The 461,373-nt window shown below is 59.3% G+C and carries 385 protein-coding genes, 4 tRNA genes and 1 pseudogene (2 of these 390 only partly in view); 179 read left to right on the forward strand and 211 right to left on the reverse strand.

Annotated elements, in window-relative coordinates; genetic code table 11:
* The 10 genes in view from ruvB to IPP95_09220 are tightly spaced (at most 33 nt apart) and all read right to left on the reverse strand, a layout consistent with a single transcriptional unit that may run on beyond the window.
* On the reverse strand, positions 1-589 hold the 5' portion of the coding sequence (gene ruvB / locus IPP95_09175) for a Holliday junction branch migration DNA helicase RuvB (GenBank protein QQS71363.1). Its footprint begins 437 nt before the window's first position; 589 of the gene's 1,026 nt are visible here — the first part of the coding sequence; it begins with the start codon at positions 587-589; the stop codon falls past the left edge of the window.
* A 27-nt stretch (positions 590-616) separates the two neighbouring features.
* Positions 617-1,309 (reverse strand): hypothetical protein, encoded by a 693-nt coding sequence (locus IPP95_09180; GenBank protein ID QQS71364.1) that lies wholly within the window; start codon positions 1,307-1,309, stop codon positions 617-619.
* Positions 1,310-1,318: 9 nt separating this feature from the next.
* On the reverse strand, positions 1,319-3,124 hold the full coding sequence (locus IPP95_09185; GenBank protein ID QQS71365.1) for a cbb3-type cytochrome c oxidase subunit I: 1,806 nt from the start codon (positions 3,122-3,124) through the stop codon (positions 1,319-1,321).
* Positions 3,125-3,128: 4 nt separating this feature from the next.
* The gene (locus IPP95_09190) at positions 3,129-4,397 is read right to left on the reverse strand and encodes a cytochrome c oxidase subunit II (protein ID QQS71366.1); all 1,269 of its coding nucleotides are present in this window, start codon (positions 4,395-4,397) and stop codon (positions 3,129-3,131) included.
* A 33-nt stretch (positions 4,398-4,430) separates the two neighbouring features.
* A complete protein-coding gene (locus IPP95_09195) occupies positions 4,431-5,639 on the reverse strand; it encodes a quinol:cytochrome C oxidoreductase (GenBank protein ID QQS71367.1) in 1,209 nt (402 codons plus the stop codon).
* A gap of 14 nt (positions 5,640-5,653) precedes the next feature.
* Positions 5,654-6,355: a cytochrome c gene (locus IPP95_09200; GenBank protein ID QQS71368.1), complete on the reverse strand. Its 702-nt coding sequence runs from the start codon at positions 6,353-6,355 to the stop codon at positions 5,654-5,656.
* A complete protein-coding gene (locus tag IPP95_09205; protein QQS71369.1) occupies positions 6,349-6,882 on the reverse strand; it encodes a DUF3341 domain-containing protein in 534 nt (177 codons plus the stop codon). Before IPP95_09205 ends, IPP95_09200 begins: the two co-directional genes overlap by 7 nt.
* 5 nt (positions 6,883-6,887) lie before the next feature.
* The gene (gene nrfD, locus IPP95_09210) at positions 6,888-8,282 is read right to left on the reverse strand and encodes a polysulfide reductase NrfD (GenBank protein ID QQS71370.1); all 1,395 of its coding nucleotides are present in this window, start codon (positions 8,280-8,282) and stop codon (positions 6,888-6,890) included.
* A 15-nt stretch (positions 8,283-8,297) separates the two neighbouring features.
* Positions 8,298-11,582 (reverse strand): TAT-variant-translocated molybdopterin oxidoreductase, encoded by a 3,285-nt coding sequence (locus tag IPP95_09215; protein QQS71371.1) that lies wholly within the window; start codon positions 11,580-11,582, stop codon positions 8,298-8,300.
* Positions 11,583-11,601: 19 nt separating this feature from the next.
* Complete coding sequence (locus IPP95_09220; protein ID QQS71372.1) at positions 11,602-12,915, reverse strand: c-type cytochrome; 1,314 nt, start codon at positions 12,913-12,915, stop codon at positions 11,602-11,604.
* A 311-nt stretch (positions 12,916-13,226) separates the two neighbouring features.
* Between IPP95_09220 and IPP95_09225 the strand changes: the two genes are divergently transcribed.
* The gene (locus IPP95_09225; GenBank protein QQS71373.1) at positions 13,227-13,721 is read left to right on the forward strand and encodes a hypothetical protein; all 495 of its coding nucleotides are present in this window, start codon (positions 13,227-13,229) and stop codon (positions 13,719-13,721) included.
* Between the two features lie 101 nt (positions 13,722-13,822).
* Here the strand turns inward: IPP95_09225 and infB are convergent, their stop codons facing one another.
* From infB to IPP95_09275, 10 genes are all read right to left on the reverse strand, one after another.
* On the reverse strand, positions 13,823-16,531 hold the full coding sequence (gene infB / locus IPP95_09230; GenBank protein QQS71374.1) for a translation initiation factor IF-2: 2,709 nt from the start codon (positions 16,529-16,531) through the stop codon (positions 13,823-13,825).
* A gap of 102 nt (positions 16,532-16,633) precedes the next feature.
* On the reverse strand, positions 16,634-17,872 hold the full coding sequence (gene nusA / locus IPP95_09235; GenBank protein ID QQS71375.1) for a transcription termination/antitermination protein NusA: 1,239 nt from the start codon (positions 17,870-17,872) through the stop codon (positions 16,634-16,636).
* Between the two features lie 9 nt (positions 17,873-17,881).
* Entirely contained in the window at positions 17,882-18,352 is a 471-nt protein-coding gene (locus IPP95_09240) for a hypothetical protein (protein QQS71376.1), read from the reverse strand.
* Between the two features lie 352 nt (positions 18,353-18,704).
* Positions 18,705-19,478 carry a methyltransferase domain-containing protein gene (locus IPP95_09245; protein QQS71377.1) on the reverse strand — a complete coding sequence of 258 codons (774 nt, stop codon included), beginning with the start codon at positions 19,476-19,478 and terminating at the stop codon, positions 18,705-18,707.
* Between the two features lie 42 nt (positions 19,479-19,520).
* A complete protein-coding gene (locus IPP95_09250) occupies positions 19,521-20,192 on the reverse strand; it encodes a 2-C-methyl-D-erythritol 4-phosphate cytidylyltransferase (protein QQS71378.1) in 672 nt (223 codons plus the stop codon).
* An 86-nt stretch (positions 20,193-20,278) separates the two neighbouring features.
* Complete coding sequence (queA, locus tag IPP95_09255) at positions 20,279-21,328, reverse strand: tRNA preQ1(34) S-adenosylmethionine ribosyltransferase-isomerase QueA (GenBank protein QQS71379.1); 1,050 nt, start codon at positions 21,326-21,328, stop codon at positions 20,279-20,281.
* Positions 21,329-21,411: 83 nt separating this feature from the next.
* Positions 21,412-22,131: a tRNA pseudouridine(55) synthase TruB gene (gene truB / locus IPP95_09260; GenBank protein ID QQS71380.1), complete on the reverse strand. Its 720-nt coding sequence runs from the start codon at positions 22,129-22,131 to the stop codon at positions 21,412-21,414.
* A complete protein-coding gene (locus IPP95_09265; protein ID QQS71381.1) occupies positions 22,128-22,916 on the reverse strand; it encodes an undecaprenyl-diphosphate phosphatase in 789 nt (262 codons plus the stop codon). The genes truB and IPP95_09265 overlap by 4 nt, the downstream gene beginning before the upstream one ends.
* Before the next feature lie 46 nt (positions 22,917-22,962).
* Positions 22,963-23,208: a DUF3098 domain-containing protein gene (locus IPP95_09270; GenBank protein ID QQS71382.1), complete on the reverse strand. Its 246-nt coding sequence runs from the start codon at positions 23,206-23,208 to the stop codon at positions 22,963-22,965.
* A 2-nt stretch (positions 23,209-23,210) separates the two neighbouring features.
* Complete coding sequence (locus IPP95_09275) at positions 23,211-24,086, reverse strand: hypothetical protein (protein ID QQS71383.1); 876 nt, start codon at positions 24,084-24,086, stop codon at positions 23,211-23,213.
* Between the two features lie 160 nt (positions 24,087-24,246).
* Between IPP95_09275 and IPP95_09280 the strand changes: the two genes are divergently transcribed.
* The 3 genes from IPP95_09280 (at position 24,247) to IPP95_09290 (ending at position 29,994) form a co-directional block, all read left to right on the forward strand.
* A complete protein-coding gene (locus IPP95_09280) occupies positions 24,247-27,750 on the forward strand; it encodes a leucine--tRNA ligase (GenBank protein QQS71384.1) in 3,504 nt (1,167 codons plus the stop codon).
* Positions 27,751-27,809: 59 nt separating this feature from the next.
* Complete coding sequence (locus IPP95_09285) at positions 27,810-28,628, forward strand: DUF3108 domain-containing protein (GenBank protein QQS71385.1); 819 nt, start codon at positions 27,810-27,812, stop codon at positions 28,626-28,628.
* 91 nt (positions 28,629-28,719) lie between these two features.
* Entirely contained in the window at positions 28,720-29,994 is a 1,275-nt protein-coding gene (locus IPP95_09290; protein QQS71386.1) for a peptidoglycan DD-metalloendopeptidase family protein, read from the forward strand.
* On the opposite strand, the gene IPP95_09295 is transcribed toward IPP95_09290, so the two are convergent.
* Positions 29,991-30,653, reverse strand: a complete 663-nt coding sequence (locus tag IPP95_09295) for an NAD-dependent dehydratase (GenBank protein ID QQS71387.1) — start codon at positions 30,651-30,653, stop codon at positions 29,991-29,993. The two genes, IPP95_09290 and IPP95_09295, sit on opposite strands and share 4 nt — an antisense overlap.
* A gap of 108 nt (positions 30,654-30,761) precedes the next feature.
* Between IPP95_09295 and IPP95_09300 the strand changes: the two genes are divergently transcribed.
* Positions 30,762-31,349 carry a hypothetical protein gene (locus IPP95_09300; protein ID QQS71388.1) on the forward strand — a complete coding sequence of 196 codons (588 nt, stop codon included), beginning with the start codon at positions 30,762-30,764 and terminating at the stop codon, positions 31,347-31,349.
* The gene (locus tag IPP95_09305; protein ID QQS71389.1) at positions 31,330-31,626 is read left to right on the forward strand and encodes a transcriptional regulator; all 297 of its coding nucleotides are present in this window, start codon (positions 31,330-31,332) and stop codon (positions 31,624-31,626) included. The genes IPP95_09300 and IPP95_09305 overlap by 20 nt, the downstream gene beginning before the upstream one ends.
* Positions 31,627-31,829: 203 nt before the next feature.
* On the opposite strand, the gene IPP95_09310 is transcribed toward IPP95_09305, so the two are convergent.
* Entirely contained in the window at positions 31,830-32,552 is a 723-nt protein-coding gene (locus tag IPP95_09310; protein QQS71390.1) for a transposase, read from the reverse strand.
* Between the two features lie 535 nt (positions 32,553-33,087).
* Positions 33,088-35,064, reverse strand: a complete 1,977-nt coding sequence (gene ispG / locus IPP95_09315) for a (E)-4-hydroxy-3-methylbut-2-enyl-diphosphate synthase (GenBank protein QQS71391.1) — start codon at positions 35,062-35,064, stop codon at positions 33,088-33,090.
* Between the two features lie 194 nt (positions 35,065-35,258).
* Between ispG and IPP95_09320 the strand changes: the two genes are divergently transcribed.
* The 8 genes from IPP95_09320 (at position 35,259) to IPP95_09355 (ending at position 44,456) form a co-directional block, all read left to right on the forward strand.
* A complete protein-coding gene (locus IPP95_09320) occupies positions 35,259-37,919 on the forward strand; it encodes a hypothetical protein (protein QQS71392.1) in 2,661 nt (886 codons plus the stop codon).
* A 152-nt stretch (positions 37,920-38,071) separates the two neighbouring features.
* On the forward strand, positions 38,072-39,577 hold the full coding sequence (locus tag IPP95_09325) for a HAMP domain-containing histidine kinase (protein QQS71393.1): 1,506 nt from the start codon (positions 38,072-38,074) through the stop codon (positions 39,575-39,577).
* A gap of 123 nt (positions 39,578-39,700) precedes the next feature.
* On the forward strand, positions 39,701-40,822 hold the full coding sequence (gene hemW, locus IPP95_09330) for a radical SAM family heme chaperone HemW (GenBank protein QQS71394.1): 1,122 nt from the start codon (positions 39,701-39,703) through the stop codon (positions 40,820-40,822).
* Positions 40,819-41,580: a cyclase family protein gene (locus tag IPP95_09335; GenBank protein QQS71395.1), complete on the forward strand. Its 762-nt coding sequence runs from the start codon at positions 40,819-40,821 to the stop codon at positions 41,578-41,580. The genes hemW and IPP95_09335 overlap by 4 nt, the downstream gene beginning before the upstream one ends.
* Positions 41,577-41,927: an MmcQ/YjbR family DNA-binding protein gene (locus tag IPP95_09340; protein ID QQS71396.1), complete on the forward strand. Its 351-nt coding sequence runs from the start codon at positions 41,577-41,579 to the stop codon at positions 41,925-41,927. Before IPP95_09335 ends, IPP95_09340 begins: the two co-directional genes overlap by 4 nt.
* 89 nt (positions 41,928-42,016) lie before the next feature.
* Entirely contained in the window at positions 42,017-42,592 is a 576-nt protein-coding gene (locus IPP95_09345) for a DUF502 domain-containing protein (protein QQS71397.1), read from the forward strand.
* A complete protein-coding gene (locus IPP95_09350; GenBank protein ID QQS71398.1) occupies positions 42,589-43,452 on the forward strand; it encodes a hypothetical protein in 864 nt (287 codons plus the stop codon). The genes IPP95_09345 and IPP95_09350 overlap by 4 nt, the downstream gene beginning before the upstream one ends.
* Before the next feature lie 44 nt (positions 43,453-43,496).
* Positions 43,497-44,456: a DMT family transporter gene (locus IPP95_09355; protein ID QQS71399.1), complete on the forward strand. Its 960-nt coding sequence runs from the start codon at positions 43,497-43,499 to the stop codon at positions 44,454-44,456.
* A 92-nt stretch (positions 44,457-44,548) separates the two neighbouring features.
* On the opposite strand, the gene IPP95_09360 is transcribed toward IPP95_09355, so the two are convergent.
* From IPP95_09360 to IPP95_09375, 4 genes are all read right to left on the reverse strand, one after another.
* A complete protein-coding gene (locus tag IPP95_09360; GenBank protein QQS71400.1) occupies positions 44,549-45,994 on the reverse strand; it encodes a hypothetical protein in 1,446 nt (481 codons plus the stop codon).
* Positions 45,982-46,575: a redoxin domain-containing protein gene (locus IPP95_09365; protein QQS71401.1), complete on the reverse strand. Its 594-nt coding sequence runs from the start codon at positions 46,573-46,575 to the stop codon at positions 45,982-45,984. The genes IPP95_09360 and IPP95_09365 overlap by 13 nt, the downstream gene beginning before the upstream one ends.
* Positions 46,576-46,641: 66 nt before the next feature.
* Positions 46,642-48,000 (reverse strand): RNA-binding S4 domain-containing protein, encoded by a 1,359-nt coding sequence (locus IPP95_09370; protein ID QQS71402.1) that lies wholly within the window; start codon positions 47,998-48,000, stop codon positions 46,642-46,644.
* Entirely contained in the window at positions 47,997-48,359 is a 363-nt protein-coding gene (locus IPP95_09375; GenBank protein QQS71403.1) for a YraN family protein, read from the reverse strand. Before IPP95_09375 ends, IPP95_09370 begins: the two co-directional genes overlap by 4 nt.
* A 102-nt stretch (positions 48,360-48,461) precedes the next feature.
* Here IPP95_09375 and IPP95_09380 point away from each other — a divergent pair, with 102 nt between their 5' ends.
* Positions 48,462-49,103: a DUF4412 domain-containing protein gene (locus IPP95_09380; protein QQS71404.1), complete on the forward strand. Its 642-nt coding sequence runs from the start codon at positions 48,462-48,464 to the stop codon at positions 49,101-49,103.
* Positions 49,104-49,142: 39 nt separating this feature from the next.
* On the opposite strand, the gene IPP95_09385 is transcribed toward IPP95_09380, so the two are convergent.
* Positions 49,143-50,069 (reverse strand): LD-carboxypeptidase, encoded by a 927-nt coding sequence (locus IPP95_09385; GenBank protein ID QQS71405.1) that lies wholly within the window; start codon positions 50,067-50,069, stop codon positions 49,143-49,145.
* A gap of 192 nt (positions 50,070-50,261) precedes the next feature.
* On the opposite strand from IPP95_09385, the gene IPP95_09390 reads away from it, so the two are divergent.
* The 6 genes from IPP95_09390 (at position 50,262) to IPP95_09415 (ending at position 60,125) form a co-directional block, all read left to right on the forward strand.
* Positions 50,262-50,807, forward strand: coding sequence for a sigma-70 family RNA polymerase sigma factor (locus IPP95_09390; protein ID QQS71406.1), 546 nt, complete (start codon positions 50,262-50,264; stop codon positions 50,805-50,807).
* A 4-nt stretch (positions 50,808-50,811) separates the two neighbouring features.
* Complete coding sequence (locus IPP95_09395) at positions 50,812-51,864, forward strand: gliding motility-associated C-terminal domain-containing protein (protein QQS71407.1); 1,053 nt, start codon at positions 50,812-50,814, stop codon at positions 51,862-51,864.
* Between the two features lie 3 nt (positions 51,865-51,867).
* Complete coding sequence (locus tag IPP95_09400) at positions 51,868-54,816, forward strand: gliding motility-associated C-terminal domain-containing protein (GenBank protein QQS71408.1); 2,949 nt, start codon at positions 51,868-51,870, stop codon at positions 54,814-54,816.
* Positions 54,817-54,969: 153 nt separating this feature from the next.
* Positions 54,970-57,099 (forward strand): gliding motility-associated C-terminal domain-containing protein, encoded by a 2,130-nt coding sequence (locus IPP95_09405; GenBank protein ID QQS71409.1) that lies wholly within the window; start codon positions 54,970-54,972, stop codon positions 57,097-57,099.
* A 64-nt stretch (positions 57,100-57,163) separates the two neighbouring features.
* Positions 57,164-58,117, forward strand: a complete 954-nt coding sequence (metF, locus tag IPP95_09410) for a methylenetetrahydrofolate reductase [NAD(P)H] (GenBank protein QQS71410.1) — start codon at positions 57,164-57,166, stop codon at positions 58,115-58,117.
* A gap of 94 nt (positions 58,118-58,211) precedes the next feature.
* Positions 58,212-60,125, forward strand: coding sequence for a T9SS type A sorting domain-containing protein (locus IPP95_09415; protein QQS71411.1), 1,914 nt, complete (start codon positions 58,212-58,214; stop codon positions 60,123-60,125).
* On the opposite strand, the gene IPP95_09420 is transcribed toward IPP95_09415, so the two are convergent.
* Both IPP95_09420 and IPP95_09425 read right to left on the reverse strand, forming a co-directional pair.
* Entirely contained in the window at positions 60,115-60,708 is a 594-nt protein-coding gene (locus IPP95_09420) for a riboflavin synthase (GenBank protein ID QQS71412.1), read from the reverse strand. The genes IPP95_09415 and IPP95_09420 overlap by 11 nt on opposite strands.
* A complete protein-coding gene (locus IPP95_09425) occupies positions 60,708-63,368 on the reverse strand; it encodes a gliding motility-associated C-terminal domain-containing protein (GenBank protein QQS71413.1) in 2,661 nt (886 codons plus the stop codon). The genes IPP95_09420 and IPP95_09425 overlap by 1 nt, the downstream gene beginning before the upstream one ends.
* A 731-nt stretch (positions 63,369-64,099) precedes the next feature.
* On the opposite strand from IPP95_09425, the gene IPP95_09430 reads away from it, so the two are divergent.
* Positions 64,100-65,356 (forward strand): leucyl aminopeptidase, encoded by a 1,257-nt coding sequence (locus IPP95_09430; GenBank protein ID QQS74239.1) that lies wholly within the window; start codon positions 64,100-64,102, stop codon positions 65,354-65,356.
* Positions 65,357-65,358: 2 nt separating this feature from the next.
* Entirely contained in the window at positions 65,359-66,429 is a 1,071-nt protein-coding gene (gene pdxA, locus IPP95_09435) for a 4-hydroxythreonine-4-phosphate dehydrogenase PdxA (GenBank protein ID QQS71414.1), read from the forward strand.
* Between the two features lie 34 nt (positions 66,430-66,463).
* On the opposite strand, the gene IPP95_09440 is transcribed toward pdxA, so the two are convergent.
* The 31 genes from IPP95_09440 to IPP95_09590 form a co-directional block, all read right to left on the reverse strand.
* Positions 66,464-67,747, reverse strand: coding sequence for an AMP-binding protein (locus IPP95_09440; protein ID QQS71415.1), 1,284 nt, complete (start codon positions 67,745-67,747; stop codon positions 66,464-66,466).
* Positions 67,744-69,420 (reverse strand): acyl-CoA--6-aminopenicillanic acid acyl-transferase, encoded by a 1,677-nt coding sequence (locus IPP95_09445; GenBank protein QQS71416.1) that lies wholly within the window; start codon positions 69,418-69,420, stop codon positions 67,744-67,746. Before IPP95_09445 ends, IPP95_09440 begins: the two co-directional genes overlap by 4 nt.
* A gap of 4 nt (positions 69,421-69,424) precedes the next feature.
* The gene (locus IPP95_09450) at positions 69,425-70,303 is read right to left on the reverse strand and encodes a cupin-like domain-containing protein (GenBank protein ID QQS71417.1); all 879 of its coding nucleotides are present in this window, start codon (positions 70,301-70,303) and stop codon (positions 69,425-69,427) included.
* 9 nt (positions 70,304-70,312) lie between these two features.
* Complete coding sequence (locus IPP95_09455) at positions 70,313-71,851, reverse strand: NAD(P)/FAD-dependent oxidoreductase (protein ID QQS71418.1); 1,539 nt, start codon at positions 71,849-71,851, stop codon at positions 70,313-70,315.
* A complete protein-coding gene (locus IPP95_09460; protein ID QQS71419.1) occupies positions 71,848-75,456 on the reverse strand; it encodes a 1-acyl-sn-glycerol-3-phosphate acyltransferase in 3,609 nt (1,202 codons plus the stop codon). Before IPP95_09460 ends, IPP95_09455 begins: the two co-directional genes overlap by 4 nt.
* Entirely contained in the window at positions 75,446-76,642 is a 1,197-nt protein-coding gene (locus IPP95_09465; protein ID QQS74240.1) for a DUF2062 domain-containing protein, read from the reverse strand. The genes IPP95_09460 and IPP95_09465 overlap by 11 nt, the downstream gene beginning before the upstream one ends.
* A 58-nt stretch (positions 76,643-76,700) precedes the next feature.
* Positions 76,701-77,198 (reverse strand): hypothetical protein, encoded by a 498-nt coding sequence (locus IPP95_09470; protein ID QQS71420.1) that lies wholly within the window; start codon positions 77,196-77,198, stop codon positions 76,701-76,703.
* Between the two features lie 16 nt (positions 77,199-77,214).
* The gene (locus IPP95_09475; GenBank protein QQS71421.1) at positions 77,215-77,580 is read right to left on the reverse strand and encodes a 3-hydroxyacyl-ACP dehydratase; all 366 of its coding nucleotides are present in this window, start codon (positions 77,578-77,580) and stop codon (positions 77,215-77,217) included.
* 8 nt (positions 77,581-77,588) lie between these two features.
* Positions 77,589-78,209, reverse strand: coding sequence for a hypothetical protein (locus IPP95_09480; protein ID QQS71422.1), 621 nt, complete (start codon positions 78,207-78,209; stop codon positions 77,589-77,591).
* Positions 78,190-78,819, reverse strand: a complete 630-nt coding sequence (locus IPP95_09485; protein QQS71423.1) for an outer membrane lipoprotein carrier protein LolA — start codon at positions 78,817-78,819, stop codon at positions 78,190-78,192. Before IPP95_09485 ends, IPP95_09480 begins: the two co-directional genes overlap by 20 nt.
* Positions 78,816-79,580, reverse strand: coding sequence for a polysaccharide deacetylase family protein (locus IPP95_09490; protein ID QQS71424.1), 765 nt, complete (start codon positions 79,578-79,580; stop codon positions 78,816-78,818). Before IPP95_09490 ends, IPP95_09485 begins: the two co-directional genes overlap by 4 nt.
* Positions 79,581-79,584: 4 nt before the next feature.
* Entirely contained in the window at positions 79,585-80,652 is a 1,068-nt protein-coding gene (locus IPP95_09495) for a beta-ketoacyl synthase chain length factor (GenBank protein ID QQS71425.1), read from the reverse strand.
* Positions 80,652-81,851, reverse strand: a complete 1,200-nt coding sequence (locus IPP95_09500; protein ID QQS71426.1) for a beta-ketoacyl-[acyl-carrier-protein] synthase family protein — start codon at positions 81,849-81,851, stop codon at positions 80,652-80,654. Before IPP95_09500 ends, IPP95_09495 begins: the two co-directional genes overlap by 1 nt.
* An 18-nt stretch (positions 81,852-81,869) precedes the next feature.
* Positions 81,870-82,127: an acyl carrier protein gene (locus tag IPP95_09505; GenBank protein ID QQS71427.1), complete on the reverse strand. Its 258-nt coding sequence runs from the start codon at positions 82,125-82,127 to the stop codon at positions 81,870-81,872.
* Positions 82,124-82,744 (reverse strand): 3-oxoacyl-ACP synthase, encoded by a 621-nt coding sequence (locus IPP95_09510; GenBank protein ID QQS71428.1) that lies wholly within the window; start codon positions 82,742-82,744, stop codon positions 82,124-82,126. The genes IPP95_09505 and IPP95_09510 overlap by 4 nt, the downstream gene beginning before the upstream one ends.
* Positions 82,741-83,889: a beta-ketoacyl synthase gene (locus tag IPP95_09515; GenBank protein QQS71429.1), complete on the reverse strand. Its 1,149-nt coding sequence runs from the start codon at positions 83,887-83,889 to the stop codon at positions 82,741-82,743. The genes IPP95_09510 and IPP95_09515 overlap by 4 nt, the downstream gene beginning before the upstream one ends.
* The gene (locus tag IPP95_09520) at positions 83,882-84,331 is read right to left on the reverse strand and encodes an acyl-CoA thioesterase (GenBank protein QQS71430.1); all 450 of its coding nucleotides are present in this window, start codon (positions 84,329-84,331) and stop codon (positions 83,882-83,884) included. The genes IPP95_09515 and IPP95_09520 overlap by 8 nt, the downstream gene beginning before the upstream one ends.
* Positions 84,309-85,571: an ABC transporter permease gene (locus IPP95_09525; GenBank protein QQS71431.1), complete on the reverse strand. Its 1,263-nt coding sequence runs from the start codon at positions 85,569-85,571 to the stop codon at positions 84,309-84,311. Before IPP95_09525 ends, IPP95_09520 begins: the two co-directional genes overlap by 23 nt.
* The gene (locus tag IPP95_09530) at positions 85,564-86,295 is read right to left on the reverse strand and encodes an ABC transporter ATP-binding protein (GenBank protein QQS74241.1); all 732 of its coding nucleotides are present in this window, start codon (positions 86,293-86,295) and stop codon (positions 85,564-85,566) included. Before IPP95_09530 ends, IPP95_09525 begins: the two co-directional genes overlap by 8 nt.
* A 5-nt stretch (positions 86,296-86,300) precedes the next feature.
* Positions 86,301-87,296, reverse strand: a complete 996-nt coding sequence (locus tag IPP95_09535) for a BtrH N-terminal domain-containing protein (protein QQS71432.1) — start codon at positions 87,294-87,296, stop codon at positions 86,301-86,303.
* Complete coding sequence (locus IPP95_09540; protein ID QQS71433.1) at positions 87,293-87,700, reverse strand: hypothetical protein; 408 nt, start codon at positions 87,698-87,700, stop codon at positions 87,293-87,295. Before IPP95_09540 ends, IPP95_09535 begins: the two co-directional genes overlap by 4 nt.
* Positions 87,697-88,146 carry an ABC transporter permease gene (locus IPP95_09545; GenBank protein ID QQS71434.1) on the reverse strand — a complete coding sequence of 150 codons (450 nt, stop codon included), beginning with the start codon at positions 88,144-88,146 and terminating at the stop codon, positions 87,697-87,699. The genes IPP95_09540 and IPP95_09545 overlap by 4 nt, the downstream gene beginning before the upstream one ends.
* Positions 88,146-88,586: a hypothetical protein gene (locus IPP95_09550; protein QQS71435.1), complete on the reverse strand. Its 441-nt coding sequence runs from the start codon at positions 88,584-88,586 to the stop codon at positions 88,146-88,148. Before IPP95_09550 ends, IPP95_09545 begins: the two co-directional genes overlap by 1 nt.
* On the reverse strand, positions 88,587-89,723 hold the full coding sequence (locus IPP95_09555; GenBank protein QQS71436.1) for a beta-ketoacyl-ACP synthase III: 1,137 nt from the start codon (positions 89,721-89,723) through the stop codon (positions 88,587-88,589).
* A complete protein-coding gene (locus IPP95_09560; protein QQS71437.1) occupies positions 89,716-90,648 on the reverse strand; it encodes a dialkylresorcinol condensing enzyme DarA in 933 nt (310 codons plus the stop codon). Before IPP95_09560 ends, IPP95_09555 begins: the two co-directional genes overlap by 8 nt.
* On the reverse strand, positions 90,645-91,532 hold the full coding sequence (locus IPP95_09565; protein QQS74242.1) for a lipid A biosynthesis acyltransferase: 888 nt from the start codon (positions 91,530-91,532) through the stop codon (positions 90,645-90,647). Before IPP95_09565 ends, IPP95_09560 begins: the two co-directional genes overlap by 4 nt.
* A 17-nt stretch (positions 91,533-91,549) precedes the next feature.
* Complete coding sequence (locus IPP95_09570; GenBank protein ID QQS71438.1) at positions 91,550-91,792, reverse strand: acyl carrier protein; 243 nt, start codon at positions 91,790-91,792, stop codon at positions 91,550-91,552.
* Positions 91,785-93,014 carry a beta-ketoacyl-[acyl-carrier-protein] synthase family protein gene (locus IPP95_09575; protein QQS74243.1) on the reverse strand — a complete coding sequence of 410 codons (1,230 nt, stop codon included), beginning with the start codon at positions 93,012-93,014 and terminating at the stop codon, positions 91,785-91,787. The genes IPP95_09570 and IPP95_09575 overlap by 8 nt, the downstream gene beginning before the upstream one ends.
* An 11-nt stretch (positions 93,015-93,025) precedes the next feature.
* Positions 93,026-93,775: a 3-oxoacyl-ACP reductase FabG gene (gene fabG, locus IPP95_09580; GenBank protein QQS71439.1), complete on the reverse strand. Its 750-nt coding sequence runs from the start codon at positions 93,773-93,775 to the stop codon at positions 93,026-93,028.
* A 25-nt stretch (positions 93,776-93,800) separates the two neighbouring features.
* A complete protein-coding gene (locus IPP95_09585) occupies positions 93,801-94,928 on the reverse strand; it encodes a WG repeat-containing protein (GenBank protein QQS71440.1) in 1,128 nt (375 codons plus the stop codon).
* 62 nt (positions 94,929-94,990) lie between these two features.
* Positions 94,991-96,541 (reverse strand): aromatic amino acid lyase, encoded by a 1,551-nt coding sequence (locus IPP95_09590; protein QQS71441.1) that lies wholly within the window; start codon positions 96,539-96,541, stop codon positions 94,991-94,993.
* Between the two features lie 90 nt (positions 96,542-96,631).
* Between IPP95_09590 and IPP95_09595 the strand changes: the two genes are divergently transcribed.
* The 15 genes and pseudogenes from IPP95_09595 to nuoF all read left to right on the forward strand — a co-directional run bounded on the left by IPP95_09595 (position 96,632) and on the right by nuoF (position 110,113).
* A complete protein-coding gene (locus tag IPP95_09595; GenBank protein QQS71442.1) occupies positions 96,632-97,888 on the forward strand; it encodes a tryptophan 7-halogenase in 1,257 nt (418 codons plus the stop codon).
* A gap of 157 nt (positions 97,889-98,045) precedes the next feature.
* The gene (locus tag IPP95_09600; GenBank protein ID QQS71443.1) at positions 98,046-98,558 is read left to right on the forward strand and encodes a DUF177 domain-containing protein; all 513 of its coding nucleotides are present in this window, start codon (positions 98,046-98,048) and stop codon (positions 98,556-98,558) included.
* A gap of 22 nt (positions 98,559-98,580) precedes the next feature.
* Positions 98,581-98,772 carry a 50S ribosomal protein L32 gene (gene rpmF / locus IPP95_09605; GenBank protein ID QQS71444.1) on the forward strand — a complete coding sequence of 64 codons (192 nt, stop codon included), beginning with the start codon at positions 98,581-98,583 and terminating at the stop codon, positions 98,770-98,772.
* Between the two features lie 30 nt (positions 98,773-98,802).
* Positions 98,803-99,741, forward strand: a complete 939-nt coding sequence (gene plsX / locus IPP95_09610; protein ID QQS71445.1) for a phosphate acyltransferase PlsX — start codon at positions 98,803-98,805, stop codon at positions 99,739-99,741.
* A 46-nt stretch (positions 99,742-99,787) separates the two neighbouring features.
* A complete protein-coding gene (locus tag IPP95_09615) occupies positions 99,788-100,780 on the forward strand; it encodes a ketoacyl-ACP synthase III (GenBank protein ID QQS71446.1) in 993 nt (330 codons plus the stop codon).
* Between the two features lie 55 nt (positions 100,781-100,835).
* A complete protein-coding gene (gene accB / locus IPP95_09620) occupies positions 100,836-101,312 on the forward strand; it encodes an acetyl-CoA carboxylase biotin carboxyl carrier protein (protein QQS71447.1) in 477 nt (158 codons plus the stop codon).
* A gap of 144 nt (positions 101,313-101,456) precedes the next feature.
* The gene (gene accC, locus IPP95_09625) at positions 101,457-102,800 is read left to right on the forward strand and encodes an acetyl-CoA carboxylase biotin carboxylase subunit (GenBank protein QQS71448.1); all 1,344 of its coding nucleotides are present in this window, start codon (positions 101,457-101,459) and stop codon (positions 102,798-102,800) included.
* Between the two features lie 166 nt (positions 102,801-102,966).
* Positions 102,967-103,338, forward strand: a complete 372-nt coding sequence (locus tag IPP95_09630) for a hypothetical protein (protein ID QQS71449.1) — start codon at positions 102,967-102,969, stop codon at positions 103,336-103,338.
* A 36-nt stretch (positions 103,339-103,374) separates the two neighbouring features.
* Entirely contained in the window at positions 103,375-105,165 is a 1,791-nt protein-coding gene (locus IPP95_09635) for a hypothetical protein (GenBank protein ID QQS71450.1), read from the forward strand.
* Between the two features lie 111 nt (positions 105,166-105,276).
* A complete protein-coding gene (locus IPP95_09640) occupies positions 105,277-105,639 on the forward strand; it encodes an NADH-quinone oxidoreductase subunit A (GenBank protein QQS71451.1) in 363 nt (120 codons plus the stop codon).
* A 63-nt stretch (positions 105,640-105,702) separates the two neighbouring features.
* On the forward strand, positions 105,703-106,284 hold the full coding sequence (locus IPP95_09645; GenBank protein ID QQS71452.1) for an NADH-quinone oxidoreductase subunit B: 582 nt from the start codon (positions 105,703-105,705) through the stop codon (positions 106,282-106,284).
* Positions 106,285-106,392: 108 nt separating this feature from the next.
* Complete coding sequence (locus tag IPP95_09650; GenBank protein ID QQS74244.1) at positions 106,393-106,800, forward strand: NADH-quinone oxidoreductase subunit C; 408 nt, start codon at positions 106,393-106,395, stop codon at positions 106,798-106,800.
* Positions 106,797-108,034, forward strand: a pseudogene (locus tag IPP95_09655) (NADH-quinone oxidoreductase subunit D). The gene IPP95_09650 and the pseudogene IPP95_09655 overlap by 4 nt, the downstream one beginning before the upstream one ends.
* The gene (gene nuoE, locus IPP95_09660; GenBank protein ID QQS71453.1) at positions 108,034-108,591 is read left to right on the forward strand and encodes an NADH-quinone oxidoreductase subunit NuoE; all 558 of its coding nucleotides are present in this window, start codon (positions 108,034-108,036) and stop codon (positions 108,589-108,591) included. The pseudogene IPP95_09655 and the gene nuoE overlap by 1 nt, the downstream one beginning before the upstream one ends.
* A 163-nt stretch (positions 108,592-108,754) precedes the next feature.
* On the forward strand, positions 108,755-110,113 hold the full coding sequence (gene nuoF / locus IPP95_09665; GenBank protein ID QQS71454.1) for an NADH-quinone oxidoreductase subunit NuoF: 1,359 nt from the start codon (positions 108,755-108,757) through the stop codon (positions 110,111-110,113).
* Between the two features lie 136 nt (positions 110,114-110,249).
* Here nuoF and IPP95_09670 read toward each other — a convergent pair whose 3' ends face one another.
* Positions 110,250-112,847, reverse strand: coding sequence for a lamin tail domain-containing protein (locus tag IPP95_09670; protein QQS71455.1), 2,598 nt, complete (start codon positions 112,845-112,847; stop codon positions 110,250-110,252).
* 60 nt (positions 112,848-112,907) lie between these two features.
* On the opposite strand from IPP95_09670, the gene IPP95_09675 reads away from it, so the two are divergent.
* Complete coding sequence (locus tag IPP95_09675) at positions 112,908-113,936, forward strand: aspartate-semialdehyde dehydrogenase (GenBank protein QQS71456.1); 1,029 nt, start codon at positions 112,908-112,910, stop codon at positions 113,934-113,936.
* A gap of 56 nt (positions 113,937-113,992) precedes the next feature.
* Here IPP95_09675 and IPP95_09680 read toward each other — a convergent pair whose 3' ends face one another.
* The 4 genes from IPP95_09680 to IPP95_09695 form a co-directional block, all read right to left on the reverse strand.
* The gene (locus IPP95_09680; protein QQS71457.1) at positions 113,993-114,640 is read right to left on the reverse strand and encodes a lipoprotein signal peptidase; all 648 of its coding nucleotides are present in this window, start codon (positions 114,638-114,640) and stop codon (positions 113,993-113,995) included.
* A gap of 16 nt (positions 114,641-114,656) precedes the next feature.
* The gene (locus IPP95_09685; protein QQS71458.1) at positions 114,657-115,658 is read right to left on the reverse strand and encodes a TraR/DksA family transcriptional regulator; all 1,002 of its coding nucleotides are present in this window, start codon (positions 115,656-115,658) and stop codon (positions 114,657-114,659) included.
* 49 nt (positions 115,659-115,707) lie between these two features.
* Positions 115,708-119,136, reverse strand: a complete 3,429-nt coding sequence (locus tag IPP95_09690) for an isoleucine--tRNA ligase (GenBank protein QQS71459.1) — start codon at positions 119,134-119,136, stop codon at positions 115,708-115,710.
* A gap of 158 nt (positions 119,137-119,294) precedes the next feature.
* Positions 119,295-121,466 carry a T9SS type A sorting domain-containing protein gene (locus IPP95_09695; protein QQS71460.1) on the reverse strand — a complete coding sequence of 724 codons (2,172 nt, stop codon included), beginning with the start codon at positions 121,464-121,466 and terminating at the stop codon, positions 119,295-119,297.
* Positions 121,467-121,918: 452 nt separating this feature from the next.
* Here IPP95_09695 and IPP95_09700 point away from each other — a divergent pair, with 452 nt between their 5' ends.
* From IPP95_09700 to IPP95_09710, 3 genes are read left to right on the forward strand one after another with little or no spacing between them, the layout of a single operon-like run.
* Complete coding sequence (locus tag IPP95_09700; GenBank protein QQS71461.1) at positions 121,919-122,608, forward strand: succinate dehydrogenase cytochrome b subunit; 690 nt, start codon at positions 121,919-121,921, stop codon at positions 122,606-122,608.
* A 43-nt stretch (positions 122,609-122,651) separates the two neighbouring features.
* The gene (locus tag IPP95_09705) at positions 122,652-124,655 is read left to right on the forward strand and encodes a fumarate reductase/succinate dehydrogenase flavoprotein subunit (GenBank protein ID QQS71462.1); all 2,004 of its coding nucleotides are present in this window, start codon (positions 122,652-122,654) and stop codon (positions 124,653-124,655) included.
* A 54-nt stretch (positions 124,656-124,709) separates the two neighbouring features.
* Entirely contained in the window at positions 124,710-125,459 is a 750-nt protein-coding gene (locus tag IPP95_09710; GenBank protein QQS71463.1) for a succinate dehydrogenase/fumarate reductase iron-sulfur subunit, read from the forward strand.
* A 6-nt stretch (positions 125,460-125,465) separates the two neighbouring features.
* Here IPP95_09710 and IPP95_09715 read toward each other — a convergent pair whose 3' ends face one another.
* Complete coding sequence (locus IPP95_09715; protein ID QQS71464.1) at positions 125,466-125,882, reverse strand: type II toxin-antitoxin system VapC family toxin; 417 nt, start codon at positions 125,880-125,882, stop codon at positions 125,466-125,468.
* Complete coding sequence (locus IPP95_09720) at positions 125,879-126,154, reverse strand: hypothetical protein (protein QQS71465.1); 276 nt, start codon at positions 126,152-126,154, stop codon at positions 125,879-125,881. The genes IPP95_09715 and IPP95_09720 overlap by 4 nt, the downstream gene beginning before the upstream one ends.
* A 67-nt stretch (positions 126,155-126,221) precedes the next feature.
* Between IPP95_09720 and IPP95_09725 the strand changes: the two genes are divergently transcribed.
* Together IPP95_09725 and IPP95_09730 are read left to right on the forward strand one after the other, a co-directional pair.
* A complete protein-coding gene (locus IPP95_09725) occupies positions 126,222-127,364 on the forward strand; it encodes an aminotransferase class I/II-fold pyridoxal phosphate-dependent enzyme (protein QQS71466.1) in 1,143 nt (380 codons plus the stop codon).
* The gene (locus IPP95_09730) at positions 127,352-128,128 is read left to right on the forward strand and encodes an amidohydrolase (GenBank protein QQS71467.1); all 777 of its coding nucleotides are present in this window, start codon (positions 127,352-127,354) and stop codon (positions 128,126-128,128) included. The genes IPP95_09725 and IPP95_09730 overlap by 13 nt, the downstream gene beginning before the upstream one ends.
* On the opposite strand, the gene IPP95_09735 is transcribed toward IPP95_09730, so the two are convergent.
* The 3 genes from IPP95_09735 to IPP95_09745 all read right to left on the reverse strand — a co-directional run bounded on the left by IPP95_09735 (position 128,129) and on the right by IPP95_09745 (position 135,436).
* The gene (locus IPP95_09735; GenBank protein ID QQS71468.1) at positions 128,129-133,108 is read right to left on the reverse strand and encodes a T9SS type B sorting domain-containing protein; all 4,980 of its coding nucleotides are present in this window, start codon (positions 133,106-133,108) and stop codon (positions 128,129-128,131) included.
* A gap of 244 nt (positions 133,109-133,352) precedes the next feature.
* Positions 133,353-134,951 carry an Ig-like domain-containing protein gene (locus tag IPP95_09740; protein QQS71469.1) on the reverse strand — a complete coding sequence of 533 codons (1,599 nt, stop codon included), beginning with the start codon at positions 134,949-134,951 and terminating at the stop codon, positions 133,353-133,355.
* Positions 134,948-135,436, reverse strand: coding sequence for a GAF domain-containing protein (locus IPP95_09745; GenBank protein ID QQS71470.1), 489 nt, complete (start codon positions 135,434-135,436; stop codon positions 134,948-134,950). Before IPP95_09745 ends, IPP95_09740 begins: the two co-directional genes overlap by 4 nt.
* A 169-nt stretch (positions 135,437-135,605) precedes the next feature.
* Here IPP95_09745 and IPP95_09750 point away from each other — a divergent pair, with 169 nt between their 5' ends.
* Both IPP95_09750 and IPP95_09755 read left to right on the forward strand, forming a co-directional pair.
* Positions 135,606-136,511, forward strand: a complete 906-nt coding sequence (locus tag IPP95_09750) for a M23 family metallopeptidase (protein QQS71471.1) — start codon at positions 135,606-135,608, stop codon at positions 136,509-136,511.
* Positions 136,511-137,998, forward strand: coding sequence for a GH3 auxin-responsive promoter family protein (locus IPP95_09755; GenBank protein ID QQS71472.1), 1,488 nt, complete (start codon positions 136,511-136,513; stop codon positions 137,996-137,998). The genes IPP95_09750 and IPP95_09755 overlap by 1 nt, the downstream gene beginning before the upstream one ends.
* A gap of 30 nt (positions 137,999-138,028) precedes the next feature.
* Here IPP95_09755 and IPP95_09760 read toward each other — a convergent pair whose 3' ends face one another.
* Together IPP95_09760 and IPP95_09765 are read right to left on the reverse strand one after the other, a co-directional pair.
* Entirely contained in the window at positions 138,029-138,739 is a 711-nt protein-coding gene (locus IPP95_09760; GenBank protein ID QQS71473.1) for a thioredoxin, read from the reverse strand.
* Positions 138,740-138,934: 195 nt separating this feature from the next.
* The gene (locus IPP95_09765) at positions 138,935-140,452 is read right to left on the reverse strand and encodes a DUF1566 domain-containing protein (GenBank protein ID QQS71474.1); all 1,518 of its coding nucleotides are present in this window, start codon (positions 140,450-140,452) and stop codon (positions 138,935-138,937) included.
* A gap of 369 nt (positions 140,453-140,821) precedes the next feature.
* Between IPP95_09765 and IPP95_09770 the strand changes: the two genes are divergently transcribed.
* The 7 genes from IPP95_09770 to IPP95_09800 all read left to right on the forward strand — a co-directional run bounded on the left by IPP95_09770 (position 140,822) and on the right by IPP95_09800 (position 147,644).
* The gene (locus tag IPP95_09770) at positions 140,822-141,796 is read left to right on the forward strand and encodes a threonylcarbamoyl-AMP synthase (GenBank protein ID QQS71475.1); all 975 of its coding nucleotides are present in this window, start codon (positions 140,822-140,824) and stop codon (positions 141,794-141,796) included.
* 134 nt (positions 141,797-141,930) lie between these two features.
* Complete coding sequence (locus tag IPP95_09775) at positions 141,931-142,173, forward strand: hypothetical protein (GenBank protein ID QQS71476.1); 243 nt, start codon at positions 141,931-141,933, stop codon at positions 142,171-142,173.
* Positions 142,170-142,463 (forward strand): type II toxin-antitoxin system RelE/ParE family toxin, encoded by a 294-nt coding sequence (locus IPP95_09780; GenBank protein ID QQS71477.1) that lies wholly within the window; start codon positions 142,170-142,172, stop codon positions 142,461-142,463. The genes IPP95_09775 and IPP95_09780 overlap by 4 nt, the downstream gene beginning before the upstream one ends.
* A 3-nt stretch (positions 142,464-142,466) precedes the next feature.
* Complete coding sequence (locus tag IPP95_09785) at positions 142,467-144,206, forward strand: SBBP repeat-containing protein (GenBank protein QQS71478.1); 1,740 nt, start codon at positions 142,467-142,469, stop codon at positions 144,204-144,206.
* Positions 144,207-144,473: 267 nt separating this feature from the next.
* Positions 144,474-145,658, forward strand: coding sequence for a 1-deoxy-D-xylulose-5-phosphate reductoisomerase (locus IPP95_09790; protein QQS71479.1), 1,185 nt, complete (start codon positions 144,474-144,476; stop codon positions 145,656-145,658).
* Positions 145,646-146,998 (forward strand): RIP metalloprotease RseP, encoded by a 1,353-nt coding sequence (gene rseP, locus IPP95_09795; GenBank protein QQS71480.1) that lies wholly within the window; start codon positions 145,646-145,648, stop codon positions 146,996-146,998. The genes IPP95_09790 and rseP overlap by 13 nt, the downstream gene beginning before the upstream one ends.
* Positions 146,999-147,284: 286 nt before the next feature.
* Positions 147,285-147,644 carry a response regulator transcription factor gene (locus tag IPP95_09800; GenBank protein ID QQS71481.1) on the forward strand — a complete coding sequence of 120 codons (360 nt, stop codon included), beginning with the start codon at positions 147,285-147,287 and terminating at the stop codon, positions 147,642-147,644.
* 58 nt (positions 147,645-147,702) lie between these two features.
* On the opposite strand, the gene IPP95_09805 is transcribed toward IPP95_09800, so the two are convergent.
* Positions 147,703-151,125: a proprotein convertase P-domain-containing protein gene (locus tag IPP95_09805; protein ID QQS71482.1), complete on the reverse strand. Its 3,423-nt coding sequence runs from the start codon at positions 151,123-151,125 to the stop codon at positions 147,703-147,705.
* Between the two features lie 136 nt (positions 151,126-151,261).
* Here IPP95_09805 and IPP95_09810 point away from each other — a divergent pair, with 136 nt between their 5' ends.
* Positions 151,262-152,290 (forward strand): FAD-binding oxidoreductase, encoded by a 1,029-nt coding sequence (locus IPP95_09810; GenBank protein ID QQS71483.1) that lies wholly within the window; start codon positions 151,262-151,264, stop codon positions 152,288-152,290.
* Between the two features lie 87 nt (positions 152,291-152,377).
* Here the strand turns inward: IPP95_09810 and IPP95_09815 are convergent, their stop codons facing one another.
* A complete protein-coding gene (locus IPP95_09815) occupies positions 152,378-153,910 on the reverse strand; it encodes an FMN-binding glutamate synthase family protein (GenBank protein QQS71484.1) in 1,533 nt (510 codons plus the stop codon).
* 223 nt (positions 153,911-154,133) lie between these two features.
* Between IPP95_09815 and IPP95_09820 the strand changes: the two genes are divergently transcribed.
* Positions 154,134-156,035 (forward strand): class II glutamine amidotransferase, encoded by a 1,902-nt coding sequence (locus IPP95_09820; protein ID QQS71485.1) that lies wholly within the window; start codon positions 154,134-154,136, stop codon positions 156,033-156,035.
* 152 nt (positions 156,036-156,187) lie between these two features.
* Here IPP95_09820 and IPP95_09825 read toward each other — a convergent pair whose 3' ends face one another.
* From IPP95_09825 to IPP95_09840, 4 genes are all read right to left on the reverse strand, one after another.
* Complete coding sequence (locus IPP95_09825) at positions 156,188-157,117, reverse strand: septum formation inhibitor Maf (protein ID QQS71486.1); 930 nt, start codon at positions 157,115-157,117, stop codon at positions 156,188-156,190.
* A 524-nt stretch (positions 157,118-157,641) separates the two neighbouring features.
* Positions 157,642-158,058 (reverse strand): transposase, encoded by a 417-nt coding sequence (locus IPP95_09830; protein ID QQS71487.1) that lies wholly within the window; start codon positions 158,056-158,058, stop codon positions 157,642-157,644.
* Positions 157,995-158,537 (reverse strand): IS3 family transposase, encoded by a 543-nt coding sequence (locus IPP95_09835; protein ID QQS71488.1) that lies wholly within the window; start codon positions 158,535-158,537, stop codon positions 157,995-157,997. Before IPP95_09835 ends, IPP95_09830 begins: the two co-directional genes overlap by 64 nt.
* Positions 158,534-158,821 (reverse strand): transposase, encoded by a 288-nt coding sequence (locus tag IPP95_09840; protein ID QQS71489.1) that lies wholly within the window; start codon positions 158,819-158,821, stop codon positions 158,534-158,536. The genes IPP95_09835 and IPP95_09840 overlap by 4 nt, the downstream gene beginning before the upstream one ends.
* 324 nt (positions 158,822-159,145) lie before the next feature.
* Here IPP95_09840 and IPP95_09845 point away from each other — a divergent pair, with 324 nt between their 5' ends.
* The 16 genes from IPP95_09845 (at position 159,146) to IPP95_09920 (ending at position 171,854) form a co-directional block, all read left to right on the forward strand.
* Positions 159,146-160,018 carry a sterol desaturase family protein gene (locus IPP95_09845; protein QQS71490.1) on the forward strand — a complete coding sequence of 291 codons (873 nt, stop codon included), beginning with the start codon at positions 159,146-159,148 and terminating at the stop codon, positions 160,016-160,018.
* Positions 160,015-160,242 carry a hypothetical protein gene (locus tag IPP95_09850; GenBank protein QQS71491.1) on the forward strand — a complete coding sequence of 76 codons (228 nt, stop codon included), beginning with the start codon at positions 160,015-160,017 and terminating at the stop codon, positions 160,240-160,242. The genes IPP95_09845 and IPP95_09850 overlap by 4 nt, the downstream gene beginning before the upstream one ends.
* Before the next feature lie 14 nt (positions 160,243-160,256).
* The gene (locus IPP95_09855; protein ID QQS71492.1) at positions 160,257-160,775 is read left to right on the forward strand and encodes a rhodanese-like domain-containing protein; all 519 of its coding nucleotides are present in this window, start codon (positions 160,257-160,259) and stop codon (positions 160,773-160,775) included.
* A 94-nt stretch (positions 160,776-160,869) separates the two neighbouring features.
* Complete coding sequence (locus IPP95_09860) at positions 160,870-161,691, forward strand: hypothetical protein (GenBank protein QQS71493.1); 822 nt, start codon at positions 160,870-160,872, stop codon at positions 161,689-161,691.
* A gap of 174 nt (positions 161,692-161,865) precedes the next feature.
* The gene (locus tag IPP95_09865; GenBank protein QQS71494.1) at positions 161,866-162,435 is read left to right on the forward strand and encodes a sigma-70 family RNA polymerase sigma factor; all 570 of its coding nucleotides are present in this window, start codon (positions 161,866-161,868) and stop codon (positions 162,433-162,435) included.
* Between the two features lies 1 nt (position 162,436).
* A complete protein-coding gene (locus tag IPP95_09870; protein ID QQS71495.1) occupies positions 162,437-162,694 on the forward strand; it encodes a hypothetical protein in 258 nt (85 codons plus the stop codon).
* A 25-nt stretch (positions 162,695-162,719) separates the two neighbouring features.
* On the forward strand, positions 162,720-163,058 hold the full coding sequence (locus tag IPP95_09875) for a carboxymuconolactone decarboxylase family protein (GenBank protein QQS71496.1): 339 nt from the start codon (positions 162,720-162,722) through the stop codon (positions 163,056-163,058).
* Positions 163,055-164,095 (forward strand): arsenosugar biosynthesis radical SAM protein ArsS, encoded by a 1,041-nt coding sequence (gene arsS, locus IPP95_09880; protein QQS71497.1) that lies wholly within the window; start codon positions 163,055-163,057, stop codon positions 164,093-164,095. The genes IPP95_09875 and arsS overlap by 4 nt, the downstream gene beginning before the upstream one ends.
* Positions 164,096-164,136: 41 nt before the next feature.
* Positions 164,137-164,688 carry a TIGR04282 family arsenosugar biosynthesis glycosyltransferase gene (locus tag IPP95_09885; GenBank protein ID QQS71498.1) on the forward strand — a complete coding sequence of 184 codons (552 nt, stop codon included), beginning with the start codon at positions 164,137-164,139 and terminating at the stop codon, positions 164,686-164,688.
* A 119-nt stretch (positions 164,689-164,807) separates the two neighbouring features.
* Positions 164,808-165,548, forward strand: coding sequence for a Fe-S cluster assembly ATPase SufC (sufC, locus tag IPP95_09890; protein ID QQS71499.1), 741 nt, complete (start codon positions 164,808-164,810; stop codon positions 165,546-165,548).
* Positions 165,549-165,559: 11 nt separating this feature from the next.
* A complete protein-coding gene (sufD, locus tag IPP95_09895) occupies positions 165,560-166,870 on the forward strand; it encodes a Fe-S cluster assembly protein SufD (protein ID QQS71500.1) in 1,311 nt (436 codons plus the stop codon).
* Between the two features lie 88 nt (positions 166,871-166,958).
* Complete coding sequence (locus IPP95_09900) at positions 166,959-168,248, forward strand: cysteine desulfurase (GenBank protein QQS71501.1); 1,290 nt, start codon at positions 166,959-166,961, stop codon at positions 168,246-168,248.
* Positions 168,248-168,670 (forward strand): SufE family protein, encoded by a 423-nt coding sequence (locus IPP95_09905; GenBank protein QQS74245.1) that lies wholly within the window; start codon positions 168,248-168,250, stop codon positions 168,668-168,670. Before IPP95_09900 ends, IPP95_09905 begins: the two co-directional genes overlap by 1 nt.
* Positions 168,671-168,780: 110 nt before the next feature.
* Complete coding sequence (locus IPP95_09910) at positions 168,781-169,101, forward strand: DUF59 domain-containing protein (protein ID QQS71502.1); 321 nt, start codon at positions 168,781-168,783, stop codon at positions 169,099-169,101.
* 98 nt (positions 169,102-169,199) lie between these two features.
* Entirely contained in the window at positions 169,200-169,718 is a 519-nt protein-coding gene (locus IPP95_09915; protein QQS71503.1) for a DUF2480 family protein, read from the forward strand.
* A gap of 15 nt (positions 169,719-169,733) precedes the next feature.
* Positions 169,734-171,854 (forward strand): hypothetical protein, encoded by a 2,121-nt coding sequence (locus IPP95_09920; GenBank protein ID QQS71504.1) that lies wholly within the window; start codon positions 169,734-169,736, stop codon positions 171,852-171,854.
* A 13-nt stretch (positions 171,855-171,867) separates the two neighbouring features.
* On the opposite strand, the gene IPP95_09925 is transcribed toward IPP95_09920, so the two are convergent.
* The 6 genes from IPP95_09925 to IPP95_09950 form a co-directional block, all read right to left on the reverse strand.
* The gene (locus IPP95_09925; GenBank protein ID QQS71505.1) at positions 171,868-173,172 is read right to left on the reverse strand and encodes a DUF2029 domain-containing protein; all 1,305 of its coding nucleotides are present in this window, start codon (positions 173,170-173,172) and stop codon (positions 171,868-171,870) included.
* Positions 173,169-174,647, reverse strand: a complete 1,479-nt coding sequence (locus tag IPP95_09930; protein QQS71506.1) for a glycosyltransferase family 2 protein — start codon at positions 174,645-174,647, stop codon at positions 173,169-173,171. The genes IPP95_09925 and IPP95_09930 overlap by 4 nt, the downstream gene beginning before the upstream one ends.
* The gene (locus tag IPP95_09935; GenBank protein QQS71507.1) at positions 174,647-175,339 is read right to left on the reverse strand and encodes a glycosyltransferase family 2 protein; all 693 of its coding nucleotides are present in this window, start codon (positions 175,337-175,339) and stop codon (positions 174,647-174,649) included. The genes IPP95_09930 and IPP95_09935 overlap by 1 nt, the downstream gene beginning before the upstream one ends.
* A 197-nt stretch (positions 175,340-175,536) precedes the next feature.
* Entirely contained in the window at positions 175,537-175,854 is a 318-nt protein-coding gene (locus IPP95_09940) for a ribonuclease E inhibitor RraB (GenBank protein QQS71508.1), read from the reverse strand.
* Complete coding sequence (locus IPP95_09945; protein ID QQS71509.1) at positions 175,855-177,429, reverse strand: 4Fe-4S binding protein; 1,575 nt, start codon at positions 177,427-177,429, stop codon at positions 175,855-175,857.
* Complete coding sequence (locus tag IPP95_09950) at positions 177,426-178,727, reverse strand: NAD(P)/FAD-dependent oxidoreductase (protein ID QQS71510.1); 1,302 nt, start codon at positions 178,725-178,727, stop codon at positions 177,426-177,428. Before IPP95_09950 ends, IPP95_09945 begins: the two co-directional genes overlap by 4 nt.
* A 95-nt stretch (positions 178,728-178,822) precedes the next feature.
* Here IPP95_09950 and IPP95_09955 point away from each other — a divergent pair, with 95 nt between their 5' ends.
* Together IPP95_09955 and IPP95_09960 are read left to right on the forward strand one after the other, a co-directional pair.
* On the forward strand, positions 178,823-179,797 hold the full coding sequence (locus tag IPP95_09955; protein QQS71511.1) for a glycoside hydrolase: 975 nt from the start codon (positions 178,823-178,825) through the stop codon (positions 179,795-179,797).
* Complete coding sequence (locus tag IPP95_09960; GenBank protein QQS71512.1) at positions 179,794-180,456, forward strand: T9SS type A sorting domain-containing protein; 663 nt, start codon at positions 179,794-179,796, stop codon at positions 180,454-180,456. The genes IPP95_09955 and IPP95_09960 overlap by 4 nt, the downstream gene beginning before the upstream one ends.
* Positions 180,457-180,480: 24 nt before the next feature.
* On the opposite strand, the gene IPP95_09965 is transcribed toward IPP95_09960, so the two are convergent.
* From IPP95_09965 to IPP95_10025, 13 genes are all read right to left on the reverse strand, one after another.
* Positions 180,481-180,822, reverse strand: coding sequence for a YegP family protein (locus IPP95_09965; GenBank protein QQS71513.1), 342 nt, complete (start codon positions 180,820-180,822; stop codon positions 180,481-180,483).
* A gap of 113 nt (positions 180,823-180,935) precedes the next feature.
* Positions 180,936-182,039, reverse strand: a complete 1,104-nt coding sequence (locus tag IPP95_09970) for a glycosyltransferase family 39 protein (GenBank protein ID QQS71514.1) — start codon at positions 182,037-182,039, stop codon at positions 180,936-180,938.
* A gap of 429 nt (positions 182,040-182,468) precedes the next feature.
* Complete coding sequence (locus IPP95_09975) at positions 182,469-183,488, reverse strand: YncE family protein (GenBank protein QQS71515.1); 1,020 nt, start codon at positions 183,486-183,488, stop codon at positions 182,469-182,471.
* Between the two features lie 11 nt (positions 183,489-183,499).
* Entirely contained in the window at positions 183,500-186,550 is a 3,051-nt protein-coding gene (locus IPP95_09980; protein QQS71516.1) for an efflux RND transporter permease subunit, read from the reverse strand.
* 1 nt (position 186,551) lies between these two features.
* Positions 186,552-187,436 carry an HlyD family efflux transporter periplasmic adaptor subunit gene (locus tag IPP95_09985; protein ID QQS71517.1) on the reverse strand — a complete coding sequence of 295 codons (885 nt, stop codon included), beginning with the start codon at positions 187,434-187,436 and terminating at the stop codon, positions 186,552-186,554.
* A gap of 95 nt (positions 187,437-187,531) precedes the next feature.
* Complete coding sequence (locus IPP95_09990; protein QQS71518.1) at positions 187,532-188,695, reverse strand: TolC family protein; 1,164 nt, start codon at positions 188,693-188,695, stop codon at positions 187,532-187,534.
* 151 nt (positions 188,696-188,846) lie between these two features.
* Positions 188,847-189,314, reverse strand: coding sequence for a PepSY-like domain-containing protein (locus tag IPP95_09995; GenBank protein QQS71519.1), 468 nt, complete (start codon positions 189,312-189,314; stop codon positions 188,847-188,849).
* A gap of 65 nt (positions 189,315-189,379) precedes the next feature.
* Positions 189,380-190,627: a HAMP domain-containing histidine kinase gene (locus tag IPP95_10000; protein QQS71520.1), complete on the reverse strand. Its 1,248-nt coding sequence runs from the start codon at positions 190,625-190,627 to the stop codon at positions 189,380-189,382.
* Complete coding sequence (locus tag IPP95_10005) at positions 190,624-191,304, reverse strand: response regulator transcription factor (GenBank protein ID QQS71521.1); 681 nt, start codon at positions 191,302-191,304, stop codon at positions 190,624-190,626. The genes IPP95_10000 and IPP95_10005 overlap by 4 nt, the downstream gene beginning before the upstream one ends.
* Entirely contained in the window at positions 191,301-191,768 is a 468-nt protein-coding gene (locus IPP95_10010) for a four helix bundle protein (protein ID QQS71522.1), read from the reverse strand. Before IPP95_10010 ends, IPP95_10005 begins: the two co-directional genes overlap by 4 nt.
* Before the next feature lie 55 nt (positions 191,769-191,823).
* Positions 191,824-193,269: a Fe-S cluster assembly protein SufB gene (gene sufB, locus IPP95_10015; protein QQS71523.1), complete on the reverse strand. Its 1,446-nt coding sequence runs from the start codon at positions 193,267-193,269 to the stop codon at positions 191,824-191,826.
* A gap of 105 nt (positions 193,270-193,374) precedes the next feature.
* The gene (locus IPP95_10020; protein QQS71524.1) at positions 193,375-193,701 is read right to left on the reverse strand and encodes an iron-sulfur cluster assembly accessory protein; all 327 of its coding nucleotides are present in this window, start codon (positions 193,699-193,701) and stop codon (positions 193,375-193,377) included.
* A gap of 88 nt (positions 193,702-193,789) precedes the next feature.
* Positions 193,790-194,911 (reverse strand): serine hydrolase, encoded by a 1,122-nt coding sequence (locus IPP95_10025; protein QQS71525.1) that lies wholly within the window; start codon positions 194,909-194,911, stop codon positions 193,790-193,792.
* A gap of 187 nt (positions 194,912-195,098) precedes the next feature.
* On the opposite strand from IPP95_10025, the gene rpoN reads away from it, so the two are divergent.
* A complete protein-coding gene (gene rpoN / locus IPP95_10030; GenBank protein ID QQS71526.1) occupies positions 195,099-196,550 on the forward strand; it encodes an RNA polymerase factor sigma-54 in 1,452 nt (483 codons plus the stop codon).
* The gene (locus IPP95_10035; GenBank protein ID QQS71527.1) at positions 196,550-197,164 is read left to right on the forward strand and encodes a hypothetical protein; all 615 of its coding nucleotides are present in this window, start codon (positions 196,550-196,552) and stop codon (positions 197,162-197,164) included. The genes rpoN and IPP95_10035 overlap by 1 nt, the downstream gene beginning before the upstream one ends.
* On the opposite strand, the gene galE is transcribed toward IPP95_10035, so the two are convergent.
* Positions 197,158-198,183: a UDP-glucose 4-epimerase GalE gene (galE, locus tag IPP95_10040; protein QQS71528.1), complete on the reverse strand. Its 1,026-nt coding sequence runs from the start codon at positions 198,181-198,183 to the stop codon at positions 197,158-197,160. The two genes, IPP95_10035 and galE, sit on opposite strands and share 7 nt — an antisense overlap.
* 54 nt (positions 198,184-198,237) lie before the next feature.
* Here galE and IPP95_10045 point away from each other — a divergent pair, with 54 nt between their 5' ends.
* Positions 198,238-200,019 (forward strand): hypothetical protein, encoded by a 1,782-nt coding sequence (locus IPP95_10045; protein ID QQS71529.1) that lies wholly within the window; start codon positions 198,238-198,240, stop codon positions 200,017-200,019.
* A 16-nt stretch (positions 200,020-200,035) separates the two neighbouring features.
* On the opposite strand, the gene IPP95_10050 is transcribed toward IPP95_10045, so the two are convergent.
* A tRNA-Ile gene (locus IPP95_10050) sits at positions 200,036-200,111 on the reverse strand.
* A 62-nt stretch (positions 200,112-200,173) separates the two neighbouring features.
* On the opposite strand from IPP95_10050, the gene IPP95_10055 reads away from it, so the two are divergent.
* Positions 200,174-200,818: an HAD family phosphatase gene (locus IPP95_10055; GenBank protein QQS71530.1), complete on the forward strand. Its 645-nt coding sequence runs from the start codon at positions 200,174-200,176 to the stop codon at positions 200,816-200,818.
* On the opposite strand, the gene IPP95_10060 is transcribed toward IPP95_10055, so the two are convergent.
* From IPP95_10060 to IPP95_10085, 6 genes are all read right to left on the reverse strand, one after another.
* Complete coding sequence (locus IPP95_10060; protein QQS71531.1) at positions 200,807-201,151, reverse strand: TfoX/Sxy family protein; 345 nt, start codon at positions 201,149-201,151, stop codon at positions 200,807-200,809. The genes IPP95_10055 and IPP95_10060 overlap by 12 nt on opposite strands.
* A 7-nt stretch (positions 201,152-201,158) precedes the next feature.
* A complete protein-coding gene (gene mce, locus IPP95_10065) occupies positions 201,159-201,560 on the reverse strand; it encodes a methylmalonyl-CoA epimerase (GenBank protein QQS71532.1) in 402 nt (133 codons plus the stop codon).
* Positions 201,561-201,643: 83 nt separating this feature from the next.
* On the reverse strand, positions 201,644-202,441 hold the full coding sequence (locus tag IPP95_10070; protein QQS71533.1) for a hypothetical protein: 798 nt from the start codon (positions 202,439-202,441) through the stop codon (positions 201,644-201,646).
* 85 nt (positions 202,442-202,526) lie between these two features.
* Complete coding sequence (locus tag IPP95_10075; protein ID QQS71534.1) at positions 202,527-203,054, reverse strand: hypothetical protein; 528 nt, start codon at positions 203,052-203,054, stop codon at positions 202,527-202,529.
* Positions 203,055-203,121: 67 nt separating this feature from the next.
* On the reverse strand, positions 203,122-204,102 hold the full coding sequence (locus IPP95_10080; protein QQS71535.1) for a T9SS type A sorting domain-containing protein: 981 nt from the start codon (positions 204,100-204,102) through the stop codon (positions 203,122-203,124).
* A gap of 77 nt (positions 204,103-204,179) precedes the next feature.
* Positions 204,180-210,263, reverse strand: a complete 6,084-nt coding sequence (locus IPP95_10085; GenBank protein ID QQS71536.1) for a hypothetical protein — start codon at positions 210,261-210,263, stop codon at positions 204,180-204,182.
* Positions 210,264-210,463: 200 nt separating this feature from the next.
* On the opposite strand from IPP95_10085, the gene IPP95_10090 reads away from it, so the two are divergent.
* The gene (locus IPP95_10090; protein ID QQS71537.1) at positions 210,464-214,336 is read left to right on the forward strand and encodes a gliding motility-associated C-terminal domain-containing protein; all 3,873 of its coding nucleotides are present in this window, start codon (positions 210,464-210,466) and stop codon (positions 214,334-214,336) included.
* Here the strand turns inward: IPP95_10090 and IPP95_10095 are convergent.
* A complete protein-coding gene (locus tag IPP95_10095; GenBank protein ID QQS74246.1) occupies positions 214,329-215,333 on the reverse strand; it encodes an amidohydrolase in 1,005 nt (334 codons plus the stop codon). The genes IPP95_10090 and IPP95_10095 overlap by 8 nt on opposite strands.
* Positions 215,334-215,354: 21 nt before the next feature.
* Positions 215,355-215,885 (reverse strand): 3-hydroxyanthranilate 3,4-dioxygenase, encoded by a 531-nt coding sequence (locus IPP95_10100; protein QQS71538.1) that lies wholly within the window; start codon positions 215,883-215,885, stop codon positions 215,355-215,357.
* Between the two features lie 130 nt (positions 215,886-216,015).
* On the opposite strand from IPP95_10100, the gene IPP95_10105 reads away from it, so the two are divergent.
* Positions 216,016-216,804, forward strand: a complete 789-nt coding sequence (locus tag IPP95_10105; GenBank protein QQS71539.1) for an SDR family oxidoreductase — start codon at positions 216,016-216,018, stop codon at positions 216,802-216,804.
* Positions 216,805-216,953: 149 nt separating this feature from the next.
* Here the strand turns inward: IPP95_10105 and IPP95_10110 are convergent, their stop codons facing one another.
* The 3 genes from IPP95_10110 to IPP95_10120 form a co-directional block, all read right to left on the reverse strand.
* Entirely contained in the window at positions 216,954-218,648 is a 1,695-nt protein-coding gene (locus tag IPP95_10110; GenBank protein ID QQS71540.1) for a T9SS type A sorting domain-containing protein, read from the reverse strand.
* A gap of 93 nt (positions 218,649-218,741) precedes the next feature.
* Entirely contained in the window at positions 218,742-219,443 is a 702-nt protein-coding gene (locus IPP95_10115) for a response regulator transcription factor (GenBank protein QQS71541.1), read from the reverse strand.
* The gene (locus IPP95_10120) at positions 219,406-220,854 is read right to left on the reverse strand and encodes a HAMP domain-containing histidine kinase (protein QQS71542.1); all 1,449 of its coding nucleotides are present in this window, start codon (positions 220,852-220,854) and stop codon (positions 219,406-219,408) included. The genes IPP95_10115 and IPP95_10120 overlap by 38 nt, the downstream gene beginning before the upstream one ends.
* Before the next feature lie 141 nt (positions 220,855-220,995).
* On the opposite strand from IPP95_10120, the gene IPP95_10125 reads away from it, so the two are divergent.
* The gene (locus IPP95_10125) at positions 220,996-222,438 is read left to right on the forward strand and encodes an aldehyde dehydrogenase (GenBank protein ID QQS71543.1); all 1,443 of its coding nucleotides are present in this window, start codon (positions 220,996-220,998) and stop codon (positions 222,436-222,438) included.
* Here IPP95_10125 and IPP95_10130 read toward each other — a convergent pair.
* The gene (locus IPP95_10130) at positions 222,433-222,579 is read right to left on the reverse strand and encodes a hypothetical protein (GenBank protein QQS71544.1); all 147 of its coding nucleotides are present in this window, start codon (positions 222,577-222,579) and stop codon (positions 222,433-222,435) included. The genes IPP95_10125 and IPP95_10130 overlap by 6 nt on opposite strands.
* Before the next feature lie 92 nt (positions 222,580-222,671).
* Positions 222,672-223,622 carry a hypothetical protein gene (locus IPP95_10135; GenBank protein QQS71545.1) on the reverse strand — a complete coding sequence of 317 codons (951 nt, stop codon included), beginning with the start codon at positions 223,620-223,622 and terminating at the stop codon, positions 222,672-222,674.
* A gap of 61 nt (positions 223,623-223,683) precedes the next feature.
* Between IPP95_10135 and ppk1 the strand changes: the two genes are divergently transcribed.
* A complete protein-coding gene (gene ppk1, locus IPP95_10140; protein QQS71546.1) occupies positions 223,684-226,350 on the forward strand; it encodes a polyphosphate kinase 1 in 2,667 nt (888 codons plus the stop codon).
* A 127-nt stretch (positions 226,351-226,477) separates the two neighbouring features.
* Here ppk1 and IPP95_10145 read toward each other — a convergent pair.
* A tRNA-Ala gene (locus IPP95_10145) sits at positions 226,478-226,550 on the reverse strand.
* 134 nt (positions 226,551-226,684) lie between these two features.
* Between IPP95_10145 and IPP95_10150 the strand changes: the two genes are divergently transcribed.
* Complete coding sequence (locus IPP95_10150; GenBank protein ID QQS71547.1) at positions 226,685-227,569, forward strand: fructosamine kinase family protein; 885 nt, start codon at positions 226,685-226,687, stop codon at positions 227,567-227,569.
* Between the two features lie 3 nt (positions 227,570-227,572).
* Here the strand turns inward: IPP95_10150 and IPP95_10155 are convergent, their stop codons facing one another.
* The 4 genes from IPP95_10155 to IPP95_10170 form a co-directional block, all read right to left on the reverse strand.
* Entirely contained in the window at positions 227,573-230,008 is a 2,436-nt protein-coding gene (locus IPP95_10155) for a transglycosylase domain-containing protein (GenBank protein ID QQS71548.1), read from the reverse strand.
* A gap of 14 nt (positions 230,009-230,022) precedes the next feature.
* Positions 230,023-230,508: a gliding motility lipoprotein GldH gene (locus IPP95_10160; GenBank protein ID QQS71549.1), complete on the reverse strand. Its 486-nt coding sequence runs from the start codon at positions 230,506-230,508 to the stop codon at positions 230,023-230,025.
* Positions 230,505-231,929: a hypothetical protein gene (locus IPP95_10165; GenBank protein QQS71550.1), complete on the reverse strand. Its 1,425-nt coding sequence runs from the start codon at positions 231,927-231,929 to the stop codon at positions 230,505-230,507. Before IPP95_10165 ends, IPP95_10160 begins: the two co-directional genes overlap by 4 nt.
* A 239-nt stretch (positions 231,930-232,168) precedes the next feature.
* Positions 232,169-233,299, reverse strand: coding sequence for a hypothetical protein (locus IPP95_10170; protein QQS71551.1), 1,131 nt, complete (start codon positions 233,297-233,299; stop codon positions 232,169-232,171).
* Between the two features lie 279 nt (positions 233,300-233,578).
* On the opposite strand from IPP95_10170, the gene IPP95_10175 reads away from it, so the two are divergent.
* On the forward strand, positions 233,579-234,769 hold the full coding sequence (locus IPP95_10175; GenBank protein QQS71552.1) for a phosphoglycerate kinase: 1,191 nt from the start codon (positions 233,579-233,581) through the stop codon (positions 234,767-234,769).
* Between the two features lie 193 nt (positions 234,770-234,962).
* Here IPP95_10175 and IPP95_10180 read toward each other — a convergent pair whose 3' ends face one another.
* The gene (locus IPP95_10180) at positions 234,963-236,207 is read right to left on the reverse strand and encodes a cystathionine gamma-synthase family protein (protein QQS71553.1); all 1,245 of its coding nucleotides are present in this window, start codon (positions 236,205-236,207) and stop codon (positions 234,963-234,965) included.
* 44 nt (positions 236,208-236,251) lie between these two features.
* Positions 236,252-236,785, reverse strand: coding sequence for a CvpA family protein (locus IPP95_10185; GenBank protein QQS71554.1), 534 nt, complete (start codon positions 236,783-236,785; stop codon positions 236,252-236,254).
* Positions 236,786-236,873: 88 nt separating this feature from the next.
* Between IPP95_10185 and IPP95_10190 the strand changes: the two genes are divergently transcribed.
* The gene (locus tag IPP95_10190) at positions 236,874-237,209 is read left to right on the forward strand and encodes a hypothetical protein (GenBank protein QQS71555.1); all 336 of its coding nucleotides are present in this window, start codon (positions 236,874-236,876) and stop codon (positions 237,207-237,209) included.
* Between the two features lie 21 nt (positions 237,210-237,230).
* On the opposite strand, the gene IPP95_10195 is transcribed toward IPP95_10190, so the two are convergent.
* Positions 237,231-237,614 (reverse strand): hypothetical protein, encoded by a 384-nt coding sequence (locus tag IPP95_10195; GenBank protein QQS71556.1) that lies wholly within the window; start codon positions 237,612-237,614, stop codon positions 237,231-237,233.
* A gap of 80 nt (positions 237,615-237,694) precedes the next feature.
* Between IPP95_10195 and IPP95_10200 the strand changes: the two genes are divergently transcribed.
* The 3 genes from IPP95_10200 to IPP95_10210 are packed head-to-tail and all read left to right on the forward strand — an operon-like array spanning position 237,695 to position 240,766.
* Positions 237,695-238,402, forward strand: coding sequence for a peptidylprolyl isomerase (locus IPP95_10200; protein QQS71557.1), 708 nt, complete (start codon positions 237,695-237,697; stop codon positions 238,400-238,402).
* Positions 238,399-239,499 carry a phenylalanine--tRNA ligase subunit alpha gene (gene pheS / locus IPP95_10205; protein ID QQS71558.1) on the forward strand — a complete coding sequence of 367 codons (1,101 nt, stop codon included), beginning with the start codon at positions 238,399-238,401 and terminating at the stop codon, positions 239,497-239,499. The genes IPP95_10200 and pheS overlap by 4 nt, the downstream gene beginning before the upstream one ends.
* Positions 239,500-239,506: 7 nt before the next feature.
* Positions 239,507-240,766 carry a geranylgeranyl reductase family protein gene (locus tag IPP95_10210; protein QQS71559.1) on the forward strand — a complete coding sequence of 420 codons (1,260 nt, stop codon included), beginning with the start codon at positions 239,507-239,509 and terminating at the stop codon, positions 240,764-240,766.
* 81 nt (positions 240,767-240,847) lie between these two features.
* On the opposite strand, the gene IPP95_10215 is transcribed toward IPP95_10210, so the two are convergent.
* From IPP95_10215 to IPP95_10245, 7 genes are all read right to left on the reverse strand, one after another.
* The gene (locus tag IPP95_10215; GenBank protein QQS71560.1) at positions 240,848-241,591 is read right to left on the reverse strand and encodes a methyltransferase domain-containing protein; all 744 of its coding nucleotides are present in this window, start codon (positions 241,589-241,591) and stop codon (positions 240,848-240,850) included.
* A gap of 78 nt (positions 241,592-241,669) precedes the next feature.
* Positions 241,670-243,100 carry a pyruvate kinase gene (gene pyk / locus IPP95_10220; GenBank protein QQS71561.1) on the reverse strand — a complete coding sequence of 477 codons (1,431 nt, stop codon included), beginning with the start codon at positions 243,098-243,100 and terminating at the stop codon, positions 241,670-241,672.
* Complete coding sequence (locus tag IPP95_10225) at positions 243,097-243,510, reverse strand: IPExxxVDY family protein (GenBank protein QQS71562.1); 414 nt, start codon at positions 243,508-243,510, stop codon at positions 243,097-243,099. The genes pyk and IPP95_10225 overlap by 4 nt, the downstream gene beginning before the upstream one ends.
* A 96-nt stretch (positions 243,511-243,606) precedes the next feature.
* Entirely contained in the window at positions 243,607-244,476 is an 870-nt protein-coding gene (gene rnc, locus IPP95_10230) for a ribonuclease III (GenBank protein ID QQS71563.1), read from the reverse strand.
* 5 nt (positions 244,477-244,481) lie between these two features.
* On the reverse strand, positions 244,482-245,735 hold the full coding sequence (gene fabF, locus IPP95_10235) for a beta-ketoacyl-ACP synthase II (GenBank protein ID QQS71564.1): 1,254 nt from the start codon (positions 245,733-245,735) through the stop codon (positions 244,482-244,484).
* Positions 245,736-245,744: 9 nt separating this feature from the next.
* Positions 245,745-245,981: an acyl carrier protein gene (locus IPP95_10240; GenBank protein QQS71565.1), complete on the reverse strand. Its 237-nt coding sequence runs from the start codon at positions 245,979-245,981 to the stop codon at positions 245,745-245,747.
* Positions 245,982-246,046: 65 nt separating this feature from the next.
* Positions 246,047-246,718 (reverse strand): nitroreductase family protein, encoded by a 672-nt coding sequence (locus IPP95_10245; protein ID QQS71566.1) that lies wholly within the window; start codon positions 246,716-246,718, stop codon positions 246,047-246,049.
* A gap of 29 nt (positions 246,719-246,747) precedes the next feature.
* On the opposite strand from IPP95_10245, the gene purN reads away from it, so the two are divergent.
* From purN to IPP95_10275, 6 genes are all read left to right on the forward strand, one after another.
* Positions 246,748-247,332 carry a phosphoribosylglycinamide formyltransferase gene (gene purN / locus IPP95_10250; GenBank protein QQS71567.1) on the forward strand — a complete coding sequence of 195 codons (585 nt, stop codon included), beginning with the start codon at positions 246,748-246,750 and terminating at the stop codon, positions 247,330-247,332.
* 51 nt (positions 247,333-247,383) lie between these two features.
* A complete protein-coding gene (locus IPP95_10255; GenBank protein QQS71568.1) occupies positions 247,384-247,980 on the forward strand; it encodes a MarC family protein in 597 nt (198 codons plus the stop codon).
* A gap of 98 nt (positions 247,981-248,078) precedes the next feature.
* Positions 248,079-248,462, forward strand: a complete 384-nt coding sequence (locus tag IPP95_10260) for a GxxExxY protein (GenBank protein QQS71569.1) — start codon at positions 248,079-248,081, stop codon at positions 248,460-248,462.
* A 213-nt stretch (positions 248,463-248,675) separates the two neighbouring features.
* Positions 248,676-249,158 (forward strand): ribonuclease HI, encoded by a 483-nt coding sequence (gene rnhA, locus IPP95_10265; GenBank protein QQS71570.1) that lies wholly within the window; start codon positions 248,676-248,678, stop codon positions 249,156-249,158.
* A 49-nt stretch (positions 249,159-249,207) separates the two neighbouring features.
* A complete protein-coding gene (locus tag IPP95_10270) occupies positions 249,208-249,723 on the forward strand; it encodes a biotin/lipoyl-binding protein (protein QQS71571.1) in 516 nt (171 codons plus the stop codon).
* Positions 249,720-250,574 carry a phosphopeptide-binding protein gene (locus IPP95_10275; GenBank protein ID QQS71572.1) on the forward strand — a complete coding sequence of 285 codons (855 nt, stop codon included), beginning with the start codon at positions 249,720-249,722 and terminating at the stop codon, positions 250,572-250,574. The genes IPP95_10270 and IPP95_10275 overlap by 4 nt, the downstream gene beginning before the upstream one ends.
* A 73-nt stretch (positions 250,575-250,647) precedes the next feature.
* Here the strand turns inward: IPP95_10275 and IPP95_10280 are convergent, their stop codons facing one another.
* The 3 genes from IPP95_10280 to IPP95_10290 form a co-directional block, all read right to left on the reverse strand.
* On the reverse strand, positions 250,648-251,190 hold the full coding sequence (locus IPP95_10280) for a hypothetical protein (protein ID QQS71573.1): 543 nt from the start codon (positions 251,188-251,190) through the stop codon (positions 250,648-250,650).
* Positions 251,187-253,838, reverse strand: coding sequence for a thiol protease/hemagglutinin PrtT (locus IPP95_10285; GenBank protein ID QQS71574.1), 2,652 nt, complete (start codon positions 253,836-253,838; stop codon positions 251,187-251,189). The genes IPP95_10280 and IPP95_10285 overlap by 4 nt, the downstream gene beginning before the upstream one ends.
* 151 nt (positions 253,839-253,989) lie before the next feature.
* A complete protein-coding gene (locus IPP95_10290) occupies positions 253,990-254,916 on the reverse strand; it encodes a bifunctional hydroxymethylpyrimidine kinase/phosphomethylpyrimidine kinase (GenBank protein ID QQS71575.1) in 927 nt (308 codons plus the stop codon).
* Positions 254,917-255,020: 104 nt separating this feature from the next.
* On the opposite strand from IPP95_10290, the gene IPP95_10295 reads away from it, so the two are divergent.
* Positions 255,021-255,094 (forward strand) — tRNA-Asn (locus IPP95_10295).
* 428 nt (positions 255,095-255,522) lie between these two features.
* On the opposite strand, the gene IPP95_10300 is transcribed toward IPP95_10295, so the two are convergent.
* The 7 genes from IPP95_10300 to IPP95_10330 all read right to left on the reverse strand — a co-directional run bounded on the left by IPP95_10300 (position 255,523) and on the right by IPP95_10330 (position 262,882).
* Positions 255,523-256,653, reverse strand: a complete 1,131-nt coding sequence (locus tag IPP95_10300) for a hypothetical protein (protein ID QQS71576.1) — start codon at positions 256,651-256,653, stop codon at positions 255,523-255,525.
* An 83-nt stretch (positions 256,654-256,736) separates the two neighbouring features.
* Positions 256,737-258,089, reverse strand: coding sequence for an aminotransferase class III-fold pyridoxal phosphate-dependent enzyme (locus tag IPP95_10305; GenBank protein QQS71577.1), 1,353 nt, complete (start codon positions 258,087-258,089; stop codon positions 256,737-256,739).
* A 9-nt stretch (positions 258,090-258,098) separates the two neighbouring features.
* Positions 258,099-258,332 (reverse strand): type II toxin-antitoxin system HicA family toxin, encoded by a 234-nt coding sequence (locus IPP95_10310; protein QQS71578.1) that lies wholly within the window; start codon positions 258,330-258,332, stop codon positions 258,099-258,101.
* Positions 258,329-258,556 (reverse strand): type II toxin-antitoxin system HicB family antitoxin, encoded by a 228-nt coding sequence (locus tag IPP95_10315; GenBank protein ID QQS71579.1) that lies wholly within the window; start codon positions 258,554-258,556, stop codon positions 258,329-258,331. The genes IPP95_10310 and IPP95_10315 overlap by 4 nt, the downstream gene beginning before the upstream one ends.
* A 121-nt stretch (positions 258,557-258,677) precedes the next feature.
* Positions 258,678-258,965 (reverse strand): hypothetical protein, encoded by a 288-nt coding sequence (locus IPP95_10320; protein QQS71580.1) that lies wholly within the window; start codon positions 258,963-258,965, stop codon positions 258,678-258,680.
* 98 nt (positions 258,966-259,063) lie between these two features.
* Positions 259,064-260,533 carry a CoA-acylating methylmalonate-semialdehyde dehydrogenase gene (locus tag IPP95_10325; GenBank protein ID QQS71581.1) on the reverse strand — a complete coding sequence of 490 codons (1,470 nt, stop codon included), beginning with the start codon at positions 260,531-260,533 and terminating at the stop codon, positions 259,064-259,066.
* A gap of 72 nt (positions 260,534-260,605) precedes the next feature.
* Positions 260,606-262,882 (reverse strand): DUF748 domain-containing protein, encoded by a 2,277-nt coding sequence (locus IPP95_10330; GenBank protein QQS71582.1) that lies wholly within the window; start codon positions 262,880-262,882, stop codon positions 260,606-260,608.
* Between the two features lie 147 nt (positions 262,883-263,029).
* Between IPP95_10330 and IPP95_10335 the strand changes: the two genes are divergently transcribed.
* From IPP95_10335 to IPP95_10365, 7 genes are all read left to right on the forward strand, one after another.
* The gene (locus IPP95_10335) at positions 263,030-263,332 is read left to right on the forward strand and encodes an N-acetyltransferase (GenBank protein QQS71583.1); all 303 of its coding nucleotides are present in this window, start codon (positions 263,030-263,032) and stop codon (positions 263,330-263,332) included.
* An 88-nt stretch (positions 263,333-263,420) separates the two neighbouring features.
* On the forward strand, positions 263,421-264,956 hold the full coding sequence (locus tag IPP95_10340) for a glutamate--tRNA ligase (GenBank protein ID QQS71584.1): 1,536 nt from the start codon (positions 263,421-263,423) through the stop codon (positions 264,954-264,956).
* Positions 264,947-265,297, forward strand: coding sequence for a dihydroneopterin aldolase (gene folB, locus IPP95_10345; protein ID QQS71585.1), 351 nt, complete (start codon positions 264,947-264,949; stop codon positions 265,295-265,297). The genes IPP95_10340 and folB overlap by 10 nt, the downstream gene beginning before the upstream one ends.
* Positions 265,298-265,360: 63 nt before the next feature.
* Positions 265,361-265,431 (forward strand) — tRNA-Cys (locus IPP95_10350).
* A gap of 107 nt (positions 265,432-265,538) precedes the next feature.
* Positions 265,539-267,911 (forward strand): hypothetical protein, encoded by a 2,373-nt coding sequence (locus IPP95_10355; GenBank protein QQS71586.1) that lies wholly within the window; start codon positions 265,539-265,541, stop codon positions 267,909-267,911.
* 34 nt (positions 267,912-267,945) lie between these two features.
* Positions 267,946-268,656 carry a DNA repair protein RecO gene (gene recO, locus IPP95_10360; GenBank protein QQS71587.1) on the forward strand — a complete coding sequence of 237 codons (711 nt, stop codon included), beginning with the start codon at positions 267,946-267,948 and terminating at the stop codon, positions 268,654-268,656.
* A gap of 85 nt (positions 268,657-268,741) precedes the next feature.
* Positions 268,742-270,922 (forward strand): S9 family peptidase, encoded by a 2,181-nt coding sequence (locus IPP95_10365; protein ID QQS71588.1) that lies wholly within the window; start codon positions 268,742-268,744, stop codon positions 270,920-270,922.
* Here IPP95_10365 and IPP95_10370 read toward each other — a convergent pair.
* Positions 270,896-271,126: a hypothetical protein gene (locus IPP95_10370; protein ID QQS71589.1), complete on the reverse strand. Its 231-nt coding sequence runs from the start codon at positions 271,124-271,126 to the stop codon at positions 270,896-270,898. The two genes, IPP95_10365 and IPP95_10370, sit on opposite strands and share 27 nt — an antisense overlap.
* A 112-nt stretch (positions 271,127-271,238) precedes the next feature.
* Positions 271,239-272,711, reverse strand: a complete 1,473-nt coding sequence (locus tag IPP95_10375) for a LysM peptidoglycan-binding domain-containing protein (GenBank protein ID QQS71590.1) — start codon at positions 272,709-272,711, stop codon at positions 271,239-271,241.
* A gap of 2,243 nt (positions 272,712-274,954) precedes the next feature.
* Between IPP95_10375 and IPP95_10380 the strand changes: the two genes are divergently transcribed.
* The 14 genes from IPP95_10380 (at position 274,955) to IPP95_10445 (ending at position 291,522) form a co-directional block, all read left to right on the forward strand.
* Positions 274,955-278,557: a SprB repeat-containing protein gene (locus tag IPP95_10380; GenBank protein ID QQS71591.1), complete on the forward strand. Its 3,603-nt coding sequence runs from the start codon at positions 274,955-274,957 to the stop codon at positions 278,555-278,557.
* An 18-nt stretch (positions 278,558-278,575) separates the two neighbouring features.
* A complete protein-coding gene (locus tag IPP95_10385) occupies positions 278,576-280,093 on the forward strand; it encodes a T9SS type A sorting domain-containing protein (protein QQS71592.1) in 1,518 nt (505 codons plus the stop codon).
* A complete protein-coding gene (locus IPP95_10390; protein QQS71593.1) occupies positions 280,090-280,449 on the forward strand; it encodes a hypothetical protein in 360 nt (119 codons plus the stop codon). Before IPP95_10385 ends, IPP95_10390 begins: the two co-directional genes overlap by 4 nt.
* Positions 280,450-280,607: 158 nt before the next feature.
* Positions 280,608-281,321 (forward strand): hypothetical protein, encoded by a 714-nt coding sequence (locus IPP95_10395; GenBank protein QQS71594.1) that lies wholly within the window; start codon positions 280,608-280,610, stop codon positions 281,319-281,321.
* Positions 281,322-281,516: 195 nt separating this feature from the next.
* Positions 281,517-282,854 carry a T9SS type A sorting domain-containing protein gene (locus tag IPP95_10400; protein ID QQS71595.1) on the forward strand — a complete coding sequence of 446 codons (1,338 nt, stop codon included), beginning with the start codon at positions 281,517-281,519 and terminating at the stop codon, positions 282,852-282,854.
* A complete protein-coding gene (locus tag IPP95_10405) occupies positions 282,851-283,336 on the forward strand; it encodes a hypothetical protein (protein QQS71596.1) in 486 nt (161 codons plus the stop codon). The genes IPP95_10400 and IPP95_10405 overlap by 4 nt, the downstream gene beginning before the upstream one ends.
* Positions 283,337-283,494: 158 nt before the next feature.
* Complete coding sequence (locus IPP95_10410; GenBank protein ID QQS71597.1) at positions 283,495-284,208, forward strand: hypothetical protein; 714 nt, start codon at positions 283,495-283,497, stop codon at positions 284,206-284,208.
* Between the two features lie 14 nt (positions 284,209-284,222).
* Positions 284,223-285,740: a T9SS type A sorting domain-containing protein gene (locus IPP95_10415; protein ID QQS71598.1), complete on the forward strand. Its 1,518-nt coding sequence runs from the start codon at positions 284,223-284,225 to the stop codon at positions 285,738-285,740.
* The gene (locus IPP95_10420) at positions 285,737-286,063 is read left to right on the forward strand and encodes a hypothetical protein (protein QQS71599.1); all 327 of its coding nucleotides are present in this window, start codon (positions 285,737-285,739) and stop codon (positions 286,061-286,063) included. Before IPP95_10415 ends, IPP95_10420 begins: the two co-directional genes overlap by 4 nt.
* Before the next feature lie 18 nt (positions 286,064-286,081).
* Positions 286,082-286,678 (forward strand): hypothetical protein, encoded by a 597-nt coding sequence (locus IPP95_10425; GenBank protein ID QQS71600.1) that lies wholly within the window; start codon positions 286,082-286,084, stop codon positions 286,676-286,678.
* 167 nt (positions 286,679-286,845) lie between these two features.
* Positions 286,846-288,219, forward strand: a complete 1,374-nt coding sequence (locus tag IPP95_10430) for a T9SS type A sorting domain-containing protein (GenBank protein QQS71601.1) — start codon at positions 286,846-286,848, stop codon at positions 288,217-288,219.
* A gap of 352 nt (positions 288,220-288,571) precedes the next feature.
* Positions 288,572-289,660 carry a hypothetical protein gene (locus IPP95_10435; GenBank protein ID QQS71602.1) on the forward strand — a complete coding sequence of 363 codons (1,089 nt, stop codon included), beginning with the start codon at positions 288,572-288,574 and terminating at the stop codon, positions 289,658-289,660.
* Positions 289,661-289,828: 168 nt separating this feature from the next.
* Positions 289,829-291,199 carry a T9SS type A sorting domain-containing protein gene (locus IPP95_10440; protein ID QQS71603.1) on the forward strand — a complete coding sequence of 457 codons (1,371 nt, stop codon included), beginning with the start codon at positions 289,829-289,831 and terminating at the stop codon, positions 291,197-291,199.
* Positions 291,196-291,522: a hypothetical protein gene (locus IPP95_10445; GenBank protein QQS71604.1), complete on the forward strand. Its 327-nt coding sequence runs from the start codon at positions 291,196-291,198 to the stop codon at positions 291,520-291,522. Before IPP95_10440 ends, IPP95_10445 begins: the two co-directional genes overlap by 4 nt.
* Before the next feature lie 11 nt (positions 291,523-291,533).
* On the opposite strand, the gene gatA is transcribed toward IPP95_10445, so the two are convergent.
* From gatA to dut, 7 genes are all read right to left on the reverse strand, one after another.
* A complete protein-coding gene (gatA, locus tag IPP95_10450; protein QQS71605.1) occupies positions 291,534-292,937 on the reverse strand; it encodes an Asp-tRNA(Asn)/Glu-tRNA(Gln) amidotransferase subunit GatA in 1,404 nt (467 codons plus the stop codon).
* Positions 292,938-292,962: 25 nt separating this feature from the next.
* Positions 292,963-293,127 (reverse strand): twin-arginine translocase TatA/TatE family subunit, encoded by a 165-nt coding sequence (locus IPP95_10455; GenBank protein ID QQS71606.1) that lies wholly within the window; start codon positions 293,125-293,127, stop codon positions 292,963-292,965.
* A 71-nt stretch (positions 293,128-293,198) separates the two neighbouring features.
* A complete protein-coding gene (locus tag IPP95_10460) occupies positions 293,199-294,479 on the reverse strand; it encodes a peptidoglycan DD-metalloendopeptidase family protein (protein ID QQS71607.1) in 1,281 nt (426 codons plus the stop codon).
* On the reverse strand, positions 294,424-295,317 hold the full coding sequence (locus tag IPP95_10465; protein ID QQS71608.1) for a DUF4292 domain-containing protein: 894 nt from the start codon (positions 295,315-295,317) through the stop codon (positions 294,424-294,426). Before IPP95_10465 ends, IPP95_10460 begins: the two co-directional genes overlap by 56 nt.
* On the reverse strand, positions 295,314-297,068 hold the full coding sequence (locus IPP95_10470; GenBank protein ID QQS71609.1) for a tetratricopeptide repeat protein: 1,755 nt from the start codon (positions 297,066-297,068) through the stop codon (positions 295,314-295,316). Before IPP95_10470 ends, IPP95_10465 begins: the two co-directional genes overlap by 4 nt.
* Positions 297,069-297,076: 8 nt before the next feature.
* Positions 297,077-298,084, reverse strand: a complete 1,008-nt coding sequence (locus IPP95_10475) for an NTP transferase domain-containing protein (GenBank protein QQS71610.1) — start codon at positions 298,082-298,084, stop codon at positions 297,077-297,079.
* 16 nt (positions 298,085-298,100) lie between these two features.
* Complete coding sequence (gene dut, locus IPP95_10480; protein QQS71611.1) at positions 298,101-298,586, reverse strand: dUTP diphosphatase; 486 nt, start codon at positions 298,584-298,586, stop codon at positions 298,101-298,103.
* A gap of 239 nt (positions 298,587-298,825) precedes the next feature.
* Between dut and IPP95_10485 the strand changes: the two genes are divergently transcribed.
* Genes IPP95_10485 through IPP95_10500 form a run of 4 tightly spaced genes read left to right on the forward strand, consistent with a single transcriptional unit; the run spans position 298,826 to position 300,059 of the window.
* A complete protein-coding gene (locus tag IPP95_10485; protein ID QQS71612.1) occupies positions 298,826-299,221 on the forward strand; it encodes a transposase in 396 nt (131 codons plus the stop codon).
* Positions 299,131-299,517 (forward strand): transposase, encoded by a 387-nt coding sequence (locus IPP95_10490; GenBank protein ID QQS71613.1) that lies wholly within the window; start codon positions 299,131-299,133, stop codon positions 299,515-299,517. Before IPP95_10485 ends, IPP95_10490 begins: the two co-directional genes overlap by 91 nt.
* 20 nt (positions 299,518-299,537) lie before the next feature.
* Entirely contained in the window at positions 299,538-299,801 is a 264-nt protein-coding gene (locus IPP95_10495) for a transposase (protein QQS71614.1), read from the forward strand.
* Between the two features lie 21 nt (positions 299,802-299,822).
* Positions 299,823-300,059, forward strand: coding sequence for a transposase (locus IPP95_10500; GenBank protein QQS71615.1), 237 nt, complete (start codon positions 299,823-299,825; stop codon positions 300,057-300,059).
* Between the two features lie 234 nt (positions 300,060-300,293).
* Here the strand turns inward: IPP95_10500 and IPP95_10505 are convergent, their stop codons facing one another.
* Positions 300,294-300,755 carry an ORF6N domain-containing protein gene (locus IPP95_10505; GenBank protein QQS74247.1) on the reverse strand — a complete coding sequence of 154 codons (462 nt, stop codon included), beginning with the start codon at positions 300,753-300,755 and terminating at the stop codon, positions 300,294-300,296.
* Positions 300,756-300,868: 113 nt separating this feature from the next.
* Complete coding sequence (locus IPP95_10510) at positions 300,869-301,240, reverse strand: single-stranded DNA-binding protein (GenBank protein QQS71616.1); 372 nt, start codon at positions 301,238-301,240, stop codon at positions 300,869-300,871.
* Between the two features lie 515 nt (positions 301,241-301,755).
* On the opposite strand from IPP95_10510, the gene IPP95_10515 reads away from it, so the two are divergent.
* The 5 genes from IPP95_10515 to IPP95_10535 all read left to right on the forward strand — a co-directional run bounded on the left by IPP95_10515 (position 301,756) and on the right by IPP95_10535 (position 307,829).
* Positions 301,756-302,232, forward strand: coding sequence for an RNA polymerase sigma factor (locus IPP95_10515; GenBank protein ID QQS74248.1), 477 nt, complete (start codon positions 301,756-301,758; stop codon positions 302,230-302,232).
* Positions 302,207-303,718, forward strand: a complete 1,512-nt coding sequence (locus tag IPP95_10520) for a hypothetical protein (protein QQS71617.1) — start codon at positions 302,207-302,209, stop codon at positions 303,716-303,718. Before IPP95_10515 ends, IPP95_10520 begins: the two co-directional genes overlap by 26 nt.
* Before the next feature lie 71 nt (positions 303,719-303,789).
* Complete coding sequence (locus IPP95_10525) at positions 303,790-304,062, forward strand: hypothetical protein (protein QQS71618.1); 273 nt, start codon at positions 303,790-303,792, stop codon at positions 304,060-304,062.
* Between the two features lie 68 nt (positions 304,063-304,130).
* The gene (locus IPP95_10530) at positions 304,131-304,865 is read left to right on the forward strand and encodes a PKD domain-containing protein (GenBank protein QQS71619.1); all 735 of its coding nucleotides are present in this window, start codon (positions 304,131-304,133) and stop codon (positions 304,863-304,865) included.
* Positions 304,866-304,931: 66 nt separating this feature from the next.
* Entirely contained in the window at positions 304,932-307,829 is a 2,898-nt protein-coding gene (locus IPP95_10535; protein ID QQS71620.1) for a PKD domain-containing protein, read from the forward strand.
* A gap of 72 nt (positions 307,830-307,901) precedes the next feature.
* Here the strand turns inward: IPP95_10535 and ssb are convergent, their stop codons facing one another.
* Positions 307,902-308,261: a single-stranded DNA-binding protein gene (ssb, locus tag IPP95_10540; GenBank protein ID QQS71621.1), complete on the reverse strand. Its 360-nt coding sequence runs from the start codon at positions 308,259-308,261 to the stop codon at positions 307,902-307,904.
* A gap of 208 nt (positions 308,262-308,469) precedes the next feature.
* Here ssb and IPP95_10545 point away from each other — a divergent pair, with 208 nt between their 5' ends.
* Positions 308,470-309,306, forward strand: coding sequence for a universal stress protein (locus IPP95_10545; protein ID QQS71622.1), 837 nt, complete (start codon positions 308,470-308,472; stop codon positions 309,304-309,306).
* A 126-nt stretch (positions 309,307-309,432) separates the two neighbouring features.
* Here the strand turns inward: IPP95_10545 and IPP95_10550 are convergent, their stop codons facing one another.
* The 7 genes from IPP95_10550 to IPP95_10580 form a co-directional block, all read right to left on the reverse strand.
* Positions 309,433-311,217: a SpoIIE family protein phosphatase gene (locus tag IPP95_10550; protein QQS71623.1), complete on the reverse strand. Its 1,785-nt coding sequence runs from the start codon at positions 311,215-311,217 to the stop codon at positions 309,433-309,435.
* 9 nt (positions 311,218-311,226) lie between these two features.
* On the reverse strand, positions 311,227-312,123 hold the full coding sequence (locus IPP95_10555; protein QQS71624.1) for a tetratricopeptide repeat protein: 897 nt from the start codon (positions 312,121-312,123) through the stop codon (positions 311,227-311,229).
* Positions 312,124-312,125: 2 nt separating this feature from the next.
* Positions 312,126-312,725 (reverse strand): YfiR family protein, encoded by a 600-nt coding sequence (locus IPP95_10560; GenBank protein QQS71625.1) that lies wholly within the window; start codon positions 312,723-312,725, stop codon positions 312,126-312,128.
* Between the two features lie 120 nt (positions 312,726-312,845).
* Positions 312,846-313,346 (reverse strand): ferritin, encoded by a 501-nt coding sequence (locus IPP95_10565; protein ID QQS71626.1) that lies wholly within the window; start codon positions 313,344-313,346, stop codon positions 312,846-312,848.
* A gap of 44 nt (positions 313,347-313,390) precedes the next feature.
* Positions 313,391-313,954: an aminoacyl-tRNA hydrolase gene (locus IPP95_10570; protein ID QQS71627.1), complete on the reverse strand. Its 564-nt coding sequence runs from the start codon at positions 313,952-313,954 to the stop codon at positions 313,391-313,393.
* 81 nt (positions 313,955-314,035) lie between these two features.
* The gene (locus IPP95_10575) at positions 314,036-314,677 is read right to left on the reverse strand and encodes a 50S ribosomal protein L25 (GenBank protein QQS71628.1); all 642 of its coding nucleotides are present in this window, start codon (positions 314,675-314,677) and stop codon (positions 314,036-314,038) included.
* Positions 314,678-314,692: 15 nt separating this feature from the next.
* Complete coding sequence (locus IPP95_10580) at positions 314,693-315,652, reverse strand: ribose-phosphate pyrophosphokinase (GenBank protein ID QQS71629.1); 960 nt, start codon at positions 315,650-315,652, stop codon at positions 314,693-314,695.
* A gap of 146 nt (positions 315,653-315,798) precedes the next feature.
* On the opposite strand from IPP95_10580, the gene rnr reads away from it, so the two are divergent.
* Positions 315,799-318,117: a ribonuclease R gene (gene rnr / locus IPP95_10585; protein ID QQS71630.1), complete on the forward strand. Its 2,319-nt coding sequence runs from the start codon at positions 315,799-315,801 to the stop codon at positions 318,115-318,117.
* A gap of 26 nt (positions 318,118-318,143) precedes the next feature.
* On the opposite strand, the gene IPP95_10590 is transcribed toward rnr, so the two are convergent.
* Both IPP95_10590 and IPP95_10595 read right to left on the reverse strand, forming a co-directional pair.
* Complete coding sequence (locus IPP95_10590; protein QQS71631.1) at positions 318,144-318,362, reverse strand: hypothetical protein; 219 nt, start codon at positions 318,360-318,362, stop codon at positions 318,144-318,146.
* Positions 318,326-318,511: a helix-turn-helix transcriptional regulator gene (locus tag IPP95_10595; GenBank protein QQS71632.1), complete on the reverse strand. Its 186-nt coding sequence runs from the start codon at positions 318,509-318,511 to the stop codon at positions 318,326-318,328. Before IPP95_10595 ends, IPP95_10590 begins: the two co-directional genes overlap by 37 nt.
* A 131-nt stretch (positions 318,512-318,642) precedes the next feature.
* Here IPP95_10595 and IPP95_10600 point away from each other — a divergent pair, with 131 nt between their 5' ends.
* The 3 genes from IPP95_10600 to IPP95_10610 all read left to right on the forward strand — a co-directional run bounded on the left by IPP95_10600 (position 318,643) and on the right by IPP95_10610 (position 321,436).
* Entirely contained in the window at positions 318,643-318,987 is a 345-nt protein-coding gene (locus tag IPP95_10600; protein ID QQS71633.1) for a hypothetical protein, read from the forward strand.
* Between the two features lie 61 nt (positions 318,988-319,048).
* On the forward strand, positions 319,049-320,440 hold the full coding sequence (locus tag IPP95_10605; GenBank protein QQS71634.1) for a hypothetical protein: 1,392 nt from the start codon (positions 319,049-319,051) through the stop codon (positions 320,438-320,440).
* A gap of 27 nt (positions 320,441-320,467) precedes the next feature.
* Positions 320,468-321,436, forward strand: coding sequence for a DUF3078 domain-containing protein (locus IPP95_10610; GenBank protein ID QQS71635.1), 969 nt, complete (start codon positions 320,468-320,470; stop codon positions 321,434-321,436).
* A 143-nt stretch (positions 321,437-321,579) separates the two neighbouring features.
* Here IPP95_10610 and IPP95_10615 read toward each other — a convergent pair whose 3' ends face one another.
* The 3 genes from IPP95_10615 to IPP95_10625 are packed head-to-tail and all read right to left on the reverse strand — an operon-like array spanning position 321,580 to position 326,886.
* Positions 321,580-322,335, reverse strand: coding sequence for a response regulator (locus tag IPP95_10615; GenBank protein QQS71636.1), 756 nt, complete (start codon positions 322,333-322,335; stop codon positions 321,580-321,582).
* Positions 322,336-322,344: 9 nt separating this feature from the next.
* Complete coding sequence (locus IPP95_10620) at positions 322,345-325,350, reverse strand: PAS domain S-box protein (protein ID QQS71637.1); 3,006 nt, start codon at positions 325,348-325,350, stop codon at positions 322,345-322,347.
* Positions 325,351-325,386: 36 nt separating this feature from the next.
* On the reverse strand, positions 325,387-326,886 hold the full coding sequence (locus tag IPP95_10625; protein ID QQS71638.1) for a toxin-antitoxin system YwqK family antitoxin: 1,500 nt from the start codon (positions 326,884-326,886) through the stop codon (positions 325,387-325,389).
* A gap of 429 nt (positions 326,887-327,315) precedes the next feature.
* Between IPP95_10625 and rpiB the strand changes: the two genes are divergently transcribed.
* Both rpiB and IPP95_10635 read left to right on the forward strand, forming a co-directional pair.
* On the forward strand, positions 327,316-327,744 hold the full coding sequence (gene rpiB / locus IPP95_10630) for a ribose 5-phosphate isomerase B (GenBank protein ID QQS71639.1): 429 nt from the start codon (positions 327,316-327,318) through the stop codon (positions 327,742-327,744).
* 8 nt (positions 327,745-327,752) lie between these two features.
* Positions 327,753-329,282 carry a M28 family peptidase gene (locus IPP95_10635; GenBank protein ID QQS71640.1) on the forward strand — a complete coding sequence of 510 codons (1,530 nt, stop codon included), beginning with the start codon at positions 327,753-327,755 and terminating at the stop codon, positions 329,280-329,282.
* Positions 329,283-329,287: 5 nt separating this feature from the next.
* On the opposite strand, the gene IPP95_10640 is transcribed toward IPP95_10635, so the two are convergent.
* Together IPP95_10640 and IPP95_10645 are read right to left on the reverse strand one after the other, a co-directional pair.
* On the reverse strand, positions 329,288-330,544 hold the full coding sequence (locus IPP95_10640; protein ID QQS71641.1) for a TlpA family protein disulfide reductase: 1,257 nt from the start codon (positions 330,542-330,544) through the stop codon (positions 329,288-329,290).
* A gap of 224 nt (positions 330,545-330,768) precedes the next feature.
* Positions 330,769-332,325, reverse strand: a complete 1,557-nt coding sequence (locus tag IPP95_10645) for an aldehyde dehydrogenase family protein (GenBank protein ID QQS71642.1) — start codon at positions 332,323-332,325, stop codon at positions 330,769-330,771.
* Between the two features lie 213 nt (positions 332,326-332,538).
* Here IPP95_10645 and IPP95_10650 point away from each other — a divergent pair, with 213 nt between their 5' ends.
* Both IPP95_10650 and IPP95_10655 read left to right on the forward strand, forming a co-directional pair.
* Entirely contained in the window at positions 332,539-332,907 is a 369-nt protein-coding gene (locus IPP95_10650; protein ID QQS71643.1) for a hypothetical protein, read from the forward strand.
* Positions 332,904-334,010, forward strand: coding sequence for a T9SS type A sorting domain-containing protein (locus IPP95_10655; protein ID QQS71644.1), 1,107 nt, complete (start codon positions 332,904-332,906; stop codon positions 334,008-334,010). The genes IPP95_10650 and IPP95_10655 overlap by 4 nt, the downstream gene beginning before the upstream one ends.
* Before the next feature lie 227 nt (positions 334,011-334,237).
* On the opposite strand, the gene IPP95_10660 is transcribed toward IPP95_10655, so the two are convergent.
* Both IPP95_10660 and mnmG read right to left on the reverse strand, forming a co-directional pair.
* A complete protein-coding gene (locus IPP95_10660; protein ID QQS71645.1) occupies positions 334,238-335,140 on the reverse strand; it encodes a class I SAM-dependent methyltransferase in 903 nt (300 codons plus the stop codon).
* Positions 335,141-335,170: 30 nt separating this feature from the next.
* The gene (mnmG, locus tag IPP95_10665) at positions 335,171-337,060 is read right to left on the reverse strand and encodes a tRNA uridine-5-carboxymethylaminomethyl(34) synthesis enzyme MnmG (protein QQS71646.1); all 1,890 of its coding nucleotides are present in this window, start codon (positions 337,058-337,060) and stop codon (positions 335,171-335,173) included.
* A 412-nt stretch (positions 337,061-337,472) separates the two neighbouring features.
* Between mnmG and IPP95_10670 the strand changes: the two genes are divergently transcribed.
* The 8 genes from IPP95_10670 (at position 337,473) to IPP95_10705 (ending at position 346,928) form a co-directional block, all read left to right on the forward strand.
* A complete protein-coding gene (locus IPP95_10670) occupies positions 337,473-337,826 on the forward strand; it encodes a response regulator (GenBank protein ID QQS71647.1) in 354 nt (117 codons plus the stop codon).
* A 17-nt stretch (positions 337,827-337,843) separates the two neighbouring features.
* The gene (locus tag IPP95_10675; protein ID QQS71648.1) at positions 337,844-339,229 is read left to right on the forward strand and encodes a sigma-54-dependent Fis family transcriptional regulator; all 1,386 of its coding nucleotides are present in this window, start codon (positions 337,844-337,846) and stop codon (positions 339,227-339,229) included.
* A 74-nt stretch (positions 339,230-339,303) separates the two neighbouring features.
* Positions 339,304-341,079 (forward strand): CHASE3 domain-containing protein, encoded by a 1,776-nt coding sequence (locus IPP95_10680; GenBank protein QQS71649.1) that lies wholly within the window; start codon positions 339,304-339,306, stop codon positions 341,077-341,079.
* A 125-nt stretch (positions 341,080-341,204) separates the two neighbouring features.
* The gene (locus IPP95_10685; GenBank protein QQS71650.1) at positions 341,205-342,065 is read left to right on the forward strand and encodes a cupin-like domain-containing protein; all 861 of its coding nucleotides are present in this window, start codon (positions 341,205-341,207) and stop codon (positions 342,063-342,065) included.
* An 88-nt stretch (positions 342,066-342,153) separates the two neighbouring features.
* Entirely contained in the window at positions 342,154-345,555 is a 3,402-nt protein-coding gene (locus tag IPP95_10690) for a DUF4175 domain-containing protein (GenBank protein ID QQS71651.1), read from the forward strand.
* A gap of 30 nt (positions 345,556-345,585) precedes the next feature.
* The gene (locus IPP95_10695) at positions 345,586-346,002 is read left to right on the forward strand and encodes an ATP-binding protein (GenBank protein QQS74249.1); all 417 of its coding nucleotides are present in this window, start codon (positions 345,586-345,588) and stop codon (positions 346,000-346,002) included.
* Entirely contained in the window at positions 346,002-346,430 is a 429-nt protein-coding gene (gene ybeY, locus IPP95_10700) for an rRNA maturation RNase YbeY (GenBank protein QQS71652.1), read from the forward strand. Before IPP95_10695 ends, ybeY begins: the two co-directional genes overlap by 1 nt.
* A gap of 135 nt (positions 346,431-346,565) precedes the next feature.
* The gene (locus tag IPP95_10705; GenBank protein ID QQS71653.1) at positions 346,566-346,928 is read left to right on the forward strand and encodes a DUF559 domain-containing protein; all 363 of its coding nucleotides are present in this window, start codon (positions 346,566-346,568) and stop codon (positions 346,926-346,928) included.
* 77 nt (positions 346,929-347,005) lie between these two features.
* Here the strand turns inward: IPP95_10705 and IPP95_10710 are convergent, their stop codons facing one another.
* The 3 genes from IPP95_10710 to IPP95_10720 form a co-directional block, all read right to left on the reverse strand.
* Entirely contained in the window at positions 347,006-348,514 is a 1,509-nt protein-coding gene (locus IPP95_10710) for an oligosaccharide flippase family protein (GenBank protein QQS71654.1), read from the reverse strand.
* 653 nt (positions 348,515-349,167) lie between these two features.
* The gene (locus IPP95_10715) at positions 349,168-349,947 is read right to left on the reverse strand and encodes an enoyl-CoA hydratase/isomerase family protein (protein ID QQS71655.1); all 780 of its coding nucleotides are present in this window, start codon (positions 349,945-349,947) and stop codon (positions 349,168-349,170) included.
* 166 nt (positions 349,948-350,113) lie between these two features.
* The gene (locus IPP95_10720) at positions 350,114-353,683 is read right to left on the reverse strand and encodes a HAMP domain-containing protein (protein ID QQS71656.1); all 3,570 of its coding nucleotides are present in this window, start codon (positions 353,681-353,683) and stop codon (positions 350,114-350,116) included.
* 268 nt (positions 353,684-353,951) lie between these two features.
* On the opposite strand from IPP95_10720, the gene IPP95_10725 reads away from it, so the two are divergent.
* Together IPP95_10725 and IPP95_10730 are read left to right on the forward strand one after the other, a co-directional pair.
* Positions 353,952-356,777, forward strand: coding sequence for a T9SS type A sorting domain-containing protein (locus tag IPP95_10725; protein ID QQS71657.1), 2,826 nt, complete (start codon positions 353,952-353,954; stop codon positions 356,775-356,777).
* A 289-nt stretch (positions 356,778-357,066) separates the two neighbouring features.
* A complete protein-coding gene (locus IPP95_10730; protein ID QQS71658.1) occupies positions 357,067-360,501 on the forward strand; it encodes an SBBP repeat-containing protein in 3,435 nt (1,144 codons plus the stop codon).
* 214 nt (positions 360,502-360,715) lie between these two features.
* Here the strand turns inward: IPP95_10730 and IPP95_10735 are convergent, their stop codons facing one another.
* A complete protein-coding gene (locus IPP95_10735) occupies positions 360,716-361,390 on the reverse strand; it encodes a hypothetical protein (GenBank protein QQS71659.1) in 675 nt (224 codons plus the stop codon).
* A 61-nt stretch (positions 361,391-361,451) separates the two neighbouring features.
* A complete protein-coding gene (locus IPP95_10740; protein QQS71660.1) occupies positions 361,452-362,696 on the reverse strand; it encodes a T9SS type A sorting domain-containing protein in 1,245 nt (414 codons plus the stop codon).
* Positions 362,697-363,012: 316 nt separating this feature from the next.
* On the opposite strand from IPP95_10740, the gene IPP95_10745 reads away from it, so the two are divergent.
* From IPP95_10745 to IPP95_10755, 3 genes are read left to right on the forward strand one after another with little or no spacing between them, the layout of a single operon-like run.
* Positions 363,013-382,872, forward strand: a complete 19,860-nt coding sequence (locus IPP95_10745) for a gliding motility-associated C-terminal domain-containing protein (GenBank protein QQS71661.1) — start codon at positions 363,013-363,015, stop codon at positions 382,870-382,872.
* A gap of 13 nt (positions 382,873-382,885) precedes the next feature.
* Positions 382,886-383,869, forward strand: coding sequence for a PorP/SprF family type IX secretion system membrane protein (locus IPP95_10750; protein QQS71662.1), 984 nt, complete (start codon positions 382,886-382,888; stop codon positions 383,867-383,869).
* Between the two features lie 54 nt (positions 383,870-383,923).
* A complete protein-coding gene (locus IPP95_10755) occupies positions 383,924-384,121 on the forward strand; it encodes a hypothetical protein (protein QQS71663.1) in 198 nt (65 codons plus the stop codon).
* 65 nt (positions 384,122-384,186) lie between these two features.
* Here the strand turns inward: IPP95_10755 and IPP95_10760 are convergent, their stop codons facing one another.
* Positions 384,187-384,414 (reverse strand): type II toxin-antitoxin system RelE/ParE family toxin, encoded by a 228-nt coding sequence (locus tag IPP95_10760; protein QQS71664.1) that lies wholly within the window; start codon positions 384,412-384,414, stop codon positions 384,187-384,189.
* 60 nt (positions 384,415-384,474) lie between these two features.
* The gene (locus IPP95_10765; protein QQS71665.1) at positions 384,475-384,714 is read right to left on the reverse strand and encodes a hypothetical protein; all 240 of its coding nucleotides are present in this window, start codon (positions 384,712-384,714) and stop codon (positions 384,475-384,477) included.
* 230 nt (positions 384,715-384,944) lie between these two features.
* Here IPP95_10765 and IPP95_10770 point away from each other — a divergent pair, with 230 nt between their 5' ends.
* The 6 genes from IPP95_10770 to IPP95_10795 all read left to right on the forward strand — a co-directional run bounded on the left by IPP95_10770 (position 384,945) and on the right by IPP95_10795 (position 388,645).
* Positions 384,945-385,202: a hypothetical protein gene (locus IPP95_10770; protein QQS71666.1), complete on the forward strand. Its 258-nt coding sequence runs from the start codon at positions 384,945-384,947 to the stop codon at positions 385,200-385,202.
* Positions 385,199-385,468 carry a Txe/YoeB family addiction module toxin gene (locus IPP95_10775; protein ID QQS71667.1) on the forward strand — a complete coding sequence of 90 codons (270 nt, stop codon included), beginning with the start codon at positions 385,199-385,201 and terminating at the stop codon, positions 385,466-385,468. The genes IPP95_10770 and IPP95_10775 overlap by 4 nt, the downstream gene beginning before the upstream one ends.
* Positions 385,469-385,762: 294 nt before the next feature.
* Positions 385,763-386,032 (forward strand): Txe/YoeB family addiction module toxin, encoded by a 270-nt coding sequence (locus IPP95_10780; protein QQS71668.1) that lies wholly within the window; start codon positions 385,763-385,765, stop codon positions 386,030-386,032.
* 153 nt (positions 386,033-386,185) lie between these two features.
* Entirely contained in the window at positions 386,186-386,377 is a 192-nt protein-coding gene (locus IPP95_10785; protein ID QQS71669.1) for a type II toxin-antitoxin system YoeB family toxin, read from the forward strand.
* A 216-nt stretch (positions 386,378-386,593) separates the two neighbouring features.
* Entirely contained in the window at positions 386,594-388,021 is a 1,428-nt protein-coding gene (locus IPP95_10790; GenBank protein QQS71670.1) for an AAA family ATPase, read from the forward strand.
* Between the two features lie 51 nt (positions 388,022-388,072).
* Positions 388,073-388,645: a hypothetical protein gene (locus tag IPP95_10795; GenBank protein ID QQS71671.1), complete on the forward strand. Its 573-nt coding sequence runs from the start codon at positions 388,073-388,075 to the stop codon at positions 388,643-388,645.
* 41 nt (positions 388,646-388,686) lie between these two features.
* Here the strand turns inward: IPP95_10795 and atpG are convergent, their stop codons facing one another.
* The 10 genes from atpG to IPP95_10845 all read right to left on the reverse strand — a co-directional run bounded on the left by atpG (position 388,687) and on the right by IPP95_10845 (position 397,623).
* Positions 388,687-389,574: an ATP synthase F1 subunit gamma gene (atpG, locus tag IPP95_10800; GenBank protein QQS71672.1), complete on the reverse strand. Its 888-nt coding sequence runs from the start codon at positions 389,572-389,574 to the stop codon at positions 388,687-388,689.
* Between the two features lie 19 nt (positions 389,575-389,593).
* Positions 389,594-391,171 (reverse strand): F0F1 ATP synthase subunit alpha, encoded by a 1,578-nt coding sequence (locus IPP95_10805; GenBank protein ID QQS71673.1) that lies wholly within the window; start codon positions 391,169-391,171, stop codon positions 389,594-389,596.
* 11 nt (positions 391,172-391,182) lie between these two features.
* The gene (gene atpH, locus IPP95_10810) at positions 391,183-391,743 is read right to left on the reverse strand and encodes an ATP synthase F1 subunit delta (GenBank protein ID QQS71674.1); all 561 of its coding nucleotides are present in this window, start codon (positions 391,741-391,743) and stop codon (positions 391,183-391,185) included.
* Complete coding sequence (atpF, locus tag IPP95_10815; protein QQS71675.1) at positions 391,740-392,249, reverse strand: F0F1 ATP synthase subunit B; 510 nt, start codon at positions 392,247-392,249, stop codon at positions 391,740-391,742. Before atpF ends, atpH begins: the two co-directional genes overlap by 4 nt.
* Positions 392,250-392,306: 57 nt before the next feature.
* Positions 392,307-392,549 carry an ATP synthase F0 subunit C gene (gene atpE / locus IPP95_10820; protein QQS71676.1) on the reverse strand — a complete coding sequence of 81 codons (243 nt, stop codon included), beginning with the start codon at positions 392,547-392,549 and terminating at the stop codon, positions 392,307-392,309.
* 13 nt (positions 392,550-392,562) lie between these two features.
* Positions 392,563-393,657, reverse strand: a complete 1,095-nt coding sequence (gene atpB, locus IPP95_10825; protein ID QQS71677.1) for a F0F1 ATP synthase subunit A — start codon at positions 393,655-393,657, stop codon at positions 392,563-392,565.
* A gap of 120 nt (positions 393,658-393,777) precedes the next feature.
* Positions 393,778-394,005, reverse strand: a complete 228-nt coding sequence (locus IPP95_10830) for an AtpZ/AtpI family protein (GenBank protein QQS71678.1) — start codon at positions 394,003-394,005, stop codon at positions 393,778-393,780.
* The gene (locus tag IPP95_10835) at positions 394,002-394,403 is read right to left on the reverse strand and encodes a hypothetical protein (protein QQS71679.1); all 402 of its coding nucleotides are present in this window, start codon (positions 394,401-394,403) and stop codon (positions 394,002-394,004) included. Before IPP95_10835 ends, IPP95_10830 begins: the two co-directional genes overlap by 4 nt.
* A 35-nt stretch (positions 394,404-394,438) precedes the next feature.
* The gene (locus IPP95_10840) at positions 394,439-394,906 is read right to left on the reverse strand and encodes a polymer-forming cytoskeletal protein (GenBank protein QQS71680.1); all 468 of its coding nucleotides are present in this window, start codon (positions 394,904-394,906) and stop codon (positions 394,439-394,441) included.
* A gap of 92 nt (positions 394,907-394,998) precedes the next feature.
* Positions 394,999-397,623, reverse strand: coding sequence for a tetratricopeptide repeat protein (locus IPP95_10845; GenBank protein ID QQS71681.1), 2,625 nt, complete (start codon positions 397,621-397,623; stop codon positions 394,999-395,001).
* Between the two features lie 139 nt (positions 397,624-397,762).
* On the opposite strand from IPP95_10845, the gene IPP95_10850 reads away from it, so the two are divergent.
* From IPP95_10850 to IPP95_10885, 8 genes are all read left to right on the forward strand, one after another.
* Positions 397,763-398,389: a GNAT family N-acetyltransferase gene (locus IPP95_10850; protein ID QQS71682.1), complete on the forward strand. Its 627-nt coding sequence runs from the start codon at positions 397,763-397,765 to the stop codon at positions 398,387-398,389.
* Positions 398,390-398,400: 11 nt separating this feature from the next.
* On the forward strand, positions 398,401-398,763 hold the full coding sequence (locus IPP95_10855) for a LytTR family transcriptional regulator DNA-binding domain-containing protein (protein QQS71683.1): 363 nt from the start codon (positions 398,401-398,403) through the stop codon (positions 398,761-398,763).
* Between the two features lie 81 nt (positions 398,764-398,844).
* On the forward strand, positions 398,845-399,333 hold the full coding sequence (locus IPP95_10860; GenBank protein QQS71684.1) for a hypothetical protein: 489 nt from the start codon (positions 398,845-398,847) through the stop codon (positions 399,331-399,333).
* 104 nt (positions 399,334-399,437) lie between these two features.
* Positions 399,438-400,067 (forward strand): GNAT family N-acetyltransferase, encoded by a 630-nt coding sequence (locus IPP95_10865; protein QQS71685.1) that lies wholly within the window; start codon positions 399,438-399,440, stop codon positions 400,065-400,067.
* A gap of 59 nt (positions 400,068-400,126) precedes the next feature.
* Positions 400,127-401,269, forward strand: a complete 1,143-nt coding sequence (locus IPP95_10870; protein ID QQS71686.1) for a hypothetical protein — start codon at positions 400,127-400,129, stop codon at positions 401,267-401,269.
* A gap of 44 nt (positions 401,270-401,313) precedes the next feature.
* A complete protein-coding gene (locus tag IPP95_10875; GenBank protein ID QQS71687.1) occupies positions 401,314-401,952 on the forward strand; it encodes an isoprenylcysteine carboxylmethyltransferase family protein in 639 nt (212 codons plus the stop codon).
* Between the two features lie 71 nt (positions 401,953-402,023).
* The gene (locus IPP95_10880; protein QQS71688.1) at positions 402,024-403,727 is read left to right on the forward strand and encodes a T9SS type A sorting domain-containing protein; all 1,704 of its coding nucleotides are present in this window, start codon (positions 402,024-402,026) and stop codon (positions 403,725-403,727) included.
* A gap of 23 nt (positions 403,728-403,750) precedes the next feature.
* Positions 403,751-406,954, forward strand: coding sequence for a CHAT domain-containing protein (locus tag IPP95_10885; GenBank protein ID QQS71689.1), 3,204 nt, complete (start codon positions 403,751-403,753; stop codon positions 406,952-406,954).
* A 3-nt stretch (positions 406,955-406,957) separates the two neighbouring features.
* Here the strand turns inward: IPP95_10885 and IPP95_10890 are convergent, their stop codons facing one another.
* From IPP95_10890 to IPP95_10900, 3 genes are read right to left on the reverse strand one after another with little or no spacing between them, the layout of a single operon-like run.
* The gene (locus tag IPP95_10890) at positions 406,958-407,509 is read right to left on the reverse strand and encodes a hypothetical protein (GenBank protein ID QQS71690.1); all 552 of its coding nucleotides are present in this window, start codon (positions 407,507-407,509) and stop codon (positions 406,958-406,960) included.
* Complete coding sequence (locus IPP95_10895) at positions 407,506-407,784, reverse strand: hypothetical protein (GenBank protein QQS71691.1); 279 nt, start codon at positions 407,782-407,784, stop codon at positions 407,506-407,508. The genes IPP95_10890 and IPP95_10895 overlap by 4 nt, the downstream gene beginning before the upstream one ends.
* Positions 407,781-408,077, reverse strand: coding sequence for a hypothetical protein (locus IPP95_10900; protein QQS71692.1), 297 nt, complete (start codon positions 408,075-408,077; stop codon positions 407,781-407,783). The genes IPP95_10895 and IPP95_10900 overlap by 4 nt, the downstream gene beginning before the upstream one ends.
* A gap of 128 nt (positions 408,078-408,205) precedes the next feature.
* On the opposite strand from IPP95_10900, the gene IPP95_10905 reads away from it, so the two are divergent.
* Entirely contained in the window at positions 408,206-408,853 is a 648-nt protein-coding gene (locus tag IPP95_10905; protein QQS71693.1) for a hypothetical protein, read from the forward strand.
* A gap of 44 nt (positions 408,854-408,897) precedes the next feature.
* Here IPP95_10905 and IPP95_10910 read toward each other — a convergent pair whose 3' ends face one another.
* The 10 genes from IPP95_10910 to IPP95_10955 all read right to left on the reverse strand — a co-directional run bounded on the left by IPP95_10910 (position 408,898) and on the right by IPP95_10955 (position 420,658).
* Positions 408,898-409,929 carry a hypothetical protein gene (locus IPP95_10910; GenBank protein QQS71694.1) on the reverse strand — a complete coding sequence of 344 codons (1,032 nt, stop codon included), beginning with the start codon at positions 409,927-409,929 and terminating at the stop codon, positions 408,898-408,900.
* Between the two features lie 120 nt (positions 409,930-410,049).
* Positions 410,050-410,436, reverse strand: a complete 387-nt coding sequence (locus IPP95_10915; protein ID QQS71695.1) for a GxxExxY protein — start codon at positions 410,434-410,436, stop codon at positions 410,050-410,052.
* Between the two features lie 125 nt (positions 410,437-410,561).
* Positions 410,562-412,100 carry a biotin carboxylase gene (locus IPP95_10920; protein QQS74250.1) on the reverse strand — a complete coding sequence of 513 codons (1,539 nt, stop codon included), beginning with the start codon at positions 412,098-412,100 and terminating at the stop codon, positions 410,562-410,564.
* Between the two features lie 241 nt (positions 412,101-412,341).
* Positions 412,342-413,169 carry a KilA-N domain-containing protein gene (locus IPP95_10925; protein ID QQS74251.1) on the reverse strand — a complete coding sequence of 276 codons (828 nt, stop codon included), beginning with the start codon at positions 413,167-413,169 and terminating at the stop codon, positions 412,342-412,344.
* A 42-nt stretch (positions 413,170-413,211) separates the two neighbouring features.
* On the reverse strand, positions 413,212-415,998 hold the full coding sequence (locus tag IPP95_10930) for an aminotransferase class I/II-fold pyridoxal phosphate-dependent enzyme (protein ID QQS71696.1): 2,787 nt from the start codon (positions 415,996-415,998) through the stop codon (positions 413,212-413,214).
* 121 nt (positions 415,999-416,119) lie between these two features.
* The gene (locus IPP95_10935) at positions 416,120-417,427 is read right to left on the reverse strand and encodes an aminopeptidase P family protein (GenBank protein ID QQS71697.1); all 1,308 of its coding nucleotides are present in this window, start codon (positions 417,425-417,427) and stop codon (positions 416,120-416,122) included.
* A gap of 70 nt (positions 417,428-417,497) precedes the next feature.
* Positions 417,498-418,241 (reverse strand): NYN domain-containing protein, encoded by a 744-nt coding sequence (locus IPP95_10940; protein QQS71698.1) that lies wholly within the window; start codon positions 418,239-418,241, stop codon positions 417,498-417,500.
* A gap of 113 nt (positions 418,242-418,354) precedes the next feature.
* A complete protein-coding gene (locus IPP95_10945; GenBank protein ID QQS71699.1) occupies positions 418,355-418,849 on the reverse strand; it encodes a hypothetical protein in 495 nt (164 codons plus the stop codon).
* On the reverse strand, positions 418,846-419,763 hold the full coding sequence (locus IPP95_10950) for a hypothetical protein (GenBank protein ID QQS71700.1): 918 nt from the start codon (positions 419,761-419,763) through the stop codon (positions 418,846-418,848). Before IPP95_10950 ends, IPP95_10945 begins: the two co-directional genes overlap by 4 nt.
* Positions 419,764-419,917: 154 nt before the next feature.
* Positions 419,918-420,658 (reverse strand): pirin family protein, encoded by a 741-nt coding sequence (locus tag IPP95_10955; protein QQS71701.1) that lies wholly within the window; start codon positions 420,656-420,658, stop codon positions 419,918-419,920.
* Positions 420,659-421,035: 377 nt separating this feature from the next.
* Between IPP95_10955 and IPP95_10960 the strand changes: the two genes are divergently transcribed.
* The 10 genes from IPP95_10960 (at position 421,036) to lpxD (ending at position 430,441) form a co-directional block, all read left to right on the forward strand.
* Complete coding sequence (locus IPP95_10960; GenBank protein ID QQS71702.1) at positions 421,036-421,848, forward strand: MotA/TolQ/ExbB proton channel family protein; 813 nt, start codon at positions 421,036-421,038, stop codon at positions 421,846-421,848.
* Between the two features lie 50 nt (positions 421,849-421,898).
* A complete protein-coding gene (locus IPP95_10965) occupies positions 421,899-422,555 on the forward strand; it encodes a biopolymer transporter ExbD (GenBank protein ID QQS71703.1) in 657 nt (218 codons plus the stop codon).
* 92 nt (positions 422,556-422,647) lie between these two features.
* Complete coding sequence (locus IPP95_10970) at positions 422,648-423,271, forward strand: biopolymer transporter ExbD (GenBank protein QQS71704.1); 624 nt, start codon at positions 422,648-422,650, stop codon at positions 423,269-423,271.
* Positions 423,272-423,274: 3 nt separating this feature from the next.
* On the forward strand, positions 423,275-424,114 hold the full coding sequence (locus tag IPP95_10975; protein QQS71705.1) for a TonB family protein: 840 nt from the start codon (positions 423,275-423,277) through the stop codon (positions 424,112-424,114).
* A gap of 291 nt (positions 424,115-424,405) precedes the next feature.
* The gene (locus tag IPP95_10980; GenBank protein QQS71706.1) at positions 424,406-425,272 is read left to right on the forward strand and encodes an energy transducer TonB; all 867 of its coding nucleotides are present in this window, start codon (positions 424,406-424,408) and stop codon (positions 425,270-425,272) included.
* Between the two features lie 33 nt (positions 425,273-425,305).
* Complete coding sequence (locus tag IPP95_10985) at positions 425,306-425,473, forward strand: hypothetical protein (protein QQS71707.1); 168 nt, start codon at positions 425,306-425,308, stop codon at positions 425,471-425,473.
* A 20-nt stretch (positions 425,474-425,493) separates the two neighbouring features.
* Positions 425,494-426,420 (forward strand): substrate-binding domain-containing protein, encoded by a 927-nt coding sequence (locus tag IPP95_10990; GenBank protein ID QQS71708.1) that lies wholly within the window; start codon positions 425,494-425,496, stop codon positions 426,418-426,420.
* A 12-nt stretch (positions 426,421-426,432) separates the two neighbouring features.
* Positions 426,433-428,232 carry a tetratricopeptide repeat protein gene (locus tag IPP95_10995; protein QQS71709.1) on the forward strand — a complete coding sequence of 600 codons (1,800 nt, stop codon included), beginning with the start codon at positions 426,433-426,435 and terminating at the stop codon, positions 428,230-428,232.
* Between the two features lie 174 nt (positions 428,233-428,406).
* The gene (locus tag IPP95_11000) at positions 428,407-429,393 is read left to right on the forward strand and encodes a bifunctional phosphoglucose/phosphomannose isomerase (GenBank protein QQS71710.1); all 987 of its coding nucleotides are present in this window, start codon (positions 428,407-428,409) and stop codon (positions 429,391-429,393) included.
* Positions 429,394-429,427: 34 nt separating this feature from the next.
* Positions 429,428-430,441: a UDP-3-O-(3-hydroxymyristoyl)glucosamine N-acyltransferase gene (gene lpxD / locus IPP95_11005; GenBank protein ID QQS71711.1), complete on the forward strand. Its 1,014-nt coding sequence runs from the start codon at positions 429,428-429,430 to the stop codon at positions 430,439-430,441.
* Between the two features lie 148 nt (positions 430,442-430,589).
* Here the strand turns inward: lpxD and IPP95_11010 are convergent, their stop codons facing one another.
* Positions 430,590-432,062, reverse strand: coding sequence for an aldehyde dehydrogenase family protein (locus tag IPP95_11010; GenBank protein ID QQS71712.1), 1,473 nt, complete (start codon positions 432,060-432,062; stop codon positions 430,590-430,592).
* 160 nt (positions 432,063-432,222) lie between these two features.
* Between IPP95_11010 and IPP95_11015 the strand changes: the two genes are divergently transcribed.
* Complete coding sequence (locus IPP95_11015) at positions 432,223-432,462, forward strand: hypothetical protein (GenBank protein ID QQS71713.1); 240 nt, start codon at positions 432,223-432,225, stop codon at positions 432,460-432,462.
* Between the two features lie 32 nt (positions 432,463-432,494).
* On the opposite strand, the gene IPP95_11020 is transcribed toward IPP95_11015, so the two are convergent.
* The 3 genes from IPP95_11020 to uvrC are packed head-to-tail and all read right to left on the reverse strand — an operon-like array spanning position 432,495 to position 436,748.
* Positions 432,495-433,895: an aldehyde dehydrogenase family protein gene (locus IPP95_11020; protein ID QQS71714.1), complete on the reverse strand. Its 1,401-nt coding sequence runs from the start codon at positions 433,893-433,895 to the stop codon at positions 432,495-432,497.
* Between the two features lie 36 nt (positions 433,896-433,931).
* Positions 433,932-434,939, reverse strand: coding sequence for a glycosyltransferase (locus IPP95_11025; protein QQS71715.1), 1,008 nt, complete (start codon positions 434,937-434,939; stop codon positions 433,932-433,934).
* A gap of 6 nt (positions 434,940-434,945) precedes the next feature.
* Positions 434,946-436,748, reverse strand: a complete 1,803-nt coding sequence (uvrC, locus tag IPP95_11030; protein QQS71716.1) for an excinuclease ABC subunit UvrC — start codon at positions 436,746-436,748, stop codon at positions 434,946-434,948.
* Between the two features lie 205 nt (positions 436,749-436,953).
* On the opposite strand from uvrC, the gene lipB reads away from it, so the two are divergent.
* From lipB to IPP95_11065, 7 genes are all read left to right on the forward strand, one after another.
* Positions 436,954-437,655 carry a lipoyl(octanoyl) transferase LipB gene (gene lipB / locus IPP95_11035; protein QQS71717.1) on the forward strand — a complete coding sequence of 234 codons (702 nt, stop codon included), beginning with the start codon at positions 436,954-436,956 and terminating at the stop codon, positions 437,653-437,655.
* A gap of 63 nt (positions 437,656-437,718) precedes the next feature.
* Complete coding sequence (locus IPP95_11040; protein QQS71718.1) at positions 437,719-438,891, forward strand: serine hydrolase; 1,173 nt, start codon at positions 437,719-437,721, stop codon at positions 438,889-438,891.
* Positions 438,892-439,010: 119 nt separating this feature from the next.
* Positions 439,011-439,739 carry a 3'-5' exonuclease gene (locus IPP95_11045; protein QQS71719.1) on the forward strand — a complete coding sequence of 243 codons (729 nt, stop codon included), beginning with the start codon at positions 439,011-439,013 and terminating at the stop codon, positions 439,737-439,739.
* Positions 439,740-439,788: 49 nt separating this feature from the next.
* The gene (locus tag IPP95_11050) at positions 439,789-440,940 is read left to right on the forward strand and encodes a hypothetical protein (GenBank protein QQS71720.1); all 1,152 of its coding nucleotides are present in this window, start codon (positions 439,789-439,791) and stop codon (positions 440,938-440,940) included.
* Positions 440,937-442,814 carry a hypothetical protein gene (locus IPP95_11055; protein ID QQS71721.1) on the forward strand — a complete coding sequence of 626 codons (1,878 nt, stop codon included), beginning with the start codon at positions 440,937-440,939 and terminating at the stop codon, positions 442,812-442,814. The genes IPP95_11050 and IPP95_11055 overlap by 4 nt, the downstream gene beginning before the upstream one ends.
* A gap of 5 nt (positions 442,815-442,819) precedes the next feature.
* Positions 442,820-445,123 carry a hypothetical protein gene (locus IPP95_11060; protein ID QQS71722.1) on the forward strand — a complete coding sequence of 768 codons (2,304 nt, stop codon included), beginning with the start codon at positions 442,820-442,822 and terminating at the stop codon, positions 445,121-445,123.
* Complete coding sequence (locus IPP95_11065; GenBank protein QQS71723.1) at positions 445,120-446,385, forward strand: hypothetical protein; 1,266 nt, start codon at positions 445,120-445,122, stop codon at positions 446,383-446,385. The genes IPP95_11060 and IPP95_11065 overlap by 4 nt, the downstream gene beginning before the upstream one ends.
* Here IPP95_11065 and IPP95_11070 read toward each other — a convergent pair.
* From IPP95_11070 to nuoL, 11 genes are all read right to left on the reverse strand, one after another.
* A complete protein-coding gene (locus IPP95_11070) occupies positions 446,374-448,269 on the reverse strand; it encodes a DUF2029 domain-containing protein (GenBank protein QQS71724.1) in 1,896 nt (631 codons plus the stop codon). The two genes, IPP95_11065 and IPP95_11070, sit on opposite strands and share 12 nt — an antisense overlap.
* 3 nt (positions 448,270-448,272) lie before the next feature.
* Positions 448,273-448,983, reverse strand: a complete 711-nt coding sequence (locus tag IPP95_11075) for a glycosyltransferase family 2 protein (GenBank protein QQS71725.1) — start codon at positions 448,981-448,983, stop codon at positions 448,273-448,275.
* A 213-nt stretch (positions 448,984-449,196) separates the two neighbouring features.
* On the reverse strand, positions 449,197-450,816 hold the full coding sequence (locus IPP95_11080) for a glycosyltransferase family 39 protein (GenBank protein ID QQS71726.1): 1,620 nt from the start codon (positions 450,814-450,816) through the stop codon (positions 449,197-449,199).
* Between the two features lie 10 nt (positions 450,817-450,826).
* Positions 450,827-451,483, reverse strand: a complete 657-nt coding sequence (locus tag IPP95_11085; protein ID QQS71727.1) for a CoA transferase subunit B — start codon at positions 451,481-451,483, stop codon at positions 450,827-450,829.
* A 51-nt stretch (positions 451,484-451,534) separates the two neighbouring features.
* Complete coding sequence (locus IPP95_11090) at positions 451,535-453,337, reverse strand: hypothetical protein (protein QQS71728.1); 1,803 nt, start codon at positions 453,335-453,337, stop codon at positions 451,535-451,537.
* Positions 453,327-455,111: a hypothetical protein gene (locus IPP95_11095; GenBank protein QQS71729.1), complete on the reverse strand. Its 1,785-nt coding sequence runs from the start codon at positions 455,109-455,111 to the stop codon at positions 453,327-453,329. Before IPP95_11095 ends, IPP95_11090 begins: the two co-directional genes overlap by 11 nt.
* 6 nt (positions 455,112-455,117) lie before the next feature.
* The gene (locus IPP95_11100; GenBank protein QQS71730.1) at positions 455,118-455,816 is read right to left on the reverse strand and encodes a CoA transferase subunit A; all 699 of its coding nucleotides are present in this window, start codon (positions 455,814-455,816) and stop codon (positions 455,118-455,120) included.
* 312 nt (positions 455,817-456,128) lie between these two features.
* Positions 456,129-456,662 carry a hemerythrin domain-containing protein gene (locus tag IPP95_11105; GenBank protein ID QQS71731.1) on the reverse strand — a complete coding sequence of 178 codons (534 nt, stop codon included), beginning with the start codon at positions 456,660-456,662 and terminating at the stop codon, positions 456,129-456,131.
* 171 nt (positions 456,663-456,833) lie between these two features.
* The gene (locus IPP95_11110; protein ID QQS71732.1) at positions 456,834-458,213 is read right to left on the reverse strand and encodes an NADH-quinone oxidoreductase subunit N; all 1,380 of its coding nucleotides are present in this window, start codon (positions 458,211-458,213) and stop codon (positions 456,834-456,836) included.
* Position 458,214: 1 nt separating this feature from the next.
* Entirely contained in the window at positions 458,215-459,660 is a 1,446-nt protein-coding gene (locus IPP95_11115; protein ID QQS71733.1) for an NADH-quinone oxidoreductase subunit M, read from the reverse strand.
* Between the two features lies 1 nt (position 459,661).
* On the reverse strand, positions 459,662-461,373 hold the 3' portion of the coding sequence (nuoL, locus tag IPP95_11120) for an NADH-quinone oxidoreductase subunit L (GenBank protein QQS71734.1). 205 nt of this gene lie beyond the right edge of the window; only the last 1,712 of its 1,917 coding nucleotides appear in the window; its start codon lies beyond the right edge, outside the window — the gene reads right to left on this strand; its stop codon occupies positions 459,662-459,664.

Genomic DNA, 461,373 nt, shown 5'->3' on the forward strand with positions numbered 1-461,373 from the left:
CGGAGCGTTTCAGGATGCCTGTGAGCGTTTCGGCGTCGTAATAGTCCAACCGGCTATTGATCCCGAACCGTGCACGCAGCGGAGCCGTGAGCAGGCCACTGCGCGTGGTGGCGCCCACCAAGGTGAACGGGTTCAGGTTGATCTGCACCGTGCGTGCGTTCGGACCCGCGTCGATCACTAGATCGATACGGTAGTCCTCCATGGCGCTGTAGAGGTATTCCTCTACGATGGGGCTGAGCCGGTGGATCTCGTCGATGAAGAGGATGTCGTGCGGCTCCAGGTTGGTGAGCAGGCCAGCGAGGTCCGCAGGCTTGTCCAACACCGGGCCGCTCGTTACGCGCATGCCCACGCCCATTTCGTGGGCGATGATCCCGGCGAGGGTGGTTTTCCCCAATCCTGGCGGACCATGCAGCAGCACGTGGTCCAAGGCTTCTTCGCGCATCTTGGCTGCCTGCACGAACACTTTCAAGTTGTCCGTAACGGCCTTCTGCCCGGCGAATTCTTCGAACCGGCGCGGGCGCAGCACCTGTTCCATCTCCTTGTCGGAGGCGGAACGCTGTTCATCACGGACGTCGAACTGCTCAGCCATGGGCGAGGCCAAAGTTAACCGCGTCGGTCATCGCCGCAGGTCCTTCCACAGGTCTCCGAAGAACACCTTCAGGCCAAAGAGATAGATCGGGGCAGTGAGGTTCTCTCCCAGACCGGCATTGGTGAAGGCCAGCCGATATCCCCAGCCGGCGTTGATCCCGAAGTATTGCAAAAACCGGTATTGGATCGTCATGGACGGTTCATACAAGAAGACGAAAGCACGGCGCAACCGGTGGCGGTTCCCGGCAGGATCGTCGTATAGCAGCGAACCGCCTCCGATCCCGAACTGTACAGGGATGCGGGCCTCCCAATGCCCCCGTTGGTAGAAAGCATATTCTACATAGGGCGTCACATAGCCCAGACGTAAACGCACAGGCACCTCCTCCCCGTCGTCCACCCGCATAAGCCGTTCAACACGCGTGGCCAGGAAGCTGTATCCGATCCCGTATTGAAGACGACCGCCATGTTCAAGACCCACCTTCACCCCCATGAGCCTCACATTCCGGTTGCTGATGAACGAGCCCCGGGAGTCCAACTTCACAACGAGCCTGGCCGGTTCTTGGGAAAAGAGCTTAAGGCTGTCCAGCAATTGCCCCTTCACCGGCAGCACGGCCACGAACATGCATCCGGCCAAGACCCGTCCCGCAGCACGGCTCTGAAACAGGAAAGTCCGCACATGCCGTGCGGACCTTCCCAAAGACCTGGATCTTCCAAGGTCCATTTCCGATGCTCAATGGTCCTCTTCCCCTTCTTCCAAGGGAACGTTCTGGGGCACATAGTCCTCCAGCTTTCCGGGCTTGCTGTAATCGTAGGGCCAGCGGTACACAGTGGGGATGGGGCCGGGCCAGTTCCCATGCATGTGCTCCACCGGGGCGGTCCACTCCAAGGTGTTGCTGTGCCACGGATTTTGCGGGGCCTTTTGCCCGCGCCAGATGCTGTGGAAGAAGTTGTACGTGAACACCAATTGCACCGCGCCACCGATACAGGCGAAGACGGTGATCATCACGTTCAGGTCCATGAAGTGGCCTTGGAACATGGGGAACTCGGTGTAATCATAGTAACGACGTGGGCCGCCGGCCAGGCCCACATAGTGCATGGGAATAAACACACCATAAGCGGCGATCAGGGTGACCCAGAAATGGAGGTACCCCAGCTTGTTGCTCATCATCCGGCCGTACATGCGGGGGAACCAGTGGTACACCCCGGCCATCATTGCGAAGATGGCACTTACTCCCATCACCATGTGGAAGTGCGCGATCACGAAATAGGTGTCGTGTACCTGGATGTCAAGTGCACCGTTGGCGAGAATGATACCGGTGAGGCCGCCGGCGATGAAGGTGGACACCATGCCGACGCTGAAGAGCATGGCCGGGGAGAAGACGATGTTGCCCCGCCAAAGCGTGGTGAGGTAATTGAAGACCTTCACGGAACTGGGGATGGCGATCAGCACGGTGGTGAACACGAATACGCTGCCCAGGAAGGGGTTCATGCCGGACACGAACATGTGGTGTGCCCAGACCAGAAAGCTCAGGAAGGAGATCGCCATGAGCGATCCGATCATGGCACGGTAGCCGAAGATGGGCTTGCGGCTCATGGTGGAGATCACCTCGGAGCTGATGCCGAAGGCCGGGAGGATCACGATGTACACCTCCGGGTGGCCCAGGAACCAGAAGAGGTGCTGGTAAAGGATCGGGCTGCCGCCCATATTGTCAAGTGCCTCGCCCGCGATGTGGATCTCACTGAGGTAGAAGCTCGTGCCGAGCATGCGGTCCATGATCAGCAAGGCGACCGCGCTCACTAAGACCGGGAAGGCCAGCACACCGATGATGGCGGTGAGGAGGAAGGCCCAGATGGTGAGCGGTAGCCGCGTCATGCGCATGCCCTTTGTGCGCAGGTTCAACACGGTGACGATATAATTCAGGCTTCCCATCAAGGAACCTGCGACGAAGAGCACCATGCTGAAGAGCCAAAGCGTCATACCGGCACCGGACCCCGGAATGGCCTGGGGTAATACGCTCAGTGGTGGATAGACCGTCCATCCCCCGGAGGCGGGGCCGCTCTCCACGAACAAGGAGGCCAACATGACGAAGGCCGCCACAAGGAAGAACCAGAAGGAGAGCATGTTGATGAATCCGCTAGCCATGTCCCGTGCTCCCACTTGAAAGGGGATCAGCAGGTTGCTGAAGGTTCCGGAGAGCCCGCCCGTGAGCACGAAGAACACCATGATCGTGCCGTGGATGGTGACCAGCGCGAGGTACATTGAGGAGCTCAGAACGCCATCGGGCGCCCATTTGTCGCCGAGGAAGAAATGCGTAAAGGCAAAACTCTCGCCCGGGAATGCGATCTGTAGGCGGAAGATGATGGACATGATCATGGCCACCCATGCCATGACGATGGCAGTGACCAGGAACTGCTTGCTGATCATCTTGTGATCCTGCGAGAAGATGTACTTCGATATGAAGCTCTCCTTATGGTGGTGGTGCTCCTCGTGGGCGTGGCCGCTATCGGCCGCCTGCGGATGGGCTACGACGCTCATGATCTCAGTTCGGTTGTTGGTTCTTGCCTTCGGCGGCCTCCGCCCCGGTGGCGGCTTCGGTCTTGGCGGGATCGGTACCGGCCTCTCCCACGGATGCCCCGGAGGAATTCTCAAAAGCCGACAGTAGGATATTCCACACCTTGAAGGCTCCTGCGCTTTCCACGGTCAAAGGCGCTTGCATGTTGTAGTGTGATATCCCGCACACCTTGTTGCACATCAGGATATAATCGAAATCCGGGTTTCCCGTGATGGTGCGCATGCTGTCCGTGGTGATACTGGGCACCAGATGCATACGGGTGACCATTCCGGGAACGGCGTTCATTTGGGCGCGCATGTGCGGCAGGTAAACACTGTGGATCACGTCCTGGCTCCGGATCACAAGTTCCACGGGCATGTCCACCGGTAAATGGAACTCCTTGGTGATCTTGTCATCGCCACCGTGGAGATAGGTACTGTTGTTGCCATTGTCGGCAATGTCCTGTTCCATCAGCGTGCGCAGGTCCATGATGCCCTTTGACATGCGGCCCAAGTGCGCGATGTGCTCATCCTTTTCATCCTTAAGGTCCTGAGGCAGGATCTCCGCCTGCGCATCCCGATCAGCCTTCTCCTGCAGCATCTGGTCGTGCAGCTCCGCCAATCGCTTGGTAATGGTGGTGCGAGTAACGACGCCCAGGGGGTTGTCCCCGTTGATCAACCGGAAATCCGTGGCGCCCAACTGACCGTCCTTTCCGGGATAACGGAAAGTCCAGTCGAACTGCTTCGCATACACCTCCACCTCCATGGTGCCGGGTTCCGGAGCGGCCGTGATCTTCTCCCAGATGACCAGGCCATAGATGATCACACAGACCAGAACGAAAGCGGGCACAACGGTCCATAGCAGCTCCAACCGGTTGTTATGCGGGTACCAGTACGCCTTCTTACCGGGCCGGTGGTAATATTTGCCCGCGAACCAGAATAGGGCGGTGTTGGTCCCGACGAAGACGATGCTCAGCATGATCCAGTTGAAATGGAGCATGGTTTCGATCCAGACGCCCTGCGTACTCGCCGGCGGGGGTAGGAGCATATCATGGTAGTGGACTGGGATCCAGATGAAGAAGGCAAAATAGGCCACGCCAAAGGCCCACATCAACCGCCCGGATAGCCGGTTTTCATGCTCTGGGATGTGCTCTTCCCGCTCGCCGCGCAATTTAGCCGTGAGTTCGGCCACCCGGCTCAGGCGGAGCGCCACCATGAAGCCAAGCACCAGGACCGCAAGTATCAACAACGTCGTCATGCTATTCGATTATGATCTGTGATGGTCCAGTGGTCAGATCTGATGGTGAACACTCTCCTCCAAGAACGGATGGGCCACCACCGTGAGGGGCGCCTTTGCCAAGGTGGTCAGTACCGTGTGGATGAAAAGGCCGAGGAAGGCGATGAAGAAACCGATCTCCAGCGTGCCGATACTATGGAAATGATCGCCCAGCGATCCCGGCATGATCATCTGGACGGTGTCCAGCCAATGGCCGATGAAGATGAGCCCGGCCACGCCGATGAGATAGCGGGGGCTGCGCTTGGAATCGCGGCTCATCAGCAGTACCATGGGCAGGGCGAAGTTGATGAAATACATGCCCCAGGTCAGCCAAGGATGATGGTCGATACGGACCTTGAAATAGGTCCCCTCTTCAGGGATGTTCGCATACCACGTCAGCAGGAATTGGGCGAAATAAAGATAGCTCCACAGGAAGCTCACTGCGAAGACCCACTTGCCCATGTCCTGGATGTGGCTACCGTTCACCTGTGGCAGATATCCTTTGCCCTTGAGGTAAAGCACGATGAGCACCGCCACGATCATGCCACCGACCCACATACCTGCGAAGACGTACCACCCGAAGAGCGCGCTCTTCCAATGCACGTCGATGCTCATGATCCAATCCCAGGACAAGACCGAGCTGAAGAAGGCAAAGAGCACCATGAACACAACGCTGCGGCGGTAGTTCTGCCAATGTGAACGCATCAATGTCTCTCCGGTCTCCCCGTCCATACGCAGGCTGTGCGAGCGGAACCAGCGTGCGAAGAGGATGAAGGTCCCCATTATTAGGATGGCGCGCACCCAGAAGAAGGGCTTGTTGAGGTAAGGCGACAATAGTTCGATGTGCGCATCATAGTGGGCCGGGTCGGCAGTGTCCAATGTCCGCGTGTCCATCCAAGGCCAGATGTGGTTCAGCCCGACAGAGCCGGCCACCAAGCAGATCAGGACGAACAATGCACCCAAGGGCAGATAGCCGATGATGCCCTCGTATACCCGTTTTACCAGCACCGTCCATGCCGACTCGGTGATATGGTTCACCGCATAGAAGAACAGGGTGCCCAATGCGATGAAGAAGAAGAAGAGGGCGTTGGCATAGAAAGCCGCCCAGGAATACTGTTTATGGTCGGTATGGTCGCCCACCACGCCGATCCCTGCCATCACCAGACCGATGATGATCAAAGCCAAGGTGACCGTCCGGGCCCGTTTGCTTATGGTGAAATTCATCGCTGCTTGTTTGATCACTTGGCGTCGGCGATCGCCGTCATTGTAGTGTCCGTGGTCGTGCCCTCCCCGGGCATCTTTCCGTCGTGCTGCAAAAACTTCACGTATTGGATCACCAACCAACGCTCCTTATGGTTCAGCTGGCTGGCATGGCTGCCCATGGCGATGTTCCTCCCGAAGGTGATCGAATGGAACATCTTTCCTTCCGGCATTTGGCCGAGCTGGTTCCCGTCGTAGGCTGGCGGAGGCGGATAATTCCCCTTGGTCACCACCGGCCCGTCCCCCATTCCTTTTACGCCATGGCATTCGGTGCAGAACTTCTCATAGATCACCTTGCCCTGCTCCACCGTGGCCGTGGTCATGGGAATGGGGCTGTGCAGTTCGAGGCCGGCTTGCTCGTAGCCTTCCGTTGTGTTGGGATAGGGGTAGGGGAAATTGTAGCTGGCATCAGCCTCGTTCTCCGCGAACGGGATGGTCCCTCCGGCCGGGATCCGTGCGCTGGGGGTACCGCGCTGGGCCTCGGCGGTGCTGTCACCGAAGTAGTACGGGTCCTGGCCGTAGTCCACATAAGCCTCGATGGCCGGGCTGCGGTACATGTCCGGCATGTATTCGAGACCGGGGCTGTCCGGAGTGCTGGAACAGCCCATGAAAAGGGCCGTGCCGCCAAGGGCGATCACAAGGAGAAGCAGGTTCTTCGTGTTGCTCATCATCCTCAGCATTGGCGTTCGTTGATCTCGAACACGGTGGTCTCACGCAACATGCCGGTCAGGGCTTCGGCCGGATGGCCATGATTGTCCTCCGTGCGCAGTTCGATGATGAACTTATCGTCCGTGCTGCGCGGGTCCGGGTTCCGCGGTGACATTCCCGGAAGTGTCTTGTTCCGAATGAGATAGGTGATCGCCATGCCGTGCGCGGCGCAAAGCACGGTGAACTCGAACAATACCGGCACGAACGCCGTGACGTTCTGGTAGTAGAACTGGTTCGGCTTGCCGCCCACGTTCATCGGCCAATCATAGATCATCATGTAGTATGTGCCGAGGATCGCTAAAGAAAGCCCGAAGACCCCGAACATGAAGGACACGATGCCTAAACGCGTGCGCTTCAGGCCGATGATCGGGTCGATGCCGTGTATCGGGCACGGGCTGAAGACGTCCCGCACCTTCACGCCCGCCGTGATAAGCTTGCGTGCCGCGGACTTCAACAGTTCCGGGTCCTCGTATAACGCGTAGATGACTTTATTGGACATGCCGCTCAGTGCTGTGATTTGGGTAACACCTCACCCTTGTAGCTCTCGCCGCTGGACTTGAGGATGGTTTTCAGCTCATTCAACGCCAACACCGGGAAGAAGCGGGCGAAAAGCAGGTACAGGGTGAAGAAGATACCGATGGTGCCTAAGAAGGTGCCGACATCCACCCATGTAGGGTAGAACATGGTCCAGCCCGAAGGCAGGTATTCGCGGTGCAGGCATAGCACGATGATGTCGAAGCGCTCGAACCACATGCCCACGTTGATCACGATGGCAATGGCCCAGGCCCAGAAGAAACTTGTGCGGATGGGACGGAACCAGAGCATCGCAGGGATCAGGATGTTGCAAAGGATCAAGGCCCAGAAGGCCCACCAGTACTGGCCCGTGGCCGCCCCGACGGACATGTACGTGTAGTATTCGTACTCCACGCCGCTGTACCAGCCCATGAAGAACTCGGTGGCGTAGGCCACGGCCACGATGCCGCCAGTGACCATGATCACGATGTTCATGTACTCGACGTGCTTTCTGGTCACATAAGCCTCCAAGTTCATGGCCTTGCGCATCACCAGCAACAGGGTCTGCACCATGGCGAACCCGGAGAAGATGGCCCCAGCCACGAAATAGGGGGGGAAAATGGTGCTGTGCCAACCAGGGACCAACGAGGTGGCGAAGTCCATGGACACTACTGAGTGTACCGAGAACACCAGCGGCGTGGCAAGGCCCGCGAGAACCAGGCTCACTTCCTCGAAACGCTGCCAAGCCTTGGCATTGCCGGTCCAGCCGAAGGAAAGGATCCCGTACATCGTCTTCTGCCACTTCTTCGCGACACGGTCGCGAATGGAGGCGAAGTCAGGGATGAGGCCGATGTACCAGTATACCAAGGACACCGAGAAATAGGTCGAAATAGCGAACACGTCCCAAAGCAGTGGCGAGTTGAAGTTCACCCAGAGGGAGCCGAACTGGTTGGGCAACGGGAACACGAAGTAGGCCAGCCAGATGCGGCCCATGTGGATCATGGGGAACAGGGCCGCCATTATCACTGCGAAGATGGTCATGGCTTCCGCCGAACGGTTCACGGCCATACGCCATTTCTGGCGGAAAAGCAGCAGTACCGCGCTGATGAGCGTGCCCGCGTGGCCGATGCCCACCCACCACACGAAGTTGGTGATGTCCCAGGCCCAGTTGATGGTCTTGTTCATCCCCCATACCCCGATACCCTCGCTGATCAGGTAGAGGATGCAACCAACGCCGTAAGCGGCAATGATGGACGCGATGGTAAGGAGTATGTACCACGTGCGGGGGGCCTTGTTCTCGATAGGGCCCACCACGTCCGCCGTGATGTCCCCGTAAGTGCGGTGGCCCAAGATGAGCGGTGGGCGTATGGCTGCTTCCTGATGCATGTTGCCGGTCTTCTCTTAGGCTTTGTGGTGTTCGTCCTTCTCTTCGATGTTGCGCACCTTCACTAAGTAGGTCACATTGGGCTGGACTCCGAGTTCCTCGAGCATCTGGTAGCCGCGGGCATTGTCCCGACCGGCACGCACTTGGCTTCCGCTGTCATTGAGGTCGCCGAAGATGATGGCCCCGGTGCCACAAGCGGCTGAACAAGCGGTCTCGATATCGCCGTCCTTCACTGGCCTGCTCTGCTTTTTCGCTTCGAGCTTACCGTTCTGGATCCGTTGCACACAGAGACTGCACTTTTCCATCACGCCGCGCCCACGCACCACCACATCGGGATTCAGTACCATGCGCCCGAGGTCATCCCAAGCGGGGTTCACATCGCCGAATTGTTCGGTGACGTAATTGAACCAGTTGAAGCGACGGACCTTGTAGGGGCAGTTGTTCGCGCAATAGCGAGTACCGATGCACCGGTTGTAGGTCATCATGTTCAGGCCTTCCTCACTGTGCGTGGTAGCCACCACAGGGCACACTGTTTCGCAAGGCGCATGATTGCAATGTTGGCACATCACCGGCATGAAGATCACCGATGGCTGCTCGCTCGGGCGCTCCATTTCCGACAATCGCCCGGCCCAGCTCAGGCCTTCGGTATCCGTGTGCGTGTCCGAGCTGTAATAACGGTCAATGCGCAACCAATGCATTTCACGGCTCCGGCGCACTTCGTCCTTGCCTACCACGGAGATGTTGTTCTCGCTGTTGCAGGCGGTGATGCATGCGCCGCAACCGATGCAGCTGTTGAGATCGATGCTCATGCCCCAACGATGGCCCACTTCGGCGATGGGGTGGTCCGCCCACAGGTCGATCGAGGTTGCCGGCACGCGGTCCTGCGCGTCCACCTTGCCGTCGTTGTTCACATCCTCATGGACGGCCAGGGTCTCCAGCTCATTGTAGGTCTCACGCGGCTCGTTCAAGGCCCACACGGTGTAGGTGGTCTCCTTCACGATGCTCTCGCGGTCCATGCCCGTCATCTGGGTCTGGGTGAGGGCGATGGCGTAGGTACCGCCGGTCGTTTCCACGGAAGCTGGCGCGGAATAGCGCACGGTGTTGTCAAGAAGGGACGTCCACGGATAAGCGTTTTTGCCTACCGGGGCCGGGCTGCCGTCCGCATTGCGCATGCAGGCGGCGCGGCCAACACGCTCACCGTTGGCGCCACGGCCGTAACCAAGGGCAACTGCCAAGGTCTTCGGTGCCTGACCGGGGCTCATGATCGCTGGTAGCTCCATGGCGATGCCGTTCACCGTCACTTTCAATACTTGCGCCGGGCTTTCCTGGCCGATATAGAGCTCTTTGAAGGTCTTGCCGGTGAGTTCACTGAGGTCTTCCGGGGCGATACAGACGTAGTTGTCCCAAGTCGCCTTTGTGATGGGGTCCGGTAGTTCCTGCAACCACGGATTGCTCGCGTGCAGGCCGCTGCCAAGTGCTTCGGAGGTGTACAATTCCACTTCCCAATCCCCTGTTTGCTTGGTGATCTCGCGGACTTTGCCGGCAGCCTGGGCCACATCGGCGCTGAAGACGGTGGGCTCGGCCGTCTCACTGATAGTGCCGGCGTAGACTCCGTCATGGACACTTTGATCCCAGCTGTTCAGGGTGCCGCCCCCTGCGGGAAGGGTATCCTTGCAGACGTTCTGCACGAAGCTGTGCCAATCGGTGTCCACACCGCTCCATGCCAAGAGGCTCTGGCCCCATTGGCGGGTGTCGAACAACGGACGGATCGTGGGCTGGGTGAGCGCGTAGTGCCCGGATGTGGGGACTTGATCGTTCCAGCTTTCCAGCCAATGGTGGTCGGGAGTGATCCAGTTGCACAAGCTGGCGGTCTCGTCGGCATGGCTGCTGAAGCTCACCGTCAGGCCGGTCTTCTTCAAGCCCGCCTTGAACTCCTCCGCATTCGGCAGTGTATAGGCGGGATTGGTGCCTGCGATGAGGATCGCGCCCACCGTGCCAGCGTTCATGTCCTTCACCAACTGGGCCATCACCGCATCGTTCCCTTGGAAGAAGGGCGAAGCGTTGTGGATGTCGATGGTGCTGCCGTAGTTGCTCAGCATGCTGTTGATGCTGTTCACCAGTACCTGCGTGCCTTCATCGTTGACGCCGCACATCACTACGCTCTTGCCTTTGGCTGCGAGCAGCTCCTTGGCGCATTGGGCAATGGCGGCATCGGCGTGTGCGTCCACCTTCAGGGCGGAGACCGTGGTCCCTCCCGTTTGAACGGCGATCGCATCGTGCAGCCCCATGACAACGAGGGGAAGCATGCTGTTGCGCACGGCGGTGCGCTGGTCCGCGTTGGCTCCCGTAAGGCTCATGCGCGCCTCGAACTGCCAGTGGCGGCTCATGGGCAGGTCCTTCGTGGCACTTTCAGGCTTGCGGCGCTGGGCATATTGCCATACGTTCTCGTTGGTGCTCCCCCAATTGCTGAGAAAGTCCGCACCCACGCCCACCACCACATCAGCTTTGGAGAGGTCGTAGGTCGGGAAGGCCCATTTGCCGAAGCTTTTGAGGTTGGCGCTAGCGATGCCGGCGTAGCTCACGGCGTCGTACTGTACATGGTCCACAGCGCCGCCCACGTTCACGGTCATTTCAGCATCGCTGCTGTTAAGGCGCAGGTTGTGCTTGGCCTTGAATACATCGATGGCCGACTTGGTGCTGGGGCTGATCACCGTGTTGGTGAGGATCACGATGCGCTTGCCTGCGGCGCTTGCCTTTTCCAGCTCACCGCCGATGGCCTTGTCCGCATCGGACCATGGTTGCTGCGCGAAGTTGCCGCCCTTCACCTCCATGGGGCCGGGCAGGCGCTCGCTGTCATACAGGCCCAGTACGCTGCTGTTCACCCGTGCATTGATGGTGCCCTTGCCGACCTTCGGGTCCCGATTGATACCGAAGCGGGGGTTCCCTTGGACGTGGATGGGGCGCCCTTCACGGGTCTTCACCAGCACGCTGGCGAAGTCCTCCCCGTCATAATAGGTGCTGGCATACCAGTTGGCCACCCCGGGAGTGATCTCCTCGGGCTTGTTCACATACGGAATGCTCTTGATCACCGGGGTCTCGCATGCGGCCAGGGTCGCGGCGCCCACGGAGAAGCCCAGGAATTTCAGGAAATCGCGGCGGCTGGTGGTGGAGCCGGTGATGCTGCCATCGGCAAGCACCTGGTCCAGGGGCATGGGTTCATTGAACTCGTTGGTCCCGGTGGCCGGTACGTGTGCAGGGTCCGTTTCGGAAAGGTCCTGCCAATATCGTTTCGTGCTCGACATCTGTCTGCGCTGATCGGTCTTAGTAATGGCACTTGGCGCAATCCCAGCCGCCAAGCTCACGAACGGTGATCTTCTCGTCCTCCAAGTATTTCTTGAGCTCACGCTGGCCCATCGGTGTTTGGGCCAGGCGGCGGTGTATCTCCTTATAGTAGCCATTGTCGCTACCGGCCACCTTGACCTCCGTTTCGTTGTGGCACTGGAGGCACCAGCTCATGGTCAGTGGGGCCCATTGCTCCGCTTGGTCCATCCCGGTGTCCACGGGGCCATGACACTTCTGGCACTCGATCTTGGCCACGGCAACGTGTTGGGAGTGATTGAAATACACGTGGTCGGGCAGGTTATGGACCTTGTTCCACACGATGGGCTTCTCATTGCCGGTGTAGGTCATGGTCGCGGGGTCCCATCCTACGGACGCATAGATCTTTGCGATCTCCACCGTGCCGGTCTTCGGCCCTTCACTGACGGCCTTGTGGCAATTCATGCACACGTTGGCACTGGGGATACCGGCGTGGCGGCTTTTCTCCGCGCCGCTATGGCAATACTGGCAATTAATGGCCAAGTTGTCCTTGCCGGCATGCACCGTGTGGTCGAACAGGATGGGTTGCGAGGGCTTGTAGTGGGCCACGGTTTCACCACCATACACACCGATCTGGAAGAGAAAATTCCAGGTCAGTACAGCGCCCCAGACCAACAATAGCAGCACTGCCACCGAGGCCCATCCCTTGTTGCGACCGGCCCAACGGCAAATGCGGCCCCAAATACCCAAGGCGGGTTCCGCCGCAAGCCCTTGCTTTTCCCGGACCGCGTTAGAAAGCTGATGCCGGACACCACCCAAGGAGAGCAGCACCAGAAGTAGCAACAGTCCGGTGATCACCAACCATTCCCAGTTGCTGGAAGGTGCTTTTTCCGCAGGAGCCTCGGTCTGTGGCTTGGCGCTGGCAGGAGGTCCGTAATTGTCCGCATAATACAGTATGGCAGCGATGTCGGCGTCGCTCACCGCCTGTGGCGGCATCACGATCTTATTGTGGGTCTCGAAGAGCTGCTTGGCGTGGTCGTTGCCGGTCTTGATATAGGCCTGGCTGTTCTTGATCCAGGCGTGGAGGTCACCCTTGCCTTCCCAACGCTGCGTTGCACCCTTCACTGCCGGGCCGGTCATGTCCTTGTCCGGCTTGTGGCAGCTGGCGCAGTTCGCTTTGAAGATCTTTTCGCCGGAGTCGTATTGAGCTTGGTCCACCTGAGCGGAAACGCTGGTGACGGTCAGCAGAATGGCGGCGAGGGCGCTGAGGTGTAGCAGACCTATGGAACGCTTGAGAAGCCTGAGTACAAAGGACATTCCGGACAAATTTGATGGTGGATCCCGATGGATCATCGCCGCGCAAAAATAGACGCCAAGCCATACGACGGTAGCCATACAGCCAACGGATAGCGGGTAAATGCCCTATTTAGAAACATTCTAAAGTGTGTAGATGGACCGCAAAGCCACAACACCATTGGTCAAAGTCATGTCATGGGGGTGTAATTTTCATTCCCTCTTGATCGGGCACTACCCGTTACAAAATGGTGGTTCGTACAGCTCGCATTTTCCCAAGGACCGTGAGCACGATTCTTGCCCAGTGCTTTTGTGCCGGTACATTTGGCCCACACATGCGCAACGTCATCCCGTTCCTCCTACTATTACTGGGCATCCAACTCTCCGCGCAGGAGGACATCCGTCTGTTCAAGCCTTCCAACGTCCCGGTGGACAGCACCGCCACGACCTCCGTGGTGACCCGAACCAACGACAGCTTGCCAACGGACAGCGTAGCTCACGGCGTTGTCACCGTGGTGGAAAACGATCGTATCAAAGCCCTGATGGCGGATTATGCCGCGCACAAGCGTCCCTTGGACGGATACCGCGTGCAGATCTTTCTTGGCGACCGCACCATGGCAGAGAGCACCCGGCGGACCTTCCTACTGCAACACCCTGAAATTCCAGCCTATCTCAGCTACCTCGCACCCAACTTCCGTGTTCGCGTTGGCGACTTGAGGGACCGGATAGAGGCCGAAGGGCTCCGAGAAAACCTGAGAGGCGATTTCCCGGGGCTTTATGTGGTGCCCGATCAGATCGAACTGCCAAAGTTGCCCACTGGAGACAATTGAGCCGTGGACGACCCAAGGTGTTCGCATGACCCGTAGGTCCGCTTTGCGAAACTGCTGTGAACTGCTTACTGCCGATTGCCGAGTGCCTGCTGCACCTGCCTTTACCCCTCCAGCGTACGCTTCACCTCTACCATCTCGAAGGCCTCGATGTTATCGCCGACCTTGATGTCGTTGAAGTTCTTGATGCTTAGGCCACATTCGTAGCCGTGCGTCACTTCCTTTGCGTCGTCCTTGAAGCGCTTGAGGTCGCTGAGCTCGCCGGTATACACCACGATGCTGTCGCGGATCAGACGGATCTTACTGTTCCGGGTGATCTTGCCGTCCAGCACATAACAACCGGCCACCGTGCCCACCTTGCTGATGCGGAAGGTATCACGCACTTCGGCGGTACCGATGACATTCTCCACCTCCTTCGGGGTGAGCATGCCCTCCATGGCCAGCTTCAGTTCCTCGATGGCGTCGTAGATGATGGAATAAAGGCGGATCTCGATCTCCTCGTTCTCGGCCAGTTTCCTAGCGCCAACGGTGGGACGAACTTGGAAGCCGACGATGATGGCATTCGATGCCGAGGCGAGCAGTACGTCGCTCTCCGCGATGGGGCCCACTGCTTTATGGATCACGTTCACCTTGATGCTCTCGGTGCTGAGTTTCAGCAAGGAATCGGTCAAGGCCTCCACGGAGCCGTCCACGTCGCCTTTCACGATGACATTGAGTTCCTTGAAGTCCCCGATGGCCAAACGACGCCCGATCTCGTCCAGCGTGATGTGCTTGTGGGTGCGGATGCCCTGTTCGCGCTGCAACTGCTGTCGACGTGTGGCGATCTGGCGCGCCTCGCGCTCATCGGCCATTACATGGAAGCGGTCACCCGCGTTAGGGGCACCGTCCAGGCCGAGGATGGAGACGGGGACCGAAGGCCCGGCCTCGGTGACCTGCTGGCCACGTTCATTGAACATGTTCCGCACGCGACCGCTGTATTGGCCAACGAGCAATATGTCGCTCTTGTGCAAGGTTCCTCCTTCCACCAAAAGCGTGGTCACATAGCCGCGGCCCACCTCCAGCGTACTTTCGATCACGACACCGGTGGCCCGTTTCTCAGGATCGGCCTTCAGTTCGAGCAGATCGGCCTCCAGCAGCACTTTGTCCAGTAGCTGTTCAATACCGGTGCCTTTCTTCGCGCTTATCTCCTGGGTCTGGAACTTGCCGCCCCATTCCTCCACGAGGATGTTCATCTGGGAGAGCTGATCGCGGATCTTTTCCGCATTGGCGCCCTCCTTGTCGATCTTGTTGAAAGCGAAGACCATCGGCACGCCCGCGGCCTGCGCGTGGTTTATGGCTTCGCGGGTCTGCGGCATCACACTGTCGTCCGCCGCGATCACGATGATGGCGATGTCGGTGACCTGCGCACCACGGGCACGCATGGCTGTGAACGCCTCGTGGCCGGGCGTGTCCAAGAAGGCGATGCGCTTGCCATTGTCCAAAGTCACGCTGTATGCACCGATGTGCTGGGTTATTCCACCGGCCTCGCCGGCGATCACATTGGCCTTGCGGATGTGATCCAGCAGGGAGGTCTTGCCGTGGTCCACGTGGCCCATGACGGTAACGATCGGTGCCCGCGGCACCATGCGTTCGGGATCATCGGCCTCTTCGACCATGGTATCCTGCACGTCGGCGCCGACGAACTCCACCTTGAAGCCGTACTCATCGGCGATCACCGCAAGCGTTTCGGCGTCCAAGCGCTGGTTGATGCTCACCATCATGCCCAAGGAGAAATAGGCCTTGATGATATCGGTGACGGGCACGTCCATCATGGAGGCCAGTTCACTGGCCGTTACGAACTCAGTGACCTGCAATGTGCGGCCTGCGAGCTGACGTGCTTGGTTCTCCTCTTCACGACGTTGGTAGCGCTCCTGCCGCTTGTCGCCCTTGCGTTTTGCGCCCCGGCCTTTGCTTCCGCCACCGCCGGTCAGACGGGCGAGGGTCTCGCTGACCTTGCGCTTCACAGCGTTCTCATCAAGCTCCCCGGGCCGTCCGGATGGAGCATTGCGTTGTTCTTGTTGTACCACGCGCCCCACGTTCACGGGGCCGGGTTTCACGATGCGCTTGCGGCGGCCGCGGTCCTTGTCCCGGTCGCTGGGTTTGCGCTCACGCTCTTTCGGCAGCTCGATCTTGCCGACCGTCTTCGGCCCGGCAAGTTTTTCCACGTTCACCCGGATGGTCTCGGGCTCAGGGGCGACCGCTTTTAGCACCTCCACTTTTGCGGCGGGCTTTTCGGCGGGCTTTTCCGCAGGTGCCGGTTTTTCAGGCCCGAGCACCTTTGCGGCCGGACGTCCTTTCTTTCCACTATCGAGATCGATCTTCCCTATGGTCTTGGGGCCAGTGACCCGTAGGGTGGTGGCGCGGAAGACGTCCGATGCCGCGGCGGACGGCTCTGCGGGTGCGGCAGGTTCTGTTGATTTGGCCTTGGGCGCAGCCTTCTTCTCCGCTGGCGCGGCTGGCGCGACCTGGGCATCCGCCACAGGAGGTGCGCTGGCCGATTCCGGCGGTGCGACGGGTTCCGGCACGCTGGCCAAGGCGACCACTTCACGCTCCTGGCGCTCTTGGATCACCTGCTTACTTGCCTCCTTCTCTGCTTTGTCCTGCCCGAATTCCTTCTCCAATAAGGCATAGAGGTCTCCGGGGATCTTCGCGTTCGGGGATTCCTCCACGGCATGCCCCTTCTCGGCGAGGAACTCCACCACAGTGTGTACACCGAGGTTGAAGTCCCGTGTCACCTTGCTCAATCGCACCGATTTTCCTGCCGTTTCGCTCATTCGCTCCCAAGTTCTCGTTTTGCCCCTACTGCTACTGCCACCTGCCTACTGCTTCTCCGCACAACCACTGCCTTCTTCGTGTCCTTAGTGGTCCTTCTACCTCTACTTCGTCAATTCCAGCTTCAGTACGCGCAGCACTTCCGTCACAGTTTCTTCTTCCAGGTCCGTACGCTTGGCCAGGTCCTCCGGGGCGATCTCCACCACCGAACGGGCCGTGTCGCAGCCGATGTTCTTCAAGGCTTCGATGATCCACGGCTCGATCTCGTCGCGGAACTCGTCCAGATCGACGTCGTCCGTCACCTCGTCGCTGTCGCGGTACACGTCGATATCGAAGCCGGTGAGCTTTCCCGCCAACTTGATGTTGTGCCCGCCCTTGCCGATGGCCAATGCCACCTGGTCCGGTTTCATGTATACCTCGGCGCGCTTGTTGACCTCATCGAGCTTGATCTCACCCACTTTGGCAGGGCTCAATGCGCGCTGGATCAACAGCGAGTCGTTGGTGGTCCAGTTGATCACGTCGATGTTCTCATTGCGCAGTTCGCGGACGATGCCGTGGATGCGGCTGCCCTTCATGCCCACGCACGCGCCTACCGGATCAATGCGGTCATCGTAGCTCTCCACAGCCACCTTGGCGCGCTCACCGGGCTCGCGCACGATGCGTTTGATGGTGATCAGTCCATCGGCCACTTCGGGCACTTCCTGCTCGAACAATTTCTCCAAGAACTCAGGTGCTGTGCGCGAGAGCAGCACCACCGGGCTGTTGTTGCGCATCTCCACTTTCCACACCACCGCGCGAACGGTGTCGCCCTTCTTGAAGAAGTCGGTCTTGATGTGCTGGTCCTTCGGCATGATCAGCTCGTTGCCCTCATCGTCGAGCACCAAAGTCTCGCGCTTCCAGATCTGGTACACCTCGCCGGTGATTATCTCGCCCACGCGCTCCTTGTACTTCTCGTAGATGTGGTCTTTCTCCAGCTCCATGATGCGGCTCTGGAGGTTCTGCTTCAGGGAAAGAATGTTGCGGCGGCCGAAGTCGGGGATCTTCACCTCTTGGCTCACCTCTTCTCCAACCTCGAAGTCGGGCTCGATCTTCAGAGCTTCGCTGAGGGGGATCTGCAGGCCCTCGTCCTCCACTTCGCCGTCGGGAACGATCTCGCGGTTCAGCCAGATCTCCAGATCACCCTTGTCCGGGTTGATGATGATGTCGAACTTGGCCTCTTCGCCATATTTCCGTTTCACCACGCCGCGGAACACATCCTCCAGAATGCCCATCATGGTCACCCGGTCGATGTTTTTGATGTCTTTGAATTCCCCGAAGGATTCGATGAGGTTCACTGTGCTCATTGCACTGCTTCAGTTGAGGTTGATAGTGGCCTGGGTGGACTTGATGCCGGCGAATGGGATCACCGTGGTCTCGTCCGAAAGTTTAGGCTGACGGCCCTTCACCTTGGAGGGTTGAAGGATCTGCAGCGATATTCCATGTTCATCAAAGGTCTTCAGCACGCCCTGCACCAAGGTGCCGTCGACGAGCGTGAGGTCCACCCCTTTTCCAATGCGCTTGCGGTACTGGCGTTCCACTTTGAAGGGCTTGCCCAGTCCGGGGCTGCCCACTTGCATTTCCACGTCGTCCATGGCCTCTCCGAATTCCTCTTGGAGGCCCTTATTGATGCTGGTGAGGTCGCCCAAGGTGATGGGAGTCTCATCATGATCCACCTCCACTACGGCCTTTCCGCCCGGACGCACTTCGGCGCTCACCAAAAAATGGGGAGTGCCTTCCAGCTGCCGCTGCAAAGCCTGTTGAAGTTGGTCTGTAGTGATCATCATCGGACTGTGCTGATACGGGGAACAAAAAAGAGGGGCGGCCCCCTCTTCCTCACTTCACCGCCTCCGAACGGCGGCAAATATAGCGGTTTCCGGGGAAAATACGACAGGTGTTATTTAACGGGATCAGCGGGATCCAAAGGATCGAGAGGTGGTCGTCCCGAGCAGGACAGGATCTGACCGGACGACCGTCTGAGAGGATGGATGTCGGCCAGCGGACAACACATGAGGTCCGCTGCAATTCGTTCAGTGGTCTTTATCCCCCTTCCTCCACACTACTGCATTGCAGGAAGAAGCACGGACGTCCCGGTGCGTTCCACGTGCTTGGCCTCATCCAAGAAGGTCTCTAATGCCGCTACTTCCTTCCTATAAAAATATCCTCTTCCCCTGCAAGACCATAGCTTGGATAGTCCTGGGAGATGTTAATGCGTTCCACCTTAAATCCGGCCGATGACAACCGGTCAGTATAGTCTTGGCCATAGATCCGCACATGGTCGAACTGGCCGAAGGCAATTTCCCGTTCTTCCGGTGTGGTGACCGACCAGTCTTCAATTGTCTTCTCCGAATTCTTTGATATCGGCACCTGCAAGATCGCCTCACCGCCTACTTTCAAGACCCGGAGCAGCTCTTTCATCGCGTCCAGATCGTTCGGTACGTGTTCAAGTAGATGATTACAGATGATCCGGTCAAATGAATTGTCCGGATAAGGGATGTCCATGACGTTCATGTTCTGGACGTACTCCGGCCGGATGTATCCATCCAGGAGCAGATCTCCGCAGATATAACTCCCGAATCCCGACCTGAAGAGGACCTTTGACAACCTCAACTCCGGCGCGAGATGAAGCATGTTGATCCGCTCGGGTTTCTCGAAAATGTTCAGCTTATGCTTCAGGTAGGTGTAAACGAGCCTTTCCCTGTCGGAGGAGTCACATTGATAACATGCCCCGCGCCTGATGCCCGCCCCGATCACCTGCTTTTCGACAAGGACCGGATAGTCCTTGCCGGTCAGGGCAAAATCCTTGGATCGAAAGCCGCAAAAGGGACAGATGTACCTACTTCCCCGATGCATCGCCAGAATGACGCTGCGCTTTATGGAGTTGGGAATGTATTTCTTGATATTGAAACTCATAATTCACATCCCTTTCTGAAGCTGGGGTCGGAGATCCACATGCTACCGCCCTTCTTCCAATAATGCGGCTGCAATCACCAGGTCGTCCGGTGTGGTCACCTTGATATTGCGTTCATCCCCTTCAACAAGGCGCACAAGGTTGCCCATGCGTTCCACGAGCGTGGCCTCATCGGTAAAGGCGGGGTCGTATGGCAGTTTGAAGGCCTTCCGCAGCAGTTCCACTTGGAAACACTGTGGCGTTTGCACAATGCGCAATCGGCTGCGGTCCAATGCACGCGATCCTTCATCTGTAAGCTCCCGCATGGAAGAACTCACCGGCACAACAGGTATCGCGGCGTCATGCAGTTCCGCAGCCGCAAAACAGCGTTCGATCAGCCCCAAGCTCACCAATGGCCTAACGCCATCATGCACTGCCACAAGTCCGTCGTGTGCCACTTCCTTCAGCCCTTCGCGGACGGAATGAAAGCGCTCTTCACCCCCGGCCACCACGGTGTGATCGATCGTAAAGCCATGCCCGATGCAGAGCACTCGCCAACTGTCGATCTGCTCCTTGGGCAGCACGACGATGATCTGCATCGCCGGATCATACAGGTGAAATGCGGAAATAACGTGGCAGAGGACCGGTTTGCCCTTCACCAGCATGAACTGCTTGGGTACCGGGGAGGCCATGCGCTTGCCACTGCCGCCGGCTACAATGATGGTTGAACGTTCCATGGTGGACAATGTCAAAGGTCCAAAAGAAAAGGCCGCAAGGAAATTCCCTGCGGCCCTCTGTGTCTCTGTGCCTCTGTGTTTTTTTCTCAGATGATCAACATCGCGTCCCCGTAGCTGAAGAAGCGGTACTTCTCCTTGATGGCCACTTTGTACGCGTTCCACACGTGGTCGTAACCTCCGAAGGCCGCCACCATCATCAGGAGCGTGCTTTCAGGCATGTGGAAGTTGGTGACCATGCGGTCCGCCACGCCGAAGTCATAAGGAGGGAAGATGAACTTGTTGGTCCATCCATTGAACGGCTTGATGTGGTCGTCCGTGCTCACGCTGCTTTCGATGGCGCGCATGGTGGTAGTGCCGATGCTGCAGACATGCTTCTTGGCGTCGATGCTGGCGTTGATGATGTCACAGGCCTTCTGGTCGATGATGACCTGCTCGCTGTCCATCTTGTGCTTTGTAAGGTCCTCCACCTCCACCGGCCGGAAGGTGCCCAAACCCACGTGCAGGGTGACATTGGCGAAATTGATGCCCTTCAGCTCGGCACGCTTCATGATCTCGCGGCTGAAGTGGATGCCCGCGGTGGGTGCGGCCACGGCCCCTTCGTGCTTGGCGTAAATGGTCTGGTAGCGCTCAGCATCGCTGGCTTCGAGGTCGCGCTTGATGTAGTGTGGCAGCGGGGTCTCGCCCATCTCGGTGATGGTCTGCTTGAACTCCTCGTAGCTGCCGTCGAAGAGGAAGCGCAGGGTGCGGCCGCGACTGGTGGTGTTGTCGATCACTTCGGCGACGAGCTCGTCGTCTTTTCCGAAGTACAGTTTGTTGCCGATACGGATCTTGCGGGCGGGGTCCACCACCACGTCCCAGAGCAAACTGTCGCGGTTGAGCTCACGCAGCAGGAACACCTCGATCTTGGCACCGGTCTTCTCCTTATTGCCCCACATGCGGGCCGGGAACACCTTGGTATCGTTGGCGACGAAGGTGTCGCCTTCCTCGAAGTAGTCGAGGATGTTCTTGAATTTCTTGTGCTCGATCTTGCCCGTCTTGCGGTCCATCACCATCAGCTTCGCGCCGTCGCGGTCTTTGGTGGGATAGAGGGCGATGAGTTCCTTGGGGACGTCGAATTTGAACGAAGTGAGCTTCATGGATGTAGGTTAGGGCTTACAGGCCCATTTCAGGATTTCGGGGCGCGAAGATAGGGTGATCGGGCACCCTGTGGGAGGTGATCCTATACCACAGGTCTGTCGCGCTTGGAAGCCCACTGGTCCAGCCACTTCGACCATTGCTCCGGCGTGCGGGCATCGCGGACAAGGAACGACCCGCTGGCCGTGCGGCGCAGCCCCACGAGATGGGCACCGCAGCCCAAGGCCTCACCGATGTCATGCGCTAGTGACCGGACATAGGTCCCCTTGCTGCAATGCACCTCGATGGTGACGTCGCTGCCCTGGATCCCGAGCAGCTCCAACCGATGGATGGTAAGCGCAACGGGCGGCAGTTCCACCTCTTCCCCCGCACGGGCCAAGCGGTAGGCGCGTTCCCCTTGGTAGCGTTTGGCGGAGAAATCCGGCGGTCGCTGCTTGATCTCACCGGTGAAAAGGGGGAAGACGTCTCGAATGGCGGCCTCGTCGATGTGCTTCCACGGCCGCTCCACTTCCACGTCGGTCTCCGCGTCGTAGCTCAACGTGCTCTGGCCCAAACGCAAAGTGGCCGTGTACGTCTTGTCCTCATCGGCCAAGGCTTGCAACTGCTTGGTGTGGGTGCCCGTTCCGATGATCAGCAGGCCGCTGGCCAAGGGGTCCAAGGTGCCGCCGTGGCCCACTTTCACGCGGTGGCCGCACACGACAAGCAATCCGACACGGATCTTGGCCACCACATTGAAGCTGGTCCACGTGATGGGCTTGTCCACCAAAAGGACCGCCCCCATTTCCGGGTCCAGCTCCGCGGTCATGTCATGCTCAGGTCCACGCCGGAAAGAATGAGCACGAGCAATACCAGGCCGATGATGATGCGGTACCAGCCGAAAGCCCGGAAGCCATGGCGCGTGAGGAAGTCGACAAAGCTGCGGATAGCCAGCAGTGCTACTACAAAGGCCACTGCATTGCCCAGCAGGAGCAGACCGATGTGGTCGCCGCTGAAGATCGTCGGGTCCGCTTTCCAACCCTGGAGCATCTTGTAGCCGGAAGCAGCGGCCATGGTGGGCACGGCCAGGAAGAAGGAGAACTCGGCGGCGTGCTTCCGCGTGAGGCCCAAGCCCATCCCACCGATGATCGTGGCGGCCGAGCGGGACACTCCTGGCACCATGGCGAGGCATTGGAAGATACCGATCCCGAATGCACGGGGATAAGAGATGGATTCCACGCCTTTTGGCTTGAACCAATTGTCGACGAAGAGCAGCACGATACCGCCCAGCAACAGCGCCACGGCCACTACCGTAACATTCTCCAGCAAGAGGTCGATCGCGTCACCCAGCAACAGCCCGAAGATGGCGGCAGGGATAAAAGCCACCAGCAACTTCCAATAGAAATCGAACGACCGGAAAAAGCGCTTCCAATACAGTGCTACTACGGAGAGGATGGCACCGAACTGAATGTTCACCATGTAAGCCTTGGTGAACTCGGTGGGCTCCAAGCCCAGAAGCGCCTGAACGATCACCATGTGGCCCGTGCTGGACACCGGCAAAAACTCGGTGAGCCCCTCAACTACGGCAATAACAATAGCTTGAAAAACGGTCATACTGCCCAGCCCTCTCCCTTCATGCGCTTCAACCCGATGGGAGGGATCACTCCGTTTCCTGCGGTTTGCGCATGATCGCGTAGATCACGAAGATGTATCCGATAAGGCACACGATCGGAGCCACGGTGATGCGCCGCGCACTGAAGATCTCCTTTGCGTCGAAGACCTCGGGGTCCCCGGTACCACCGCCGCTCATCAGGATAAAACCGAGGATCACGATCCCGATGCCGATCAGCAGGAGCTTATAGTTCATGCCATCAAAGGCCAAGGCTTCATCGGTGTTCGCTGCCATGTTCAGGTCCAGTTGAGTTCGTCGGTGTTCATGCGAAGGTAACGCCTCACGGCAAGCGCCGTGGAAAGCAGGGAGATCAGCAGGCCCAGTGCGACGATGCTACCAAGCAGGATCGCCAAGGGCATGGGCTGCACCAGCGTACGCAGGTCCGGCTGCCAGCGCACCAGCGTTTGGATGCTGCCCACGAGCAGGCCTACGGCCAGGATGGAGGCCACGATACCTTGCCACAAGCTGTTCCCCAGGAAGGGCTTCTTGATGAACCAGCTCGTCGCACCAACCAAGTGCATGGTGCGGATGAGGAAGCGCTTGCTATAGATCGCCAAGCGGATGGTATTGTTGATCAACGCGACGGCGATCACCAGCAAAAGCGCGCTGAAGCCGAGCAGGATCCAACGCAGCTTGCCCATGTTGGCATCGATGTTCTCCACCACCACCGGGTTGTACTTCACCTCGTGGACGTTGGCGTCCTGCCGCAGGTGATCGGCCACCCACTTCAGGCTGTCCGGCCCGGCGTAGGCCTCCTTCATGCGCAGCTCGATCGAGGGCAGCAAAGGGTTCGCGCCCAGCACGCCGAGAAAATCCTCGCCCATGTCCTGCTTCAGCTGTTCCGCGGCCTCATCGGCCGTGACGTAGCGTGTCTCCAGCGCGAAGGGCTCCGCGTCCAATTGCTTGCGGAACTTCATCACGTCCACCTCCTTCAGGTCGCGCTTCAGGTAGATGTCCACCTTCACGTTCTCCTTGAAATGACGCTCCAGTTCCCGGGCGTTCAGCAGCATGAAACCCAACAGGCCCAGCATGAACAGCACCAAGGTGATGCCGATGATGGTGCCCACGTTGCTGCTGCGTGTGCGTGACTTGATGAAGCGCTGCTCGCTCATGGATCCTGTCGGGCTTGCAAAGGCCCGTCGGGCGGCGAAGTTATCCGAGCGAGTGCATCATCAACCCCGTCTTTAAGCAGTTTTCCGAAGTACGGATCGTGCATGGTCCTTCACCACCCGAAGCCAACGGGCTAAATTCGCCCACCATTGAAGGGGAAACATGGCATACGACCACAAGGGCATCGAGGAGAAGTGGCGGGAAGAGTGGCGCAAGCGCGGCACTTATCGCGTGGAGAATGACACCACGAAGCCGAAGTACTACGTGCTGGACATGTTCCCCTACCCCAGCGGCGCCGGCCTGCACGTGGGGCATCCGCTCGGCTATATTGCCAGCGACATCGTGGCCCGCTTCAAGCGGCACAGCGGTTTCAACGTGCTCCACCCGATGGGCTACGACAGCTTCGGTCTGCCCGCGGAGCAGTACGCCATCCAGACCGGCCAGCACCCGGCAAAAACCACGGAAGAGAACGCCGCGCGCTACCGCGAACAATTGGACCGCATCGGCTTCAGCTTCGATTGGAACCGCGAGGTGCGCACTAGCAACCCGGACTACTACAAGTGGACGCAGTGGATCTTCCTCCAGCTCTTCGATAGCTGGTACGATCCGAAGGCCGACAAAGCACGGCCCATTTCCGAACTGATCGCCCGTTTCGAAGCTACCGGCTGCCAAGGCCAGGATGCGGAGGTCCTTACCGGCGACATCGAAGAGGCCATCGGACCCTTCACCGCCGCGGAATGGAAGAGCTTCAGCGAGCGCACCCAGCAGATGGTGCTGCAACACTTCCGCTTGGCCTACCTCAGTGATGCATGGGTGAACTGGTGTCCCGCATTAGGCACGGTGCTCGCGAACGACGAGGTGAAGGACGGCGTGAGCGAACGCGGAGGCCATCCCGTGGAACGTAAGCGCATGCCGCAATGGAGCATGCGCATCACCGCCTACGCACAACGACTGCTGGACGGTTTGGACGAACTGGATTGGACAACGTCCATGAAGGAGGCCCAGCGGAATTGGATCGGGAGGAGTGAAGGGGCGAGTGTGAAATTCACCCTCACCCCTAGCCCCTCTCCCAGGGAGAGGGGGACGCGCTCCGAAGGAGCTTCAGCGCGAGCTGGCTACCTCACCGCTGACCCTGCGATCGCTAGCCGATTGATGGAGTTCTCCAAGGAGATGCGGAAGAATCCTACGGAAGCGGAGGACAAACTGTGGCAGGTGATCCGAGGGGCAGGGGTCGGGGCGAAGATCCGCAGGCAGCACATCATCGATCGCTTTATCGTGGATTTCGTCTCCTTGCCCAAGCGCTTAGTGATCGAGGTTGACGGCGATATCCACGATCTCCAAAAAGAAGAGGATGCCGCTCGCACCCAGCGATTGAAAGAACTGGGATTTGAAGTCATCCGCTTCACCAATGATGAGGTCTTACGCGATGCTCACCGAGTGAAGGAGACGATCAAAGAGGTGTTAAATAAGCGCATCAATGTTGCCGAGGAAGAAAAGCTCGCGGAACGCTCGGAGGTCGAGAACGACTCCCCTCTCCCTCGGAGAGGGGCCGGGGGTGAGGGATATTTCTCCCTCGGAGAGGGCCACAATGAGGCCATCGAAGTATTCACAACCCGCCCAGACACTCTATTCGGTGTCTCATTCCTAACCCTAGCACCAGAGCACGAACTCGTGCAATTGGTCACCACCGATGCCCAGCGCGCCGAAGTAGAAGCCTACGTAAAGACCTCCACCAACCGCAGCGAGCGCGAGCGTCAAGCCGAAGTGGACAAGGTCTCCGGCGTTTTCACCGGCTCTTTCGCCAAGCATCCCTTCACGGGCAAGGACATCCCCATCTGGGTGGGTGATTACGTGCTGGCGGGCTATGGAACCGGCGCGGTGATGGCCGTGCCCGGCGGCGACCAGCGCGATTGGCGTTTCGCGAAGCATTTCAACCTGCCCATCATCGCCGTTACCGAAGGAGCTGATATTGAAAAAGGGGCCGACGAGCGCAAGGACGCCGTGATCTGCAACGAGGGCTTTCTGAAAGGCATGCAGGTGCCCGATGCCATCCGCCGCGCCACGGAAGAACTGGAGAAGCTGGGTGCCGGCGAAGGCCGCATCAACTACCGGCTGCGCGATGCCGCCTTCGGCCGCCAGCGCTACTGGGGCGAGCCGATCCCGATCTACTACAAAGACGACATTCCTTATCCGTTGCCGGAAAGCGCATTGCCGTTGGAGCTACCGGTGATCGACAAATTCCAACCCACCGAAACGGGAGAGCCACCTCTGGCCCGGGCATCGAAGTGGAAGTGGGACGAGGCAAATCAGCGAATTAGCGAATCAGGAATTGACTTTCCTCTGGAAACAACGACCATGCCCGGCTGGGCCGGCAGCAGCTGGTACTTCCTGCGCTACATGGACCCGACGAACGAGGACCGCTTCGCCTCGCCGGAGGCCATCAACTACTGGCAGCAGATCGACCTCTACATGGGCGGCAGCGAACACGCCACCGGCCACCTGCTCTACTTCCGCTTCTGGACCAAATTTTTGTTCGATCGCGGCCTGATCCCCTTTGATGAACCGGCGAAGAAGCTGGTGAACCAGGGGATGATACAGGGGGTATCGGCTGTGTTGACCTTTGTTAGTAATGTCAAGGTATCTCAGGATTATGAGGACTTTGAGGGGGGAGTGATTGACCCGGTGACGACCCCATTGGTCTATGTGAGCAATTCTGTTGTTGCAATGGGTGAAGAATATTTGAAGGAGCAACTTTTGCTCAAGTACCAGAACTACTGGCCATCATTGAAAACCGATAGTGCACACACCCAGATTGAATTCCAACTCAGTGGATCAAACATAGATGTGAAGTACATTCTAAGTGACGATACTGTTGTCCTCGATTTATTCAAAGAGGATAAAATGAAGTCGTTCAGCAGTGTGAAAAGAGAGATTGACTTCGTCCTTGATGGGAGCAATCGATTGGTTGCGCGAAGAGAGGTTGAAAAGATGTCCAAGTCCAAGTTGAACGTATTCAATCCCGACGACATCATCGAGAAATACGGCGCCGACACCCTCCGCCTCTATGAAATGTTCCTCGGCCCGCTGGAGCAGAGCAAACCTTGGGATACGCACGGCATCGAAGGCACCAGCCGCTTCCTGAAGAAATTCTGGAACCTCTTCTTCGAGAGCGATGTGCTCAGCGTAAGTGAGGAAGCGCCCACCGATGCAGAGCAGAAAGTGCTACACGCCACCCTGAAGAAGGTGACGGAGGACATCGGGAAAATGAGCTTTAACACCAGCGTGGCGCAGTTCATGATCGCAGCGAACGAGTTGGGCGCGCTGAAATGCCACAAGCGGGACATTCTTGAGCCGCTCACCATCGCGCTTGCACCCTTCGCGCCGCACATCGCCGAGGAATTGTGGAGCCTTTTGGGGCATTCCGACAGCATCACCACGGCCAAATGGCCACAGTGGCATGCCCGCTTCTTGGAGGAAAGCAACTTCAGCTATCCCATCAGCTTCAACGGCAAAACCCGCTTGCAGCTGGAATTCCCCGTTACGCTTTCCAAAGAGGATGTGGAGGCTGCCGTGCTGGCGAACCCTGAAGTGCAGCAGCGACTGGAAGGTAAAGCCCCAAAAAAGGTGATCGTGGTACACAAGCGTATCGTGAACATCGTGGTGTGATGCGCCCGTTCCGTGCAGCCCCCTCTTCGGCTTGGTACGCCAATTGCAGAGGGACCGGTATGGCACAACGATCCCTCTTCGCCACTGCGGCGGCCTGCCTGCTTTCCTTCGGCTTTGCACAAAGCGGAGGCGCACCGGCCCCTACGGATGCGGATGCGGTGTACCCGCTCCGTACGCTCGACCAGCACGTCTTCCGTGCGGGTGAGAAGCTCAGCTATGTGCTGCACTACGGTTGGCTCAACGCAGGAATAGCCACCTTGGAACTGAAGGAGGCCGATCGCAAGATCGACGGCCGCGAGGTGTTGCATGCGGTAGGCGTGGGCCAGAGCACCGGCGCGTTCAAGACCTTCTACAAAGTGGACGATCACTACGAGACCTATTTCGACAAGAAGGGCGTGTTCCCATGGGTCTTCGTCCGCCGTGTGGACGAAGGCGGGTACACCTTCAGCCAGGACTACCTCTTCCTGCAGCACCGCCGCACGGTGACGACGCAGGAGAAGAAGACCTTCGACGTGCCCGCCCATGTGCAGGACATGCTCAGCGCCTTCTACTTCGCCCGGACTTTGGACTATTCCAATGCCAAAAAGGGGCAGGAATTCACCATTCCCTGTTTCATGGACAACGAGGAATGGAACCTGCGCATGCGCTTTGTGGGCAAAGAGACCATCAAGCTCCGCAATGGCAAATACCGCTGTTTGAAGTTCCAGCCCGTAGTGCAGGAAGGGCGGATCTTCAAGACGAACGAGGACCTGAACGTGTGGATCACCGATGACGCGAACCACATTCCCGTGCTGGCGCAGGCCAAGGTGCTGGTAGGCTCCATCAAGATGGAACTCTCCAGCTATGAGGGATTGACCAATCCGATCGCCAAGGAGTAGCGTGCCAGCACTGCGGTTCTCACGTCCGCGTTGTTGAAAATACGCGGCTGGCGGGCAACAATGTCCTGTTGGCCATCGTTTCTTGCGCCGAATGAGCAGGAAAACGGGCATGGCGATCAGTGGGCTGGTGCTCGCGGCGGCGGTGGGGACCTACCTCTTTGTCGGCGTGGACCTCACCCCGCACGAGGAGTATGTGGAGCTGCAAACGGTTGCGGCGGACACACTGCCAGCGCCGCCCAGCGCCTACGGCATCCCCTTGGCCGGCTTCCATGTGGAACGGGACCAAGTGAGGTCCGGATCCAGCTTCAGCCAGCTATTGGCACCGTTGGGGATCAGTGCTGCCACCATTGACAGCTTGGTACAAATGGCTGTGCCGGTGTTCGACGTCACGCGCATCCGCGCCGGGCACCCGGTGGCGTTCATCTTTTCCGATGATGCCACGTGCGGTCCGGCCTACTTCGTCTATGAGTCCGATCCCGTGGACCATGTGGTGTTCGACCTGCGCCGTCCGTATTCGGTACACATGGAGAAACGCCCGGTGCACACCGAGGAAAAAAGCCTGAGCGTGGCGGTGACCGGGGCGCTTTGGAACGACCTTGTGAATGCCGGGGCCTCGCCGGCACTGGCCGCCGAGCTCAGCGAGGTGTTCGCTTGGACCGTGGATTTCTACCGGATCCAGGAAGGTGACCGCTTCACCATGGTCTACCGCCAGAACACCGTGGACGGCAAGCCCTACGGCGGGCCAAAGCTGCTGTGCGTGCGGTACGAAGGCCTCGACACCAAGGAGGCGTTCCTGTTCGATAGTGCCGAGACCAAAGGTGGATATTATGATGCCGAGGGCAAGAGCCTGCGCAAGGCCTTCCTGCAGGCGCCGTTGAAATACAGCCGGATATCCTCGGGCTTCAGCCTGCGGCGCTTCCATCCGGTGCAGAAACGCTTCAAGGCGCATTTGGGCACGGATTACGCAGCACCCTACGGAACGCCCATCCAGGCGGTGGGCGATGGCGTAGTGGAAAGGGCCGGTTACAGCGGCGGCAACGGCAAGTACGTGAAGATCCGCCACAACAGCGTGTATGAGACACAATACCTGCATATGCGCAAGACCTTGGTGAAGACGGGCCAGGTGGTGAAGCAGGGGCAGGTGATCGGAGAGGTGGGCAGCACCGGGCTGGCCACCGGGCCACATGTGTGCTACCGCTTCTGGAAGAACGGCAAACAAGTGGACCCACGGAGGGAGGTGCTGCCCAGCGCGGACCCCTTGGCCGCAGCGGACTTCCCCGCTTTCGACCGCGTACGGGAAGAACTGCTCGCACGCATGGACGAGGCGGAGGACCAGGCCAAGCACCTCAGCGTGGCGACGTTCTAAATACCCGCTTGGCGGAGGATCCCGCTGTACGTATAGCGTTTAGTGCCCGGTGCCGGGGAGAGCGCGGTATTCACCAACGCTTTCGCCAACACATCGTGCGGCATCACACGATAGCTTTTCATCGGTCCGAGGAGTACGGGACCGACCGCCTTCGTCACGGCGATGCCGATGTGTTCGCCAAAGCGCTTCTCCTTGCGGGGTCCCGTCAGGATCGACGGCTGGAACAGCGCCAAACTGCCGAAATGCATCGCCTCCAATTCCTGCTCCACCTCTCCTTTCACGCGGCTGTAGAAGACCCGTGATCCCGGGTCCGCGCCGATGGCGCTGATGATGGCGTAGGTGAGCACACCTTGTGCCTTGGCCCATCTCGCGATCCCCAGCGGCAGGTCCTTGTCCACGGCGATGAAGGCGGCTTGGCTGCCTGCTTTCTTGATGGTGGTGCCGAGGCCGCAGATCACGGCGTCCACCGGTTCAGGCTTCAACCCTTGTAGCAGATCATTACCCGGCGCGATCCATTGCTCGAGCTTGGGGTGCTGGAGGTCCAACGGCCTGCGTACCAGCGCCGCCACCTTTCCCACTCGTTCATCAGCGAGCAGCAAAGGCAGACAAGCGCTGCCGACCAAACCTGTGGCGCCAGCAAGGAGGATGGTCTTGGACATGGCGTGAAGTTCGGTGAAAAAACATGTTCGATCGCCATGTTGTTTATTTCATAAACCTGTTTACATTTGCTCCGTCGGAATAAACCGGCACCCCAAACTGTGATCACCATGGAACAAGAACTCACCCCTTCTGAAAGCCTGAAGCTCATCGAGACGATGATTGGACAAGCCAAAAGCAGTTTCTCCCGAATGAGTTTTTACTTCCTCATGTGGGGCGTGTTGCTTCTAGCCGCCATGGTGACCACTTACATGATGCGGGATGCCGGGGACGCCTGGGCCCACGGAGCAGCTTGGGGTGTGGCAGGGGCCTTGGGCGGCATCATCAGTTCCATATATGGTTTTCGCCAAGGCAAGAAGGAGCAGGTCGCGAACCCGATGGACCGTGTAGTGGGTTGGATCTGGGGCGCTTTCGTGATCACCATGCTCTTGATGATGTTCGCCTTCGCCGGCACCGGCAGAGACCCGGGGGCTGCCATCACACTGCTCACTGCAATGCCCACATTCCTTACGGGTCAGGTCATGCGCTTCAGACCGTTGATCTTCGGTGGCCTGTTGTTCTGGCTGTCCGGTATGGTCATGTTCTACAGCGGGAACGACACCGTGATCGTTTCCGCATATTGCATCGCCATGGTATTCGGCTACATCGTGCCTGGCATTCTGCTCAAGCGTCAAGAGGATGGCCTTCGCACCGCTTGACCCCGTCCTGCACAACCAATTGCGGCTGGCGATCGTGAGCCTGTTGGTGAGCGTGGACAGCGCGGACTTCAACTTCCTGCTGGAGAAGACCGGGGCCACGCGCGGCAACCTCAGTGTGCAGATCACGAAGTTGAAGGACGCTGGCTACCTCACCGTGAAGAAGACCTTCAAGGACAACTATCCAAACACGCGCTGCTCGCTTTCCGCGAAGGGGCTGAAGTCATTCGAAGCGTACGTGCAGGCGATCAAGGAATACCTCGGTAGCGCTGAAAGTTGAGGCGGCCATCCCAACGCAGGTACTGTGTTAACATGCAAGTGTCCTGTCGATTTATTTTCAACTATCTTTAAACCTCCAAAGGAAGTTGCTGCAAAGCACTATCCTGTGTAGCCTGGGCATTGTTCCGGGCTACCTTTTTTTGGTGGTAGTCCTTCTCATAGACCAAGTCGTTTTTCCAGAGGGTGTACATCAGGATCAGTAGTTTACGCTGGACGGCCACCTGCGCCTTCATCGGTATCCCCGTTTTGGCCTTTAATGCGCTCTCTCAACGCTTTGAACTCGGGAATGTGCTTGGATGCGCTCAAGGCGGGCATGTGCATGTGGTGGCGCATGTACCTGTTGCCCTTCTTGGAGATACGCGTCTTGCTTAGCACTGATGTGCCCGATTCATTGTGTACGATGTCGTAGCCAGCATAGCTGGTGAGCTGCTTGGCGCTTTTGAACTCTTTGAACCCGTTGGTCTCCGCCACTATGGCCGCCACTGTGGTGATGCCGCATCCCGGAATGGTGCGAAGTTTGTTCACCTTGGCTTCAATTTCCGGATCGCTCTTCACCACTTTCTCCATTTCCTTACTGAGTATCGCGATTTCCTTTTCCAGCACGGCAATGACCTTCTTGCTGCTCTTCTTGATATCCGCTGGTACACCATGCGCATAATCCTTGCTATGAAGGATGTTGGTGATGGCCGTCTTCTGTTCTTGTAGCTGTACCCGGTAGCGACTGAAATCGCGCATCCGCTTGATGACGAGTTCAGCCGGATTCCATGGCCGATGCTCTCGCTCCACACCGAAGCGGGCCAACAACTTGGCATCGATCGCATCGGTCTTCGACTTCGAATTCAGGCTTGCTGCGAAGTGCTTGAATTTGTTGGGCAGCACTACATGCACCTGCTTCTGCACGATGAAGGTGATGTGCCAGCTTTTCATGATACACTCCTGTGGCCTCCATCAGGAACACCAATGGTGCATTTTTGTCCATCTCACTGGTTGCCCATCTCACCAGTTGGTTGAAGCCTGTCTTCGCATTGTCGAACTTCTTCGCCGTGGTACAGGACAGCTTGTTATCTTCTCCTTTGGTGGCAAAGGCCACTTTGAAGTCATTTTTGGCGATGTCTACTCCTACGCATTGTACTTTCATCGTGTTGGGGGTTTGAACTGTGATCGAACGGATCCACGACATGTCACCCATCTCCCTATCGAAATTCCTTTTACTTTATTCGGGCTCGATCGCTCGGCCTTAAGTACTGTTCCTTCTCTTGAAGATGCCAAGCGTGCAGGCCATTCCTGCGTCACGGTGTAGCGGAGTGCTCACCTAGGGTCCCATGGCCTTACACGCCGAGGCGGCACATCATGTATGAACATCAATGTAACCACCCGGATCGGACTGAACGGAGAACTCCGTCGTCTTCACTTCGGCAAACATAAAAGGGTCCTCTTCGAGTGACCCAACTGGGACTTCGAGCTACTCCGATTCCACCCAATCGCCGCCTTGCTTGATCAATTCGATCAGCTCATCCACCGCGCTAGCGGCGGGCACGTTGCGCTTCACCACTTCCTTCTCCTTGTACAGTGTGATCACGCCTGCGCCTGTGCCCACATAGCCGTAATCCGCATCCGCCATTTCGCCTGGGCCGTTCACAATGCAGCCCATGATACCGATCTTGACGCCTTTCAGGTGGCTCGTCCGTGCGCGGATCTTGGCCGTGGTCTCCTGTAAGTCGAAGAGGGTGCGACCGCAGCTCGGACAGCTGATGTACTCCGTCTTACTGATGCGGGTCCGCGTGGCTTGAAGGATGCCGAAAGCGGTACGGCACACGAGGTCTTCGCGCCCCCCATCTTCGTCGGCTATGAAGATGCCATCGCCCATGCCGTCCAAAAAAAGCGGACCGATGTCTGTGCTACTGTGAAGCACTAACTGCTCGCGGTTGATGTCGCCGTACGCGCGACCGAGGATGACCGGCACCTCGCACTTCGCCTCCATCAGCTCGAACAGTAGGCGGCGTTGCTCGGCCATGCCGTGCGCGTTGTAGGTGTCGATCAGCAACACCGCCGTGGGATCGTCACGGAGCTTTTCGATCAAGGTGGCATCATGGTCCGGCAGCGTGGCGTAGACGAGGTTGAATTCGTCGTGCTGCTCCACCCCTGCGCGGTAATCGTTGGTCGTGATGAACGGGTAATGCCGGGGCTTGGCACGGTCCTTCAGCCATACAGCATGTTCCTGAATGATGCCCAGCGTGCCGGGTATGGCGAAGTTGATGCTGTTCTTCCCGATGAAGGCATAGTCGCAGGCCTGATCGGCGATGTTCCACTTGTCGTTCGGAACACTGTAGCGATAGCCCCAGGCGAAGAAGGACGCCGGCGTGATGGCGGTCTTGGCGCTCATGTCCGCGATCACCACGGGGACATGGCGTGCGCCGATGTTAAGCGTTTCGCGCGTATGCCGCCGGGCGTAGCTGAAGGGGTCAAAGCCCTCACCCCCTGCCCCTCTCCCGGGGAGAGGGGAGCCATGCACCGGAGGGATCGGATCATGCTCCTTCCGCGGGTAGCGGGCCACCAGTTCCTCCGCCACGGGGATCTCCGCCTCCGGATCCTCGGTAAGTGAGACGCGGATGGTATCACCCAGTCCGTCCTCCAGCAGCGCCCCGATGCCCACCGCGCTTTTCACGCGGCCGTCCTCACCATCGCCAGCCTCCGTGACACCCAAGTGCAGCGGATAATTCCAGCCCAGCTCCATCATCTTATGGACGAGCAGCCGGTAGGCCTGCACCATCACGTGGGTGTTGCTGGCCTTCATGCTCAGTACGATCTCGTGGTAGTTCTCGTCGCGGCAGATGCGCAGGAATTCGAAGGCGCTTTCCACCATGCCCAGCGGCGTGTCGCCGTGGCGGTTCAGGATGCGATCGCTCAGCGAGCCGTGGTTGGTGCCGATGCGCATGGCGGTGCTCTCCTCTTTGCAGATCTTCACCAAAGGCAGGAAGCGCTTGCGAATGCGTTCCAGCTCATCGTTGTACTGCGCGTCGGTGTATTCGCGCACATCGAACTTCTTCTTGTCGGCGTAATTGCCGGGGTTCACGCGGACTTTCTCCACGATACGTGCGGCGATCTCGGCGGCATTGGGCGTGAAATGGATGTCGGCCACCAGAGGCGTGCGGTAGCCTTTGGCGCGCAACTGCTTCTTGATCTCAGCGAGGTTCTCCGCCTCTACCTTGCTGGGCGCGGTGATGCGCACGATCTCGCAGCCCGCCTCGATCATGCGGATGCTCTGGGCCACGGTGGCGGCGGTGTCCATGGTGTCCGTGGTGGTCATGCTCTGCACCCGCACGGGGTTGGCACCGCCAATACCCACGTCGCCGACCATGACGCTACGCGTGTGCCAGCGCTCATAGCGGGTGAGCGAGGGGCAGTAGGTGGTGGGCGTGATCAGTAGGTCCTGTGCCATGGGGCTGCGAAGGTAAATGGGGGCGCGGTCTGGCGGAGAGCGGCGTTTCATTATCTGATCATCTGATCTTCTGATCGATCGACACCACACTTCCGGCACGCCTTTCGCGTTCATGTTGAACAGTCACCTGTGGACGATCCCCCGCCTGCTTGCTCCCGCCCATTGCCACCCTCCGGTACTTTTCGACCTTGCCCATGTTACGCCTGATCCGACGCTTCGCCCTGTTCACCATCGCCGCCTTGGCCGTGGTGCTCACGGTATTAGCCGCCGTCGCCTATTTCTTCCAGGATGAAGTGAAGGCCAAGCTGGTGTCCGAGCTGAACACCCACCTCACCGCCCCCCTGCACCAGAACGGCATCGAGCTCACGCTGATCAAGCGGTTCCCGCAGGCCTCCCTGCGCATCCACGATGCCTACATACAGGAGGTGCGCACAGACGGAAAGCAGCCGGACACGCTGCTCTATGCCAAGGACCTCTACCTCGAATTCAGTGTGTTCGCCCTGCTGACCGGCAACTACACCGTCCGTGAACTGCACGGCTCGGAGGTGAAGCTCTATCCGGGGCTGGACGCCAACGGCAACGGCACCTGGGAAGTGTGGGAAACCGATACCAGCGCCACAACGAACGGCAGCAGCGCGGACATCGACCTGCGGCGGGTAACCTTCGACGGGTTGGCAGGCCGCTTCCGCGATGACCGTTCCGCATTGGAGGTGGCCATCCGCAGCACTAAGCTCGCGCTCGGTGCGCGTTTCCGCAATCCCGGATCCACCTTGACCACACGTGGGGATATCTGGTTGCGACACTGGGACAACACGGACGGCACCGTGCTCGCCGACCGCAAAGCCACGGTGGACCTGAAGATGGCCTTCGGGGGTCCGGAAGGCGGGTTCCGCATCGAGAAAGGGGAACTGCTCTTCGGTAAAACGCCGCTGAACGTGACCTTGGCCGTAACCCCGGAAAAGACCGGACATGCGCTCGATCTGCGCGCCAATGGCTTCGGGCTGGACCTCGGCAGCGTGGTCCAACTCCTTCCGGAGAATCTTCGCAAAACCATGGGCCGCTACGGCATGGACGGCAGTGCGGACATCGCCATCCACTACGCCGGCCCACTGGATGCGCCGGGCCCGTCGCTCTCCATTGGCATGAAACTGCGCGATGGCCGATTCACCGAACTGGCGTCCAAGACCGTTTTTCGCAAAGTGCAAGGTGAATTCTCAGCGGAGCTCACACCGATATGGTCACCCAGCAAACTCGTGGTGAAGAACTTTTCCGCAGCCTCCCCTTCCGGCTCCGTGGGAGGAAGCATGGACCTGGCGGGGCTGAAGAACGCCAAGCTGATCGCTGACCTGCACGGCAACCTCGGCCTCGCGGATCTGCTGCGCTTCATAGGGCTGGACACGTTGGAACAAGTGACCGGAAACATGAAGGCCACGGCCCATATCCAAGGTCGGCTGCGCGACGTGGAGGACTTCAAGGCGGCAGATCTGCACGGACTCGCCATCACCGGCAGCGTGAAACTGACCGATGCCAGTCTAAAGATGAAAGGTCTGCGGCACCGTGTCTCCGAGCTCAACGCCGAACTCGCGTTGGCCGGCAACGATGCCTTGGTGCACGGCCTCCGCTTCAATCTGCAAGGCAATGCGATGGAGCTTACCGGCACCTTGCACAACCTGATGCCATATGCGCTCTTCAACAACCAACGGCTCACCATCGAAGCCAAAGGAAGCTCGCCTTCACTGGACCTCGCATCCCTGCTCGCCGCGAGGACCAAGGCCACGCCTGCGCCGGCTTCCACCTATGCCTTCACGCTTCCCGCGTTGATCGACCTCGACCTTAAAGCCGACATCGGGGAGCTGAAAATGGAACAGTTCCTAGCCACTGAGATCGCCTGCAACGTGCGGATGACGGGCCAAAGACTTGCACTGGAACCGCTGACATTCAAAACTGCGGAAGGCAGCGTGAGCGGTAGCCTGAAGCTCGACGCCCGGCCAGCCCCCGCGTATCCGCTGACCATCAACGCGGACCTCAAAGGCATCAATGTCACCACGCTGTTCACGGAATTCCAGAATTTCGGCCAGACCTTCATCACCTCGGCCAACGTGAAGGGGCACGGCGATGCGCAGCTCACCTTCACCGCACCCTTGCGACCTGACTTCAGCCTGGACCAACAACAGCTTCACTGTGTGGCGGACGTCACCCTGCTGAACGGCGAACTGAACGACCACGCCTCGCTGATCGCAGTGGCGGATTACTTGAAAAAGAACACGCTCACCGCGCCGTTCGTGGACACCGATGCACTCCGTAAGCAGCTCGCGCACGTCACCTTCGCGAAGCTGGAGAACCGCATCGAGATCAAGGACCGCGCCGTTCATCTTCCTTTGATGACGGTGAGCAGCTCGGTGATGGACTTGGAAGTGAGCGGCATCCACGGCTTTGATGGCGAGGTGGACGACCACCTGAATTTCCGTCTGGGCGATCTGTTCCGCACGGCTCAAAGTAGCGGCGACGAGTTCGGCCCGATCATCGACGACGGTACCGGCCTGCGGATATTCCTACACATGTACGGTACCACGGACAACCTCCAGTTCGGCAACGACGGTGCCGTGGCCGCGGCCCGCCGGAAGGAACGCATGAAGGAGGAGACCGCGCAGCTCAAGGGGATCCTGAAGGGTATCGTCACCGGCGACAAGACCGCTTCCGCCGTACCGCCTCCACAGCAAGGAAAGGTGACCGTGGAGTTCGGCGACGAGAAGAAAACGCCACCACCGCCCGTGGAAAAGCCGAAGAAAGGGCTGGGGCGCTTGCTGCAGAAGAGCGACAAAGAGGAACCTCAAGTGATCATCGGCGTGGAGTGAGGCAGTTCGTTGGATGAAACGCTGATGACGCTGAAAGAGCTGATGACCGCTGATACATTTCCAAGCAGCGGGCATAAAGGCTACATTTCAGCATCTGCGTCCATCCGCGTTCATCTGCGGTTAACCTTTGGGGCCGCACATCCGCGGTCGGAATGAACCTCTACTCACGGAAACAACGCTGGAAGCTCGTGCTCGCACTGGTGGCCATGACCATCGTGGGGGCATCGCTGTGGTACAGCAGCCGCATCGTGAACAAGGTGCGCTTGGAGGAGCGCCGCAAAGTGGAGCTCTGGGCAGAGGCGGTGCGCAACCGGGCACAGTTGGTGAACTACACCGACTCGCTCTTTCACCGGCTGCGTGAAGAGGAGCGCAAGCGCGTGGAGCTGTGGGCGGACGCGCAGGTTCACCTCGCCAGTGACGACGTGAACGACCTCAGCTTCTACCTCAAGGTGGTGAGCGACAACACCACCATCCCCGTGATCATCACCGATGACAAGGGCAGGCCCACGTCGAGCCACAGGAACCTGGACCCCGGGATCGAGGACGACCCGGACTCCCTGCTCGCAGAGGTGAAGCGGATGGATGCCGTCCATGAGCCCATCCCCATCACCCTCTTCGGCGACCACAAGCAATACCTCCACTACACCGATTCCCGCATCGTCACCGAACTGGAGCAGGTGATGGACAACATCATCCGCAGCTTCATCAGCGAGACCGTGATGAACACTGCCGCCGTGCCGGTGATCTACACCGACAGCACGCGCACCCACGTGATCGAGCACAGCAACATCGAGATGGAGACCATCGGTGACCCTGTCAAGCTCGAAGCCCGCATCGCCGCCATGGCACAAGCCAATCCACCAATCGAGGTATCGCTCGCTGGGCGTGGCCGCAACTACATCTTCTACGAGGAAAGCCGCGTGATCACCCAGCTGCGCTACTTCCCCTATGTGCAGTTGATCATCATCGGATTGTTCCTATTGGTGAGCTACGCGCTCTTCAGCCTCTTCCGCAATGCGGAGCAGAACCAAGTGTGGGTGGGCATGGCGAAGGAGACCGCCCACCAGCTCGGCACACCGTTGAGCTCCCTGATGGCGTGGATGGAATTGATGGACGCGAACGGTACCGACCCTGCGGCCGTTGCCGAAATGCGCAAGGACGTAGGACGCTTGGAGATGATCACCGAGCGCTTCAGCAAGATCGGCTCAACGCCCGACCTCGTGCCGGAGAAGATCGATCTTGTGCTCCGTGATACCGTGCAATACCTGCGTCCGCGCCTGCCGAGCCGCGTAAAGATCGAAGTGCATACCACGGATCCCGAAATCACCGTCCCGTTGAACCGCGCGCTGTTCAGCTGGGTGCTGGAGAACCTGATGCGCAATGCGGTGGACGCCATGGAGGGCGAAGGGAGCATCACCATCACCACGGAAAAGGACGGCAACGAAGTGCATGTGGACGTCACGGATACCGGCAAAGGCATTCCTGCAAGGCAGCTGCGCACCGTGTTCCAGCCCGGCTTCACGACCAAAAAGCGCGGCTGGGGCCTTGGGCTTTCGCTCACCAAGCGCATCATGGAGACCTATCACAAAGGCAAGATCTTCGTGAAGCGCTCCACGGTGGGGAAAGGGACTACGTTCAGGATCTCGTTGCGGGGGTGAGGTGTCAAGCACACGCGACACGCGAGCGTTTGACACCGGTTACTCCCGAGCATTAGGCTCGCTGTATTTCATCCGACCTTTGCGTAGCAGTCGCTCGCGTGTCGCGAGTGCACCTTCAACCCCTTGTCCGGTCTCTACTTCCATATCCCCTTCTGCCGCAAAGCCTGCGTGTACTGCGATTTCCACTTTAGCACGTCCATGGGCACGAAAGAGCGTGTGCTGGCGACGATGCGGGCAGAGCTGCGGTCACGCATCGCTGAACTGAACGGTGCTGCACTAAGATCCATCTACTTCGGTGGCGGCACCCCGAGCTTGCTTTCAGTGCAGGAACTCGGGACATTGTTGAATGATGCAAGATCACTTGCAACGATCGAAGCCGATGCCGAGATCACCATCGAGGCCAATCCCGATGACATCTCGGAAGCGGTGCTGGCGGCGTGGCTCGACATTGGCATCACGCGCGTGAGCCTGGGTGTGCAGAGCTTCCGCGAAGAACGCCTTCAGTGGATGGGACGTGCGCACAATGCGGAACAGTCACTTCGAGCGATCGAACTTGTGGCTAATGCCGGGTTCGCCTCTTGGACCATCGACCTGATCTACGGTCTGCCGGGCATGTCGCTGCCGGAATGGGACGAGCAGCTCACCATCGCGTTGGACCACGGCATGCCGCATTTATCCGCCTATTGCCTCACGGTGGAAACGCGCACCGCCTTGCACAAGCAGGTGCAAACGGGGCGCATCAAACCGGCAAATGATGAAGAGCAAGCGGCACAATTCGAGCACGGCATCGCACGCGTCGCGAAGGCTGGACTGATACAGTACGAGATCAGCAACTTCGGCAAGGAGGGCCATTTCGCAAAGCACAACACAAGCTACTGGCAAGGCGTGCCCTACCTAGGCATCGGACCTTCGGCGCATTCGTTCGATGGCGCGAAACGTCGCTGGAACACAGCGAACAATGTGCGCTATTCCATGGGCGTAGAGAGTGGTGAACGGTTCTGGGAAGAGGAGACGCTCACGCCTGTGCAGCGCATCAACGAACGGCTGCTCACCGGCCTGCGCACGATGTGGGGCGTGGAGCTTTCCGCGCTCGGCGAGGCGTTCCACAAGGCCAATGCGAAGGCCATTGAACGCTATCTTGCGCTGGACGAACTTCTGGAGCGCGATGGACGCTTGATCCTCACCCAAAAAGGCAAAAACTTCGCCGACCGCATTGCGTCGGACCTCTTTCTCCCCGAGCCATGATCGCCGAGATCACCCACCAAGGACGCACTTGGCGCATCGCGCTGAACAAGCCCATCGACCTGTCGCTGCCGTTGGACGCGAATAGTGCGGGGCCGCGTGCGTGGCATGTGGGTCCACCCACCTTCACACCTGTGCAGGATGGTGACAAAACATACGCCGTAGCGGCTGGAGCACCCGTGAATTTCCGCGACGTGGCCTTCAACCCGCACGGCCATGGCACCCACACGGAGAGCGTAGGGCATATCACACCGGAGGTTCAGCCCGTGGGCCCGGTCTTCCCGCGCTACTGGTTCGCGGCTCGGCTTATTAGTGTTTTGCCAGCGGAACGCCGCACGACCGATGGAGTTGACAAAGTGATCACGCTGGGATTGATCCGTGGCGCGATCGGTGATCGCATTCCCGAAGCGTTGGTGATCCGGACTTGGCCGAACGACGGTGACAAACGCATCCGCCAATGGACCGGCACGAACCCGCCGTACATCGAGAAGGAGGCCTGTGCTTGGCTGCGCAGCATCGGCGTGCTGCACCTGCTGTTGGACGTTCCCAGCGTGGACCGTGAGGAGGATAAAGGCGAGCTCGCCGCGCACCATGCCTTCTGGGACTATCCGAACACGGTGGACCTGCGCCGCACGATCACAGAGATGATCCATGTACCCGATGAGGTGCGCGACGGCGAATACCTGCTTGAACTGCAGGTGCCCAACTTTATCAACGATGCCGCGCCGAGCCGCCCGGTGCTCTACGCCCCATTGCCATGAACATCGAGTTTTTTCGTGAACTCTGTCTGAAAAAGCCCGGTACAACGGAAGTGACCCCGTTCGGGCCGGACACGCTCGTGTTCAAGGTGGTGGGAAAGATGTTCGCCCTTACCGACCTCAACACTTTTGAAAGCGTGAACCTGAAGTGCGACCCGGAACGCGCGGTGATGCTGCGCGAAGAGTACGAGGGTATCACGCCAGGCTACCACATGAGCAAGGTGCACTGGAACACGGTGACCACCGATGGCAGCGTGAAGGACGCATTGATCCGGGAACTGCTGGACCATAGCTATGCGCTGGTGGTGGCTTCGTTGCCGAAGAAAGTGCAGGCGGAGCTGAAGAAATGAAGTCATGAGCCCCGCGGTCGTGAGTCTTGGGTCCGTTGCATCGAAGCGTCCTTGCGGCGAATAGCACCCGACGGGAATATCTTCGCGGCATGAAAGACCAGCGGAACATAGGCCGCGCCCTATTGGGCTATTTCTTCCGGGGCCTGCTGCTGATCGTGCCCATTGCGGTGATCGGTGCGGTAGCGGTGAAGGCATTGACCTGGCTGGACCAGATCGTCCAGGTGGACATCCCCGGCCTGGGCATCGTGATCGTGCTGACCAGCATTGTCCTGATCGGTTGGCTGGGCTCCACCTTCTTCTACCAGCGCATGGCGGAGATCGGCGATGATATCCTACGGCGTGTCCCCTTTTTGAAAACCGTCTACGATGCGCTGAAAGACTTGATGGAGGGGCTGGTAGGCAGTAAGAAGAAATTCGACAAGCCCGTGCTGATCACGCCATTGGACGGCTCCGGACTGGCGCAATTGGGCTTTCTGACGCAGAAGGACCTGACCCACCTCGGCATCGACAGCACGCATGTGGCGGTTTACGTACCGTACAGTTTTGCATGGAGCGGCCGCCTGTTCATCGTGCCCGCATCCAGCGTAACTCCCATCGATGCCAAGGCCGCCGAAGTGATGAAGTTCATCCTCAGTGGAGGCGTAACGCGCGTGGACGACGAATGAAGAAGGGATCTTTCGCACTGCCCGTACTGATCATCGCACTGCTTGCTTCGGCCACGGTGCATGCCCAATCCGCGCCGGGCTTGAGCGCCTACCAGTTCAGCGACGGTGTGCATCCCACGTTCGACGCGACCTTCGAGGATGCGCGGGAACGGGACGTGGCGTCCTTTTGGCGGAACGAGCTGAAAAGCATCAGCGTGAAGGTGACGAACAAGAAGGAGCTGATCGGAGCCGCGGCCCGCATCCCGGCCGCTTCTCCCGATACCATGCGGATCCTGATCGCGGTGGACCGGCCCAAGGGCGGCTTGTACACCACGGCGCACATCGCGTTTCTTTCCACCGCCGGCTACGTGGGGCCGGACACCCCGGAACGCGAGCTCAATGGCTGCACCCAATGGGTCCAACAGCGTACCCTGACCTTGCTGAAGCAGTTCGCCCAAGCCGCACTGGACCTGGGCCGACGCGATCTCAGTCGGCTTCAACGGGACCTTGACATGTTGAAGCGGGAGAAAGACCGCGCCGAGACCAACGTCCGGAAAGCACAACAGCGGAGCGAGAAGGCCGGTCGGGACAAGGAAAACAGCGAAAGGCAGCTCGGCGAAATGGATGCCTCCATGCCAACCGCCCCAGCGGACAGCACGAGCGACCCCAATGTGGAAAAGAACCGTTTGAAGCAACAAGCAAAGCTGCATGACAAGGCCGCCCGTGCCGCCAAGACCGCTGAGGACATGGAGAAGAAGACCAAGGACCTGGAGTGGGCGATCAAACAGAACGACAAGGACCAAGTGTCGAAGCAGGAAGAGATCGACCGTCAGCAAACGGTGGTGAACGGATTGCAGGAAAAGTTGCAGGCCATCCACTGAATGTGCGCTTCTCGGCTGAGCAACATACTGGAAACCCTGTAGCCATGTCCGGGAAGGTCGACCTTTCATCTTCACCGGCTGCGCTTGGGGAGGATCCACGGCTACGGCGCAATGCACTGCTGCTGCTGCACCTCACCGTGTTCATCTGGGGCTGGACAGGTATTCTGGGCAAGTGGATCGACCAAGGCGCGTTGCAGATCGTCTACATCCGCTGCGCGATCGCCTGCATCGGGCTTTTTGTGGTGGCTCTTTGGATGCGTCGCCCGCTCTCGCCGCGCACGCCTGACCTGGGCCGGTACCTCTTGACCGGTCTGATCATTCTGGCGCACTGGGTCACCTTCTACCTGGCGATCAAGCGGGGCAGCGCCTCTGTGGCAGTGGCCTGCCTCAGCACCAGCACGTTCTTCACCGCGTTGATCACACCCTATTGGACGAAGCGGCGCATCAGCGGCTTCGAGCTGGCTTTGGGCGTGGTGATCGTGGCGGCGCTGCTGCTGATCTTCGGCTTGGAGACCGAATACCGCGAGGGCATCATCCTAGGCACCATCAGTGCCCTGCTGTCCGCGTGGTTCAATGTGGTGAACGGCAGACTTGTGCAGCGCGGCGACGCGATGTCCATCGGATTCTATGAAATGTTCGCAGCCATGGTGGTGCTGGGCCTGTGGCTGGCCTGGAGGGGCGAGCTCCCCGAGCCGATCTGGCGCATGCCGGCGCACGACCTCATCGGCCATTTGATCCTCGGCATCGTCTGTACCACCTTCGCTTTCACCGCCGGCATCCACGTATTGAAGCAGCTCTCCCCGTTCACCGTGATCCTCACCGTGAACCTGGAGCCGGTCTATACCATCCTTATCGCATTGATGATCTGGCCGGAAAGCGAGCGTATGCACCCGGGCTCCTACATCGGCATCGCCTTGATCCTCGCATGCATCTCCCTCAATGGCTGGCGGCAACGGCGCATGAACGTGAAAATGGTGAAGCCGCGACCTTTGGCACAAGGGTGATCTTTTGAAGTCGGCAGTAGCAGTCGGCAGTCGGTAGGCTGCTTATTGCCAACTGCATACTGCCTACTGCCACTGCATACTGCCAACTGCCACTAAGGAGCAAGGCTGATCTGCTCGTCACCGTGCTTGTAGTCCACGTAGTTCACGAAGAATTGAAGCATTTCGTCGGTGGTGCGCATGTTGCCGGTGAGCGGTTCACGTGCCATGCGGGGCGGATCGTAGGGGTTGTTGCGGTTGGCCGCAGTGTTGTCGAAGGTGGCGACGACCTGGATCACCGAACCCTTCGGCACGTGCAGCATGTGCGTGAAGGTGTAGGCGAACTGCCAGCGGAAATCCCAGTCGTTGATGCGGATGAAAGGAATGGTGTCGTTGCGCGGGGTAACGGCATAGGCCAGGAAGTGCTTGCCCAACAGGTGCATGTGCGGGTTGATGGTGAGCACGCTGATGTCCTTCGGCACGGTATAGCTGGTGCGGAAAGTCATCACCGTGTCCGGCGGAATGATAAGTGGCGGTATTATCGGGCTCATGCCAAGCGTGCCGAGCGCCAGTTCGTGCATCGGTCGTCCGGGCGGTGTGCTGGTGAACCACAGGTTGAAGCGGGAACGATCGATGGTGTCCCGCATGGACGGGCCGTAGTGAAGGTTGTTCATGAGGAACGCTCCTTTGCGGGGAATGCGATAACCCCCGATGCCGGGCGGATAGATCGGCGGGGCAAGGCCGGGCAGGTAGTTCACCATGTTGGGCGTGAGCGCGGGCCAGGTGCCATCGTCGTTCTGAAGATGCAGTTCCGCAAAAGCGTTCAGGCTCTTGGTGCTGTCCGCGTCGATGTACGCCGCACCCTCGAACACGTCCTTCTTGGCGCCTTCCGCATAGGAGACCATCGCCCCGTTCATGTGGTGGATGCCTTGCATGTTGCCCGGCACGAACTCCACGCCGCTGAGGAAGGTGTCGCGAGGCAGCTCGAAAGGTGCTTTGGCGATGATAAAGCGATCCCGGTTGTCGCCGGGAATGTCGAACGTGTCCGGCAGCCATACCACGGCGTCCGGCTTACCTGTCCCGGCGGACATGCCCATCAACGCACCCTCCGGGAAGACCGGCATGGGCGGCAGGTGCATGGTGTCACCCACAAGGCCGCCCTGGTCCACCCATTTCACGATCGTTGCGATCTGCCGGGCATTGAGCGCTCGGGTTCCGAGGAAGGTGCTGTACGCGGTGTCCGCAGGCCATGGCGGCATCCAGCGGTGGATCACCATCTTGCGGATGGTCTTTGCCTTGCGCCGGATGTCGCGATAGCTCACCAATGCGAATGGCCCGGCCTGTCCTTCGCGATGGCAGGGCATGCAGTTGGCCCGGATGATCGGTGCCACCTCCGCAAAGGTCACCGTGTCCGGCAAGCCTTGCAACACAGGTACATCCACATCTGCAGCATGATCATCACCATCGTTTCCACACGCGGTCATGGCCGCCACAAGCACCACACCGATCAACGCCAGACCGATCGCTCGTGCGGATAAACTCACGCACATCACTCTTCGCATTCCACTATGCAGCCCACGGCAGGGATCTCTGGCTGTGGCTCCCCTGTTGCCAGAAAGGCATCGATCGCATCCACGAGGTAATGCTTCTGCGCCTCGTATTTCTTGCGCCCTTGCCGAATAGCCCGGTCATCAAAAGCGCCGCGATAGACCACCGTTCCATGCGCGTCGGTGAGGTAGCATTCCGGCGTCACCCGGGCCTGCAACGCAAGGGATAGCACGCATCCATTATCCATCACCTGCGGAAAATCAAAACCGGCATCCGCCGAGAACGATGCGGCCTTCTTCTGTTCCATGAACGGCCCTGCATACACCCCCACGACCTTCACCCCTTGGGCAGCATACTTCTCCGATAGCCCTTCGAAAGCTTGGGTGTAGAGCTGGCAGAACGGACACTCCGGGTCCAAGGTGATGAACACGGTGGCCGCCTTTCCCATCAAGGAACTCAACACGATCTCTTCCCCTTGTACGTTGGTCCAAGAGCGGTCCGCAACGGAGGCCACCCTGGCGGGCTTCGGTCCGCAACCTGCCAGCACGATCAAGGTCAACGGAAGCACACCATATGCGATCCGGGAGAGGAGCATGGTGCAAAGCTATGGCCCACCTGAAAAGATGGTCAGCACATTCGCGGAAAGACCGCTCCGTCGCACCTATTCGCTACCCTGCGAAAGTCTTGTCCTGCGCCCACCGCGTTCATCCTTGGTATCCTTGGGCGCGTCCTTCATCTGCCTCAACCAGGTCACCTCCTTTTCGGAAAGATGGCGCCATTTGCCACGGCCCAGATCCTTCTTGGTGAGGCCGGCGAACATTACGCGGTCCAGCTTCACCACTTCGGCCCCGAGCGCTTGGAACATGCGGCGCACGATGTGGTTACGGCCCATGTGGATCATCAAGCCCACCTCGCGCTTGGTAGCACCCACAAAGCTCGCTTCATCGGCGTTCGCAGGGCCGTCATCCAAGTGGACGCCATCAACGAGCTTATGCAGCTCGTCCACGGTCAATGCGCGGTCCAGCGTGGCGTGATAGAGCTTTTGTGCGCCGTGGCTCGGGTGCGTCAGCTTCTTGGCGAGGTCGCCATCGTTGGTGAGCAACAGCACGCCGGTGGTGTTGCGGTCCAAGCGTCCCACGGGATAAAGCCGTTCGGGGCCGGCCTTTGCGATCAAGGACATCACCGTGTGGCGCTCCTGCGGATCGTCGGTGGTGGTGATGGTGTCCTTGGGCTTGTTCAACAGGACATATCGCTTCTGCTCCACGCTCAGCTTCTGCCCGCCGAAGTGGATGATGTCGTCCGGCTTCACCTTGGTGCCCAGCTCGGTCACAATTTTTCCGTTCACGGTCACCACGCCCGTTGTGATCAGCTGATCGGCCTCCCGGCGGCTGCCCACGCCGGCCTGAGCCAAGTATTTGTTCAAGCGGATCAGCCCGTCATTGGCCGGGTTCGGCAAGCTGAAGCGGTTGCTGCGCTCTCCTTTTCGGAAAGGGCGGCGCGTCAAGGGGTCGCCCTCGCGGAAAGTGCGCTCGTCCTGGCTCTGTGTCTTCCATGGCTTGGGCGGCCGGCCCTTTGCATGGCCCGGTCCGGAGGAGGGTGGTCCACCAGTACGATCGTCGCGTCGGGGGCCTCTTGGTCCTGAGGAACGTTCATCCCTGCGCGGGCCTCCTGCACCGGCGTCGCGGCGGGGGCCTCTCGGCCCTGCGGCACTTTCATCCCTACGAGGTCCTCTTGCACCGGCATCCCGGCGGGGACCTTTTGGTCCTGGGGAACGATCATCCCGGCGAGGTCCTTTCGGCCCGGCTGAACTGCGTGGGCCGGCACTTCTTCCTTCGCCGGCACCTCCACGCTCATCGCGGTCGCGCCCCGGTCCTTTCGATCGGCCACGCGCGGGGCCTTCATCCCGGCCAGGCCGTGAAGGCCGTTCACCGCTCTTCCGGTGCTTGCCGGTTCCTTTGGGGCCAGGGCCCTTGCTGGGGCGTTCACCTCTCGGGGAACGGTCGTTCGTGCGCTTGCTCATAGCGTGGGGTAAAATGCGTCGGGGATGTGCAGGACCTCAGGGCCTGCGGGTGTGTGCGTAATGCTGACCACGTCGAAGCGCAGTTCCAATTCTTCGGGAATGGTGTGTACAAGTTCGGTGGCCGCTCGCATCAGATGGCTTCGTTTGGCCGGGCCCACGGACAGTTCCGGGTCGCCCCATCGCGCTGTGTTACGGGTCTTCACCTCCACCACCACGAGAAAATCACCGTCACGGGCAACAATATCGATCTCATCGCGGCCATGGCGCCAGTTGCGGTGCAAGATGGAAAAGCCCTTGGCCTCCAGCCATTGGCATGCCAATTGCTCCCCCTGTTCGCCCGTGCGGTTGTGATCAGCCATGGAACCAACGTTGTGTTGTGCGTAACCCCGCATGGGCCTGCCCCGTTGGAGGGTCAAAGTTCAGCATCTTTCGCCGTCAGGCACCGATAGAAAAATAAACACATGCGTCGATCACTCCGCTACCTTGCCATTACCGGCACTATGCTGGCCGCCACGGCCGCCATCCAAGCCCAAAGTTTCGAGGGCACCATCGAGTTCACCAAGACGACCGGGCCGGTGGTCACCAATTACAAATACTACATCAAGGGCGACCATGTGCGGATCGAGGAGCTCAGCTCCCGCGGCGCCGTGCAGGGCATCATGCTGGTGGACGACCACGACAAGACCGTAACGGCCTTGAGCCCGGACCGTAAGCTCTACATGGACGTGCCCAATATGCGCCTGCCCAAGGAGATCAAGGCAGATGTGAAGAAGACCGGGGAGATGAAGGACATGGCCGGTTACAAGTGTGAAAAATGGGTGGTGAAAAGCCCTTCCGAGGACCGTATGCTCACCTACTGGGTGGCACAGGACGCCTTCGATTTCTTCGTCCCCATGCTGGAAACGCTCAATCGCAAGGACGAGCAGGCCCTGTTCTTCCTGAAGATCGACGGTGCGAAGGGCGTGTTCCCCATGCTGGGCACGGAACAAAAAATGGACGGCAGTGAAGTGAGCCGCCTCGAAGTGACCAAGGTGTCACGCGGCCCCCAAAAGGCCGATCAGTTCGAGATCCCTGCAGGGTTCACGAAGTTCGAGCGCAACTAAGCTGATCGCACCCTCGGCACAGAGGGAACGGCGTACTTGCTAACTCTTCCTGAAGCTCAGCGTGGCCCCTTCGGCGGTCACGCTGAGCTTCACGTTTTGGCCAAGCGCCAGCGCCCGGTTGTCGGCGATATGCCCGGCCGGGAAGTTGTAACAGACCGGATACCCTTTGTCCTGCACCGTCCTTGCGAAAATGGCCTCTGCCGTCAGCCCGAAGGGGTCGGCGGGGTTCTTGTCGTGCATGTCCGTCATCGTGCCCAGCACCAGTCCCGCGCAATTCTCGAAAAGGCCGCCCAGCTTGAGGTTCATCACCATGCGGTCCACGTGGTACAGCAGCTCGTCGAGGTCTTCGATGAAAAGGACCTTGCCCGTGGTGTCAAGGTCGTAGGGCGTGCCACGGAGGGCGTAGAGGATGGACAGGTTCCCTCCAACGAGTTGCCCTTCGCAGGTGCCCATGCGGTCTGTCGGCATACCGTCCCCTTGGTCGGATGGTGACCTACTGATGGCCTGAGGTGTGCCGAACAGGGCCGCTTTCAACGAATCCACGCTCTCAGAGGTCTTGCCGGTGATGTTGAACGGCATCTGCGCATGAAGGGAGCATGCACCAAGGTTATGCAACGCGGAATGCAGCACAGTGACATCGCTGAAGCCGATGATCCATTTCGGCCGCTTCAAAAGCACGGAAAGGTCCAAGAGCTCCAGCAGGTGGACGGTCCCGTAGCCGCCCCGTGCGCACCAAATGGCTTTCACCGCCTCATCGTCCAAGGCCGCTTGCAGGTCGGCCGCTCGTTCTTCCGCTGTGCCCGCCTGCTGGAACCGTTTTCTGCCCACCCCGGCCCCAAGGATCACCTTCAGGCCCCAGCTCTCCGCCAGGGTGATGCCTTCCTGAAGTTCCCCGCTTGTGATGGCTCGGGCCGTGGGGATGATGGCGATGGTGTCGCCTGGACGGAGCGGTGGTGGAATGATCATGCTGCGAAGGTCGCACAAGGTGAACAGGTCCGTTCTTTCCCACGGGAAAGCAGATGAAAAATAGCTTGTAGGGTAACACGAATACCCCAATTGGATCTGCTATTCCAGTGCTGGCCCAGACCTTTGCCGTACATTCAAACCACGATCGGGCAACTTTTCGGCCCGTTATCGCATCATAGCGAAAGCAAGGTCATGACGGATGAGCAATTGGTAGCCGGCTGCCTCAAGGGGGATCCGATCGCCCAAAAGGCGCTTTACCAGACCTATGCCGGAAAAATGATGAGCATTTGCATGCGCTACGCCCCCGACCGTGAACAGGCACAGGACATCCTCCAAGATGGCTTTGTGAAGGTGTTCCAGAAGATCGGGCACTTCCGTGCGGACGGCCCCTTGGGCGGGTGGATCGCGCGGACGATGGTGAACACCGCACTGGACCAGATCCGCCGGAACAAGCCTTTCGACCACAGCTTGGACCTTACCGAGGCCGAGCACCTGCATGCCACGGATGAACAGGCCGTGAGCGCCATGAGCACTTCCGAGCTGATCGCGCTGATCCAGGAGTTGCCCACGGGCTATCGCACGGTCTTCAACCTCTTCGTGATCGAAGGCTATCCGCACAAGGATATCGGGGAGATGCTGGGGATCTCGGAGAACACCTCCAAGTCACAATTCATGAAGGCGCGGGCCTACCTGCGCAAACTGCTGCCGAAGGAAACGGCGGACTTGTACGGACACTGAACACATGAGCGATCAACTGACAGACCTGCTCCGCGAGCGCTTCACCGGCCACGAAATGAACGTGCCGCCGGGCGCATGGGAGCATGTGAGCGGGCAATTAGCCGCAAACGCGAGCGGGGAAAGCCTCCGGGAAGGCCTCCAGGACAAGTTCCGGGGGCACGAGGTGGAAGTGGACCCTTCCGCCTGGGCGAACATCAGCGGGCAGTTGGGCCAAGGGGCCGCCGCAGGTACCTCCTTCAGCACGGGTTGGCTCGCCGCCGGAGTGGCCGCCGTGGCCGTCACCGCGACAGTTTTGCTCTGGAACAGCGGGGATACGCAACAGAAAGCAGCCGTTCCGCAGAAGGCCCAAATTGAGATCGCCGAGGTACCTGCACTGGTGAGCGCCCCAGCAGCGACCCTTCCGACACTTCCGGAACCGGAACCCGTGCGCAAGGAAAATCCGGACCGTCCAGTTGCGGTGAAAGCCTTAACGCCATCGATCCGTCAGGATGCGCAGCGACCCGTTACATCTGCGCCACTTCCCACTCCCAAGCCGGAAGCCACGGACGTTCATGATCAGGCCCACGCCCAGACACAGGAACAAGATCCTGCGGCGATGCGACCCAAAGTGTCCGCACCGGCAATAGCAGCCCCGAAACCGGAGACCGCACCAAAGACGAATGCGGGAACGGACACCCCGATAACAGGCCCGGATGACGACCGGTCGGGCACAACCTCAGCGGAGGACGATCAAGTGAGCGATCTTTCGGCGGACGATCCTTTCCAGATCGCGGCGACCAGCGACATTTTTATCCCCAACGTGTTCAGCCCGCAAGGTGATGGGGTGAACGACAAACTGGAGATCGTTGCCAGGGACTATGATAAAGTGGACGTTCGGATCTTCGCCGCAAAAGGAGGCGCATTGATCTTCCGGTCCAACAACCTCTCGATCATGTGGGACGGCCGCCTGCCCAATGGCAACATCGCCGAGGAAGGGTACTACAAGTGCGTGGTAATGTTGACCGATGCCGATGGACGCCCCCGCGTGAACAGCGAGGTGGTCCGCTTATTCCGATAATTGATGATGACAATCCGCAAATTACTGCTTCCAGCGTTGGCCTTGGCCACAGGGCTGTTCGCGCAGACACCTCCTACGGCCATCACCACGCACGGGGAATACGACACGTGGAAGATGCAGTTCGTCACGCCGCAACCGCCAGCCACGCACTCCGATACTCCGCCGACCACGGGACCGGACGACAACTCGCGCGGTGGAAGCGCCTCGTGTGATTGCTGGGTGACACCGAACACCAGCTATACCACCATCAACAACGACACCCAGTGGAACGCCTCGGGCTTCGGCAATGGCGACGACGGCTCCTACGGGCCGATCAACCTGCCCTTCAACTTCTTCCTGTACGGCCAGAACTTTTCCACGGCCTACATCAACATCAATGGGAACGTCTCGTTCGGCAACTTCATCGGCACGTTCAGCTCCAGCGCCTTCCCCACGACCGGCCCCACGATGGTGGCGCCTTTCTGGGCGGACGTGGATCTGCGCGGCGGGGGTGTGAACAACAACATCGTGCAGTACAAGGTGACCCCCACCGCGCTCTATGTGAACTGGACGAATGTGGGCTACTACAGCATGATGACCGACAAGCTGAACTCCTTCCAGGTCATCATCACAGACGGCGCCGACCCGGTCGTGCCCAACGGGGCGAACGTGTCCTTCTGTTATGGTGACATGCAATGGACCACGGGCAGCGCCTCCAGCGGCACCAACGGTTTCGGCGGAACCCCCGCCACCGTGGGGGCGAACAAAGGTGATGGGGTGAACTACATCCAGTTCGGGCGTTTCGACCATGCCGGAACGGACTATGACGGACCGTTCGGGGCCTCGGACGGGGTCAGTTTCCTGGACAACAAGTACTTCACCTTCGCTACCGACCAGACCACGGGCAACGTGCCACCGGTGGTGACCGGCCAGAGCGTGTGCGACTCCCTCACCGTCTGCACCGACCAGACCACCCAGCTCAGCGTGGACTTCCTTTCCCCCGAGCCCACGCAGATCACTGTGCCTTCCTCGTATTGCAATACACTGAGCAATTATGTGGTTGTGGATTCCGTGGCCGGGCTGAACGCCTCCATCATTACGCAGTTCACGCCGGCCATCGCGGACACCGGCTACCACGACGTCTACTTCCAAGGGACCGATAATGGCAGCCCATCGCTCACTTCCACGCTTCACATCGTCATCCATGTGCTGCCCTCGCCGCAACTGGTCTCCGACAGCATGCTGGTCTGCGACAACGGGGTGCCCTTTGACATGTTAAGCGTACTGGGCGGAAACGCTCCACCCAGCGGTGACTGGAGCGCCCCCGACGGCAGCGCCCATAACAACATCTTCATCCCCGGAGTGGACATAAGCGGCGAATACACCTATTCCGTGGGCATCGGGACCTCCTGTTCCGCCACGGGCGTGGCCACCATCACCAACGTGCCGCATGTAAATGCCGGTGGGGACATCGCGTTGGCGTATTGTTCCTGGGACTATCCGGACGAAATCTTTGCGCACATCCCGGATTCACCGGAGATGGGCGGAGCTTGGGTCAGCCCCAGCGGAATTGCGTTCAACGGCACCATTGACCCACCGACTTCCGCTTCAGGCATTTACCAGTACATCGTCTTGGGCAGCACACCCTGCCCGAACGATACGGCATTCATATCCGTGGCCATTCCCCAAGCCGTGCATGCCGGCACCGACAGTTCCATCACGCTCTGCCGTGACGTTGCTCCCTTCAGCATGCGTAGCAAATTGGGCGGCACAGTCGACGCCACCGGAACATGGGCGGATGTGAACGGCGCCGCCGTGCCCGACCTGTTCGATCCCGCCACCGGAACCATCGGTGTGTACACGTACATCGTATCCGCCGTGCTCCCCTGCCCGGACCAGAGCGCCGTGCTCACCATCAACTTGGACCCGCTGCCCCAGGCCGGGCTGGACAGTTCACTGGTGATCTGCGCCAACGGTGGCAACAGCCCGCTCTTCCCACTGTTGGGCGGAGATCCGGACACGGGAGGTCATTGGCTCACCCCCGAGGATTCGCTGCTCATCAACGGCATCCTTGACCCCAGCTTGGAGCTTTCCGGGGACTACGCTTATGTCACAATTGGTCCCGGCACCTGCTCCCACCTGTCCGATACCTCCATGGTGAACATCCGCATCAACACCCTGCCGGTGATCTCCTTCACCGCCGACCCTGACAGCGGCTGCAACCCGCTGGAAGTGACCTTCACCAACACGACCGACCCGATCTACGTGGGCAACTCCTGCATTTGGGACCCCGGTGACGGCACCGACACGGTGGGCGCATGCGGTAGTTTCACCCACACGTACGCCGAAGCGGGCTGGTACCATGTGAAGCTCCAGGTGACCACCCCACAAGGCTGCACCGACCAACTGATCACGCCCGGCGCGGTCCTGGTAGACCCTGTTCCCGAAGCCACCTTTGTGTTCACTCCGGATCCGGGCACGGCCGCCAACAGCACGGTGGTGTTCTCGGCCACGGACCCTCACGCAGTGGATCTCCAATGGTCATTCCACGACGGTACCGTCCAGAGCGGTCGACAGGTGGCCTACACCTACCCGGACGAGCTGGCGGACAACTATCCAGTCTGCCTTACCGTGCTGGACCGCTACGGCTGCGGGGACACTTGGTGCGACACCATTTCCATCCTGGTGCCCAACCTATGGGTACCGAAGGCCTTCACGCCCGATGGCAACGGGATGAACGACATGTTCAAACCGATCATGTTGGACATGGCCCCGGAAGATTACCACCTGCGCATCTTCGACCGCTGGGGCCAGCTCGTATTCGACACCACCGACCCGGACAAGGGCTGGGACGGCAGCGGGATCAACGGAGGACGCACCGCCACAGGGGTTTATGTCTGGAGGCTTACCTATAGGCCCTTATACGCGGCCGACAAATTGGACCGCTTCGGGAACGTGACCCTGTTGAGGTGACCTCACCTGCATTGCATTCACCAACATGTACCCATAGTTCGAGACCACCGAGAAAACCATCGACCACGGGATCCGTGGGCCATTTGCCCGTCCGGATTATCTTGGCGGACTATTTTAATGGATCGGCCATCAACTGACCGAACAGAACCCAACATGAAGAAGCTCCTCACCCTGGCTTTGCTTGCCTGCGTCCTCAGCACCCAGGTGCACGCACAACGCGTTGAACTCACCGTGGACCAGTATCAGGCGATGAAGGCCACCGGCACCTTGCCCTCGGATTTCCATGTGGCCTATTCCACCCTGCCCCCGCCTCAGGTGCAGCCCTTGAACTTGGCGAAAGGCGGTGGTGGCGGCACCGGCGGGAACTGTAACTGCTGGATCGAACCGGACAACACATACACGCTGGCCATGCAGCCCAATGATGACGGTTCCTCCTCCTTGATCAATCTGCCTTTCCAGTTCGACCTGTACGGGGATCTTTACAATGCTTGCTTCATCAACAACAACGGCAACTTGACGTTCAATGAAGCGCTGTTCTCTTTCAGTGCAGGAGGGTTCCCCGCCGGTCCGGGTGCCGGTGGGTTCAGCGATACGATCATGGTAGCCCCCTTTTGGGCGGACGTGGACACCCGCGGCAATGGCGGTACGGTGAAGTACAAACTGACCCCGAACGCCTTGTACGTGAACTGGACAGACGTGGGGTACTACAGTATGCAGACCGATAAATTGAACTCCTTCCAGCTCATTATCAGCGACGGGACGAACACGGACGTGGGCCTCGGCAGCACCGTGTCGTTCTGCTACAAGGACATGCAATGGACCACTGGCTCCGCATCACAAGGGGTCGGCGGCTTTGGGGGTATTCCTGCCACCGTGGGCGCCAACCGCGGCAACGGCATCGACTACATCCAGTTCGGCCGCTTCGACCATGCCGGCGTTGACTACGACGGACCCTTCGGAGGGACTGACGGCATAAGCTGGTTGGACAACAAGAACTTCGTTTTCACCACGGCGGTGAGCACACAGAACATCCCGCCCATCGCCAGTAGCACCTCGCTATGCGATACCGTGGACGTATGCGTGAACGAGCTGGTGGACCTGGACGTGAACTTCCTCTCTCCCGAGCCCGGCCAGTTGACCTCGGCGAGCTATACCATAGATCCGCCGCTGAACGGGACCGTCACCGAGACGAACTCCGGTCCGATGAACACCGCCAACCTTCATCTCCAGTTCATCCCCACTGTGGGCGATACCGCCAATGGGGGCGTACACACGATCACGTACACCGCCACGGATGATGGAACGCCGGCACTGACCTCCACGATCACCGTGGTGATCCGCGTTTTCTATGTGGGTGCGCCGCCTCCGATGATCACCGGCGACACGGTGGCCTGCGCGGGGCAAGGCGTGCTGCTCACGGCCTCCGGCGGCTACGATAACTATGAGTGGGCCAACGGTTTCAATGGGACCACCGTGCTCGTGGGACCAGGCACCTACTATGTGGAGGCCAGCACGGGTGCGTGCATCCTGGTATCCAATTTCATCACCGTTCACGAGGCACCGACACCCGGACCTGAGATCACCGGGGTGCTTTTCAATTGCGGGGGTGAACCCTCGGTTCTTTCCACCACGGAGCCCTATAACGGCTACTCCTGGAGCACCGGCAGCCAGGACCCCACCATCAGTGTGGGAACCGGCACTTATACTGTGACGGTGACCAACGACGAAGGCTGTGAAGGCACGTCGGCCGCGGTGAACGTGCTGAGCGCGAACTCACCCACGGCATCCTTCATCGGCATCCCCAACGGAGTGGTCTTCCCGGGCACCACGGTGGAGTACACGGACCAATCCAACGGGAACGGCGGGACCATCACGAACTGGTTTTGGGACGCGGATACCTTGGGCAATGGGTCCGGTACCACGTTCGCCCCGACCTTCAATGTGCCGGGCACTTATCCCATCACGCTCACCGTGACCACGGCGGACGGTTGCACCCACACCTATACGTACTACCAAGTAGTGATCCCGGTGGAGATCATCGTCCCCAACGTGTTCAGCCCCAATGGCGACGGACAGAACGATGCCTTGACCTTTGAAGGCGCACAGTATTACCCCAACACCTCGCTTTCCGTGTTCAACCGCTGGGGCCAGGAGGTGTTCACCAGCAGCAACTACAAGAACACCTGGCGCCCCTCGAAGGAAACGCCCGACGGCACCTACTTCTATGTCCTGAAGCTCAGCACGGGCAAGGAATACACCGGCAACGTGACGTTGCTGCGTTGACCTTCACCCACAAACATGAACGGAAGCCCCGCCGGTCGGGGCTTCCGTTCATCATAGCCCCTCCATGAAGGTCATCGACCACCTGCGGAAAAGCGACCGCTCCCTCTTCTCCTTCGAGATCCTGCCCCCGTTGAAAGGCAAGGACATCCGTTCGATCTATGCGGGCATCGACCCTTTGATGGAGTTCAAGCCGAGCTTCGTGAACGTGACCTACCATCGCGAGGAGGTGATCTATAAGGAGCGCGGACAAGGGCTGCTGCAAAAGATCCGCCTGCGGAAAAGACCGGGCACCGTGGGTATTTGCGCGATGATCAAGGCGAAATACGAGGTGGACACCGTGCCCCATCTGATCTGCGGGGGCTTCAGCCGGGAGGACACCGAGGACGCCTTGATCGAGCTGAACTTCCTGGGCATCGACAACGTGCTGGCCCTGCGTGGGGATCCCATTAAAAGCGAACCCCATTTCATCCCGGAACGACAGGGCCATGCCCATGCCGAAGAGTTGATCCGCCAGATCGCCGGGCTCAATAAGGGGCAGTATCTGTACGACGAGGAACAGGAAGCCGCGCCCACCAACCTGTGCGTGGGGGCCGCCTGCTATCCGGAGAAGCACGCCGAGGCGCTGAACCCGGGCACCGACCTGGCCTACCTGAAGCGCAAAGTGGATGCGGGCGCGGAATACCTCGTCACCCAGATGTTCTTCGACAACGCCCGATACTTCGATTTCGTGGAGCGCTGCCGCAAGGAAGGGATCACTGTACCGATCATTCCGGGATTGAAGCCACTGACGAACTTCCGCCACATTTCGTTCATCCCGAAGACCTTCAACATCGACCTTCCGGAGGCTTTCTCCCGCGAATTGGAGAAGTGCAAGTCTGACGAGGACGTGAAGGCGGTCGGCATTGAATGGACCACCCAGCAGGCCAAGGAACTGCAGGCCCAAAAGGTACCCAGCCTGCACTTTTACACCATGGGGCGCTCGGAGGCTGTGAAGGCCATTGCCTCGCAGTTGTTCTGACGTGGCAGCTTTGCTGTCCAATGCCTTGTGTCCAGTGCTTGGACCGCAAAAGACAACACACATAAGACAGACCACACCCCGTAACTTGCATCCCATGCGCTCCTTCCTCCTTCTGACCTTGGCATTTTTGACCTTCCCGGCCCTTGCGCAGTTGAACTACGACGAGGCCGCATTCGACGAAACCGTCCGCAGCGAACGGCACCCCATCGGCGATCTGGACCGGAGCGGCGGCCCTCCCACACGCGGCTACGACATGAAGTACCTGCGTTGCACGTGGGACCTGGATCCCGCCGTCCGCTACATCAGCGGCAGCGTCACCTCCTATTTCACCGCCACCGCCGATCTGGACCAGCTCATCTTCGACCTCAGCGACAGCCTTACGGTGGACGACGTGACCATGCAAGGAAATGCGCTCGCGTACTCCCAAGATCCCGGAGACCTGTTGGTGATCACGCTCCCCGCCACCATTCCGGCCGGACAGACCGATTCCATCACGGTGAGCTATCACGGGGTCCCGCCGAATACCGGCTTCGGAAGCTTCGTCACCGACGAGCATGACGGCGTGCCCATCGTATGGACCTTGAGCGAACCCTACGGCGCCAAGGATTGGTGGCCCTCCAAACAGGACCTCAACGACAAAGTGGATTCACTGGACACGTATGTCACCACGCCGATGAACAACCGGGCCGCCGGGAACGGCGTGCTGATGGCGCCCGACACCACGGGCGACCACGTCACCTGGCATTGGCGGCATCGCCACCCGATCGACTATTATTTGATCGCCACGGCCGTGACCAACTACCAAGTGGACATCCAATACGTGGTGCTGGACGGGGACAGCATGCCGATGGTGACGTACGCGTACCCGGAGGACTTCGACGCGGCAGTGACGAACGCCACCGAGCTTCTCCCGAAAATAACCCTGTTCAGCCAGCTGTTCGGCACCTATCCCTTTGCGAACGAGAAGTACGGCCACGCACAATTCGGATGGGGCGGCGGCATGGAACACCAGACCATGACCTTTCTCGGGGTTTACCATCCGGAGATCTCCGCCCACGAACTGGCGCACCAGTGGTTCGGGGACAAGGTGACCTGTGCCAGCTGGGCGGACATCTGGTTGAACGAGGGCTTCGCCACTTACCTCAGCGGGCTGGCCTATGAATACCTGGCCCCGGTGTACTGGCCCATTTGGAAACAAGGCAAGGTCGGAAGTATAATCAGTCAACCGGATGGCAGCGTGTTCTGCACCGACACGTTGGACCAGAACCGGCTTTTTAGCGGAAGACTCACCTACAACAAGGGTGCGATGGTGATCCACATGCTGCGCTGGATCTGTGGGGACAGCGCTTTCTACAATGGTATGCGCAACTATCTGGACGACCCGACGATCGGCTACGGCACGGCCACCACCGCCGACCTGCAAGCTCACTTGGCGGCCACCTCGGGCCTGGATCTCACCGGCTTCTTCGCCGATTGGTTCACCGGCGAGGGTTATCCCTCCTACACAACGGTGTGGTCCCAAGACGACGCAGGCGAGGTACATGTCTCCCTGTCCCAGACCGCCTCACACCCCTCGGTAGACTTCTTCGAACTGCCCGTGCCTATTCGATTCTATGGCGGAGGTACCGATAGCACAGTGGTATTGGACAACACGGTGAATGACCAAGGATTCAGTTTCCACCTGCCCTTCCCCATCGACAGCGCGGCCTTCGATCCCGACATCTGGCTGATCAGCGGCCACAACCTCACCACTTCGGTGAGCGAACTGGACCGAGACCGACCGCTGCTGGTCCTCTATCCGAACCCGGCGGCCGACATCCTCCATTGGCGCATTCCCGGCTCCGGGCCACGACTGCTGGCACGGGTAGTAGACGCGCTCGGCCGGACCGTATTCACCGGGGATGCCAGAGACGGGAACATCGATATCCACGGGCTTTCCTCCGGTGGCTATGTGCTGGAGCTGAGCGGAGGTGGGGTGGTGCTGCGTTCGCGGTTTGTTAAGCGGTGATCGACCCGCCAAGCACACGCGCCACGTACTTCCCCACCACGTCGAACTCCACGTTCACCCTGCCTCCAACGGCCAACGTGCGGAACGTGGTGTGCTCATGCGTGTACGGGATCACCGCTACGCTGAAGGAGCGGTCATCCAACGCGGCAATGGTGAGGCTCACGCCGTCCAAACAGACAGAACCTTTCTCCACCAACAGCTCCTTTTGCTCCGGCAGGGAGAACGAGAACCACCAGGATCCATCGCGCTCTTCCGCTGCGCTACAGGTCACCACAGTGTCCACGTGGCCTTGCACCATGTGGCCGTCGAGCCGGTCGCCGATACGGAGGCAGCGTTCCAAATTGACTGGATCGCCGACCTGTAATGCGCCGAGGTTGCTGCGTTGCAGGGTCTCCTCCACCGCCGTAACGCGATAACGATCTTCCATCAACTCCACAACCGTGAGGCAGACGCCGTTGTGTGAAACGCTCTGGTCCACGCGCAGCTCCGGGGCCATGCGCGCCTTGATCACAAATTCCTTGTTGCTGCCGGTGGTGCTCACTTCCTGCACCTCGCCCACCTCTTCCACGATGCCGGTGAACATCAGTTCTGCTGTGCGTGGTTGCCGCCGAGGATGTGGACGTAGCCTTTCAGCACTTCCGGCGTGGAGCCTTGCAGCCGCTTGAAGATCACCTGACAGACATAGAAGTAGACACCGTCCGGCACCGGCTCGCCATCGTTGTTCAGCGTGCCGTCCCACTGGATCGCGGGGTCCTGCGTGGTGAAAACGATCTGGCCCCAGCGGTTGAAGACCTGCAGGTCGATCTCCTTCACGCCGCGGTACGGGAAGGGAATAAAGAGGTCGTTCACGCGGTCGCTGTTGGGCGTGAAGACGTTCGGCAAGGTGTATTCCGGACAATTGTCGCCGCAGACCCGGTCGCTGAAAGCGCTCTCGTTGCCCACGGAATCGATGGCGGTGACCACGTAGCAACCGGCCACGGAACTGCCGTCGGTGTGCGTGAACGTGGTGTCCTCGGCACCGGTGATGGTGTGGATCAGGATCATTTCCCCACCCAAGCTGTCGGTGAAGTAGATGTTGTAGCGCCAGGTATCACTGGCGCAGCTGTTGTTGGGGTTGTTCCACGTGAGCGTGTTCAGCGGCAGCTCGCAATCGTTGACGATGGAAAGCGTGGGCGGGCACGGCGGTGTAAGGTCCACCGGCGTGGCGCAGGTCTCTTGGCTGAAGTTGATCAACGGTGCGGCGATGGCTGGATCGTCGTATGCCCCGGTGGTCTTCACGTAGTAGCAATAGGACTCACCGTTCACCAGGCCGGTGTCCACGTAGGTGGGCTCGGTGCCGGTACCGACGTAGGTGAAGACCCCGCCGATCTGCCGGTAGACATCGAACTGCGTATTGATCCACGGCGCGTTGTAGTTGATGTGCAGCGTGACCTGCTCATCGTTCGGCTCCGGGACGATGAAAACGCTGGAGGCCATGTTGCTGGGGCCGATCAGCGTGTTGCCATCGTCGCCATAGAGGTCCACGCGATAGGTATGGCCGGTGGAGCGCGTGTCCAAGCCTTGATCGATAAAGCTGGTGTCGGGGTTTGCCAAGATCGGAGAAGTGGCGCTGGTATGTACGAGTGCGGTGGCGGAGGTCAGGCCATTTCCGCGATACACCTTGAAGAGATAGGGGCCGGGATGCTGGATCGTGTCCAGGTCGAAGGCATTGCTCCAGCGCACGGTGTCCACGCCGTTTGCGTTATCGGTCACGCCCACGCTTACGTGCGTCATGATGGGCACGTCGCGCTGCAGCAGGTTGCAAAACTCCACGCTCGCGTAGCTCTGCGCGCCGTCCGGGAAAACGGCCACTACCATGTAGCAATAGGTGATGCCGAAGGCCAGCCCCGCGTCCGTGTAGTTCGTGTTGTTCAGCCCGGTGGTGCTGCCGATGTACTGATAACCGGTATAGGCCGGCACACCCGTCTCGCAGGGGCCATGGATAAAGCCATAGGAACCCTGTCGACGATAGATGCGATAGCCCGTGGCATTGGAGCAGATGCTGGGGTCCCAAGCCAGTTCCATCACGCCACCATTCGGCGTGGCGCTGGGATTTTGCGGCGCGGGGGCCACCACGGTGATGAACATGGTCTCATAATCCTGCAGCTGCACCATGTTGTAGTTGTCGCGGGCATTGAAGACCACTTGGTAAGGCTGTTGCCGCACGTGCGAGCAGTTGGTGTTCCACGAGAACGTGCCGAAAACGATGTTCTGGGATGGGGACGAGTTGAACACCGCGGGGGAACTGGCCACTTGGAACGGTCCGCCCAGCGCGCTCAAGGTGATGGTCTGGCCCGCGTCGGGGTCGGTGGCCTGCACGCCGAAGGTGAGGAAGGTGCCCGCTTCCACGCAGGTATCGTTCACCTCGGCGATCACCGGAGGCCGATCGTTGCAGGGGCCCACGATCACCTGCATGTCGCGTTCCACCCAGCCGATGTTCACCCAATGCCCGTTGATCATCCGCCACTCCCTGACGATGAAGGCGATGTTGTAAATGCCGGACTGCTGCGGGGAATCCCAGGTGATGGTGCCAGTGACCGGATCGATGGCATACTGGTTGTTCGCGCCGGGCGAGATCTGGTTTGGGAACAGATAGCCGGGGATAGGGTCACCTATACCATCGAGCGGATTGCTCAGATCACCTCCCAAGCAGACTACCGGTTCGAAGGAAAGGCTGTCGCCATCGGAATCGTACCCGCCCGGATTGTGGACCCACAGTTGACCCAAGCAGGCATTCTGGATGGGCGGATTAAGGAATTGTGGCGTGCAATTATTGCCCGCAGTGCTGATCACCAACCGGGTCTGCACGCACATGGGCACGTTCACCGAGCCGGGGATGTTCACCACATCGGCCACCCGGTTGGGGTCGATGTACTGAAGCAGGAACACGCCCGGCCCGGGGTAGACATGCGTGTGGATGTAAAGGTTCCGTTGCGTGTTGATCCCGGCGATCTGCACCAATGTCGCGGAATCCCGCTGGATCGTGTCCAAGGGCGTGTTGTCGCCCCAGTCCAGAATGAATTCAGGCCGGTCCGCCTGGGAATTGGGATTGGTATAGGTAATGATGGTGACCCTATAAGTGAGGCTTGTGGAATCTCCGACATGGCACACCAAGATCTCCCCCGCCTCATTGTGCGTGGCCCGGGCCGTAAAAGCAAAGCCCAACAAGAGGCCGGCACATAAAGTGCGGAAAAGGCTGTTCATCGTTGTTACAAAGTACGGGAATTCCGGGCCTTGTCCATCGGCCTCCGGTCACCGTTGCATGGCTCACCGCCACCTTTGGCCGGTTTTCGCGGGAAACACAGAAGGATTTAACCGCAAAGGACGCAAAGAGCGCAAAGAAATACTCCTCACCCCCAGCCCCTCTCCCAAGGAGAGGGGTGACTCACTTAGCTCAGTAGCAGAGACGCCCCAGTTCCGAACTTCCCACCAAATTATCCGCGCCCTTCCGAGAAAACCGGTATGAAACATTTGCGCCCTTGGCGGAAGTAGTCGAAGCCGTCAACCGCGACACCCCCAAAGCCGTTGCGAACGTTGCGGTCCGATCTCTTTCTGATCTTGCGTCCTTCACTACCGCAGGCAGTGCCTTCTCTTCTACTTTGTGCTCTTTGTGTCCTTCGTGGTATAAACCGCATTTCTCTGCGTCTCCGCGCCTCTGCGACCAAACATCACATTCCCGTAGCGGTGGAAAACCATTACGCCTGCGGACGGGAAGCTATCTTCGGCCTCCATAAAATCCATAGATATCCGCTCCGCCCATGCTCCAGATCACCAAGACCAACCGCACGGCCGGCGCCAAAGACATGCTGGTGATCCTCGCCGATCCCGCACAATTGCGCAGCATCGACCTGGAGCGCAACGACCGCCAATACCTGCTGGAGCAATTGAAGGATGACGCCTTGGTGGCGACCTGCGACATCAGCGGGCGGTTAGTGATGGTACACCAGGTGCGGCAAGGACCCCCCTCCAAACAACTGGAAAAGGCACGCCAGGCAGGCAACGCCATGGCCCTGAAATTGATCGCCGCCAAGCGGGAAGAAGCCCAGGCCGTGAGTTTGCAGGATGATGCGGACCTCACTTTGGCGCTGGTGGAAGGCGCTACGCTCGGTTCGTATGCCTTCAACCGCCACAAGACCGGGGAGCAGCCCCGCACCTTGAAAAAGCTCAGCCTTATCGCTTCAGTGGTGAAGCCTGCGGCCTTGCAGGAAATGCTGGATGTCTGCGAAGCCACGCTCAACGCCCGCGACCTCGTGAACGAACCCGCCTCGCACCTCAGCGCCGTGCAGCTTGGCGAAGCAGCCCAGAAGCTGGCCAAGAGCTGCGGCTTCACCGCCAAGGTGATGAACAAGAAGCAGATCGAGGCCGAGAAGATGGGCGGTCTTCTCGCCGTGAACCAAGGGAGCATCGACCCGCCGGTCTTCATCGTGATGGAATGGAAGCCGAAGAACGCGGTGAACAAGAAGCCCGTGCTGCTGGTGGGCAAAGGCGTGGTGTACGATACCGGCGGTCTCAGCCTGAAACCGACACCCAACAGCATGGATTCCATGAAATGCGACATGGGCGGCTCCGCAGCGGTGATCGGCGCGATCTCCATCGCGGCGAAGCAGAAGCTGCCCTTGCACGTGGTGGCCTTGGTGCCCTCCACGGACAACCGCCCCGGCGGCAAGGCCTTCGCGCCCGGCGACGTGCTGAAGATGCACAGCGGCCTCACCGTGGAGAACCTCAACTCGGATGCCGAGGGCCGCTTGATCCTTGCCGATGCGCTGAGCTATGGCGAGCGCTACGATGCCGAAGTGGTATTCACCTTGGCCACGCTCACCGGGGCCGCCATGCGCGCCATCGGCACCCAGGGCACAGTGACCATGGGCACCGCCAGTGAGAAGCAATTCGCCATGCTGCATGCCGCCGCCGACACCACGTTCGAGCGCGTGGCGCAGATGCCCTTCTGGGAAGAATATGACGAGGAGCTCAAGAGCGACGTTGCCGACCTGAAGAACATCGGTGGAGCGATGGCCGGGCAGATCACCGCCGGGAAATTCCTCGCCCGCTTCACCACCAAGCCGCTCATTCACTTGGACATCGCCGGGCCCGCCTTTCTGGACAAGCGCGACCATTATCGGACCAAGGGCGGCACCGGTGTGGGCGTGCGTTTGGTGTATGAATTCCTCAAGCGCCGCGCAGCGGCCAAGTGACCATGATCGAAGGACCTGTGCGTGTGGGCATCAGTTGCGGCGACCTCAACGGCATCGGCCTGGAGGTGGTTTTGAAGACTTTTGAGGACCCGCGGATGTTGCTGGAATTGACCCCCGTGTTGTACTGCGGTGCGCGCGCGGTGAGCTTTCACCGGAAAGCCCTTGGTGGCATGGAGCAGATGCAGATCAACGGGATCGCCGATGCGCAGGACGCCATTCCCAAGAAGCTGAACGTGGTGCATGCCTGGGAGGAAGAAGCACCCATCGAGCTCGGCGTTCCGTCCGGCAAGGCGGCCAGCTTCGCGATACAAAGTTTGGAAGCCGCCGCACAGGACCTCAGCTCCGGGAAAGTGGACGTGCTGGTGACGGCCCCGATCGACAAGCACAGCATGGAAATGGCGGGCTTCGGCTTTCCGGGGCACACTGAATTCCTCGCGCACATGGCCGGCGGCGATGCGGAAGTGCTGATGCTGTTGGTGAGCGAGAACCTGCGCGTGGGCACCGTCACCGGGCACATCCCGTTGAAGAGTGTCGCGGAATCGATCACGGTGGAACGGATCATGGTGAAAGCGCGCCTGATGCACCAAAGCCTGGAGCGCGACTTCGGCATCACCGGTCCCAAGATCGCGATCCTGGGGCTCAACCCACATGCAGGTGATGGCGGCACGCTCGGTAGTGAGGACAAGGAACGGATCCTGCCGGCCGTCCGGAAACTCAACGAGGAAGGCATCATTGCCATGGGCCCCTACCCCGCCGATGGCTTCTTCGGGAACGGCAGCTACAAGCACTTCGATGGCGTGCTGGCGATGTACCACGATCAAGGGCTGGCACCGTTCAAGGCGCTCAGCTTCGGGCATGGCGTGAACTACACCGCCGGCCTGCCGGTGGTGCGCACCAGCCCCGACCATGGAACAGGCCTCGACATCGCCGGCAAGGGCATCGCCGACGAGGGTTCCTTCCGTCACGCGGTGTGGTTGGCCTGCGACATCCTTCGAAACCGCGAAGCCTACAAGGCGATGACGGCGAACCCGCTGCAGGCGCAGAAACGGGAGAAGGGAAGGCGGGACGAATGATCCCGACCTAACTCAGAGTTAACGTCTTCGGGGTTCACCCCCGCCGGTCCAAAACCGTGGCCTTTTTCCTTCCCGCACCCTGCAATTCTGCCATCATTTGCGGGTCCACGAATTCCAATCGCGGCACCACACGCAACGTGGCCCGGATGTGCTCCTTCAGCTTGTCCACCAGGGCATCGCTGCGGTGGGCGCAGAGAATGTTCACCACGACCTCGTCGTGGCCCAGCTCATCGCGGTCGATGATCACCACGGAGGCTTCCACCTCAAGGAAACTTGCCAGTAGGTCGTTCAGCACGGGCGGGTACAGGGTGGTCCCTTTGTACTTCACCATGTGTTGTTTGCGCCCCAGTACCGGGCCTAAGCGCATGGTGGTGCGTCCACACGCGCACGCCTCGTGATGCGCCTCCACGATGTCGCCGGTGCGGAAGCGGATCAGTGGCATGGCCTCGACGCCTAGCGGGGTCACGACGAGCTCACCGGCTTCACCGGGTTTCACGGGCGCACCATTCTCGTCCACTATCTCAGTGATGATCAGCTCCGGGCGATGATGACCTCCGTTGAATTGACCGCACTCCGTGAAAGCCGTGGCCATTTCGGTGGAGGCGTAGGTGCCGTGCAAGGCGATCGGCCATGCATCCTGGATCCTTCTGGCCAGGGCATTGGGAGCCAGTTGGCGATCGCGCACCGGCTCACCGATGCAGATGATGGACCGTACGGAAGTGGACTTCGGATCGATGCCGTTCTCCGCTGCGTACTGGAGCATCTTCAAGAGGAAGGAAGGCACGGCGACCAAGTGGTCCGGGCGCAGGCGTTCGATGGAGGACCACTGCAATTGCGGCGATCCCGCACCGGTGCGGATGATGCCGGCACCCAACTTCCGGGCACCGAGGAAGTACGCCAAGCCCGCCATGAAGCGGCGGTCCATGGTGGCCATGAGCTGGATCACATCACCGGGTTGCACACCGGCACAGGCGAAGGAGAGCGCCTCGTTCCGCGCCAAGCGGTCCAGGTCACCATCGCTCAAGGCGATGACGACAGGCTCGCCGGTGGTGCCGGACGTGGCGACGAAGTCGGCCACCTGCTCGCGGGGCACGCACAGGAAGTCCATGTTGTGGTCACGCAACTGGTCCTTGTCCGTGCAGGGGATCCGGCGCAGATCTTCCAATGAACGGATCGATGTGGGATCGATACCGTGCAGCTTGAACAGGCTTTTGTAGAATGGCGAATGCGCTGCCACATGCGCGATCTGCGCACGCAAGCCTGCCTCTTGCACATCCTTCACCTGTTGCGGTGTGGCGGTATCCGGTTCAGCGTTCAATGCTTGGCTTTTTTGCGGCTCTTGTGCAGGAGCTTCCCGATCTGCTCCCGCTTGTGGGTGTACGGTATTGGCAGCTTCAGCGCTTGTTCCAATTGTTCCTCCGCTTTGTTGTATTCGCGGTGGGCATAATGGTACGCACCGGCGAGGTAATGCGCTTCCCAGGATCCGGGGTTCAAGGGCACGATGGCATCCGGGTCCGGCATTTCATCGCCTGAATGGTGCGCCTTCTCCAATTCGGTACGCTTGAGCCTGAACTGTTCGTAATCAGCGAATTCCTTGGTATGCTCAAAGGGATCGGCGGGGATGGCCAGCGAGTCGATCATGAAAGACTTCACAGTGTCTGTCGCCTTCATGTCGTTGAACACTTCGTCGAGGTCATAAGCGATGTAGTCACCGAGCTGATAGGGCGGTGTGGAGATCCATACCTGTCTGCTTTCCGGCTTGAAGATGATGGAGTGATGCGCCATCAGCTGGTTGATGGCGAGCTCATTCCCATTGCCCAAGGGCGCATCCTTCAAGCCTTTTCGTTCCCGCAGAATGGCCGCTGCTGCCGGCGGGTCCATGCACGGGGTTCGGGCGATCAGTTCCTCCAAGCGCTCAAAGCGGTACATGGAGTGGCTTTCTGCGATCTGCTGCCTGTTGCGGCGGTCCTTGGCGTAAGCCTCTCCCTGGAAGTGGTTCGTGCAGACGAGGTGATCCGCGCCAGGCACTTGGAACACGTCCATCTTGCGCGGCGACTTCTCGATCACCACGGCCCGGCCGTCCTTGGCGCTGCCGATCATCAGCGACTCGGAAACGAAGACGTCGCGCTTCTTCGCGATCGCGACGGCCTCATCGATGGTGCTGGCGTACTGCATGATCTCCAAGGCCAGGATGCTGATGGGCGTCTTGGCCTGAAGCGGTACGCTGGACCTTCCGGAGTTCATGGTGACGGTGAGCCCCTGGTCGTTCATGCCCGATAGCACGCCGATGAAGCCCGGCCAGGAGACCGACATGAAGCGGTGCCCGAGCGCGGGTGCGATGAAGGACACGACGCGGTTCTCCGCAAACGCATCGCCCGCATAAAAATCGAAGTTGCGCCCGATGATCAGCTCGCCGTCACAGCTGCTTTCGCCCCACGCTGCGAACGAGCTGCATTCCACCAAGGCCATCTGCTGCACGGCATGGCCGATGTCATGCGCGCCGTGCAGGTACAGCGCACGCATATAGGCCGGTGCCACATGGTCGTACGTATGCCCGTCATAGCGTGAAAGTCCTTCGATCTCCGCGAGGTATTCATTGGTGACATGCTTGTACATGTTGCGGTTGAACCAGCCTAAGAACTTGATCAGCAGGCGTTGTTTCCCGGGCTTCGGCACCAGGTCCTTGATCTTATCAAAAAAAATGTTCTCCTGATGCCGGTACAGGTCCCCTTCCAAGGCACCTTGATAGAGGCCGAGCTCCAGCGGATCGCCTTGCAGCCGTAATTCCCACAGCCCGTGGTCGTTCCGGAGCAAGGTGCCCGTGCCGCACCGGCGGACGTCACCGGCACTGTCCAGCAACTGCACTTGTGGAATGCTATCGTTGTAGCCGCTGAGGTCCGGCATGTGGTGCAGCGCCTTTCGCACACCACAGGAACTTAGCAGTGTGGCCAGTAGAGCGGCTCCGATCAGGCTGTTCACCCTGCTACGCATCACTTCAAGGCCGTGCCTCCCTCAGCCATTTATCCGTGCGTTCCTGCGCCCAGCGGTTCTTCCTGTCCAGCCACTTCTGTCCTTGCATCTTGCGCATGATGTTGTCGAAATGGCGCATCACCATGACGTTGTACAGCATGTTGGCCGCGCGTTCCGGGCTGCGTGGGAGCGCCCGCAAGGTCAAGGAGAAACCGGCGTCCAAGTACTTGATGTAATGCCAATAGCCACTGGGCATGTAGAGCGCATCGCCATGTTTCATTTGGGCGTGCTGGCCCCGTGCATGGCGCAGCGCCGGGAAGCGGTCGAAGTCCGGGGCGTCCATGTCGATGCTCTCCAGGTTGTGGATGGAGAAGGGTACCCGGTAGAGGTATTTGGTCTGGTCCGGACCGAACAAGGTGACGCTCTTGTTGCCTTGGAAATGGACGTGCATGCTGTCCGGCAGATCGATGTCGTAGTGCATGAACACTTTGGACCGGCCGCCACCGAAGAAAAGAGCGGGCAGCCGCTTGAAGAACTTCAGGCCGATGTCCGGGTATTCAAAGTCCTTCAGCATCTCGGGCTTCCGGTCCAGGATGTTATAGAAGAATATGCGCAGATCGGTGGGCCCGGCCTCCAGGATATCGATGTATTCGGCCAGCGGCATCTCCGCCACCGGCGCATAGACGCTTTGTTTTCCGGTGGCCGGCTTGTTGTTGTACAAGGGCACCACTTGGTCCCCCGCGATCGAGCGCATGTAGTCCAAGTTCCACTTTTCACGCGCGGGCCAATCCCTGGTGAGCTTCTCGATCAGCACTGGGAGTTGGGGCCGATAAAAGTCTTGCACAAAGGCCTCCTTGCTGATGGTCTTCACCCGCGGCACATCGGTGAGCTGTATCCGGTCCATGTGGCTCACTTATGCTGATTGCGAAGACTCCGGCACTTGCAGGACCTTTTCCAAGATGGTGCCTTTCCCCAGTATGTCCGAGCACGTGAGCATCGCGGAAATGGTAACGCCCAGGATGCCGTGCATATTGGTGCATTGCCCGGTGATATACAGGTTGGGCACCTTGGTCCGCGAGGAGATGAAGGAGCGGAGCGGAGCGTTCACGTCCTTCACGTAGCCGTACATGCCCCCGCTGTCGCAATGGATGTAATCGCGATAGGACAACGGAGTGGATGCGTATACCTCGGCGATGCAGCCTCGCAAGGCAGGGACCCGCTTGCACACTTCGTTCAGCAACCGTTCGGTATGTTCCGCCTTGAACTCCTCATAGCTCTGGCCGCGGTCGTTCACGTCGATCACGGTATTGACGCTGTCCGCCCATGGGGCCGTGGCCTCGAATTTCATGTAGGTCATCACCGTCATGTTCTCGGCCCATTCGTCCTTCACGGGCTTTTCCCCCATGGAGATCATGAACCCGCGCGGCCAATCATCCTCGCGGTAATCCTGCCCCTTCCACACATCGTCCAAGGTGCGGAAGTGATAGATGTTATGGTCCATGTACGGGAGCGAACGGGGCTTCAGCACGATGTAGAGGCAGAAGGCACCGATGGTGGGCTCGATGCTGTTCACCCGCTTCACGTAGGACTTTCTGAAGCGCTCCGTGCCGGCCATCGCAATGGTGCGCTTGGGGTCGAGGTTGGAAATGAAGTTATCCCCTTCCACCAGGACCCCGTTGCGGCAGCGCGCGCCCTTGATCCGGTCGCCTTCGAACTCGAACCGCTCCACCTCGTGATGCTTGAGGATCTCTCCGCCGTGCTTGCGCAGTTCACGCACGAGGAGCTTGGTGATCTGACTTCCGCCACGCACGACGCGATAGGCACTTTGTATGTATGAGTAGACCGAAAGAGCATGCACGTAAAAAGGGGAGCGGTCATGGTCCCCGGCATAAAGCAGGTTGCTGCCCCCCAGCACGGCGCGCAGGACCTTGTCCTCCGTCAACGAATCGATGTATTCGCGTGCGCCGAGTGTAAGTAGCCCGGATTCGTCAGTATAGGGCGCGCCGGGTTTGAGTTCATACATCGGGAACTTGGCGCAAAACTCCCGCAGTTTCGAGCAGTAGGCATCTATGGCCTGCTCTTCCTTGGGGAATTGCTCTTTCAGCACCGCCGCAAAACGTTCTATGCCCTGCGCGTGCCGGTATCGCCGATCATCCCCATCGAAGGAGAAGACGTCGAAGCCGTCCATGGCCAGCTGACGGACCTCCAATTGGTCCATGATGCCCAAGTACTTGAAGTACCGGTGCAGGTTATGGCCCGGTGCCAGCCCGCCGAGATAGTGTACGCCGGTGTCAAAAATGGTCCGGCTTCGCACGAAGGTCTGCAGGTTTCCGCCGAACTGATTGTTCTTCTCCAGCACGCATACGGAATGTCCCTCCTTGGCCAAGGTGATCGCCGTGGCCAAGCCGCCCATGCCACTGCCCACCACCACGTGGTCGTACCGCTTCCTCATGCGTGCAAAAACAAGTTGTCCGGGAAGCGTGCTTGCAGTGAAGCCAGCTCGTCCGGTGTCAATACCCCCTCTTCCACCAGCGCGATGTCCGCCTCCTGTAGCATGGCTTCCTCTTTGCTCATCAGCACCGCGATATGGTCATGTGTATGGTCGATCACTCCGTTCATTACGACGGCGCGGTCGCCTTCGTGGCCGATGAATGTACGCAGCTTCCTGTTGGGTCCGTCCAAGGCTAAGCACAGGTCGAGGTGCCCACCCCTCCGGGAAAGGTGGAGCACCGTTGCGTCCAAGGGGATCTTCACCATCAGTTCGTGATAGGCTTCGGCCTGCTTTTTCAGCAGACGCTTCAACGCCCTGAAGCGCGCCGGGGCCCTGTAGCGATATTCATCCAGTACTTCTTTATGGAAGTACGTCGGTCCTTCCGTGCTTCTGCGCAGTTTGAGGAACTCCTTCTTGAACGCGACGGAGATCCGCTTGGTGGTGTCCCGGGCGTCCGTGCCGAATTCAGGTGATCCGTGTGCGATGCGGGGCAGGATGCTGATGTCGATGCGCCCGTCGCGGATCACAAAGGTGCCCTTTGGCAGCACCTCGGAATTTCCGTGGATCAGCACGGGCACGATGTCCATCTTGAACTGGTGCGCGAGATAGAACGCGCCCTTGTGGAAGCGGCGCAAGCCCAAGTTCCTGGAACGGGTCCCTTCCGGGAACACCATGAGCGAGTAACCCTGCCGCATCTTTTCCCGCAGGTGCTCCAGGCCGTTCTCAATGCCTCGCGACACCGGATATCCACCGGCCAACTGCACCACTTTGCCGAAGATGGGCGAGTCATGCACCCAGTCGTTCACCAGGAAAATGACCTTGGGATGCAACATGCCCATGGCCAGAATGTCCAAGAAGGACGTGTGGTTGGCGACCATGATGGCGGGGCGCTCAAAGGTTTCCCCTTGGGGGTTCAACACCTGCTTCCGCACGAAAGGATTGCTGTAGAGCACCGACTTTTTGAATGCCGAGATGCTGCGGTGGAACCAAGCCATTTTCACCTTCTTGCTGACCGGGATGATCGGCAGCAGGAAGCTGACGCATAAGGAAAGGACCAGGCCGCCCAAGCCGAAGTAGGTGAACGACAACATCGAATGCAGCAACATCCGAAGTCTGACCGGCCTGCGCTCCGGACCGCCCACAAAGAGCCTGAACAACCAGGGCTGGACGGTGAAGGACACCAGCATGGCGGCGACGATGCCGATGATGGCCACGATGGAAATGGAGTACAACGCGGGGTGTTTCGCGAACACCAGCACCCCCACACCCAAGAGGGTGGTGATGACCGATAGCACGATGGATGTTTTGTGGGTGCGGACATGATCGATGCCCGTGCTTAGCTGAAGCAATAGCCCCCGCGTGATGAAGATGCTGTAGTCAATGCCCATCCCGAAGATGAATGTGCAGATCATGATGTTGAAGATGTTCAGGTGCATCCCGACCAGCCCCATGAAGCCGATGGTGATCAGCCACGTGAGCACGATGGGCAATGCGGTCACGAGGACGAGGGTGCCGCTGCGGAAGTACGCGAACAGGATCAGCACCACCACGAAGAAGGAGTACAGCACCAGTTTGTTGAAGTCCGTCTTCAGGTCCTTCAGAAAGCTCTCCATGGTGTGCTGCCTGTCCAGCGTGAGCACATGGGGCATGCCCGCGAACCGCGCTCGCACGGCGGCCATCCCGTCGCGCTCCACACGCACAATGCTGGCGACGGTCCAGAACCCGTCCTGCCCCGAAATGAAATCCGCCGGGTCCAACGCCCCGATGGTGGCCATGGGGTTGCTCACGCTGTCCACGGCGGCATGGTCCAAGCGGTCGAAGAAGGGCTGGTAGGTGGCGGGTTTCAGCCCGACGGCATTCCCCGATGCGATCAATCCATGCTCCACGGTATCCTTGCGCGACGTGGTCCAGAAGCTGTTCCAACGTTCCGTGCGCCGTGCCCGCTCTTGGTTTGAATGCAGCACGGTGGCGATGGAACTGAAGCCCTTGATCAGCTTTTTGTCCTGCAGTTCCTGCAGGTCCTTGAACACCTTATCGTTCACCTGCAAGGCCTCCTGGAGGTGCGGGGCGAAGGCCACCACGTGGATGGACTGCGTGGCCAGGTCGGAGATGCTGTCCAGATCATCCTCTGCCCGCTGCTGGTCCGCGGGCATGTAATTCATCTTCGAGAGGTCGTTGTCGAAATGCACCTTGGAATAGGTGAAGCAACTGATGATCAGCAGGACCGCCAATCCACCCAGGGACCAGCGGCTACTGTGGTAGGGGAAGGCGGCAATGCGGTCGAGCAGGGTTTCCTTGGCGATCTCTTTTTTGCCCGGCCGGTACGCCAGCGGAATGAATACGAGGGCGAAGACCGCCGCCGCAAGTACGGCCATGGCGCAGAAGACACCAAGATCCTGCAGCGCCTGCGACCGGAGGAAGATCAGGCAGAGGAACGCGCATGCCGTGGTGAGGCTGCTGACAAGGATCGGGCTGGCCACTTCGCGATAGACGTCCTGTACCGAGCCGCGCTCGCGCAGATGGGTAAGAATATGGAGCGAATAGTCCAGCGTGCAGCCAAGGACCACGGAGCCGATTCCGAGCGAAATAGCAGAAACGCCGTCCCGCAGGAAATAGAGCACACAAATGCCCAAGAGGCCGCCGAACAACGAGGGTACGAACAGAATGATGCTGACCGAGGTTCGCCTGAAGAAGAAGAGCAACAGCGCGAGCAGCAGCACCACCGCGATGATCATGGAATTGCGCACATCGGCCTTGATGCGTTCGGCATTGGCCACGGCGATGAGCACCGAGCCGAAGTATTCCGCCGAAGCCTTCCCTTGGTAGGCGTTGTTCAGGCCGGAGTTGATGGCATACAGTGTGTTGACGAACACATCGTTTTCCGCCGTCTTGTCCGAGCTGATCTTCGGTGTGATGAAGAGCAGCAGGTTCCGATGGTCCTTGCTCAGCAGATAGCCGTCGTGCAGGGTGAGCGCATCGCCAACACCCATTTCTTTGAGCTTGCTCAACCCGTCGAAGGTCAGGCCGAAGGGGTCCTGGCGGATGATGTCCTTGGCGATCAGCCCCGAAGGAGAGATGAGCGTCCTGAAGTTGCGTTCGTTGATCGCCTCAAGTGAATCATGGCGGATCACCCCTGCGAGCTTTTGATAATCCGCGTCGTCCAGGAATTGGGGCAGGTTGTCCTGCACGTAGGCCATGGTGCGGGCCATGTCGTCTGAGCCCACCTGGCCTTGCACGGCCTCTACAAAGGGTTCACAACGAGCGTGCAGGCTGTCCAGAAAACGGTCCGCGTAGGTGATGAGGTCGCCCTCTTCCCCGTTCTCTTGCAAGGCGACATTCACCACGATCTTGTCCGTGAAACGCACCGTCCGCAGCACGCGCTGCAGGTTCTGCTCCCCTTCCTTGACCGGAATGAGCTTGGTGATATCCTCTTCCAACGGGAGGTGGACGGTTACGTAGGTCATGCCCGCGAACAGAAGCACGAGCAGGGCAAGGCTCCACCAAGGACGCTTCGCCAGCGCTTTATGGACCGTGTACCAAGCGTTCACCATTTCTTCAGGCCGCACGCCATTTGAAGAGGCGCAATAGGCCGTATGTGATAAGGCCGGCCAGCACTCCGCAGATCGTGGCCAAAGCGATGCTGCCGACCACATAGACCTTCAGCTTCGGCAGGAGGTTCAAGTGGTCGAAGTCGATGTGGTCCAGGTCAATGGCCATCGAGATCTCCTCACCGCCGAGCAGGGCCTCGCCAACGCCGATGCTGCCCAAGATGACGACCGGTATCATGGGTGGGATGCTGACGTTGGACCCCGCGAAAGCCAAAGCGCGGTTGAGCTTGAACATCACAGCGGCACCGACAGCGATGAGGGTCTGCAGTCCCCACAACGGGCTGATCCCTATGAACACACCGATGCCTAAGGAAAGCGCCTTCTTCGCATCGCTGTCCTGAGGTCCGATCAGCTGTTCACGCAGGGAGCGTTTCCACCCCTTCTGCGCGAAGTAGGCATAGATATCGCGGGGTTTGATGTAGAAGATCATCATCAGCACCAGCAAGGTGTTCATCACGCTGATGCGTCCGAAATCCGCTCCTGGCCTGAAGTGCGACACCCGTTCGTCGATATCGTATTTCACCCTGACCGGAATGTTCCGCACCGTCACCCCGTCCCAAGCGGCACGCACGATCACCTCGATCTCGAATTCGAAGCGGGCGCTCCAGAACGGGATCCGCTCCATTGGTCCCAGTGGATAGGCCCGGAATCCGCTCTGGGTGTCCTTCAGCTTGATGCCCGTTTCCACCCAGTACCAGAAATTACTGAAGCGGTTGCCGAAGCTGCTTTTGCGCGGCACACTTGTCTGGCCCATGTTCCGCGCCCCGATCAACAGAAGGCCCTCCGGTGAAATGTGCTGCTTCAGCTCCTCCAAGAAGATGGGAAGGTCCTCGGGATAATGCTGGCCGTCGCTGTCGATGGTGATGGCATACCTGAACCCATGTTCCCGCGCCTCCTTGAAACCGGCGCGCAATGCTGCGCCCTTGCCTTGGTTCTCTGGAAAATGCAGCTGCCGGACCTGGGGAAAGTCTTTCAGGATCTCCGCCGTGCCGTCCGTGGAACCGTCGTTCACCACGATCACGTCATCGCAGTAGTCCAGCACACCCTGGATCACCTTGCGCAAGGTGCCCGCGTTGTTGTACGTGGGCATCAGCACGCAACAACCCAGTTGCTTGAAGGTGGCGATGTGCTCGGGCAAGGACATGGACGGGGAAGCCGTGCGGATCGGAACTTCCATGATAGCTTGCGAAAATAGGCGGTGACTATCGAACCGGCAGCAGCTTCGCCTTCTCCTCGTCCGAGTACACCGAGGAAGTGCGGGCATGGGTCCGGATCATCTTTTTCAATCCGGCATCCTTCTCGGCCGAAAAATGTCCGAGGATAAAATCCTTGTCCTGTTGAAGGTCACCCTTGTACAACAGAAAGCCGGGGGCGTTCTCTTGGACGGTCATCCGAAGGAAACGGACCTCCACGCTCTCCGGGGCGGCTTCGGCGGCCTTGGCCATCAGGTCCTTGCCCTCATTGAAAAGCTTCAATTTGCCGCTGATCCCGCTGGCAAATTGGGCGGCTATCATCAGCGCAGCACCGCGGTAGGCTGTTTGCGTGGGTACTGCGGTATCCGCATCGGCCGTCAGCTTCAGTAATTCCGCGGCTGTCTGCTCGTCCTTATGGGCCAAGGGATAGAGCTCCCGTTCGGCCGCGAGGTCCTGCGCCAGCACCATCACGGGGAACAGAAGTGCGATCAACCAAGCGGTCCTCATGGTAGTGCTATTGATGTCAAACACTTTGGAATTCCGCGCTCAGCTTCACGGCCAGCGTATCCTTGAAGTGGACCTTGGCCGACACTTTCACCCCTTGTTCCGTGGCGGTCTTCGTCAGGTCGAAGTCCAGGTCCGGGTGTATCCTGGGATCGATCAAGGCCATGAACTTGATGTTCGATGCGCTGCTGAGCCGGAGCGATCGCCCCAAGTGTTCTTCCAGCAGTTCCTGTACGATCTGCAACGTGCACACGCCGGGCATCACCGGCTGATCGGGAAAGTGCCCTTTGAAAACGGCGTGGTGCTCGTCCAGATGCACGGACGCGGTGATCCGGTCGCCTTCCTGTACGGTCCGGGTCACGGTGTAAAGTCCTTTGATCAGCATGCGTGGCTTCAATTGTTGATCCTGTCCAGGTCGATGGTCAGTGGCCGGGTCAGGTGGGTGATGGTGATGTGCGATGCGGATCCTTCCGCGCCGGGGGTGAACTTCAGCTCCACGCGCTCCTTGCCGTATCCCCTCCGCACGACGCGTTGCAGTTCGCCGGTCGGTCGTGCAAAGAAAAGGTATTGGCGCCCTTCGCCCTGCCGCGAAAGAAAAACCGCGGTCCCATCAGCTTCAAACTCCCCACGCACGGGCACATTCTCGTGTACCATCATCGCCAGGTCCGTGCCCAGCACGTGGATCAGCGGGCGCTTGTCCAACTCCGGTATGGCGAAGTTCTTCACCGTCCTGCCTTGGCCCATGGTGAGGTCAAGGAACTTGTTCCCCATCTCCCCCATCAGCACCACACGGTGCCGTTGGTCATCGAGTTTCTTCACCACCAACAAGCCCCCGAAATTACGATCCCCGAACTGGATGTTCATCTTGTACAGGTAGTCCACATCGGTGCGGCTGAAGTACGGGTTGTTTACGGTGGCAACGGCCGAACGCTGCTCCGTCATCCCCTTGGTGGTGGCGGGTGAACAGGCCTGCAGCAGCAGCGGAACGAGAAGACTAATGAGCAAAAACCGCATCGTCCAAAGCGGGATTTGTCTTGAGGTTGCTGATGACGATGCGCGTATGGTCGTCGCCGGGCTCGATGATCTTCAGCTCCACGATCTTCCGGTCCTCTTTCCCGAAGTTGAGCTCCAGTTGTTTGACGTATCCGGCCAATTCCTTGTCCTTCGGCTTCAGCACCACCACGTCATATTTCGGCCCGGAAAAAAGGCTGACGTTGAACGCGGGATCCTTGAACAGGTCGCCGCGCACGCTTTTCGTCATCATATCGCTGACCTGCGCCAGCAGCTTGTGGCTGCCGATGTCCATCTCGCTCTTCCGGCCGCCGTCGTTCACCTTCATCATGCCGTCCTTGAAGATGATGCTGTAGTCGTAGGGCTTGGTGTAGGCCCACTTCACGGTGTTCGGGCTGCGGAAGGACATGGTGCCGGAAGACACGATGTCCTTCGTCAGCAGGTCCATGTGCTTGTACTGCGTGAAATCACTTTGCAGCGTCCGTGTGTTCGCAGTGCTCTTCAGAAGTTCCTGCTCGAACTGCTCCCCTTGGGCTTTCGACATGGGTGCGCCCTGCGCGAAAGCAGCCTGTACAAAGCAGCAGGTCAGCAGGGTGATCAGAACGTTCCTCATCCTCGGTAGGGTTTGATGCCCAACAACTGGTCCACGGGTACGCCGGACAAGTCGTTGGCGCGCATAAAACTCAACAATCGTTCCAAGACCTCCACACACTTTTCACCCGTATCGTGCAACAGGACCACTTCACCCCCTTTCAAGCGGCGTACGACCCGCTTCCACACTTGGTCGGCACTGCGCCGCGTGGTGTCCAACGAGCGGATGCTCCAGCCCACGCACACCAGATCTTGTGCCGCCACAGCCCTTGCGATCGGCGGGTTCGTCACGCCGAACGGGGGGCGGAAGAGCCGCATCCTCAGCCCTGTCAGTTCCTGCACCGTCCGTTCGCTGTCCTGCAGCTCTTTGATCACCGCCCCGGTGGACTTGAAGCCGAAGGTGTTGCTGTGGGAAAAGCCGTGGTTGCCCACGGTGTGGCCTTGGCCGATGATGTCCTTCACGATGCCGGGATGCGCCTGCGCCCGCTTGCCGATGCAGAAAAAAGTGGCCTTGGCACCATGGTCCGCAAGGAGCTTCAGCACCTGCGGCGTGATCACCGGGTCCGGACCGTCATCGAAGGTGATCGCCACCCGGTCATCATGCTCCCGTGGCGAACGGAAAAGCACGGGAAGATGGTATTGCCAGCGGAGAAGGGAAGAACCTGCCACGGCCACCACCAGCCATACCGCGACCAGTAAGGCCCACGCCCACCATGGCGCTTTCAGCAGGAAGAACGCGATGGCCAGCACCGCGACCGAGAGGATCACGTAGCGATGCTTCATCGGCTCAACATTTCCGCAGCAAGGTGAGGTTATGGTCCACGCTGCGGTATTGGTCGTATTGCAGGATGGTCCTGATCGTGCCGCTTGGCGGGTTCTTCAGCAGATAGGCCGGTGGTACGGCACCACGTTCCAACACCCTTGCCGCCAAGTACATGGCGAAGGTCGGTACGGTATGGAACTCGCCCGTACGATGCTTGTACGCGAGCTGCGTGTGCTGTTTGAAAAGCCCTTGGTCCAGTTTGTTGTAGTAGCCGTCATGATCGCCATCCCCATTGCGGCCCAGCACCACGGCGTCCACATCCCCCGGACTCAGTCCGTTTTCCCTCAAAAAATCCAGCACATGCTGTTCGATGCCTTCCGCACCGGTCTTGTGCCAAGCCTTCACCGCAAGCAGTTCGGCATGCGTCGCGGGCCCCTTTACGGTACCCAGCACGAAGAAGCCGGCCCCTTCGCCGAAGAGCGCGCCGCTGGTGGTGGAGACCAACAATCCAGCGGAAGGCACGGACTTCCCTTTGATGTGCCCGTTCCTGCGGTGCAGCTCGGTGGAGTGATCGCCCAGTTCGTCAACTCCGCCGATGAGCACGACCTCCGCATCACCGTTGCGCAGTTGCATCCTGCCATCGATGACCGAGGAGGCAAAGGAGTTGCTGCCGTGTACATAGGTGAAGTTGTAACCGGTGCACGCAAGCATGCGCGCCAAATGGCCAGCCACGGAGTTGTGCGTGGATTGGATGAAGGGCGTGGGCGTGAGGAACTGCTCGTCATTGTCCAGGATGGCGCGCAGGAATTTCTCCGAATCCCGGATGCATCCCATGCCGGTGCCGGTGATCACGGCGTCCACCCGCTCCACGCCGGCCTGTTCCATGGCCGCCTTCGTGGCCGCGATGCTCATCTTCATGCCGGTGGAAAGGCGGCGCGCCTCGGAGCCCGGAATGATCTTGCTGTAGTCCGGGGCGATGGCGTGCCATGCATCCGCATCGTACAGCACGGGTCCGCCAAAGAGGCGTTCGGGGTCGTGCGTGCCCTGCGCCGTCACCGTGCCCATGCCGTTGATGTAGACCGGCTTCGCCATCAGGCTTTCACAAGGATCAAGGAGGAACAGTTGCCGCCGAAGCCCAATGAATTGCTGAGCACGCTGGTCAACGGCATGTCGGTCAACTTCGTGATCGGCCGGAGGTCGAACTCGCTCATGCCGCCCGTGAAGTTCAGCGTGGGGAACACTACCTGCTGCTGCATGGCCAAAATGGAGAAGACCGCTTCCACCGCCCCGGCCGCGGCCAAGGTGTGCCCGGTGTAGGGTTTGGTGCTGGTGAACGGCGGCACGCGTTCCCCGAACACGCGCTTGAAAGCGCGGCCTTCACTGAGGTCGTTGTTGGGCGTGGCAGTGCCGTGCGCGTTGATGTGGTCGATGTCCGAAGGGGAAAGGCCCGCGGTGCGCAAGGCCCCCAACATGGCGGCGGTGGCACCGTCGCCGTTCTCCGAGGATGCGGTCTGGTGGTGGGCGTCGTTGGCGTTGCTGTATCCCGCCACATAGGCGATCGGCGTTGCATTGCGGGCTTTCACGCTCGCATCCGATTCCAGGACCAAGTATGCAGCGGCCTCGCCAAGGTTCAATCCATCACGGTCCTCGCTGAAGGGCCTGTTCCGTGAGGCGGAGAGGATCATCAAGGTGTTGAAGCCGTTGAGCGTGAACTTCGAGAGGCAGTCCACGCCGCCCACGAGCACGCGGTCCATCATGCCGGCCTTGATCATCCGCGCGCCCAGCATGATGGCGTTGGAGGCCGAGGAGCAGGCGGTACTGATGGTGGTGACGAAGCCGTTGGCGATACCGAGATGGTCCGCGATCATCTGCCCGGTGTGTCCGGCATGCAGCGTGTCGATCGAGGCCAGATGCTCATCCGATGTGAGGTACTCGTAGAAGTACTTCTCCGTGACATCCATGCCCCCCACCGTGGTGGCCGTGATCAAACCGAGGTTCTGGCGATCGACGCTCATCAGGCCGGCTTGGCGCAGTGCTTCCTCCGCGGCCACGCTTCCCAGCAATGAGGTACGTGTGTGCGGCCCCTCGGAAGGGTGGCCCAGCAGGTCGGCCAGGTCCTCATCGCTCAGCGCGATCCCGCCCACTTGAACCGTCCCCGCCAAGTGCGTTGGCAACCGGGTGATGGGTCCGATCCCCGATCGACCTTCCCGCAACGCGGCGAGATTCCCGGGCACGTCCGCGCCGATGGCGGAGATGATCCCCATCCCAGTGACCGCCACGCCCTTGGTCATCGCCCCGCGCTGAAAGACCTACTTGGTGCGATGCTCCTCAATGTAGGCCGCCATCACGTCCACCGATTCAAAGACTTTCCGGCCTTCCTTGGGATCGGTGAGGCGGATGCCGTAATCCTTGTCCATCATCACGATCAGTTCCAGCGCGTCGATGGAATCCAGACCTACGCCTTCGCCGAAAAGCGGGGTGCTGTCCTCAAAATCCTCGATGGCCACATCCTCCAGGTTCAGCTGGGTGATGATCTTCTTCTTCAGTTCCTGTTTCAGTTCGCTCATTGTTCCTTTTGTGTCTTCAGTAGTATCGCGTCGCGGGCCGTTCCGGGATCCGCCCGGTCCAGCAGGTATGCGAAGGATGTGTAATGATCGTCATTCTTTTCCACCCATGCGCAGAGCACCTGCTCAGCGATGCCGCTTTGCAAAAGTGGGTCGGCATATCGGTTCATGGTCGCCGGGTCGAATTCCTCGGCGATAAAGAAACAACTTTCGGTGTAGAGCTGGTGGCGGATGCTGATCTCCCCTAAGCAGATGTTCGGCAAGGTATACACGAACACCGCCGGGCTGGGCCATTCATTCCCCGGATCGTCCAAGCTTAGCTGGTGCTTGCGGTCGCTGTCGATGCAGGAGCTGCGGTTCGCGAACACCAGTGCGGTCTCCCGGCTGAAGTTGCCGGCACGCTTCGCCTCGCCTAGGAGAACCTCCGCTGTCAGGAAGGCCAACTTGCTCAAGGGATCCATCTTGTGGAACTTGGCGTGATCGATCCCCAGGGCTTTGTAGGTGCTTCGCATCACCTCCCGGAAGTCCGGTGCCGAAGCTTGATGGAGCAATTCCCCGTTCAGCATCACGCGCCCTTGGCTGATGCTGCACCAGCTCCGTATGCCGTGTCCGTCCGTCATGCTTCGGCTCGTTCAAATACCACGGCCGTGTTGCATCCGCCGAAGCCGGAGGCGGTCTTGATGAAGCGGCGCATGTCGGCATCACCGGACCTGATGATCACGTTCAACGGTTGCGACACGCCCAGCTCCGCGAAACCGGCCGAAGCAATGGTGCGGCCCTGGTACAGGCATTGTGCGGCGATCAATGTTTCCAAGAGGCCGGCCGCGCCGAGGCAATGGCCGAAGTAGCCCTTCAGGCTGTGCAAGGGCACGTGCGAAAGGCCGCTCCGCTTGAAGGCGATGGATTCCATCTCATCGTTGAAGACCGTGGCGGTGCCATGGGCCGAGATCAGCTGGAGGTCGTCCGGTGTGACGTCGGCCTCTTGCATCGCGAGGCTGATGCTGCGAAAGAGCCCTTCACCGGTGCGTGACGGCCCGGAGATATGGTTCGCATCGTTGCAAGATCCGGAGCCTACGATGCGCACATTGTCCTCCGAAAAGAAGGAGGCATCGCGGGTGACCAACGCGGAGGCCACCGCTTCACCGAGGTTGATGCCACCGCGCCGGACGCAGTACGGTCGGCACGGTTCGGCACTGAGGGCCTGGAAGGCGTTGAAGCCGGAGAGCACGAATTCGCTCAGCAGGTCGCCGGTAGTGACCAGCACGTGATCGTAAGTCCCGTTCTCGATGAAGCGCCGCGCAACGACTAACGCGAGCAAGCCGGAGACGCAGGCGTTGGAGAGGATCACGGGCGTGTTCGGGATGCCGAAATGCGATGCCACCTGCTTGCCTAATTCCGCGAGTTCGGCCCTTTCAGCGGGGAATTGCGAGGCTTTGGCCAACGCGTCGATATTGCCCTTGGTGGTGGCGATGATCAGGCCCGTGCGCGCGTCCAACTTCACGCCGGAACGCTGGACCACATCGTGCAACGAGGCGATCATCAGCTGTTCCAAACGGGTCTTGCCGGGTCCACCTTCGGCAGCCTGAAAGCAGTCCTGCAACAGATCATCCTCGATCCGCGAAAAGCACAAGGGCATCCGGAGCCGCTGCCATCCGTCCATTTGCTGAAGGCCGGTGCGTCCCTCGCTCAGCGCTTGGAACACCGAGCGGACATCCGCTCCCAACGCATTGATCGTGTTGGAGAAGGAAAGGCGGACATCAACCATTCAGCAGGCCCATCTTACGCTTCCATTCCAGGAATTTCTCAGGCGCGGTGAGGGCCAGATCCCCGCCGGTGAACACGAAGACCTGCACGGACCGGCCCGTGCAGGCCACCTTTCCCTGAGGGTCCATGACCTCGTATTCAAAGATCATCTTGGCGGCCGGGGAATCGCAGAACCACACATTGATCGTCGCCACGTCACCGTACTTCAAGGGCAGCTGGTGGTCGCACTCCATGCGGACGATCGGCGAGGCATAGCCCTGCTCCTGCTGGCTGAGGTAGGATATCCCGTGCTCCCGGCCGAAGGCCTCACGTCCATCCTCGAAGTAACGGATGTAGTTGCCGTGCCACACGATGCCCAAGGGATCGCACTCGTCAAATCGCACACGCACGGTGGTGCTGTGGGTGATGGCCGTGCGCGGCTCACTGGACGCTCTTCTTCGCATATTGGTGGACGGCGATGGCCGCCGTCACTGCAAAGAACAGCAACAAAGCCGAGAACCAGGGCAAAAGGTCGGTGAGCGTGCCGTGGCGCAGCAGGACCTCATGGAATGCGGACAGTCCCCAATTGAGCGGTGAGAACAGGGACAGCTTCTGCATCACGGGCGGCATGGCGAACACCGGCACCCAGATGCCGCCGATGGCGGAAAGGATCACGACGAGCGTGGCCCCAAAGGGCGCTGCCTGTTCGTGGCTCGTGGACACCGCGCCGATCAGCGCCCCCAGCCCGATCGCGGCCAGACCGATCATCAGCGCCGTGAGATAGAGCAGCGGCAGGTGTCCGGCCACGGCCAATCCGGGCAGGCCCAGATAAGGAAAAAGGAAAACGCCCAAGAGCAGGATGGACGTGAACTGGAGCAGGGCCACGCCCAAGTACACCACCACCTTGCTCAGCATGAACACGGAGGCGGATGTTCCGGAAGCCTTGAGCCGGATGAACGTCCGCTGCACCTTTTCCTTCACTAAGCCGATCGAGAGCGGCACGATGAGGAAGAAAATGGCAAAGACCGTCCACGCCGGCACATTGTGCTGGGTGGAGTCCGGCTCCGGCCCGATGTCCTGTTTTACAGCCTGTTCCTCCAGCGGGATAAAGCCGTTCATCTCCACCGTCTCCGCGTCCGGCTTCACGTCCATCTCTTCCTCCAAGGTGGTGATCAGCTCCTCCGTCTCCACCCGCAGCATCACTTGTTGAAGGCCCATTTTCACTGCGGCGCGGAAGGAGGGCTGCGTGGCCGGATCGAAGAACAATACCACGGGATCGGCGCTGCCGGGCAGGGGTTCGGGCAACGTGTCCTGCACCAGGTCCATCCGTACCATCAGCTTGTGTACCTGCGCGCTCACCAGGCCGTGCGTATGCTTCGAGAGGCGTTCCGGGAGCAGGATGGCCAGTTGTGCCTTACCGGCGAGCACGGTGGCTTTTGCGGAATCCATATCGCCGATCACGCGGATGTTGAACCGTCCGGACCCGGTCAATGCTTCGCGCAGGTGCTGCGCTACCCGCCCATGGTCCCGGTCCACGAGCACCGCGTCCACCTGCGCCTCGGTCATGGACTTGAAGGTGCCGTGCTGCACCATGCTGATGCAGACCACCAGCAGCAAGGGCATGACGAAGAGGATGATCAACGCGCCCACGTCCCGGCGCAGCACCAGGACCTCCTTCACCAATGATGCCCGGAACTCACGCATGCTCCCGGACGGCCTGTAAGTACACGTGTTCCAATGTGGTGGCCTGTGGCCGCGCCCGGATCAGTTCCGCAGGGCTGCCTTGGCACACCATGCGCCCCCGGTTCAAGATGGCCACCCGGGTGCAGAGCTGTTCGGCCTCCTCCATCAGGTGGGAGGTGTAGAAGATCGTCATGCCTTCCGCGTTCAGGTCCCTGAGCAACGCTACGATGCGCGTGCGCGAATCCACGTCCACACCCACGGTGGGCTCATCGAGAAAGAGCAGGGAGGGCCGATGGAGGACCCCGGCGATCAGGTTCACCATGCGCTTCATCCCGCCGGAAAGCATGCTGACTTTTTTCTTGGCGTGGGCACCAAGGCCCATGCGGTCCAACAATTCCGGCAGGTCGTTGTTCAGCGCATCGCCCTCCACGCCGTTCATCTTGGCGAAGAACTTCAGGTTCTCCGTGGCCGTGAGGCTCGGATAGAGGGCGATCTCCTGCGGGACGATGCCCACCTTGCCGTGCAGCGCGCGCGTGCCGGAGCTCTGGCCGGTCCCGAGGATCGAATACGTCCCGGAAGTGGGTTGCAACAAACCGGTGAGGATGGAGATCAACGTGGTCTTTCCGGCACCGTTGGGCCCCAGCAGTCCGAAGAACTCTCCGGCACCCACGTGCAGGTCCAGGTCCTGGAGCGCGGCCTGCTCGGCCCCGGTGTACCGCTTGTTCAGCGCTTGGGTGGAGATCAGCTGGTTCACACCGTTTTCTTCAGGTCCTGAAAGAACAGTTTTTCCTGCTCCGCCAGCGCGTCCAGCATGGCGGCCACTTCGTTGTAGGAACCGGCTGGAGCGTTGCGGTCCCTGTAGATGCGCGATGCAGCTAATGCGAAGTCACGCCATTGATCGCCGATGGCGGTCATGCGATGGCTCATCGGCATCCATTCCGGATGGTCGGCGAGCTTGGATGCTTCCTGCAGGAAGGCAGCGAAGATGTAGCGGAAGCCACCGCCGCCGGTGCCGATCTCCTCCTGCATCCGCACGATCTGGCCGAGGTAATGATTGGCCTTTTTGTTGCCGACTTTACCGGGCCACTTGCGGATGAGGTTCGCCGTGTAGTGAATGCCCCGATAGCCCACCACGGGCACCGGTGCGAGCATGGTCTGGGCGGTCCTTGACATACCTTTTCGGATGGCCGTTTTCCAGTCCACCTCTTCCGGCACGGACACGGGAAAGTACATCTGGCCCTTGGGCGCGAAGGCCCCTTTTGCGAAACGCACCTTCTCCAGCTCGGCCTCGCTCAGCTCGGTCACCACCTCCATCACCGGGTCGCTGATGAGGTAGCGGTCGCCACGCTTTCCGTACACGATCAGGTTGTGCGCGTTGAAGTGGAAGCGGTATTCCGGCGGGAAGTAGGGCAGGTTGTACACGCCCACCTGCAGGCCCACGGGCCGGCCTTGGTCCAAGCTGGTGTCCAGCGCACGCTGTGCCTCCTTGGTGTCCCTGAATTTCCGCTGCTCCATCCGGATGCCCGTCCGCTTGGTGAAGGTGCGGAAGATCTGGCCGGGCATGGAGCGGTAGGTGAAGGCGGGCGCTTGGTCCACCATCAGGAAAGGGATATGGCAGAAGAGCAGCCCGGAGCCGATCCCGAAGACCATCGGCTCGCTCACCGCCGCGCCCTGGTAACGGAGCAGGCCGGAGATGACACCGTTCTCACAGTGCGCAGATTGCTTGTGTGGGAACTGCTCGCTCATGCGGCGTCGGCGGGATGTTTCAATTGCTGCACGGTGATGTTGAAGGCATCGGCATACTTGCGCAGCAGCGGATCCCTCAACCGGCCGAACCGCTTCGGGTCGAAATGCCGCTTCACCCTCCACCGCCACAAGCCCACATGGGCCGCCAGCACCGGCAGGTCCATCCGGTTCAGTTCCATGTAGTACGCGATGGGGCTTGCCTTTCCTTCCTGCATCCGTTGGCGCGCCTCCTCCGTCCGCTGGTGGATGCGCTCCACGGCATTGGAGAGCGCGGCGGCCTTGACCTCCCAGCCAGTGCTGTTCTCCGTGACGTAGTTGCCCTGCTCGTCGGTGGCATAGCACAGCTCGCGGAAGCCGGCGTTGGCCAGATCGCTCTCGTCCTGGGGCACCTCCGACTTTTTCATGGCTCGCGCTGCTCGATCACAAAGTTCATGCTGCAGCTGAGCACGGTGCGACCATCAACGGTCGACTCCACCTCCATCACACAGAGGCTCACCGGTCCGTTGGGCACGTGCGTCACCAACGTGGTACGTGTGATGATCGTCTGACGAGCCCGCGGCAAGGTGCCGATCTCGATGTTCTTCACCGCGCTGATGAAGCCCAGTACCGGCACCCCGGCCTTGGCCTCCGGAAAAAAACGCCGGCCCACGACGGCTGTGCTGGTTTGCGCCGCATGCTCGATCAGGCCCGCTCCGCTCAATTCACCGTCCTTCACGAAGAGGCAGCTGTCGGTGACATGGAACCGGCAACTGGCGGAACGCACATCGAGGGTGACAAGCTCGTCCACCATGAGCATCGGTGCCCGGTGCGGCAGGAACTTCCTGATATCGAACTCCTCCGGAATGACCATCACGGCTCGGCGATCACGGTTTTCATGGTACAGGCGGCGATCACCTTGTCGTCCACGCGCACTTCGGTCTCCACCAGGGTGACCTGCATGAACTGCATGGAAAGCCGTGCGGTGGTGCTGAGCAGGGCACCCACGGGTGGCAGACCGTGGATCACCACGTCCTTGATGGCACCTATATATCCGGTGGGCGTGGGCAATTGCTTCAAGTGGAAGTCGTAGCCGGTATGCAACGCGATGGTCTGCGCCATGTGCTCAATAAGCCCCGCAGCCGTGAATGCCCCGCCCTGCGTCAACAGGTTCTCCTCCCGCACCTCCAGCCCAGCACAAACCTCCTGCTCGGAGAATGATGTGAGCCGGTCCACCATGACGAACGGTGCGCGCTGCGGGATGAGCCCTTGGATGAAGGCGGGGTCCGTAATGGGTGCCTGCAACAGGTTCATTCAGCAGACCGTCAAATGCGCGTAGAAGTATGAGAAGCGGGCGCTTTCCGGCACGCTCATCAGGATACGGTCGCCCTTCTTCAAGCGGCCTGAGGCCTGCAGCTCCTCCACCATCAGGTAAATAGATGCCGCACCCACATTGCCCACGGCGTGAAGGTTCAGGAACCACTTCTCCTTGGGTATCTCCAAGCCTTGCTCCTTCATCCGCGCATACAGGCCCTCCTCGAAATAGTAGGATGAGATGTGCGGCAGGAAGTGGTCGATGTCGTCCACGGAGACCCCATGTCGCTTCAGGGAGATCCCCATGCTCTCCACGCCTTTGATCAAAATGTTCTCCGCGAGCAGGCGCACGTCCTGCTTCATGGCGAAGACCGACTGCTCCGCCCATTGGCGTGCCGGAACCTCGCTCCATGGTTCCAAGTTGCCGTCCGCCCGCTTTTCGGCTCCGGCATACATGCAGGTCTCCAGTTCAAATGCGTAGGAATGGCCTTCGATCCAATCGATCCGGATGGGGGACGGTCCTTCGGGATGGTCCTGCAACAGGAACGCGCCGGCACCGTCGGAGAGCATCCACCGCAGGAATTCCTTGCTGAAGGCGAGGATGGGCTCCTTCTCCAATTTCAATTGCGCGTCCACCTCCAGGTCGAACACCTCCGAGCGCATCCAGGCCGAAGTGCGCTCACTACCGGTACACACGGCGTTCTTCGCTTCCCCGGCGCGCACGGCAAGGTAGCCATAACGCAATGCGTTCATGCCGGCGCAACAGGCACCGGAGGCGGAGTTGATCTCCATGTCATGGTCCTTCAACAGGCCATGCACCATGGCGGCGTGCGAAGGCATGATCTGGTCCGGGCTGGAGGTGCCGCAGGAGAGCAGGTCCACCTTGGCGTGCAGTTCCGCATCATCACCGATCAGCCTTTCCACGGCCTCCTTGGTGATCTGCGCATTGTTGTGCGTGATGTTCCGCTCGGCGTCGATGGCGTAGTAACGGGTCTGGATCCGGTTCTGCCGCAGGACCAGGCGGCGCACCCGCGAGGCCTTCCCGTTCAGGATGCCCAGCCGGGATTCCATCTCCTCGTTGTTCACCGGTTCATTGGGCAGGAACTTCGAGATACGATTGATGAAGACGTCATTCATGGGGAGCGAACGGTCGGACCGTTGAGTAATATGCCTTGTCTCTTTTCAACCGTCCTGCGGTAAAGGGCCAAAGCAGCACGAACACCACCATGGCCACCGGTGACAACAGCCAAATGGCGGCGTTAAGATAGCACCTGAACACGGGCACCCATGCGGAACGGGCACGGGAACCCTTCGGCCCGCGCGCCTTGATGAAGGGCGCCCACTTGGAGAAAATGGCGTTGCCGCGCTTGTCGATCACCATCAGCACGGCGCGGATCCGCACCGCCCCCAAGGCCAGCAGCTCGTTCTGCAGCCCTTGGAACGACGGCCCCAGCAGCGCCCGCCGGATCGGTGTGCCGAAGCGTGCCGAATCCTCAATGTCCTTTTCATCCACGCCCGGTTTGGGGAATATGCCCAAGTAGCGGCTCTTCTTCCCACTGAACATCCAATGCGCGATGGTGATCACACTGATGTGGTTGATGTGCCGGTCCACCAGTGCAATGTGCCCGACATGCACGGCCTTCACCGCCTCCAACCGGGCTTTCAGCTTTTCCTGGGCCATCAACCACATGTTGCGGCAGGCCACCAAGGTCACCACCGGCGTCTCCCGGAACAGCTCCTTGGCCACGGGGTGCATCAGGAAGGAGTTCACCGGGATGGCCGGTGTGAGGAACCAGACCTGGTAGCCGAGAATGATGAGGTCATATCGTTGGTGAAGCAGTGCATCGTCACCGAGATCCAGCGCACAGGGCTCCTGTAAATGGGTTTCCGGGAAGGTGTCGAAGAACTCCTTCGCGGCCCAGGGGAACGGGAATGCGGGTTCCGGCCGGATGCGGTAGTGGAACAGCACAACGCCCTCACCGACCAATGTTCCGCAGACCCGGTCGAGGATCTCCGTGAGCTGGCCCGATTGGGAGTAATGCAATACCAACACTTTCTTCATGCCTCTGTGCCTTGCCCCCAAAAGTCAAAATAATTGAACCACTGCAGGGGATACTTACGCACCATGCCTTCGAGGTCTTTCACATACTTTCCCAGCAGGTCCATCGCATCACCGCGCACCACGTCGGCCTGGCGCGCATAGAGGTGATAGTGCCCCTTCGGCTCCTTCATCACATGGACGAACAAGACCTCGGGACGGATGCGTGAGCCGAGCATGAAGGGCCCTGCCGGGAACCGCGCTTTACGGCCCAGGAAAGGTGCCTCCAAGTACTTCATGCCTGCGGAATATCGGTCGCCAGTGATGCAGATCAGCTCGTTGGCCGCCAAGGCCTGGCTCATCTCGAACACATGGCCCATGTCCTCCCGGTAGAGAATGAATTTCACATTGGACTTTTTGGTGACTTTTTCAAGGTATTCCTTGATCTCCGAACGCTCACGGTCGTTGGTGAGCAGGTTGATCACCGGCTGTTCCGTAAGGTTCCCCAGAAAGTGCTCCGCGATCTCGAAGTTGCCAATGTGGGCGCTGATCAGGATGCCGCCCTGCCCTTTCTTCAAAAGTTCCAGGATCCGCTCCACGCCATCCATGTGGAACGTGAAGCGGTCCTGCATCCCGGAGGAGATGGCGACCTTGTCGATGATGGACTGGCCGAACGTGAAGTAGCTCCAATAGACCGAGGTGGCACTATGTACCGCCGAGCGGCCAAGCCCATGCCTGAAATATCGGTAGGTGCTGCGGGTGCTTGCCGGGGAGAAGAGGCAGTAGTAGAAGGCGACAAAGACAAGCAGGCCGTATGCCGAATTAATGCCGAAGGTGTGCATCAGCCACACGAAGATCCGATGACCGGTCACCGTTCCCTTGGATCGGCCTTGCCACTCCTCGGCCATCTTGGGCGTCACGGCCCTTAGGCCAATTTTCTTTCGATCAGCCCATAGAGATCCTGCAGGGTCTTCACCCCCACGAAGTCCTCGCCCACGAGCTTCACGCCGAAACTGTCCTCCACGGCGACCACAAGATCGACCAGGTCCAGACTGTCCAGCTCCAACGTCTCCCTCAGGTCCGCATCGGGCTTCAACTGGCCCGGCTCCACCTCGAACTCCTCGATCAGGAATTTGTCTACGTTCTTCGCTATTTCTGCCTTATCCATGCGCGTGCATCCCTTTCAATACCAAGGCGGAATTTGTGCCACCGAAGCCAAAGGAATTGGACAAAATTACGTCGATGTCCTTTAATATGGTTGATCGCACCAAGCGCAGCCTTTCCGAATCCTCGTCGGTATGCTCCAAATTGATGTTGGGTGCCACGAAGGAATGCTGCATCATCAGCAGGGAGTACACTACTTCGCTGGCCCCGGCCATCCAGCATTCATGGCCGGTCATGCTCTTGGTGGAACTCACGAGCGGCCCCTTGTCGCCGAAGATGCTGAAGATGGCCTTGGCCTCATTGGCGTCACCAAGGGGGGTGGAGGTGGCGTGGGCATTGATATAATCCACCTGTGCGGGGTCCATGCCCGCCTGTTCCAGGGCCATGCGCATGGCCCGCGCAGGACCCTCCGCATTGGGGGTTGAGATGTGGTCGCCATTGGAAGAGAAGCCGTAACCCACCAGTTCGGCCAATATGGGCGCGCCCCTCTCCATGGCGGACTCATAGCTTTCGAGTATCAGGGTCGCGGCACCTCCACTGGGGATCAGCCCATCGCGGTCTCGGTCGAAGGGCCTACAGGCCTTGGCGGGGTCCTTATCGTTCACCGAGAACACGCCAAGACCGTCAAAGCTGCCCATGGCGAACTCGTTCACCTCCTGCGCGCCCCCGGCGATCACCATTTTCTGGAGGCCGTTCTTGATCAACAGGTAGGCCATGCCCAGCGCATGGGAGCCACTGGCGCATGCGGCCGAGATGGTGCTGTTGATGCCCCTGAGCCTGTATATGGTGCTGAGGTTCATGGTCACCGTGGAGTTCATGGCCTTGAAGATGGCCCCCGATCCCACAAGGCTTGTATCCTTCTTTTCCCTCACCTTATCCCACGATTCGATCACCGACTTCGCCGTGCTGTCGTTCCCGAACAGGATGCCGACCTCATTGCGGTCCAGATATTCCTGATCGATCCGGGCATTGGCCAAGGCCTCCTGGGTGCTCATGAAGGCGTATGCGGTCTCCTCGCCCATGCTCACCCGCTGCCTGCGCGAAAGAAACGGCTTCAGGTCCGGCTCATCCACCATGCCGGTGAGGCACGATCGGTAGCCGTAGTCCTCCCGGGCTGCGTCGCGGACAATGCCCGAGCGCCCGGCCATCAAGGACTCCTTCACCTCCGCAAGGTCCTTACCGATGCAGGACCAGATACCCATGCCGGTGATCACTACCCTGTGCATGCCCTGTGCCATCACGAATAGATACCGCCGTTGATGTTGATGACCTCACCGGTGATGTATGAGGCCTTGGGCGAAGCGAGGAAGGACACCAAGTGCGCCACTTCCTCCGCAGTACCGAAGCGGTTGGCCGGCACGAGTTTTTTCAGGTTGGCCTCGTCCAGGTCCTTGGTCATGTCCGTGGTGATGAAGCCGGGCGCCACGGCGTTCACGGTGATGTTGCGCTTGGCCACTTCCTGGGCGAGCGCTTTGGTAGCTGCCACCACCGCTCCTTTTGCTGCTGAATAATTGACCTGGCCGGGCGTTCCTTTCACACCGGACACGGAGGCCATGTTGATGATGCGGCCGGAGCGACGCACGATCATGTCCTGTATGAGCGCACTGGTCACGTTGAAAAAGCCGTTCAGGCTGGTGTCCAGCACGGTGCTCCATTCCTCCGGCTTCATCCACACGAAGAGGTTGTCCTTGGTCACGCCCGCATTGTTCACCACCACCTCGATCACAGCGTCAGGGTGTGCTTCACGCCAGGCGTTCAAGGCCGCGTTGACCTGTTCAGCATCGGCCACGTCGAAGTAAATGGTCTCCCCTTGGCCCCCGTCAGCGATGAGCTGTTTCAACACCTCCTCGGCGGCGTCCTTGCCGGACCGGTAATTCACCAGTATGGCGAATCCGTGGTCGGCCGCCAGCTGCTTGCAGATCGCACGGCCGATGCCGCGCGATCCGCCGGTGACCAGCGCATACTTCGTCTTTGGACCTTCGCTCATATCTTGTCGATCAAGTACGGGGAGCTCACTTGCTGAACACCTCCGCGTTCTGGTACCAGTGCCCGCCGATGGGTTCCCCCTTCTCATTGATGTAGCCCCAATCCTTGCCCTTACGCACACGGGCGACACCATCGATGAAGCCCTTGTCCGCCAGCATGGACTTGAAGTTGAGCGTGGCACCGACACTGATCACATACTCCGCAGGAAGCACCATTACCCCTGAGGTGTTGATGAAGCCCCACAATTTATTCACCTTCACAGGGGCCAGCCCGTTGTCGCCGAACACCTCGGCGTCCGCATAATTGAAAGGGATCACCAGTTTACCCTCCATGTTGATATAGCCCCAAAGGTCACCGCTCGATACCGGGGCCAGGCCCTTGTTGAAGGCGCGCACCTTCTTCCATTGCGGCTGGATCACCCATTCGCCCTTGGTATTGATGAAGCCCCAACTATCCCCCTTCATGGCGTAAGTGAGGTCCGAACCATCATGGAATTCCCAGATCTTGTCCACGCCGGGCAAGGGCTTGAACTCGCCTTTCACCAGGAGCCCGTTCGTTTCGCCCCTTGTCGCGACCATGCCCTTGGGATCATAGCTGGACAGTTTGTCGTACTCGGCGGGGATGGTCACCTTCCCCTGCTTGTCCAACATGCCCCATTTGCCGTTCTGCTCGAACTTGGCCTGTCCATTGTGGAAGTCCTTGATCTCCTGGTACGTGGGCTCGATGATCGGCTTGCCATCCGTTCCCAGCATGCCCACTTTGTCGCCCGTTTTGTAGAGCGCGACTCCTTCCTGGAAGTCATAGTACTTTTCCGCAGGTGGCACGGGGAGGGTCTTGTCGGCCTTGTCGACGTATTTCCAGGTGTCGCCGTCGAGCACCATGGCATAGCCGGAATCAAATCCTTTGACGCGTTTGTACCTCGGCTGGATCAACCAGTTCCCCGTCCCGTCGACGAAGCCCCACAGGTCGCCCCTCAGCACTGCTGCCGTGCCATTTGTGAAATCGCCGCACTTCTCGAACTGGGGCTTGATCACTTGGTTGCCGGAATGATCGATATAGCCCCACAGGTCGTTCTGCCTAACGCGTGCGAGTTCCTGCGCTTGGAGGCTTCCGCACATCAGGAGCAGAAGCAGTGGCGTCATTGATAATTTCATGGTGCAATGGAGGGATTGGTGCGAGTAAAAATAGTGATCTTGATGGAAGTGGCACCGCAGCACTATGCTGAGGCGGCGGCAAGGGAGGGTATGGGCGACCGCAGGACCAGCTCCTTCACCGCTTGAATGTCCGGCTGCAACACCCGGTCCTGGACCACGGGGGCGAAGACCTTGCGTACCTCGTCATACATCCTGCCCGTTGCAGAAGAGACCTTGTCCCGGAGCTTCAATTGATCGATCGCTTGGACGATGCTCATGAGCTCGATGGCGAGCACCTCCATGGAATTCCCGATGACCCGTTGGGTGGCCAATGCTGAATTGGTGCCCATGCTCACAATGTCCTGGTTGTCGTTGTTGCAAGGGATGCTGTGCGTGGAAAGCGGGGTGGCCAACGCCTGATTTTCAGCCGTGGTGCTGGTGGCGGTGAACTGTGCGCCCTGAAGCCCGAAGTTCACGCCCAGCTCGCCCAAGTTCACGAAGGGTGCGAGGACCTGATTGAGGCCCGGGTTCATCAGGTAGTTCAGCTGGCGTTCGGAAAGCATGCTGAGCTTGGTGACGGCGATTCGCAGCTTGTCCATTTCCAGCGATACATAATCGCCATGGAAGTTGCCACCGTGCCACACCTGTTTTTCATCCGGGTCCACAATGGGGTTGTCATTGGCGGAATTGACCTCCTCCTCCAGAATGCGCTCGGTCCATTGCAATGTGTCCAGCACCGGCCCCAGGATCTGCGGCACGCAACGGAGGGAATAGTATTCCTGCACCTTTTCCGGAAAAACCGTCAGGTCGCCTTGCGGCACGTACAGATGGTGCTCACGCTTCCTCACCAATTTACTGTCCGCCAAGTGCTCGCGCATCAGTGCCGCCACCAACCGCTGGCCCGCATGCCGCTTGCTTTCGTTCAAGCCTTTGGAAAGATGGTCGTCATATGCCTCCACGATCTCATTGATCGCGGAGGAGGCCTTGATCATCCAATGGACCAGCTGCCGGGCGTGGAACACGTTGAGCATGCCGATACCGGTCATCACCGAGGTGCCGTTCATCAGCGCCAATCCCTCCCTCAGCATCACCGAGATGGGCTTCAGCCCAAGCTCCGCGAAGACCTCTTGCGTCGGCCGCCGCTCACCCTTGTAGGTCACTTCCCCCTCGCCGATCAGCGCCAACGCGATATGCGCCAATTGCACCAGATCGCCACTGGCACCCACGCCACCGTGCGCGTACACCACGGGCGTGACCCCTTCATTGATCATCCGCGCCAACAGTTCCACCACGGAGACATGCACCCCGGAACGCCCCAGGCACAAGGTGTTCAAGCGGGCCAGCATGGCCGCCCTCACCGCCTGTAAGGAGATCATCTCCCCCGCTCCCGTGCAATGGCTGCGGATCAAATTGTACTGCAGCTCGGTCTTCCTGTCCTCCGGGATGCGGTACTGCGCCATGGGGCCGAAACCCGTGTTGACCCCGTAGATCACCTTGTTCTCCGCAAAGGCGGATAAAAACTCGAAACTGATCCGCACCCGTGTCAGTACCGCTGCCGATATTTGCACGGATCCCCCCTCTACGATGACCTTTTGAAAGTCATGCGTTCCCAAATTCCCGTTAAGTTCGATCATTGATGTATGGTGGTCCGGAGCAAGGAATGCAAATATGCCCGGGGACCAAAGAAGGAGGCAAATGTAAATTAACAACCTGAAGCAAAAGCCATGAAAGACACGGACGTATTGATCATCGGGGCGGGCCCGGCCGGTTCCGTCGCAGCTGCCTATCTGCATGCCAACAATGTGCGCACCCATGTAGTGGAAAAACGCCACTTCCCGCGGTATGTCATCGGGGAAAGCCTATTGCCGCGGTCCATGGAGCATTTCGAGGCCACCGGCCTGCTACCTTGTTTGGAGGCCCGTGGCTTCGAGGTGAAGACAGGGGCCCGCTTTGTCCGGGACGGGGTGGTGTGCCTGTTCGACTTCAGCCAGAAACACAGCAAGGGATGGGACTGGACGTGGCAGGTGCCGCGTGCGGAGTTCGACAAGGTCTTGATCGACGAGGTGGCCAGCCGGGGCGTTCCCGTTGATTTCGGCCAGGAGGTGGTCGAGGTGGTCTTCGATGCCGACGGCTCCTCCACGGTCACGCTGAAGGATGAGAGCGGTACCATCTCCGTCATCAAGGCGGGGCGCATCCTCGATTGCAGCGGCAACGCCCGGATGGTGGGCCACGCGCTCGGGCTGGACGCCCCGGCTGGCATCGAACAGCACACCTCCATCTTCGGCCATGTGCAGGACGTGCGGCGCGATTCGGACCCGAACCCGCGCCTGATCAGTTTTGACATTTTCGACGACGACACGTGGATGTGGTCGATCCCCTTCTCCAACGGGGTCAGCAGCGTGGGCTTCGTAGGGCTTGCGGCACGGATGGACGCGATGAAGGGAAGCCCTGCAGCCCGAATGGCGGAGCTCCTGGGCCATTCCGAAATGTTCCGCGACCGCTATCAGGGACTGGAGTTCATCGAGGGACCTTACGAGGCGAAGAGCTATTCCCACGGAATGACCAAGCTTTACGGGAAGGGCTTTGTGCTCGCGGGCAACAGCGCCGCCTTCCTGGACCCCATCTTTTCCTCCGGCGTGGCGTTTGCCACGGAATCCTCGCTATTGGCGGCCCGCCTCATCCATCGGGAAATGCAGGGTGAGGCCGTGGATTGGGAGGTCGAGTACGCCCAGTACATCAAGGACGGGGTTTCCGTCTTCAAGACCTACGTACAGGAGTGGTACACCGGGAACCTGCAAAAGCTGTTCTTCCACCGGCCGGAGAATCCGGAGGTGAAAAGGCAGATCTGCGCCGTGCTGGCCGGTTATGTATGGGACCGAACCAATCCGTTCGTTACCAAGCATGACCGGATCGTGAAGAACCTGGCCCATTTGATCGACATGGAAAAGGCGACTTCGTCGGCGGAGGGGCCAGAAGCCTAAAATTGCCGGGAGGCCCCGAAAATAAAGGAGATCAGCGCAGGGTGACCGTTCGCAGGCGGCCATCCAGCGCCCAGCTTCCGCCCTACTTTGCCGGGCGGATCCCGGATCTCCTTACATTTGCCGGTCCTTTCCGGAAAAAGGAGGCTCCTTTCCGCCTATGGAAGCATTGTCCGAACATACCATACTCTTCAGTGGCCTGAACGACGGCACGCACGAATATGACTTCGTGCTGGGCCCGGATTTCTTCACGGCCACGGGCGTGGAGGAATTCCTCGGCGGTGAGGCGGCAGTACATGTGACCTTGGAGAAGAGCAGCCACCTGCTGGTGACGCTGATCCACGTGGACGGCCATATCGACATGCTGTGTGACCATTGCAACGCGCCGATGCAGCAGCCGATCAACGGCGACCAGCGCCAGATCTTCAAGCTCACGGGCGAGGACGAGACCGATGACGGCGAGCTGGTGAGCATCGACCCGAGCGCCCACGAGATCAACCTGACGCACTACATCTTCGAGTGCATCAGCCTGCACCTGCCCATCCGCCATGTCCACCCTGCCGGGCAATGCGACCCTGAGGTGGAAGGCGCCTTGGAAAAAGTACAAATACACGAGTCCGTGCCAGACCCGCGCTGGGCCGTGCTGAAAGACCTCAAGAAAAAGAGCGCTTGAACGCATTCCATTCCCCTAGACCATGCCAAATCCGAAACGTCGACATTCGAAGACCCGCACCGCCAAGCGCCGTACGCACCAGGCAGCGGGCACGCCCACGTTGAGCACCTGCAGCACCACCGGTGAAACGCACCTGCGCCACCGCGCCTACAAGGTCGGCGACGACCTGATGTACCGCGGCAAAGTGGTGAGCACCAAGTCAGCCGAAGAGTAACCTTATACCGTGACGTCCCCGCAACCTCGCATGAGGATAGGAGTGGACATCATGGGGAGCGACCACGGTCCGGTCGTTCCCGTGCGTGCCTGTGTGCTGGCAGCCAAGGAGCTGCCGGACGGGGTGCGCTTAGTGCTTATCGGTGATGAAACAGCCATCCAAGAGGGCCTTCGTGCGGAACAAGCCGACCCCGCCGGCTTCGATATCGTGCCCAGCAGGGACGACATCACCATGAGCGACAATGCCACCAAGGCCTTGCCCGCCAAGCCGGAAAGCAGCATAGCCTTAGGATTCAAACTGTTGCAGGAAGGCAAGTTGGACGCCTTCGCCAGCACGGGGAACACCGGCGCCATGCTGGTAGGCAGCGTGCTGGTGCTGAAGCCCATTCCCGGCGTGCTCCGCCCCTGCATCACCAGCATCCTGCCCAAGGCCGACGGCAGTTTCGGCGTGATGGTGGATGTGGGTGCCAATGCCGATTGCAAACCGGAGGTGCTCTTTCAGTTCGGCCTGCTCGGCTCCCTCTTCGCGAAGCACGTCTACCATATCAACGCCCCGAAAGTGGCCCTGTTGAGCATCGGGGAGGAGGAAAAAAAGGGCAATGCCCTCACGCTGGCCGCCCATGCCCTGATGAAGGGAACGGACCGCTTCAACTTCGTCGGCAACGTGGAGGGGCGCGACCTGTTCCATGACAAGGCGGACGTGGTGGTGTGCGATGGTTTCACGGGCAACATCGTGCTGAAGGCAGTTGAAGGCTTCCACGACCTGGTGAAGAACCGGGGCGGCAACGATCCCTTCCTGGAACGCTTTGATTACCAGAACTACGGTGGTACGCCGGTGTTGGGGGTCAACGGGAGCGTGATCATCGGCCACGGCATCAGTAACGCGGAGACCATCAAGAACATGCTGTTATTCACCTGTGAGGTGGTGGAGAGCAGATTGCACGAACGCATCAGGGAAGCGTTCCAGTGACCACCTTGCGCCCCCAGGCGAACCGTTCGAAGCTGGCAACTAGACCATGAAGACAACCGCTGCCATCACCGCCGTTCAAGGCTACGTTCCCGATTTCGTATTGAGCAATGCGGTCCTGGAGACCATGGTGGACACCAATGACGCATGGATCACCGAGCGGACCGGCATCAAGGAGCGAAGGATACTGAAGGGCAAGGACCAAGGAATGAGCGTAATGGCCGTGGAGGCCGTGAAGGGTCTTTGCACTAAGCGTGGCATTGACCCTATGGAGATCGATCTTTTGATCTGTTGCACGGTGACGCCGGACATGCAGTTCCCCGCCTCGGCGAACATCGTATGTGATAAGGTCGGCGCCAAGAACGCCTGGAGCTTCGACCTCAATGCGGCGTGCTCGGGCTTCCTTTTTGGCCTAGTGACCGGCGCGCAGTTCATCGAGACCGGCAAGTACAAGAAGGTCGTGGTGGTGGGCGCGGACAAGATGAGCAGCATTATCGATTATACCGACCGGTCCACCTGCATCATTTTCGGGGACGGCGGCGGTGCAGTGTTGCTTGAGCCGAACAATGAGGGCTTCGGCGTTGTGGACAGCATCCTGCGGTCGGACGGAAGCGGCTGCCAGTACCTGCATCAGAAGGCCGGCGGATCCATGCGCCCGGCAAGCATCCGGACCGTGGAAGCAAAAGAGCATTTCGTATTCCAAGAGGGCAAGGCGGTGTTCAAGTTCGCCGTGACCAACATGGCCGGGGTAAGCGCGGAGATCATGGAGCGGAACCAGCTTACCAGCGACGACGTGGCCTGGTTAGTGCCGCACCAAGCCAACAAACGCATCATCGACGCGACCGCGCACCGCATGGGCCTGGACGAGAACAAAGTCATGCTGAACATCGAGAAGTACGGCAACACCACTTCCGGGACCATCCCCTTGTGCCTGTGGGAATGGGAGGACCGCTTGAAGAAGGGCGACAACCTGATCCTCTCCGCGTTCGGCGGCGGCTTCACCTGGGGTGCCATCTATCTCAAATGGGCATACGGCGGCTGAGCCGTTGACTTTTCTACCTTGGCCCTCCGTGGCCCAAACCGATTCCATAGAACCCATGACCATCACCCAGATCCAGGACCTGATCAAGTTCGTCGCCAAAAGCGGCGTCAGCGAGGTGGAGATCGAGCAGAAGGACTTCAAGATCACCATCAAAACGGCCAGTAAAAAGGAGGTGCAGGTGATCGCACAGCCTCAATACGCCGCACCCCCTCCGCAAATGGCGGCCGCGCCGGCACCTGCAGCACCTGCTCCGGCTGCCGCACCAGTGGCCGCCCCGGAGGCCGACGCCAAGTACATCACCATCAAATCCCCGATGATCGGCACGTTCTACCGCGCTGCCGGCCCGGGCAAGCCCATCTTCGTGAACGTGGGCGACGAGGTCAAGCCGGGCAAGACCATCTGCATCATCGAGGCCATGAAGCTCTTCAACGAGATCGAGAGCGAGGTAAGCGGCAAGATCGTGAAGGTGCTGGTGGACGATGCCAAGCCGGTGGAATACGATCAGCCGTTGTTCTTGGTGGATCCCTCATAAATGCAGTTGACCGCAACGACGCGGCGACACAACGAAGTCGCTACGACGGGCGGAATGCCGGACACAATGAGACCTCTTCACCCCACACCAAACGTTGCGTTACCGTTGCGTCGTTGCGTCGTTGCGGTGAATCCCTGAGCTGTCATGTTCAAGAAGATCCTCATAGCCAACCGCGGCGAGATCGCCCTTCGCGTGATCCGCACCGCCCGCGAAATGGGCATCAAGACGGTGGCCGTGTACAGCACCGCCGACCGGGAAAGCCTGCACGTACGCTTCGCCGACGAGGCCGTTTGCATCGGCCCGCCGCCCAGCAAGGACAGCTATTTGAACATGAGCCGGATCATCGCTGCGGCGGAGATCACCAACGCGGACGCCATCCACCCCGGCTACGGCTTCCTCAGCGAGAACGCCAAGTTCAGCCGCATCTGTCAGGAGCACGGCATCAAGTTCATTGGTGCGCTGCCGGAGCAGATCGAGGCCATGGGCGACAAAGCCACGGCCAAGAGCACCATGATCGCCGCAGGCGTGCCCTGCGTGCCCGGCACTGAAGGATTGGTGACGGACCTCGATGTAGCGAAGAAAGAGGCGAAGAAGATCGGCTATCCGGTGATCTTGAAAGCCACGGCCGGGGGCGGTGGCAAAGGCATGCGCTTGGTGTGGAAGGAAGAGGAGTTCGAGGAGGCGTTCGAAAAGGCGAGCCAAGAAGCCGGTGCCGCGTTCGGTAATTCGGGCATGTACATGGAGAAGTACGTGCTGGAGCCGCGCCACATCGAGATCCAGATCGCAGGCGACCAGTACGGCACGTACTGCCACATGAGCGAGCGCGATTGCAGCATCCAGCGCCGCCACCAGAAACTCGTGGAAGAGACGCCCAGTCCCTTCATGACCAAGACGCTGCGGAAGAAGATGGGCGAGGCCGCCATCAAGGCCGCGGCCAGCGTGAATTATGAAGGCGTGGGCACGGTGGAGTTCCTCGTGGACAAGGACCGGAACTTCTACTTCATGGAGATGAACACGCGGATCCAGGTGGAACATACGATCACCGAGGAGGTCATCGACTTCGACCTGGTGCGCGAGCAGATCAAGATCGCGTCGGGCATCCCCATCAGCGGCCTCAACTACGAGCCCACGCGCCACAGCATCCAGTGCCGCATCAACGCGGAGGACCCGTTCAACGATTTCCGCCCCAGTCCCGGCAAGATCCTGAGCTACCACAGCCCCGGCGGCCACGGCGTGCGCATCGACACGCACGTTTACGCCGGCTATACCATCCCGCCGAACTACGACAGCATGATCGGCAAGCTGATCGTCAGCGCGCAGACCCGTGAGGAAGCCTTGGCCAAGATGGAGCGCGCACTGAGCGAATACGTGATCGAAGGCGTGCATACCAGCATTCCCTTCCACCTACAGCTATTGCAGAACGAAAAGTTCCGCGCAGGGGAGTACACCACGAAGTTCTTGGAGGATTTTGAACTGAAGAAGCCTTGAGTTAGTTGTTCGCCTGCCCCGGGTGTTGACCCGGGATCAGTTGTTAGGCGGCCTCCGCCGGGACCACCCATTCAGATCCCTCATCAGAACGATCTGCGTAGATCCGCCCTTTCAGCGCCATCTGCGTTCCATTCAACCTCCTATCTTGGACGCAACTTGATCTATTATGAAGTGGTACACGAAGGTCCTCTTGGTTTTGTTCCTGGTCCTTTTGATAGCCGGTTGGTTCCGCTATTTCTGGGTGTTCGGCGAAGGTGCCAAGGCCGGGCAGCTCAACTACGTGGTGCATAAAGGCATCCTGTTCAAGACGTATGAGGGGAAGCTCATCCAGACCGGTCTCCGTGCGCAGGGCGCGTCCCTGAATTCATACGAGTTCGAATTCTCCGTGGCGGACAAGGGCATCGCCAACGAGCTGATGGCACGCAGCGGCGACCAGTTCACGTTGCATTACAAGGAGTACTTGGGCGCATTGCCCTGGCGCGGTCATTCCGTCTACGTGGTGGACAGCATCATGTCCTCGGAAAACGTGGATCATTGACCCCCCGGTGTAGAGGCCGCCTGAACAACGTGTGGCATGCACAAGCGCTCCCTGCTCACTGTCCTGCTTTGTAGCACGGCGTTGCTGACATTGCGCATTTCCGCGCCACCGCAAAAGGCGCTCACTTGGGACGTCTTCGGCTACTACCTCTATCTGCCGGCCACCTTCATCCACCACGATATTGCGTTGCAAGACCACACTTGGTTGGACGATGTGATGACGCACTATGAGCCGTCCTCCACGTTTTACCAGCTCGTGGACGCTCCCGATGGCAAGCGCGTGATCAAGTACAGCGCCGGCATGGCGGTGCTCTATGCCCCGTTCTTCCTCATCGCTCATTTGTCCGCACCGTTGCTCGGCTATCCGGCCGATGGCTTCTCCCTGCCGTACCAGTTCATCATCGCGTTCGGCTGCCTGCTCTATGCGCTTCTGGGGCTGTCCGTCCTGCGGAAGGTGCTGCTCCATTTCTTCAGCGATGGATGGACCGCAGTGCTGATCGCATTGATCGTCCTTGGCACGAATTACCTGCAACTGACCGTGTGGGACGGGACGCTGCTGACGCACACACCGCTCTTTCTGCTCTACGGCCTGCTCCTTTGGGCGACCGTTGAATGGCACGACCGGCCCAGGGTCCGAACGGCCTTGCTCCTCGGTGCAATGGCCGGTTTGATCACACTCGTGCGCCCTTCCGAAGGGGTGTGCCTGCTGATCCCGCTGCTATGGCTTCCCACGGGCCCGAACGGATGGGAACAAAAGTGGGGTCTGCTGAAAAAGCACTTCGGCCAAGTAGCGATCGCGGCGTTGGCGTTCATAGTGGCAGCTTCCCCGCAGCTGTTCTATTGGCACGCCGTTACCGGTGACTGGATCTTTTACTCCTACGTGAACCCCGGCGAGGGCTTCGACTTCTTCCCCCCATACATCATGGACTTCCTCTTCAATTTCCGCAAGGGATGGCTGCTGTACACGCCATTGATGGGGCTCTCCTTGTTGGGCATCCCGCTCCTGTGGCGGAAGCGGCGGGAAGCATTCTGGGCCGTGCTCCTCTTCCTGCTCGTAGACCTGTGGGTGATCTCTGCATGGAGCTGCTGGTGGTACGCCGGCGGCTCCTTCAGTTCGCGTTCGCTGGTGCCGGTCTACGTGGTGCTTGCCATTCCGCTGGGGATCTGCCTGCAAGCGATCTTTCACCGGAAAAGCTTGCGTTGGCCTGCGGGTATCGCCATCGGCCTGTTGGTGCTGCTGAACCTCTTCCAAACATGGCAATGGAAGCGGGGCATTCTGCCGAAGGACCGCATCACCAAGGCTTACTACGGGGCGATCTTCGGCCGTACGGGCGTGCCGAACGGAGCGCACGCCCTGTTGATGGTGGAACGCAGTGCGTCTTCCGAAGAGCACTTCACCGATGAGGCGCGCTACACCGGGCACGAGCTCTGCCATTACACCTTCGACGACCGGCCCGACAGCAGCTTCCATTTCACACCGGAAGTGCCTTGGACGCCGGGACCCGACGCGGCCTTCTCCGAACTCACCGGGCAAGACCATGCTTGGTTGCGCGCATCCGCCCGGTTGTGGGTGGGCGACAGCCTCCCCTCGGCACCGCCGCCGGTGATGGTGATGACCTTCCACCACGAGGGGGAGACCTATCAGTACCGCACCGGAGAGTGGAAGATCCCGCCGGGCATCCGGAACGCGTGGGTGCAGATGACGATGGACTACCTCACTCCGGAAGTGCGCTCCCCCAAGGACAACCTGAAGGTGTATGTATGGAACGAGCACGGCGGGCCGTGGCGCGTGGACGACCTGAAGGTGGAAGTTTGGGAGCGGAAATAAAGAGACGGATCACGACTTGCCAAAGCGCCATCCAAGAAACCAAGCCCTGACCTTTACCTTTGCACGGATCGCCGCGCACCCGTAGGTTCGCACGGAATTTCAAAGGACCCCATGAGCACCCCGCACGACTACCTCCCGGTGATCATCCAGTTCATCATCGCCGCAGGCTTTGTGGTCTTCGCCCTCAGCGCCGCCGCGTGGTTCGGCCCCAAGCGGAGCGGCAAGCACAAGGACGAGAGCTTCGAGTGCGGGATCGAGCAGAAGGGCAATGCCCGCGCACCCTTCTCGGTGAAGTACTTCCTTATCGCCATCCTCTTCGTGCTTTTCGACGTGGAGATCATCTTCCTCTATCCGTGGGCGGTGAACTTCAAGGCGCTCGGCTGGTTCGGCTTCGCGGAGATGCTGGTGTTCATCGGCTTCGTATTGGCGGGATTTTTCTATGTGATCAAGAAAGGCGCCCTAAAATGGGAGTAGGGGCGACGCATGCATCGCCCCGTGCGACGGCATCGCCCAAACGACCATGAAGGCGCAACAACAATGAGCGATAAAAAAGACGAACTGGAAAAAGCCCCGGCACGGGAGAAGCCCACCTTCGTGGAGCCGCCTCCCGGCCACACCGGCACGGGCTTTTTCGCCACCAGCATGGACAAGGCGATCGGCATGGCCCGCAAGAACAGCCTCTGGCCCCTGCCCTTTGCCACGAGCTGTTGCGGCATCGAGTTCATGAGCACCATGAGCTCGCACTACGACCTCAGCCGCTTCGGCATGGAGCGCCTCAGCTTCAGCCCGCGCCAGAGCGACCTGCTGATGGTGATGGGAACGATCGCGAAGAAGATGGCCCCCGTGCTGCGCGAGGTGTATACCCAGATGGCCGAGCCGAAGTGGGTGCTCAGCATGGGCGCGTGCGCCAGCAGCGGCGGCATTTTCGACAGCTACAGCGTGCTGCAAGGCATCGACCGTGTGATCCCCGTTGATGTCTACATCCCCGGTTGCCCACCCCGCCCGGAGCAGGTGATCGATGGCATCCTGAAGATCCAGGAACTCGCCCAGAACGAAAGCCTCCGCCGCCGTTACAGCAAGGAATACGAGGATCTGCTCACCAAGTACAAGATCGACTGAGCCGTGCCAGCATTCACCATCAAAGCAGAACGTGACCAGCTCACCACGGACCGGCTCCTCGAGCGGTTCGGCGCGGACGCGGTCACACATGAACGCCTCTACGACACCATGTGCTACGTGGTGCCGAAAGAGAAGATCCACGACGTACTGGCCTTCCTGCGCGACGAGCTCGACTTCAATTTCCTCACTTCCATGTGCGGTATGCACTTCCCCGGCCTGGAACTGGAGCTGGGCACGGTGTACTTCCTGCACAGCATGCGCAACGGGCACCGCATCCGCGTCAAGACGTTCGTCTCGCTGAAGGAGGCCACCCTGCCCACCGCGACCGACCTGTGGCCCACGGCGAACTGGATGGAACGCGAGACCTACGACTTCTTCGGGATCCACTTCAGCGGCCACCCGAACATGAAACGCATCCTCAACATGGATGACTTCCCGGCCTTCCCCATGCGCAAGGACTATCCGCTGGAAGACCCCACACGCGAGGACAAGAACGATACCTTCTTCGGACGATGAGCGAGACCACGGCACGACCGGACCTTTGGAAGGAAGACCACGTGGAGGGCGGCGGCTTGAACGAGCTGACCACGCTCAACCTCGGCCCAACGCACCCTGCCACGCACGGCATCTTCCAGAACGTGCTCACCATGGACGGGGAGATCATCCTCGATACCGAGCAGACCATCGGCTACATCCACCGGGCGTTTGAGAAGATCGCGGAGCGCCGCCCGTTCAACCAGATCACTACGCTCACCGACCGGATGAACTACTGCAGTTCGCCCATCAACAACATGGGTTGGCACATGGCGGTGGAGAAGCTGCTCGGCATCGACCTGCCCAAGCGCGTGGAGTACATGCGCGTGATCGTGATGGAACTGTCGCGGATCACCGACCATATTGTCTGCAACACCATCATCAGCCAGGACGCCGGTGCCACCACACCATTCCTCTACTATTACCAGTGGCGCGAGCGGATCATGAGATCTTTGAGGAGATCTGCGGTGCACGGCTCACCACGAACATGGGCCGCATCGGCGGTTTCGAGCGAAATTTTAGCGACCTCGCCTGGGAGCGTACCCGCGCCATCATCAAAGAGCTGCCCGCAGCGCTGGACGAATTCGACCAGCTGCTGGTGCGCAACCGCATCTTTATGGACCGCACCATCAACTGCGGCCCCTTCCCGGCGGACCGCGCGCTACAGTACGGCTTCACCGGTCCCAACCTGCGGGCCTGCGGCGTGGACTACGATGTGCGCGTGGCCGATCCTTACAGCAGCTACGAGGACTTCGATTTCAAGATCCCCGTTGGGAAGAGCGGCGATGTCTACGACCGCTTCACCGTGCGCCAGGAGGAGATGCGCCAGAGCATTTCCATTATCCGCCAAGCGCTGGAGAAGCTGGACAAGATCGCCGACAAGACCACCTACCACGCCGACGTTCCCGACTGGGTGCTGCCGCCGAAGCAGGAGGTGTACAACGACATGGAGGCGCTGATCTACCACTTCAAGATCGTCATGGGCGAGGTGGAAGTGCCCGTCGGCGAGGTGTACCACTGCGTGGAAGGCGGCAACGGCGAGCTCGGCTTCTACATCGTCAGCGACGGCGGCCGCAACCCGTTCAGGGTCCACTTCCGCCGCCCCTGCTTCATCTATTACCAAGCATTCCCGGAGATCATCAAGGGCGGGATGCTCAGCGATGCCATTCTCACTATGAGCAGCATGAACGTGATCGCGGGGGAACTCGACGCCTGATGGAACACGCCAACAGACCACACACCGCCACCGAAGGCGTCGCGCCTTTCACCTTCAGCGAGGAGGCCCTTGCGGAATGCCGCACCATCCTTGGCCGATACCCGGCCGAGCACAGCAAGAGCGCGCTGATCCCCATCCTGCACATCGCGCAGGCGGAAAATGATGGCTGGCTCAGCGTGCCCGCCATGGACGCCGTGGCCGACCTGCTGAAGATCCAATACATCGAAGTCTACGAAGTGGCCACCTTCTACAGCATGTTCAACCTGCGCCCCGTGGGTAAGCACGTGCTGGAGGTCTGCCACACCGTGCCCTGCATGTTGCGGGGAAGCGACGACGTTATCGCACACATCGAAAAACGCCTTGACATCAAACCGGGCGGCACCACGGAGGACGGGCTCTTCACCCTGAAAACAGCGGAGTGCCTCGGCAGCTGCGGCACCGCGCCCATGTTGCAGTGCGGGGCTAAATACCATGAGCACCTCACGCCGGAAAAGGTCGATGAGCTCATTGAGAAACTCCGTGCGGAGCCGAAACGGAACAACTACACGGACCGATGACCAGTTGTCAGTTGTTTGCAGTGGGCAGTCGGCAGCGGCAGTCGGCAGTGGGTGTCAGCAGTACTCAGCACCCTGTACCAGATACCCTGTACCAGAAACTCCGATCACCAATTCGCATTCCTCTGTTTCTCTGTGCCTCTGTGGTGAAAAAATCTATCCTCTGATGTCCCGCAAACTTCTCTTAGAGCACATCGACAAACCGGGGATCCGCGGACTGGAGGCCTATCGAGCCAACGGCGGGTACCGCAGCGTGGAGAAGGCGTTGAAGTCCATGACACCGGAGGAGGTGTTGGAGGAAGTGAAGAAGAGCGGCCTTCGCGGTCGTGGCGGCGCTGGCTTTCCCGCAGGCCTGAAGTGGAGCTTCCTGGCAAAGCCCGAAGGCGTGCCCCGCCACTTGGTGGTGAACGCCGACGAGAGCGAGCCCGGCACGTTCAAGGACCGCTACCTGATGGAGCGCATCCCCCACCTGCTGATAGAGGGGATCATCCCGAGCTGCTTCGCCATGGGCGCGAACACCTGTTACATCTATATCCGCGGCGAGTACTTCTTCGTCGCGCGGATCCTTGAGCAGGCCATCGCCGAGGCTTACGCGGCCGGCTGGTTAGGCAAGAACATCCTCGGCAGCGGCTTCGACCTCGACGTCCACGTCCATATGGGTGCTGGCGCATACATCTGCGGAGAGGAAACAGCCCTGCTGGAAAGTCTCGAAGGCAAGCGTGGCAACCCGCGCATCAAGCCGCCGTTCCCGGCCGTGAAAGGCGTTTGGGGCAGGCCCACGGTGGTGAACAACGTGGAGACGATCTGCGCGGTGGTGCCCATCGTGAACGACGGCGGCGAGGAGTACGCCAAGATCGGCGTCGGCAAAAGCACCGGCACCAAGCTCATCAGCGCGGGCGGCCACGTGAACAAGCCCGGCGTTTATGAGATCGAGCTCGGCGTTCCGGTGGAGGAATTCCTCAACAGCGATGAATACTGCGGTGGCATCAGCGGTGGAAGGCCCTTGAAAGCCTGCATCCCCGGCGGTAGCTCCGTACCCATTCTGCCTGCTGAACTGCTCTTCCGCACAGCGAAGTTCGAGACGCGCCTGATGACCTACGAGAGTCTCGGCGACGGCGGTTTCCAAACCGGCAGCATGCTCGGATCAGGCGGCTTCTACGTCTTCAACGACACGGCGTGCATCGTGCGCAGCACTTGGAACCACTCACGTTTCTACCATCACGAAAGCTGTGGCCAGTGCAGTCCCTGCCGCGAAGGAACCGGCTGGATGGAGAAGATCCTCTACCGCTTCGAGCACGGCCTCGCCCGCACCGACGACATCGATCTGCTGTGGGATGTGCAGCGGCGCATCGAAGGCAACACCATCTGCCCCTTCGGTGATGCGGCGGCATGGCCCGTGGCCGCTGCCATCCGCCATTTCCGCGACGAGTTCGAATACCACGCCACGCACCCCACCAAGGTGAAGGACCCGAAGCATTTCGAGAAGGAGCCGATGAAGCGGGTGGAGCGGTCGTACGCTGGCTGAGCCCCGTGTTTAGTTGTCAGTTGTCGGTTGTCAGGCTTGCCGCGACGAAACGCTCCTTTCCTGAACTCTGCATTGCAGCCGGACAACTGACAACGAACAACTGACAACCTCTTTGCCGCGTAGTCGCGGTAAAAACTCAGAGCCTGTGCGCCAGCACCACGGACTTCCTGAACTTCTCCACGTTGCCGGCCAAGTCGTACGCCTCCATGTAAATGATGTACGGGCCGATGCGCGCGAGGTCGTTGCCGTCCATCATGCCGTCCCAGGAGACCGCTCCACTGGTGCCCAATAGCTCGTTGTCCATCAGCGTGCGCACTTCGCGGCCTGCGAGATCGAAGACTTTCATGGTGCCTACGAAACCCGGCTCATCGAACTGGTAGGCGATGGTGAGCATGTCCTGGTATCCGTCATTGTCCGGAGAGAAGATGGCGGGGTCGATGGTGATCTTACCCCGTGCCTCCGGCGCCGGGGCATACTGTGAATTTTTATAGCCCGGCGTGGCGAAATTCACATCCTCTGCCGCGCTGTGCCAGTTGCTGTTATCGCTGGTGGGCCGGTCCGGGTCAACGCGTTCCAAGCTCACCCCGTCCACGCTTTTCAGCAGGGCGAACTGGAGGTCGTCGCTGTAGTTGAAGAGGTCGAGGGTATCGCCTGAAGCTCCTAGAAAAACGACCCTTCCACTGCCGTTGTTGAAGGTTGGCAGAGCCATTTGCAACATCCGGTCGGCATGGCCCAAGGGATAATTGGCCAGCACATCGGCCGTGTTGGACGCGATGGCCACATATTGCCCGGGCATCAGCAGGTACGCATCCGCCGTGATCAAACGCTGGTCCGCATTGATATTGGACAATTGCAGCCCGGCCAAACTCACCACCTTCTGCGAGCGGTTGTACAGCTCCACAAAGTCGCTGCCGCTGCCGCGCGGGTCGTACAGGAGCTCGTTGATCACCACATCGCCGGCCATGATCGGTTCCGGCAACGCGAATGTCGCTGTGTTACCAGTGCCGATCGCGTTGCCTGGGCAGTCACTCACCCCGGTAATGGTGATCGTTTGTAACTGGCCTTCCACCAGCTCCGTGGCCAAGGTGAGGCGCACCCGGTCCGGCGCGATCACGGCCACATTGATGATGTCGATAGCTGGGTCGATCACGTATGAGCCCGACAGCAAGGATGCGGCATCCATCGTCTCGCTGAAGAGCAGTTCAACGGTGACGCTGTCGATCACGTATACCTGTGAAAGTGTCGGGGGAACGGTGTCGGTCAAGATCGCGAACACACTGTTCTGCACGCCAGGTGTACCTCCGGCAGATGCCGTGGAGGCTGTCCAATTGCTCACACTTGAGCAAGGCGTGAACGGGTCGATCCGTTCCAACGACCATCCACCACTGCTCTTTGCCGGGTCATTGTACCAGGTGGAGGAATAGGTGACCGCATCGATCGTGACATTGCTGGCATCCCAAAGCTCCATTGCGTCGCCGTCATTGTTCAACGAAGGGAAGGACGGTACGCCGACCACCGTTCCGAAGCCTGTGAACAATGCCGCATTGGATGTGCTGGTCAGGATAACGAAGCCGCCCGGTGTGATCTGCACGGCAGGTAAGGTGCCGACGGAACTGCCATCGGTGATCTTCCAGCCTGTAAGATCGAAGGTCTGGTCGGTGGTGGTATTGAATAGCTCCACGAACTCCGCGTTCGGAAGGCCCACCGCAGGATCCGGGTCCGGCATCAACTCGTTCATGATCACATCACCGGGCATGGCGGGCGTGGTCATGGAGTAAGTGAAGTTCACGGTACCGTTCGCGATGGCATTTCCCGAAAGGTCCTCCACGCCGTTCACAGTGAGGGTGTTCGTGGTACCGTTCTGCATCGCTGATGTAAGAGTGAGATGCACCAGAGCAAGGTTGGATGCATCCCTCGACGCCGCAGCGATACTGTTGAAAGGGATCAAGACGTAGTTATTGGTGTTCTCGGCGGAAGTCTGTTCCACCGGCTCATTGAAGAGCAGGTCCACATGCTGGTCGTCCGTCACTGTTGCGGAAACGATGGCGGGCGCTGTGGTGTCAAGAATGATGGGACCTGCGGTGAAGTCGTCAAAAAAGTGGTTGTTCACCGCGGTTGCTGCTGTGCTCTGCACGATACGAACGCCGAAATAGGAGCTGGTGGTGATGCTCGCATCCGTTGCCGCACCGGCGTTCACGTAGGTGCCCATGTTGCCATCGTCGTAGAACAAAGTCCATTGGTCCGCCGGGTCGCGCGTTACCTTGATGCGGAACGGATTGTCCGTGCTGCTGTTCACGATGCCGTCCGGGCTGGCGACCAACAAACTGGCGGTTCCCCCGCTCATCTTGTTCAGCACCACATGGTCGGCAGTCTCACCGATGCGTACGAAATATCCGTTCGCGGGCGTGGCCAAACTTTGCACGTCGCTCATCAGGTACACGTCCACATAATTCGCTCCGGAGGTCGAGAATTTCAGGTTCACAAAAAACTCCCATTGTGCGTTCGCAGCCAGCGTGGAAGGTGTGCTCAGGTAGTAGGAGGCCGCCAACGGAAGGGGGCCTGTATTCGAGCGCAGCTGCCCGGCATCAACGGTGAACAGCGCGTCATCGCCGCTCCAAGCCGGGTTCGCGGTGAAGTTCCCGTCGCTGAGATCGTCGGTGAACTGGGCCTGTGCGGAAAGGCCGATGAGGAATGCGGCCGCCAAGGGCTGCCAAGTTCGGATCAGGAGGGACATGTGGACCAAGTAAAGGAAGGAAAGGTAGTAGTTTTGTAAGCTGACAAAGAAACAGGGGAAATGAAGGTCGCGGTAGTGGGAGCCACCGGCATGGTAGGCGGTGTGATGCTGCAGGTGCTGGAGGAGCGTTTGGCGGGTCAAGTTGACCTGCTCCTTCCGGTAGCTTCCACAGGCAGTGTCGGGAAAACCGTGCAATTCAAGGGTAAGGAGATATCCGTGATCGGCATGGCCGAAGCGGTGAAAGTCAAGCCTGATCTGGCCCTGTTCTCCGCCGGTGGCGGCACCTCATTGGAATGGGCACCGAAGTTCGCCGAGGCGGGAACGATCGTGATCGACAACAGCAGTGCTTGGCGGATGGATGAAAACAAGCTGTTGGTCGTTCCGGAGATCAATGGCAAACTGCTCGCTTCAGCGGACTTTTCCAAGGGCGGCATTATCGCTAATCCCAATTGCAGCACCATCCAGCTCGTAATGGCCTTGGCCCCCCTGCACGCCCGATACACCGTGGAGCGCGTGGTGGTGAGCACCTACCAGAGCGTCACCGGAACCGGCATGAAAGCCGTGCAGCAATTGGAGGATGAACGCAACGGGCGGGAAGGCGAACGGGCGTATCCCTACCCCATCAACGGCAATGTGCTGGCGCGTTGCGACGAGTTCCTGGACAACGGCTATACTAAGGAGGAGATGAAGCTGACGTGGGAGACGAAGAAGATCCTTGACCCTGCGATCCGCGTTACAGCCACCGCAGTGCGTGTTCCCGTTACCGGTGGCCACAGCGAGGCGGTGAACGTGCAGTTCGCGAACGACTTCGACATCGCCGAGGTGCGCCAGTTGTTGAGCGATGCCCAAGGCATAGAGTTGGTGGACAACCCCGACATGGATGCCTACCCAATGCCACTTCACGCCAAAGGGAAAGACTCCGTTTTCGTGGGACGGTTACGCCGCGATGAAAGCCAGCCCAACACGTTGAACATGTGGGTGGTGGCGGACAACCTGCGGAAAGGTGCGTCCACGAATGCGGTGCAGATAGCAGAGATGCTGGTGGCGAACGGAGTTTTTAAGAAAGCAGAGAAGATCAGCCGATGCTAAGGATTAGCTGATTAGCTGATGGAGGTGCTCGGAGCGGCCATCAGCTAATCGCCACATCAGCTAATCGACCCGGAAGCCCCCGGCTTCTCCGCCTTGCGCATCCGGCGTTCCTCGGAGTTCTGTACGAGGATCAACATCACCACGCCCACGCTGATGGCAGCGTCTGCGATGTTGAACACCGGCCGGAAGAACTCGTACTCCTCACCGCCCCAAATGGGCAGCCAATGCGGGAAATGGCCATGGGCCAAGGGAAAGTAGAACATGTCCACCACGGCACCGTGCAGGAAGGAAGCGTAGCCGCCTTCAATAGGGAAGAGCACCGCCTTTTGGAACGGTGTGCTCGCGTCAAAGATCAGCCCGTAGAACGCGCTGTCTATGATGTTGCCCATGGCACCGGCGAAGATCAACGACAGGCTCACCACGAGCCCTGTTCCGCGCTTGGCCTTGACCGCCTTCCACAAGAGATAGCCGATCCCTACCACGGCCACCATGCGGAAAAGCGTAAGGGCCACCTTGCCGAACTCACCACCGAACTCCAGCCCGAAGGCCATGCCCTTGTTCTCCACGAACTGGAGATAGGCCCATGTGTGCCCTTGCCCGAAAAGCGGGACGGATTCCCCCAAGAAGAAGCCGAGCTTCACCCAGAACTTCAAGGCTTGGTCGGCCACTAGGACCGCCAGAATGATCAGAATGGGACGCTTCACGGAACGAAGGCGGGCCTCAGTTGCTCATTTGCTGCTTGGCCTCGATGCTCAAGGTGGCATGGGGGACCAAACGCAGGCGCTCTTTGCTGATCAACTTACCGGTGACGCGGCAGATGCCGTATGTCTTGTTGCGGATCCGCAGCAGCGCATCCTCCAGGTGTTTGATGAACTTCTCTTGACGACCGGCCAGCTGAGCGGTCTCCTCGCGGCCGAGGGTCTCGCTACCATCCTCGATCATCTTGAACGAGGGGCTGGTGTCCTCCGTACCGTTGTTGTCGGTGTTGGCCAGCGTTTGTTTCAGCAGGTCATAGTCCTTGCGGGCTTCCTCCAGCTTGTTGTTGATGATGCTGCGGAACTCTTCCAGGTCCTGGTCCGTGTATCGGGTCTTGTCGCCGGCTTCCAGCGTGCTCACCTGCTTCTTCACCATGGGCGTGACGCGGGGCATGCTCGGCCCCACACCTTGGGTGACCAGGGGTTTTGCCGGTGCTTTGGGTTCGGGCTTCGCCTTGGCACGCTTTCGCGCTTTCGGCTTGGGTGCCGCTTTGGGGGGTGCTGCTTTGGGGGCGGGTGCCGCTACGACCTTCTTGGCCGGGGCCTTGGGGGCGACCTGCTTGGCAGCGGCTTTCTTCACCGGTTTGGTGGCTGCTACTTTCTTGGCTGGCTTGGCCACGGCTTTCTTTACCGGCTTAGCGGCGGCTTTCTTCACCGGCTTGGTCGCTGCTTTCTTCGCCGCTACCTTCTTGGCAGCGGGCTTTACGGACGTCTTCTTCACGGTCTTCGGAGCTTTCTTCACCGCCTTGGCGGTTGCTTTGGTTTTTACGTTGGCTGCTTTCTTCGCTGGTGCGGCTTTTTTCACCGCAGCCTTCTTAGCTGGAGCAGTCTTTTTCGCCGCTGCCTTTTTGGCGACGGGTTTCTTCGCTGGGGCCTTTGGCGCAACTTTTTTCACGGCCGCCTTTTTCACGGGCTTTTTGACGGCTGGCTTTTTAGCTGCCTTGGAAGTGGGCTTTTTTGTTGCCATTGCAGGACCCCTTTTGAATTTGGTCCGCGAATATAGTCAATTTTGAGGCTCACTTGACCGCTTTGGCCAAGGCCAGCAAGCACTTCCCGGCACCTTCCAGATCCACCTCGACCGGCGTACCGAAGGCAGGGTCCAGTTCCAACACAAGTAGCTGGTTTTCAGCGGTCAACGCCAGCGTTTCGGCCAAAATATGCCCGGCATGCGCCTTCACGGCCTGCTCAAAAGGCCCTCCCCCGTTCCGCTGGATGTGCAGCTCGATCCGGTCCGTCACCTCCAATCCGCTCTCTTTCCGCAGGGTTTGGATGCGGCTCACCAGCTCGCGGGCCATGCCTTCCTGAAACAGTTCATCGTCCAACGTGATGTCCAAGGCCACGGTCAAGCCGCCCTCGGAAGCCACGCTCAGGCCCGGCACGTAATCGGCGGAAATCTCCACTTCTTCCAGTAGGATCTCCAACGGTCCGTCGTCCAGATCGAGCGTGATGCGGCCCTCTCTTTCCAGTTCGGCAATGCGGTCCTGATCGAAACCATTGATGGCGGCAGCGGCCGATTTCATCCGCTTTCCAAGCCGTGCACCGAGCTTCTTGAAGTCGGGCTTGATCTTCTTCGTGAGTTTGCTTTCGCTGGGATCGAGCATCACCAGTTCCTTCACGTTCACTTCGCTGAGCACCAGGTCGCGGATGGCTTCGAGGTCGCTGCGCATGGCATCGTCCAGCGCGGGCACCATCATTTTCCGCAGCGGCTGCCGCACACGGTGGCCTTCCTTCTTGCGGATGGAAAGCACCAGTGAGGTAAGTCTTTGCGCCAATGCCGTGCGCTTCTCCAGCACGGTGTCGATCAAGGACTTATCCGCCTTCGGCCAGTCGCTCAGGTGGACGCTTCCTCCGGTAAGGTCGCGGTAGAGCCGGTCGCTGAAAAAGGGTGCGATGGGTGCGCTGAGCATCGCCACAACTTCGAGGCAGCGGTGCAGCGTTTGGAACGCCGCCAGTTTGTCAGACCCCCGAGCGGAGCCGAGGGGTTCACCTTTCCAGAAGCGGCGTCGGTTCAGGCGGACGTACCAGTTGCTGAGGTCCTCCACCACGAAATCCTGGATGGCGCGTGCGGCCTGCGTGGGCTCGTAGGTGTCGTAGGCTTCCTGGACTTGGACGAGGAGGCTGTTCAAGCGCGAAAGCACCCAGCGGTCCATCTCGGTGCGCTTCGCCATGGGCACCGGGGCGGTCTTCACATCGAAACCGTCGATATTGGCGTAGAGCGCGAAGAAGCCGTAGGTGTTGAAGAGCGCGCGGAAGAATTTGCGCTGCACTTCGGTGATGCCCTCGGCGTCGAACTTCAGGTTGTCCCAGGGCTGCGCGTTGCTGATCATATACCAGCGCACGGCATCGGCCCCGTAGGCGTCCAGCGTCTTGAACGGGTCCACGGCGTTGCCGAGGCGCTTGCTCATCTTCTGGCCGTTCTTGTCCAGCACCAGACCGTTGCTCACCACGGCCTTGTAGGCCACCTGGTCGAACACGAGCGTGCTGATGGCGTGCATGGTGTAGAACCAACCGCGCGTCTGGTCCACGCCCTCGGCGATGAAATCCGCCGGATAGCTCACGTCGAAGGGCGCGTTGAACGGACGCGGATCGTTGGCCTTCAGTTTTTCGTAGTCGAGGCCCCATTGCGCGTAGGGCATGCTGCCGCTGTCGAACCACACGTCAATGAGGTCGCTCTCGCGCTTCATCGGCTTGCCGCCCGGACTTACCAGCGTGATGCGGTCCACGTAAGGTTTGTGCAGATCGATGGCATCATACTGCGCTGCGGAAGGATGTTCCGTGTCGAAGTTCTTAAGCGGATCCTCGGTCATCACACCGGCCTTGATGGCGCGTTCGATCTCCGTTTTCAACTGCGCGAGGGTACCAATGCATAACTCCTCATCGCCATCCGCAGTGCGCCAGATGGGCAACGGGATCCCCCAGTAGCGGCTGCGGCTGAGGTTCCAGTCCTGCAGGTTCTCCAGCCAGTTGCCGAAGCGGCCCGTGCCGGTGCTTTCAGGCTTCCACGTGATGGTCTTGTTCAGCTCCACCATGCGCTCCTTCTTGGCGGTGCTGCGCACGAACCAGCTGTCCAACGGGTAGTAGAGGATCGGCTTGTCGGTGCGCCAGCAATGCGGATAGTTGTGCTCGTACTTCTCCACTTTGAAAGCGCGGCCCATCTCCTTCAGCAGGATGGCGATCTCCACGTCCACGCTCTTCTCCGGCGCGGTGCCATCGGGGTAGTATTCGTTCTTCACATACTTCCCGGCGAAGGAGCCCATCTCCTTGATGAACCGGCCTTGCAGATCAACCAACGTGAGCGATCCGATGCCGTGCTGACGTGCGACGCGCATGTCGTCCGCACCGAAGCTGGGTGCGGTGTGTACCACGCCGGTGCCGTCCTCGGTAGTCACGAAATCGCCGCCGATCACCTTGAATGCGTCGCCGTCATTGGGCTGCGCGAAATCCAGCAATTGCTCGTAGCGGATGCCTTCCAACTGGTGGCCATAGAACTCGCCATCGATGGTCCACGGGATGTTCTTGCCGTCGCCTTTGTAGTCATCGATGGAGGCGTCCTTGTTCTTCTCGTTGAAGTACGCTGAGACGCGCGACTTCGCCAGCACCACGGTGTTCGGCTCGTGCGTGTACGGGTTGAAGGTCTTGATCCGCACATACTCCAACTTCGGCCCAACGGTAAGCGCGGTGTTGCTGGGCAGTGTCCACGGCGTAGTGGTCCAAGCAAGGATGAAAACATCGCCAAATGGATCGGTGAAGAGGAACTCACTGTTCTCATCCTCCTTCACCTTGAACATGGCCACGGCGGTCGTGTCCTTCATCGGCTTGTAGGTGCCGGGCTGATTGAGCTCGTGGCTGCTGAGGCCGGTGCCCGCGGCGGGCGAATACGGCTGGATGGTGTAGCCCTTGTACAAGAGGTCCTTTTCGTGCAGCTGCTTCAACAGCCACCACACGCTTTCGATGTAGGGCGTCTTGTAGGTGACGTAAGGGTGCTCCATGTCGAGCCAGAAGCCGATGCGCTTCGTGAGGTCGTTCCACACGTCGGTGTAGCGCATCACCGCCTCCTTGCACTTGCGGTTGTAATCCTCCACGGAGATGCTCTTGCCGATGTCCTCCTTGGTGATGCCGAGCTCCTTCTCCACACCGAGTTCGATGGGCAGCCCGTGCGTATCCCAACCGGCCTTGCGGTCCACGCGCTTGCCTTGCTGCGTTTGGAAGCGGCAGAAGATGTCCTTGATGGTGCGGGCCATCACGTGGTGGATGCCCGGCAGGCCGTTGGCACTGGGCGGGCCTTCGTAGAACACGAACGGCGGCGCGCCTGCCTGTCCGGTAGGCAGGTCCTTCCGCAGCTCTAAGCTCTGACCGAACGTGTCCTCCGCTTCCCACTGCTTCAGGATATCCGCCGCCAGCTTCGGAAGGTCCAACTCATCGTATTGCGGGAAACGCTTGTCCATGGCGGTTTTTGAAGGGCCACAAAGATAACCCGACGGGCCTGCTGATCGCTCCACTCACCGGTATTGCTGGTAAAACCAAAGTCAAAGGGGAAGAGGCCTGCCCCAATTGCGGGTACCGAAGAGGTCAAATGTGGGGACCTTCGGTATGATCCGCAGCCTCAACGTTGCACCACGACCCGTGATGTGAAGTTGCCGCGCTCCGTAACAACGTTGACCAAGTACACCCCGTTCTGTAACGATGACAGATCGAGTTGATGCTCCAGCCCTGTTGCGATCTCGCTTTGTACCGACCGTCCATCAACCTGAAGCACCGAGATGTATTTCAATTCCTGCTCGCTGTTCATTACCAGCAGGCCACTTGTTGGATTCGGATAGATCCGTAATGCGCTGGATCCGACCGCATCCACACCGTTGGTAGCGTCGATCAAAAACACACACGGTTCCGTGATCACCGGTTGGTTGTAATCGAAGTAGATGTTGGCGATGTTCGTCACACTTTCACCTACCGCGAGACCCTGGCTCGGGTTGATGCTGAATTTCACGAAGCCGTGGCTGCCGGGCTCATTGGCATTGCTGTCCGGGAGCTGGATGTTATCGAACTGGAATACCAACACGCCATTGCTCAGCTGCCAATGGTTGCTATGCGATGCGCTGATGTACTTGACCGTGGCTTGATCCAGATCGCTGCTCAGCGTATCGGTCACACGCACGTTCTCGGCCAAGTAGGTCCCCGTGTTCTGGAAGCGGATGACGTATTCGATCGGTTGTCCGCTCGCCAATTGTGCCGGGCTCATGGCTGCTGGATAAGCGGTCTTGTCGTTGGGGTCGAAGGAGCCTACCACAATGTCGTGCCAATGCGCGCTGTTGTTCGTAGGTGTGGAGTCGTTGGCTGCCTGCAATGCGTTCAGGTCATGATCTATGGCCAAGCCCAAGGGGGCGGCAGCATCCGTGTGCAGTGTTACCGTTGCATTCCATGTTGCTCCGGCAGCCAATGGAACAGTCCAGCTCGCCATATTCCCCGTTTGCGATGCAGGTGCCACGAGGGTTGCGATCCAGGTCTGGTCCGCATCGAAATCGAAGTTGATCGTGGCAATGGTTGCCTCCGTCCCAGCATTCTCTACTTGCACATACACGTTGTTGTTGAACCCCGGCCGGGTGGCATCCGCGTGGATCTCGGCCATCAGATCAAAGACACCCGGAATGGCCTGGTAGCCGATATGGTTTAACGAATCGGATTGCCCCGGAACAATGGTTGCTGAGTAAGCCTGAGTTGTGATACTATGGTAGGGCACCGGACGCCCTTGTACGGTGAACGAACCCGCGCCGACAGGCAGAACATACCTGCCGTTGACATCTCCACTGCTAAGCGTGTGGCCCGGCATGGCCTCCGCTACACCACTCGCAAAAGGTGGCTCACCCGCATCCAGCACCCCATTCCCGTTCATGTCATCGAAGATGATCCCGCTTACTACTTCCGCCGGGAAACAAGCATCGCCAGGGCCGCAGACCATCGGACTGAAACCCAAGTTGGAGTCGTTGCCGCCGGTACCGTAAGGGCCAAGATCCATCGGCTCGTTCGGTAAGCAATTGAGGTAGTTGCCGACGCAATTCAACTGCGTAAGGGATGAAGGCAGCGCGGGTAGGCAGCTCAGTTGATTGTTGTTACATAACAATTGGTACAAGTGTGGCGGCAATTCGGGTAGGCTCGTAAGCTGGTTCTGATCCACCCACATAACACCGAGGTTCGACGGCAATGGAGGTAGAGTGGTCAGGAAGTTATCGGGGACGTGCAGGTAGTACATGGTATCGGGCAACGCGGGAAGGCTGGTAAGCTGGCCGTTCATGCACATAAGCCGATCCAAGTTGGGCGGAAGCGTGGGCAAGCTGGTGATGGGGCAATTGATGGTGCGCAGATCGATCAAGGAAGCAGGTAGCGCAGGCAAACCGGTAAGTGGGCTGTTTTGGATCTGGAGCGAAACCAGTGTGCTGGGCATCGGTGGCAAACTCGCGAGCTGTGTGTTGTCACAGTATAAATATTCCAACGAGTCGGGCAATTCCGGTATGTAGCTCACCGGACTGTTGGTGATGTAAATGGTAGTTACGCTATCAAAGTACTGGATCCCAGACAGGTCGGTCACATTCGTGTTCTCAAAGTTGAGCACCGTAATGAAGGGAGAATTTGAATTGATGGTGTCCAACACATTGCCGGTCATTAGCGAAGGGTACCATTGCTGAAAGAGTGCCACCAACGCGGTATCCGGAATTACGTACTGGGCACGAGCTTGGAATGACAGTGCGCACAACAAAGGGATGGTCAGAAATTTCTTCATGTTGATGTTGAGCCGGATTCTCCGGGAAATGACACCCGTGAGCTGAAGCGGTGGTTTGCGATCCAATTTGAGCCGATCGCAACTTGTGCTGCGCCTGATGGTTGACAACGGCGCGCAATCTAAGGTGAGGTCCTCTATTTCAAACGGGATACCACGACGCTTCCTCATAGCGGAAAGGCAACCGTTCACCGGTACTGCCGGATGATCCCCGTATCAAAGGGTGTCCACCAGCACGCCTTCTTGCGGGGGTACGATGCTGATCTCCGCGAGAGAGGTTGCAAGCCCATCTCACGGAGAAGTGCCGGGAGTGCTGGCCCAGCGAGAAAAAGAAGGCCTTTCTCCTGAATAGAACGATTCCAGATAAGGAGTCGTGACACCTTGCACTTTCAGCCCATTTTTCCCGCAGCTACTTTTGCGGTGGACCAACCGGCGAACTACCGCCAATCCCACGCATGGCACGACAAGGACTCTTCGGCTCTTCGCTCGCTAAGAAGTATTGGATGGCCCTGACGGGCCTTTTCCTTATCACGTTCCTCGCGGTCCACGCCGCGATCAACGCGATGATCTTCTTCAACGACGGCGGCGTGACCTTCAACACCTGGGCGCACTTCATGGGCACCAATCTCATAATCCGAACGATGGAGCTGGTGCTCTTCCTCGGCCTCATCCTCCACGTGGTGGACGGCCTCATGCTCTGGAAGCAGAACCGCGCCGCGCGCCCGAAGGATTATGCGTTTGCCAAGCACAACGCGAACAGCAAGTGGTATTCGCGCAGCATGGGCATCCTTGGCACGTTGATCCTGCTCTTCCTCATCGTCCATCTCTGGCACTTTTGGGTGAAGACGCGCATCCTTACCGGCAGCATGGAGCCTTATGGCGTGGACGCCATCGGTCAGGAGAACCTCTTCGCCTTGATGGCCGACGTGTTCTCCAGTCCGATCGTGATGTTGGTGTACGTGCTGGGCTGCTTCTCGCTGTTCTGGCACTTGCTGCACGGCTTCAAGAGCGCCTTCCAGTCCCTCGGCCTGAACCACCGCAAGTACAACAGTGCCATCGCGTTCTGCGGCGCGGCCTTTTCCATCATCGTCCCTCTCCTCTTCGCTTCCATGCCGGTGAGCATGTACTTGGGCTGGGTGAAATGACCCGGGCCAAGATCGTATTCGCCATAATTGAACCGCAACTGCCATGAGCATCCTCGACGCTAAAGTCCCCGCCGGTCCGATCGAAAAGAAATGGAGCGAGCACAAGGACCATATCCGTTTGGTGAACCCGGCCAATAAGCGCCGCATCGACGTCATCGTGGTGGGCACCGGGCTTGCGGGTGCCTCCGCTGCGGCTTCACTAGCGGAGATGGGCTATAACGTGAAAGCCTTTTGCTTTCAGGACAGTTCGCGCCGCGCGCACAGCATCGCCGCACAGGGCGGCATCAACGCCGCTAAGAACTACCCCAATGACGGCGACTCGGTGTATCGCCTTTTCTACGACACCCTGAAGGGCGGCGACTACCGCGCCCGTGAATCGAACACCTGGCGCTTGGCCGAGGTCAGCGCCAGTATCATCGATCAGTGCGTGGCCCAAGGCGTGCCCTTCGCCCGCGACTACGGCGGACTGCTGGACAACCGTTCCTTCGGTGGCGCGCTCGTGAGCCGCACGTTCTACGCCCGCGGGCAAACAGGGCAACAGCTGCTTCTTGGTGCCTACAGCGCGTTAATGCGCCAAGTGGGCAAGGGCAAGGTGAAGATGTACGACCGCCACGAGATGCTGGACCTGGTTGTTGTGGATGGAAAGGCACGCGGCATCATTGCGCGGAACCTCGTGACCGGTGAGCTGGAACGCCACGGCGCACATGCCGTGCTGCTCTGCACCGGCGGCTACGGCAACGCGTTCTTCCTCAGCACTAACGCCATGGGCAGCAACGTCACCGCTGCATGGAAAGCGCACAAGCGCGGCGCCTACATGGCCAACCCGTGCTACACGCAGATCCACCCGACGTGCATCCCTGTGAGCGGCGACCACCAGAGCAAACTCACGCTGATGAGCGAGAGCCTCCGCAACGACGGCCGCATCTGGGTGCCGAAGAAGCTGGAGGATGCCAAGGCGATCCAGGAGGGCAAGAAGAAAGGCAGCGACATCGCCGAAGACGACCGCGACTACTACCTCGAGCGCCGCTACCCCAGCTTCGGCAACCTCGTGCCGCGCGATGTGGCCAGCCGTGCTGCCAAGGAACGCTGCGACGCGGGCTTCGGAGTGAACAGGACCGGCGAGGCCGTATACCTCGACTTCGCCTCGGCCATCGAACGTTATGGCAAGTCGGAAGCGAATGTCCACCACATCGACAACCCTTCACCGGAGAAGATCCGCGAACTGGGGATGAAGGTGGTAAGTGAGAAGTACGGCAACCTCTTCGACATGTATGAGAACATCGTGGGTGAGAATGCCTATGTGCATGCCATGAAGATCTACCCCGCGGTACACTACACCATGGGCGGCCTGTGGGTGGACTACAACCTGCAGAGCACCGTGCCCGGCATGTACGTGCTTGGCGAAGCGAATTTCAGTGATCACGGCGCGAACCGGCTCGGTGCATCGGCCCTGATGCAAGGCTTGGCGGACGGCTACTTCATCCTGCCATACACCATCGCCGACCAGCTCTCATCGGAGATCCGTACAGGACCGATCAAGACCGACACCGCGGAATTCGTAGAAGCCGAGAAGACCGTGCGTGAGCGCATCGATAAGTTCTTCAGCACGAAAGGCACCGAGCCCGTGGATCACTTCCACAAGCGCCTCGGCAAGGTGATGTGGGAGAAGTGCGGCATGGCGCGCAATGCGAAGGGACTCCAAGAAGGGATCGAGGAGATCCGCAAGATCCGCGAGGACTTCTGGGCGAACGTCCGCGTACCGGGCAAGCCGAATGAATTTAACCAAGAACTGGAAAAAGCAGGTCGCGTCGCCGATTTCCTGGAGCTGGGCGAACTGATGTGCATGGATGCACTGAACCGCAACGAAAGCTGCGGTGGCCACTTCCGGGAGGAATACCAGACCGAGGAGGGCGAAGCGCTACGCGACGACGACAACTACGCATACGTGGCCGCTTGGGAATGGAAGAACGATCCCGGCAGCGAAGTGATGCACAAGGAGGAGCTGACGTTCGATGCGTTGAAATTGTCGCAACGTTCATACAAATAGAAGTAGCGCCGGCCGCGAAGCCGACCTCAACAAATACCAAGGCAAATGGGCAATATGAAATTGACATTGAAGATCTGGAGGCAGGCAGGCCCGGACGCCAAAGGCGCCATGGTGGACTACCCCGTCACCGACATCTCCGAGGACATGTCCTTCCTCGAAATGCTCGATGTGCTCAACGACAAGCTGGTGCGTGAAGGGCAGGAACCGATCGCCTTCGACCACGATTGCCGGGAAGGCATCTGTGGCGCGTGCAGCCTCTTCATCGACGGGCGACCGCACGGCCCGAGCCGCCACATCACCACCTGCCAACTGCACATGCGCAAGTTCAAGGATGGCGATGTGATCCACGTGGAACCTTGGCGCGCCGGTTCATTTCCGGTGATCAAGGACTTGGTGGTGGACCGCGGCGCGTTCGACCGCATCCAGGCCGCCGGTGGCTTCGTGAGCGTGAACACCATGGGCAAGCTCGTGGATGCCAACGCACAGCCCATCGCCAAACTGAGCTCGGACAAAGCGTTCGACGCTGCCGCCTGCATTGGCTGCGGTGCCTGCGTAGCCGCCTGCCCGAACAGTTCCGCCATGCTCTTCGTGGCCGCCAAAGTGAGCCAGTACGCCCTGCTGCCACAAGGCCGCCCTGAAGCAAAGGAGCGCGCCCTCAACATGGTGGAGCAGATGGACAAGGAAGGCTTTGGTAATTGCACCAACATCGGCGCTTGCGAGATCGAGTGCCCGAAGGATATCTCGCTGGAGAACATCGCACGGTTGAACCGCGAATATTTGGGGGCGAGCGTGACGAAGGAGTGAGCGGGTTCACTTCACCCGCCTCAACGCTTGCTTCGGCGTAAGCACGGGCACCAACTTTTGCTGCTTGAAGTCCTTGTCGTTGCTTACGATGGCGTCGATAGGGCCTGAAACAACAGCAGCATGGAACTGGATGGCATCCTCAATGTCGGTCCACTCGTTGTTGATACCGGCACTCAGTTCTGTCGCTGTTACTTGAGCGACCTCCATATGTGGCAAGATCTTGTTCAGTCGACCGATGATCAATTCACGGGGCAGCTTGTACCGCTGCAAGGAATAGATCATGGTCATCACGGAAGCGGCGGTAACAACGAGTTCCACTTGACCCAAGAGACCTTGCTTCACCAACCGGAACGAATCCCTGTGCGAGGGTCGTTCCTCTTCGAACAGGTCGAAGAGGACGTTCGTGTCAAGGAAGAACCTCATTCCTTCTTTGAAGCTTTCTTCTTCGGCTTGTACCCATATGCATAGGCCAGTCGAGGATCTTCCTCTAAGTCCTTGATGGAGATCTTCCCTGAAAGCCACGTCCCCATCTCTTCGAGCCAAGCGAAATCGTCCTCCTTAGCCTTCTCCTTCTTCTCCAACTCTTCCACCAGCTCGTCCACAATGGCGCTCATGGGCTTGGCCCGGCGCGCACCCGCTTTCCTCAGCATCGCCACGGTGCGTTGGTTCAGACTGAGAGTGACCTTCTTCTTCATGGTCCATCAAAGATACGTACAATGGTAGTCGCTATACATACACCGTCCGCTTCGTAGCTTCGACCCGATGTCACTGAAAAGCAAGCTCCCCAACGTCGGCACCACGATCTTCTCCGTGATGAGCAAGCTGGCGCAGGAGAGCGGTGCGATCAACCTCAGCCAAGGCTTTCCGGATTTCCCGATCGATGAGAAGCTGAGCGAACTGGCGCATGCCGCTATGAGGTCGGGCCATAATCAGTACGCGCCCATGCCCGGGTTGCCCGCGTTGCGCGAAGCGATCGTTGCGAAAGTGGAGCGCCTCTATGACTTCAGCTATGATCCGGACACGGAAGTCACCGCTACCGCCGGGGCCACGCAGGCGTTGTTCACCGCGATAGGCGCGATCGTTCAGCCTGGGGACGAAGTGGTCATCATCGATCCCGCTTACGACTGCTATGCGCCTACGGTGGAACTCTTCGGCGGCACGCCGGTGCATGTGCGCTTGGGCAACGACATGAAGTTCGATGCGGGGGCGTTGCGCCAAGCGATAACGCCGAAAACGCGCGTGCTGATGATCAACACGCCTCACAACCCGGCGGGCACCATCCTGCGCGATGCGGACATGCGCGCGATCGCCCAGATCCTGCGCAGCACCGACATCATCCTCATAAGCGACGAGGTTTACGAGCACTTGGTCTTCGACGGTGAGCAACATGCCTCCGCGATCCGCTATCCGGAGCTGCGCGATCGTGCCTTTGTCGTGTTCAGCTTCGGCAAGGTGTTCCATGCCACCGGCTGGAAAATGGGCTATATCCTTGCGCCGAAAGCCCTGATGGCAGAGTTCAGGAAAGTGCATCAGTTCAACGTCTTCAGCGTGAACACGCCGATGCAATATGCACTGGCGGAATACCTGAGGGACCCATTGCACTACGAAGCACTCCCTCAGTTCTACCAGGCCAAGCGCGACCGTTTTCTCATCGGTTTGCGCGCATCGCCGTTCGAGCCGTTGCCTTGCGAAGGCAGCTATTTCCAGCTTGCGGATTACAGCAAGATCAGCGGCGAGTCCGACCTTATTTTCGCGAAGCGCTTGGCCACGGAACATGGCGTGGCTGCGATCCCGCTCAGCCCGTTCTACAAGGACCCGCCGCCGGGCCAGCGCCTGCTCCGGTTCTGCTTCGCGAAGCAGGATGAAACGTTGGACAACGCCATTGAAAAGCTATGCGCGATCTAAGAGTGACACTCGTACAAAGCATGCTCCATTGGGAGAATGCGACCGCCAACCGGGCCTTGTTCGCCGGTAAGTTGGAAAGGCTGAAAGGCAGCACTGACCTCTGTGTGCTACCTGAGATGTTCACTACCGGCTTCACTATGAACACCGCCTTGGCCGAGACGATGGATGGCAAGACCGTGCACTGGATGAAGGAGCAAGCCGCGCACACGGATGCTGCGGTCTATGGAAGCGTGATCATCGCTGAAGATGGAAAGACCTTCAATCGCGGTCTTTTCGTCACACCGGGCGGCAGCGTTACGCACTACGACAAACGGCACTTGTTCCGCTTCGCGAAGGAGACGGACCACTTCAACCCCGGCCGGGACCGCGTGGTTGTGGAGTGGCGCGGATGGCGCATCCTGTTGCAGATCTGCTTCGACCTGCGCTTTCCAGTTTTTGCGCGCAACAAGGGCGATTACGATGCTGCGCTATACGTGGCGAACTGGCCCGAAGCACGCAGTTATCCATGGAGCCAACTGCTGATCGCGCGCGCCATTGAGAACCAGTGCTACGTGGTGGGCGTGAACCGCGTGGGCATGGACGGCAAGGGCATCCATTACACCGGAGATAGCGTGATGATCGATCCCAAGGGGCAAGTGATTGCCTCATGCAAACCGGCCAACGACTGCATCACACATGCCGCGTTCGATGCGGTCGCATTGATGGACTTCCGGGAGAAATTCCCGGTGGGGATGGAAACGGACGGCTTCGACCTGAAGCCCTGATCAGCGCAGCACCTGCACGTGGCCCAGACGGCTCTGTTCGAATCCGAGATGGCCATCGGTATTCTCGATCAGGCGGTAAATGACCCGGAAGGCATAGACCTCGTTCGGCACCTGTTGCCCATTGATGGTGCCGTCCCAGCCCGTGTTGACGTCCGTGGAATGGAAGACCACGCCGCCCCAGCGGTCGAACACGTACATCTCATACTCCCCGATGTTGTTCCCCACGGGAAGCCACACATCGTTGCGTCCGTCACCGTTCGGCGTGAAGGTGTTTGGAATGAAGATCGTGGGCCGGCAGAACTCGTTCACCATCGCACTGTCCGTCAACGAGCAACCAAAGGCATTGGTGATGGTCACGCTTCTCCATCCGTAGCCGTTCGCATGCACGAGCGGGGTGGTTTGTCCGTCGTTCCACAGAAAAATGCTTCCGGGATTCCCGGCGTCGATATCCACGTAGTGCGGGTCCTCGTCCAGACAGGTGAAATACTGGTGCGTGGACAAGCGGTCCGGGATAGGGTTGAAGATCACATGGATCTCATCAGAGGTGCTGCAATACCCGTTGCTCACGTCCACGGAATAGGTGCCCGTAGTGCCCACCGGAATGGTGCGCGATGTGGCCCCATTGCTCCACAAATAGGTCTGGCCTGGGTTGCCCGCGTCCAACAGGAGCCATTCGCCGGAGCACAGCACGGAGTCCGTGCCCAGTTCCACCACGGGCGGGCTGACGAAGGTCGCATCAGCATCATAGCTGGCCTCGCATCCATTAGCGCCGGTGATCGTTACAGCGTACTGGCCATGGGCCGACACCGTGATCACCTGAGCTGTCTGTCCGGAACTCCAGGCATAGGTAGCACCAGGGTTTCCTGCGTCGAACGTGGTCGTTTGTCCGATACATGCGGTTTGATCGGTAAGGTTGTCCACCGGCGCGGGATTGAAGGTCACCACGGCCGTGTCGGAGTCCGTGCAGTAACCGTTCGTCGCGTTCAAGATATAGGTGCCGCTGGCATCGACGATCAACACCGAAGTGGTATCACCGGTGTTCCACAGATAGTGGACGGGGGCTGGTCCCGCGTCCAGTGCCGCCTGTTCGCCAGCGCATCGCTCGAGGTCCGGTCCGAGATCCACGGAGACCCTCGGCATCAGTACCACCACGGCATCAAATTCAGCGGAGCAGTTCTGCGGCGTTGTCACCGTGACGGAATAGGTTCCGCTGGTCAAGGGAACGATGCCGGCGGATGTTTCTGCCGTGCTCCACAGATAGGTACTGCCCGGATTTCCCGCGCTCAACGTCGGGGGCGTAAGCTCGCAGGAAGTCACGTCCTGCAACATGTCCACGGGATCAGGGTCGAGCGAAATGTGCATGGCGTCCACCGCTTGGCAGCCTGCGGGCGTGGTGACGGTGGCGCTGTAGGTCCCGGTCGCATTGACGGTGATCTGGCCGGTGGTCGCTCCCGTGTTCCACACCACACTGTTCCCCGCATTGCCAGCATCGAGCACATGCTCGGTGACGCCGCATAAGGCCACATCCGGGCCAAGGTCCACGACGGGCAACGGATCGAACGAGACGAAGACGGTCATGATCGCTTGGCAAGCATGTGTATCGGTGATCGTGGCCGTGTATTGACCCGCCTGCGTCACGGAGATGGTCTGTGTGGTCTCGTTGGTGTTCCAGTCGTAGGTGGAACCGGGGAAACCCGCGTTCAGCACCAAAGACTGCCCTGCGCAAGCGCTCACGTTCGCGGGCTCGATGAGGTTATCAAAGGCCACGGTGATCGTGGTGGAGTCCACTATGCTACAACCGTTCTGGTCCGTCAGGGTTACCACATAGGTTGTAGTGGTGTCCAGCAGAATGGTCGGTGCGGCGATGTTGTCCGCGTTCAAATGACCGGTCGGGGACCAGTTGATCTGATAGGGCGCGGTGAGGTTGTGCGCGATGTGCAGTTGCATACCTAATGCCGAGCAGACCGTGGTATCATGCGTCAGCTCCACCGAATAGGCCGGGTTCACGTTCACGGTTACTTGCGTGCTTTGTGCGCATCCGGTCTGGGTATCCGTCACCGTGCAGATGAATGTGGTCGTGTCGTTGGGCGTAGCCGTGGTATTGGCGGCAATAGGGTCTTGAACGATCCCGGCAGGCGACCAGGAAATGGAGTATGGCGCAGTGGAAACAATGTTGGTGGAAAGCCCTACCTGCTCCCCGTGACAGAGGGTGAGTTCGGTGGCTGTTGCGGTTGTCGAGGTCAAGCCGCTCACCCCCACCATCACATCCTCCGTATCGGTGCAACCCAAGGAGCTTGTAGCGGAAACGGTATAGTTGGTCGTCGTTGCCGGAGTGGCCACGGGGTTCGCAACGCTGGCGGAATTGAGGCCGGTGGCCGGTGCCCATGACCAGGAGATGCCCGACCCGGAAGTTGTTTGTGCCTGTAGCTGGGTACCGGCGACCCCGCAACGCGTGGTATCACTGATGGGCAGAATGCTGAAGGCGGGCGCCACCGTGACCCGAACGGAATCCACATAGGTGCATCCGGACGCATTGCTCACTTCCGCCTTGTACCAGACGTCGCTCGTCGGGTGCGCGGTGGGTGACACGCTGTTGCCTGAGCTCAATGTGGCCGAAGGGGTCCATGTGAGCGGTTCCACGGGATCCTCGTACCGGGTGATGAGCATATTGTCCATGCACCAGTTGTCCTGGCCCGCCCCTGAATTCGCCAATTGCCTCCAGCGCAGCCGGGTGCTGACTGCGATGGCGCCCAATGCGGGTACGGCCACGTCCATCTGCGTCAAGGAGGGGTATGCGTTCTCGATGAAGGTGGCCAGCACGGTCCACGTAGTACCGTTCGTACTGTATTCGAGCACAACGTCCTCTCCTGGATCGGCATCGTCGCAGGGGGCGGAACCCGAAGCGATCTTCAGGGCGAAATGCGCCATGCCCCCATGGCTCAGGTCCATCGGAGGAGATGTCGCCTGGCGGGAACCGGCCCCGTTGAAATAGAGTGCCGTGCCCGATACGGAGCCACATGCCGCACTGGCACTGGCACCCGTCATGTTTTCCCACCAAGGTGCCAGACCGCCTTCAAAAGCATCCGCAAAGAGGACACGCTCCACCTCGGCATGAAGCACCGTGCCGTTCCCAGAACAGATCGTGTCATCGGAGACCGTGGTGCGCAAGGAGAAAATGGTGCTGGGCTCCACGGTGACGAACACACTGTCCACAGCGGAGCCGCAGCCCACAGGGCTTGATACCTGCAATTTGTACCATGTGTCCGCACTGGGATAGGCCACAGGGTCCGGAATGTTGGGGTCGGATATCTGGGCCGAGGGGCTCCAGCTCAGGTCGAACCATTGCGCATCAAGGATGGAACCCGTGCTAAGCTGCACCGAGGTGAACTGACAGACTGAAGTGGTAGCGGCACCATTCACGGCGAGGTTCAACTGCGGCTGCACAGGCAGGCCCACTTGGAACTCAAAATGCTTCGGGCAGCCACTCGGTGAAAGTTCCCCATCGACGCGGTAGACATCATTGTGGTCCGGGGTGAACGTATAGCTGTTGCCCGTGGTCAGTACCGTGGAGGGGTCGCTCGCGGTGGTCCATTGCGCATTCGCCAACACGATCGGCGAGGCCAATGTGATGGGGCCAGACGAGCAGATCACGGAGTCCTGGGTGCTCGGGACTACCATGTTGTTGGAGAGACCGTACATGTAGCTCTCGCCGGATGCCAAGCCATAGGCATAGGCCAGGAACCCGGTAGCGGAACTAAGCCGGTGCGTGCCGGCCGTGATGAAGATCTTGGCGTAAGAAATGCCCGCGCAAGCGGGATAGGTGCTGAACATCGCGGCAGACACAGGGCTTCCGTCCAACATCAATTGTGAGACCGCACCGGTGGGTGTCACCACGCTGACGAAGTGGCCAATGACGGACTGTGTGGAGAACAACGTGGTCCACTGGACGGAGGTGCTCATCCGGTCGTCCGGCATTAACATCAACAAGGAGGGATCACCGATCCCTGCGCAGGTCTGGCCTTGCATCATTTGGGTGACGCTGATGGGCTTGTCACCGTTGATGCAGACCGGTTGAACTGTGTTGAGCACCTGATGGGATCCCCCGGCGTTCAGGTTGATCGGAACTCCGCCGTCCACGGTCACCAAGGTGTTGTCCTCGCTCGCGAGAATGCGGTATCCCCATGCGGTCAAGTTTCCTAAAGGGACCGTATGGAAGGCCGTTCCCCATGTATTGACAGGGGTCATCTGTTCGTTCGCATGGTCACATGCCGCACAGTTCACCACCGCGCACATGCTTCCCCCAAAGACCGCGAAAGGCCGGCACGGGCCGCTCGTAGCAGTACCCTCTACCAAGGTGCCGGTAAGGTCCGCAAGGCCATTGAGCGCCTGCACCTGATAGGTCTGCCCCGCATCCAAGTTCACCGTGAAAGGGACGTTGGGCGCATGGCCGGCCGTGGTGGTGGTGGTGGGCGTGATGTTCACCGAGGTACCGTCCTGAGTGGCCACGATAAGCAGCTCACTACGGAAGATATAGGTGCCGTTAGGAAATGCCGTGGAGGTGCCTGGCAAGGCATCCACCCGATAGGAAGTGCCCAGACCGTTCACGGGCATTACCTGTGTCGCATCGGTGGTCTGGTTCTGATAGTTGACGGCTGTCACTGTGACGGGGGCCACCGAGGTGATATGCACACCGCGGTCCAGTACGGTCTCCGACCCGGTGACCTCATAGATGTTGGGAACGGTCACTGAGGTCACGCCGTTCGCTGCAACCGTGAAGGGCGTGCTCCAGCCAGCCAGGGGAACGCTCACCGTGCCCGAGGTGGCCTGTGCCGAGGCGATCTTCACCGAGAGCTGCTGCGTGCCGGAGGCATTCTGCATAAAGCCCAACCAGAACTCGCGGCCGCGTGTGTCCAATTGTTCCGCCTGCGCCGAGGCGACAGTCGCAACAAGCAGCAAGAGGACACTGAGCAGTGGACGCATGCAGGGATGATTCAAAATCGGGGCCGACTTAGGATTTTCGACGCCTTGTTACGGGAGTGACGCCAGAAGGTTCGTTTCGACGAACGCACAAATTTAGTCGACGAAATTGAATCGTCAACTATTTTTTTACCATCATCAGGGTATAGCAAATGCCTTGCCAACTAAGGAAACCACGGACTTTCAGACGCTTAACGGTGCCTCGAAGTACAAAGTGGGGTCGGGGTGATTTCTTCGACGAACGAACTCAGGGATGGTTTTTCACCTCCCAATTCGTCTCCACCACCCAACCTGCCCGTAGCACCACCGGGTCCGTCAGCAGGAAAACACGCTCCGGTTGTCGGCCCTCAATGAATGAGCCCGTGGTCCATCTTCCGTTGCCGTCGCCGTCCTCGATCAGCTTCAGACCGTAGCTGCCCGGCTGTAGATCGGACCATGCCACTTGGCCTGATAAAGAATCCAGCACCACCTCTCGGATGATGCGGCCTTGGGCGGTGAGTAGCTGAAGCACCAGAGGACCGGGAACGGCCGTTCCGTTGTCCGCCGACAACTTCACCTTCAGTTTTCCCAAGGTCCGGGGATCGACCGCGCCGAAACGGAGCTTCGTGGTGTCGTTGGTGCCACCCATCACACCCCGGACCGCCTTGGGGTACAGATCCAACGACGCGGATCTCCCGCTGGGAAGCTTGAAGTCCAGCCCGATAATGCGCCGCTCCATCGTGTCCAAGATCGGCACAAAAGGTATCAGCACGCTGTCCATCCGCAGCTCAGCATGGGCGGTATCCACCGCCGCCACCGGGCGGGTGCTCAAAAGCCGCAGAGCACCTGTTACCGGATCACGGCCAGCGGTAACGACCAGGTTGAACGGCATGGTGGTGGGGGTCCGGTAGCTCAGTGTGTCCAGCACCATACCATCCTCGGTGGTAATGAAGCGCTGTCCCCTGAGCAAGTTGGTGTCCGACGGCCAGAAGATCACCGTGTCCCGTCCCGAGTTCCATTCCGGCCACCACGTCAACTCTCCGCCTTCGCGGTCGATGGAACTCAGCGTCAGTTCACCTGCACGGCGGGCCAGTACCATCTGCCATCCGCGGTCGTCCAGCACCTTCGCACTGGTCACGAACTGGCTGGCGGACACCGGCTGAAAGAGGAATAGCTCCTGCTCCGTCGAGTCCCGGGGATCGATCACGCTGTCCAGGAACGCGACCTGCTCGTTCGGAAGATCAAAGCGGTAGTTGGCGTTGCGGTCAAGCACAGCGTTCAACTGCATAGGGCCACCGCGCAAGTGGGCCAATAGAAAGCTGCCGTCCGCGGCCGTGCGGGTGAAATAGGCCGGTGGCGCCGTCCGCACGTCGCCCGTATCATTCACATCGTGCAGCAGTACAAGCACGTCCGGCGCGGGCAGTCCGCTGAAAGCGTCCAGCACGCGGCCTTTCACGGAGAGGCTGTCCACATGGTCTCCCGTGGAGACCACGAACGACAGGCCCGCCGCCGGATTGCCCTCGCTGAGGTCCTGTACCGCCTCGCCGATATTGAAGGTATAGGTGGTGTTCGCCGCCAAAGGTGCGTTCAAGGTGATCGCCACATCCTTGCTTCCGCTCACCATCACGTCCGGTGCTTTGGCCAAGGGGGGTGATACCAGCAGCCGCTCACGGACGCGGTCCAGTTTCACACGTTCATCGAAGTGCAGCACGATGCGTTTACCGGAGAACCGGATGCTTCCGTCCGCTGGCTCCGCGGATAGCAAATGGGGCGGCTCCGTGTCCTTGGGGCCGCCTTGGGGCTCCTTCACCTGCGCACATGCCGCAAGCAATGCGACCGATAGAACGGCCCACGCACTTTTGGTCATGGGAGCAGGGGCTCGATCAAGCTGCACAACTCGGCCAGTCCGCGTTCATCCTCCGGGCCGAAGTCGTTCAGCGCGGCACTGTCCACATCGAACACGGCGGACACATCGCCGCTACGGCCGCGCAACGGCAGCACGATCTCACTACGGCTCTCGGAACTGCACACGATGTGGCCCGGGAACGCCTCAACATCCGGCACCGTGATGATGCGGCCCTCCGCCCAGGCCGTGCCACAAACGCCCTTTCCATGGGCAATGGGGCTGCAGGCGATCGGGCCTTGGAAGGGGCCTACCACCAGTTGCCCATCCATCACGCGATAAAAACCGGCCCAATGCCATTGAAAGACCTGCTGGACGGCGGCACAGAAATTCGCCATGGCGGCCACCGGATCTCGCTCGTTGGCCAACAACGCCTTCACCTGCGGGAAAAGTGCCCTGTATAAGGACGCGCGGTCCGTGGTATGGGGGATCACCAGTTGCTCGGCCATGGTTGAATGGACGGCGCGAAGATACCGGAGGCCAACGGCAGCCGTGCAGGTCTGATGGCCGAGGCCTTTCACCCGTGCCCTCTATTGGAGAGCATTTCATATGCGGCTATCTGCGGTTTTTCCCATGGCGTCGCATTGCCGCATCTAAATCCCACCTTTGCGCGGTACCATGGCCGAGCCCCACCGATCCGACAGCCAGCGGCGCAAGGCCCGCCGGAAGCAGCTCATGCGCAAGCTGCGCAGTAAGTACCGCGCGGTGCTCATCAACGAGTCCACCTATGAGGAGCGCTTCAGCTTGCGGCTGTCCCGGATCAATGTGATCCTGTTGGCGATCGTGCTCTTCATCGTGAACGCCCTGTTCGTCTCCGCGCTCATTGTTTTCACGCCCTTGAAGGAGTTCATTCCCGGATACTCCAACCAAAAGGTGAAGGTGAACGCCTACCGGGCCATGGCCACCGCCGATTCCCTGGACCGCGCCATGGCCATCCGCGACGCCTACATCGACAACCTGCGCAACGTATTGAGCGGAAAACTGCCCGCGGACAGCATCACCCTCACCGTTCCCACTGTGAAGGCCCCCGCAGCCGCCGAACTTCAACCTTCTGTTGCCGACAGCCTGCTGCGCGAGAAGATCCGGGCCGAGGAGGCTTACAGCGTGCATGCCACCGGGAACGCAGCGACACTGGACCGCTTGGGCCTGCCCGGCCTGCTGTTCTTCCCGCCCTTGCGCGGGGTGGTCACCAGCACCTTCAACGCCGGTGAAGGGCACTACGGCATCGACATCGTCACCAAGGCGGACGAGGCCGTGAAGGCCTGTTTGGACGGGACTGTGATCCTCGCCAGTTGGACCAGCGACGCCGGCTACGTGATCCAGATCCAGCACACCCTCGACTTGGTGAGCGTGTACAAGCATAACGCCGTGCTGCTGAAGAAGCTGGGCGACCATGTGAAGGCGGGCGAGGCCATTGCGATCGTGGGCAACAGCGGCGAGTACACCACCGGCCCGCACCTGCATTTCGAGCTTTGGTCCGGGGGCAAGGCCGTGGACCCGCAGACCTATATCGGCTTCCAATAATGTCGCTGAAGGGCTTTGCCGCGAAACTTCTGGCACAGCGTTCTGTTGCACGCGCGATGCGCACCGCCAAGAACCCTGTGGCCGCGCAACAGGCCGAGCTGAGGAAACTGATCGCCGAAGGAAAGAACACCGCTTTCGGAAAGGAGCATGGGCTGGAGCAGGTGAAGGACCACGCAACATTGGTCAAGACCGTTCCACTTCGCGATTATGAGGCTTTGCGCCCGTGGATCGAGCGCATCGTGAAAGGCGAACGCGACGTGCTCTGGCCCGGGCTTCCGCTCTACCTGTGCAAGACAAGCGGCACTACTAGCGGCGCGAAGTACATCCCGATCACCGAGGAGAGCCTGCCCAACCACATCGATAGTGCGCGCAACGCGCTCTTCGCATACATCGCACGCAGCGGCAACACGGCTTTCGTGGACGGCAAGATGATCTTTCTGCAAGGCAGCCCCGTGCTGGACCGCAAAGGCAAGGTGCCCAGCGGCAGGCTCAGCGGCATCGTGGCCAACCATGTGCCTTCCTACCTGCTGAAAAACCGCATGCCCAGCTTCGCCACCAACAGTATCCCCGACTGGGAAACGAAAGTGGACGCGATCGTTGGCGAAACAATGTCCAAGGACATGCGCCTGATCAGCGGGATCCCGGCATGGGTGCAGATGTACTTCGAGCGCCTGCTGGCCCGCACTGGCAAGGCCACCGTGAAGGAGGTCTTCCCAAATTTCTCGCTCTTCGTGTACGGTGGCGTGAACTACGAGCCCTACCGCAGCCGTATGGAAGCATTGATCGGTGGAACAGTGGACCGCGTGGAGACCTTTCCCGCTAGCGAAGGCTTCATCGCGTACCAGGATCAAGACCCCGGCAAAGGCCTGCTGCTCGTGCTGGACAACGGCATCTATTTCGAGTTCATTCCCACCAGCGAGCTTGGTAAACCCGACGTTTGCCGCTTGTCCATCGGCGAAGTGGAATTAGGCGTGAACTATGCGCTGGTACTGCACACCAATGCGGGCCTCTGGGGCTACGAGATCGGCGACACCGTGAAGTTCGTCTCGCTGAAGCCGCCACGCATCATCGTCACTGGGCGCACGAAGCATTTCACCAGTGCCTTCGGGGAGCATGTGATCGCAGAGGAGGTGGAAGGCGCATTGCAGGAAGCCGTGGCTTCACACCCTTGTGAAGTGGCCGAGTTCACCGTAGCCCCACAGCTATTACCGCAAGAAGGTCTGCCGTTCCATGAATGGCATATTGAATTCGCCGCTCCACCGAAGGACATGGCGGGATTCGCGCATACGATGGACGAGGCGCTGCAACGGCGCAATCCCTACTACAAGGACCTCATCACCGGCCATGTATTGCGGCCTTTGGTGATCGTGCCGGTAGCGCGCGGTGGTTTTGCCACCTGGATGAAAGCACGCGGCATGAACGATGCGCAGAGCAAGGTGCCGCGCTTGGCGAACGACCGGAAGTACGTGGAAGCACTGGGTGTGTAGTGAACTGCTCCTGCTCAACTACCGGTCACGTCACAATTGCTGCACCACCTGCTCTTTGCCGATATAACCGGTGTTCTGCCAAGTCAGTTGTTTGTTCTTGTACACGTGCAGAACGGGCAGCGCTTCCACGCCCAGCGCATTGCATAGGGCAGGGTTGGCATCGGCATCGATGCGCACCACGGTCACCTTGTCGGCCATGTCCTTGCTGATCTCGTCCAAGTAAGGCTTCATCCGTTTGCACGGGGCGCACCAGTCAGCGTAGAAATCCACCAGCACCACCTTGTCCGTGTTGAACAGGGCTTCGAAATCCGTTTTTGACATGCCTGCCGGGGCATCGACGCCTTCCTCGGTTTCCAGCGGCAGGTTCGCGGCGTTCCACTTCATGATCCCGCCTTGCATCTCATACACCTGCTGGAAGCCCTTTGAGCGGAGCAAGCTCACGGCTGCGCCGCTGCGACCGCCGCTGAGGCAGTACACAAAGACCGGTTGCGCCGGGTCCAGCTCCCCGACCTTTCCCTTGAACTGGCCATCCGTCCAATTCCAGTTTTTAGCATGGGCCAAATGGCCCTTGGAAAACTCCTCCGGCGTGCGCACATCAAGCAGCGGTGCCGAGGGCAGTTCGGCCATCTTCTGCTGGAATTCCTTTGCAGGAAGTGTGGCGCCCGAACCCGGCGTTTGGCCGCTGGTGCAGCTGAAGAGGAACAAGAGCGGAGCGAGGAGAAGGGCGTGCGAAGTGGGCATGGGATGTTCGTCTATCGGGAGGCGGATACAGGAGGTACGGCCTTCTTTGCTTCGCCAAAATTACCCAGGGCTGGTCGGACGGCTGTGACCGTTGTCACAGAGCGAAGGCTTTGCTATGAGATACGGTCGGTTTTTCGTGCTGCAGGGTCCCGAAGTGGAGACCCTGCGACAAAGAATAATGAATATTTCATGAGATTAGTTTTTAATGAATTTCTTTGTTAAAACATCATCATTGATTTTTATTTTTAAAAGATAGATTCCTTTTACTATATTGCTAACATTGATATTTACATTATCAAGAAAGTCGATATTTTCAGCGTAAACAAGTTCACCTGTAAAGCTGTAAATAGTAATCTCTGCATTTGCAGCAATTGTCTTGTTCAGGTTGATTGTAAGAAAGTCCTTAGAAGGATTAGGATAAATATTTAGCTGAGACTTATTTTCAATTTGATTAATTCCGGTTGTTGAACCAGCATTTCGTACTAATCTTACATAATTGTAAATTCTTATAGCATCACCCTGGGGGCCAAATCCGGTAGGGAAAGATGCGGGATCACCTGTTTTAGGGTCAGCACGTTGAGCACCGGCACCATGAACGTCAATCCATCCTCCATATACAGCCATATAACCCATGGCTCTTCCAAAGGACACATAGCATGCATGAGTACCATCGGTAGGAGTTTGTGAAGAAAAAGTTGTGCTGCTCATATAGTACGGATAGTCGGCTACACCAGCTTCATCTGTTATTTGAGTGCAATTGAAAACAGGGTTTATTGCAGCTGAATTTGATGTTGCAGGAGAGCGAGAGTAATCTACAATACCTTGCAATTCTTTAACGTCCGGTAATCTCCAATCAGAATATCCTGCAAAGGTAAAGTCTTCGGCATAACTTAATGCACTTTCCCACAAAATAGAAGTTGTATTGTCATTTTGCATCCACATTAACCCTGTTGCATTATCAGTAATAGTACCATCCTGATTATCAACATAATTATTTATCCCATAAGCGGTATTTCCTCTCACATATTTAATGTAATATTTTTTTTGATTATTTGCAGGATAACCCTTAATTCGACCATCGGCAAAATTTACCCCAAACATGGTTGAAACGCCATTCATTGTTGTGCTTACATAAATTGAAGTTGTTGCATATTGGGCGTCAATCAGTCGTTCATCAGAAGTGGCCCCGTGTGAACTTGAATTAAGGTCTCCATAGCCAAACGTAAAATAGTTTGTATTGATAAATGGAACAGAGGTGCCCTGTGTTGTTGCAGTTGGGTTCGACTCTGCTCCATAATACATGATGAGTGAGTATAGTTCTTTGATGGAAGGTAATCGCCAATCAGTATAACCACCTGTTGAGCAGGATGCCGCTCCCGCCAGAGCTTCAGCATAGGTCTGTTTGTCGTAATAATTGATTGCAGCATCGTTGTTTTTGTCCGCTGTTTTTTCCCACATTAACCCGGTTACATAGTCCGTAATAGTGCCGTTGCCATTATCGGTATAGGATGGTGTATTTCCAGAATGATTGGTGTTTTGTCCATAGAACGATTGACCAGTTGTTGGCAATGAGATAATGCCGGTATTATTGTAGGAATTTGTCTGACCTGTGCCGACAATATTATAAGGTACTGTTTGGCTAAATCCCGTGGAATTTATAAAAACAGTCGCTATGACTATAGTTATATATTTTTTCAATTGTAGATGTTTCATCTTATTTGATGCTATCTTCTTTTGATGGGTAGAGAAAGTTGGTTAGACCTTTGGCTCATGAACAATGAGCAGCTTTTCGATTCGGCTTTAAGTCAACAGAACCCTTAGTGATCGTTGGACGCGAAGCATCAAAAGGGTTTAATCGCAATTCGATTGTTAACATAATTTCAGTTTTTAGCTTGGCCGCTAAATAGCGAATTAACAACATACAGGGTTTATCCACCCCAAAGTGCCGGTAAGCCCCAATAGTCAGCGAGCAGCGTTGAGGGTTGAGCGGCGGCATGCCCAACGAAGGTAACGTCCCACCACATTCAATGGGGCATATCCATCGTTCACCCGATCTTCGCGCCTCGCTACCGCGCACCAAGCATGCCCATCGGCACCAACATTCAAACCGCTGCAGAACTCCTACGCAAAGGCGAAGTCGTAGCCATCCCCACCGAGACCGTCTACGGCTTGGCGGCGAACGCTTACAACGAGGCCGCGGTGCTGAAGATCTTCCAGGCCAAGCAGCGCCCGGCTTTTGACCCATTGATCGTACACGTCCACAGCTTGGAGCAAGTGAAGGAGGTGGTGTCGTTCTCCGAGCTCACGCGAAAGGACATGCGAAAGGAGGCTGAGGCATTAATGGTGAAATTCTGGCCGGGTCCTTTAACGTTAGTGCTTCCTAAATCCGATCGCGTGCCCGACCTCGTCACCAGCGGCTTGGACACCGTGGCGGTGCGCATGCCCGCACATCCCATGGCGCTGGAACTGCTGCGCTCGTTGGATTTCCCGCTCGCGGCGCCCAGCGCGAACCCCTTCGGCTACGTGAGCCCCACCACCGCGCAACACGTGGCGGACCAGCTTGGCGACAAGATCCCTTACATCCTCGATGGTGGCCCTTGCACAGTCGGTGTGGAGAGCAGCATCATCGGCTGGGAAAGCGAGGCGGATCAATGGGTGCTCTACCGTCCCGGAGGAACACCCGTGGCGGAGATCGAAGCCGTGATCGGCGCGGTGGGCATTGCAAAGAAGAGCGTACTGCCCGCATCGCCCGGCATGCTGGAAAGCCATTACGCACCGCGCAAGCCGGTCTTCATCGGCGATATAAAAACCTTGTTGAAGGAGCACGCAGGCCAACGCGTCGCAGTGATCGCCTTCACTGAAAACCATGACGCTTGGCGCACGGAGGTGCTCTCTCCCAGCGGCAATATCTCTGAGGCCGCGCGTCACCTTTTCGCGGCGCTCCGAAGCCTGGACGCCAGCGAAGCCGACATCATCCTCGCGGAGACCTTCCCACAAGACGGCTTGGGCGCAGCCATCAACGACCGGCTGCGGCGCGCTTCCACCAAGCGTAGTTGACATACCTCGTTGCCACAAATCTTCAAGCTGTGCACGGAACATCCCATCACTTTCCTTCCGTCAGTCCCAGCGCCCACGCGCAGATGCGCACCGCCAGATGAAGACTTCCTAACTTTACCGGACAACCCAACGCCATGAGCACCATCGACCTACAGACCGAGATCGTGCAGATGATCAAGGACGAAAACGACACGAGCATCCTCGATGCGATCCGCACTTTGCTCTACAAGCTTCAGCAGGGGCATGTGGACGACGACATCACCGATGAGGAGTGCGCGGAGTTCGATGAGGCTATTGCCAAGCATGAACGTGGCGAAGTGAAGTTCCACACAGAGGAAGAGTCCAGGCGATCGGTCCGTGCAGGCCACAAGGGATGAGGTACACCCTGTTGGTCAGACCCAGCGCCACCACGGAGGTATCGAGGATCTACACGTATCGCGAACAGGAGAAAAAGAGATCCGGCGAACGCTTCCTTGATGCGCTTGATGAGTGTTATACCCGCATCAAGGCCAACCCCCACGGCTACCAGATCCGAAAAGCCGAATACAGGCATGTGATGTTGCACCGGTTAAAGTACCGGGTGGTTTATCGTGTCAAGGGTGATCGCATCTACGTTGTCCAAGTGCGGCACACGAGCCGCAAGCCCAGCAAGAAGTTCGGGCCGTAGGCCATGGCACAAACTGTAACCTACACACGCCAAATGATAAGAGCGAAGATCTTGGGAGTATTCCTTTTCGTAACGGCATCGTTGAATGCCCAGAACTCGGAATGGGTCAGGTCTTTCGGTGGACCTAATGCGGGGGGTGTAGGCAATTCCCTCACCGTGGACGCCTCCGGGAATGTTTACACCACGGGGTATTTTGAAGGTACCGTGGATTTCGACCCGGGGACAGGTACAAGCTATCTCACCTCGAACGGAAACCATGACGTCTTTGTGCAGAAGATGAATGCCAACGGCAATTTCCTCTGGGCAAGGTCTTTCGGAGGAATTCATGACGATGAAAGCTATTCCATTGCCGTGGACGCTTCCGGGAATGTGTACACCACGGGATATTTTGAAGAAACTGCGGATTTCGATCCGGGGACAGGTACAAGCAATCTCACCTCGAACGGAAATGAAGACGTCTTTGTGCAGAAGATAAATACCAACGGTAATTTCCTCTGGGCAAGGTCCTTCGGAGGAATTCATGAAGATGAAAGCTATTCCATTGTCGTGGACGCCTCGGGGAATGTTTACACCACGGGTGGTTTTTATGGACCCGTTGATTTCGATCCGGGGCCGGGCACAAGCTTCCTCGATGGAGGTGAATCAGCTTTCATGCTGAAGCTGGATACCAACGGCAATTTTCTCTGGGCAAGGTCTCCCGACAGCATATATTCTGAGGAGTTACCGAGTTCTAGTGCAGGCTATTCCATCACCTTGGATGCCTCCGGAAACGTTTACGCCACGGGGATTTTTTCAGGAACTGTTGATTTCGACACGGGTCCTGGAACTAGCTACCACACATCTGCCGGAAGCGGCGACATTTTCGTTCAGAAGATGGATGTCAACGGCAATTTCCTCTGGGCAAGGTCCTTCGGAGGTATTGAAGACGAGTACGGATTTTCCATCGCTGTAGATGCCTCCGGGAACGTGTACACCACAGGACAGTATCGAGGAACAGCGGATTTTGACCCAGGAGCGGGAACGATCAACTACACATCCGCCGGAGAGGGCGACGATTTCGTTCAAAAGATGGATGCGAACGGCAATTTCCTTTGGGCAAGGTCCTTCGGAGGCTTTGATCAGGATTACGGCTATTCCATCGTGGACGCCTCCGGGAATGTTTACACAACGGGCGATTTTTATGGAACCGTGGATTTCGACCCGGGGACAGGTACAAGCTATCTCACTTCACTAGGAGCCATAGCAGCTTTTGTGCAGAAGATGGACGCCGATGGCAATTTTCTCTGGGCAAGGTCTTACGGCGGAACTTCTCCTACTACTGATGGTGTTAGTTCCGGGAAATTCACCGTGGACTCCGCCGGGAATATTTACACCACGGGATATTTTTATGGAACCGTGGATTTCGACCAAGGAGCTGGAACAAGCAACCTCACGGCGGTTGGGAATACTGACATTTTCGTTCAGAAGACGGGCCAAGCGCCGTCGGACATCATTGATCTGGGCAGCGGCATTCAATTCGCTGCCTACCCAAACCCGAGCACCGGCAAGGTGTGTCTCACCTTTTCACAAACCGTGGGTCAAGTGAAAGTCATTCTTACGGACATACAGGGCAAGGTAATTTCAGAACAAACCTTGGATCCCACCTCCAATTCTGGTTTTGAAATGCCAGGTACCCCGGGTGCTTATTACCTGACCGTGAAGACAAGCCAGGGGCAGAGCGTGGTCAAACTGGTGAAAGAATAACGGTTGCCGACAATTTTCCCGTCCCTATGGGATGTGGGTTTTTGACGGGAGCAGGCCGGGGTCGATCAGTGGGTCACCAACAAACTGTTGATCAAGGCACAGAGGCTACCTCGCCCTGTGGTGCTCAGGAGTGCGGCTGTCTTCAGACTGCCACCCGGAACTACTTGCCTGGCACACTTCCCTTCGGCCAGCCCTTCCCCCACACCCATTGCAATTAAACCCTTTCCGTGGTTAACCCCGAACTTCGCACCCATTGAACCACGCACTGTGCCCGAAGAAATCTCCCCCAAACGCATCGCCATCCTCGGCAGCACCGGCTCCATCGGCACGCAAGCGCTGGAAGTGGTGCGCGAGCAATCCGCGCACTTCACCGTGGAGCTGCTCACCGCCAGGAAAAACGCGGAACTGCTGATCGCGCAAGCGAAGGAGTTCAACCCCAACGCGGTGGTGATCGGCGACGAAAGCCGCTATGCCGAAGTGCGTGATGCCTTGTTCCCGCTTGGCGTGAAGGTCTTCGCGGGCGCTGATGCCATTGCGCAGGCAGTGCAGATGGAGACCATCGACACGGTGCTCACCGCCATGGTGGGCTATGCGGGCATGCGCCCCACGCTGGCCGCGATCGATGCCGGAAAAGCCATCGCACTGGCCAACAAAGAAACCTTGGTGGTGGCCGGCGAACTGGTGACAAAACGGGCACAGGCGAATGCGGTGAACATCTATCCGGTGGACAGCGAGCACAGTGCCATCTTCCAATGCTTGGCCGGTGAATGGGAGAACCCGATCGAGAAGATCGTTCTCACCGCCAGCGGTGGACCGTTCCGAGGAAAGACCAAAGCCGAGCTCGCCGCCGTGACGAAAGCACAGGCCTTGAAGCATCCCAACTGGGACATGGGTGCCAAGATCACCATCGACAGCGCCAGCCTGATGAACAAAGGCTTGGAGGCGATCGAGGCCAAGTGGCTGTTCAACCTGAAGCCGGAGCAGGTGGAGATCATCGTGCATCCGCAGAGCATCATCCACAGCTTGGTCCAGTTCCGCGACGGCAGCATGAAAGCCCAGCTCGGCCTGCCCGACATGAAATTACCGATCCAATACGCGCTAGCCTACCCGGAGCGATTGACCACCACGTGGCCGCGCTTTGATTTCTCGAAGTACCCCAGCTTCACCTTTGAGCAGCCGGATCTGCAAGCCTTTCCCAATCTGGGCCTTGCGCTGGAAGCCATGAAACGGGGCGGCAACGCGCCCTGCGTGCTGAACGCGGCGAACGAAGTGGCTGTCGAAGCGTTCTTGCAGGAGCGTATCGGATTCTTGGAAATGAGCGATATGATCAGGGATCGGCTCGCAAAGGCGACCTTTGTGGCTTCACCCACGCTCGAAGATCTCGAAGCCAGCGATGCGGAAACGCGGCGCGCGGCGCACGAGACACTGAATTCCCCGCAATGGAGATCCTGATCTACGCCGGACAACTGATCCTCGGCCTGTCCATTTTGGTGGCCCTGCACGAGTTCGGCCATTTCCTGCCCGCCAAGCTGTTCGGCATGCGGGTGGAGAAGTTCTTCCTCTTCTTCGACGCGCCATACGCCTTGGTGAAGAAGAAGATCGGCGAGACCGTGTACGGCATCGGTTGCCTGCCCTTCGGCGGATATGTGAAGATCGCCGGGATGGTGGACGAGAGCATGGACGCCGAGCAGAAGGCGCGGATGCAGAAGCCACCAGAGCCGTGGGAATTCCGCGCTAAGCCGGTATGGCAGCGCCTCATCGTGATGGTGGGCGGCGTAACGGTGAACCTGCTGTTGGGCTTCGCGATCTACGCCATGGTGCTGTTCGTCTGGGGCCGTGAATACCTGCCCGTACAAAACCTGACCTACGGCGTGGCCCCCAGCGCGCTGATGAAGAGCGAGGGCTTCCGCGACGGTGACATGATCGTCGACGTGGACGGGCGCGACCCCAAGACGCTCGGTGATGTATCGTTGGCCATCCTCATCGACGGTGCGCGCGAAGTGACCGTGGAGCGCGAGGACAGTACGGGAAAGCTCGAGAAGAAGCAGATCGCATTGAGCGCGAACATCCAGGAGCAGATCTTGGAAAACAATGATAAAGTGCTCTTCAGCCCGCGCTTCCCGTTCTATGTGGATTCGGTGCTGGAAGGCAACAACGCGGCGAAGACCGGCAGCTTCCGCAAGGGTGACCGTATCGTGGCCGTGAACGGAAAACCGGCCCGCTATTTTCAGGATTTCGTGGAAGCCGTGAAGGGCCGCAAGGACCAGCACGTGGAGGTGACCCTGCTGCGCGAAGGCCATGAAGTGCGCGTGCCGGTGGAAGTGGACGCCAATGGCATCGTGGGGCTGCAACCACGGGCACCGAGCGACTATTTCACATTCGCCACCGAGAAATTCAGCTTCCTCGGCAGTATCCCGGCAGGGTTCGCCTATGGTTGGCAGCGGCTGAAAGACAACGTCTCCTCCTTCAAGCTCTTGGGCAGCAAGGCTGGCATGAAGCAGATGGGCGGCTTGATCGCCATGAGCAAAGCTTACGGCCCGCATTGGGTGTGGCAGCGCTTCTGGGAAATGACGGCCTTCCTCTCCTTGGCCTTAGCTGTATTGAACATCCTGCCCATCCCCGCGCTGGACGGCGGCCATGTGGTGTTCCTGCTCTATGAGGCCATCGCGCGCAAACCGGCGAACCCCAAGGTGCTCGAGTACGCCCAGATGGCCGGCATGGTCTTCCTGCTCACCGTGATCATCGCCGTGAACGGGCACGACATCGTGAAGCTGGTGACCGGGAGTTTGTAGCAGGGTGGCCGCGGAGGCGCCGAGGTACCGAGAATGATACAAGGATCCGGTTGCGAGTTGGCGTGTTACGAGTTGGACCCTGTTCAGACTTCTGATCCAAGGCTCAAGATCGGTGATCAGACGTCTGCCGTCTGCTACTGCTAACTGCCGACTGATCTTCTCCGCGCCTCAGCGCCTCAGCGACCAAAATCCCTCTCTGCAATTCTCCGCGCCTCAGCGCCTCTGCGGCCTATATCCAGAACCTCCGCGGCTCTTCTTCCGTAGGAACGTGCAAAACCCTCCTACCATGCCACATGTCATCCTTGTCGAGGACGATGCTTTGGTCCGCACGTTGATCGCCCACCACGCCATGGATTCCAACTGGCGGGTCACCACGTTGAAGGATGGCCGTGAATTGGAGCGGATGATGCTGGATGAACCGGCAGACTTGCTGCTGATCGATCTTGGACTTCCCCACGTGGACGGATTATCGTTGGTGGAGAATTTACGTGCCAAGGACATCACCACCCCCGTGCTCATCATTACCGCGTATGAGTTGCCACACCTGCTGACGACCATCACCGGTGCCGGCGCGAACGACCTCTTGCAAAAGCCGTTCGATCCGGACGATCTGATCGCACGCATGGAGCGGTTGCTGGCCGCTTGAACAATTTGTTCGTGCCGGACCGCGGTCACCGAGGAGGAACGCTGAAGTGGCTTAGCTCTTATGGGAGTTGCTCGTAGCGCTTGCTGGTCGGCGCAGAGCCACCGATGTTCACCAGGATCACATCACGGTCGTTGGCCGATCCGGTATAGCTCACCACGCCGTTCATGTTGGTGTCCTCGGTGAAATAGCCGTTCACGGTGGCGTTCGGTGATGGATCATTGATCCGCCCAAGGATGGGGTCCCTATCGTTTGTACCACCCGTATAGGAGATCTGATGGTTGAAGTTGGAATCACCGGTCCACATGATATTCTTTCCGCCCAGCAGGGTTTGGGCCGCGGTCCCGTATGTCGCAGTGCCGGTCGAGGTAAAGTCGACCGAGGTCAGCGAGGCAGAGAGGGCGACGGTAGATGCGGTCATCACGCCCAAGTGGTTGCGATGGCGCATCGCCACGTAATAGCTCCCCGGACTGTGCGTGAAACTCACGGGGGAGGTGCCGTCCAATGCGACCACGTCCCCGTCCCGCTGTACCAAGGCCGCACAACTGGCGACCACGGTGGCCGGTGTCGTAGCGTTACGCAACTCGACCACCACCCAATCCACGATGGCGTTGTTGCCCGTGACGGAGAGCACGCCCGCCCCCAGCGTCCCGCCGGCACCAGGCGATCCAACGAAGGAATAGAGCAACGCCGAATAGGGCTCAGTGGTCGGCACCAATGATGCTGCCCTCAATGCGTCGCTCATGAGTCCTGTGCCGCTATTGTATGGACCTTCAAGGAACACCTTGGGAGAAACGGTGATGTTCGGCGATGAAAGAGCAGGGATCAAGCACCAGCTATTGATGGTGCCGATGTCCGCTGCCGCGACGTCCTGGACGGTCAACGTCCACGTGCCTTCGAACAGCTCCCCATTGAATGCGCTTAAGGTCTGGGCGGGCACCACGAAGAGGTTATTGATCGGGCAGGTGCCCCCCACGGTCCCATTGACCCCGGCATCGTCAAATTCGGCCACGATGTTATCATTTGAACCGCAAAGTGCCGACGAGATCAAGTTGACCGTGGTATTTGCCGGGCTGGTCAAAGAGATGCGCAAGTCGGCGGAATAGGTGTGGGAGATGTCCACGTACACGTTGAGGTCCGTGAGCGCGGAGCCGCCCTGTGCCGGCACAGTGATGGGGCTGGTCGTGGTGGACTGATCGGCGATCGGCTTTGCAGTGTTCATGCTGAATGCCCCGCAGCCTGCACCGGGCGAATTGCAGTTCTTCACGAAGTCATCGACCTGCACCGTGCATAGGGCGAACAGGTTGTGGACCAGGATCACGTTGACCGGCGAGCCGCTCGCGTAGTTGCCGAACGGCCCATAAACGCCGGTGGTGGTGACGGTCTGGACCGTAACGGGCGGGTTCGGTCCGGAGGCGTCCGGGTCGATCTGGATGGCAATTGAGGTGGCGCTGCCCATGGATGTAAGGTCCACGCTGACGTTGTAATTGGTGATGCCCAGACAAGCCCCCGTGACCGTGGCCGTAGGCGCCGTACAACAGGAGGTGCCCGTAGAAGTGATCGCACTGAATGATTGGTTGCAGGAACTATTCCCGTTATGCCGCACTTGGATGACCACGCTTGTGCCGAAGGAATATGTCCCCACGGTGATCGTGCCCGGCGTATAGGTTCCGAGCAACGTCTGCCCTCCCCCGTTGACCGCAGTATACACATCGTAGTCCGGCGAATCCCCGTTCGAGCCAATGGTCGCTTGGACGGTAAAAGTGCCCGCACCACAGTTATCCACCACATTGGTGGTCACCGTAGGTGGGATGCAGCCCACCACGGGGAAGGAGAACTTGAACATGCGGGTGCCCCAGGATGAAGCCGGGTTGTACATCGCGGTCCCATAAAAGGACACCCCGTCCGAGGGATCTACATCCAATGAGTTGTAATCGCCATAGCGGTTGCTGTTGTTGCTGGCCGTGCCCGCCACGATGGACGTTTCGGCGAAGGTCATCGTGTTGAGCGGGTCTGCACGGTACCGGCCGGTGTACCGGATTCCGGGATAGACATTGCCGCCGGTGGTCCCTGCGATGTTGTATGCCAGGCCGATGTCGCCAAGGTTGTTGATGGTGGCAGTGGGCATCCAGCGGTCGTTCGCGTCGGGGGAAAAGGTTCCTTGCTGAAAGATGCTCCATGGCGCGGCGCCACCCCCGGTCCGGTGCAATTCATACCAGCGCGGGCAGGCGCGATCGGAGCCATCGAGGTCTACGGAATGCGTACAGACGATGGCCTCGTAACCCAACGCGTCCAAGTTGCGGTAGCAGATCTGGTTCATCAGGATCTCGCGGATGGGGTCCATGGTTTGCGAACCCGGCTGCGTGATGCAGTTGAGCGTGGTGTATCCGCAGAGGTCGGAATCGAAGGCATCCGTGGGAAGGGCTGTAGGGCCGGTGATGGTGGAGCTCCCAGGCGTCGCTTCATTGTAGTTGATATTCCAAAGCTCCAGCCGGTCCACATCCGCCGCGGTGGTCCAAGCGTCGTCCACCATGCGCATGAACATCGCCGGAGCACCTGTGGGAGGTGGCGTTCCACCGCCGAAATGCACCGGTGCGGCCGCCTGGAAGCCGATGGAGGCAAGTGAAGAAATGGTGAAGCGTACCGCCGTTCCGCCCGTTCCGGCCAACATATTGGCACGGGGCAGGGCATAGATCGCGGGTGAGTTCTCATTGGTGGTCACCACGTAGCAATTGTTCCAGACCGCGTATTTGGGATAGTCCGGGAAGTTGGTGGCTGTATAGCTATAGGCGTACCACGAGCCTGTTGGAGAGGAGCCTGTGGAAATAGCCACGATCATGCGATTGCCACTGCTGGAAAACTCGGTCATCATCCATCGATCGGCGAGCGCATCATACACGATGATCGGATCGCCCAACCCGGTATAGCTGGTGATCCCACCGATGGAATTGACGAAATTGTCCATGTAGGTCTGTGAACCGGGATTCGCCAAATTCTTGTCATAGATCCGGAAGTAGGCCCCGGAGGAACCGTTGATCATCTGGATCACATGGTTGGGTCCGACGGCCAAGCAAGGGTCGGCGGGGCTTACGGAAGTATTTCCCATGCCGTTGACGCTGAGGTCCACCGCACGATCAAAACCATGAGTGGGCGCGGTGGTCTGCCATGCCGGATCGTTCCCGTGCGGCAAGGCATTGGGGTCCAATGATGGGTGGCCCCGGCGGCCTTCCTCGTCCTCAGCCTCCTCGTTCTCCCTGATCACACCATTTTCATCACGAACACGCTCATCCGGGAATTGCCGTGTGCCGTCCCACAGTGCAAAGGGCTGTATGGTCCCGAGGAACTCCACGGGAATGGTACGTTCCACGGTTATCTTGAACTGCCCGTCGGGCGATCGCTGGGTCAATGGGTCCAAATAAGTCTGTGCGTGTGCAAGGCTACTAACAGCCACGAGCAAGAAGAAGAGGAGAGAACGAACGTTCATATGAATGACAGGGTTGGTGGAGCGGAATGAAGCGGGAAAATTAGTGGTTTGCGCACTGAAGTCAACTGATGCTTCGACGAAACCGGACAAGCGGTAGTTGGATCTGCCTTAATTCCTCTTCACCGACCTTCGCACCATGAGCGCCATTTATGACGTCCTGATACTTGGCCGCGGCATCGCGGGTGCCGTTCTGGCGGAAGAATGCCGTTCCCGTGGCCTCACCTTCCACGTGTTCGATCGTAAGCGCGAGGGCAACGCCTCCGTGGCAAGTGGCGGCGCGGTGAACCCGGTGGTACTGCGCCGCAACGTGCCCTGCTGGCGGGCGAGCGAACTGATGCCCTTGACGCGGACTTTCTATGGCGCATGGCAGGAACATCTTGGCATCACCTGCTGGCATCCCACCGCTTTGGTGAAGATCTTCCCGACGCCGAACGAGGTGAAGCAGTGGGCACGGGCGATGGCGGAACCGGGCACCTTGCCTTTCATCGCCAGCAGGCCCGAACCGGAGATCGATGCGGCACCCTTGCGGGCACCGCACGGCTATGGCACAGTGATCGACGCCGCCTGGCTGGATGTGCAGATGCTGCTCAGCTCCCAGCGGGAAGAGCTACTGCGCCAAGGGGAGCTCACCGAGCGGGATGTGGACGGAACTGAGGTCCGACCGGGTCCGGAAGGTGTCCGGATCGGTGATGTACAAGGCCGCTGGCTCATCCATTGTACAGGCCCCTTCGCCAGCGATGCCGGGCTTGTTCCCGTAAAGGGTGAAACCCTGACCGTGCGCATACCGGGCCTGCACCTAACACGGACGGTACATGGCGGCGTGGGCCTGTTGCCCTTGGGCGGGGATCTCTACCGGGTGGGTGCTACGTTCAAGTGGACGGACGTATGGGAAGGCCCGACGGAGGAGGCCCGCGCATGGCTGCTGGCAAAATTGGGAGCGATCGTGAAAGCGCCTATCGAAGTGGTCGGGCAGAATGCCGGAGTGCGGCCCACCTCACAGGACCGGAGGCCGATACTTGGCAAGACCGGAGAGCGTGAGGCGGTGTTCAACGGCCTCGGTGCGCGCGGTGTGATGCTGGCGCCGTGGTGCGCAGAGCGCTTGCTGGACCACTTGTTCGACGGCGACCCGTTGGATGAGGAAGTACGCAGTGACCGGTTCACCTAAGTCCAAGCGGTTTTGCGGTCTCCCCTCCTTCCCCGAAGGAGGGGTTGGGGAACGGTCCGGGCAATGACGCGGGCAAAGCAATACACCTCACCTGCTCCCTCCCGGCGACGGATGCATCACCTGATCGAGCCCGTCCGGGAAATACCTGTCGGCGAGCTTCACGAACTCGTCACCGCGCATGAAGTAGCTCATATTGATGTCCTCCACGCGCTCCAACCCGCACGCCGCAAGCAGTTCCATCAGGGAGAGCAAGGTGTTGATGTGGAAATGATAGACGCGCTCGCTCTTGTCGGCCACGTTCAGGCCGCGCACCAAGCCTCTGTCCTGGGTGGTGATGCCGGTGGGGCAGTCATTGGTATTACAGCGCAGCGCTTGGATGCAACCCAAGGAGAACAGGAAGCCGCGGGCACTGTTGCAGAGGTCCGCACCCAAGCCGAGCATTTTCATCAAGCTGGCGGAGGTAAGCACCTTCCCGCTGGCGATGATCTTGATCTCCCCGTGCAGCCCGAAGCGTTCAAGTGTGCGGCGCACGAACATCAAGGCGGGCTCGATGGGCATGCCGACGGAGTCCGTGAACTCCAAGGGCGAAGCTCCGGTCCCGCCTTCCGCACCGTCCACGGTGATGAAGTCCGGGCGCTTGCCGGTGGTCACCATTTTTTCACACAGTTCGGTGAACTCCTCGGTCCGGCCGATGCAGAGTTTGAAGCCCACAGGGAGACCGCCGCTGAGCTCGCGCAACAGGCAGATGAAGTCGAGAAAACCGTCCGCGTTGGTGAAGGCGGTGTGGCCGGGAGGGGAGATCACCGTGGTGTGCGGCTCCAAGTGCCGGATGCGTGCGATCTCCGGGGAGTTCTTCACCGCAGGGAGCACGCCGCCGTGGCCGGGCTTTGCGCCTTGTGAGATCTTCAGCTCGATCATGCGCACCTGCGGGTGCTCGGCCACCTTGGTGCGGAACAGCTCGGAGTCGAAGTTGCCCTCCTTGGTGCGGCATCCGAAGTAGCCGGTACCGATCTGCCACACCAGATCTCCGCCGTTCTTCAGGTGGTGGTCGCTGAGGCCGCCTTCTCCGGTGTTGTGGTAGAAGCCGCCCTTCTTCGCTCCGGCGTTGAGGGCCAGCACGGCACGGTCGCTCAGGGCACCGAAGCTCATGGCGGAGACATTCAACAAGGAGGCACTGTACGGCCTTTTACAATAAGCGCCGCCGATGGTCACCCGTGGTGGATCGGCGGGGCGCTCCTTGGGATAGATCGAATGGCGGATGCCCTCGTAGTTGCCGGCGTTGATGTCCAGCTGTGTCCCGAACGGCACGGTATCGCCCACGTTCTTCGCGCGCTGGTAGGCCAGTGAACGCTGCTGCCTGCTGAAGGGCCGTCCGTCCGTATGGCGCTCGATGAAGTACTGTTGGATCTCCGGGGCGATGAACTCGAGGGCATAGCGCACATAGCCCAGCACCGGGAAATTCCTCAGGATGGTGTGCCGCGGCTGCACCGCATTGTAGATGCCCAGCAGAAAAAGCGGTATCGCCACGGCATAGGCCCAGTAGTAGCGATGGTCAAACCACCCGATGAGGGCGATGGCAAATAGCAGGAGGGTGCCGATGAGGTAGAATAGCTTGCGCATGGCGGTGAAATTAAATGAGCTGGTACAGTATGGCCGGGAAGGCTTCCAGAATTAAGGCAACGAGGAAACAACTCCGGACCGAAAAGCTGCGTTCATCCCGTTCCGTAATTGATCCTTCCGGTGCTGCGGACCGCAACTTTGGATACGGGTGGAAGAGCATTCCCGCGTTTCGCACCAACCGTACCTTTGCCGCTCCTTCCCATAAAGGCCCAACGGACACCCCATGAGCGACGCGATCAAGCACGAATGCGGTCTGGCCTTCATCCGCTTGCGCAAACCGTTGGCACACTTTCAGGAGCGGTACGGTAGCGCGCTGTACGGCCTCACCAAGCTGTACTTGCTGATGGAGAAGCAGCACAACCGCGGCCAGGACGGTGCGGGCGTGGCCACCATTAAACTGGACCCGCTGCCGGGAGCCAACTTCATCGATCGCGACCGCAGCACTTCGAAGGACGCCATCCAGCTGATCTTCGACCGTATCCACAAGGGGATCGGTGCAGCGCTGGTGGAATACCCCAAAGCGGAGAACGATGCCGAGCTGTTGAAGCAGACCGCGCCCTACGTGGGCGAATTGCTGCTGGGCCACTTACGCTATGCCACTTTCGGCAAGGACGAGCTGGAGAACTGCCACCCGCGCCGCCGCCTCAGTAATTGGATCACGCGCAACCTCGTGGTGGCCGGCAACTTCAACATGACCAACGTGGACGAGCTTTTCAATCTGCTCGTCAGCATCGGCCAAACGCCGAAGGAACGCAGCGACACCATGACGGTGCTGGAGAAGATCGGGCACTACCTGGACATGGAGAACGAGCGGCTGCGCGGCATTTACCACCAGCTCGGCTACAACGACCGGCAGATCACCAAGATGATCGAGGAGAAGCTGGACGTGAAGAGCATCCTGCAACAGAGCGCGATCGACTTTGACGGAGGCTACGCGCTGGCGGGCCTCATCGGTCATGGCGATGCCTTCGTGCTGCGTGACCCCGCCGGCATCCGTCCGTGCTTCTGGTATGCCGATGACGAAGTGGTGGTGGCCGCCAGCGAACGTCCTGCGATACAGACGGCCTTTGGCCTGAAAGTGGAGCAGGTACATGAACTGGAGCCGGGCAAAGCCTTGATCGTGAAGAAAGACGGCTCCTATTCCACCGAAGAGATCCTGCCGCCCTTGGAAAAACGTTCGTGCAGTTTCGAGCGCATCTACTTCAGCCGGGGCAGCGATATGGACGTATACCGCGAGCGCATTGCATTGGGCCGATCCGTGTGCCCCGCGATCTTGGAAATGATCGACCACGACTTGGAGAACACGGTGTTCTCATTCATTCCAAACACTGCGGAAGTGGCCTGCTACGGCATGTTAAAGCAGATGGAGGACGAACTGGACCATGTGAAGGAACGCCGCATCCTGGAGCTGGGCCCGAAGCCCGACCCGGCGAAGTTGCGGGCCATCCTTGCATTGCGTCCGCGATTGGAGAAAGTGGCGATCAAGGACGCGAAACTGCGCACCTTCATCACCAACGAGAACTCGCGCGCGGACCTCGTGGCGCACGTCTACGACATCACCTACGGCACCGTGCGTCCCGGCGTGGATTCGCTGGTGGTGATCGACGACAGCATCGTGCGCGGCACCACGCTGAAGCAGAGCATCCTGAAAATGCTGGACCGGCTCGAGCCGAAGAAGATCGTGGTAGTGAGCAGCGCACCGCAGATCCGCTACCCCGATTGCTACGGCATCGACATGGCAAAGATGGGCGACCTCGCAGCCTTCCAAGCGGCCATTTCCCTCCTGAAAGAGACCAAGCAAGAGAACATCATCGACGACGTGTATGACCGTTGCCTCGCCATGGTGGACAAGCCGATCACGGAGCAGACCAACATCGTGAAGGACATCTATCGGCCGTTCACCGCGGAGCAGATCAGCAAGCGGATCGGTGAACTGTTGACCTCTCCGGAGATCAAGGCGGAGGTGAACATCGTGTACCAAAGCATCGAGGGCCTGCACGCCGCCTGCCCGGACCATACGGGTGATTGGTACTTCACCGGCGACTACCCCACTCCGGGCGGCAACCGTGTGGTGAACCGGGCATACATCAACTGGAGGCAGGGGAAGAACGTACGGGCATACTAAGGTTGTGAGATAAGCTGCAGGGGCGCGGAGGCGCGAATACCAGACACCCTTCCTGAACCAAGGTTTTCACCACCCTCTTTTACACGCTGCATTGCCTTGCGCTCGTTGCGAACGTTGCGTTTGAAAAAAACAGCGACCTGAAATCTCTGCGATTAAAAACACTTTAACCCCAACGCCCGGCGGTAAGTCGAGTCGGCCACGGCGTGCTGTCCCCAGTACGGTTCCATCACTTGTTTTTTTAGTCGTGCGGAGGTAGTGAGCGAGTGCGCTTTTTCGCCGAAGCCGTCGGGGCGAGTTTCATCCCAGCCGAAGATCACATGCGGAAAGGCGGTGCCGAAGTGGATGGATACCATGCGGTCCAATGATGCGAAGCGCATGCTGTAAGTGCTGGTGTCGCCTTGTGTGGTGAGCGCTGCTTCCACCTTCACGGGTTGTGCGGGCTTGTGCATCAGGCGCAGGTAGCTCAGCGTGGGCAGCATGTCCACCGTGCCCGTGGGAAGCTTCGTCGGGTCGATGCGGATCTGGTTCATGATGTCGTCCTCCAGCGCGACGTGGTCGATCGTGCCGTTCTTATCGCCATCGGCCTGGAAGTAGCTGCGCAGCTCGTAGCGATAACCGTCGGCCTGCCGGTTCAGTTGCATGAACATCTGTCCGCACCAGTCCTGCGTGCTGCAGCTCACCTTCATCGGCGGCGTGCCGTCCACGGGGCTGAAGGTGCTTGTCATCAATGAGTAGTCGTAGATGCCGGTGACGAAGCGGTCGATCCGGTTCAGCTTCAACACGCTGGTGTGCGGTGCATCGCCTTGGCCTTCATACTTGACTTGTGCGCTATCGAGAACATCCTCCGTGACGAAGACGAGCACTGCATTACCATCGCGCAACTCGCCGTAGCGCGCTTGGGTGAGCGCGTAGTGGCTCAACTCCGCCTTGCCTTGGTGCCAGTAGGTGTTGAATTCCGCAGAAGGGGCGACGCCTACGGACTTTGTTTCAGGACTGTGCGTTTCCGAAGGGCCAGCTGAACAAGTGGCCAGCAATACGGTGATGGCACCGACACCGATCGCTAATGGCCATGTGCGTTTCATGGTACAAAGTTCGGGAATGGTTTTTACCGCAACGCGCGCCACGAACGCAACGAAAATCGATGGTTAACCGCAGAGGGCGCGGAGTTCGCGGAGGAGGAGTGTCATAACGATCACGACGAGTTTGCACTCTCTGCGCTCTCCGTGGCTCCAACAACCGTGACACATCTCACTAACCCTCCCGCTCCCACCCGGTAGCTTCGCGCCGCGATCGCATGCTGCACTATTGGGACATCATCGTCGGCTCTTATACGGGCTACTGGAACTACCTCGTGGGGGAGATCACGCACCTGCGCTGGCACAACTACTTCTGGTGGTTCGTGGGGCGTTCGCGAGGAACAAGATTCACTGTTCCACAGCCCGTATATCTGACATCCAGCGCAACACACGAAGGCGCATCTCCGGAGGGGATGGTCCCATGGCGATCGGCTGGCTCACAATGCAATTCAGTTGAACATCAAGCCCATTCACTATTCGATATCCGAGAATCTGCCTTTGTGAGGTACTCCCCATTCACTGGACACGTTTCAGGCGTTTGTTAGTGTGAATTGGGGTTCAACAAGGTTTGGTGTCAGGGTACGGTTCCGGGTATCGGGCAGACCAAAGTAAAGGTGTGCCGGGGTCAGTCCATCCAGGTGCTGGTGTGGTCGTTGGTGGTTGTAATAGGCGAAGTACTCGGCCAGAAGGCTGCGCAGCTCATTCCCATCGGCGGGGCTATGGCGATAGACGCATTGCTGCTTCACGCTTCTCCAAAGTCGTTCGATGAACGCATTGTCCGTAGCCCGGCCCTTGCCATCCATGCTCACCTTGATGCCTTCCTGGATCAACGCCCCGGTAAAGAGGTCGCTGGTGTATTGGCTGCCTTGGTCGGTATTGAAGATCATTGGTGCAGGATATTGCAACAGCGCACCATGCAAAGCTTCCAGACAGAAGGAGGTGTCCAAGGTGTTGCTGATCGCCAAGAGAGCACGTAGCGGCTGTGCCAGTCCATCACGGCGGTGAGATACAGGAACCCTTTGCCCATGGCGATGTAGGTGATGTCGGTGCTCCAAACATGCCCCGGAGCTTCAATCTGCACACCTCTCAACAAGTAGGGATAGACCCTATGCCCGTTGGCGGGTTTGCTCAGGTCAGGCTTGGGCGCAACGGCCTCCAAGCCCATTAGCCGAAGGAGCCTGCGCACCCGCTTTTCGTTCACCCAATAGCCCTTTTCAAGCCTCAGAAAGTCGCGCATGCCGATCACTCCATGGAAGCAATGCTTGGTGTACTCTTCATCCATCAAACGCATCAATTCCAAGTTCAACGCTTTCTCCTTTGGGCTGATAGTAGAAGCTGCTGCGTGCAGGTCCAGCGCCTGGCAGCGCTCCATGATGCTGCCTTCCTGCACGGTGGCAATGGCATGCCGCTTTTGTGCCACGCTCATCGGACTGTTTTTTTTAGCAGGTCGTTCTCCATTTTCAACCTGCCGATCTCGGCGAACAACTTTTCGGGGTCGTGACCACCTGGCATGGCGGAGGACGCCGTCGGGGTCCCTTCAAAGACCCCAGCGGCGTTCTCCGCCAACTGCTTCTTCCATTGGCCGATCTGTGCTGGTGCGATCTCAAAGCGCATCGCCAGCTCTGCCATCGTATGGTTCTCCTTCACGGCCTCAAGCGCAACTTGAGCCTTGAACGCGGGAGTGAACTTCCTTCTGCTTTTTCGGGTCATCCTTGGACAAGTTTAGCCACCTTAGCTACCTGTCCAGTTTTTGGGGAGTACTACAGGTGGCCATCGACAGAGTTTGAAACAATACCCACTTCTGGGTAATTTGTGATGGGCGAGAACCTGGCTTGTTCGACAAACGCGACTCGTTCTGTGATCATTACGGTTGGTTCAAAAGAGATAGAGGCAAGCCGTCCGCCTGATTTCACGATTATCTTGATGTCCATGGGAAAGCACACATTTTGCCTCACACTGTAGCGCTTGTGCTTCAACCCGTGACACATCTCACCAAGCCTCCCTTTCCCACCCGGTAGCTTCGCGCCGCGCAACATGCAACACTATTGGGACATCATCGTCAACTCCTACACGGGTTACTGGAACTACCTCCTGGGGGAGATCTCACACCTCAGCTGGCACAACTACTTCTGGTGGCTGGTGGGGCTCTCGCTCTTCGCGTGGACGGCGGAGATCCTCTTTCCGTGGCGCAAGGACCAGCCGCGCATCCGGCAAGATTTCTGGCTGGACGGCTTCTACATGTTCTTCAACTATTTCCTCTTCTCGCTGATCGCCTACAACGCGGTGAGCAACGTGGCGGTGGACCTCTTCAACAGCGCGCTGGCAGGTATCGGCATCACCAATATCGTAGCCATCCAGGTCGGGTCTTGGCCTCGTTGGGCACAACTCCTCACGCTCTTCTTAGTGGCGGACTTTATCCATTGGAACGTCCACCGCATGCTGCACCGTGTGCCGTGGATGTGGAAATTCCACCAAGTGCATCACAGTGTGAAACAGATGGGCTTCGCGGCGCACCTGCGCTTCCATTGGATGGAGAACGTGTTCTACAAAAGCGCGCAGTACATCCCGCTCGCCATGATCGGTTTCGGGCTGGAGGACTTTTTCATCGTCCACATTTTTGCCACCGCCATCGGGCACCTCAACCACAGCAACCTCAACCTCAGCTATGGTCCGCTGAAGTATGTGCTGAACAACCCACGGATGCACATCTGGCATCATGTGAAGGAGCTTCCCGCAGGTAGGAAATACGGCATCAACTACGGCATCAGCCTCAGCCTATGGGACTATCTCTTCGGCACCGCCGTGATCCCTTCCAACGGTCGTGATATCGAACTCGGCTTTCCCGGTGACGAGACGTTCCCGAAAAGATTCATCAAGCAACTTGCTTTTCCACCTACGAAAAAATGAACTTCGTCAACGATTGGAAAGTCTTGTTGCCCATGGCGATCTTGTTGGGCTTGATGCCCTTCTTCCCGGAACCGCACCTGTGGGGCAAACTGCGTTGGGTGGCCGGTGGCGCGCACGGCATGCAGACGATGGACTGGCTGGACATGCTGTGGCACGGTTTTCCCATCATTCTGCTGTTGAGGCTCGGTATCTTGCGGTTGATGCGCAAGCAACCTGTCACCTGATCACTCCTTCACAGATGCGCCATTCCCACTCTTCCATCCGGGCCATCGGCGTGCTATTCTTTCTGCTCTTTGGCGTGATCGGAGTTCATGCACAGCACGTGCAAGAACCGGCATACCAAGAGAAGTTGCAGCACCTGCTCTCGGACAAAACGCCCGTGATCGATGTGCCTCAACTGGCTAAGGAGCACGCGCCCATGTTGCTGGATGCCCGCCCCGCCGAGGAGTATGACGTGAGCCACATCGCCGGTGCGCGCCGCGTAGGCTATGGAGACTTCGATCTCTCCCGTGTGAAGGACCTGCCGAAAGACACCGCCATCGTTGTGTATTGTTCCATAGGCTATCGCAGTGAAAAGGTCACCGAGAAACTACTGAAGGCCGGCTTTACCAATGTGAAGAACCTCTATGGCGGCATCTTTGAATGGGTGAACACGGGCCACACCGTCGTGGACGATTCGGGGCAACCGACCGATCGCGTCCACGGCTACAACAAGAACTGGTCGCGCTGGGTGCTTAAAGGAGTGAAAGTTTATTAGTCATGGGTCCGGAGTCCTGAGTCAGGAGTCTCATCCGGGCCAGACTCCTGACTCCCGACTCACAGACTCCCGACTTCTCCCTTACCTTATGCACATGAACAACCTCATCACGAAGCATTGGAAACACGTTTTTATCGCATGCTTGTTCTCGCCCGTGGCGGAAGCGCAGGTGGACGGTTTCAACAAAGGCGCGGGCAACGTGGATGTGGTGGCTTCGCTCAGCTATGAGAAGGGTTTGGCCTATTACCTCGCGGAAGGCACCGCTGCGATCAAGCGTTCCCGGATCGCTGCTACGCTCTTTGCCGCAGGGGGCATCACGGAGGATCTGGATCTGCAGCTCAGCATCCCGTTCATCAGCAACAGCACCGAGGCGGGCTTTCAGGATGCCTCGGTCTACCTGAAGTGGCTACCCGTGAAGACCGCACTGGGTAAGGGGAAGCTCACGCTCGGCCCTGCGTTGGGATATAGCTTTCCGCTCACGGATTACCAGACCGAAGGCGTGAACGCGATCGGGCAACACGCCACAAGCGTGATCCCCATGGGCGTGGTGCAATACACCTGGGATGCGGGATGCTTCGTGAGCTTGGTTGGAGGTGAGGTGTTCGCCTCGGACCCAACGCCCGACGCACTTATCGGCACCTTGCGTTTCGGACATTTCAACACCAAGCATTACTGGGAGATCTACGTCCAAGGCCAGAAAGCGGACGGTGGCAAGAACTACCGGGGCATGGGCGAATTGGCGCCGATGAGCTTCACGCAGCTCGGCGTGGACTTCGTGAAGGCCGGAGGGAAATACTACCGGCCCGTTGGAAAACGCCTCGGGGTTGTAGGCGAGGTGAGTTACGTGCTCGCCGGGCGGAACGTGGACCAGGCGATATTGGTGGCCGGGTCGTTCATCGTAAAATTCCGGCGGTGAGAATTGGTCAAAGTGACGCGGATCATACCCTCACGCAACTCCCTTCACCAACCGCTCCACATAAGTTGTGCTTTCCAGCCCGGGGTAGTCCGAACGGATCGTTTGCCGGTCCGAGGTTCTCATGGTGCGAAGTTCAGGAAATGGATCTGGTCACCACGGAATAGATTTGTCCGCATGGGGGGCGGAGTGGGAAAACGCGAGTTCGATGACTGGGTGCATGCCCACACTGCGGACCTGCTCCGCTATACCAAGGCGCGCGTGCGCGAGGAGGCGATCGCCGAGGACCTGGTGCAGTTGGCTTTCATCGCCGCTTGGGAAGGCCGGGAGAAATTCGCGCAGCAGAGCAGCCCGCGCACCTGGCTCTTTTCCATTCTGAAGAACAAGATCGCCGACCATTGGCGCAAAGCTTACCGGGATCCCGTGGTCCATGGCCTGGAACCGATGGACGCGGATTTCTTCGCTGGCGACGGACATTGGGCCCCAGGGCACATCCCCCAGGAATGGGGCCTCGACGGACCGGATCAGGATGAACAACTCCAGCGCTTCCTCGCGGATTGCCTCCAGCAATTGCCTGTCCATTGGCGCGCTGCGGTGGAAATGAAATTTCTCAATGAGAAAGACGCCGGGGCCATCTGTCAGGAGCTGGGCATCACCGCGACGAACTACTGGCAACAGATCCACCGGGCGAAGGTGCGACTGCGCGAATGCATCAGCACCAAGATGAATAAGAACCACCGCCGTTGATATGGGACTCATGCAAACCCTCCTGCTCTCCTGCCGCAAGGCTGCGGAGCTCACCGAACGGCAGTCCTTCGCACCGCTTCCCGCCGGGCAAGCGGTCCAACTGTGGTTGCACGCCCGGATATGTGCCGGCTGTAAGGCATACCAGCAACAGAGCAAGCTGATCGACTCGCTCCTCGAACAACGTGGCGATACGACCGTGCCCCTGCCTACCGGGCCGCTGGAGGAACGCATCATAGCAGCGGTCGACAGTAATAAATAGAATACCCAAAACGCTTCCGATCAACATGTCAAAGAAGTATTACGACCCGGCGGACCTCGGCAAATTCGGTGATATCGCCGAGTTCCAGAAACCCTTGGCCGACAAGTTCTTCGCGTGGTACGGCGAGGTGTTCAAGGAAGGCGCGCTCACGGCACGGGAGAAATCCTTGATCGCGCTGGCCGTGGCCCATGGCGTGCAATGCCCTTACTGCATTGACGCATATAGCACCGACGCGCTGGAGAAAGGCTGCAGCGAGGCCCAGATGATGGAGGCCGTGCATGTGGCGGCCGCGATCCGCGGTGGGGCCACCTTGGTGCATGGCACACAGATGATGAACCATGTAAAGGACCTCACCGGGGCATGAAGAGCCTTCTGGCACAACACGCCTTGTTGAGCGCGACTTCCGAGCAACGGCTCGTGCTGGAGGATCCGGGTTCGGCACTACCGTTCTTCGCGGATAAACTTGCTCAAAGCGGACTGCCCGAGCTGCGTTCCAGCGAGCTGGAAGTGCTACAGCTCAACCTGGGCCGTATGTGCAACCAGACCTGCGTGCATTGCCACGTGGACGCCGGCCCCGACCGCAAGGAGCGCATGAGCCGCGAGGTAATGGAGGATTGCCTGCACTCGCTCGACGCACACCCGGTACACACGGTGGACCTCACCGGCGGCGCGCCGGAGATGCACCCGGATTTCCGCTGGTTCGTGGAACGACTGAGCGAGAAGGGCTGTCACATCATCGTGCGCTGCAACCTCACGATCATCCTCGCCAACAAGAAGTACCACGACCTGCCGGAATTCTATCGCAAGCACAAGGTGGAAGTAGTGAGCTCGCTGCCCTTCTACACCGCCGACAGAACAGACCGCCAGCGCGGCAAGGGCGTCTTCGAACATTCCATCGAAGCCTTGAAGATGCTGAACGCCGTGGGCTACGGCATGCCGGACAGCGACCTCCAGCTGAACCTCGTGTACAACCCAGCAGGCGCGTTCCTGCCCGGTTCACAGGATGAATTGGAGAAACAGTTCAAGAAAAGCCTGATGGCCGACCACGGCATCCGGTTCCACAAGCTGTTCGCCATTACCAACCTGCCCATCAGCCGCTTCCTGGATTACTTGGTCCGAAAGGAACACTACGAAGAATACATGGAACGCTTGGTGAACGCCTTCAACCCCGCCGCAGTGAAAGGCGTGATGTGCCGCAACATGATCTCCGTCTCGCACGACGGCAGCATCTTCGACTGCGACTTCAACCAGATGTTGGATCTGCCATTGAGCGCCGGCATGCCGCGCCACATCCGTGATCTGGCCAAGGCGAACGTTGAAGGTCGGGTCATCGTCACGGGCAGGCATTGCTACGGATGCACTGCCGGTGCGGGCAGCAGTTGCGGCGGCACTGTGGCATGAACAGCAGGCCGTTGCTTCTTGTATTTCTGCGGGCTCCCGTGTTGGGGAAAGTGAAGACGCGCTTGGCGGCCACACTCGGGAAGGAGCGTGCATTGGTGATCTACAAGCGGTTGCTGCAGCATACCATCGAAGAAGGCGCGAAACTTGGCGTGGACCGCCAAGCGTGGTACTCCGATGACATTCCGCCGAATGAGCCATGCGCTGTATTGGGCTACTCCGTGCATCAGCAGATCGGAGCGGACCTCGGTGAACGCATGCAACGCGCGTTCGACAACGGCTTTGTGAATGGACACGGGCCGATCATCATCATCGGTACGGACCTGCCGCAGCTCTCGGAGGCACTGCTGCGCGAAGCGTTGAAGGCGCTGGGAACACACGACGCGGTGATCGGTCCGGCCAATGATGGCGGCTACTACCTCTTGGGCCTGCGGAAGCCCTGTGCGGAGCTCTTCCAAGGAAAAACCTGGAGTACGGACACCGTTTTCAAGCGGACCACGGAAGACTTGGAACGGCTCGGCCGCACATGGGAAGCACTGCCGGAGCTGATCGACATCGACACCGAAGCGGACTTGGAGGCCACAGGGCTTCCTTAAGCGCTCCTTTCCCCTTTGTTCTCAGGCTTGTAAGCCATCGTTCGGGGGGCTACCTTTGCGTCCGATACCCTACTTAGAATCAATCCAAATAAGCCGATTATCGGCTGAGCCTGAACACTATGCTGAAGATCCAAGAACTCCATGCCCGGATCGAGGGCAAGGAAATACTGAAAGGTCTCAACCTGGAAGTGAAGGCGGGAGAGATCCATGCCATCATGGGGCCGAATGGCAGCGGCAAGAGCACGCTGGCCAATGTGCTCGCGGGCCGTTCCGAATATGAGGTCACCGGTGGCAGTGTAAGCTACTTTGGTGAAGACCTGTTGGAACTGGCCCCGGAGGAACGTGCTTGGAAGGGCATCTTTCTCGCATTCCAATATCCGGTGGAGATCCCCGGGGTGAGCAATATGAATTTCCTGCGTACCGCGCTGAACGAGAAGCGTAAGGCGAACGGCGAAGCGGAACTGGGCGGTAAGGACTTCCTCGCCTTGGTCCGCGAACGCGCAAAGCTGGTGGAGATGGACCCTGCATTGATGAACCGCAACCTCAACGTGGGCTTCAGCGGCGGTGAGAAGAAGCGCAACGAGATCTTCCAGATGTCCATGCTGGAACCCAAGCTCGGCATCCTTGACGAGACCGATAGCGGCCTGGACATCGACGCATTGCGCATCGTGGCCGGCGGCGTGAACAAACTGCGCACCGCCGACAACGCCTTCATCGTGGTGACGCACTACCAGCGCCTGCTGGACTACATCATCCCCGACGTGGTACACGTGATGGCGGACGGCAAGATCATCAAGAGCGGCCCGAAGGAACTGGCGCTGGAGCTTGAGGAGAAGGGATATGATTGGGTGAAGGGATGAATGCCGATCAGATGATAGCACACAGTAAGGGCGGAAGATCTTCCGCCCCGGAAGATCTATCTGATCCCAAGGTCACCGTGCTATCCGCAATGGAAGGCAGCACATGGCCCGGTGCTGCGGAAGCCTTAGCGCTCGCGCACGAGCTACCGATCCCGGACCGGCGTACCGAGAAGTGGAAATACACGCGCGTCACCAAGCTCTTCTCATCAAATTACGTCGCGCCCGTTGCGCCTGTTGACGTTGAACTTCCTGCACGTTTACCGTTCCCGACCACCCGCGTGGTTTTCGTCAACGGTCACTTCCGCGCAGACCTCAGCGATGATCTAAAAACGGACAAGGGCGTGGTGATCGACAGCATCACCCATCATCTCGGCCATGGCCCGTTGAAAGCGAACTACGGTCACATCGCTACCATCGGCGATCGCCTGTTCACGGCGATGAACACAGCCGGACCAACGGACGGCCTCATCATACTCGCTACCAAAGGTTCAAAGGCGAGCAAGCCGATCCACGTCCTGCGCATCACCATTGGTGAGAAGGGTGCTGCCCCGATGCTGATCCAGCCGCGCGACCTCTTCATGCTGCATGAAGGAGCGGAATTGGAAGTGATCGATGAGCACATCGCCATCGGCGAGACGGCCACTTCCTTGGTGAACGGCATTCGCGAAAGCGCGGTGGGCGAAGGTGCGAGCCTCACGTTGCATCTTTTGCAGAACGAAGCGGATGGCCCGGCGGACATCAACCTCGACAGCGTGACCGTAGCGGCCAAAGGACACTTCAGTATCGACACCACGACGCTTTACGGACCACTGGTGCGCAATGAGGTGAACGTATCGCTCGCCGGTCCCGAAGCGCATGCCGAACTGAGCGGTGTGTATCTCTTGGACGGCAACGCGCACTGCGACAACCACAGCTACATCGGCCACGACGTGCCGGACTGCACCAGCGACGAACTCTACAAAGGCATCGTGGCGGGAAAGGCCACGGGCGTCTTCAACGGCAAGGTCTTCGTTAAGCAGGACGCCCAACGCACCCGCGCCTACCAAAGCAACGCGAACATCCTGCAAGGCGATGATGCCCGCGTGTTCTCGAAGCCCGAGCTGGAGATCTACGCCGACGACGTGAAGTGCAGCCACGGATGCACCATCGGCCGCATGGACGAGCAAGCGATCTTCTATCTCCGTTCACGCGGCGTAAGCGAGGCAGAGGCGCGCCGCATGATGTCGCATGCCTTCATGACCAACGTGCTAGACCGGATCGTGAACCCGGATTGGCGGAAGCACCTGGAGGGAATGATCGACGCGAAATTGGAGGAGATCTGAATGACTACCACGAAGAACGCGAAGGACACAAAGGGTTTGACCACTCCAACCTTCTTCGCGCCCTTCGTGTCCTTAGCGGTATAAAACCATGACGCTCGCTACCATCACACCGGTCTTCAATGTGGAGGAGATCCGTGCGCAGTTCCCGATCTTGAAGGAACTGGTGCATGGCAAGCCACTGGTCTACTTCGACAACGCCGCCACCAGCCAAAAGCCGCGCCGTGTGATCAAGGCCGAGAGCGCCTACTACGCGACGATCAATGCCAACGTGCATCGCGGTGTACACACGTTGAGCACGCTGGCCACGGAAGCGCAGGAAGCCGCCCGCGAGACCGTCCGCGCGCACATCAACGCGAAGCATGCGCACGAGGTGATCTTCACCAGCGGCACCACGGCGAGCCTCAATCTCGCGGCAAGCAGCCTCGGCCAATTGCTGCTGAAAAAGGGCGATGAAGTGCTCATCAGCGGCATGGAGCACCACGCGAACATCGTCCAGTGGCAACTGGCATGCGAGCGCTACGGTGCGAAGCTGAAGGTGATCCCGATCACGGATTCCGGCGAACTCGTCATTCCGGGCCCGACCCGGAATCCCGGCGTGTTCACCGATCACACCAAGATCCTCGCGATCTCCCACGTCAGCAATACACTCGGCACGATCAATCCGATAAAGGAACTGATCGCGGAGGCGAAGAAGCGCGGCATCATCACCGTGGTGGACGGCGCGCAGGCCATCCCGCATTTGCCCGTGGACGTGCAGGACCTCGGCTGCGACCTCTATGCCTTCAGCGGGCACAAGATGTACGCGCCCACCGGCATCGGCGTGCTCTACGGGCGCGAGGAGCTGCTGGAGCAAATGCCACCGTGGCAAGGCGGCGGCGAGATGATCGACCAGGTCACCTTCGAGAAGACCACCTACGCCAAACTGCCCTTCAAGTTCGAGGCCGGCACGCCGCACATCGCGGGCATCATCGGCTTGGGCGAGGCCGTGCGCTGGATGCGGGATTACGACCTCAGCGCCATGGCCGCGCACGAGCATTCACTGTTGGAACACGCCACCAAGGAGTTACTTGCCATTGATGGCCTGCGCATTATCGGCACAGCGAAAGAAAAAGTGGGCGTGATCAGCTTCGTCATCGACCCAGCGCACCCTGAGGGTCTCGAAGGGCGCGCTGGAGCTGGTGTCCACCACTATGACCTCGGCACCTTGCTGGACCAACAAGGCATCGCGGTGCGCACGGGCCACCACTGTACGCAACCGCTGATGGAACGCTTCGGCGTGAGCGGGACCACGCGGGCCAGCTTCGCACCTTTCAATACGATCGCCGAGGTGGATGTCATGGTTGCGGCGACGAAGAAGGCGGTGAAGATGCTGCGATGATGGACACGACCTTGGAACAAGCCCAACAAGAGATCGTGGACGAGTTCGCGATGCTCGGCGATTGGCAGGATCGCTATGAGCAGCTGATCGAGCTGGGCAAGGAACTGCCGTTGATCGCTGCCGAATTCAAGACCGAAGAGAACCTCGTGCGCGGATGCCAGAGCCGCGTCTGGCTCACTGCCGAACCACGGGGAGAGACGGTCCATTTCACCGCGGATAGCGACGCGATGATCACCAAGGGATTGGTGGCGCTGCTGGTGCGCGTGTTGAACGATCGGACACCGCAGGAGATCATGAGCACACCGCTCACCTTCATCGACCGGATCGGCCTGCGCGAGCACCTTTCCCCCAACCGCAGCAATGGCGTGGTGGCCATGCTGGACCAGATGAAACGTTATGCACTGGCTTATTCCACGAAGTGATCATGCGAACACCTTTTCACCGCCACGACGCCACGAACGCAACGGTTTTCGCCACGTTGCGCAGCCTTGGCGTTCTTAGTGTCTTGGCGGTGTGAAATTCCTTGCGCTTAATGACCAACGACGAAAAGAAGCAATTGGAGGAGCGTGTGATCATGACCCTCAAGACGATCTATGACCCCGAGATCCCCGTGGACATCTACGAGCTGGGCCTGATCTACGATGTGGTGGTACGCGACGATGCGAGCATCTACATCAAAATGACTTTGACCAGCCCGGCTTGTCCGGTGGCCGGCACGTTGCCGGGCGAAGTGGAGGAGAAAGTGGCCGAGACCATGGGCGCGAACGGTGCCAAGGTGGAACTTACTTTCGAGCCTGCTTGGGACCGCAACATGATGAGCGAAGCCGCGCAGTTGGAGCTGGGGTTCATGTGAAAAAAAAGCCGCGGAGGCGCGGACCTGCCTACCGCAGGCAGGGGCGCAGAGAAGAAAAATAGAACCGCTACGACGCAACGATAGCGCAACGCAGATCCATGAGCGACGAAGGTTCCATCATCAATAAGGTCGCTTCCAGCGGTATTCAAACCTTGGACTTGGAGGATCTTTATCCGCATGGCGAACGCATCGTCTTCGATATCGCACCACTGCTGTGGGAGGGCATCGCGCTGAAGGAAAAAGACTTCCGTGCATTCGTGAAAGATCACCAATGGTCACAATACCAAGGCCAATTCGTTTCGGTACACTGCTCCGTGGATGCGATCATCCCAACATGGGCCTATATGTTGGTGGCCACGCATCTGCAACCTTATGCCGCTTTCGTAACACAGGGTGATGCCGGGCAACTGGAACGTGCCGTGTGTACGCGCTTCGTGCAGCTGTTGGATGTTGAACCCTATCGGGACGCCCGCATCGTGGTGAAGGGCTGCAGCAAGTTGCCGGTACCATTGAACAGCTACGTGGAACTTTCAGCGAAGCTGTTGCCCGTGGTGAAGAGCCTGATGTTCGGCGAACCCTGCAGCACCGTGCCGCTTTACAAGGCTCCGAAAGCATAGTCTACCTTGGGCATCATGCGCGTGTACGTTTTACTGCTGTCCCTTCTGCTGTGGCATGCGCTTCTTGCCCAGGATCACGCCGTGCAGGACAGCTTGAACGTGCCCAACAGCGAGAACGGCTGGTACCTCAGTCCGCACGGCACCATCCGGATCCTGGTGATCTTCGCGGAGGTCGACTACGACAAGAACCCCAAGAACGATCCCCAGCCAGGCGGCTCGGACCAATGGCATAAGGGTGAACTGCCCACATGGAAGGACGACCTGTTCGATCCCTTTCCGTTGACGGAACCGAAGGCCGAGGTCTCGCGCTATTACCGCGACGTGAGCTTGGGCCAGTTCACCGTGCTGGGCGACTACATCGATCAGGTGGTCACCTTGCGTGAGAGTGAGCAACGCGGTCTGCGTGATTGGAGCGGCATGGCATGGGAGGCCGCCAACATCCTCGGTTCATTGCATACCGCACACGATCTCTCCATCACCGACTTCGACCAATGGACCGACGGGGGAAAGCCCGGCCTACCCAAGTTGAACCGATCGGATGATCCGCACAGCTATGACCACGTGATGGTGATCTACCGCAACAGCAACGTGCTCACCCACGGGCAGGGCAGCACGGATGCAGGAAGTGCCGGATTGTTGTTCGGCCACCCCAGCGACACGCAAAGCCGTTTCGGGGCGATGAACGGATTGCCGTTCGAGATCCTCAAGCACGAGTTCAACCACCTGCTTCTTGGTGGCAACAATTTCCATAGCGGCGGTGGGAACGCGCCCATCTTCACCGGCTATTTCATGCCCATGATGGGCGGATGGAGCATGATGGGCGCGGCCAACAGCTCGCTGCTCACCGCGTGCGCCTGGGACCGTGACCGCTTAGGTTGGCGGGCGGAGGGAAGCCGGTACCGCATTCGCGCACATGACCTTGCCGGATCGGAGGTGAACGGCGACCTCGACCCGATCGCGGGCGATACCGGCATCTTCGTCCTGAAGGACTTTGTCACCGGCGGTGACGCGCTCCGCATCCGTATGCCCTTTCTTCCGGACTATGTTTACCCGCAGTGGCTTTGGTTGGAGAACCACCAGACCAGGTCGCGCAACGGCTGCCCCACGGATAAATTCCACTATGAGGACGGGTTCGCATGCGTTCATCCGGCCGTCCCGGGCATCTATGCGCTGATGCAGGTGGACAAGGAGAAAAAGGCCGGCAGCGACATCTATGGCGGCTATGCGGACTACCTCCGGCCCGTGCCCGCCAACGGCTACTTCGATTGGCGCCTGCGCGGTGACACCATCCGGTCCAGTTGCCTCTGGGGCGGGAGCACGGAACCCTATTTCGTGCGTGATGCCTGGGCGAACCCGCTTACTGGGAACCAGCAGCAGGAATTTCCCCTGTTCGACAAGAACAACGACGGCAAGCTCACCCGCAAGGAAGCCATCGTACCGAACGTGGAGATCCGCAATGGCAAACTGGATGATGCGGCCATGTTCCTCGGAACCTCCGGCCAAGCCTTCACCCCACAGGGTAATAGCCGCATCGCCATGGGAACGAACCCCTCAAGCGCCAACATGCTCACCCTGGCGTGCGACATGGCCATGGAGCGGAACAAGGGCGCGAAACCCGATGTGCGCACGGTCTATCTCAATGGTATCAGTGTGGACCTGTTGGAACAGCGTACTGACGGCACCATCACCGTGCATGTCCGAAGCGGTGATACGCGCCTCACCACGGACGTGCGCTATTGCGCGGACAGCATCGTATTGCCCGACCTGCACGGATATCAAGGGACCGCGCTCACCTTGGCGGCGCATAAGACCTTGAAGATCGACCGCTCCGGAACCCCGACGCGCATGAAGCAACAAGGCGGGGATCACGGCAAGTACTGGTTCAGCCCGCCGACGCAGTTCACCGTGGCGGCCGGCGCGCGCATGGAATTGGAGCGCAAGGCGAAGCTTCAGCTGCTCAACAGCTCGGTGATGCATTTGATGCCCGGCGCCGTACTGGACTTGGACAGCAAGGCCAAACTGGACATACAGCCTGGCTCTTCGATCGTGCTGCACGGAAATGCTTCGATCAAGGCCAAGGCCCGGGTATTGAGAAAGCTGCGTCGCCAAGGGCGCATCGTTGATCCGTCGCTTTGACACGGCGGTGCCCTCATCCAGGGGCGGCAATTCCTTCCCGGCGATGTTGCCGCATCTCCCAAAGCATGAACATGGCAAGTATCCCATATTCCAAAGGGATCCACCAATAGGGCTGGGTGAAAGGAACGGTGCTGTACGTGAGGTAGGTGGGCACGATCAGCAACGTCCACAGCACGGGCCAGCGCCAGCCGGTGAGCACTGCGAAAGCGAGCAGCGGCAGGACGTACCACGGTTGCACGGCCTGCGCACCGAAAAGATAGATGGCCAGCAACCAGAGCATCGCCTCGGGCCAATCCGCACGCTTCTTCTTCCATAGTGTGAATGAATACACGCCCAGCCCGATCAACGTGATCACGCTCAACAGGCCCGTGCCTTTCACCAGTGCATCGCCCATCGCGCGGCGCAGTCCCTCGAACAGCACGCCGTTGAATTCGAGCCAGCTCACGTAGAGCTTCAGGCTGCTGCCGAAGTGCGCGAAGAAGCCCGGTGTCCAGAACGGGACCCACGACACGATGAAGAGGACAAGTGCGATCGCGATGTACCGGACCGAACGTTTCGATCCCGACCGGGACGGCAGCCAAGCAAGAAAAAGCAACGGCCACAACTTGATGGCGGCCCCGATGGCGAGGAAGATCGCGGAAACATTCCAGCGTGCCCGACGGAACAAGTGGATGGCCCATAGGCAGGGTGCGATCATCAGCACCTCGGTGTGGACGTTCACGGAGAATTCCAACAGTACCAATGGATTCAGCGCATACAGCGCGACCTTGCGCACACGGCCCGGATCGTTCTTCAGCAACAGCCCAAGCACCCCGATGGTGGCCATGTCGAAGGCGATCGCGATCCCGCGCAGGGCGAGTGTGGATGCCCAAACGCTTCCATGCCCGATCCATGCCGCCAACGCGAATCCCGCCTGCGCCAATGGCGGGTACACCGAATAGAAGTGCGGCGAATTCAGCTTCGCATACAACGCGGGCGTGAAGATCTCCGGCATCGTTTTTACCAGCACATCAGGCGTGAAAGCGAATGGGGAAATGCCATGGATGGAGCAGAGCCCGTCCCAGATGTAGCGGTAGTGGTCGTCCGTCCATGTGATGGGGGCGAGGAACAGCAACAGGCGGAAGGCAACGGCGATGACCAGGAGTTGGTTCCAGGAGAAGCCCGCCTTTCGCACGGACCAGAGGTAGGCAGCAAAGGCCACGGCGAAGCCCAGCAACAAGGGCATGCTCCGAGAGCGGTCCGGGCCATAGCCGAGGAAGTACACCGCGGCCGCAAGCAGGAGGAAGGACTCGGGACGAAATGCGTTGCGGGCGTTCATCGGGCGGCCGTCCGCAAGGAATGCGACAAGGAGAACCAGCACACCGAGCCGAAGCCAAAGGCCAACATGATATGGTAAGGGAGCAATCCGAGATCGTTTACCCGGAATGCGATCACGATACCAAGCACCGCATATGCTGCGATCGCGCCTTCCAGCAATGCGATCGGCGTGATCGCGCTTCTCCAATAACCGTCGCGGGCTATGGCTTTGTCGGTGCCGGTGCCACCGGATTTCGGGGTGCGCATAAAAGGCGTTTTACGTCCCGCATATCCTTCCAGCACCGCGATCGCGTTGTGCAGCGAAAGGCCCATGCTTACCGAGAGGAAAGCAGGGAAGGTCCAAAGGAAGGACAGTGCCCCGCGCCATCCGGGGCGGTGTTGCCGGTAGGACGTCCAATAGAACACGACCAGCACCAGCAAGGCGAAGGTGAAGATGATCGCGGTGTTGAAGAGCACATGGAATTCGGGATGACCCTGCTTCACCAACAAGAGCGGAACACTGAGCAGTGCGGTGCCGAGGATGGCCACAAAGACAGTGCTGTTCATCAGGTGGAAAAGCGCATGCACCTTGGTCCCGAAGGAGAGGTCGCCGCGACGCAGGACGCTGGGCAGGTTTTTCACGGCGCATTCCGCGGCACCCTTGTTCCAGCGGTACTGCTGCGTTTTCAGCGCGTTCATCGCGGCCGGGAGTTCCGCAGGGGAGACCACGTTCTCGAGGTAGTGGAAGTGCCAGCCTTTGAGCTGTGCGCGGTAGCTCAGGTCGAGGTCCTCCGTTAGCGTGTCGGCCTGCCAGCCTCCCGCATCGGTGATGCAGCTCTTGCGCCAAACACCAGCCGTGCCGTTGAAGTTGATGAAATGCTTCAGCCCTTCGCGGCCGGTCTGTTCCACGGAAAAGTGCGCGTCCAGCCCGAATGCTTGCAGGCGCGTGAGCAGGTTGGCGTCGCGGTTCAGGTGCCCCCAGCGCGTTTGCACCATGCCCATCCTCGGGTCGTTGAACCACGGTGCCACGGAGCGGAGCAGGTCTTTCGGAGGAAGGAAGTCGGCATCGAACACGGCGATCAGTTCGCCCTTTGCGCGCTCCAGTCCGTACGCCAACGCGCCGGCCTTGTAGCCAACGCGTTCCGGGCGGCGGACATGGGTGATGTCCACGCCTTGCTTCTGCCAGTATGCGATCCGCGCGGTAGCACGATCCACCGTACTGTCATTGCTGTCATCCAACACCTGCACCTCGAAGCGGTCGCGCGGCCAGTCCATCGCAGCGACATCATCGATCAGACGCTCCACCACGTTCCGCTCGTTGTAGATCGGCAATTGCACGGTGATGCGGGGCAGTTGTTGCCCGGATCCGAATTCAGGCGTTGGCCGTTCGTTCCGATCCCTGCGGCGATAGGCCCAAGTAAGCTGCAATTGCACCAGGCTGAACAGCAGGATGAAGCTCAACAGCACGGCATAGACGATGAGGATCGCGAGGGCCATCAGCGGTACTTGATGATGGTGGTGATGATCTTCCAGCCCGCCAGCACCGAGCCTTTCACGGTGCCGCTGATCTTCGAGAAGCCGATGCGCTTTCGGTAATCCACCGGCACCTCAGCGATGCGGAGCTTCTGTTTCGCGGCCTTCAATTGCATCTCCACGGTCCATCCGAAGGTACGGTCGCGCATGTGCATGGCTTGGAGCGCATCCCAGCGGATCGCACGGAACGGGCCGAGGTCGGTGTACTTCACCCCGTAGAAAATCTTGAGCAGCCGTGTCGCCAGCCAATTGCCGAAGATCTGTTGCGGCATCATGCTGCCGGTATCGCGACGGCCCAAGGCTCTGGAGCCGATCACGAAGTCCGCACGGGCCTCCAGGATCGGCGCTACCACCTCCGTCATCTGTTCCGGATGATCGCTGTTGTCCGCATCGATGAAGACCACGATGTCCGGTAGTGGTTGATGTTTGGCCACCTGCGCGATCCCCTTGAGGCAGGCGTTCCCGTAGCCGCGCTCCGGCTGGTCCACCACGATGGCCCCTGCCGCGCGCGCCATCTCGCTCGTCTTGTCACTGCTGGCGTTGTTCACCACCACGATGTGGCGCACCAGATCTTTCGGAATGTCGCACACCACGAATCCCACGGCTTCTTGCTCGTTGAACGCGGGAATGATAACGTCGATGATGGGTACTGGCATTGGGTATCGCGCGGGGAGCGTGGAGGTGGCGTCAAGGATCGTCCTTCGTGGCGGTCGATGCACACATTACTGGGTGTCGCCGGGATTGGATGGAACTGACGGCAAAGGTGCCGATGAACGGAAAGAGATCCGAGCCCTTCGTGCAGATCTGCAGCTGAGATGTGGAATTGCACGCTTGGAGGCTATCCGGAAGATGCTCAGTCGCTCACCTCGATGGCATACTCATGTCCGTCATAAAAGCCTTTGAAGCGCTCCGCGAAGCGTGTCAGCAGAGCATGTTTCGCGATGAGCGTGTCAAAGTCCACGGAGTGCGTGTCCGTCAGGACCAGGCCCCAAGGTCGCTCCTTCCCTTCGAGCTTGCTGGAACTGTCCACATTATAGCCCTGGTCCAACGCTTCCACGATCAAGCGGTCCATGTCCTCCTTTTCCTTGAAGTAGAACCAATGGATCACTGATCGCTCCCGGTCAGGATCGTCGTTGCGCAGATGCTCAAGAGCCCACTCCTTTTCGTCCATTCAACGCAAGGTAGCCCCCGTTCTTCCGATCGCGATCGGATCACTGCTCACGAGTCCTGACGGCTTGCCGTTCTCCAATTTCAGCACGCCCCGCGGGCACACCGCTGCGCAGATGCCGCAGCCCACGCAGCTTGCGCGCACGATGCTCTCGCCGCGTTGGGCGTAGCTGCGCACGTCGATACCCATTTCACAATAGGTGCTGCAATTGCCGCAGCTGATGCACTGCCCTCCGTTAGTGGTGATGCGGAAGCGCGAGAAGAAGCGTTGCTGCAAACCGAGCACCGCCGCCATGGGGCAACCGAAGCGGCACCATACGCGGCTGCCCAGCAAAGGATAGAAACCCACGCCTACCACGCCACTGAAGATCGCGCCGATCGCGAAGCCGTACGCGTTCCGCAGCGGATAGCTCTGCACGAAAAAGATGTCGCTGCCGCCGGAGATGTAAGCGTATGCGGTGAGGCCGATGATGACCGCGAGGATGCCCATCGCACCGTAGCGCACCGCCTTGTGTACCTCCTTCACCATGCCGGGGCGGATCAAGAGCACGGCGACCACGAAGCCCAAGGTCAACACGATGATGCCGAGCAGCATGCCGCGTGTGACCCAGAAACCTTTCGCGCTGTCGCCGCCGAGGTAGCTGTACACGAGCGCAGCCGTCATCACCACCGCGAAGACGAGCACCGAATGCACCGCCCAGCGTTCGATCTTCCATGCCTTCAAGCTCTTGTCGCTGAGCTGCCGGAAGGGATCACCGGCCGTTTCCGCGAGGCCACCGCAGCCGCACACCCATGAGCAGTACCAACGCTTGCCATAGAAGTAGGTGAGTATCGGTGAGATGAGGAAGATCATCGCCACGCCGAAGAGCAGCATGAAGAGGCCAAAACCTCCTGCGTCCAGCATCCCTTTCACATTCCACTCGTCGAAGAAGTAGTAGTTCAGCGGCCACATGTTCTTGAAATCGTCGTAGGGCAGGCTGAGTCGCGCGAGCAGCTCGGGGATGAGAAAGGCGAATCCGAGCTGGAAGAACATCACCGAGGTGGTGCGCACCACCTCGTATTTGTTATGGCGGTATTTCAAGATGAACTTGAAGCCCATGGAGAGGATGGCCACCGTGTAGAGCGTGCCGTACACGAACCATTGTGAGGCCGCATTGCCACTGAGGAGCCTGCTGAGCGGATCGAACAGCGCGACGGTCCCCGTGTTCGCCTTGCCATCGCCACCGAGGCCGAGGTATTGCGGGTAGAAGTAGAGCACCACGTAAAAGCCCGTGAGCAGCACGCCCAACACCCAGGCCACCGCACCGCGCGAGGTGAGGCCGTTGTGCCAGACGCCGTTGTTCTTGATGCCCGCCGGATGATGCGCATAGGTGCGCCACGCATAGCCCGCGCCGCCAAGTGCGATGGCCAGTAATGCGCCAGTGAGCCAAAGACCAGCATGTGGAACTGTTCCCATCGGCAAGCTTACGAATAGCACCAACACGCCCATGGACGCTACCGCCAACGCGATCTTCTGCGATCCGTCCAAGGTGCCGCTATGGGGTGCGGCGATCGAGAGACTGTGATCCGAACGGCTCATGCGATCACGCTCGTTGCTTGGTTGAACGATGCGCGGACGGCCATCTCCGTACGCTCGAAGAATTCCGGATCGAACGCCGCTTCGTGCAGGTGCTGGACCACGTGGTCCACCGTGGCCTTTTCGCGCAACCAACGGTCGAACACCTCATGCCGCAAACGGAAGCCGAAGCTGTTCACGCCGTGCAGCACGCGGCTCTCCGCGTTCCAGACCAGATGCAGTGCGGACCTGCCGTTTGGGTGCTCCCAGTAGTGATCGGCCTCGCCTTCCTGTAGGTTGTTCCGTACCCAGCCGTAGGTCTGGTATTCGATGTCGAAGAACTTGGCGCTGTTGAACCAGATGCCGGGATCGTAAGCCGTGCGTTCCCCGGTGATCGTGAGCGCCACGGTCTCGCCCATCATGCGCCCGGTGTACCACACCTGTTCAATGTTCTTGCGTTGAGGATCGGGATGTTTGTGGAACTCCACGCAGTCGCCGATGGCGTAAACGTCCGAAGCGCTTGTCTCCAAGTTTTCGTTCACCAAGACGCCCTTCCCTGTTTTGATCTCGGGACTTCCCTTCAGCCAAGCGATGTTCGGGTGAACGCCCACGGCCAAGCCCACGAAGCCGCATGCGATCTCCTCACCGCCCTTGGTACTTATGGCCCGCACGCGGCCGTCATCGCCTGCAAGCACTTCCTCCAACTCGGTGTTGAACCTCAACTCAACACCGTGTTCCTGCATGTGCCGGGTGATCATTCCTGCTTCCTGCTTCGGAAGAATGCCGCCCCAGTAACTGTGCTCCCGCACAAGGAAGGTCACGTCAATGTTGCGCGTGCGCAGCATCTCCGCCATTTCCACACCGATCAATCCGCCTCCCGCGATCACCGCGCGTTGGATGCCCTTGGTGTTCTCCTCCATCGACTCCAAGTCCTGCAAGCTGTACAGGCCTTGCACGCCGGGAAGGTCTTGCCCGGGCCAGCCGAAGCGGTTCGACTCGCTGCCCGTGGCGATGATGAGGCTGTCGTAAGTCAACGTGCCCCCATCGGTCAGCTCCACGATCTTTCGTTCCGTGTCGACCCGCGTCACCGTTCCGTGCTTCAGCCCGATCCGGTTCTTCTCCCAAAAGTGGTCCTCGTAGGGCTTGATGTCCTGGTAGCGCATGTGGCCCATGTACACGTACATCAGCGCGGTGCGGCTGAAGAAGTGCTCGCTCTCCTTGCCGATCACGGTGATCTCCGCATCGCTGCGTTTGCGGATGTGGCGCGCCGCCGTGATGCCGCTGATGCCGTTGCCGATAATGACGATGCGGGGATTGCTCATGCGGGATGTGCGATTTTTGTACGGCGGCGCATTTCTTTCAGGCTGTCGCCTCCTTCGCAATGTACCTGACAACACGATTCTTCTGCGCCCTGTGCTTGGCACTTGCCCTGTGCTTGCCGGGCGGGGCCGAAGCACAGCGGATCGAGGGCGTGTGCTTCAGCGCGCCACGGAACGAGGTGGGAGATACCAGCATCGCGCAGGTGCAGGCCATCGGTGCGAATTGGATCTGCCTGATGCCTTATGCTTTCGCGCGCACCGAGGATGCCAAGGTCCGTTTCAATCCCGATGGCGGTCAGTACTGGGGTGAAATGCCCATTGGCATCCGAGCCATGGTGCGCATGGCGAAGGCGCACGGCATGAAGGTGATGTTGAAACCGCATCTGTGGTTGGGTCACGGTGAATTCACCGGCACCTACGTGCCGGACAGCACGATCGGTTGGGAACCGTACGAACAGAGCTACCAGGAGTACATCCTCTACTATGCGAAGCTGGCACGCGAGATCGGCGTGGACCTCTTCTGCATCGGCACCGAGATGCAAGCCTTCGTGCAGGCCCGGCCCATCTATTGGAACAAGCTCATCGACAAGATCAGTGACACCTTCCAAGGCCCGCTCACCTACGCCGCGAACTGGGACGAGGCATCGAGCTTTCCGTTCTGGGGCCGCATGGACCACATCGGCGTGGACGGCTACTACCCGATATGCGATAAGGTCCGGCCAACACTGATGGAATTGGAAGCTGGCTGGAGGCAACACGCGGACGAATTGGAACGGCTATCAACCGTCGAGGACCGCCCGGTGCTCTTCACCGAAATGGGCTACTGCTGCACGTCCGATTGCGCGGCCCGGCCTTGGAGCAGTGACCCCGAAGCGCCCCTCGATGAGCCGGCGCAGGCACAGGCGTGGCAAGCATTCTTCAATGTCTATGCCGATAAGCCATGGTACGCGGGTTGTTTCGTGTGGAAGTGGTTCGCCTATGTTCCCAAGGACGAAGCGCGAAGAGGTAATGGCTTTTCCCCGCAGGGGAGAGCTGCGATGGACGTCCTGCGGTCGGAGTTCAATGGCAGGTGAAGCGTGTCAGTATTCCCGCTCCCGTGCGACCGATCACATACGATCTCGGCATGCACTATCGGACCACATCCATTCTTGTCTTTCTTGCCGTGCTCTTCGGAGCCGGCCTGGCGACCGCACAGGAGCATCCATTCCTCTCGGCCTACGCATTGACGGAATTGCCCAACGGCGTACTGGTGAACTGGACCATCCACGGCGGTAGCACCTGCGACGGGCAGGACGTGGAACGCTCTACGGATAGTGTGAATTTCGTCATGGTACACCGCATCCAAGGCATCTGCGGAAGCTCCGAAAGCTCTACGCCCTATACCTGGTTCGATCCCTCCCCGCCGGAGCTGAGCAAAGTCTTCTACCGCCTCAAGCTCGGCTTCGACGGGTACAGCTCGATCAAGTCCGTGTTCTTTCAACAGCTTAATGAAAGCGATCAGCGCTTCTTCCCAAACCCGGTGGCGGATGTGGCCACCTTGGTCGTGGATGTGCCTTTGAACATGGCGGTGGATCTGCGCATCCGGAACACAGCCGGCTCAGTGGTATGGGAACGGCTTGCGCAACCAGGTCCGGCCATTGAGCTGAACTTGGACGGGTTGCCCGCCGGCCTGTATTTCTTCCTGGCGGTGGCGAATGGCCGCACCTTCAACGGGAAGTTCGTGAAACGTTGAGAGCGGACCGACCGGTGTTCCAGATCAGGAGATCTCAGTGATCTGGATCTCCAGGATATTGGCTATCGGAGCGTTCTTCTTCACGCTTTCAATGCCGTTGTCGCGCGAAGCTTCCGTGGTATAGACCTGACTGGAACCCACCACCTGCTGATTGGCGGCCAAGAGGTTGAATGAAGCACCGGCCTCCGTGGTCTTGCATTCATAGTTCGCATCGTCCGGAGCATTGATCTTAACGCTCTCAATGCCGTTCATCGCGGATGCCTTCGCCGTATAGCCCTGGCTCGCCAGGATGATCTCCCCGTTGCCGGCTTTCAGGCGAAAGCGGAATTGATCGGCTTTGTCGGTGTAGAGTTCGAATGTTGCCATGGTCATTGGTTTTATGCGTAACAAATAACCCCGGACAATTGTTGGCAAGGTGGAAAGCAAATGATCCAGAGCCCGCCCTCAACCAACAGACCCCCCGGCGATACCGCCAACAACTACTGAAGGATACCGAAGTGCTGTTTCGACGACCCATTGTCGGCAGGGCCGGTCCGATCAGCTCTCACGATCCATGACCAAAAGCGGTCGATCGCGATCGCAGCGAAGAGAATGACCACCGGCATCACCGGGATCACGTAGCGCAATCGGGCGATGATCGCCATATGGGCCAAGCAGAATACGGCCACGCAGAATGCCAATAGCCATCCGCGCTTGGGGGCGGACCAGAGACCGATCAGGGCCAAAACCAATAAAGCCAACTGTTGTGTCCCCATGAGATAGTCGAACATGCCGGCTGTTCTTCCATAAGCCGCATATACGCCCCAATTGAACCAAAGCGGAAGGAACCGGTAGGTGCAAAGCAACAGATAGCGCATCTTGTTCGCCTTGATTACGGCCAGACCTTCAGTCTTGTATATGCGGTCCACTTGTGCCTCGTTCTCATGGCCGGTGAGTTCCGGATGGCGGGCCAGGGCAGCATGGATCACGGGTAGGGTCTCCGTGTGGTTGATGAAGCGATAGGGGTCGTTGGTCGGCAGTTGATGGTTTTGCCGCAGGATATTGTAGCCGGTCAACGTTGAGCCGATCACGGGGCTATGAAAGACCATTTCGTTGCGCACTGCCCACGGAAGTAAAGTGAAGGAAAGGGCCAGGACGAAGGCCAGAACGCTCCCGAGTTTGAGTTTCAACCCGAGGTCCAAGCGGTGCACTTTCCAAAGGAGTGCCAGAAAAAGCGGCACTGTCGTGACGAGGACCGCGGACCGTGAAAGCACGGCAAGTCCCATGAGGGCACCAGCGAGTGCCCAGTGGGCCGGTTTCTCCGTACGCCATGCCCGTAAGTAGAACCAGAAGCCCAGAGTCGCCGTCAACGTGGCCAAGACATCTCCGGCGATCTCCGGTATCACCAAGAGACCTGGCAGGTACACCGCCCAAATGGCCGCAGCGATCAATGCGGTCCGTTCTCCCGCCAATTCTCGCGCCATCCGATGGATCACTACAATGATCAGCAACTGCAAGAAGAGCTGCACAAGTCCCGCCACTTCAAGGGAACGAAGAATGGAGGCGACCGCAGCAAAGAAGTAAATCGGCAACGGCTCACGCATGGCAGTAGCATCGTTGCCTGGACCGCAGAAAGGAAAATAGTCGGGTAGACATTGTACATATCCCTGGCCATCTGCTACGCTCAAACTTACAGGCCACCAATTGTCGGTCTGGTCGTCAGCCATCGAAGGAGGGTCTTGCCAGAGGCGTATCGCTCCGAACAATAGCCCAAGTCCGACGATGGACCACAATAACCACGGGCGATGCAGCCATTCCTTGCGCGGTGTAGGCTGATCCGCTCCAACCGGTCCTGTAGTGTGTGATGAGATCATGATGCTCAGACCGTTTTTGAACTGAAAGTTAGCCTAGGATATGGGCCTTATACCATTTGGGGGCCAGATCAGGAATTCGCTTTGCCTGTTCTGGAAAGATCCGGACCAGCACTTGGGGAGCAGATGAGGTATTCAAGGATGGACAGGTTTTTGCAGACCTCATTCAGTTACATCCAGGAGGACGAATGAGCCGCTGACCAGCGACGGTCGTGGCCGTGGCATTTCCGGCGTGGGTGCCGGCGCCGGGCCGAATTGCGCAGTGGGCAGGTAGAGGTGGTGCGTGTGCTGATCAATGGCGATGGTGCGCGCGCCCTTTTGCGTGGGCACCGTGGAAAGCACATGGAATTTGTCCGCGGCGTCCTCTTGCACAACCGTCAATGTGCCTTCGCCATTCGGCGCGTATGCGCGCTTGGTGGCGGGGTCGAAAACGGCCCCGTCCACATGGTCACCGATCGGCAGCGTGGTGATCACCTCTCCGCTCTGCGCATCCATAACTACCATCAGCTTGTTGTCGCAGTTGGAGAAGAGGCGATGCGTGGCATTGTCCAGGGCCAGGCCGCTGGGACCTTCACCGGGTGCAAGCGGCCAGCTGTGTTCCACTTTCCACGAGGACGTATTGATCGCGCAGACCATGCTCTTGTCCTCCAGGTTCACGTAGACGTGCCCTTCGGCGTCGCTCACTGCCAGCTCAGGCTTTCCGGGCAACGCGATGTCGGTGACAATGCTGTTGGACTTCGCATCGATCACCGTGGCGTTGGAGCTGTGCCCATTGAACACCACCACATCGTGTGAGAACGGATCGTAGATGATCGCGTCGGGGCTGGCGCCGTTCACCTTCACATGGGCCAGCACACTATAGTTGTCAAGATCGAAGATGACCACCGAGGAATCGTCTGTGCAGCTGATGAATCCCTTCCTCATTTCCGGAGCGATCGCGATGCCATGCGCGCCATTGGTGTGCGGGATGGTGGCGAGGAGTTTGCCGGTCTTTCCATCCACGACATTGGTCTCCATGCCATGCGAAAGAAAGACGCGGCCCGTGGCATCATCCACGGCGAGCAGGTCCCAATGGCCATCGCCCGGGACCGGGAATTTGTTGACGACGCCATAGCCGTCCTGAGCAAGACAGGCGTGGCCCGCGAGGATCGCGAGGCAAAGACCGAGGATCTTCGTTTTCATGTTCGTGTGAGTTAGGTTGTTGGGGAAGATTCCTGACCTGCTGCGCCGCGATGCACCAGCCGCAACATGCTGGGCAGCACGATGAGCAACAGCGGTAGCGCGAGGATGAAGCCACCGATCACGGCGATGGCCAAGGGCTGGTGCAGCTGCGCGCCCGCACCGATGCCCAAGGCAATGGGCGAAAGCGCGGCAATGGCACCGAGCGCGGTCATCAGCTTCGGCCGCAGGCGCGTGCCGATGGCATAGGTGAGGGAATCGTCCACGCCTTGCTCCTTGCGGTTGTGCGCATACTGGAGGTAGGTGAAGATGGCGTTCTCGCCGATGATGCCGACGATCATGATGATGCCGGTGTAGCTGCCCACGTTGAGCGGCGTGCCGGTGAGGAAGAGCGCTAGGATGCAGCCGCAGACGCCGAAGAGCGCGATGGCCAGCATCACCAAGGCCACCCGCAGGTCGCGGAAGAGGAAGAGCAGGACGATGAACACGAGCATACTCGTGGCGCCGAGGATCATCAACAGTTCATGGAAGCTTTGCTGCTGCTCCTTGAATGCGCCGCCATACGTGATGTGGTAGCCCTGCGGCAGCGCGATGTTCTTCCGGATACCCGCCTGGATGTCCTTCATCACGCTGCCGAGATCACGGCCGTTGAGGCGCGCTGTCACCGGCACCATGGGCTGCAGGTCCTCGCGTTCGATCTCGGCCTCGCCGGGCTTCACGCCGATCTGCGCGACCTGCGATGCCGAGACCAAAGCTCCGCCGGGAAGGAAGACGCGCGCCTGCTCCAGATCGCTGAGTGAAGTAGTGGCGGCGTGTGGATAGACCATGCGCACCGGTGTCACCAGTTCCCGTTCGTAGACCTGCCCCACGTTGGTGCCTTGCAGTTGCGTGGTGAGCTGGTCGTTGAGTCCCTGCGGTGTGAGTCCGCGACGTGCCAATGCCTGATCGTCCGTGCGGATGTCCACGGAAGGTCCGGCGATCACGATGCCATCGAAGACGTCCGCAGTGCCCGACACGCTTTCCACGACGCGAGCCACCTTTTTCGCCAAGGCCTGCAGCTGGTGCTGGTCGTTGCCGAAGACCTTGATCTCGATGGGCTGGACGCTGCTCATCAGGTCGCCGAGCATATCGCCGATCACCTGCCCGAAGTCGATGCGCAACGCGGGCTGCGAGACCTCGAAGCGATGGCGGATGTCATCGATCACTTCCGTGGTGCTGCGCTTCCGGTCCTTCTTCAATTGGATCAGGTAGTCACCGTAGTTGGGCTCGGTGATGAAGAAGCCCATCTGCGTGCCGGTGCGGCGGCTATAGCCTTGGATCTCCGGCACGGCGGCAAAGGTCTTCTCAGCCTCGCGCAACATGCGGTCCGTTTCCTCCAGCGACGTGCCGGGCGGCGAAGTATAGTCCAGGACGATCGAGCCTTCGTCCATTTCTGGCAAGAAGCCCGTCTCCAAATGCTGCGCGGCGAAGAAGGCGAGGTTGCCGATCAACGCCAAAAAGCCGAAGCTCAACCAAGGTTTACGGATGAACCAACGCACCCAGTGGCCGCCGGACGGTTGCACCGGTTTGTCGACCCGATGGGTCGACGCTACCGGCGATGCCAGCAGCAGATACACCACCGGCAGACCGATCCAGGTCACCAAAAACGAACACGCCAACGTGATGATCATCGTGTCCGTCAGAACCTTGAAATAGGCGCCCGCCACGCCACTGAGCAGCACGAAGGGCAGGAAGATGACGATGGTGCTGAGCGAGGAGGCCACCATCGCGGGCAGCAGGAAGCGTACGGAGCCTCCGATCAATTCCCGCGTGGGGCGTCCGGGGTGCTCCTCGTGCGTGCGATGCAGTTGTTCGGTCACCACGATGGCATCGTCGATGATGAGGCCGATCGCCGCCGCCAGCGCACCGAGCGTCATGATGTTCAACGTGTGGCCGAGCGCGTGCATCACGATCAGCGAAAGGCCCAACGTCACCGGGATGGTGATGAGCAGCACAAGGCTGGAGCGCCAAGAACGAAGGAAGATCATAGCCACCACGATCGCGAGCAACAGGCCGATCCATAAACTGTCCTGCACACTGCGGATGGAATCGCGCACGAAGTCGGCCTGCACATAGTAGGGCGCGAGCTTTACACCTTGCGGAAGCAATCCGCTGTTGAGCTCCTTCACGCGCTGCTGCACGCCGTCCGTGATGTCGATGAGGTTGACATTCGGCTGCTTCACCACCGCCACAAGCACGGCGTTGGAACCGTTCGCGTTCACGCGGGTATAGGCCGGTTCCTCCGCAATGCTCACCTCACTGATGTCCCCCAGCCGCACGATCCGTTTGCCGTCGTTGCTGATCACCAGTTGGCGCAGTCCGTCCAGCGAACCCACCGTGGCATCGGTGACGGTGAGGTACATGCGGTGGTTGGTAAAAAGCCAGCCATCGCTGCTGAGGAAATTGGTGCGGGCGAGCGCGGCGCTGATGGTGTCCGGCACGATGTGCAGCGCGCTCATCACCTCCGGGCGCAGCGTGATCCGGTATTCCTTCCGCCGCCCGCCGATGGTGCGCACATCGCTGACGCCCTGCACCTGCGCGAGGTAGGGCCGCACGGTGTACTCCGCGATGAGGTTGAGTTCGATCGCGCTCTTATTTCCTCCGCCGATCACGTAACCCATTACCGGCAGGATGGAGGGATCCATCTTCTCTACCGTGAGCGTAGTGCCCGGCGGCAGCGCGCCGCGCACTTGATCCGTGGCGGCGATCACTTGCTGCTTGGCCAGGTCGATGTCCGTATCCCAGGAGAGAAAGGCGCTGATCTCACAACTACCCCGCCCGGTGACGCTGCGAACGGTCTGCAATGACGGCACCCGCTTGATCGCCGCTTCCAACGGGCGCGTCACGCTCACCATCATCTTCCCGGCGGGTTGCAGGCCGCTGTCCGCGATCACCTTCACCTTCGGGAAGGTGACCTCCGGAAAGAGGGAGGACTGCAGGCGCGTGTAGGTGAACAGGCCGCCCATGAGGACCACCGTGAGCATCACGGCCACGGGGTTCTTGTAGCGGACGAAGAAGTCTTTCATCTCAGCGGGTGATGATCACGTTCGCCGTGTCCGGAAGTCCGTAGCCGCCGGTGAGCAGGAAACGGTCGCCCGTCGCGAAGTGCGGTTCCGTCACCTCTACGCTGTCATGGGTGACGATGCTGCGCTGCACGGGCACTTTTATCGCGGTGCTGTCGTTGGCGAGGCGCATCACCCAGAAGCTGGTCATCTCCTCATTGCCGAGCACGCAGCTCGCGGGAAGGACCTGTGCGCTGGCATGCCGGTCCACCGTGATGCGCACGGTGCCGGTAAGCCCTTCCGGGAATACGGCGGAACCCTTTGGCTTCACCACCCAGCTCTGCGTTTGCGAGGCGGCGTCCATCACCGAAAGCGGTGTTGCGATGACGCCTTCCACGGTGCTGGAATCGGGCAGCGCAATGGTGCAGCCCGCGCCGACATGTACACTTCTCACCAGTTCATAGGGCACCTCCATCACGAAGATGGAGCTGTTGGCGTCGGCGATCACGGCCAGTTGGTCACCATCGCTCACGTAATCGTTCAACAGCTTGTCCACTTGAACAGCAATCCCGCTGGCCGGCGCGTTGATGATGATGTTCCCTTTCACCCGAAAACTGCTGTCGCGCTCGGCCATTCCCGCAAGCGCATCGGCCTCCTTGGTGCGTAGTACGTACAGCATTCTACCCGCCATCACGTGATCACCCAAAGCAATGTTGGCGCGCTCCACACGGCCGTTCACCGTGGAGCGGACGGTGTTCTTTCGCATGAAACGCGCCGTTGCATTGAGCGTCACGGTGTTCTGGATCGACCCGGTCCTCACCTGCGTCACGGTCACCGGCGTGCGGCTGTCGGTGGCATCACTACCACCAGTTGGACTGCCAGGACCACAACCGGCAAGCATCAAGATCATCGGTAGTGACAAAGCCACCATACAGGGCGCAATGTTGACCCGACACATATCCGTATCATCTGCGTTCATCCGTGCGATCTGCGGTTCAACATTCATCATTGTAAGTGCATCAAAGCGTTGACGATGTGCGAGCGGTCGGCCTCCGTCTGGATCATGTCGTTGACCGTGCGCGCATGGTTCTCCAGTGCGAGGAAAAGGTCCGTGAGCCGCACCAGGCCATGTTCCAGCTCCAAGCGGTAGAGTTCGATCAAGTGTTCCTCACCGGCGGATTGGCGCTGTGTTCCCGCGATCAAGGTGTCAGCTTGGGCCAACGCTTCGCGAAGCTGTGCATGCCGCAGTTGCAGTTGATCCGCGTAGAAGTCTTGATAAGCCGTACGGCTTTTTTCGCGCAGGGCGATACGGTCATGTTGTGTGCGGCGCCGGTTGCCGTCATAGATCGGTACGCTGAGGTTGAGGCCCGCGCTGGCACCGAACCGGTTGGGCACGTCGCGGATCACGACGGCGTTCAGCCCCGCGTCGCCCACGGCGTTCAGACGCGCTCGGTAGTTCAGATCCACGCTGCGGTCGGCGATGTCGTTCGCCAAGCTGTCCACGGCGAATCGCCGCAAACCGGGCGAGGCCGATGGATCGAATGCCACCGGGGGCTGTAAGTTCAACGGGGCAAGTACGACCGTCGCGGTGTCCGCGCTTCCGCAAAGCGTGTTCAATGTCAACAGGTCGTTGCGGAGCAATGCCGTGGCCTTGCTGGCGGCGATGCGTTGTGCTTGCACGGTCACGCGTAGGTTCATCCCGTCGACCTGCTGGTAGATGCCCTGCTCGACAAGGTGCTTCATCACCGCTTCCTCCTCGTCCAGTATGCGGACACGGTCGTGTACGGCGGCCAAGGTGCGCTGATCCGCGTAAGTGTTGATGTACTGCTCCGTCACGCGCTGATGGAGGTCCAGCAACGTTCCTTCCTTCGCGAGCAGAAGCGCATTGCCGCGCAAGGCCACCGGGTCCAAGCCCGCTCGTTTTCGGCCCCCGGTGAAGAGCGGTACCTGTGCGCCGACCACGGCCGAATAAAGGCCACTGTTCGTGATGGCCGGGTCGTAGCCCCAATGGGCGCCGCTCGGGGCATAGAGGAATTGGCCGCTGCCATTGACTTGCGGGCCGAAAACGGCGCGCACTTCGAAACTGTCCAGCGCCAAGGCATCCCGTTGATAGGCTTGGTCTTTCAGAACCGGACTGTTGGTCTCAGCGATGCGGAGGTAGTCGTCCAAGCTGCGCGTCTGCGCGTTAACCGGGGATACCGCGCATGCACACATCATCGCTAGCACAGCCCCGAACGCACCCGCCCCGCAACGCCGGAGAGCGCGCGGGGCGGGATCTGCTTCAGGGATGGACATCGCGTTCAGTCCGTATGCTGAAACCTTAGTCGTTCTCCTCGTCGTTGTCCTGTTCCTCCACCTTTTCCTTGATCACCTGGCCATCGGTAGAGAACACCACTTCCATGGACGTTTCTCCCTTTTCCATGTCCACCTCATAGAAGATGCCTTTTGGGCTTTCAACATGTGAGATGCCCTCCAGTTTTTGGTCCTGGTACTTGGACGCGATCGTGTTGCGCACCGCTTCAGGCAATGCCTCCATCTCGATGTCCTTCTCGGTCTCCATCCATTGGCCCGCAGTGCCATAAGTAGCGCTCATGGCCTCGGCGCCTTGCTTGAAGTTCACCTCGAATTCGGTCATGGTCTCCATTTCCCAACGGGCGTGTTCCGCCTTGGGGAATTGTTTCATGAACGCGGTCTTCACAGGTTGTGGCACATCGGCTTCGCTCACTTTTTGCCCGCAGGCGGTGGCGCTTATGGCCAGCACCGACAAGATCATCAATTGCGTTTTCATGGGATCGGGTTGTTGGTTCGGTACAAAGCACTGACGCGAACCTGTCGAGATCCTGAAGACGTCGTTCAGCCTTTGCGCACAATGATCGCGTGCATCCCGTTCGCCGCCATGTATTCCACACGCAACCCGTTCCGCTCGGCGATCTCCTTCACCATGGAAAGGCCAAGGCCGGGGGAAGTGCTGGAGGGGTCGCCCTTGGCGAAGCGGTCGAAGAGCGAGGCCGGGTCTGCGGAAAGCACGGGGCCGGTGTTGCGCACGGTGATGCTTTCCTGCGTGATGACCACGGAAAGGGAGCCGTCCGGCACGTTGTGCTGTACGGCGTTGCCCAACAAATTGGACACAAGCAATTGCGCCAACACCGGGTGAAGCTTGATCCGACAACGGCCTTCCTCGATGAGTTCCACGGTGAGCAGGCGTTGCGCGATCGGGTCCTTCAACAGCACCAGTTCCTCGCGGAAGACCCTTGACCAATCCACCTCCTGCGGAATGAATACGCCATCGCCCACCTTGGCCAGCGTCAGCATGTCGGAGATCGTGCGGCCCATGCGCTCGCTGGCCGTATACATGCCTTGGATGGTCCCTGCCTCGCGCTCGCCCATGCTTGGGTTTTGGATCAGCTGGTCCAACCTTCCGCGCAGAATGGCCAAGGGGGTGCGCAGCTCATGTGCCGCTTGTTCGGTAAAGCGTTTCTGCGCGGTGAAGTCACGCTGCATGTTGGCCATCATGCCGCCCAATGTGCCCGCCATGCCCGCAAATTCTTCTACGTCCGATGGGGCGAGCATGGGAATGGGCGCATCTGGACGGAAGCGTTCCATGGCCTGCAGGTTGGTATGGAAAGGACGCCACAAGTGCGCGGAGAGCCAGCGGAACAGCAGCAGCGTACACAAGGTGAACAGCACCAGCACCACCGCGATGCTCACCGCAATACCCATCACCAGATCATCCGTCTCCAATTGCGAGCGGCCGATGGTCAGGACCGCCGCACTGCCGTCCGCCTCCTTCGCGGGGAAGCGTCCGATGCGCCAAGGGATGTCCTCCGCATGCAGCGTGTCATAGATCACGGTGTCGGAGAATTGTTCGCCCGCTATCGTTCCGGGTGCTATCCGCAACAGCATATCGGGCGCGGTGATCTCCAGGTCCTGCTCCGAAGCGAGCATCCGATCGCGCACCAGTATGGCATGGTCCTCCAGCGCTTCGTCCACTTCATGCGTCACCGTATGGCGCACCAGCCCATATCCGATGGCGGTGCCGATCACCACCATCGGTAGCGCCAGCAAGGCTTGGTAGAGCGCGGTGCGTTGCAGCAGTTTCATGCACGGTCGCTCATGCGGTAGCCGAGACCATAGACGGTCTTGATCAGGTCGGCGCATTCGTGTGCCGAGAGCTTTTTCCGAAGGTTCTTGACGTGCGCGTAGAGAAAATCGTCCCGGTCCAGGCGCTCCGCAAGATCACCCCACACGTGTTCCAGGATCGCGCTGCGAGAGAGGACGCGGTCCTTGTTCACGGCCAGAAAGTGTAGTAGGTCGAACTCGGTGCCCGTAAGGTCCAAGCGCGTACCCTCGGCTTCCGCCAAACGGTCATCCGGAACGATCCGCAAGGTTCCGATGGTGATGGAGTCCTGTGCCTTGGCCTGTTTGCGTCGCACCAAGGCCCGGAGGCGCGCCACGAGTTCCGGTAAGTGAAAAGGCTTGGGCAAATAATCGTCCGCGCCGAGGTCGAGGCCGCTCACCTTATCGTCCAACGAACCCTTGGCGGAGATGATGATGATGCCGCAGGCGTTGTCGGCCTTGCGCAATGCGCGCACGATGTCGAGCCCGTTCCCCTGGGGTAAAGTGATGTCCACCAGCACCGCGTCGTAGCTGTGCAATTGCGCCTTTTCCATGGCGGAAGGGAAGTCCGTGGCGGATTCCACCAAGTGGCCCTCGTCCTGCAAATACTGCCGGATCGTGCGGCGCAGTTCCGTTTCATCCTCGATGAGGAGCACCTTCATGCGTGCAAGCTATGGAGCGATCCCTGTCGGAAATTTGAAGAGAACCCTAATTCCTGATGGCTGATCGCTAATTCCTGCCAGCGTACTTCGCGCCCTTCTTCGCTGTTTCTTAGGTAGCGCATGAAGTTCCCGATGTCCTTGCTTTCATTCTTGCACTTATAGAAAGCAGCATCGAACTCCTCTTGTGTGATGTGCCTGCTGTCCAATGCTCGGTAGGGCTGTGATCGGGTTTCTCCAATGGAGCCCTTTGAAATGGAAAGGAACTGGCCAAACTCCCGGTTACCATCGCGTTCAAAGCCTTCGGCTATGTTATCCATGCAGGAGCCGGAAGACCGGTTGATCTGATCCTTCAATGCGAAATCCCTTGCGAATGAACCCTTCTGCGTTAACCCCCAGATCCCTTTGCAGAGCAAGCGCGCCTGTTGCCAAATACCGAGATCCTCGAAAGTCGTGATGGTGGCCATGAAGTGCTGGATCAGGAATTAGGAATCAGCAAAATAGCCGATCAACAGGCGAAGCCTATCCAACAGAACCTTCCAGCGATACCGCCAACAACTTCTGCGCTTCCACCGCAAACTCCATCGGCAGCTGGTTCAGCACGTCTTTGCAGTAACCGTTCACGATCAGGCTTACCGCTTTCTCTGGCGGAATGCCGCGCTGGTTGAGATAAAAGAGCTGGTCCTCACCGATCTTGCTGGTTGTCGCCTCGTGTTCCACCATCGCGCTCGGGTTCTCACTTTCGATGTACGGGAAAGTGTGTGCGCCACAGCGGTCGCCGAGCAGGAGTGAATCGCATTGGCTGTAGTTGCGCGCGCCTTTTGCACCCTTGCCGATCTTCACTAAGCCGCGGTAGCTGTTGTTGCTCTGGCCGGCGCTGATGCCCTTGCTGATGATCGTGCTCTTGGTGCCCTTGCCGATGTGGATCATCTTGGTGCCCGTGTCGGCCTGCTGTTTGAACTTGGTGAGCGCCACGCTGTAGAACTCGCCCACGCTGTTGTCGCCCTTCAGCACGCAGCTCGGGTACTTCCAGGTGATGGCGCTGCCGGTCTCGACCTGCGTCCAGCTGATCTTGCTGTTGTCACCCAAGCACATGCCGCGCTTGGTGACGAAGTTGTACACGCCGCCCACGCCGTTCTCATCGCCGGGATACCAGTTCTGCACCGTGCTGTACTTGATCTCAGCGTCCTTCATCGCCACCAGCTCCACTACGGCGGCATGCATCTGGTTCTCGTCGCGCATGGGGGCAGTACAGCCCTCGAGGTAGCTCACGTATCCACCTTCATCGGCGATGAGCAGGGTGCGCTCGAACTGGCCGGTGTTCGCGGAGTTGATACGGAAATAGGTGCTCAGCTCCATCGGGCAGCGCACGCCCGGAGGGATGTAACAGAAGCTACCATCGCTGAAGACCGCGCTGTTGAGCGCTGCATAGAAATTGTCCGTCGGCGGTACCACGCTTCCGAGATATTTGCGCACCAGTTCCGGGTGGTTCTGCACCGCGTCGCTGAAGCTGCTGAAGATGACGCCCTTCTCCTTGAGCGCCGCTTGAAAGGTGGTCTTCACGCTCACGCTGTCGAACACCACGTCCACCGCCACGCCGGCCAAGCGCTTCTGCTCCTGGAGCGATATGCCCAACTTCTCAAAGGTCTTGATCAGCTCCGGGTCGGCCTCGTCCAAGCTGTTCAGCGTGGGCTTCTTCTTAGGTGCGCTGTAGTAGTATGCATCCTGAAAATCCACTGCCGGATAGTTTACGAGGGCCCAGGTCGGCTCGGTCATTTTCAGCCAGTTCCTGTACGCGGCCAAGCGCCATTCCAGCAGCCAAGCGGGTTCGTTCTTCTTGGCGCTGATGAAACGAACAGTGTCCTCGTTCAAGCCCTTCGGGGCCAGTTCGCTTTCAATGTCGGTAACGAAGCCGAACTCGTATTCCTTGTTCGCTACCTCGTGGAGGATGTCGTCTGATTGTGCCATGGGTTAAAAACTACCACGAAGACCGCTAAGGGGAGTGCCGATCTCCTTGCCTTTTACTTCCTTCGTGTCCTTCGCGTTCTTCGTTGTATAAATTCCTTGCGTGGTTCAAATCGAAAAACTCTCTCCGCAGCCACAGGTCCGGCTCGCGTTGGGGTTGACGAACTGGAAGCCTTTGCCGTTGAGCCCGCCGCTGAAATCGAGTGTGGTGCCGAGGAGATAGAGCAGGCTCTTTTTGTCCACCACCACTTTCACGCCGTTGTCCTCGAAGACCTTGTCTCCATCCATCATCTTATCGTCGAAGACCAGGTCGTACGAAAGGCCGCTACAGCCGCCACCCTTCACACCGACGCGAACGAAGTGCTGCGGACCACGGCCTTCCGTGCCCAAAAGCTTGGTGAATTCCTGCTTAGCGTTGTCACTCACTTTGATCATGCCTGTATTCTATTTAGAATCCATCTAAATAAAGACGGTCACAAAGGTACAAAGCAACGGGGGCGCAGCAAACGGTCCGGAAAGCCTGTCACTGATAGCCTTTTGCCTGGTCGCGCATCACCAGGGTCCAATCCATTTTCCCGTAGTTGGTGCCCAGCCGCACCATGACAAGTTCCCGCGCGGGATCAACGTAAATGAACTGCCCGAGGTAGCCCTTGGCCTCGAAATCACCCTCGGCCGATGGCAGCCACCATTGGTACTGATAGAAGGGGGCGCTTCCGTTGGCGGTATCCAGGCGGGTGCTTTGCTCCACCCATTCCTTCGGTACCAGCTGCTTACCCCGCCAATTGCCCTTGTGCAGGTAGAGCGAACCGAGCATGGCGAAATCACGTGCAGGCGCATTGAGACAGCAGAAGGTCTTCTCGATACCGCCCTTCTTGCGGTCGATGCTCCAGGATGCGGGATGGACCATGCCCAAGGGTGCCCAGATCTTGTCGTTGGTATATGCGGTGATCGTACGCATGTCACCGCCCTTCCGCAAGGCGCGCTCCAGGATCCACCCGAGTAATTGACTGCTCCCGCTTTGGTACTCGAAATGCTCACCTGGCGGATGGCCTAGTTTCATCTTCGCCATGCCTCGGTACAGGCGCCTACCATAGTAGAACGTGGCGGCATCACCGAAAGGGCTCTTGTAGCTCTCGTTGAAATCGAGGCCACTGGTCATCTGCAGAAGGTTCTCCACGGTCACCTTGTCGAACCCGTTCTTCCGCAGCTCCGGGATGAAGTCGGTGACAGGTTGGTCGACTCCGGTGATGTAGCCGTCCGCGATGGCACAGCCGATCAACATGCTCAGCAAGGACTTGGCCATGGAGAACGACGCGTGCAGGTGGGCCTCATCGTAGCCCTTGTAGTAGCGCTCGTACACGATGGTGTCGCGCTGGATCACCAAGAAGGCCACCGTCTCACGCTCCTCAATGAATTCGTCGAACGTTTGATCTTTCCCCTCATAGGTTATGCCGTGCGGGAGCTTTTCCGTTTCCGCCACCGCATACCGGTACGGCTCCGGTGAGGCTGGCAGCGGCCGGGACGGGAACTTGCGCCAGTCATTGGTGCCGGCGAAATTGTAGATGACGAAGCGGCCGACCGTACAGCTACAAAGTAGAAGGCAGGCGAAAAGGAAAACAGTGACTTTCAGGGAACGGGCGTGCATGGCGAAAAATAGCCATTGGGGTCCAAAGGGCGGATCCGTTCAGCGACGGATCGTTGGAAGGATGCAGCTTGATCGACTTACGGCATACCTGAGGGATCCACTTGATCAAGCCGTTACAGGCGGTACCTTCGCACACAGGAAGAACCTTCACCAAAAAAACCGGTGAAGAGCATTCCACCACGTTGCCATGCTCAAGCAATACCTCTCCCAAAAGCTCCAACAGAAGCTCAGCCCGCAGCAGATCCAGCTGATGAAATTGCTCCAGGTGCCCACGCTGGAACTGGAGCAACGCATCAAGCAGGAGATGGAGGAGAATCCTGCTTTGGAGGAAGGCGAAGACCACGACGAGGAGGAGGAGATGACCCACGAGGCCGCGGCGGAGAACGAGGAGACCACCGAATCCAGCAACGAAGAATTCGACCTGAGCGACTACTTCCAGGACGACGACACGCCGGACTATAAGCTGAGCGCGAAGAACCAAAGCGCGGACGACGAGGAGTACGAAACGCCGATCACCGGCGGCAGTACGTTCCAAGATGCCATGCGCACGCAGCTCTCCCTGCGCGATGTGGACGAGCGCACCGAGCAATTGGCCGAGCACATCATCGGCAACTTGGACGAGGACGGTTACCTCCGCCGCGGCCTGGACCAGATCGTGAACGACCTGGCCTTCACCGCCAATATCATGACGGACGAGACGGAACTCGGCAAGGTGCTTCAGGAGGTCCAGTCGCTTGATCCGGTCGGCGTGGCCGCACGCGACCTGCGTGAATGCCTGCTGCTGCAATTGACGCGGATGCACAACGCGGTGGACGTGCTCACGGCGAAAGCCATCATTGATAAGCAATTCGACGCGTTCACCAAGAAGCACTATGAGCGGATCATGGAGCGGTTGGAGATCGACGAGGATGCCTTGCGCGACGCCATTGAGGTGATCGTGCGCTTGAACCCGAAGCCCGGCAATACCGGCCGCGACACCACGAAGTCCGCGCAAGCCATCGTGCCCGACTTCGCAGTGAACGCGGTGGACGGACAGCTGGAGCTTTCACTGAACGGGCGCAATGCCCCGGAGCTGCGCGTGAGCCGCCAGTACCGCGACATGATCAAGGAATACCAGCGCAACAAGAAAGATCCCAAGGCCAAGGACGCGCTGGTCTTCATCAAGCAGAAGCTCGATTCCGCCAAGTGGTTCATCGATGCGATCAAGCAGCGCCAGAATACGCTGCTCATCACCATGGAGGCCATCATGGAGCATCAGCGCGACTTTTTCCTCACCGGCGACGAGACCAAGATGAAGCCCATGATCCTGAAGGACATCGCCGAGAAGGTGAGCATGGACATCAGCACCGTGAGCCGCGTGGCCAACAGCAAATACGTGCAGACCGACCACGGCACCTACCTGCTCAAGTTCTTCTTCAGCGAAAGCCTGATGACGGACAGTGGCGAAGAGGTGAGCACCCGCGAAGTGAAGAAGATCCTGGAGGAAGCGATCATTGCGGAGAACAAGCAGAACCCGCTGACGGACGACGAGCTGACAAAACTGTTGCGCGGCAAGGGCTACAACATCGCCCGGCGCACTGTGGCAAAGTACCGGGAGCAATTGCACATGCCGGTGGCCCGCCTCCGGAAGGAGCTTTGATGCGCAAGGCGGCACACACGCTTTCCCTCCTGCTCCATCCGGTGTGGATGCCCACGTTCGCCGTGATCATCGCGTTCCATATCGACCCGCACCTCACCTTCGCGTTCACCCCGCAAGGCCAATGGGTGATCGTGGGCATGGTCTTCGTCATGTCCGCGCTCTTCCCTATCTCCAGCATGTTCATGCTCTGGCGCAGCGGGGCGGTTTCGAAACTGGCGATGCCCGACCGCAAGGAGCGCATCGTACCCTACTTGCTCACGCTGATCTATTTCTGCATGACGTACTACCTGCTGCGAAGATCACCGAACCATCCCGCCACGCTGGCGCTGTTCTGCGGCATCATCATCGCCTTGGTCGTGGACCTGGTCATCACAATCCGGTGGAAGATCAGCCTTCACATGACGGGGATCGGGGGCCTCATCGGCATGGTGCTGGGTTTGATGGTGCTGCACGGCACCCCGGTCGGCTTCGCCCCTATTTTGCTGGTGATGACCGGCGCGCTTGGCACGGCACGGCTACTGGTGACGGACCACTCTCCGGCACAGATCTACGCTGGTGCGCTGGTCGGTCTGGCCAGCACTTTTCTCTGCCTGCTGTTCGGGATCAACTACTGACCTGCCGTTTCTGCCAAGGTCTGCTGCCAGCGCCACGCATCACGCAAAGCATCCGCCAAGGTGAGTTCCGTTTGCCATCCGAGGACCTTCCGGCTCTTGGTGGTGTCCGCGTACATGGCCACCACGTCGCCCGGCCTGCGGGGACCGATCACATAGGGAACCTTCACTCCGTTCTCCTGCTCGAAGGTGTTCACCGCTTCCAGCACGGTGTTGCCAGTGCCCGTTCCCAAGTTGAACACGTCGTAGACCGGTGCTTCCTGTTTCTCGATCCACCGCAAGGCCCGTACATGCGCTTTGGCCAAGTCCACCACATGGATGTAGTCGCGGATGCAGGAGCCGTCCCGTGTGGGGTAATCGTCCCCGAACACCGTGAGCTTTTCGCGAAGGCCCGCAGCGGCCTGCGTGATGAAGGGGACGAGGTTGTTCGGCACGCCGATCGGCAGCTCCCCGATGATCCCGGACGGATGCGCCCCGATGGGATTGAAATAACGCAACATCACCACGCGCAAGGCAGGGTCGGCGGCGGAAGCGTCCCGGAGCAATTGCTCGCAGACCACCTTGCTGTAGCCGTACGGTGATGCCGCCACGCCCGTGCGGGAGGTCTCGGTCACCGGCAGTTGATCGGTGTCGCCATAAACTGTGCAAGAGGATGAGAAAACGATGTTCTTCACTTCGTGCTTCTCCATCACCCGTAGTAGAGTGACCAGCGAACCGATGTTGTTCGCATAGTACTTCAACGGATCCCGCACGCTTTCGCCCACGGCCTTGTCCGCCGCGAAGTGGATCACGCTTGCCGGCCGTTCCGCCGCGAACACTTTTTCCAGCGCCTCAGCGCCGGCACAATCAATGCGATGGATCCGCAAGGAGCGGCCCAAAATGGCTTCCAGGCCCCGCAGCACACGCTCGTCGCTGTTACGAAGATCATCGACAATGACGGGCTCGAAGCCGGCCTCCACCAGCTCCACGCACGTATGCGAACCGATGAAGCCCGCCCCCCCCGTAACGATCACCTTTTCCATGGGCCGCGAAAATAGGACAGTTGCCGGTCGCTCGGGACTTCGCACTTTAGCGCCATGTCCGCAGGCCGTCATCGATCATCCTTGTTTGCCGTTCTGGCCGTGATGCTGCTGTTCACGTTCGTCTCCGTACGTTCTTCCAAGGAAAACGCGGGCGGGATCATTGTGAGCGACGTGCATGGCTACTACGGGTACTTGCACGCGGTGTTCATCACCCACGACCTCGGCCATGAGCGCGTACGGCATGAATATGTGAACGTGACACCGAACGGCACGCTCAACAAGTATTTCGCCGGGGAAGCTTTGCTACTGACCCCGTTCTTCCTCAGCGCCCATGCTTACGTGAAGGCGACCGGCGGCGTGGCTGACGGATTCTCTCCGCCGTACGAACGTGCTATCGCCTTTGCCGCACTGATCTATGCCCTGCTCGGGTTGCTTGCGTTCCGGGCTTTGCTGCTGCACTTGGGCATCAGCGACCGGACCGTGGCGACCGTGCTGTTGATGTTGGGCTTCGGCACACAGCTTCTCCAGTTCACTGCCGTGCAACCGGGCTGGTCACATGTGTACTCCTTTGCGCTGTTCGAGTTTTTCCTGCTGCTCACGCAGCGCATCGCCGTGGAGGCTTCCGTTGGACGGATCATCGCTTGGGGTGTTGTGCTTGGGATGATCGTGCTGGTGAGGCCGGTGAACGGGCTTGTTCTGCTTGCGGTCCCGGTCGTGCTGGGCAAAGCCACGCCGGATCTTCTGCGCAGCTTCCGCCAGAAACCCGTTGCCACCGCGCTGATGATGCTGGCCGGTGCGTCAATAGTTGCCATCCAGCCCATCCTCTGGCACGCCCAGGTGGGAAGCTTCGTGGCATACGGCTACAAAGGGGAAGGCTTTCAATGGGGCCGGCCCGCCATCCTTCAAGTGCTCATCGGCATCCGGCGCGGCTTGTTCATCTGGACGCCCGTATTGGTCCTTGCAGCATTCAGCGTGCCGCTGCTGTGGAAGCATGATCGCTTTCGGGCCATCGGCGCGGCGCTGTACTGGCTGGTGATCACCTATGTCATCAGTAGCTGGTGGATCTGGTATTACGGTAGCGGCTTTGGCGCACGCGTGTATGTGGAGCATTACACCGTGTTCGCGCTTCCTCTGGCCTTCATGCTGGACCGTTGGCAAGGGTGGCGGAGGATGGCGGCCATCACCTTTCTGGTATTTGCTTCTGCGCTCCAGTTGGCGCAGTGCTACCAATACAACCACGGCTTCCTGGACCGTGAATGCATGGACCGGAAGAAGTACGCGTTCAGCTTCCTGCACTTTGACGCCGACCACCACGAACGCCTCGGCGGACGCTACATGATCGCACCCTACAACCCCAACGGTATGGACACACTGGTGCATGTCCGCTGGGACGCCGAACGCTGGGTGCGCTACTGGCATGGCAAGCCGGTCCTCTTCGATCCCGCGCCCAGCCCATGGCATGTGGTGACCTGCGACACCACCGACGAGTTCGGTCCCAGCTTCGAGATGCCCGCCAAAGACCTGCCGACAGGGCGCGCATTGTATTTCGCATTGGGCTTTGAACGCTACGTGTTCCATGCCGACGACACCCGGGGCATAACGGTGGTGGCCAGCGCCGAGAACGCGAAAGGCGAGATCGTCCAGTACCAGTCCTTCGCCATGGAGCCGATGCCCCCGGCCGGTGACAGCCTCTGGGAGCATATTGAATACCGGGTGCCGCTGGAGCCTTTAAGGAAAGGCGAGCGCGTCAAATTCTACTTCTGGAACCAGGACGGGAAAAGCCGCTTTCTGGTCGACGACCTGGACATGACCGTGACTGCCGTGCGCCCGTATTGACAGGCGTGGAATGAAATGGTGGGCCCAGCAGGATTTGAACCTGCGACCAACGGATTATGAGTCCGCTGCTCTGACCGCTGAGCTATAGGCCCGGTAACAGGCCGCGAAAGTAGCCGTTGATGCGGATCCCGTGCAGCGGATAGCTTCGCGCCCCATGGAACGACCGTTGCCGTACGACACCATCCTGCTCGACCTGGGCGGTGTGCTCATCGATGTGGACTACCATGCCGCCGCCCTCGAGTTCGAGAAGCTGGGCTTCGCGGATTTCGACAGCCTCTACAGCAAGGCCAAACAGGACCACCTCTTCGACGGCTTCGAGACGGGCGCGCTTTCCCCGGCGCAGTTCCGTGATCGGATCCGGCAACTTCACGGCTCGCCGCTCACGGACGCACAGATCGACCACTGCTGGAACGCCATGATCGGCAGCATTCCGCCGGCACGCATTGATCTTGTAAAGCGACTGAAGGAACGGTACGAAGTGCTACTGCTCAGCAACACCAACGCCATCCATGTGCCGGCCTTCGAGGCCATCGTGGCCAGGGAGAACGGGATAACCGATTTCAAGGGGCTCTTTGTCGGCGCCTACTACAGTTGCGAACTGGGTATGCGCAAGCCGGACGCGGAGATCTTCAAGTTCGTACTGGACCAGAACTATGCGGACCCGAAACACACCTTGTTCATCGACGACAGCATCCAGCACGTGGAAGGGGCGCGGAAGGCCGGGCTGCATGCCGAGCATTTGGACCTGGCCAAGGAGGACGTGATCCAGTTGGTGGAGCGGCTCGGGCTATTTCACTGAACGCTTGCCACTGCCCTTCCTAGGCTTCGGCTCCGGAAGTGCTGCGGCCACGGCGATCAGGATCCTCGGCAGCTCACGAATGGACGACCATTGGTCCTCGTCCAGCGTATAGTGCGCCTTTGCCCCCGGATAAGGCGGGCCCTGTTCACAGATGGAACGCAGGTCCTCACTCGCCGGAACGATCTTCACGAAGAGGCGATCGTCGGCGACCAGCGCGACCGTCTTCCCGTCGGCATACAGGGCATATTCACCGAACATGCTCTTGGTCGCGAAGCGATCCGGCATGCCCAAGCATTCCAACAGGAACTCAACGGACTCTTTACGGGTGGCCATTCCTAGTTCACTTAACCTCCTGACAAAGCTCCACCAACACCCCGTTGGCGCTCTTCGGATGCACGAAGCACACCAACTTATTGTCCGCCCCGCGCTTGGGTTCGTCGTTAAGCAGAACGAACCCTTCAGCTTTCAGTCGCAGCATCTCGGCGCGGATATCGGCCACTTCGAAAGCGATATGGTGGATGCCTTCACCGCGCTTTTCAATGGCTTTGGCGATCGGGCCTTCCGCCCGGGTGCTTTCCAGCAACTCGATCTTGTTCGGCCCTACTTGGAAGAACGAGGTGATGACGCCTTCGCTGGCAACCTCCTCGCGTTTATAGCTGGGGCTTCCCAGCAAGGCGGCATAGATCTCCTCGGCCTTGGCCAGGTCTTTCACGGCGATACCGATGTGCTCAATACGGATCATGGTGGAAAGTTAGGCCGGACAGTTCTGCCGTTCAGCAAAAGACCCCGCCGAAGCGAGGTCCTGCATTCCGATCAAAGTCACCTTTATCGCTTGACGAAGGTGTCCCCCATCTTGTTGTCGTAGTTCAGGTAGTAGAGCCCGCGCTTCAGGTCGCTCACATCAACATCCGTGGAATAGCCGCGCTTCACGATGTTGCCGAACTGGTCGTAGATCTCATAAAGGCTGCCCGCGCTGAGATGGATCTGCTCCGCCTTCTTGTCGTAGGCCCAGGTCACCACAGGAACCGAAGGGTCGGTGTAGGCCGCGTTCTCACTGAAGCGCGAACGCTTGGACATGTCGGTCTGCTTCACCCGGTAGATGTTCTCTCCGCTGTGGGGCACCACCTTGAAGGAATACGAATGTTCACCGGGGGTCCCGTTACCCATCACTTCCCCTACCCGGATCCACTTGTTCCAGCGCTTCTCTTGCACCACAAAGGGCAGCTCACCTGTCTCATTGGAGGTGGTCCACGAATAGGTGCCTTCCGTGGAAACACCCTGCTTCACGATATCAAAGGTGCTTTTCGGCTTGAGCACCTCCGGGTTCAACACCTTGGGGGTGCAACCGTCCTTGTGCATGATCTTGATCATCACCTTGTCGCCCACCTTGAACCCGAAGTTGGCCAGATCGATCTCGAAAGCACTGGAATTGATCTCATCGGTGGCCACCTTGTCGTTCACCGTCACCTGATAGACACAAAAGCCCACGCCAGCTTCGGAAAACGGATTTTGGACGAAGATGTTCTTGCCCTGGTAATTGCCGTCCAGCACGATGGTGCCTGCCTGCGCGAACAGACCGACGAGCAAGGCACCAAGGAGAAAGAGATGTCGAAGCTTCAGCATTGCGGGTGGTGTATAGAAGGCCGAAATATACGGCAGATGTCGGGACTGCCCGCCAATTTCGGGCCATGCTATCAGCAGATAAGCGTCACGCTGGGGATTTTACATGCACGGCCGTAGCCATCTTATTCACGTCTTCCAAGGTGAAAGGGGTGCCGTCATCCGCATCCTCAATGTGAAAAATGCGACCGTCCGCAGTGACCGATCGGTCGAAATGATAGAATACCAACGCGGTATCATCGGGAAATTCAGACCTGTAGATGATCAGTTCGGGCTTTTCTTCCACAATGGTGTTCTTTTTCAACAGATCGCGGTCCAGGTCGGCCTTCAAACGTTCCATGTCGGCGGGCGCTTCCGAGATCTCGATGGCAAAATGATCACCTGCCCGCACCGCCAGCTTACCGATCTCATCCTTCCAGACCAAGGTGGGCACCGGTGCCCCGGTCGGCATCTCCAGCACCAAGGGCATGTGATATTCGGCCAGGTCGACCGTAGCCGCCGCGCGGGCGCTGTCGGCCGCAGCGGCCATCTGCTTGGCGGCATCGGATTTACCGTCGCCGCAAGCGTTCATCAACAATGCCGTGCCAAGGACGGCGGAAGGGAAAAGTGCTTTCATGCGGCGAAGGTATACGCGGGTCCGGGCCTTCGAGTTCGCCCGGCCATCCGCCTTCGCTGGGCACCGGTCAATGCACCACCTCGAACCGCAATGGAGCCACCTCGGGGCGGTCAATTTGACGCAGGATATAGACTCCTGAATGCAAGCCGCTCACATCGATGCCGTGCCCATACTGCGATGCGGTCATTATGGACCGACCATCAAGGCTGTGTACCATAAGCGTCCCCTTCGGAACGGGTCCATCAACATGAAGCCGGTCGCTCGCGGGATTGGGCCAGGCTTGCCATTGTACAGACGGGATCTCATCCACGCCTAACCCTAAGAAAGGGGACATCCCATAGCTGCCAATGAACTCCACAGCACAGTCAGGCTGCACCGAGAATTTCCAATAATATCTCCCACCGCAACCAGCGGGGCAATCCCCCCAACCGTATCCGAAAGTGATCTCAATATGATCGGAATACACGGAGTCGGTGATCTGGTCTCCATCACCGGCGCTGCCACTCGCATTCGCAAAAGCCACGTCAGGCAACTGCCCGAACCGATCAGCCAAGGCAAGGGTATTGCAATTGGTACCGGTGCTGAAGGAGATCACCCTATTCGCACCTGGTGCCCAGGAGGAAAAATGGTATTCTACCACATCATACTGCTGCATAAGCCCGTTCAGAGCAGTGTTTCCAGTGGGGAGGTTGCCGGCTTCGAGCTGATGGACCCAGGCCAAGGTGGAATCCACTATAACGGATATTGTTCTCAGCGGTATGATCGGATAGATGTGCATATCCAATAGGTCCACCACGGTATCGCGTTCCGGCGAAGTGGAGTTGTACACGGCGATCAAAGCGCCCAAGTTCGTTTGCGCCCATTCCGGGTTGATGTTCACCGAGTCCATCCATGTGCTACTGTACCGGAAGGTCTGGTCGATGGTCATACGGTCGGCATCGTCACGGTACCGCGCCAAGATCGAGTCGGGAGCTTCACAGAAATAGGGCTGGGCGAAGGAAGCCAAGTGAAGGCCGAGCAGTAGCAGGGTAATTGGAATGAGCTTCATGGCCGTGGGTTTTGTATCCCGAAAGTAGTGGAAGCGCTTTCAGGAAACCCTGCCGTTCCTCGTCCCGATCGTCTCGATCACTTCCCCACTTCGATCCTCACCCCTTCGCTGTGCGAGGAAAACTCCGGCGCGTACATGCACATCGCCGTAGTGATGCCGTTGCTGAAGTCGCCCGCATGGGAGACGCGCAGGTCGTACTCGAAGACGTAGGTGCCGGGCCGGAGGTGGTCGAAGAAGAAGTCCGTGGCCGCATCGCGGGTGCTTTGGTAGTAGCCCAAGCCGCCTTGGTAGCGGTAGCCGCTGAGCGTTTCCGTGGGTTCCAGTCCGGCCGCGCGCAGGTCCTTCAAATGCACGTAATCCATGGCGCGGTCGGTGCGCAGCTCGATGCGGACGGTAAGCTTATCACCGGGTTTCAGCGTACGGGCCTTGTCCAGTGCGATGAGCTTCGGACCCGCATCGGTCGGCTCGTTGAGCATCACCTGTTTCTTGACGCTGAACGGGCTTTCGGCGGAAGTGACCTTCTCCATCTGCTCGAAGTATTGCCAGTAGAGCGCTCCCCATGCGGCACGATCGGCGGTGGTGGTGATCGTCACATCGCCCATGTCGGGTTTGATGGCATCCGCGGCCCACATCTTCTGGAAGTAGCCTGTTCCGGCCTCCTGCTTTTCGGCAATGATCTTCTGCCCGCCCACGGTGATCACCGGGGCGTCCACAGGCTCCAGCCAGTTGTCTCCCGTGAGCAGCAGCGCATAGCAGGCTTCCGCCGTGGCCTTGGTGGTCTTCCAGTCGGTGGTCTGCTTCAGCTTCAGCAGGTATAGGCGCAGTTCGTTCACGCGGGCCTCGTCCTTGGCCACTTCGTGGAAAGCCTCGATCATCAGCGCGTGGGTCTCCGTGGGGAAATCCCACCAGTACCAGCCCGCGTTGAAGTTCTTCCAGTACATGCCCAATTCCTCGCTGCGCGTGGCCCGTTCACCCAGCGACTTCATGATGAGCTGTGCCGTGGCATGATCGCCGAGGCGGTCCATGGCGAGCGCGATCATGGCCTGTTCCTGCAAGCCGAAGCTGAGCCAGGTCACGGCCAGTCGGCCCTTGTAGAACTCCACGGCTGTATTGGTGGTGCCGGTGATCGGCCAGCGTGAAAAAAAGCTGCGTGCATAGAGGTACTGCACCACGGAATGGTCGGGCGTGTACTCCATGCGCTCCGCCTTTGTGCTCCGCATTAACAACCGCTTGTAGTCAGAATCCACGTCTCTGTCCAGCCACTGTACCGCATTCTTCAACATCACCTGCGTCTGTCCGTCGGGACGGAGGTCCGCCGCGCCCAGCTTCTCCAAATGCCCGAAGCCCGACACGATGCCCTGCGTTACCCAGCGCGACGGTTGCATGCCGGTGAACCACGGCCACGCTCCGTTGCTCAACTGTGCATCACGCAACTTTTTCAGGGCCACGGCTTTCTCGTTGGCCATCCGCTGCATGTCGAAGAGCAAGGCGATGCGCTGCTTACTTTCCCTTTCACTACGGGCATTGAGCACCCACGGCGTTTCCGCCAGCACCACGTTCTTCAGTTCGCTGTTCTTCTCCAATTTGCTGAGGAATGCCTCCTCATTGCCTTCACCCTTCGCCGCCCATTGCACAAAGACCTGTTTGATCGCCGGACGTTCGTCCACGATGTGCGATGCAAGGCTGTTGGCATAGAAGCGGCTGAAGACCTGCTCGCTGCATGCGTGCGGGTACTCCATCAGGTAGGGCAGCGCTTGCACGGCGTACCACGCGGGGTTGGGCGTGAACTCCAGTTTCAGGCTTTGGTTGCGCAGCGTGGAACTGGTGCTGTTCTTCAGCTTCTCCAGGGTGAAGGTCTTCGTGCCGGCCTTGCTGATCGGCAGCGGCAGGCTTTCGGTAACGAGCACGCGATCGGTGAGGATGGGCAGTGGTTTCTCCTCGCCATCGGTGAAGGAACCGGCCTTGGCACTGATCCGCACGCTGACCGCGCTCACGCCTTCCGGCACCTGGACATCCCACGCCACGGCAGCGCTCGCACCCGGTCCGGCGGTGAATGGAACGGTGTTGTTCTTCAGCCCGAAGCGATCGTTCAACGCCGCATTGGTGAAGGGGTCGAAGAGGTCCAGTGTGGCAATGCCGGTCACCGCCGCGCCTTCGATCACCGCCACTTTTGAGGTCAACGTGATCGCATCACCCTCGCGCAGGAAGCGCGGCAAATTCGGCGTCACCATCAAGGGCTTTTGCGTGATCACTTCCTTGGTGAATTGCGCGGTCTTGAGGTCAGTGGTGTGGGTGAGCCCCATCAGCTTCCACCGGGTAAGCGCGTCCGGCATGGTGAATCGCAGGATCACGCTGCCGTCCTTGTCGGTGAGCAGATCCGGCAGGAAGAAGGCTGTCTCGCGGAAATCCGTGCGGGTGGCGGGCGGTGGCGCATCCGCTACCGGTGGCGGCGGCGATGATGTCCCTTCATCCTTGGCGATGAGCGGCTCCTCAAGTTGTACCGTTTGGGCCTCTGTTGACTTGGCCATGGCACCTGTTACTGTCTCCTCGTTTTTGTCCATGAGCGAAATCACACCGGCGCTACGTGACGCGGTGCGATTCCTGTATCCGTAGCTCCCTTGCCATAGGTTGGCCCCGTACGTGTTCAACTCCGGATAGATGTGGATCGTATCCGCAGGTAGTTGGAGGTTGCGCCACAGTTGGTCCCCGTTGCTCACGCCGAACGGCATGGGCTGCTCCCATCCCATGCGTGCGCTGTTCGTCGGCCATACGGACAGGTCCCATGCATGCGGAACGAAGTGGTCGAGCGAGGCATCGTACATGCCCGCGAGCAGTTGGGCGGCCACTTTCTCCCCTTTCGGGCCGGTGATCTTCAAGCGCCATTCCTCTTTCGCACCGGGCAGAAGCTTGTCGCGGAAGGTCATCCATTCCACATGCAGCTCCTTGTTGCTCCACGGCACGTTGATGTATACATCCTGGTTGTGCGAACGGCCGCGCTCCACGGAGATGAAGTGAACGGCGAAGCCGCCACGGTCCGCTTCCAGCACCGGTAGCTCCACGCGTTGTTGCCCGTCCTTTATCGTAAGCCAGCGCCGCACGGCGATCACGCCCTCGCGTTCCACCTCCATCAGGATGTGTGCTTCCGAAAGTGCAGAGCTCACCAACAGCACCGCCTTTTCGTCCGGCTCGGCTTTCGCTTTCACCGCTTCCACATGGAACGCTTCGTTGACAAAACCCGTGTGCTGCACCGCCGGATCATAGACTGTCACTGCTTTCTGAACACGCACTGCATCGCCTTGAGCGTCCACGGCGCTCACTTCGATCAGGTAGCTGCCCACGTCCCAATCCGCAATTCCGGACAACACCATCGGTTTCCCATTGGCCAGCCATTCCTTCCGCTCCATCACCACGGCTTCCTTCGGCCAAGTGAGCGGATCGTTCTCATCGGCATGCTCGTCCTGCGGGAAGCGTTCCTTGAATTGTTCGGCGGTGAGCATGTGGCGGTCCGGCTGTTCCCACAACCGGTCGCGCAACGGCGTAAGCGGCGTCCGCAGCCGCGTGATGCGCACATCCATCGGCACGTCGAGCATGTTGCCGTTGAGGTCCTGCACGCTCACCACCAGGCTGTCCATGGTGGAACGGTCGAAACCATCGCCGACGTTCAATGCGATGTCGATGCTGCGGTAGCCAACCGAAATGCTGGTACTGCTGCTTTGCGTTTCGCCGTTCACGTCGGTGATGTTGGCCTCCACGCTGAACGTGAACGTGGGATCGGCCTTGCGTGAAATGGCTGCATCGGCCTCGGCAAGAAAGCTGATGCTGAAGTTGCCGTTGGCGTCCGCTTCCGCCGTACCGCTGGCGATCTCCGTAGACCTTTCCCAGGGGATGAACGAGCGCCAATACCTGCCGCACCACCATGGCATGCGCGCTTCACGCCTTACCGTCCAATGGACTTGCGCACCGTCCAGGGGTACGCCGGCGTAGCTCTTCGCAAGGCCATGCACGGTGGCGGTCCCGTTCAATTTCGCGACATTGACGGCCTTGGCGGTATCGCTCTTCGGAAAAAGCACCTCGAACATGGGGCGCTTGTACTCCTCCACTTGGATGTACCGGCTGCCGAACTCTTCTTGGATGCGCATGCTGCCGGTGAGCGTTCCCTGCGGCGCTGTGAACCGGCCATGGCATGCCCCGAACGCATCCGTGGTCACCGCTGCGGAATCGATCAACTGGCCGTTCACATCAAAGAAGCGGACCGTGGTCCTGTATCCTGGCTTCACCACGGTGGTCTTGCCCCGTTTCACGGAAACGATGCCCTTGAACATCACCGGTTGGCCGGGGCGATAGATGGCGCGGTCGGTGAAGAGGAAGGTGCGGAGCGTGTCGCGCACATTTCCTCTGTCGTAGTAACGGTAGTAGTAGCTGCCGGGGGTCGCAAGGCGATCTTTCCCTAAGGTGACCACCCAGCGCTGCTGTCCGGGCCGGTCATTCGGCGCGGCGACCTCGGCCATGCCTTCAGCACCCGTGATGGCTGAACCGATACTGATGTCACGCAAGCCACCGTTCTGATAGAACTGTGAGAAGAGCTCCGCTTTGGCACCCTCCACGGGCGTACCGCTCTCGCGGTCCATCACCAGCACGGCTGGTTTGCCTTTTGCAGTGGAGCGCTGTGCCAGGGACAAGCGGGTCACCTGCACCTCTGTGATCACGATGATGCCGTTGTCATTCGGTAGTGACCTGTCCGAGGCGATGATGCTGTAGCTGCCGATCGAGAGCGGCTCCACCGGGACATCCACTAGATGCCCATTGAGGTCACCGTCGTCCGGCAGCTCCATGTTCCATTCGCGCAGCACGGGCAGTCCCAAGATCCGCTTCAGGTCTTCCTGGTCCCGGTATCCGCGTCGCTCATCCCGCTTTGCATCATCCTTCACGATGCGCAGCCACAGGTGTGAGGTGTTGGTGTAGCTGACGGAGACCCGGAATGGCATGTTCGGCGTTGCGGCCTCCTCCGCGTTCACCTGCAAGGATGGCTGCGTCCACTGGGCGATCAAGGCCTTGGCGCGTTTGGAGGCGAAAGGTTCCTGTTGGTGCGAGGCGATCTCGCGGCAGATGTCAACGGCGGTCTTCCTTTCCCACTTGAACGCGCTGTCCGGCGCGAGCCTTTGGTAGTTGGCGGTTTGGTCCGCATGCCATTGCGCAATGGCGAGCATCACCGCGCTTTTCTCCTCACCGGCCAAGAGCGTGGTGCTCTGTGCCTGCAGCGCCTTGAGGTAGAGGCTGTCCTTGTCCGGAAGCGTGCTGTTGGCGCGGGCGAAGGCGAGCCGGTCGAGGGTGACATCCGTGAGCGCGGCTTGGCGGCCGTCCTTGAGATGCAATGCGGTGAGCCGCTGGTAGAGCCGCAGCGCCTGCCATTCCCAAGCGGTGCTATCGCGGGTTGCGAAGCTCGCCGAGGCGAATTCGGGTGCTGATGCGAAGGCGTTCGGACCATCGAGCTTAAAGCGCCATGCCGGTTCCGCCAAGCGCGTTTCGCTGTTCTGGAAAACCTCCAGTGCCCGGCGGGCGAGCACATCAAAGAGCGTTGGCCGCAACGCGGTATCAGCATGGGCGGGCTCCAACAAGGCGCCCAATTCACCCACGGGGATCTTCGCCAAGTCTTCCGCCGGTTCCAACGATGCGATGTACTGGTCGATCACCTTTTGCATAAAGGCGACTTGGTCCCAGGTCTCCGGGTCGTCGGTGGCCTCATCCATGTTGGTGCGGTCGAGCACCTTCCAGCGGTTCTGCTGATAGTAGCCCCACCATTGATCGGCGGCCACGCTGAGCAACAGTTGCTTCAGGGGAGTTTCCGCGTTGTTCCTTGCGGAATCCAGCTTGGCGAGCACCTGCACGGCATCACCACCGGTAAAGCGCATGAACCTCGCGGAGTACATCCAGGCGCGGAACTCCGTGCGCCAGTCGTGTGCGGCGCGTGCTTCGGCCAAGATCACCTCCGTGGCTTTCAGGGCCGATGCGAACTGGCCGATATTGCTGAGCGAGTCCACGGCGGCCCAGCGCGGGTCGCTCTTCCCATGGGGCCTGTTGACCGCTTTCTGTGTGGAGGCGCAGCCCAGCATTACAACAAGCGCGGCGGCCGTGCCGAAAAGGATCTTGCGGGCGTGTCGCATCAAGTACTGCCCCAACCGCTGGATCGGCCGGGCATCGGGCCAAAGTTCGCCATTCATGCCGGGCCGTACACCTTGAGGGGACATTGGTTCAATGTGCGTCTTTTCATTTCGGGCCGATCGGTCCGGGCAACTTGAAGCAACTTGTAGGCCGCGCAATAGGTCTTAGCTTGGGGGTCCGAAACCGAAGGTCCCCGATCACCGTGCGCCATCCGCTTTGCATAGCCTTCTGCCTGTTCGCCATTTCGCTGATGGCCACGCAGCCGCCTGCGGCACGGTTCACGCAGAACAAGGGCCAATGGCCGGAACAGGTGGCCTATCGCACGTTGGTGCCGGGCGGGGCCTTGTTCGTGGAGCGGAACGCGCTCACCTATACGCTTCATTCCGGAGGCCCGATGGAGCACCATGGACATGAACATGACGGTCCGCCGGAGCCTGAGCATGCGCATGCCTTCCGCGTTTCCTTCGAAGGGACCTCGGAAGCGATCCCGTCAGGTGCTTCGGCGCAGGGCTTCTACGAGAACTTTTTCTTGGGAAACGATCCAGCGCATTGGGGCACCGGCTGCTCGGTCTATGGAGAAGTGAAGTTGAAGGAGTTGTATCCGGGCATCGACCTGCGGATGGACGGAAGCATGGGGCTGAAGTATGACTTCATCGTGGCGCCCGGAAGCGATCCGGTACAGGTGCGCTTGCGTTTCGACGGGCAGGACGGATTGTCCATAAAGGACGGGCGCTTGTTCGTGAAGACATCCGCAGGCACCGTGATCGAAGAGGCGCCCGTGGCTTACCAGGAAACAGCTTCGGGCCGAAAAGGCGTGCGCTGCTCCTACCGGCTGAACGGCTCCCACGTCACCTTCGACCTCCCGGACGGTTACGACATTCTACTTCCGTTGGTGATCGACCCAGTGCTGACCTTCGGCACATACAGCGGCAGCACAGCGAACAATTTCGGCTTCACCGCCACCTATGACGCTGGTGGTCACCTCTACGGCGGGGGTATCGTATTCAGCGCAGGTTACCCCACCACGGTGGGTGTACTGGACCCCAGCTTCAATGGAGGCACGATCGATATCGGGATCACCAAATTCTCCCCTGACGGTACCTCACAGATCTGGAGCACCTATATCGGGGGCAGCGGTAATGAGTGCCCGCACAGCTTAGTGGTGAACTCCAACAACGAGCTGTACATGATGGGCAGCACCGGATCGGCGGATTTTCCCGCAACTGGCGGAGCCTATGACCAGACCTTCCATGGGGGGGACAACATCAGCGTCACGGCACCAACGTGGGTGGGCCAGTCCTTCGGCTATGGCTACGGACAAGCCGACGGCACGGACATCGTGCTGGCGCACTTCAGCGCGGACGCCACCTCCTTGACCGCATGCACCTACGTGGGCGGAAGCAGCAACGACGGAGTGAACAACGTGCTCCCCTTGTCGCACAACTACGGGGACCATTTTCGCGGGGAAGTGGCCTTGGATGCCTCCGAGTGGCCCGTGGTGAGCACCTCCACCCAGAGCGCGGACATTCCCGTGAGCGCCAATGCGCCGCAGGCCGTCTTCGGCGGCGGCATCCAGGACGCCTACTTCTTCCGCATGGATCCCGCACTCACCACATTGCAGGCCACCTTCTACGGCGGTAGCGGCAACGACAGCGGCTATGGCGTGCAGTTCGATTCCAACGGCCAGGTCTTCACCACGGGCGGCACCACAAGCACCGACCTCACCATGCCCGGCACGCCCTTCCAGGCCACCAACAACGGGAGCGTAGACGGCTATGTGGCGCGTTGGAGCACCGACCTCGGCAACCTGCTTTCCGCATCCTTCCTCGGCACGTCCGCCTTTGACCAGACCTATTTCGTCCAGGTTGACAATTTCGACGACGTCTACGTAGTGGGGCAGACCCATGGCAGCTATCCCGTGTCGCCCGGCGTCTATGCCAACCCCGGCAGTTCGCAGTTCATCCAGAAATTGAGCAACGACCTCTCCACTTCCATCTGGTCCACGGTGATCGGTTCCGGCGCGGGGAACGAGGACATCTCACCTACGGCCTTCTTGGTAAGCAACTGCGGTCAGATCTACTTCTGCGGTTGGGGTGGCACCGTGAACCATAACATGGCCGACGCCGGCGCCAGCACCACGGCGAACCTGCCGCTCACTGCGGACGCTTTCCAGACCACCACCGATGGCAGTGATTTCTACCTGATGCTGCTGGACCCCGATGCGGTCGCGTTGAACTACGCCACCTACTTCGGGGGCGGAACCAGCCCGGAACATGTGGACGGCGGAACCTCGCGCTTTGACAAGGACGGAACGGTATATCAGGCCGTTTGTGCGGGTTGTCAAGGCAATGACGATTTCCCCACGACACCCGGAGCTTGGAGCAATACCAACAACTCTTTCTACTGCAACCTCGGCGTGTTCAAGTTCGAACTGGCCGTGGCGCACGTCACCATCGGCATCGACGGGCCCAACACCATCTGCATCCCCGGCAGCATCCAGTTCACCAACAGCAGCACCGGTGGGGACACCTATTTATGGGACTTCGGTGATGGCACCACCAGCACGGAACTCGCGCCGGCACATATCTATACTACTGAAGGCACCTTCAACGTGAGCATGGTGTTGTCCGACAGCTATGGCTGCACGACTTCGGACTCCTCAGAGATCCAGGTCATCAGTATCGATCCCACGGAGGCCGCGGTCGATCTCGTTCCGCCCATCTGTCCCGGTACAGGCATCCAATTGCAGGCTACCGGCGGCACCTCCTGGGCCTGGTCGCCTTCCACCGGGCTCAGCGCTGACAATATCGCGGACCCCGTGGCCACGCCAGCCAGCGACAGCACCTCCTATCAAGTGATCGCCAGCAGCGACTGCGGCATTGATACCGCCACGGTGCTCATCACCTGGCTGGACCCTGTCGGTTCCGCGGGCATGGACACGTCCGTATGCCTTGGTTCCGGCATTGCCTTGGATGCCAGCGGTGGCGGGTCCTATCTCTGGTCGCCCGCAGCGACCTTGTCCGATCCCGGCATCAGCAACCCTGTCGTTTCGCCCGTGACCGATACGCAATATGCGGTGGTCATCACCACGCCGGAGGGATGCTCGGTGGAGGACAGTGTGCTGGTGACGGTCTTCACGGACCCGCCGCTGCCCGCATTGACGGACACGGTGATCTGTCCGGGCACATCGGTTCAATTGCATGCCGGCGATGCGGTTTGGTATGCTTGGCATGCAGCACCGGGCATCACCGACCTGACGATTCAAGATCCCGATGTTGCACCCTTGGCATCTACGACCTACGTGGTTGCCATGACCAACGCCTGTGGAAGCCTTACGGATAGTGCGTTCGTCGGCATTGCCACCGTCGAGGCATTGGCTTGGCCGGACACCCTTGTTTGCGCTGGCGCGCCTGTCACCTTGCATGCTTCCGGCGGAACGGTATACGCTTGGTCGCCCACCGGCGTGGATACCGACTCGCTCGTGCTCGATCCCGCCGTGGCCGGTACCTATTCCGTGACGATCACCAATGCCTTGGGCTGCACGGCCAGCGCACAGGTCCAGGTGGGCCTGTACCCGGCAGCCACGGTCACCGCAGGCTACGAGACCAGCGTCGACTTTGGGAACAGCACCGTGCTCCATGCATTCGGCATCGGCACCTTCCTCTGGTCCCCGGACTCATCGCTCAGTTGCGACACCTGCGCCTATCCCGTCGCTACGCCCCTTACCACCACCACCTATACCGTGGAGCTTACCGACATGAACGGCTGCAAGGCCACCGACCAAGTGACGGTTTTCTTCCGGGGCACCCTGTTCGTTCCGAACACCTTCACGCCCAATGGGGACGGGGTGAACGATCAGTTCTATGCCTTGACGAGCGAAGTGTCCGAGCTACGCCTGTTGGTCTTCAACCGTTGGGGTGAACAGATCTTCAGCACGGACGAACTGGACGGTGCGTGGGACGGGACTTTCAACGGAAAGGGATCGCCGATCGACACCTATGTGTGGCGCGTGGACTACACCGAAACGAACGGCAGCAGTCGCACGGTCTACGGGCACGTGAACCTGGTCAGGTGAACGCACCGCGTTCCAAGCCCAGCCATTGCAGGGCCGCACCGCTGAGTACCAGTTCCTTCTGCTTATCGTCCCAAGGCATGGAGCGGACCAGCTGGCCCGGCTGTAGTTCGCCCAACGGGAAGGGGTAGTCCGTGCCCAAGGCCACCTTGTCGGCGCCGCAGAGGTCCACGATGTGTTGCAGCAACGCGGGGTCATGCACCAATGAATCGAGCCAGAACTTGCCTATGTATTCGCGCGGCGGCACCGGATTGTCCACGGCGCAGAGGTCGGGCCTTACATCAAACCCGTGCTGAATGCGGGGGAAGGTACCGGGGAAGGAGCCGCCACCATGCGCGAAGGCCACACGCAACTTCGGCAGTTTTTCAAACAATCCGCTGAAGATCATGCTGGTGATCGCCAGTGTAGTCTCCATCGGCATGGCCACCAACCAAGGCATCCAATACTTGTCCGTACGCTCCTTGCCCAGCATGTCCCACGGATGCACGAACACCGCCATGCCCAATTCCTCGCAGGCTTGGAAAATGGGGAACAAACGTGGTTCGCCGAGGTTCACGTTCTCCACGTGCGTGCCGACCTGGATCCCTTTGAGGCCGATCGCCTTGCAGCGCTCCAGCTCCTTCACAGCAAGCTCGGGGTCCTGCATGGGCAAGGTGCCTAGGCCGATGAAACGCTTCGGATGCTTTTCCACGATACCCGCGATGTGGTCGTTGAGGAACATGGCCAGGTTCAGCGTGTCCTTGGGCTTGGCCCAGTAACTGAACATCACCGGCACGGTGCTGAGCACTTGCACGTGCACCTGGTGCGTGTCGCATTCGCGCATGCGTACCTCCGGGTCCCACACGTTGGCCTCCACCTCCCGGAAGAACCGGTCGTCCTTCATCATCCGGGCGCAGCCGGGCCGGTGATGGTCCAAGTGGATGAAGCCGCCATAGCCGAAGCGACGGCCGAAGTCCGGGATGTCCTGCGGCAGGATGTGGGTGTGTATGTCAACGGACAGCAGCTCGGCCATCGGCAACGATCAAATGAAGCGTGGGTCGGCCTCCATCACGGTACCGCACTTCCCACAGGTCCGCAGCTTTTCATCCCCGTAGAACTTCCTGAAGCGCGGCAGGAAATCCATTTCGATGTCGTTCAGCACGAAGAAATCCTCGTGGAGTTTGTGGTTGCACTTCTCACAGAACCAGAGCAGACCGTCCTTCATTTCGCGGTCGGCGCGTTTGGCCTCCACCACTAATCCCACGGTATTGGCCGGTCGGCTCGGCGAGTGCGGTGTGCGGGCGGGCAGCAGGAACATTTCACCCTCCCTGATGGGGACCTTCACGGCCTTGCCATCTTCCTGGATACCCACTTCGATATCCCCTTCCAACTGCAGGAAAAGCTCCTCGGTCTCGTTCCAGTGGTAGTCCTTGCGTGCGTTCGGTCCGCCCACCACCATTACGATGAAGTCACCCGCATCAACGTAGAGGTTCTTGTTGCCCACGGGCGGTTTCAGCAGGTCCCGATTGTCGGAAACCCACTGTTTGAGATTGAAGGGACGGCGGATGGACATGGCAGTGGGATTGGATCCCCGAAAGTACGGCTTCCGATCAGGGGGCATTCACCGTACGGTGGATGACCCCTGGGGGGATGACTTACGGAACAGGCGGAGGGCCATGGGACACGCCCTCTACCTTTGAGGCATGAACATTCGACTGGACGGCTTACACGCCCTGATAGGCGGCGGCACACAGGGCATCGGCAATGCCACGGCACAGGAAATGGCCCGCTTGGGCGCACACGTCACCCTGTTGGCGCGGGATGAAGTGAAGTTGAAGGAAGCCGTCGCCGCGCTGGACACTTCCACAAGTCAGCAGCATGGTTTCCTTGTTGCCGACATGGCGGACACCGATGCGCTGAAAGCCGCGATCACCGGGTATGTGAAAGCCCACGGCCGGGTGGACATCCTGGTGAACAACACCGGAGGCCCGCCTCCGGGGCTGGCCCATGAGACAACGATCGAAGCGTATGAGCAGGCCTTCCGTCTGCACCTGCTGGCCTTCCAGACCTTAGTGCTGGCGGTCGTGCCGGGCATGAAGGAGCGCCGCGGTGGGCGCATCATCAATGTGATCAGCACCAGCGTGAAGGTCCCGTTGCCCAACCTCGGCGTCAGCAACACCGTGCGAGGTGCGGTGGCACAATGGTCCAAGACACTGGCCAACGAGCTGGGGCCGTTCAACATCACCGTGAACAACGTGCTACCGGGTGCCACGGCAACGGGACGCTTGAAGGCGATCATCACCAACAAGAGCAAGAAATCCGGTAGCACGGAGGAAGAGGCTGCACAGGCGATGCTGGATGAGATCCCGTTGCGGCGCTTCGCGGAGCCGGAGGAGACCGCGAACGCCATCTGCTTTCTGGCGGGACCTTCAGGAGCGTACATCAACGGCGTGAACCTGCCTGTGGACGGCGGACGGACGGGTTGCTTGTGAGGAGGTGGCTACTATGGGTTTTCAGAAGCCCGTTATGATCGCCCCTTTTGCTCAATGCCTCCGCCTTGCGGCGGAAGACATTGAGTGAACGCAACAAGGGGCGGCCGCAAAATGCGACCGCCCCTTGGCGTTAGTGGTCGAGGTTCTCCTTACTTGATCATCACCGGACGGCTGCTGATGCCGTTGGCGGTGATCACGCGGAGCGAGTAGGTGCCTTGGGCCAGTTTGCCGTTCAATGGCAAGGTCACAGGCTGGTTGGCGGTCATGGACTTCTGGTCCTTGTACACCACGCGGCCGGTCATGTCGGTGAGCTCAAAGTTCACCGTACCGCTCAGGTCGGCACCGCTGATGGTGATGTCGCCCTGGGTAGGGTTGGGGAACACGCTCACGTCCGTGCTGTTCAGCTCACGCACACCGGTAGCGAGGGTGATATCCACGTGATAGTCCTCGGTCTCACCATAGAAGTAATCGGTGCAAGCATCCATATCCACTGCGCCATAGACGCCCCGTACACGCAGGCGGGTAATACCCACGGGGGCGTCCACAGGCACGGTGAAGGGCAATGTGATCACCTCTTGGGGATTGGTCCCATCGAATTCGCCAAGCTTTTCGGTCGCCTGGAAGGTGGAATCGCCGTTGTAATCGATCCACGCGGCATAGTAATCATCCCCGTAGTCACCGCTGGAGATCGACAGATTGTAGGAGGCACCCTGCTCCAACATCGTGCTTTGCGCGGTGTAGTCCTCATAGGCATTGTCACCTCCGGTGGCATTGTTGATGGAACCCAGTGTAACATTGGAAATGAAATCACCGTCCGTTACGCCGTTGACCGGCTCTGGGATGCAGTAACCGTACACAACCGCGATCTGGCTCACGCACAAGGTGAACTCACCACCTACGCCATACTGCACGTTCGCATATACGCGGACGAGATAGTCCGTATTGGCTGTAACGCTCACTTCAACAGGAGCTGCAGGGTTGATCACGCAGGAGATCTCCGCGCCGAAATCGCAGGTGGCTTGCACCGTGAAGGCCCAGTCCGTTCCACCGATGTTTGTAAGGTCTACCGACACCACGGTGTCACTGCCTGAATTGAAGCTGTACCAGACATCCTGATAACCATCCGTAGAGCTGTCACAAGAGGGGTCTCCCGTTGAGTTCACGGAAGAGGAGTTGTTCCCCGTCACCATGGAGGAGGCACAATCACCTGCAGCTGCCACGGTCAACGCCTCAGCGTCAATGCATTCATCATTGGCGGGAGGGGCGGCGCACGCCGAAGCGGATACCGTGATGGTGTATGGACCAACGGCATTGTTCGCCGAATCCAGCATCACTGCGTAATAGTAGATTCCAGCAGGAACCCCTGTGTAGAAGAGCGTAAAATTGCCATCTGTACAGGTGGTGTCATTAAAGCTGCCGGCGGCAATGTTTGAGGTGAATGGGCAACCTTGGTAGATACTTACAAAGCCGTTCCCGAACGGCGGTGTTGTACCACAATAGGACAGCTCCAGATTGGCGCATTCAGTTGTTGTGAACATCTCCCAAACCGCAGGCATGGTCAATCCTTCCCCATTGTCAGTGGCACCAGTATTATCTCCGGAGAAGGTCACGCTTGAGCCTACGGCCAGATCCTGATTCACTGCGCCTGTGCATTCGTCATTGGTAGGTGCTCCTCCACCACGCTGGGCGTTGGCGGATCCGTGATGAGGCAACGCGGCCACGTTCACCAAGTTAGTGGTCCGGACCGCGCTTCGGTTCTTCAACGTCAATCTGCTCTGTGCGCCCACGGTTCCACTGAAAAGCAGTGCCGTGGTGGTCAGAACAATACCGTAGATGTTCTTCATGTTGGGTGTTTTAGGTGAGTTGGGCCACAAAGATGCACGAAATGGGTTGCCGCTTGGCAAAAAAATACAGTAGCGCCAACAACCCCTGCCACTTCAACCGGCCGGCACCACCAGCCGGAACCCTTTCCCATGCACATTGGCGACCTCCACCTCGGGATCGTCCGCCACATACTTGCGCAATTTGGCGATGTACACGTCCATGCTCCTGCCGTTGAAGTAGTTATCGTCCCCCCACACGGTGCGCAACGCTGTGGACCGCTCCAGCACGGTGTTGGCGTTCTCGCAGAGCAGGCGCAATAGGTCGTTCTCCTTCGTGGTGAGCCTGCGCTCTCCTTCCGGGCCCGTGAGCAGTTGCTTGCGCGCATCGAACGTGTATCGCCCCAGATTGAAGGTGGTATTGCGTTCGGGCAGCGGTTCCACGCCACGCGCCCGGCGGAGCACCGCCGCGATGCGCAACAACAGCTCCTCCATGCTGAAAGGCTTGGTGAGGTAGTCGTCCGCCCCGGACTCGAACCCGGTGATGGTATCCTTCCGCATGTTCTTGGCGGTGAGGAAAATGATGGGGGTTTCCGTATCGTTCTTCCGGATCTCCCGCGCCAAGGTGAACCCGTCCTTCAGGGGCATCATCACGTCCAGCAGCAACAGGTCGAACTTGGACTTCTTGTAAGCCGCCAGTCCTTGGTCGCCGTCCACGCAGAGCTCCACCTCGTAGTCCTTTGCCTTCAGGTATTGGGCGAGCAAGGTGCCCAAGTTGGGGTCATCCTCGCACAGCAGCAGTCTCGTGTTGTTCTCCATGTTCAAAAGGTATGGTGATGATGAACCGGCTTCCGGTCCCTTGGTCATTGCCTTCGGGTCCGCTCTCCACGCGGATGGTGCCGCCATGTCTTTCCACTACGGACTTCACATAGCTGAGGCCCAACCCGAAGCCCTTCACATTATGCACGTTGCCGGTGGGCACGCGGTAAAGACGATCGAAGACCTTGCGTTGTTCGCTGCGCGGGATGCCGATACCATTATCGCGGACCTCGACGGTGAGGGCCTGGGCGTCGCTGCGGGTGGTGATGTGGATGATGGGCGAAACGATGCAGTATTTCACCGCGTTGTCGATGAGGTTGTAGAAGATGCTTGTGAGGTGGGTGCGGTCGCCCCGCACATGCGCCAGTTCGGCGGTGCGCGCAAAGTTGATGCGCCCACCGCGTTTCTCCGCCTGCAGCGAGCTGTTGCGCACCACCTCGGCCAGCAGGGCGTGCATGTCCACGTCGGTGATGCGCAGCCGCATGCCGCCCTGGTCGGTCACCGCGCTCTGCAGCACGCTTTCCACCAGCATGCCCAAGCGCTTGTTCTCGTCCCGGATCATGTTCGTGAACAAGCGCACCTGCGCGGGGTCCTTGGGGATCCCGGGGTCGTTCAGTGCCTCACAGGCCAAGGATATGGTGCTGATGGGCGTCTTCAGCTCGTGGGTCAGGTTGTTCACCAAGTCGTTCTTGATGTCGCCCAAGCGCTTCTGCCGAAGCATGGCGCGCACCGTGAACCCGAAAATGGCGGCCACCATGAGCAGAAAAATGGTGGAAGTCACCAGCATGGGCCACAAGCTGCGCAAAAGCATGGAGGGGCGGGACGGGACGCTCACGTGCAACCACCAGCCGTTCCCCGCGGACCGCTCCTGCGGCCAATCGTTCCGGAAAAGCTGGGTACGGTGGGGGCTGCTGCGCACCAAATTGCTGTCCGCCGCGTCGTTCAAGCTGAGGAGCACGGCACTTCCCCCTTCCTCGAACACGCCGTATTCGTAGGTGCAATGTATATGGCGCAACCGCAGCTCCTCGGTGATCAGCGAATCCAGCAGCCGCGGATCGATGCGCTCGTGGATATCCCGGAACATGCCCGCACTAAGGATCCCCCGGAGCAATTCGTTCAAGGTGTCCTTGTTCAAGAGGCCCGGCCCCGCCGAACTGTCACGGTCGGCAAGACCTTGGTCGATGTGCAGGTCCCCTCCTTTGACGTCCGCAGGCAGGGTGCGCAAATTCTGGCGTGCCTCGGCCCGTTCCACACGGTCGCTCACGGCCACCAAGGCATTGTCGATACCTTCATTGAACTGCGCATCCTTCAAGGCCAGGGTGTCGCTCACCCATTTGGCCTGGATCAGGACCAGCCCGAGCAAGGCCACGCTGATGGCCACGATCAAGGCAGTGATCGTCCGTTTTTCCATGGAAGGTTGAAAGCTACCCGATGCGCGCGCTACGGCGATGACCGGTTAACGATGTTTAACCGGATATGTGCACGGGCAAAGGAAATGAGGATGGAGCCCGGTCGGCACGCGCTGTGTGCGACCAGCTACTTTTGCACCATCATGGAGCAGGTCCTCAACTACATCAACGGCGAATTGCGACAGGCATTAGGTGGCGGGTGGTTGGAGGGCCATGCCCCGGCGGAAGGCAAGGTATATGCACAGATCGCGGACAGCGACGCGAAGGACGTGGACCTCGCCGTGGAAGCCGCCGAAATTGCAATGCCCGCATGGACGGCGCTGGGCAGGCAAGGGCGCCACGATGCGATCATGCGCGTGGCCGATCTCGTAGAGCGCGACTTGGAGCTCTTCGCCCGGGCCGAAAGCCGGGACAATGGCAAGCCCGTCAGCTTGGCCCGTACGGTCGACATTCCGCGCGCTATCGCCAACCTCCGCTTTTTCGCCACGGCCATCCTGCACTGGGGCAGCGAGGCGCACATTACCGATGATGTGGCGGTGAACTATACGGACCGGCAGCCTACCGGTGTTGCGGGATGCATCAGTCCATGGAACCTGCCCTTGTACCTGTTCACCTGGAAGATCGCTCCTGCATTGGCGGCAGGTTGCACGGTGGTGGCGAAACCATCGGAGATCACGCCGTACACCACTTGGATGTTGGCCGAGCGCTGCATCGAGGCCGGTTTTCCCCCGGGGGTGCTCAACATCGTTCAGGGCACCGGCCCCAAGGTCGGCGCTGCCATCACGGCACATCCGGGCATCCCGGCGATATCCTTTACCGGTGGCACCGCGACCGGCGCCCGCATCGCTTCCGTCGCCGCACCGATGTTCAAGAAGTTGAGCTTGGAGCTGGGCGGAAAGAACGCAGTGCTGGTCTTCGCGGACTGTGACTTCGAACGGATGCTCTCCGAGACCGTGCGATCCTCATTCAGCAACCAGGGCCAGATCTGCCTGTGCGGTTCGCGGATCTTGGTGGAACGCTCCATCTATGAGCGTTTTCGGGAAGCTTTCGTCCAACGGGTGAAAGCGCTTCGCGTAGGCGACCCCTCTCAAAAGAACACGGATATCGGAGCCGTGGTGAGCGGGCCGCACCTGCAAAAAGTGCTTGGCCATATCGCCCTGGCCAAAGAGGAAGGAGGGCACATCCTGTGCGGCGGTGAGCAGGTGGTGCTTGAAGCCCCGTTGGCGGAAGGCTGGTACTTGGCGCCCACGGTGATCGAGGGCTTGGGCCCGCAATGCCGCACCAATCAGGAGGAGATCTTTGGACCGGTGGTCACCATCCAACCCTTTGACACGGAAGAGGAGGCCTTGGACATGGCCAATGGCACACCTTACGGCCTGGCCAGCACGCTGTGGACCTCGGACGGCACCCGCATGCACCGCATGGCGCGCCTGTTGAAAAGCGGGATCGTATGGGTGAACTGCTGGATGCTCCGGGACTTGCGCACGCCCTTTGGCGGGATGAAGCAAAGCGGCGTGGGCCGTGAAGGCGGCGTAGAGGCGCTGCGGTTCTTTACCGAAGCGAAGAACGTGTGCATCAAGTTATAGGGGCCGTAGGTCCGCGGAAGGCTCCTCCGGAAGGGACCTCTCCGGCGATCGGTGCTTCATGCCATTGGTGAAGAACCAGCCAAAGCGCAGGTCGAACCATTCCTCGAACTCGATGAGGCTACGGCGAAGGATATGGAGCATTTCACGCATCTGGAAGGTGGTACGAAGCCAACGCGGGAAGGGTTCCAAATAGTGTACCGGCCTGTGGTGGGCTAATGCACGGGCAGGGAAGCTCACCAAGGAACGTCCACAGTGGCGAGCACCTTTTCGCCCTTTGGCCGGTCCTCCACGCGAAGTGTGCCCTCTACATCGGAGAGCCGGGCCAGCAACTTCCCCACCGCTCTCCGGTCGATCATCCCGCCCATGGAAAAAATTGTGCGGTCCCCGCCATGGAGCACGAACAACACAGGGGCTGCCAGATCTAAGGTGGACCGGACCACCTCAACTGTCCGCTTCAACCTATCACTTCGCTTGAGGAGGTCTTCTCCCCCTTCGGCAGGTCTTTCGTTCAGGGCCAGCCCCATGAGAACATGTTCAATTTCCGTGGTCCAGATTCCTACGTGAAAGAGAAGGACCCGGTGTTCCAGCACCAGCCGATGCAACGGACCATCCAGTTGCAATGCGTCCGCACCGTCGGTGGCCCCCACATCCAAGGAAATGGCGAACAGGTCATGCCCGTCCTCGATGGGGTTGAACGTCCACGACGCCCCACCTCCCGTGCGCCGCACCATTTCGATCAGTCCCAGGCCTGCACCCCTTGTTCCGGGCTTGCTCGTCCGCTGGATCCCTTCCAAATACAGTTCCTTCAATTCCGTATTGTCCCGGCCTTGAAGGTCGGCGAGGTCCTTATCCAGCTTCAGCGCTTGGGAGCGGGTGACCAAGTTGCAGGCAAAGACCTGTTGCCCGGTGGCATGACAACGCAAGAGGAACATGCTTTGACCTTCGCCCCGATCGGGCATGGACAGCGGCCGAGCGCGATGACGCACGATGTTCTGGTAGGCCTCCACCATCACATACCCCAAGCGGCCCTTGACCGGCACGGTCCCCTCCCATCCGTTGAGCACAGCCTCGCCTAGCTCGATCAGGCGGGGAGAATGCTCGTCCGGAAAAAAGCCGCTGTATCCAAAAATGCAGCGATCCTCGCGCAATGCTTCGATAAGAGAATGGGCAAACTGGATGTCCATGCGCGATAAGCCCGGAATAAAGCGAAGGTAACGGGGAAAGCCGGGACTATTTTCGGCACCGATGATCACACAGAGCCTGATCGAGAAAGCACGGCTGCACATCCGCCGTTTCTTCTCGAAGCACATGCCGGGGCAAATGCAGTTCCACGACCTGGAGCACACCCTTACCGTGGCACGCAGTGCGAAGGAGATCGGACGTGCGTCCGGAATGGGTGGGCAGGAGCTCATGCTGGTGGAGCTTGCCGCCCTGTTCCATGATACGGGCTATGCCGCGGCCTATGCCGGACATGAGGAGGAAAGTGCCAAACTGGCCACGACGTGGATGCTCTCCCACGATGTGGACCTTCGCGATGTAAAAGCGGTCTCCTCTCTCATCCTGGCCACACGGGTCGATCATGTGGCCCGCGGTCTGCCTCAGCGCGTGCTGCGCGATGCCGACTCCGCAAAGGCCGGACAGGCTGATTTTTTGGAAAAGGGCGAACGCCTGCGGGCTGAACTGACGGCCTGTTCAGGAAAAAAGGTTTCCGGTACCGCTTGGACCCAAGAGAACTTGGCATACTTGGAAAAACACCGGTTCGCCACCCCGTATGCACGACAGCGGTTCGGGAAACAGAAGGAGATCAACCTTGCCCTACTTCGCCGCGCCGTTGCGAAAAGATCCGGGCAAAGGGCGATCTCGCCCACGCTTCCCGAGCCGTTCATGGACCGCGATCTGAGCTGGCTCGCCTTTAACGCGCGGGTACTTCAGGAAGCACAGGACCCCGGCGTGCCCTTGCTGGAACGGTTGAAATTCGTGGCGATCCACAGCAGCAACCTCGATGAGTTCTACCGTGTGCGTGTGGCCCAGCTCAGCGGCCTGCGGAAATTGGGCAAGTGGAACCGCTCGGCCCTGGGTGTTCCGCCGGGGAAGCATATCGAGCTGATCAATCAGGTCGCCTTGAAGCAACAGGCCGCTCTGGGGACAGTCTACCGGGGCGTCCTCATTCCCGAGCTCCGGGCCCATGGTATCCGTTTTCGGAACGAGGGTCAGCTGTCCATTGTTCAGCGCCAGTTCGTACTGGACCACTTCAAGAAGCATGTGACCCCGTTGCTTCGGGCGGTCACCATGCGGGAGACCAAGCCACCGTTCATCGAGGACCGGCGGCTCTATCTCGTGCTTTCCCTCTCCAAAAAAGACCGGATCAAAAAGCGCCTGGTGTTGGTGAACGTGCCATCGGCCGATCTGGGGCGTTTCATCACGCTGCCTTCGCGCGCGGGAAGCACGGACCTGCTGTACTTGGATGATGCGATCCGCTTGGGCGCGCCGGCCCATTTCAAGGGATGGACAGTGAAGGCTTGCCATGCGATCAAGCTATCACGTGACGCGGAACTTTACTTGGATGAGGAGTTCACCGAGGACGTCGTGGACAAGGTGCGCCGCAGCCTGCGGAAGCGCAGCACGGGCGTACCTGCCCGTTTTCTCTATGACCGGGCCATGCCCAAGGCCCTGCTGGAACAGGTGCGCCGTCTGCTGGAGGTGAAGAAGAGCGACATGCTCGAGGGCGGACGCTACCACAACCTCAGCGACCTGATGCAGCTGCCCGTCATCGGGCATCCGGAGCTGCGGGAAAAGCCGCTGTTACCCATCGCTCATCCGGCGATCACAGGCACGGACGGTTTTCGGGCCATGCGTTCCGGGGACATCCTGCTGCACTTCCCCTACCATTCGTTCAAGCCGGTGATAAGCCTGCTTGCCCACGCGGCAAGAGACCCCAAGGTGGATCGCATCGCGATCACGTTGTACCGTGTTGCATCCAAGTCGCTCGTCTGTGAAGCGTTGGCTGAGGCCGCCCGCAATGGAAAACAAGTGGACGTGATCATAGAGGTACAAGCGCGGTTCGATGAGGGCAACAACCTGTTCTGGGCCTCGGTGCTCAACGATGCCGGTGCCCGGGTCAGCTACGGCCTGCCCGGGCTTAAGGTGCATTGCAAACTGTTGCTCATTGAACGAAGGGAGGCGAAAGGCCCGAAGCACTATGCCTACTTGGGCACAGGCAATTTCAATGAGCAGACCGCACGGATCTATTCCGACATGGCCTTGTTGACGACGCGCAAAACGATCACCGACGATGTGCGGGAGGTGTTCAGCAAGTTGTTGGCCGGTGAAGCTCCCGGACCGACGAAGATCATTTCCACTTCTCCGGACCACCTGCGCGGTTTTCTGGAGCGCGCCATCGACCGGGAGATCGAGCAGGCATTTCTTGGAAAACCCGCGTCGATCCTGCTGAAATTGAACAGCTTGGAGGACAAGCCCTTGATCCGTAAGCTCTACGATGCCGACAGGGCAGGCGTGCAGGTGCGCCTGATCGTGCGCGGCATCTGCTGCTTAGTTCCGGGCGTTCCGCAACACAGCGGGACCATTGAGGCGATCAGTATCGTGGACCGCTTCCTCGAGCACGCACGGGCTTATGTGTTCCACAACCTCGGCCGGCCCACGGTACACCTGGCCTCGGCCGATTGGATGGAACGGAACATGGACCGCCGGGTAGAGGCCGCATTCCCGGTCGTGGACGAAAAGCTGAAAGCCGAGGTCATCCAATTCCTGGAACTGGAGTGGAAGGACAATGTGAAGGCGAGGATCATCGACAAGGCACAGACCAACCCGTACCGGCCTGGCAAGAAGGGCGCACGGAAAGTGCGGTCGCAGGCGGCTTGGTATGAGCGCTTGAAAGCCGCGGCAAAGCAATGACCCGTCAGACCGCAGGGTCCTCTTCGAGTGATCTTGCTGAAGCGTTAAGTATCGTGCCTCAGGGTCCCGAAGCGGAGACCGCTTAGCGAACAAAAAAGAAAGGCGATCCCGTGGGACCGCCTTTCCGTGGAGAATATCGGAGTCGAACCGATGACCTCTTGCATGCCATGCAAGCGCTCTAGCCAGCTGAGCTAATCCCCAATACCGATTTCAAATATACATCCGAAATCGAGGCGGCAAATGTAGGTAAAACACCCATTCCTTAAACCATGTCAGTAGGAGCTGGTGGTCCACAGCCATTCCTTCGTTGCAAGTACGGATGTTTCCTTTGTCCATGCCTTTGCCCGAATCCCTCGGCCTGCATCTCGAAACCTTGCTCACAGATCGGCAAGGGCACCCGGTAACTATCCGGGCGGCGCACCCCGTGCATGGAGGCAGTGTGAACGATGCCTTCCGCTTGGATACGGACCTCGGCCCGCTCTTCCTGAAGACCAACTCTGCCGATCAGTTCCCCAGCCTTTTCAACAGCGAGGCGCATGGCCTGCACCTCCTCCGGCAGGCTGGTGATCTGCGCGTTCCTGCGTTCATCGCCCAGGGTGAATGTGATGACACGACTTTCCTGCTGCTGGAATACGTTCCCCCGGCAGAAGAGGATGCCGGTTTCCAGACCCGCTTCGGGAGGAAGCTGGCCCGGCTGCATCGCCATACGCAGGCCACCTTCGGGCTGGACCGGGACAATCATGTCGGTCTGTTACCGCAAGTGAACACGCCGAACCTCGATTGGGCCGAATTCCTGGTCCATTGCCGCTTCATGCCCTTGGTAAAAATGGCCCGTGACAACAAACGCATCCACACCGGGGATGTGCTCCGCTTTGAGCGGCTTTATGGCCAGTTGCCGTCCTTGTTCCCCTCCGAGCTCCCCGCGCTGCTGCACGGCGACCTGTGGAAGAACAACTACCTCGCTGCTGCGGACGGTGAAGCGGTGCTGATCGACCCGGCAGTGTATTACGGCCACCGCGAAATGGACATCGCCATGACCCGGCTTTTTGGGGGCTTTGACCGGTTTTTTTATGCAGCCTACCAAGAGGAGGAACCCTTGGCGCCGGGTTGGGAGGATCGCATGGACCTCTGCAACCTGTATCCGCTGCTCGTACACCTCAACCTGTTCGGCGGCAGCTATGCGGAGCGGTTGGGGTCGGTGCTCCGGAAATACGTGTGAACGCTACTCCCAGTTCGGTGCCTCGTGCCGCTCCTCGTAGATGTTGGTGTGGGAGCCCTTCTTCCCGAAGCAGTCCAGGTCCAGATCGCCGATGCCGTCCGGCTTCGCGAAATCCCCTTTGCTGATGGTGATCGTGCTGTCGGCGTAGACTTTGTTCATGTAGTAGCCGTAGATCGGCAGGGCCATGTTGGCCCCTTGGCCTTTGTCGGTCCTGCTGAAACGCACGCTGCGGTCCGCGGCGCCGGTCCACACGCCGGTCACCAGGTCCGGGGTGATGCCGATGAACCAGCCGTCGCTGTTGTTCTGGGTGGTACCCGTCTTGCCTGCGGTGGGATACTTGATGTTGGCATATTTCGCCCTGTTGCCCCAGCCCATGCGCAGCCTCATGCCGGTACCCACGGTCTTTCCCGTGCTGGGGTTGTAGGCACCGTCCACTACTCCCTTGAGCATTTCCAGCATGATATAGGAGGTCCGTGGATCAAGCGCCTCCTCAGTCTTCGGGGTCATGTCGAAGATGGTGTTCCCGCTCTTGTCCTCGATGCGCGTGAAGACCACCGGCCTGATATACACGCCGTCGTTGGCGAAGGTGGAGAACGCGCCGACCATCTCCTCCAGCGTGAGGTCCGCCACGCCCAAGCATAACGATGGCACGGGATCCATCGGGCTCTTCACGCCCATGTGGCGTGCCAGTGTGATCACCGATTGCGGACCGTATTGCTTCATCAGCCAGGCCGTGATGGTGTTCATGGAATTGGCCAAGGCATACTTGATGGTGACCATGCCACCGTATTCATTATCGCTGTTCTGCGGGCACCAGTCCGGCTGCCCTGCGGGCATGTCGAAGCAGGTCTTTTGGTTCGGCAATTCCAGGCAGGGTTTCAACCCGTCCCGGATGGCAGTGGCATAGACGAAGGGCTTGAAGGTGGAACCCACCTGCCGTCGCGCTTGTGCCACATGGTCGAACTGGAAGTGCTTGTAGTCGATGCCGCCCACCCAGGCCTTCACGAAGCCGGTGTGCGGGTCCATGCTCAGCAAGCCGCTCTGGAGGAAGCTTTTGTAGTATCGGATGCTGTCGTTCGGGGACATGACCGTGTCCACTTCGCCGTGCCAGCTGAACACGGTCATGTGCGTGGGGGTCTCGAATTGCTTCTCGATGGCCTTTTCATCCAGCACCGGCCACCAGGTGTCGCACCCGCCCTTGTCCGGGTCGCAATGGAACATGGACTTCCCGTCATGCACCCGCTTCACGATGTAAGCTGCGGGCCGCTGGCAGTTGGGGCATTGTTTCCCAACATCGGTGCGGTACCTGTCACTGCGTTTGCGGGCGGTGTTCATGATGCCCTCCACTTCCTCTTTGCTCACCCGGAAGTCGAAGGGATTGTTCTTCTTTTTAGCGAGGTCCTTGAAGAACTGCTCCTGCAATTCTGTGGAGAGGTGCTCCCGCAAGCCCCACTCGGCATAGCTCTGCATCCGGCGGTCAATGGTGGTGTAGATCTTAAGGCCGTCGGTATAGATGTCATACGCGGAACCGTCCGGCTTGGCCAGTCGGAGCTTCCCGGTCTCCGGGTCCTTCTCGCTGAACATTTTCTGAAGTTCGCCGCGTAAGGTTTCCCTCAGGTACGGCGCGGGGCCTTCGGTATGGTCGATCCGCTGGAAGTCAAGCCCGAGCGGCAGCACTTTCAACGAGTCGTATTGCTGCTTGTTCAGGGATCCGTTTTTCACCATTTGCGCCAGCACCACCATGCGGCGGGTGATGGTGGTGTCGGGCCGGCGGAGCGGGTTGAAGAGCGCCGGGTTCTTGCACATGCCGACCAGCATGGCGGCCTGTTCGATGCGCAGGGAATCCGGCGTGGTGTTGAAATAGACACGGGCCGCGGAATTGATGCCCACCGCCTGATTGATCCAATCGAAACGATTGAGGTACATGGCGATGATCTCGTCCTTGGTGTACTCGCGCTCGAGCCGTGCCGAGATGATCCACTCCTGGAATTTTTGGAAGATGCGGCCCACGATGTCCCGCCGGACATCGTGGAAGAGCATCTTGGCCAACTGCTGGGTGATGGTGCTGGCCCCGCCGCGTTTGCCGAGGAAGATCGCCGCGCGTGCCGTTCCGCGCACATCGATGCCGCTGTGGTCCCGGAAACGTTCATCCTCGGTGGCCAACAAGGCCTGCACCACGTATGGGTTGATGTGCGCATAGTCCACCGGGATGCGGTTCTCCCTGTAGTACTGCCCCATGATGGAGCCATCGCTGAAGAGCACCGCCGTGGCCAGGTCGCTCCGGGGATTTTGTAGTTCCGTGGTACTGGGCAGGCCCTTACTTCCCGACGCGACCAACAGTATCACGAGCAGACCAAGCACGGGCCCGAGCACCACCGTCCACCACAAGGCATACCATCGCCCACCGGTCTTAGCTTGCTTCTTTCCCTTGGTAGCCATGGTCCTTTTTCCGTTCAACGGCGCTTCCGGGCTTCCTCCACGCTCACGCCCACGTCGATCACCCCTTGCAGGTCATCGGTACGCATGGCCTGTTCCAGCGTGAACACATAACGGCCGGAGCGGGGAAATCTGTTGTTCATCCGGTAGAGGATGTGCGCTTGGAAGCGGTCGCTGAAGATGAAGCCGGTGCCTTTCCCGTACCAACGGCCCGTGGGATCGGCGAGCGTGCATTCCACGGTGTCCGTGAAGGAATGACCTCCGGGGCCTTGCAGCGTAGTGAAGATGTAGATGTTGCTGAACCGGTAATCACCGGTATGGCGGATATCCAGATAAATGTCGCGTTGCGCAAGGGTGTCGGTGATGTCGAAAGCGAACTGTGGTTTCCAAGACCGCGACCAGGAGCCTCCCGGCACCTCGGCGACCTCCTGGAACACCACATGCTCAGTGCAGCCGACCATTAACAGGCCGACCATAAGGGTGGTCAGTGCAATGGGCTTCACGTGTTGTTGGGCTTGGGGCCTCCACCGCCTTGCGGCGGTCCGTTGGGCCGGGGACCTTTCCTTCTACGCCCCCGGGCATCGCGGCTCCGGCGTTCACCGGCGGGACGCTCACCACCTGATGCGGATTTTGCGCCTTCAGGGCGTGGTGCTTGTTTGGCGGACCGTTCACCGGCTGGGCCGCCCTCGCGCTTCCGGCCATCCCGGCGGGGCTGTTGGCCTTGACCGCCTTCCCCGGGACCCCGGTTTCCGGACGCCTTCCGCTTCTTGCCGTCGCGGCCACGGTTCCGACCACCGGTCTTGATCTTCTTGTCGAAGCGGGAAAGATCCTCCGCACCGTCGATCACATTCTCATAGTCCGTGCTCTTGTCCTCCACCTTTGCTTTAGGGCGCTCCTCGGCCATGTGCAGGTCCACCTCGGGCTCGATGCCTTCCTTGTTCTGCGCCAGGATCTCCCGCACGGTCTCCACCGGGAATCCCGCCATCGCCGTCGGCTCCCCGGGTTTCTTGAAGATGTACCACATCTGTTCCCCGAAGATGTCCGTTTTGATGTGCATGCCCGTGCCATGCTTGGTCTTCAGCTTGGCATTGGCCGAGGGATAGCTCTTGATGGCCTCGATGTACATGTCCAGCTCGTAGTTCAAGCAGCACTTCAGCTTGCCGCATTGGCCCGCGAGCTTCTGGGGATTGAGCGCCAGTTGCTGGTAACGCGCGGCGCTGGTGGTAACGCTGCGTAGATCGGTAAGCCAGGTGCTGCAGCACAGTTCGCGGCCGCAACTTCCGATGCCGCCTACGCGCCCGGCCTCCTGACGGGCGCCGATCTGCTTCATGTCCACGCGCACGTGGAACTGGTCCGCCAGCTTCCTCAGCAGGTCTCTGAAATCAATACGCTGTTCGGAGGTGTAGAAGAAGGTGGCGCGGGTGCCGTCGCCTTGGTATTCCACGTCGCTCACCTTCATGTCGAGGCGGGCGTCCTTGCAGATCCGGCGGGCCTCCACCAGTGTTTCGTCCTCGCGCTTGCGTGCAGCGTGCCAAGTGTCGATATCGTCCTGTGAACTCTTGCGGACCACTTTGCGGAGCTCGTAGGTGTCGGTGCTGCCGCCTTTGCGTTGCATCTGTGCGCGGACCAGTTCACCGGCAAGGCTCACCATGCCCACGTCATGCCCGGAACTGGCCTCCACGGTCACTAGATCGCCCGGCATCAATGAAAGTCCGCCGGATGACGGATTCCGGTAGAAGGATTTCCGTGTGCTCTTGAAGCGCACCTCCACCGCGTCGAACGGCGTTTGACCGCCAGGCAGGGGCACGCCCGCGAGCCAATCGAAGACATCGAGCTTATTGCAGCCGCTGCTACTGCAAAAGCCATTGCTCTTGCATCCGGCGGGCTTGCCGTCGGCACCATTTGCGCAACTTGTACAGGACATAAGGCGCGAAGATAACTGGAGCGGGGTCAGTGTGCAGCGGGCAGTTGGCAGATGCCGTCGGCAGCAGCAGTCGCCAGTGGCAGCGCTGATCAGCAGTAACCTTTCACCGATCACCCAACAGCATTCTCTGCGCCCTCGCCTGGGCGAAGCCGCTGCCTACTTCGCCGAAGTGGCTACGAAGGCCGAGTCGGCGGAGCACGGTCCGCGCCTCTGCGACCCATCACCGATCACTTTGTGCCTCACGCCACCGGCTCCTTCTGCCGCAGCAGGGTGCCCAAACTGTAGCTCAGGTCCAGGAAAAGCACTTTGGGGTTGGCGTTCCGCTCCAAGTGGCCATGGGCTGTTTCCAGTTCGCGGCGGATGCCGTCGGCATTGTGGACGTTAAGCAAGGCACTGAATTTCTTCACGAACTCCATCTCCTGCCCGAAGGCGGCGATCAGCTGCGGCACATCCTGCCATTGCAGCATGCACTGGCGGATCAGATAGAGCGCGTAGGTCATGAAGCCCTTTTGCTTTTCCCGGCCCATCTTGGCGAAGTAGTCGGCGTAATAGACGTTCTCGGCCATGTTGTTGGAATAACAAGCGCGGAGCCAATCGCGGAAGACAACGAAGATCTCCTCCTCCTCTCCTTCGGCCATGGCAAAGGCCTCCAACAGGTCGCCCTCGCTGCGCGCCGCAATACCGCGTGCATCCGCCGGGGTGATCTCCGGATAGCGTTCCAGGATCGCTGCGACCACCTCACCGGGGTCCGGCGCCGCCACTTTCACCAGTTGCGTGCGGCTGAGGATGGTGGGCAGGATCCGGTCGTTGGCATGGCCGGCCAGCAGGAAGACCGTCTTCGGCTCCGGCTCCTCCAGCACTTTCAAGATCTTGTTCGCCATCGGGGCGTCCATCATCTCCGAAAGCCAGATCAGCATCACTTTCCATCCACCCATATAGGACTTCAGGCTGAGCTTCCGCACCACCTCCGCTGCGATGTCCACCCCCATCCGGAGCTGCTTGTTCTCCCCCTTCAGCACTTCGCGCCACACATCGGCATCGAGGTAGGGGTCTTTCAAGACCGCATCGCGCCATTCACCCGCGAAGGGTTCGCAGGTCTTTCCCTTGTCCGACAGGAAGATCGGGAACACCAGGTTGAGGTCCGGGTGCGCGACCTTCTCCATCATCTTGCAGGAGTTGCATTGACCGCAACTGTCACCCGCGCCGGGGTCTTCGCAGAAGAGATAGGTGGCATAGGCCAGCACCAAGGGAAGCACCCCACTGCCGCGCGGACCAAGGTAGAACTGCGCATGCGCCACACGGCCCTCGCGGATGTTGCCAATGAGCCTCGCCTTCAGCTCGGCATGCCCGATGATCTTGTTGAACTGCACGATGCAAATTTACGCCGGGATGGAAAGAAGAGCACCGCAGGTATCGTTGGAAGGGATCCGCAGTGAACGCAGATAGACGCAGATAAATACAGGATCCACTTCTGTGCCCGATAGGCGTAAATGCTCGCTTCAAAGCCCCGGCAAAAGGCATTTCTCTTCGTTGCGCTCGTTGCGCTCGTTGCGTCCGTTGCGGTTGATCCCGTTTCGGCGGTTAGCATTCATCCTGCTTCGTGTCCTTCGCGTCCTTTGTGGTAGGGATCTTCCCGGTAATTTCGCGGCATGCAAACCATGGACAGCTTCGATTTCAAAGGCCGCAAGGCTCTCGTTCGCGTGGACCTGAACGTGCCACTGGACGCGCAGTTCAATGTGACCGACGACAACCGCACCAAGGCCATCGTCCCCACGGTGAAGAAGGTCCTGAAGGAAGGCGGGAGCGTGATATTGATGAGCCATCTCGGTCGCCCCAAGGGAAAGGTGATCCCCGACTTGAGCCTGAGGCCCGTGGCCAAGCACCTCGAAGGTCTGCTCGGCGTGCCCGTGCAATTTGCCACGGATTGCATTGGTGAGGACGCACAGGCCAAGGCCACTGTGCTGAAGCCCGGCGAAGTGCTCCTGCTGGAAAACCTCCGCTTCCATCCCGAGGAGGAGAAGGGCGATGAGGCCTTCAGCAAGGCGCTCTCCACGCTCGGCGACGTCTATGTGAACGACGCGTTCGGCACGGCGCACCGCGCACATGCCAGCACCACCATGGTCGCGAAGTACTTCCCGGACGCCAAGCTCTTCGGCTACCTGATCGCCGGTGAACTCCATAGTCTCGGCCAAGTGCTCAATCAGCCGAAGAAGCCGCTCTGCGCCATCGTGGGCGGCGCCAAGGTGAGCAGCAAGATCGAGGTGCTACAGAACTTGTTGGACAAGTGCGACGAGGTGATCATCGGCGGTGGCATGGCCTTCACCTTCATCAAGGCGCAGGGCGGAAAGGTGGGCGCCTCGCTCGTGGAGGACGACCATGTCGAGACTGCCAAAGCCATTCTCGCGGCCGCGCAGGACAAGGGAGTCATGATACACCTGCCTACCGATGCTGTCGTGGCGGACGCTTTCGCGGATACGGCCAACACGGACATCTGCCCCGCCAACGCGATCCCGGACGGATGGATGGGTCTGGACATCGGGCCGGAGTCGATCAAGGTATTCAGTGCCGCAGTGAAGCGCGCCAAGACCATCCTTTGGAACGGACCGATGGGCGTGTTCGAGATGCCGAGCTTCCAGAAGGGCACCCGCGCCATCGCGGAGGCCGTGGCCGATGCCACCGCATACGGAGCCTACTCCTTGGTGGGCGGCGGAGACAGTGTGGCAGCAGTGAACCAGTTCGGCCTCGCCGATAGGATCAGCTACGTGAGCACCGGCGGCGGCGCCATGCTGGAATACCTCGAAGGCAAGGTGCTGCCGGGGATCGCGGCGGTGGAGGAGTGAGGGAAGTGATTCTTTTCACTCCGGTCATTGTTCCAGTTTTCCAATGCTTTGTGTCGCGGTTCCGGGTGGCAGTTTGAAGACTGGCGAATTCTGGGGGGCCTACTGACATGCGGCTGCGTAGGGAGTGGGTTCAGCGCTTATTCGTGAAGTCTTCGGACTTCACCTGATGCGGACCGGATACACTGGTCCACGCTCACACCGCCTCCAACGCCTGCCCGAGGTCCCAGATCAGATCTTCCGGATGTTCCACGCCCACGCTGAGGCGCACCAGTCCGCCGGTGATGCCGAGCTTTTCGCGTTCCACCGGGTCCACGCCCACGTGGGTCATGGTGGCGGGGTGCTCGGCTAAGGATTCCGTGCTGCCTAAGCTCACGGCGAGCTTCACCAGCTTCAGCGCGTTGAGGAAGCGGAAGGCCTCGGGCTCGCCGCCTTGTACATCGAACGAGAGCATGGCGCCGGCGCTGAAGCACTGGGCATCGTAGATCGCCTGTTGTTCCGGGCTGTCCAGAAAGCCGAGGTAATGGACTTTTTTCACCTTGGGATGGGCCTTCAGAAAGGCGGCCACCTGCGCGGCGTTGCGGGCCTGCGTTTCCATGCGCGGTTTCAGTGTCTCCAAACTCCGCAACAGTAGCCAACCTGTCCATGGGCCGGCCATGCAACCTAGGAAGCTCCGCAGGCCTTTCACGCGGGCGATCAGTTCGTTGCTGCCTAAGCAAGCCCCGGCGATCACGTCGCTATGGCCGCCGATGTACTTGGTGGCCGAGTAGAGCACCAGGTCCGCGCCCTGCTTCATGGGGTGCTGCCATAGCGGCCCCATGTAAGTGTTGTCCACTGCCAGCAACACCTGCTTTTCAGCGGTGCTGAAGGTCTTCGCCACGCGACTGCATGCCGTGATGTCGATCTGGATATTGGTGGGATTGGCGGGGGTTTCCACGTACACCATCTTCAGGCGGTCACCCTTGCCGCTCTTGCGCATGATCTCCTCCAAGCGGTCCTGCTCCCACGGGTAGAAACCGATCACCTCGATGCCGAAACGGGTGAGGGTCTGCTTGATGAAGTGGTCCGTTCCACCGTAGATCGGGTTGCTGTACAGGAGCACATCGCCGGGCGAGAGGAACTCCAGTAACATGGTGGTGATGGCGCTCATGCCGCTCTCGAACACCGCGCAGTCCTCGGCGCTTTCCCACAGGGAGAGCCGGTCCTCCAAGATCTCCAGGTCGGGATTGTTCAGCCGGCTGTAGATCAGCCCCAGTTCTTCCTTCTCGCCTTGTTCGCGCAGCCCGTAGGCCACCTCGAAAAAGGCCTTTCCATCCTCGGCCTTTTGAAAGACGAAAGTGCTGGTCTGGAAGATGGGGCATTTGATGGCGCCTTGTGAGAGCTCGGGCTTGTAGCCATAGCTCATCATCAGGCTCTCGGGGCGGAGTTTGCGTTCGGACATGATGCGAAGCTACCGTTTCACCCCGGCAGTTGCGGTGACTAAGATCACTCCTCGGCAGCCTCTTCCTCCCCGGTCCTTTCCTTCAGCGCCTCGATCGCATCCTGCACCCAACGGGTATCCCCCAAAGCGGGGACGATGAATGGCGCGAAAGCGCGCAGCGGACGGTAGAGCGCGGAACCCTCAAGCGCGTGCTGTGGCACGATGCCGGAAACCTCCGCCCGCGCCATCAGGATGTTCAGCACCACGCTGAGCACGAAGGCCGCCCGCAACGCGCCGAAGAACGTACCCGCCACCTTGTTCGGCAAGCCCAGCATGGCCAGATCCATCGCCTTGGTGAGAACCTTGGCCAGGAGATGTACCAAGATCAATACGCCGATGAAGGTGACGATGAAGGAGATCACCTCGTGCTGCGCGTCCATGCCCACCCAAGATGCCACATGGGCGTTGTAGCGGGAAGCCACCCAGATGCCCAGGACCACCGCGACCAGCGAGGCGATCTCCACAATGAAACCCCGGAAGAAACCACGGATCGCGGCAGCAGCCAGCAGTGCGAGCAAGGTCCAATCCAACCAGTTCATGGCAACAAGTGTAACACGCATCGCTGCTCTTGTACCAAGGCTACCTTCGCGGCCCTTCCACGGCGCTTATCGCAGGGAGCGATATCCTATGTTCGATCTGGCTTTTGACAAGCGTTGGCGCGACCTCCTGAAGAACATGGAGAAGCGTTTCGGCATGCCCGTGGACCTCAACGGAGTGCTCTTCCTCATCGGTGTGCAGGAGCTCGGCCAGCATGCGCGAGTGTTCAAGAAGGATGAAAAGGTGAACCTGATGCACATCGCCATCTCGGTGCTGCTCACGCCCTACGGCTACTACAAGGAGCTTGGCCGCGACGCCGATGGCTGGCCGCATTTCGAGCGCGTGAAGGACCTTCCGGCGCTGGATGCGAAAGAGCAGGAACGCCTGATGAAGGAGGCGGTCCTCTCCTACTTCGAGGAACACTGAACGTAAGGGAAGGCGATCGGCCTAGTTGCCGCCGGAGATGACCACCGTCTCTTCGTTGGTCTGCTCCTCTTCGATGCGGATGATGCCCTCACCGGACATCGAATCCTTCTGCGCCAGGATGTCCAGCACCGCGAATCCGGCCTGACCACGCTTGTAGAACTCACTATAGTCGAAGGTGACCTTGCCGTCGGAGCTGGTGTTGCCCTCCATGGTGAGACGGGAGAAATCGGCCTGAAGCGGGTTGGTGGGGTTGGCGTAAAGCTTCACGTAGGCACCGGCAACGGCCGAGCCCGCAGTATCCAGCACGGTGATCGTCGCCTTGGTGTCCTTCTCCTTGTTGCAAGCGCCAAGGCCGGAACCCAGGATGAGCAAGAGGACGGGAACGATGATGGCCTTACGGAACATGGGAGGGCGTGTTGGTTACTTTTGGCCGCCTTGTTGCAGCCTTCGCACCGCGAATGAAGCCAAAAATAAGGTTCTTAGCGATGCCAGCGCAATTATCTCCCCGGAATCTGTTTCTCGCCACAGCGCTCCTGGCCGTGGCGAACGTCGCTTCGGCGCAGCAGAAGCCCGTGGAAAAACGGCACCTTGTGGAGATCAAGACCACAGCGGGGCGCATGGTGGTGGAGCTGTACAACGAGACACCGGTCCATCGCGACAACTTCCTGAAGCTGGTCCGCGAGCACTATTACGACAGCACGTTGTTCCACCGGGTGATCCCGGATTTCATGATCCAGGGCGGCGACCCGGACAGCCGCAAAGCCGAAGACCATGCTGTGGCGTTGGGGCAAGGTGGTCCCGGATATACGCTCCCTGCTGAGATCGACACCTCGTTCATCCACCGCAAGGGCGCGCTGGCAGCCGCGCGCGGCGATGACGTCGATCCGGAAAAACGCAGCAGCGGCAGCCAGTTCTATATCGTGGAAGGCCGCAAATGGCCCACGGCCGATCTGAAAAAGCTCATGGCCCGGATCAACAGTGATCGTCCGGACAGTCTCGCGGTCCATTACACCCCCGACCAAATGGAGACCTACAAGACGTTGGGCGGCGCTCCACACTTGGATGGTGGCTATACCGTGTTCGGCCAGGTAGTGGCCGGCATGGACGTCCTGGATCTTATCGCGAACCAACCCTGTGACGGAATGGACCGTCCGCTTGCAGATATCCGCGTTTGGATGCGCGAACTCCAATGAACCTGAAAGAACGGATCGAAGCCGTGGAGGCTGAATTGACCGCGGCTGTCGCGGCATCCGCTGAGGCCGTTGAGGCTTTCCGTGTGGAAATGCTCGGCCGCAACGGAAAAGTGACCGCCCTGCTGGACGCCTTCAAGGAGGTGCCCGCAGAGGAAAAGCGCCTTTGGGGCCAACGGCTGAACCAGCTGAAAAGCGCCGCCCGAACGCGCTGGGAGGAGCTGAAGGCCGCCGCAGAGGCCACCCCCACCAAGGCAGCAGGACCCGTGGGCGACCTCACGCGGCCCGCTCTCACCGAGGCCACAGGAAGCCTGCATCCCATCAGCATCATCCGCCAGCGCATAGTGGACGTGTTCGCGCGGATCGGCTACACCGTGAGCCAAGGTCCCGAGGTGGAGGACGACCACCACAACTTCGGTGCGCTCAACTTCCCTCCGGACCATCCGGCGCGGGACATGCAGGACACGTTCTTCGTTGAGGACCTTGATCACACTGCGAGGGAGAGGGGTGAGGCCCTCACCCCCGACCCCTCTCCCGGGGAGAGGGGAAGTCTGGCGCTACGCACACATACCAGCAGCGTGCAAGTACGCGTGATGGAGAGCGGTGCTCCTCCGATCCGCACCATTTCCCCGGGCCGTGTCTATCGCAACGAGGCCATCAGCGCACGGGCGCATTGCATGTTCCACCAGGTGGAAGGCTTGTACGTGGACAAGGGCGTGAGCTTCGCGGAGCTGAAGGGCACGCTGGACCATTTCGCCAAGAGCATGTTCGGGCCGGAGGTGAAGATCCGCTTACGTCCGAGCTACTTCCCGTTCACGGAGCCGAGCGCCGAGGTGGACATGAGCTGCACCATCTGTGGCGGCAGCGGCTGCGCCGTGTGCAAGCACAGCGGATGGGTGGAGATCATGGGTTGCGGCATGGTGGACCCTGCCGTGCTGTCCAATTGCAACATCGACCCGGAGGTGTATAGCGGCTTCGCTTTCGGCATGGGCGTGGAGCGCATCGCACAGCTGATCTATCGCGTGCCGGACCTGCGGCTGTATTGGGAGAACGACGTGCGCTTCCTGGAACAGTTCACCGACGGCGCCTTCCGTGGCTGAACCCGCCATGGCTGAAGCGTTGAAGGCGGACGTCTGCATCCTCGGTGCAGGCCCCGGCGGATGTGCCACGGCCTTGCAGTTGGCCAAGCACGGAGTGGATACGCTCCTCTTGGACAGGGCCATCTTCCCCCGGGACAAAGTGTGCGGAGATGCGCTCAGCGGCAAGGTGATGCGTTCACTCGAACGGCTTGATCCCGCGCTGGCCGTGGAGCTTCGGAAACATGCGGCGTTGGAGCCGAGCTGGGGTGTCACCTTCGTGGCCCCCAGTGGCAAGGCATTGCGTGTTCCGTTCAGCCGGGAGACGGGCATCGGTGAGGCACCGGGCGCGATCCTTCCCCGGATGGATTTCGATCATTTCATGTTGGAGGCGGTGAAGCGCGATGGCCATGCCCGGATCCTTGAAGGCACACAAGCGAAGGCCTTCGAGCGGACCGCGAACGGCTGGTCGATCTCCGTGGTCGGAGCGGACAAGACGGAGCGTGCCGTGAGTTGCCGCCTGTTGATCGATGCTTCCGGCGCCAATTCAATTTTCTCCAAGCAGATCGCCGGTTTGCCGATGGAACCGCGGCACCACTGCGCTGGTGTGCGGGCCTACTACAGGGGTGTCACCGGCTTGGACCCCCAAGGCTTTATCGAGCTGATCTTCCTGAAGGACCTGCTGCCCGGCTACCTGTGGATCTTCCCGCTGCCGGACGGCCGCGCCAACGTGGGCCTGGGCCTGCGCACCGACATGGTGAAGAAGCGACGAGTGGACCTGAAAAAGCTGCTGAACGAGCTGATCACCGAGCACCCGCAACTGCGCGAACGTTTCGCGAACGCCAAGGCGGAAGGCCCGGTCCAAGGCATGGGCCTGCCGCTGGCCAGCAAGCGCTGGCCCATCAGTGGTGATGGATTCATGCTGATCGGCGACGCGGCGCATTTGATCGACCCCTTCACCGGCGAGGGCATCAGCCATGCCATGATCAGCGGGGTGCATGCGGCCAATGTCGCTGCGGAGGCGCTACAGGCCATTCGGGAGGAGCAAGCGGTCCCACAAGCCGCGCTGAAGGACTACGATGCCCATGTATGGAAGCGTTTGGGCAAGGAGCTCGGCATCAGCACCCGCCTGCAGCAGCTCGCGGACCGGCCATGGTTGTTCAACCTCGTGGTGAACAAGGCGGCCAGCAATCCGGTGCTCGCGGATACCATCAGCTGCATGTTCAACGATCTGGACATGCGCGAGCGGCTGAAGAAGCCCGGTTTCTATTTGAAGCTGCTCTTCGGATAGGAATAGGCCGCTGAGACGCGAGGGCGCGGAGAAGAGGTTCACACGGACTCAGCCTCAGGGGCCAGATACTTTGATCGACGGCTACGCGACCCGCTCCGCCACCGCCATCCAGTTCCATGGCATGGGCGCGGGCATGTCCGCAGGTGCATCCTCCAGCACGTATGCCCATGGATATTCGATCTTCTGCAACTCCAATACCTTCATGCCGTGCTGTGTCAGCAGGTCAGCCAGTTCTTCCTTGAGGTGATGCTTTGTGGGCGCACCGTTCACCACAACGATGCCCATGTCCAGCTTGGTGGTGTCCCGTGCGGCCTTGCGTTGGGCCACGGCAGGCTTCATGCCTTTCAGCTCGTTCAATTGCACCAAGCGGTGCGAGGCGTAGAGCGCGGATTCCAGCGAAGGTGTCACCAGCAGCAAGTGGCCACCGGGCTTTACCACGGCGCATATATTGTCCATCATTGCTTGGCGTTTGGCCCGTGAGGCGATCAACAGCACGTTGATGCACAGCGCAAAGTCCACGGGCGGGAAGGGCAGCGGCTTGGCCAGGTCGGCGTGGAGGTATTCCACATTGTGGTAGCGGGCGTTCTTATTTTCAGCAACCGTCAAGCATTCGCTGGAGAGGTCCGTGGCGAATACGCTCGCGAAGTGCTCCGCCAGCATGGGCACCGTACGGCCTATGCCGCAACCGATGTCGGCCGCAGTGCGCTTCTTTCCGGCATGTCGCTGCACACGCTGCAGGATCTTCTGCTTCCGGTCATGCTTCGGCACGCTGAAGATGTCCTCCTCGAAAGTGGCCGCCACATCATCCCAAGCCTGCTCGTCCATCGGTGGCCAAGGTCGGGGTTCTTTTCCTGAATGGAAGATAGTGATCAGTGCCCCGACAGGCATCGGGGCACTGATCACCTACACAGCGCTCAACCGGATCATGTTCGCCATGCCTTGTTCTGCGATGGGCATGCTGGCGATGTTCACCACGAGGTCGCCTTTTTGCACGAGGGCCTTGCGGCGCAGGATGTGCTTGATGTCGGCGATGGTGTGGTCGGTGCTCACGGTCTTGTCGTAGTACTCGGCACGCACGCCCCACACGAGATTGAGCATGTTGAGGATGCGCTTGTTGCTGGTGAAGGCGAAGATGTGCGCTTTGGGGCGCATGCTGCTGATCTTGAAAGCCGTGTAGCCGCTGTGGGTCATGGTCACGATGGCCTTGATGTCGATGGCGGCGGCCATGCGCACGCTGGCGGTACAGATGGTGTCGGTCACCATCCGCTCGTGGTCGATCAGGTCGGGCTCCGCCACGTTGTACATGATCTCGCTCTTTTCCATTTCGAGCAGGATCTTGTTCATGGCCTTCACCACTTCCACGGGGTATTTGCCTACGCTGGTCTCCGCGCTGAGCATCACCGCGTCGGCATGGTCCAGCACGGCGTTGGCCACATCGTTCACTTCAGCGCGGGTGGGGGTGCTGCTGGTGATCATGCTCTCCATCATCTGCGTGGCCACGATCACCGGGCGGTGCTGTAGCAGGCAGCGGCGTATGATGTCCTTTTGCAGCAGCGGCACCTGTTCCATTGGCACCTCCACGCCGAGGTCGCCGCGGGCCACCATCAGCGCGTCCGACTCGCGGATGATATCGTCGATCTCCAGCATCGCCTCCGGCTTCTCGATCTTGGCGATCACGCGCGCCGTGCTGCCTTCTGCGTGTATCTGGTGCTTCAGCTCGATGATATCCCGTGCACTTCGCACGAAGCTGAGCCCTATCCAATCCACGCCCTGTGAGAGTGCGAAAGTGAGGTCCTCCCGGTCTTTTTCCGTGAGGCAGGGGAGGCTCACTTTCGTATTGGGCAGGTTGATCCCTTTGTTACTGCTGAGCATCCCGCCGTAGATCACCGTGGTGATCACCTTCTTCTTGCCGTCGGTGTGCTTGACCTGTAGGCGCAATTTGCCGTCGTCCAGCAGCACCATTTCGCCCACCTTGATGTCCTGCGGGAACTGCGCGTAGCTGGTGCTGACCAGGCCGGGTACGCCTTTCACAGGCTCAGTGGTGATCACCAGCTCCTCGCCTTCCTTTAGTTCGATGGGGCCGTCCGCCATCTCGCCCACGCGCAACTTGGGTCCCTGTAGGTCCGCAAGGATCGCTGTCGTAAGCCCCAGCTCCTCATTCAGCGAGCGGATGGTGGCGATCACCTCCTCGTAGAATTCATAGCTGCCATGGCTGAAGTTCAGCCGGCAGACATCCAGGCCGTTGATCAACATTTCCCGGAGCACTTCACGATTCGAGCTGGCAGGGCCGAGAGTGGCCACGATCTTGGTCTTTGGATCCGGTGCAGAGGTCATTGCAAGAGCTTATAGGCGCCTTTGAGGCTTTTGATATCCAAGTGGAACGCCGTGAGCACGAATTCCGCTTGCCTCACGCGCTCAAGTGCTTGAGCGGGCGAGAGCGTGCTTTCCCCGTCCACCACGAGGAAAAAGTCGGCTTGTCGTTGTTCATGCACCAGAACACCCTCGGGGGCATGGTTGCTGATCAGCGTGATGTTGGCCTGGGTGGCCTCCTCGGTATGGTCGAAGGCAGAAAAGTAGGCGGGATGTTCCGGCCCTTCTTCCTCGATGTCCTTCTTCCGCCGGCCTAGATCGATGCCAAGGCTGTTGTTCAACGACCAACAGAGCCTGTAGTCGTTCACATGGCTGCTGATCGCGATGAGGAAGACATCGGGGTCCGGGTCGCTATCGAGCTTCAATTTGGCCATGTCATGGGAAGAACACGCAAAGGTAGAGCGGTGTGAGGCCCCTTCCACATCATCGCCTGAGAGGATGGCGGAGGCTGACAGCTTCCGGGCAATATCCTATTCGTGCCCGCTTTCACTGCTCTGTTCTGGCGTTCGCCCGTTACGGCCACCACCGCCTCTCCGGCCTCCCCTTCTTTCCCCGGAAAATTTGCGGGAGGTCCGCCGGGTGGTGCGGGCATCCCGTTCTTCATCATCGCCGCCGCTCCCCGTGGGGCGCAGCCTCAATTTCCGTGATGCGTCCCGAGCGGCCTCCTGCTCAGCTTTCTTCTTACTGTGCCCCTTTCCGGAGCCACAAGCCTTGCCATCCACATGCACCTCCGCAGTGAACTGCTTGCCTCTGCCGCCCCGTTCATGCTCCTCCGTGAGGACGAATTCCACCTTCTTGCGCTTCTTCTGGCCCCATTCCAGCAAGCGGCTCTTGCTATCACGATCCTCTAACTCCACCGTCTTCAGGTCGAAATGGGCGGTGATCAAATTGATCACCGTGGTTTTCGTGCGCTCAAAGCCCTTGTCCAAGTATAGCGCACCGATCAAGGCCTCCATGGCGTTGCCCGGCACGGAGGTGTCCCTGCCGCTGCCGATCTTCACCTCCATCACCCGTTCGATCTCCACCTTTTTGGCAAGGATGCTGAGCTGATGCCGGCTCACCAGCTTGCTGCGCATGCGGGTAAGGAACCCTTCGCCCTTATCGGGATATGAGCGAAAAAGGTACTGCCCTACGATGGTGTCTAAAACAGTATCGCCGAGGAATTCCAAGCGCTCGTTGTCCGGCACGTCGGGCCGGTCCTCGGGCACGGCGCTGCGATGGCGTAGGGCCTGCCGGTAGAGGGGCAGGTTCTTTGGCGTAACGCCCAATGTCTTTCGGCACCAGGCGCGGATACGGCGCTCCTCGGGGGAGGCGGCTCGGCTGAAGAGTGCGGCGAACAAAAGCGTTAGCTGTACTTGCGGAAGATCACCGAAGTGTTGTGCCCGCCAAACCCGAAGGTGTTGCTCATGGCGGCGTTGACCGTGCGCTTCTGCGCCTTATTGAACGTGAAGTTCAACTTGGGGTCGATCTCGGGGTCGTCCGTGAAATGATTGATCGTGGGCGGCACCAGGTCCGTATGCACCGCCATAATGCTCGCGATGGCCTCCACTGCCCCGGCAGCGCCGAGCAGGTGGCCGGTCATGCTCTTGGTGGCGCTGATGTTGAGGCGGTAGGCGTCCTCGCCAAAAAGGCGCTGGATAGCCTTCACCTCCTGCGGGTCGCCGATCGGCGTGCTGGTGCCGTGGGTATTGATGTGATCGATCTCTCCCGGCTTCATACCGGCGTCCTGCAATGCGTGCTTCATGCAGAGGTAAGCGCCAAGGCCCTCCGGGTGGGGTGCGGTGATGTGGTAGGCATCGCTGCTCATGCCGCCGCCCATCACTTCGCAGTAGATCTTTGCGCCGCGCGCCTTGGCGTGCTCCAGCTCTTCGAGGATGAGAATGCCGCTTCCCTCGCCCAGCACGAAGCCGTCGCGGTCCTTATCGTAGGGCCGGCTGGCGGTGGCGGGGTCGTCGTTGCGGGTGCTCATGGCGTGCATGGCGTTGAAGCCGCCCACCCCCGCCTCGTGGATCGAAGCCTCACTACCTCCGGTGACCATGGCGTCCACGGTGCCTAGGCGGATGTAGTTGAAGGAGTCGATCAGGGCGTTGTTGGCGCTGGCGCAGGCGCTCACCGTCACATAGCTCGGGCCGCACAACCTATGGCGTATGCTGATGAGGCCCGAGGAGCCGTCGGCGATCATTTTCGGGATGAAGAACGGGTTGAAACGCGGGGTGCCGTCGCCGCGACCGAAGTTGATGCACTCCTCCTGGAAGGTGAGCAGACCACCGATGCCGGAGCCGAGGATCACGCCCATGCGCTCCCGCTCCTGATCGGTCCCCAGCACCAGCCCGCTGTCCTTCATGGCCTCGTCGCTGGCGGCCACGGCGAACTGGGAGAAGGGGTCCATCTTACGGGCCTCCTTCCGGTCCATGAACTCCGTGGGGTCAAAGCCTTTGACCTCGCAGGCGAACTGCGTCTTGAACTTGGACGCATCGAAATTCGTGATGGGCGCAGCTCCGCTCGTGCCCTTCACCAGCGCGTCCCAATACGCCTGGAGCGTATTTCCGAGCGGGGTGAGGGCGCCCAGACCGGTGACAACCACTCGTCTGAGCTGCATCCGTCAAGGTTACTTCGCGTTCTTCTCCACGTAGTCCACAGCTTGGCCTACGGTTTGGATCTTCTCGGCCTGATCGTCAGGGATGGCGATGTTGAATTCCTTCTCGAACTCCATGATGAGCTCGACAGTATCCAAGCTGTCGGCGCCAAGGTCGTTGGTGAAGCTCGCCTCGGGTGTGACCTCGCCCTGGTCTACCCCGAGCTTATCCACGATGATGGCGATGACCCTTGACTTGATATCGGACATATCCGTTTGTTGTTGGTTGAACAGGGTGCAAAGGAAAGATATTTTCGACACCTGCGACGAAACGGCTATTTGAATGGCACCAGGACCTCATTCAAAGGCTTGCGGGAAAGGGCGGGTACCCGGCACCCCTCGGCCGGAAATCCCATGGGGATCAAGAGGAAAGGTCGTTCGTTGGCCGGGCGGCCCAAGAGTGTCGATAAAAAATTCATGGGGCTGGGGGTATGGGTGAGCGTGGCCAGGCCGGCGTGGTGCGCGGCGGCCAGCAGCAGGCCCGTGGCGATGCCCACGCTCTCGCTCACGTAGTAATTGGGGTGTTTATGGCCACCCTCCTCCACCTCGAAGACGCGCTTGAAGACCACAACCAACCAAGGCGCCGTCTCCAAAAACGGCTTCTTCCAGTCGGTACCGAACACGGCCAGGTCGCGGAGCCATTCCTCGCTCATGCGCCCGTCATAATTGATGCGCTCTTCCTCTTCCGCGGCCTCGCGGATCTGCTTCTTTTTTCCGGGATCGCCCACCACACAGAAGGTCCACGGTTGCTTGTGCGCGCCGCTGGGTGCCGAACTGGCGGCGCGGACCACCTCCTCCAACACCGCATAAGGCACAGGGTCCGGGCTGAATTGGCGCACGGTGCGCCGTCGGTCCATTTCGGCATGGAAGGCCTTGGCGCGCAACAGCATTTCGCCGACATCACGTCGTTTGAATTCTAAAGGGATCTGATCAATATTGTTCTTCATCTTGAAGCCGAAGGTCGCAACTTCGCGCCATGGTACGCATCGCCATCCTCGCATCCGGTTCCGGAACCAACGCGCAACAGCTGATGGGGCACTTCCAAGGCCACGCAACTGCGGAAGTGGTCTTGATCTGTAGTGACAAGCCCCGTGCGGGCGTGGCGCAGCGCGCTTGGGACATGGGCGTGCCGTGTTACCTCTTTAACGGCGCGGCTTTGAAGGACGGCACGTTGCTGCACGAACTGGAAGCCTATCGCATCGACCTGGTCGTACTGGCCGGTTTTATGCGCTTGATCCCGGTCGAAATGGTCCTCGCCTTCCCGGACCGGATCACCAACATCCATCCCGCGTTGCTTCCGAAGTACGGCGGCAAGGGCATGTTCGGAGAGCATGTCCATAAGGCCGTGCTGGCCGCCGGAGAGAAAGAGAGCGGCATCACCATCCACTTGGTGAATGAAAGGTACGATGAGGGCCAAGTGCTCTTTCAAGCTGCCTGTCCGGTGCTTCCAGAAGATGATGCTGATGCACTTGCCGCACGGATCCATGCTATGGAACATGCGCATTATCCTGCGGTGGTGGAGGGTATTGTGAACAGCATCCGCGACAAGACGGTGGAATAATTCCAAGGACTTGTGGGTCTGCATCCAGACCTTCCCCCCGAACTTCGCCCCATGGAAATAACCCACGTGCTCAAAGCGTTCCTCGTGCTCTTCGCGGTGATCGACATCATCGGCGGCATCCCGGTGATCCTGCAGGTGCGGGAGAAGGCGGGTAAGATCTACCCGGCGCGGGCCACCATCGTCAGCGGCAGCATTATGATCGTGTTCCTCTATCTGGGGGAGACCATCCTGTCCTTCCTCGGCATCGACGTGAACTCGTTCGCCGTGGCCGGCTCCCTGGTGTTGTTCTTCATCGCGCTGGAAATGACCTTGGGCATCCGCCTGTTCAAGGAGGACACCTCAGCCCCGGGATTGAGCGAAGACCCCAAGGTCTACAGCATCGTTCCTTTGGCCTTTCCGGTGATCGCCGGTTCAGGGACCATCACCACCGTGCTTTCACTGCGCGCGGAATTCACCCGCCCGGAGATCCTGGTGGCGATCATCCTGAACATGGTCGTGGTGGTGACCGTGCTGCTGCTCACCAATCGCATCGAGCGCATGCTCGGGCGCGTAGGCCTCATTGTCCTGCGCAAGGCCTTCGGCGTGATCCTCCTGGCCATCAGCGTAAAGCTTTTCGCGGGGAACATCACGTACCTCTTCCCGGGTTGAACCGCTGCTTTTTTGAACCGCAACGCACGCAACGAACGCAACGTGAAAAGGCTTGAATTGAACCGTTGCTGACGCAACCCGATCGAACCATTAACGAGATGACGGAGAATGAACTGGCCGAGGTTGCGGTAGAGGCTGCGTTCCGCGTGCATAGGGAGGTAGGTCCCGGTTTGCTGGAGCATGCGTATGTGAAATGTATGCACCACGAGTTGCTTGAAATGGGTATTGCGACAAAGCTGGAACATTCCGTTCCGCTAGTGTACAAAGGGGCGAACATGGGCGCGGGCTACCGCTTGGACCTATGGCTTGAGGACAAGTTGATCATCGAAGCCAAGACTGTCGAGACGACCCTGCCGATCCACCAGGCACAACTGATGGCCTATCTGAAACTCACGGGCAATAAGCTGGGCCTGCTGATGAACTTCAACGTCAAGCTGATGAAGAACGGGATCGAACGCTGGGCGAACGGGATGCCCGAATAGTTTTGCCTCGCATTTCGTCGCCGTCCACACTCTTGCATTCCGTTGCGGTAAACCGTTGCGTCCTTTGCGAGCGTTGCGGTAAACCTTTGCATTCCGTTGCGAGCGTTGCGAGCGTTGCGGTAAACCTTTGCATTCCGTCTCGCTCGTCGCGAACGTTGCGGCAAACCCCCTGCATTCCGTTGCGCCCGTTGCGAGCCTATCGGTTAACCTAGCATGAAGATCATCATCCATACCGACGGCGCGGCCAGCGGCAACCCCGGTCCCGGCGGTTTCGGCGCTGTGCTGGAGGCTGGCAACCATCGCAAAGAACTTTGGGGCGGATTCCGGCGCACCACCAACAACCGCATGGAGCTGCTCGCGGTGATCGCGGCCTTGGAGGCCCTGAAGGGCGAAGGGCATGAGGTCACCATTGTGAGCGATAGCAAATACGTGGTGGATTCCGTGGAGAAGGGCTGGGTGTTCGGCTGGGAGAAGAAGGGGTTCGCGAAAAAGAAAAACCCGGACCTGTGGAAGCGGTTTCTCAAGGTGTACCCCAAGAACAAGGTGCGGTTCCAGTGGATCAAAGGCCATGCAGGGCATCCGCTGAACGAGCTGTGCGACCGCTTGGCGGTAGCTGCACGTGAGCAGCACGGACTGCCAGCTGATGAGGCATTCGAGCGGTCAGAGGGAACAGGCAAGGATATATTCGCCCCGTGATCGGACATGGAATGAACCTTGTCCGCCCGGAATTGTTCAAGCTAAGTTCATGTGTGCAAAACGCTACGCCACGGTCAATTCAGTCGCCAAGCCATTGGAGCTTGAGCGAGCCACACCAAGTGCACCTTGGACACTTACCGGCGAGCAGGCCCCGGACCTTACCCAGACCGGTCCCGGTATGTTCAGCGTGGTGTACAAGGGGCGTTCGCACAGCGTATTGGTGTTGAAGCAGGACCAGGACACCGGCACGGTGCGGATGCGCATCGGCGCCCATTGCCATACGGTACGCTTGGAAGATGACCGGTCCCGGCTGATGCAACTACTGGGCATCGACCGGAGCGCGCGTGCGATGGTGCGCGAATTGAAAGCCCCCATGCCCGGCTTAGTGCTGAAGATGCTGGTGAAAGAGGGCGATACGGTGAAGAAGAACGACCCCTTGCTGGTGCTGGAGGCCATGAAGATGGAGAACGTGATCAAGAGCGCCGGGGATGCCGTCGTCAAAAAGATACACGCCGTGGAGCGCACCGCCGTGGAAAAGGGACAGATCCTGCTCAGCTTTGAATGAAAACCCCGAAGAAGACAATGAAGAAACAGACCTTGCCCTTGCTCACCCTTCTGCTGCTGGCCGCCTGCGGCAACCCTCCCCAGGATACACCACCGCCACCGCCACCTATGGATACTACGGCTGCTGTGCCTACTGAGCGGCCCGACGTAGTGGCTCCCTCAGATGCCACTATAAAACTCGTAGCCGCTCCTCCGGCGACCCAGTTCCCGGACGCGGACCTGAAATTGGACACGCTCATCCCGAACAACAAGAAAATGGATGCGGAGTACAAGTTCACGGTGAACGGATTCGAGCTGAAGGCCCAGACACCCGACGCCGGAACGCGCGGCTGTGCCAACAGCAAGGATGGGCAGCACATCCACTTCATCCTCAACAACGCACCCTACAAGGCCGAATACAATTCGGACTTCACAGAGAAGGCGAACCCCGGCCGGAACGTGGCCCTCTGCTTCCTAAGCCGCAGCTATCACGAAAGCCTGAAGAACAACAAGGCCGTGGTGGTGAAGGAGTTCACCATGCCGGGAAAGGACTCGTTGATCGCCGGCGATGTCACCAAAGACCCCACCCTCTTCTACAGCCGACCTAAGGGCGATTACAAGCAGTTGGACGGCGACAAAATGCTGCTGGACTTCTACTTGCTGAACACCGACCTCACAGACAAGGGTTACAGCGTACGCGCTACCATCGACGGGAAGGTATGGACGATCAACAAGTGGGACGCCTACTTCATCGAGGGCCTCGAACTGGGCAAGCACACCGTTCGCTTGGAGCTGGTGGACGGCAACGGGACGTTGGTGCCCGGCCCCTTCAATGACAGCGGCGTACGCGAGTTCAACTACTTGGGCAGCTAAGCATAGCGCTTCAACAAGAAGAAATCCCCCTTCCCGACCACGTGGTCGGGAAGGGGGATTTTCATTACAGGGTTCACTTCAGGCGCTTGCAGCGGACGTACAGCGAATCATGCCGGATGAGGTTGCCGATCTGCGCCGCCGGATCTGTAAAAGCCGCACGAGGTCCACAATCGCAGAGGTCCGTCAACGGGTCGCGGTCCGTGATGGCCGCATCCAGTTCGGCCAATGATGGTGCGTTCTCCAAAGCGGCGTACTCCGCATAGGTCATCCTCAGGAAGGCCACGTTCATTCCGATACCCCTTCGGTCCAACAGCCAACCATTTTCCAACTTCACGGGTACGGACAAGCCATCGCTGGTCCGCAGGTCCTTGGGGTGGGGATAGGAGAGGATGGTCTTTCGGTCCGCGGAGAGCATGATCGGGACCTGATCATGGAGATCCGACTTGGTGCGGTACACGAGCACGTGGGCGGTGGCGGCCACCCCCGTCGCGGAGGCCTGGGAAAGTTGGCCTGCACCGGCGACCGGACCGGTGGCGGCCGTTGTTTGGGCAGCATCCTTCTTTCCGCAGCAACCAGCGGAAAGCAATACCACGAGTGTGATCAATGGTCGATTCATCGGGCGATGATCAAACGTTCGTTGCGCACGCCCTTATCGGTGCCCATGCGTAGGAGGTAGGCACCTTCGGGCACGGCGGACACATCCACGATGGCCTGATCACGTAGGCCAGTGAACGTCCCCTTGTCCAACACTGTCCTTCCTTGCATGTCGACCAGTTGCACGCTCTCCAGTGTTCCCGGGAAGCCGCTTAGGTCGATGGTGAGCTTATCCTTTGCCGGGTTGGGGTGCACTGCGATCGCCCCAAGGGCCGGATCTTCATCAATGCCCACGTTGGCACCGCGCAGAATATGGAGGTCCAGCAGATATGTGCCCATTCCTCCTGCGAAGTATGGGGCCACCTGGAACCAGACCGTGCCACCACCATACACCACGATGTTCCCGGGCATCACGTCGTCATACGCCGAGGACCAGGAGTTGCCGTCCGCGGACCAGGCCCAGACACCGTCCAGCGAGTAGCTGTTCCCATTGCCGCTGTTCCAAGAGTCGTGGATGCGTGCCGTGATCGCATAGTTGTTGCCCCCTGGCAGCACCACCTTGTAGAAGTCCTGATCGGTCTCGTTGTGCAGGTTGGATCCCGGGGTGCTCACCGTGGCGCTGTTACCGGAGAAATTCACCGGCAGGGAATAAGCCTGACCGGCATTGTTGTTCACCTCGTACGGGTCGCCTTGGATGGGGGCAGCGGTAACGGTTACAAAGACGGGATTGGCGAAATAGCTGGAACCCGTGAGCTGCCATCCCGAATTGTTCGGATTGTGCTGCGCCGCCAACAAATAGGTACCGGGCGGTACCGTGACGCTCACGGGTCCGAAGGTGAGGTACGGGGCAAGATAGGAGTATCCGCTCGGCAGCCCGTTCGTCTCGTTCAGCACGCCGACATCCTGCGCCCAGGATCCGTCCAAGTTGTAGAGGGCCACACCGTATTGGCCGACGAAGGTGGCCGCCCCGTCGTTCTCCACGTTCAGGTTCACCGAGATCTGCCCTCCTTGCGTCAATGAGGTGCCGGGCGTTACGGTGATGGCGTTTGCGATCTCGATGTCATTCGGGTTGATCACGCTCACCGGGGTCAGGTTGGTATAGCCGCCATTGTCCGCCACGAGCACCCATTCACCGCCGGTGGGCCGGTAGAGGATCGCGATCACATAGTCGCCCGGCAGCATGCTGAACAGACCGGTGGTGGTGAACTGGATGTCGTTGTTGTAGGCGTAACCGGCCGGCAGGTTGTTGCCATCGAGCTCCTGAACGAAGCCATAGAAGTTGCTCGACGCGTCGAACACCGCGGCGGCATAATCACCACTGAACGCGGAGGTGCCATTGTTCACGATGTTGGTGGAGACGGTAAAGCCTTGGCCATAGTACAGTGTGGAAGAGGTCGGGCTCACGTAGTTATACAGTGCCAACGTGCTCAACTGGCCGGTCCCTCCTCCACCGCCGCCGCCTGTCGCGGGCTTGATGCCGATGATCGCTTCCTGGCCGCTGTTATAGCCGCCATCGCCGCCACCGGTCCCGGTGGACCCCGGGTTGAGGGCGCCTACGGTGAAATAGCCGTTCACCTGTCCGCCCCATCCCCAGTTGAAGTGGAAGTAATTGCTGTCATCGTAGCCATCACAGACGAAGCAGTGCCCACCGCCTGAACCAAAGCCGTCGTAGATGATCGGTCGGCTCGCGTCCAGCTCGGTCTTGAGCAGGTTGGTCCACTGCTGCTCGCTGTAATTGTCGCGTGCAATGCCCTGCATGCCCTGGTCATAGCCGAAGTAGGTCCTCAGGGCGAATTCCGCATTATTCTCAGTACCGGGGCTGTGGCTGCTGATCACCCAGGCACCGCTCACCTGTGGGGTGTAATTCATGTCCACGCCCACGCCGCAGTGGTACATCAAGGTGGCCACGGCGTTGTTAGGGCCGCTCACCGTGTTGGGCATGGCGGTCCAGTTATAGGTGGTGGCCCCGAAGTTTGCCGAAAGCGTGCCGTAGTGCGGCTCGTTGTAGGAATGAAGGCCAGCTCCCTGTGCAGGGTGGTTATGGTACTTCATCACCTGCGCCATCGCGGTAGCCACGCATCCGGTCACGGACCCGCCGGGGCACATCGCGTTCACGTTGGGCGACTGGTCCCACATCGTCTGTACCAATGGGTTCACGCCTTCGGTGTCACGGTCGGCATGCACACCGCTGATGGCCTCCTGCCACGCCACGGCAACCGCTTGTACCGCAGGGCCTTCCGCCTCGATCGCCGCTTGGATCTCCCCGGCATAGCCCTCGAGCCACTTCGCCACGTTCTGCGCCAAGCTGCCCGATGGGAAAGCCCGCTCCGTGGAATAACCGAGCACCGGCATCACCAGATCATCACCGGACACGATCACGAAGCCCTGGCCTTCGGCGTTGAACACACGGAAGTAGACCGGAGCAGCGGACTGCCCGGAAGCACTACCGGTCTTCGTGTACACCAGTTGCAGATCGGAGCTTCGCGTGGCCAAGAACGAGGCGCTGCGCTCACGAAGAACATGGACCGCAACGTCGCGGGCGGTGCTTTCACCCACCTGTGCCGCCTTGAGCGAACCCGCCCAAATGAGCGCGATGGCCAAGAGCAAGGCCGCGACCGTGGCGCGGAAACGCTCGATGGGAGGAGGGAACAACGGGGTAAAAGTTCTCATGGTCGGGGGGGGTTGAGGCCATGTGTTCGGCCACTACAAGGATAATCAAACCCGCTATCACGCACAATACCCAAATATGGGGATACCGGGGGGGTGCCGTTCCCCTTCCAGTACCCTGATGGAGGACCTTTTCCCGGTCTGGGCCCCGGCCTTAGCCTTCCACGAGCTTAATGTCGAAATCCACGAGGTCCACGAACTGCTGAATGCGCAGGTCGATCTCTTCCTGGGTGAGTTCCAGCAGGCGCTCCACGCCGAATTTCTCGCAGCAGAAGGACGCCATGGCCGAGCCCACGATGATGGCGCGCTTCATGTTGTTGAAGCTGTGGTCGCCGCTGCGGGCGAGGTAGCCGATGAAGCCGCCAGCGAAGGTGTCCCCCGCACCGGTCGGGTCAACGACCTCATCGAGCGGCAATGCCGGTGCGAAGAAGACATTGTTCTTATTGAAGAGCAACGCTCCGTGTTCGCCCTTCTTCACTACGAGGTGTTTCGGGCCCATGCCCATGATCACCTTGGCGGCCTTCACCAGGCTGTGCTCGCCGCTCAACTGCCGGGCCTCGGAATCGTTGATGGTGAGGATATCCACCCGCTTGATGACCTCCTTGAGCTGGTCCATCGCGCTGTCCATCCAGAAGTTCATCGTATCCATCACCACAAGCGCGGGTGCATCCACCTGGTCCAGCACCTTCGCCTGCACTTTGGGGTCCAGGTTGCCGAGCATCAAGTATTCGGTGGCCTTGTACGCATCGTTCAATTCCGGGTCCAGGTCCAGTAACACGTTGAGGCGCGTCTCCAACGTATCGCGCGTGTTCATGTCGTAGTGGTACTTGCCGCTCCAGAAGAAGCTCTCCTTGCCTTTCAGCACTTCCAGCCCGGCCTGATCGATGCCTCGTGCGCGCATTTTCTCCATCATCTCCACGGGGAAATCCTCGCCCACCACGCTCACGATGCCCTGGTCCTTCAAGAAGAACGAAGCGGCCAACGAGATATACGTGGCGGCGCCGCCGACCACTTTGTCGGCCCTGCCGAACGGGGTTTCAATGTTGTCGAAAGCGACGGTTCCAACGGTGACGAGCTTCATGTTCGTGAGGATGTTTTGGGGCCGCAAAGGTGAAGAAAGCGCGGGAACTTGTGGGATCACCTACTCTTCCTACTTTTGCGCTCCCTTTTTCGAAAGGGGTTTCTTCCCTGGTAGCTCAGCTGGTTAGAGCACCTGACTGTTAATCAGGGGGTCGTTGGTTCAAGTCCAACCCGGGGAGCGAGGGGCCTCAGCATAGCGCTGGGGCCTTTTTAGCGTAATGCCCCCACTACCTCTAAATCCTGTACAGCGCTGAGGCCGATCGCTACTACGTTGGCGAAAGTGTGGACCCTGTGGAGCGACCGGGGCAACACAACCAGCACCTTTAAAAAGGTTCTGCCACAGCCATTGCAGAAGATTGGGTCTTACAGGTCTCAGTACGTTGTGACGACCGCTCTCACGCGCGGCGGATCGAAAAGTGGGTCAAGTCACAGAAAAGCAGGGCGACGATCAAACGGATCATCGAGGAGGAGAACTACCGAGAGTACCAAGTCGGTAGGTTTAGTGGTCCATAGTAAGGGGGGCGTTGCCCCGATATATTTCGGGGCAAGTCCAACCCGGGGAGCGAGGGGCCTCAGCATAGCGCTGGGGCCTTTTTCGTTCAGGGCCTCACAGGTCCTTGCCATAGATGCGATAGCGCTTCCAGATCGTACCCCCCAGCCGTTCCAGTTCTGCACGCATGCGATGGTTCGTTTCCTGCACAAGGTGGCTGTCCATATGGGTGAATCCGCGCTCGTAGGCCTTGGTCAGCAGCTCGTTCGCCAACAGGCAGGTAAGGCCGCGCCCTTGCAGGTCCGTGCGCACGGCGCCAAGGAAAAGGTCCAGTTGACGCGACCGCCGCATAGCCCGGAACACATGAATGAAACCGAACGGGAACATCCGCCCATGGGCATGGCGGATACCCTCGCTCATATCCGGCATGGCCACCACGAAGGCCACCGGTTCATTGCTTTTGTCCACCACCACCTTCACCAGCTCGGGGTCCAGCACCGGCATGTACTGCGCCGCCAGCTTCTTCATCTCCGGTCCGGTCATGGGTACAAAGCCCAGCAGGTCCTTGTAGCTGGCGTTCACCAAGCTGAATACGGGTATTATCCACGGCTTCAGGTCCTTTCTGGAAGTGAAGGACAGGACGCGGAACTCCGAACTGCCGGCCAACCGGTCCACAATACGCTGGTAGACCGCAGGAAGCTGGGGCGTGATCTCCGTTCTGTAGGCCACTGCATCAGCGACCTTCGCGTAACCCGCACTTTCAATGAGGGCGGGAAGGAATGAAGGATTCGAGGGCGTGGCCAGTACCGGTATGTGCTCGAAGCCTTCCACCTGCGCCCCTTGGGGATCCTTGTCGCTGAGGCCAAAAGGGCCGATGATGCGGTCCATGCCCAAGCTGCGCGCCCAGTGTTCCACCGCACTGATCAGCGCGGCGCTCACCGCACGGTCATCGATCACGTCCAGCTGGTAGAATCGAGCCGTGCGCTCCCCCTGCTGTTGGTTGTGCTCGCTATGCACGATGCCCATGATCCGGCCCACACACCGATCACCGCGCCAGGCGAGAAATCGCACCACCTCACAACCGGCCAGAGCGTTGTTCTTCCGCGGATCGTGGAACGCCCGCTCATCGGCCCAGATCGGCGGGACATAATTGGGGCGCTGCCCCGGAAGACGTTCTGGAAGATGGATGTAGCGATGAAGCGCTTTTGGGCCACGCACCTCTTCCACACGGACATGTGTAGACTGCATCCTGTGGGGTGGATCTGGTCCGGGAGAGTTCTGCCGAATGTTGGCGCGAAGAGGCCTTTTTCGTTGGCTGAAGTCAGTGCGCGTCAAACACAAGCTTCATCCGCGATCTTGATCGCTTTCGAGATGATCTCCAGACCCTCGTCGATCCCCGCTTCATCAATGATCAGTGGCGGAGCGATGAAGATCCAGTTCCAACGGACGAAAGTGAACATGCCCAGCTCCGCGACCTTGGCGGCCACCTTGTTCATCACGGCCATGTCGTTGGGCCCTGCGTTCCAGGGAGCCATCGGCTCCTTGGTCCCGCGGTTCTTCACCAGTTCGATACAGCCCAACAGTCCGGTGTTGCGGAAGTCGCCGATGCTCGGGTGTTTTTGCGTCAGCTCAGCCACGCGCTTCTCCATGTATTGGCCCATGCGCGCAGCGTTGTCGATCAGGTTCTCATCCTTGTAGACATCGATCACGGCGTTGGCGGCCGCGCAGGCCACGGCGTGTGCACTGTACGTCAGGCCGATAGGCAGCGGCTTGTCCGCAAAATGCTTCACGATCTCCTCGCGCACGATGATGCCGCCCAACGGGATGTAGCCGCTGGTAAGGCCCTTCGCCATGCACAGGATGTCCGGCACCACGCCGTGGTGGTCGATACCGAACCATTTTCCGGTGCGCCCGAAGCCGCTCATCACCTCGTCGCAGATGGTGAGGATGCCATATTTGTCCGCGATGGCCTTCACGCCTTTCCAGTAGCCGGGAGGATATTTGATACAGCCGCTGGAGCCGCTTTCGCCCTCCATCAGGATCGCAGCGATGTGTTCCGGTCCTTCGAACTTCACCACACGCTCCATGTTCGCCAGCGCGCGCTCGGTGCATTCCTCCGGCGTCTTACTGTTCCATGGGCAGCGGTAGAAATACGGGTTCTCCACATGGATGATGTTCGGCACGCCTTGGCTGTCATAGGGCAAGCCGCGCGGGTCACCGCCTGCGGAAAGCGCGCCGTAAGTGGCACCGTGGTAACTGCGATAGAGCGTGATGATCTTATGCCTGCCGGTGTACAAACGGGCGAGCTTGATCGCGTTCTCGATCGCATCCGCGCCACCGTTGGTGAAGAAAGTGCGGTTGAGCGTGCCCGGAGTGATCTCACTGAGCGTCTTGCCCAGCTTGCCGCGCGCCTCGGTGATCATGCCAGGGTAGACGTAGCTCACCTCGGCCATCTGCTTGGCCACGGCCTCCGCCACTTTCGGGTGCCCATGACCGATGTTCACGTTCATCAGCTGCGAGCTGAAGTCGATGATCTTCCGGCCATCGCGGGTTTGCAGGTAGATGCCTTTGGCGCGCTCGATATTGAGCGGGTTCAGGCCACTTTGTTTGTTCCACGAGAAGATGGTGTGCTCGAGGTTCTCCTTGAGGATATCGGCGGGATTGGTCTTGGTCTGGGTGCTCATCAGGTTGTTTCAATCTTGGGTCGCAGCGCGAACGAACTCGTCCGGTATCGCTTGTATTTCATTCAGGATCTTCCGGATCAACGGCCTGCTGATGTCCTGGCCCTTATGATGAGGAAGTGTAGTGTAGCGCCCATCAGGATGTCGGTAGAAAACATGACTCCCTTTCTGTCGCACGACCTGGAAGCCCCATCTGAGCAGGATGCGTTCAAATGTCCTTGCATCCACGATCGGCAATTTGCTCATACCGCTATTGAGAAGGATTGCAGACCAACGAACGCAGGAAGTGCCTTGATGTCGTCGTCGCTCATTTCTTCCAGGCAAAGCTCGACCACCTCCTTCAGGTTTGCCTGAAGTTCGTCAAGGCTTTTTGCCTGCGTATGTGCCCCCTGGATGCTCGGTACAATGCCGATGTACAAGCCACTTTCTGGGTCCTGCTCGATATGGGCGGTGAATTGAATGTTGCGCATGCTTCTTGTCTTTGCTCAAAGATAGACAGCCGGGTGGTCGGTTGCGACTGGCCTAATTGAGGCGCTCTTGTGCAAATTCAACCAGTCCGGATCCAACTTCGTTGCCTTCATCTGCATCGGATCATTCAACTGGCACAAATACGGAAGGATTGTCACCACCATACTCATTGGCCTCTGGCAGTCTAAAATGGATCATGACGCCGTCAGTTGAACTCGTCGGAGTCACTTGAAAGAATTTCGTGACCGTATCCATCTTGATCGTTGCTTGCCGTGTAATGGTGAATACCGCCCAGTCACTCATAGCTATTCCATCGATCATGATCCGAAGCTGATTCATTGTGTCCCGGCGTAATGCAGGCATATCCATGGAGATATGCACCGGATGCCCTAACAATAGGGTGTCGATCACAAATCCTGAACGTAGTGCTCGTTGTGGCCCGTCCTCAGTCTGGTTCGGTTCACCGCAACAAACCAGTGCCGTCAGACAGAGGTATAACCAAGTACGCATCAGCTCATCCAGTTCACCTTCCCTTCCGGATTCCACTTCGTGGTGGTCTTCTTCAGCTGTGTCCAGAACTCGATGCTGCTCTTCCCGGTGATGTCGCAGGTGCCGAACTTGCTGTCGTTCCAGCCGCCGAAGCTGAACGGCTCGCGGGGCACGGGCACGCCGATGTTCACACCGATCATGCCGGCGCTGGCGCGTTCCATCACTTGCCGCGCTTGCCCTCCACTTTGCGTGAAGACCGCCGCCGCGTTGCCATACGGATTCGCGTTCTCGATGGCGATCGCCGCATCAAGGTCTTTCGTGCGGATGATGGTGATCACCGGGCCGAAGACCTCTTCCTTCGCAATGCGCATGTCGAGCGTCACGTGGTCGATGATGGTAGGGCCGAGGTAGTAGCCGTCCTTGGCGCCACCTTCCACTGTCGGATCGCGGCCATCGAGAAGGATCTTCGCACCGGCCTTTTCAGCCTCGGCGATATACCCCGTAATGCGCTCAAAAGCTGCCTTGCTGATCACCGGTCCGAGGGTCTTCCCCGGGATCAGCTTCTTCGCTTCCACCAGCATCTGGTCCACGATGCGGTCCACAGCGCCGACGCCGACCATCTGTGCGGCGGCCATACAGCGCTGTCCGGCGCAACCGCTCATGCTGGCCACCACGTTGCTGGCGGTCATCTCCACATGCGCGTCCGGTAATACGATCAGGTGGTTCTTCGCTCCGCCGAGACATACCGCGCGTTTCAACGAGGCGCTGGCGCGGACGTAGACGATCTTGGCCACCTTGGTGCTGCCCACGAAGCTCACGGCCTTGATACCGGGATGGTCACAGATGGCCTCCACGATCTCGCGATCACCGTTGACGACGTTGAAGACGCCATCGGGCAGGCCGGCCTCCTTCAGCAGTTCCGCGATGCGCACACCGCTGATCGGTACCAGCTCGCTCGGCTTCAGGATCATGGTATTGCCCAGCATCAGCGCGTTGGGGATGGTCCAGTGCGGCACCATGTTGGGGAAGTTGAACGGCGAAATGCTCACCACCACGCCGAGCGGCTTCCGCTCGATGCGGCACTCCACGCCTTTGCTCACCTCCAGCAGTTCGCCCTGCACGAGCTGCGGCAGGCTGCACGCGAACTCGGTCAGCTCTGCGCTCTTGTCCACTTCGGCGTAGGACTCGTCCATCGTCTTGCCGTTTTCCTCGTGCACCAGTCGGGCCAGTTCTTCGCGGTTCTTCAGCAGCAACTCGCGGTATTTGAAGAAGATCTGTGAACGCTCCTTGATCGGCATAGCGCTCCATGCGGGGAATGCGGCCTCGGCGGCTTTCACGGCGACATCAAGGTCTTTGGCGGTGCTGAGCGGCACGGTGCTGATCACGCTGCCGTCCAGCGGTGAATGCACGTCCATTTGCTTTTGGCCGTTGGCACCGGGCTTCCCGGCGATGTAGTTCTCTGTCTTGTATTTCAATGTTGCTGTGGCCATGATCTTTCTGCTGTTATCGGAAGGACGAAGTTACGTTCCATACCGGCGCATTCAGGAGTAGCAAGACGATGCTCAATCACTCACGTTCACAATAAATCGAAAGCCGGGAGCGCCCATGTAGCCGGAAGTTTCTTCCGGAGTGCCGGGCCGGAAAACGATCCGTTCCAGGTCGGTGCCGACCTTATGCAAATAGGTCTTTACGGCTTCTTGGCGGAAGCCTTCCTCGGCAACAACGGCCCGTGTCGCGACATCAGCGCCCACTGCGGAAACGCAGCGCTCGCGTTCGGGTTTTCCTTTTGTGGCGGGCGTTCTTGTGTCCAAGAACACGACAAAAGCGGGATCGCGCAGGGCGAGGTCCGACACGCGCGAGCTGTCAGCTTTGTTCAGGGGCGATGCCAGTCCAAGGAATTCCATCTTCGCGTGAGCTGCGCCCCACTCCTCCTGTTCATCCTTGAGGTCGGTCAGCGGCACCAAGGCCACATTCAGTTCCGGCTTCTCTTTCAGCAGCGCGGCCAAGGCATCCAAGGAGCGCTTTTGGTCCTTGTCGATCTCGATGGTCAAAGGCAGGAAACGGACTTCTTCCATGTCCACATCGTCCCTTCCCCCGAAGGCCCCGGAAACCAGTTTTACCGGCGCCGCCGCAGCCTTCACCACGAGGTTCTTCAGCACTTTCCAAATGATGGGCCATGGCTTGAACTCCGGATCGTTCAGGTCGCCCTTCACCGGCACGTCGAGATCGATCTTGCCATGTACATCGCGCAGTAGCGATGCGGCAAGGCGCAGCGGTAGGACGAAGATGCCGGTGTCATGCACGGCGGTCTTTTTCGCGAAACGCAAGTTATCCGCCTGCAGATGGTTCCTGCTGTCGATCTTCCCGTCCTTGATCGTAGTACTGCCCGTGTAATCCAGCGTTCCGGACAGGACGGGGTACGCGCCATACCAACGGCTGTAGGCGTCGAGGTCCGGGAGCGAAAGATCCGCCACTTCCAACGAGGCGTCCACATTTCGGAAATTCTTCGGATCGAACTTGAAGGTGCTCGTGAGCATTCCACGCCCGTTCAGTCTTGCGGATGCCGTGAAGTCGGCTGTGCCGGTCGCAGTGGTGATCCGGCTGCTACGGATGTCGATCTGGTCCAGCTTGTAACGGAAGGGCTTCTCCGGGGTGAAGTCCTCGAATTCCACGGCACTGTTGACCATCAACATACTGTCGGCGGTGTACTGGTTCGCCACGAACTCCTGCCCCAGCAGGCGGATGTAGTCGGCGAGCATCACGAACACATTGCTGGGCGCGGCTTCCAAGTGAGTGTTTGCGCTGTCACCGATCGCGGTGCTGTCTAATTTCAGCACTTTCGTCCACGTGTTGGAACCATCGGCCCATTGCCGGAAGCGTGTGGTAAGCCCATCGATCAGCACACGGCTGATCGTGAAGCTCTGCGTCTTCGCGTTCAACGTGTCCAACACAACACGCCCGCTCGTTATGCCGATCAGCTGCGTGCCTCCGCCGTCTGTGAGGTCCACGTTGTTCAGTTCCAGATCACCGCTTACGGCCAGTGCGGCGGTGTCGGCCCAGCTGTCCTCGAGGTCCAGACCGAGGTCCAGTTCGCCCTTCAGCGCAGTGGTGTGCATGAAATCCTGCAGATAAGGCAACAGTTGCGGCAGTGCGAAGTCCTTCAATGTGGCATGCACCGCATAAAGCGATCTCTCCGTGTCGATCTTGAAGCCGCCGTCGAGTGCGCCGCCACCGTCCAGCGTGAGGCCGAGCAGGAAATCCATCCGCGCACTTTCCGAGGAGATGAGATCGCATTGCATGTGCAGCCCGGAGATGCCCACGGGCGCCTTCAGCACGTCGCTATCGTATACGATGCGCCCGCCGGTGATGCGGATGTCCACCATACTGAAGCGCACATGCGTCGTATCCGGGGAGGCCGTGGTATCCGTTCCGCCCATTTCGAGCAGGTCGCTGAAGTTGAAGCGGTCCGCGTTTTGCGTGATGTGGAAGTAGGGATCCTCGATACGCAGCTGGCGGAAACGCCAGTCCTTGTTCCGGAACCCGTTCCATAGATCGCTCTTCACTGCGATGCTCTTCCACGAAACGAACGGCTCGGCGCTCCCGCGCTCGGAGCATTGCACGCCATTCACCGCGAAGGTGAATGTGAACGGGTTGAGGATGATGTTGTCGATGGAGACGGTGCGACCGATCCATTCCAAGCTGTGCTTTTCGATGTGGCGTTTCAGCAAGTAGGGCAGGAAGAAGGCCGCGATGCTCAGCAGCAGCAATACGGCAATGCCCGCGAAGAGGAACGGGCGCCAGCGTTTGTTCTTCTTCTTTCCTTCGGGGTGTGGGGCCATGGGTGGCAAAGGTCAGCAGAACTTGCCCAGGGGCGTCGTCGCCAAAGGTCCTACCTCGAGGCTTTCCCCATTTTTCACTATATCATACCTTTGCGCGCCTTTTCCCCAGCGGGCCATGCCCGTTAACCGGGACCAGACAATACCGCCATGATCGACCTGAGCACCATTCCCTTGATCAACGATACCAGTTCCCGCCAATTTGAAATGGAGGTGGACGGTCGGATGGCCAAGGTGGAATACGAACTGAACGGGACCAAAATGTTCTTGACCCACGCCAAAGTACCCAAGTCCTTGGCCGGCAAGGGCGTGGGCGTGGAGATCGTAGAGCGCGTATTCACTTTCATCGAGGAGAACAACTTGAAGTTGGTACCGATGTGCTCGTTCGTCACGGCCCACCTGCGCGAGCATCCGGAATGGAAGCGCATCGTGGAGAAGGGTGTTCAGGTCTGAACACGATCTCATTCCCCAACCATTCACGTCAACGTAGTGGCCGTTCGGCTGGTCCGTCCTGCCCGACGAGCCAGCATACACGTATAGCATGTCCGTAAGAGTTCGTTTTGCCCCAAGCCCCACAGGGCCGTTGCACATGGGCGGTGTACGTACCGCCCTGTACAACTACCTGTTCGCCCGCAAGCACGGCGGCCAGTTCCTAGTGCGCATCGAAGACACGGACCGGACGCGGTTCGTTCCCGGAGCGGAGGATTACATCCGTGAAGCACTGGCCTGGTGCGGAATGAAGCCCGATGAAGGGCCATGGGATGGCGGCCCTGATGGCCCCTACCGCCAAAGCGACCGCAAGCACCTCTACCGGGATTACGCGGAGAAACTGGTGCAGGACGACAAGGCCTATTACGCTTTCGACACGACCGAGGATCTGGACGCCATGCGAGAGCGGCTGAAGGCCGCAGGTGTCGCTGCACCGGCCTACAATGCCGTTACGCGCGAACACATGAAGAACAGCCTCACCCTGAGCGCGACGGAGACGCAGGAAAGGCTGGCGCGGGGCGATGAACATGTGATCCGTTTGAAGGTGCCGCGCAATGCTGAGGTCCGCTTCGAGGACGTCATCCGGGGTTGGGTCACGGTACACAGCTCCAACATCGACGACAAAGTGCTGTACAAGAGCGACGGCATGCCCACGTACCACTTGGCCAACATCGTGGACGATCACTTGATGCGGATCACCCATGTGATCCGCGGGGAGGAGTGGCTGCCGAGCGCCCCGCTGCATGTGCTCATGTACGAGGCCTTCGGCTGGGAGCGCCCGGCGTTTGCCCACCTCCCATTGATCTTGAAGCCCGACGGCAACGGTAAGCTGAGCAAGCGCGACGGCGACCGGCTCGGCTTCCCGGTCTTCCCGCTCGACTGGCAGGACCCCGTCAGCGGCGAACGCAGTAGCGGCTATCGCGAGCGCGGATATTACCCGGAAGCCTTCGTGAACATGCTGGCCCTGTTGGGCTGGAACCCAGGCACCGACCAGGAGATCATGAGCATGGAAGAACTCACGAAGCTCTTCGACCTGGAACGCGTACACAAGGGCGGTGCGAAATTCGACCCGGAAAAGACCAAATGGTTCAATCAGCAATACCTGCGCATGCGACCGGACGCCGAACTGGGCGAACAGTTACTCAAGGGTCTTGAAGGTTTGGGGATCACCACCACCACCGAGAAGGCCACGGCCGCAGTAGCCTTGCTGAAGGAGCGCGCAACCTTTCCGGAAGACCTGTTGGAAGGCACCTATCTCTTTACGTCGGGATCGCCCCTGGAGGACAATGAGGAAGGCTTGGCCGAACTGAAAAAACGCTGGAAACCGGAGGCCGCCGACACCTTGAACGCATTCATTGCAAGAATTTCCGAGATGTCATCGGTCCGACCCGACACCCTTGAACAGGTTTTCAATGAGGTGCTGAACGAGCACGGGAAGAAGATCGGCCAGATCATGCCGCTCTATCGGTTGTTCATGGCCGGTCGCATGCAAGGCCCGGGCATGTTCGACGTGAGCACCTTGTTGGGCAAAGATGAAGTGATCGTCCGGCTGAAGGCCGGGCTTGGGCGCTGTATGGCATGGGAATGATCGAGGTCAACGGTATCAAGGTGTACGCCTATCATGGCTGCCTCACAGAGGAAGGGCGCATCGGTGGGCACTACCGTGTGGACGTCGCTATTCAGGGCGACATGGCCCGTGCGGAGCGGACGGACAAGCTCACGGACACCATCGATTATAGCCGTGTAACGGCCATCGTGGTGGAACAGATGGCCGAGCGCTCCCACTTGATCGAGCATGTGGCCGCCCGGATACTCGCGGCCTTGCGTGGAGAGTGGCCCCATGGCTTCGTCTGGCGGGTCCGGCTGGAAAAGGAACACCCGCCCATTCCGGGTGCGGTGGACCGCGTTGTGTACACCGTGGAGGGTTAAGGAGGAAGCGGTTATCTTCGCGGCCCTGAATATGGCCTAATGGGCAAATAAGGGAAAAGCAATGGTCGCGTGGCCGAGTGGTTAGGCACAGCTCTGCAAAAGCTGCTACTGCGGTTCGAATCCGCACGCGACCTCACCCAAGACGCTCCGGAACCCCGGGGCGTCCTGCATTTGGCCCAATTTTGCCGTGCATACCGATCCCCCTGCTTCCACGTTGTGTCCACCGTAGTTCACTGACCGCATGCGACCTTCCCGAACGCTGTTCCTTGCCTCCGGCCTCCTCGGTCTGGCCGGAAGTCTAACGGCCCAACCCGCCATCGGCCATTGGCGTGATCACTTTCAATACCGGAAGACCATCGCGGTGGTCCAAGGCAACGATGACATTTACTGCGCAACCACCACGGCGGTCTTCAAATACAACGAGCAGTCCGGCGAGACCGAGCGCTACACGAAAGTGAACGCATTGAACGACGTCGATATCCTGACCCTGGGCTGGAATACGGACCGGAGCGCCCTACTGGTGGGCTACAAGGACGGCAATCTCGATGTGGTCCAGGACGGCAGTTCCATCAACCTGCCGGACATCAAGCGCAGTTCCATCGTGGGCGATAAGGGCATCTACTACATCACCAACGAGGGTGATCTGGCCTATTTGGGCTGCGGCTTCGGTATCGTGGTCGTGGATCTGGCCCGCATGGAGGTGAAGGACACTTGGTTGATCGGCCCGAATGCCGCACAATTGCAGGTGAACAGCATCGCTTTCCATGGGGATTCCATTTATGCCGCCACCCAGCAGGGCCTCTTTGCAGCCTGGCGGTGGGAGGCCAATTTGGCCGCTTACACCAATTGGCACAAAAGGCCGGACGTCCCGAGTGCGAACGGTGTGTTCTCTACCGTCCTCTCCTTCGGCGGCAAGGTGCTGGTGAACCACAAGGGAAGCACGGACCCCACAGCACTGCTGGACACGACGTACTACTATGACTCTGGGTGGCATGTCATGACCGCCATCCAAGGCAATTCCAACATGAACATGCATATTTCCCGGGATGGTTCCACCCTCACGGTCAGCCAACTTGGACGGGTGCGGCAGTTCAACACGGACTTGAACGAGACCTACTATGCCGACCAAGCCTCCGGAAATGCCCCCATGGGACCAGTGGACGCCATCGGGCGTGAGAACGGCGGCCTGTGGGTGGCAACAAGCGCCCATGGCCTTGTCCGCTTTAGGGGGGATGGCGACGTGACGGACATTTATCCAAATGGTCCTTCCAACAACAATGTCTATCGTATGTCCTCCGCCAAGGGTTCCTTGTATGTCACCACAGGGGCGCCCTCGGGGAATTGGGGCGATGAATTCCGCAAGGACGGGGTGCATTTCCTGATGGAAGGCCGCTGGGGGACGGCCGACCATGGCAACGATCCGCTTTTTGCCTCCGGTAGCAACGACTTTGGCGCTGAATTGAACGATGTTATGCCCGTGCAGGTCGATCCCGAGGACGAAAACCACGCTTTCGTGGGAAGTTGGGATGATGGCTTGTTGGAGATGCGCGATGGCCGTGGTGTCGGATTCTTTGATGCTGATAACAGCACATTGCAGCGGTTCCAGAACAACGCCTCGAACAATGTGCCAACACAGGTTGGCGGACTGGCCTTTGATGAAAAAGGGAACCTCTGGGTCACCAACAGCAACTGCGCCGCCCCCATCAGTGTCAAGCAAAAGAACGGTAACTGGCACTCCTTTTCAGCCAACGCCGCCCTGGCTAATAATACGCTGCTCTCAGACATCATTGTGGGAATGAACGGATACAAATGGATCGTCAGGCCCCGCAGTGCCGGCATGCTGGTATTCACGGACAATGGCACCCCGTCCGATCCGGGGGACGACCAAGCCAAAGCCCTCAGCACCTTCGAAGGCCAGGGAGGGCTGCCTTCCATGGACGTGTTCGCCGTGGCCGAGGATAAGGAACAGCAGATCTGGGTGGGCACGGGAAAAGGGGTTGCGGTGTTTTACAACCCGGACGCGGTGTTCACCAACGGGGATTTCGACGCTCAACAGATCTTGATCGAGCAAGATGGGAATGTCCAGATCCTTCTGGAGACGGAATCGGTAAGCGCGATCGCGGTGGACGGGGCCAATAGAAAGTGGCTGGGCACCCAGACCAGTGGCGTCTTCCTAGTATCGGCTGACGGCACGAAGGAGATCGCCCATTTCACCGCGGCGAACAGCCCGTTACCAAGCGACAACGTCATTTGCCTGAACATCGATGCCGTGACCGGCGAAGTGTTCATCGGCACCGATCAAGGTATCATGGGCTACCGCGGGGAGGCCACCGAGGGCAGCGAGACGGCCGACTGTACCAGCGTATTCCCCAATCCGGTCAGAGAGACCTTTACCGGCCCCGTGGCCATTACCGGCCTGGTGCGGGGCAGTGATGTGCGTATCACGGACGTGGCCGGCAACCTTGTGTTCCACACCATATCTTTGGGCGGTCAGGCCATATGGCCCGCCACGGACATGACAGGCAACCGTGTTAGTACCGGGATCTACCTTGTTCTGGCCGTGGACCCCGATGGTATACGCAAGTGCAATACCAAAGTGGCCGTAGTGAGATAGGCCCGGGCAAGTCCTCCACGGGGAAACTCTGCACATGCTTCAGACCACACGTGCCGTTGTGCTTCGCACCTTCAAGCACGGTGATAACTTCGTCATTTTGAAGGCGTACACCGAATGCTTCGGTGTACGCTCATATATCGTGCGCATCAGCAAGCGAGGCAGCGCCAAACCTGCGCACCTACAGCCGCTGGACCGCTTGGAAATAGTGGTAAGCGAGAGCGGGGAACGGGAACTGCATACCGTCCGTGAGGTCCGGACAGAGAAAGCTTACGTGGGCATTGCGGGTGATCCAGCCAGAGGGCTTCTGCTGCTCTTCGCCCAAGAAGTGTTCTATCGCACCCTGAAGGAGGAATCACCCGACCCCGAACTGTTCGATCTTGTCCAGCGCACGCTTGAGGAGATCGATACAGGGGACAACCTCGGCCAACTTCCACTGTTGCTCCTTCTGCGCCTGGCCCGGCACTTGGGCTTTCTTCCCGAACTGCCAGGGCCGGGTGAGGACCGGTTCGACCTGCGCGAAGGACATTTCTTCAATGGCGTTCCCGAACACGGGTTCTGCATGAACGTGAACAGCTCGCTCGCCTTTGCGGAGCTCCTGCGCGCGGAATCCACGGAGGTGGACATGCACCTGCCATCCGATGTCCGAATAGGATTGCTGGAGCAACTACTGGACTACTTCCGCCTTCACGTGGAAGGATTCGGGCAATTGCGATCTCCTGCGATATTGCACGCCCTGCTCCACTGATGCCGGTCCACTGGCCGGGCGCTATTTTCGCCAGCCTTGTCATCTGCCATTATCGCACTTGGCCGATCCCGCCCGCTCGAACACCATGAAAGCCTTCACCCTGCCACGACCGCCCCGCGCTGCGAAGGAACCCCACCGGACCTCCTTGCATGGGCGGACGCGGACCGACGAGTTCGCTTGGATGCGACTGACCGAAAAGCAGCGCATTGCAAAAGTCCCGGATGAGCACACCCAACGTGTGATCGCGTACCTGCGCGAAGAGAACACCTATTGCGAAGGCATGCTCGCTCCGGTCTCCGAGCTGCGCAACAGCTTGTTCACCGAGATAAAAGGACGGGTAAAGGAAAGCGACCTCAGCGTGCCATATCGGGAAAACGGATACTGGTACCGATACCGATTCGAAGAGGGGGCGGAATATCCGATCCACATGCGGGCGCCCGTGCTTTCGGAAAAGGAAAAGGTCCCGGCCGACTTTGTGGATTTTCTCGATGAAAACGCCATGGCCTTGGGACATGACTATTTCGATCTGGCCGACTTTGAGATAGCCCCCGGGAACAGCTTGATGGCCTACAGTCTGGACACGTTGGGCCGCAGACGATACGAGATCCGCTTCCGCGACATTACCACCGGCGAGGAGCTGGATGATGTGATCACCCATGCGGGCGATGGGGGCGCTTTCGCGGATGACAGGACGTTCTTCTATGTGCGCAAAGACCGCAGCCTGCGCAATGCCCGCGTGTTCCGTCACTTGATCGGCACGGACCCCACTACCGATGTGGAGGTGTTCCATGAAAAAAACCGCGCCTTCAGTTGTGATGTCTTCCGTAGCCGATCGGACCGGTACGTCATCATCTCCACCGAGAGCACCTTGTCCAGCGAGCACCGGCTTTTGCCCACGGACGATCCAACGGGAGAGTTCCGGACCCTCTTTCCGCGCGGCCGCAAGCACGAGATGAGCATTATGCACGTACCGGACGCTGAAGACCCATTGCGATCCGGTAAATTCTACATCCTCACCAATTGGAAAGCCCGGAATTTCAGGCTGATGGAATGCCCGGAGGACCGGACGGAAAAGACCGCGTGGACCGAAGTAGTGCCCCATCGTGAGGAGGTGATGTTGGAGGACGTCGAGGTGTTCATCGACCACTTGGCATTCACCGAGAGGGTGAACGGTCTGGCCCACTTACGCATACTACGGCTCAGCACCGGGGAAGAGCATGAGATCACCTTCCATGATCCCGCGTACGTGGCCTTTGGTAGCACGAACCCCGAATGGGACACCTCGAAATTCCGCTATGGTTACACTTCGCTCACCACGCCCACCAGTGTATTTGAACACGACATGGTCACCGGATGGGACCGCCTATTAAAGCAGCAGGAGGTGCTGGGCGGGTTCGACGCCTCGCGCTATGTGAGTGAACGGATCTGGGCCACGGCGAAGGACGGTGTGCAAGTGCCCATCAGTCTGGTGTGCCTTCGGGGTACGGAGCTGAACGGAAAGGCCCCCTTGCTTCTTTACGGCTACGGCGCGTACGGCATCAATGTGGAACCGGTCTTCAGCAGCGCACGGCTGAGCCTGCTGGACCGCGGTTTCGTCTTCGGCATCACCCATGTGCGGGGCGGCGAGGAGCTGGGGCGCGCCTGGTACGAGAACGGGCGCATGGAAAACAAGGTGAACACCTTCACCGACTTCATCGCCTGCGCGGAACAACTGGTTGCTGACGGCCATGCCGACCCCAAGAGGCTCTACTGCATGGGCGGCAGCGCCGGTGGCCTGCTCGTGGGGGCAGTGATGAACATGCGGCCCGACCTCTGGGACGCGGTCGTGGCCGAAGTCCCTTTCGTGGACGTGGCCAATACCATGCTCGACGCCAGCCTCCCGCTGACAACGGGCGAATATGATGAGTGGGGCGACCCGCGGGAAGCCGATGCGTTCGAACGGATCCTCGGATATTCACCATACGACAACGTGCACGAAGCGGACTATCCGGCACTTCTGGCCACCACCGGCTTCCACGACAGCCAAGTGCAGTATTGGGAACCGGCAAAATGGGTCTCACGCTTGCGGGAGCACCAACATGGCGACCGGCCCATATTGCTTTGGACGAACATGGAGGCTGGCCACGGCGGGGCCACCGGCCGTTTTGAACGGTTGAACGAAGTGGCCCGGATCTATGCCTTTCTACTGGACCGAGCATCCAAGCAAAAGGGCAATTCGGGCGAGCGGGGAGCCGAAGACTTAGCTGGCCAAGCGCTCGGCAAGTAGGATCTCCTCCGGGGACATGGGGAACGCCTCCAAGGGCTGGCGGGGATCACGGCGTGAGCGCTCGTAATCGCCGATGCTCGCAAAGTGGAGCCGGTCCTTCTCATTGGTGCCCGCCTCCCACACCACGCCGAAGATCTCCCTGCCGGAGCGAAGGCGGAACCGGCAATGCGCATGCATGAATTCACGGATGTTCGGCAGGCCCATGGTGCATCTGTTTGCACCGAAAGGTAATTGAACGAGGGCCGGTCACCTCGACAAATTCATCAACAATGGCGACCAGATCGTTGAAAACAACGACGAGCGTGCAGCTCTGGTTTTAGCCTTTTTCCACGCCCACCTTGATCTTTTCGCCCACGGTCAGGTGGCGGAAATTCATGTTGGCATTAAGTCGCTTAAGGTCGTCCAAACTAACCCCGGGATAGTTTTGCGCAATACCCCATAAAGTATCCCCCGGCTGCACAGTATGGTAAATATATTCCGTTGCTCCGGGGCTCGCAGGGACGGCTTTGGCCTCATCGGGCTCCTTGGTCGTTGTTACGGGCTCCGGGACAACCTCGTGATGCAGCAACAATCGCTGGCCCGCACGGATGCGGTCCCCGTGCAAGTGGTTCCACCTGCGCAGGTCCTGAATGCTGACACTGTTCCGCTGGGCGATCAATCCCAGCGATTCCCCGCTCCGGACCACATGCGTATAGCTCTTCGATGAACCCTTGGTGACGGAAGCATAAGTAACGGGCGCCGGTGTACTGACGTCCGGAACATAGGAGCGCGCAATAGTGTCCTCGTACTGGATGAATGATGCTGTGAGCGTCCTGGGAATATACACGGTGGCCGGACCGTCCATCACCGGGACCACACCCACCTTGAACATGGGGTTGAGATCACGCAGCTCCGTAGAGTCGGCACCGAGGATGCCGGCGAGACGGTCCAGTTCCAAGGGGTAGCGTATCTGCATGGTGTCCACCTCGTAGGCGCAGTAATTGGGGATCACCGGGTAGATGTTGTGGTCCGAGGCGTGGTTGAAGATGTAATTGACGGCGATGAACGCCGGCACGTACCCGCGGGTCTCGCGGGGCAAGTGATCGTAGATCTTCCAATAGTCCATGGTGCCCCCAGCGCGGCGGACGGCCTTGTTCACGTTACCCGGCCCGCAGTTGTACGCGGCTAGAGCCAGCTCCCAGTCACCAAAGGCCTCATGGAGATCGCGCAGATAGCGGCAAGCGGCATCTGTGCTTTTGTACACATCGCAGCGCTCGTCCACATAGCTGTCCACCCGCAGGCCGTAAAGCTTGCCGGTACCGATGATGAATTGCCATAAGCCCACAGCAGCGGCCCGCGAGCGTGCTCCGGGATAGAGTGCGCTCTCCACCACGGCGAGGTATTTCAGTTCCTGCGGAAGGCCATAGCGGTCCAGCGCCTCTTCAAATGCCGGGAAGTAGAGCTGTGCCATGCCCAGCATCCGTGCGGTCTGGTCGCGTTTGCGTTCGGCATACATGTCGATATAGGCCTGCACTTGTTTGTTGTAAGTCAACTTGAACGGTGTGCGTTCATCCAACTCCAGCATGCGCTGTTGGAAGACCTCCGGCGAATAAGTGGGGACCACATCGGGTGCGAAGTTGTGCGTGTTCAGTTTGCCCACGTCCGTGGTGAAGGGGTCGTTCTTCAGCCAGGGAAGCTGGCTCAGCGCATCCAAGCGCTCCAGCACTGGATCGTTCACCGAGATGGGATCCTGGGCGGCAAGCCCGAACGGAAGCAGCACGGTCGCGAGAAAAAGGAGGCGGATCTTCATGAAGGGGCGAATATCTCGTTTCATACGTCGACAAACGACAGGATGTTGCCCGGATGGTCAACGATCGATCGTTGGCTACGCAGGCCATGAAGGTAAGGGGTACCTCGAAGAACCTCGAACCGATGGCACAAGCGCTTATCGTTCGGGGCAGCCAAGGCGCGACGAAAGGAAGCTACCCGTAGGTAACTGACTGAGGAGTAACGCAGGATGACCGAACGAGAACGCTTGCCCGAAGGGTCGGCACATAGTGCCGATGACGCGGGAGTGAGGTTCTTCGAGGTACCCTAAGGGCTATGGGGATAGCTGGTCATTAGACGTGGTCCAAATACATCTTGCCCATCATCGCGGGCTTTTTGCAAAGCGTCCTACCCGATGGCAACCGCGAAAACGACCAACTCAACTTTATTCCACTACTCTTCAACAAGCCGCCCACCTCGGCGCAAGCATGTGGCAAGCCAGAAAACGCCTATAAACTCGACAGGACCCAACATCGCTGCCCCTGATCGTGTATTAGTGGTAGCAGAAATCGAGCCGAAAATAATGTTAAGTCATGGTAAAATTTATTCTTAGTATAGGTGCCAGAAAACCAACCCAGCCCACCATGGCAACCTCACCTCACCTCACCTCACCTCACCTCACCGAAGCATTGGCGGAGGAGGGCTTGCTTCCTTCTCGTAGCCACGATCATGGCTACGGTCACCGTTGAGGCACAGGGGCCGCCCGTGCTGGAATGGCAGCATCATGATTTCTATGGCCAACTGCCAAAAGGAACCCACTATGTTGACATGAATGGTGTTTTGGTTCCAGAAGAACATCCGTCTGCGACCCCGATTACCGCCAACTCCAGCGGAGGAGACTGGTGGATGGATGTCAAGGCTGTCAATAACCTCGATGGGACGCCAGGGGGATATGTAGCCGTTGGCTATAGCGGAGCACAGAACTGGGCATACAATGATGGCTGTTACCAATCAGCGATCAATCCGGCCACCCCCGCCCAAGATGATCTTCAAAAGCTGGAAACAGAGGTGATCCGACGAGGAGATCTCCGCGAGGCTGTAGCGTTTTACAATCTCGATGGAACGCGGCTCTGGTACAAATCGTTTTACGGCGGAGTGTTCGAGGGTGTGATTCAAGACACGGAGGGTAATATCGTGATCTGTGGAGGTGCATCGAATTCCAACTATCAATTTTTCGATGATATCGCCGACCCGAAGCAACTTTGGTTGAACCCTGCCAATTCATCTACACAAACTCTGCTTCCGACTAGCGGATGTGTCGGACCACAGGGCCAAATGATCGTCATGAAGATGGATCTGAGCGGCAACGTGATCTGGAACCACCTCTTCAATCCGAGTGCTGATGCGAATGTGGCGATCACCAGGCGGACAGGGGGCTACGACCTTGTCGAGACCAATAAGAACGGCATCAAGGGATACCGTGTGGTTGGAAATGCATACCCCTTGGTTGCAGGCAATCCTAATGGGTCAAATCGCCCTTATTTCGTCCAAATAGACCTTGACGGGTATAAAGCATGGGACCATTTGATCGAGCAGGTTGATGTGTATTGGCCCGTGATCGGCACCAATCCGGTATACACCAATGCCATAGACCGTGTTTATAACGCGGCAACACAGGAAGAACACTTTGTGCTTAGTGGGGTCAGCTGGCAATATCCTGCACCCACAAGCGCTTGGCTGATGTATTTCAAAGAACCGGCAACCGCTAGTGCATATGTGCCGTTCGATTGGATCGTAGACACCCATGTGGATGAAGCCCAGTTTCCATTGGTCGCGGATCCCCTTGCGCACCAGATCTCAACGGATGTAACGTTTAAGGTCGAAAGTGGGGTCGAGAAGATAATTTTTCCGGTTGTGGCAAACATAACGGGTTCGTGGTATGCTGGCGGCCACTATGCCCTGAACTCCCCGATCTATAAGCTATCGAGTTCATCGCCTCACGTGGTGGAGGCCCATACGGACCTTGGCGAGTTACATGCCTTTGATTTCAGATTGGGGGTAACGGTGACTTCTGACCAAAACCTCGTCGCGGTTTGCACAAAGTGGCCTGATGGCTTCAGCGTCGCTGGGGACCATTACGGCTACGATGATCTGAATGCAAATGTGCAATCCTGCCTCACAGGTTACCCCTTAGTGAATTGGAGCCAAACAAATCCGAATCAGATACCTGGGTGCTACTACTACTGGGGCAGTCAAAGCTATGCCACTAAACTGAACGGCTCAGACATGAGCGAGATATGGCATTACCAGTGGAATGACCCATACAACGCCGCTGATGACTGTTTTCCGGGCAATGTCCGGAGACGGCAATGCAATTTCCGCGTGGTGGAGGCCGCTGATCGAGGCCTTGTCGTCTGCGGCAACACAGGCCATAATTTTGATGACGCCTACTTGGCCAAGTTGAAGTCCCATTGCGAATTTCAATTTGACCCATCTATTACCTACGTATGCGAAGAAGGCGTCAACGATGGCAGTATCGCCCTCAATGTCTATGGAGGCTCCGAAAGCTATACCTACCAATGGTCCAACGGAGCCACCACCGCTGATATAAGCGGACTGGCACCGGGGGTTTATTCTGTCATCGTTACCGAACAAGGTGGTGCGCAATGCGCAGAGACCGAGATCTTCACCATCGCTGAGCCAATGGTGGTGGCGGTAACATATGCTCCAAGCTGCATGACCGGTGGTTATCCCACATACACGGCTTCAGTAACTGATGGTGGTGTGGGGCCGTTCACTTTTACATGGTGGGCGATCACATCGAATGACACTCATCCACCTGAGGTGGTCTACCAGGGACCGGTATATGAAATGCATCCGGGACACTGGCCACCTTGGGACGTCGAAGTGTTCGATGAGGGAACGGAATGCACGGTATGGGCTTCAGAATGGGGACCCTTCAACACCAGTTGGCCTCCTTCAGGCATGGTCTCCTCCGTAGTGACCCCCGCCATATGTCAGGAAGGGATCACGGGAGCCATCGACCTGACTTTGGATCCGGCTTACGCCCCATACACCTTCGTTTGGTCCAGCGGGGCCACCACGGAAGACCTGAGCGGGCTGGAGCCAGGGATCTACTCAGTGACGGTCAACTTCGGCCAAACCTGCAGCCTCGATTATTCATATACGGTGCAGGAATTAGCGGCCTGCTGCCCCGCCGACCTGGTGATCCATGACGGCACACACAGCAGCTCGCTACCCGCTTCCATCTCCGGCTCGGTCGATATCCGGGGCCAGTTCATCGTGGATGACGACTTCCAGTTCGCCTATGCCCAGATCTATATGGAACCGGGTGCGGAGATCATCGTGGAACCGGATGTTCATTTTGACATGGGCTACAGCACCATGGAAAGTTGCAGCAATACGATGTGGAAGAGCATCACGGCCAACGAGGGTAGCGTGGTGTATATCAGGGAAAGCACCTTGAGCGATGCGGAGAACGTGGTGACGGCCCTGAACGGTGCCAACATCGTGCTGATACAGGATGTGTTCCGGGACGACCGCCTCGGCCTGTCCGTGCCCGACATGAACGGGGGGCAATGGAACGACGTGAGTGTATACCTGAACGGGAACCTGTTCCAGAGCACGGGCGCGCTGGCACAACCCTATCCCGGACAAACCACGGCAGTGGGCCGCATTGGTTATGCCGCCGTGGAGGTGTACAACACCTATGCGGACCTCACCGGCGGTGGCAATATTGTGGATCGCATGAGCAACGGCATCATCGGCCACCGAAGTGATGTGGTCGTTACCGATTTCGGGTTCAAGAACGTGCAGCCCGATGCGGCGTATCCCTATATCGGCAACGGTTCTGGCATCTTCGCCCAAGGCGACCACAGCTACCACAAGCTGGTGCAACAGGGTTACGGCGAAGGCAACGCGCCGAGCTTCGAGAACTGCCAATGGGGGATCTTTACCCGGTACATGACCGTATGGAGTGAGCAGAACAACATGCAGAACGTAGGCACGGCCTACCGTGTGGAGCGCAGCGGGAACCGCTATGTGGACATCTTGAGCAACCAGATGCATACACTGTCCACGGGGATCGATCTCCGCATGAACCAAGGTGCGACACATGTGAGGGTACAGAACAACGACATCACCTTCGGGGATCTAGTGAACCCTTGGATACCACTGCCCACTTTCGGCATTATCGTGAACGAGTATCCGGGGGAGAATCCCGACTCCAAGATCCTCAACAACACCATCCACTACGTGCCGAAATACACCTCGTTCGTGGGCATCGGCTTGCTGGCCACGGACAAATGGTTGGTGGCGGAGAATACGTTGAACATGGTGAGCAACATCCACAACCGCTGGGGCATTGCCATCAGCGGTGCGCGCTACTGCGAGTTCAGTTGCAACAACATCAACGGCGCGGCCACCACCTACCCTGCGGACGGCCAAGCAGGCATCTACAGCAACATGGGCGAAGGCCAGCGCTTCAGTTGCAATGTGATGGATAAGACCTCCAACGGTGCCCTCTTTAATGGCCTTGCTGCTGACATCGACTTGAGTGGCAACCAGTTCAACCGGCATAAGTGGGGTTTGCACCTTTCGAGTTCGGCCATCATCGGAACGCAGGACCATAAGGGAAATCTGTGGTATGAGGAACCCGCACAAGGGGGATTGGGGGCGTGGAATGAGAACGACCTTAACGCATCCAACAATCCCTTCCTCTACAATCCGGCCAATATCAGTGGCGGTAACACCGAGCCGCCATCGTGGTCTCCCAATTATTGGTTTAACACAGATCCAGGCACCAACTACGATTGTGCCACCGCCAACAATGGGCCGTATTGCGAGCAGTTCCACGCGCTGCTGAACGGCTATGGCATCACGGAGCTGGACCATTTGATCGCCAAGGACAGCTTGGAGAACGACCCCTACACCGAAGAAAGCAAGTACATGCTGAAAGGCGGCCTGTACAAGAAGCTGGATGATAACGCCGCGTTGCGCAACAGTGAACAGGAACTGGTCGACTTCTACAACGACTTGCAAGGCAGCACCACCGCCGCCTTCAAGTCCATCGACGACAGCCAGAAGACGCTGAACAACATGGACAGCAGCGTGGTGGTGCAATTGCAGGCCAACCGCGCCCAGATCGAGATCTTGATGGACTCGGTAAAAGCAGGTATGGTGCAAATGGACGATAGCACGCTGACGGACGCACAGCGCAGCACAATACTCTCCGGGTTGAGCGGCTACCGCAGTACCATCGGCACCCTAACCGCGTGGAACAACTCCGCGTTGCAACTGGCCGCTACTACCAAGGTGCTTACCGCCGAAAGCATAAAGGCGGCCAATACCAACATTGGTACTACCAAATTGATCGAGAGCAATGAAAAGGAGGTGAACACCATCTACCTCTCCACCATAGGCAAGGACGTGGACACGTTCACGGTGGACCAGTCCAACACCTTGTTCTACATCGCCAATCAATGCCCGATGGTCGGAGGGAACTCGGTTTACAGGGCGCGTTCCTTGTACCGCCTGATCGACGACGAACAACAGTTTGACGACCCGATGCTCTGCCTGCAACATGGCATTATTGTAAAGAGCTTGGTGGCGCGGGAGGTGAACACGATGGGCGTTGTACCCAACCCCGCAAGGGACGGAGCAACGCTTGTACTTGGCAAGCCCTTGGACGAGGCAGGCACCTTTATTTTGTTCAACGCTGTGGGCGAAGTAGTGATGCGTTTGGATGTGCCTGCGGAAGAGTACCGCATGTCATTTGCTACAAGCGGACTGGCAACTGGTGTGTATCACTACCGGGTGGTGAACTTAACCGGGTTGGTTGGAAATGGCAGACTTTCCATTGTTCGATAAGTATCGAGCTGCAGTACGATGGCACAGAAAGCAGCTATCAGGCTTCTGCTGGTTTGGTGCATGGTGCATGGTGCGGGGTTTCCGCACTATGCCTGTGCCCAACAAGGTCTCAATAACCTGTGGATGGGTGGCACGAACAGTGAGGAACCTCTTCCCTTTGGGGGCACCGACTTGGACTTTTCCTCCGGCAGCGTCGTGTTGTCATACGTCCAGCGCGATATCGATTTCCGACGAACATCCGCGAACATCACAGATGCCGACGGTAATTTGCTCAGCAGCACCAATGGGGCCTACATCGCCAATGCCATCGGCGATACCATGCTGAACGGAGGCGGGCTGAACCCCAGCCAATACACCTCGTGGTGGCCGGAAGGTTTACACATCGCACAAGGCTGCCTGATCCTTCCCAAGCCGAACGCACCGGGCATCTATTACCTCTTACATGGGACCATAGACGATCTGTCAAGCTCCCTTTCGCACCACCTGTATATGACCACCATCGACATGAGCTTGGACAGTGGCCTGGGGGGCGCAGTGAGCAAGAATGAGGTCTTGATCGCGGACACCTTGAACGAGGGCAGGATCACGGCGGTACGGCATGCCAACGGACGGGACTGGTGGGTGTTCTGCTTTAAGGCCAACACGAACATCCACCACCGTCTGCTGGTAACTCCGAGCGGTGTGAGCGTGAACGGCAACCAAGCCATCGGCGTGGTTCGCACACCCGATCATGGTCAGGCGTGCTTCTCTCCGGATGGCAGCCGGTATGCCTATTACTCCGGTTTCGGAACAGCTGATCTGGATATCTTTGATTTCGACCGGTGTACCGGTTTGTTCTCCAACCCGGTGAACATACCCATCGATGATTCTAACAGCTTCGGTGGGGCAGCTTTTTCCCCCAACAGCCGCTTCCTCTATGTTACCTCCGTGCTGGACGTTTACCAGTACGATACGGAAGCCTCGGACATCGCCGCAAGCATGGTCCATATTGCCCATTGGGACAGCACCTATTCGCCCGGCCCGCCCTTCGCAACGGTGTTCGATATTGCCCAATTGGCACCGGACGGCAAAATCTATATTGGTACCGGGAACAGCACACTGCGCATGCATGTGATCAACGACCCGGATGAACCGGGTTTGGCCTGTAACATGGTGCAGCATGGGGTGGTAATGCCTACCTACTATACGAACTCCCTGCCCAACCACCCCAATTACTTTTTGGGGCCGGTGGATGGGAGTGTTTGCGATAGTTTGGGGATCAATACCCTCACCCCCGGCCCCTCTCCGAGGGAGAGGGGGGTGCGGGTATACCCCAATCCAAGTCATGGAGCGTTCACACTGAGCTATCCGGCACAGCCCACGGTGGGCCAGTTGGAAATACGCGATGTGGCAGGGCGGGTGGTGATGGAGGAACGCATACCGCAGTGGAGCACGGTACACCAAGTGGAGCTAACAGGGCAGGCTACGGGGATGTACCAGTGCAAGCTTACGTGGGCAAAATGGAGTGTTGCTACGCATGTAATTCTGGAACGATGAGCTTACGGAACTTCATAGTTCTACTGGCATTGATGCCTGCGATGGCCTTTGCCCAAAAGCCGGACAAGGAGTTGCAGCGCCCGCCTGAGGCGGATGGAGGCCCTACGCACTCGGCGCATCCAGCGGATCTCATTGTGGAGCCGAGCGCGGACGTGTTATTGAGTGCCCCCAACGCTCTCACCATGCAGGTGATCATGGCGCAAAAGCACACCGGTATTTCCGATGAGCAATGGCTGAAGATGATGCTGGAGCCTGTCAACGCTACCTTGTATCCCATCCGGCTTACGCAAGCGATGTTGGATACCTTGGATGCGACTAAATTGGATGCGAGGTACCGGTATGAGTTGGTGCGGTGAAACGAAAACACGGGAAGATGAGGGGTATTGAAACAGATATTCAAAGGCCAAGCATACAAGCGTGGACGAGCCTCCCGTCGCAGGGTCCGCCAAGTATCGCTGAACCCGCTTTGCGTGACCCTGCGCGTTCGGCCAACCGTGCCCAGATCGAGATCTTGATGGACTCAGTAAAAGCCGGTATGGTGCAAATGGATGACAGCACACTAACGGACGCGCAACGCAGTGCGATCCTCGCCGGACTGAGCGGCTACCGCAGCACCATCGGTACCCTCACCGCATGGAACAACTCCGCGTTGCAAGTGGCCGCTACTACCAAGGTGCTTACCGCCGATGGCATTAAGGCAGCCAATACCAACGTCGGAACTACAAAGCTGATCGAAAGCAACGAGAAGCAGGTGAACGAGATCTACCTCTCCACCGTGGGCAAGGACGTGGACACCTTTACGGTGGACCAGACCAACACCCTGTTCTACATCGCCAACCAATGTCCCATGGTCGGTGGTAACTCCGTTTACCGGGCACGCTCGCTCTACCGCTTGATCGACGATGAACAACAGTTCGACGACCCGCAACTCTGTCTGCAGCACGGCATCATTGTGAAGAGCTTGGTGGCACGTGAAACGAACACCATTGGCGTAGTGCCCAACCCGGCAAGGGACGGGGCCACGCTGGTGTTAGGTGAACCGTTAGAAGAGGGAGGCGTCTTCATTTTGTTCAACTCGGTCGGTGTCGAAGTTATGAGGCTGGACGTTCCTGCGAAAGAGCCGCGCATGTCCTTTGGCACATCCAGGTTGGCAACAGGTGTGTACCACTACCGAGTGCTTTCAACATTGGGTTTGGTAGGGAACGGCAGATTGTCTATTGTTCGATAAGGCTCGAACCGCTGAACAATGACGCAGAATGGAACACTCAGGTTCCTTTTGATGTTGTGCATGATGCATGGTGCGGGAAACCCGCACCATGCACTTGCCCAACAAGGAATCAATGATCTTTGGATGGGCGGCTTCGAAGACCAATCTCCGCCACCCTGGGGTGGGGTTGACCTCGATTTCATGACTGGGGACTTGGTGATATATACTGTAAATCGCGAAATCGATTTTCACCGCACCTCCGCCAACATCAGTGATGCGGAAGGCAATCTGCTCTTCAGCACCAACGGGGCTTACATTGCCAATGCCACCGGGGACAGCATGTTGAACGGAGGGGGGCTCAATCCGAGCTGGTATACTTCGGACCACCCAGAAGGATTGTACATTTCCCAAGGCTGCTTGATCCTTCCCAAGCCGGAAACGCCCGGTTTCTACTACCTCTTTCATGGGACCATAGACGATCTGTCAAGCTCCCTTTCGCACCACCTGTACCTGACCACCATCGACATGAGCTTGGACAGTGGCCTGGGGGGCGCAGTGAGCAAGAATGAGGTCTTGATCGCGGACACCTTGAACGAGGGCAGGATCACGGCGGTACGGCATGCCAACGGACGGGATTGGTGGGTGTTCTGCTTTAAGGCCAACACGAACATCCACCACCGTCTGCTGGTAACTCCGAGCGGTGTGAGCGTGAACGGCAACCAAGCCATCGGCGTGGTTCGCACACCAGATCACGGGCAAGCGTGCTTCTCACCGGATGGCAGCCGGTATGCCTATTACTCCGGCTTCGGGACGGCCGATCTGGACATCTTCGATTTTGACCGCTGCACCGGCTTGTTCTCCGATCCGGTGAACATAACCATCGATGATTCCAACAGCTTAGGCGGCTTGGCTTTTTCCCCCAACGGCCGCTTCCTCTATGTTTCCTCGGTACTGGACGTGTACCAGTACGATACGGAAGCCTCGGACATCGCAGGATCCATGGTCCATATCGCCCATTGGGACAGCACCTATTCGCCCAGTCCTCCTTTTGCCACGGTGTTCGATATCGCCCAATTGGCCCCGGACGGGAAGATCTATATCGGAACGGGGAACGGCACCCAACGCATGCACGTGATCAACAACCCCGATGCCCCGGGTTTGGCCTGTAACATGGTGCAGCACGGCATCGAGCTTCCACGGTACTACTCGAACTCCCTGCCCAACCACCCCAACTACTTTTTGGGGCCTTTGGCGGGAAGTCCATGCGATACGCTGGCCTTGGGGGTGGCCCCCCTCTCCCCGGGAGAGGGGCCGGGGGTGAGGCCATACCCCAATCCTTCGCTTGGTGCCTTCACACTGAGCTACATGGCACAGCCCACGGTGGGCGAGCTGGAGGTGCGCGATGTGGACGGGCGGGTAGTGTTGCGGGTGCGGCTCCCGCAGTGGAGCACGGTACACCAAGTGGAGCTGGCCGGTCAGGCTGCGGGCATGTACCAGTGCAAGCTTACGTGGGCAAAAGGGAGTGTGGCCACACATGTAATTTTGGAACGATGAGGTTACGGTATTTCTTAGCCCTGCTGACCTTGCTGCCTGCGATGGCGTGGGCGCAAAGCGCCGTCCCGGCAGGGACGCCTGATCCTATCAATCCTGTAATCCTGTCCAAAAAAGACCCTGCGGTCACGCGCGACAGCATCGCCGCAAGGCGAAACAATCCTGTCACCCCGATACGTATCGGGGCTGAAATCCTGTCCAAAAAGGAACCTGTCAGAACTCACCCAACCGTCCCATCGCAGGGTCCGCCAAGTATCGCAGATCCCAGTTTGCGTGACCCTGCGGGTACGGGCGTACCTAACGCGCTCACCATGCAGGTCGTCATGGCGCAAAAGCACACCGGCATTTCCGATGCGCAATGGCGGAAGATCGTGTTAGAGCCGATCAACGCTACCTGGTATCCCATCCGGCTCACGCAAGTAATGTTGGATACCTTGGATGCGACTCAATTGGATGCGAGGTACCGGTATGAGTTGGTGCGGTGAAACGAAAACACGGGAAGATGAGGGGTATTGAAACAGATATTCAAAGGCCAAGCATACAAGCGTGGACGAGCCTCCCGTCGCAGGGTCCGCCAAGTATCGCTGAACCCGCTTTGCGTGACCCTGCGCGTTCGGCCAACCGCGCCCAGATCGAGATCTTGATGGACTCCGTGAAAGCAGGCATGGTGCAAATGGATGACAGCACGCTTACGGACACGCAACGTAGCGCGATCCTCGCGGGGCTGAGCGGCTACCGCAGCACCATCGGTACCCTCACCGCATGGAACCACACAGCTCTGCAGTTGTCCGCTACGTCCAAGGTGCTTACGGCCGATGGCATAAAGGCAGCCAATACCAACGTCGGAACTACGAAGCTGATCGAGACCAACGAAAAGCAGGTGAACGAGATCTACCTCTCCACCGTGGGCAAGGACGTGGACACCTTTACCGTGGACCAGACCAATACGCTGTTCTACATCGCCAATCAATGCCCGATGGTAGGCGGGAACTCCGTGTACCTGGCACGCTCATTGTACCGCCTGATCGATGATGAGCAACAGTTCGACGACCCCATGCTCTGCCTGCAGCACGGCATCATCGTGAAGAGCTTGGTGGCACGTGAAATGAACATCATTGGCGTAGTGCCCAACCCTACTCGAGATCAAGCTGCACTGGTGCTCGAAAAACCACTGGATGCGCCGGCGGTATTCATCATATTCAACGCGATCGGTGTTGAGGTGATAAGGCACAGCATCCCTATGGACATGGTGCGCTTCGAATTCAGTACGACATCATTAGCGGCTGGACTCTATCACTATCAGGTGCGCGGCCCATCGGGCAATATGGGTGAAGGCAAGCTTTCGATCATTAGATGATACGGTCTTGCATCATGATGCGCCGCACGTACGCCATGAAGGCTGTACGTGCGGCGTTAATGCTTGCCATGGCGACCATAACCGCTGTTGCACATTCCCAGCAGGGGCTTAGTAATCTTTGGATGGGAGGTTATGGGGAGCAATGGGGCGAGCCTTGGGGTGGAGGGGATATGGAGTTTGGCACCGGAAATTTGGTGGTCTCCGCAGCGGAACGCGGAATCGATTTCGTTCGCACTTCCGCCAACATCACGGACACTGACGGCAACCTCCTCTTCAGCACCAACGGGGCCTACATTGCCAATGCCGTCGGGGACACCATGTTTAATGGGAATGGATTGAACCCAAGTATATACACCTCGTGGTGGCCGGAAGGGTTGCGCATCTCACAAGGCTGCATGATCCTTCCCAAGCCCGATACGTCCGGTATCTATTACCTCTTTCATGGGACCATTGACGATCTGGCAAGCTCCCTTTCGCACCACCTGTACCTGACATGCATCGATATGAGCTTGGACAGTGGCCTGGGGGGGGTACTAAGCAAGAACGAGGTCCTGATCGCGGACACCTTGAACGAGGGCCGGATCACTGCCGTGCGACATGCGAACGGACGGGATTGGTGGGTATTCTGCTTTAAGGCGAACACGAATATCCACTATCGCCTATTGGTAACCTCGAATGGTGTGAGCGTGGACGGTACGCAGGCCATCAGCGAAGTCCGCACACCGGATCACGGTCAGGCATGCTTTTCCCCGGACGGTAGCCGGTATGCCTATTACTCCGGCTTCGGGACGGCCGATCTGGACATCTTCGATTTCGATCGCTGCACCGGCTTGTTCTCCGATCCGGTGAACATAACCATCGATGATTCCAACAGCTTAGGCGGCTTGGCCTTTTCCCCCAACAGCCGCTTCCTCTATGTTTCCTCGGTACTGGACGTGTATCAATATGATACTGAGGCTTCCGATATCGCCAGCTCCATGGTCCACATCGCCCATTGGGACAGCACCTATTCGCCCAGCCCGCCCTTCGCAACGGTGTTCGATATCGCCCAATTAGCTCCGGACGGGAAGATCTACATCGGCACCGGAAACAGCACGCTACGCATGCATGTGATCAACAACCCGGATGAGCCGGGCCTGGCCTGCAACATGGTGCAGCACGGCATCGAGCTTCCCCGATACTATGAGAACTCCCTGCCCAATCACCCCAACTACTTTTTGGGGCCTGTGGATGGGAGTGTTTGCGATAGTTTGGGCATAAATGTGGGTGTGCATGAAGTGGTTTCAACAGCCACGTTAAGGGCTTATCCAAATCCTTCAAAAGGAGCCTTTACGCTAAGCTACGCGGCCCAGCCCACCGTAGGCGCGTTGGAGGTACGTGATGTAACCGGGCGGGTAGTGCTGCGCGAGCGTATACCGCAGTGGAGTACCCTGCACCAAGTGGAGCTAACAGGGCAGGCTGCAGGCATGTACCAGTGCAAGCTTACGTGGGGGCAGCAGAGCGTTGCCACGCATATAATTTTGGAACGATGAGCAAGCGGAACATCATAGCCCTACTGGCCTTGGTGCCTGCCATGGCATGGGCGCAAAGCCCCGCCCCGGCAGGGGCACCCGATCCTGTCAATCCTGTGATCCTGTCCAAAAAAGACCCTGTCAGATCCCATCCCCCGAACGCGCTCACCATGCAGGTCATCATGGCGCAAAAGCACACCGGTATTTCCGATGCGCAGTGGCGGAGGATGATGCTGGACCCGGTGAATGCTTCGTTGTATCCCATCCGGCTTACGCAGGCGATGTTGGATACCTTGGATGCGACTAAATTGGACATGCGGTACCGGTATGAGCTGGTGCGGTGAAAACGAAAGCACGGGAAGATGGGGAACATTGAAACAAGCACAGACCGCAGGGTCCCGAAGCGGAGACCCGGCGGGAGGGAGAAGGCGGCCAACACCAACGTGGGTACGACCAAGTTGATCGAAAGCAACGAGAAACAGGTGAACGAGATCTACCTCTCCACCGTGGGCAAAGATGTGGACACCTTTACCGTGGACCAGTCCAACACCTTGTTCTACATCGCCAACCAATGCCCCATGGTCGGTGGGAATTCGGTCTATAGGGCACGCTCATTGTACCGCCTGATCGATGATGAGCAACAGTTCGACGACCCGCAACTTTGCCTGCAACACGGCATCATCGTAAAGAGCTTGGTGGCACGTGAAACGAACACCATTGGCGTAGTGCCCAACCCGGCAAGGGACGGGGCAACACTGGTATTGGGCAAGCCACTAGAAGAACCCGGTGTCTTCATCCTGTTCAACCCGGTAGGCAAAGAAGTAATGCGGCTGAAAGTTCCCGCAGAGGAATACCGCATGTCCTTTGCCACAAGCGGGCTGGCCACCGGCGTGTACCACTATCGGGTTGTCACCGATCTGGGCTTAGTGGGTAACGGCAGGTTGTCCATTGTCCGCTAAGATTTGACCCACTGAAAGATGGCACAGAATGGAACACTCCGGTTCCTTTTGATCTGTTGCATAGTGCATGGTGCGGGAATCACGCACCATGCACTTGCCAAGGTGTGAACAATAGATGGTCAATGGGATACAATGGTTCGGGTGGATCACCGGAACCTTGGGGTGGTTTGGATCTGAATTTCACCCCCTCCGATGTTTTGATCACAACGGAGGACCGGTGGATGGACTATGGACGCACGGTCGCCAATATCAGTGACGAAGGTGGCAACTTGCTCTTCAGCACCAACGGCGTGTTTGTGGCCGATGCCAATGGGGATCTGATGCAGAACGGAAGCGGCCTTAACCCCAGTTCGTATACCTCGCAACACTCGTCCCCCCCGAGCGGGTTGTACATTTCACAAGGCTGCTTGATCCTTCCCAAGCCGGATACGCCGGGGATCTATTACTTGGTACACAGTACGATCGACATACTGCCCTACGCAAGGGCGATAGCCTTGTACCTCACCACCGTCGACATGGCGTTGGCCAATGGTTTGGGCGGAGTGGTGAGCAAGAATCAGATTTTGGTTGCCGATACCTTGAACGCGGGTAAGGTCACTGCCGTGCGGCACGCGAATGGACGGGACTGGTGGGTATTCTGCCACAAAGCATACACCAATGCGTTCTACCGTATACTGGTAAGCCCGTCGGGAGTTTCCGTGGACGGGGTGCAAAACATCGGCTCCGTGCGGGCACCAGATCATGGTCAGGTCTGCTTTTCCCCGGACGGCACCAAATTCGCCTATTACGGGGATTTGCAGAGTGGTGATATGGACATCTATGATTTCGACCGTTGTACAGGCTTGTTCTCGAACCCCGTAACGGTCCCGATCCCTGATGCCAACAACATGGCCGGCGTGGCGTTTTCCCCCAACAGTAGATATGTATATGTCACCTCCGTTCTGGATGTAAACCAATTCGATACGGAGGCTTCCGATATCGCCGCCTCCATGGTCCACATCGCACACTGGGACAGCACCTATTCCCCCAGCCCGCCCTTCGCAACCGTGTTCGATATCGCCCAATTGGCACCGGACGGGAAGATCTATATCGGCACGGGCAACGGCACCCTGCGAATGCATGTGATCAACAACCCGGACGAGCCGGGCCTGGCCTGCAACATGGTGCAGCACGGCGTCGAGCTTCCACGCTACTATTTCAACTCCTTGCCCAACCACCCCAATTATTTCTTGGGGCCTTTGGCGGGCAGCCCTTGCGATACCTTGGCCTTGGGTGTGCAGGAGCGGCCACCATCCCTTACAGTAAGCGCCTACCCTAATCCATCAGCAGGCGGCCACTTTACGTTGAGCTACCCGGCACAGCCCACGGTGGGCGAATTGGAGGTGCGCGATGTGGCCGGGCGCGTGGTGCTGGATGAACGCATACCGCAGTGGAGCACCCTGCACCAAGTGGAGCTTGCCGGGCAAGCTGCGGGCATGTACCAGTGCAAGCTCACATGGGCAAAAGGGAGTGTTGCCACCGATATCATGCTGGAACGATGAGCATACGGAACTTCCTTCTTCTTGCCGTTTTGGTGCCGGTGTGGGTTTGCGGGCAAGATGTGCAGCGCGCCCGCATCGCCGCAGGGCGAAACAATCCTGTCAATCCTGCAATCCTGTCCCAAAAGGACCCTGCCAGATCCCATCCACCCAACGCGCTCACCATGCAAGTGGTCATGGCGCAAAGGCATACGGGTATTTCCGATGAGCAATGGCGAAAGATCATGCTGGGTCCTGTCAACGCTACCTTGTATCCCATCCGGCTCACGCAAGCCATGTTGGATACCTTGGATGCGACCCAATTGGATCCGAGGTACCGGTATGAAATGGTGCGGTGAAACGAAAACACGGGAAGATGGGGAACATTGAAACAAGCACAGACCGCAGGGTCTCGAAGCGGAGACCCGGCGGGAGGGAGAAGCAGTTCCACGCGATGCTGAACGGATATGGCATCACGGAGCTGGACCATTTGATCGCCAAGGACAGCTTGCAGAACGACCCCTATACCGAAGAAAGCAAGTACATGCTGAAAGGCGGCCTGTACAAGAAGCTGGACGAGGACTCCGACCTGCGCAACAGTGATCAGGAATTGGCCGACTTCTACAACGACCTCCAAGGCAGCACCACCGCCGCCTTCAAATCCATCGACGACAGCCAAAAGACGCTGAGCAACATGGACAGCAGCGTGGTGGCACAATTGCAGGCCAACCGTGCTCAGATCGAAACCTTGATGGACTCAGTGAAATCAGGGATGGTGGAAATGGATGACAGCACGCTGACAGACGCGCAACGCAGTGCGATCCTTTCCGGGTTGAGCGGATACCGCAGCACCATCAGCACCCTCACCGCGTGGAACAACTCCGCGCTCCAGCTGGCCGCAACCACCAAGGTGCTTACTGCCGAAAGCATAAAGGCAGCCAATACCAACGTCGGCACCACCAAGTTGATCGAAAGCAACGAGAAGCAGGTGAATGAGATCTACTTGTCCACCGTGGGCAAGGAGGTGGACACCTTCACTGTGGACCAGACCAACACCCTGTTCTTCATCGCGAACCAATGCCCCATGGTCGGCGGCAATTCCGTGTACAGGGCACGTTCCCTCTACCGCCTGATCGATGATGAACAGCAATTCGACGATCCGCAGCTCTGTCTGCAGCACGGCATCATTGTGAAGAGCTTGGTGGCACGTGAAACGAACACCATTGGCGTAGTGCCCAACCCGGCAAGGGACGGGGCAACACTGGTATTGGGCAAGCCACTAGAAGAACCCGGTGTCTTCATCTTGTTCAACTCGGTAGGCAAAGAAGTAATGCGGCTGAACGTTCCCGCAGAGGATTACCACATGTCCTTTGCCACAAGCGGGCTGGCCACCGGCGTGTACCACTATCGGGTTGTCACCGATCTGGGCTTAGTGGGTAACGGCAGGTTGTCCATTGTCCGCTAAGATTTGACCCACTGAAAGATGGCACAGAATGGAACACTCCGGTTCCTTTTGATCTGTTGCATAGTGCATGGTGCGGGAATCACGCACCATGCACTTGCCCAGGGTGTGAACAATAGATGGTCAATGGGATACAATGGTTCGGGTGGATCACCGGAACCTTGGGGTGGTTTGGATCTGAATTTCACCCCCTCCGATGTTTTGATCACAACGGAGGACCGGTGGATGGACTATGGACGCACGGTCGCCAATATCAGTGACGAAGGTGGCAACTTGCTCTTCAGCACCAATAGTGTGTACGTGGCCGATGCCAATGGGAATTTGATGCAGAACGGCGCAGGGCTGAACCCCAGTTCGTATACCTCGCAATACACATCACATCCAAGTGGCTTGCACATTTCACAAGGATGCTTGATCCTTCCCGCACCGGTCACGCCAGGGATTTTTTACCTTTTCCATGGGACCATTGACGACCAAGTGGCTTTCACGGCCCATTCCTTGTATCTCACCACCATCGACATGGACTTGGAAGGTGGCTTGGGCAGGGTGGTGAGCAAGAACCAAGTATTGATCGCTGACACCTTGAATGTGGGCAAGATCACGGCCGTGCGGCACGCCAACGGACAGGACTGGTGGGTGTTCTGCCATAAAAAGGATACGAGCACCTTCTACCGGCTGCTGGTAACACCGCAGGGCGTGCAGGTGGATGGAATACAGTCCATTGGGACTACGAATTCAAACCCTATCAGCCAGGTTTGTTTTTCTCCCGACGGCAGCAAGTTCGCCATGCCCCGGAGTTCGGTGGTCGACGGAACAGAGATCTTCGGGTTCGACCGTTGCACGGGGCTGTTCTCCGAGCCGGCACCTGTCCAGGTCCCAAACCTGAATTTCAAGGTCGGCGTGGCTTTTTCCCCGAATAGTCGCTTCTTGTATGTCTCGGCAGTGACGGACGTGTACCAGTACGACACGGAGGCTTCCGATATCGCTGGGAGCATGGTCCATATCGCCCATTGGGACAGCACTTACTCACCCAGCCCGCCCTTCGCCACTCTGTTCGACATTGCGCAATTGGCACCGGACGGGAAGATCTATATCGGCACGGGCAACGGTACATTGCGCATGCACGTGATCAACAACCCGGATGCCCCGGGCTTGGCCTGCAACATGGTACAGCACGGCATTGAGCTTCCCCGCTATTACTCGAACTCCCTACCCAACCACCCCAATTATTTTTTGGGGCCTTTGGCGGGCAGCCCTTGCGATACGTTGGCTTTGGGGGTGCAGGAGCAAGCGCCAACACTTACGGTGCGTGCTTATCCGAATCCCTCCAATAGTGCCTTCACACTCAGCTACCCGGCGCAGCCCACGGTAGGCCAGTTGGAAATACGCGATGTGGCCGGGCGGGTGGTGTTGCGCGAGCGCATACCGCAGTGGAGCACCCTGCACCAAGTGGAGCTGGCCGGGCAGGCTGCGGGCATGTACCAATGCAAGCTTACGTGGGCAAATGGGAGTGTTGCCACGCATGTAATTTTGGAACGATGAGGTTGCGGAACATCATAGCCCTACTGGCCTTGGCACCTGCGATGGCATGGGCGCAAAGCGCCGTCCCGGCAGGGACGCCCGATCCTGTCAATCCTGAAATCCTGTCCAAAAAAGACCCAGTCCGATCCGAAGCTCCTAACGCGCTCACCATGCAGGTGATCATGGCACAAAAGCACACCGGCATCTCCGATGAGCAGTGGCGGAAGATCATGCTGGAGCCTGTCAATGCTTCGTTGTATCCCATCCGGCTTACGCAAGGGATGTTGGATACCTTGGATGCGACTAAATTGGATCCGAGGTACCGGTATGAGATGGTGCGGTGAAAGCAACCTTTTCACCCCCCGAACAAGCGCTGCGAGATAGCCAGCAGCCGCTCATCATCAAATGGTCTGGCCATGAGCTGGATACCGAAGGGCAGTCCGTTGGAATGCGTACCCGTGGGGAGCGAGATGGCCGGTGTGCCCGCAAGGTTGGCCTGCACGGTGAAGATGTCCTGCAGGTACATGGTCACGGGGTCGCTGATGTGGCCGTGCGGGAAGGCGGTGGTGGGGCAAGTGGGCGTTAGCACGAGGTCGAAGCGGGAAAGGGTGTCCAGGGTATTGTCCCGGATGATCCGCCGCACCCGCATGCCTTGGGCGTAATACGCATCATAGAAACCGGCGCTTAACACGAAGGTGCCCAACAGGATCCGGCGTTTCACCTCGGGGCCGAAGCCCTCCGTGCGGCTTTTCCGATAGGTCTCGTCGATCCCTTTGGCGCTCTGGGAACGATGCCCGTAACGTATGCCGTCGAAGCGGGCCAGGTTACTGCTGGCCTCGGCGGTGGAAAGGATGTAGTACGTGGGCACGAACAGGTCCGCCATGGGCAGTTCCACCGGCTCCACGGTGTGCCCGTCGGCGCGGAGCCGTTCGATCTGGCCGCTCACATGGGCCTTGATCTCCGGGTCCATTCCTGGATGCTCCAAGCAATGTTCGTAGTAGCCGATCTTCAATTTTCCCGTTTCCGCCGAAATGGAAGGCAAGGGTTTGTGGCTGCTGGTATTGTCCCGCTCGTCCGGCCCGGCGATCACACGGTACACACTGTCAATGTCCCGTGTGTCATGGGCAAAGGGCCCGATCTGGTCGAATGAGCTGGCGAAGGCGATCAACCCGTAACGGCTCACGCGCCCGTATGTGGGCTTGAACCCGGTCACGCCGCAAAAAGAGGCCGGCTGGCGGATGGAGCCGCCCGTATCGCTGCCCAGCGCGATGTGGCAGATCCCGGCAGCCACCGAGGCCGCCGCGCCGCCGCTGCTTCCTCCGGGCACCATGGCCGGGTTTGCGGGGTTGCCCACCGCGCCGAACGCGCTGTTCTCGTTGCTGCTGCCCATGGCGAACTCGTCGCAATTGGTGCGCCCGAGGATCACCGCGTCAGCGGCCAGAATGCGTTCCACCACAGTGCCGCTGTATGGGCTGACATAGCCCTCCAGCATGTGGGATGATGCGGACACGTGATGGCCCGTATAACAGAGGTTGTCCTTGATGCTGATAATGGCCCCGGCCAATGGACCGGCCGTCCCCGCTGCGATCTTCGCATCCACCTCTGCGGCCTTCGCCAGAGCGGTTTCCTCGAACAGCTCCAAGAAAATGTTCAGATCAGCCAGCGTCCGGGCCTCACGAAGCGCCGCGCGGGTCATCTCCACCACGGTCGTGGTTCCGGATGCCAATGCGGCTTTGGCCTCGTGAAAGGTTCGCGTCATGCTCATCGCGCCGGGGGACGCGCGCTCAGGAGTTGCCCGGAGGCGGCGTGGTGTCGTCCTTCTGGGCATCCTTGAACTCCTTCATGCCTCTTCCGAGGCCACGCATGAGTTCGGGGATCTTCTTGCCTCCGAAGATCAGTAGGATGACCGCGACGATGAGGATGATCTCCGTAGGACCTAATTTTCCCATGATTGAGCGGGCGGCCGAAAGAGCGGTCCGTCCGAGGTGACAAATGTAGTGCGGGGGAACTTCCCCCCTTCCTATTGCAGGATCCAAATTGCGGGATCCACTTTTTGCAGGGAACCGTCACTGGCGATCTTCCAGATCTCGATATGCGCCGTACTGGCACCGTCCTCGGTCATCACGGTGCCTACCTCCTGCTTAGTGTCCACCCGGTCGCCCTTGGCCACGGACACCTCCCGGAGGTTGCTATACACGGTGCGATAAGCCCCGTGGCTCAACATCACGGCTTTGCCCGCGCCCGGTATCACGATCACGCTGCTGACCTCGCCGCGGAAGATGGCCCTCACCGGCGCACCGGGCACACAACCGATGTCAAGGCCGTTGTTCTCGATCATGATACCACGAAGCACCGGATGGGCCTGTTTGCCGAACCCGCTGGTGATGGTGCCCTTTGCGACGGGCCAGGGCAATTTGCCCTTGTTCTTTTCGAAGTCGGCGTTCAGCTCCTTGGCTTCCGGGGTCATGGTGAACTCCATTTTCCCCGGTGCCGTGCCCGGCGCTACGCTCTTGCCTGCGGCCTTCCTGCTCTTGGCGATCTCCGCCTCGATGGACTTGCGGATGGCGGCCGCTAATTCCTGTCGTTGCTTTTCCTGCTTCTTTAAGGCTTGGCGCAGTCGGCCTTCCTCCTTTCTCAATCCATCCAAGGCACTTTGCTGGCCCTTTTTGTCTGCGTTCAACTTATGGGCCTCCGTCAATTGGCGATCCAACAGGTTGGTCTTGTCCTTCCGTCTGGCGGCCAGCACATCCACTTTACCGGAGAGCATGGTGCGCGTCTCCTCGATCAAAGTAGCCTGTTGCCTGCGCTGCTGTGCCAATTGCTCCAGATATCGCGATCGCCGGAACGCTTGGGCAAAGCTTTCCGCCGCAAAAATGTAACTGAGCCGGTCGTAGGCGTTCCTGTTCATGTAGGCGAACTGCACCATCCGTCCATATTCCTCCTTGAGGTTCTCCAGATCGGTCTCCAAGGTGCGGATGCTGTCACGCGTGTCCTGGATCTCTTGATCGATCCGGAACACCTCACTGTTCATGGTGTTGATCAGCTCTTGGCGCTGGCGGATCTGCGCTTCCAGCAATTGTACCTGCTGTTGAGTGCTACGCTGGTCTCCGCGGGTCTTTTCGATCAGCGCGCTGGTCTCCTTGATCTGTGCGTCCAGAGCGTCGCGCTTCTTCTCCAGGTCCTTTCTCCCCTGCGCGGCTGCCGGGATCAGGCAGGTGCCGAGGAACAGGACCAGCGCTAATGACCTAGTCCATCGGAGTGAACTTCTCCGGAATGCGGAAGGGAAGGTTGAGCGGTCCATTCAGTTGGATGCGGTCCAAGCGCAACGTGCCTGTGGCTTGTTGGTCCGGAGCGGACAAAGAAAGTATGACGAGAGCGGGGATCGAGCGCCCGTCCACGGTCTTTCGTTCCATATAACGCACATCGGCCTGTTGATCGTGCGCAAGATCGCTAATGAGCACACGGCTTACGCGCATACTGTCGGGATCTATCCAATACTTGTACACCATCGCGTCGTGCCGTTCGGCCCTTCGCAAGGTCCGCTCCAACCTTTTTTCGCGCATGTCCCTGTCGTTCGGCAGGGTATCACCGGGAGCAATATCCTCAGCGGCCCGAACGAATTTCCGTCTTTCCTTACTGGTGAGCGTGTACATGCCGTCCTCCCGGTCGCTGCGGTATTTTTCCGTGGGATCGAGACCGATGGGCAGCCCCAGCAAGGCGTCCTGAAAGAGCTGCAGCGTGGGCTTCACGCCGAATTTGGTCTGAGCCTGGGTGGTGTCGCCGAGCCAATAGGTGTCATGGATCTTGTCGATCAGGAAGAGCGAGTCCGTGGTCAGCAATGCCCGCGCCACTTCGATGCCCAAGGCCGGGGTTATGCTGACCCAAGCGGCGCTGTCCCGCACCACCCGCAGGTGCGCCTTGAAGCTCTTGTTGTCGGTGGTGGTCTTCAGTGAAATATCCGCCTTGGCACTGAAATAGCGGGCATTGGCCGGGGTGCGGGCCGCCAGGTCTTCTTGGAGCTCGGCAGCGCTCTTCGGATGGAGATCGCTAGTGCTTCTCCCGATCAGGGGCTTGCCACTGTGACAAGCGGAAAACAAGACAACAAGTCCCGCGGGGATGACCCAAAGCGGTAGCCTCATTCCACCAAGGTCCCTTCGCTGACCTTCCGGTCGATGAGATCACCAGCCCCTCCAGCGGCCTGAGCCTTTTTCCATTGCTCCAACGCCCCAGCGACATCCCCCAGCTTGAAGAGTATGTCCCCGTAGTGTTCCAGCAACACACCCTCGTCCTTGTCGTTGGCCTTCAGGGCTTTCTCTTGCCACTCCTTGGCCTTGTCATATTGGCCTTCCTTGTAGAGGATCCAGGCATAGGTGTCCATATAGGTGGCCACTCCCGGGGAAAGATCATTGCACTTCCGGCTCATTTCCTCGGCCTTGGCGAGCTTTTCGCCACGCTCGCTGAGGTAATAGGACCAATTGTTCAGCGCGCTGGCATCGTTGGGGTTGATGGCGAGCGCCTTGCCATAAGCCTCATCGCTCTGGGGATAATCCTTCGCGGAGTTATATGAATCACCGAGCAGGCTCCAGAACTGGGCTTCCAGCGGCTTGTTGTCCACCACCAGGTCGCGCCCGGTCACCAGCGCTTCAATGGCTTCTTCGTTCCGCTTGAGCTGGGTGAGCGCAATACCCTGATAGAGATAGAGCTCAGGTTGTGTCGGAAAGAGATCCGCAGCTTTTGCGGCATCCTCGTCCAGTGACTTCCAGTCCGCCAGCTGGTAGTCCAGCTGTAGCAGGGCGCTCCATATCGGGAACTTGTCCTGCTCATGCGCCAGTGCTTCCCTAAATGCGTCGCGCGCTTGTTCGGGTTTCTTTTCCCGCATGAAAAAGTCCCCTTCGATGGACCATGGCTTTCCGGACTGCGGATGGGCCTTCTTCAAGACGTCGATCAAATGGTGGCTCTGCTCGACGAGCTGCTGGTTCACCGAATCAGCTTGGGCCGCGCCGGTCATCTGGTAAAAGCCCAGCAATAGCTGCATCTTCGGGTCGATGTCCAGGTCGGGGTCGGAAAAGGCCTCGCGCAATTGCTCGTAACCCTGTTCCAGGTCGCCCTTATCGTAGTAGAACTGCGCCAAGGAGATGCGCGTCATGCTGTCATCGGGGTCGGCGGCGATCGCCTTTTTGTACAGCTCCAACGCCTTGTCGTCCTGTCCCAGTTCCTGGTACACCTCAGCGAGCATGCCGCAGTAGTGCGTATCCTCCGGGTCCGCAGCGATGGTCCGCTCCAAGAGGTCGCGGGCCTTGCCGATCTCATTGGCTCCGACCAACATGTCGTATTCACGCATCACCAGCTCCTCACTGGGCCCGATGCGCTTCTCCAGATCGCGGTAGACCTTTTGGGCCTCGTCGATCTTTTTCTGTTTGCTCAGCACGTCGGCCAAGCCGAAGTACACCTCGTAGCGTTCAGGCCATTTATCCAGAATGCCCTGGTAAGCCTTGGTGGCACCCGGAAGATCACCAAGTTGGGTGCTGAGGTCCGCCAGCAGAAAGCGGTACCAGATGTTGGTCTTGTCCGTTGCAACGGCCTTCTTCGCCATGGCAAGCGCCTCGTCGCCCTGTTGCGCCTGGTGGTACAGCTTGGCAAGCTCGAACATGGCCGCGGCGTTGGTCGGATCCACCTTCAGTGCAGCACGGTACAGCTGTACGGCCTTTCCGGGATCACCTTGGAGCCGGGCACTGGTGGCGTCCAAGAAAAGACGCATCTCCATCGCCTGCTTGTCCTTCGGCGCGGAGCCTTCCGTATCCGGCGAGGAGGGGCCGCTGTTTACCGCTTTCGTACCGCTGCAAGAAGCCAGCAGAACGATCAGGAACAGAGGGAGGAAGATGCGTGTCATAGAGGGGTTCAGGCTACAGCACAATCGTCACCGATGCTGAGGTCCATGGCTTGTCCGCGCACGGAGCTGCGCTCGCCGAGCATGCTGTTGTCGATCACGGCATCGGTGATCGAAACGTTCGCACGCACGATGGAATTGCGCACCACGCTGCCGGTGATCGTACTACCGCTTTCGATGGAGACATAAGGTCCGACAATGGCCTTGTCCAAAGTGACGCCTTCGCCGATGAAGCAGGGCGGGATCACCACGCTGTCGTTCATCTTCAACTTGGGGTCCACCAGTCCTTTCTCATCCTTGATGAAACCGAGCACCTTGGTGTTGGTATCCACCATGGCGTTCTTGTTGCCGCAGTCCATCCACGCGCTCACGGTGCCGGCCTTGAAGCGGGCACCTTTCTGCTTCATGTGCTCCATGGCGTTGGTGAGCTGGTATTCGCCCTTGTCGCGGATGTCGTTATCGATGAGGTATTGCATCTCACCGCGCAGCCGCTCACCATCCTTGAAGTAGTAGATGCCGATGATGGCCAGATCGCTCACGAATTCCTGCGGCTTCTCCACGAATTCGGTGATGATGCCTTTGTCATCCAGCTTTACCACGCCGAAAGCGCGCGGGTCTTCCACTTTGTTCACCCAGATCACGCCATCGGGATCGGCATCCAGTTTCATGTCGGCACGAAAGAGCGTATCGGCAAAAGCGACGATCACGGGGCCGGAAAGTGCGCTCTGTGCACAAAGGATGGCATGGGCGGTGCCCAGTGCCTCGGTTTGGTGATGGATGGTCCCCTTCGCTCCAACGCCCTTGGCGATGGCTACCAGCTGCTCTTCCACGGCGGTACCGAATGCCGGGTTGGTCACAAAGGCAACCTCCTCCACGGGTTCCCCGGCCACCTTGGCGAGGTCTTCAACAAGGCGTTGAACAATGGGTTTGCCCGCAATAGGCAACAAGGGTTTGGCGGTGGTGTGGGTGTGCGGACGCATCCGCTTGCCCATACCGGCCATGGGAACGATGATCTTCATATCGGGGTCTTCACGGTCAATGCGTACCGGTGTGGCCGAAGCCGCCGGTGCCGCGTTCTGAGGCGCGAAGGTCCGCGTTTTCCTCGAAACGAATGCGCTCGTAACGCGAAACCACCAATTGGGCCACCCTTTCACCGTCCTTCACCTCGAAGGCTTCCTTGCCATGATTGATCAGCAGAACGCCTATTTCACCGCGGTAATCCGCATCGATGGTGCCCGGTGCATTCAACACCGTGACGCCATGCTTGAAGGCCAGACCGCTGCGGGGCCGCACCTGCGCCTCGGTGCCTTCCGGCAGCTCGATGAACAGTCCCGTGGGTATGAGCTTGTATGTGCCGGGCGCGAGGGTGATGGGCGCATCCAAGTTGGCGCGAAGGTCCAAGCCTGCACTGTGGTCGGTGGCGTATGCGGGCAGCGGGTGGTGGCTTTTGTTCACCACGCGAACAGTAGTGGCTTGCTGCGTTTCCCGCAACAAGGTATTGGACTGAAGGTCGTTCGGCATGTTACAAAGGTCGGGGCTGGGGATGGGATGGTGATGCTATTTCACCTCTCACTTTTTAACTCAACTTGATGTCGCGCAATGCGACATCAAGAATTCCTGTTTCATCCTCCGGTATGGAGGTCACAAATTGTGACCTCAAGTTCAGGGCACTGAGACAGTAGAGGTGGCCGCAAATTGCGTGAGAGTATTCTGAAAAGTGTGTCAAGGATAGTTTGACAAACCATTCAGAAACTTGCCCCATGAAAAAGAGAAAAGTTGAAAAAGAGAAGGCGTTCGACTACGCCAAGTTCGAGCAAGAAGCCATCCAAGGATTGACAGAAGGCAAGGGCCTGATCGGAGAACACGGTGTGCTCACGGGCATGATCGGCCGCCTGCTTTCCGCCGCCTTCGAAGGGGAGATGGACGCGCATTTGGACCAGGAGAAGAAGCGGAGCAATAGGCGCAACGGCTACACCGACAAGACCGTGAGAACGGCACTGGGTCCCGTTTCGGTCAGGCCTCCGCGAGACCGCAACGGCAGTTTTGAGCCGACGATCATCAAGAAGTGGGACCGGTCGCTGGCCCCGAACTGGAGAACCAGATCCTGCATCTGTACGGCAAGGGCACCAGCTACGAGGACATTGGGGACCATCTAAAGAAGATGTACGGGGTGAGCTACTCCCCATCGTTCATCAGCTCGATCACCGACCGGGTGTTCGAGGAGATCGAGACATGGCGCAACCGCCCGCTGGAAGAGGTGTACGTGGTCATTTATCTCGATGCGGTCCACTACAAGGTCCGGGAGAATAGAAAGGTGTTGACCAAAGCCGTTTACTCGGTATACGGGGTGAGGATGGACGGGGAACGTGATGTTCTCGGCTTGTTCATCGGCGATGCGGAAGGAGCACGCCATTGGGCGCGCGTTCTGGAGAACATCAGGACCGCGGGGTAAAGGACGTGCTGTTCTTCAGCGTGGACGGCCTGAACGGCTTCAGCGAGGCGATCCAAGGCGTATTCACGCGAGCGGTCGTACAGCGCTGCATCGTCCATATGGTGCGCACCAGCTTGAAGTTCGTCTCTTGGAAGGACTACAAGACAGTTTGCCAAGGACTGCGTTCGATCTACCAGCAGGATAGTCCTGAAGCGGCCTGGGAAAAGCTCCAGGAGTTCAAGCGGGAATGGGTAGGAGATATCCGGAGATCGCGGCCAAGTGGGAGAAAGACTGGTGCGAGCTAAGCCCGTTCTTTGATCATCCCGATGCCATACGCAGGGGTGATCTACACCACGAACCCGGTGGAGGCCCTGCACCGCATTCTTCGCAAGGCCACCAAGACCAAGGGTGCGTTCATCAGCGAAAGTGCCTTGGAGAAGCAATTATATTTGACACTTAAGCACAACGAGAAAAGCTGGAAGAGAAAGGTCCGCAGCTGGCCGCAGATCCTTCAGTCGTTGAGCAACATGTACCCCGAAAGATTGGCCCATGTGCTGGTCTGAGGATCCGGCACGGAGACATTCTCCTTTGGCTTGGGGCCAGGAGAATGTCACCGTGCCTCAGTGCAGATTGACACACATTTCGGAATACTCCCAATTGCGTCAACCTTGAATTAGGCTCTCAAGCGATGGTGCAACTTCCCGCTTCACCGCTTGCTCTTCTCCTTCCCGGCTTTGAACCCAACGACCGGCCGGGGCTTGGTCTTGGCGACTTGCGCCAACAAGCGGCGCTCCTCATCACGCTGTTCCATACTTCTTCAAGTGCTTGAAGATCGCCCGGATGTCCCGGTCGTGATGGCTCACCTTGCCGTTCAATTTTTCCAGTTGGACCAGTACGTCCTTGTGCGTGGCGAACATGGTCCGCATCCGTGTGAATACGCGAATGATCTGGATGTTGACCGCGATGGCGGCTTGGCTGTTCAGCACGCTGGAGAGCATGGCCACGCCCTGTTCGGTAAATACCAAGGGCAGCTTTCTACGGCCTCCCCAACTTGATGTCACATTCTGTGATATCAAGATCTCCCATTCTTCAGGATCCAGCATGAACATGAAGTCAGCTGGGAAGCGCTTGGGATTCCTTTTGACGGCCTGGTTCAAGGTCCGGGTCTCCACTTGGTACAGTTCAGCCAAGTCGCTATCGAGCATCACCTTCTGCCCACGCACCGTGTGGATCTTGCTCATCACCAGCTCATCAGCAATGGCCGGTGTGCTTTCTTTCTTGCTCATGTTGATCGTTGTTTATCGACCTTCAGCGAAAAAGCAGCGGGGGCACGGGAAACCCCGCACCCCCGCCACTGTCGTTCGGGTCTTGGTCAGGCGGCTGCCTTGCTCTCGGCTTCCTCCTCGCGCTTGGTGTAGGCGATCACCTTGAAGTCGCTCAGCACGATCTCGGTGATGTAGCGCTTGAGGCCGTCCTTCCCGGCGTAGCTGCGGTGTACCAGGCGGCCTTCCAGCATCACGGGGGAGCCTTTTTTCAGCATCATCTCCACCTGGCCGGCGATGCGGCCCCAGGCCACCACGGTGTGCCACTGGGTGTCAGTGACCTTATCACCGGCGGAGTTGGTATAGCTCTCGTTGGTGGCCACGCTCATCCGGGCCACTTTGCGCCCTTTGGCGATCTCACGCACTTCGGGGTCGAATCCGAGGTTTCCGGTCAAGCGGACGAGGTTGTTCAGCGTTTTCATGGTGTTGGGGGTTTAGGGGTTTTCGGTTTGAGGGAATTGTTGGTGTTGAACTCCGCTGCAAACATTCACCGGTGCTTTCCCCTTATTCGGTTGATCTTGCGTTTGTAGTCGTTCATAGCTGTTTGCAGTCGTTTGCACAACGGACGTGGCCATTGGGTTTTAGTCTCCTATCCTCCGGATGGATTTACTGCTGGCGTGATCAGTCGTTAGTCCACTTGACGTGATTTTTTGGACAGGATTTCAGGATTGACAGGATATGGCCGCCTTGCGGCGGGCTCGCATGCTACCGATCGAGGGGCGTAGCCCTTCCAAGCCCATCATCGGGGCTAGGCATTCACCTTAACTTTCAGAAATTCATACACCGAGGCAGCGCGGAGCGGTGGTTCCGTGTCTTCTCCTCGGAAAACACCTTGACCCGACCGGTGCGAGAGCTAAGCGAATACGAGCTGGCACGAGGATGCCAGCGAGAGGAGCGCAGCGCGCAGGAGGCCCTGTACGCCCGTTTTGCACGGCGCATGTTCGTTGTGTGCCTCCGCTATGCGCGCCATCGGCCGGAGGCGGAGGACCTGTTGCAAGAGGGTTTTGTGCGGGTGTTCGACAAGTTGGGCGGCTTCCGCATGGAGGGCTCGCTGGAAGGATGGATACGACGGATCATGGTACACACCTGCATCAACCACGTCCGGAAAAAGTCCGTGCGCAACGAGGTCTTGGGCACGGACCACCTACAGGAGCGCTCCGTGGCCCCCGTGGCGATGGCGAACCTCGGGCAGGAGGAACTGATGACCATGGTACAAGAACTACCGCCGGGCTATCGGGCGGTGTTCAACCTGTACGCGATAGAGGGATACGATCACGCGGAGATCGCGGAGTTGATGGCGTTCGGGGAAAGCACCTCGCGCAGCCAATTGGCCAAGGCCCGGCAGATGCTGCAGCGGCGTTTGGAAGAACTGAAAGCAATGGAACAACATGAGGGAACAACATCCATTAGATGACCTTTTCGCCCGCACCCTGCGGGATGCCGAGGCCGCACCGTCCGATGCGGTGTGGGAAGGCATCGTGCAAGAACGCGGCTGGGCGCACCTGACGCTGTTGCGGCTGCGGCGGCGCTGGGTATGGCTGGCACTGCTACTTCTGTTGGGCGGTACCGCAGGATATGTGGGCATCACTTCCTCCGGTGAAAAACATGCCGGGGTGCCGGGAACGGACAGCTCGACTTCCGTTGCCGTTGTCCCGAACGCCTCGTTGGGCGCTACTTCCACTATGGCGGGGAACGCCTCCTTGGGTGGATCCGCACCGGAGATTCCGGAGCCTTCAAGCTCAGCGGCCGCAGCCGGACCAATACCTGCTTCATCCACGACCGCCTCGCAGCCAACGGATGACGCTTCCGTCGCGGAACACAGATCACCTGAGACCAGCCCTGATCATAGGGTAAGCGATCAAGGGCATTCTGCGATTAAGCTTCCTACCAGCACCTCGGCGGTAACCTCCGAAGCCGATGAGACCTTGACCGCAGCAGTCGATCAAACACTGCTTTCCGTTTCCGACGGACCAACGACCGGACCGACTTCCGGGACTTTGACGGCAGAATTACCGAAGTCGCACATCGCACTGGCAACGACATACGACCGGAAAGATGATAGCGAAGCACCGGGTCTGGTGATCAGTCGCATCGGCCTGCTGTCAACGCGCTCACCGAGGCTGGACCGAGCACTGCTTCAAGCAGTTCCGCAAAATGCTCCTACACCGACCTTTATTGGTCCTCGCCAAGCTTGGTGGTTGGCCGTAACGGTGGGTCAATACCGGGAAACGCGCAACTGGCAAGGCGGGGACGCACAATTGGTGACGGCCCTGCAAGGCACGGAAACACCCCACCGGACTACGAACTTCGGCGTGCTTGCCGGGTTGGAGGGGCGTAAAGGCTGGGGCATCGCCACGGGCATCGAATACGGTGCGGCCCGCTACGATTTCCAACATTTCGACCAGTTCCGTTCCACCCGGGATTCCTTGGTCACGCATGTGATCACCTTCAACACGCAAGTGTTGGACAGTTATGTGGATACGGTCACAACCTATACCGAAGTACGCCGGACAGTGGCCGCCGTGAACCGGTACACCTCGTTACGTGTGCCGTTGGAGGGTAGTTGGCACCGGGCTTGGCGCCGTTGGCACATAGGCCTTCGGGGCGGCGTGGCCGTGGAGTTCAACACCATGCGGTCCGGTGTCACTTTGATGAACAGCGATGGCGGTACGCGGAGCGTGGACGTTTCGTCGACGGAAAAGCAAAAGGCCACACTGGTGAGCGGCGGGCTTGCCGTGGATGTTGGATACGGGCTCACCGAGCGCTTGGGTCTTTGGGCCTCGCCCGGCTACGCCGTAGGGCTGTTTTCTTTGTCACCTACCGATGGCTCCCCGTACGCCGTGCCTGAACGCCTTGGTGTCCGCATCCGTCTCGCTTATACCCTTCGCCCCGGACGATGAGATCCCAACGACCTCGAACCACACGACCGCTCGCACTCCTGGTGTCAGTGGCATCCTTCGCCCTTCCCTCCGTGGCCCAGAATACATGTGACAGCCTGAACACGGTGACCTTCACCTACCAGAGCGCAGGGGCGTACAGTTACCTGTTCACGCCGGTCCCACCTGTCTCCGGGGCGAGCATCCTGTACACGGAATGGGGTTCGGTGGTCTCGCTTTCACGGATTTCAGCCTGGCGCCCCAGCCTCAATACACCTTTCCCGGACCGGGAGAATACTTGGTCTGCATGCGCGCCACTGTACCGGACGGCCCACAAACCTGCCAGTCAACTCACTGTGAACTGCTGATGGTCCCAGATGATCCGGCCTGTGCATACCTAGTCCCCGATTTTACCATCAGTTCCCAAAGCGGGGTCTTGTATTTCATAGACCAATCCACGCCCAGCACGCCGATCACGAGCTGGACATGGGATTTCGGGGATGGCACCGGTTCAACCGAAATGGCCCCCGCGCACAGCTATACTGGTGCGGGGCCCTATCAGGCCTGCCTCACCGTGGTCACCGATAGCTGTAGTTCCACAGCCTGCAATTGGATCTATATGGGACCGACCGGTGTTCCCTGCGACACCCTATTGCTTCCGGTCATCGGCGTGATCCAGTATGAACGGACCATCGCGGTGTTCGATCAAAGCGTCACCTCCGGCATGAACTCTTCCATCACCTGGGATTTCGGCGATGGCACTACGGCCAACGGCAGTCCGGCCATTCACACCTATGGCGATAATGGCTACTACCAAGTTTGCGGAGAGGTGGACCTGTGGGGTCCCTTGGCACTGGACACCTGCACGGCTTCGGCTTGTACCGACGTCTCCACTTTCATTGCCACCGGGGTCGGGCCGCACAGCGCTCCTGAGGTTCTGCGCGCTTATCCCGTCCCCTTCACCGATGCGCTCACTGTTGAGGGAGCTGATGCCAGCGCGCGCTGGGAGCTGGTGGATGTACTGGGCCGTACCCTGCTGAACGGGGTCACAGCAGCTACCGGGCCGTTCACCATTCACGGAGGAAAGTTCGCCGCAGGCAATTATCTGCTCCGGTTGATCACCTCCACACATGTGAAAGTGATCCATGTGGTCAAAAGCTCCGGCAGATGAATTTTATGGCGTAGGCGTCATGGGCAGCAGCATTGTGCGTCATAGGTCCACCGAACCATCATGCCCATGCGGATCTTGTACACCACTCTCCTGCTTGCCGTTCTCTCTGCAACCGCGCTTGCACAAAATCCCTGCGACGATCTGAACGCAGGCTTCCAGGTGACCGTGGATGGACCGGTGGCCATCTTCCACACCGGAAGCAACTCCAACCAGCACTACATCTGGTACTTCGGCGACGGCACTTCCGGTGAAGGACCGCAGCCCGTGCATACGTACTCCGCGCCCGGCACCTACACTGCCTGCCTCGCGGCATGGGCTTGGAACACGCAGACACAGGACACCTGCTGGGCTGACCATTGCGAGACGGTCGTCATCACCGGCCCCGATCCGTGCGATCAACTCCAAGCCTGCATCCTGCCCATCGACCAGGACAACGGCAACTTCCTGTTCGAAAATTGCTCCACAGCACCTACGGGAGCGGTGTTCGAGTGGACTTTCGGCGATGGGACGGGAACTGCTGGATATCATGTCGAGCACCACTACGATCAGCCGGGAACCTACACCGTATGCCTCTTGGCCACGTGGGGCAACTGTGCCGAGAACGCATGCATCACTGTAGTGGTGGAGAACAATGCAAGTCCTTGCGATCAGCTCAACGCAGGCTTCCAGGTGACCGTGGATGGACCGGTGGCCATCTTCCACACCGGAAGCAACTCCAACCAGCACTACATCTGGTACTTCGGCGACGGCACTTCCGGTGACGGACCACAACCCGTGCATACATATTCCGCTCCCGGTACCTACACCGCCTGCCTCGCAGTGTGGGCATGGGACCCGCAGACGCAGGACACCTGCTGGGCAGACCATTGCGAGACGGTCGTCATCACCGGCACCGATCCGTGCGATCAGCTCAACACCTGCTTCATACCCAACGACTTCGGCAACGGCACTTGGTTCTTCGACAACTGCACCAGCGGGCCCATCGGTACCCAGTACTCCTGGAGCTTCGGCGATGGGACGAACAACACGGTGACCCATGCAGAGCACCATTACGATCAGCCGGGCACCTATACGGTATGCCTCACCGCCTACTGGCAGAACTGCGTGGACAGCACCTGCACGACGATCACGGTACCCGATAGCAGCCCGTGCGACGAACTCACTGCCGGGTTCGAAGCGTCATCGGCCGGCCTTGGTGTGAATTTCGCAAATGATGCGATCGAGCTTTCGTGGACCTATTTGTGGCAATTCGGGGATGGGACCACCGGTTCCGGACCGAACCCTTACCACACGTACCCCGGCTCGGACAGCTACACGGTTTGCCTGCTTGTTTGGGTTTGGGACCCCCTAACACAGGACACCTGCTTCGCCGACCATTGCCAATTGATCACGGTGGTGAATGACGACCCCTGTGCGGACCTGGAAGCCTGCTTCGTCCCGAACGACTTCGGCAACGGCACTTGGTTCTTCGACAATTGCACCAGCGGGCCCATCGGTACCCAGTACTCATGGAGCTTCGGTGATGGAACGAACAACACGGTGACCAATGCAGAGCACCACTACGATCAGCCGGGCACTTATACGGTATGCCTCACCGCCTATTGGCAGAATTGTGTGGACAGCACCTGTACGACGATCACCGTGGGAACGACCGACCCTTGCCTTGGTCTGGTCGCGGAGTTCACCTCCACCACGACCCCGAACGGAACACACTTCTCCAACGGCACCACCGGCACCGGCTTTCAGACCTCCTTCTTCTGGGACTTCGGTGATGGGCAGTCCAGCAACGATGCGCAGCCTTTCCATACATACTCCTCGCCGGGCACTTATGAAGCGTGCCTCCAAGTCCTGAGCGTCTTCCAACTGGCGGGCGGTGTGGTCCATACCTGCTTGGACACCGTGTGCCATGTGGTAGTGATCGGCACCACCGACCCCTGCGCCGGTTTCGACGCGACCATGACCTGGGACGGTGGTGCAGGCAACACCGTGCTCTTCGCCGGGACCACCAACCTGCCCGCCGACGGCTACATGTGGTATTTCGGTGACGGTACCGAGGGATACGACCAAACGACCTCTCACACCTATTCGGCATCGGGTACTTATGAAGTGTGCTTCGCGGCCTATATCTGGAACAGCCAGACCCAGGACACGTGCTGGACCGAGGCGTGCCAAACGATCACCGTGGGTAGCGGAGGGCCATGTGATCAGCTCAATGCCTGCTTCGTGCCCAACGACTGGGGAAATGGCAACTTCTTCTTCGACAACTGCTCAGTCGGGCCTTCGGGTACAGTGTTTGAGTGGGACTTTGGCGATGGAACGACAAGTACCGTTACCAATGTCGAGCACCACTTTGACCAGCCCGGCTCATACACCGTGTGCATGTTGGCCACTTGGGAAAGCTGCACGGATAGCACCTGCTTCACCGTAGTGGTGGAAGGCGGTGCAAGCCCTTGCGACAGCCTTAACGCCGGCTTCCAGATGACCGTCGATGGACAGGTCGCCATCTTCCACACCGGCAGCAACAATGGACAGCACTACATCTGGCACTTCGGTGACGGTGCTTCCGGTGACGGACCACAACCCGTGCATACATATTCCGCACCGGGTACCTACACTGCTTGCCTCGCAGTGTGGGCATGGGACCCACAGACACAGGACACCTGCTGGGCCGACCATTGCGAGACGATCGTGATCCTTCCCCTGGGTATTGCGGAAGCTACTTCCACAGGCGGACTTATGGCCTGGCCACAGCCCTTTTCCAACGGCTTGAGCCTTTCCGGCAGCGACCTGCACGGCCCATACCAAGTCTCATTGGTCGATCCGACAGGACGAGTAGTGGACGACCGACGTGTCGTGGTCCAAGGAAGCATGTTGCTCGATTATGGTTTCGTTCCACCTGGACCCTATTTCCTTCGCGTTCGGGGTATCACCACGAACAGGGCGATCCGGGTGCTGAAGTATTGAGACCCGTTTAAAATGCAACGAGGGCCGCAGCATCTGCCGCGGCCCTCGCCGTCTGTTCGTTGTGGTCGGGACCTATGCCGCCTCTGCGATCTCGGCGGTCTTCTCCATGATCTGGAAGGAGTTCATGACCACTTCCGTGAAATACCGTTTTTGCCCCTCCTTGGTCTCGTAGGACCCGTGGACCAAACGGCCCTCCAGCGTGATGCGGGCACCCTTGCTCAACTGCTCTGTGGCCTGATCCGCCAGCTTGCCCCATGCCACCACGCTGTGCCATTGGGTGTCATCTTTGGTTTGTCCATCCCCGTAGGTGAAGCGTTCGTTGGTGGCCACACTGAAGCGCACCTTCTTCTTTCCTCCGTCAAACTCCCTGAGGTCCGGGTCTTTGCCTAGGTTGCCCATCAGTTGTACGCGGTTCTTGATCATCGTTTCCATGTTTTCGGTGTTTTTTAGGGTTTGTGTTCCGATCGGTTTGTTTGGCCGCTGCAAACATTCAGCGGCCTTCCGACAGCATTCGACCAGTATGCGTTTATAGGCGTTCATAACCGTTTGTTGGGCGGTTTTTTTGACCAAGACCACTTGCTTCGACAGGTGGATCCCGCCCTATCTTAGCCGCCCACGTACGAAAAAGCACATTGCTGTCATGAGCGATAAGAAACGGATCTTGGTCCCCACGGACTTCACCAAAGTGGCGGATTGCGCCATGAACCATGCATCGGCACTGGCTGAACTGATGGACGCAGAGGTCAATATCCTCCACATCGTATCCAAACAGACGGAATTGGAGGAGGCCCGCCTGAAAGTGGGCATGGAAGTGGAGCGGGCCAAGCGCTGGAGCGACCGCGTGAAGGTGAAGCCCCAATTGCGGGTCGGGTCGGTATACGAGGAGATCGGGAATACAGCCTCTGAGATCGGTGCGGAACTGATCATCATGGGCACCCATGGGATGCGCGGCATGCAGTTCATCACGGGCAGCCGGGCCTTGCGGGTGATCACCAACGGCAATGTACCGTTCATCGTTGTGCAGGACCGCAACATCCGGGAGAACGGGTACAGCGATATCGTGGTCCCGATGGACTTACAGCGGGAAACGCGCCAAAAGGTGGCACTGGTGGCGGATATGGCAAGCTATTTCGACAGCAAGGTGCATGTGATCACCCCTCGGGAATCCGACGAATTCCTGCATAAGCAGCTGGAGAACAACATCCGGTTCGCCAAACAGTACTTCGGGGAGCGCCGGGTGGAGCTGGATGCCACGATCGCCGATGTGGACAGCGGCAGCTTCGTGGACGCCGTGGTGAACCATGCACGCAAAGTGGACGCGGACCTGATCGCCATAATGAACTTGGCAAAGGGCAACATCTTCGGCGTGTTGGGCGTGCCTTATGAGCAGGAGATCATCACCAACGAGGCGATGATCCCGGTGATGCTGATGAACCCGCGCGAATCCGCGGGCGGTGGTGGCTGGAGCTTCCAGTGATCCCATCGGGCAAGTCCATCACCTCATCGCGAGGTCGGTGCGAACCGAACAAAGATGCGATGCTGATCAGCGGTTACGAGGTAGCTCCTTGTAGCCGGACCCTTCGGTCGAGGCGCATTCGGTGTGCTATACCCGCATCCCCATGACCAAGATGTCGTCCACCTGTTCCTGAGTCCCCTTCCAATCATTGAACGCCTCGATCAGCAGGGCTTTCCTGCGTTCGGGCGTTTCGGGCGTGATCCGTACCAGCAGGTCACGGAATTGGCGATAGAAGAATTTCTTCCCCCTGGGCCCTCCGAACTGATCGGCATAGCCGTCCGAAAACACATAGGCGGCATCGCCTTTTTGCAACTGCACAGTGTGTCCAGTGAACACCTTGTCCTCCAAGGCGAACCCGCCGATCGGCATCTTGTTCGGTGCGAATTGCAGCACCTCTTTGCCCCGCACCACATAGAGCGGACAATTGGCCCCGGCGAACTCCAGCACTAATTCCTCCGGGTGGAACGTGCATAAGGCCATATCCATGCCGTCGCGGACATATTGGTCCCGGTCCTTGTGGAGGGTTTCATAGGCGATCCGGTTCAGCTGGTCCAGCACTTCGCTCGGCTTGGTGAGACCCCTCTCCTTCACCACCTGGTTCAGGCCGTTGTGACCCACAAGGCTCATGAACGCGCCGGGTACGCCGTGCCCGGTGCAATCCACAGCGGCAAAGACCGTCTTTCCATCAATGGGTTCCACCCAATAGAAGTCACCGCTCACAATATCCTTTGGCCTGTATAACACGAAACTCTCTGGCAGGAGTTCGCGGATGCGCTGGTCCAAAGGCAGGATCGACTCCTGTAACCGTTTCGCGTAACGGATGCTGTCCGTGACATTCTTATACAGCTCCACGACTTTCTTGCTCTGGCGCTCCACCTCGTCCTTCTGCCGCACCATTTCCTCGGTGCGCTCCCTCACTTTCTCCTCCAGGATGCGCTCCCTTTCACCGAGTTCCTTGCGCATCATCAACAAGGCATGGCCCAGCACATCCTCGTTGCTCAGGGGCTGGTATTCAGCCTTGAAGTCCCCCGCCGCCAAGGCGTGGGAGAAATCCGTGGTCCGCTTCAACCCCTCCACCAGGCCGGTCAATGCACGGGACATGTCGCCGATCTCGTCATTGCGCGGGACGATCCTGGCCCGCGGGAACACGCCACGGCCCAGCTGAAGTAGGATGCCCCGAAGGCGGTGGACGGGCCTGACGATGCCACGGACCAGAAGGAAGGCCAGGATGGAACCGATCACAACCAAAGCGGAACCCAAATAGAGCACGAAAAATTTCAATGAATTGAAGCTGCGGATCATGCCGTCCCGCAATGCCTCCCGCTTTCGGCCTTGCTCATTGAGAAGTACGTCCAGGTCTTCCAGCACCTTATCTGTTTGCGTGTCGAGGGTGCCGCCTTCCTCCGCCAGGTCCCGGGCATTGAAGTAAGCCACAGGATCCTTGTAACTCTCGAAGGTGGGGAGCATGCGCTTCACGCTGTCATGCATGGCGAAGAGCACGCTCATGTCCTGGAAGGCCCGGCTCATGGACGCCACCTCATCTTTGTCCCATGCGGACTGTAGCGTATCGATACGGTCGATGAGCGCCGGGAGGTCGTGCTCCGTCAATTGCAGCAGCGCGGTCTTTTCCGGGGCGTCGGGGATGCTCTCCACCAAGGCCCAGTGCTTAATGAGGGTCCGCGCGTTGACCACTAAGTTCCGCAGGCGCACCAAGGCGTCCACCGAGGGGCCATAAACATTGTTGATCTGGGTGTTGATCGAACGGCTGTTCTCGATCGTGCGGTTGGTGAGCAGCACCACCACCAACGCAAAAAAGATGAATAGGCCGAAGCTGATCCCGATCCGGCGCCCTATGGTCATCCGTATCCGCATGGTCAAGGGTCACTGGCCTTTCTCCTTTCGCTCGTCGTGTTCGAGCTCCTCGTACAGATGACGATAGTGCCTGCTCTGCTCATCGTCCTGAAGGCTGTAGTGGATCCCCTCAAGTCCCAGAATGGTCTCCTTCCGGTCCGGCCTCATCCGGTGTGCCTTGAGCATATAGGGCAGGGCCAAGGTGAAGAACTCCCGGCTCACCTCCTGGATCTGCTGGATGCTCGGTATGTCATTGTCCGCCGTGATCAGCTGGATATTGTACACGCCGCGGTTGTAGTACAGCGTGGCCAAGTTGTAGTTGGCACCGTAGTTTGAACTGTCCAAGGCCAGGACCCGCTTATAGGTATCCACGGCCTGGTCATACCGCTCCTGCCGCTTCCGGTCCTGGGCATATAGTTTCACATACACGGTCCCCAAGGCGTTCCCGAACTCGATGTCCCGTTCAGTGATCACGGTGTCCGGCGCCATGCGTCGCAAGGCCTCCCCGTACTTGTCGTAGAGCCCGATGGCCCGTGCGGGGTCTTGATCGTTCAGTGCGTGGGCGGCATCATTGTACATGGTCTTCGCCAAATAGTAATAGGCCGGCACACTGCTCTCGGTATATTGCTTTGTGCTGTCAGTAACGACCGCCGTGTACAAGCTGGCCAACGCTTCATCCCGCAACACATCGGCCTCCTCGCCTTTCGCGTCCTTGCACAGGTCCTTATATATGAAACCCCGTAATACCCAGAGCTCTGGCGAACGCGCCAAGACCTGGTCCGCCACAGCCTCATCCACCAACGTGCGGGCACCCTTCAGGTCACCGTCCCGGTACTTTTGGTTCGCCTTGCCAAGCAGGTCACCCTGGGCAACCGCCAAGGCCGTGAGGACCAAGGTGCATAGGAGTATGGTGAGTGCGCGTTTCATGGTCATTCCACTACTCGGTCCGCCAGTTGCTTCAACGTCAGCCCCACATCGATGTTCTGCTTGTTGGCGTTCACTACGCTGATCTCATATTTCAAGGTGTTCTTGGCGGTGACGAAGTTCACCACGGAGCCGCTGGCCAGTGCGTCGGGAAAATCGGTGATCACTAATGTTGACCGGGCATTGGCCTGCTTCATGATCCCGGGCAATAGCGCCCGGTCCTCCTCCGGTACGAACAGAATATGGCACCGGTCCACCTCTTGTGTCTCCGGTAGCTTCCGGACCTCGATGGGTTGTTTACCAATTGAACGGGTGGCGTACTTCTTAACGAGTTCCTGATAGAGGTTCCCGCTTCCCAGCACACCGATCACGAACGGCCCCCTCCGCAAGGCGGGCTCGCGCCACTCCACCAATTTGGCGATGTTGTAAATGTAGCTGGCCTGAATGATGGCGGTAGTGTCCTTGTCCGGTTCACGCTGGGCCGCGCCACCGAACAGAACGGAGGTCAGCAGCAGCAGCAGAACGGAGACCATTCGCCACAGGGCGGTCCGCCCGGCCGGGTGCGTATTGCGCCCTACGGAGAATGGAAAAATGCGGATCTTCATTGGCCAAGGAAGTGCCAAAGTAGCCCCCAGCAACATCAATGCCACCTATATGGAAACCCCGCTTTACACAGGCGGTTGTGTGTTGCCCCTTCCCGGATGAGGGCGGCCGGTCCGGACCGGTCAGGGTTTTGACGATGCGGCACCGCTCAGGTCGCGATCGAACAGGTACAGACCACCCTTGTCACTGCCGATCAGGTTAAGCTTGTCGAGCATGGTACGCGCCAAGCGCTCCTCTTCGATCTGCTCGGCCACATACCATTGCATGAAGTTGTGGGTGGTGTAATCCTTTTCCTTCAGGCAGAGGTCCACTATGCCATTGATCTCACCGCTCACCTCGACCTCCTGCTGCAGGATGCTCTTGAACACGTCCATGATGCCCTTCATTTCCTTGGGCGGCTTGGCCAATGCCGGTACCACCGCATGTCCGCCGCGCTCGTTGATGTAGCGCATCAATTTCAATGCGTGCATGCGCTCCTCATCGCTGTGGCTATAGAGGAACGCGGCAATGCCTTCCAGGCCCTGCACCTCCGCCCAAGAAGCCATGGCCAAGTACACTTGGCTGCTCATCGCCTCCTTCGCCACCTGCGCGTTCAGCGCGTTCTCCACCTTCTTCGATACCATCTTGGGGAATGTTTTGGGTTAGTGCGTGAAGGTAATCGATCCCGTCATCTTTTATTGAATCCGTTCATGGCCTGAGCGATCCCGAGCAGCCCGAACTGCAATACGGCCTTTCCTGACAGTTCGACCCGGTCGGGCAATGCCTCCTTTTCTTCATTGGTCCACGCACCCAGGACATACTCACTTTGCCTCCCTCGTGGGAATTCACCGCCGATACCGAACCGCAAACGCGGAAATGCCTCCGATCCCAGCAATTCGATGATGCTTGTAAGACCGTTATGCCCACCAGCCCCGCCGGAGCCCCGCAGCCGGACCTTGCCGAAGGGGAGCGCCAAGTCGTCGGTGATCACCAACAGGTGCTCTGGATCGAGACTTTCCTGATCCAGCCAATAGCGAACCGCTTTGCCGCTGAGATTCATGTAGGTCTGCGGCTTGATCAGCACGAAGGTGCGCCCCTTATGCTTGAAACGCGCGGTGTCGGCATAGCGGCCCGGGCTGAAGGAGGCGTCGAACGCATCCGCTAGGGTGTCCACCACTTGGAAACCAATGTTGTGCCGCGTGCCTGCGTATTCCGGCCCGGGATTGCCCAAGCCTGCGATCAGGTATTTCATGGATCGGCCGTGAAAGTACAAGCCCCGCACGAGGCGGGGCTTGCGGACGGAAAATTGGAAGCTGCTTCACGCAGCTCCAGATCATTTTTTGGCGGCTGCGGCGGGTTCCGCCTTCTTATCCGCGTCAACAGGTGCGGCAGCTCCGGCAGCGGCAGCGGTCTCGGCCGGGGTTTCTGCGACTTTCTTAGCCATTTTTACGCTGACCACCACATCATTGGGCTTCTCCATGATGGTGATCCCTGGCAGGCTCAGGTCGCTTACGCGGATGCTATCCCCCAGCTCCAGCTTGGTGATGTCCAGCTCGATCAGCTCCGGCAACGCATCCGGCAGGCCCTTCACGCGCAACTTACGCATGGTCTGGTTGAGCTTTCCGCCCATACGCACACCGGCACTTTGTCCCTTCAAGCGTACGGTCATGCTCAAGCGGGACTCCCTGTTCGCGATGGTCTCCAAGAAATCGGCGTGGATCACCGCGTCTGTCACGGGCTGGAACTGCTTGTCATGCAGCAATGCCGTGCGCTTCTCTCCATCGATGTCCAGCTGCACGCTGTATGCTTCCGGTGAGTGGACGATCTTGCTCAGCGCACGCTCGTCCACGCTGAAATGCACAACGTCCTTGCCGCCGTAGAGTACGCAGGGGACTTGCTTATTGCGGCGGACCTCCTTGGCACCGGTGGTGCCCTTTGTCTCGCGCTTGGTGCCGATGAGTTCGACGTTCTTCATTTTGACCTCGGGGTGTTATGCGATGATGAAGTGGCTGCTGATGCTCTCGTGATGCCGGACCCGTTGGATCACGTCGGCGAACAACTGCGCCACGGACAGTTGCTTGATCTTGGTTGATGCTTGAAGTTTTTCCACCGCTACTGGGATGGTATCGGTGACGATGAGCTCCACAAGGTCGCTGGCTTGGATGCGCTCGCAAGCGTCACCGCTCAGTACGGCATGGGTGCACATGGCGCGAACGCTGAGGGCGCCCTGCTCCACCATCATGGTGGCGGCCTTGGTCAACGTTCCGGCGGTATCCACCATGTCGTCCACGAGCACCACGTTCTTGCCGGCAACATCGCCGATCACCGTCATGCTGTCCACCTTGTTGGCCACTTTGCGCTGCTTATAGCAGATGGCCATGTCCACGCCCAAATGCTTGGCGTAGGCGTTGGCCCGCTTGGTGCCGCCGGTGTCCGGTGCAGCCATGATCAGGTCGTCGAGCTTCAGGCTTTGGATATGGGGCAGGAAGATGCTGCTGGCGAAAAGGTGGTCCACAGGCACTTCAAAGAAGCCCTGGATCTGGTCCGCGTGCAGGTCCATGGTCATCACGCGGTCCACGCCGGCGGCGGTGAGCATGTTGGCCACCAGCTTGGCACCGATGCTCACGCGGGGCTTGTCCTTGCGGTCCTGCCGGGCAAAACCGAAGTAGGGGATCACGGCTACGATCCGCTTCGCACTGGCCCGTTTGGCAGCGTCCACCATCAGGAGCAGCTCGAACAGGTTGTCGCTGGGCGGCATGGTGCTTTGCACAATGAAGACCACGTTGCCACGCACCGTCTCCTCGAAGCTGGGCTGGAATTCCCCATCGCTGAAGCGGCTTACGGTGACCTCGCCGAGCTTCTGCCTGCCTTCCACAGCAATACGCTCCGCGAGGTCGCGAGTGGCCGTGCCGCCGAAGATCTTTGCGCTATCGTGCTCGTTGTGGTCCATGCCGCTGGGGCCGAAGCCTCCGAAAAGGGCCGCAAATGTAATGATCCTCCGCCAGTTATCAACGATCGTTGATCGGATCTTTTATAACCCCGGAATGACCGCGTCCATGGGGACTTGCCGCGCAATTCTTCCCACCTTCGCACCCAATGAGTAAAAAGACCAGGGCACGGCACACGAACGGCCCCTCCCAACAAGGCCTGCTGGCCTTGGTCCGTGATGCTGGCGGCACCGGCATCACAGCCCAGCAACTCCTGTTGAAGCTCGGCTTGGACAAACGGGACCGCGAAGCCGTCCATGCCATGCTTTCCGACCTCATCGCCAAGGGAAAAGTGGAAAACGCGCCGCGCGGTCGCTTCGTGGCACATGGCGGACGCACAGACCCCGGAAAGCAGGTCGGCGGTACCGAGGCCACTATCGACATCATCATGAGCGGTGCAGGATATGCGCGCTTAGGCCCCGGAAAGGACGATGTGTACGTACCCGAAAACGCCGTGGGCACGGCACTGCACGGAGATAAAGTGCTGTTGCGCATCAGCAGCGGGCGCGGCCGGCCAGAAGGCAAGGTGCTGCAAGTGCTCGAACGCCGCCGCACCCGCTATGTGGGAAAAGTGGAGAATAAGGGTGCGCAGATGCTGCTCAACCCGGACGACCAGAAGATGAACCGCCCGTTATTGATCCGGCCGGACGGATTGAACGGTGCCAAGGTGGGCGAGAAAGTCATCGCGGAAATGGCCCCTTGGACCGATGCCCGTGAGATGCCGTGCTGCTCCGTGGTGCGCATCCTGGGAAAAGCGGGCGAGCACGAGGTGGAGATCCACGCCATCCTGGCGGAATTCGACCTTCCGGCAGAATTCCCGGCGGAAGTGGAGGAGGCCGCCGAGAATATCCCTTCCGGCATCTCCAAGGAAGAGATCGCCAAGCGCCGCGACGTGCGCAAGATCACCACCCTCACCATCGACCCGGACGACGCCAAGGACCTCGACGATGCCCTCAGCGTACGCAAACTGGAAAACGGGAACTGGGAGGTGGGCATCCACATCGCCGACGTGAGCCATTATGTACAACCCGGTGCCTTAGTGGACAAGGAGGCCGCAGCTCGCGCTACCAGCGTCTATTTGGTGGACCGCGTGGTGCCCATGCTGCCAGAGCACCTCAGTAACAACCTCTGCTCGCTGAACCCGCACACGGACAAACTCAGCTTCAGCGCCATTTTCGAGATCGATGACAAAGCCCGCCTGCACGGCGAATGGTTCGGCCGCACCATCATGAACAGCGACCGGCGATTTGCCTATGCCGAAGCACAGGCTCTCATCGACGGCGGTCAGGGCGAGTTCAAGGACGAGGTGCTCACATTGTACGAGCTCTCGAAGATCCTGCGGAAGGAGCGCATGGACAACGGCGCGTTGGAAGTAGGTGGCAACGAGGTGAAATTCAAACTGGACGAAAAGGGCCGCCCCATCGAGGTGTACGAGAAAGTGATGGGACCCGCAAACTGGCTGATCGAGGAGTTCATGCTGCTGGCGAACAAACGCGTGGCGGCCTGGGTCAGCAGTCGCAAGGGGGGTGCCCCGCCGTTCGTGTACCGCATCCATGACCTGCCAGACCCTGAAAAAGTGCAGCAATTGCGCGTACTGGCCAAGAGCTTCGGGCACAACTTGAAGACCGACGGAAGGCCGGAGGACCTGCCCAAGGCGATCAACCAGCTGATGCGTGCGATCAAGGGCACCGAGGAGGAGAACATCCTCAAGCAGGTCACCATCCGCAGCATGAGCAAGGCCATCTACAGCACGGAGAACATCGGGCACTATGGCCTGGCCTTCGAGGACTACACGCACTTCACCAGCCCCATCCGCCGCTACCCGGACCTGATGGTACACCGCGCCATGGCGCACTACTTAGCGGGAGGCAAGCCCTTGGACGTGAAGAAGCTGGACATCAGCTGCGCCCACAGCAGCGCCATGGAAAAGCGCGCCGCCGACGCCGAGCGCGCCAGCATCAAATTCAAGCAGGCAGAATACATGCTTGCGCGCGTGGGGCAGACCTTCGCGGGCATCGTCAGCGGCCTTACCTCCTGGGGCATGTACGTGGAGGTGATCGAGAACAAGTGCGAAGGCATGATCACGCTGCGCGACCTTCCCGGCGACCACTACAAATTCGAACAGGAGAAATACTCCGTGGTGGGCCAACGCACAGGGAGACGCTTCAGCTTAGGCGATGACCTGCAAGTGATGGTGCGCGGTGTGGACATGGAAAAGCGCGTGATCGACTTCTCCCTGGTGGATGACGGTCCGGTCAACATTCCGCCCGAACGGTCCTCCCGTGGCCAATGGGACGAAACCCGCCCCTACCCTGCCGGTGGCGGGAACGGAGCCAAGAAAGGTTTCCGCAGTCCGAAAGGAACGGACGCTAAAAAGGGGAGAAAGAGTGGTGGGAATTCGAAGGGAAAGGGGAAGAAGCGGAGGTAGATCGCTGAGGAATCAAATACGCACACTCATTTCCCCTGCATGAACTTCACCACCAGCGCCATCAGCTTGTCGTTGACCGACTCATAGCGCGCCATCAGCTTTTCCATCACTTCCGGTGGAAAATTCTGCTGTTGCTTCTCCACATACCCATTGGAGGACTGGTCGTTCATGGTAATGCTCACCGGGCCACGCAGGCTGTAGAAATAACTCAGGTCCTTCTTGTAGTACTCTGCGGCCTCCAGCACCTTGCTGCAGGGACGTTGAGCACACCCCGCTCATAATCACTGTATGTGCTGGAGGCCACACCCAGATCAATGGCAACCCCTTCCTGTGTGTACTTTTGTTCATCACGCAGGTGCTTCAGTTTCTTACCGATCAAGAACATATCTTCCATGATCCATCTGGTTTGGCCGAAAGTATCCGGGTTCTCCGGAAAAGTTCCGGGATTGCCGGAGAGGTTTTGAACAGGCTATCCACAGGTTTGTATCGCCGCCCAATTCCGGTCGGCGTAAAAACCAAACACCAATGAAAAAGCTGTTTCTGACGCTCGTGACAATGATTGTTGGCTTATCGGCGTATTGCCAAATGGGTCCATGGCATCCCATCGGTCCGGTGCTTCCTCCAGCCGCTAATTCCGGATACGCTGCAGGAGCTGAGATAGTGAACGGCACATGTCACGTGCTCTGCCTTGATGACCCCGATCACACTTGTATGAAAAAGGAAACAGCTATGGGGAGGAATCCAGCTGTTGATGTGCTTGGCTCAAAAGGGGAGATTCTCCTTAAGGTCTCCTATAGCAAGGGGCAGTATCGGACCGACCCAAAGACCGGCCAGACGGAATTTGAACTTCTTGATGCCGTCAAATTGTGATCTTATCGCCGGGGGCGGGCATGTCCGCCTCCGGCGATCCGCTTTGCCTTGGATGAATCGGTTGGCGCATTTCCTTATTGCCGTGCTCATATGCGTTGGCTGTGCGCTTCCACAACGGCTCAACGTATATCTGAACACGAACGATTGTTTCAATTGCATTTCGGCCATTGACGAACTGCCGGAATTATCCCAAAACGTCTTCACAAGGATCATTTGCGACGAGACAAAAAAGCGCTTCATCCCCGACCTCCTTGCACAACATGGCATCAGCCCGTCATCCAACCTCGTCATAGACTACGTCCCACCCGAAACACTACTTCGATCGGCACCGACCTATGCTACGTGTGAATTAGTGCTGAGCGATAGCGCGAGGACCTCGTTCTATCTTCGCGAACTTGCTCCACATCTGCCCGGTATCCTGCGCACGGCCCGATCTTACGATGGAACCGAACGTCTACCGCTTGCCGTTAACAAGGCCCTTGGCGATCGTCTTACCATCTTCCCTCTCGGGGAACGCATCATGATCGTGGACTACTTGTTCAGAAGATCATATTTGGCGATTATTGACCGTAAAGATAGTGTGCAGCTATCGGCATTCGAACCGGACCTGGACCTCACGCGGCAGGCAGTTAGCCGCTTGGTGGGGGTGGGGGGCCTGGCGTCAATCGACTCCTTGAATGTGCTCTATTCCACCAGCCCCGAATTCTCACACGCGATCCTGGCCGCAAATGAGCATGGGGAAGGTTTCGAGTTTGCCGACGCCATTCATTACGTGGGCCTGTTCCATGATGGCAGTCCAATAAACACGTCACGGTCAGCCTATTTCAATTGGGCGAACGGGGTCTTGAGTCCTGCGCTCTATGGGTGCTGGCAGGTGATCGACCCTTATATGATCGTTCTCAACTTCGGTTTTCAGCTTTCCGAGACCTTATTAACGACATCCGTCCTTCGAAAGGAGACGAATGACGACCCTTTATACCTCTTGGCCGATTGGGATAAAGTAGCTGACAGCATTGCGTTCCGAAGTTTCAGGCCCCTGATATGCCCACCGTCCTTGCAGCATTACATAAACGGGCATTCACATGTGGTCTCCGGTCTCATTCGCGATGGGTACTATGTGACCACTGCCTACCCGTTGATCTACTCGTTGAAAACGGACAGTGCGCTGGATCTGGGGCAACTGCTGGCCCCGGATGAACATGACTGGTTCAGCAACGGGCAACCGTATTACACAGCGTGGGATGTGCTCCCTTGTGGTGATGAACAGGTGATGATCCTGTTCAATCTGGGAAGAAAGACCGAATTGGCATGGGTTGATATGAACACCCGGCGCATCCTTCGTCGGCGATCTATACCCATTGATGATGTTGATGTGAGCACCATGCGGATCTTGAGCGATGGCCGTTTGATCGCCTTTTCCAAGAGCTACGATGCCTTGATCATCCGACAATGAGCCAGTGATTTGGTGATCCGCGTGGAGATGAACGCCGTAACAGACTGCGATTTCCGGTTCCTCCCCTTTTTTCTGGTCGGCATTCTTTCTGTCAGCGGTGATGTACTTTCCAATGCGAGCGCTCAAGTGGGCGATACGGCCCATGCTGTAGCGCTGCATCAAATGGATACCGCAAGAATCGCGACCACACTTGAACCACGCCTCATTACCTCCTCGCTCTACGGCTCCCTCAGTGCCAGCTATGCCAGCAGCAGCAACTGGAACGGTCAGAATCTGCGCAATTTCGCCTTGGTGAGCAACCTGTTGTACGCGCACAGCCTCATTGCGACGAAGCATGCGCACCTCCATCAAGTGATGGCTGATCTCGGTTACCAGAAATTCGTGGACAGCACTTGGGTAAAAAGCATTGACCGCTTGCAGGTGAACCTGCTGTGGAACAAAACGAGCAGGAAGTTCAACTCCTCGTACAGCATCGCCTTCGGTACACAATTTATGCCAGACGCCGTGCCAGAGTATGATCCCGAACAGGATAAAACAGTGGAACGCTCTGTGGGCGGCTTTCTCAACCCATTCAACCTCCAGCTAGGTTACGGCTTGGTATTCTCGTTCTGGGAAAAGAGCAATATCAACTTCGCTTTCGCCACCTTGCAAATGAGCAGTTCACCCAAAGCAACCACCTCGCCCGCCTTCACAGGTGCCAATGTGATCGAAGGCAAGAAGGCCTACTACTTCATGAACTACGGTTTCTCTGTGTCCACGGCCATCAACAAGAACTTCGGGGAGCACATCCAGTGGATCAACAACACGCGCATCTTCGGCAACGGATTGGACCGCGACCATGTGAACCTTCAGCTCAGCAACATGGTGATCGTGAAGCTCTGGAAATACCTCCAGCTCCGCTTCGATACGCGCTTGGCCTACAACCCGATGCTGAACTACAAGATGCAGTTCCGGCAGGAGGCGTTGATCGGCTTCTTTTATGAGCGGAACAAGTGACTTTTAGTTGTCAGTTGTTCGTTGTCAGTTGTCCGGCGTTGCCGCGCCAAAGCGCCTTAGCGTTCTTAGCGCCCTTTGCGGTAAACCTCACACCGCTCAAGTCCGCATTTCTCTGCGTCTCAGCGCCTCTGCGTCCTTCTCCCTCACACCAGGTTCAACCGCTTCGCCAAGTCGTCCTTGTAGCTGCCGCCGATCGGGATGATCTTCTTCTCGTTCTCCAAGATCAGGTTGGGCTGCTCGATGGCGGTGATCTTGTCGATGCGGACGATGAAAGAGCGGTGTACGCGCATGAAGTCCGCCTCGGGCAGCTTGGCCTCGATGTCCTTCATGGTGCTATGGATGGTGTAGCGTGTGTTCAAGGTGTTTATCACCACGTAATCCTTCAACGCCTCGATGTAGTAGATGTCGTTGGTGCGGAGCTTTACCATGCGGCTGTTGCTCTTCACGAAGAGCAGGTCGCGGTTGCCGCTTTGGCCTTCCACCAAGTTGAACAATAGATCGCGCTCCTTCAGCACCTCGGCCTCCTTCTTGTGCTTGTAGAGGGCCATCTCGATCGACGTGTGGATATCGATCTCCTTGAACGGCTTGATGATGTAGCCGTAGGGCTGGGTCACCTTGGCCTTGCCTAAGGTGCTCTCGTCGGCATATGCCGTGAGGAAGATCACCGGGATGTTGGCTTCGGCGCGGATGCGGGTGGCCGCTTCGATCCCGTTCATCTCGCCCTTGAGCATGATGTCCATGAGGATGATGTCCGGTTTGGCCTCCAAGGCCAACGCAACGGCATTCTCGCCCGTGGAGGCCGCGCCCACCACATTGTAGCCCAACTTCTTCAGGCTTTGCTGGATATCCTTGCTGACGATGCTTTCATCCTCAACCACCAATACATTCGTCTGCGCCATGGTCAGTGATCAGTAACGTTCAAAAGTAATCAAATAGGAGGTTCCCTGTGCTTCTTCTGGACCGGATCGTCCAATTTGTCCGTCCAGTTGGTCGATCAGCATCTCCACGAGCTCCATACCAAGGCCCCGGTCCCGGTCCTCCACATAGTCAGCCGGGAATCCCGCCCCATCATCACCCAAGGTGATGCGTACAGTACCCTCCTCCTCGACCAGCCCGATGTTGATGTTACCTCCATTGTTCCCCGGGAATGCGTGCTTTAACGCATTACTGATCAATTCGTTCAAAATAAGCCCGCACGGGATGGCCTTGTCCAGATCGAGCATCAGGGGTTGAAGTTCAGTATGGAGCAACACTTTTCCGGTGAGTGAATAGCTCATCACCAGGTTGCGGCTCAAGCCCCCGATATACTGGGCAAAGTCCACTTGGCTGAAATTCGTGTTCTGGTACAGGCTTTCATGGATGAAGGACATGCTGCGGATCCGGTTCTGGCTCTCGTGCAACAGGGCCAAGGACCGGGGATCGTCCGCTACGTGATCGCGCTGCAGGCTGAATATGCTGCTGATGATCTGCAGGTTGTTCTTCACGCGGTGGTGTACTTCCTTCAATAGGACCTCCTTCTCCCGGAGGCTTTCCATCACGGCCTGTTCCGTCTTCTTTTTCTCGGTGATGTCGTGCGCCATGCAACTCACCTCGTTGATCACCCCGTCCGCCATGATGGGGCTGACAAAGAACTCGATCCAGATCACGGAGCCGTCCCTCCTCCTCATTTCTGTTTCATGGTGTTGGGCATTTCCTGCGAACACCGATCTGGCCAATTGCAGAAATTCCCTTTCCTGTTCCGGCAGTATGAACCGTTGAAATGCACTTCGAAGATCCACGCCGATCTTCACATCCATTCCATAGTGCAGCTTTGTAATTTGCCTGAAGTGCTTATTGCAGGCGGTGACCCGGAAATCCCTGTCCAAGCCCCAGATCATCACATCGGCGCTGCTCTCGAAGATGGCGTTGAGCTTTGCCGCCTGCTCGCGCACCCGGGCCTCGGCAACGCGTTCGGCGGTGATCTCGTGTCCGATGCCGAAAGCCTCCACCACGTTGCCCTCGCTGTCCCGCACGGGGCTGAGGTAGATCTCGTTGCAGACGCGCTCCCCGTTCCGGTCTGTTCGGTCCGTTTCAAAACGTACCGTATTTCCTGCGAACACCTCATCGTATTTCCCCTTCCAGAAATCATGGTAGTCCTCCGGGGCGAAGAGGTCACGCGGCATGTCCGGGTCGGTGTTGATGTGGGGAACGGTCCCATGGAGCCGCTTCACCATGTTCAGGTAACCTTGGTTGAAGCTGGTGAGGGCGATGCGGCGGTCCACTGTCCAGAACAGGTGTTCGCTGGCTTCAAAGAGGGCTTTTTCCTTGGCAGCATGCTTAAGCAGCTGCTCCTGTGCCGCGTTCGCGGCGGTGATATCGCGGAAGATGCTGCGTACGGCCACGGTTTTTCCCTGTTCCTGTCGAAGGCTGGAAGTGCCTTCCATCAACAGTTTCCTGCCGTCCTTGGTGATAAAGACCGACCGCCATGGCGTGGGATCGACCTCTTCGGTCGCTTGTGCCAGCCATACCCGTGCCGGTCCTTGTTTGTCCTCCGGCAAAAGGTCGAATACGGTCAGAGAGGCCGTGTCCTCCTCGGCATGGCCCAATGTTCTTTTCCAAGCACTGTTCACGAACAGGATCCGACCCGTAGCATCCACGCTGTGGATCAGGTCCGTTGCATTGTCCACGAGGTCACGGTATCGTTCCTCGCTGATCCGCAAGGCCTCCTGATCCCGCTTTGCTTGGGTGACATCCCTACTGACGCCCATACCACCGAGCAACACACCATCCTCATCGAAAAGCCGCGAGGCGGCCAAGAAGCTCACGAATACCTTTCCCTCGGCCGTGATGTTCCGGACCTCGCCGGCATAAGCCCCATAACCTGCCATTTCCTCCTGCACGCGATCGAATTCGGCCTGGTCGGCGTATAACATGCGGGAATTCCGGCCCAGAATGTCCTCCGCCTCATGGCCGAACTTGATCATGGCGGCGGGATTGAACTCGGTGATCAATCCTTTCGGGTCCACCGCAACGATCATGTCCAATGAACTATCGATCAAGCTCTTCGATAAGCGTCGGCTTTGTAGTAACGCTTCTTGTGTGCGCTGGTGTTCATCGATCTCCGAACGGAGCATGGCGTTCACTTCCTCCGCCATCGTAGCGCGCAGCCGTTCCTGCATCAGGCTCCGCTCTGTCTCGGCATCATGTAATGTGAGCTGAACGGCCGGGGCGTCCAGGTGCCAAGTGATCGTTCCAAAGACCATTAAAGGGCATGGTGCGGCAACTCCGGTCCTGAAATTGATCCTCACGGTATCTGCTTCTTGTCCGCCCTGGATCGCTACGAGCAGGTCGTTCAGTACTGGGACATCCTCATCCACCACCAATTGGGCCAGTTCCATATCCGTGGGAAAGGTTGTTCCCAACACGGTGGAGGCGGAGGGATTGGCGTACGTCACCTTTCCCTGCTGGACGATCAGGATGCCGTCCCTGATCCGTTCCGTGAGCTGGCGATAGCTGTTGGCCAATTCACGTTGTTCCATCTCGGCTTGGCGAAGTGGTGTGATATCGATGATGATCCCTTCGATCACGGAGGCCCTTCCCGGCTCTTCCCGCACCACCACGTTCTCCAGCACATGTACGGCCCTTCCATTGCGGTGTTTAAGCAGGACCTCATAATTGTTCAAACGCTTCTTGGAAAGAAGATCCTCGATAAAGCGCTGGCGCTCTACCATATCAAAATAGAACTCCTTCACCGGGATCTCCATGAGCCCTTCCCGGGTGCCATAGCCCAAGAGGTTCGAAAGGGCTTGGTTACAATCCAGCATGCGGCCCGTTACGGATGTGCGGTACCAACCCAGCAGATCCCCCTCCAACAGGTCCCCGTAGCGCGGCTGGTGATCGCTCACCGGCCCCTCAGCCTTTCCCTTGCTTGACATTTCCTTGGATCTCTGATAAACAGAAACATGGTCACCTTATGGCATAAAGCCGGACGGCTCGAAAGGTGGTGGAAGTTTTTCATTGTCAAGGCGCATTTCCTTGCCGTCCTTGTACCGGATGGAGAGAAGCAACATCCCATTGCTGTCGTAGTAGTTGAAGTCACCTTGTTCCATGCCCGCCGTGTACTTCCCCTCCAGTTTCAAGCGTCCGTTCGGCCAGTACCACCGTTGTTTGCCGTTGCGTTCCCCGCCCACGAAGGAGCCTGTGAAGTTTTTCTTCCCATTGTCGTACAGGCTGATCCAGGGGCCGTCCCGCAGCCCGTCCTTGTAGGCTCCGTTTTCGGTATGTCCGCCCACGTGGTAAGTCCACATGCCATCCTTTAAGCCATCGATGTACTCCCCTTGAGTGATCACGGTGCCATCCTTTTCATACTCCACCGAGGCCCCCTCCTCCTTGCCTTTTCTGTAATTCTCCTCGCGATGTAGCTCTCCCGTCCGATAGTACCACTTCCAGTTACTTTGTGGCAGGCCATTCAGGTAATTCCCTTTCTGCTCCACCTCACTGCTTCGGTGATAGAAGGTCCATGGCCCGTCCTTCTTGCCCTCCTTGTACTGGCCTTCCGCCCGTTTCTCTCCGGTGGAGTAGAACTCCGTCCACGGTCCGGTCATGGCACCGACCTCGCTCATTTCCCCTTCACTTACCAGTACATTATTCCTGAATATCGAAGCATCCGTTGGTTTCCCCTTGGCATCGAACCGGCGGAACAGGCCCTCTTTCTTGCCGTCCTTGGAATAGCTTCCGATGCTGGCCACGGCCCCATTGGAATGGTAGGTGTTTTTGATGTCCAACAAGGTGGTCTCTGCGGCGTCCGGTAGAACTTCGTCCTGGTCGAACTTCGCCAAGTCCTGCAGGTTACCCTGTTGGTCGTATTCCTTGAAGATCCCCTGGCGCTTGTCGTCCACGAAACGTCCCTCCCACTTCAGTCTTCCATTCGACCAATAGCCTTGCCAGGGACCCTGCCGTAGGTGCTGCGCATCATAGCGGTTGATGGCCTGCCTGCGTTGCAGAACACCCGCGCGCCAGTCCGTGATGGTAATGATCCTCCCGTCCTCGGCGTATTCATATGCCTTGGCTTCCTCCTTACCGTCCTTGAACTCCACCGTGGATCTCTTGGTCCCGTCCGGGAAGAAACCGATGGAAGGGCCTTCCTTCACGTCCGCTACATAGTTCTCCTCGCTGACGAGCGTATCACCCGGCGCATACGTCCTCGAAGGCCCGTTCTTCTTCCCGTCCTTGTATTCGATGGTGCTGGTCAAACTTCCGTCCGGGGCATGGAAGGACCATGTGCTGTCCAGCTGGAAATCCACCCTGTTCCCTTCGCTTTTGAGCACACCGGTCTCATAAAAAGTCTTCCAATGGCCTTCCGGCTTGCCATCCACCAAGATCCCTTCGCTGCTGACTTTTCCATCGGGGTAAAAGTACTGGTGGAAGCCATCGCCGACCTGAGCGGACAGCACACCCACTTCAACACACATCAGTATCATTATTACTCTTTTAAAAAAGAGATGATGATATGATAAGGGCTGTTGATCGTGTTGACGATCGGTTTGGTCCGGGCTTGACTTCATCACTTCTCAAAAGTATTCAACACGCCGTGAACAAAGGAGGTGACGGTGTTTGTTGCGGGGAACGGTGCCCACAGTGGAAGGAGCGGTCCATCATCAACGATCGTGCAAAGCCTTGGTTGCTTCCGTGTTGATGGATCATCCGGTCCAAGGGTCCCTCCGGATCGTTCGATCCCTGTTTGAATTCAGTGATGGAAGATCCTTGCAACCCCGGATATTTTGATCATGCAGGACGGGATCGGAACGGGCACAATATCTTCATCATAAGTTGTCCACGGGATAACTTCCTTTTCAACAGGTGGAATGTTCGATCATTGCGGTGGCCGCTATCTTTGAGGCATGCACATCGCAATAGGCAGTGATCACGCCGGTTTCCGGCTGAAGGAGCAGCTGAAGGAACATCTTTTGGCCACCGGCCACACCGTGGAGGACAAAGGAACCTTTAGTGATGACAGCACCGATTACCCGGACTATGCCCATGCCGTTGCACGGGACGTGGCGGAGAAGAAGGTGGATCTTGGCATTGTGATCTGCGGAAGCGGCAACGGGGTGAACATCACCGCGAACAAGCACCACGGTGTGCGGAGCGGGCTGGCTTGGAACGTGGAGGTGGCCGAGGTGATCCGCCAGCATAATGATGCCAACGTGCTCGCATTGCCGGCACGGTTCATTTCAACGGAGGAGGCCATTGCGATCACGGAGGTCTTCCTGAAAACGGATTTCGAGGGCGGCCGTCATCAACGGCGCGTGGCCGCCATTGAGCAATAGCAAGCATTATGTGGAGAGGCACTATTCTGGCCGCGTTCATCGCGACCCTCACTCCGGCCATGGCCCAGAGGGACAGTGCGGCCCTACACTATGCGTCCACCATCACCGAAGCGGACCTGCGCACGCACCTGACCATATTGGCGAGTGATGCATTCGAAGGGCGCGAGACCGGCATGAAGGGCCAGAAGATGGCCGCCAGGTACATCGAGGAACAGTTCCGGCAATTCGGTATTCCGCCGGTCCCCGATGCGGAGGAACGGGGCATGCTGGCCGACGGCTACCAGCAGCAATACCCGCTGGTATTGTCCAAGCCGGGCGGGCTCGCGATAGCGGTGGACGGTAAGGAGTACGGCTACATGCAGGACTACTTCTATAATGATGAGCGGCTCCGGCAGGACTTGGAGGCTCCGGAAGTGATGTTGGCAACGCCCGTGTCGCTCGGCGGGATGCGGCTGGGCGGCGGCAGCAAGGTGGTGATGCTCATTGACGCGGGCAAGCCGGATAACAACCTGTTCATGGACATGCGGGCGCTGACAAGTGCGCTTGACAAGACCGTGACCAAAGTGTTGCTGGTGGTGAACGACAGCGCCAAAAGCATGATGAAACGCTTCGGCCCGCTCTTGGACCGGGAACGGATGCGCTTGGCGGAACCAGGGAAGAAAGTGACGGACAAGGGCATGCAAATACTGGTGATCACCCCGGAACTGGCCCAGGCCATACTGGACAAGGGCCGCTATTCCATGAAGAAGGCCGTGAAGACCGTGAGCAAGAAACGGGTCATCATCAAGGTGCCGGTCAAATTCACCTATCGTTCACAGGATAAGGCACTCAGCGGGGAAAACGTGCTGGGCTATGTCGAGGGCAGTGATAGAAAGGGTGAGCTGATCGCAGTGACGGCGCACTATGACCACATCGGAGTGATCGACGGCGAGGTTTACAACGGTGCCGATGACGATGGCTCCGGTACGGTGGCGGTGCTGGAAATGGCCCAAGCATTCGCCAAGGCCAAGGCGGAAGGGCAAGGTCCCCGGCGCAGCATGCTGTTCATGACGGTGAGCGGTGAGGAGAAGGGACTGCTCGGCTCGGAGTGGTACACCGACCATCCGGTGTTCCCGTTGGACAGCACAGTGGCGAACCTCAATATCGACATGATCGGACGGACGGACACAGTGTATGGGGACAGCTCCTCTTATGTGTATGTGATCGGGAGCAAGCGGATCAGCAGCGAACTGGGCACCATCATCGAGCGGGAGAATGCGACCCGGACTCAATTGAACTTGGACTACGCCTTCGATTCCGACACCGACCCCAACCGCTTCTACTATCGGAGCGATCACTACAACTTCGCCAAGCACGGCGTGCCCATCGCCTTCTTCTTTAACGGCGTCCATGCGGACTACCACGGACCCTACGACGAGGTGGACAAGATCCGCTTCGACCTGCTGCACAAGCGGACCCTCTTGGTGTTCCACGCCGCTTGGGAATTGGCTAACCGCGATGCGCGGATCGTGGTGGACCACTCCGTCCTGAAGGAGTGATCGGTTCAGCCCTTCACCGGCTCTCGGAGCAGCTCCACGATGGTATTCTCCATACGGTCCTTGAAGCGGGTGTAGCGCGCTCCGGTCCCGGGTCCGTAGATGCCGGTGAAAATGCGCCGGACCGTGCCATCGCGACCGATGAGCAGGGTGGTGGGATAGCTCTTGAGCTGGCTGATAAAGGGGAGCTTCTTGCGCACACTGTCCGTGTTGGCGAAGCCGGCATAAAGCATGTCGTAGTCCACCCCCAGCTTTTCCTTGAAGTGGCGTATGGCGGCCACTGAGGCCGCACTGTCCGGATAACGCTCAAAGCAGATCGCCACGGCCTCTAGGCCGTCCTTGTGGTATTTCGCATAAAACTCATGCAGCATGCGGCTCTCGTCCATGCAGTTGGGGCACCATGTGCCCATGATCTCCACCACCACCGCATGGTCCCTGTACTTTTCGTCAGACAAACTATGCATGGTCCCTTCCGTGTCCGGGAAGGAGAACGCGACGGGATACTTCATGTCCAGCTGGGTCATGGTCTCATCGTCGGCCAGTGCGAAGTGCGGGTTGCGTACGGCATACCAAGGCTGTTTCCAGTGGTGGCCACTGCGGAATTCCCCCAGCAGGCTGTCGGGGCGGATCGCAGCACTGAACAGGAATGCTTGAGAGCCATTGAACGACGAGAGAAAGAGTGAATCCTTCGTGGTCACTCCCTCCAAGAAGCGCAGGTCGCCGGTCTCCGTGGCGAACGAACCCTTTACATGGCCATGGTCCACGGAGAAGATCCCGATGGCCGGTTCATCATCGCCATCGTCGGTGAAGTGTACCTCCCAGTCCCCGGAAACGTCCGTGGAGGCTGTGACTACAGCCTTTGCGAACCGCGGTTGCTCACCGGCGGTAGCGGTGAAGGGAATGGTGTAATCCGGCCCTTTATAGTGGTTGTACCAAAGGCCCTGAAAGAGCTTTTGACCTTTCACCATGCCCCGGAATTCCGAGTCGAAGAAGGGCATTCGGATACGGATGCTGTCCCCGTTCAACACAATGGAATCCACTACGATGGCCTCGTCCTGGTTATGGATGGTCATTTGCCATCCGGATCCCTTTCGGGCCAGCTCGAACTGGAAGGGAAGCTCCTTGTAGGCGCTTGTCGTGTCCAGGTCCAAGGCCATGTGCCAAGCCCCGGTAAAGAGTTTCTCCTCAGGAACCTTGGTAGCCGGTTGTTGGCAGGCACCGGTCAATAGCAACAGGATAAAGGCTGGGAACAGAGCTCTGGGCATCCTATATCTATAGAAAGGCACGAACATAGGTGTCGCCCACCGAAGTCACGGACATAAAACCACGCAGGCTTGAAGTCCCCACGCGGGGTTGAAAGCTGAGATCAGAAAGGTGAAGATCGAAACGGAGACAACAAGGTTGCCGTTGGCGGTTGCGGTCGTCCGATCACTCGCCACCCGCCGTGATTGGCATTTCTCTGTGCCTCAACGGCTTCCCTCCAACACGCTCAGAGGTCGAACTTGATGCCCTGTGCCAAGGGTACCGTGGTGCCGTAGTTGATCGTGTTCGTCTGCCTGCGCATGTACGCTTTCCATGCATCGGAACCGCTTTCCCGACCGCCGCCGGTCTCCTTCTCCCCGCCGAAGGCCCCGCCGATCTCAGCGCCGCTGGTGCCGATGTTCACGTTAGCAATACCGCAATCGCTGCCGGCCACGCTGAGGAAACGCTCCATTTCACGCAGGTCGGTGGTCATCACTGAAGAGGAAAGCCCTTGTTTCACGCCGTTCTGGATGGCGATGGCCTTGGTGACATCACCGGAATAGCGCATCACGTAGAGGATGGGCGCGAAGGTCTCCTGCTTTACGATCGCCATGTCCGGCGAGGCTTCCACGATGGCGGGCTTCACGTAGCAGCCGCTCTCGTATTTGGCGCCGGTAAGCACCCCGCCTTCCACGAGGATCTTGCCGCCTTGCTCTTTCGCGGCATCGAGGGCTTTGAGGTACATGTCCACGGCGGCCTTGTCGATCACTGGCCCCACATGGTTATTCTCGTCCAAGGGGTCGCCGATGCGCAATTGGCCATATGCCTTTACGAGCTTGTCGGTGAAGGCTTTGTAGACCGAATCATGGATGATCAGTCGGCGTGTGGAGGTGCAGCGCTGCCCCGCGGTTCCCACTGCTCCGAAGAGCGAAGCGTGCATGGCAATGTCCAGATCGGCTTTGTCGGAAATGATGATGGCGTTGTTGCCACCGAGCTCCAGCAGGGAGCGGCCCAAGCGCTGCCCCACGGCGGCCCCCACGGCCTTACCCATGCGCGTGCTGCCCGTGGCGCTCACCAAGGGGATGCGCTCATCGTTGGCCAACCACTCCCCTACTTCGCGTCCGCCGTTGATGATCACGCTCACACCTTCGGGGGCGTTATTGCGTGCCAACACTTCCGCGGCGATCTTTTGGCAGGCCAGACTGCACAAGGGGACTTTTTCGCTGGGCTTCCACAGGCAGGTATCGCCGCAGACCCACGCCAGCGCGGTGTTCCACGCCCATACCGCCACAGGGAAGTTGAACGCGGTGATGATGCCTACGGGGCCGATGGCATGCCACTGCTCGTACATGCGGTGCTCCGGGCGTTCGCTGTGCATGGTGAGCCCGTGCAGCTGGCGCGAAAGACCGACCGCGAAGTCACAGATGTCGATCATCTCCTGCACCTCGCCCAGACCCTCTTGATAGCTCTTGCCCATTTCGTAGCTAACGAGTTTGCCGAGTTCCGCCTTGTGCTTACGGAGCTCATCGCCGAACTGGCGCACGACTTCGCCACGCTTTGGTGCAGGCCAAGTGCGCCATTCCAAGAAGGCGTCCTGAGCGGCTTTTACCGCCTGGTCATACTCCGCACGGGAAGCACCGCGCACGGTACCGATCTCCGCGCCGTCCACCGGGGAAGAGGAAACAAGGCGCTCCCCCTCTCCTTTCATCCACTTGGTACCAGTAGAAACACCCGAGTGGTCCTCGGTGATGTTCCATTGTTTCAGCAGGTCGGCGATGCGGGAGGGGGAGGTGAGGGTGCTCATCGTATTTGGCTTCTTGTTTTCGGGCTGCAAAGGTACGGAGGTTTCGGAGGGGGTGAAATTGGCCTGATAGCTTCGTACTTCGCCTTCACACATTAGGAAAACCTTCCGGGCATAAATTGCAGACGGCGACCGCAAGTGGCGAGATGGTTACGGGGTGAAGTGCGGACCATTTTGATATTCAAGAACTGACCGATGGATGTGACGACGAAAGCCATGAGAACCCTGTTGCTCGCTGGGCTGGCCACTTTGTTGGCCAGCCCAAGCGGGGCGCAGGTACCGCTCACCTTGGACACCTCGTTCCGCTGCACTCCGGTAACCTACCCGCCGGGCCTGTCGGACGCCCTCCCCTTGGCCGATGGTAGCGTGGTCATTACCGGTTGGTTCGGCCTCACCACCAATTATTTTTCGAGCTGGATGGTGAAGCTGCTTCCCGTTGGCGACCTGGACGTCTTTTGGGGGATCAATGGGGGGGGGATATCCATCCTGTTGGTCCGTACTTCTATACTTCCGGAAACAGCTTTCCATCAAGGTATTTCCAAGCGACCGGGGAATTGGATTATGGGTTCCGACCCACCACTGTGAACCAACCCTACCCGGATCTTAGCTTTCTCAATAATGGCGGGATCTTCATCCAAACGGACGGCAAGGTGCTATTTACCGGGGACCATCATTTGGGTTACCCATACGGCCCCAATGCACCGGGCTACTATTCCTTGCTGCGTCTGAACACCGATGGCACATTGGACAGCACCTACCATTACCGGAAGACCAACGGGGTGATCTGGACCATCGAACCCACCACCCTGGGGCGCTTTCTGCTGAGCGGGGTGTACAGCACTTACGAGGGCGGACCGGCAGGACGCATCCTGCGCATCTGGCCGGACGGCAGCTTGGACAGCACCTTCCATTCCGACATCAGCCGGGGTTATGCGAAATACCTGCTGGAGCAGCCCGATGGGCGCATCATTGCGGGAGGGCAGTTCGTCTTCCCGAACGATCCGGACACCATGCACCTGATCCGGCTTATGCCGGACAGGGCCTTGGACCTCAGTTTCAACAACCACGCGGAGTACAAGGATATTCCAACGCACTCCTTCGGGGATTTCGGTATTAGTGTGGATGCTGTACTGCAATTGGGCGATGGAACGATCATGGTCGGTGGGAGCTTCACCCACATCGACGGGCAGTTGCGACGCGGCATCGCCCTGTTGGACAGCACGGGCCATTTGCTCAATACGGCCTTTACCGGGCAGGGCTGCGGCCTTACGCACGATTACAACTCCACGTTCATGTATAGTGGGATCTCCTCCATCACTCCGGCCCCGGACGGGAGCATCTTCTTAGCCGGAGCTTTCGAGGGATTTGATGACGGCACGGTGAACGACCCGGCACAGCGTATGATCTGCAAGCTGCACGGGCTTACCACGGGTGTGCAGGAACGAGTGGCGGGGTTGGAGGGGTTGCGGGTTTTTCCAAATCCCGGCAGCGAGACGTTGCATGTACAAACCGGGGTGCCAGGTTCCATGCAGGTGCGGGTGCTGGACGGCACGGGGCGGACGGTGATGGCCGCGAGTGGCAAGGAGGGATCGATGCAATTGGACTGTGGCACTCTTGCACCTGGAGTGTACCTTGTGGAGGTACGCACCGATAAAGGCCTGCGAACGGTGAAATGGACAAGACGATGAAAAAGGCGCTCCTCTTTCTTTTCGTTTGCAGCGGTCCGTGCCGGAAGGGCGGCAAACGGTCAAATGGGTGAACCGGCAGGTAGATTTTTGAATTAAACAGGAGTATAAGATAAGTCGCTGATAATCAATATAATACACCGACAGCATTAGCTGATACGCAGCGAACGTTCTCCCGGTCGTTATAGGTGAGCCACCAGACGGCGACTAAATCCCCGCAAATCGAATATTTAACCCCTTCCTGAGGATTTTGCCCTTCGAGCTAAATACAAAGAACTCGAAGTCGGCCGCCCGAAGGTCCAGGCGACAACATTCGACCACAACCCGAACAGAGCGCCTTTGAGCAAGGACCCCTCCGGCCCGGCTCCGCGGTACTGTTCGCTGAGCATGGAAACGTATGGGGCGTCGAACCACATGTGCTTTGTTGCGATCGGTTCGAAGCCGGTTTCCTGAAGGAGCCGCTTCATGTCCGCCCGACGGAAATGCGAGAGGTGGCGGGGGACATCCCAAGCGGCCCACTTCACACCATAGTGCTTGCAGTCCCAGCTATCGTGGTCGGGTACGGCGATCACCAATAGGGCATCCTCCGTGCAACGGGCATAAAGTTGTTCCAGAGTGTGCCGGGGATCGGGCACATGTTCCAGAACGTGCCATAAGGTGATCACCTGGAACTGGGCCTGGGCCGGTATGTCCTGTAGCTTATCCGCGACCTTCAGGCCCTTCGCTTCGGCAAGTGTACGGGCGTTCGGGCTCACCTCCACCCCTGCCGCCGAGTAACCTTTCTCTTGTAGGAAGGCAAGAAAATCGCCCGTGCCGCAACCGACGTCCAAGACAGCCCCGGAGGAATGGTAGCCGGAGATCAGCTTGTGCTTATGGCGTATCGCACGGCGGCGGACGCGGTGATAGATGCGGTCTTTGAGGCTGGTTGCTTTCGCGACGTGGGAGATATAATTTTCGGACAAGTAGTATTTCCCGATACTGTTCTGTTCGGGTCGCGGCGAGGTGAAATGGAACCCACAACCGTCACATTTGCGAATGTCGAAGTATTCTTGGCTTACGGTATGGTCGGTCGCGGTCAAGGCGACGGTGCTTGTTGTGGACCGGCATACGGGGCATATCTCAACGGTTTCCATGGGCATGTTCCACGTGGAACGATCGATGATTTAACGGCCAAGGTAGACCATGAGCACGCTGATGTCCGCTGGTGAAATGCCGCTGATCCGCGATGCTTGCCCGAGGGTGTTCGGGCGTATCTTATCCAGCTTTTGGCGGGCTTCAATGGAGAGTGATGTCAGCTTTGCATAGGGCATATCAGCCTGCAGCGGAACGTCCTCAAGGTGGCTCATCCGATCCGCCATGTTCCGTTCCTTGTCGATATATCCCTCGTACTTTGCCTTGATCTCCGTCTGCTCCACCACCTCGTTGCGGAGCTCCCCAAAGGACGCTGTGAGTTTGGAAAGGGTGGGGGACAGGGGTTCAATATCCACGTATGAAAGCTGTGGCCGTAGTAGCAGACCGTGGAGCTTGACCTTCTGTTTTACGGGGTCTGTTCCACGTGGAACGATCACTGCATTGGTGGGTTCCGGGTCTGCACTTTCGGTCCGCAAGGCGCTCAGAAGTTGGGCCGTATTAGCGGCTTTTAGTTCCGTGCGCTGCATGCGTTCACCACTTGCAAGTCCGATCATGTAGGAGAGGGGAGTAAGCCGTAGATCGGCATTATCCTGACGCAGGAGGATGCGGAATTCTGCCCTGCTGGTGAACATGCGATAGGGTTCTTCCGTGCCTTTTGTGATCAGGTCGTCCACCAAAACGCCGATGTAAGCCTGGTCACGACGAAGGATAAAGGGGTCCTTTTCTGCCACCTTCAAGTGTGCATTGATGCCGGCCATCAGCCCTTGGCAGGCGGCCTCCTCGTAGCCGGTGGTCCCGTTGATCTGTCCGGCGAAATACAGGCCATCCACGGGCTTCGTCTCTAATGTGTGCTGGATCTGGGTAGGAGGGAAGTAGTCATATTCCACGGCATAGCCGGGACGGAAGATGCGGGCCTCCGCAAAACCCGGGAGCTTGCGTAAAGCAGCGGTCTGCACCTCTTCGGGCAAGCTTGTGCTGAATCCGTTGATATAGGTCTCCACGGTGTTCCATCCCTCAGGCTCTACGAAGATCTGGTGGCTGTCCTTGTCGGCAAAGCGGTCGATCTTGTCCTCGATGCTGGGGCAGTATCGCGGGCCTACACCCTGGATCCTGCCACTGAACATCGGGCTGCGGTCGAAGCCGGTGCGCAGGATGTCGTGGACCTCGTTCGTGGTATGGGTTATCCAGCAACTAAGCTGTTTGGCAATAGGACGGGTCTCGGTGGAGAAGCTGAATTTTGCCGGATTTTCATCGCCACGTTGTTCCTCCAGTTTCGAGTAATCAATGCTGCGACCGTCCACACGGGGAGGGGTTCCGGTCTTCATGCGGCCGGACTCGAAGCCTAAAGTTGCGAGTTGCTCGGTAATCCCGTATGCGGCCTTTTCACCGGAGCGGCCCCCACCGAACTGCTTCTCACCGATGTGCATCACGGCGCTGAGGAAGGTGCCGTTGGTGAGTACTACGGATCGGCATGGAATGACACTTCCGATGCCGGTACGCACGCCCGTGACCCGAACCTTGCCGTCGTTTCCGGTCTCTGTTTCCAGGCCGGTCACGGTATCCTGGCGGAAGTGGACGTTAGGGGTTTGCTCCAGTTTTTTCCGCCAGGTATGTGCGAAGAGCTCGCGGTCGTTCTGCGTCCGCGGGCTCCACATGGCGGGTCCTTTGCTCCGGTTCAGCATCCGGAACTGGACTGTGCTGATATCGCTGACGATACCGGAGTATCCGCCGAGCGCATCGATCTCCCGCACGATCTGCCCTTTGCCCACACCTCCCATGGCCGGGTTGCAGCTCATTTGGGCGATCACGCCCATGTTCATGGTGATCAACAGCACGGAACTGCCCAAATTGGCCGCCGCCGCCGCGGCTTCGCAGCCGGCATGGCCTCCGCCCACCACGATGATGTCATAGCTATCGCTCATGAACGATGTTCCACGTGGAACTTTTGCCTATTGTTCCTGATCATCAGTCGGTTAATAGTGGCGAAAGATGAGCTGCCACTGTTTTCGGCTTCGTGTGGTCTGGGATTTGGATAAACTATGCAGGGGTGGGTCCGTGGTGCCCGGATGGTCCCGACGACCGAACCCGCAAAGGTAGGTGCCGCAAATGGTTTGATCCTTAGCTGCAGGGCCGCAACAGAACCATGTTCCGTGCGCTCGCATGGACGTGGGGGGAATTGCCCAATGCGTGGTGGGTTTTCCCCGCCATCAAAGCTTTGTTCATGGGCGGATCCGGAAGGTCCGTTATTTGCTTGACCCTTTGAGCATCGAATTCGTCGATCCGTGATCCGGGTTGATGCCCTAAAGCTCCTCCGATGATCATTGCAACTCCCCAATGAATGTCCTTCTGATCGACGATGAGACAGAGATCTGTTTCCTGCTGAAGAACATGTTGCGCCGCGAGGGCATTACCTGCGATGCGGCCCATTCGATGGCGGAGGGGCGGATGCGGTTGGGTTCAGCGAAGTACCAAGTGGTCTTCTTGGATATTCACCTGCCCGATGGTCTGGGTTACCAATTGATCCCCGAGATCCGTGAATCCCAGCCGGACACGCAAGTGATCGCGATCAGTGCCGTGGACAACGAGCGAAAAAATGCCAAGGAACAAGGGGCCGACCTCTTCATCGCCAAACCATTCGCCAAGGGCAGTATCTTAGACGGCCTACGCGCACTGGGTCTCACTTCCTGAACCCCGTTATACACCCCATGGCCAAATCCAACCTGCTCGTCATCGATGACGACGCCGACATCTGCACCTTGCTAACCCGCTTCCTCACCAAGCAGGGGTTCGGGGTGGATTCCGCCCAACGGGGATCCACCGCCAAGGACCTGTTGAAACAGAAGCACTACGATCTGGTGCTTTGCGACCACCGGTTGCCGGATACCGACAGTGTGGAAATGCTCCAGCACATCAAAGGGATCTCGCGTGATACGGCAGTGATCATCATCACGGGTTATTCCGACGTCCGTACCGCCGTGGACCTGATGCGAAAAGGGGCGTTTGATTATGTGGGGAAGCCATTGTACCCGGACGAGATCCTGATGCGGATCAAGGACGCGCTGGCCGAGGGGGCGGGGGAGAAGCCGGACGCGCCCAAGGCCAAGCCGAAAGGGACGGGCGCCAAGAGCACGGACTACGTACAGGGCAGCGGTCCACACGCGGCCAATCTGGCGGCGCACATCGCCTTGGTGGCTCCGACGGACATGACGGTGTTGATCACCGGGGACACGGGCACAGGCAAGGAATTCGTGGCCCAGGAGATCCACCGGAAGAGCAAGCGGGCGGGGAACGTATTCGTGGCCGTGGATTGCGGGGCTTTGCCTAAGGAATTGGCGGGTAGTGAGCTCTTCGGGCACGTCAAGGGGGCTTTTACCGGCGCGGTGAGCGACAAGCGGGGAAGCTTTGAGCAGGCCAACGGTGGCACCTTGTTCCTGGACGAGATCGGCAACCTGACCTATGAGAACCAGGTGAAGTTGCTGCGCGTCCTGCAGGAACGGCGCATCAAGCGGGTGGGGGACGAGAAGGACATCACCGTGGACGTGCGCGTGCTGGCTGCCACCAACGAGGACCTGCACGTGGCCATGGCCGAGGGGCGCTTCCGGGAGGACCTGCTTCACCGGGTCAATGAATTCGGCCTGGCTTTGTTGCCGTTGCGGGACCGGCCGGAGGACATCATGGTCTTCGCTCACTATTTCTTGGAGAAGGCCAATACGCAGCTTGGTAAGGCCGTGGAGGGCTTCGACGGGGCGGTGGAGGCGCGGATCAAGGCGCATGCATGGCCGGGCAACCTGCGCGAATTAGGCAATGTGGTGAAGCGCGCCGTCCTGCTCACCACTGGACCATTGATCCAGATGAACGGCCTGCCCGCCGAGGTCATCAGCGGCATGCCGGCGCTCCGGGCGCAGGATCGTAGTGCGGCGCTGTCCATGGAGGTCGAAGGGTTGAAAGGGGTGTCCCACTCAGCGGAACGGCAAGCGATCTTGAAGGCACTTGAGCGGAACGGCTTCAACAAGTCGCGCACGGCGGAAATGCTGAACATTGACCGCAAGACGCTGTACAACAAGTTGAAATCCTTTGGTATTGAGATCTGAACGGGGCACGAACATCAGCGATCAACGGCGTCCCGTGATCCGCTCATCGGGCGGCCCGAAGTTCTGCAAGCAAGATGTTCCGCATCGGTGACCCGGCCAAGCGAAACCTCAAGGAGCGTCGGTTGCTCCGGGGGTTGTATGCCGGCACGGTGATCCTGCTGGCCATTTTCCTATTCGCCACCATCCGTACCTTCGACCGCTATTCCTCCGCCAACCGGAGCATCCGGGAGGGCAATGCGGTGCTTCAGGAACTGGAATTGATGGTCTCCGGCCTGAAGGACGCCCAGGCGGGGTACCGGGGCTACGTCCTCACGCACGACACCTCCTTCGTGTTGCCCTTCCGTATTGCACAGCCGGCCGTGGAACAGAGCATCCGCCGGTTGGATTCACTGAGCCGTGCCGGTGCCACATCCCTTGACCTGAGCAAGATCCAGGAGCTCTCTCGGCAAATGCTCAAGGGCGTTCAGGAGCAATTTCTTTCCGAGCGCACCTCCCCGATCGGGCTTCAGGGTACGGAGCTGGCCCAAATGCAGCGCTCGCGGGACCTGATGGAACGGGTCCGGACCGAGCAAAGACAATTGACGGCCGAAGTGGAAAGGAGCCGGGACGTCAACCTGTCGGAAGAGCGGAGCCTGAAACCGGACACGCCCATAATGTTGGTGGTGTATTCCATCCTGGCCATATTGGCCACCGGCATCCTGTTCTGGCGGCTGTTCCGGGCGTTGGCCAAGGCGGAACGGGGCGAAACGGAGATCCAACGCAAGGTGGATGAGCTGAACAAGGAGGTCCGGACCCGTGAATTCGCCGAACGTTCGCTGAAGCGGGTGTTGGACAGCTCTCCCAGTTCCATCATGGCGTTCCGGAGCATCCGGGACGACCTCGGCAGCGTGGTGGATTTCGAGTGGATACTGGCGAACCGGGAAAGTGTGCGGATCTACGGTGGAAGGGAGGGAGGGTTGATCGGCAATCGCTTGTTGACAGTGATGCCCGAGCTTCTGGGGGGCGACCTGTTCAATGTTTTGCTGGAGGTGGTGGAATCCGGGATGTCCTACGAGAGTGACCAACAATCCACGCAGCGCCCGGATGTCTGGATCCATGTGCATGCCTTGCGCCTTCTGGACGGGTTCGTGGTGACGATCACCGACATCTCCGAGACGCGACGGGCCCAGGGGTTGTTGGCGGAAGGCGATCGCTTGGCCATCACCGGCGGCATCGCCCGCACCATCGCGCATGAGGTACGCAACCCGCTCACCAACCTGCACATGGCGCTCGAGCAGATGCTCGATGAACTGGAACCGGAGGTGCAGGAGGAGATCAAACCCTATTCCGAGATCCTGCAGCGGAACATGCACCGGATCAGCAAGCTCATCACCGACCTGCTGGAATCCTCCAAGGCGAAGGAACTGCACAAGACGCCCTGTAATGTAGAGGCTTTGTTGAACACCGCCCTGGCCTCGGTCCAAGACCGCATGGATCTGCTCGAGATGCGCGCCGACGTTTCCGTGGAAAGTGGCGTAGGGGAGGTGATGGCCGACCCTGAGGTGATCGGGGTGGCCTTGACCAACCTGTGCATCAATGCGATCGAGGCCATGGAGGAGGGCAAGGGCCACCTGTTTCTTAAGGCGGCGATGCATCGCGACAAGGTCCGCGTCTACGTGACCGACAACGGGAAGGGAATTGCCGAGGAGAACATCCAGCGACTTTTTCAAGCGTTCTATTCCGGCCGGACCGGGGGCATGGGGCTCGGCCTCACCAGCGCACGCACCATCCTCAATGCGCATGGTGTACACATGGACGTGGAAAGCACGCTGGGCGAAGGCACCACCTTTACACTTACTTTTCCGGAGTGATCTCGGTACCCGCAGGTCCGGCGGTCCGATAAACCGTTGCGGACTTCACACGTGCGACGTGCTCCGGTGCCGTCAACTTCCTTACATAAGCCACGTAAGAACGCCATCGATCAGAAAAACCACCAATGGAGATCAAACGCGCTTCGATCCAAGAGATGAGCCCCAAGCAGTTCACTGAGGAGCATTGGAAACCCGGCATCCCGCTCGTATTCACGGATGCCAGCCAAGTATGGGAGGCCAACGGCACCTTCACTCCGGACTGGTTCCGCAAGAACTACGGCGGCCGGCGCACCGTGGTGGAAGATACGGAATACACCATGAACGAGATCCTCGACCTGGTGGAGGGAAAGGACACCTCGCGCCCGGTGCCATATCCCTGCAAATACCATATTGAGACCCAGTTGCCGGAAGTGCGGCCCATGTTGAAGCCGCTCGGGCTGAACTATGCCACCCCGAACTGGATGGAAAGTTCCTGGTTCTCCAAAGGGCAATGGGGCGGTGCCATCGAACTCTTCATCGGCGGGCCGGGCGGGCAGTTCCCGTACATCCACTTGGACTACTACCACCTCAGCGCGTGGATCAACCAGCTTTATGGCAAGAAGCAGTTCACCGTGTGGCCGCGCGGGCAGGAGAAATACCTCTACCCGGATCCGAACGACCCGTGGAAATCCATGGTGACCGATCATGACAACCCGGACTACGAGAAGTTCCCGCTCTACCGGAACGCCACGCCCATCACCTTCACCGTGGGCGCGGGCGAAACGCTCTTCATCCCCTTCGGCATCTGGCACACGGCCAAGTCGCTGGAGCCCACGATGTCCATCGCGTTCGACCTGCTGAACGGGCACAACTTCCCGCTCTTTCTGAAGGACGTCTGGTGGTTCCGGCGCAACAACAAGCTAAAGGCACTGGCGCATTCGGGCTACGCAGCGTTGGCGGGCACGGCCTGCAAGCTGGGGGATATCGCCGGGGTGCGGCGGGGGTAGTACAGAAGCTTCCTGCCCAGATACTGCCTAACTTTCGGGACAATTCCAGCGGGGCCGAACCGTTCTACGGGCCCTGCTTCCCTGTTCCATGGCCTCGGACTACGATCTGCTCATCGCCAAGCTGGATGGCTTCATCCGCAAGTACTACAAGGACCGCCTGATCCGCGGGGCCTTGTACAGCGTGGGGCTGCTCGTGCTTTTCTTCCTGATGGCCTCGCTGGGCGAGTACTTCGGGAAATTCGGCACAGGGGTGCGCACCGGTTTGTTCTGGCTGCTCACGGCCGTGACCACCGTGGTGCTGGTGCGTTTCATAGCCATTCCACTTGTGAAGCTGTTCCGCCTTGGTCCGGTGATCACGCATGAGGAGGCGGCGAGCATAGTGGGCAACCACTTTCCGCAGGTGAAGGATAAGCTCCTGAACACCTTGCAATTGCGGGGGCAGAACGAGGAAAATCCACAGCGGCGGATGCTCATCGAGGCCAGCATCGCGCAGCGCAGCCGGGAGCTTTCGCCAGTGCCCTTCAGCACCGCCATCGACCTGGGCCGCAACCGTCGCTACTTGCGTTACGCCTTGCCACCGGTAGGCGTACTGGTGATCCTGCTCTTCGCGGCGCCCAGCCTCATTACCGGTCCCACGAAACGGATCTTGGCCCACAGCACCGAGTTTCTGCCGGAGGCGCCGTTCCGTTTTGTGGTAGGCAACAAAGACCTGACCGTGCCGGAGAACGAGGACTTCGAATTGCAGGTGGAAATGCAGGGCGACGCCTTGCCTCAGCAGGTTTTTCTTGAGCAGGACGACAAGCGCATCCCCTTGGTACGCCAAGATGCTTCACACTTCACACACCGCTTCCGCAACGTGCAGGAGCCGGTGGATTTCCGCCTTGGCGCGGACGGTTTCCACAGCGCGGCCATGCGCCTGAGCACCGAGGCCAACCCCATGCTGCTCGGCCTTACCGTGGCACTCGATTACCCGCTGTACTTGGGCCTGAAGAACACCGTGACGAACAACACCGGCGACATCAGCGTGCCCGCCGGCACCCGCGTCACCTGGACAGCCGAGACCCGCAGCGCGGACAAGCTCGCCATCGCCTTCGATGACACCACCTTCAGCCTGCTTCCGGCACACCCCGGCGACCAGAGCTTCACTGCCAACCGGCGCTTTCTCAAGGGCAGCGCCTATTCGCTGATCCCCGGCAACGGAGACCTGAAGGCCCAGACAACGGCGCAGTATCGCGTGGACGTGGTGCCCGATCTGTACCCCACCATCGCCGTGGAGCAGAAGGCCGACAGCCTCTCACCGCACCGCCTGTACTTCAAGGGCGACATCGGCGATGACCACGGCTTCAAACGCCTGGCCTTCCACTACCGCGTAACTGAGGGCGGCGACAGCATCCCGGCGGACAAGCGCGAGCTCAGCAAGAACATAGCCATCCAGCCGAACACCACCCGCCAGAGCTTCTTCGACTTCGAGGACTTGGGCGAGCTGCACCTGATGCCCGGGGACAAGCTGGAATACTGGTTCGAGGTGTGGGACAACGACGGCGTCAACGGCAGCAAAAGCGCACGCAGCACCGCGCGGATCTTCGAAGCGCCCACGCTGAAGGAGCTGGCGGAGAAGCAGGACAAGCAGGGCGAGGCGATCAAGGACGAGCTCCGCGAGAGCATCAAGCAGGCGCAGGAACTGCAACGTGACCTGGACAAGATGCGCCGGGAGATGCAGGACAAGAAGGACCTGAACTGGCAGGACAAGCAGAAGATGCAGAACGTGCTGGACCGGCAGAAGAAGCTGGAGCAGCGCATCGAGAACGCCACGGAGCAGTTGAAGCAGACGCAGCAAGAGCAGCAGAGCTTCAAGGAGGGCGATGAGCGGATCCTTCAGAAACAGCAACAGGTGCAGCAGCTTTTTGAGAACGTGTTGAGCGAGCAGATGAAGGAGCTCTACAAGCAGGTGCAGGAGATGTTGGAGAAGATCGACAAGGACCAGCTGCAGGAGAAGATGCAGGACATGAAGCTGAGCCAGGAGGACGTGGAGAAGGAGCTGGACCGCGCCCTGGAGCAGTTCAAGCAGATGGAGGTGGAGCAGAAGGCGGAGGACATCGCCGACCAACTGGAGAAGCTCGCCGAGGAACAACAGAAGCTGAGCGAGGAGACCCAGGACCCCAAGAGTGACAAGGAGGACCTGAAGCAGAAGCAGGATTCGTTGAACAAGGAATTCAAGGACGTGCGCGACCAGCTGGATTCACTGGACAAGAAGAACCAGGAACTGGAGCGGCCACTGGACCTTCCGAAGACGGACGAGCAGGAGCAGAGCATCCAGAAAGAACAGGAGAACAGCAGCGATCAGCTTGAGAAGAAGCAAGACAAAAAGGCCAGCGAGAGCCAGAAGAAAGCCGGGGAACAGATGGAGCAATTGGCCGCTGACATGAAGAGCGCCATGAAGGACGACCAACAGGAGCAGGCCGAGGAGGACATGGACGCGTTGCGGCAATTGCTGGAAAACATCGTCCAGCTCAGCTTCGACCAAGAGGCGAACATGAACGACCTGCAAGCCACGGCCGTGCGCGACCCGCACCTCGTGGACATCGGGCGGCAGCAGAAGAAACTGCGCGACGACGCCAAGCTGGTAGAGGATTCGCTCTTCGCCCTGAGCAAGCGCGTGCCGCAGTTGCAGGCCATGGTGAACCGCGAGATGAACCTCGTGAACGACAATATGGACCAAGCCCTTTCACACCTTGCGGAAGCCCGTGCCAACGACCGCGAACGCCCCTTGGCAGCGGACCGTCAGCAGCGTGCCATGACGTCCTTGAACAACCTCGCGCTGATGCTCGACGAAGCCCTTCAGCAGATGCAGCAGCAGGCCAGCGGCATGCCGGGCAAGGGTAGTTGCAAAAAGCCGGGCGGCGCGGGCAGCAGCAGTGGCGACAGCAAGAAGATGCAGAAGATCAAGAGCCAGCAGGAGGCCTTGTCCAAGCAGTTGGAGGCGATGAAAAAGGCGCTGGAAAAAGGAAAGAAACCCGGAGAAAAGCCCGGCGAAAAGAACCCCGGAGGCATGGGTCCGGGCATGAGCCAACAGCTCGCGCAATTGGCGGCCCAGCAGGCGGCGCTGCGGCAGGAGATGCAGCGCATGGCCCAAGAGTTGAACAAGGACGGCTCAGGCAGTGGTAACGGCCTGCAGAAGCTCGCGGAGCAGATGGAGCAGAACGAGAAGGACATCGTGAACAAGAACCTCACGAACGAATCGATGAAGCGCCAACAGGACATCATGACGCGCATGCTGGAGGCGGAGAAGGCGGAGCGTGAACGTGAGCTGGACCAGAAGCGCGAAAGCATTTCCGGACAGGACCGCGATCACCCGGATCCAGCCCGCTTTTTCAACTACCAACGCAGTAAAATGCGTGAGGCAGAACTGCTCCGCACGGTGCCTCCGGGGCTCAAGCCCTATTACAAGGCCCGTGTGGATCAGTATTTCGATACTTTTGACCGACCCTGAAGAATGACCATGGGAGCACCAACAGAGGATATCCAGTTCACCGAGCGCATCGAATTTGCCGCCAAGGCCGAGAACATCCACTTGGCGGAAAAGATGATCGATGAGGCCTGTGGCCGGTATAACGTGCATGAATCCCTGTACGGGAACATCCTTATCGCGCTCACCGAGGCGGTGAACAATGCGATCCACCATGGCAACGCCTTGGATCCTGCCAAGCAGGTGACACTGGGCTATGTGGCGGAAGGGGAGAAGATCACCTTCATGGTCAGCGACGAAGGACCTGGTTTTGATTTTGAGCACCTGCCCGACCCCACGGACCCGCAGAACATCGAAAAGCCGCACGGCCGTGGCGTGTTCCTGATGCGCGCCCTTGCGGACAACGTGGATTTCTCGGACAACGGCGCCTCCGTGGCGCTGACCTTCAGCCTCACACCGGTCGCCGAATAATGGCCCAGGGCGGCATCATCGCGTTCAAGGCCCTTGGTGTCACCAATGCCTTCCGTGATCGTGAACGCCTTCGGAAATGGATCCGCGCCGTAGCCTCGGACCATGGGCACTCCATCGGCGAGGTCACCTTCGTTCTGCTGGATGACAAGGGTCTGCTGCCCTACAACAAGCGGTACTTGGGCCACGACGAGTTCACCGACGTGATCACCTTCGACTTGCAAACAGGTACGGGCATCTCGGGGGATATCCTCATCAGCTACGACCGGGTGCGGGAGAACGCGAAGACCTATGGCGTCAGCGCCCAGCAGGAGCTGCGTCGCGTGATGGTGCACGGCCTGCTGCACTTGATGGGCCACAGCGACAAGAGCGTGGCCAAGCGTGAGGCCATGCGGGTGGTGGAGGACAAGTACTTGGCGCGGCTGAAGTGACCGTGCCGATCTTACGATAGTGCCGGTTTTCCCCTCCTTTTTTCAAGGAGGGGCAGGGGTGGTGCATTCTCTTTGGATGAACATGCGGTTGCTTTTTTGAACAGGTAGCTTGATGAGCATAGCTACCGAAGACCCATGCACGAGAAGTACCATAACCGCTCTGAACAGAAAAGCGAACGACAAGCTCTGAGAGGAAGGATGACCTCCTCCGAGGCAACGTTATGGAAAGCGCTGAGCGACAAGCAGCTTGATGGTCGGAAATTCAGAAGGCAGCATGGTATTGGCCCATTCATCGCGGACTTCTACTGCCCTTCGGAACGCTTGGTGATCGAAGTGGACGGGGCATCACATGAGAACCCCACTTCATCCGCCAATGATGGACTGCGGGATGAATACATGAATACCAAGAACATCCATGTGCTGCGTATTGAGAACAAGAGTATCGTTGATGATCTTCCCGGGGTTCTCGACCTGATCCGTAGTTGCTTTCAACCGTAGTCTGAACCCGTTAGAGCCTATGGCTTGACCACCCCCAACCCCTCCTTTTAGGAAGGAGGGGAGACCCACCACAAGCCTCAGAGATCTGCTGCTTGCCCGTCCGTGGTCCTCTGAACGGAAGACCGTTCCAGCTTCCACGCATATCCTACCGCGCCGAGGAAGACCACTGCCCGCACGGCGTACTTCGCGGGACCCTCCAGCGGCAATTGCTCGCAGCCCCACCAGAGGAACACGCCACCTGCCATATAGCCCAGCACACGGGCCACGTTGTAGGGCACAGGGTAGTGCTTCTGGCCCCACACGTAGCTGATCACGGCCATGGAGGCGTAGCAGAGGAAGGTGGCCCAAGCGGCGCCTAAATATCCGAAGATCGGGATCCACCAGAACAGCAGTGTCAGTGTGATGATGGCCCCGATGATGGAGATGGTGCTGCCGGCGCGCGTGCGGTCGCTCAGCTTGTACCAAACGCTCTGGTTGTAGTAGATGCCGAGGAAGACGTTGGCCAGCATCAGGACGGGCACCACAACGAGACCTGGCCAATAAGCTGGGTTGGGGATGAACCATTTGAAGGCGTCCAAGAACAGCATCACGAGCAAGAAAGCGCTCATACACACCGCCACGAAGATGTTCATGATGCGCGCGAACGTCTGGCGGCTGTCCTTCTCCTTGGCATGGCTGAAGAAGAACGGTTCCGCGGCGAAGCGGAAGGCCTGAATGAAGAGCGTGATCAGCATCGCCAGCTTGTAGCAGGCGCCGTAGATCCCGATCTGGGCATCCGCGATATTCGCCGGAAGCAGGTGTTTCATCAGCACGCGGTCCGCTGTTTCGTTGGTCATGCCCGCGAGGCCCGCCACCAATAGCGGAAGGCCGAACGCCAGCATAGGGCGCAGCAGCTTGGTATCGAACGCCTTCTCGGAATTGCCGAACCGCAACGGTGGCCACTCCGGTAGCAACAGCAGGAATTTCAGGCTGCTGCTGATGAGGTTGAGGAGGAAGACATAGCCCACGCCGAAGCTCGGGTCGTACACGGCATTGATCAGTGCATTGCTTTCCCCGGCGTTGTACTTGGGCATGCAGTACATGAAGATGAAGAGGCTCATCACCACGTTCAGCAGCACGCTGGCCACGTTGATGGCGGCGAACTTCCACGGCCGGTTCTTCAGGCGCAGGTTCGCCATGGGCACGGTGGCCATGGCCTCGATGCCGATGATCAGCACGAGCAGGCGCACTGAAACGACATGGTCCGGATAGCCCATCATGGCGGCGATGGAATGCGCGAAGAGCATCCCAAGCGACAGGAAAACCACCGTGGAGCCTGCAAGCAGATAAACAGCGGTGGTGTAGATCCGCTTATTGCCTTCGTGCTTGCTCGCAAAGCGGAAGAAGGTGGTCTCCATCCCGTAGGTGAGCACCACGTTGAGGAAGGCCGTCCATGCATAGAGTGAGGTGATCACCCCGAAGGCCGCCGGCGCGAACACCCCACGGCTGGTGTACAGCGGCGTAAGCAGGTAGTTGAGGAAGCGCGCAACGATGCTGCTCACCCCATAGATGGCCGTCTGGCCTGCGAGTTTTCTGAGGACGCTCACGTTCGGTTATTCAGTGACTATTCGGATTCTTATTCTGGATCTCCAAGGAACCCAAACAGCCGTCAAAGACAATGAATCGGTCAGTCCGCAACGCTCTGTCGCAGCCTTGGTCCGGCACACTATCCCGATAGGCAAAAATCAGTGTGTCACCGACTGTGCGATATGATCCCGGATAGCTTTCTGAGTCTGAAGCGCGCATACCTCCATTGATCAGGTCGAAGGAATTATCCGCATATAGTTTCAACGTCACCCAGCCAAGTGGTGCTTCGCGGCCCGCTATAAGAACCGGCTCTTTTTCACGTCCATGCGACGAAGAGCAAGCGGTGAAGATGACACTGAAAAGCATACAGCTTAAGCTACAGATTCTGATCTTGCGCATTATCCGTGTCCATTCATGGTTCCCCTACCCCCTGAAATTCGCCTTTCTCTTCTCTCTATCTGCAGTCGTTCCTGCTGTGCCGAGATTTTCCATTTTTCGGTGTAGGCCATTCAAGAACCGACTCCGGTCAAAGTCCTCAAAGAATCCAGAAAACTCTCCTTTCAACAGCGCCTCGAAGAGGCTTTCATCCGAAGTTATCTTATGCTGGTAAGTGGCAAAAGATGAGCCGTTGATATGACTCTTTGATCCGTGTTCATCCGTGTCCATCCGTGGTTCACTTACCGAACTCTGGCTTCCGCTTCTCCATGAATGCGCTCGTCCCCTCAATGAAGTCCGGTGTGCCAAAGCATTTTCCGAACTCCTCGATCTCGCGTTGCATGCCGTTGGCGCCCGGCTCGTAACCGGCGTTCACCGCGCGGATGGCGGAGGCTAATGCGGTAGGGGAGTTCTTCATGATCGCGGCGGCCAGTTCGTTGCACTTGGCCAGTAGTTCGGCCTGTGGTACAACGTGGTTCACCAAGCCCCATTGCAGGGCCTCGTCGGCTTTGATCATGCCGGCGGTAAAGATCATCTCCATGGCCTTGCCCTTGCCCATGAGGCGCGCGAGGCGTTGCGTGCCGCCGTAGCCGGGGATCACGCCCAAGCTCGTTTCCGGCAGGCCCATGCGTGCGTTGTCGCTGGCCACGCGGAAGTGGCAGCTCATGGCCAATTCCAGCCCACCGCCCAGCGCGAAACCGTTCACCGCCGCGATCACCGGTTTTTCGAAATGCTCCACATGGTCGAAGAGCAGCTTGTGTCCTTCGGCGCTGAGCATCTTGCCTTCTTCCACGGAAAAATGCGCGAACTCCTTGATGTCGGCACCGGCCACAAAAGCCTTGGGGCCGCTGCCGGTGATGATGAGCACGCGCACGGCCTTGTCGGCTTGGGCCTGGTCCAGCGCTTGGTCCAGCTCGGAGATGGTCGCGCGGTTCAGTGCGTTGAGCTGCTCCGGCCGGTTGATGGTGATGGTGCGGATGCCTTCCGCATCAGCGATCAGGAGATTGGAAAAGGACATGAGGTTCAATGCTTTTAGGTTGTCGATCAATGAGCCGATCGATCACGTTCGGCAAATGTATCGGCTAGGGCACCAGCAGAACTTTCGTTGCGCTCGTAGCGTCCGTTGCGGTTAAACCTCAGGGCGACCCTGCCTTCGTGTTCTTAGTGTCCTTCGTGGTAGAACTTTAACCCACCAGCGGTAATTCCACAAAGAACGAAGTCCCCGCTTTCCCTGGCTCCGTGGAGGTCTCGAACCACACCCGTCCGCCGGCATTCTCTATCATACGCTGAACGATGGACAGCCCCAGCCCCATGCCGCTGCTCTTGGTGGTGAAGCGCGGTTCGAAGATGTGGTCGCGGTCCGCCTCGGCGATGCCCGTTCCGTTGTCGCGCACCTCGATCACCGCCCTGTTCCCTTCCGCGCGAAGTATCACTTCCACATGCCCTGAGCGTCCCTCCGGCATGGCCTGCACCGCGTTCTTGATCAGGTTGGTGAAGGTGCGCAGCAGGTGCTCGCGGTCCACATGCACCGTGGGGGAAGGTCCGGCTTGTAGCGTCACTTGTGCATTTGGTTCCGCTGCGAAGAGGGCGGTGGCGGCGTTCGCCACCTCGAGGAGGTCCACCTGCTCGGCCTGTGCGCGCGGCATCTGCGCGAAGTCGGAGAATTCCCCGGCGATCCGGCTCAACACATCGATCTGTTGCACCATCCCGTTGCTGAAGCGGTCCAGCCGTTCCTTGGCATCGGCCAGGTCCGGTGACCAGGTGCGCTGGAACTGCTGGATGTTCAGCTTCATCGGTGTCAGCGGGTTCTTGATCTCGTGCGCCACCTGCTTCGCCATTTCACGCCAGGCACTTTCGCGCTCGCTACGTGCGAGCTTCATCGCGCTTTCGCGGAGCTCGTCCACCTTGCGGTTGTACACGCTCACCAATTGCCCCAGTTCATCATCCCCGCGATAAGTGAGGGGTTCGTTGTGGGCACCTAAGCCGATGCGCTCCAAGCCGCGCCGCAGCAGTTCCAGCGGGCGCGTGGTCCAATGGGTGATCAGTGCGGCTGCGACCACGCTCAACAGGAAGAGCAGGGTGAAGAGGTTCACCAGCGCCACATAACCGGCCGCGCGCTCCTGCTCCACTTCGCCTTGGCGCGCGAAGTAGGGGAGGGCCAAGTAGGCCAGTACCTCCCCGCCGTCGTTGCGGAAGGGCATGTAGGCCGTGCTGAAATCGGCGCTTCCGATGTGCTCGCCATGGATGAAGGAAGATGCATCTTCCACCGCTATACGTTGGTAGGCACGCGGGTCCATGCGGCGGCCCAGCAGGCCGGTATTGAACACCTGTTCGCGGGAGGTGGCTAACAGCGTTCCGTCGGGCGCATACAGCGTGAGGTCGGTGAAGAACACGTTGCTGAGGTTGCCCAACAAATGGTCCAAGTAAGGCGCCATCGCCGGTAACAGCGCCCCTTCCCCGCGCAAGGTCTGGCGCAATTCGGCGAGCACGCCACGCGAACGTTCGTCCAGTGTCCGCGTGCTGCGCTGTTCCCTGCGGACATCGATCATGTGGCGCAAGCCGAAGGTGAACAGTAACAGGCTCACAACAGCGAAGCCCGCTACGCCCGAACGGACCTTCCCGCTGATGCCCATGGTGCCGGACCAACGCCTGCCCAACAGCGCGCCGATGCCCCCGATCACGGCGGCCAGCAAGCAGAAGAAAAGGAATAGATAAGAGAACGTGGTGACGTGGTCCCACCAAGTCGGTGTGCGCGTGCCCAATACCAAGAGCGCACCGTGCGGGTCGCCTTGCGCCAGCAGGTCATAGCCGTTCGCGTACCAGTGAGATCCATCGGGCGGCACCGGCCTGTCCCAATTCACCGGGAAGATGTACGAGCCGGAGGACGAGGTGAGCACGCCGCGTTCATAGCGCGCTTGCACAAATCGTTCCGGCCTGAAGGGCGAAGGCCGGTCGCCCGCCAGCAGCAGTTCGGGGAAGCCCAGCCCATCGGCCACAAGGCGAGGGCGTATTTCCACGAACAGCAGGGTGCTTCCGAGCTCGATCCTGCCGATATAGAGCGCATCTTCGCCGGGCCGGTCCGTGATGCGCAGATCGTCGTTCTCCACGGGTACGCCTTGCTCGAAGCGGTCCAGGATCGGCTGTGCCGAAGTGGGCGCGTCCGGCGATGTGGTGAAATAGGTTCGTTTGCGGGCCGAGATGAAGTGCAGGCGTAGATTGTAGCGGTCCCAGTAGCCGGTGAAGAAGGGCTGGCGCACCAAGCGGTCGAGGTCGGTGGCGGAACAGGGGCCGCCCGCGTTAAGCCAAGCCATCACGGCCGGGTCCTTGGCCACCTCGCGTTCAGCCTCATCGAAAAGCAGTTCGATCACCGGGTCCTCGCGCGTGGTGGCGGTCTCGGCCAAGGTCTGCCGGTCCAGGTCCACCCGTTTGAAGGTCTGCCGGTTCAGCACGTGGGCGGTGAAAAGGGCTAACGTAGCGATGAGCAGCAGGGCGGGAATTGCACCGGGACGATACCGCATGCGGTCTATCAGCATCAACGCGGGTAAGGGCCAAAGCGCTAGCACCAGGTCGAAGTTGCCCACGAAATGGTTGAAGAGAACAAGCGCGGCACTGATCAGCACGATCAGCAGCAGTTTGGGCCCGTAGGAAAGGGCGGGAGAAAGCAGGCGGATAAGGGCATCCGCCTGCACGCACCAAGCGAAGAGCAGCACGCCGATGGCGACCAAGGCGGCGAGGCTGTAGCCATCGAAGCCCTGTACGCGGAAGAGGTCGAGGCTCACGCTGCTGTCATGAACGAGTGAGATCATCACCGATCCGATGCCCTCCGCACAGAGGAACAGGATCACTACGGCCACCACTGCGATGGACCATGGACGCGTTGGCGCGGCCGCATCGCGCAAGGCGCTGCGGATGAACAAGGCCGCGCACAGCAGCACGGCGGCATTGATCAGCAGGTCGCCCAGCGAGGGCATGAAGAACGAGGAGGCGAAGAGCGATGGGTCGAACAAGGGGTAGGACTTGAGCGCATCGAAGGCGCCGTGCGCCAACGTGGCCCAGCGAGCGCCCAGTAATACCGGCAGGAAGAGCAGCACCGGCCCCCAGGTTCCGGGCACCATCAAGGCCAAAAGCCACAGCGCGGCGACCGCGAACACGACCGCCGCCAAAGCCAACAGCAACAAAACCAAAGAGCGGGTCCCGGGCAGCGCGGTCTCATCGGCCCATTGGAGGCGCAGCATCACCTTTCCGTCCGCATCGCGCACCACCGGCCCCAGCCCCGGACCTTGCTCGGCCACGATCCCCTTCGCCAACGTGAAGCCGGGATCGAATTGGTCACGCAGGTACTGGTTCTGGAACGGCGGATTGAACCAGACGCGCTGAACGGCGTGAACGCTCCGGTCGCCCTGCATGGCGAAGGCATGCAGGTAGGTGCCGTCGGGGAGGGTGAGATGCGCAGCGCGGGCACTGTCCAAGGCGGCATCGGTGATGGGCGCATGGTCGGTCCAGGCCGTTACCACGGTGTCTTTGAAGAGCCTTAAACCGCCTTCGCCCAAGGCGTGCCCTTCGTCCATGTTTACGGCGTCTTTTTCGAGCGCATCCTTTGCTTGGGCCGCCAATTCCGTGGCGGCCACATCGAGCCGCACTTGCAGTTCCGCGGCCACATCGGCAAGTCGTTCTTGCGGTGGACGTTCTTGGACGAACGCCGCGCACAGCCCCAGGAACAAGGCAAGGAGCAAGAAGAGGAGGGGGCGGCGCATGGGGCGGTGGCTCAGCAAGGCACGGGCCAAGGTAGCGGGAGTAGCTGTGACCCTTTTATTGTGGGCCGATGGCCGGGCATCCGCCGGCGCATGTTCTGGCGTAGCCCTTTGCTCCAAGGCCCCCAAAGGCTTTTGGAACCGGCGTGGGACCCCAACACCATGTTCACACTGACCAAACTCACTTTGCCGATGGACCCAGTGCTCCATACCTTGCCCGAATATCTCGAAAACACCTCGAATACGATCCCAAGCCCAAACATTTGACCGCATGAACCGCATTGTAACACTCGGCCTCGCCGGCGCACTTGCCATATCCAGCTTTGTTGCCTCGGCGCAATGCACCGGCTTCAGCCAATCGCCATCCACCACGAGCACACCGGGTGCGGGTGCAAATTCACCCGGATACTCTGTTTATCCGGGGACCTACTCCACGTGGTACAGCATTGTTGTTGGTCCGCAATACACCATCACCAGCACCAACAGCGGTGACTATTTCACGGTCCGCTCAGGCACGTCCGGTGGCACCTTGGTCGCCTTCGGGCAAACGCCGTTGAATTGGACGGCGAACACCTCCGGGATACACTATATCACGATCAGTAGCAACTCCACCTGCAGCACAAGCGGCAGTTCACGGACCATCACCCTGAGCAGGACCGGCGGCACGGGCTGCAACACGGGTTTACAGAGTCCGGTCAGCACCTTCACGCCCACCTGCACCGGCGCCGCTCAAACCATCGCTTCCAGCGTGGGCACGGGCTATTCCTCAGTGAGCCTCACCAATGGGGTGCCCTATACCTTCACTAGTTCATTAGGCACGGACCAACTGACGATCACCAATTCAACGGGAGCGACGAAATATGTGTGGGGTACCTCCCCCCTTACCTACGTGTCTGCCACAAGTGGCACCTACCGGTTCTATACGCACAGTAGCTCTACCTGCGGAACCACCGGATCGCGCACCCGCTCGATCAGCTGCCCGGTTTCCAGCGGAGGCGGGGCCTGCCTCTCCGGCACCCAATACCCTTCCACCACGAAAACGCCGAGCTGCACAGGTTCGAACGAATACATCACCGGGGCGGCCAACTACGGTGAATTCTCCTTAGTAGCCCTCACCAACGGAGTTGACTATACGTTCACCTGCACCAACGGGGGCTATGTGACGATCAGCAACAGTGCCGGCACGACCGCGGTCGGGGACGGTGATTCACCATTCACATGGACCGCGACTTCCACGGGCACCTTCCGTTATTACATCCACGCCAATTCTACCTGCGGATCCGGCGGATCGGCAGGAACACGGTATGTGAGCTGCGCGGCGGCGATACCCGCTCCCGGATGTGCCACGGCCCCTTCCCCGGGTAGCGGGAGCGGTCAATGCTTCACTTCCGGCACGACCATGCTTTCATGGGCATCGGTCAGTGGAGCCACCGGCTATGATGTCTATTTCAATTCCGGAGCCAGCGCAACCACCTTGGTGAGCGGCAACCAAGCGGGAACATCATATAACGCGAGTACTCCCAGTTCAGGGAGTTATAGCTGGCGCATCATCCCGCGCAACAGCACCGGCCCCGCCACAGGATGTAGTACTTGGTCCTTCACCCGGACCGCACCGCCCACGTGGTACGCGGATACCGACGGTGACGGCTATGGCGATCCGGGCGACTCGATGGACGCCTGCACGCGACCCGACGGGTACGTAGCGGACAATACGGATGATTGCCCTATCCTGTCTGGCCGGTCGGGCGACAGCTGTGACGATGGCAGTTCCTCCACATACGGTGACATGATCGGCCTGGATTGCGTGTGCTTGGGCACGCCCTGCTCCGGTGATCAGGTGGTGGTGGCCATCAATACCGATGGAAGCCCCGACCAGCTCACGTGGGAGATCTTGGATGCAAGCAATGCACAGCTCGCAACTGGCGGACCCACTTCGGGCCAAGCCAACGCATTGGTGATCGACACGGTCTGCTTAGGCACGACGGTGGAAAGTGCCTGCTATGGCTTCAAACTGACGGACAGCTACGGCGATGGCATCATCGGCGGTAACTGGCAGCTACAGACCACGGACGGCAAGGTGCTGCTTGGCGATGATTTCGCCAACGGGAGCAATTCACCTTCCCTCACCCCGGCCTATGCGGGCTACACGGGGCACAGCTTCTGCCTGCCTCCGGGCCCGGCCAATATCGCGAGCAAGTCCTGCGGGATCTTCAACTTCAGCATGAACAGCTACGTGTATTGCCGCAACGTGGCCGGAGCGGGCAGCTACCAGTTCGAGTTCTCCGATCCCGATGCTGGCTTCATCCGCCGCATCGCGGTGAACACCAACAAGGTGCGCTTCAACCAGATGAACACCAGCCCGCTGACGCCCGGCGTGAAGTACTTCGTCCGGGCACGTACCAACGACGCCGGCCCCATGGCCAGCGCACACTTCGGCACGGGTTGCGAAGTGGGTATGAGCGTACCGCAGACGGTGACCTGCACGGAGCTGATCAGCGCGCCGAACTACGGGCACTCCTGCAACGAGAACCGCACCTTCAACACCAACAACAGCTTCATCTATGCCACGCCGGTGGTGGGCGCGACGGAATACCAGTTCCGCATCTTCATTCCCAGCGAGGGCTACGATGAGACCTTCATCCGCAGCACCTATATCCTACAGTTGAAGTGGAACAACCATCCTCCGATGGTCAACGGCTCCACCTACAACGTGCAAGTGAACGTAAAAGTCGGCGCCACCTACAGCGGCTTCTGTGGCAATACCTGCACGATCACCATCGACAACAACCCAGGCAACGCAGAGCGCCCCGAGGCCAGCATGGCACAAGCCAATGGAACGGCGACAATGTGGCCGAACCCGGTGCGTGAAAGCAAGGTCAACGTGAGCATCGACGGCATCCAGGACATGGACCAACAGATCACGGTTGACATCCGGGACATCTACGGCAAGCAGGTCTTCGCCAAGGAATTCGGGAACAGCGGTGCGCGCTTCAGCACCATCCTCGACCTGCCGGGCGACATCGCTAGCGGAGCGTACATGGTGAACATCACCGTCAACGGACAGAAGACCGTCCAGCGGTTGGGCATCATCAAGTAAGTCCAGTACTCAGGGTCTCCACCTTACGGCGGATGATCTTGAGCGGAACTCAAGCCGAAGGGCCTTTCCCTCCGACCATCGGAAGGGAACGGCCCTTTTTGCCGGGCATCTATTCGTGATCCGCGTCACTTTGCTTTTGGTCCGCTACCTCATCTCCTCCTACGCCCACCACTGCACGGTCCAGAGTAAAAAAATACTTGTAAACAGGTAAATTAAGTATGGTGAACAGCGATATAACTTGGTAGCGAAATTCTTCCTCCCGGCCACAGTCCATCAAACTCCATCACCAATGAACGCGCAATTCAATCTGGTCCCCTTGGCTTTTATGGTCACATCACTCCTGCGGCCCGGCCAAGCTATTTCCGCTACGGCCCGGCCATTACCCATTTCCGGGACGGAACGTACAGTCGCCGCTGATCGGTACGGTCAACCAGAGACAATTAAGGAGGAGCGGAGCCTTGAGGAGAACAAGGGCCAAGTAACCACCATGGCCGGTGATCCCGCACCATTCGTGCGCTTCCGATATTCCGCGGGCAACACGCACATTTTCCTGATGGGCAACGGGATCGCCTACCAATTCCACCGCACATACCTCCCGGAAGGCTATGAGGAAATGATGGCGGAGGCCGGGCAGAACCCGGCCAAGCAAAAGCGATCGGACGAACTGCGGTCCAAGGTGCGAACAGAGACTTTCAGGATGGACATGTTGCTGGAGGGTGCGAACATGAAGGCGCGCGTCACCACGGATGACCGCCAAGGCAGCTATACGAACTACTACGGCCAAGGAGCATTGAACGTACACAGCTACGGCCAAGTGACGTACCATGACGTCTATCCCGGCATCGATTGGATCGTTTACACCACGGAAAAGGGCATCAAGTATGATTTCATGGTACACCCGGGTGCCGATCCCGGACAGATCCGCCTGCGCTTCAAGGACCAGGAGGAGCTGGCCGTGGACAAAACGGGCCGATTGGTACATGGCAACCGGATGGGCCGTTTCGTGGAGGATGCCCCGGTGAGTTTTCAGGCGGGCCGGTCCGTGGCAACGCGTTTCATTCTTGAAGAAGACCTGTTGCAATTTGAACTGGGCACCTACGACCGTACCCAGCCGCTTACGATCGACCCGGCCCGCATCTGGGCCACTTACTACGGTTCCGGCAACGATGATGCCGCATATTCCACCGCAGTCGACGGCAGCGGCAACGTGTATCTGGCGGGCCAGACCAAGTCCTCGGGCAGCATAGCGTCCGGTGGCCACCAGAATACCATAGGGGGAAACTACGATGCGTTCTTGGTAAAATTCGATGCCTCAGGGGTCCGGCTCTGGGCAACCTATTACGGAGGCGGCTTGGAGGATGGAGGATACTCCTGCGCTGTTGACGGCAGCGGGAACGTGTATCTGGCAGGCTATACGAAATCCACCACGGCCATCGCTTCAGGCGGCCATCAAGGGACGCTTGGCGGCGACCAAGATGCTTTTCTGGTGAAATTCAACGCTTCGGGCGTGCGCCAGTGGGGAACATATTACGGCGGCACTGCCTATGAATTCGGGGCCTGTTGCACGGTTGACGGCAGCGGAAACGTCTATCTCGCGGGCAGCACATCTTCCAGTACGGCCATCGCCTCGGGCGGCCACCAGAACACTTACAACGGGAACTACGACGCCTTCTTAGTGAAGTTCGACCCGGCCGGTGTTCGGCAATGGGGCACCTACTACGGTGGCACGAACGGGGAGAATGGCAATGCCTGCGCGGTGGACGGTAGCGGCAACGTGTACTTGGCCGGGCAGACTAATTCGACAGGTTCCATCGCGGCCTCCGGGCATCAGGGGTCTTTCGGTGGCGGCACCGGTGATGGCTTCCTGGTGAAGTTCAATTCCTCCGGTACCCAGCAATGGGGCACCTACTATGGCGGGGCTGGAAATGATTTTGGACACGCTTGCGCGGCGGACGGTAGCGGCAACGTCTATCTCGCCGGTGAGGCGACGTCCACAACGGCCATTGCCTCTGGTGGGCTACAGAACACCAAGGGGGGCGGGATCGACGCCTTTTTGGTGAAGTTCAACACTTCCGGCACCAGACAATGGGGCACGTACTACGGAGGGACCGCCAGCGACATGGGCCGGTCCTGTGCGGTTGACGGGCTTGGCAGTGTCTTTTTGGTCGGGCAGACCGCTTCCACGGGAGGCATTGCCAATGGCGGGTACCAGAACATGCTCGGAGGCGGGACCGACGCCTTCTTGGTAAAATTGACCGCCGGGGGAAGCCGTGAATGGAGCACATACTACGGCGGCAGCGGGGCGGAATCCGGACTATCGGGCGCGGTGGATACCAATGGGAACATCCATTTCGCGGGCTACACCAACTCCTCCGGAGCCATCGCTGCAAGCGGACATCAGAACACTTTCGGTGGGGTCTACGACGGCTTCTTGGCCAAATTCACGAGCAGCAGCTCGTGCCCGGGCGGTAATGAGGTGGTGGTGGCCCTGAACACGGACGCCAACCCGGGCCAGATCACATGGGAGCTCACCGATGCGGGCAATGTGGTGATCGCCAGCGGCGGGCCCGACGTGAGCGAGGCCAGCCAATTGGTCGTGGACACGGTCTGTCTTGGCGGGATCCCCACCACCACCTGCTTCGGCTTCCGCCTGATGGACAGCTATGGCGACGGCCTCATCAACGGGAATTGGCAGTTGCGGACCACGGACGGCAAGGTGCTGCTGGGCGATGACTTCTCAGACGGGTATGATTCACCCACCACCACCCCGGCCTATGCGGGCTATACGGAGCACAGCTTCTGCCTGCCTCCCGGCCCCGCTAAGGTCGCGAACAAGTCCTGCGGGATCTTCAACTACAGCATGAACAGCTACGTGTATTGCAGCAACGTGGCAGGAGCGGGCAGCTACCAGTTCGAGTTCTCCGATCCCGATGCGGGCTACATCCGCCGCATCGCGGTGAACACCAACAAGGTGCGCTTCAACCAGATGAACACCAGCCCGCTGACGCCCGGCGTGAAGTACTTCGTCCGTGTCCGCACCAACGACGCCGGCCCCTTGGCCAGCGCGCACTTCGGCGCGGGTTGCGAAGTGGCCATATCGTCGACGGTGCCTTGCACGGAGCTGATCGGTGCGCCCACCTATGGGCACTCCTGCAACGAGTCGCGCGCCTTCAACACCAACAACAGCTTCATCTATGCGACACCGGTGGTGGGTGCGACGGAGTATCAGTTCCGCATTGTCAACGTCGCGGCGGGCTACGATGAGACATTCATCCGCAACACCTACATCCTTCAGTTGAAGTGGAACATAGGCGTGGCCCCTCCGTTGGTCAACGGCACTGTTTACAACGTGACGGTGAACGTGAAAGTAGGGGCCACCTACAGCGGCTTCTGCGGCAATACCTGCACGATCACCATCGACAACGGCGCCCGCCCGGATGCCAGCATGGAGCAGGCCAATGGAACAGTAACGATGTGGCCGAACCCGGTGCGTGAGGGCCAAGTGAACCTGAGCATCGACGGCATCCGGGACGCGGACCAGAACATTACCGTGGACATCCAGGACGTCTATGGCAAGCAGGTCTTCGCCAAGGCGTTCGGGAACAGCGGCGAGCGCTTCACCACGGTACTTGACATGCCGAGCGATATTGCCAGCGGGGTGTATATGGTGAACATCACAGTTAACGGGAAGAAGACGGTGCAACGGTTGAGCATTATGAGGTAGGTCTTGTGCGTCGGGGGGGCCTGCTTATACCAATTCGTCTTTCAGAAGCAACGGATCTCCCGGCAGGATCGGCAGCTATACAAATTCCTGATCCGCTGATTCCTAATTCCGACTGCCGACGAGGCTTATCGGAATTAGGAATCAGGAATTTGCGGACCCTAAGTGCCTGCGGAAATGTCGGCTTCTTCGGATGTGCTTGAAATTCGAATTGGTATTATCCTCCGATCACACCCGTGGACGTCACGATCACGGTGCGGAGCACCGGTTTGCCGTCCACCACGGCTTGCACGAAATAGGTACCCGGCTCAAGGCCCTCGGCGTTCACCAGCACTTGGTCGCCGGTGTAGTTCAGGTCCATGGGGATGAACTGGCCGCGGTTGTTCAGCACTTGCAGGTCGCTGATGGCGCCTGCACCGCTTACGGTAAATCGGCCCGGTTCCCGTTCATTCTGGAACTGCAGTGCGGGGATAGCCGTGTACGAAACGGCGAAGTCATCGGAGACATCCAGCTCTTTGCCCGCGTTGGAGGCGATCAAGCGGTAGTAGGAAATACCGTTGATCGGTGCCATGTCCATGAATTCATACGCGGTATGGCCATTGACGCCACCCTCGCTGTCCACCGTGAAGGCGGTACGCCAGTTCATCCGGTCCTGGGAGCGTTGGATCGTGAAGAGGCTGTTCGGTACTTCCGCGGCCGTGCCCCATTGGAGCGAGACGCCTTCACCGCTCACCGGTTCGGCCACAAAGGAGATCAGCTCATAGGTCGGTGCTGGAGCACTGGAGCTGATCGGGGTGGAGGGGCGATGCGCATCCATCAGGGCAACATCCCCGGATTGTGCAAAAGCGGGGATGATGAGGATTGCGGCAATTATTGAGAGGTTGTTTTTCATGGTCCGTCGATCAGAACGGACCACTCAACGAAATAAACAGCCTTGGGGTTTCCGGCGGAACCTATCGGATCACGAGCGGTGCCGTGCTGGAACGGCCATCCATGGTAACTCGGACGAGGTAGAGGCCCTTGGCCAGTCCACCACCGAGATCCATTCCCATGGGCGTGTGATCGGGGACTGACCGCACACGGACCGACCGTTGAAGTTTGCCAAGAGCGTCGAAAAGCTGCACCTCGGCAGTTCCAGCGCCGGGTAATTGCAGATACAAGCGATCACCGGCATTCGGATTGGGCCAGATCGAGAAGAACGGTTCCTGAGTCTGCGGGGAAAGGATGGCGGTGATGGTCACGCCTGCGCAGGTACATGAATCAGTGATGACATCCTCCACGGTCTCAGGGCGGCCGTCATCGCAGGCGTCCCCGATCTTGCCGGGCATGGCCGCGCAGTTGTCGGTGCTGTCGGCCACGGAACCCATAGGCTGGGTGCAACTCCACGCCACCACCAGCGGGTCCCCTAAGCCATCGCCATCAGCGTCCTGGAACCAGGGAAGTGCCGGATCTTCGATGACCAGCACGGACACCGAGCAACCTTGGACGGCATATTGGAACACCCCGGAGGAGTCGATCGCGGGATCATAGATGCCACTATGCGGCTCTATGGAAAGGAACACATAACGGCTCCATGTTCCGCCCGGGGTCACATCCGGGGAAAGGAACGACGTGAGGCCGAACGCGCTGTCCAAGGCGCATGTGGAGGTGGCCGTATCCGGCCCGACATGGGTCACATCAACGGTGATAGTAGCGGTTTGGGATGTTCCGGGGCAGGTGGCGGCGAAGGGCGAGGTGTACACATAGTCTCCGGGAACATCCACGGCCGGGTCATAGATCCCGCTGTGCGGAAGCTCATCGAAGGTCCACGTGCCGCCTACGGCATGGGTTCCCAATTCCACGGCGAGGTCCCTGGGAGGCCCATCATCGCAGAGATGCAGGGTATCGTCGTGGCCCGCCCCGGCACCTGCGGCATTGATCATTACCGTCGCAGTGTCGTTCCCACATTCGCCGTACACCACCACCACGTACGCGCCGAGGATCTGAAAGCTGAACGAGAATTCCGGTGTGAAGGTGAAGTACTCACCGGTGCCGGGTCCTTGCCAGGAATATCCAAGAATGTCGCCTGAGGCGACCACGGACAGGTTGATATGGTCGCCCGGGCAGAGGGGGCTGTTGGTGATCACCGTGTCGATCAAGGCGGGGTCGCAACTCCTCTCCGCACCGGTCGAACGCAGAGGAAGGAGGGCCAGGGACATGGCGAGGATGGCCAGCGTCGGACGGTTCAAATAGCAAAGGGCGGACATCCTTAATTCGAAAGCAATGAACCAAAGGTAACGGACACGACCGCGCAATGAGGTTTTTGAAGGGACGTGATCGGTAATAATAGCTTATTGGTCGATGAATTTGCCGTTGTCGTGGGTTGCTGATCCTTCCTGCCGAGAAGAGAAAAAGGGGATACAACCCAGACCAATATCTCGACGAATACTTTGTTTTTGCCGACGAATGGAACCCTTCTGCATGATCGGGCGTAAACACGGCCGTTCCGCAAGGGACGATCAGCCCGAACCGCACATGAAGCAGCTTCTCCTCTTGATCCTCTTGGTCATCGCCCCAGGGCTGATCGTGGCACAGACCGGTACCGAGTTCTGGGTGGCCCCTCCGGATGTGACCTTCTTGCACAACCAGCCCGGAGACGAACCGATCTACTTCAACGTGACCGCTGGGAATACTGCGGCCACCGTAACGATCGCCCAGCCGGCGAACGCGGGTTTCAACGGTGGTACACCGATCGTACTGAACGTACCGGCGAACAGTTCGGTGCGCTACAACATGACCTCCCTGAAGGCGCAATTGGAAACGCGGCCCACCAACACCATTTGCAATACCGGCCTGCACATCACGGCCACGGAGGACATTACCTGCTACTACGAGTGCAGCAACACGAACAACCCGGACATCCTCGCCTTGAAGGGCGCCAACGGCCTTGGCACCGAGTTCTATATCCCCCTGCATAAGCACGCCCCTTTTTACAACAATGATTTCGGCAACAACGCGAACAAGGCCTTCGCCTCGTTCGAGATCGTGGCCACGGAGGACAACACCACCGTATTGATCAACTCCCCGGTGGACGTGGACGGGCATCCTGCGCAAACGCCCTTCATGATCATCCTGAACCAAGGGCAGACGTACTCCTGTGCGAACACCCTGTACAGCACCTACACGGACCCCACCAAGCACCCTTCGGGCGCGGCCGTACTTTCGGACAAGCCCATTGCCGTGTCCATCAAGGACGATTCCAACCACAACCCTTCCGGCGGTTGCTACGACCTGATGATGGACCAGATCGTTCCGGTCGGGATCCTCGGGACGGATTACGTGGCGGTAAAGGGCGCCTTGTATGCTACGGGCGACGAATCCGTGTTTCTGATGGCGGTGGAGAACAACACCAAGATCTACATCGACGGGAGCGGCACGCCCGTGGCCACGCTCTTTGCCGGGCAGTACTACCGCCACGACATGGATTACCTGAGCGCCGGTCCGGACAATGCCACCTACATGTCGGCCTCGAAGCCGGTGTACGCGATCCACGTCACGGGCTTCGGTTGCGAGATGGGCATGGCCATCCTCCCGCCTTTGAACTGCGCGGGCAGCCAGCAGGTGGGCGTTACCCGCTCCACCAATGAGGGCTTCTTCCTGAACCTGCTTGTGCGCACCGGTTCACAGAACGACTTCGTGGTTACCGGCCCTGGTACGGCAACGATCCCGGGTTCCGCCTTTGTGACCGTACCCGGTACCGGCGGCGAATGGATGGCCGCACGGATCCAGTACAACACCACGCAGGTGCCGGTGAACCAGGCGATCGTTGTGAGCAACACCTCGGACGTGTTCTCTCTGGGGGTGATCAACGGCGGTGCCGGTTCGGGCTGCCGCTACGGGTTCTTTTCGGAGTTTTCCGGAAGGATCGACGTGAGCGCCGGTGCGGACCAGGACCTCTGTGCAGGGGAAAGCGCGGAACTTACGGGAACGGTCTCCGGCGGAAGTACCACGGGCAAATGGACCACTACGGGCAGCGGCACATTCCAGCCCAGCAATACCAGCCTGAGCGCGACCTACGAACCCAGCATCGGTGACATTGCCTTGGGCAATGTGACCCTCACGCTCACCTCCACAGGGCCATGTACCCCGCAGCAGGATGACCTGACGCTCACCTTCCACCCGAAACCGATCCCCAACGCGGGACCGGACCAGCAGGTATGTAAGAACGCTCCTGTGGTGTCCTTGTCGGGCAGCGTCCTGAACGCAGTGGGCGGGGTATGGACCGGCGGCGCGGGAAGCTTCCTGCCCTCGAACTCGAACATGAACCCCACCTACACGCCCACCGCAGCCGAAATAGCTGCGGATTCCGTGTGGATCTATCTCACCACCACCGGTAATGGCGTGTGTGATGCGGTGAAGGACAGCATGCTGGTGCATTTCACGCCCACGCCTACCGTGAACGCTGGCGCGGACAAGGTGCTCTGCGCGAACAATGCGGCCACGACCCTTAACGGCAGCTTCACCGTAGCCACGGGCGGCGTGTGGAGCGGAGGGCTTGGGACCTTCGACCCCAGCACCACCAACATGAACGCGATCTACACGCCCACGGCGGCCGAGATCGCCAGCGGCAGTGTTACGCTGACCCTGACCTCCACCGGCAACGGGAGCTGCATCGTAGTGACGGACCAGGTACTGTTGAGCTTCACCACGGCACCTGCGGCCAATGCGGGTGCGAACTCCTCGGTCTGTTCCAACAACGCGAACATCGCGCTGAACGGCAGCGTGACCGTGGCCACCGGCGGTGCATGGAGCGGTGGAACGGGTTCCTTCAGCCCGAACAACGCCAGCTTGAACGCGGTGTATACGCCCACGGCAGCCGAGATCAACAACGGCTCGGTCACCTTGATCCTCACCACCACCGGCAACGGCAATTGCACGCCGGCCACCAGTAGCCGCACCATCACCTTCACACCGGCCCCGATCGTGGATGCCGGTGCGAACGGCACCGTATGCGCCAATGCCCCGGCCATCACCCTGAACGGTTCGGTGACGGGCGCCACGGGCGGTACTTGGAGCGGTGGCACGGGCACCTACAGCCCCAATGCTTCCACCTTGAACATTACCTACACCCCGAGCGCGGCGGAGATCACCGCAGGAACGGTGACGCTTCTGTTGACCTCCACCGGGAACGGCACCTGCAACGCGGTGTCCGATCAGGTCACGTACCTGATCACCCCCGCACCCACGGCCAACGCTGGAGCGGACCAAACACTCTGCGCCAACAACCCTGTTGCCTCATTGAATGGCAGCTTCACCCTCGCGACCGGTGGCGTTTGGAGCGGAGGCAACGGCAGCTTCGATCCGAGCACCACCAACATGGTGGCCACCTATACGCCCACGGCCGCTGAGATCGCCAACGGCTCGGTGACCCTCACGTTGACCACCACAGGGAACAACAATTGCCTTGCGACCACCGATCAAGTGGTGCTGGCCTTCACGGCCGCCCCTTCGGTGAATGCGGGTGCCAACAGCTCCGCTTGTGTGAACAATTCCACGATCGCTTTGAACGGCAGCGTGGCGGGTGCTTCCGGCGGTGTGTGGAGCGGCGGCAACGGCAGCTTCACGCCCAACAACACGTCCCTTTCCGGTAGTTACACACCCACTGCATCGGAGATCGCGGCCAACACGGTCACGCTCACATTGACCACCACGGGCAACGGTAATTGTTTGGCCGTCTCGAACAGCCGCACGATAACCTTCACCCCGGCCCCGGTAGTGGATGCCGGGCCGAATGCTTCGGTCTGCGCGAACGCTCCTGCGATGCAACTGGCGGGCAGCGTAACGGGTGCCACCGGCGCTATCTGGAGCGGTGGAAGCGGAACTTACAATCCCAACAATACCACACTGAACGCGGTCTACACGCCGACCGCTGCGGAGCGCACGGCAGGCACGGTGACCTTGACCTTGAGCTCGGTGGGTAACGGCACCTGCAATGCGGTAAGCGACCAAGTGACCTGGACCATCACCGCGGCGCCCACGGTGAATGCGGGCCTGGACCGGGTGGTCTGCGGCAACAATGCAGCGGTGACCCTGAACGGAAGCTTCAACATCGCCACCGGCGCCGTGTGGAGCGGTGCGGGCAGCTTCGACCCGAGCACCACCAATACGAACGCCACCTACACGCCCTCCGCTGCGGAGGTGTCCACGGGTTCGGCCACACTTACCCTCACCACCACGGGCAACGGGCTTTGCAGTGCAGTGAGCGACCAAGTCCTTCTCACCTACACGACTGCACCAACGGCCAATGCCGGGGCCAACAGCACGCTATGTGCGAACAACGCGGCGGTGGTATTGAACGGCAGTATTACCGTGGCCACCGGCGGAACATGGAGCGGCGGCACCGGTGTCTTCACCCCGAACAACACCACCTTGAACGCGAGCTATGCACCTACCGCGGCGGAGATCGCGGCGGGGCAGGTCACACTGATCCTGACCACTACCGGAAACGGTACTTGCAACCCGGCCAGCAACAGCCGGACGATCACCTTCTCACCGGCCCCGATCGTGAATGCGGGACCTAGCGCTTCCGTCTGTGCCAACGCTTCTGCGATGCAATTGGCCGGTAGCGTCACCGGTGCCACGGGCGGTATCTGGAGCGGCGGAACCGGCACTTACAACCCGAACAACACGACGTTGAACGCGGTGTACACACCGAGCGCTGCGGAGCGCACGGCCGGTACCGTCAACCTTACGTTGACCTCCGCCGGCAACGGCCTCTGCAATGCGGTGAGCGACCAAGTGACCTGGACGATCACGCCTGCACCCACGGTGAATGCCGGGCCTGATCAAAGCCTTTGCTCGAACAACCCGATGGCCACCTTGGCGGGATCATACACCGTTGCCACAGGTGCTGCTTGGAGCGGCGGTAACGGCACCTTCAGCCCAAGTGCTTCCAATGTGAATGCGACCTATACACCTACGGCAGCCGAAGTATCGAGCGGTTCCGTTACGCTGACCTTGACCACCACGGGCAACAACAACTGCGTGGCGGTTTCCGATCAGGTGGTCCTGAATTTCACGCCTGCTCCCACCGCGAACGCCGGTGCCGATGTGACCCGTTGTGCGAACAACGCGAACGTGGTGCTGAACGGCAGCGTGACGATCTCGACCGGTGGTGTATGGAGCGGCGGTGCCGGTTCTTTCACGCCGAACAACACGGCCCTGAACGCCACTTATACCCCGACCGCAACGGAGATCTCCGCCGGGATCTTGACCTTGACCCTGACCACCACGGGCAACAGCAATTGCTCGGCGGTGACGGACAGCAAACAGATCACCTTCACGCCAGCACCCACGGTTAACGCCGGGCCTAATGGAACGGTCTGCGCCAATGCAAGCGCGATCACATTGGCCGGTGTGGTGAACGGAGCTACCGGTGCCACTTGGAGCGGTGGCGCGGGCACTTACAACCCCAACAACACGACCTTGAACGCGGTGTATACGCCTAGCGCAGCTGAGCGTACGGCCGGCACAGTGACCCTCACCTTGACCACTACCGGCAACGGCCTTTGCAATGCGGTGAACGACCAAGTGACATACCTGATCACGCCGGCACCGACGGTGAACGCCGGTCCTGATCAAAGCCTCTGCGCCAACAATGCCGTGGCGAACCTGAACGGAAGCTTCACCGTGGCCACCGGCGCCACTTGGGGCGGCGGTCTGGGCACCTTCAGTCCGAGCGCCACCAACATGAACGCGACCTACGGGCCGACCGCTGCGGAGATCGCGAACGGTTCGGTGACACTGACCTTGACCACCACGGGCAACAACAACTGCGTAGCGGTATCCGATGCGATGGTGTTGAGCTTCACTGCCGCACCTACTGCCAACGCCGGTGCGGATGTGACGCGTTGCGCGAACAATGCGAGCGTGACGCTGAACGGCAGCGTGACCATCGCCACGGGCGGGGTATGGAGCGGCGGTGCCGGATCCTACACGCCGAACAACATGACACTTAGCGCCACCTACATCCCGACCGCCACCGAGATCTCCGGCGGGATATTGACCTTGACGTTGACCACCACGGGTAACAACAACTGCTCGGCTGTAACGGACAGCAAGCAGATCACATTCACACCTGCGCCCGCGGTGGATGCCGGCCCTAACGGAACGGTCTGCGCCAATGCAAGCGCGATCACCATGGCCGGTGTGGTCACTGGCGCTACTGGGGCAACTTGGAGCGGTGGGACAGGCACGTACAACCCCAACAACACGACGCTGAACGCGGTGTACACACCGAGCGCTGCGGAGCGCACGGCGGGCACGGTAACCCTGACCCTCACCACCACGGGCAACGGCCTTTGCAACGCGGTGAACGACCAGGTGACCTACTTGATCACGCCTGCACCCACGGTGAACGCCGGACCGGACCAGAGCCTTTGCGCGAACAATGCCGTGGCGACTTTGAACGGAAGCTTCAGTGTGGCCACGGGTGCTGTTTGGAGTGGCGGTCTGGGCACCTTCAGCCCGAGCGCTTCTTATGTGGGCGCGACCTACACGCCCACTGCGGGAGAGATCTCGAACGGTTCCGTCACCTTGACCTTGACCACCACGGGCAACAACAATTGCATGGCGGTCTCGGATGCAGTGATGCTGAGCTTCACACCTGCACCGACGGTGAACGCGGGTGCCGATGTAACGGTGTGCGTGAACAATGCGAACGTGTCCTTGAACGGAAGTGTGAGCATTGCCACCGGCGGTGTGTGGAGCGGCGGTGCAGGTTCCTTCACGCCGAACAACACCACCCTCAATGCCACTTACGCACCGACCCCGGGGGAACTCGCGGGCGGCACCTTGACCCTTACGCTCACCAGCACCGGGAACGGGAACTGCGGCGTGGCATCGGACAGCAAGCTGATCACCTTCTCACAGGCCCCGATCGTGAATGCGGGCCCGAACGCCTCCGTCTGCGCCAACGCTTCTGCGATGCAATTGGTCGGTAGTGTGAGCGGCGCCACCGGGGCCATCTGGAGCGGTGGCAACGGCACATACAGCCCGAACAGTTCCACACTGAACGCGACCTACACGCCGACCGCCGCAGAGCGTACCGCCGGCACGGTGACCTTGACTTTGACCTCCGCAGGTAACGGCCTGTGCAATGCGGTGGGCGACCAAGTGACCTGGACCATCACACCGGCACCTACGGTGAACGCCGGCCCTGACCAAAGCCTCTGCTCGAACAACCCCGCAGCCACCTTGGCAGGGTCGTACACCGTGGCCACGGGCGCGGTTTGGAGCGGCGGTAACGGCACGTTCAGCCCGAGCGCTTCCAACGTGAATGCGACGTACACCCCGACATCAACGGAGATCTCAAGCGGTGCTGTTACGCTTACCCTGACCACCACGGGCAACAACAATTGCGTGGCGGTCTTCGATCAAGTGGTCCTGAATTTCACGCCTGCTCCCACCGCGAACGCCGGAGCGGATGTGACGCGCTGCGCGAACAATGCCAACGTGGTGCTGAACGGCAGCGTGACGATCGCGACCGGTGGTGTATGGAGCGGCGGTGCCGGTTCTTTCACGCCGAACAACACGGCCCTGAACGCCACCTATACCCCGACCGCAACGGAGATCTCCGCCGGGATCTTGACCTTGACCCTGACCACCACGGGCAACAGCAATTGCTCGGCGGTGACGGACAGCAAACAGATCACCTTCACGCCAGCACCCACGGTTAACGCCGGGCCTAATGGAACGGTCTGCGCCAATGCCAGCGCGATCAGTTTGGCCGGTGTGGTCACTGGCGCTACTGGGGCAACTTGGAGCGGCGGCACCGGCACGTACAACCCGAACAACACGACCTTGAACGCGGTGTACACGCCGAGCGCCGCGGAGCGCACGGCCGGTACCGTGACGCTGACCTTGACCACTACCGGCAATGGCTTGTGCAATGCGGTGATCGACCACGTGACGTACCTGATCACGCCCGCTCCGACGGTGAACGCCGGTCCTGATCAAAGCCTGTGTGCCAACAACTCCGTGGCGAACTTGAACGGAAGCTTCACCGTGGCCACCGGCGCCACTTGGGGCGGCGGTCTGGGCACCTTCAGCCCGAGCGCCACCAACATGAACGCGACCTATGCTCCGACCGCTGCGGAGATCGCGAACGGTTCCGTGACCCTGACCTTGAGCACCACGGGCAACAACAACTGCGTAGCGGTGTCCGATGCGATGGTGTTGAGCTTCACTGCCGCACCTACTGCCAACGCCGGTGCGGATGTGACGCGTTGCGCGAACAATGCGAGCGTGACGCTGAACGGCAGCGTGACCATCGCCACGGGCGGGGTATGGAGCGGCGGCGCCGGGTCCTACACGCCGAACAACACGACACTTAGCGCCACCTACACCCCGACCGCGACGGAGATCTCCGGCGGGATCCTGACCTTGACGCTGACCACCACGGGCAACAACAATTGCTCTGCGGTGACGGACACCAAGGAGATCACCTTCAGCCCGGCGCCCACGGTGGATGCCGGAGCTAACGGCACCGTCTGCGCCAATGCCTCGGCCATCAGCTTGGCCGGTGCGGTCATTGGCGCTACTGGAGCAACTTGGAGCGGCGGCACGGGCGCCTACAACCCCAACAACACGACCCTGACAGCGGTGTATACACCGAGCGCCGCTGAGCGCACGGCCGGCACTGTGACGCTGACCTTGACCAGCACGGGCAACGGCCTTTGCAATGCCGTGATCGACCAGGTGACCTACTTGATCACGCCAGCACCCACGGTGAATGCGGGAGCTGACCAAAGTCTGTGTTCGAACAACGCCGTGGCGACCTTGGGCGGAAGCTTCACCGTGGCCACGGGCGCCACTTGGGGCGGTGGCCTGGGCACCTTCAGCCCGAGCGCCTCGAACATGAACGCGACCTACACGCCGACGGCCGCTGAGATCGCGAACGGTTCCGTCGCCTTGACCTTGACCACCACGGGCAACAACAACTGCGTGGCAGTGTCCGATGCGCTCGTATTGAGCTTCACGCCTATGCCTACTGCGAATGCCGGTACGGATATTACCCGCTGCGCGAACAATGCCACCGTGGCGCTGAACGGAAGCGTGACCGTGGCGACCAGTGGTGCATGGAGCGGCGGTGCCGGTTCCTTCAACCCGAACAACACGGCGCTCAATGCGACCTACACCCCGACCGTGACGGAGATCGCCAACGGGATCTTGAACTTGGTGTTGACGACCACGGGCAACAACAATTGCACCGCAGTGAAGGATACGGTGAGGGTGAACTTCACGCCAGCGCCCACGGTGGACGCCGGACCCAACGGAACGGTCTGCTCCAATGCGAGCGCGATCACCTTGGCCGGTGTGGTCACGGGTGCTACTGGAGCGACCTGGAGCGGCGGCACGGGCACCTACAACCCCAACAGCACGACCCTGAATGCCGTGTACACGCCAAGTGCGGCCGAACGCACTGCAGGCACGGTGACACTGACGTTGACCACTACGGGCAACGGCCTTTGCAACGCAGTGAACGACCATGTGACCTACCTGATCACGCCGGCCCCGACCGTGAACGCGGGAGCGGACCAAAGCCTTTGCGCGAACAATGCCGCGGCGACCTTGAACGGTAGTTTCAGTGTGGCCACCGGCGCTGTGTGGAGCGGCGGCCTGGGCACGTTCAGCCCGAGTGCTTCCTATGTGAACGCGACCTACACACCGACGGCTACCGAGATCTCGAACGGATCCGTGACATTGACCTTGACGACTACCGGCAACAACAATTGCGTGCCGGTGTCCGATGCGGTGATGTTGAATTTCACGCCTGCGCCGACAGTGAATGCGGGTGTGGATGTCACGGTGTGCGTGAACAATGCGAGCGTGGCCTTGAGCGGCAGCGTGAGCATCGCCACGGGCGGTGTGTGGAGCGGCGGCGCCGGATCCTTCACGCCGAACAACACGACCTTGAACGCCACGTACACACCGACCCCTGCGGAACTCGCAGGCGGCACGTTGACCCTTACGCTCACCAGCACCGGGAACGGCAACTGCGGCGGGGTGTCGGACAGCAAGCTGATCACCTTCTCGTCTGCACCCATTGTGGATGCCGGGTTGAATACCTCGGTCTGTGCGAACGCTCCTGCGATGCAACTGGTCGGTACCGTGGGCGGTGCCAGCGGGGCGATCTGGAGCGGCGGCAACGGCACGTACAGCCCGAACAACTCTACGCTGAACGCGATCTATACACCGACCCTTGCGGAACGCACCGCGGGCACGGTGACCTTGACCTTGACCTCCGCAGGCAACGGCCTGTGCAATGCGGTGAGCGACCAGGTGACCTGGACGATCACGCCCGCGCCCACAGTGAGCGCCGGCCCTGACCAGAGCCTATGCGCCAACAACGCGACGGCCACCTTGGCTGGCGGGTTCACGGTAGCTACCGGTGCCGCATGGAGCGGTGGCTTGGGCACCTTCAGCCCGAGCGCGGCGAACATGAACGCGACCTATACGCCAACGGCCGATGAGATCTCCAACGGCTCGGTGACGCTCACACTGACCACCACGGGCAACAACAATTGCGTGGCGGTCTCCGATGCGATCACCTTGGCATTCACGCCAGCTCCCACGGTGAATGCCGGAACGGACGCGACGGTCTGCGTGAACAATGCCAACGTGTCCTTGAACGGAACCGTAACGATTGCCACGGGCGGCATCTGGAGCGGTGGTCTGGGATCCTTCACCCCGAGCAATACCACGCTCAATGCGGTCTATACACCAACGCCTTCAGAACTCGCCGCAGGTTCGCTGACCCTCACGTTGACCAGTAGTGGCAATGGCAATTGCGGTCTGGTCTCGGACAGCAAGCTGATCAACTTCACGCCTGCGCCCATGGTGGATGCCGGCCTCAACGGTACGGTCTGCGCGAACAACTCGGCGATTATCTTGGCCGGTGTGGTCAACGGTGCTTCCGGTGCCATCTGGAGCGGTGGAACGGGTACCTACAGCCCGAACAGCAGCACGCTCAACGCCACCTACACACCTAGCGCTGCTGAGCGCACTGCTGGCAGCGTCACCCTCACGTTGACCACGGTGGGCAACGGCAATTGCACTGCGGTGAGCGACCAAGTGTCTTACTCGATCACACCTGGACCGACTGCGAACGCCGGATCCGACAGGGTGCTTTGCGCCAATAATCCCGTGACTTCCCTGTCCGGCGCCTTCACCGTGGCCACAGGTGGCATCTGGAGCGGCGGCAACGGCACCTTCGACCCGAGCACCACGAACATGAGTGCGATCTACACACCCACGGCTACGGAGATCACCAACGGCAGCTTGACGCTCACGCTTACCACCACCGGCAACGGGCTGTGCAATGCGGCCATCGACCAAGTGGTGCTCAATTTCACCGATGCACCTTCCGCCAACGCGGGACCTGATGTGACCCGCTGCGCGAACAACGGCGCCGTGGCCCTGAACGGCAGCGTGGTGACCGCCACGGGCGGCACCTGGAGCGGCGGCACCGGCACCTACACGCCGAACGCCAACACGCTGAACGCGACCTACAACCCCGGCCCGGGCGATATCGCCGCTGGCATGGTGACGCTCACCTTGACCACCACGGGCAACGGCAATTGCACACCGGCCAGCGATACCCGCATCATCACCTACACCCCGGCGCCGATCCTGAATGCAGGTGCGGACGCTACCGTCTGCGCGAACTCACCGGCCGTCACGCTCAACGGTAGTGTGAACGGAGCCGTAGGCGGTGTATGGAGCGGCGGCAACGGCACCTACAGCCCGAACAGCATCACCCTCAACGCTACCTACACGCCGAGCGCGGCCGAGATCTCATCAGGTGGGTTCACGCTCACCCTCACCTCGGCCGGCAACGGTACCTGCAACGCGGTAACGGACCAGGTCCACTTCATCATCACGCCTTCACCGACGGTGAATGCCGGTGTGGACCAGACCCTCTGCGGGAACAATGGCACCGCTACGCTGAACGCGGCCATCACCGTGGCCAACGGCGTGCAGTGGAGCGGCGGAAGCGGCCTCTACTCGCCAGGCAGCACAGCGCAGAACATCACTTACACGCCTTCAGCCATCGAGGTGTCCAATGGCTTGGTAACGCTTACCGCTACCACCACGGGCAATGGCAACTGCGCAGCGGTCGCTGACCAGGTGCAGATCACCTTCACCACGGCCCCGATGGCCAATGCAGGGGTTGACCAGTCCGTCAGTGCCAACAATGCGGCCACCACCTTGGCCGGTTCCTATTCCATCGCCACCGGCATGGTATGGTCCGGCGGTGCGGGCACTTACAACCCGAACAATACCACCACCAATGCGGTGTACACGCCCACACCGGCGGAGATCGCTTCCGGCAGTGTCACCTTGACCTTGACCACCACCGGCAATGGTTCCTGCGCTGCAGCCATCGATGCCATGACCATCACCTTCAGCGATGCGCCAACGACGAACGCCGGACCGGACCAAGTGATCTGCGGCAACAATGCGGTCGTTGCCCTCAACGGCAGCGTGACCATCGCCACTGGCGGCATCTGGAGCGGCGGTACCGGTAGCTACACGCCGAACAACACCTCGCTCAACACCACCTACTATCCATCAGCGGCCGAGATCGCCGCAGGTAGCGTGACCCTCACGCTGACCTCCGTGGGCAATGGCAACAGCAATCCGGTGACGGACCAGATCGTGATCACGATCTCCCCGGCACCGGTGGTGAACGCCGGCAACAACTTCACCGTGTGCGCCAACAATCCCACCGCGCAATTGGGCGGTGTGGTCAACCATGCGGGCGGCGGTGTGTGGAGCGGCGGCTCGGGCACCTTCAACCCCGGTAACAACAACCTGAACGCCACCTACACCCCGACCCTGGGTGAGATCGCTGCGGGCACCGTCACATTGACGTTGACCTCCACGAACAACGGTACTTGCAACGTCGTGTCCGATCAAGTGGTGATCACCATCGCACCTGCACCCGTTGTGGATGCAGGGATCGACCGCACGGTCTGCTCGAACAACGCCAGCGTGCAATTGGCCGGTTCCATCAGCAACGCCACGGGCGGCATCTGGAGCGGTGGTACGGGCGGCTTCTCACCGAGCATCAACGCGCTGAACGCGGTGTACACCCCCAGCGCCCTTGAACTGGCGAACGGCTCGATCACGCTCACGCTGACCAGTACAGGCAACGGTACCTGCACCGCGGTGAGCGATGCCATGACCATCTACATCTCACAAGGCCCCACGGTGAACGCCGGTGTGGACCGCACCGTCTGCGCCAACGATCCCTCCGTGATCCTGGACGGCACGGTGACGATAGCTGGTGGTGCTGTATGGAGCGGCGGCGGTGGCACCTGGTCGCCGGATGCGAACACACTGAACGCGACCTATCATCCCAGCCCTGCTGAGGTGGCCTTAGGCACCGCGACGCTCACGCTCACGACCATCCAGAACGGGCTGTGCAACGGGGTGAACGACCAGATGACGATCACGATCATCGCCTCGCCTGCCGCCAATGCGGGCAACGACCTGTTCGCTTGCTCGAACAATGCGCAGGTGCAGCTCGGTGGCTCCGTCAGCGGCGCTGGTGGCGGCCAATGGAGCGGAGGTGCGGGCAGCTTCACGCCTTCCATCGCTTCGCTCAACGCGGTCTATACGCCGACCGCGGCCGAGATCGCCGGAGGCACCATGACGCTCACCTTGATCACCATCGGCAATGGCAACTGTGTGCCGGTATCGGACCAGGTCCTGATCACCTTCACCGCTTCGCCCACGGCCAATGCGGGTGCGGACGGTGTGCGCTGCGCGAACAATGCGGCCATCCAACTGGGCGGCAGCGTCACTGTCGCCAACGGTGGAACGTGGAGCGGCGGCGGAGGAACCTTCAGCCCGAACGCCAATGCACTGAACGCGGTGTACACGCCCTCACTGGGTGAGATCGCCGCAGGCAGCGCGACACTGACGCTCACCACCACCGGCAACAACGGTTGCACGGCGGTAACGGACGAGGTGACGTACACTTTCACACCTGCGCCCACGGCCAACGCCGGATCGGACGCCAGCATCTGTGCGAACAATGCCACCTTGCAGTTGAACGGATCTGTGACCGTGGCCACGGGCGGCCTCTGGAGCGGAGGAGCGGGCAGCTTCTCGCCGAACAGCGGCATCCTGAACGCGGTGTACACACCGACCGCAGCGGAGGTCTCCGCCGGTACCGTCACGTTGACCTTGACCACGGTGGGCAATGCGCTGTGCAATGCGGTGAGCGACCAGATGGTGGTGACGATCACGCCAGCACCTGTGGTGGACGCGGGCCAGCCTTTGCAATCCTGCGCCAACAACCCGAGCGTGCAACTGGCCGGTTCGGTGCAGAACGCCACAGGCGGAACATGGACCGGCGCAGGCAGCTTCTCGCCTGACGCGAACAGCCTGAGCGCGATCTACACGCCTTCCGCCGCGGAAGTGATCGCAGGCACGGCCACGGTCACTTTGACCAGCACCGGCAACGGTCTGTGCAACGCGGTGAGCGACCAAGTGACCATCACTATCACCGACGCTCCCGTGGTGGAGGCCGGTGCCGCACAAACGCTTTGCGCCAACAACATTGCCGCGCAACTGAACGGCCAAGTGACCAATGCCACCGGCGGAAATTGGACCGGCGGCGCGGGGTCTTTCAGCCCGAACGCTGCTACGGTGAACGCGGTCTACACGGCCAGCGCTGCTGAAGTGAACGCGGGCGGACTGTGGCTCTACCTCACTTCCACGGGCAACGGCGGCTGCTTGTCCTCCCGCGATTCCGTGCGCTTGGACTACACCCCGGCACCGACGGTGAACGCGGGCCTGGATGCCCATGTGTGCGCCAACGCTTCCGAGGTGCAACTGGCCGGTGCGGTCACCGTGGCCAATGGTGGCACGTGGAGCGGCGGTGCGGGCGCCTTCACGCCTAACGCACAGATGCTGAACGCCAGCTATGCGCCGACCGCGCTTGAGATCGCCGCAGGACAGATGTCCTTGGTGCTCACGTCCACGGGCAACGGTAATTGCACGGCCGTGCGGGACAGCTTGGTGATCATCGTGGACCCTGTCCCCGTGGTGAACGCCGGACCGGACCAGCAGATCTGCGCCAACAATCCGAACTTCCAGCTGAACGGATTCGTCGGCAACGCCCCGGGCGGCCAATGGACCGGTGGCATGGGCAACTACTTCCCGAATAACACCTCGCTGGCACTGCAATACACGCCCACCGAGGCGGAGGTAACGGCAGGTTCCATCACCTTCACGCTCACTTCCACAGGCACTAGCATCTGCGTGGCCGTCACCGACCAGATGACGGTCTACTTCACCGGTGCGCCTGTGGTGAATGCCGGTACCGACCTGGCCGTGTGTGCCAACAACTCGGCGGTGCAGCTCAACGGCAACGTGAACAACGCGAACGGCGGTGCATGGTCCGGTGGAAGCGGCGCCTTCAGCCCTTCCAACAACGTGTTCAGCCCGATCTACACGCCCACGGCGTCGGAGATCGCTTCGGGCAGCTTGAACCTCTACCTCACCTCCACCGGCAACGGCAATTGCTTCGCGGTGCGCGACACCATCGCCATCACCTTCACGCCAGCACCCACGGTGAATGCCGGTGTGGACCTGGACGTATGCGCCAACAATCCATTGGTCACGCTGAACGGCGCGATCACCGTGGCAGGCGGCGCACAATGGAGCGGTGGCCTCGGCACCTACTCGCCGAACGCACAGACGCTGAACGCACAGTACGTGCCTTCGAACTTCGAACTTCAGACCGGAAGCGTGGAGCTCACGCTCACCACCACGGGCAATGGCAACTGCCTCGCCGTGGTCGACCAAGTGACGCTCACCGTAACGCCCGCCCCTGTTGTGAGCGCTGGCGCTGACATCACCACGTGCTCCAGCGATCTGCAAGTGCCGATGACCGGCAGCGTGCAAGGCGGTTCCACCACCGGTACGTGGAGCACCAGCGGCACGGGCAGCTTCTTCCCGAGCGCCACCGCACTGAACGCCACCTACATGGCCAGCGCACTGGATTCGCTGAACGGCACTGTGGACCTCACGCTGACTTCCACGAACAACGGCCTGTGCAATGTGGTGTCGGACATGATGACCTTGACCATCCTGCCGAACGCCATCGCCAACGCTGGGGTTGACCAGAGCATCTGCGCCAGCCAAGCCACCGTGCAACTCGCCGGCAGCATCAGCGGCAACGCCACGGAAGGCCACTGGACCACGAACGGTGCGGGCTCCTTCACCCCGAACGCCAACGCTGCAAGTGCGGTGTACCAAGTAGCTCCGGGCGACCAAGGCACGCTCACCTTCACGTGGAGCGTGAACAGTTGCGACAATGCCATGGACCAGATGAACGTGACCATCGTTCCGGTCTCCAGCGCGAATGCGGGTGCCGATCAAGTGGTATGCTTCGGCAACCTGAACGTGTTGATCAATGGCCAAGTGAGCGGTGCTTCTTCCTCCGGCGTGTGGAGCACGTTGGGATCGGGCAGCTTCGCCAATCCGGCTGATGCGCTCGCCAACATCTACCACGCCAGCGCCCAGGATTCCTTGGCCCACGGTGTGAGCTTGGTGCTCACCGCCACCAACACGGGTGCTTGCACTGCGGATGTGGATACGGTGTACATCGCCATCCAACCTTCCGGTACGGTGAACGCCGGCCAGGACCTGAGTTTCTGCGCGAACAACGCCACGGTGCAGCTCGCTGGAACCATCAGCGGTGATGCCACCCAAGTGCAGTGGACCACCTCCGGCTCGGGTTCCTTCTACCCGAGCAACAGCGTGCTGACGCCGACCTACATCCCCAGCAACATCGACACGGCCATCGGCTCGCTGACCTTGACGCTGAACGCAGTGAACAGCTGCAACAACGCCAGCGACGCCATGACGCTGGAGCTCACACCGGCACCTTATGTGAACGCCGGACCGGACCAGACCTTCTGCGACCAGGTGAGCCAGTTCAACCTGAGCGGAATGATCTCCGGCATTACCACCGTGGGCCAGTGGACCACCACGGGAACCGGCACCATCGCCAACGCGGGTGCACTGAACACCACGTACACGGCAAGCGCTGCGGACATCGCTGCGGGTCAGATCCACTTCACGCTCACTTCCTTGAACAACGGCAACTGCGGCCCGGTGAGCGATGCGATGACGATCTACCTCACCGCCGGCATCATCGTGAGCGCCGGTCCGGACCAGAGCGTGTGCGTGCTCTCCGACCATGCCAACCTGCAGGGCAGTATCCAGAACGGATCGCCCTCAGGCATCTGGACCGCCACCGGCACGGGCACCTTCCAGCCCAGTGCAGATGTGCTCAACGCGCAGTACTTCTTCTCTGCGGCCGATGTGGCCAACGGCTCGGTAGTGCTCACGTTCACCGCTACCAACACGGGCACTTGCCCCAGCGGCAGCGACCAGATGACACTGACCTTCGGCAGCACCAGCTATGCATTCGCCGGTGCGGACCAAAACCTCTGTGCCAACTCACCGATCGCCCAGCTTGCGGGGAACTTCAGCGGCGGTGCCCAGGGCATCCTGTGGAGCACTTCCGGCTCGGGTTCCTTCAGCAACAACACCGATCCCAATGCCACCTACACGCTCAGCAACGCGGACATCGCAGCGGGTGCAGTGCAGTTGACGATCACCACGATCACCAATGGTTCCTGCGCGGCATCTTCCGATGCAGTGACACTGAACGTCCGCGCCCTTCCGAACATCACTGCGGGGAGCGATATCATCGCCTGCACGGCCGCACCGGTACAATTGGCCGCCAACGCCGCCAATGCACCCGGCGGCACCTGGACCACTTCGGGCACGGGCACCTTCTTCGATGCCAATGCCTTGGCCACGCTCTACTACCCCAGCGCAGCCGATAGCACCATCGGAACGGTGACGCTCACCGTGGCCACCACGGGCACCCTGCCTTGCAGCGCCGTGTCGGATGCGCTCATCATCACCTTCGGCGGTGGGCTCGCTGCACAGGCCGGCCAGGATGTGATCACTTGCAGTACGGACCCGAACATCCCGCTGAACGGAGCGGTCGCCGGCACCACCACGGGCCAGTGGAGCACCACGGGCACGGGTTCCTTCAGCCCCTCGGCCACGGCGCTCAACGCCACCTACATCCCGGGTGCGGCGGATTATGTGATCGGTAACATCTCCTTGGTGCTGAGCACCACCAACAACGCTGGCTGCCCCGCCGGTAAGGACACGCTGGTGGTGAGCTACCACGTTCCTCCCACGGTGAACGCGGGTGCTGACCTGCTGCTCTGCGATGGTTTGTCGCCGATCCAGTTGAACGGCACCGCGCAGAACGATTCGCTGGTGCAATGGGTCACCGATGGTACGGGCAGCTTCAGCCCGAACGCCAACACGCTCAATGCCACCTACATTCCAACGGCTACTGACAGCATCGCAGGCGGAGTGAACCTGGTCCTCACCGCGTATGGCACAGGCACTTGCGGCAACGCTTCGGATGCGCTCTTCATCGGTGTGGGTCCCACGCGCATCGCTAACGCTGGCACCGACCTGAACGTGTGCGCTGATGGCAGCCCCGTGCAATTGGCCGGGAACATCACCGGAGTGAGCGGCGGCACGTGGTCCACCAACGGCACAGGCACCTTCGTTCCTGACGCCAACGCCTTGAACACTAGCTACGTGCCCAGTGCCCCCGACCTGGTGTTCCAGCAACTGAGCTTCGTGCTCACCACCACCGGTAACATGGGCTGCCCCGCGCACAACGACACGGTGGCGGTATACATCCACCAGCCACCCACGGTGAGTGCCGGTGCGGACCTGATGCTCTGCGATGGGATTGTGCCGGTCCAGTTGAACGGCACCGCGCAGAACGATTCGCTGGTGCAATGGATCACTGCCGGTACGGGGAGCTTCAGCCCCGATGCCAACGCGCTGAACGCGATCTACATGCCCTCGGCCAGCGACAGCATCGCAGGCGGTGTACACCTGAGCCTGACCGCCTACGGCACGGGCAACTGCGGCAGTGTTGTGGATACGCTCTTCATCGGGATCGGCCCCACGCGCATTGCGAACGCGGGTACCGACCTGGACATGTGCGCCAATGGCGATCCGATCCCCTTGGCCGGGAACATCACCGGAGTGAGCGGCGGCGCGTGGACAACGAACGGCACGGGCACCTTCCTGCCGGATGCCAACGAACTGAACGCGACTTACGTGCCCAGCGCACCGGACCTGGTGTTCCAGCAATTGAGCTTCGTGCTCACCACCACGGGCAACATGGGCTGCCCAGCGCACAGCGATACGCTGGCCGTACACATGCACCAGCCTTCTACGGTGAACGCCGGCACGGACATCACCACCTGCGACGTCTCGGCGGATGTACAGATGGCCGGTACCTACACGGGTGCAACCGGTATACAATGGACCACCAACGGTTCCGGCGTCTTCCTGCCGAACAACACCACGGCTAACGCGATCTATCAACCGGGTGCCACGGACTCCCTGCTGCAACACGTGAACCTGTTCCTCACCACCACGGGAGACCTGTTCTGCGCCGCAGCGGTCGATACCGTCAAGCTGTCCTTCGTGAACCCGCTGCACGCGGCCTTCACCTTCGGGAACGCTTGTGCAGGTTCCACCACCGCCTTCACCGATGCCAGCACCACCACGGGCTCGCCCATCATCGGCTGGAGCTGGGACTTCGGCAACGGCAACAGCGCTGCCGGTCAGCAGGCTGGCAATACCTTCCCCGGGGCCGGGCAGTATCCGGTGTCGCTTACGGTGTTCGCCCAGAACGGCTGCAGCGCCACCACCAGTCAGGTCGTGGAGGTGATGTTCGCACCGACGGCCGGCTTCTCCTACACCGGCGATGCCTTCACGGGCGAGCCGATCGCTTTCACGGACAGTTCCTTCGGCGGCAACGGTTGGCACTACGACTTCGGTGATGGACAGGGATCGCTTTCCCAAGAGCCCACGCACACCTACACCGATGCGGGCCAGTTCATCATCGTGCAGACGGTCTCCAACGCCGCAGGCTGCACCGCTTCAGACTCCATGCTCATCGCGATCACGGAGAACAAGATCGTGCCACCGAAACTGCCGGACGCCTTCAGCCCGAACGGGGACGGCATGAACGACATCTTCTATGTGCGTGGCGGGCCCTTCGAGACCATGGAACTGAAGATCTTCAACGGCTGGGGTGAAATGGTCTTCGAGACCACCGACCCGGAGTTCGGATGGGATGGTACGCATAACGGGAAACCGGAGATCAACGGGGTGTACGTCTACACGGTCGTCGCCACCTCCGTGGAAGGCCAGGACTTCGACCGCTCGGGCAAAGTGACATTGATCCGCTAAAGAGAACAGAACGATGAAAACGAAAGCAACCCTCCTCTTGGCGATCACGCTCCTCGGAGCCGGTGCCACCCGTGCCCAGGACGCGCAACTCAGCCAGTACGACGCTGCATCGGTCCTGCTGAACCCCGCGCTCACGGGCATGTTCGAGAACAGTGATTTCCGGGTGAGCAGCAACCTGCGGAGCCAGTGGAACAGCCTGGCCAGCAACTTCCTCACTACGGCCTTCGGGGTGGACGTGTCCATGGACCGGCAGTACGGCTTCGGGGCGTACCTGAACAACTACAACATGGCCAACGTGATGAACAACTTTCAGGCGGGGGTCGCCGGAGCGTATAACGTCTCGTCGTCGAAGAACTACACGCTTTCCGCAGGGGTGAACCTGGGCTTGATCTACAAAAAGGTGAACGACAGCAAGCTGGTGTGGGATGCCCAGTACGACCGGGACCATTTCGACAGCGACCTGCCGACAGGGGAGGCGTTCCAGAAGAAGGGAAGGATGATGCTGGACCTCGGTGCCGGAGTCGCCTATCGTTCCACCAACCGGAACAAAACGATCAACCCCTTCGGGAACTTCGCGCTCTTCCATGTCACTACGCCGGACGAATCCATTTTCCGCGAGGAGAAGAGCGACCTGCCGATCCGGTATTCGGTGAACGCAGGTGCGTACATCACGGTGGCCGAAGGTGTGGACATCATCCCGCAAGGGCTGTACATGCGCCAAGGTCCGGACCAAACGATCCAGGCCGGCCTCCTGGGCCAAGTGGCGCTGATGGGCGGCGTGTATGGTGTTGTGGCAGGCTGCTCCTATCGCTTGGAGGATGCCATCATCGCCCAGGTGGGCATCAAGCACGGGAACAACATGTACCGCTTCAGCTACGACATCAACACCTCACCACTGCATACCTACACGAACAACAACGGGGCGTTCGAATTCTCGATCGTCTACTACGGAACGCTCTCCGGTCGCTCCAGAAGGATGACCAGCAGTGCGTTCTAAGTGTCGCCGGAAGCTTCTGAGCCTTGAGTAACAGATGGCTATCTTTGATAACCGATGACCGTTAGACGCAACAAGAAGAACGAAGTGGTGGTGACGCTTTCCAGCAAGGTAGATCCGCTTGAGGCGCAACGCGTGTTGGACTACCTGCACTATTTGGAGCTTACGGCGGGCAGCAAGGCCACTCAGGCCCAAGCCGATGCACTGGCTGCTGAGGCCAGCGCCAATATTGGCCAGATGCGGATTGGGCGTTAAGTCCATTGTCCGGCATTTAGCCTCGGAGTCTCATTCAGGGTCCAAAGAGCCTTGTCAGCCTTTATTTACGGGCCGAACTTCTTGCTGGGTTTACGGCTGGTGTGGCGCACTTGGTAGACGATCACAAGTTCGCCATGAAGTTCATACACCACGCGATAGGGGAACTTGTGGATCATTGCATGTCGGAAAACGCCCTTGCGTTTCTGAGTCGACGGATTGAGCGCCAAGTTCTCGTAACATGCGTTCAACGCTTTTAGAAAGCGGTGCCCCAAACCGGGTTTCTTGTTTTTCATAGTAGCCGAAGATCACCCCTACCTCTTCAGTAGCTTCAGGTAGGATCTGGACCGTGAAGCTCATCGTTTGAACCCCTCACGTGCGAGGCGCATGGATTCCTCAACAGTGTGCGGCTTGCTTTCTCCGCTCACATAGCGGGCGCGTCTTTGCTCAAGCTCGGCCAATTCCTCATCCGTGAAGTCGTCATCGGTCTCCGCATCTTCCCGGCGCAAGAGCATCCGGATCGCCTCGAGCACGGACGTGTTTTTCTCACGGCTCAGCAACTGCTTGATCTCGGCCCTCAGCTCCAAAGTAGTCATGGCTTGTTGGTTGGTCTGATGGATATTGGGAACGTAAAGTTAAGTGGATGCGTTTTCGGGCAGCGGTCCGAAATCCGCCGAAAGCTTCTGCACCTTGACTGACCGGTAGATCCAAACTCACAAGTCGCCCCGGCCGGATTGGTCAAGAACTCACGTTATCGTTGGGCTGAACGCCGGGTGGAACGGCGCGTTAGTGCGGGATACCCTTATCTTCGCAAGAGCTAAACCCAATGGAAACAAGCCTGCGCATCAAGGTATCTGAGTTGGATATGGACCTGTTGAACAAGATCAAACGCTTGTTCGACAAGGACCGTGAACTCACGCTGACCATCCGATCCAGCACCGATTTTGAGCTGACGCGCTCGGAAAGCAAGAAGGTCTACCTCCAGCGTCTGGACAAGGCGATCAAAAACCTCGAAAAGGGGAATGTGGTCACACTTTCAGAGGCCGATCTGGATGCTATGGTGATCGAGCGCCTCAAGGCATGAAGCGCATCATCTTCGAGCAGAAAGCTTATGACGACTTCTGCGACTGGGGCATCTACGACAAGGCACGGTACATCAAGATCCACGACCTGATCAAGGCCATCCTTCGGGAACCCTTCAAGGGAATGGGCAAGCCAGAGCCATTGAAGGGAACGCTCAAAGGTTATTGGTCCCGGCGGATCGATGAAAAGCACCGGTTGGTCTATCGAATGACCAGTGAGGGTTCGGTAGAGGTGGTGAGCTGCAAAGGACACTACGGCGATAAGTGACGAGGCCTTCCATACTGGTGGTCAGCGTTTCATAAGGTGGTCACGTTTTGTGACCGGCTCCGAAAGGCGAAGCTATCCAAGAGGAAGGAACTGGGGGTTAGTCTAGCAGTCTGAAGACGTTCTGAAACTTTTGCGTCTTTACTGACCGCTGGATATGGCACCCACCAGTCGCCCCGGCCAGACCGGGTCAAGAACTCACTTTATTGTTGGGCCGGGAAGACTGGCGGGAGCGGGGAATGTGGTCACACTTTCAGAGGCCGATCTGGATGCTATGGTGATCGAGCGCCTCAAGGCATGAAGCGCATCATCTTCGAGCAGAAAGCTTATGACGACTTCTGCGACTGGGGCATCTACGACAAGGCACGGTACATCAAGATCCACGACCTGATCAAGGCCATCCTTCGGGAACCCTTCAAGGGAATGGGCAAGCCAGAGCCATTGAAGGGAACGCTCAAAGGTTATTGGTCCCGGCGGATCGATGAAAAGCACCGGTTGGTCTATCGAATGACCAGTGAGGGTTCGGTAGAGGTGGTGAGCTGCAAAGGACACTACGGCGATAAGTGACGAGGCCTTCCATACTGGTGGTCAGCGTTTCATAAGGTGGTCACGTTTTGTGACCGGCTCCGAAAGGCGAAGCTATCCAAGAGGAAGGAACTGGGGTTAGTCTAGCAGTCTGAAGACGTTCTGAAACTTTTGCGTCTTTACTGACCGCTGGATATGGCACCCACCAGTCGCCCCGGCCAGACCGGGTCAAGAACTCACTTTATTGTTGGGCCGGGAAGACTGGCGGGAGCGGGGAGGTATTGGTCGCGAGGCATAGACCAAGAACATAGGTTGGTCTATTCCATTACAGGCAGTGGCGATTCCCAGCGGCTATGTATAGTTCAATGCCGATTCCATTACAAGTAGAAGAACCGTAGCTCCGCACCGGCGTTTGGGTCCTGAGGCACTCGGCAGGTCTGTGAGGTTATCGTTGAGCCGAGCGCCGGAAGCTATTGTTGACCCAGCCGAGCGCGGGAATGGGGAGACTGGCGGGAGCTAGGGGAAGACTTCCGGCGGCGGAAATGGGGTATTATTCGATTCAGGCTTGGGAGCACTACATTCGTCTGAAAAACTGAACTAGCAGTGATTACAAGACTTCGGATAAAAGGGTTCAAGAACATCATTGACGCAGAGTTCTATTTCGGCCCATTCAATTGTCTGGCAGGATTAAACGGAGTGGGCAAATCGAATCTTTTCGATGCGCTCATGTTCCTTTCCGCGCTTGCCGATAAGCCATTCGTGGAAGCGGCTCGTAGCGTTCGTGGTGGTGATGATATGCTTCGCCTTAGGAGCGGAAATGAACCAGGCCCCATTGAATTTGACCTCGATGTTATCATACCTCCGAAGGGAACGGATGAGTTCAATCAGGAAGCGGTTGCCGGAGGGACTTACCTGAATTATAAGTTGGCCTTTGATGTAGGATCCGTGAAACGAGAGGGGTATGAAAGCACGGTTATGGAATTAACGTCTGAAGAACTGACAGGATATCCAAGAAGCTATGCAACAACGGCGTTGAAATTCAACCCTTCCAAGGCATGGGTCAATTCTGTAGTAAAGCCAATGACCAGGCGCCGAACCTTCATCAAAACGGAGGGAGATCGTATTCTTCTGCAAGCAGATAGGATGAAAGTAGAGGATAAGAAATGGCGAGGTGGGGGAAAACCAAACGTGTTGAACGCCAGAATCCTTCCGCGCACGGTTCTTAGTTCCGCCCAGAATGCGGATGAGAATCGGACGGCTGTGTTAATGCGCAAAGAACTAAGATCTTGGAAAAGGTTGCAGTTTGAGCCATCTGCTTTGGGCAGTCAGGACGAATTTGATGCGCCAACCAGCTTGGATAGCAAAGGAGCGCATATACCAGCCACACTATATCGATTAGCAAGCGAGGGGGATAGAGAAGCTACTTACACGAAGTTGGCTAACCGACTGGCCCAATTGGTAGAAGGTGTGAAGTCAACTCACGTCGAACGAGATGATAGCCGCCGGGTGTTCCGGTTTATGATGGAGGATTTGGAAGGTCTGGAATTGCCAGCCAGTTCACTATCAGATGGCACGTTGCGTTTTGTCGCATTGGCAACGATATGGCAAGATTCTGCAGAGCACGGGTTGATATGCTTTGAAGAACCAGAAAATGGGATTCACCCCCAAAAGGTTGACGCTATGGTTGATTTGTTATATGAGATAGCTACGGATGCAGAAACTGCTGTGGATGACAATGCACCATTACGTCAGGTCATCATTACGACGCACTCACCTTTGGTCGTAGAAAGAGTGGACCTAGACGACCTGACATTCATTGAGACTAAATATGCACGGGTCGATGGCAGACGGGTGGGCGGAATAGGCTTGGCGGCACCTTTGGGTTCTTGGCGTGCTCAGGTACTTGAGCCAATCAATAAGGCCACTGTGAAGAGGTACCTGAGCGGCCGTCCGCTCATTGACCCCCCAAAGCGTGACAAGCCGACATTGCTCTCAACAGAACAATATCAAACTCGACTGAAATTGGATTGATTTTTGATGAATTATACACTACTCGCGGATGGAACGTCGGACATGATGTTGATGGGACCCATCGAGTGGTTGCTTAAGCGCAATGGTATTATGGATTATAATGGTCGCTTCGCAGACCCGGATGCTCTACCCGCTGTCGCCGAAGGACTGACAGCCAGAATTGAGACGGCAGTTCGTGAATTCCCGTGCGAGATTCTTTTTATTCACCGCGATGCGGAAAGAATCCCGTTGATTGATCGCCAAAAGGAAATTAAGAAGGCCCTAGCCTCAATAAGGACCCCCCCACGCAGCGTTTGCGTTGTGCCAGTTAGAATGACAGAAGCTTGGTTCCTGTTTGATGAACATGCAATTCGTCGCGCTTCAGGTAATCCCAATGGGAAAACGGTCTTGGGTCTTGATATATTGAAGACACCAGAATCATTGAACGCAAAAAAGGTTTTGCAAGAAACTTTGGTCAAGGCCACGGAATTATCGGGAAGAAGGCTGGCTCATTGGCAAAGGAATCAGGCTCAAAGTAAATTCCGTGTTCGGGATTATATCACAGACTATTCACCTTTGGAAACAATGCCTTCTTTCAAAGCATTCGCAGCGGAACTTCAAAACGTGCTGAGTTCCTCGATATAAAATCGAGCCAATCGTACGGATTAAACTGGAGGGACCACAACCTACCCCTTCAACGCCTCGGCCCCACCCACGATCTCGAGGATCTCGTTGGTGATGGCTGCTTGGCGCGCCTTGTTGTAGGACAGGCGGAGTTCCTTCAGTAGGTCGTCCGCGTTGTCCGTGGCCTTGTGCATGGCGGTCATGCGCGCGCCGTGCTCGGAGGCGAAGCTGTCGAGCATCGCCTTGTAGAGCTGGATCTTCAGGCTCTTGGGGATGATCTCTTCCACGATGGTCTGCCGGTCCGGCTCCATGATGTGGTCGGTCTTCACGATGGCGCCTTTGCTCTCAGTTTCCGCTTGCGGCGGCTCGATGGGCAGGTAGCGCTCCTCGGTGACGATCTGGGAGGCGGCGTTCTTGAACTTGTTGTAGAAGAGCTCCACGCGGTCGTATTCGCCATCGGCGAACTGGGCCATGATGGCTTCCGCCACGGGTGCCACTTTGTCGAAGCTCAGTCCGTCGTACAACGCCGCCAAGTTCTCCGGGAAGCCCGAAGCGTGCCACGGCGTGCGGCGGTAGAGGTCAGCGGCCTTCTTGCCCAGTGAGAGCACATGGACACGCTCGCCGCGGGCCTCCGCTTCTGCGGCTGCTTTGCGGATCAGGCGGAACACCTGGGTGTTGAAAGCGCCGGCCAATCCGCGATTGCTCACGATCGCCACGAAGAGCACGTTCTTCACTTCACGCTGCTGCGCGAACTTGTTCTCATTGCCGTCCAGGGAAGCGCTCACGTTGCTCAGCAGCACGCCCAGCTTCTCGGCATAAGGCCGCATGCGGATGATGGCGTCCTGTGCACGGCGCAGCTTGGCCGCGCTCACCATCTTCATGGCGGCGGTGATCTGCTTGGTGCTGTTCACCGAGACGATCCGGTTGCGGACTTCCTTCAGGCTGGCCATGGGTGTGCTTTAGTTGGCCTTAGGCGTAGCTTTTCACGAGGTCTGCGGCCACTTTCTCCAGTGTGCCGGTGATCTCAGCGTCCAGTTTGCCAGCCTTCAGGGATGCGAGGGTATCGGCTTGGGTGTTACGCATCATCGTGAGGAACTCCTGCTCGAAGTGGCGGATCTTGCTTACTGGGACTTTACCCAGCAGGCCCTTGGAGCCGAGGTAGATGATGGCCACCTGCTCTTCCACGCGCATGGGGCTGTTCTGGCCCTGCTTGAGGATCTCCACGTTGCGCGCACCCTTGTCCAGCACGGATTTGGTGGCGGCGTCCAGGTCGGAACCGAACTTGGAGAAGGCCTCCAGTTCGCGGTACTGGGCTTGGTCCAGCTTCAGGGTGCCGGCCACTTTCTTCATGGACTTGATCTGCGCATTACCGCCCACACGGCTCACGCTGATGCCCACGTTGATGGCGGGGCGCACACCGCTGAGGAAGAGGTTGCTTTCCAGGAAGATCTGCCCGTCGGTGATGGAGATCACGTTGGTGGGGATGTACGCGGAAACGTCACCGGCCTGCGTTTCGATGATCGGCAGAGCGGTCAATGAACCGCCACCTTTCACCATGCCCTTCAACGAGTCGGGCTGGTCGTTCATTTGGGAAGCGATCGTGTCGTCGTTGATGATCTTCGCGGCACGTTCCAACAGGCGGCTGTGCAGGTAGAACACGTCACCGGGGTAAGCCTCACGTCCGGGTGGGCGGCGCAGCAGGAGGGACACCTCGCGGTAAGCCACGGCCTGCTTGGAAAGGTCGTCGAACACGATCAGTGCGGGACGGCCGGTATCGCGGAAGAATTCGCCGATCGCGGCACCGGTGAAGGGTGCGTAGAACTGCATCGGGGCGGGGTCGCTGGCGTTGGCGGCCACCACGGTGGTGTAGGCCATGGCGCCGTTCTCCTCCAGCACCTTCACAGTGCCGGCCACGGTGGAACCCTTCTGGCCGATGGCCACATAGATGCAGTACACGGGCTTGCCGGCCTCGTAGAACTCCCTTTGGTTGATGATGGTGTCGATGGCCACCGTGCTCTTGCCGGTCTGGCGGTCACCGATAATGAGCTCGCGCTGGCCGCGGCCCATGGGGATCATGGCGTCGATGGCCTTGATGCCGGTCTGCAACGGCTCCGTCACGGGCTGGCGGTAGATGACGCCCGGCGCCTTGCGCTCGATCGGCATTTCATAGGTCTTGCCTTCGATGGGGCCTTTGCCGTCGATGGGCTCACCGAGGGTGTCCACCACACGGCCCACCATGCCTTCGCCCACTTTCACGCTGGCGATCTGCTTGGTGCGCTTCACGGTGTCGCCCTCCTTGATGCCGACGCTGCGGCCGAGGAGCACCACGCCCACGTTGTCCTCCTCGAGGTTGAGCACGATGCCGCGCAGTCCGCTGGGGAACTCCACGAGCTCACCGCTCTGCACACTGTTGAGGCCGTAGATGCGGGCGATGCCGTCGCCGATCTGCAGCACGGTACCGACCTCCTCGAGCTGGGCTTCCGTGCGGAGCCCGGCGAGTTCTTCTTTGAGGATCGCCGATACTTCGGCGGGTTTGATCTGTGCCATGATGGATCTCTTTAGATCTCGGGGATGTACGGATTCTCTGAAAATTTACGGCGCAGGTCGCTCAGGCGGCGGCTTACGCTGGCGTCGATCTGCTCGTCACCGATGCGGATGACCACGCCGCCGATGAGGCCGGGGTCCACTGTTTCGTTGAGCAGCATGGTCTTACCGGGGTGGCGGTCCTCGGCCATTTTCCGCACCTGGGCGCGGGCCTCATCGCTGAGGGGGATCGCGCTGCGCACCTCCGCCATCAGGATGCTGTTCTCCTGACGGTACACGTTCTGGACCCCTTCGGCGATCTCGGCCAGCAGGCTTTCGCGGCCCTTGCGCACCAGGATCGCGATGAAGCGCTCCGTGATGTGCCCGATCTGTCCGCCGAACACGCGGCCCAGTACCTTGTTCTTGCTGGCCGCCTTGATCACAGGGCTGTTCAGCATGATCACCAGGTCCCGGTTCTCTGCGCAGGTGGAAGCCACCAGGAGCATGTCCTCGCGCACCGCCTCCACCTCACCCTTCTCCTGTGCGAGCAGCATCAGGGAACGGGCATAGCGGTATGCGACGGGGGATACGATCATGACAGGTGGATGTCGCTTTCCTTCATCACCTTGTCCAGCAGGGTCTGTTGGGCGGCCTTGTCGCCGAGCTTGTCGCGGAGGATGCGTTCGGCCACCACGATGCTGAGCTCACCCACCTGGTTCTTCATCTCGGTGATGGCGGCGTTCTTCTCGTTGCGGATGTCCTCACGGGCACGGGCGAGAATGGCGTCGGCCTCGGCCTTGGCGCGTCCCTTGGCGTCGGCGATCTCTTTGTCGCGGATGTCGCGGGCCTCCTTCAGCATCAGCTCGCGCTCGGCGCGTGCTTCCTTCAGCAGGTCCTCGTTGCCGGCCTTCATGGCAGCCACTTCCTCACGGGCCTTGCGGGCCTCGCCGATGGCGTCCTCGATGGACTGCTCCCGCTCGTGCAGAGCTTTGAGGATGGGCTTCCACGCGAACTTGGCCAACAGGAAGAACACGATCCCGAAGGAAAGCGTCATCCAGAAGATCAGGCCGAATGCGGGTTCTACAAGACTGGCGAGCAGCATGGCTGTTGCGTTGAGGTGAACGAAGGGGATGAACGCGTCGGGGATGCCGACGGCGGCTTACTTCAGCACCACCAGCAGGCCCACCACCATGGCGAAGAAGGCAGCGCCTTCCACCAATGCCGCGGTGAGGATCATGTTGGCGCGGAGGTCGTTCATGGCTTCCGGTTGGCGGGCCATGGCCTGCACGGCGTCACCGCCGATACGTCCGATGCCTACGCCGGCACCAAGGGCTGCCAAACCGGCGCCGAGGGCTGCGATACCGTAACCTGTGCCAATGTCGAGGAGGGCTGAAAGAAACATGCTGAGGGTTTGTTTAGACGATTGATTCCTTGTGTTCGTGGTGGTCTTCCATGGCGGCACCGATGTAGAGGGCCGAGAGGAAGGTAAAGACGTAGGCCTGGATGAACGCTACGAGCAGTTCCAGGAAGGTCATGAAGATGGTGAAGGCGAGGCTGACGACGGAGACGCCGTAACCGGCCACCGCGCTGGTGGCGCCGAAAACGAAGATAAGGCTGAAGAAGCTGAGGGCGATGATGTGCCCGGCGACCATGTTGGCGAACAACCGGATCATCAGCACGAAGGGCTTGAGGAACATACCGAGGATCTCCACCGGCGTAAGGATGACCAGCACCCCCACGGGTACGCCGGGCATGGCGAAGATGTGCTTCCAGTAGTTCTTGTTGCCGTTCACCGTGACGATGACGAAGGTGAAGAGAGCGAGGGTGAGGGTGATGGCGATGTTGCCGGTGAGCGTCGCCCCGCCGGGGAAGAAGGGGATCAAGCCGATGAGGTTGGCGAAGAGGATCACGAAGAAGATCGTGAGCAGATAGGGCATGAAGCGCTGGTACTTGTGCGGGCCGATGGCGCCCTTGGCCACGTCGTCGCGCACAAAGAGGATGATCGGCTCCATGAAGGACTGGAGGCCCTTGGGCGCTTGGCCTACGCGCTTGGCGTAGGAACGTGCGATGCTGGAGAACATCAGCACCAGAAGGATCATCACCAGAAAGATGGAGACCACGTTCTTAGTGATGGAAATGTCCCAGATGGCCTTGGAACCAGCCTCGTCGATATGGCCAGCTGTGTCCACGGCAATGACCTTGCCATCATCGAGTTTATAGCCATCGTATGCGGCGTGTCCGTGCTCGAAGCGAGCGCTACTGAAAACATGCAGGCCGCTGCGGGTGTCATAAAGGATCACTGGCAGGGGGAGGGAGAGGTCACCGGCGATGTGCCAACCGTGCTCATCGGCAATGTGGCTCATGATGAGCTCACCGGCATTGAACTCGGCGGACTCTTTAGAGCTTTCATGTCCCTCGGCTGTGGCCTCATGCTGGTCCGCGTGCCCATCATGCTGGGCGACGGACCATCCGGCGATCAACAGGCAAAAGGCGAGGAATGCGGCGCGCATCAAGGAGTTTTTGAGTGTCGCGGGGTGAGTTACCCCCTTCTTAGCGGGCGCAAATGTAGGCAAGGCCCTTCAATGGCGAACATGAGGATCATCACTTCCTGGGCCTCGTACGTTCCGCCTTTACCGGACGCGGGTTTCCTTGAAGAGGATGTACATGGCGATGGCCACGCCGCCTAGCGAACCAACCAGCGTGAGGACGGGAAATTTCCAGCCGGTGCGCTGGTCGGCCCACCAACCTCCGTACGCGCCGATGCCGATGATGGCGGCCATCTGGAAGCCGATGCCGCTGAGGCGCATATAGCTGTTCGCCGCTTTTTTGCGCTTGGGAGCGGGGTCCTCGCCGTTCATGGGCGCGGCAAGTTGCGGGAGCGTGTACTGAGGCGGACCGTGGAGAACGCCAGAAAGGCCAGATAGAGAGCAGCGAAGGTGAGCGAGAGCGGGACCGCCTTACCCCGGGGAAGAAGCATGAGGATGGCCACAACGGCCACCAAGGCGCTCAGCAGTTTCAGCACCAGGCCGATCATGAAGCGGAACATGAAGCCTTTCGGATCGGTAAGCATCGCGCTTTCCTGCCAGAGATGCAATGCACCGGTCAACACGGCGAAGAAGGCCAACATGGCCAACTGTGGCAAGCCGAATGGCCAATGGGCCAACAGGCAGATCGCATAGGTGGCCGCACCCACGGCGACGGTGAATAACAGAATGGCGATCAAGGACCGATAGGCAATACGCCTTTCAGCGCGCATCGGGGCGGGGCCGGGCATACCTAAGGGGCCACCGGTCAGTGGGAGGCCTTCACGGGTTCCGGCCGGGTGATGGCGTTCGGCCCGCTGCTTGATCCGCTGCCGCCCGATCGCTCCGAAGAGGTGCTGAGCCGCACGGGCTCCGGCTCCTTGATGGCACCGCCACCGCCCATGTTGCAATTCCCGGTGAACTCGGCACCGGGTTCGATGGCCAGCTTCTTTGTAATGATGTCGCCGTCCAATTTGGCCGTGGCCTTCAGGGAAAGCAGGTCCTGGCAATTGATCTTGCCCTTCACGGTGCCTTCGATGTCGCTGCTCTGGCAGGTCACATTGCCCTCCACGATGCCAGTGGCGCCCACAATGAGCCGACCCCGCACGTTGATGGTTCCCTTCACCATCCCGTCGATGCGGACATTGCTGTCGGAACGCACTTCGCCCTCGATGACGGTGCCTTCCATGATGCTGTTGATCTTGCCGGGGCTGACGGGCTCGGTTGGCTTGGTCATGGTATCGTGGGCTTTATCGTTCCGGAACATGGTAGTGGGGTGTGCGTGCGGGATGATCGAAGACGCGAAGTTAATACCCGCGTTGGATCCACCTACTTCCCGTCGAGGTACGTCCGGTCGAAGAAATCCTCGTATCCGTCAGCGTCCTTGGCCACATAGAAGAGCTGGTAGTTGCCACTGCTGATGGCGAACAGCGGGAAGCCCTGGTCGTTCAGGCCTTTGAGGTCGCCCTTGTTGTTCTTGAACGTGTCGTAGTAGGCCATGGCCAGGTCCTTGGTCTGGAACAGGCGGATGAGGATCACCTGGGTCTTGCTGTCCCAGATGCTGGCCTTCACCTCAACGGGCTGGTTCCGGAAGTAGCGCTGGTTGAAGTCACTGATGGTGCTCTTCACGTTGGTGATGAGCCCTGCGCTGTCGGGCACCATCAGCACCACGTAGTGGTCCCCCTTGTCGGTTTCGTAGGAAGGGCCCTCGGGCTTGGAGGTGGTGTCCGGTGCCTGTGTGCCGGCCATCTTGTCCAGATTGGCGAGCAGGGCAATGGCGGCCTTGGCCTCATCGGTGCTGGGATAGTCGTCCCGCACGCGGCCCAGCGCGTCACGGAACGGCCCCATCAGGTGAAGCCCGCCAATGGCCATCGCCTTTAGCAGTCCGTATTTGGGCAGCAGTTGGTTGCGGGGTTCACTGGCGATCACGCTCTCGCAGGTGGCGATCACGCCGTTGTACGCACCTTGTTTGAATTGGCCGTATAGTTGTTCGTAGGCCTGGGCCTCGGCTATCCGGGCGGCCTCGTCGGCTTGTAGCTGGTCCGGGTTCCTCACCAAGCGGGCAAACTCGGAATCGGGCCAGCGCTCCAGAATGATGTCCGCGTAGTGCTTCGAGCTGGCTCCGCCAAAGTCCATGAAGTTGCCGGCTTTCTCCTTGGCGAGGTAGATCCTGTAGAGCTGGTAGTAGGATTCCGGAGTGAACCGGCAATCCTCGAAGCGGTCATTCAGCACCTGGAAACTCTCAATGGCGTTGTCCACGTCCTTCAGCTTCTCCTTATAGATCATGCCGGAGAGGTACAGCGCCTCGCAGATCCTGGAGTTGCTGGAGTCAAGCATCGCGTCGTCGGTGGGGATGTCCTTGAGGTAGTTGTCTGGATTTTTCCACGCCGGTTCCCCTGGGGCGAGCTCGGCGGTCGTTGCCACGCTGTCGGGTGCTTCCTCCTCGGCCACGTCCACGAGGGCGGTGCCGCTCTTGTCTGATCGGCGCCAATCGTCGTCGTTCGGCCGGTTGCCCCATTTCTTCTTGAAGTCGGCGATGCCGCGGGCCACTTGGGTGGGATTATAGAAGTACCAAGCACCCCCGGAACCGGGCGACCCCGGAGTTTTCGGTGTCAAGGGCGTGCTCGCCACAAGGTCCCTGGCATCATCGGCGGCCTGCTTGTCCACCTCTTCCCTGCGCTCCCGGTCCTTGATGAGGTCCCGGATCCGCTTCTTGCGCTCCTCGGGGTCCAGTTTCGCGAAGGCCTGCAGGCTGTCCTCGCGGGCGATCACATTGAGCTGGACCACGAGGTCGCCAAGGACCTCAGCACGTGTCTTCACCTCGTCGAACCGGGGATGTTCCTCGGCCAACAAGGTGCTGGTGCTGTCGTAATACTGCTGTGCCGGAGGATATTTTTTGTCGTCGAAGTAGAGGTCGGCCAGCTTCAGGAAACTCTTGGCTTTTTGGCGGGTATCGACGGTGCTGGAGAGTGTGCTCATCTTCAATTGGGCAATGGCATTGTCCCGCTTGTTCTCCTTCAGGTCCAGGTCTGCCAATGCATAGTGGATGATGTCGAAGTGGTCCACGTTCTTCTCATCGCGGAGCATGCGTGCCAGCTTCTGGCGCAGGGATTTGCTGTCGCCGCGGTCAAAGGCCAGCGCCTGGAAGATCTGGGCGTGGAAGCCCATCTCGTAGGGCGCGCCCATGTGGGCCACCTTGTTGTACATGGCGATGGCCTTATCCTCCTGCCCTTTCAATTGATAGAGTTGCGCGAGGATGAAGGACCAGCGAATGCGGTCTTTCTTCTTTTTCGCGATCTGCACGGCATGTTCCAGGTTGATGATGGCGTCGTCCACCTTGCCGCGGTGAATGTCCACATCGGCCTGCACGGCGCTGAGCTGGTCGTGGGGGAACTTCTTGGGCAGCACCTTCTGCCCCTTCACCTCGTCAAGCGTGCTTTGAGCCTTGGCGTACTGCTCAAGCTCAATGGCGGTGCGCGCCAGCCAGATCTTGGCCTCCATCTGCTTGTCGTCCCCCTTGTAGCGCCTACCGATGTAATCGAAGGTGCGAAGGGCGTCCAAGTAGCGTTGCTTGTAGAAGTGGCTTTTGCCGATGACGAGCCAGGCGTCGGGGATCCATTTGTTCTTCTCCTTGCCCTTGATCTCCATGGCATTGCGGTCGATCACGGTGGCGCATTTCTCGATGCAGATCTCCAGCTCGGGCGTCATGCCGTCGGCCTCTTCCTTGGTGCCGTTGACGAAGATGGGCAGCACCTCGTCGTAGTCGTCCACATGGCCCTTCTGCATGGCAGCCACGGTCTCCTTCAGCTTCTCGTTGGCATTGAACCAGCCGTTATCGCGGGTCACCAGTTTGTGGAAAGTGCGGTTGAGGAAGGCGTCCTTGTCCGTGGAACAGGCCACCACGGTCAGAACGACCAGCGCAGGCAGGAGATATCGGAGGGAGGAACGGCGCATTTCAGCGTGCTGTAAGAACAGCAAGTCGGCGAAGATATTTCATGCGGGCGGGATGGGGCGGAAAGATGTGCGGGCTTTTGTTGCACCCTGCCGATAACCGCCCCATCGGTTCCGGAATGAACCCTCAAACACCACCACCATGCCCACCCTGCGCCCTATCACCACCAAAGCCGAACTGGAAGCCTATCACCAATTCAGGTACCGGATCTATGCGAACAGTGAGCAAAGCGGCTACCTGAGCGGGAAGCCGGGCTTTGACATCGACGCCTACGATGCCCATGCCATCCACTTGGGTTGGTATGAAAGGGAGGAACTTGTGGGCTGTGTCCGGCTGTTGGACCCCATTGAAGGGGCTGATCCCCTGCACTTCCTGAAGGATCTGGACCTTGGGCAACGCCAATTGGCGGATGAACTTTTACAACAGGAACGAGCTAATGGCATACCGTTCTGTGAGGTCAGTCGGCTGTGCATCGACCCGGCCTACCGCAGTTTGGCCCATGCACGGCATTTCGTGCTGGCCATCATACAGGCCGCCGTTCAACACGGTCGCGACATTTCCTACTTCACCTGCGATCATGCGCACGCCGCATTCTGGCAGCGCATGGGTTTCGCCGTTGTGCCCGGCTTCGAGTCCTACGTGCGGGCGCGCAGCCCGCACAAGGGTGCGCTGTTGCGCGGTTCCAGCGTGGAGCTATTGCAGAAACACCGTAAGGAGATCATGGAGCTGGGCCTCTTGCTGGCGGTTCCTTACATGATCGCCGCATAACTCCTGGAACCATGAGCACTTTGCGCTACCCCTTGATCCTGCGCGATCGCAACGGCCACCAGCTTTTTGATGCCCGTTCCATCCTCTTCATCCAAGCAGAGGACAAATTCGCACGGATCACCTGCACGGACGGCACTGAGACCGTGGTCTTCCACGCGCTTAAGGATCTGGAAGTACGGCTGGCATGCGGCTCGCGTGTTGGCGACCTGTTCTTCCTGCGCACGCACCGCTCGTGCATTGCGGCCTTGCACCATGCTGTTGCCTTGCACGGAAGGAGCGGTGTGAATTTCCGGGAAGGTGTTTCACTGCCCATCGGCAAACGCATTTGGCAGCAAATGGCCGAGCTGTTGGGCCAGATCCCACGCGCTTTATAGCCCGTTCAGACGGCCTAATGGACGTTCGTCCGAATGCGCTTTTGGATTGCCAAAGAACGATCGACTTCCTCCTACACTTGAATGAAGAACCGCATTGTGACCACCCTTTTTAGCGAAGTGCGGAACCCGACAAGGAGGCACAAGAAGGAAAAGCCACAAAACCACACGAACATGAAAACCCGGATGAACCTCCCGATCGCCCTCCTGCTGCTGCTCGGATCCCTCTGTGCCGAAGTTCAAGGCCAAGCGGCACTTACACTGTATGCCTCCAAAGACCTGAAGGATCCTATCGCGACGATCAACGGTCCGATACCAACAGACACGCCGGTCAGCTTTAAGGTGAACGCCGCATTGGCATCGCTGGAAGTGGGCGAAGGCTACATACTGCTCCTCCACAATTGCGACAGCACCACAGTGAAGAACATCCTGGTGATCGACGGGCCGGACCGTATGCCGGACGTGTTCGAGCAATGCCGCAAGGCCGGTCTGGCGGTGGACTCGGCAAGCGGGATCTGTGCGGACGTGGCCCTTGGTCCCCCGGTGGAGTTCCGTCCCTTCCCGGAGCATTGAAACGACGGGAAGAACAAGCAATTGCAACGGATAGCTGCACAAAGAACCGCCACTTCGATAACCCACTTGAGGAAAGCGGAATACACCATCAAACATCCCCACCCATGATCACCCTCACCCCCATAACCACCCCGGAGAAGCTGGAGGAATACTACCGCTTCCGCTACCGGATCTACAACGAGAGCCGCCTGAAAGGCTTCGTGGAGGAGACCGAGGGCATGGACAAGGACGCCTACGACGAACGGGCTTGGCACTTCGGCTGGTATGTGGATGGCCAACTGGCCGGCTGCATCCGTTTCATCGAAGCGGACGAAAGCAAAGCACCCCTGCCCATGTTCTCCTACCTGCCGGAAGGTGCTGCACGCAAGGCGGTGCAAGACTACCTCGCCGGGCGCAAGGCCAAGGGGCAGCGGACCATCGAGGCCAGCCGCTTTTGCTTAGCCCCCGAGCACCGGGGCTTGCGCAACGCCCGCGACCTCGTGCTGGCCATGGTGATGACCATGCAGCCCTTGGGTTTCGAGCACGGCTTGTTCGACTGCAATCCCACACACGAAAAGCTCTACCGGATACTCGGGTTCGATGTGCTCCCGAATGCCATGCGTTTTGAAGTACCCTACCTCGCTGTTCCACTAACAACGATGACCTACGACTACGCCGAGTTGATCACCCGTAACGAGGAATTGCTGGCACGGATGGGTTTTACCCAAGGGCGGGGGATGAATAAGGCGGCTTGAGGCGATAACAGCACCGATGCCGGAATGATCATATCCACCAAAGCCCAACACCAAGCAGCATGAAAGATGAACTGTTCAATAAGGTATTCGAGGGGTTGAAGCACTCCATTGAGCGCAGCCGGTTTGCCACCACCTTGCTCATCATTGCTTGCGTGTTGAGCAGCATCGGATACTGGAACAGCAAGGAGAACAGTTGGGGTAAATCGCGCATGAACCGGTACCTGCTTCTGGTCCAATTGAACAGCTTTTATCAAGGGGAACTCGTGAAAGACAGCACCCTCACCGAATTCAGGAAATACCTCCTATCCAAACAAAGCCCGCCGGTGCAAGGTTTGGAAGGGCTGCCTGCCAATACTCCCATTGATACGCTGTATTCAAGGCTGAGGCACCTTCGGCGTTCGGGTGCCATCATTGATACGCTGTATGAGCGTGCAGCGGTTCCTTGGATCTCTGCGGATTTCGTGGATTTCCTTGAGGGAGAGCAATACGTCATCACACCCCTGGAGGCGGACGCGTTGCGCCGATCCGTGGCCGACCTGCCCGATGCCAAGGACCAGATGGCATTTGCCCAGGACGGCTTTGAACAGACCCGGCGTGCGTTTATCAACGGCACCCTTTCCATTGACCTTCCCTTCTTCGGCCTCGCTTTCGACGTGAACGACCTGGCGCTGCTCTCCGGCCTCGGTTTCACCCTGCTATTGCTCGCCATCTCCTTCAATGTGTACCGCGAGCACCACAACTTGCGCTCCTTGCTGGACTGGGTGGCCTGCATGCCGGGCCGAACGAATGCAGAGCGCTGCCTGAAGCTCAGGATCTATCAGGCGACCGCCAACCTCAACGTGTTGACCGTGCCGCCGGAGGTGATGGGCTGCAACCAATGTCGCGATGAAGGGCTGGACCAGTTCAGGCGAGGCCAACGCTGGGTTTTCCTTGTTCTTTCCCGCGTGCTATACCTGCTCCCTGTTGCCTTGCACTTCAGCATCTGGAGGAACGACACCTTGACCCAAGCTCATGGCTTCGCGCTCGAACCGGAACGCATGCCCGGATTTACCGCCCTCAGCACCTTCTTCCTCATCTCCATCAGTGTGCTCACCGCCGTGGCCCTCTTTTCGGTGATCCGGGTGGAATCCTTGTGGGTCACATTCGCAGGGAAAGTGCGCCCACGGCCGGACATGGATCCCGCCCTTTGCCAGGAAGAGTGATAACCCTGCCAGCATTTCCGGAATACATGCCCAAACAGAACAAAATGAAAAAGCTCCCCTCCATCGCCCTCTTCCTGCTGGTCTTCTATTGGGTGCCGCTCGTCACAGCCCCGGAACTCCGCTACACCTGGCCCGTGCTCGTCCTCGCCTTCTTCTGCACGGTGCTCTTCGCCACCCAGCCTGCCCTGAGCGTGAAGGACAGCCGCGCTCACAAAGGCACTGACGGATGGACCATCTGGTTGATCCTCAGCGTGAGCGGGATCGGGCAGATCGTGAGCTTGGTGGAATGGGCCTTTTTCCGGGGAGCGCCCCAAATGCTTGATGCGTGGGCCATCAGCGGCATCGCGTTGCTGGCCTTCGGCACGGCCTTCCGCCTCTGGGCCATCCGCACGCTGGACCGCGCCTTCTCCGCCACGGTGCAGATCAAGGAAGGGCAGCAGCTCATCACGGCCGGTCCTTACCGCTGGCTGAGGCACCCGAGCTACACCGGTGCCTGGCTGGCGATGATCGGTGCTGCATTGCTCATGCACAGTTATCTTGGCCTCGTGCTGATGGGCCCGGGGATGCTGCTGGTGTATATGCGGCGGATCGCGGTGGAGGAAAAGACGCTGGAGGCCGGGTTCGGTGAGGCATATTTGACGATGAAACAGAACACCCAGCGGCTGTTGCCGGGGGTGTGGTAGAACGGTGTAGGGGAATATGCTTTCAGCAACACTGGGTAAACACAAATGGAACACTCACCAATAAAAAGCATATGAAAACGAGTGCCTTGTTCGCCCTGTTATTTTCTTTGGTCCCTTGCTGCACAAATGCCCAAATAAGTGAAGGATTGTTACTTCACATACCATTCAATGGTGCGATCGCAGACAACAGCCCTTATGCTCACCCTTTGAGCGTTACAGATGTTACGCTCACACAAGATGAAACGGGAAACTTGAACAGTGCCGGACTTTTTAATGGATCGACAACACAAATTGACATTGCCGATAGCGGAATAATTGCTGAGAATGACTTCTCGATCACGGGCACCATCTACTACGATGGAGTTCCGAGTACTCAAAGCCGTGGGATAATAGTGAGTAAATACAAGTTGGCCGAAGGCCAAAGGACGATCAAGATCGAGTGCAACAGCGACAGCATTAGAGCCGACCTTTTCTATGGCCCGCTCTCAACCGAATCGTTGGCTTTGGGTTATCCGATAACACCTGGGAGTTGGTATCACTTCACATTCACATTATCTGCAACCAATTTTGCTTCGCTTTTCTTAGATTGCGAATTGGTGGGGTCAGGACAAATGCCTGCTCCCCTTCAACTTACTTCGGAACCCGTTCGCATTGGTAACGAAACGGAACTTGGCGAGCCGCCTTTTAACAATCATCATTTCAACGGCATCATCGATAATCTCAGGATCTATGACCGTGTGCTCAGTAACGATGAGATCCATATCCTTTGTGGAAATCCTCCTCCAATAACATGCCACTCCCTCGTCCTCACACAGAATGCATACTTAGAGACTTCGGACCTTCTTGCCGATGTACAAGCAGAGTTCGGGCCTGATTTTGTGGTAGCCGATTGGACGGACCTACAATCGCTCGCCGACATCCAGTGTTGGTTGGATTGTTGGGATATCCAAGAAGATCAGATGTTTCTGATCACCAATGGTGGTAATGGCTATTGGTCCGGCAATAGGCATTACTTCGTTCATTATTCCTCTGATGGACATCCATATCCGGACTTCCTGGACCACGACAACATCGACGGCCAACTTTGGCTTGGTTCGTGGTCCAATATCAACATGCCGATACTTGCTCTATGTACGGGAGACTGTCCTGTTCCTGAAGAAGTATGTGACGGAATTGACAACAACTGCAATGGGCAGATCGATGAAGGTTTCGACATGGATGACGACGGGTTTACCACATGCAATGGTGATTGCGATGACTCGAATCCATTCGTCAACCCGGATGGGATCGCCACATTCGATACCACGGTCGTAATAGTGGACCAAGCACTTCATGCGCAGCAGGACTCCGTCCAGTATCAATGGCTCAACTGCTTAACAGGGGACACCTTGATCGGTGAAACAGCGCAGTCCTACACACCACAAACCGATGGTGAATATGCCGTGCTTCTTTCCAACGGTTATTGCGAGGCAATGTCAGTGTGTATTGCAATTGTTGGATTGGGCTTGATGGAATATGATCTGCAAGCGTTGGTTCTATACCCCGATCCTGCCGCTACCTTCGTAAGCATCGACCTTCCGGATGCGGCATTGAACGGCGCATCGATAACCTTAGTGAACACGCTCGGTCAGCCGGTTCAGCATTCGCACCCCTTGAGCAAAGCGAACAGCTCCCGGACATTGACCTTGAACATTGCAAACCTACCAAAAGGTGCTTACTTCGTGGTGGTATCCACCGCAAATGGGAAGTTGCATGGGAGATTTGTCAAGGAATAGGGCCGCGATACTTTCCGGGTTTTTTGCTATTGCTCTTCGCAACTTCGTGTGCAGATGGATCTCATAAAGAGGGCGTCTCCAGGGACCGAAGAGATCCTGAGCGTGTTTCCACATCGGATGAACTATCGGATGCTCCGCGTCGGATCATTATTAAGGATCGGTTCCCTGCTTATTCACCAGGTACTGATGCGCAAGTGAATGCTACTGCCCATTTGGTCGATTCCCTGTATCGGAACCACCGCACAAAAGCGTTGATCGAACATGCCGACGATGTACTTGCCCTGTTGAAGCATAAATTATCCGGGGAAGACATTGGGGTCGGCCGCGAATTAGGCCTTGCGTGCATGAAATTGCATGGGGGCCTTACACAGGAGCGTGGGGTGGAAGCTGCGCAATACTTCGTAGTGAAGGCATCGAAGCTTTGGGACACGAGTCGGCCTCCTTCGGATTCCGTGGGCATTGAACTGTTGGCGACAACCGCAAAAGGTTGCAGCATCTTAGGACAACGTGCAGAGGCAACTGCCACTTACGTGAAAGCGTTTCACCGAGCACTGGATGCCCACAACTGGGTACAGGCGGGTAATCACGGGAGAGCGTTGGCCTATTCCTATTTGGAAAGCGGGAACCGGGACAGCGCCCGTATCGTTTTCGAACGTGTCATCGCCTTGCACAGCGCACCGGCATCAGTTGACACGAGCTGGTGGGCAGGTAGTCTGTTGGCATCTGTTGCCGCTGAACCTGACAGCTTGTTGATCCGATTGGAACGGGTCCGACGCCTTTTGCACGGCGTCAAGAACCCCCAGGTGATCAGCTTTTACTATGGCAGTCGTGGGCGCTATTTAGCAGGTGGAGAACGCACCAAAGCTGCGGCCACCTGTTTCAAGCAGGCCGTACTGTCCCTGGACACGGTATCCGTAAAAACGATCGCCGAGGCCGAAGCGCTTGCCATTAACCTCCACAACACCGCATATGCATATCGCAATTTGGATGAGTTGGACCGTTCCAAGCAATATGGAACGCGGGCGGTGGCGCTGAACGAGGCTCTAATGGGTTCTGATGACCCCCTCGTTGCGCGAAAAGCACGCGACCGATTGGCCGGCACCTTGGAGGTGATGCCTTTGACGGACACCTGCGATGCACGCTACGGCACTGGTGCTGGACGCCAGATGAGCGTACTTCGATTGCGCACCGGACGCACGCCCGTTGATCTGGTAGCGGTGGCCAAGACCTATGCCAATATCGCAACGGAATACTTCCAATGGGATTCTCTGGGCGTCGATTCGGTATTGAAATACGCCGGTCTTTGCTTGGAAGGGCCCTGCCGAGGCGAAACCGTGGCGGCCATGCAGTTAATGGCCTTCGGTCTTGCGGTGAAGGGGCGTTACGCGGAATCGCTCGATATCGTTCAACGCGCATGTGGTATCCTCTCCGGTGATGATCATTTTATGTGGGATTCGTTGAAGCAAGCGGCCTTCCCCCGAAATGTTCGGGCCATCGTACAGATAGGGACACTTGAGGAAGTGCTGGAAATACTTCAGCGAAAGGATCCGGGTATCCGACAACAAGGTTTGCTGCAGCGCCTAACGGCTGTTCAGTCCGATATCATCGACAGCCTTTTCATGGTTGAAGGGACAGACCTTTCCAAGCTGATCACTTCACGCGAACAAATGACCGCCCGTTTAATGCGGGATGCATGGCCAAGTAGGGGTAACAGAACGACCGCCTCGCTCTCGGACAGTCTGTTCGCTTGGATGGACGATGACAAGGCGATGGCCTTCCGCCGGGACCGGTTTCTTATGGAGCAAGCGGACCGTCGCGAACTCCGAAGCGCGATCAATATTGCAAAAGAGCGACGTGAATCGTTAGCGGTCCAAGGTTTATCGGAGAACGATCCGTCCATTCTGCGCCAAGCCGTGCTCATCGACTCGGTCGAGGCTTTGCTGGCGCAACAACCGGTCAACGGTAGCCCTCCCTCCCATGTGGACATGGACCTGGCTGAACGCCTCCGCGATCGAATAGCGGCTAACACGGCAATGGTCTCGTATCGGCTCACCAAGAAGGACGTGTTTATAGCTGGCCTGTACAAGGACACCATCATGCTTGGCCGGTTCGCTCGTGATACGGTGTTTGATGCTGCGCTGGCAAAGATCACGGCCGAAGGGAGCGGTATCGATTCCTTGATCGGTTTGGACGGGGCTTCTCGCCAATCGCTGCAACGACTGTTGCCGCCATCCTTCCTTCGCTCTGGTGTGAAGGAACTTGTTATCCTACCCTCCAGGGAGTTATGCTATTTGCCTTTCGAAGCATTGCCCACTAAAGATGATGGTGCACCATTGATGGACAAATTGACCGTGCGTTATGCATTGTCTGGCTCCGTGCTACTTGATCAACCTACAAATGATGCACCGCCTAACGATCAAGAGGTATTTGCCTTCGCGCCGGATTACGGCGAACGATCGGACCCAAAGCACGAAGGCCCTGTATCACGCAACGTTCTCATGGGTAATGAGCAGCGGGCATCATCTGGCGCCTTGCTCTATAATGCGGATGAGGTTTCATCCATAGCAGATGAAGTGGTCTCCACCTGCTACACCGGCAACAGCGCCGATGAAAGCAGATTCAAAGCTTCGCTGGATAATGCAGGTGTCCTTCACTTGGCGATGCACGCATTTTCAAGTGATGAGCCGACCAGGTCGGGATTGGTTTTTAAGGCAACGGAAGGCTCCGATGCCCAAGACCGCAGCTCAACCGGCCCGGATGTCGAGGACGGTGTATTCCACGCCTATGAACTGCTCACACACCGCTTAAAAGCCGATCTTATTATCCTCAGCGCATGTGAAACCGGCTATGGATCTCTTCAATCTGGTGAAGGCGTGCGTTCTTTGGCCCGCAGCTTCATGCAAGCCGGAGCTCGTTCGACTGTCTCCTCCCTGTGGAAAGTAGACGACCTCGCAACCAAACAGATCATGGTGAAATTCTATGAAAAGCTGGCCGAGGGCATGGGCAAGGCCGATGCGTTGGCCGAGGCCAAGCGCTGGTACCGCACAGAGTACCCGGACGAGCCGCCGAGCAAATGGGCGGCCTTTATATTGATCGGCGATAACGAGCCGGTGCATTTGCAGCGGCGTTCACCGATGCGCCCATGGATGTGGGGTGGTGGACTTGTGCTGCTCCTCGGTGGCGCATTTTGGGCCTACCGGTCGCGTCGGCATCGCACCGCCGCCTGATCCTCAGAGTTTCTTCAGCAACTTCTTCGCGGCTTCCTTGTCTTGGCAACCGGAGTTGGCCACGGCTTGGATCTCTTGTGTCGCATCCGCCCGGTGACCTTCATGCAGATAAGCTAGGCCCAAGAGCCATTGCTTGCGGATACTGTCGCATTTAGCGATTGGTGCAGTGGCTTGGAGTGCCGCTATGGCCTGCTCTGTGCGGCCTTCGATGATCGCCTTTCGCGCTTCTTCGTATGACTGTGACAGGGATGATGCATTGCCGTCATCCTCGCCGCGCACCAAGGGTGTGGTCGTTTCCGCGTAGGCCATCGCCAGCGCGTTCATGTCCGGCCCCCGGAAGAACGGAACACCGATCGTGACCAGTAAGGCCAAACTTGCGGCCACCGCCAACCACGTCCATGTGCGGTTGCGTGCAATGGAGATCACCGGTGTCTCCTCCCGTGCTTCCACCTCAGCCGCCACATCGCGCAGCACCTGCCGGAAGCGGAACACATCCTCGCGGCCCTGAGCCTCCTTGAAGAGGGCCTCAACCTTCGGGTCCAGTTCCACGTTCATTGTTCGGCGAGTTCTGCGAAGCGCGGATCCGCTTGGATCAACTTCACTAAGTGTTCCTTGCACTTGAATTTCTTCACCTTCACGGAACCGGGATTATCAAATCCCAAGGCCGTTTGGATCTCTTCAGTGGGCTGTTCTTCAAAGCTCATGCGCATCAGTTGTTGGCAGTCGTTGCTCAGTTTCTCGAACATTTCCCAGAACAGGCAGATCCGGTCCGCCGCCTCCAGGTCATCGATCACTGTGCGTGTTTCCGCCTCTAGATACCGGATGCTCATATTCGGTTATCGGGGATGTAGCGTTTTTTGTAGCGGTCGAGATGCTTCAGCCACAGGTTGCGGCCAATGCCTTGGATGTATGTGCTCAAAGCCGAGGTTAATGCAAAATCCTTTCCTGTAATGTGCATATAGGCCGCGAGTATAGCGTCCTGGATCACGTCGCGGGCCTCGTCCAGGGTGCCGCTGTTGTCCTTCACATACTTGATCAACCCCGGTCGCACTAAGGTATACACCTGCTCCACGGCCCTCCGGTCGTGGGTGCGTATTCCGTGCAGTAGTTCTTGGTCAGTCACGAACCGAATGTAATGTCTTTGCGATAACCAGAGGGAAGGTTCCGGAATGGACCCATGAACAGCGACGAAAGCGGTTCAGGCGGTTGCCGAAAAGCCATTAATAGAGTAGGCTCGAAAGACCTTTGAAAATGAAAACGATAGGAAAAAGCGCCTTGCGGATGGCTCTCTTACTTACAATGGGTGCCTTGTTTTACACAGGATGCAAGCGGGTGCCGCCTGAGCCTCCAACCCCTTCGCCAACGGTCGTGGATGGAACTGGCGGAACAGGAGGTTCAGGTGGAACCGGTGGGACTGGTGGAACTGGCGGTACGTCCAACAACACCATTACACCGCACACATTCACGCCCAATAACCTGATCAAGCTTTGCCCGCAAAGAATCGGCGGCGATCGTGATTTTGGCGGTCATGGCCCCAATGTCTCCATTTCGGTTTCACTACAGGTCAGCGGCGGTTCGGTGCTGCGTGCGCACGTTCAGTACCACCTCATTGAAACCCAAACGGATTGGACTGAGGCGCGTTACGATGAGTACATCACGCTCTATACCGCCCCTGCGGGAAAGGCAATTAGCGAGATCACCTCCGCAGACTACCTCAACTACAACTACACAGACTATAGCCATAGTCCGCTCACCATTTCATTTAATTCCCAAACGCTGGCATCCAAATTCATCAGCAACGGGGATACTTCCGGGAATGACGTGGGCAACTGCACGGACGACGATGCCTACCTGAGCGTTTACTGGAACCCGATCACAGTTCAGCTTCGAACGCTGTGAGGCGTGGAAAGTTCAAGGGCATCGCCGCCGGGTGGTGCCCTTGTTCATTGTTGCCGATACCATATGGGCGTTGCGCGAACCCCTATTTCGCCATATAGCGCCCAGCTAAGCCTCAACAACGTCACCTTCAGGTCCTGCTCCTCAAAGCTTTTGAAACCGACATCAATGTGCTGGTCCGGCCAGAAAACACGGACTTTTTTGCGCTTGAGGTCGTAGGCCACGCTGTACAAGGTGCCGAAGCCGCGCAGGTATTGTTGGTGGTAGAGGGGTGGTTTCAGGAAGCGTTTCAGCAATTGGGTGCGGTCCATGTTCTCGTCGCGCAGTACGTCCTCCAGGTATTCGTTCCGTTGCAAAGTTTGGGTGAAGGCGGCGTATTCGTCCCATTCCACCTGTTCCTGGAAGTTGGTGCACACGGGCTTGTGTACCACGTTGGCGGGCCGGTCCGGGTTGAGGTACGCCACGGCGTAGTGCCCGTCCTTGTCCAGCGCGATCACATTGTAGCTCATGTGGACGGGGATGCGGCTCAGGGCGGCCATCGCTTCCGCTGTGGTGGAGCAAGTCTCCAGCACGTAGCGCACCACCAGCGGGATGCCGAAGCCAACGCCGCTCACCTTCCTTCCGCCGAAAGCCAGTGCCAGTGCAAGGCCGTCGCCGTTCATGCCGTCCAGTGCACCCCATGCGCTGTCCTGGATGCTGATCACCGGTTTCAGCCATTCGGTGTAGCGCATGCGCCCGTCGAAGAAGCGCGGGTCATAGTCGTAGTTGCGCACCAAGGTGGGATTGCCGCGCACCCAGGCGGCCTGCGAACACCCGGCCATGTAAGGAGGCGGGCACCACATGCTCAGGAAGCGGGATCCGAGGTCACCGCCACCGGCCAGCTCGCACAGGCGGTCGTAAAAGGGAAGCAGCTCCGGCATGTGGACGGCCAAGGCATTCCGGCATTCGGGCAGCTCCGCCCGCTTTCCATGGCCCTCGCTCACGAACCAGTCGAGGTAGAGGGGCCACACCCGGTGAAAGAACCGCTGCCAACGCTCGGAGGGAACGGGTTCGTGGATGAGCTTTAGGTGTATGTACATGTTGGAAGGAGTACCACTAAGGACACTAAGGGCACGAAGAAGGAAGAGTGAAGGTTACAAAATGAGGTAAGGTCATCCGAGAAAGGCGCACAGGCGGCAATGTTCGGGTTTTCGAATGGATTATTTGTACGGATCACCAAGGGCAATTCGTTTGACACCCTTTTTCATTAGGGTCACATTGAAATTGAGCAATAGGCCGAGCGTACACCCTGTGAGTTTAAGGTAGGTCAAGACTTGGGACATGTGTATCTCGTCAAATGCAGATACCGCTTTCACCTCAATGATCAACTTCCCTTCAACCAGAAGGTCGAGCCGATATCCCATATCCAAGTTCTGGCCTTTATAGATCACTGGCAACTCCAACTGATCCTGAACAGTAAAGCCCAGATTCCTCAACTCATAGGCCAAGGCCTTCTCATAGATCTTCTCGAACAGACCCGGCCCCAGGTCGCTATGGACCGCTATGGCCCGTCCTATCGCAATATGGGAAAGTTCGTCAGCAGTCATTCACGGGAAGGGATACAGTCCAATGGTTTTCGGCGCTCGTCGTCATTCGCTTTCCCCCTTGGTCTACTATTCCCTTCGTGTCCTTAGCGTCCTTCGTGGTAGAAAAACCATGTGGTTCATCCTTTTCACATCATCTTGAACCCCCCGATCTCCAGTGCCTGTGGGCCGGTCCGTTTGTCGCCCGGTGCCTCGCTCTTGTACTGTGCCTTGATCGCCTTCAGCCATTTCTTGGAGCGTTCCAACAGTTGGAAGTTGTCGGTCATCATACGGCCGCGCATTACCAGGATGCCCATGTCGGCGCCCTCGTAGAGCCAATCGCCAACGCGTGCGATGCGGAGGAAGAAGGCTTCGTCTTCGTTTTCCACATAGCGGCGGTGGGTGTCCATGCGCCAGAAGTAGATGCTGCCGTCGGGGCGCATGCGCCAGATGCCGCTTCGGGGTGCTTCGGTCACGCTTCGGATGTCGTCGGCCGTGTGCTTGATCACCATCTGGCCCCAAGAGTCGATGTTCTCGGCCTTTCCCCAACGGCGGTTAAGGGCTTTCACATTCAATTCATAGGGCTGGCCCATCCATTCCAGTATGTGGAAGAGGTGGAGCGGGGCGTCGCTCATGGCGAACACGGCGTGGTTGGTAATACTGCTGGCGCCGGTGATGCGCGGGTTCAGCTCACCTAGATAAACTTCGCCGTTGTCCTGGTCGATAAGAAAATCCAGTTCAAAGTAGCCCTTGTAACCTTCCTTGCGCAACTGGTCGCCGAAGAGCTGTGCGTACTTGCGCGTCTTCCTGCGGATGGCGGGCGTGAAGGCTTCGGCGAAGATCTCGTTGCCGCACCAGCCGCCCTTGTACGGGGTCAGTTCCTTGAAGCCCACCAGCTCGGTCATCAGCGGGGCCACGATGGTGCCGTGCCGCGTGACGCAGGCCTCCATCGCGGCGCCGCGACAGTTGATGCGCTTCATCACCTTGCACTCCTTCTCGGCCTCGATCTCCTTCGCGTACTTCTTGTAATCCTCTTCGCTATTGATGAAGAAAGTGGTGTGGCCGCTGTCGCCAAAAGGCGTTTGTACCACGAGGTCGTTGCCGAGCTTGGCGGAAACTTTGTTGAGGTGCGCATAGTTCTTCACCGGGCTGAGCACGTAGGGCACGCAGGGCACGTCGGCCTTTTCGGCGATGCGGTTGGTGTTCACCTTGTTGTCCATGAAGGTGCGCATTTTGGCGCTCGGGAACATCACCTCGAGACCGAGCTTTTTCGCCAGCTTTTCGGTCTTCTCATCGAACATGAGGAAAAGCACTTTCCCGGCCTTGCCCTTCACCTTCCGGCTCTCGATGTAGTCCTTCACCTCGCTGTGGGTGAGCAGGTAGTTGTTGATATCCTCGATGCTTTGGAACTCCTCGTGCGGCTCCTCCTTCATCGGGCTCATCAGGTTCGGGTGCAATCCGTCGAAGCACTCGATGTAGGTGATGAACTTGAACCCTTTGATCCATTCGTCCGCGCCCAGAAGATTGAAATTGGTGGCGCTGATGAAATAGATCGGTGTCTCGTTCCGGTAGAAGAAGCGGCGAATGTCGCTGACGCCCCGGAGGACGGAAGGGCCGGCTTTCTTCTTTCGCGTGGCGGCCCTCTTTTTGGTGACCGTCCTTTTCGCCCCAGGGCGCTTTTTGGCCATGGTCTTGGTTGCCGTTTGGGTCGTCGCCTTGGCCGGCTTACGTGGCGCTACGGGCTTGGCGGGGTTCTTTTTGGCGACCGTCCTTTTCGCTACAGGACGCTTTTTGGTCACGGCCTTGGTCGCCGTTTTGGTCGCCGCCTTCTTTTTGACAGCGGCCTTCTTCTTGACGGGGGCGGCCTTTTTCTTGATCACCGCGGATCTCTTCGTCTGCTTTTTTCTCATGTTTTTTTCTTGTTATCGTTCATGACCGACCCTTGTTTTTCCTCGGGTCGTTTTTGAGGATCCGTTGCGCTGACCGGCCCTCCAGCAGGGAACGCATCTGTGAAATGGCGATCCCGTTCAATTGAACGAGTCTGTCCGGTGCATTTGATCCCTGTTTGATCAACACGGCATTGATGCTCTCCATATTGGACAATACCACCAATTGTTCGAGCGTGGCATGGTCGCGCATGTTGCCAAGAAGGCCGGAGTTTATTTGACGCCATTCCGAAGCTGTGTGCCCGAACAATGCCATGTTCAGGAGGTCGGCCTCACCGGCATAGAGCTGCGTGGCTTGCTTCCGGGTCAACACGGGCGGCAGCAAATGCTCCTTGATCGCATCGGTGTGGATGCGGTAGTTCACCTTGGCCAAGGTCCGTTGGAAACTCCAATCCAAAGACTTCGAGCTGGCCTCCTCATCCTTGAGCCGCTGGAATTCCTTGATGAGGTAAAGCTTGAATTCCGGGCTAAGCCAAGAGCCGAACTCGAAGGCGATGTCCTTATGGGCGAATGTTCCGCCGTATCGTCCTGCTCGTGCCTCAAGCCCGACGGCAGCTGTTAAGGAGACCCACTTTTTGGCGCTCAGGAAGAAGCTGTTCCTCCCGGCTTCAGTTTTAATTCCCTCGAATTCGAGGGAATTAAAACTTGGATTGTTGAGTTGTTCCCAGATGCCTAAGAACAAGATGGTGTCCTTGCCTCGCATCCATTGTTCAATGAGTGCGTTCCCTCCGTCAAAGCCCTTCACCATATCGGTGAGGGAAATGTAGTCCTGACCATGGCGTTCCACGATGGTCACAAGACTGCCCTTCACTTGGATGGATCGCTGCTTCTTCACTGTTGATGCGTGTTGCGATCACTTTTTCTCCCGCGAGCGTCCACGCTCGTGTGTCGATACCTTCTTGGCTGATGGTCCCTGCGTGCTGGCCGATGCCCCATTGCCCGATATCCGCATCCCGCCCATGGCGGTCCCGGTCCGTTGCCTTCCGAGTGCATGGCCGTTGAAGACGCGCAGGCCCAGATCCTCGCGGTAGCCGTGGATCTCCTTCACATCAATGGCGATGAGGAAATCAAGGATGTCCTTGCTCACCACCTGGCCGGGCACCAGCACGGGGAAGCCGGGCGGGTAGGGGATGACGAAGCTGGCCGAGACGAGCTCGCGCCCTTCGCGCATCTGCCCTTGGCAATCACGGATCTTCACGTATTCGCAGTTCACTTCGCTGTAGGAGAGGAAATAGGCCTTGCGGAGGTCGCCCCCGGGCACGCCGGGCACCGCGCGGAAGGAATCGTGGAAGCGGCTGAAGTCCGGTAGCGGCGGGGTCTCCTGCGTGAGCGATCGAATGCGCGCGACATGCAGTTGCTTTTCCGCATGGTTCAGTGCGTTGTTGCGCGCCTCCAGCTCGTCGGCGATGGTGAGCAGCACCTTGATCAGGTAGGCCACGGAACCGCGCGTGGTGCCGATGTTCGTCATGAACAGCACACTGTTGCGCGAGGTCTTGTTGACCTGGATGTGGTGCTTGTCCATCAGGTATTGGTTCTTGAACGTATCACCGTCCACGCCGGTCTTGCCTGTATAGAGGTTGATCTTGGTTGGGTCCACGGCGAACTCGTCATGCGCCCAGGCTTCTTCGATGCGGTTCCAGCCCTTCTCCTTGCTGTAGTACTCCTTCAGGCCTGATGGGCGGTACTTGGCGGGCACCAGGTCTTCCAATGTCACGATGTCGAAATAGCGACGCAGCTTGGGGTGGTCGTTGATCTTGTGCCGCAGCAACATACCTTGCTCGATGGCCTTCTCCACCAGCTCGTAGCCTTCGAATTCCACCTGCCTGCGGCCCACGTCCAAGCTGGCGAGGATCTGGTAGTTGGGGCTGGTGCTGGTGTGCGCCATGTAGGCTTCGTGGAAGCTGTCCTCGCTCTTGCGCTGGAAGTCCTCGTCCCAGATGTGGATCATGCTGCCCTGGCGCATGGAGGTGAGCGTTTTGTGCGTGCTCTGCGTGGCGTAGACGCGGATGCGTACCGTATCCGGGTCGGGCATGCGCGGCTCTTCACCCTTCTTCAAGGAGGCGATGTGCGCCTTGTATTCTTCGCGGTAGGCATCGCTGTGGTACTTGCGGTGCAGGCGCGCAGCGCTGAACATGGCGGTGCGCTGCTTGAAGATGTAGCTGAAGCCAGCGAATGCGAACCAGGCCTCATCCCAGAGGAAGACCATGTCCGGCTTGATGGCGAGCACCTGCTCCATCACGCGCTGCACGTTGTACACCACACCGTCGAAGGTGCAGTTGGTGAGCAGGAGCATCTTCACATGTTGGAGGCGTCCGGCGCGTTTCAGCTCCAGCAATTTCTCGCGGATGGTCTCAAGCGGTACAGCGCCGTACATGCTGAATTCCGGCAACGGGTAGCTGTCCAAGTACACGGGATAAGCACCGGAAAGCACGAGGCCATAGTGGTGGCTCTTGTGACAGTCGCGGTCGATCAGCACCATGTCGTGCGGCTCCACCAAGGCTTGAAGCACGATCTTATTACTGGTGCTTGTGCCGTTGGTGGCGAAGTAGGTGAACTGCGAGCCGAAGGCGCGCGCGGCACGTTCCTGCGCCTTCTTCAGCGGGCCGGTGGGTTGTAGCAGCGAGTCCAGTCCGCCGCTGGTGCTGGAGGTCTCCGCGAGGAAGAGGTTGCGGCCGTAGAAATCACCGAAGTCCTGGATCCATCGGCTCTTGAACACGGAGTTGCCGCGCGAGATCGGCATGGCATGGAACACGCCCATGGGCCTGCGGCTGTAGTCCATCAGCGCAGTGAAGAAGGGCGTGTCGTACTTATCCTGCACGCCACGGAGGATGGTGAGGTGCAACTCCTGGTGGTCCTCCTGCCGGTAGAATATGCGGCGGAAGTTCTGCACGGTGCTGTCCTTCAGGTCGCTCACGGGCGTGTCGGTGACATAGTAGCGGTCCACCTCTGGGCGGAACCAGCGCATGAGCTTGCCGAGCAGCGGCCCCATGTCGGCCTTGTTGCGGTCGCTGAGGTCCACCTCTTTGATGGCACGGATGTAGTCCTTGAGAAAGCCCTTGGCGCTCGGTGATGCGAAGGGCATGCCGTAGCGGATCACGCAGGCCTGGACGTTGGAGTTGAAGAGCAGCGCGATCAATGCGTCCTGCACGGTGGGCACCACGATGGCGTCGTAGGTGAAGGGGTCGTTGGGCTCACGCACCTCGGCGAGGTTCGCCTTCAGCTCGTGTTCCTCTTTTTCATTCAGGTCGTCCACGAAGAGTACTTCGAAGTACTTCGTGCGGGGGCGTTCCAAGCCGTCATCGTCATGGTCCAATGCGTGCTCTGCATGCTCGCCGGTATTCAGGCGGATCTGTCCGCTCACCAAGGTGCGCACGAGCTTCAATACGCGGGTCTCCAATGCCGCATGTTCCTTGCGCACCATCATGGCCATGAGGCCGTTCACCGCCTCGCGCCCCGGAAAGGCCCAGTACTGCTCGATCACGTACAGGTCCTGAAGCAGTGCATCCACCTCGTGCACGGCTTCCTTCTTTCCCTTCTTTGCTGCCGCCAGATCGGAGACAGCGGTTTTCAAGCGGTCCCATGTGTGGGTGCGGAGGCGTGTGGCATTAAAATGCTCTTGTGTGGGTTCGGATGTTGGCATGTGTCGCAGAATATAGGCATTCCTGAGCGAAAGGTATTTCACGCCAAGTCACGCCTTGGGACTCCAAGGAAAATATTGGCGGACCACGCCTCAGGCCGCCACCTTGTTCAAAGTCCGTAACCTAGGCGAAGGCCTTCTTCCCCAGCGCCATCAGGGCCTCGATCTCCTCCACCTCACGTGGGATGTCCTTGAACAGGTCGTCCTGGCCGTCCTTGGTCACCACGATGTTGTTCTCGATGCGGATGCCGATGTTTTCATCGGGGATGTAGATGCCGGGTTCCACGGTGAAGACCATGCCTTCAACGATCGGTTCGTGCCAGAGGCCAACGTCATGCACATCGATGCCGAGGAAGTGGCTGGTGCCGTGCATGAAGTACTTTTTGTAGAGCGGCTTTTCGGGGTCTTGCTTGGCCACTTCATCCGCCTTCAGCAGGCCAAGGCCGATCAGTTCCTTCTCCATCAGCTCGCCCACCTGCTTGTGGTAATCGCCGAGGAATACGCCGGGGATCAGCAGCTTGGTCGCTTCCTTTTGCACGTTCAGCACCGCGTTGTACACGTCGCGTTGGCGCGGGGAGAACTTGCCGTTCACCGGGATGCTGCGGCTGAGGTCGCTGGCGTAGCCGCCGTATTCACAGCCGAAGTCCATCAAGATCACATCGCCGTCCTTGCACGTATCGTCGTTGACGATGTAGTGCAGCACGCAGGCATTGTAGCCGCTGGCAATGATGGGCGTGTAGGCATGCCCGCGCGAACCGTTGCGCAGGAATTCGTGCGTGATCTCGGCTTCGATCTCGTACTCCTTCACGTTGGGCTTCACGAAGCGCAATACGCGCTGGAAGGCCTTGGCGGTGATGTTCACGGCGTTCTGGATCTGCGCGATCTCCTCCTCCGTTTTCCGCGAGCGGATGCGGTGCATGATGGGCGCGCTGCGCTTCACTTCATACAACGGGTACTTGGCGCGCAACTCCTTGTTCTTGCGTTCCTCGCGCGTCTCCACCTCGTTGCCTTGACGCAGGTGCTCGTTACTGTTGAGGTAGATGCTTTGGGCCTGCGGGAGCAAGCGCTGCAAGGTGGCCTCATAGCTGCTGGTCCAGAGCACGGTGGCGACGCCGCTTTGCTCGGTGGCCTGCTTCTGCGTCAGTTTCGCACCTTCCCAAATAGCAATGCTGGGGCTGGTCTCGCGTACGAAGAGGATCTCGCGGTCCTTCGCGTCGAAAGCGTCCGGGAAGAGCAGCAGCACGGTCTCCTCCTGATCAATACCGCTGAGGTGGAAGATGTCCGCCGCCTGGTGGAACGGCATGGAGCCGTCCGCGCTGGTGGGCATGATGTCGTTGCTGTGGAACACGGCGAGGCCGCCCTTTTCCATGGCTTTGCGGAAGCGGGCACGGTGTGTACGGTAGGTGGCGGCGGAGAGGGGTGTGTAGCGCATGATGGTGTATGCCAGAGATGGACGGCCAGATTTTGGAATGAGAACCCCAAAGCTACGGAGCGCTCAAAACTCACCCCTTGAGCCGCATCATCACCGTGTTCCCCTTCTCCTCGCGGCGGGTCTCCACCTGGTCCTTCAATGCGTTGATCAAGGAAGAGAGCGAGCCGTGGCCGTAGCTCCGCGGATCGAAGCCGGGGTCCAAACGGCGCAGGGCTTGGCCCACAAGGCTCAGGGAGGCTTCGTCCTCCTCTCCTTTGGCCACGATGAAGGCCTTGCGCAACTTTTTCATCAGCGAAGCATTGCCGGACAACGGGGCCGAGGAGGCTTTGGCTCGCGTGCCGTTCTTCTTGGCCGCTGCACGAGGTTCGTCCTGGACATCGAGGTTCTCCACATAGATGAAGCGTTCGCAGGCTTGCACGAAGGCATCGGGGGTCTTCTTCTCGCCTACGCCCATCACGTACAGGCCGGCCTCACGCAAGCGGGTGGCCAAGCGCGTGTAGTCGCTGTCGCTGCTTACGATGCAGAAGGCGTCCACCATACCGCCGTGTAGGATGTCCATGGCGTCGATGATGAGCGCACTGTCGGTGCTGTTCTTGCCCTTGGTGTAGGCGAACTGCTGCACGGGCTGGATGGCGTTGGCGTTCAGCAGGTCCTTCCAGCCGCTCATGCCGGTGGTGGTCCAGTCGCCATAGATGCGGCGGATGGTGATGGTGCCCTTTTTGGAGACCTCCTCGAGGATGGGGGCCAGGCGGCGCGGTGCCGCGTTATCGCCGTCGATGAGGAGGGCGATGGTGGTGTCGTTGATCTTTTTCACGGTGTGAAGGTAATGGGAGTGCAGCCCTGAGTCGGGAGTCTTGAGTCGAGAGTCGGACTCATGACTCCCGACTTTTCAACAGGTCTACGACCGATCACCAGCCCCGAACAAGGTCACGGCTTGCACGAAAGCGAGCTCCAACAATGCTGGCCGGTGGTGTCCACAGGGCAGGTCTCCGGGTAGTTGCGATCGGCCATTGGTTGACCGCGCTGGTCCCAGCGGTGCCAGTTGCCCACCTTGCCGCCGTTGCAGAACCGGCCTTGGCTTTCGGGTCTCCCGTTAAAATGGAAGAAGGTGAACTCGCCCTGGGGAATGCGCAATTCACGGTCGTTGAAGGCACCCTCCATCAAGAGCGTGCCGTCGGGGGCGTACACACGTGCCGCCCAACCTTCTGGTGTTTCCCGGGCGGTGCGGAGCAGGGTCATGCCTTCCAGCGCGGGGTTTGCGTTCTCGGCCACCACCATGTCGTAGTGGACCTGGCCCACCTTCAGGGAGGTTTCACCCCGTGCCCGCATCACGGCCAATTTGTTCACGTCATCACGCTGGGCGGATACCGACAAGGCGAGTGCGGCCGCGATCAATAGGAAGTTGTGTTTAAGGAGGATCATGGTTCCGGGATGGTTCCGTGCCGTGTCGCCGCCCGGAAGCTCAATTCGCTACAGCCGCTGCCGTTGCAGAAGTAGTTGACCTCCCCATAGCGATGGGTCACCTTCCTGTAAACACAGGTACGGCCTTGCTCGGTGATCCGGACCTCCTTGGCCACGTAGGTGGGCCGGATCTGCAATTCCTCGGTTCGGCCGTCTGGTTTGGATGGGTACAATGCACCCTCCATGACGACCTCCTGATGGGGCCGTGGTTCTCTGGTAGTCGCCGCAGGTGCCTCTTTGCTTCGGGCAGGGGTTTGCCTGTCGGCTTCGAACGAAAGACCCGTACCGAGCAGCGAGGTGGCCGGACCGGCCATTGACCGGTCCCGGTCAAAATCGGTTGAAGGCCCTGGCCCTGTTCCATCGGATCGCACCGCTGCGCGCGGGTCACGGCCCAATGTGGCTCGTTGACGATCACGAGCGAGGGAATAGTCCGTACCGTATCCAAAGTCCGCTTTCCCGTCCATAAAATAGATATCCCCGACCGGTTCCGCATAACGGACCACAGGGCCTTTGGGGCGTGGTTCCAATGTGACTAAGAACGGGAAGCGGAAGGGGGCCGCTTCGAGCGCCTCCTCCGGCACGTGCGTATCGATGTGCAACGATTTGCTCAGGCAGGCTTCCCGATGGAAGGTGAGCACATAAACCTGCTGAAGGTCCAGTTCCAATTGAAAACGCTTCAGGTCCTCCGTGACCACTTGAACAGTGATGCCGTTGCGCTCCACCACCAGGCGCACACCCTCGAAGGAAATGTCCTTGGTACGCACCTTGCCGTCCAGTAGCAGCACCTGCGGTCCGTTCGCGTCCAAGGTTAGCGATGACAGTACCAGTGCCAACACCGCCAAGGTCGGGATGATATGTGGGGACAGGGATCTCATGGACAGGATGCACTGGGAGCTTATCCTCTTCTTGCCATCTCAAAGGTCCGACTTTGGCCTGTCCGTATCAATACCCGGATGTGGGTATTTATCGTGCCGCGTGAGACGGTTTTTCCGTGCCCTTGGTGTCGCAATGAACCGTGAGCGTGGTCCTTCAGTTCAAATGCATCGGCACGTCGATCAGCAGCAGCTCGGCGCCCTCCGGGCCCGTGAGGATGTCCAGCGCGTCCACCCCACTGATGCCGATCGCGTCGCGCGGGGAAAGCTGTTGGCCTTGGATCACGGCACTGCCGGAAACGACCAGGACATATACACCGTTGGCCGGGCGCTTGATCGTGTAGCGTTCCGGACGTCCACCATCGAACTTGCCGAGCTGGAACCAAGCGTCCTGTCCGATCCAGGTGCCGGCGTCGTTCGGGTCCGGCGAAACGATCTGCTGGAATCGGTTGATCCCTTCCTTCGGGTCGAGCGTGATCTGGTCGTAGCGCGGGGCAGCTCCGTGCTTGCGGGGGAAGAGCCACACTTGGAATAGCTTGGTGCGATGCTCCGGGTCGGGATTGAACTCGCTGTGCTGCACGCCCGTTCCCGCGCTCATCACCTGCACGTCGCCGGCCTTGATGATGCCCTCGTTGCCCATGCTGTCCTTGTGCATCAGCGCACCTTCGGTCACGATGGTGATGATCTCCATGTTGTCGTGCGGATGCGTGCCGAAGCCTTTGCCCGCCGCGATGGTGTCGTCGTTCAGCACGCGCAAAGCGCCGAAGTGCATGCGTTCGGGGTCGTGCCAGTTGGCGAAGCTGAAGGAATGCCATGCTTTGAGCCAGCCGTGATCGGCATGGCCGCGGGTATCAGCCTTGTGCAGAACGGTCCGTGCTGTGGTCGTTGAGGTGCTCATGGTCAAATGTATTGGGATGTAAATGTATTTTACATGGTGAATATATCCAAAACAAGAAATAGACATCGTTGGAAGCCCGTAACCCAATAAACGCGGACCGGTCCCACGCCGCGCCTTCTTTGCTTTCCCCCATTCCTTGTTCAGGACCCACCGTTTCCGGGTGTGTTGCAGGTATCGGGCAAGGATCGGGATGGACCTTGCGTTCACTTCCGCCCGGCCCATGAGTCGGAGACCTCAGTTGATCATTCATGGCACACGGTTCCGGAAAACGATGTACTTGCTATGTTTGCGCCCCCCGGCTTTAGCTGTCGAGGCACCGCATAACGTATTGGACGAACAAAACCACGAGCTACCTTCAACCAAGAAACCCTCCTTACATGAGCACACGTAAATCCGGAAAGATGTCAAGCCTGTTCGTGGCTTTGGCTATACCCGTGGCCCTTGGCATCAGCATCCTGTTCTACATGTTCGTGCTGGGCGACCCGGCGAACTTCGAGGGCGGAGACCCGATCAAGGGGCACCCGGTGAATATCGACCCGAACCACACGTTCGGCCTGATCCACAAGGGTGGATTCATCGTGCCGATCCTGATCTCGATCCTGCTGATCGTGATCATCTTCTCCGTTGAGCGCTACTTCACCCTGGGCCGGGCCAAGGGGAAGGGGCGGATCGACGAGTTCCTGCACAACGTGCGCCAGCTACTGGCGGGCGACCGTGTGGACGAGGCCATTGCCGCCTGCGACGAGCAACGCGGCAGCGTGGCCAACGTAATGCGCAGCGGACTGGAGAAGTACCAGACCGTGCTCAACGACGGGAACCTTGACAAAGAGACGAAGATCAACACCGTTAAGCAGGAGATCGAGGAAGCCACCGCATTGGAGCTCCCCATGCTCAGCAAGAACCTGGTGATCATCTCCACCTGCGCTTCCATCAGTACGCTGGTGGGCCTGATCGGAACGGTGCTCGGAATGATCCGGGCCTTCAGCGCCATGGCCGTGGCCGGCACGCCTGATGCCACCGCGCTCTCCACCGGTATATCCGAGGCCCTCATCAACACCGCCTTAGGTATCACCGGCTCCTGCATCGCCATCATCATGTTCAACTACTTCAGCACCAAGATCGACGGCATCACACACGGCATCGACGAGGCCGGCTTCAGCGTCAGCCAAACCTTGGCGAACCACAAATAACAACGTACGGGTGATGCATGCATCGCCCATGCGTTGTGTAGAGAAACAGCATGTCGAAGCTCAAGATGCCCCGCTCCAGCCCTGCGCTGGACATGACACCGATGGTGGACCTCGGGTTCCTGCTGGTCACCTTCTTCATGCTCACCGCCCAGTTCCGTCCGGAAGAAGCCGTGGTGGTGGACACGCCCAGCAGCATGAGCCAGTCCCCCATCCCCACGGAGAACCTCATGACGGTGACCGTGGATAGCGGCGGGCGCGTGTTCTGGGATTTTACCGACAAGTTGGTGCGCGCCGAGGTGATCAAGGAGATGGCCAAGCGTTATAAGATCAGCTTGGATGCTGAGCAGGAGCGACGCTTCGTAAACCTCAACGATATCGGTATCCCTCTGCAGAAGCTGCCGACCTACCTCTCCTTGGACAGCCCGGTGGATCGCAAGCAATTGGACGACGTTTCACCTGGGATCCCCATCGACAGCACCGACAACCAGCTGTTGGACTGGATCCGCGTGACGCAGCTTATCTTTAGCAGCGGCTCCGGAGGAAAGAACCCGATCGTAGCCTTGAAGGGGGATGGCAATGTGAACTACTCCGTGATCAACAAGGTGATCAAGATCTTCCAGAGTCCCACAGTGAAGATCAACCGGTTCAAAATGATCACCGACCTGGAGGCAAGCCGGATCGCCACCAAGGCCGCTGAACCCCAATGATCCGCGCGTGTACCGTGTTAAATGAAAGGCGTCCACTGAGCAACGAAGCAACCACGGAAAGCCCCGCCCACCGGGGGTATCACTGAAGAGCCATGGCAGACGTACAACAAGGGGATGGCGGTGGCGGAGCACGCCACCAGAAGAAGCGGGCCAAGAAAGGCAGCACCCATATCGACATGACGCCCATGGTCGATCTGGCCTTTCTGTTGCTCACCTTCTTCATCCTCACCACTACCATGTACAAGCCGTCCACCTTGCAGCTCACCTTCCCGGTGCCGCCGGACGAGAAGGACAAGCCTGAGCTGGACAAAGTGAACAACGCCCTCACCTTGTTCCTGACCAAGGAGGACCAGATCCTGTACTACAAGGACGCTTTCAAGCCTGGCGAAACCCAGCTTACACGCACGGACTTCAGCAAGATCACCCCCTTGCTGATCGACTGGAACAAGACCACCTTCGACCGGATTCAGGAACTGGGCCGAAAGCTCAACGCCAACGAGATCAACGAGACGGCCTATGACTCGTTGAAAAACCTGGCGCAAAAGGAGAAGGAGGCCCTTTTCGTGATCATCAAACCGGACAAGGACGCCAAGTACCGCAACATGATCGACATGGTGGACGATATGGCCATCGCTGGCATTGGCAAATACGCTGTGCAGGACACGATCAAGCCTGCGGAAGAGACCGTCCTGGACGCTGAGAAACTCAAATTCTAAGCCATGACCTACGTGATCATCATAGCAGTATTGCTCCTATTGAGCATGGTGCTCACGTACGATACCTCGTGGATGAACGTGCTCCAAGACCTGCGCAACGACACCGTATTCGCCCAACGCCATAAGGACTATGGCGCATATGACCTGCGGCGCGATTACAGCCGCCGCTTCGGCTTGGCCATGGTGCTCGCTATCGCCTTCTTCGTGGTGGTCGTGGGCACCCCTTTCGTTGTCTCCAAGATCGGGACCAAGGAAAAAGAACCGGATAAGGTGAAGATCGTGGACGTGAACCTGGACCTCTTCCAGGAAGATCAGCCAGAGGAACCGCCACCCCCGCCGGAAGTCGTGCCTCCCCCCCAGCCCCAGATCGAGACCGTTCAATTTGTGGCCGTGGAAGCCGCCGACGAGCCTGTGGAGGCCCCCCCACCCACCCAGGAAGACCTGAGCGAGACAACTGCCAGCACCACCACCCAGGAAGGCCAGAAGATCGATGCGCCACCGCCTCCCCCTCCGGTGGAGGAACCCACCTACGACCTCGCCGCAGTGCAGGAGCAACCGGATTTCCCCGGAGGCATGGCCAAGATGTACGCCTACCTGCAGAAGAACACCAAGTACCCGGACATGGAGTTCGACGCGGGCATCCAGGGCAAGGTCTACGTGGAGTTCGTGGTGGAAAGGGACGGCAGCGTGGAGGATGTCAAGATCCGGCGGGGCGTAAGCCCCGGTCTGGACAAGGAGGCACTGCGCGCGGTGAAGTCCATGCCCAAGTGGAGCCCCGGCAAGATGAACGGCAAGGCCGTGAAGGTCCGCTTCACCATACCGGTGGACTTCAAGCTGAAGTAGGGTAGTTCCAGGCTGTTCGGCCGCAACCGGGACATTACGCATTCCTATTGCTCAGCCCTTCGCTCCTTCCAGAGGGGCCATACATTGAAAGTTGCTGGATACTACGTGTTGGCGCGAGCTTTCCCCCTTCTTTAATTGACCGGGCATTGGTGACACGGTATTGAAAACGGACGCACTTACGGAGGTGCCTTGAGCAACGGTCGTGACGATCGGGCCATCGGTGCAATGAACGCCGGGCCTTCCGGGTTGTACAGTTGAACGGTAACCATGTTCAACTAACAGCGCATCGTCATGATCATCACCGCAGCATTGATACTTCTCGTCCTGTTCTTTCTGGCAGTAGGCTTGGGCCGCTCGTGGAGTGACGAGACACAGACCGAACGCAATGCGCTCGTGTTCGCCGACCGCAACCGGGAATACGGGGCCTATCGACTGCGCACGGATTACGGGAAGCGCATGGGCGTGGCTTTGTTGGGCGCCATCGGCCTCTTCGGTGTTTCGGTCCTGGTACCTTCGGTGATCGCACACTTCAACTCGGTTGCAGGGCCTCAGGCCCCGCCACCCGTGGTGGTGGACGTGGACCTGGGCCAGCTGTTCGTATCTCCTCCGCAGCCCCCGAAACCCTCAACACCCCGAACAGCGACCGTAGCTCCGCCCGCGAAGCCGGACCAGCAGCGCTATGTGCAGGCGGTGGATAGCCTCGTGGAGCCGCCGGAACTACCCAAAGACACCGCCGGTCCCGGCTTAGCCCCGGGGCCTGGTCCGGGGGGGCCAGCCACGGGCGGTGGCACGGGGCTCCTTGGCACTACCGGGGGAGGTACGGGCACAGGCACCGATGATGGTACGGCAGTGTGGGACGGTTTCGAAGTGCAGGAGGTGCCGCAGTTCCCCGGCGGCGAGGCGGCCCTTGGCGAATGGGTGCGGCGCCATCTGGTTTTTCCTGCCGATGTGGAAGGAAAGGATGTTGTCTACGTGCAGTTCACCGTGGGTCTGGACGGCAGCGTGGAGGATGTGCATGCGGTGAAAGGCAAGCAAAAGAGCTACAAGAGCGCGGCCGAACGCACTGTGCGGCGCATGCCAAAGTGGAAGCCCGCCCGCATGAACGGGCATGAAGTGCGGTGCCGCCTCACATTGCCCATTAGATTTGAGACCCGATAGTGGTTCAGATCGATGAAGTATTTCGCACTAATAATGAGCGTGGTCTATGCGGTGGCCGGCTGCTTGATCCTGTTCACCAACTTCCTCTATCCGCAGGTCTCCAGATTCCGTGTCCCATTGGGGATCATCCTGCTGATATATGGTGCGGTCCGTGGATTTATGTGGCAGCGTAAGCAGGCTCAAAGCCGGGAAGAACAGTGAAACCCCGTACCCTACCGTCCGTGGCCCTCTTCGGGGCCGCCTGCGCCCTGTTACTCGCCGGGTGCGAATTCACCGCGCCCGATCCCTACAATGACGACACGCCCACCTCCGGCAAGGTGATCGTGCTGGCCGACGTGGACAGCCGGCCGGTGATCGAACAGGAGGCCGTCATTTTCCATTCCTTCTATCCAAAAGCCGAGATAGAGGTGCGCTACATGACCGAAGGCGAGCTGCTGAAGGCGATGATGAACGACAGCGTGCGCTGCGTGGTGTCCTCCGTGGCGTACGGCCCCGATCAGCAGGCCGACTTCAGGGAACGGAAATTGAGCGCCTTGCCCGTGGTGCCCATCTATACCGATGCCATCGCCGTGGTGGTGAACAAGGCGAGTCCCATCGCACGGCTGGACCTGCAGCAGATCAAGGCCATCTTGATCAGCGACACGACCGCTGTACGGGTGACGACCGATATGGAGAACTCCAGCACCATCCATCCCTTGCGGGCGGTGTTCGCCGGCAGTGGCAGCGGAGTGGCACGGATGCTGATCGATTCTTTACACTTGCAGGGTATCCGCGGTGGAGCCTTGCCGGATGTGGAGACCGTGGTCGCACAGGTCTCCAGGGACGTTCGGGCCATCGGTTTCATCCCCTTCGCGGCCATCAGCGATCTGGACAATGCGGACATGCGAACCCTGCGGGACCAGGTGAAACTGCTTCCTGTCGCATTTGCGTCGGACTCCGCTGCCATTCTCCCCAGCCAAAGCACCATCGCGGACGGCCAATACCCGCTCCGACGGACCATGAACATGCTGTTGACAGAGGGGAAAAGCGGTCTTGGCACTGGTTTTGTTTCCTTTGTCGCCAACCATAAAGGACAACGCATCATACTCAAGCTCGGTGTAGCCCCCATCACGGTGCCTCCGCGGAACATTGAGATCGTCGCCCACTAGATCAACCCTGGAATGAAGACCTTCCTGACAATAGGATCCATTTGTATCACTTTTGGTGCCTTTGCGCAATTGCCGGAAGCCATCAAGCTGACCGATAACGAGCAGTTCGAGAAAGCCACGGCCGTGTTTAAGCGTATCGTGGAAAGTTCCCCGACCAGTGGGGAGGCCTGGTTCTACTTAGGCGAGAACTACTTCGCCGAAGACCGTTCGGACAGTGCGGAAGCAGCCTATCGGAGAGGCATCCAGGTGAACCCGACGTATGCCCTGAACTACGCGGGTTTGGGCAAGGTGCTCCATGAGCAGGGGAAGGCCACCGAGGCTCAGGCCCAGTTCGCGAAAGCCACGGAAACCGCGGAGCTCAAGTCCAACAAATACAGTAAGGCACAGATCGCAGCCACCTACCGCGAAGAGGCCGAGGGTCTTGTGGCAGGCAAGCAACCGGATCACGCAGCCGCACTGGTGCTGATCAAAAAGGCCATCGACCTATACCCGAAGGACCCCGAGGCGTACATCCTGAAGGGGGACGTCCAGTTCGACCAGAACCCGCGCGATGGCTCGGCCCCGTTGGAGAACTACAAGCAGGCCATGCAGTTGGACCCCTTGAACGCGAAGCCCGTGGCGCGCAAGGCCTTCATGTACTACCGGGCGAAGAACTTCCCCAGCTCCATCGAGGAATACACCAATGCCATTACCCTGGATCCCGGCTTCGCTCCGGCCTACCGCGGCCGTGCGGAAGCCTACTTCATGGCGCGCGACTTCGACAAAGCCAATGCCGACATGCAGAAATACCTGCAGTTGAACAGCGGTAGCACCAGCGCCCGTGTGCGCAATGCGCAGTTCCTCTTTTTGGTGAAGAAGTATGACCAGAGCCTGAGCGAGATCCAAGCCTTGGAGAATGAGGGCGTGAAGAACATGGTGCTGAAGCGTCTCAAAGCGTTCGACCTCACCGAAAAGGGTGATTTCGCGGCTGCGAACACCACCATGAAGGAGTACTTCGCAGAACAACCCACCGACAAGGTGATCAGCTTGGACTATGAATACCAAGGGAAGATCTACCAAGGACTGGCCAAGGACCTCGAAAAGAACCCGCCCATCAACATCGACCCGAACGGCACCGCCCAAGTGAACGGCGATGTGGCCCACTATGCGGGTTCCACGCCGAACGCGGACGGTTCCACCACGGTGAGCTTCAAATTAGCGCCCTACGACTCCCTCGCCGCTGAGATGTACCTGAAGGCGGCCCGCATGGACAAGGCCAAGGACTATCTCTATCTGGAAGCGGCGAAAGCATTCACCGATGCCAAAGCGTACGGCAAGGCCGTTTCCGCAATGCAGGAGAAGATCAACGCTGGTAAGCCGGAGGTCAACGATTGGTACTACCTCGGCGCCATGGCGAACCGGGCCAAGATGTACCAGACCGCGGACAGTGCCTGGGCGGAGTACATCGCCAAGCAACCGAACATCTATCAGGGTTACCTCTACCGGGCACGGGCCCGGGCGGGCATGGACACGGCCGAGGTGAAGACCTGGTCCGCCAAACCCTATTACGAGGAGGTCATCCGCAAGATGAAGCCTGAGGAGCAGGACGGCCACAAGGCCGATCTGGAGGAAGCTTATAACTACATGGGCCTCTTTTACCTGTACAACGAGGCTGGCATGGACCGTGCTAAGGCCAAGTGCTGGTTCGAGAAAGTGAGCGCGTTGGGTGCGGGTACCAGCATCACCCAGCAGGTGGACGAAACCTTCCTGAAGATGAAGGAGCTCAAAAGCGTGGAACCGTCCGATTGTGAATTGTCATCGGTGCCGAAGTGAGCCTGTCAGGAAAGCCATAAGCTCTAAGCCCTAAGCCCTAAGCTTGAGGCTTAGAGCTTATGGCTTGTAGATGTTCCTCCGAACCCGCATATGGAACGCTAACAAACGATGCCGCGCTGCGTATGAGCAGCCTATTTTCGCCACAGAAACCGACCCGTCAAGAAACCGCCGCCGATGTACGAGCTCATCCGTGATTTCCCCGACCATCTTCAAGAAGCCCTTTCCATCGGCCGCAATGCCAAGCTCGGCGCTCCCGACGGACCTTACACCAATGTGGTCGTCACCGGCTTGGGCGGAAGCGGCATCGGAGGGCGGATCGCGGCGCAGGCCGTCGCGGGCGAGGGCACCTGCCCCATCGAGGTGTACAGCAACTACTACCTGCCGGCCTATGTGGGCAAGGGCAGCTTGGTGATCGCCTGCAGTTATAGTGGGAATACCGAGGAGACCTTGGCCGCCATGGATCAGGCGTTGGCCAGTGGTGCACGCGTGGTCTGCATCACCAGCGGCGGCACCATGCTGGAGTCCGCCAAGGCGAAGGGCCTCGATCATATCGTGATCCCGGGCGGCAATCCGCCGCGTACCATGTTGGCCTATTCGCTCACGCAACAGTTCTTCGTGCTGAAGCATTTCGGCATCATCAAGAGCGACTTTGAGACCTCCATCGCCCGTGCAGCGCAACAGTTGAAGTCCGGTCAGGAGGCGATCAAGGCCGAAGGCAAGGAACTGGCGGGAAAGCTCCATGGAAAGCGCGCCATCATTTACAGTGAGGCCTCCACGGAAGCGGTGAGCATCCGCTTTCGGCAGCAGCTCAACGAGAACAGCAAGGAGTTGTGCTGGCACCATGCCATCCCGGAGATGAACCATAATGAGCTGGTGGGCTGGGCTGGTGGCGACAAAAGCTTGGCCGTGACGATCTTCCGTCACAAGGACGACCACGAGCGCAGCCAGATGCGGATGGAGATCAACAAGGAGGTCTTCGCGAAGTACACGCCGCACATCTTCGAGGTGTGGAGTAAGGGCGATGACCGGCTCGGTCGTCAGTTGCACCTCATACACCTCGGCGATTGGGCCAGCTGGTACCTCGCAGAGAAGAAAGGTGTGGACGCCACGGAGATCGGGGTGATCAACATGCTGAAGGGGAAGTTGGCTGAGGTGAAATAAGCGGAACGGCCGGTGGGGTATTTACCTTGGGCCGATGCAATTCACCGCCACCCAGATCGCCGAACTTCTTCAAGGCACCGTTGAAGGCGATCCTCAAGCCACGGTCACGCGCCTGTCCAAGATCGAGGAAGGCGGCGCGGGTTCGCTTTCTTTTCTGGCCAACCCGGCCTACACGCAATACGTCTACGGCACCACGGCCTCGGTGGTGATCATCGGCAAGGATCTTCCCCTGACAGCACCGGTGAAGACCACCCTCGTGCGCGTGGCCGATGCACAAAGTGCATTCGCCAAAGTGCTGGAGATGTACGACCAGATCAAGCGCAACAAGAAGGGCGTTTCCCCGCAAGCCGTGATCTCTGAAGGTGCCACGCACGGTTCAGATTGCTACATCGGTCCACTGGCCTTCATTGGCGAGAACGCGCGGATCGGCAACAACGTGAAGATCTATCCGCAAGCTTACATCGGGGACAACGTTTCCATCGGCGACAAAACCACCGTTTATGCAGGCGTGAAGATCTATTCAGACTGCGTGGTGGGCAAGGATTGTATCATCCACAGCGGCACGGTGATCGGCAGCGACGGATTCCGGTTCGCCACAGGCCCGGACGGAGGACAGAAGATCCCGCAGATCGGCAACGTGGTGATCGAGGACAATGTGGAGATCGGCGCCAACTGTGCGATCGACCGCGCTACGCTCGGCAGCACCATCCTGCGTAAAGGCGTCAAGTTCGACAACCTGATCCACATCGCGCACAACGTGGAAGTGGGCGAGAACACGTACTACGCAGCGGGCGGCGTGGTGGCGGGCAGCACCAAGATCGGCAAGAACTGCATGTTCAGCGGGCAGGTGGGCATCATCGGCCACCTGAAGATCGCCGACGGCACCATCATCGCGGCGCAGAGCGGCATCAGCAAGGACACCAAGGCGGGCGAGAGTTACATGGGTTCACCGGCATGGGAGGCGAGCAAGTACCGCAAGAGCTACATCCATTTCCGGAATTTGGATAAGCTGGTGGAACGGGTGAAGGACCTCGAAGGAAAGGGTTGAAAAAAGCCGTTCGTTTTTATACCACGAAGGACACGAAGAACACAAAGGGGTTCCTTTAGAATGGACCGCACGCTGCGTGGCATCCATTCCTTCAGCTTGCCGACCATACCGCATCCTTCGTGTCCTTAGCGTCCTTTGTGGTACTTCTTCAATACACTATCAATCGCGGCTCGCTCATTTCCTCCATCGCGTACTTCAGCCCTTCGCGGCCCAGGCCACTGTCCTTGATGCCGCCGTAGGGCATGCTGTCGACGCGGAAGCCCGGGATGCTGTTGATGATGACACCGCCGACCTCCAGCTCCTCGTGCGCCTTTTTTACGTGGTTGAAGTTATTGGTGAACACGCCCGCCTGTAGGCCGTAGTTACTGTCGTTCACGCGGGCGATGCCTGCGGCAAAGTCCTTCACTGATTCCACGACGGCGATCGGCCCGAAGACTTCCGCGCAATCCACTTTCATGGAATGCTTGGTGTCTGTGAGCAGTGTTGCCGCGAAGACGTTGCGCTTGGGATCCACGGGCTTGCCGCCGGCCAGCAGTTTGGCACCGCCTTTCACTGCTTCGTCCAGCCAAGAACCGATGCGCTCGAAGTGGCCCTTGTCGATGATCGGTCCTACGGATACCGACGCGTCGGCGGGGTCGCCGGCCTTCAATGCTTTGTATTCTTTCACCAGCAGGTCGCGGAATTTTTCAAACTCGGGCTTCACCACGAAAATCCGCTGTGTGCTGATGCACGTTTGCCCCGCGTAGAGATTCGCGCCCATGGCCACGCTCTTGGCGGCGGCGGCGAGGTCGGTGCCTTCATCAATGATCACCGCAGCATTGCCTCCGAGCTCCAGCGCCACTTTCTTCTTTCCACAGATCGCCTTCAAGTGCCAGCCCACTTTGTCGCTTCCGGTGAAGCTGAGCATGGCCACGCGCTCATCCTTCACCAACAATTCAGCGACGGGGTTGCCGCAGAGCAGCACGCTGAAAGCGCCCTTCGGCCAGCCGATCTCCTCCATCATGGCGGCTAATGCCAATGCGCTCAGCGGCGCTTGTGGCGCTGGCTTCAGCACTACGGGGCAGCCCGTGGCCATCGCCGGTGCCACCTTATGCAGCACCAGGTTCAGCGGGAAGTTGAACGGTGTGATCGCTCCGATAACACCGATGGGAAAGCGCTTGGTGAAGGCCGTTTTTCCGGCACCTGCACCGAAGTCGATCGGTGTCATTTCGCCGGTGAACCGCAGCGCCTCTGCGGCGGCGGTGCGAACGGTGGTGATGCAGCGCGCGATCTCGCCCTTGGCATAACCGATGGGTTTTCCGGCTTCCTGCACGATCAGCATCGCGAGCTTGTCCGCGCGCTTTTCGATCAGCTTGGCCAAGGCCTCCAACTTTTCGTTGCGTTCCCCGGCGCTCAGCTTATGCACGGTGGCACGGCTGGTGTACGCGGCGGCGATGGCCTCCTCCATCTGGGCCGCGGTGGCGTGCGGGATCCGCGTCAGCTCGGTGCCGTGGTACTTGTCCACCACGGTGTTGAAGCTACCGTCACCCTCCTTCTTCCAGGTGCCATTGATGTAGTTGGCGGGAGTGAACAGCCCGTGCTGCTCAGTGGCTTTTTCCGAGGAGGTGATCGTGTTCGACATGGTGCAAATTTACCACTGCGGGGTGGGCTTAATCCGCAAAGAGCGCAAAGGGAATGCGAAGGTCGGAACCGCAACGTTCGCTACGAGCGCAACGAAGTGCAGATCCTTTCTGACCGTTCGATCCGTACGAATTCGGATCTTTGCCCCCCGAACATCATTCATGCCTACACTCCGTTTTCATTGGGATTTCCTCGGGCCGGACGCCAAACCCACGGCCGAGCACTTCTGCCATCACGTGGAAGAATTCTGCCAGACCAACGGCATTGCAGATCCGCTTACGTTCACTACCATGGTGCAAGGCCGTTGCGTGGCCTCGCTGGAATGCGACGAGAAGCACATGTTGCTGGTGCGCGACCGCCTTCTGCCGAAGCGTGCCGAACGATTAGCTCCAGCCGATTAGCTGATCATTCACATCAGCTAATTAGCGGATCGTTACTTCATTGCCCCGCGCAGCATACGCTCTTTCCAACCGGAATAGGGCGGATATTGGATGCCCGGTTCCGGCAGCGATCCGGCGCTCACAATGCCTTTGTGGTGGCTGAACAGGTCAAAGCTGCGCTTGCCGTGGTAGCGTCCCATGCCGCTGGTGCCCACGCCACCGAACGGTAGTTCCGTATTGCCGAAGTGCAGCAGGCAATGGTTGATGCACCCGCCGCCGAAGGCGATGCGTTCCGTGAAATAGCGCTGGGCCGAACGGCTCTTGCTGAAGACATATAGCGCCAGCGGCGTGGGATTCCGGCGCACGATCGCGAGCACCTCCTCCGGTTCGTTCCACGGGATCGCCGGTAGGATCGGGCCGAAGATCTCCTCCTGCATCACGGAGCTGATGAGCGAAACATCCGTGAGCACGGTGGGGGCGATGTAGCGCTCCGTTGCATCATGCTGGCCGCCAGTAATGATGCGACCATCGCCGAGGTATCCTCTCACGCGCTCAAAATTCTTGTCATTCACCAGCCGTGCGTAATGCGGGCTTTGCAGCGGCTCCTTGCCGTAAAAGTTCTCCGTGTGCTTCGCGAAGGCAGCGAGGAAAGGTTCCATCACCGAGGCATGCACCAAGGCGTGATCGGTGGCGATACAGGTCTGGCCAGCGTTGAAGAACTTGCTCCATGCGATGCGCTTCGCCGCTTGATCGATGTTGGCATTCCGGTCCACGATGGCGGGGCTTTTCCCACCGAGTTCCAAGGTGACGGGCGTAAGCTGCGGTGCGGCCTGCAACAGGATCTTCCGGCCCACGGCCGTGCTCCCGGTGAAGAAAATGTGATCAAAATTGAAGGCGTCGATCAACGGCGGGACCACCGCGCTGCCGGATCCCTGCACAACGAACACATGATCTTTCCGGAACGCCTCCGTGATCATCTGCTGCAGCACCATGGCGGTCTGCGGAGCTTCATTGCTGGGCTTCACCACGGCACAGTTCCCCGCGGCGATGGCGCCCACAAGCGGTGAAAGTGCAAGCACCACCGGATAGTTCCAGGGGGAGATGATGAGCACCACGCCCAATGGTTGTGGATGGATGGAACTGCTCGCGGGCCACAGGCTGATCGGCGTGGGAACATCCTCGGGCTGCATCCATTCGCTCAGGCTTTCCAGCGCATCGTTGATCTCCGCATATACGATCCCAATGTCGGCCATGTAAGCCTCGAAACGTGGCTTGCGCATGTCGGCGTGCATGGCATTGAGCAACGCTTCCTCGTGCTTCTTCAATGCACGCTTCAGGGCCTTCAGGGCATCGCGGCGGGCACGGTAGGGCCGTGTGGCGCCGCTGTCGAAACAGGTGCGTAGGGCGGCCAGTTCATTGGTCCGGAACGCGGATGTGGCTGATGTGGAATCCATGGTTTGGGGTCGTGCCAAGTTAACCGGTCAGCGATGCTATGCCGCCAGAATGAAATCTTCTCCCTCCACCATTCCCCGCGAAACTAGGAACTCCGCAATGCGATCACCCGTGCCGCGCTGTGAGATGAAGGAGACGATAAATGCTTTCCCGGAAGCCGGAAGTCCGCCGTGCGGGATAAATGCATAGCCCGGAACAACGCGTGATTTCACATCGGTGAAGGCGTGGACGGTGATGCCTTCCGCCTCCAGCATCCGGGCACGTTCCCGGCACATCCTGCTGGTGCCGGCGATGATGACGGAACGGTTGTTCAATTTCCGCTTCAGCCACTTGGCCAACCACTTCGCCTTGGTGGTGAAGAAAGCATCCACACTGTAGTTGGCATGCGTGCGACTGAGCCGTTGCGCATGGTCATTCCAAGTGAGCAATTCCTCGGGCAGTTTCGCGAAGCGCACTCCGGCGTTCATCCAGCGCAGCCAAAGCTCATGGTCCTCCGGCAGCGGACCGGTGTCGTAACCGCCATGCTGCTCCACCAGTTCGCGGCGGAACATCACGGTGGGATGTGCGAGCGGTGCGTCCACGAATCGTTTTACGTAATGGTCATGCGGCGTTAGGATCGCATTCTGCCACTTCGTGAACCAGCGCATGCCGCTGCTCCTTTCTACTGTTGTATTGAATGTTGTTTGAGTTCCCAACGCATCGATCTCCGGATGCGCATCCAGATAGGCCACCTGTTTCGCGAAGCGTTCAGGATGGCTGATGTCGTCGGCGTCCATCCGGGCGATGTGGCGGCCTTGTGCGTGTGCTAGCCCGGTGTTGAGCGCTTTCGCGATGCCGATGTTCAGCTCTTGGATCACGCGGATGCGATCGTCATTCGCCACCCAGCGTTTGGCGATAACGGTGCTTTCATCCGAAGAAGCATTGTCGATCAGCAACAGTTCCCACTCTGTGAAGGATTGGTCGGCAATGCTGGCGATGGCGGCATCGAGCGAGGTGGCCATATTGTAGAAGGGGAGGATCACGGAAACGCCAGGTCGCAACTTCATCCTCGATCACTCAGACACCGCCAGCCCCTTCAGCACCACCTCCGCCTTCTTCGCGCCGATCTCCGCTACCACTTCTTCACTCGCGGCTTCGCGGAGGCCCTTGATGGAGCCGAAGCGCTTGAGCAGTTTCTGTGCGGTGCCGGGGCCGATGCCGGGGATGTCCTCCAATGCGGTGCGCACGGTGCGTTTGCTGCGTTTGCCGCGGTGGTGCGTGATGCCGAAACGGTGGGCCTCGTTGCGCATGTGCTGAATGAGCCGCAGGCTGGTGCTGCGCTTGTCGATGTGCAGCGGATAGGGATCACCGGGGAAGAAGATCTCCTCGAGGTTCTTCGCGATGCCGACCAGTGCGACCTTTCCACGCAGGCCGAGGCGGTCGAAGACATTGAGGGCGGCGTGCAATTGGCCCTTGCCGCCATCGATCACCACCAATTGCGGCATTGGTTCGCCATCGGTGATCAGTCTCGCATAACGCCGTTCCACGGCCTCTTCCATGCTGGCGAAATCGTCCGGCCCTTCCACGGTGCGGATGTTGAAGTGGCGGTAATCCTTCTTACTGGGCTTGGCGTCCTTGAAGACCACGCAGGCGCTCACGGGGTCGGTGCCTTGGGTGTTGCTGTTGTCGAAGCACTCGATGTGGCGCGGCAATTCGCTGAGGCGGAGGTCCTGCTTGAGCTGTTCGAGGATGCGGTCGGTGGCGGCCTCGGGGTCCACCAGTGATTCCTGCTTCTGCTTGTCCAGCATGAAGTACTGCGCGTTGCGCGAGCTGAGGTCCAGCAGGTGCTTTTTGTCGCCGCGCTGGGGAATGGTGAAGTGCAGTTCCGGCATTTCGATGCCCGGGTCCATTGGCACGATGGCCTCGGGCGCGTTGCTGCGGTAGCGCTGGCGTAGTTCGGCGATCGCCAGTTGCAGTACCTCGTCATCGGGCTCGTCCAGCTTGCGTTTCAGCTCGATGGTGATGCCCTGGACGACGGCACCATCGATCACGCGGAGGTAGTTCACGAAGGTGCTGAACGTGTTGCGCGCCAGCCCGTACACGTCCACGTCGCCGATGTCAGGGTTCACTACGGTGCTGCGGGCCTGGTACTTCTCCAACTGCTCGAGCTGATCACGCACCTCCTCCGCTTCCTCGAATTCCAACTTTTCAGCATGGGCGTGCATTTGCTCTTTCAGGAGCCGCACCACACCGCGGATGCGCCCCTTCACCAATTGCCTGGCCTGTGCGACGTTGGCGTTGTACTCCGCTTCGTCCTGCAATCCTTCGCAAGGGGCCCTACAGTTCCCGAGGTGGTACTCCAAACAGCGCTTGTACTTGCCCTTGGCGAGGTTCGCCGGGCTGAGGTCGTAGTTGCAGGTGCGCAGTTTGTACAGCTTGTGGACGAGCTTCAGGAGAGTCCGCATGGCACGCACCGAGGCGAATGGGCCGAAATACTCGGAGCCGTCGTCCTCCGGATTGCGCATACCCTCGATGCGCGGGTAGTGCTCGTTGCGGATGCGGATCCACGGGTAGCTCTTGTCGTCGCGCAACAAGATGTTGTAGCGCGGCTGGTATTCCTTGATCAGCGAACTCTCGAGCAACAAAGCGTCGTAGGGCGTTTCCACCACGATGGTGCGCAGGTCGGTAATGTGGCTCACCAGCACCCGCGTCTTGCCGTCGTGGTGGTTCTTGACGAAGTAGCTGCCAACGCGGCTCCTTAGGCTGGTGGCCTTGCCGACGTAGAGGATCTTGCCATCGCTGTCGAAGAACTGGTACACACCGGGCTTGTTGGGAAGCAGGGAGACCTTGTCGCGGACGTTTAAAGGAGCAGGCATGGGCACCGCAAAATTACGGAGTGCCTGGTAGGCTTTTAACCGCGGAGGACGCAGAGTTTGCGGAGAAGGGCATTTGGACGCCTAGGCCTCTGCGCCCTCATGCTGCCAATGGCAGTGCGTTTCTTGATGACACATCTCTTTCTTGCATTCCTCTGCGCTCTCCGCGACCTCTGTGGTTAAATCATTTGAACCCGATCTTTGCGGTGTGAGAACGATCCATTTCAAGGACCTTGGCCCCATCGATTACGCCATTGCGTGGGACTACCAGAGGGAGCTTTTCCAAGCCACCATCGCGCGTAAGGTAGCCAATCGGGAGCTGCCTTTGGAGCAACAAACGCCAACGGATGATCACCTCCTGTTCTGCGAGCATCCGCACGTGTACACCTTGGGCAAGAGCGGCAAGGCGGCGCACCTGTTGCTGAACGAGGAGGGTTTGCGCCGAGAAGGAGTTCAGTTCTTTCCGATCGACCGCGGCGGCGACATCACCTACCACGGCCCAGGCCAGATCGTGGGCTATCCCATCTTCGACCTCGACCACCACTTCACCGATGTACACCGTTTCCTGCGCACCTTGGAAGAGGCTGTGATCGGCACGCTGGAGGCCTACAAGATCAAAGCGGGACGGATCGAAGGCCTCACCGGTGTATGGCTCGATGGCGACGACCCTGCCAAGGCGCGGAAGATCTGTGCGTTCGGCATCAAGGCCAGCCGCTGGGTCACCATGCACGGCTTCGCGTTCAATGTGAACACGGACCTGAGCTACTTCGACCACATCGTTCCCTGCGGCATCGCGGACAAAGGCGTCACCTGCATGGCGAAGGAGCTGGGCGGCCTGCTGGACATGCAAGGCGTGAAGGACCGGCTGAAGCTGGAGCTGGCGGACCTGTTCGACGTGGAGCTGGTGTGAGGTTATTTCCGCAGAACTCGCAGATACCGCCCTCCGGCTATCTTCGGACCGCAACAACCCCCCATGCGCACCATTCTTAAGATCCTCCTTTGGCTCGTCGGCATCATCGCGGTGCTGATCACCCTGTGCTACATCACCGGCAACGGCCACATCGTGAAGGGTGTGCGCTTCACCTACCTTATGGGGCGTAGCGGGCCGGAGATCGATGACCGGGATTTCTTCGCTTCCAACGTCATCCTTGCGGATGACCCGCAGCCATGGCCGAAAAGCCCACGCTATGGCAAGCTGTCACTCACCGATGCACAGCTCATCGCGCTCCAAAAGCTGAACACGGTGGGTTTCGTGGTGATCAAGGACGACAGCCTGCTCTTCGAGGATTATTTCGAGGGCTGGCGCGACGACTCCGTGAGCAACAGCTTCAGCGTGGCGAAGAGCTACATCAGCGTACTGGTGGGCATTGCGATGAAGGAGGGCAAGATCCCCGACCTGCATGCACATGTGGGCCAGTACTTGCCGGAGTTCGACACCTTCGATGAATGCCACAAGAAGATCACCTTGTGGAACCTGCTCACCATGAGCACCGGTCTGGACTGGAGCGAGAGCGGCGCCAGCCCGTTCAGTGACAACGCCAAGGGCTACTACGGGAGTGATGTGAGCCGATTAGCGATGGACCAGCCTTGCCGGGAGGAGCCGGGCCAGGAATTCGACTACATCAGCGGCAGCACGCAGATCATGTCCGATGTGTTGCAGAAGATCTACGGCATGCCGCTGAACGACCTGGTGCGGGAGAAGATCTGGAAGCCGCTCGGCGCGGAGCACGACGCCTATTGGGGCAAGGACCGCAAGGATGGCGACTTCAAGGCGTTCTGTTGCCTGTATGCCACTGCGCGCGACTTCGGCCGCATCGGGCAGTTATGGTTGGACAGCGGCATGTGGAAGGGCACCCGCATCGTTCCGGAGGAATACTGGAAGGAGTCGATCACGCCGGCGAAGCTGATGGACAAGGGCGAACCTAACGACCGCTACGGCTACTACTGGTGGCTCGCGACCGTGGACGGTATGCCGATGTACTACTGCCGAGGCTACCATGGCGAGTACGTGGTAGTGATCCCGCAGGAACGATTGATCATGGTGCGCACCGGGATGAAGTGGGAGGAGCACAACGACGTCGGGCACCCGAAGGACGTGTTCGAGTACACGGAGATCGCTCGAGCGGTGGCGGCGGAGAAACCTTGAAGGAAGTCTTGAGTCGTGAGTCATTGAGTCTTGAGTCCGAGTTCTCCATTCACCGATCACCAAAAGCATTTCTCTGCGCCTCCGCGCCTCTGCGTCCAAAATCCCATAATTTCCTCACCATGCGAGCCGATCACGTGAAAGACCTGAGCAAGATCCTCTTCTTGGACATCGAGACCGTGCCTGCCGTCCGGGAGTTCAGCGAGCTGGACGAACGCACCGCGAAGCTCTTCGGCGACAAGACACGCTTTGAACAGGAGCGTGGCGGGAAGACGGCGGAGGAGGTTTATGGCGACAGGGCAGGTATTTTTTCCGAGTTCGGGAAGATCATCTGCATCGGTGTGGGTGGGCTGAAGCGGGAGGGCGGCGGCCACGCCATGCGCGTCACCTCGTTCCATGGTGATGATGAGCGGGATGTCCTCCACCGCTTTGTGGATATGCTCAACAAGAACTACAGCACGGACGACCACTGGCTGTGCGGCCACAACGGCAGGGAGTTCGACTTCCCGTGGATCGCGCGGCGCTGCATCGTACACGGCATCAAGCTGCCGAAGCTGCTGGACGTGGGCGGCCTGAAGCCGTGGGAAGTGGGCTTTCTCGACACCATGAACATGTGGAGCTTCGGCGACCGCAAGAACTTCACCTCGCTGGCGCTGCTCACGCACATCCTCGGAATCCCCACGCCCAAGGACGACATCTCCGGTGCGGACGTGGCGCGTGTGTACTACGAGGACAAGGACCTTGAGCGCATCGCCACCTACTGCAAGAAGGACGTGGTGGCCACGGCGCAGCTGTATCTGCGGTTGCGCGGGGAAGCTGTGGTGAAGGAGAAGGATATTGCGTTGGTGTGACCTTCGTGCAGCCCTAAAGTCCACCTGTATTCCGTTTTACTTTCGCCGCGTGAAGAGCTTCCTGCGCATCATCGTGGTCCTGGCCATCCTCGTGGCCGCAGGGCTGTTGGTCTGGCAATGGATGACCTCCGCGCAACAAGGTGCCGTGAAGGACCGCGTGAAGTTGTTGATCGGCAGCAACCCGCGCAATATCAGTGGTACCTTGCCTACCGCTGGCGCTGCCAGGTTGACCAAGGAAGGTGGCCTGTTCACAGGCGACGAAGCACCCTTCGCCTTTGCCGCCGGCCCATGGTCCACCGTGAAGTTCGATCTGGATGGCAGCACCGTCCGCCCCAACCTGCGTTTCGATTTCGAGGTGCCCGTCTCGGCGGATACCGTGCGTCTTTCCCGCAAGTGGTCGCATGGCGGGGAACGCTCCTACCGGATGGCCCCGGGCGATGATTATTCCCCGGCCGTGCGGCGTCGCGTGCAGGACGTGGCTACCACGTTGTCGGCCGTGGAAGTCGGGTTTTGGATGTGGTCCCCATCACCAAAAACGCTCGTCACTGCCGTGGTGTCCATTGACCGGGGGAGCAAGCAGCTCGCCTGGTTCGGGAAGGATCTGCCAGCGGACACCGGCGCAGCACAGGGCAGTAGGCTCAACTGCAGCTTCCTGATGCGCGACCTGGCCTTGGAACCTACGGACATCATCTCGGTCTACTTCTGGAAGCGCGGCGGGGAGGAGGCGTTCGTGGACGACATCGACCTCTACTTCCACAGCGCTGAAGTGCCCGGCCGGGCAGGAGGGACGGCATTTGCGCTGGATAGCATGGGCGTAGGCGGCCTTGTCCCGATGGGATATGCGACAGTGTCGGTGACGGAGGTGCCCGTGGATACGGTTCGCTTTCCGGCAGGTGGCACCGCAGTGAACACTACCGAGGCGGCTGTGCCCATCGGTGGCACGGACAAACAATGGCGCTTCGTCCCGCAGGAAGGCGTGGCCTATCTGATCGATGCGGACGGAACGCCCATCGCGATGCTCCGGCCTTGGTCACCGACATCGCGCACGGACATCACACACTTCGAACGCGTAGTGGCTGAGCGGAAACCTCATGGCGTCCTGCTCACCGGCTTCGACGTGGACAACGGGGACGGCACGGACCGGATCGCTTCTTACCCTGCACCCCAAGCCATGATCCTCGAACTAGCACCCCGCCGATGAAGGCTCTGCTCTGGCTCACACCCCTGTTGTTGCTCGGCTGCGCCGATGGTGGTCGCACAGGCCATGGCGGCGTGGACCGTTTCGAGGTGCTCACGAACTGGCATTCCGAGGGGGCGGACGGGGAGAAGGTCATCGCCATGGATTACACCGACGCGATCGACAGCGGGTTCACGATCCCTTCGGCCCATCAGGTGGAGGGCGGGCGGTTCACCTTTTCTTTCACCGTTACGGACACCCTTGGAAAGGGCCGCGCGTTCAAGTACAAGCTGTACTACCGGAACGGATCCTACAAGATGGACGAGACCTTGCCGGACGGTGGGCAGCACCCGCTGGCGGAAGAGAATTTCTATGGCAGCTGGGAGAGCGCGTCGGAAGGCTTCCGCACCACAGCGCGCACCAGCGGGCACGATGCGCTGAAGGTGGAGAACAGTTTCCGCATCCACGGCGACCCGCGTGACGAGGAGCGCTTCTTTCAGGATGGCAAGCGGCTCCGCTGGGCGCGGAACCCTCGGGTGGGTGAGTACTCCTTCCTGCTGGTGGTGGTGCCCGAAGATGCGTTCACCGCCGCCCGGATCCCGGATGCAGTGGCGCGGATTAACGAACAGGAGAACGGCCAATTCATCGAACCATACTGGTATTTCCTGCACGGCCCCGGCGCGAAACTTCCGCAAGTGACCGTGTTGGAGGCGAGGGAACGGTTGAAGGTGAGCGCGCGCCCCCCGTTGGGGGCCGGGATCTATGTCGAGGAGACGGAGGGCATTTCCAAGGGAGCGTTCAGTGATAGGTGCGGGCAGACGGAGGAGCTGCGCAAACAGGCACCTTTCAAGCAGTTCATCCATTACGTGGACCCTTCCACACGCTTCGCCAACATCCCGTTGATCGCGGATGTGCTCGGCAATGCATACACCCCGGAGGACCACGACTTCAACCGCTGCTTCTTCCCGGAGAACAGGATGGTCTCCCTGCGGCCCATGACCACCCGGATGCCCTGCGAGACCGTGCGATCGAATCCGGAAAACAATACCATCGAACTGCGGAATCCGGCTTCCACGCCCAACGACCTGCGTAAGGAGAACGTCGGTGTCCGCTCGCGCAGTGGCCTGATGTACGGCAAGTACTCCATCAAGTGCAAGCTCACGCCGTTGTTGAACGACTCGGACATGTGGGTGGGGCTCACCAACGCCATCTGGCTGATCTACCAAGGCGCGCCTGGGAACCACCGCCGCATCTGCGCCAAGGACGGTTTCCTCGAGAACTATTACGGTGGAGAACAGGACAAGCGCGTGCCGCAGGTGGACTATGCGGAGATCGACTTCGAGATCTTGAAGACGCCGCTGTACTGCCCCGATGCCACCTTCCCGCCCCTGCGCCCGCAACAGGTGGCGGTGCCCGGAAACCGCGCCAACTGGCAGCGACCGAAGGAGGGCGGCATCCCCAAGGGCATGATCACCGTGGCCTGCACCAACTGGGACATGGCCTGCCATTCCCCCATCAACTTCGCAGCGGGTTGCAGCGGGATCACGCATGACGGGCAGACCTTCCTCAGCCAGCGCTGGGACGACAACTACCGTGCGCTCACCCAGAAGATCTTCGAGCCGGACGCGGAGCTCTTCCGTGGCGACCACTACTGGTTCCAGATCGATTGGAAGCCGGAGTCCGTCACCTGGCGCATCGGGCCGGAACTGGACCAACTACGCGAAGTGGGCTACATGGACAGCACCGTCACTTCCATCAGCGATGTGCAGATGCAGCTGATCGTGACCCAGGAGTTCCACAACACTAAATGGTGGCCCGGTTCGCCCTACGACCAAGGCTACATCCCCTTCGCAGCGAAGGACTACACCGGCGTCATCCAGGACGTGATCATTGAATGAGGCAGATGAAGCATCGTGGCCTGTGGCTCACCCTGTTATTATCGACGCTCCTGTTGTTCCTGTACTTCGGTTCCGTGCTCCGCGCACCGGGCCACTACATGTTCAATACCGACGGCGACGGCATGAAGAACTACTTCAGCTTCGCTTGGCACGCTGAGCATGACACCTCGATCACCACGTTCTCCGGGATGAATTATCCGTTCGGGGAGCACATCGACTACCCGGACGCGCAACCCCTGCAAAGCAACGTCTGGCGCGCCGTATGTAAGGTGTTCCCCGGACTGCTGCCGCACACCGTGGCGTTGATCAACCTGATGATGCTGGCCAGCATCGTACTGTGTGCGCTGTTCGTTTACGGCATACTGCGCGAGCTTTCCATGCCGGAACTCTTGGCGGCGGTGTTCGCGGTGTTGATCTCCTTCTTGGCGCCGCAGGTGCTGCGTGGCACCCAGGCCCACTATGCCTTGGCTTATGGCTGTGCCATCCCAAGTGCGGCGTGGCTGATGTTGCGCCAATGGCGAAGCGCCCGTCCCGGGCGATGGGCATGGGTCATGTTGGCCCTTCTGGAATTCTGGCTGTTCACCCACGTCTACCTCGGGTTTATCGCGGCGGTGCTGGTGCTTTCATGCGGGCTTCTGGCATGGGTCTTCAAGGCCGCTCACCGGCGCGTTGCCATCGGCATGGTGTTGGCGCCGATAGGGGCCCTGTTGCTCTTTCTGCTGTGGCAAAAGCTGACCGACACGCACGTGGGGCGCACGCTCCATCCCACGGGCTTCTTCACCTACGAGATGAGCTTCTCCACGCTGCTCGCACCCGACCCGTTGTTCGCCTCCCCGCTATGGGAAAAGATCATCGGCCTGCCCGCGTTCCGGCTTGCGGAAGGTTGGTCCTACATCGGTCTGGGCACCATCTTGGTCTTCCTTGTCGTGTTGGTCCTGCTGGTGCGTATCCTGTTCGGCGGGCGGCTGCGCTCCTTCATCGCGGATGTCTTCCCGCCCAAGGTGGCGATCATGCTGGTCGCCGGCGTCTTCATGCTGGTGTTCGCCTTCGGCCTTCCGTTCGACCCTTGGTGCAAGAAATGCCTGTGGTACACGCCGGTGATCGGGCAGTTCCGCGCACCATCGCGTTTCGGATGGGCGTTCTACTTCGTCATCACCATCTGGGCGGCACGCACCACCTGGGTGCTTTGGCGGCGGGCCGGGCCGGGCAGCGTCCGGGTGGCCGCATCGGGCCTTGTCGTCATTGTGCTTTCGCTCTTCGCGATCGACGCGCACTACCTCGACCGGTACGTGGCCAAGCGCATCGTGGAGCAACCCAACTTCTTCGACATTGATCAATTGCCAACGGACATGAAGGCGGTCGTCATCGCGGCCAAGAAGGTGCAGGCCAAAGCCTTGGTGACCTTGCCCTATTTCCATAACGGAGGGGAGGAGTTCATGATCCCCGCCGATGCACCGGGACTGCTGGTGGGGCAAACGATGGCGCAGCACACGGGTTTCCCGTTGATGACCTCCTCGCTAACGCGCACGGGCTTGGGCGAGGTGCGGGAATTGATCCAAGGCATGGGGCCGGACTGGTACCCCAAGCCGATCGCCTCCCGCTTCCAGCCGAACGACACCATTTTGATGATCCTTACCGGCAGCCCGATGGACCGTTACGACCAGGCCACTGCCGCGCATGCCCACGAGCTGATGCGGAGCGGACCGTACGCCTTGCTTGCCATTACGGCAAAGGAACTTTTTGCGGACCGGGCGAAGGAACGGGTCCAACACTTCGAGGCCGCGCGCGACAGCCTCTACCGCAGCGGAGCTTGGTACTTCAGCAAGCCGGACACCTTCCTGCTCACGGACGGGTTCGAGGGTCTGCCTGCAACACATGTGCGTAGCGGCCAAGGCGCGTTCTCCGGCCTCAAGCGCGATTTCAACGTAGTGGCCCAATTACCCGCAGCGGTCATGGATACCGGCGTCACCTACCTCGCCTCGTTCTGGTACTACAACCAAGGCCCCATGCGCTGCCACGCCTTCGTCGGCATCGATGACGTCGATCCGACAACGGGCCAAGGCGCGTGGAGCTACTACACCGACCCGCGTTTTGCCCGGACCATCGTGGGCGATTGGTCCATGGTGGAGCTGCCCTTCCGGAGCGGAGGTAAGCACCACGAGCTGAAACTCTTCATCAGCGGCGAGGCCTATGACCACGACAGCATCTGGGTGGACGACCTCAGCATTCGTGTGGCCGATGTGGACCTGTACCGCATGGACAGCCTGAGCGGGAAACTCTGGTACAACGGCCATTGGATCGTGCCATGAGCACAGGAACGCGCTGGGCCTTGCCCTTGTCCATGGGCATTTTCGCACTTTGTCTACTATCCTTCTTCGGGCATGAGGCTCACCGGCTCGGGACACTGCTGACCCACGGCAGCGACGACCTCGGCTACTACCAGTTCCTGCCGGGCCTCTTTATCGACCATGACCTGCGGGGCATGCCCTGGGTCCATATTCTCGATGACGGCTCCCGGCTCAGCTTGTTCACCATCGGCGTGTCGCTGTTGCAACTGCCCTTCTTCCTGGTAGCGCATGCGGCCTGCCTCTTGGGCCTGGCCACGCCGGACGCATTTAGCTGGCCCTACGCCGTGGCGCGCGGTATGGCGGGTGCGTTCTATGCGGCCATGGGCTGCTGGTTTTTGTTGCACGCCCTGAAGCCGCGCTTCGGCAACATCGCCTCACTCGCTGCGGTGCTCCTCTTGTTCGGTTGCACGAACCTGTACTACTACGCTTCCATGGAGCCGGGCATGTCGCATGTCTACTCCTTCTTCCTGTTCGCGGCACTGTTCGCAACCACGTTGCGGATGCTCGAAGCGCCCTCCCCGAAGCGCCTGTTCCTGCTGATGGTCATCGCGACGATGATCGTGCTGGTGCGGCCCGCCAATGTGATCGCTTTGCTGGTACCCATGCTCTATGGCGCCACCGGTCCAAGGGACGTGAAGGGGCGTCTGCGCTGGCCGGCGCACTTCCCGAAGGCCTTCGCCGCGGGCGCTGTGGTGTCCGGCGCGCTGGTGCTGCCGCAGTTGGCCTATTGGAAGATGATCACCGGCAGTTGGTTCGTCTTCACCTACGGTAAGAAGGGCGAGGATTTCTTCTGGTCGCATCCGCACCTCTGGGACGTGCTTTGGCATCCTTGGAACGGCTGGTTCCTCTATTCCCCGGTGATGCTGCTGGTGATCGGCGCATTGGGGATCATGGCCGTTCGCGGGACCTCCGGTGGGCGCATCGTCCTGCTGGTATGGCTACTGGCCTGGTACCTCATCGCCTCCTGGTGGAGCTGGTGGTTGGGCGGCGCATTCGGTCACCGGGGCTTTGTGGAGTACCTGGTCTTTCTAGCGGTGCCGACGGCGTGGGGAGCCCAAGGGATCCTGCGCTCCTCACGGGCAATGCGATACACGGCACTGGTAGTGGCGCTCTTTTTCATCTACTTCAGCATCGGCCTTAGCTGGAACTACCTCCCTCCGTGGGACGGTCCGGAGTGGACCATGGCCAGCGTGTGGAGGGTGTATGGGCGGTTATTGCCGTGATGATCCCGTGTGCAATTGGCGCAGCACCACGGTGTAGCCCTTGATCCCCGCGAGGGTTTTCTCCGCCTGCTCGATCTTCAAGCGCACGTCCATCCGCACAAATTCCGCGGGCAGGGTGAACGATGCCGAGAAGGCGCCGGTCTGCATGTCCTTGCGCTGGATGTGTACCTCCCGGCCGGCATCGGTCACGGTGAGCACGAGTTGCCAATTGCCATCTTCCCCGCCGGGCATGGCGTCGCCCGAAGCAGTCAGTTCCAGTATCGGGATATTCGGCTGCTCCGGCGGTAGCGAGATCGGTGGACGCAGTTCGCGGTCGCCGTCCATCCGCACCGAACAAGACAGATGTCCGGATATTCCTTGGGCAGGTGGCCGTTGATGCCAACTTTCCGGGTCGCCAAGGTCCATTCGGAGTAGGGTGTCTGTTTCCCACCTGACGCTGGACGGTATCCGCTCGAACACCCACACGGAAAAAGGTTCGGCGGTCCCTTGCCAACCGGCGCCCTCCTCGAAAACGCGCAGCAGGGTGAGGGCGCTGTCGGACAGAATGTGCTGAAGGGGCAACGCGGTCTCGTTGGGGCCGAAGTGCGAATCCCAGACCACCAGGTCATTGGGCCTCAGATCGGCACCCGGACGCTGCCAAGGGAGCGATGTGATGTTCATGGCCTGGGTGCTGTCCCATGTGTCCAAGCCGGTGACCACGCCGAAATGGGGATGCAGATAGGCGATACGCGCATTGGGTTTCCGGACCTCCAGCACGTATTGCGCAGCCCGCTCTACTTGGTTCTGCTCGGGCACCATCACAGCCGGTATGGGCACGTGGGTCCGGGCCTCCATCCAGCCCAGCGGGAAGGCAAGCACCGCGAGCAGGGGCAAACCCAGCCAGACAATGCGCATTTGCATCAGGGATTCCGTCCCGTGGCGCACCACCTGCAGCACGAACAACACGCTGAGCGGCACGGTGGTGGCGAACACGCGCAGCAGACCGGCGGAACCCGCATCACCTTTCCACCAAGCATAGCTGTGCGCACACCAGATCAACACCACCGGCAGTAGCGCAAGGGCGAACAGGTCAAGCAACTCCCGGCGTTTTTCGGGCATTTTCCACCAGAGTAACACTCCCCAGACCGTGGCAACCAGAAGAGCGAAGAGCAATGGATAGCCCAGGATCTGCGGGGCCTGTTCCAGAAAATGGGCCCAATCGCCGGAGCCGTAGGTGGTGTTGCCGATATAGGGATCTTCGCGCACCAACCAGAACAGGTCGTGATGGGCCACTGCACCGAGCAGGCTGAAGACCACGATGCCCACGAACGCCCACGGGAGTGACCTCCCCTTGCCGCGCCACAGCGCCCAAGCCATTACCACGGGCAGTACCACGATGTATTCCGGCCGGGCCACGGGCATCAGCGAGGCGATCAACAGGCCGGTGCGTACATGGCCTGCGAACAGGGCCATAACGGCGGCGACACAGAGCAGGCCGAACAGAGGCTCGGTCATGCCCGCATAGACCATGAACAGGTATTGGGGACTGATGGCCACCAGCACCGGGGCTAACCAGCGCAGCGGCCATGCGGAGCGCGGAATGGACGCCATGATGCAGGCCGAGGTGGCCAGGAAAACCACGCCGTTGAAGAGCGTGAGGCCCCACGTGCCCATCAACGCGAATGGCGCGCCTAGGATGACATAGAGCGGTTTGGCCCACACATCAAGGAAAAGCACGGGATGCTGCCATGCGTGCAGCACCTGAACGTAATGCAATGCCCCGTCACCGATCTCCGGTTGGGCCTGCAGCAAGGCACGCAGTCCGACCAAATAAAACATGCCGAGGAGAGCGGGAAGCAGCGCACCCCATTCCCGGAACATGGATCTGGCGGCAGCCCCGTCCATCACTCAAAGCCCATATTTCATGATGCACCAGATGGCGCGGAATCCATCCTTCCAACCGATCTTCTTGCCTTCGGCGTAGGTGCGGCCATAGTAGCTGATGCCTACCTCATAGATGCGCACGCCCTTTACCCGGGCCAACTTCGCTGTCACTTCCGGCTCGAAGCCGAATCGCTTTTCCTTCAGCACAAGGCCCTTGGCAATGTCGCTGCGGATCAGTTTGTAGCAGGTCTCCATGTCCGTGAGGTTCAAATTGTTGAACACGTTGGACATTTGCGTAAGGAATTTGTTGCCGATACTGTGCCAGAAGAAAAGGATGCGGTGCGGATGGTGGCCCATGAAGCGCGAGCCGAAGACCACGTCGGCAAAGCCTTCAACCACGGGCCGCAGCAGGTCGTTGTATTCGCGCGGGTCGTATTCCAGGTCGGCGTCCTGAACGATGAGATGGTCCCCCGTGGCCTCCCGGATGCCGCGGTGGATGGCGGCACCTTTCCCCATGTTCCCGGGTTGCTCGAAAAAGCGGATGCCAAGGTCGGGATGCTCGTCCATGTAGCGCCTCACGGCCCCCGCTGTGCCATCTGTGCTGCCATCATTCACGATCACCACGTCCTTGCTGATGTTCGCGATCAACTGGACCTCCCTTACCTTGTCCAGTATCAAATGGATCGTGCGTTCCTCGTTGTATGCGGGGATGACGATGGAAAGCTTCGATACCATGTGGCGAAGATCGCACAATAAGCAAGAATCCGTATGGGGTTCCAAGCGCAAAGGGAGATCCGTAATGACCGGTAACCTTGGTCAGGGCTGCCGCCCATAGAACGCGTTCACGATGGTCCAAGCATACTGGTCCCAGTTCCAAGGGATTCTGGAGGGCATTGGAAACGAAATTGGCCGGGATCTGGAATAGCAGTTGAACGCACTGTTTGGTGTTCAGGGCTTGCTCATGGGGTGCAACCGATAAATGCTCACCCCGTCCACCACCCCGATCTGGTCGTGCAGGTAGGGGCCGGTTTGTGGGTCCCAGGTCCATTTGGGGTCTACGCAAAGGAAGTACTTAGCACCGTTCGCGATCAACATGTCCATCCAGCCGGGTTCGTTCAGGTGGTTGCCATAGTTGTTCCACCCACGGTTGCCCATGAACAGGAAGGAGGCGTTGATCGTCGGGTCGTCCGCGAAGATCACCCGGTCGTCCGGCTGGATCCCCAAGGCGCGCAAATCCGGCCGGATATGCACGACCGGTTCCAAGCTCCAGTAGTTCAGCCCGTTCCAATGGGCAAGCTCCGCTTCGTGGTAAATGGGCCACAGGTCTTGGGCCGTCATGGTGCCTGAGGTGTCGTAGCGCATCCGCATGTTCTGCGCCGTGTAGGCCACATTGAACGCCAGGAGGGCGACCATGGCCCAGCGGCTCCAGCGGGCCTGCAAGAGCTCGGGATAATGCTGCTTGAGCATCCACAGGAAGCTGACCAAGAGCACCGCCAACGTGATCATTGGATTGATGAAGTAGTAGTCATGATTGTTCAGGGCTTGGAACCAGAACAGGATGTAGAGCACGGATCCCAAGAGCAGGAAGAAATTGAGCAGGATCAGCTGCCATGGGAGCTTCCGGACGTTGGCGACCAGGGCCGTGAAGGCGACGCCGATCAATACCCAGACCGAGGTGTCGAACACTTGGAAGACCAGGATCCGGCGACCGACATCCCACGCTACCTGCCTTGTAGCGGGGTCCATTCCCCAGATCGGCCAGAGGTCGTTGAAGGTGTAATGCCCCCCGTGCTGGCCGTTGTACCAGGCGGCATAGGCGTACCATGCGTACACGGCCACCAGGCCCATCACCAATGTCGCCCATTCACGGCGGTCACCCTTGAACAGGGACCATGAATTGGGGACGCGCTTTCTGAAAACCGTGTGGAAGAAGAGGACCCCGGCCAAGGCGACCAGGCTCATGCCCGCGGACACCTTGAGGAGCATGGCGAGCGTGAAGAAGAACACCGCCCATCCCCAATGCCTGCTCCGGCCTTCGGTGGTGTAGCGCACAGTGAACCACCAGCCGATCAACGCGAATTCGAAGGCGGGGACATCCGGCAGGAAGCCGATCCCGAAATAGACGATCGTAGGCGAGGCATAAAAAATGAGCGCGATACAGACGGCCCAAAATCCGCTCGCAAGGATCCGGCGCACGGAGGCGAAGAGCGCCAAGCTGCCTATGAAGTGGAGCGAAAACCCGATCAAGCGGTAGATGAACAGGTCCGGCCCGGTGATCCGCCAGATCATGCCCACGATGTAGTAGAGGATGGGGAATTCCCCGGCGGTCTTGCCGGAGGTATAGTCGTCAGAGAACAAGTTGTGGATCGTGGGCTGGAAGAAGTTCCACGTGGTGTCGTAGTAGTTCCACGCCAGCGAGATGCAATCGGACTGGCGCCACACGTGGTGGGGCTGTGGAAGCAGATGGAGGACGCGACCGGCCTCGTAGGCGCAGGACATCCCGATGAACAGGGCGACGAGCCACCACACGGCATCCATGCGCTGGAGGAAGGTGCGGACCTTGCCCATGGCCGACCGATCAGATCGCCATTTCCGGCACCTCGCCCTCAACCACCAGCCGTCCTTCGGTCTTGGACTGGATCTCCTCCACGCTCACGCCCGGCGCTCGCTCGGTGAGCTTGAAGCCGTCCTTGGTCACCTCGAACATGCCGAGGTCGGTGATGATGCGCTTCACGCAGCCTACGCCGGTGAGCGGCAGGGAGCACTTCTTCAGCAGCTTGCTATCGCCGTGCTTGTTGGTATGCATCATGCAGACGATGATGTTCTGCGCGCTGGCCACCAGGTCCATGGCGCCGCCCATGCCCTTCACCATCTTGCCGGGGATCTTCCAACTGGCGATGTCGCCGTTGTCCGACACCTCCATGGCGCCGAGCACGGTGAGGTTCACCTTTTGGGCGCGGATCATCGCAAAGCTCATGGCGCTGTCGAAGATGGCCGAGCCGGGCAACAGCGTCACGGTCTGCTTCCCCGCATTGATCAGGTCGGCGTCCTCTTCGCCTTCAAAGGGGAAGGGGCCCATGCCGAGGAGTCCGTTCTCGCTCTGCAGCGTCACGTTGATGCCCGGCGGGATGTGGTTGGCCACCAGCGTGGGGATGCCGATGCCGAGGTTCACGTAGTATCCGTCCTGTAGTTCGCGGGCGATGCGCTTCGCGATCTGGTTCTTGTCCAAGGCCATTTGTCAATGCGTTTATCGAGCGCTAAGATGGGCATCCCACGCGGGTTTTCCCTATCGGTCGCCCTCCGGAAGGATCTCATGGACCTTGATGCGGGCGTTCAGGTTGATCGGGACCTTATCGGGATTGTACAGATACACTGCGGCCTGTCCGGTGTTCGGCGGCAGGCGGGGTACGCGGATGCCGAGGTGCGGTCCGCCGCCATCGGTCACGCAGTATCGGTCAACAGGAATACCGTTGTAGACGAGGTGCTGCTGGAGCGTATCGGAAACATCGGACACCAAGGTCACGCGGCTGTTCCTCACAAGGCCGGTGAATTGCGCATCTATTTCCACCCACGCCGCACGCCCACGCCAACTGTCCGGGTGGGCGCGCCACAGTTCAATGAATTCGTCCGGACCGCCGTTGCGTTCCACCATCGTGTCCAGCACATGCCGCATGCGCAACGGTGCGATGCGCTCCATGAGGCTGTTCTCTCCGGTGCTCGTGACGGCGATCGTACGGAACCCCGGTGGCGGGGTGGAACGGGCGGTATCGATGATGAGCAGGTCGCATTCGGCTTGCGGGAAGCCTAACGGATCCAGCGCGATGCTGTAAGACCCGCGCGCCGCGGCACCTAGGCTCCATGCTTCGCGGATGAGATCTTCACCACCAAGGACCAAGGGTCGGCCCAGTTCCCGTTGTCGGGCCTCCACCAACGCATGGAAGCGTTCCGGAATGGAATTGTCGCCCCAGATCAGCGTGCTGTCCAAGTCGGCTGTTGTGATCGACCGCAACGGCAGGAACAGCAAGGGCAGCGCGGCGAAGGCAAGGAGCGGCCGCATTCCCGCCAAGCGGTCCACGGCGCAAGCGACCAGCACGATGGACAAGGGCAGCAGGTGCAGCGCGCCCCGGTCGATCGGGAACAGCGCATGGGTGGTGAGGAAGAGGAACTCGCGACCCAGCACGTCCGCGATCAGCAGGAAGGCGGCCGTTCGGGCCAGTTCCTCACGCACGGAACGTTGCCCCGGTGAAGGCCACAACGCAAAGACCGCTGCCGCCGCCACGGCCAAGCAGATCACAAGGCGCCAAGCCCCGCCTGCCGTGCCGATCACGAAGATGGAGAGCGAGCGCACCGTGCCTTCGAAGAAGCCCGCGTCAGTACCGGAGTAGAGCAGGTCCCGGGACTTGAGCCCCCAGAGAAAGGCGGCGGCCAGCAGCAGGGGCAGCACGCCCAGCAACATGCACCAGCCCAAGCGCCCGGCACGTGCGGTAACGTTCCGGCCGCGGATCACTTTGTATGTCAAGGCCACCAGCACGGCGGCCCAAACGATGATCAGGGAAAGCATGGCCGATCCCGCAAGGGCCATGGCGGCCAGCGCGAGCAGGAGGTCCGGGCGGCGCTCCTCGCGGATGAAACGCGCGGCGTGGAAAAGGGCGACGGCGAGCAGGCCCATGGCCAAGCCGTAGCCTCGGAAGAGCGAAAAGAAGTCGAGGAGCAGAGGGCAGGCGAGGAACGCGGTCCAGAAGCACCAGCGCACCAAGCGGATCTTCAGCCAAGCACCCATGCGCCATGCGTACCAAGCGTATGCGATGAAGGCCAGCACGCTCCAGATGCGCAACGCAAGCGGCGCAGTGCCACCGATGCGCCAGCTCACTTGGGCCAGTACCGAGAGCAGCGGATGGTTGGCCGCGTCCCAGGTGGCACGGAAGGGCAGAAAACCGCCCGAGAGCACGTACATGTAGAATGCCCGTGCCTCATCGTTCACAAAGGGCACGGTCCATGCCCGCACCACCACGTATGCAACGGCCAGCAAGGCCAGCAACGCAAACGCCGCACGCTCCTTGCCGGTGATCGGCGCTCCCTCACGCTCCATCCCGGACAAGGTAAATGCGCATGCGGCCCGAACAAGCATACCACTGCAGAGACGGGTTCCAGAGATAGACCACGACGCGTTCGGCATCCATGGGAACGTGCGGGATATGGCGCACGGTGCGGATGCTATCACTGCGTGGCGGGTCGCGCATGAACTGGAAGAGCACATGGTCCGTGTGTTGCACCGTGCCCCCGGCATTGGTCTCCAACACGAAGTCGCCGGTCATGGGTTCGCGGTCCGGCCGCAGCGCCATCTCCAGTTCCACCAAGAAGGTGCCGCCACGCACAGTTCCGATGGCCGGATGCCAGAGCTCCTTGTACTCCGCGTCCGAGCGCTCGCCGGTGAAGGTGGTGTCCAACAGGAGCGTAGTGTTCACCGGTGTCTCGCGGGCGTACAACGCGATATGGCCGCCGGGAGCCAACTCCACGGCTCGGTAGTCCGACGGTACCGAGTCGCGGTGCGGGTCGATCAGGAGCAGGGCTTCACCCCCGTTCGGGAATGCGCTCACGTCCACCGCGTTCAGCGCCAGTCCGCGTTGCCGGAGACCGAAGCCCCAGCAGGCGGGCATCTGGTGGTAGGCGCCGATGGTGAGCAGGCGCGGGGAGACTTGCTGTTCGCGTTCCGCCGCGCGGAAGATGGAGGAGGGGATGGCTTGCTCGGGCCAGAAGCTTGTGGTGCGCAGGTTGGCGGTGGAAAGTGTGCGGAGGGGCAAGAGCAACAGCCCCAGCGCGAGCCACTTCAGCCTTGGTGCGGTCTTCGCCAGCCGGTCCAACGCGAAAGCGAAAAGCAGCACGAAGAGCAGCACCCATTGCAAGGCCGTGCGGTCCTCGGGGAAGAGCGTTCCGTTCCACGCGAAGAGCAGTTCGCGCCCCAGCACATCGGCCCAGACCAAGCCCGCGGTGCCGATCAACGCCCACGCGCCGAAGCTGCGATCGCGCTCGCGGAACGCCCGCCACGCCACCACAATTCCGGCCACCGTGATCAGCACCACCACCGCCACCGCCAGCATGTTCGATCCGCCGAACATCGCCTTCAGCAGGGAGGGCACCGTACCGCGGAACATGCCGGTATCGGTACCGTAGTAGAGCGCCCCGCGCAGTCCAAGCTGGTAGGCATACGCGGCGGCAAAAGTGAACGGGAAAGCGCCGAGCAACAGCCAGCCCGCGAGCATCCCGCGCTGCACCGGCTTTCGCAACGCAACGAACAGTGTGACGGCGAGCACGGCGGCCCAGAGCGTCAACAGGCTCAACGAGCTGAACGCCGCGCAGGCCGAGGCCAACAGCACAAGCAGAAGCCGCTTGGTGCTGCGCTTTTCAAGCAAGGAGCAGCCTTCGTACAGCGCCATCGACCAGAAGGCCATGGCCAGGCCATAGCCGCGGAAGAGCGAGAAGAGATCCAGTAGGAAGGGCATGCCTAACAGTGCGGCCCACAGGCCCCAACGGACCATCGGCCCGTGCAGCCGCGTGCCCCATTTCCAAGCGTATGCCGTGTAGAGAATGAACGCCAGCACGCTCGGCAGGCGCAAGGCCCAAGCGGAGAAGCCGAAAGCCGACCAGCCCAGCCAAGCCAAAGCGGTGCAGAGCAAGTGGTTACCCGCGTCCCAGTGCGCGCGGAAGGGCAGGAAGTTGCCCGTTTCCACGTAGACGAAAAAGGTCATCGCTTCGTCGTGGATCACCGGCACCAGCACGGCGCGGGCGGCCACGTACACGAAGACAAGTGCGGCCAATGCCGCGAACGCAATGCGCTCTACACGGGTGGTCGCGCCCGCTTGCATAGGAGCCTATGCCCGCTTGCGTACCGTCAGTTGCTCGATGCGCTTCTCGTAGTCCTTCCCTTGGAAGATGCGGTGGACGAAAATGCCCGGCGTATGCACGTGGTCCGGCTCGATCTCGCCCGGCTCCACCAAGTGCTCCACCTCCGCGATGGTGATGGTGCCCGCCATGGCCATCATGGGGTTGAAGTTGCGCGCGGTGTTGCGGTAGACGAGGTTACCCTCGGTGTCGCCCTTCCAGGCTTTCACGAGGCTGTAGTCGGCGCGGAGCCAGCGCTCCATCACGTACATCTTGCCGTCGAACTCGCGGGTCTCTTTGCCCTCGGCCACCTCGGTGCCGTAGCCGGCCGGGGTGAAGAACGCCGGGATGCCGGCACCGCCCGCGCGGCAGCGTTCAGCCAGCGTGCCTTGTGGAATGAGGTCCACCTCCAGCTCGCCGCTCAGCATCTGGCGTTCGAACTCCGCGTTCTCGCCCACGTAGCTGGCGATCATCTTTTTGATCTGCTTCGTCTTCAGCAAAAGCCCGAGGCCGAAGTCGTCCACCCCGGCGTTGTTGCTGATGCAGGTCAGGTTCTTCACGCCGCTGCTCGCCAAGGCCGCGATCAGGTTCTCCGGGATGCCGCAGAGGCCGAAGCCGCCCGCCATCAAGGTCATGCCGTCTTTGAGCCCCTCCAGGGCCGCATCCGCATCGGTAACTCGCTTGTCCATGTTCATTCGCCGTAGTTTCAATGAAGGCGATGTGGCGAAGATAATGGGCTCACCACAGGTCTAGTAAGGTTTAACCGCGGAGGGCGCGGAGAACGCGGAGAGAAGCCCTCACCCCCGGCCCCTCTCCCGAGGAGAGGGGTGACTCACTTTGCTCGTCTGAAGAAACTTGCTTGTTCGGTGCTTTCTAACCCCACGGGTTGAACGGCACATCACCTCCGGCGCATCATCTGCGTCCATCTGTGTTCATCTGTGGTTAAAGCCGGAGAGAGACCTCCGGCACCCGCATGTCTCAGCGCCTTGGCGCCTCTGCGGTTATTCCTCCCTCTGTGGTCCCTGTGAGGACCCTCCTTCCAGGTACAGATCAAACCCAGCACGCACCATCGCCCTATTGGCTGAATCCACCGCGATCGGATGCGCGTTCGGTGGATGCACCGGCACCGGGGTGGTCTGTTCCAGCCGCTCCAGTAGATCCGCCGTCTGTTCTTTGGTGAGCGCCTCGCAGATGTCATACATCCCTCCCGGGGCTTCCTCCAACAGGTCGTGTTTTTCCAAGATGTACCGCACGGCCGCGATAACCGCGGCGTTCGGCGGCACCACCATCAATGCGGTCAGTGCGCCGTGATCGAGGCGGAGCTTTGCGGCAAGCGGTATGGGTTCGCCCCCATTGGCCTCCTTCGCCGCTAGGAAGAGGATCTTCTCCTCCATCTTGATGTGCGTGAGCAGACCGACACGGAACGCATGGTAGGGTTCCTCTTGGATCGCCTTCGGGTCCTTGGATGCTTGGTCCAGCAGGTCCTCCAAGCGGCGGTGGTCCTGCGTGAAATAGGCGTGGATAGGCTTATTCATTCGATGTGGTGAAGGTAGCGGATGCATGCGCTCGGGGTCCGTCGCGGACGTTGCGGTGGAAAACCACCATCACTTCCGGCACACCATCTGCGTCCATCTGCGACATCTGCGGTTAACCGAAGAGGCACCTTCAGGAAATCCGTATTTCTCCGCGCCTCTGCGGCAACCTCCTTAGATCAGCGCCGGCCAAACACCCAGCACCAGCACCGCCACCGCGCACATGCTCACCACCAGCCAATTCAGCGGTGATACGGTGAAGCGCACCGGCTCTTCCGGCGTCACGAAGACTTCGCGCACCACCATGATGTAGTAGTAAATGCCGAGCAGCGCCATGAGCACGCCGAAGAGCATCACCTTCAACCAGCCCGCGCCGATGGCGAGCAGGAAGACCTGGTACTTCGCGATGAAGCCTGCGGTGAGCGGGATGCCCGCGAGTGAGAGGAACATCGCCAGTGCGCACAGCGCCAGCCACGGTTTTGCGGCGAAGAGGCCTTGGAAGATGCCGTTGTGCTCCGCGCCGTTGTTCGCGCGCTTTGCGATGGTGAAGAGGATGAAGAGGCCCGTGGTGGCCAGCGAATACGTGAAGGTGTAGTAGAGCAGCGTATGTCCCACCGCCGCGCCGTGACCGATCGCGTGACCGTGGTCCGTCAACAGGGCCAGCAGGAGGAAGCCGCTGTGGGCCACACTGCTGTAGGCCATCAGGCGCTTGAAGTTCGTTTGGCGCAGCGCGATCACGTTGCCCACTAACAAGGTGGCGATGGTGAGCAGCACCATGATCCGCGCCAGCGCATCCGGCATGCCGGTGATGTCGATGAAGCGGAAGAACGCGGCGAAGCCCGCCATTTTCACCACGGTGGACATGAAGATGGTGACCAGCGTGGGCGCGCCGTGGTACACGTCCGGCACCCAGAAGTGGAAGGGCACTGCGCCCACCTTGAACGCCAGGCCGACGACCACGAAGAAGAGGCCGAAATTCTGCACCATGTCGCCGTTGTCGGCCTTGGCCATGTGCTCGGCCAGCACGTCCATGTGGAAGGAGCCGGTGAGGCCGTAGAGCAGGGTGATGCCCATCAGCAGGAAGGCCGTGCTGAAGGAACCCAGCAGGAAATACTTGAACGAGGCCTCGTTGCTGCGCAGGCTGTGCTTCTTGCCGCCGGCGAGGATGTATAGCGGGATGCTCAGGATCTCAATGCCCACGAAGAGCATGAGCATGTTCGTGTAGGAGGTGAGGACAAAGCCGCCCACGAGCGAGAAGAGCATCAGCGCGTATTGCTCCGCCACGTGGTGCTCCTGGCGCGCATAGTAGTCGGAGCCGAAGAGGAAGATCAGCGCGGTGATCACCGCCATGCCGATGTTGAAGCCGATGCTGAAGCGGCTGAACTCCACCATGCCGCCGAGGAGCGCATGATCGATGTGGAAGCCGGTGGCGAAGAGCGCGATCGCGCCCACCAGCCCAAGGATGGCCACGGGCGCCAACCAGCTCTTCTTGCCGAACAGGCCGAGGTACAGGACCAGCACGCCCAGCACGGAGATCAGGATCAGCGCGCTCATCTCAAGGCAGGGAGGTGAAGGAGTTCAACACTTGCTGCACGGGGCCGTCCACCAAGTGCAGGATCACGTTCGGGAACACGCCGAGCAGCAGCGTGATGGCGATCAGCGGGACCAGGAAGAAGTGTTCCTCATCGTCCGCGTCGGTCACGTCGATCTCGCGGTCCGGGCCGAGCATCACGCGCTGGTACGCGTAGAGCATGTAGATGGCACCGAGCACGATCAGCACCACGCCCGCGAAGGCCGTCCAGTTGTTCCACTGCCACAGGCCGTTGTAGATCAGCCATTCGCCCACGAAGCTCTGCGTGAGCGGCAGCGCGATGGCGTTCGCGGTGACGAACATGAAGAGCAGTGCGAAACGCGGCATCCTCGTCTTCAGCCCGCCCATGCTGGAAAAGTCGGTGCTGCCGGTGCGTTGCGAAACGGCACCCACGATGTAGAAGAGGCAGATCATCAGCACGCCGTGCGCGAGCGTCTGGTACAGCGTGCCGCTGATGCCGTAAGCGTTCCAAGTGAAGAGCGCGGCGCACATCAGGCCGAAGTGGCTCATGGACGAATACGCGATCATGCGCTTGAGGTCGTTCTGGCGGAAGGCGATCACCGCGGCGTAGAGCGCGCCGAACAGGCTGAGGCCGATCACCACCGAGCTCCAGTGCTGCGCACCTTCCGGCACGATGGCGAAGAGGAAGACGATGATGCCGTAGAGGCCCATCTTGCCCATCACGGCGCTCAGCACCATCGTGCCCTGCGTGGGCGCCATGGTGTACGTCTCCGGCTGCCAGCTATGGAAAGGGAAGATCGGCATCTTGATCGCGAAGGCCAGGAACATCGTCCAGAAGAGCCACACTTGTGTGTGCATCGGCAGGTGCAGGGCGGCCAGCGCGGTGAAGTCGGCGCTGTGCGGCGCCGGCGTCTGCAAGGTGACGTAGGCGATGGAGAAGAGCAGCGCCAACCCGCCGAGCAGCGTGTAGAGGAAGAAGCGGATGGTGATGGCGCGCTTGTGTTCGCCGCCCCAGAACATCAGCAGGAAGAAGATCGGGATCAGCGTGAGCTCGAAGAAGATGTAGAAGAGGAAAGCGTTCTGCGCGAGGAAGACGCCGAAGAGCGCGGACTGCGTGAAGAGCAGCAAGGCATTCACCAGGGCGGGATCGCCCATGGGCTGCTTGTAACCGGTGCCGATGATGAAGGGGAAGAGCAGGCCGGTGAGGATCAGCATCAGCAGGCCGATACCGCCGTAGCCCAGCACGAAGCGCATGCCCCAAGCGGGCACCCAATCGTGCGAGATGCCCGTAACGGCAACGCCGGTCCACGTGTACCAGAGCCAGCCCACCAGCGCCAGTGACAGCAGCGTGGACACCAGCGCAATGCCGCGCGCCATCGCGGTGGGGCGGGCGAAGAGCAGCAACGTGCCGGCCAGCAGGGGGATGAGGATCAGCGCGAGGAGTTGCATGCTACACGCCGAATAAGGTGATGATCAAGAGAACGACCACGCCCACCATCATGCCGAAGAGGTAGAAGCTCGTGTTGCCGGTCTGCACTTTGCGCAGCCATTCGCCGAGGCCCAGCGCGGCCTTGCCGGTACCGACGGTGGCGGGCACGGCGATCTTCTCCTCGCCGATGCCGAAGAAGTGCCTGCTGATCCAGCTGTAAGGTTTCTCGAACAGCCAGGCGTAGAGTTCGTCCAGCATCCAGCGCTTCGCGATCAGGCGTTTCAAGAAAGGCATGTCGGCGGGCTCGCCGTCCAGCGTGGTCTTCTTGCCGAAGAGCGTCCACGTGTACCAGATGGTCAGCAGCACCAGCGACGTGCTCAGTGCCATCAGCATCCATTCCGTGCTGGCGGAAAGCTCCAAGCGCTCCATGCCGATGCCGTCAGCGGCGGTGGCGAGGAAGGTCTTCAGCCAGTCGTGGCCGCCAAAGATGTGCGGGATGTTCAGCGCTCCGCCGATCACGCTCAGCACCGCCAGCACCATTAGCGGCACTGTCATCACCTTCGGGCTTTCATGCGGACCTGCCTGTCCGGCAGGCAGGTGTGCCGTGCCGCGGTAGGTGCCGAAGAAGGTGAGGAACAACAGGCGGAACATGTAGAACGCGGTGAGCATCGCGGCGAAAACGAGGACGCCGTATGCCAACGGACTTTCCGCGAACGTGCTCGCCAAAATGCCGTCCTTGCTGAAGAAGCCGCTCAACGGCGGGATGCCCGCGATGGCCACGGTGGCCACGAGGAAGGTCATGTACGTGGTCTTCGTCACGCCCTTCAGCCCGCCCATCTTGCGGATGTCCTGCTCGCCGCCCAGCGCGTGGATCACGCTGCCCGCGCCCAAGAAGAGCAGCGCCTTGAAGAACGCGTGCGTGGTGACGTGGAACATGCCGGCACTGTACGCGCCCACGCCCAGCGCGGCGAACATGTAGCCCAACTGGCTCACGGTGGAATAGGCGAGCACCTTCTTGATGTCGTTCTGGAACAAGCCCACCGTGGCACCGAACAGCGCCGTGGCCACGCCCACCCACAGAATGATGTCTTGCGTGTAAGGTGCGAGTTGGAAAAGCACCGAGCTGCGCACCACCAGGAAAATGCCGGCCGTCACCATGGTAGCGGCGTGGATCAGCGCGCTAACCGGCGTGGGACCGGCCATGGCATCGGGCAGCCAGGTGAGCAGCGGCAACTGCGCGCTTTTGCCGGTGGCACCGAGGAAGAGCAGCAGCGTAGCGGTAACGATCAGCGGATTGCCGGTGGCCATCATGCCGCCCTGCTTCATCACGTCCACATAGTTCAGCGTGCCGAACTGATAGAACATCAGCGCCATCGCCAGCACCATGCCGATGTCGCCGATACGGTTCATCACGAAGGCCTTCCGCCCCGCGTAGTTGAACTCAGGGGTGGTGTACCAGAAGCCGATCAGCAGGTAGCTGCACAGGCCCACGCCTTCCCAGCCGATGAAGGTGACCAGGAAGTTCGACCCCATCACCAGCAGCAGCATGCTGAAGCTGAAGAGGTTGAGCTGTGCGAAGAAGGTGGCCACGCGCGGATCGTCGTGCATGTAGCCGATGGAGTAGATGTGGATCAGCGTGCCGATGCCGGTGACGATCAGCATCATCCACAGCGAGAGCGCATCGAGTTGGAAGGCGAAGGGAATGTCCATCGCGCCCACGTGGATCCAGTTGA

It is taken from the genome of Flavobacteriales bacterium, assembly GCA_016700415.1.
Lineage (GTDB): Bacteria > Bacteroidota > Bacteroidia > Flavobacteriales_F > PHOS-HE28 > PHOS-HE28.

Excerpts from the sequence above, each read along its gene's own strand:
- IPP95_10120 (QQS71542.1), bottom strand. The coding sequence starts at position 220,854 with ATGGAAAAACGGACGATCACTGCCTTGATCGTGGCCATCAGCGTGGCC.
- IPP95_10840 (QQS71680.1), bottom strand. The coding sequence starts at position 394,906 with ATGACCAAGCCAACCGAGCCCGTCAGCCCCGGCAAGATCAACAGCATC.
- IPP95_10085 (QQS71536.1), bottom strand. The coding sequence starts at position 210,263 with ATGCGACACGCCCGCAAGATCCTTTTCGGCACGGCCGCCGCGCTTGTT.
- IPP95_09205 (QQS71369.1), bottom strand. The coding sequence starts at position 6,882 with ATGTCCAATAAAGTCATCTACGCGTTATACGAGGACCCGGAACTGTTG.
- IPP95_10560 (QQS71625.1), bottom strand. The coding sequence starts at position 312,725 with ATGAAGATCCGCATTTTTCCATTCTCCGTAGGGCGCAATACGCACCCG.
- IPP95_09200 (QQS71368.1), bottom strand. The coding sequence starts at position 6,355 with ATGCTGAGGATGATGAGCAACACGAAGAACCTGCTTCTCCTTGTGATC.
- IPP95_09760 (QQS71473.1), bottom strand. The coding sequence starts at position 138,739 with ATGCCCACTTCGCACGCCCTTCTCCTCGCTCCGCTCTTGTTCCTCTTC.
- IPP95_10750 (QQS71662.1), top strand. The coding sequence starts at position 382,886 with ATGAAAACGAAAGCAACCCTCCTCTTGGCGATCACGCTCCTCGGAGCC.
- IPP95_10850 (QQS71682.1), top strand. The coding sequence starts at position 397,763 with ATGCCCACCCTGCGCCCTATCACCACCAAAGCCGAACTGGAAGCCTAT.
- IPP95_09355 (QQS71399.1), top strand. The coding sequence starts at position 43,497 with ATGTCCGGGAAGGTCGACCTTTCATCTTCACCGGCTGCGCTTGGGGAG.
- gatA (QQS71605.1), bottom strand. The coding sequence starts at position 292,937 with ATGACGCGAACCTTTCACGAGGCCAAAGCCGCATTGGCATCCGGAACC.
- IPP95_10355 (QQS71586.1), top strand. The coding sequence starts at position 265,539 with ATGCGACCTTCCCGAACGCTGTTCCTTGCCTCCGGCCTCCTCGGTCTG.
- IPP95_09685 (QQS71458.1), bottom strand. The coding sequence starts at position 115,658 with ATGGCAACAAAAAAGCCCACTTCCAAGGCAGCTAAAAAGCCAGCCGTC.
- IPP95_10845 (QQS71681.1), bottom strand. The coding sequence starts at position 397,623 with ATGCGCCGTTCCTCCCTCCGATATCTCCTGCCTGCGCTGGTCGTTCTG.
- IPP95_09950 (QQS71510.1), bottom strand. The coding sequence starts at position 178,727 with ATGAGCAATCCCCGCATCGTCATTATCGGCAACGGCATCAGCGGCATC.
- IPP95_09810 (QQS71483.1), top strand. The coding sequence starts at position 151,262 with ATGAGCGCCATTTATGACGTCCTGATACTTGGCCGCGGCATCGCGGGT.
- IPP95_10290 (QQS71575.1), bottom strand. The coding sequence starts at position 254,916 with ATGAAGCTCGTCACCGTTGGAACCGTCGCTTTCGACAACATTGAAACC.
- IPP95_10720 (QQS71656.1), bottom strand. The coding sequence starts at position 353,683 with ATGCGCCGCCCCCTCCTCTTCTTGCTCCTTGCCTTGTTCCTGGGGCTG.
- IPP95_10680 (QQS71649.1), top strand. The coding sequence starts at position 339,304 with ATGTTCCGCATCGGTGACCCGGCCAAGCGAAACCTCAAGGAGCGTCGG.
- IPP95_09730 (QQS71467.1), top strand. The coding sequence starts at position 127,352 with ATGCGCGATCTAAGAGTGACACTCGTACAAAGCATGCTCCATTGGGAG.
- IPP95_09425 (QQS71413.1), bottom strand. The coding sequence starts at position 63,368 with ATGAACAGCCTTTTCCGCACTTTATGTGCCGGCCTCTTGTTGGGCTTT.
- IPP95_10210 (QQS71559.1), top strand. The coding sequence starts at position 239,507 with ATGGCTGAAGCGTTGAAGGCGGACGTCTGCATCCTCGGTGCAGGCCCC.
- IPP95_09915 (QQS71503.1), top strand. The coding sequence starts at position 169,200 with ATGAGCGACGAAGGTTCCATCATCAATAAGGTCGCTTCCAGCGGTATT.
- pdxA (QQS71414.1), top strand. The coding sequence starts at position 65,359 with ATGATCGAAGGACCTGTGCGTGTGGGCATCAGTTGCGGCGACCTCAAC.
- IPP95_09970 (QQS71514.1), bottom strand. The coding sequence starts at position 182,039 with ATGCGTGAGCCGTTGCCGATTTACTTCTTTGCTGCGGTCGCCTCCATT.
- IPP95_09705 (QQS71462.1), top strand. The coding sequence starts at position 122,652 with ATGAGCATCCTCGACGCTAAAGTCCCCGCCGGTCCGATCGAAAAGAAA.
- metF (QQS71410.1), top strand. The coding sequence starts at position 57,164 with ATGAAGGTCATCGACCACCTGCGGAAAAGCGACCGCTCCCTCTTCTCC.
- IPP95_09690 (QQS71459.1), bottom strand. The coding sequence starts at position 119,136 with ATGGACAAGCGTTTCCCGCAATACGATGAGTTGGACCTTCCGAAGCTG.
- IPP95_10395 (QQS71594.1), top strand. The coding sequence starts at position 280,608 with ATGGACTCAGTAAAAGCCGGTATGGTGCAAATGGATGACAGCACACTA.
- IPP95_10955 (QQS71701.1), bottom strand. The coding sequence starts at position 420,658 with ATGAGCACCTCAACGACCACAGCACGGACCGTTCTGCACAAGGCTGAT.
- IPP95_10830 (QQS71678.1), bottom strand. The coding sequence starts at position 394,005 with ATGAACGGCGAGGACCCCGCTCCCAAGCGCAAAAAAGCGGCGAACAGC.
- IPP95_11080 (QQS71726.1), bottom strand. The coding sequence starts at position 450,816 with ATGGGCAAGGTCCGCACCTTCCTCCAGCGCATGGATGCCGTGTGGTGG.
- IPP95_11090 (QQS71728.1), bottom strand. The coding sequence starts at position 453,337 with ATGGAGCGTGAGGGAGCGCCGATCACCGGCAAGGAGCGTGCGGCGTTT.
- IPP95_11055 (QQS71721.1), top strand. The coding sequence starts at position 440,937 with ATGAAGGCTCTGCTCTGGCTCACACCCCTGTTGTTGCTCGGCTGCGCC.
- IPP95_10555 (QQS71624.1), bottom strand. The coding sequence starts at position 312,123 with ATGAAACGCGCACTCACCATACTCCTATGCACCTTGGTCCTCACGGCC.
- IPP95_09280 (QQS71384.1), top strand. The coding sequence starts at position 24,247 with ATGGCATACGACCACAAGGGCATCGAGGAGAAGTGGCGGGAAGAGTGG.
- IPP95_10835 (QQS71679.1), bottom strand. The coding sequence starts at position 394,403 with ATGCGCGCTGAAAGGCGTATTGCCTATCGGTCCTTGATCGCCATTCTG.
- IPP95_10660 (QQS71645.1), bottom strand. The coding sequence starts at position 335,140 with ATGGAAACCGTTGAGATATGCCCCGTATGCCGGTCCACAACAAGCACC.
- IPP95_09300 (QQS71388.1), top strand. The coding sequence starts at position 30,762 with ATGGAACAAGAACTCACCCCTTCTGAAAGCCTGAAGCTCATCGAGACG.
- IPP95_09555 (QQS71436.1), bottom strand. The coding sequence starts at position 89,723 with ATGAATGACGTCTTCATCAATCGTATCTCGAAGTTCCTGCCCAATGAA.
- IPP95_10240 (QQS71565.1), bottom strand. The coding sequence starts at position 245,981 with ATGTCCGATATCAAGTCAAGGGTCATCGCCATCATCGTGGATAAGCTC.
- lpxD (QQS71711.1), top strand. The coding sequence starts at position 429,428 with ATGCAATTCACCGCCACCCAGATCGCCGAACTTCTTCAAGGCACCGTT.
- IPP95_11020 (QQS71714.1), bottom strand. The coding sequence starts at position 433,895 with ATGGATTCCACATCAGCCACATCCGCGTTCCGGACCAATGAACTGGCC.
- IPP95_09310 (QQS71390.1), bottom strand. The coding sequence starts at position 32,552 with ATGAAAAGCTGGCACATCACCTTCATCGTGCAGAAGCAGGTGCATGTA.
- IPP95_09575 (QQS74243.1), bottom strand. The coding sequence starts at position 93,014 with ATGCACAGGGTAGTGATCACCGGCATGGGTATCTGGTCCTGCATCGGT.
- IPP95_10580 (QQS71629.1), bottom strand. The coding sequence starts at position 315,652 with ATGGACCACAACGAGCACGATAGCGCAAAGATCTTCGGCGGCACGGCC.
- IPP95_09320 (QQS71392.1), top strand. The coding sequence starts at position 35,259 with ATGTTACGCCTGATCCGACGCTTCGCCCTGTTCACCATCGCCGCCTTG.
- IPP95_09505 (QQS71427.1), bottom strand. The coding sequence starts at position 82,127 with ATGAGCGAACTGAAACAGGAACTGAAGAAGAAGATCATCACCCAGCTG.
- IPP95_10325 (QQS71581.1), bottom strand. The coding sequence starts at position 260,533 with ATGGCCACAGCAACATTGAAATACAAGACAGAGAACTACATCGCCGGG.
- IPP95_09495 (QQS71425.1), bottom strand. The coding sequence starts at position 80,652 with ATGGCGAAGCCGGTCTACATCAACGGCATGGGCACGGTGACGGCGCAG.
- sufC (QQS71499.1), top strand. The coding sequence starts at position 164,808 with ATGCTGAAGATCCAAGAACTCCATGCCCGGATCGAGGGCAAGGAAATA.
- IPP95_10060 (QQS71531.1), bottom strand. The coding sequence starts at position 201,151 with ATGGCCACCCGTAAAGAGTCCGTTGAGTTCCTGTTGGAATGCTTGGGC.
- IPP95_10035 (QQS71527.1), top strand. The coding sequence starts at position 196,550 with ATGCGCAAGGCGGCACACACGCTTTCCCTCCTGCTCCATCCGGTGTGG.
- IPP95_10465 (QQS71608.1), bottom strand. The coding sequence starts at position 295,317 with ATGAGGCTACCGCTTTGGGTCATCCCCGCGGGACTTGTTGTCTTGTTT.
- IPP95_11075 (QQS71725.1), bottom strand. The coding sequence starts at position 448,983 with ATGGTATCGAAGCTTTCCATCGTCATCCCCGCATACAACGAGGAACGC.
- queA (QQS71379.1), bottom strand. The coding sequence starts at position 21,328 with ATGAAGCTCACTTCGTTCAAATTCGACGTCCCCAAGGAACTCATCGCC.
- IPP95_09750 (QQS71471.1), top strand. The coding sequence starts at position 135,606 with ATGGCCGAGCCCCACCGATCCGACAGCCAGCGGCGCAAGGCCCGCCGG.
- IPP95_10155 (QQS71548.1), bottom strand. The coding sequence starts at position 230,008 with ATGGCTACCAAGGGAAAGAAGCAAGCTAAGACCGGTGGGCGATGGTAT.
- IPP95_10705 (QQS71653.1), top strand. The coding sequence starts at position 346,566 with ATGCACGAGAAGTACCATAACCGCTCTGAACAGAAAAGCGAACGACAA.
- IPP95_09595 (QQS71442.1), top strand. The coding sequence starts at position 96,632 with ATGAAAGACACGGACGTATTGATCATCGGGGCGGGCCCGGCCGGTTCC.
- IPP95_11070 (QQS71724.1), bottom strand. The coding sequence starts at position 448,269 with ATGGACGGGGCTGCCGCCAGATCCATGTTCCGGGAATGGGGTGCGCTG.
- IPP95_09785 (QQS71478.1), top strand. The coding sequence starts at position 142,467 with ATGGCACAAACTGTAACCTACACACGCCAAATGATAAGAGCGAAGATC.
- IPP95_09940 (QQS71508.1), bottom strand. The coding sequence starts at position 175,854 with ATGGACGAAAAGGAGTGGGCTCTTGAGCATCTGCGCAACGACGATCCT.
- IPP95_09865 (QQS71494.1), top strand. The coding sequence starts at position 161,866 with ATGGGGGGCGGAGTGGGAAAACGCGAGTTCGATGACTGGGTGCATGCC.
- IPP95_09485 (QQS71423.1), bottom strand. The coding sequence starts at position 78,819 with ATGAGGAACGTTCTGATCACCCTGCTGACCTGCTGCTTTGTACAGGCT.
- IPP95_10650 (QQS71643.1), top strand. The coding sequence starts at position 332,539 with ATGAGAACCCTGTTGCTCGCTGGGCTGGCCACTTTGTTGGCCAGCCCA.
- IPP95_10635 (QQS71640.1), top strand. The coding sequence starts at position 327,753 with ATGTGGAGAGGCACTATTCTGGCCGCGTTCATCGCGACCCTCACTCCG.
- IPP95_09870 (QQS71495.1), top strand. The coding sequence starts at position 162,437 with ATGGGACTCATGCAAACCCTCCTGCTCTCCTGCCGCAAGGCTGCGGAG.
- IPP95_10610 (QQS71635.1), top strand. The coding sequence starts at position 320,468 with ATGAACGCCGTAACAGACTGCGATTTCCGGTTCCTCCCCTTTTTTCTG.
- IPP95_09850 (QQS71491.1), top strand. The coding sequence starts at position 160,015 with ATGAACTTCGTCAACGATTGGAAAGTCTTGTTGCCCATGGCGATCTTG.
- IPP95_09500 (QQS71426.1), bottom strand. The coding sequence starts at position 81,851 with ATGACCAAGGGCGTGGCGGTCACTGGGATGGGGATCATCTCCGCCATC.
- IPP95_10330 (QQS71582.1), bottom strand. The coding sequence starts at position 262,882 with ATGGCCCCACACCCCGAAGGAAAGAAGAAGAACAAACGCTGGCGCCCG.
- nuoE (QQS71453.1), top strand. The coding sequence starts at position 108,034 with ATGGAACACGCCAACAGACCACACACCGCCACCGAAGGCGTCGCGCCT.
- IPP95_10415 (QQS71598.1), top strand. The coding sequence starts at position 284,223 with ATGATGCGCCGCACGTACGCCATGAAGGCTGTACGTGCGGCGTTAATG.
- sufD (QQS71500.1), top strand. The coding sequence starts at position 165,560 with ATGATAGCACACAGTAAGGGCGGAAGATCTTCCGCCCCGGAAGATCTA.
- IPP95_10775 (QQS71667.1), top strand. The coding sequence starts at position 385,199 with ATGAAGCGCATCATCTTCGAGCAGAAAGCTTATGACGACTTCTGCGAC.
- IPP95_10280 (QQS71573.1), bottom strand. The coding sequence starts at position 251,190 with ATGAATCGACCATTGATCACACTCGTGGTATTGCTTTCCGCTGGTTGC.
- IPP95_10935 (QQS71697.1), bottom strand. The coding sequence starts at position 417,427 with ATGCGCTACACACCCCTCTCCGCCGCCACCTACCGTACACACCGTGCC.
- IPP95_11015 (QQS71713.1), top strand. The coding sequence starts at position 432,223 with ATGCCTACACTCCGTTTTCATTGGGATTTCCTCGGGCCGGACGCCAAA.
- IPP95_09455 (QQS71418.1), bottom strand. The coding sequence starts at position 71,851 with ATGAGGAAGCGGTACGACCACGTGGTGGTGGGCAGTGGCATGGGCGGC.
- IPP95_09845 (QQS71490.1), top strand. The coding sequence starts at position 159,146 with ATGCAACACTATTGGGACATCATCGTCAACTCCTACACGGGTTACTGG.
- IPP95_10070 (QQS71533.1), bottom strand. The coding sequence starts at position 202,441 with ATGCTGAAGCTTCGACATCTCTTTCTCCTTGGTGCCTTGCTCGTCGGT.
- nusA (QQS71375.1), bottom strand. The coding sequence starts at position 17,872 with ATGAGCACAGTGAACCTCATCGAATCCTTCGGGGAATTCAAAGACATC.
- IPP95_10855 (QQS71683.1), top strand. The coding sequence starts at position 398,401 with ATGAGCACTTTGCGCTACCCCTTGATCCTGCGCGATCGCAACGGCCAC.
- atpB (QQS71677.1), bottom strand. The coding sequence starts at position 393,657 with ATGCGCGCCGCATTCCTCGCCTTTTGCCTGTTGATCGCCGGATGGTCC.
- IPP95_09980 (QQS71516.1), bottom strand. The coding sequence starts at position 186,550 with ATGAAAGACTTCTTCGTCCGCTACAAGAACCCCGTGGCCGTGATGCTC.
- IPP95_09415 (QQS71411.1), top strand. The coding sequence starts at position 58,212 with ATGCGCTCCTTCCTCCTTCTGACCTTGGCATTTTTGACCTTCCCGGCC.
- ispG (QQS71391.1), bottom strand. The coding sequence starts at position 35,064 with ATGGCACAGGACCTACTGATCACGCCCACCACCTACTGCCCCTCGCTC.
- IPP95_10510 (QQS71616.1), bottom strand. The coding sequence starts at position 301,240 with ATGAAAACGCTGAACAACCTCGTCCGCTTGACCGGAAACCTCGGATTC.
- IPP95_09405 (QQS71409.1), top strand. The coding sequence starts at position 54,970 with ATGAAGAAGCTCCTCACCCTGGCTTTGCTTGCCTGCGTCCTCAGCACC.
- IPP95_11040 (QQS71718.1), top strand. The coding sequence starts at position 437,719 with ATGCGCACCATTCTTAAGATCCTCCTTTGGCTCGTCGGCATCATCGCG.
- IPP95_10435 (QQS71602.1), top strand. The coding sequence starts at position 288,572 with ATGGGGAACATTGAAACAAGCACAGACCGCAGGGTCTCGAAGCGGAGA.
- IPP95_10575 (QQS71628.1), bottom strand. The coding sequence starts at position 314,677 with ATGAAGAACGTCGAACTCATCGGCACCAAGCGCGAGACAAAGGGCACC.
- IPP95_09335 (QQS71395.1), top strand. The coding sequence starts at position 40,819 with ATGATCGCCGAGATCACCCACCAAGGACGCACTTGGCGCATCGCGCTG.
- IPP95_09325 (QQS71393.1), top strand. The coding sequence starts at position 38,072 with ATGAACCTCTACTCACGGAAACAACGCTGGAAGCTCGTGCTCGCACTG.
- rpoN (QQS71526.1), top strand. The coding sequence starts at position 195,099 with ATGCTCAAGCAATACCTCTCCCAAAAGCTCCAACAGAAGCTCAGCCCG.
- IPP95_09365 (QQS71401.1), bottom strand. The coding sequence starts at position 46,575 with ATGCTCCTCTCCCGGATCGCATATGGTGTGCTTCCGTTGACCTTGATC.
- IPP95_11115 (QQS71733.1), bottom strand. The coding sequence starts at position 459,660 with ATGCAACTCCTCGCGCTGATCCTCATCCCCCTGCTGGCCGGCACGTTG.
- IPP95_10305 (QQS71577.1), bottom strand. The coding sequence starts at position 258,089 with ATGAGCACCCAGACCAAGACCAATCCCGCCGATATCCTCAAGGAGAAC.
- IPP95_09600 (QQS71443.1), top strand. The coding sequence starts at position 98,046 with ATGGAAGCATTGTCCGAACATACCATACTCTTCAGTGGCCTGAACGAC.
- IPP95_10685 (QQS71650.1), top strand. The coding sequence starts at position 341,205 with ATGGAGATCAAACGCGCTTCGATCCAAGAGATGAGCCCCAAGCAGTTC.
- IPP95_09375 (QQS71403.1), bottom strand. The coding sequence starts at position 48,359 with ATGGCTGATCACAACCGCACGGGCGAACAGGGGGAGCAATTGGCATGC.
- IPP95_09430 (QQS74239.1), top strand. The coding sequence starts at position 64,100 with ATGGTACACCAGGTGCGGCAAGGACCCCCCTCCAAACAACTGGAAAAG.
- IPP95_09370 (QQS71402.1), bottom strand. The coding sequence starts at position 48,000 with ATGAGCAAGCGCACGAACGACCGTTCCCCGAGAGGTGAACGCCCCAGC.
- IPP95_10975 (QQS71705.1), top strand. The coding sequence starts at position 423,275 with ATGACCTACGTGATCATCATAGCAGTATTGCTCCTATTGAGCATGGTG.
- IPP95_10190 (QQS71555.1), top strand. The coding sequence starts at position 236,874 with ATGTTCGATCTGGCTTTTGACAAGCGTTGGCGCGACCTCCTGAAGAAC.
- IPP95_10945 (QQS71699.1), bottom strand. The coding sequence starts at position 418,849 with ATGATCCTCCTTAAACACAACTTCCTATTGATCGCGGCCGCACTCGCC.
- ybeY (QQS71652.1), top strand. The coding sequence starts at position 346,002 with ATGGCCCAGGGCGGCATCATCGCGTTCAAGGCCCTTGGTGTCACCAAT.
- IPP95_10690 (QQS71651.1), top strand. The coding sequence starts at position 342,154 with ATGGCCTCGGACTACGATCTGCTCATCGCCAAGCTGGATGGCTTCATC.
- IPP95_10010 (QQS71522.1), bottom strand. The coding sequence starts at position 191,768 with ATGGCCACCATCACGACTTTCGAGGATCTCGGTATTTGGCAACAGGCG.
- IPP95_09585 (QQS71440.1), bottom strand. The coding sequence starts at position 94,928 with ATGAAATTATCAATGACGCCACTGCTTCTGCTCCTGATGTGCGGAAGC.
- IPP95_09195 (QQS71367.1), bottom strand. The coding sequence starts at position 5,639 with ATGAATTTCACCATAAGCAAACGGGCCCGGACGGTCACCTTGGCTTTG.
- IPP95_11105 (QQS71731.1), bottom strand. The coding sequence starts at position 456,662 with ATGAATAAGCCTATCCACGCCTATTTCACGCAGGACCACCGCCGCTTG.
- IPP95_11060 (QQS71722.1), top strand. The coding sequence starts at position 442,820 with ATGAAGCATCGTGGCCTGTGGCTCACCCTGTTATTATCGACGCTCCTG.
- IPP95_09565 (QQS74242.1), bottom strand. The coding sequence starts at position 91,532 with ATGGCCGAGGAGTGGCAAGGCCGATCCAAGGGAACGGTGACCGGTCAT.
- IPP95_10595 (QQS71632.1), bottom strand. The coding sequence starts at position 318,511 with ATGGAAGATATGTTCTTGATCGGTAAGAAACTGAAGCACCTGCGTGAT.
- IPP95_10735 (QQS71659.1), bottom strand. The coding sequence starts at position 361,390 with ATGAAAAACAACCTCTCAATAATTGCCGCAATCCTCATCATCCCCGCT.
- fabG (QQS71439.1), bottom strand. The coding sequence starts at position 93,775 with ATGAGCGAAGGTCCAAAGACGAAGTATGCGCTGGTCACCGGCGGATCG.
- IPP95_10385 (QQS71592.1), top strand. The coding sequence starts at position 278,576 with ATGGCACAGAAAGCAGCTATCAGGCTTCTGCTGGTTTGGTGCATGGTG.
- IPP95_10760 (QQS71664.1), bottom strand. The coding sequence starts at position 384,414 with ATGAAAAACAAGAAACCCGGTTTGGGGCACCGCTTTCTAAAAGCGTTG.
- IPP95_10770 (QQS71666.1), top strand. The coding sequence starts at position 384,945 with ATGGAAACAAGCCTGCGCATCAAGGTATCTGAGTTGGATATGGACCTG.
- IPP95_09480 (QQS71422.1), bottom strand. The coding sequence starts at position 78,209 with ATGCGGTTTTTGCTCATTAGTCTTCTCGTTCCGCTGCTGCTGCAGGCC.
- IPP95_10920 (QQS74250.1), bottom strand. The coding sequence starts at position 412,100 with ATGGCCAAAAAGCGCCCTGGGGCGAAAAGGACGGTCACCAAAAAGAGG.
- IPP95_09715 (QQS71464.1), bottom strand. The coding sequence starts at position 125,882 with ATGAGGTTCTTCCTTGACACGAACGTCCTCTTCGACCTGTTCGAAGAG.
- IPP95_10615 (QQS71636.1), bottom strand. The coding sequence starts at position 322,335 with ATGGCGCAGACGAATGTATTGGTGGTTGAGGATGAAAGCATCGTCAGC.
- IPP95_09930 (QQS71506.1), bottom strand. The coding sequence starts at position 174,647 with ATGGCCCTCGCGATCCTCATCGTCTATGCCGTGCTGTTGAGCTTCATC.
- IPP95_09710 (QQS71463.1), top strand. The coding sequence starts at position 124,710 with ATGAAATTGACATTGAAGATCTGGAGGCAGGCAGGCCCGGACGCCAAA.
- sufB (QQS71523.1), bottom strand. The coding sequence starts at position 193,269 with ATGGCACAATCAGACGACATCCTCCACGAGGTAGCGAACAAGGAATAC.
- IPP95_10005 (QQS71521.1), bottom strand. The coding sequence starts at position 191,304 with ATGAAGGTGCTCCTCATCGAGGATGAAACGGAACTGCGCCGCACGATC.
- IPP95_10995 (QQS71709.1), top strand. The coding sequence starts at position 426,433 with ATGAAGACCTTCCTGACAATAGGATCCATTTGTATCACTTTTGGTGCC.
- IPP95_10020 (QQS71524.1), bottom strand. The coding sequence starts at position 193,701 with ATGATCAAAGTGAGTGACAACGCTAAGCAGGAATTCACCAAGCTTTTG.
- IPP95_10625 (QQS71638.1), bottom strand. The coding sequence starts at position 326,886 with ATGTGTGTTGAAGTGGGTGTGCTGTCCGCTCAGGTCGGCGATGGCTTC.
- IPP95_10100 (QQS71538.1), bottom strand. The coding sequence starts at position 215,885 with ATGTCCATCCGCCGTCCCTTCAATCTCAAACAGTGGGTTTCCGACAAT.
- IPP95_10765 (QQS71665.1), bottom strand. The coding sequence starts at position 384,714 with ATGACTACTTTGGAGCTGAGGGCCGAGATCAAGCAGTTGCTGAGCCGT.
- IPP95_10785 (QQS71669.1), top strand. The coding sequence starts at position 386,186 with ATGGCACCCACCAGTCGCCCCGGCCAGACCGGGTCAAGAACTCACTTT.
- IPP95_09725 (QQS71466.1), top strand. The coding sequence starts at position 126,222 with ATGTCACTGAAAAGCAAGCTCCCCAACGTCGGCACCACGATCTTCTCC.
- IPP95_10780 (QQS71668.1), top strand. The coding sequence starts at position 385,763 with ATGAAGCGCATCATCTTCGAGCAGAAAGCTTATGACGACTTCTGCGAC.
- IPP95_10455 (QQS71606.1), bottom strand. The coding sequence starts at position 293,127 with ATGGGAAAATTAGGTCCTACGGAGATCATCCTCATCGTCGCGGTCATC.
- IPP95_10285 (QQS71574.1), bottom strand. The coding sequence starts at position 253,838 with ATGAGAACTTTTACCCCGTTGTTCCCTCCTCCCATCGAGCGTTTCCGC.
- IPP95_09825 (QQS71486.1), bottom strand. The coding sequence starts at position 157,117 with ATGAAACGCACATGGCCATTAGCGATCGGTGTCGGTGCCATCACCGTA.
- ssb (QQS71621.1), bottom strand. The coding sequence starts at position 308,261 with ATGGAAACGATGATCAAGAACCGCGTACAACTGATGGGCAACCTAGGC.
- IPP95_10215 (QQS71560.1), bottom strand. The coding sequence starts at position 241,591 with ATGGACGAGCAGGCTTGGGATGATGTGGCGGCCACTTTCGAGGAGGAC.
- IPP95_09635 (QQS71450.1), top strand. The coding sequence starts at position 103,375 with ATGCACAAGCGCTCCCTGCTCACTGTCCTGCTTTGTAGCACGGCGTTG.
- IPP95_09490 (QQS71424.1), bottom strand. The coding sequence starts at position 79,580 with ATGAAGCATCGCTACGTGATCCTCTCGGTCGCGGTGCTGGCCATCGCG.
- IPP95_11045 (QQS71719.1), top strand. The coding sequence starts at position 439,011 with ATGCGAGCCGATCACGTGAAAGACCTGAGCAAGATCCTCTTCTTGGAC.
- ppk1 (QQS71546.1), top strand. The coding sequence starts at position 223,684 with ATGATCACACAGAGCCTGATCGAGAAAGCACGGCTGCACATCCGCCGT.
- dut (QQS71611.1), bottom strand. The coding sequence starts at position 298,586 with ATGCCGAACGACCTTCAGTCCAATACCTTGTTGCGGGAAACGCAGCAA.
- IPP95_10865 (QQS71685.1), top strand. The coding sequence starts at position 399,438 with ATGATCACCCTCACCCCCATAACCACCCCGGAGAAGCTGGAGGAATAC.
- IPP95_09840 (QQS71489.1), bottom strand. The coding sequence starts at position 158,821 with ATGACCCGAAAAAGCAGAAGGAAGTTCACTCCCGCGTTCAAGGCTCAA.
- IPP95_10410 (QQS71597.1), top strand. The coding sequence starts at position 283,495 with ATGGACTCCGTGAAAGCAGGCATGGTGCAAATGGATGACAGCACGCTT.
- IPP95_09180 (QQS71364.1), bottom strand. The coding sequence starts at position 1,309 with ATGGACCTTGGAAGATCCAGGTCTTTGGGAAGGTCCGCACGGCATGTG.
- IPP95_10340 (QQS71584.1), top strand. The coding sequence starts at position 263,421 with ATGTCCGTAAGAGTTCGTTTTGCCCCAAGCCCCACAGGGCCGTTGCAC.
- IPP95_09935 (QQS71507.1), bottom strand. The coding sequence starts at position 175,339 with ATGCCAGTACCCATCATCGACGTTATCATTCCCGCGTTCAACGAGCAA.
- IPP95_10310 (QQS71578.1), bottom strand. The coding sequence starts at position 258,332 with ATGAGCAAATTGCCGATCGTGGATGCAAGGACATTTGAACGCATCCTG.
- IPP95_10985 (QQS71707.1), top strand. The coding sequence starts at position 425,306 with ATGAGCGTGGTCTATGCGGTGGCCGGCTGCTTGATCCTGTTCACCAAC.
- IPP95_09590 (QQS71441.1), bottom strand. The coding sequence starts at position 96,541 with ATGATCGAACTTAACGGGAATTTGGGAACGCATGACTTTCAAAAGGTC.
- IPP95_10075 (QQS71534.1), bottom strand. The coding sequence starts at position 203,054 with ATGAAAGCACTTTTCCCTTCCGCCGTCCTTGGCACGGCATTGTTGATG.
- IPP95_09645 (QQS71452.1), top strand. The coding sequence starts at position 105,703 with ATGAGCGATAAAAAAGACGAACTGGAAAAAGCCCCGGCACGGGAGAAG.
- IPP95_09270 (QQS71382.1), bottom strand. The coding sequence starts at position 23,208 with ATGGCAGCGAACACCGATGAAGCCTTGGCCTTTGATGGCATGAACTAT.
- IPP95_10470 (QQS71609.1), bottom strand. The coding sequence starts at position 297,068 with ATGACACGCATCTTCCTCCCTCTGTTCCTGATCGTTCTGCTGGCTTCT.
- IPP95_09525 (QQS71431.1), bottom strand. The coding sequence starts at position 85,571 with ATGCGTGAGTTCCGGGCATCATTGGTGAAGGAGGTCCTGGTGCTGCGC.
- IPP95_10535 (QQS71620.1), top strand. The coding sequence starts at position 304,932 with ATGCGGATCTTGTACACCACTCTCCTGCTTGCCGTTCTCTCTGCAACC.
- IPP95_10565 (QQS71626.1), bottom strand. The coding sequence starts at position 313,346 with ATGGTATCGAAGAAGGTGGAGAACGCGCTGAACGCGCAGGTGGCGAAG.
- IPP95_10420 (QQS71599.1), top strand. The coding sequence starts at position 285,737 with ATGAGCAAGCGGAACATCATAGCCCTACTGGCCTTGGTGCCTGCCATG.
- IPP95_09340 (QQS71396.1), top strand. The coding sequence starts at position 41,577 with ATGAACATCGAGTTTTTTCGTGAACTCTGTCTGAAAAAGCCCGGTACA.
- IPP95_09675 (QQS71456.1), top strand. The coding sequence starts at position 112,908 with ATGAAGGTCGCGGTAGTGGGAGCCACCGGCATGGTAGGCGGTGTGATG.
- IPP95_10880 (QQS71688.1), top strand. The coding sequence starts at position 402,024 with ATGAAAACGAGTGCCTTGTTCGCCCTGTTATTTTCTTTGGTCCCTTGC.
- IPP95_10225 (QQS71562.1), bottom strand. The coding sequence starts at position 243,510 with ATGGCCAAATTGAAGCTCGATAGCGACCCGGACCCCGATGTCTTCCTC.
- IPP95_09925 (QQS71505.1), bottom strand. The coding sequence starts at position 173,172 with ATGAACGCCCGCAACGCATTTCGTCCCGAGTCCTTCCTCCTGCTTGCG.
- IPP95_11095 (QQS71729.1), bottom strand. The coding sequence starts at position 455,111 with ATGCAAGCGGGCGCGACCACCCGTGTAGAGCGCATTGCGTTCGCGGCA.
- IPP95_10270 (QQS71571.1), top strand. The coding sequence starts at position 249,208 with ATGTGTGCAAAACGCTACGCCACGGTCAATTCAGTCGCCAAGCCATTG.
- IPP95_10895 (QQS71691.1), bottom strand. The coding sequence starts at position 407,784 with ATGAGCATCCGGTATCTAGAGGCGGAAACACGCACAGTGATCGATGAC.
- IPP95_09860 (QQS71493.1), top strand. The coding sequence starts at position 160,870 with ATGAACAACCTCATCACGAAGCATTGGAAACACGTTTTTATCGCATGC.
- fabF (QQS71564.1), bottom strand. The coding sequence starts at position 245,735 with ATGCAGCTCAGACGAGTGGTTGTCACCGGTCTGGGCGCCCTCACCCCG.
- IPP95_09265 (QQS71381.1), bottom strand. The coding sequence starts at position 22,916 with ATGACCGTTTTTCAAGCTATTGTTATTGCCGTAGTTGAGGGGCTCACC.
- IPP95_10795 (QQS71671.1), top strand. The coding sequence starts at position 388,073 with ATGGGACCCATCGAGTGGTTGCTTAAGCGCAATGGTATTATGGATTAT.
- IPP95_09520 (QQS71430.1), bottom strand. The coding sequence starts at position 84,331 with ATGCGAAGAAGAGCGTCCAGTGAGCCGCGCACGGCCATCACCCACAGC.
- IPP95_09225 (QQS71373.1), top strand. The coding sequence starts at position 13,227 with ATGCGCAACGTCATCCCGTTCCTCCTACTATTACTGGGCATCCAACTC.
- IPP95_10275 (QQS71572.1), top strand. The coding sequence starts at position 249,720 with ATGAAAACCCCGAAGAAGACAATGAAGAAACAGACCTTGCCCTTGCTC.
- IPP95_10460 (QQS71607.1), bottom strand. The coding sequence starts at position 294,479 with ATGGACCGCTCAACCTTCCCTTCCGCATTCCGGAGAAGTTCACTCCGA.
- IPP95_10000 (QQS71520.1), bottom strand. The coding sequence starts at position 190,627 with ATGAAACTGCTGCAACGCACCGCGCTCTACCAAGCCTTGCTGGCGCTA.
- IPP95_10515 (QQS74248.1), top strand. The coding sequence starts at position 301,756 with ATGTTCGTTGTGTGCCTCCGCTATGCGCGCCATCGGCCGGAGGCGGAG.
- IPP95_10080 (QQS71535.1), bottom strand. The coding sequence starts at position 204,102 with ATGAAGCTCATTCCAATTACCCTGCTACTGCTCGGCCTTCACTTGGCT.
- IPP95_10130 (QQS71544.1), bottom strand. The coding sequence starts at position 222,579 with ATGCTCCATATCCTTCGCCGTAGCCTCATCGAGTTCGAGGAATGGTTC.
- IPP95_09550 (QQS71435.1), bottom strand. The coding sequence starts at position 88,586 with ATGAACCTGTTGCAGGCACCCATTACGGACCCCGCCTTCATCCAAGGG.
- IPP95_09545 (QQS71434.1), bottom strand. The coding sequence starts at position 88,146 with ATGGTCATTCCGGAGGAGTTCGATATCAGGAAGTTCCTGCCGCACCGG.
- IPP95_10500 (QQS71615.1), top strand. The coding sequence starts at position 299,823 with ATGCCATACGCAGGGGTGATCTACACCACGAACCCGGTGGAGGCCCTG.
- IPP95_10365 (QQS71588.1), top strand. The coding sequence starts at position 268,742 with ATGAAAGCCTTCACCCTGCCACGACCGCCCCGCGCTGCGAAGGAACCC.
- IPP95_09510 (QQS71428.1), bottom strand. The coding sequence starts at position 82,744 with ATGACGGACGGACACGGCATACGGAGCTGGTGCAGCATCAGCCAAGGG.
- IPP95_11025 (QQS71715.1), bottom strand. The coding sequence starts at position 434,939 with ATGAAGTTGCGACCTGGCGTTTCCGTGATCCTCCCCTTCTACAATATG.
- IPP95_10890 (QQS71690.1), bottom strand. The coding sequence starts at position 407,509 with ATGAACGTGGAACTGGACCCGAAGGTTGAGGCCCTCTTCAAGGAGGCT.
- IPP95_09835 (QQS71488.1), bottom strand. The coding sequence starts at position 158,537 with ATGAGCGTGGCACAAAAGCGGCATGCCATTGCCACCGTGCAGGAAGGC.
- IPP95_09560 (QQS71437.1), bottom strand. The coding sequence starts at position 90,648 with ATGAAGAAAGTGTTGGTATTGCATTACTCCCAATCGGGCCAGCTCACG.
- IPP95_10165 (QQS71550.1), bottom strand. The coding sequence starts at position 231,929 with ATGTCCTGTACAAGTTGCGCAAATGGTGCCGACGGCAAGCCCGCCGGA.
- IPP95_09905 (QQS74245.1), top strand. The coding sequence starts at position 168,248 with ATGGACACGACCTTGGAACAAGCCCAACAAGAGATCGTGGACGAGTTC.
- IPP95_09285 (QQS71385.1), top strand. The coding sequence starts at position 27,810 with ATGGCACAACGATCCCTCTTCGCCACTGCGGCGGCCTGCCTGCTTTCC.
- IPP95_09900 (QQS71501.1), top strand. The coding sequence starts at position 166,959 with ATGACGCTCGCTACCATCACACCGGTCTTCAATGTGGAGGAGATCCGT.
- IPP95_10910 (QQS71694.1), bottom strand. The coding sequence starts at position 409,929 with ATGTACATACACCTAAAGCTCATCCACGAACCCGTTCCCTCCGAGCGT.
- IPP95_09965 (QQS71513.1), bottom strand. The coding sequence starts at position 180,822 with ATGGCAACATTCGAACTCTACACCGACAAAGCCGATCAATTCCGCTTT.
- IPP95_10675 (QQS71648.1), top strand. The coding sequence starts at position 337,844 with ATGGCCAAATCCAACCTGCTCGTCATCGATGACGACGCCGACATCTGC.
- IPP95_09765 (QQS71474.1), bottom strand. The coding sequence starts at position 140,452 with ATGAAACATCTACAATTGAAAAAATATATAACTATAGTCATAGCGACT.
- IPP95_10175 (QQS71552.1), top strand. The coding sequence starts at position 233,579 with ATGCAAACCATGGACAGCTTCGATTTCAAAGGCCGCAAGGCTCTCGTT.
- IPP95_10135 (QQS71545.1), bottom strand. The coding sequence starts at position 223,622 with ATGGACATCCAGTTTGCCCATTCTCTTATCGAAGCATTGCGCGAGGAT.
- IPP95_09515 (QQS71429.1), bottom strand. The coding sequence starts at position 83,889 with ATGGTTGATGTCCGCCTTTCCTTCTCCAACACGATCAATGCGTTGGGA.
- IPP95_10755 (QQS71663.1), top strand. The coding sequence starts at position 383,924 with ATGACCGTTAGACGCAACAAGAAGAACGAAGTGGTGGTGACGCTTTCC.
- IPP95_10375 (QQS71590.1), bottom strand. The coding sequence starts at position 272,711 with ATGAAGATCCGCCTCCTTTTTCTCGCGACCGTGCTGCTTCCGTTCGGG.
- IPP95_09805 (QQS71482.1), bottom strand. The coding sequence starts at position 151,125 with ATGAACGTTCGTTCTCTCCTCTTCTTCTTGCTCGTGGCTGTTAGTAGC.
- IPP95_10255 (QQS71568.1), top strand. The coding sequence starts at position 247,384 with ATGGAAATAACCCACGTGCTCAAAGCGTTCCTCGTGCTCTTCGCGGTG.
- IPP95_10570 (QQS71627.1), bottom strand. The coding sequence starts at position 313,954 with ATGAAATACCTGATCGCAGGCTTGGGCAATCCCGGGCCGGAATACGCA.
- IPP95_09780 (QQS71477.1), top strand. The coding sequence starts at position 142,170 with ATGAGGTACACCCTGTTGGTCAGACCCAGCGCCACCACGGAGGTATCG.
- IPP95_10905 (QQS71693.1), top strand. The coding sequence starts at position 408,206 with ATGAAAACGATAGGAAAAAGCGCCTTGCGGATGGCTCTCTTACTTACA.
- IPP95_10405 (QQS71596.1), top strand. The coding sequence starts at position 282,851 with ATGAGGTTACGGTATTTCTTAGCCCTGCTGACCTTGCTGCCTGCGATG.
- IPP95_10105 (QQS71539.1), top strand. The coding sequence starts at position 216,016 with ATGAACATTCGACTGGACGGCTTACACGCCCTGATAGGCGGCGGCACA.
- IPP95_10860 (QQS71684.1), top strand. The coding sequence starts at position 398,845 with ATGAAGAACCGCATTGTGACCACCCTTTTTAGCGAAGTGCGGAACCCG.
- IPP95_09380 (QQS71404.1), top strand. The coding sequence starts at position 48,462 with ATGCGTCGATCACTCCGCTACCTTGCCATTACCGGCACTATGCTGGCC.
- IPP95_10180 (QQS71553.1), bottom strand. The coding sequence starts at position 236,207 with ATGTCCGAACGCAAACTCCGCCCCGAGAGCCTGATGATGAGCTATGGC.
- IPP95_09540 (QQS71433.1), bottom strand. The coding sequence starts at position 87,700 with ATGAAAAAGTCGGAGGTGCCCCAGGACGAGAGCGATCTGGCCAACGCC.
- IPP95_09220 (QQS71372.1), bottom strand. The coding sequence starts at position 12,915 with ATGTCCTTTGTACTCAGGCTTCTCAAGCGTTCCATAGGTCTGCTACAC.
- IPP95_10025 (QQS71525.1), bottom strand. The coding sequence starts at position 194,911 with ATGCACGCCCGTTCCCTGAAAGTCACTGTTTTCCTTTTCGCCTGCCTT.
- IPP95_11100 (QQS71730.1), bottom strand. The coding sequence starts at position 455,816 with ATGGACAAGCGAGTTACCGATGCGGATGCGGCCCTGGAGGGGCTCAAA.
- infB (QQS71374.1), bottom strand. The coding sequence starts at position 16,531 with ATGAGCGAAACGGCAGGAAAATCGGTGCGATTGAGCAAGGTGACACGG.
- IPP95_09305 (QQS71389.1), top strand. The coding sequence starts at position 31,330 with ATGGCCTTCGCACCGCTTGACCCCGTCCTGCACAACCAATTGCGGCTG.
- IPP95_09740 (QQS71469.1), bottom strand. The coding sequence starts at position 134,951 with ATGACCAAAAGTGCGTGGGCCGTTCTATCGGTCGCATTGCTTGCGGCA.
- accB (QQS71447.1), top strand. The coding sequence starts at position 100,836 with ATGACCATCACCCAGATCCAGGACCTGATCAAGTTCGTCGCCAAAAGC.
- IPP95_10425 (QQS71600.1), top strand. The coding sequence starts at position 286,082 with ATGGGGAACATTGAAACAAGCACAGACCGCAGGGTCCCGAAGCGGAGA.
- IPP95_10970 (QQS71704.1), top strand. The coding sequence starts at position 422,648 with ATGGCAGACGTACAACAAGGGGATGGCGGTGGCGGAGCACGCCACCAG.
- IPP95_10485 (QQS71612.1), top strand. The coding sequence starts at position 298,826 with ATGAAAAAGAGAAAAGTTGAAAAAGAGAAGGCGTTCGACTACGCCAAG.
- IPP95_09720 (QQS71465.1), bottom strand. The coding sequence starts at position 126,154 with ATGAAGAAGAAGGTCACTCTCAGTCTGAACCAACGCACCGTGGCGATG.
- mce (QQS71532.1), bottom strand. The coding sequence starts at position 201,560 with ATGATCCGTATTGAGCACATCGGTATCGCCGTGAAAGACCTGGCCAAG.
- IPP95_10195 (QQS71556.1), bottom strand. The coding sequence starts at position 237,614 with ATGTTCCGTAAGGCCATCATCGTTCCCGTCCTCTTGCTCATCCTGGGT.
- IPP95_09700 (QQS71461.1), top strand. The coding sequence starts at position 121,919 with ATGGCACGACAAGGACTCTTCGGCTCTTCGCTCGCTAAGAAGTATTGG.
- IPP95_09650 (QQS74244.1), top strand. The coding sequence starts at position 106,393 with ATGTGCTACGTGGTGCCGAAAGAGAAGATCCACGACGTACTGGCCTTC.
- IPP95_11000 (QQS71710.1), top strand. The coding sequence starts at position 428,407 with ATGTACGAGCTCATCCGTGATTTCCCCGACCATCTTCAAGAAGCCCTT.
- IPP95_09695 (QQS71460.1), bottom strand. The coding sequence starts at position 121,466 with ATGAAGAAATTTCTGACCATCCCTTTGTTGTGCGCACTGTCATTCCAA.
- IPP95_10960 (QQS71702.1), top strand. The coding sequence starts at position 421,036 with ATGAGCACACGTAAATCCGGAAAGATGTCAAGCCTGTTCGTGGCTTTG.
- IPP95_09390 (QQS71406.1), top strand. The coding sequence starts at position 50,262 with ATGACGGATGAGCAATTGGTAGCCGGCTGCCTCAAGGGGGATCCGATC.
- IPP95_09350 (QQS71398.1), top strand. The coding sequence starts at position 42,589 with ATGAAGAAGGGATCTTTCGCACTGCCCGTACTGATCATCGCACTGCTT.
- IPP95_09910 (QQS71502.1), top strand. The coding sequence starts at position 168,781 with ATGACCAACGACGAAAAGAAGCAATTGGAGGAGCGTGTGATCATGACC.
- IPP95_09820 (QQS71485.1), top strand. The coding sequence starts at position 154,134 with ATGAGCGACGCGATCAAGCACGAATGCGGTCTGGCCTTCATCCGCTTG.
- IPP95_10875 (QQS71687.1), top strand. The coding sequence starts at position 401,314 with ATGAAAAAGCTCCCCTCCATCGCCCTCTTCCTGCTGGTCTTCTATTGG.
- galE (QQS71528.1), bottom strand. The coding sequence starts at position 198,183 with ATGGAAAAGGTGATCGTTACGGGGGGGGCGGGCTTCATCGGTTCGCAT.
- recO (QQS71587.1), top strand. The coding sequence starts at position 267,946 with ATGCTTCAGACCACACGTGCCGTTGTGCTTCGCACCTTCAAGCACGGT.
- IPP95_09985 (QQS71517.1), bottom strand. The coding sequence starts at position 187,436 with ATGATCTTGATGCTTGCCGGTTGTGGTCCTGGCAGTCCAACTGGTGGT.
- IPP95_10315 (QQS71579.1), bottom strand. The coding sequence starts at position 258,556 with ATGCGCAACATTCAATTCACCGCCCATATCGAGCAGGACCCAGAAAGT.
- nuoF (QQS71454.1), top strand. The coding sequence starts at position 108,755 with ATGTCCCGCAAACTTCTCTTAGAGCACATCGACAAACCGGGGATCCGC.
- IPP95_09185 (QQS71365.1), bottom strand. The coding sequence starts at position 3,124 with ATGAGCGTCGTAGCCCATCCGCAGGCGGCCGATAGCGGCCACGCCCAC.
- IPP95_09290 (QQS71386.1), top strand. The coding sequence starts at position 28,720 with ATGAGCAGGAAAACGGGCATGGCGATCAGTGGGCTGGTGCTCGCGGCG.
- IPP95_09920 (QQS71504.1), top strand. The coding sequence starts at position 169,734 with ATGCGCGTGTACGTTTTACTGCTGTCCCTTCTGCTGTGGCATGCGCTT.
- IPP95_10115 (QQS71541.1), bottom strand. The coding sequence starts at position 219,443 with ATGGAGAACAACACGAGACTGCTGCTGTGCGAGGATGACCCCAACTTG.
- IPP95_09735 (QQS71468.1), bottom strand. The coding sequence starts at position 133,108 with ATGCGTCCACTGCTCAGTGTCCTCTTGCTGCTTGTTGCGACTGTCGCC.
- IPP95_10670 (QQS71647.1), top strand. The coding sequence starts at position 337,473 with ATGAATGTCCTTCTGATCGACGATGAGACAGAGATCTGTTTCCTGCTG.
- IPP95_10390 (QQS71593.1), top strand. The coding sequence starts at position 280,090 with ATGAGCTTACGGAACTTCATAGTTCTACTGGCATTGATGCCTGCGATG.
- IPP95_09275 (QQS71383.1), bottom strand. The coding sequence starts at position 24,086 with ATGAGCGAGCAGCGCTTCATCAAGTCACGCACACGCAGCAGCAACGTG.
- IPP95_09420 (QQS71412.1), bottom strand. The coding sequence starts at position 60,708 with ATGTTCACCGGCATCGTGGAAGAGGTGGGCGAGGTGCAGGAAGTGAGC.
- IPP95_09345 (QQS71397.1), top strand. The coding sequence starts at position 42,017 with ATGAAAGACCAGCGGAACATAGGCCGCGCCCTATTGGGCTATTTCTTC.
- IPP95_11085 (QQS71727.1), bottom strand. The coding sequence starts at position 451,483 with ATGGCCTTGGACAAGAACCAGATCGCGAAGCGCATCGCCCGCGAACTA.
- rnhA (QQS71570.1), top strand. The coding sequence starts at position 248,676 with ATGAAGATCATCATCCATACCGACGGCGCGGCCAGCGGCAACCCCGGT.
- IPP95_09470 (QQS71420.1), bottom strand. The coding sequence starts at position 77,198 with ATGAGGACCGCTTGGTTGATCGCACTTCTGTTCCCCGTGATGGTGCTG.
- IPP95_10380 (QQS71591.1), top strand. The coding sequence starts at position 274,955 with ATGAGCGAGATATGGCATTACCAGTGGAATGACCCATACAACGCCGCT.
- mnmG (QQS71646.1), bottom strand. The coding sequence starts at position 337,060 with ATGAGCGATAGCTATGACATCATCGTGGTGGGCGGAGGCCATGCCGGC.
- IPP95_10550 (QQS71623.1), bottom strand. The coding sequence starts at position 311,217 with ATGCGGATACGGATGACCATAGGGCGCCGGATCGGGATCAGCTTCGGC.
- rseP (QQS71480.1), top strand. The coding sequence starts at position 145,646 with ATGGAGATCCTGATCTACGCCGGACAACTGATCCTCGGCCTGTCCATT.
- IPP95_10745 (QQS71661.1), top strand. The coding sequence starts at position 363,013 with ATGAAGCAGCTTCTCCTCTTGATCCTCTTGGTCATCGCCCCAGGGCTG.
- IPP95_09190 (QQS71366.1), bottom strand. The coding sequence starts at position 4,397 with ATGACGACGTTGTTGATACTTGCGGTCCTGGTGCTTGGCTTCATGGTG.
- atpG (QQS71672.1), bottom strand. The coding sequence starts at position 389,574 with ATGGCCAGCCTGAAGGAAGTCCGCAACCGGATCGTCTCGGTGAACAGC.
- IPP95_09875 (QQS71496.1), top strand. The coding sequence starts at position 162,720 with ATGTCAAAGAAGTATTACGACCCGGCGGACCTCGGCAAATTCGGTGAT.
- accC (QQS71448.1), top strand. The coding sequence starts at position 101,457 with ATGTTCAAGAAGATCCTCATAGCCAACCGCGGCGAGATCGCCCTTCGC.
- IPP95_10055 (QQS71530.1), top strand. The coding sequence starts at position 200,174 with ATGGAACGACCGTTGCCGTACGACACCATCCTGCTCGACCTGGGCGGT.
- IPP95_10640 (QQS71641.1), bottom strand. The coding sequence starts at position 330,544 with ATGCCCAGAGCTCTGTTCCCAGCCTTTATCCTGTTGCTATTGACCGGT.
- arsS (QQS71497.1), top strand. The coding sequence starts at position 163,055 with ATGAAGAGCCTTCTGGCACAACACGCCTTGTTGAGCGCGACTTCCGAG.
- IPP95_09995 (QQS71519.1), bottom strand. The coding sequence starts at position 189,314 with ATGAAAACGCAATTGATGATCTTGTCGGTGCTGGCCATAAGCGCCACC.
- folB (QQS71585.1), top strand. The coding sequence starts at position 264,947 with ATGGGAATGATCGAGGTCAACGGTATCAAGGTGTACGCCTATCATGGC.
- IPP95_10645 (QQS71642.1), bottom strand. The coding sequence starts at position 332,325 with ATGAGCACCCTCACCTCCCCCTCCCGCATCGCCGACCTGCTGAAACAA.
- purN (QQS71567.1), top strand. The coding sequence starts at position 246,748 with ATGGTACGCATCGCCATCCTCGCATCCGGTTCCGGAACCAACGCGCAA.
- IPP95_10545 (QQS71622.1), top strand. The coding sequence starts at position 308,470 with ATGAGCGATAAGAAACGGATCTTGGTCCCCACGGACTTCACCAAAGTG.
- IPP95_11065 (QQS71723.1), top strand. The coding sequence starts at position 445,120 with ATGAGCACAGGAACGCGCTGGGCCTTGCCCTTGTCCATGGGCATTTTC.
- IPP95_10150 (QQS71547.1), top strand. The coding sequence starts at position 226,685 with ATGCCTTTGCCCGAATCCCTCGGCCTGCATCTCGAAACCTTGCTCACA.
- IPP95_10370 (QQS71589.1), bottom strand. The coding sequence starts at position 271,126 with ATGGGCCTGCCGAACATCCGTGAATTCATGCATGCGCATTGCCGGTTC.
- IPP95_10620 (QQS71637.1), bottom strand. The coding sequence starts at position 325,350 with ATGTCAAGCAAGGGAAAGGCTGAGGGGCCGGTGAGCGATCACCAGCCG.
- IPP95_09445 (QQS71416.1), bottom strand. The coding sequence starts at position 69,420 with ATGCGTAGCAGGGTGAACAGCCTGATCGGAGCCGCTCTACTGGCCACA.
- pyk (QQS71561.1), bottom strand. The coding sequence starts at position 243,100 with ATGACCTCTGCACCGGATCCAAAGACCAAGATCGTGGCCACTCTCGGC.
- IPP95_09640 (QQS71451.1), top strand. The coding sequence starts at position 105,277 with ATGAGCACCCCGCACGACTACCTCCCGGTGATCATCCAGTTCATCATC.
- plsX (QQS71445.1), top strand. The coding sequence starts at position 98,803 with ATGAGGATAGGAGTGGACATCATGGGGAGCGACCACGGTCCGGTCGTT.
- IPP95_10965 (QQS71703.1), top strand. The coding sequence starts at position 421,899 with ATGTCGAAGCTCAAGATGCCCCGCTCCAGCCCTGCGCTGGACATGACA.
- IPP95_10930 (QQS71696.1), bottom strand. The coding sequence starts at position 415,998 with ATGCCAACATCCGAACCCACACAAGAGCATTTTAATGCCACACGCCTC.
- IPP95_09945 (QQS71509.1), bottom strand. The coding sequence starts at position 177,429 with ATGAGCCGTTCGGATCACAGTCTCTCGATCGCCGCACCCCATAGCGGC.
- IPP95_10185 (QQS71554.1), bottom strand. The coding sequence starts at position 236,785 with ATGAACTGGTTGGATTGGACCTTGCTCGCACTGCTGGCTGCTGCCGCG.
- IPP95_09570 (QQS71438.1), bottom strand. The coding sequence starts at position 91,792 with ATGGATAAGGCAGAAATAGCGAAGAACGTAGACAAATTCCTGATCGAG.
- IPP95_09360 (QQS71400.1), bottom strand. The coding sequence starts at position 45,994 with ATGCGAAGAGTGATGTGCGTGAGTTTATCCGCACGAGCGATCGGTCTG.
- truB (QQS71380.1), bottom strand. The coding sequence starts at position 22,131 with ATGACCGCGGAGCTGGACCCGGAAATGGGGGCGGTCCTTTTGGTGGAC.
- IPP95_09855 (QQS71492.1), top strand. The coding sequence starts at position 160,257 with ATGCGCCATTCCCACTCTTCCATCCGGGCCATCGGCGTGCTATTCTTT.
- IPP95_10475 (QQS71610.1), bottom strand. The coding sequence starts at position 298,084 with ATGAAGATCATCGTTCCCATGGCCGGTATGGGCAAGCGGATGCGTCCG.
- IPP95_10300 (QQS71576.1), bottom strand. The coding sequence starts at position 256,653 with ATGCAGTCTACACATGTCCGTGTGGAAGAGGTGCGTGGCCCAAAAGCG.
- IPP95_09245 (QQS71377.1), bottom strand. The coding sequence starts at position 19,478 with ATGAGTTTCAATATCAAGAAATACATTCCCAACTCCATAAAGCGCAGC.
- IPP95_10445 (QQS71604.1), top strand. The coding sequence starts at position 291,196 with ATGAGGTTGCGGAACATCATAGCCCTACTGGCCTTGGCACCTGCGATG.
- pheS (QQS71558.1), top strand. The coding sequence starts at position 238,399 with ATGAACCTGAAAGAACGGATCGAAGCCGTGGAGGCTGAATTGACCGCG.
- IPP95_10805 (QQS71673.1), bottom strand. The coding sequence starts at position 391,171 with ATGGCACAGATCAAACCCGCCGAAGTATCGGCGATCCTCAAAGAAGAA.
- atpF (QQS71675.1), bottom strand. The coding sequence starts at position 392,249 with ATGCTGCTCGCCAGTCTTGTAGAACCCGCATTCGGCCTGATCTTCTGG.
- IPP95_10045 (QQS71529.1), top strand. The coding sequence starts at position 198,238 with ATGTCCGCAGGCCGTCATCGATCATCCTTGTTTGCCGTTCTGGCCGTG.
- IPP95_10110 (QQS71540.1), bottom strand. The coding sequence starts at position 218,648 with ATGAAGAACATCTACGGTATTGTTCTGACCACCACGGCACTGCTTTTC.
- IPP95_09385 (QQS71405.1), bottom strand. The coding sequence starts at position 50,069 with ATGATCATTCCACCACCGCTCCGTCCAGGCGACACCATCGCCATCATC.
- IPP95_09475 (QQS71421.1), bottom strand. The coding sequence starts at position 77,580 with ATGCTGATCAAAGGACTTTACACCGTGACCCGGACCGTACAGGAAGGC.
- rpiB (QQS71639.1), top strand. The coding sequence starts at position 327,316 with ATGCACATCGCAATAGGCAGTGATCACGCCGGTTTCCGGCTGAAGGAG.
- IPP95_09800 (QQS71481.1), top strand. The coding sequence starts at position 147,285 with ATGCCACATGTCATCCTTGTCGAGGACGATGCTTTGGTCCGCACGTTG.
- atpE (QQS71676.1), bottom strand. The coding sequence starts at position 392,549 with ATGTTTCTTTCAGCCCTCCTCGACATTGGCACAGGTTACGGTATCGCA.
- IPP95_09250 (QQS71378.1), bottom strand. The coding sequence starts at position 20,192 with ATGGAACGTTCAACCATCATTGTAGCCGGCGGCAGTGGCAAGCGCATG.
- IPP95_09775 (QQS71476.1), top strand. The coding sequence starts at position 141,931 with ATGAGCACCATCGACCTACAGACCGAGATCGTGCAGATGATCAAGGAC.
- IPP95_10260 (QQS71569.1), top strand. The coding sequence starts at position 248,079 with ATGACGGAGAATGAACTGGCCGAGGTTGCGGTAGAGGCTGCGTTCCGC.
- IPP95_10740 (QQS71660.1), bottom strand. The coding sequence starts at position 362,696 with ATGTCCCTGGCCCTCCTTCCTCTGCGTTCGACCGGTGCGGAGAGGAGT.
- IPP95_09670 (QQS71455.1), bottom strand. The coding sequence starts at position 112,847 with ATGTCCCTCCTGATCCGAACTTGGCAGCCCTTGGCGGCCGCATTCCTC.
- IPP95_10600 (QQS71633.1), top strand. The coding sequence starts at position 318,643 with ATGAAAAAGCTGTTTCTGACGCTCGTGACAATGATTGTTGGCTTATCG.
- IPP95_11110 (QQS71732.1), bottom strand. The coding sequence starts at position 458,213 with ATGAGCGCGCTGATCCTGATCTCCGTGCTGGGCGTGCTGGTCCTGTAC.
- IPP95_09465 (QQS74240.1), bottom strand. The coding sequence starts at position 76,642 with ATGTCCTTGCCCGAGCACATCGCCACCTTCAAGCAACTGGGTTGTTGC.
- IPP95_09395 (QQS71407.1), top strand. The coding sequence starts at position 50,812 with ATGAGCGATCAACTGACAGACCTGCTCCGCGAGCGCTTCACCGGCCAC.
- IPP95_09535 (QQS71432.1), bottom strand. The coding sequence starts at position 87,296 with ATGAGCGAGCAGTTCCCACACAAGCAATCTGCGCACTGTGAGAACGGT.
- IPP95_09770 (QQS71475.1), top strand. The coding sequence starts at position 140,822 with ATGCCCATCGGCACCAACATTCAAACCGCTGCAGAACTCCTACGCAAA.
- IPP95_10245 (QQS71566.1), bottom strand. The coding sequence starts at position 246,718 with ATGAAGAACAATATTGATCAGATCCCTTTAGAATTCAAACGACGTGAT.
- IPP95_11010 (QQS71712.1), bottom strand. The coding sequence starts at position 432,062 with ATGTCGAACACGATCACCTCCTCGGAAAAAGCCACTGAGCAGCACGGG.
- IPP95_09975 (QQS71515.1), bottom strand. The coding sequence starts at position 183,488 with ATGAAAACGAAGATCCTCGGTCTTTGCCTCGCGATCCTCGCGGGCCAC.
- IPP95_10915 (QQS71695.1), bottom strand. The coding sequence starts at position 410,436 with ATGACTGCTGACGAACTTTCCCATATTGCGATAGGACGGGCCATAGCG.
- IPP95_09400 (QQS71408.1), top strand. The coding sequence starts at position 51,868 with ATGATGACAATCCGCAAATTACTGCTTCCAGCGTTGGCCTTGGCCACA.
- IPP95_10980 (QQS71706.1), top strand. The coding sequence starts at position 424,406 with ATGATCATCACCGCAGCATTGATACTTCTCGTCCTGTTCTTTCTGGCA.
- nrfD (QQS71370.1), bottom strand. The coding sequence starts at position 8,282 with ATGCATCAGGAAGCAGCCATACGCCCACCGCTCATCTTGGGCCACCGC.
- IPP95_09755 (QQS71472.1), top strand. The coding sequence starts at position 136,511 with ATGTCGCTGAAGGGCTTTGCCGCGAAACTTCTGGCACAGCGTTCTGTT.
- IPP95_09815 (QQS71484.1), bottom strand. The coding sequence starts at position 153,910 with ATGCGCAAGCTATTCTACCTCATCGGCACCCTCCTGCTATTTGCCATC.
- IPP95_09215 (QQS71371.1), bottom strand. The coding sequence starts at position 11,582 with ATGTCGAGCACGAAACGATATTGGCAGGACCTTTCCGAAACGGACCCT.
- uvrC (QQS71716.1), bottom strand. The coding sequence starts at position 436,748 with ATGCCTGCTCCTTTAAACGTCCGCGACAAGGTCTCCCTGCTTCCCAAC.
- IPP95_09615 (QQS71446.1), top strand. The coding sequence starts at position 99,788 with ATGAAGACAACCGCTGCCATCACCGCCGTTCAAGGCTACGTTCCCGAT.
- IPP95_09240 (QQS71376.1), bottom strand. The coding sequence starts at position 18,352 with ATGATGATCACTACAGACCAACTTCAACAGGCTTTGCAGCGGCAGCTG.
- IPP95_10715 (QQS71655.1), bottom strand. The coding sequence starts at position 349,947 with ATGTCCTTTTCCAATCTCCTGATCGCTGATGCGGAAGGCATCCGCACC.
- rpmF (QQS71444.1), top strand. The coding sequence starts at position 98,581 with ATGCCAAATCCGAAACGTCGACATTCGAAGACCCGCACCGCCAAGCGC.
- IPP95_10730 (QQS71658.1), top strand. The coding sequence starts at position 357,067 with ATGAACGCGCAATTCAATCTGGTCCCCTTGGCTTTTATGGTCACATCA.
- IPP95_09295 (QQS71387.1), bottom strand. The coding sequence starts at position 30,653 with ATGTCCAAGACCATCCTCCTTGCTGGCGCCACAGGTTTGGTCGGCAGC.
- IPP95_10870 (QQS71686.1), top strand. The coding sequence starts at position 400,127 with ATGAAAGATGAACTGTTCAATAAGGTATTCGAGGGGTTGAAGCACTCC.
- rnr (QQS71630.1), top strand. The coding sequence starts at position 315,799 with ATGAGTAAAAAGACCAGGGCACGGCACACGAACGGCCCCTCCCAACAA.
- IPP95_10950 (QQS71700.1), bottom strand. The coding sequence starts at position 419,763 with ATGAGATCCCTGTCCCCACATATCATCCCGACCTTGGCGGTGTTGGCA.
- IPP95_09630 (QQS71449.1), top strand. The coding sequence starts at position 102,967 with ATGAAGTGGTACACGAAGGTCCTCTTGGTTTTGTTCCTGGTCCTTTTG.
- IPP95_10520 (QQS71617.1), top strand. The coding sequence starts at position 302,207 with ATGAGGGAACAACATCCATTAGATGACCTTTTCGCCCGCACCCTGCGG.
- IPP95_10200 (QQS71557.1), top strand. The coding sequence starts at position 237,695 with ATGCCAGCGCAATTATCTCCCCGGAATCTGTTTCTCGCCACAGCGCTC.
- IPP95_10125 (QQS71543.1), top strand. The coding sequence starts at position 220,996 with ATGGAGCAGGTCCTCAACTACATCAACGGCGAATTGCGACAGGCATTA.
- IPP95_09450 (QQS71417.1), bottom strand. The coding sequence starts at position 70,303 with ATGGACCGGATACAGCTCACCGATGTGCCGCGGGTGAAGACCATCAGC.
- IPP95_10725 (QQS71657.1), top strand. The coding sequence starts at position 353,952 with ATGAACCGCATTGTAACACTCGGCCTCGCCGGCGCACTTGCCATATCC.
- IPP95_10335 (QQS71583.1), top strand. The coding sequence starts at position 263,030 with ATGATCGACCTGAGCACCATTCCCTTGATCAACGATACCAGTTCCCGC.
- atpH (QQS71674.1), bottom strand. The coding sequence starts at position 391,743 with ATGATCGTATCCCCCGTCGCATACCGCTATGCCCGTTCCCTGATGCTG.
- IPP95_09745 (QQS71470.1), bottom strand. The coding sequence starts at position 135,436 with ATGGCCGAGCAACTGGTGATCCCCCATACCACGGACCGCGCGTCCTTA.